General features: G+C 42.8%; 374 protein-coding genes, 2 tRNA genes and 1 riboswitch (2 of these 377 cut by a window edge). Of the genes, 200 read left to right on the top strand and 176 right to left on the bottom strand.

What is annotated here, in order from left to right:
* Window positions 1-228: the 5' end (the start) of an AraC family transcriptional regulator gene (locus tag GSY63_RS19200; protein WP_166587443.1), read on the bottom strand. Its footprint begins 675 nt before the window's first position; 228 of the gene's 903 nt are visible here — the first part of the coding sequence; it begins with the start codon at window positions 226-228; its stop codon lies off the left edge, out of view.
* A gap of 206 nt (window positions 229-434) precedes the next feature.
* The gene (locus GSY63_RS19195) at window positions 435-2,780 is read right to left on the bottom strand and encodes a tetratricopeptide repeat protein (protein WP_166587442.1); all 2,346 of its coding nucleotides are present in this window, start codon (window positions 2,778-2,780) and stop codon (window positions 435-437) included.
* Window positions 2,781-3,654: 874 nt separating this feature from the next.
* On the opposite strand from GSY63_RS19195, the gene GSY63_RS19190 reads away from it, so the two are divergent.
* Together GSY63_RS19190 and GSY63_RS19185 are read left to right on the top strand one after the other, a co-directional pair.
* Window positions 3,655-4,251: a hypothetical protein gene (locus tag GSY63_RS19190; RefSeq protein WP_166587441.1), complete on the top strand. Its 597-nt coding sequence runs from the start codon at window positions 3,655-3,657 to the stop codon at window positions 4,249-4,251.
* Window positions 4,252-4,454: 203 nt separating this feature from the next.
* Complete coding sequence (locus GSY63_RS19185; RefSeq protein ID WP_166587440.1) at window positions 4,455-6,344, top strand: DNA topoisomerase IV subunit B; 1,890 nt, start codon at window positions 4,455-4,457, stop codon at window positions 6,342-6,344.
* A 70-nt stretch (window positions 6,345-6,414) separates the two neighbouring features.
* Here GSY63_RS19185 and GSY63_RS19180 read toward each other — a convergent pair whose 3' ends face one another.
* Window positions 6,415-7,281, bottom strand: coding sequence for an alpha/beta hydrolase (locus tag GSY63_RS19180; protein ID WP_166587439.1), 867 nt, complete (start codon window positions 7,279-7,281; stop codon window positions 6,415-6,417).
* Between the two features lie 166 nt (window positions 7,282-7,447).
* Here GSY63_RS19180 and GSY63_RS19175 point away from each other — a divergent pair, with 166 nt between their 5' ends.
* Entirely contained in the window at window positions 7,448-7,939 is a 492-nt protein-coding gene (locus GSY63_RS19175; RefSeq protein ID WP_166587438.1) for a cytidine deaminase, read from the top strand.
* Between the two features lie 4 nt (window positions 7,940-7,943).
* Window positions 7,944-8,606, top strand: a complete 663-nt coding sequence (locus GSY63_RS19170; RefSeq protein ID WP_166587437.1) for a GDSL-type esterase/lipase family protein — start codon at window positions 7,944-7,946, stop codon at window positions 8,604-8,606.
* Between the two features lie 62 nt (window positions 8,607-8,668).
* Here the strand turns inward: GSY63_RS19170 and GSY63_RS19165 are convergent, their stop codons facing one another.
* Both GSY63_RS19165 and GSY63_RS19160 read right to left on the bottom strand, forming a co-directional pair.
* Window positions 8,669-9,100: a nuclear transport factor 2 family protein gene (locus GSY63_RS19165; protein WP_166587436.1), complete on the bottom strand. Its 432-nt coding sequence runs from the start codon at window positions 9,098-9,100 to the stop codon at window positions 8,669-8,671.
* A gap of 294 nt (window positions 9,101-9,394) precedes the next feature.
* Entirely contained in the window at window positions 9,395-9,826 is a 432-nt protein-coding gene (locus GSY63_RS19160; RefSeq protein WP_166587435.1) for a nuclear transport factor 2 family protein, read from the bottom strand.
* A 134-nt stretch (window positions 9,827-9,960) separates the two neighbouring features.
* Here GSY63_RS19160 and GSY63_RS19155 point away from each other — a divergent pair, with 134 nt between their 5' ends.
* On the top strand, window positions 9,961-10,473 hold the full coding sequence (locus tag GSY63_RS19155; protein WP_166587434.1) for a YdeI/OmpD-associated family protein: 513 nt from the start codon (window positions 9,961-9,963) through the stop codon (window positions 10,471-10,473).
* Window positions 10,474-10,681: 208 nt separating this feature from the next.
* Here the strand turns inward: GSY63_RS19155 and GSY63_RS19150 are convergent, their stop codons facing one another.
* Together GSY63_RS19150 and GSY63_RS19145 are read right to left on the bottom strand one after the other, a co-directional pair.
* Entirely contained in the window at window positions 10,682-11,089 is a 408-nt protein-coding gene (locus tag GSY63_RS19150) for a Dabb family protein (protein ID WP_166587433.1), read from the bottom strand.
* Between the two features lie 17 nt (window positions 11,090-11,106).
* Window positions 11,107-11,625, bottom strand: a complete 519-nt coding sequence (locus GSY63_RS19145) for a hypothetical protein (RefSeq protein WP_166587432.1) — start codon at window positions 11,623-11,625, stop codon at window positions 11,107-11,109.
* Between the two features lie 160 nt (window positions 11,626-11,785).
* On the opposite strand from GSY63_RS19145, the gene GSY63_RS19140 reads away from it, so the two are divergent.
* Window positions 11,786-14,488: a DNA gyrase/topoisomerase IV subunit A gene (locus tag GSY63_RS19140; protein WP_166587431.1), complete on the top strand. Its 2,703-nt coding sequence runs from the start codon at window positions 11,786-11,788 to the stop codon at window positions 14,486-14,488.
* Between the two features lie 130 nt (window positions 14,489-14,618).
* On the opposite strand, the gene GSY63_RS19135 is transcribed toward GSY63_RS19140, so the two are convergent.
* The 5 genes from GSY63_RS19135 to msrA form a co-directional block, all read right to left on the bottom strand.
* Window positions 14,619-15,398: a class I SAM-dependent methyltransferase gene (locus GSY63_RS19135; protein WP_166587430.1), complete on the bottom strand. Its 780-nt coding sequence runs from the start codon at window positions 15,396-15,398 to the stop codon at window positions 14,619-14,621.
* A 32-nt stretch (window positions 15,399-15,430) separates the two neighbouring features.
* Window positions 15,431-16,306, bottom strand: a complete 876-nt coding sequence (locus GSY63_RS19130; RefSeq protein ID WP_166587429.1) for an aldose 1-epimerase family protein — start codon at window positions 16,304-16,306, stop codon at window positions 15,431-15,433.
* A 108-nt stretch (window positions 16,307-16,414) separates the two neighbouring features.
* Window positions 16,415-16,813, bottom strand: a complete 399-nt coding sequence (locus GSY63_RS19125) for a DUF1398 domain-containing protein (protein ID WP_166587428.1) — start codon at window positions 16,811-16,813, stop codon at window positions 16,415-16,417.
* 60 nt (window positions 16,814-16,873) lie between these two features.
* Window positions 16,874-17,686, bottom strand: coding sequence for a 5'-nucleotidase, lipoprotein e(P4) family (locus GSY63_RS19120; protein ID WP_166587427.1), 813 nt, complete (start codon window positions 17,684-17,686; stop codon window positions 16,874-16,876).
* A 220-nt stretch (window positions 17,687-17,906) separates the two neighbouring features.
* Window positions 17,907-18,482 (bottom strand): peptide-methionine (S)-S-oxide reductase MsrA, encoded by a 576-nt coding sequence (gene msrA / locus GSY63_RS19115; RefSeq protein WP_166587426.1) that lies wholly within the window; start codon window positions 18,480-18,482, stop codon window positions 17,907-17,909.
* A gap of 146 nt (window positions 18,483-18,628) precedes the next feature.
* Here msrA and GSY63_RS19110 point away from each other — a divergent pair, with 146 nt between their 5' ends.
* Window positions 18,629-19,009, top strand: coding sequence for a hypothetical protein (locus GSY63_RS19110; RefSeq protein ID WP_166587425.1), 381 nt, complete (start codon window positions 18,629-18,631; stop codon window positions 19,007-19,009).
* Between the two features lie 69 nt (window positions 19,010-19,078).
* Here GSY63_RS19110 and GSY63_RS19105 read toward each other — a convergent pair whose 3' ends face one another.
* A complete protein-coding gene (locus GSY63_RS19105) occupies window positions 19,079-19,705 on the bottom strand; it encodes a DUF4159 domain-containing protein (RefSeq protein ID WP_166587424.1) in 627 nt (208 codons plus the stop codon).
* A 180-nt stretch (window positions 19,706-19,885) separates the two neighbouring features.
* Between GSY63_RS19105 and GSY63_RS19100 the strand changes: the two genes are divergently transcribed.
* The 13 genes from GSY63_RS19100 to GSY63_RS19040 all read left to right on the top strand — a co-directional run bounded on the left by GSY63_RS19100 (window position 19,886) and on the right by GSY63_RS19040 (window position 39,864).
* On the top strand, window positions 19,886-20,881 hold the full coding sequence (locus GSY63_RS19100) for an AAA family ATPase (RefSeq protein ID WP_166587423.1): 996 nt from the start codon (window positions 19,886-19,888) through the stop codon (window positions 20,879-20,881).
* 174 nt (window positions 20,882-21,055) lie between these two features.
* Entirely contained in the window at window positions 21,056-21,934 is an 879-nt protein-coding gene (locus tag GSY63_RS19095) for a DUF58 domain-containing protein (protein ID WP_243749271.1), read from the top strand.
* Window positions 21,935-22,088: 154 nt separating this feature from the next.
* Window positions 22,089-23,618 carry a BatA domain-containing protein gene (locus GSY63_RS19090; protein WP_166587422.1) on the top strand — a complete coding sequence of 510 codons (1,530 nt, stop codon included), beginning with the start codon at window positions 22,089-22,091 and terminating at the stop codon, window positions 23,616-23,618.
* Complete coding sequence (locus GSY63_RS19085) at window positions 23,611-25,740, top strand: DUF4175 family protein (RefSeq protein WP_166587421.1); 2,130 nt, start codon at window positions 23,611-23,613, stop codon at window positions 25,738-25,740. Before GSY63_RS19090 ends, GSY63_RS19085 begins: the two co-directional genes overlap by 8 nt.
* Before the next feature lie 4 nt (window positions 25,741-25,744).
* Entirely contained in the window at window positions 25,745-27,532 is a 1,788-nt protein-coding gene (locus tag GSY63_RS19080) for a hypothetical protein (protein ID WP_166587420.1), read from the top strand.
* A 60-nt stretch (window positions 27,533-27,592) separates the two neighbouring features.
* A complete protein-coding gene (locus GSY63_RS19075; protein ID WP_166587419.1) occupies window positions 27,593-29,227 on the top strand; it encodes a TldD/PmbA family protein in 1,635 nt (544 codons plus the stop codon).
* 5 nt (window positions 29,228-29,232) lie between these two features.
* Window positions 29,233-30,564 carry a TldD/PmbA family protein gene (locus GSY63_RS19070; protein WP_166587418.1) on the top strand — a complete coding sequence of 444 codons (1,332 nt, stop codon included), beginning with the start codon at window positions 29,233-29,235 and terminating at the stop codon, window positions 30,562-30,564.
* Between the two features lie 197 nt (window positions 30,565-30,761).
* The gene (locus GSY63_RS19065) at window positions 30,762-31,496 is read left to right on the top strand and encodes a peptidase associated/transthyretin-like domain-containing protein (protein ID WP_166587417.1); all 735 of its coding nucleotides are present in this window, start codon (window positions 30,762-30,764) and stop codon (window positions 31,494-31,496) included.
* A gap of 212 nt (window positions 31,497-31,708) precedes the next feature.
* Window positions 31,709-33,343 carry a TldD/PmbA family protein gene (locus GSY63_RS19060; protein WP_166587416.1) on the top strand — a complete coding sequence of 545 codons (1,635 nt, stop codon included), beginning with the start codon at window positions 31,709-31,711 and terminating at the stop codon, window positions 33,341-33,343.
* 276 nt (window positions 33,344-33,619) lie between these two features.
* Window positions 33,620-35,260 (top strand): TldD/PmbA family protein, encoded by a 1,641-nt coding sequence (locus GSY63_RS19055; protein WP_166587415.1) that lies wholly within the window; start codon window positions 33,620-33,622, stop codon window positions 35,258-35,260.
* A complete protein-coding gene (locus GSY63_RS19050) occupies window positions 35,223-36,608 on the top strand; it encodes a TldD/PmbA family protein (RefSeq protein ID WP_243749270.1) in 1,386 nt (461 codons plus the stop codon). Before GSY63_RS19055 ends, GSY63_RS19050 begins: the two co-directional genes overlap by 38 nt.
* A gap of 285 nt (window positions 36,609-36,893) precedes the next feature.
* Window positions 36,894-38,528 carry a TldD/PmbA family protein gene (locus GSY63_RS19045; RefSeq protein ID WP_208094595.1) on the top strand — a complete coding sequence of 545 codons (1,635 nt, stop codon included), beginning with the start codon at window positions 36,894-36,896 and terminating at the stop codon, window positions 38,526-38,528.
* A gap of 1 nt (window position 38,529) precedes the next feature.
* Window positions 38,530-39,864: a TldD/PmbA family protein gene (locus GSY63_RS19040; protein WP_166587414.1), complete on the top strand. Its 1,335-nt coding sequence runs from the start codon at window positions 38,530-38,532 to the stop codon at window positions 39,862-39,864.
* A 163-nt stretch (window positions 39,865-40,027) separates the two neighbouring features.
* On the opposite strand, the gene GSY63_RS19035 is transcribed toward GSY63_RS19040, so the two are convergent.
* From GSY63_RS19035 to GSY63_RS19020, 4 genes are all read right to left on the bottom strand, one after another.
* Window positions 40,028-40,621: an RDD family protein gene (locus GSY63_RS19035; protein WP_166587413.1), complete on the bottom strand. Its 594-nt coding sequence runs from the start codon at window positions 40,619-40,621 to the stop codon at window positions 40,028-40,030.
* A gap of 66 nt (window positions 40,622-40,687) precedes the next feature.
* Window positions 40,688-41,707: a LiaF transmembrane domain-containing protein gene (locus GSY63_RS19030; RefSeq protein ID WP_166587412.1), complete on the bottom strand. Its 1,020-nt coding sequence runs from the start codon at window positions 41,705-41,707 to the stop codon at window positions 40,688-40,690.
* A 1-nt stretch (window position 41,708) separates the two neighbouring features.
* On the bottom strand, window positions 41,709-42,254 hold the full coding sequence (locus GSY63_RS19025) for a PspC domain-containing protein (RefSeq protein WP_166587411.1): 546 nt from the start codon (window positions 42,252-42,254) through the stop codon (window positions 41,709-41,711).
* A 21-nt stretch (window positions 42,255-42,275) separates the two neighbouring features.
* A complete protein-coding gene (locus GSY63_RS19020) occupies window positions 42,276-42,980 on the bottom strand; it encodes an SDR family oxidoreductase (protein ID WP_166587410.1) in 705 nt (234 codons plus the stop codon).
* 84 nt (window positions 42,981-43,064) lie between these two features.
* Between GSY63_RS19020 and GSY63_RS19015 the strand changes: the two genes are divergently transcribed.
* The 6 genes from GSY63_RS19015 (at window position 43,065) to GSY63_RS18990 (ending at window position 48,896) form a co-directional block, all read left to right on the top strand.
* Entirely contained in the window at window positions 43,065-43,796 is a 732-nt protein-coding gene (locus tag GSY63_RS19015; RefSeq protein WP_166587409.1) for an MlaE family ABC transporter permease, read from the top strand.
* Window positions 43,793-44,545 carry an ABC transporter ATP-binding protein gene (locus GSY63_RS19010; RefSeq protein WP_166587408.1) on the top strand — a complete coding sequence of 251 codons (753 nt, stop codon included), beginning with the start codon at window positions 43,793-43,795 and terminating at the stop codon, window positions 44,543-44,545. The genes GSY63_RS19015 and GSY63_RS19010 overlap by 4 nt, the downstream gene beginning before the upstream one ends.
* Window positions 44,546-44,646: 101 nt before the next feature.
* Entirely contained in the window at window positions 44,647-45,534 is an 888-nt protein-coding gene (locus GSY63_RS19005; protein WP_166587407.1) for a class I SAM-dependent methyltransferase, read from the top strand.
* Between the two features lie 114 nt (window positions 45,535-45,648).
* A complete protein-coding gene (locus GSY63_RS19000) occupies window positions 45,649-46,728 on the top strand; it encodes a hypothetical protein (RefSeq protein ID WP_166587406.1) in 1,080 nt (359 codons plus the stop codon).
* A 7-nt stretch (window positions 46,729-46,735) separates the two neighbouring features.
* On the top strand, window positions 46,736-47,701 hold the full coding sequence (locus GSY63_RS18995) for a Gfo/Idh/MocA family protein (protein WP_166587405.1): 966 nt from the start codon (window positions 46,736-46,738) through the stop codon (window positions 47,699-47,701).
* Window positions 47,702-47,783: 82 nt separating this feature from the next.
* Entirely contained in the window at window positions 47,784-48,896 is a 1,113-nt protein-coding gene (locus tag GSY63_RS18990) for a serine hydrolase domain-containing protein (RefSeq protein ID WP_166587404.1), read from the top strand.
* Between the two features lie 87 nt (window positions 48,897-48,983).
* Here GSY63_RS18990 and galB read toward each other — a convergent pair whose 3' ends face one another.
* Together galB and GSY63_RS18980 are read right to left on the bottom strand one after the other, a co-directional pair.
* Window positions 48,984-51,419, bottom strand: a complete 2,436-nt coding sequence (gene galB / locus GSY63_RS18985; RefSeq protein WP_243749268.1) for a beta-galactosidase GalB — start codon at window positions 51,417-51,419, stop codon at window positions 48,984-48,986.
* Between the two features lie 59 nt (window positions 51,420-51,478).
* Window positions 51,479-51,955, bottom strand: coding sequence for a DUF6702 family protein (locus GSY63_RS18980; protein ID WP_243749267.1), 477 nt, complete (start codon window positions 51,953-51,955; stop codon window positions 51,479-51,481).
* Between the two features lie 64 nt (window positions 51,956-52,019).
* On the opposite strand from GSY63_RS18980, the gene GSY63_RS18975 reads away from it, so the two are divergent.
* From GSY63_RS18975 to ispG, 3 genes are all read left to right on the top strand, one after another.
* A complete protein-coding gene (locus tag GSY63_RS18975) occupies window positions 52,020-52,610 on the top strand; it encodes a HupE/UreJ family protein (RefSeq protein ID WP_166587638.1) in 591 nt (196 codons plus the stop codon).
* A complete protein-coding gene (locus tag GSY63_RS18970) occupies window positions 52,607-54,940 on the top strand; it encodes a M1 family metallopeptidase (protein ID WP_166587403.1) in 2,334 nt (777 codons plus the stop codon). Before GSY63_RS18975 ends, GSY63_RS18970 begins: the two co-directional genes overlap by 4 nt.
* Before the next feature lie 277 nt (window positions 54,941-55,217).
* Window positions 55,218-57,305, top strand: a complete 2,088-nt coding sequence (gene ispG, locus GSY63_RS18965; protein WP_166587402.1) for a (E)-4-hydroxy-3-methylbut-2-enyl-diphosphate synthase — start codon at window positions 55,218-55,220, stop codon at window positions 57,303-57,305.
* A gap of 2 nt (window positions 57,306-57,307) precedes the next feature.
* Here ispG and GSY63_RS18960 read toward each other — a convergent pair whose 3' ends face one another.
* Together GSY63_RS18960 and GSY63_RS18955 are read right to left on the bottom strand one after the other, a co-directional pair.
* A complete protein-coding gene (locus tag GSY63_RS18960; protein ID WP_166587401.1) occupies window positions 57,308-58,036 on the bottom strand; it encodes an energy transducer TonB in 729 nt (242 codons plus the stop codon).
* Window positions 58,037-58,062: 26 nt separating this feature from the next.
* Window positions 58,063-58,512: a hypothetical protein gene (locus tag GSY63_RS18955; RefSeq protein ID WP_208094594.1), complete on the bottom strand. Its 450-nt coding sequence runs from the start codon at window positions 58,510-58,512 to the stop codon at window positions 58,063-58,065.
* An 87-nt stretch (window positions 58,513-58,599) separates the two neighbouring features.
* On the opposite strand from GSY63_RS18955, the gene GSY63_RS18950 reads away from it, so the two are divergent.
* Entirely contained in the window at window positions 58,600-60,339 is a 1,740-nt protein-coding gene (locus tag GSY63_RS18950; RefSeq protein WP_166587399.1) for a thiamine pyrophosphate-dependent enzyme, read from the top strand.
* Window positions 60,340-60,428: 89 nt separating this feature from the next.
* Here GSY63_RS18950 and GSY63_RS18945 read toward each other — a convergent pair whose 3' ends face one another.
* The 3 genes from GSY63_RS18945 to GSY63_RS18935 form a co-directional block, all read right to left on the bottom strand.
* Complete coding sequence (locus GSY63_RS18945; RefSeq protein ID WP_166587398.1) at window positions 60,429-61,436, bottom strand: MBL fold metallo-hydrolase; 1,008 nt, start codon at window positions 61,434-61,436, stop codon at window positions 60,429-60,431.
* A 130-nt stretch (window positions 61,437-61,566) separates the two neighbouring features.
* Window positions 61,567-62,415: an alpha/beta hydrolase family protein gene (locus GSY63_RS18940; protein WP_166587397.1), complete on the bottom strand. Its 849-nt coding sequence runs from the start codon at window positions 62,413-62,415 to the stop codon at window positions 61,567-61,569.
* A gap of 114 nt (window positions 62,416-62,529) precedes the next feature.
* Window positions 62,530-62,904 carry a DoxX family protein gene (locus tag GSY63_RS18935; protein ID WP_166587396.1) on the bottom strand — a complete coding sequence of 125 codons (375 nt, stop codon included), beginning with the start codon at window positions 62,902-62,904 and terminating at the stop codon, window positions 62,530-62,532.
* A gap of 159 nt (window positions 62,905-63,063) precedes the next feature.
* On the opposite strand from GSY63_RS18935, the gene hemA reads away from it, so the two are divergent.
* The 9 genes from hemA (at window position 63,064) to hemJ (ending at window position 72,547) form a co-directional block, all read left to right on the top strand.
* Window positions 63,064-64,290, top strand: a complete 1,227-nt coding sequence (gene hemA / locus GSY63_RS18930) for a glutamyl-tRNA reductase (protein WP_166587637.1) — start codon at window positions 63,064-63,066, stop codon at window positions 64,288-64,290.
* A 266-nt stretch (window positions 64,291-64,556) separates the two neighbouring features.
* Window positions 64,557-66,140, top strand: coding sequence for a hydroxymethylbilane synthase (gene hemC, locus GSY63_RS18925; RefSeq protein WP_243749266.1), 1,584 nt, complete (start codon window positions 64,557-64,559; stop codon window positions 66,138-66,140).
* Between the two features lie 103 nt (window positions 66,141-66,243).
* Window positions 66,244-67,215, top strand: coding sequence for a porphobilinogen synthase (gene hemB / locus GSY63_RS18920; RefSeq protein ID WP_166587394.1), 972 nt, complete (start codon window positions 66,244-66,246; stop codon window positions 67,213-67,215).
* Window positions 67,216-67,380: 165 nt separating this feature from the next.
* Window positions 67,381-68,754, top strand: a complete 1,374-nt coding sequence (gene hemL, locus GSY63_RS18915; protein ID WP_166587393.1) for a glutamate-1-semialdehyde 2,1-aminomutase — start codon at window positions 67,381-67,383, stop codon at window positions 68,752-68,754.
* 3 nt (window positions 68,755-68,757) lie between these two features.
* The gene (locus GSY63_RS18910) at window positions 68,758-69,627 is read left to right on the top strand and encodes a sensor histidine kinase (RefSeq protein WP_166587392.1); all 870 of its coding nucleotides are present in this window, start codon (window positions 68,758-68,760) and stop codon (window positions 69,625-69,627) included.
* Between the two features lie 12 nt (window positions 69,628-69,639).
* Window positions 69,640-70,344, top strand: coding sequence for a response regulator transcription factor (locus GSY63_RS18905; protein ID WP_166587391.1), 705 nt, complete (start codon window positions 69,640-69,642; stop codon window positions 70,342-70,344).
* Window positions 70,344-70,874 (top strand): tetratricopeptide repeat protein, encoded by a 531-nt coding sequence (locus tag GSY63_RS18900; RefSeq protein WP_166587390.1) that lies wholly within the window; start codon window positions 70,344-70,346, stop codon window positions 70,872-70,874. Before GSY63_RS18905 ends, GSY63_RS18900 begins: the two co-directional genes overlap by 1 nt.
* Window positions 70,875-70,904: 30 nt before the next feature.
* Window positions 70,905-71,930 (top strand): uroporphyrinogen decarboxylase, encoded by a 1,026-nt coding sequence (hemE, locus tag GSY63_RS18895; RefSeq protein WP_166587389.1) that lies wholly within the window; start codon window positions 70,905-70,907, stop codon window positions 71,928-71,930.
* Between the two features lie 83 nt (window positions 71,931-72,013).
* A complete protein-coding gene (gene hemJ, locus GSY63_RS18890; protein WP_166587388.1) occupies window positions 72,014-72,547 on the top strand; it encodes a protoporphyrinogen oxidase HemJ in 534 nt (177 codons plus the stop codon).
* 160 nt (window positions 72,548-72,707) lie between these two features.
* Here the strand turns inward: hemJ and GSY63_RS18885 are convergent, their stop codons facing one another.
* Window positions 72,708-73,232 (bottom strand): GNAT family N-acetyltransferase, encoded by a 525-nt coding sequence (locus GSY63_RS18885; protein ID WP_166587387.1) that lies wholly within the window; start codon window positions 73,230-73,232, stop codon window positions 72,708-72,710.
* 129 nt (window positions 73,233-73,361) lie between these two features.
* Complete coding sequence (locus GSY63_RS18880) at window positions 73,362-74,624, bottom strand: metal-dependent hydrolase family protein (RefSeq protein WP_166587386.1); 1,263 nt, start codon at window positions 74,622-74,624, stop codon at window positions 73,362-73,364.
* A gap of 118 nt (window positions 74,625-74,742) precedes the next feature.
* Between GSY63_RS18880 and GSY63_RS18875 the strand changes: the two genes are divergently transcribed.
* The 4 genes from GSY63_RS18875 (at window position 74,743) to GSY63_RS18860 (ending at window position 78,053) form a co-directional block, all read left to right on the top strand.
* Window positions 74,743-75,309, top strand: a complete 567-nt coding sequence (locus GSY63_RS18875; RefSeq protein ID WP_243749287.1) for an RNA polymerase sigma factor — start codon at window positions 74,743-74,745, stop codon at window positions 75,307-75,309.
* The gene (locus tag GSY63_RS18870) at window positions 75,293-76,129 is read left to right on the top strand and encodes a hypothetical protein (protein WP_166587384.1); all 837 of its coding nucleotides are present in this window, start codon (window positions 75,293-75,295) and stop codon (window positions 76,127-76,129) included. The genes GSY63_RS18875 and GSY63_RS18870 overlap by 17 nt, the downstream gene beginning before the upstream one ends.
* A gap of 27 nt (window positions 76,130-76,156) precedes the next feature.
* Complete coding sequence (locus GSY63_RS18865) at window positions 76,157-76,981, top strand: outer membrane beta-barrel protein (protein ID WP_166587383.1); 825 nt, start codon at window positions 76,157-76,159, stop codon at window positions 76,979-76,981.
* Between the two features lie 73 nt (window positions 76,982-77,054).
* Window positions 77,055-78,053, top strand: a complete 999-nt coding sequence (locus GSY63_RS18860) for an ABC transporter ATP-binding protein (RefSeq protein ID WP_166587382.1) — start codon at window positions 77,055-77,057, stop codon at window positions 78,051-78,053.
* A 264-nt stretch (window positions 78,054-78,317) separates the two neighbouring features.
* Here GSY63_RS18860 and ilvA read toward each other — a convergent pair whose 3' ends face one another.
* The 16 genes from ilvA to atpD form a co-directional block, all read right to left on the bottom strand.
* A complete protein-coding gene (ilvA, locus tag GSY63_RS18855; RefSeq protein WP_166587381.1) occupies window positions 78,318-79,568 on the bottom strand; it encodes a threonine ammonia-lyase IlvA in 1,251 nt (416 codons plus the stop codon).
* A 1-nt stretch (window position 79,569) separates the two neighbouring features.
* On the bottom strand, window positions 79,570-80,733 hold the full coding sequence (locus tag GSY63_RS18850; RefSeq protein ID WP_166587380.1) for a 2-isopropylmalate synthase: 1,164 nt from the start codon (window positions 80,731-80,733) through the stop codon (window positions 79,570-79,572).
* A 93-nt stretch (window positions 80,734-80,826) separates the two neighbouring features.
* A complete protein-coding gene (locus tag GSY63_RS18845) occupies window positions 80,827-81,585 on the bottom strand; it encodes a methyltransferase domain-containing protein (protein WP_166587379.1) in 759 nt (252 codons plus the stop codon).
* A 114-nt stretch (window positions 81,586-81,699) separates the two neighbouring features.
* Window positions 81,700-82,773 carry a 3-isopropylmalate dehydrogenase gene (gene leuB / locus GSY63_RS18840; protein ID WP_166587378.1) on the bottom strand — a complete coding sequence of 358 codons (1,074 nt, stop codon included), beginning with the start codon at window positions 82,771-82,773 and terminating at the stop codon, window positions 81,700-81,702.
* Between the two features lie 90 nt (window positions 82,774-82,863).
* The gene (locus GSY63_RS18835) at window positions 82,864-83,658 is read right to left on the bottom strand and encodes a methyltransferase domain-containing protein (RefSeq protein ID WP_166587377.1); all 795 of its coding nucleotides are present in this window, start codon (window positions 83,656-83,658) and stop codon (window positions 82,864-82,866) included.
* Window positions 83,659-83,756: 98 nt separating this feature from the next.
* Window positions 83,757-84,347, bottom strand: a complete 591-nt coding sequence (gene leuD / locus GSY63_RS18830) for a 3-isopropylmalate dehydratase small subunit (RefSeq protein WP_166587376.1) — start codon at window positions 84,345-84,347, stop codon at window positions 83,757-83,759.
* 97 nt (window positions 84,348-84,444) lie between these two features.
* Window positions 84,445-84,726 (bottom strand): antibiotic biosynthesis monooxygenase family protein, encoded by a 282-nt coding sequence (locus GSY63_RS18825; protein ID WP_166587375.1) that lies wholly within the window; start codon window positions 84,724-84,726, stop codon window positions 84,445-84,447.
* 22 nt (window positions 84,727-84,748) lie between these two features.
* Window positions 84,749-86,167, bottom strand: a complete 1,419-nt coding sequence (gene leuC, locus GSY63_RS18820) for a 3-isopropylmalate dehydratase large subunit (RefSeq protein ID WP_166587374.1) — start codon at window positions 86,165-86,167, stop codon at window positions 84,749-84,751.
* Window positions 86,168-86,278: 111 nt separating this feature from the next.
* Window positions 86,279-87,343, bottom strand: coding sequence for a ketol-acid reductoisomerase (ilvC, locus tag GSY63_RS18815; protein ID WP_166587373.1), 1,065 nt, complete (start codon window positions 87,341-87,343; stop codon window positions 86,279-86,281).
* Window positions 87,344-87,468: 125 nt separating this feature from the next.
* Complete coding sequence (gene ilvN, locus GSY63_RS18810) at window positions 87,469-88,059, bottom strand: acetolactate synthase small subunit (RefSeq protein ID WP_166587372.1); 591 nt, start codon at window positions 88,057-88,059, stop codon at window positions 87,469-87,471.
* A 27-nt stretch (window positions 88,060-88,086) separates the two neighbouring features.
* Window positions 88,087-89,835, bottom strand: coding sequence for a biosynthetic-type acetolactate synthase large subunit (ilvB, locus tag GSY63_RS18805; RefSeq protein ID WP_166587371.1), 1,749 nt, complete (start codon window positions 89,833-89,835; stop codon window positions 88,087-88,089).
* A gap of 93 nt (window positions 89,836-89,928) precedes the next feature.
* Window positions 89,929-91,638, bottom strand: a complete 1,710-nt coding sequence (gene ilvD / locus GSY63_RS18800; protein WP_166587370.1) for a dihydroxy-acid dehydratase — start codon at window positions 91,636-91,638, stop codon at window positions 89,929-89,931.
* A 446-nt stretch (window positions 91,639-92,084) separates the two neighbouring features.
* Window positions 92,085-92,669 carry a hypothetical protein gene (locus GSY63_RS18795; RefSeq protein WP_166587369.1) on the bottom strand — a complete coding sequence of 195 codons (585 nt, stop codon included), beginning with the start codon at window positions 92,667-92,669 and terminating at the stop codon, window positions 92,085-92,087.
* Window position 92,670: 1 nt separating this feature from the next.
* Window positions 92,671-93,063, bottom strand: a complete 393-nt coding sequence (locus GSY63_RS18790) for a VOC family protein (protein ID WP_166587368.1) — start codon at window positions 93,061-93,063, stop codon at window positions 92,671-92,673.
* Between the two features lie 195 nt (window positions 93,064-93,258).
* On the bottom strand, window positions 93,259-93,513 hold the full coding sequence (gene atpC, locus GSY63_RS18785) for an ATP synthase F1 subunit epsilon (protein WP_166587367.1): 255 nt from the start codon (window positions 93,511-93,513) through the stop codon (window positions 93,259-93,261).
* Window positions 93,514-93,593: 80 nt separating this feature from the next.
* Window positions 93,594-95,099 carry a F0F1 ATP synthase subunit beta gene (gene atpD / locus GSY63_RS18780; RefSeq protein WP_166587366.1) on the bottom strand — a complete coding sequence of 502 codons (1,506 nt, stop codon included), beginning with the start codon at window positions 95,097-95,099 and terminating at the stop codon, window positions 93,594-93,596.
* Window positions 95,100-95,318: 219 nt separating this feature from the next.
* On the opposite strand from atpD, the gene GSY63_RS18775 reads away from it, so the two are divergent.
* Window positions 95,319-96,542 carry an OmpP1/FadL family transporter gene (locus GSY63_RS18775; RefSeq protein ID WP_166587365.1) on the top strand — a complete coding sequence of 408 codons (1,224 nt, stop codon included), beginning with the start codon at window positions 95,319-95,321 and terminating at the stop codon, window positions 96,540-96,542.
* A gap of 19 nt (window positions 96,543-96,561) precedes the next feature.
* The gene (locus tag GSY63_RS18770) at window positions 96,562-97,902 is read left to right on the top strand and encodes an SGNH/GDSL hydrolase family protein (RefSeq protein ID WP_166587364.1); all 1,341 of its coding nucleotides are present in this window, start codon (window positions 96,562-96,564) and stop codon (window positions 97,900-97,902) included.
* A 146-nt stretch (window positions 97,903-98,048) separates the two neighbouring features.
* Here GSY63_RS18770 and GSY63_RS18765 read toward each other — a convergent pair whose 3' ends face one another.
* Window positions 98,049-99,032 (bottom strand): NAD(P)H-quinone oxidoreductase, encoded by a 984-nt coding sequence (locus tag GSY63_RS18765; protein ID WP_166587363.1) that lies wholly within the window; start codon window positions 99,030-99,032, stop codon window positions 98,049-98,051.
* 36 nt (window positions 99,033-99,068) lie between these two features.
* The gene (locus GSY63_RS18760) at window positions 99,069-100,256 is read right to left on the bottom strand and encodes a carboxypeptidase-like regulatory domain-containing protein (protein ID WP_166587362.1); all 1,188 of its coding nucleotides are present in this window, start codon (window positions 100,254-100,256) and stop codon (window positions 99,069-99,071) included.
* Between the two features lie 87 nt (window positions 100,257-100,343).
* Here GSY63_RS18760 and GSY63_RS18755 point away from each other — a divergent pair, with 87 nt between their 5' ends.
* The 4 genes from GSY63_RS18755 to obgE all read left to right on the top strand — a co-directional run bounded on the left by GSY63_RS18755 (window position 100,344) and on the right by obgE (window position 102,856).
* Window positions 100,344-100,805, top strand: a complete 462-nt coding sequence (locus tag GSY63_RS18755; RefSeq protein ID WP_166587361.1) for a redoxin domain-containing protein — start codon at window positions 100,344-100,346, stop codon at window positions 100,803-100,805.
* 98 nt (window positions 100,806-100,903) lie between these two features.
* Window positions 100,904-100,977: transfer RNA gene (locus GSY63_RS18750), tRNA-Arg, on the top strand.
* A gap of 62 nt (window positions 100,978-101,039) precedes the next feature.
* Window positions 101,040-101,612 (top strand): adenylate kinase, encoded by a 573-nt coding sequence (locus tag GSY63_RS18745; protein ID WP_166587360.1) that lies wholly within the window; start codon window positions 101,040-101,042, stop codon window positions 101,610-101,612.
* 239 nt (window positions 101,613-101,851) lie between these two features.
* Window positions 101,852-102,856, top strand: a complete 1,005-nt coding sequence (obgE, locus tag GSY63_RS18740; protein ID WP_166587359.1) for a GTPase ObgE — start codon at window positions 101,852-101,854, stop codon at window positions 102,854-102,856.
* Here the strand turns inward: obgE and GSY63_RS18735 are convergent.
* Window positions 102,853-104,424, bottom strand: a complete 1,572-nt coding sequence (locus GSY63_RS18735) for a hypothetical protein (protein ID WP_166587358.1) — start codon at window positions 104,422-104,424, stop codon at window positions 102,853-102,855. The two genes, obgE and GSY63_RS18735, sit on opposite strands and share 4 nt — an antisense overlap.
* A 128-nt stretch (window positions 104,425-104,552) precedes the next feature.
* On the opposite strand from GSY63_RS18735, the gene gap (GSY63_RS18730) reads away from it, so the two are divergent.
* The 4 genes from gap (GSY63_RS18730) (at window position 104,553) to GSY63_RS18715 (ending at window position 107,867) form a co-directional block, all read left to right on the top strand.
* Complete coding sequence (gap, locus tag GSY63_RS18730) at window positions 104,553-105,575, top strand: type I glyceraldehyde-3-phosphate dehydrogenase (RefSeq protein ID WP_208094593.1); 1,023 nt, start codon at window positions 104,553-104,555, stop codon at window positions 105,573-105,575.
* Between the two features lie 46 nt (window positions 105,576-105,621).
* Window positions 105,622-106,056 carry a GNAT family N-acetyltransferase gene (locus tag GSY63_RS18725; protein WP_166587356.1) on the top strand — a complete coding sequence of 145 codons (435 nt, stop codon included), beginning with the start codon at window positions 105,622-105,624 and terminating at the stop codon, window positions 106,054-106,056.
* A gap of 263 nt (window positions 106,057-106,319) precedes the next feature.
* Window positions 106,320-107,510, top strand: a complete 1,191-nt coding sequence (locus GSY63_RS18720; RefSeq protein WP_166587355.1) for a phosphoglycerate kinase — start codon at window positions 106,320-106,322, stop codon at window positions 107,508-107,510.
* A 72-nt stretch (window positions 107,511-107,582) separates the two neighbouring features.
* A complete protein-coding gene (locus tag GSY63_RS18715) occupies window positions 107,583-107,867 on the top strand; it encodes a hypothetical protein (protein ID WP_166587354.1) in 285 nt (94 codons plus the stop codon).
* 80 nt (window positions 107,868-107,947) lie between these two features.
* On the opposite strand, the gene GSY63_RS18710 is transcribed toward GSY63_RS18715, so the two are convergent.
* Entirely contained in the window at window positions 107,948-109,144 is a 1,197-nt protein-coding gene (locus tag GSY63_RS18710) for a tetratricopeptide repeat protein (RefSeq protein ID WP_166587353.1), read from the bottom strand.
* A 154-nt stretch (window positions 109,145-109,298) separates the two neighbouring features.
* On the opposite strand from GSY63_RS18710, the gene GSY63_RS18705 reads away from it, so the two are divergent.
* The gene (locus tag GSY63_RS18705) at window positions 109,299-111,164 is read left to right on the top strand and encodes a CocE/NonD family hydrolase (protein ID WP_166587352.1); all 1,866 of its coding nucleotides are present in this window, start codon (window positions 109,299-109,301) and stop codon (window positions 111,162-111,164) included.
* A 154-nt stretch (window positions 111,165-111,318) separates the two neighbouring features.
* Here GSY63_RS18705 and GSY63_RS18700 read toward each other — a convergent pair whose 3' ends face one another.
* The 4 genes from GSY63_RS18700 to purU all read right to left on the bottom strand — a co-directional run bounded on the left by GSY63_RS18700 (window position 111,319) and on the right by purU (window position 114,306).
* Complete coding sequence (locus tag GSY63_RS18700; protein WP_166587351.1) at window positions 111,319-112,089, bottom strand: SGNH/GDSL hydrolase family protein; 771 nt, start codon at window positions 112,087-112,089, stop codon at window positions 111,319-111,321.
* Window positions 112,090-112,246: 157 nt separating this feature from the next.
* The gene (locus GSY63_RS18695; protein ID WP_166587350.1) at window positions 112,247-112,891 is read right to left on the bottom strand and encodes a YceH family protein; all 645 of its coding nucleotides are present in this window, start codon (window positions 112,889-112,891) and stop codon (window positions 112,247-112,249) included.
* Between the two features lie 13 nt (window positions 112,892-112,904).
* On the bottom strand, window positions 112,905-113,444 hold the full coding sequence (locus GSY63_RS18690) for a hypothetical protein (protein ID WP_166587349.1): 540 nt from the start codon (window positions 113,442-113,444) through the stop codon (window positions 112,905-112,907).
* A 34-nt stretch (window positions 113,445-113,478) separates the two neighbouring features.
* Complete coding sequence (purU, locus tag GSY63_RS18685) at window positions 113,479-114,306, bottom strand: formyltetrahydrofolate deformylase (RefSeq protein WP_166587348.1); 828 nt, start codon at window positions 114,304-114,306, stop codon at window positions 113,479-113,481.
* 167 nt (window positions 114,307-114,473) lie between these two features.
* Between purU and mraZ the strand changes: the two genes are divergently transcribed.
* The 15 genes from mraZ to GSY63_RS18610 all read left to right on the top strand — a co-directional run bounded on the left by mraZ (window position 114,474) and on the right by GSY63_RS18610 (window position 132,260).
* On the top strand, window positions 114,474-114,938 hold the full coding sequence (gene mraZ / locus GSY63_RS18680; RefSeq protein WP_166587347.1) for a division/cell wall cluster transcriptional repressor MraZ: 465 nt from the start codon (window positions 114,474-114,476) through the stop codon (window positions 114,936-114,938).
* Window positions 114,931-115,836 carry a 16S rRNA (cytosine(1402)-N(4))-methyltransferase RsmH gene (gene rsmH, locus GSY63_RS18675; RefSeq protein WP_166587346.1) on the top strand — a complete coding sequence of 302 codons (906 nt, stop codon included), beginning with the start codon at window positions 114,931-114,933 and terminating at the stop codon, window positions 115,834-115,836. The genes mraZ and rsmH overlap by 8 nt, the downstream gene beginning before the upstream one ends.
* Window positions 115,833-116,240: an FtsL-like putative cell division protein gene (locus GSY63_RS18670; RefSeq protein ID WP_166587345.1), complete on the top strand. Its 408-nt coding sequence runs from the start codon at window positions 115,833-115,835 to the stop codon at window positions 116,238-116,240. The genes rsmH and GSY63_RS18670 overlap by 4 nt, the downstream gene beginning before the upstream one ends.
* Window positions 116,237-118,333 carry a penicillin-binding protein gene (locus tag GSY63_RS18665; protein ID WP_166587344.1) on the top strand — a complete coding sequence of 699 codons (2,097 nt, stop codon included), beginning with the start codon at window positions 116,237-116,239 and terminating at the stop codon, window positions 118,331-118,333. The genes GSY63_RS18670 and GSY63_RS18665 overlap by 4 nt, the downstream gene beginning before the upstream one ends.
* Window positions 118,330-119,793 (top strand): UDP-N-acetylmuramoyl-L-alanyl-D-glutamate--2,6-diaminopimelate ligase, encoded by a 1,464-nt coding sequence (locus GSY63_RS18660; RefSeq protein WP_166587343.1) that lies wholly within the window; start codon window positions 118,330-118,332, stop codon window positions 119,791-119,793. Before GSY63_RS18665 ends, GSY63_RS18660 begins: the two co-directional genes overlap by 4 nt.
* A 31-nt stretch (window positions 119,794-119,824) precedes the next feature.
* Window positions 119,825-121,066, top strand: coding sequence for a phospho-N-acetylmuramoyl-pentapeptide-transferase (gene mraY, locus GSY63_RS18655; RefSeq protein ID WP_166587342.1), 1,242 nt, complete (start codon window positions 119,825-119,827; stop codon window positions 121,064-121,066).
* Between the two features lie 71 nt (window positions 121,067-121,137).
* Window positions 121,138-122,535 (top strand): UDP-N-acetylmuramoyl-L-alanine--D-glutamate ligase, encoded by a 1,398-nt coding sequence (murD, locus tag GSY63_RS18650; protein WP_166587341.1) that lies wholly within the window; start codon window positions 121,138-121,140, stop codon window positions 122,533-122,535.
* A gap of 117 nt (window positions 122,536-122,652) precedes the next feature.
* On the top strand, window positions 122,653-123,843 hold the full coding sequence (locus tag GSY63_RS18645; RefSeq protein ID WP_166587340.1) for an FtsW/RodA/SpoVE family cell cycle protein: 1,191 nt from the start codon (window positions 122,653-122,655) through the stop codon (window positions 123,841-123,843).
* Between the two features lie 29 nt (window positions 123,844-123,872).
* The gene (murG, locus tag GSY63_RS18640) at window positions 123,873-124,997 is read left to right on the top strand and encodes an undecaprenyldiphospho-muramoylpentapeptide beta-N-acetylglucosaminyltransferase (protein WP_166587339.1); all 1,125 of its coding nucleotides are present in this window, start codon (window positions 123,873-123,875) and stop codon (window positions 124,995-124,997) included.
* Window positions 124,998-125,021: 24 nt separating this feature from the next.
* Entirely contained in the window at window positions 125,022-126,380 is a 1,359-nt protein-coding gene (gene murC / locus GSY63_RS18635; protein WP_166587338.1) for a UDP-N-acetylmuramate--L-alanine ligase, read from the top strand.
* Window positions 126,373-127,248 carry a cell division protein FtsQ/DivIB gene (locus GSY63_RS18630; RefSeq protein ID WP_166587337.1) on the top strand — a complete coding sequence of 292 codons (876 nt, stop codon included), beginning with the start codon at window positions 126,373-126,375 and terminating at the stop codon, window positions 127,246-127,248. Before murC ends, GSY63_RS18630 begins: the two co-directional genes overlap by 8 nt.
* A 2-nt stretch (window positions 127,249-127,250) precedes the next feature.
* Complete coding sequence (gene ftsA, locus GSY63_RS18625) at window positions 127,251-128,597, top strand: cell division protein FtsA (RefSeq protein ID WP_208094592.1); 1,347 nt, start codon at window positions 127,251-127,253, stop codon at window positions 128,595-128,597.
* A gap of 124 nt (window positions 128,598-128,721) precedes the next feature.
* Complete coding sequence (gene ftsZ / locus GSY63_RS18620; RefSeq protein WP_166587336.1) at window positions 128,722-130,335, top strand: cell division protein FtsZ; 1,614 nt, start codon at window positions 128,722-128,724, stop codon at window positions 130,333-130,335.
* A gap of 146 nt (window positions 130,336-130,481) precedes the next feature.
* Window positions 130,482-131,723: an aminotransferase class I/II-fold pyridoxal phosphate-dependent enzyme gene (locus GSY63_RS18615; protein WP_166587335.1), complete on the top strand. Its 1,242-nt coding sequence runs from the start codon at window positions 130,482-130,484 to the stop codon at window positions 131,721-131,723.
* A 354-nt stretch (window positions 131,724-132,077) separates the two neighbouring features.
* Window positions 132,078-132,260, top strand: coding sequence for a histone H1 (locus tag GSY63_RS18610; RefSeq protein ID WP_166587334.1), 183 nt, complete (start codon window positions 132,078-132,080; stop codon window positions 132,258-132,260).
* Between the two features lie 116 nt (window positions 132,261-132,376).
* Here GSY63_RS18610 and GSY63_RS18605 read toward each other — a convergent pair whose 3' ends face one another.
* The 4 genes from GSY63_RS18605 to GSY63_RS18590 are packed head-to-tail and all read right to left on the bottom strand — an operon-like array spanning window position 132,377 to window position 134,665.
* A complete protein-coding gene (locus tag GSY63_RS18605; RefSeq protein WP_166587333.1) occupies window positions 132,377-132,613 on the bottom strand; it encodes a cytochrome b5 domain-containing protein in 237 nt (78 codons plus the stop codon).
* Window positions 132,610-133,293, bottom strand: a complete 684-nt coding sequence (locus GSY63_RS18600) for a lycopene cyclase domain-containing protein (RefSeq protein ID WP_317168587.1) — start codon at window positions 133,291-133,293, stop codon at window positions 132,610-132,612. The genes GSY63_RS18605 and GSY63_RS18600 overlap by 4 nt, the downstream gene beginning before the upstream one ends.
* The gene (locus GSY63_RS18595; RefSeq protein ID WP_166587332.1) at window positions 133,290-133,832 is read right to left on the bottom strand and encodes a hypothetical protein; all 543 of its coding nucleotides are present in this window, start codon (window positions 133,830-133,832) and stop codon (window positions 133,290-133,292) included. Before GSY63_RS18595 ends, GSY63_RS18600 begins: the two co-directional genes overlap by 4 nt.
* Window positions 133,832-134,665 (bottom strand): phytoene/squalene synthase family protein, encoded by an 834-nt coding sequence (locus tag GSY63_RS18590; RefSeq protein ID WP_166587634.1) that lies wholly within the window; start codon window positions 134,663-134,665, stop codon window positions 133,832-133,834. Before GSY63_RS18590 ends, GSY63_RS18595 begins: the two co-directional genes overlap by 1 nt.
* 93 nt (window positions 134,666-134,758) lie before the next feature.
* Between GSY63_RS18590 and GSY63_RS18585 the strand changes: the two genes are divergently transcribed.
* Window positions 134,759-136,249: a phytoene desaturase family protein gene (locus tag GSY63_RS18585; RefSeq protein WP_166587331.1), complete on the top strand. Its 1,491-nt coding sequence runs from the start codon at window positions 134,759-134,761 to the stop codon at window positions 136,247-136,249.
* A 201-nt stretch (window positions 136,250-136,450) separates the two neighbouring features.
* Here the strand turns inward: GSY63_RS18585 and GSY63_RS18580 are convergent, their stop codons facing one another.
* From GSY63_RS18580 to GSY63_RS18560, 5 genes are all read right to left on the bottom strand, one after another.
* Window positions 136,451-136,990, bottom strand: coding sequence for an RNA polymerase sigma factor (locus GSY63_RS18580; protein ID WP_166587330.1), 540 nt, complete (start codon window positions 136,988-136,990; stop codon window positions 136,451-136,453).
* Between the two features lie 286 nt (window positions 136,991-137,276).
* Complete coding sequence (murB, locus tag GSY63_RS18575) at window positions 137,277-138,296, bottom strand: UDP-N-acetylmuramate dehydrogenase (protein ID WP_166587329.1); 1,020 nt, start codon at window positions 138,294-138,296, stop codon at window positions 137,277-137,279.
* A 166-nt stretch (window positions 138,297-138,462) separates the two neighbouring features.
* The gene (locus GSY63_RS18570; protein ID WP_243749265.1) at window positions 138,463-139,002 is read right to left on the bottom strand and encodes a sterol desaturase family protein; all 540 of its coding nucleotides are present in this window, start codon (window positions 139,000-139,002) and stop codon (window positions 138,463-138,465) included.
* A gap of 51 nt (window positions 139,003-139,053) precedes the next feature.
* The gene (gene lpdA / locus GSY63_RS18565; RefSeq protein WP_166587327.1) at window positions 139,054-140,457 is read right to left on the bottom strand and encodes a dihydrolipoyl dehydrogenase; all 1,404 of its coding nucleotides are present in this window, start codon (window positions 140,455-140,457) and stop codon (window positions 139,054-139,056) included.
* Window positions 140,458-140,543: 86 nt separating this feature from the next.
* Window positions 140,544-142,067 carry a glycoside hydrolase family 32 protein gene (locus GSY63_RS18560; protein WP_166587326.1) on the bottom strand — a complete coding sequence of 508 codons (1,524 nt, stop codon included), beginning with the start codon at window positions 142,065-142,067 and terminating at the stop codon, window positions 140,544-140,546.
* A gap of 146 nt (window positions 142,068-142,213) precedes the next feature.
* Between GSY63_RS18560 and GSY63_RS18555 the strand changes: the two genes are divergently transcribed.
* From GSY63_RS18555 to GSY63_RS18545, 3 genes are read left to right on the top strand one after another with little or no spacing between them, the layout of a single operon-like run.
* On the top strand, window positions 142,214-144,088 hold the full coding sequence (locus tag GSY63_RS18555; RefSeq protein ID WP_166587325.1) for a CocE/NonD family hydrolase: 1,875 nt from the start codon (window positions 142,214-142,216) through the stop codon (window positions 144,086-144,088).
* A gap of 6 nt (window positions 144,089-144,094) precedes the next feature.
* The gene (locus tag GSY63_RS18550) at window positions 144,095-145,765 is read left to right on the top strand and encodes a M1 family metallopeptidase (RefSeq protein ID WP_166587324.1); all 1,671 of its coding nucleotides are present in this window, start codon (window positions 144,095-144,097) and stop codon (window positions 145,763-145,765) included.
* A 3-nt stretch (window positions 145,766-145,768) separates the two neighbouring features.
* A complete protein-coding gene (locus GSY63_RS18545) occupies window positions 145,769-146,281 on the top strand; it encodes a hypothetical protein (RefSeq protein WP_166587323.1) in 513 nt (170 codons plus the stop codon).
* Window positions 146,282-146,990: 709 nt separating this feature from the next.
* Here GSY63_RS18545 and GSY63_RS18540 read toward each other — a convergent pair.
* From GSY63_RS18540 to rpmB, 9 genes are all read right to left on the bottom strand, one after another.
* The gene (locus GSY63_RS18540; protein ID WP_166587322.1) at window positions 146,991-148,067 is read right to left on the bottom strand and encodes an Ldh family oxidoreductase; all 1,077 of its coding nucleotides are present in this window, start codon (window positions 148,065-148,067) and stop codon (window positions 146,991-146,993) included.
* Window positions 148,068-148,341: 274 nt separating this feature from the next.
* The gene (locus GSY63_RS18535; protein WP_166587321.1) at window positions 148,342-148,875 is read right to left on the bottom strand and encodes an RBBP9/YdeN family alpha/beta hydrolase; all 534 of its coding nucleotides are present in this window, start codon (window positions 148,873-148,875) and stop codon (window positions 148,342-148,344) included.
* Window positions 148,876-148,983: 108 nt separating this feature from the next.
* Window positions 148,984-150,285 carry a WD40/YVTN/BNR-like repeat-containing protein gene (locus GSY63_RS18530; RefSeq protein ID WP_166587320.1) on the bottom strand — a complete coding sequence of 434 codons (1,302 nt, stop codon included), beginning with the start codon at window positions 150,283-150,285 and terminating at the stop codon, window positions 148,984-148,986.
* A gap of 49 nt (window positions 150,286-150,334) precedes the next feature.
* Complete coding sequence (gene bshC / locus GSY63_RS18525) at window positions 150,335-151,933, bottom strand: bacillithiol biosynthesis cysteine-adding enzyme BshC (RefSeq protein ID WP_166587319.1); 1,599 nt, start codon at window positions 151,931-151,933, stop codon at window positions 150,335-150,337.
* A gap of 47 nt (window positions 151,934-151,980) precedes the next feature.
* Window positions 151,981-153,315, bottom strand: a complete 1,335-nt coding sequence (gene rimO / locus GSY63_RS18520; RefSeq protein ID WP_166587318.1) for a 30S ribosomal protein S12 methylthiotransferase RimO — start codon at window positions 153,313-153,315, stop codon at window positions 151,981-151,983.
* A gap of 127 nt (window positions 153,316-153,442) precedes the next feature.
* Window positions 153,443-154,408 carry a signal recognition particle-docking protein FtsY gene (gene ftsY / locus GSY63_RS18515; protein ID WP_166587317.1) on the bottom strand — a complete coding sequence of 322 codons (966 nt, stop codon included), beginning with the start codon at window positions 154,406-154,408 and terminating at the stop codon, window positions 153,443-153,445.
* A gap of 196 nt (window positions 154,409-154,604) precedes the next feature.
* Window positions 154,605-154,766 (bottom strand): DUF4295 domain-containing protein, encoded by a 162-nt coding sequence (locus GSY63_RS18510; RefSeq protein ID WP_166587316.1) that lies wholly within the window; start codon window positions 154,764-154,766, stop codon window positions 154,605-154,607.
* A gap of 97 nt (window positions 154,767-154,863) precedes the next feature.
* Window positions 154,864-155,046: a 50S ribosomal protein L33 gene (gene rpmG, locus GSY63_RS18505; RefSeq protein WP_074490316.1), complete on the bottom strand. Its 183-nt coding sequence runs from the start codon at window positions 155,044-155,046 to the stop codon at window positions 154,864-154,866.
* An 88-nt stretch (window positions 155,047-155,134) separates the two neighbouring features.
* The gene (gene rpmB, locus GSY63_RS18500; protein ID WP_166587315.1) at window positions 155,135-155,368 is read right to left on the bottom strand and encodes a 50S ribosomal protein L28; all 234 of its coding nucleotides are present in this window, start codon (window positions 155,366-155,368) and stop codon (window positions 155,135-155,137) included.
* A gap of 311 nt (window positions 155,369-155,679) precedes the next feature.
* On the opposite strand from rpmB, the gene acs reads away from it, so the two are divergent.
* Together acs and GSY63_RS18490 are read left to right on the top strand one after the other, a co-directional pair.
* Window positions 155,680-157,581 carry an acetate--CoA ligase gene (acs, locus tag GSY63_RS18495; protein ID WP_166587633.1) on the top strand — a complete coding sequence of 634 codons (1,902 nt, stop codon included), beginning with the start codon at window positions 155,680-155,682 and terminating at the stop codon, window positions 157,579-157,581.
* 56 nt (window positions 157,582-157,637) lie between these two features.
* The gene (locus tag GSY63_RS18490; protein ID WP_166587314.1) at window positions 157,638-157,823 is read left to right on the top strand and encodes a CsbD family protein; all 186 of its coding nucleotides are present in this window, start codon (window positions 157,638-157,640) and stop codon (window positions 157,821-157,823) included.
* A gap of 142 nt (window positions 157,824-157,965) precedes the next feature.
* Here the strand turns inward: GSY63_RS18490 and dapA are convergent, their stop codons facing one another.
* From dapA to GSY63_RS18475, 3 genes are all read right to left on the bottom strand, one after another.
* On the bottom strand, window positions 157,966-158,847 hold the full coding sequence (gene dapA / locus GSY63_RS18485; RefSeq protein WP_166587313.1) for a 4-hydroxy-tetrahydrodipicolinate synthase: 882 nt from the start codon (window positions 158,845-158,847) through the stop codon (window positions 157,966-157,968).
* A gap of 107 nt (window positions 158,848-158,954) precedes the next feature.
* Window positions 158,955-160,778 carry a UbiD family decarboxylase gene (locus GSY63_RS18480; RefSeq protein ID WP_166587312.1) on the bottom strand — a complete coding sequence of 608 codons (1,824 nt, stop codon included), beginning with the start codon at window positions 160,776-160,778 and terminating at the stop codon, window positions 158,955-158,957.
* 378 nt (window positions 160,779-161,156) lie between these two features.
* Complete coding sequence (locus GSY63_RS18475) at window positions 161,157-163,550, bottom strand: ABC transporter permease (protein WP_166587311.1); 2,394 nt, start codon at window positions 163,548-163,550, stop codon at window positions 161,157-161,159.
* A gap of 390 nt (window positions 163,551-163,940) precedes the next feature.
* Between GSY63_RS18475 and GSY63_RS18470 the strand changes: the two genes are divergently transcribed.
* A complete protein-coding gene (locus GSY63_RS18470; protein ID WP_166587310.1) occupies window positions 163,941-165,593 on the top strand; it encodes a M28 family metallopeptidase in 1,653 nt (550 codons plus the stop codon).
* Between the two features lie 203 nt (window positions 165,594-165,796).
* On the opposite strand, the gene GSY63_RS18465 is transcribed toward GSY63_RS18470, so the two are convergent.
* Window positions 165,797-166,597 carry an SDR family oxidoreductase gene (locus GSY63_RS18465; RefSeq protein ID WP_166587309.1) on the bottom strand — a complete coding sequence of 267 codons (801 nt, stop codon included), beginning with the start codon at window positions 166,595-166,597 and terminating at the stop codon, window positions 165,797-165,799.
* Between the two features lie 86 nt (window positions 166,598-166,683).
* Here GSY63_RS18465 and GSY63_RS18460 point away from each other — a divergent pair, with 86 nt between their 5' ends.
* Window positions 166,684-167,040 carry a winged helix-turn-helix transcriptional regulator gene (locus tag GSY63_RS18460; RefSeq protein ID WP_166587308.1) on the top strand — a complete coding sequence of 119 codons (357 nt, stop codon included), beginning with the start codon at window positions 166,684-166,686 and terminating at the stop codon, window positions 167,038-167,040.
* 151 nt (window positions 167,041-167,191) lie between these two features.
* Here the strand turns inward: GSY63_RS18460 and GSY63_RS18455 are convergent, their stop codons facing one another.
* On the bottom strand, window positions 167,192-168,250 hold the full coding sequence (locus tag GSY63_RS18455; protein ID WP_166587307.1) for a class I fructose-bisphosphate aldolase: 1,059 nt from the start codon (window positions 168,248-168,250) through the stop codon (window positions 167,192-167,194).
* A gap of 219 nt (window positions 168,251-168,469) precedes the next feature.
* Between GSY63_RS18455 and GSY63_RS18450 the strand changes: the two genes are divergently transcribed.
* The gene (locus GSY63_RS18450) at window positions 168,470-168,940 is read left to right on the top strand and encodes a DoxX family protein (protein ID WP_166587306.1); all 471 of its coding nucleotides are present in this window, start codon (window positions 168,470-168,472) and stop codon (window positions 168,938-168,940) included.
* Here GSY63_RS18450 and GSY63_RS18445 read toward each other — a convergent pair.
* Together GSY63_RS18445 and GSY63_RS18440 are read right to left on the bottom strand one after the other, a co-directional pair.
* Window positions 168,937-170,253, bottom strand: a complete 1,317-nt coding sequence (locus GSY63_RS18445; protein ID WP_166587305.1) for a M16 family metallopeptidase — start codon at window positions 170,251-170,253, stop codon at window positions 168,937-168,939. The genes GSY63_RS18450 and GSY63_RS18445 overlap by 4 nt on opposite strands.
* Before the next feature lie 118 nt (window positions 170,254-170,371).
* The gene (locus GSY63_RS18440) at window positions 170,372-171,739 is read right to left on the bottom strand and encodes a M16 family metallopeptidase (RefSeq protein WP_166587304.1); all 1,368 of its coding nucleotides are present in this window, start codon (window positions 171,737-171,739) and stop codon (window positions 170,372-170,374) included.
* A gap of 128 nt (window positions 171,740-171,867) precedes the next feature.
* Between GSY63_RS18440 and GSY63_RS18435 the strand changes: the two genes are divergently transcribed.
* Both GSY63_RS18435 and GSY63_RS18430 read left to right on the top strand, forming a co-directional pair.
* Complete coding sequence (locus GSY63_RS18435) at window positions 171,868-172,704, top strand: sulfite exporter TauE/SafE family protein (protein WP_166587303.1); 837 nt, start codon at window positions 171,868-171,870, stop codon at window positions 172,702-172,704.
* Window positions 172,705-172,707: 3 nt separating this feature from the next.
* The gene (locus GSY63_RS18430; protein WP_166587302.1) at window positions 172,708-173,100 is read left to right on the top strand and encodes a DUF1634 domain-containing protein; all 393 of its coding nucleotides are present in this window, start codon (window positions 172,708-172,710) and stop codon (window positions 173,098-173,100) included.
* Here the strand turns inward: GSY63_RS18430 and GSY63_RS18425 are convergent.
* Window positions 173,097-175,541, bottom strand: a complete 2,445-nt coding sequence (locus tag GSY63_RS18425; RefSeq protein WP_166587301.1) for an outer membrane beta-barrel protein — start codon at window positions 175,539-175,541, stop codon at window positions 173,097-173,099. The two genes, GSY63_RS18430 and GSY63_RS18425, sit on opposite strands and share 4 nt — an antisense overlap.
* A 224-nt stretch (window positions 175,542-175,765) precedes the next feature.
* Here GSY63_RS18425 and GSY63_RS18420 point away from each other — a divergent pair, with 224 nt between their 5' ends.
* Complete coding sequence (locus GSY63_RS18420; protein WP_166587300.1) at window positions 175,766-177,076, top strand: serine aminopeptidase domain-containing protein; 1,311 nt, start codon at window positions 175,766-175,768, stop codon at window positions 177,074-177,076.
* A 148-nt stretch (window positions 177,077-177,224) separates the two neighbouring features.
* Here the strand turns inward: GSY63_RS18420 and GSY63_RS18415 are convergent, their stop codons facing one another.
* Window positions 177,225-177,698: a DinB family protein gene (locus GSY63_RS18415; RefSeq protein ID WP_166587299.1), complete on the bottom strand. Its 474-nt coding sequence runs from the start codon at window positions 177,696-177,698 to the stop codon at window positions 177,225-177,227.
* Between the two features lie 140 nt (window positions 177,699-177,838).
* Here GSY63_RS18415 and GSY63_RS18410 point away from each other — a divergent pair, with 140 nt between their 5' ends.
* The 6 genes from GSY63_RS18410 (at window position 177,839) to GSY63_RS18385 (ending at window position 185,363) form a co-directional block, all read left to right on the top strand.
* Window positions 177,839-179,602, top strand: coding sequence for a DUF885 domain-containing protein (locus GSY63_RS18410; RefSeq protein ID WP_317168586.1), 1,764 nt, complete (start codon window positions 177,839-177,841; stop codon window positions 179,600-179,602).
* Between the two features lie 175 nt (window positions 179,603-179,777).
* Window positions 179,778-182,255 carry a DUF5686 and carboxypeptidase regulatory-like domain-containing protein gene (locus GSY63_RS18405; RefSeq protein ID WP_166587298.1) on the top strand — a complete coding sequence of 826 codons (2,478 nt, stop codon included), beginning with the start codon at window positions 179,778-179,780 and terminating at the stop codon, window positions 182,253-182,255.
* Between the two features lie 38 nt (window positions 182,256-182,293).
* On the top strand, window positions 182,294-183,283 hold the full coding sequence (gene mgrA / locus GSY63_RS18400) for an L-glyceraldehyde 3-phosphate reductase (RefSeq protein WP_166587297.1): 990 nt from the start codon (window positions 182,294-182,296) through the stop codon (window positions 183,281-183,283).
* A 9-nt stretch (window positions 183,284-183,292) separates the two neighbouring features.
* On the top strand, window positions 183,293-184,267 hold the full coding sequence (locus GSY63_RS18395; RefSeq protein WP_166587296.1) for a Gfo/Idh/MocA family protein: 975 nt from the start codon (window positions 183,293-183,295) through the stop codon (window positions 184,265-184,267).
* A 31-nt stretch (window positions 184,268-184,298) separates the two neighbouring features.
* Window positions 184,299-184,820: a DUF2911 domain-containing protein gene (locus GSY63_RS18390; RefSeq protein ID WP_166587295.1), complete on the top strand. Its 522-nt coding sequence runs from the start codon at window positions 184,299-184,301 to the stop codon at window positions 184,818-184,820.
* A 24-nt stretch (window positions 184,821-184,844) separates the two neighbouring features.
* Window positions 184,845-185,363 (top strand): hypothetical protein, encoded by a 519-nt coding sequence (locus tag GSY63_RS18385; RefSeq protein ID WP_166587294.1) that lies wholly within the window; start codon window positions 184,845-184,847, stop codon window positions 185,361-185,363.
* 48 nt (window positions 185,364-185,411) lie between these two features.
* Here the strand turns inward: GSY63_RS18385 and GSY63_RS18380 are convergent, their stop codons facing one another.
* Together GSY63_RS18380 and GSY63_RS25095 are read right to left on the bottom strand one after the other, a co-directional pair.
* Window positions 185,412-185,585 (bottom strand): DUF6496 domain-containing protein, encoded by a 174-nt coding sequence (locus GSY63_RS18380; RefSeq protein ID WP_166587293.1) that lies wholly within the window; start codon window positions 185,583-185,585, stop codon window positions 185,412-185,414.
* Between the two features lie 259 nt (window positions 185,586-185,844).
* Window positions 185,845-186,489 carry a CatB-related O-acetyltransferase gene (locus GSY63_RS25095; RefSeq protein ID WP_166587292.1) on the bottom strand — a complete coding sequence of 215 codons (645 nt, stop codon included), beginning with the start codon at window positions 186,487-186,489 and terminating at the stop codon, window positions 185,845-185,847.
* A gap of 209 nt (window positions 186,490-186,698) precedes the next feature.
* On the opposite strand from GSY63_RS25095, the gene GSY63_RS18370 reads away from it, so the two are divergent.
* On the top strand, window positions 186,699-187,571 hold the full coding sequence (locus GSY63_RS18370; protein WP_166587291.1) for a nucleoside phosphorylase: 873 nt from the start codon (window positions 186,699-186,701) through the stop codon (window positions 187,569-187,571).
* A 131-nt stretch (window positions 187,572-187,702) separates the two neighbouring features.
* Here the strand turns inward: GSY63_RS18370 and ligA are convergent, their stop codons facing one another.
* Window positions 187,703-189,715 (bottom strand): NAD-dependent DNA ligase LigA, encoded by a 2,013-nt coding sequence (gene ligA / locus GSY63_RS18365; protein ID WP_166587290.1) that lies wholly within the window; start codon window positions 189,713-189,715, stop codon window positions 187,703-187,705.
* 133 nt (window positions 189,716-189,848) lie between these two features.
* On the opposite strand from ligA, the gene GSY63_RS18360 reads away from it, so the two are divergent.
* Together GSY63_RS18360 and GSY63_RS18355 are read left to right on the top strand one after the other, a co-directional pair.
* Window positions 189,849-190,946, top strand: coding sequence for an AI-2E family transporter (locus GSY63_RS18360; protein ID WP_166587289.1), 1,098 nt, complete (start codon window positions 189,849-189,851; stop codon window positions 190,944-190,946).
* Window positions 190,947-191,459: 513 nt separating this feature from the next.
* On the top strand, window positions 191,460-192,413 hold the full coding sequence (locus tag GSY63_RS18355; RefSeq protein WP_166587288.1) for an MBL fold metallo-hydrolase: 954 nt from the start codon (window positions 191,460-191,462) through the stop codon (window positions 192,411-192,413).
* Here GSY63_RS18355 and GSY63_RS18350 read toward each other — a convergent pair.
* The 4 genes from GSY63_RS18350 to GSY63_RS18335 form a co-directional block, all read right to left on the bottom strand.
* Entirely contained in the window at window positions 192,410-192,898 is a 489-nt protein-coding gene (locus tag GSY63_RS18350) for a hypothetical protein (protein WP_166587287.1), read from the bottom strand. The genes GSY63_RS18355 and GSY63_RS18350 overlap by 4 nt on opposite strands.
* A gap of 73 nt (window positions 192,899-192,971) precedes the next feature.
* Window positions 192,972-195,398, bottom strand: coding sequence for an MG2 domain-containing protein (locus tag GSY63_RS18345; protein ID WP_166587286.1), 2,427 nt, complete (start codon window positions 195,396-195,398; stop codon window positions 192,972-192,974).
* Window positions 195,399-195,544: 146 nt separating this feature from the next.
* The gene (locus GSY63_RS25090) at window positions 195,545-197,941 is read right to left on the bottom strand and encodes an MG2 domain-containing protein (protein ID WP_208094591.1); all 2,397 of its coding nucleotides are present in this window, start codon (window positions 197,939-197,941) and stop codon (window positions 195,545-195,547) included.
* A gap of 125 nt (window positions 197,942-198,066) precedes the next feature.
* Window positions 198,067-199,230 carry an MFS transporter gene (locus GSY63_RS18335; RefSeq protein ID WP_166587284.1) on the bottom strand — a complete coding sequence of 388 codons (1,164 nt, stop codon included), beginning with the start codon at window positions 199,228-199,230 and terminating at the stop codon, window positions 198,067-198,069.
* A gap of 110 nt (window positions 199,231-199,340) precedes the next feature.
* Here GSY63_RS18335 and GSY63_RS18330 point away from each other — a divergent pair, with 110 nt between their 5' ends.
* From GSY63_RS18330 to GSY63_RS18320, 3 genes are all read left to right on the top strand, one after another.
* Window positions 199,341-200,195, top strand: coding sequence for a pirin family protein (locus tag GSY63_RS18330; protein WP_166587283.1), 855 nt, complete (start codon window positions 199,341-199,343; stop codon window positions 200,193-200,195).
* 79 nt (window positions 200,196-200,274) lie between these two features.
* A complete protein-coding gene (locus GSY63_RS18325; protein WP_166587282.1) occupies window positions 200,275-201,273 on the top strand; it encodes an SDR family oxidoreductase in 999 nt (332 codons plus the stop codon).
* Between the two features lie 97 nt (window positions 201,274-201,370).
* Complete coding sequence (locus GSY63_RS18320) at window positions 201,371-202,384, top strand: hypothetical protein (RefSeq protein WP_166587281.1); 1,014 nt, start codon at window positions 201,371-201,373, stop codon at window positions 202,382-202,384.
* Here GSY63_RS18320 and GSY63_RS18315 read toward each other — a convergent pair.
* The 3 genes from GSY63_RS18315 to GSY63_RS18305 all read right to left on the bottom strand — a co-directional run bounded on the left by GSY63_RS18315 (window position 202,368) and on the right by GSY63_RS18305 (window position 204,809).
* Window positions 202,368-202,745 (bottom strand): DUF551 domain-containing protein, encoded by a 378-nt coding sequence (locus GSY63_RS18315; RefSeq protein WP_166587280.1) that lies wholly within the window; start codon window positions 202,743-202,745, stop codon window positions 202,368-202,370. The two genes, GSY63_RS18320 and GSY63_RS18315, sit on opposite strands and share 17 nt — an antisense overlap.
* A 220-nt stretch (window positions 202,746-202,965) precedes the next feature.
* The gene (locus tag GSY63_RS18310) at window positions 202,966-204,420 is read right to left on the bottom strand and encodes a serine hydrolase (RefSeq protein ID WP_166587279.1); all 1,455 of its coding nucleotides are present in this window, start codon (window positions 204,418-204,420) and stop codon (window positions 202,966-202,968) included.
* A gap of 149 nt (window positions 204,421-204,569) precedes the next feature.
* On the bottom strand, window positions 204,570-204,809 hold the full coding sequence (locus GSY63_RS18305) for a hypothetical protein (protein ID WP_166587278.1): 240 nt from the start codon (window positions 204,807-204,809) through the stop codon (window positions 204,570-204,572).
* Between the two features lie 299 nt (window positions 204,810-205,108).
* On the opposite strand from GSY63_RS18305, the gene GSY63_RS18300 reads away from it, so the two are divergent.
* Window positions 205,109-207,643 (top strand): zinc-dependent metalloprotease, encoded by a 2,535-nt coding sequence (locus tag GSY63_RS18300; protein ID WP_166587277.1) that lies wholly within the window; start codon window positions 205,109-205,111, stop codon window positions 207,641-207,643.
* A gap of 192 nt (window positions 207,644-207,835) precedes the next feature.
* Here GSY63_RS18300 and GSY63_RS18295 read toward each other — a convergent pair whose 3' ends face one another.
* On the bottom strand, window positions 207,836-208,528 hold the full coding sequence (locus tag GSY63_RS18295; protein ID WP_166587276.1) for a DsbA family oxidoreductase: 693 nt from the start codon (window positions 208,526-208,528) through the stop codon (window positions 207,836-207,838).
* A 158-nt stretch (window positions 208,529-208,686) separates the two neighbouring features.
* Window positions 208,687-209,043 carry a glycoside hydrolase gene (locus tag GSY63_RS18290; RefSeq protein WP_166587275.1) on the bottom strand — a complete coding sequence of 119 codons (357 nt, stop codon included), beginning with the start codon at window positions 209,041-209,043 and terminating at the stop codon, window positions 208,687-208,689.
* A 127-nt stretch (window positions 209,044-209,170) separates the two neighbouring features.
* Between GSY63_RS18290 and GSY63_RS18285 the strand changes: the two genes are divergently transcribed.
* Entirely contained in the window at window positions 209,171-209,371 is a 201-nt protein-coding gene (locus GSY63_RS18285; protein ID WP_166587274.1) for a hypothetical protein, read from the top strand.
* Here GSY63_RS18285 and GSY63_RS18280 read toward each other — a convergent pair whose 3' ends face one another.
* Window positions 209,372-210,292: a hypothetical protein gene (locus GSY63_RS18280; RefSeq protein WP_166587273.1), complete on the bottom strand. Its 921-nt coding sequence runs from the start codon at window positions 210,290-210,292 to the stop codon at window positions 209,372-209,374.
* Between the two features lie 174 nt (window positions 210,293-210,466).
* Here GSY63_RS18280 and GSY63_RS18275 point away from each other — a divergent pair, with 174 nt between their 5' ends.
* Window positions 210,467-211,645, top strand: coding sequence for an aldose epimerase family protein (locus tag GSY63_RS18275; RefSeq protein ID WP_243749264.1), 1,179 nt, complete (start codon window positions 210,467-210,469; stop codon window positions 211,643-211,645).
* Window positions 211,646-211,717: 72 nt separating this feature from the next.
* Here the strand turns inward: GSY63_RS18275 and GSY63_RS18270 are convergent, their stop codons facing one another.
* Entirely contained in the window at window positions 211,718-214,147 is a 2,430-nt protein-coding gene (locus GSY63_RS18270) for an outer membrane beta-barrel family protein (protein WP_166587272.1), read from the bottom strand.
* A 187-nt stretch (window positions 214,148-214,334) separates the two neighbouring features.
* Here GSY63_RS18270 and GSY63_RS18265 point away from each other — a divergent pair, with 187 nt between their 5' ends.
* Both GSY63_RS18265 and argH read left to right on the top strand, forming a co-directional pair.
* Window positions 214,335-215,258, top strand: a complete 924-nt coding sequence (locus tag GSY63_RS18265) for a DUF72 domain-containing protein (RefSeq protein WP_166587271.1) — start codon at window positions 214,335-214,337, stop codon at window positions 215,256-215,258.
* 206 nt (window positions 215,259-215,464) lie between these two features.
* On the top strand, window positions 215,465-216,799 hold the full coding sequence (gene argH, locus GSY63_RS18260) for an argininosuccinate lyase (protein ID WP_166587270.1): 1,335 nt from the start codon (window positions 215,465-215,467) through the stop codon (window positions 216,797-216,799).
* Between the two features lie 132 nt (window positions 216,800-216,931).
* Here argH and GSY63_RS18255 read toward each other — a convergent pair whose 3' ends face one another.
* The 3 genes from GSY63_RS18255 to GSY63_RS18245 all read right to left on the bottom strand — a co-directional run bounded on the left by GSY63_RS18255 (window position 216,932) and on the right by GSY63_RS18245 (window position 218,618).
* On the bottom strand, window positions 216,932-217,570 hold the full coding sequence (locus GSY63_RS18255) for an HAD family hydrolase (RefSeq protein WP_166587269.1): 639 nt from the start codon (window positions 217,568-217,570) through the stop codon (window positions 216,932-216,934).
* A gap of 117 nt (window positions 217,571-217,687) precedes the next feature.
* Window positions 217,688-218,374 carry a DUF1345 domain-containing protein gene (locus GSY63_RS18250; protein WP_166587268.1) on the bottom strand — a complete coding sequence of 229 codons (687 nt, stop codon included), beginning with the start codon at window positions 218,372-218,374 and terminating at the stop codon, window positions 217,688-217,690.
* Window positions 218,375-218,417: 43 nt separating this feature from the next.
* Complete coding sequence (locus GSY63_RS18245) at window positions 218,418-218,618, bottom strand: YwbE family protein (protein ID WP_166587267.1); 201 nt, start codon at window positions 218,616-218,618, stop codon at window positions 218,418-218,420.
* A 211-nt stretch (window positions 218,619-218,829) separates the two neighbouring features.
* Between GSY63_RS18245 and GSY63_RS18240 the strand changes: the two genes are divergently transcribed.
* Entirely contained in the window at window positions 218,830-221,844 is a 3,015-nt protein-coding gene (locus GSY63_RS18240; RefSeq protein ID WP_166587266.1) for a glycosyltransferase family 117 protein, read from the top strand.
* 36 nt (window positions 221,845-221,880) lie between these two features.
* Window positions 221,881-222,648 (top strand): DNA-formamidopyrimidine glycosylase family protein, encoded by a 768-nt coding sequence (locus GSY63_RS18235; protein ID WP_166587265.1) that lies wholly within the window; start codon window positions 221,881-221,883, stop codon window positions 222,646-222,648.
* Window positions 222,649-222,766: 118 nt separating this feature from the next.
* Here GSY63_RS18235 and GSY63_RS18230 read toward each other — a convergent pair whose 3' ends face one another.
* Window positions 222,767-223,831, bottom strand: coding sequence for a M20 family metallo-hydrolase (locus GSY63_RS18230; RefSeq protein ID WP_166587264.1), 1,065 nt, complete (start codon window positions 223,829-223,831; stop codon window positions 222,767-222,769).
* Window positions 223,832-224,068: 237 nt separating this feature from the next.
* Here GSY63_RS18230 and GSY63_RS18225 point away from each other — a divergent pair, with 237 nt between their 5' ends.
* The 3 genes from GSY63_RS18225 to GSY63_RS18215 are packed head-to-tail and all read left to right on the top strand — an operon-like array spanning window position 224,069 to window position 226,286.
* Window positions 224,069-224,731 carry a basic secretory protein-like protein gene (locus GSY63_RS18225; RefSeq protein ID WP_166587263.1) on the top strand — a complete coding sequence of 221 codons (663 nt, stop codon included), beginning with the start codon at window positions 224,069-224,071 and terminating at the stop codon, window positions 224,729-224,731.
* Between the two features lie 45 nt (window positions 224,732-224,776).
* Window positions 224,777-226,063, top strand: a complete 1,287-nt coding sequence (locus tag GSY63_RS18220) for a DUF2851 family protein (protein WP_166587262.1) — start codon at window positions 224,777-224,779, stop codon at window positions 226,061-226,063.
* Window position 226,064: 1 nt separating this feature from the next.
* A complete protein-coding gene (locus GSY63_RS18215) occupies window positions 226,065-226,286 on the top strand; it encodes a PspC domain-containing protein (protein ID WP_166587261.1) in 222 nt (73 codons plus the stop codon).
* Between the two features lie 8 nt (window positions 226,287-226,294).
* On the opposite strand, the gene GSY63_RS18210 is transcribed toward GSY63_RS18215, so the two are convergent.
* Complete coding sequence (locus tag GSY63_RS18210) at window positions 226,295-226,534, bottom strand: hypothetical protein (RefSeq protein ID WP_166587260.1); 240 nt, start codon at window positions 226,532-226,534, stop codon at window positions 226,295-226,297.
* 57 nt (window positions 226,535-226,591) lie between these two features.
* On the bottom strand, window positions 226,592-227,239 hold the full coding sequence (locus GSY63_RS18205) for an ankyrin repeat domain-containing protein (RefSeq protein WP_166587259.1): 648 nt from the start codon (window positions 227,237-227,239) through the stop codon (window positions 226,592-226,594).
* Window positions 227,240-227,331: 92 nt separating this feature from the next.
* Between GSY63_RS18205 and GSY63_RS18200 the strand changes: the two genes are divergently transcribed.
* From GSY63_RS18200 to GSY63_RS18185, 4 genes are all read left to right on the top strand, one after another.
* Window positions 227,332-230,001, top strand: a complete 2,670-nt coding sequence (locus GSY63_RS18200) for an FtsK/SpoIIIE family DNA translocase (RefSeq protein ID WP_166587630.1) — start codon at window positions 227,332-227,334, stop codon at window positions 229,999-230,001.
* A gap of 67 nt (window positions 230,002-230,068) precedes the next feature.
* Entirely contained in the window at window positions 230,069-230,749 is a 681-nt protein-coding gene (locus GSY63_RS18195) for a LolA family protein (protein WP_166587258.1), read from the top strand.
* Window positions 230,750-230,876: 127 nt separating this feature from the next.
* Window positions 230,877-231,149, top strand: coding sequence for a hypothetical protein (locus GSY63_RS18190; protein WP_166587257.1), 273 nt, complete (start codon window positions 230,877-230,879; stop codon window positions 231,147-231,149).
* A complete protein-coding gene (locus tag GSY63_RS18185) occupies window positions 231,146-231,910 on the top strand; it encodes an MBL fold metallo-hydrolase (protein WP_166587256.1) in 765 nt (254 codons plus the stop codon). The genes GSY63_RS18190 and GSY63_RS18185 overlap by 4 nt, the downstream gene beginning before the upstream one ends.
* A gap of 31 nt (window positions 231,911-231,941) precedes the next feature.
* Here the strand turns inward: GSY63_RS18185 and GSY63_RS18180 are convergent, their stop codons facing one another.
* Window positions 231,942-232,703: an NUDIX hydrolase gene (locus tag GSY63_RS18180; RefSeq protein ID WP_166587255.1), complete on the bottom strand. Its 762-nt coding sequence runs from the start codon at window positions 232,701-232,703 to the stop codon at window positions 231,942-231,944.
* A 735-nt stretch (window positions 232,704-233,438) separates the two neighbouring features.
* On the opposite strand from GSY63_RS18180, the gene GSY63_RS18175 reads away from it, so the two are divergent.
* The 11 genes from GSY63_RS18175 (at window position 233,439) to GSY63_RS18125 (ending at window position 257,062) form a co-directional block, all read left to right on the top strand.
* On the top strand, window positions 233,439-236,642 hold the full coding sequence (locus tag GSY63_RS18175; protein ID WP_166587254.1) for a SusC/RagA family TonB-linked outer membrane protein: 3,204 nt from the start codon (window positions 233,439-233,441) through the stop codon (window positions 236,640-236,642).
* A gap of 22 nt (window positions 236,643-236,664) precedes the next feature.
* Window positions 236,665-238,488, top strand: coding sequence for a RagB/SusD family nutrient uptake outer membrane protein (locus GSY63_RS18170; RefSeq protein ID WP_166587253.1), 1,824 nt, complete (start codon window positions 236,665-236,667; stop codon window positions 238,486-238,488).
* 80 nt (window positions 238,489-238,568) lie between these two features.
* Window positions 238,569-242,153: a VCBS repeat-containing protein gene (locus GSY63_RS18165; protein WP_166587252.1), complete on the top strand. Its 3,585-nt coding sequence runs from the start codon at window positions 238,569-238,571 to the stop codon at window positions 242,151-242,153.
* 2 nt (window positions 242,154-242,155) lie between these two features.
* Window positions 242,156-243,487 carry a vanadium-dependent haloperoxidase gene (locus GSY63_RS18160; protein WP_166587251.1) on the top strand — a complete coding sequence of 444 codons (1,332 nt, stop codon included), beginning with the start codon at window positions 242,156-242,158 and terminating at the stop codon, window positions 243,485-243,487.
* Between the two features lie 19 nt (window positions 243,488-243,506).
* A complete protein-coding gene (locus GSY63_RS18155; protein WP_166587250.1) occupies window positions 243,507-245,054 on the top strand; it encodes an FG-GAP repeat domain-containing protein in 1,548 nt (515 codons plus the stop codon).
* 15 nt (window positions 245,055-245,069) lie between these two features.
* On the top strand, window positions 245,070-246,611 hold the full coding sequence (locus tag GSY63_RS18150) for an FG-GAP repeat domain-containing protein (protein ID WP_166587249.1): 1,542 nt from the start codon (window positions 245,070-245,072) through the stop codon (window positions 246,609-246,611).
* A gap of 82 nt (window positions 246,612-246,693) precedes the next feature.
* On the top strand, window positions 246,694-249,492 hold the full coding sequence (locus tag GSY63_RS18145) for a glycoside hydrolase family 2 protein (protein ID WP_166587248.1): 2,799 nt from the start codon (window positions 246,694-246,696) through the stop codon (window positions 249,490-249,492).
* Window positions 249,493-249,669: 177 nt separating this feature from the next.
* A complete protein-coding gene (locus tag GSY63_RS18140) occupies window positions 249,670-250,953 on the top strand; it encodes a flavin monoamine oxidase family protein (protein WP_166587247.1) in 1,284 nt (427 codons plus the stop codon).
* A 196-nt stretch (window positions 250,954-251,149) separates the two neighbouring features.
* Entirely contained in the window at window positions 251,150-252,556 is a 1,407-nt protein-coding gene (locus GSY63_RS18135) for a TolC family protein (protein ID WP_166587246.1), read from the top strand.
* An 8-nt stretch (window positions 252,557-252,564) separates the two neighbouring features.
* A complete protein-coding gene (locus GSY63_RS18130; RefSeq protein WP_166587245.1) occupies window positions 252,565-255,831 on the top strand; it encodes an efflux RND transporter permease subunit in 3,267 nt (1,088 codons plus the stop codon).
* 43 nt (window positions 255,832-255,874) lie between these two features.
* Window positions 255,875-257,062 (top strand): efflux RND transporter periplasmic adaptor subunit, encoded by a 1,188-nt coding sequence (locus GSY63_RS18125; protein WP_243749263.1) that lies wholly within the window; start codon window positions 255,875-255,877, stop codon window positions 257,060-257,062.
* Between the two features lie 135 nt (window positions 257,063-257,197).
* Here the strand turns inward: GSY63_RS18125 and GSY63_RS18120 are convergent, their stop codons facing one another.
* From GSY63_RS18120 to rpsA, 3 genes are all read right to left on the bottom strand, one after another.
* Complete coding sequence (locus GSY63_RS18120) at window positions 257,198-258,121, bottom strand: aspartate carbamoyltransferase catalytic subunit (protein WP_166587244.1); 924 nt, start codon at window positions 258,119-258,121, stop codon at window positions 257,198-257,200.
* 138 nt (window positions 258,122-258,259) lie between these two features.
* Entirely contained in the window at window positions 258,260-258,799 is a 540-nt protein-coding gene (gene pyrR, locus GSY63_RS18115; RefSeq protein ID WP_166587243.1) for a bifunctional pyr operon transcriptional regulator/uracil phosphoribosyltransferase PyrR, read from the bottom strand.
* 341 nt (window positions 258,800-259,140) lie between these two features.
* Window positions 259,141-261,114, bottom strand: a complete 1,974-nt coding sequence (gene rpsA, locus GSY63_RS18110; RefSeq protein WP_166587242.1) for a 30S ribosomal protein S1 — start codon at window positions 261,112-261,114, stop codon at window positions 259,141-259,143.
* Window positions 261,115-261,347: 233 nt separating this feature from the next.
* Between rpsA and GSY63_RS18105 the strand changes: the two genes are divergently transcribed.
* Window positions 261,348-262,598 carry an MFS transporter gene (locus GSY63_RS18105; protein WP_166587241.1) on the top strand — a complete coding sequence of 417 codons (1,251 nt, stop codon included), beginning with the start codon at window positions 261,348-261,350 and terminating at the stop codon, window positions 262,596-262,598.
* Here the strand turns inward: GSY63_RS18105 and GSY63_RS18100 are convergent, their stop codons facing one another.
* A complete protein-coding gene (locus GSY63_RS18100; protein ID WP_166587240.1) occupies window positions 262,599-263,285 on the bottom strand; it encodes a hypothetical protein in 687 nt (228 codons plus the stop codon).
* Window positions 263,286-263,440: 155 nt separating this feature from the next.
* Between GSY63_RS18100 and tyrS the strand changes: the two genes are divergently transcribed.
* Window positions 263,441-264,724 carry a tyrosine--tRNA ligase gene (gene tyrS, locus GSY63_RS18095; protein ID WP_166587239.1) on the top strand — a complete coding sequence of 428 codons (1,284 nt, stop codon included), beginning with the start codon at window positions 263,441-263,443 and terminating at the stop codon, window positions 264,722-264,724.
* A gap of 71 nt (window positions 264,725-264,795) precedes the next feature.
* Here tyrS and GSY63_RS18090 read toward each other — a convergent pair whose 3' ends face one another.
* The 12 genes from GSY63_RS18090 to GSY63_RS18035 all read right to left on the bottom strand — a co-directional run bounded on the left by GSY63_RS18090 (window position 264,796) and on the right by GSY63_RS18035 (window position 282,829).
* On the bottom strand, window positions 264,796-265,443 hold the full coding sequence (locus GSY63_RS18090; protein ID WP_166587238.1) for a PH domain-containing protein: 648 nt from the start codon (window positions 265,441-265,443) through the stop codon (window positions 264,796-264,798).
* Window positions 265,444-265,497: 54 nt separating this feature from the next.
* On the bottom strand, window positions 265,498-266,484 hold the full coding sequence (locus tag GSY63_RS18085; protein WP_166587237.1) for a LuxE/PaaK family acyltransferase: 987 nt from the start codon (window positions 266,482-266,484) through the stop codon (window positions 265,498-265,500).
* A gap of 46 nt (window positions 266,485-266,530) precedes the next feature.
* Entirely contained in the window at window positions 266,531-266,869 is a 339-nt protein-coding gene (locus GSY63_RS18080; RefSeq protein ID WP_166587236.1) for a hypothetical protein, read from the bottom strand.
* A 1-nt stretch (window position 266,870) separates the two neighbouring features.
* The gene (locus tag GSY63_RS18075) at window positions 266,871-269,306 is read right to left on the bottom strand and encodes a penicillin acylase family protein (protein WP_166587235.1); all 2,436 of its coding nucleotides are present in this window, start codon (window positions 269,304-269,306) and stop codon (window positions 266,871-266,873) included.
* 117 nt (window positions 269,307-269,423) lie between these two features.
* Complete coding sequence (locus GSY63_RS18070) at window positions 269,424-269,618, bottom strand: hypothetical protein (RefSeq protein WP_166587234.1); 195 nt, start codon at window positions 269,616-269,618, stop codon at window positions 269,424-269,426.
* Window positions 269,619-269,623: 5 nt separating this feature from the next.
* Complete coding sequence (glgB, locus tag GSY63_RS18065) at window positions 269,624-271,525, bottom strand: 1,4-alpha-glucan branching protein GlgB (RefSeq protein WP_243749283.1); 1,902 nt, start codon at window positions 271,523-271,525, stop codon at window positions 269,624-269,626.
* A gap of 429 nt (window positions 271,526-271,954) precedes the next feature.
* The gene (locus GSY63_RS18060) at window positions 271,955-274,408 is read right to left on the bottom strand and encodes a glycoside hydrolase family 31 protein (protein WP_166587232.1); all 2,454 of its coding nucleotides are present in this window, start codon (window positions 274,406-274,408) and stop codon (window positions 271,955-271,957) included.
* Between the two features lie 97 nt (window positions 274,409-274,505).
* Window positions 274,506-275,876: an MFS transporter gene (locus tag GSY63_RS18055; RefSeq protein ID WP_166587231.1), complete on the bottom strand. Its 1,371-nt coding sequence runs from the start codon at window positions 275,874-275,876 to the stop codon at window positions 274,506-274,508.
* A 201-nt stretch (window positions 275,877-276,077) separates the two neighbouring features.
* Complete coding sequence (locus GSY63_RS18050; RefSeq protein WP_243749262.1) at window positions 276,078-277,895, bottom strand: alpha-amylase family glycosyl hydrolase; 1,818 nt, start codon at window positions 277,893-277,895, stop codon at window positions 276,078-276,080.
* 9 nt (window positions 277,896-277,904) lie between these two features.
* Window positions 277,905-280,217, bottom strand: coding sequence for a glycoside hydrolase family 65 protein (locus GSY63_RS18045; protein WP_166587230.1), 2,313 nt, complete (start codon window positions 280,215-280,217; stop codon window positions 277,905-277,907).
* A gap of 90 nt (window positions 280,218-280,307) precedes the next feature.
* A complete protein-coding gene (gene pgmB / locus GSY63_RS18040) occupies window positions 280,308-280,958 on the bottom strand; it encodes a beta-phosphoglucomutase (protein ID WP_166587229.1) in 651 nt (216 codons plus the stop codon).
* Between the two features lie 11 nt (window positions 280,959-280,969).
* Window positions 280,970-282,829, bottom strand: a complete 1,860-nt coding sequence (locus GSY63_RS18035) for a glycoside hydrolase family 13 protein (protein ID WP_166587228.1) — start codon at window positions 282,827-282,829, stop codon at window positions 280,970-280,972.
* A 148-nt stretch (window positions 282,830-282,977) separates the two neighbouring features.
* Here GSY63_RS18035 and tsaA point away from each other — a divergent pair, with 148 nt between their 5' ends.
* From tsaA to GSY63_RS18020, 3 genes are read left to right on the top strand one after another with little or no spacing between them, the layout of a single operon-like run.
* Window positions 282,978-283,466, top strand: coding sequence for a tRNA (N6-threonylcarbamoyladenosine(37)-N6)-methyltransferase TrmO (gene tsaA / locus GSY63_RS18030; protein WP_166587227.1), 489 nt, complete (start codon window positions 282,978-282,980; stop codon window positions 283,464-283,466).
* Window positions 283,467-283,518: 52 nt separating this feature from the next.
* Window positions 283,519-284,118 (top strand): thermonuclease family protein, encoded by a 600-nt coding sequence (locus tag GSY63_RS18025; protein ID WP_166587226.1) that lies wholly within the window; start codon window positions 283,519-283,521, stop codon window positions 284,116-284,118.
* Window positions 284,119-284,176: 58 nt separating this feature from the next.
* Entirely contained in the window at window positions 284,177-285,517 is a 1,341-nt protein-coding gene (locus GSY63_RS18020; RefSeq protein ID WP_166587225.1) for a MutS-related protein, read from the top strand.
* Between the two features lie 56 nt (window positions 285,518-285,573).
* On the opposite strand, the gene gap (GSY63_RS18015) is transcribed toward GSY63_RS18020, so the two are convergent.
* The 3 genes from gap (GSY63_RS18015) to pfkA are packed head-to-tail and all read right to left on the bottom strand — an operon-like array spanning window position 285,574 to window position 288,425.
* Entirely contained in the window at window positions 285,574-286,569 is a 996-nt protein-coding gene (gene gap / locus GSY63_RS18015) for a type I glyceraldehyde-3-phosphate dehydrogenase (protein WP_166587224.1), read from the bottom strand.
* Between the two features lie 6 nt (window positions 286,570-286,575).
* Window positions 286,576-287,424 (bottom strand): hypothetical protein, encoded by an 849-nt coding sequence (locus GSY63_RS18010; protein WP_166587223.1) that lies wholly within the window; start codon window positions 287,422-287,424, stop codon window positions 286,576-286,578.
* Between the two features lie 14 nt (window positions 287,425-287,438).
* On the bottom strand, window positions 287,439-288,425 hold the full coding sequence (gene pfkA, locus GSY63_RS18005; protein WP_166587222.1) for a 6-phosphofructokinase: 987 nt from the start codon (window positions 288,423-288,425) through the stop codon (window positions 287,439-287,441).
* A 128-nt stretch (window positions 288,426-288,553) separates the two neighbouring features.
* On the opposite strand from pfkA, the gene GSY63_RS18000 reads away from it, so the two are divergent.
* Window positions 288,554-289,249 carry an NUDIX hydrolase gene (locus GSY63_RS18000; RefSeq protein ID WP_166587221.1) on the top strand — a complete coding sequence of 232 codons (696 nt, stop codon included), beginning with the start codon at window positions 288,554-288,556 and terminating at the stop codon, window positions 289,247-289,249.
* Between the two features lie 83 nt (window positions 289,250-289,332).
* Here GSY63_RS18000 and GSY63_RS17995 read toward each other — a convergent pair whose 3' ends face one another.
* The gene (locus GSY63_RS17995) at window positions 289,333-290,193 is read right to left on the bottom strand and encodes an N-acetylglucosamine kinase (RefSeq protein WP_166587220.1); all 861 of its coding nucleotides are present in this window, start codon (window positions 290,191-290,193) and stop codon (window positions 289,333-289,335) included.
* A 326-nt stretch (window positions 290,194-290,519) separates the two neighbouring features.
* On the opposite strand from GSY63_RS17995, the gene GSY63_RS17990 reads away from it, so the two are divergent.
* A complete protein-coding gene (locus tag GSY63_RS17990; RefSeq protein WP_166587219.1) occupies window positions 290,520-290,675 on the top strand; it encodes a hypothetical protein in 156 nt (51 codons plus the stop codon).
* Between the two features lie 60 nt (window positions 290,676-290,735).
* On the opposite strand, the gene GSY63_RS17985 is transcribed toward GSY63_RS17990, so the two are convergent.
* Window positions 290,736-291,119, bottom strand: a complete 384-nt coding sequence (locus tag GSY63_RS17985; RefSeq protein ID WP_166587218.1) for a hypothetical protein — start codon at window positions 291,117-291,119, stop codon at window positions 290,736-290,738.
* Window positions 291,120-291,568: 449 nt separating this feature from the next.
* On the opposite strand from GSY63_RS17985, the gene GSY63_RS17980 reads away from it, so the two are divergent.
* The 11 genes from GSY63_RS17980 (at window position 291,569) to GSY63_RS17930 (ending at window position 303,641) form a co-directional block, all read left to right on the top strand.
* Window positions 291,569-291,642, top strand: a tRNA-Arg gene (locus GSY63_RS17980).
* A 402-nt stretch (window positions 291,643-292,044) separates the two neighbouring features.
* The gene (locus tag GSY63_RS17975) at window positions 292,045-292,725 is read left to right on the top strand and encodes a metal-dependent hydrolase (RefSeq protein ID WP_166587217.1); all 681 of its coding nucleotides are present in this window, start codon (window positions 292,045-292,047) and stop codon (window positions 292,723-292,725) included.
* A gap of 82 nt (window positions 292,726-292,807) precedes the next feature.
* The gene (locus tag GSY63_RS17970; protein ID WP_166587216.1) at window positions 292,808-293,584 is read left to right on the top strand and encodes an alpha/beta hydrolase; all 777 of its coding nucleotides are present in this window, start codon (window positions 292,808-292,810) and stop codon (window positions 293,582-293,584) included.
* A gap of 275 nt (window positions 293,585-293,859) precedes the next feature.
* The gene (locus tag GSY63_RS17965) at window positions 293,860-295,467 is read left to right on the top strand and encodes an arylsulfatase (protein ID WP_208094589.1); all 1,608 of its coding nucleotides are present in this window, start codon (window positions 293,860-293,862) and stop codon (window positions 295,465-295,467) included.
* Window positions 295,468-295,484: 17 nt separating this feature from the next.
* Window positions 295,485-297,035 (top strand): arylsulfatase, encoded by a 1,551-nt coding sequence (locus tag GSY63_RS17960; RefSeq protein WP_166587215.1) that lies wholly within the window; start codon window positions 295,485-295,487, stop codon window positions 297,033-297,035.
* 77 nt (window positions 297,036-297,112) lie between these two features.
* Window positions 297,113-298,072 (top strand): AAA family ATPase, encoded by a 960-nt coding sequence (locus GSY63_RS17955; RefSeq protein WP_166587214.1) that lies wholly within the window; start codon window positions 297,113-297,115, stop codon window positions 298,070-298,072.
* Between the two features lie 14 nt (window positions 298,073-298,086).
* Window positions 298,087-299,040, top strand: coding sequence for a DUF58 domain-containing protein (locus GSY63_RS17950; protein ID WP_166587213.1), 954 nt, complete (start codon window positions 298,087-298,089; stop codon window positions 299,038-299,040).
* A 30-nt stretch (window positions 299,041-299,070) separates the two neighbouring features.
* On the top strand, window positions 299,071-299,556 hold the full coding sequence (locus GSY63_RS17945; protein WP_166587212.1) for a DUF4381 domain-containing protein: 486 nt from the start codon (window positions 299,071-299,073) through the stop codon (window positions 299,554-299,556).
* A 181-nt stretch (window positions 299,557-299,737) separates the two neighbouring features.
* The gene (locus GSY63_RS17940) at window positions 299,738-300,529 is read left to right on the top strand and encodes a VWA domain-containing protein (RefSeq protein ID WP_317168589.1); all 792 of its coding nucleotides are present in this window, start codon (window positions 299,738-299,740) and stop codon (window positions 300,527-300,529) included.
* Between the two features lie 5 nt (window positions 300,530-300,534).
* A complete protein-coding gene (locus GSY63_RS17935) occupies window positions 300,535-302,295 on the top strand; it encodes a vWA domain-containing protein (protein WP_166587210.1) in 1,761 nt (586 codons plus the stop codon).
* On the top strand, window positions 302,289-303,641 hold the full coding sequence (locus tag GSY63_RS17930; protein WP_166587209.1) for a BatD family protein: 1,353 nt from the start codon (window positions 302,289-302,291) through the stop codon (window positions 303,639-303,641). Before GSY63_RS17935 ends, GSY63_RS17930 begins: the two co-directional genes overlap by 7 nt.
* Before the next feature lie 5 nt (window positions 303,642-303,646).
* Here the strand turns inward: GSY63_RS17930 and fbp are convergent, their stop codons facing one another.
* From fbp to GSY63_RS17915, 3 genes are all read right to left on the bottom strand, one after another.
* A complete protein-coding gene (gene fbp / locus GSY63_RS17925) occupies window positions 303,647-304,699 on the bottom strand; it encodes a class 1 fructose-bisphosphatase (protein WP_166587208.1) in 1,053 nt (350 codons plus the stop codon).
* 172 nt (window positions 304,700-304,871) lie between these two features.
* Window positions 304,872-306,737: an MGH1-like glycoside hydrolase domain-containing protein gene (locus GSY63_RS17920; protein ID WP_208094587.1), complete on the bottom strand. Its 1,866-nt coding sequence runs from the start codon at window positions 306,735-306,737 to the stop codon at window positions 304,872-304,874.
* 104 nt (window positions 306,738-306,841) lie between these two features.
* Window positions 306,842-308,524: a tetratricopeptide repeat protein gene (locus GSY63_RS17915; protein WP_208094586.1), complete on the bottom strand. Its 1,683-nt coding sequence runs from the start codon at window positions 308,522-308,524 to the stop codon at window positions 306,842-306,844.
* A 298-nt stretch (window positions 308,525-308,822) separates the two neighbouring features.
* On the opposite strand from GSY63_RS17915, the gene katG reads away from it, so the two are divergent.
* From katG to GSY63_RS17880, 7 genes are all read left to right on the top strand, one after another.
* Window positions 308,823-311,090 carry a catalase/peroxidase HPI gene (gene katG / locus GSY63_RS17910; protein WP_166587207.1) on the top strand — a complete coding sequence of 756 codons (2,268 nt, stop codon included), beginning with the start codon at window positions 308,823-308,825 and terminating at the stop codon, window positions 311,088-311,090.
* A 143-nt stretch (window positions 311,091-311,233) separates the two neighbouring features.
* Window positions 311,234-312,202: an alpha/beta fold hydrolase gene (locus GSY63_RS17905; RefSeq protein ID WP_166587206.1), complete on the top strand. Its 969-nt coding sequence runs from the start codon at window positions 311,234-311,236 to the stop codon at window positions 312,200-312,202.
* Window positions 312,203-312,233: 31 nt separating this feature from the next.
* Window positions 312,234-313,088, top strand: a complete 855-nt coding sequence (locus GSY63_RS17900; protein WP_166587205.1) for a bifunctional helix-turn-helix domain-containing protein/methylated-DNA--[protein]-cysteine S-methyltransferase — start codon at window positions 312,234-312,236, stop codon at window positions 313,086-313,088.
* A 101-nt stretch (window positions 313,089-313,189) separates the two neighbouring features.
* Window positions 313,190-313,720, top strand: a complete 531-nt coding sequence (locus tag GSY63_RS17895) for a cysteine hydrolase family protein (RefSeq protein ID WP_166587204.1) — start codon at window positions 313,190-313,192, stop codon at window positions 313,718-313,720.
* 131 nt (window positions 313,721-313,851) lie between these two features.
* Window positions 313,852-314,901 carry a metallophosphoesterase gene (locus GSY63_RS17890; protein WP_166587203.1) on the top strand — a complete coding sequence of 350 codons (1,050 nt, stop codon included), beginning with the start codon at window positions 313,852-313,854 and terminating at the stop codon, window positions 314,899-314,901.
* A gap of 63 nt (window positions 314,902-314,964) precedes the next feature.
* Entirely contained in the window at window positions 314,965-316,821 is a 1,857-nt protein-coding gene (locus GSY63_RS17885; protein WP_166587202.1) for an FG-GAP-like repeat-containing protein, read from the top strand.
* A gap of 141 nt (window positions 316,822-316,962) precedes the next feature.
* Window positions 316,963-318,045, top strand: coding sequence for an NHL repeat-containing protein (locus GSY63_RS17880; protein WP_166587201.1), 1,083 nt, complete (start codon window positions 316,963-316,965; stop codon window positions 318,043-318,045).
* A 19-nt stretch (window positions 318,046-318,064) separates the two neighbouring features.
* On the opposite strand, the gene GSY63_RS17875 is transcribed toward GSY63_RS17880, so the two are convergent.
* Complete coding sequence (locus GSY63_RS17875; protein ID WP_166587200.1) at window positions 318,065-319,063, bottom strand: NHL repeat-containing protein; 999 nt, start codon at window positions 319,061-319,063, stop codon at window positions 318,065-318,067.
* 199 nt (window positions 319,064-319,262) lie between these two features.
* Between GSY63_RS17875 and GSY63_RS17870 the strand changes: the two genes are divergently transcribed.
* Genes GSY63_RS17870 through GSY63_RS17855 form a run of 4 tightly spaced genes read left to right on the top strand, consistent with a single transcriptional unit; the run spans window position 319,263 to window position 325,140 of the window.
* Window positions 319,263-319,640: a hypothetical protein gene (locus GSY63_RS17870; protein WP_166587199.1), complete on the top strand. Its 378-nt coding sequence runs from the start codon at window positions 319,263-319,265 to the stop codon at window positions 319,638-319,640.
* An 11-nt stretch (window positions 319,641-319,651) separates the two neighbouring features.
* Window positions 319,652-320,389 carry an ImuA family protein gene (locus GSY63_RS17865; RefSeq protein ID WP_166587198.1) on the top strand — a complete coding sequence of 246 codons (738 nt, stop codon included), beginning with the start codon at window positions 319,652-319,654 and terminating at the stop codon, window positions 320,387-320,389.
* A gap of 2 nt (window positions 320,390-320,391) precedes the next feature.
* Entirely contained in the window at window positions 320,392-321,894 is a 1,503-nt protein-coding gene (locus tag GSY63_RS17860) for a Y-family DNA polymerase (RefSeq protein WP_166587197.1), read from the top strand.
* A gap of 12 nt (window positions 321,895-321,906) precedes the next feature.
* Window positions 321,907-325,140 carry an error-prone DNA polymerase gene (locus GSY63_RS17855; RefSeq protein ID WP_166587196.1) on the top strand — a complete coding sequence of 1,078 codons (3,234 nt, stop codon included), beginning with the start codon at window positions 321,907-321,909 and terminating at the stop codon, window positions 325,138-325,140.
* 15 nt (window positions 325,141-325,155) lie between these two features.
* Here the strand turns inward: GSY63_RS17855 and GSY63_RS17850 are convergent, their stop codons facing one another.
* The 6 genes from GSY63_RS17850 to GSY63_RS17825 are packed head-to-tail and all read right to left on the bottom strand — an operon-like array spanning window position 325,156 to window position 332,344.
* Window positions 325,156-327,783, bottom strand: a complete 2,628-nt coding sequence (locus tag GSY63_RS17850; RefSeq protein WP_166587195.1) for a glycoside hydrolase family 2 TIM barrel-domain containing protein — start codon at window positions 327,781-327,783, stop codon at window positions 325,156-325,158.
* Between the two features lie 21 nt (window positions 327,784-327,804).
* The gene (locus GSY63_RS17845; protein WP_166587194.1) at window positions 327,805-328,899 is read right to left on the bottom strand and encodes an alginate lyase family protein; all 1,095 of its coding nucleotides are present in this window, start codon (window positions 328,897-328,899) and stop codon (window positions 327,805-327,807) included.
* 9 nt (window positions 328,900-328,908) lie between these two features.
* Window positions 328,909-330,096, bottom strand: a complete 1,188-nt coding sequence (gene uxuA, locus GSY63_RS17840; protein WP_166587193.1) for a mannonate dehydratase — start codon at window positions 330,094-330,096, stop codon at window positions 328,909-328,911.
* A 34-nt stretch (window positions 330,097-330,130) separates the two neighbouring features.
* Window positions 330,131-330,493, bottom strand: a complete 363-nt coding sequence (locus GSY63_RS17835) for a cupin domain-containing protein (RefSeq protein WP_166587192.1) — start codon at window positions 330,491-330,493, stop codon at window positions 330,131-330,133.
* A gap of 6 nt (window positions 330,494-330,499) precedes the next feature.
* Window positions 330,500-331,726, bottom strand: a complete 1,227-nt coding sequence (locus GSY63_RS17830; protein ID WP_166587191.1) for a glycoside hydrolase family 88 protein — start codon at window positions 331,724-331,726, stop codon at window positions 330,500-330,502.
* 6 nt (window positions 331,727-331,732) lie between these two features.
* On the bottom strand, window positions 331,733-332,344 hold the full coding sequence (locus tag GSY63_RS17825) for a YhcH/YjgK/YiaL family protein (RefSeq protein ID WP_208094585.1): 612 nt from the start codon (window positions 332,342-332,344) through the stop codon (window positions 331,733-331,735).
* A gap of 286 nt (window positions 332,345-332,630) precedes the next feature.
* On the opposite strand from GSY63_RS17825, the gene kduI reads away from it, so the two are divergent.
* From kduI to GSY63_RS17760, 13 genes are all read left to right on the top strand, one after another.
* Complete coding sequence (gene kduI / locus GSY63_RS17820; RefSeq protein ID WP_166587189.1) at window positions 332,631-333,464, top strand: 5-dehydro-4-deoxy-D-glucuronate isomerase; 834 nt, start codon at window positions 332,631-332,633, stop codon at window positions 333,462-333,464.
* A gap of 30 nt (window positions 333,465-333,494) precedes the next feature.
* The gene (locus GSY63_RS17815; protein WP_166587188.1) at window positions 333,495-334,310 is read left to right on the top strand and encodes an SDR family oxidoreductase; all 816 of its coding nucleotides are present in this window, start codon (window positions 333,495-333,497) and stop codon (window positions 334,308-334,310) included.
* Window positions 334,311-334,352: 42 nt separating this feature from the next.
* Window positions 334,353-335,390 carry a sugar kinase gene (locus tag GSY63_RS17810; RefSeq protein WP_166587187.1) on the top strand — a complete coding sequence of 346 codons (1,038 nt, stop codon included), beginning with the start codon at window positions 334,353-334,355 and terminating at the stop codon, window positions 335,388-335,390.
* The gene (locus GSY63_RS17805; protein WP_166587186.1) at window positions 335,380-336,039 is read left to right on the top strand and encodes a beta/alpha barrel domain-containing protein; all 660 of its coding nucleotides are present in this window, start codon (window positions 335,380-335,382) and stop codon (window positions 336,037-336,039) included. The genes GSY63_RS17810 and GSY63_RS17805 overlap by 11 nt, the downstream gene beginning before the upstream one ends.
* A gap of 15 nt (window positions 336,040-336,054) precedes the next feature.
* Complete coding sequence (locus GSY63_RS17800; RefSeq protein WP_166587185.1) at window positions 336,055-337,407, top strand: MFS transporter; 1,353 nt, start codon at window positions 336,055-336,057, stop codon at window positions 337,405-337,407.
* Window positions 337,408-337,504: 97 nt separating this feature from the next.
* Window positions 337,505-338,536: a LacI family DNA-binding transcriptional regulator gene (locus GSY63_RS17795; protein WP_166587184.1), complete on the top strand. Its 1,032-nt coding sequence runs from the start codon at window positions 337,505-337,507 to the stop codon at window positions 338,534-338,536.
* Between the two features lie 251 nt (window positions 338,537-338,787).
* Window positions 338,788-339,594 carry a DUF4350 domain-containing protein gene (locus GSY63_RS17790; protein WP_166587183.1) on the top strand — a complete coding sequence of 269 codons (807 nt, stop codon included), beginning with the start codon at window positions 338,788-338,790 and terminating at the stop codon, window positions 339,592-339,594.
* A 185-nt stretch (window positions 339,595-339,779) separates the two neighbouring features.
* Window positions 339,780-342,932, top strand: coding sequence for a SusC/RagA family TonB-linked outer membrane protein (locus GSY63_RS17785; RefSeq protein ID WP_166587182.1), 3,153 nt, complete (start codon window positions 339,780-339,782; stop codon window positions 342,930-342,932).
* A 19-nt stretch (window positions 342,933-342,951) separates the two neighbouring features.
* Window positions 342,952-344,406: a RagB/SusD family nutrient uptake outer membrane protein gene (locus GSY63_RS17780; RefSeq protein ID WP_166587181.1), complete on the top strand. Its 1,455-nt coding sequence runs from the start codon at window positions 342,952-342,954 to the stop codon at window positions 344,404-344,406.
* 9 nt (window positions 344,407-344,415) lie between these two features.
* Complete coding sequence (locus GSY63_RS17775) at window positions 344,416-345,612, top strand: alginate lyase family protein (protein ID WP_166587180.1); 1,197 nt, start codon at window positions 344,416-344,418, stop codon at window positions 345,610-345,612.
* Between the two features lie 29 nt (window positions 345,613-345,641).
* Window positions 345,642-348,101 carry a glycoside hydrolase family 2 protein gene (locus GSY63_RS17770; RefSeq protein ID WP_166587179.1) on the top strand — a complete coding sequence of 820 codons (2,460 nt, stop codon included), beginning with the start codon at window positions 345,642-345,644 and terminating at the stop codon, window positions 348,099-348,101.
* Between the two features lie 4 nt (window positions 348,102-348,105).
* Entirely contained in the window at window positions 348,106-349,275 is a 1,170-nt protein-coding gene (locus GSY63_RS17765) for an alginate lyase family protein (RefSeq protein WP_166587178.1), read from the top strand.
* Window positions 349,276-349,330: 55 nt separating this feature from the next.
* Window positions 349,331-350,380: a glycoside hydrolase family 130 protein gene (locus GSY63_RS17760; RefSeq protein ID WP_166587177.1), complete on the top strand. Its 1,050-nt coding sequence runs from the start codon at window positions 349,331-349,333 to the stop codon at window positions 350,378-350,380.
* 55 nt (window positions 350,381-350,435) lie between these two features.
* Here GSY63_RS17760 and GSY63_RS17755 read toward each other — a convergent pair whose 3' ends face one another.
* The 3 genes from GSY63_RS17755 to GSY63_RS17745 form a co-directional block, all read right to left on the bottom strand.
* Complete coding sequence (locus tag GSY63_RS17755; RefSeq protein ID WP_166587176.1) at window positions 350,436-350,756, bottom strand: DMT family transporter; 321 nt, start codon at window positions 350,754-350,756, stop codon at window positions 350,436-350,438.
* A 368-nt stretch (window positions 350,757-351,124) separates the two neighbouring features.
* On the bottom strand, window positions 351,125-351,613 hold the full coding sequence (locus GSY63_RS17750; protein ID WP_166587175.1) for a hypothetical protein: 489 nt from the start codon (window positions 351,611-351,613) through the stop codon (window positions 351,125-351,127).
* A 130-nt stretch (window positions 351,614-351,743) separates the two neighbouring features.
* Window positions 351,744-354,086 carry a glycoside hydrolase family 3 protein gene (locus GSY63_RS17745; protein WP_166587174.1) on the bottom strand — a complete coding sequence of 781 codons (2,343 nt, stop codon included), beginning with the start codon at window positions 354,084-354,086 and terminating at the stop codon, window positions 351,744-351,746.
* Between the two features lie 206 nt (window positions 354,087-354,292).
* On the opposite strand from GSY63_RS17745, the gene GSY63_RS17740 reads away from it, so the two are divergent.
* Both GSY63_RS17740 and GSY63_RS17735 read left to right on the top strand, forming a co-directional pair.
* The gene (locus tag GSY63_RS17740; RefSeq protein ID WP_166587173.1) at window positions 354,293-356,485 is read left to right on the top strand and encodes a penicillin acylase family protein; all 2,193 of its coding nucleotides are present in this window, start codon (window positions 354,293-354,295) and stop codon (window positions 356,483-356,485) included.
* A gap of 42 nt (window positions 356,486-356,527) precedes the next feature.
* Window positions 356,528-357,031: a hypothetical protein gene (locus GSY63_RS17735; RefSeq protein ID WP_166587172.1), complete on the top strand. Its 504-nt coding sequence runs from the start codon at window positions 356,528-356,530 to the stop codon at window positions 357,029-357,031.
* Window positions 357,032-357,038: 7 nt separating this feature from the next.
* Here the strand turns inward: GSY63_RS17735 and GSY63_RS17730 are convergent, their stop codons facing one another.
* The 4 genes from GSY63_RS17730 to GSY63_RS17715 form a co-directional block, all read right to left on the bottom strand.
* Window positions 357,039-357,776, bottom strand: a complete 738-nt coding sequence (locus tag GSY63_RS17730) for a DUF481 domain-containing protein (RefSeq protein ID WP_166587171.1) — start codon at window positions 357,774-357,776, stop codon at window positions 357,039-357,041.
* 84 nt (window positions 357,777-357,860) lie between these two features.
* The gene (locus tag GSY63_RS17725) at window positions 357,861-358,100 is read right to left on the bottom strand and encodes a hypothetical protein (protein WP_166587170.1); all 240 of its coding nucleotides are present in this window, start codon (window positions 358,098-358,100) and stop codon (window positions 357,861-357,863) included.
* Window positions 358,101-358,232: 132 nt separating this feature from the next.
* Window positions 358,233-358,529, bottom strand: coding sequence for a thioredoxin (trxA, locus tag GSY63_RS17720; RefSeq protein WP_166587169.1), 297 nt, complete (start codon window positions 358,527-358,529; stop codon window positions 358,233-358,235).
* 12 nt (window positions 358,530-358,541) lie between these two features.
* On the bottom strand, window positions 358,542-359,063 hold the full coding sequence (locus GSY63_RS17715) for a hypothetical protein (RefSeq protein ID WP_166587168.1): 522 nt from the start codon (window positions 359,061-359,063) through the stop codon (window positions 358,542-358,544).
* Window positions 359,064-359,304: 241 nt separating this feature from the next.
* Between GSY63_RS17715 and GSY63_RS17710 the strand changes: the two genes are divergently transcribed.
* On the top strand, window positions 359,305-360,441 hold the full coding sequence (locus GSY63_RS17710; protein WP_166587167.1) for a PAS domain-containing protein: 1,137 nt from the start codon (window positions 359,305-359,307) through the stop codon (window positions 360,439-360,441).
* Between the two features lie 59 nt (window positions 360,442-360,500).
* On the opposite strand, the gene GSY63_RS17705 is transcribed toward GSY63_RS17710, so the two are convergent.
* A complete protein-coding gene (locus GSY63_RS17705; protein WP_166587166.1) occupies window positions 360,501-360,866 on the bottom strand; it encodes a hypothetical protein in 366 nt (121 codons plus the stop codon).
* Between the two features lie 252 nt (window positions 360,867-361,118).
* On the opposite strand from GSY63_RS17705, the gene GSY63_RS17700 reads away from it, so the two are divergent.
* The 4 genes from GSY63_RS17700 to GSY63_RS17685 all read left to right on the top strand — a co-directional run bounded on the left by GSY63_RS17700 (window position 361,119) and on the right by GSY63_RS17685 (window position 365,082).
* Window positions 361,119-362,978 carry a PAS domain-containing sensor histidine kinase gene (locus GSY63_RS17700; RefSeq protein WP_166587165.1) on the top strand — a complete coding sequence of 620 codons (1,860 nt, stop codon included), beginning with the start codon at window positions 361,119-361,121 and terminating at the stop codon, window positions 362,976-362,978.
* A 116-nt stretch (window positions 362,979-363,094) separates the two neighbouring features.
* Window positions 363,095-363,448, top strand: a complete 354-nt coding sequence (locus GSY63_RS17695; protein WP_166587164.1) for a YtxH domain-containing protein — start codon at window positions 363,095-363,097, stop codon at window positions 363,446-363,448.
* Window positions 363,449-363,864: 416 nt separating this feature from the next.
* A complete protein-coding gene (locus GSY63_RS17690) occupies window positions 363,865-364,116 on the top strand; it encodes a hypothetical protein (protein WP_166587163.1) in 252 nt (83 codons plus the stop codon).
* Window positions 364,117-364,137: 21 nt separating this feature from the next.
* The gene (locus GSY63_RS17685) at window positions 364,138-365,082 is read left to right on the top strand and encodes a Smr/MutS family protein (RefSeq protein WP_166587162.1); all 945 of its coding nucleotides are present in this window, start codon (window positions 364,138-364,140) and stop codon (window positions 365,080-365,082) included.
* Between the two features lie 162 nt (window positions 365,083-365,244).
* On the opposite strand, the gene GSY63_RS17680 is transcribed toward GSY63_RS17685, so the two are convergent.
* Entirely contained in the window at window positions 365,245-367,674 is a 2,430-nt protein-coding gene (locus GSY63_RS17680) for an ABC transporter permease (protein ID WP_166587161.1), read from the bottom strand.
* Window positions 367,675-367,704: 30 nt separating this feature from the next.
* On the bottom strand, window positions 367,705-370,077 hold the full coding sequence (locus tag GSY63_RS17675; protein WP_166587160.1) for an ABC transporter permease: 2,373 nt from the start codon (window positions 370,075-370,077) through the stop codon (window positions 367,705-367,707).
* 285 nt (window positions 370,078-370,362) lie between these two features.
* Between GSY63_RS17675 and GSY63_RS17670 the strand changes: the two genes are divergently transcribed.
* The 8 genes from GSY63_RS17670 to GSY63_RS17635 all read left to right on the top strand — a co-directional run bounded on the left by GSY63_RS17670 (window position 370,363) and on the right by GSY63_RS17635 (window position 382,332).
* Window positions 370,363-371,184, top strand: a complete 822-nt coding sequence (locus GSY63_RS17670; RefSeq protein WP_243749261.1) for an N-acetylmuramoyl-L-alanine amidase family protein — start codon at window positions 370,363-370,365, stop codon at window positions 371,182-371,184.
* Between the two features lie 106 nt (window positions 371,185-371,290).
* A riboswitch (SAM riboswitch) is annotated at window positions 371,291-371,409 on the top strand.
* A 94-nt stretch (window positions 371,410-371,503) separates the two neighbouring features.
* Window positions 371,504-372,640 (top strand): cysteine desulfurase family protein, encoded by a 1,137-nt coding sequence (locus GSY63_RS17665; protein WP_166587159.1) that lies wholly within the window; start codon window positions 371,504-371,506, stop codon window positions 372,638-372,640.
* Between the two features lie 33 nt (window positions 372,641-372,673).
* The gene (locus tag GSY63_RS17660; protein WP_166587158.1) at window positions 372,674-373,309 is read left to right on the top strand and encodes a peroxiredoxin; all 636 of its coding nucleotides are present in this window, start codon (window positions 372,674-372,676) and stop codon (window positions 373,307-373,309) included.
* 266 nt (window positions 373,310-373,575) lie between these two features.
* Window positions 373,576-375,039 carry a glycoside hydrolase family 30 protein gene (locus tag GSY63_RS17655; RefSeq protein WP_166587157.1) on the top strand — a complete coding sequence of 488 codons (1,464 nt, stop codon included), beginning with the start codon at window positions 373,576-373,578 and terminating at the stop codon, window positions 375,037-375,039.
* A 339-nt stretch (window positions 375,040-375,378) separates the two neighbouring features.
* Window positions 375,379-375,969 (top strand): RNA polymerase sigma factor, encoded by a 591-nt coding sequence (locus tag GSY63_RS17650; protein ID WP_166587156.1) that lies wholly within the window; start codon window positions 375,379-375,381, stop codon window positions 375,967-375,969.
* Between the two features lie 164 nt (window positions 375,970-376,133).
* Entirely contained in the window at window positions 376,134-377,120 is a 987-nt protein-coding gene (locus tag GSY63_RS17645) for a FecR family protein (RefSeq protein ID WP_166587155.1), read from the top strand.
* A gap of 141 nt (window positions 377,121-377,261) precedes the next feature.
* On the top strand, window positions 377,262-380,684 hold the full coding sequence (locus tag GSY63_RS17640) for a SusC/RagA family TonB-linked outer membrane protein (protein WP_243749260.1): 3,423 nt from the start codon (window positions 377,262-377,264) through the stop codon (window positions 380,682-380,684).
* Between the two features lie 25 nt (window positions 380,685-380,709).
* Complete coding sequence (locus GSY63_RS17635) at window positions 380,710-382,332, top strand: SusD/RagB family nutrient-binding outer membrane lipoprotein (RefSeq protein WP_243749259.1); 1,623 nt, start codon at window positions 380,710-380,712, stop codon at window positions 382,330-382,332.
* Between the two features lie 197 nt (window positions 382,333-382,529).
* Here the strand turns inward: GSY63_RS17635 and GSY63_RS17630 are convergent, their stop codons facing one another.
* From GSY63_RS17630 to GSY63_RS17610, 5 genes are all read right to left on the bottom strand, one after another.
* Entirely contained in the window at window positions 382,530-382,913 is a 384-nt protein-coding gene (locus GSY63_RS17630) for a hypothetical protein (RefSeq protein WP_166587154.1), read from the bottom strand.
* Between the two features lie 124 nt (window positions 382,914-383,037).
* Window positions 383,038-384,024, bottom strand: coding sequence for a hypothetical protein (locus GSY63_RS17625; RefSeq protein ID WP_166587153.1), 987 nt, complete (start codon window positions 384,022-384,024; stop codon window positions 383,038-383,040).
* 67 nt (window positions 384,025-384,091) lie between these two features.
* Window positions 384,092-386,245 carry a hypothetical protein gene (locus GSY63_RS17620; protein WP_166587152.1) on the bottom strand — a complete coding sequence of 718 codons (2,154 nt, stop codon included), beginning with the start codon at window positions 386,243-386,245 and terminating at the stop codon, window positions 384,092-384,094.
* A gap of 10 nt (window positions 386,246-386,255) precedes the next feature.
* The gene (locus GSY63_RS17615; RefSeq protein ID WP_166587151.1) at window positions 386,256-387,236 is read right to left on the bottom strand and encodes a FecR domain-containing protein; all 981 of its coding nucleotides are present in this window, start codon (window positions 387,234-387,236) and stop codon (window positions 386,256-386,258) included.
* Window positions 387,236-387,805: an RNA polymerase sigma-70 factor gene (locus tag GSY63_RS17610; RefSeq protein WP_166587150.1), complete on the bottom strand. Its 570-nt coding sequence runs from the start codon at window positions 387,803-387,805 to the stop codon at window positions 387,236-387,238. The genes GSY63_RS17615 and GSY63_RS17610 overlap by 1 nt, the downstream gene beginning before the upstream one ends.
* A 186-nt stretch (window positions 387,806-387,991) precedes the next feature.
* Here GSY63_RS17610 and GSY63_RS17605 point away from each other — a divergent pair, with 186 nt between their 5' ends.
* Window positions 387,992-389,086: a glycoside hydrolase family 2 TIM barrel-domain containing protein gene (locus GSY63_RS17605; protein WP_208094584.1), complete on the top strand. Its 1,095-nt coding sequence runs from the start codon at window positions 387,992-387,994 to the stop codon at window positions 389,084-389,086.
* A gap of 40 nt (window positions 389,087-389,126) precedes the next feature.
* Window positions 389,127-390,545, top strand: coding sequence for a glycoside hydrolase family 125 protein (locus GSY63_RS17600; protein ID WP_166587149.1), 1,419 nt, complete (start codon window positions 389,127-389,129; stop codon window positions 390,543-390,545).
* 70 nt (window positions 390,546-390,615) lie between these two features.
* Here the strand turns inward: GSY63_RS17600 and GSY63_RS17595 are convergent, their stop codons facing one another.
* The 5 genes from GSY63_RS17595 to GSY63_RS17575 form a co-directional block, all read right to left on the bottom strand.
* Window positions 390,616-391,989: a di-heme oxidoreductase family protein gene (locus tag GSY63_RS17595; RefSeq protein ID WP_166587148.1), complete on the bottom strand. Its 1,374-nt coding sequence runs from the start codon at window positions 391,987-391,989 to the stop codon at window positions 390,616-390,618.
* A 20-nt stretch (window positions 391,990-392,009) separates the two neighbouring features.
* A complete protein-coding gene (locus GSY63_RS17590) occupies window positions 392,010-393,086 on the bottom strand; it encodes an imelysin family protein (protein WP_166587147.1) in 1,077 nt (358 codons plus the stop codon).
* A 7-nt stretch (window positions 393,087-393,093) separates the two neighbouring features.
* Complete coding sequence (locus GSY63_RS17585) at window positions 393,094-393,516, bottom strand: QcrA and Rieske domain-containing protein (protein WP_166587146.1); 423 nt, start codon at window positions 393,514-393,516, stop codon at window positions 393,094-393,096.
* A 4-nt stretch (window positions 393,517-393,520) separates the two neighbouring features.
* On the bottom strand, window positions 393,521-394,747 hold the full coding sequence (locus tag GSY63_RS17580; protein WP_166587145.1) for a hypothetical protein: 1,227 nt from the start codon (window positions 394,745-394,747) through the stop codon (window positions 393,521-393,523).
* Window positions 394,748-395,085: 338 nt separating this feature from the next.
* A complete protein-coding gene (locus GSY63_RS17575; protein ID WP_166587144.1) occupies window positions 395,086-396,099 on the bottom strand; it encodes a fatty acid desaturase in 1,014 nt (337 codons plus the stop codon).
* Window positions 396,100-396,347: 248 nt separating this feature from the next.
* Here GSY63_RS17575 and GSY63_RS17570 point away from each other — a divergent pair, with 248 nt between their 5' ends.
* Complete coding sequence (locus GSY63_RS17570; protein WP_166587143.1) at window positions 396,348-396,920, top strand: NADPH-dependent FMN reductase; 573 nt, start codon at window positions 396,348-396,350, stop codon at window positions 396,918-396,920.
* Between the two features lie 17 nt (window positions 396,921-396,937).
* On the opposite strand, the gene GSY63_RS17565 is transcribed toward GSY63_RS17570, so the two are convergent.
* The 12 genes from GSY63_RS17565 to GSY63_RS17510 form a co-directional block, all read right to left on the bottom strand.
* On the bottom strand, window positions 396,938-398,320 hold the full coding sequence (locus GSY63_RS17565) for an MFS transporter (protein ID WP_166587142.1): 1,383 nt from the start codon (window positions 398,318-398,320) through the stop codon (window positions 396,938-396,940).
* A gap of 3 nt (window positions 398,321-398,323) precedes the next feature.
* Window positions 398,324-398,923 carry an isochorismatase family protein gene (locus tag GSY63_RS17560; protein WP_166587141.1) on the bottom strand — a complete coding sequence of 200 codons (600 nt, stop codon included), beginning with the start codon at window positions 398,921-398,923 and terminating at the stop codon, window positions 398,324-398,326.
* 21 nt (window positions 398,924-398,944) lie between these two features.
* Window positions 398,945-399,373 carry a MarR family winged helix-turn-helix transcriptional regulator gene (locus GSY63_RS17555; RefSeq protein WP_166587140.1) on the bottom strand — a complete coding sequence of 143 codons (429 nt, stop codon included), beginning with the start codon at window positions 399,371-399,373 and terminating at the stop codon, window positions 398,945-398,947.
* Between the two features lie 163 nt (window positions 399,374-399,536).
* The gene (clpP, locus tag GSY63_RS17550) at window positions 399,537-400,226 is read right to left on the bottom strand and encodes an ATP-dependent Clp endopeptidase proteolytic subunit ClpP (protein WP_166587139.1); all 690 of its coding nucleotides are present in this window, start codon (window positions 400,224-400,226) and stop codon (window positions 399,537-399,539) included.
* Window positions 400,227-400,237: 11 nt separating this feature from the next.
* Window positions 400,238-400,507, bottom strand: coding sequence for a hypothetical protein (locus tag GSY63_RS17545; protein ID WP_166587138.1), 270 nt, complete (start codon window positions 400,505-400,507; stop codon window positions 400,238-400,240).
* Window positions 400,488-401,030 (bottom strand): RNA polymerase sigma factor, encoded by a 543-nt coding sequence (locus tag GSY63_RS17540; RefSeq protein WP_166587137.1) that lies wholly within the window; start codon window positions 401,028-401,030, stop codon window positions 400,488-400,490. Before GSY63_RS17540 ends, GSY63_RS17545 begins: the two co-directional genes overlap by 20 nt.
* A 134-nt stretch (window positions 401,031-401,164) precedes the next feature.
* The gene (locus tag GSY63_RS17535) at window positions 401,165-402,115 is read right to left on the bottom strand and encodes a DUF4397 domain-containing protein (RefSeq protein WP_166587136.1); all 951 of its coding nucleotides are present in this window, start codon (window positions 402,113-402,115) and stop codon (window positions 401,165-401,167) included.
* A gap of 16 nt (window positions 402,116-402,131) precedes the next feature.
* Window positions 402,132-403,709 (bottom strand): SusD/RagB family nutrient-binding outer membrane lipoprotein, encoded by a 1,578-nt coding sequence (locus GSY63_RS17530; protein ID WP_166587135.1) that lies wholly within the window; start codon window positions 403,707-403,709, stop codon window positions 402,132-402,134.
* A gap of 11 nt (window positions 403,710-403,720) precedes the next feature.
* Window positions 403,721-406,840, bottom strand: a complete 3,120-nt coding sequence (locus GSY63_RS17525) for a SusC/RagA family TonB-linked outer membrane protein (protein ID WP_208094583.1) — start codon at window positions 406,838-406,840, stop codon at window positions 403,721-403,723.
* 354 nt (window positions 406,841-407,194) lie between these two features.
* Complete coding sequence (locus GSY63_RS17520) at window positions 407,195-408,097, bottom strand: glycoside hydrolase family 25 protein (protein ID WP_166587134.1); 903 nt, start codon at window positions 408,095-408,097, stop codon at window positions 407,195-407,197.
* 146 nt (window positions 408,098-408,243) lie between these two features.
* A complete protein-coding gene (locus tag GSY63_RS17515) occupies window positions 408,244-409,332 on the bottom strand; it encodes a fatty acid desaturase (RefSeq protein ID WP_166587133.1) in 1,089 nt (362 codons plus the stop codon).
* Window positions 409,333-409,796: 464 nt separating this feature from the next.
* The gene (locus GSY63_RS17510) at window positions 409,797-410,846 is read right to left on the bottom strand and encodes an acyltransferase (RefSeq protein WP_166587132.1); all 1,050 of its coding nucleotides are present in this window, start codon (window positions 410,844-410,846) and stop codon (window positions 409,797-409,799) included.
* 115 nt (window positions 410,847-410,961) lie between these two features.
* Between GSY63_RS17510 and GSY63_RS17505 the strand changes: the two genes are divergently transcribed.
* The 3 genes from GSY63_RS17505 (at window position 410,962) to GSY63_RS17495 (ending at window position 414,454) form a co-directional block, all read left to right on the top strand.
* The gene (locus GSY63_RS17505) at window positions 410,962-411,135 is read left to right on the top strand and encodes a hypothetical protein (protein WP_166587131.1); all 174 of its coding nucleotides are present in this window, start codon (window positions 410,962-410,964) and stop codon (window positions 411,133-411,135) included.
* Window positions 411,136-411,266: 131 nt separating this feature from the next.
* A complete protein-coding gene (locus tag GSY63_RS17500) occupies window positions 411,267-413,816 on the top strand; it encodes a mechanosensitive ion channel family protein (RefSeq protein ID WP_166587130.1) in 2,550 nt (849 codons plus the stop codon).
* An 11-nt stretch (window positions 413,817-413,827) separates the two neighbouring features.
* Window positions 413,828-414,454, top strand: a complete 627-nt coding sequence (locus GSY63_RS17495) for a hypothetical protein (protein WP_166587129.1) — start codon at window positions 413,828-413,830, stop codon at window positions 414,452-414,454.
* 67 nt (window positions 414,455-414,521) lie between these two features.
* Here the strand turns inward: GSY63_RS17495 and GSY63_RS17490 are convergent, their stop codons facing one another.
* The 3 genes from GSY63_RS17490 to GSY63_RS17480 form a co-directional block, all read right to left on the bottom strand.
* Window positions 414,522-414,953 (bottom strand): hypothetical protein, encoded by a 432-nt coding sequence (locus GSY63_RS17490; RefSeq protein WP_166587128.1) that lies wholly within the window; start codon window positions 414,951-414,953, stop codon window positions 414,522-414,524.
* Window positions 414,954-415,032: 79 nt separating this feature from the next.
* A complete protein-coding gene (locus GSY63_RS17485) occupies window positions 415,033-415,923 on the bottom strand; it encodes a DnaJ domain-containing protein (RefSeq protein WP_166587127.1) in 891 nt (296 codons plus the stop codon).
* A 98-nt stretch (window positions 415,924-416,021) separates the two neighbouring features.
* Entirely contained in the window at window positions 416,022-416,630 is a 609-nt protein-coding gene (locus GSY63_RS17480; RefSeq protein WP_166587126.1) for a hypothetical protein, read from the bottom strand.
* Between the two features lie 77 nt (window positions 416,631-416,707).
* On the opposite strand from GSY63_RS17480, the gene GSY63_RS17475 reads away from it, so the two are divergent.
* Genes GSY63_RS17475 through GSY63_RS17445 form a run of 7 tightly spaced genes read left to right on the top strand, consistent with a single transcriptional unit; the run spans window position 416,708 to window position 423,255 of the window.
* Window positions 416,708-417,355 (top strand): hypothetical protein, encoded by a 648-nt coding sequence (locus GSY63_RS17475; RefSeq protein WP_243749258.1) that lies wholly within the window; start codon window positions 416,708-416,710, stop codon window positions 417,353-417,355.
* Entirely contained in the window at window positions 417,336-417,638 is a 303-nt protein-coding gene (locus GSY63_RS24865) for a winged helix-turn-helix domain-containing protein (RefSeq protein WP_166587125.1), read from the top strand. The genes GSY63_RS17475 and GSY63_RS24865 overlap by 20 nt, the downstream gene beginning before the upstream one ends.
* A gap of 52 nt (window positions 417,639-417,690) precedes the next feature.
* Window positions 417,691-420,222 (top strand): XrtN system VIT domain-containing protein, encoded by a 2,532-nt coding sequence (locus tag GSY63_RS17465; protein WP_166587124.1) that lies wholly within the window; start codon window positions 417,691-417,693, stop codon window positions 420,220-420,222.
* Window positions 420,203-421,537: an exosortase N gene (xrtN, locus tag GSY63_RS17460; protein ID WP_166587123.1), complete on the top strand. Its 1,335-nt coding sequence runs from the start codon at window positions 420,203-420,205 to the stop codon at window positions 421,535-421,537. Before GSY63_RS17465 ends, xrtN begins: the two co-directional genes overlap by 20 nt.
* Window positions 421,538-421,552: 15 nt before the next feature.
* A complete protein-coding gene (locus GSY63_RS17455; RefSeq protein ID WP_166587122.1) occupies window positions 421,553-422,050 on the top strand; it encodes a hypothetical protein in 498 nt (165 codons plus the stop codon).
* Window positions 422,028-422,438, top strand: coding sequence for a ribosomal maturation YjgA family protein (locus GSY63_RS17450; protein WP_243749257.1), 411 nt, complete (start codon window positions 422,028-422,030; stop codon window positions 422,436-422,438). Before GSY63_RS17455 ends, GSY63_RS17450 begins: the two co-directional genes overlap by 23 nt.
* A gap of 1 nt (window position 422,439) precedes the next feature.
* A complete protein-coding gene (locus tag GSY63_RS17445; protein ID WP_166587121.1) occupies window positions 422,440-423,255 on the top strand; it encodes an oxygenase MpaB family protein in 816 nt (271 codons plus the stop codon).
* A gap of 22 nt (window positions 423,256-423,277) precedes the next feature.
* On the opposite strand, the gene GSY63_RS17440 is transcribed toward GSY63_RS17445, so the two are convergent.
* Window positions 423,278-424,117: a hypothetical protein gene (locus tag GSY63_RS17440; protein ID WP_166587120.1), complete on the bottom strand. Its 840-nt coding sequence runs from the start codon at window positions 424,115-424,117 to the stop codon at window positions 423,278-423,280.
* 618 nt (window positions 424,118-424,735) lie between these two features.
* Here GSY63_RS17440 and GSY63_RS17435 point away from each other — a divergent pair.
* The 4 genes from GSY63_RS17435 (at window position 424,736) to GSY63_RS17420 (ending at window position 431,978) form a co-directional block, all read left to right on the top strand.
* Window positions 424,736-427,402, top strand: a complete 2,667-nt coding sequence (locus GSY63_RS17435; RefSeq protein WP_208094581.1) for a DUF5686 and carboxypeptidase-like regulatory domain-containing protein — start codon at window positions 424,736-424,738, stop codon at window positions 427,400-427,402.
* Between the two features lie 88 nt (window positions 427,403-427,490).
* Entirely contained in the window at window positions 427,491-429,962 is a 2,472-nt protein-coding gene (locus tag GSY63_RS17430; protein ID WP_166587118.1) for an outer membrane beta-barrel family protein, read from the top strand.
* Window positions 429,963-430,037: 75 nt separating this feature from the next.
* A complete protein-coding gene (locus tag GSY63_RS17425; RefSeq protein WP_166587117.1) occupies window positions 430,038-430,715 on the top strand; it encodes a response regulator transcription factor in 678 nt (225 codons plus the stop codon).
* 12 nt (window positions 430,716-430,727) lie between these two features.
* Window positions 430,728-431,978: a sensor histidine kinase gene (locus tag GSY63_RS17420; protein ID WP_166587116.1), complete on the top strand. Its 1,251-nt coding sequence runs from the start codon at window positions 430,728-430,730 to the stop codon at window positions 431,976-431,978.
* Between the two features lie 90 nt (window positions 431,979-432,068).
* Here GSY63_RS17420 and GSY63_RS17415 read toward each other — a convergent pair whose 3' ends face one another.
* The 3 genes from GSY63_RS17415 to GSY63_RS17405 all read right to left on the bottom strand — a co-directional run bounded on the left by GSY63_RS17415 (window position 432,069) and on the right by GSY63_RS17405 (window position 434,033).
* A complete protein-coding gene (locus tag GSY63_RS17415; protein WP_166587115.1) occupies window positions 432,069-432,497 on the bottom strand; it encodes a PepSY-like domain-containing protein in 429 nt (142 codons plus the stop codon).
* 80 nt (window positions 432,498-432,577) lie between these two features.
* Window positions 432,578-433,201, bottom strand: a complete 624-nt coding sequence (locus GSY63_RS17410) for an outer membrane beta-barrel protein (RefSeq protein ID WP_166587114.1) — start codon at window positions 433,199-433,201, stop codon at window positions 432,578-432,580.
* Window positions 433,202-433,205: 4 nt separating this feature from the next.
* Window positions 433,206-434,033, bottom strand: coding sequence for a sterol desaturase family protein (locus GSY63_RS17405; RefSeq protein ID WP_166587113.1), 828 nt, complete (start codon window positions 434,031-434,033; stop codon window positions 433,206-433,208).
* A 411-nt stretch (window positions 434,034-434,444) separates the two neighbouring features.
* On the opposite strand from GSY63_RS17405, the gene GSY63_RS17400 reads away from it, so the two are divergent.
* The 5 genes from GSY63_RS17400 (at window position 434,445) to GSY63_RS17380 (ending at window position 446,253) form a co-directional block, all read left to right on the top strand.
* Window positions 434,445-441,818: an Ig-like domain-containing protein gene (locus GSY63_RS17400; protein WP_166587112.1), complete on the top strand. Its 7,374-nt coding sequence runs from the start codon at window positions 434,445-434,447 to the stop codon at window positions 441,816-441,818.
* Between the two features lie 2 nt (window positions 441,819-441,820).
* The gene (locus GSY63_RS17395) at window positions 441,821-442,753 is read left to right on the top strand and encodes a PorP/SprF family type IX secretion system membrane protein (RefSeq protein WP_166587111.1); all 933 of its coding nucleotides are present in this window, start codon (window positions 441,821-441,823) and stop codon (window positions 442,751-442,753) included.
* 9 nt (window positions 442,754-442,762) lie between these two features.
* Window positions 442,763-444,943: an OmpA family protein gene (locus GSY63_RS17390; protein WP_166587110.1), complete on the top strand. Its 2,181-nt coding sequence runs from the start codon at window positions 442,763-442,765 to the stop codon at window positions 444,941-444,943.
* A gap of 215 nt (window positions 444,944-445,158) precedes the next feature.
* Entirely contained in the window at window positions 445,159-445,575 is a 417-nt protein-coding gene (locus GSY63_RS17385) for a hypothetical protein (RefSeq protein ID WP_208094580.1), read from the top strand.
* Window positions 445,576-445,749: 174 nt separating this feature from the next.
* Complete coding sequence (locus GSY63_RS17380; RefSeq protein ID WP_166587108.1) at window positions 445,750-446,253, top strand: hypothetical protein; 504 nt, start codon at window positions 445,750-445,752, stop codon at window positions 446,251-446,253.
* Between the two features lie 83 nt (window positions 446,254-446,336).
* Here the strand turns inward: GSY63_RS17380 and GSY63_RS17375 are convergent, their stop codons facing one another.
* Window positions 446,337-447,143: a hypothetical protein gene (locus GSY63_RS17375; RefSeq protein ID WP_166587107.1), complete on the bottom strand. Its 807-nt coding sequence runs from the start codon at window positions 447,141-447,143 to the stop codon at window positions 446,337-446,339.
* A gap of 344 nt (window positions 447,144-447,487) precedes the next feature.
* Between GSY63_RS17375 and GSY63_RS17370 the strand changes: the two genes are divergently transcribed.
* Window positions 447,488-448,567, top strand: a complete 1,080-nt coding sequence (locus tag GSY63_RS17370) for an NHL repeat-containing protein (RefSeq protein ID WP_166587106.1) — start codon at window positions 447,488-447,490, stop codon at window positions 448,565-448,567.
* Window positions 448,568-448,741: 174 nt separating this feature from the next.
* On the opposite strand, the gene GSY63_RS17365 is transcribed toward GSY63_RS17370, so the two are convergent.
* The 5 genes from GSY63_RS17365 to GSY63_RS17345 all read right to left on the bottom strand — a co-directional run bounded on the left by GSY63_RS17365 (window position 448,742) and on the right by GSY63_RS17345 (window position 455,284).
* Complete coding sequence (locus GSY63_RS17365; protein ID WP_166587105.1) at window positions 448,742-448,921, bottom strand: hypothetical protein; 180 nt, start codon at window positions 448,919-448,921, stop codon at window positions 448,742-448,744.
* Between the two features lie 403 nt (window positions 448,922-449,324).
* Window positions 449,325-450,344 carry a hypothetical protein gene (locus tag GSY63_RS17360; RefSeq protein ID WP_166587104.1) on the bottom strand — a complete coding sequence of 340 codons (1,020 nt, stop codon included), beginning with the start codon at window positions 450,342-450,344 and terminating at the stop codon, window positions 449,325-449,327.
* Window positions 450,345-450,766: 422 nt separating this feature from the next.
* Window positions 450,767-451,351: a hypothetical protein gene (locus tag GSY63_RS17355; RefSeq protein ID WP_166587103.1), complete on the bottom strand. Its 585-nt coding sequence runs from the start codon at window positions 451,349-451,351 to the stop codon at window positions 450,767-450,769.
* 29 nt (window positions 451,352-451,380) lie between these two features.
* Entirely contained in the window at window positions 451,381-452,640 is a 1,260-nt protein-coding gene (locus tag GSY63_RS17350; protein WP_208094579.1) for an OprO/OprP family phosphate-selective porin, read from the bottom strand.
* A gap of 232 nt (window positions 452,641-452,872) precedes the next feature.
* Complete coding sequence (locus tag GSY63_RS17345; protein ID WP_166587102.1) at window positions 452,873-455,284, bottom strand: ABC transporter permease; 2,412 nt, start codon at window positions 455,282-455,284, stop codon at window positions 452,873-452,875.
* Window positions 455,285-455,863: 579 nt separating this feature from the next.
* On the opposite strand from GSY63_RS17345, the gene GSY63_RS17340 reads away from it, so the two are divergent.
* Both GSY63_RS17340 and GSY63_RS17335 read left to right on the top strand, forming a co-directional pair.
* Entirely contained in the window at window positions 455,864-457,204 is a 1,341-nt protein-coding gene (locus GSY63_RS17340) for a hypothetical protein (RefSeq protein WP_166587101.1), read from the top strand.
* Between the two features lie 276 nt (window positions 457,205-457,480).
* Window positions 457,481-458,095, top strand: a complete 615-nt coding sequence (locus tag GSY63_RS17335) for a TetR/AcrR family transcriptional regulator (RefSeq protein WP_166587100.1) — start codon at window positions 457,481-457,483, stop codon at window positions 458,093-458,095.
* A 19-nt stretch (window positions 458,096-458,114) separates the two neighbouring features.
* Here the strand turns inward: GSY63_RS17335 and GSY63_RS17330 are convergent, their stop codons facing one another.
* The gene (locus tag GSY63_RS17330) at window positions 458,115-458,540 is read right to left on the bottom strand and encodes a MarR family winged helix-turn-helix transcriptional regulator (protein ID WP_166587099.1); all 426 of its coding nucleotides are present in this window, start codon (window positions 458,538-458,540) and stop codon (window positions 458,115-458,117) included.
* Window positions 458,541-458,546: 6 nt separating this feature from the next.
* Window positions 458,547-461,373 carry the 3' portion of an efflux RND transporter permease subunit gene (locus GSY63_RS17325; protein WP_166587098.1) on the bottom strand. It continues 458 nt past the right edge of the window, so only the last 2,827 of its 3,285 coding nucleotides appear in the window; its start codon lies beyond the right edge, outside the window; the stop codon is at window positions 458,547-458,549.

The following is a 461,373-nucleotide window of genomic DNA, read 5'->3' as shown; positions in this document are numbered from 1 at the left end:
GGGTGTCATAAAATAGATCTGGTTGGGTCGTACCTCAAAATTCTGAAAATCGATTGCATGAGATCCATCGCCTTCTGTAAAAAGTACCAGGTGGTAAAAAGTATGCTTATGTGCTAAATGGAGGTTATGATGCGATTTAAGGTAGGGAGCAAACCGCCTAATCAGAATATCTTCCTGTTTAAATTCGGATAGGATGCTGATGTCGTAAACAGGGAAGCTCTTTTTCATGATATACAAAGATACCACGAAATATGCCTCGCGTCATGGTAGTAAATATCGGGTTTGTGGTACTTTTTACTGATAAGTAAAAAGTGCTGGGGCTACAATTGTCATTCAGAGCGATAGCGAAGAATCTTCTTCAATAGAAAAGTCCGCTATAAGGTGAAGAAGATTTCTCCTATCGTCGAAATGACAGCGTTAAATAGGGAATTCAATTAATAACAATACTTCCTAATCGCATCATATGCCTCTTTTAAGCCTAATTCGCCAGCTTTGCTCAGGTCGAGGCAGCCGCTGTTTTTATCGAGGGCGTAATTAATCTTCAGCATCCCGCGGGAGAAATAGGTTTGCTTGTCTTTAGGGTCGAGGCTAATGGCGGTGGAGTAATCGGCCAATGCACCATTGTAGTCTTTAACCAGTGTTTTAGCTTCGCCGCGCCTGATGTAGGCCTTGCGGTTTGATGGTAGTATCTGGATAGCCATATTATAATCGAGCATTGCACCACGCACGTCTTTTAGCTTGTACTTAGCAATACCCCGGCTCACATAGGCATCGGTACTTTGTGGGTTAATATCAATGGCAACGTTATAATCCAGTATGGCACTTATAGAATCTTTCATGTTCAGGAAAGCATCGCCGCGTTTAATAAATATCTGGTCGTTGTGTGGTTCCATTAGCATCGCCCGCGAAAAATCCTGCATAGCGGCCGATGAATCTGGCATAATGCTTTTGGCTGTTCCGCGTGCCAATAGCCCTTTGATGCTTTTAGGATATTGCTCAACAGCGCGATCATAACTTTCCAGTGCGCCGGTATAATCTTTAAGGCCTAAGCGGGCATTGCCTAAAAATAACAAGTTGTCTTCGGTCCCGCGTATGCTAATGGCTTTGTTCAAATCTTCAACAGCGCCCTCATAATCCTTTAGCTCGGTTTTAGTATTTCCACGAAATGTATAGGCTTCGTACGAAGTTGAATCCAGCGCTATGGCCCTATCAAAATCGAGCATAGCTTCGCGGGTACTCTGCATGGCGTCTTTCAATATCCCCCTGCGAACATACAAGGCTGCATTTTTAGGGTTTAACCTTAACCCCGCATCTACCATTCGGATAGCTTCCGGATAGTTTTTAGACGTGATCAGCACGTCGGTTAACTTGTCATATGCCTCTTTGTTTTTAGGGGCCATTTGCAATACCTTCTGGTAATCTTGTGTTGCACCTGCATAGTCGCGCATTTTGGCTTTTGTATCGGCGCGTTTAATATAACCCTCAAAATTCTGAGGTTTTAGTTCGATAGACTTATTAAAATCTTCGATAGCCCCGCGGTTGTCGCCCATGTCGAATTTGGCATTTCCGCGTTGTATATAAGATCTATCATTAGCCGGATTAAGCTCAATAGCCTTCGTGAAATCTGTAATAGCACCAGCGGTATCCTTCAGCGCATATTTGGCCGATCCGCGAACAATATAAGCCCCCTCGGCTTTTGGGTTAAAGGCTATAATAGTATCGGCATCGCCAAAGGCCCCCTCGTAATTTCTGGCATCAATACGCATATTGGCCCGGTGGGTATAGGCATCAATATACTTAGGGTTAAGTTCTATCGATTTATCAAAATCTGCAAAGGCACCCGTGGTATCTCTTACATTTCCCTTAGCAATACCACGGTATAGGTAAAGTTCGGAGTTGTTAGGATTAAGTTCTATCGCCTTATCAAAATCTAAAATAGCGCCACGGTTGTCGGCTGTATTGGTACGAGCGTTACCAAGGTAATGGTACAACTCGGCCACATTAGGTTTAAGTTCGATAGCCTTTTTATAGTCCTGTATAGCACTCAGGTTATCGTGCATATTGCTTTTGGCGTTAGCGCGATAATAATAGGCTTCGGCACGATTGGGGTCAAATTGAAGGGCCCGGGTATAGTCGGCAATGGCAGCAGCGTACAAGCCCAGCGTAGATTCTGAGTTTGCACGGTAATAATACAAATCGCCGTTGTTGGGGTTTAATTTAATGGCCGTATTGTAATCCAGTATTGCGCCTTTATTGTTGTTGGTATTGGCTTTGGCCAAACCACGGTACTCGTACAAGTCGGGGTTTTGAGGGGTTAGCGTAATGGCTGCCGTAAAATCCAGTATGGCACCGTAATTATCGCCGGTATTGGTTTTGGCATTAGCACGATAGTGGTACATGTCGGCAGTTGGCTTTTTCGACATGCTGATAGCCTTATTAAAATCATCTATGGCGGTAACGTACGCCCTTAAATTGGCGTTGGCATTGGCCCTATAAAAATAGGCCTCTGTTTTTTTAGGGTTAAGCCCAATAGTTTTAGTAAAGTCGGCAACCGCAGCTTCGTTATTCTGGATGTTGCTGTAGGCATTGGCGCGATAAAAATAGGCGTCGGCAATATTGGGGTTAAGTTCTATCGCCTTGGTAAAATCGTCAATGGCGCCCTGATAATCCCTCTGATTGGCTTTGGCATTACCGCTTTGTATCAGCTGATCTGCCGTTTGGGTTTGGGCAAAACTCCAAAAGGGCAACAGCATAAATAATACAATAAAAAGCTTCGTCATGCGCGGTGCGTAGATTATTAGATAAGGCTTTAATGCTATTTTATCAGCAGGGGATATCATTAATATTATTCGTGCTTTTAAATTAACATCAGTAAAAATAAACTTATTAAGTTTTACGGCATCAAAATACGTATAAAACATGCAAAAATTAGCTAAAGCGCATGTTTGCGTACTTTTTTTGAAGCCGGTTTCGGGCTTTTAAGCCATTTACAAACGCATAGATTATGCCAAGCGCAAAAATAACAGTAATGCGCAAATAGTAAAATAGCAGGTTAAGGGTATGTTAATTAAAAAAAATGAACGAAAATGTAACCTTAATCATATTATATTCGTAAACGGTACTATTTAGCACCTTCCCGCATAATTAGCCCCTATTATAGAATTAATAACTTGTTATTGATATGCGGATGCCGTTGCTTGTTTCGAAGCAATGAAATAATTTCCTTTAATGATATTCCGTGTAATTATTGGTTGATGGATTGTCGACAAACTGACGATTTGTAAAAAAAAGGTTGCCTTATATTAATATTCACTTTTTTTAAGTTAACTTAATAGATGGCGCTTGCGACGTCGGGTTTTGGCATAGGCGGCAGAATAATTAGTCCTGTATTAGGCAAAGCAGGCTTATGCAAAAATCCAAGGCCATTTAGCATAACATCGGGTAATGTGTTGGGGAAATTTGTGGAAAATAATCTACAGTGTGGCGGAAGTTAATTACAAGTTTAGGGCAAATGCACAATTACTTTGCCTAATGTAATATTATCGTTGTTATTCACTATTTGTTTAAAAACTAAGGTTATATGTAAAACGTAAGTATAGTATATACACTATATTCGTTAGCGTTTACATCTACCTAATTACCTTTACATAATTAATGAAAGCTCTCCTAAGGCAATTTAAACTTATTTATGCGATAGCCTGCCTAATGGTTTTTACCGGCAGTGTGCATGGACAAACCCGGTATTCGCAAGTGGACAAGCAGTTGAAAGAATTTAACCGCATAGCTAACGAGGCGAATATTGTTTTCACGCTCCCCGAAGGTTTTAAGGAAATTACCCCCATTAGCAACGAAGATGTAACTTACGATTATGGTATAGCCATGCCCGGTCACGACGTGGAGGTTTGGTTTGAGGTAAAATCGTACAAGCAGGTAAGTAAGTACTATGCCAATGCCGATTCGGCCTATATTAGCATGGCTAAAGAACAGGTATCTGTTTTTAGTGCTGACAACGCCTATTTTACCCGTAATTTAAATGACAATATACTCGCTCAGTACAATGCCGATGCCGGTAAATCATACCTGGTGAATCTAAGCGACTCGCCGGTTACACGCCATTATAAATATGCTCTGATCATTACAATTCAGAAAGATCATACCGGTACCATACTGGCCGTTTGCCTCACCAACGATAAAGGCCCCGATTTTTTCAAAGACATAGATAAAGCACGTAACTGCATTCGCTTTAAATAAGGGGTCAGGTTTAACGTTTTACGTTTTACGTGGGCTCGGCGCGTAAATCCCCTTTGGATCTTTGTGGGAAATTTCTGTTATGCATTGTAGCATTGATATAGTACATTTGGCATATAGGGCAATTTGCTTGATATAATACCTAAAGTATTTAATGTTGAGTGCCTTACGTAAAACGTCGCACGTCAAACGTCTAACTCAAAAAAATGGAAGAAGTAAATTATAGTGAGGATAGTATACGGTCGCTCGATTGGAAAGAGCATATCCGCCTGCGCCCCGGTATGTATATCGGTAAGCTTGGCGACGGATCTGCTTATGACGATGGTGTGTACGTATTGTTGAAAGAGATTGTTGACAACTCCATTGATGAGTTTGTGATGGGGGCCGGTAGAACCATTGATATTAATATGAGCGACCATAAGGTTGCCATCCGCGATTATGGCCGCGGTATCCCCCTGGGTAAGGTGATTGATTGTGTATCCAAAATCAATACCGGTGGTAAGTACGATAGTAAGGCCTTCCAAAAATCGGTAGGGCTAAATGGTGTGGGTACCAAGGCGGTTAACGCACTTTCTACCAGCTTTACGGTACAATCTTATCGGGATAACCGTACAAAAATTGCCGAGTTTGCCAAAGGCGAATTGGTACGCGATGAGCCTGAAAAGGAAACCACCCAACGCAACGGGACTGCTATTAACTTTATTCCCGACGAGAGCATTTTCCGTCACTACCGGTTTATCCCCGAGTTTGTGGAGAATATGATCTGGAACTATGTTTTCCTGAACGCCGGACTAACCATCAACTTTAACGGTCAGAAATATTTATCAGAAAGAGGCCTTTACGATCTGTTATCGCGTAATACCGATGCCGAAACATTGCGCTATCCGATCATCCACCTCAAGGGCAACGATATTGAGATAGCCATGACCCACGGCCAACAATACGGCGAGGAATATTACTCGTTTGTAAACGGACAGCATACCACGCAGGGTGGTACCCACCAGGCAGCTTTCCGCGAAGCGGTGGTTAAAACTATTCGCGAGTTCTATAAAAAGGAGTTTGACGCTTCGGACGTACGGGCATCTATCGTAGCTGCTATTGCTATTAAGGTGCAAGAGCCGGTCTTCGAATCGCAGACCAAAACTAAGCTGGGGTCGCAAAACGTTGGTCCTGATGGTCCTACGGTTCGTGGTTTTATTAACGACTTTGTTAAAACCGAACTCGATAACTACCTGCACAAAAACCCGGCAGCAGCCGATGCTATGTTAAAGCGTATCCTGCAGTCGGAGCGTGAGCGTAAGGATATTGCCGGCATTAAAAAACTGGCCAACGAACGCGCCAAAAAAGCGTCGTTACATAACCGTAAGTTGCGCGATTGTAAGTTGCACTTTACAGATAATCACGAGCGTCGCCGCGATACAACCTTATTCATCACCGAGGGGGATTCGGCTAGTGGATCTATCACAAAATCGCGCGATGTGCAAACCCAGGCGGTATTTAGTTTGAAGGGTAAGCCATTAAACTGTTTCGGCCTTACCAAAAAAGTGGTTTACGAAAACGAGGAGTTTAACCTGCTGCAGCACGCCCTGAATATCGAAGACGGTTTAGATGGCCTCAACTACAACAACATCGTTATCGCAACCGATGCCGATGTGGACGGTATGCACATCCGTTTGCTGCTGATGACGTTCTTCCTGCAGTTCTTCCCCGATCTGGTGAAGGCAGGGCATGTTTCTATTCTGCAAACGCCGTTGTTCCGTGTGCGCAATAAAAAAGAAACCATCTATTGCTACAGCGATGAGGAACGCCGCAACGCCATAGCCAAGCTAGGCAATAAACCAGAGATTACCCGATTTAAAGGTTTGGGTGAGATCTCGCCGGAAGAGTTCGGGTTATTTATAGGTAAAGATATGCGCCTAGACCCGGTTATTCTTCGCGATGCCAACATCAAGGGCCTGCTCGAATATTTTATGGGCAAAAACACGCCAACGCGCCAGCAGCACATTGTGCAAAACCTTCGGGTAGAAAAAGATGATGAAACGGTTAACCCATTACTGGGAGCCGAAGATTCGGATACTACTGCACTGGTTGCATAGTAGAAATAATATTGAAAAAGCCGCTGTAAGAATATTGCAGCGGCTTTTTTTAATATCCCTAATTTTAGCTCTATTTAAGGGAATCGGGTTTTGAATAGATCATCTTAAAAGCGTTATATGCTGCCTGATGTAAGGCAGTAGCGTGCGATTCCTCGGGTAAGTAATCGAAAAATAGATTGATATTTGAATCGCCTTTAAGCATCTTGTAAAGCCCTTCCGCTTCAAGATACATCTGTTCGTCTTCCTTTCGGTTGGGCGCGCCAATGTAAATACTAATAGGTTTATGAGCTTTTGTTTGCAGCAGATTAGGGTTGTGCAACAAAGCTTCATCTCCCCACCATAAACTTGGGCTCACAATAATGTAGGTGCTAAATAGAGTAGGATGATTTAAGGCTATTTCTGTGATGAGTAGCCCGGCCATTGATTCGCCGATGATGGTTCGGTTTGCGTTGGCTTTATATTTCTTTTCGATGTAGGGTTGCAGCTCCTTTTCCAGAAAAGCGATATAATTTGCCGATCCTCCATACCGCGGGAACAGCTCTTTTTTAAAGCCTATTTTTGCCAAAAAATCGAGGTTGGCGACAGGGAACGTAAAGTCTTTTCTGCGATTGATATTTTGGATACCCACCACAATCGACTTTGGAAACCGGTTTACCCATGATTGGGTATCAAAACGGATAAGGCCCGTAATGTGAATAAAATCCTCGTCAACACCACCATCGGGATTATATATAACCGGGTATTTAACCGTGTCTGTAGCGTTGTATCCCTCAGGCAAGCAAACATTGATCGTTCTGATTTCGTTCAGGATAGTTGATTGAAACGCTTCCGTAATTCCGATACTTATCGGTTGTCCCCCGGATTGGGCGAAGGTATGGCTTAAAAAAAACAGAAGTAGGGTTAGTACAAGTGTGAAGTATTTCTTTGAAAAATCCATTGGATGAATATTGGGTATTGCGGTTTTAAGCAATTGCTAAGGTACTAAATACCACGGTTAATGATTTTAAAACCATATAACCGGCTTTAAAATAGTACTTGTTTCGTTTTATCAATCTTTATGTTTATATTGTTTCCCCTTCTTTTTTATCCCGAAGGTTTTTTGAATGATTAATCACGAAATAAAAATAAAATTCGAAGAATATATCACCCTTACCGATCTTAACGAGGCAGACCGCGCACTTTGCGCCGAGGCTGTAACGGCACTTAATGGATCGCACTCCCCATATTCGAGATTTAGCGTTGGCGCTGCATTGCGCTTGCAAAGCGGCAAAATAATTTATGGCAGTAACCAGGAGAATGTAGCATACCCCTCAGGCTTATGCGCCGAACGTGTGGCCTTGTTCCATTGGGGAGCTAATCATGCCAACGATCCGATTGAAAGTATTGCGATAACCGCGCATACCGACGAATTTAAGCTAAGTCAGCCGGTAACCCCATGTGGTTCATGCCTGCAGGTAATGGCCGAATACGAAAAAAAGCAAGAACAAAAGATGAGAATACTGCTATTTGTTGAAGATGGGCCGATATGGGCTGTTGAAGGCAGTGAAAGTTTTTTACCATTTTTGTTTTTTGAAGAACGGTTAGCGCAATCATAAACCTATGAAGTTAAAATTTATATTCTTTTTCCTGCTGTTGCTTACGGCAGGTAAAACGCTATTTGCCCAACAGGATTTTCCGTTTGCAGATGAGATACGGAAATTTAAAACAGCCGATAGCCTCAGTTTTCCAAAACCGGGAGGCAACTTGTTTATCGGTAGCTCATCAATCCGCCTCTGGGACGACTTGGAACAGCGTTTTGCCGACAAGCGGGTGTTGAAACGTGGGGTAGGAGGATCAACCCTTGATCAGTGGGTTAAATATTATACCGATTATATCCTGTTCCCTTACAAACCCGACCGCATTTTTGTGTACGCCGGTGAAAACGATATTAATTTCGACCGCACGCCACAACAGGTATACCAGGATTTTGTGACGCTGTATAACATGATTCAGCAGAAACTACCGGGTGCTAAAACTTACTGGTTGTCTATTAAAAAAAGCCCGAGCCGGGCTAAACATTATGCAGATGTCGATAGCACTAATGCGCTCATCAAAACTTTTGTAAATCATCATAAAGGGCTTACTTATGTAGATGTAAATACCCCGCTTTATGATCCTAAAACTTCGTTGCCCGATTCTTCGCTCTTTAAGGCAGATTACCTGCACCTTAAAAAAGAGGGGTACGACCGCTGGCAGAAAGCTTTGAAAAAATATGTTAAATAACGAATAAACAAAAAAGGCTCCCGATTTATCGGGAGCCTTTTTTCACATCTAATAATCAACTTTTATTTAAACACGCTATAAACGTTCGTAATTTTCCAACCGCTACCAGTGTGGGTAAGGGTTACATAGTTGCTGCGTACAAAGCCATCAAATTGCATATCAACTTTTGCCACAGTAACGTCGGCGTTGGTATTTACAATTGAAGTATTGATAGTGCAGGTTTGCTCAAGGTTAGCATTTTGCTTAGCGAAATTGATCATCTCGTCTTTATCAAAGCTGATGATGTTTTTACCGCGCAGCATGCTAAATTTTGCAGTTTTATCAATTACCTGATCCAGGTCGGCAACTTTACCGCGGCTCACGGCATCAACATAAGTGTTGATAGCAAAATAAGGAGAAGCCATTTTGTCTTCTGTAGAAATTTTATTAGCTTTAGCTATTGTGGCAGCTAAGAAAAGGCAAAGACCAAGTGTAAGTGTTTTTAAGGTTTTCATGATATTTTGTATTTAGTGTTTTAATAAATTTTATACTCATAAGACAGCCGTAACCCCCGCTACGTTACAGCCGAAATGTTAAAATTTCGTTAACCTTTTTCACTTTTACAGAAACACCTAACATACTCCGCTTTTATTAAAAATCTCGTAATATAGACTCGTTATAGATAATCGTATATCCAAAAAAGCTGCAATTAATTGCAAATATTTTTTTAAGAAAAAAACGTAATAAAGCAAAAGGCCGCCCCAACGTTAAATCGGGACGGCCTTTTGTGTTAATAATTCTTTAAATGCTTATTTCACCACGCTGTAAACGTTGGTAATTTTCCATGTACCTGCCATGTTGTTGAGCGTAACATAGTTGGTGCGCACAAAATTTCCGTAGTCCATATCAACTTTTACCACGGTCATATCAGGGTTTGATTCCACAACTGAAGTGCTGGTTTTGCACTCCTGATTAATGTTTTTGTTTTCTTTTACAAAAGCCATCATATCTGCCTTAGAAAAGCTCAGAATGTTTTTGCCTTGCAAAATGCTGAATTGCGCCGATGGGTCTACCACCTTTCCAAATCCTTCTGTTTTACCCTGGCTTACCGCTGCAACATAAGTATTAACTGCACTATTGGCCGATGCGGCATTATCGTCTATTGTTTTGGGAGCTGCTTTGGCAAAGCCAACGGTCATGAACAGACAAGCGGCAATTGCAATTGATTTTAACGTTTTCATTGTATTTTTACTAACTAAAATTTATACCACTATAGACGTTGTTAGGTGCTGAAAGTTGCTTAGTGCAACACCCTTGTTACCCAATTTAAAACTTTTGTAAATGTGCTCTGAAAACGATAATTTGACTGATAATAATGATAAAGTTTGATACCATAATTTATCAATTTGCAGAGCAAGGGGAGAAGACCGGATGGACTTATATCAATATTCCGGAGGATTTAGCGCTCGAATTAAAGCCAGGTAATAAGAAATCCTTCCGGGTAAAGGGTTTTTTAGATCATTTTCCTATTTCAGGCGTAGCTTTGATGCCCTGGGGCGACGGCAGTTTTATTATGGCCATCAACGCAGATATGCGAAAAGGTATCCACAAACATAAGGGCGCCATGCTAACCGTGCAGCTCGAAACCCATGATGATTTTGTGATAGAAATGCCCGAAGACATGAAAGAGTGCTTCGATTATGAACAGCCCGAAGCTTTAGAATTTTTTAACTCCCTGCCCAAAGGCCACCGTGAATATTTCTACAAATGGATCAACAGCGCCAAAACCGACCCAACCCGGGCAACTCGCATAGCTAATACCATTAACGCCGCCACAAGAAGAATGGGCTATTCGGAGATGATAAGGGATTTGAAAGCGAGGAAGTAAGTGAATCGGGAATCGAGAGTCAAGAAAAATTAAAATGTCATTGCGAGGAGGTACGACGAGGCAACCTCGTAGAAAGCGCCCCTCTAAATCTCCCCCGGTAGGGGAGACTTTGTGCCGCCCCCTCGGAGACTGGTGGGTGAGGCAAAACTGCCGTTGTGTAGATTGCCCAAAGTCTTGATTCTTGTCTCTCGATTCTTGATTCTATCTTCTACGCATCTACCGCATCATAAACTATCACCTTCTCCCACAAATGGCCGTAGTTTTTAATAAACTCCAGGTGCACAGGGTGGGTTTGATAGGTAGCCTGCCCGGCCAGGTCGCTAAAGAACATCAGCTCAGATACGCCCCAGCTGTTGTCAACCACGTCGCGCTTTTCAGTGCTGGCAACAACGCCTACACGTAATTCTTTAATAGTTTCTATTTTCGATAGGGTTTTTACGCCCTCTACAAGCTTATCGCGGTCTTCTATAGAACCTGGGTTTTTAAGCCAGAAAAATACATGGTGTATAACGGGATATTTGTTTGTCATGGTGTTTAATGGCATTGCCGATGCTGCCGCGCCTGCTGTGAGCGCGGCTGTGGTGGCTATAAATTTTCTTCTGTTTGAAACGCTCATATTGGTAGTTGTTGTTATTATTTATTCGGCTTCGGGAAATGTCGCGAAAACTCATTTATCCGCACAATCTTATCGTTTTTAACTTGCACGTCCTCACTGTATTGTATCGAGTCCCTTTTGCCGTGTGTGTCTGTCCAGCTTTGGGTATACCATGTGGTTACCCATTCTTCGGTTTTAGATTTGTTAATTACCGATTGCCAGTCTTCCACTGCTATCTTCATATCACTGGCCGAGTCGGTACGCAATTGCATCATTTTCTTCATTTCGGCTAAGCTTCCTGCAAAATGCATACTATCTGCGTTAATTACCAGGCTATCGGCAAAGTATTTTTTAAAATCGGCAGTGTCACCCAGTTCTTCGGCCTTTAAAGCTCTTAAAACAATGAGTGCGTTTTTCGGGTCGGGGTTAATATCCCATTGGTACGACGTATCTATTTTATACGGATATCGTACAAGTCCTGGGTCGGTAATGGGTGGTCGGGAGTGGCACGCCGAAAGCAATGCCATCCCTGGTAAAATAAGGGTAAGGTTTTTCATGAAGCAGATAATAAAGTTTTAGATGTAGTTTACCATGTCTAATTTAACTAAATGTTGTATGCAAGTCAACAACCTTGGTATTATTATCCACACTATGCCCTTGCAGCCTTTTAATGTTAGGCGTTCTGCTTATATTTACAAATCCGAATAGTTTTTAAGAATGAGTGAAGAAATAACTCCTGAAGATTTCCCCGCTTCTGGTTCTGAAGATAATAATATGCATAATACCATCTCGCTTGATGGTTTGTATGAGAACTGGTTTCTGGATTATGCCTCTTATGTAATTCTCGACCGTGCCGTTCCGCACATACACGATGGTTTAAAGCCCGTGCAGCGACGTATTTTACACTCGCTGAAGGAGATGGACGACGGACGTTTCAACAAAGCAGCCAACGTTATTGGTAACACCATGAAATATCACCCGCACGGTGATGCTTCTATTGGCGATGCCATGGTGCAGATTGGGCAGAAAAACCTGCTGATAGATTGCCAGGGTAACTGGGGCGACCCGGTAACCGGCGACTCGGCCGCTGCGCCGCGTTATATCGAAGCACGCTTATCGAAATTTGCGCTCGATGTAGTATTCAATGCCGATACCACTATTTGGCAGGCCAGTTACGATGGCCGTAATAAAGAGCCGATTACCTTGCCGGTAAAATTCCCGCTGCTGTTAGCGCAGGGTGCCGAAGGTATTGCGGTTGGTTTGGCTACCAAAATTATGCCTCACAACTTTATTGAGCTTATTGATGCTGCTATCGGTGTATTACGTGGTACCCGCCCGGATCTGGTACCCGATTTCCCGACCGGCGGTATGGCCGATTGCAGTAACTATAACGAAGGTCAGCGCGGGGGGAAAGTACGCGTACGTGCCAAAATTGTAGAGCGCGATAAAAAGACATTAGCTATCACAGAGATTCCTTTCAGCACTACCACAGGTAGCTTGATTGATAGCGTGATTTCTGCCAATGATAAGGGTAAGATTAAGATCAAAAAAATTGAAGATAATACGGCGCAGGATGTAGAAATAATGATTCACCTGGCGCCGGGTATCTCACCCGATGTTACCATTGATGCCTTATATGCCTTCACAGATTGCGAAGTTTCTATATCGCCAAACACCTGTGTAATTAAGGGCGACAAACCACACTTTATGAGTGTGAACGACATCCTGACCGAAAGCGCGATGTTTACCAAAGACCTGCTGAAACAGGAACTCGAAATTCGCCTGAAGGAATTGATGGAGAAGATATTCTTTAGTTCTTTGCTGAAAATATTTATCCAGGAGGGGATGTATAAGAATTCGGAATACGAGAACTCTGGCAATTTTGAGAATGTGGTTGAAGTGCTAACGCGCTTGTTTACGCCGTTCTTTAGTCAGTTTTATCGTGAGATCCTTCCCGAAGACTATAAGAAGCTGATCGATAAGCCGATGAGTAGCATCACCCGTTTCGACGTTAAGAAAGCCGACGAGTTGATGGCTAGCCTCGAAAAGGAAATTAAGGAGGTAAAACATAACCTGAAGCACCTTACCGACTATACTATTAGTTGGTACGAACGCCTGAAAGAGAAGTACGGCAAAGGCCGCGAGCGCAAAACTGAGCTGCGCACCTTTGATAAAGTAGAAGCTGCACAGGTAGCTTTAGCCAACGTTAAACTATATGTAAACCGCGAAGATGGCTTTATTGGCAGTGGTTTAAAGAAAGACGAGTTTGTGGGCGATTGCTCAGACATCGACGAGATCATCGTTTTTCGTGAAGACGGCCGTTGCATCATTACTAAAGTGCAGGATAAGGTTTTTGTAGGTAAGGGCATTATCCACGTAGCGGTATTTAAGAAAAACGACGAACGTACCATCTACAATATGATCTATAAAGATGGACAAAGTGGTGTGGCGTACATTAAACGTTTCGCCGTTGCTGGTGTTACACGTGACAAAGAGTACGATCTTACCAAGGGCACCAAAGGCAGCAAAGTGTTATACTTTACCGCCAACCCTAATGGGGAAGCCGAGGTGGTTAACATTCAATTGAAACCACACTCAAAGCTAAAGAAACTTCAATTTGACGAAGACTTTGCCGCAATTGCCATTAAGGGGCGGGGTAGCATGGGTAACATTGTAACTAAGTACCCGGTTAAAAAGATTCTGTTAAAGAGCAAAGGTATATCAACATTGGCCGGACGTAAAATTTGGTTTGATGATGTATTGCGCCGTCTCAACGCCGATGGTCGCGGGGCTTATTTAGGCGAGTTTGATGGCGACGATCGTATACTAACCGTACAGAATAATGGTATTTACGAGTTAACCAGTTTCGATCTTAACAACCACTTCGACGATAAGATGATGCTGATCGAAAAGTACAACCCCGAGAAAGTTTTCTCTGTGGTGCACTACGATGGCAAATCGAAAAACTATATGGTGAAACGCTTTGTGTTCGAGAATACTGCGATAGGCAGGCAAACGAGCATCATAAGCGAGGAAGGTGGCTCTAAACTGGTGATCTTATCAGGCGCTGCGCAACCTGTAGTGAAGGTTGAACAACTGAAAGGTAAAAGCGAAATTCAGGAACTGGTTGAACTTAATCTTACCGACCTGATTGATGTAAAAGGGATGAAAGCGATGGGTAACCGTTTATCTGCGCATACCATACAAACTATCGAACTCATAGCTGAGCACGACGACCCGGAAGATGTACCAGATCCGGCACCAGATTCGGTTGAAGATACCGAGCCTATTGTGGTTGAACAAGCCAAGCCTGCACCGGATGTAGCGCCCGAAATGCCTACGCAGAAAGATGTAGATTTTGAGATCACTAATCCCGATGACATCAAGATAGATGATCAGGGGCAGGGAAGTTTGTTTTAAGAACTACTGAATATAATTCCCCTCTCGAGAGGGGTTAGGGGTGTGTTTATACTGCTTTAAATGCATAGAAACACACCCCTTCCATTTCACAAGTCTTCGCGCCCCCTCTCAAGAGGGGAATAGGACATGCTTACACCTTCCCTACATACATCTTGGTATCGTAGTTAAAGTATACCTTGCCATCAATCTGATACTTATTAAAGAGATTTGTTAGATTTTGAGTTAAAATATCTCCCTCGGTGGTATCCTGAAGCGGTGAGTAAGACGATGAAAAAGATCTGCCCACCAATCCGTCTAAATCGAAAACCTGTTGATATGGATAAGTTTTGGTCTCAAAAATACCATCCTTAAAGAAGCCCTTTAAACGTTCGCCGTTAACCGTTCTTTCTTTCGAATCTTTGTACTTCCCGGTGTATTGCTCAAACAGCTGGTCGTAAGCTATGGCGAATGCATCACTATCAACGCTGCGGACATTCCAAATTAAGGCAACTGATCCGCCGGGTTTAAGGATCCGCTTAAACTCATCCCTCGATTTTTCGACATCAAACCAATGAAAAGCGGTGGCGCAGGTAACCAGGTCTATGCTGTTGGCCAGCAAGTTGGTGTGCTCGGCAGTGCCGGCTACGGAGGTGAAGTTTTTACAGGTGCGGAGATCTTTCTCTGCGGCCTCTTTCATGGGTTCATTAGGCTCTACAGCGTAAACCTTGTACCCTTCGTCGAGTAATAGTTTAGTGAATATGCCTGTTCCCGAACCGATATCGGCAATATATGAATCTGCATTTAGCCCAAACTCCTGCTGCAAAAACTGAATAACAGCTGCCGGGTAGCCCGGGCGGTATTTTACATAATTTTCAACCCTGTTAGAAAAACGCACCGTTGGTTCGGCGCTTACGGTTAATGTTTCCTGCATGCGATTGCTTTATAGTTTATTTTACGAGTGATTTAAACACTAACGTAAAAAGATACTTCAAAAACATGTCCGGGTACTAATTTTTGTATGGCTTCTTTTTGGGTGATGTCAACCGGTCCGGTGGTAGAGTCGGCACAACCCAGCCAAGGTTCGATGCAAACAAAATCGGCACCGGGCTTAGCCCAAATTCCTAAATAATTAAAATGCGGAAACTCTACCGACAGGCTATAATCGCTTTTTGTGCTTTTGATGTTTATCTGTCGGCTGTTCAGTTTTTTAAATACAAGCGCGTCGGCATCAAACAAATGTCTTGTTAAATGCAGTTTGTCGCCATCGAGCGGCACCGGTTTGGTTTCCCCGTTAAAAAAGCCCTCGGCAGAAAGCATGTGGGTGTCTAGCTTTTCGCCGGTTTCAAACTCCAGGTAGTAATCTTCGTAGGTTTCACCTTCTGTTTTGCCAAATGGTACATTGAAAGCCGGATGTCCGCCTACCGAAAAGTAAATGGTTTTAGAATCGAGATTGATTACCTTATAGGTCACGCGCAGGGCGTTATCTATCAAATCGTAGATAATATGAAAGTTAAATTTATAAGGATATGCTGCAAGCGTAGCATCCGAATAATGTAATGAAAACAGGGCATGATGTTTAGTAGTTTCAGAGCTTAACTTAAATTCCGAAGGGCGGGTGAAACCGTGCCGTTGCATAGGGTAAGCCTTGCCATCAACTATCAGCTCGTTATTGATAAGCCCGCCCACAACCGGGAAGAGGTTAGGCGCATGCCAGCCCCATATTTTAGGGTCGGCCTGCCATAAGTGTTCTATACCTGCTGCTTTATTGTAAATGGAAGTTAGCTCTGCTCCCTGCGACCGTATGGCCACTTTTAGGAATTCGTTTTCAATAACCGTCATGCTTTTTGAGTGATTTATCACTAAGATAACATTCACAACAATTAGTTTTGAATCCGGTTTATTTTTGTGACTATTTAGAATAAAACCAAGCCAGAATTTTGTCTGTTACTAATATCCCGCTTGCGGAATAGGTTCGGCTACCATCACATTGCCACCCAGATCTCGATATGTGCAAAGCATCGCTACCGTGTCTATCACCCATTTTTCTACCCCTGCGTTTGCCGCCTCTTTACAAAAGGTCATGAAATCTGTTTGGCCTTGTTGATGGATAGCAATGGTATGCTTCAGTGCATCCGGAGAAGCTGTAGTGTTAATAGTTAAAGGCTCATAAATAGCTGGCGATGCTACATGGTAATTATCGGCCCCATAATAAACGGTGGAACCATCTTTAACTATAAACTCATAAGTAACCAGCCCCAGCGCTTTTATTTCCTGAATATAGGCTGGAAAATCTGCACCAGTTTTTACTTTGGCATGTGCCGCTTTAAGTTGTTGTAGGGTGAACATAGCTTTGATTTTATATTAAACTCTGCCAATCGAAACTCCCCCTTTAGGGAGCTGGAGGGCTTAATCCTTTTTTAAACCCGCCTTTATAACCGAATCCTTTTGTCCCTGTGTAAGTTTGTAGTTAAATTTAAACATAGCGCCTTCCCAATCGCCATATGATGGGTTAGGTAATATGATGTATTTACTACCAAACTGTTGTTTCAGCTTTTCGGTGGTTGCTGTGCGGCTATCTTCCGATGGGCGATTATCATACTGCGCGTCAAAATCAGGCAGGTTATCTCCACAAAGCAGCACAATGTTAAAGTTGGCCAATACCTGCTGACGACGTGCCTCTTTGCTTGATGACGTGCCTTTTAGTAGTAAATGCTCGTTATCTGCAAATGGCAGATTAAAATGCTGCAGGTTTTTCAAGGTGCCGGCCCGTTCATCTTCATCGCGATTGGTGATGTAAAAAACCGTTACGCCTTTTGTTGCGGCATATTTGAAAAAGTCGGGCGCGCCGGGTACCGTATCGGCCGCTGCTTGAGCAGTCCACTTTTTCCAGGCGGTGGCGCTAAAATCTTCATTATTTAAAGCTGCGCGCGCACCTTCCGGACTATTATCCAACAGTGTTTCGTCAATATCTGTAACAACGGCCAGCGGTTTACCGGCAGATTGTTTAGTCGCCTCATCAATACGCAATTTGGCGATATTATAAGCTTGAAAACATAATGCCTTATACTCTGCTGCACGTTGCTGCCACGCCGCCGACCATGCCTTACCATCATTTGCGATAGATGCACCTGTAGTTGAAGTACCTGTGGTTTTATGAGCCGTACTGCATGCGGCAAATAGTACAGCGCTGCCGATGATAAATATGTCGAGTTTTTTCATGTTAGGACTGATTACAATTCAAAGGACAATTTTAAGGTTTTTTCTTTAGAAACCCCCTCTAACCCTCCCCAAGGGGAGGGCTTTAGCAGATATTTTTATCTGCATTTTAAGAGCCTCACCTCGGCCCTCTCCTTCGGAAAGGGGGGCTGCCAGCATAGGCCTAGCGTCACCTTAAATGTGGCATCAGCATGTTTGAGATTGCGCAGTACCTTAATAACTGCTACAATAACTCCGGCCTTATTTTATCAGTAAATTCCTTTGCAAGCTTATTAAGCTTTGGTTGTATCACGTAAGCGCAGTACGGCTTAAGGGTATTGTCGTTAAAATAGTTTTGGTGATAGTCTTCGGCTTTGTAGAATGCCGAAGCAGGGACAATATGTGTAACTATAGGTCTGTCGAATATCTCTTCGTTATTAAGCTTTTTGATCATGGCTTCCGCTTTTTCTTTCTGCTCATTGTTATGATAAAATATGGCCGAACGGTATTGCGTACCCACATCATTACCCTGGCGGTTTAGCGTGGTAGGGTTATGCGTCTTAAAGAAAATTAGCAAAAGTTCATCGTAGCTTACAACGCTGGGGTCGTATTCCAGCTCAATGGCTTCGGCATGGCCGGTGTCGCCATTACAAATTTCCATATAGGTCGGGTTGGTTGTTTCACCTCCGGTGTAGCCCGAAGTTACAGATGTAACGCCTTTTAAAGTTTGATATATAGCTTCGGTGCACCAAAAGCAGCCGCTTGCAAAGGTTGCTTTTTGAATATTTTGGGGTGCCTTTTTATTTTCGGTAGATGCCATGTTGATATTTTGATCTGTTTCGTAAACAGGTTCTTACTGGTTTTATATATAGCGATGCAATTATCAAGCCGCTATAATTTAAATAGCTGTAAACCAATTTTGTTTTTCACGCTTTCATTTCCAATATTTTATAAAGGATGTTTAGGATGAGCTCTAATTTTTTCAATAAAAACAGTGTTAATGCGGGGTTTAAACAGGGTTATTTAACCCTTAACACTTCTGTGTTTAAGGTTTATAAAACAAATATATTTAACGTTGTTTATCAATTTGTTATGGAAAGAAAGCAACTGAAGGATAATCTGAATCTCTTAAACGAACAGATTAAAAAAAGTGAAGAGGCCGCATCAATTATATGTTATGTTGAGGAAGCCATAAAATCTGCTCAACAAGTACCATTTAAAGGCAAAGCGGATTATGTTGACCTTTTAAAGAGTGAGGCAACTGCGATAAAATACGGTCATTACGATATTGCAATGGCGCGTTTTCAAGTTTCTACATCGTTGGGGATGTTGATAGATGGAATCTGAGTTTCCAAATTTCTGAAAGGAAACGTGTAATAGCTGTCTGAAGAGGTCAATCGGAAATCTGGTTAAACATCAAGAACCGAGGGCGTATACTACAATGTTTACGCCGAACTTCGTATTGTCTTCAGAAAGAAAACGTTTGTTACGAAAATCATAGTCCCATTCGCAACCATAATCCTTGTTACTATATAATACAGCAATACGGCCATTAATCTCAATAGCCTTTAAATAGTCGTGTACCAAATCGTCGCCCCAGCCATTAAGTTCAAAAGATGTATTGGGAGGCCCCTTTTCAAATGTGAAAAAGGAATGATAGATCTGATGGTTATTGGGGATTTTCTTTAAGGCGTTAGGCCCAAACAGCGAAACCATTTGTGCTTCAAAAGATTTAGCGAACAAGCCATCTATATCATGGTTGCAATCATCTACAAAAATAAAGCCGCCATTCTCAACATATTTTTTAAAATTTGTACGTTCTACAGCATCAAACTGCACTAACTTGTGGCCACTTAAATAAGCAAAGGGGTAATTGAAAATATCGTTACTGCTTAAAGCAACTACTTTCTCTTTTTGTTCGATAGGTATGGTAGTGTATTCTAACAGCGAGTTTAGAATATTAGCAGGCATACGCTGATCGGTATCCCAGTCGCCCGAGTGGTAGCTGAGGCGGGCGAACGTAAATTTTTTACCTATAGACATTGTTCTTAAAAATCTAAAATTACTACAATATTTTATGTAAAAAACGCTTTGAATTGCGTGTGTTGTAATTTTTTGGATACTTTGTTTGATTTTTTACAACAAGGCATTGTATTTACCTTAAAAGCGCAATATCTTGTGTCAGAAAATTAACACATCCGTAATTTTTAATCAAATACCGTTTTGGAACTTACCGAAAACAATATAAAAGCGCTGCTGGCTAAGCTTCCGCAGTTAAAAACCGAGATTCAGAAGGTTATAGTAGGGCAGGATGCCGTATTAGACGAGCTGTTGGTGGCATTTTTAGCAGGCGGGCACTGTTTGCTGGAGGGCGTACCTGGGTTGGCGAAGACCTTGTTGGTTAAAACCATGTCGCAGGCGCTGCATCTGTCGTTCCGACGGATACAGTTTACACCCGATCTGATGCCTACCGATATTGTCGGTACTGAAATTTTGGAAGAAGACCATGTTACCGGTAAGCGATTTTTTAAGTTTAACAAAGGCCCCCTGTTTGCCAATATTATTTTGGCCGATGAGATTAATCGAACACCGCCAAAAACGCAATCGGCCTTATTAGAAGCTATGCAGGAGTTTGAGGTAACGTATGGCGGACAGACTTATCCACTTGATCGCCCCTTCTTTATATTAGCAACCCAAAACCCGATTGAACAGGCGGGTACCTATCCATTGCCAGAGGCACAGCTCGACCGCTTTTTGCTATTGATTAAAATAGGTTACCCAACCGAGCAGGAGGAGTTTGAAGTATTGAACCGTACTACCGGCACCCGTAAAGTAGATGTACTGCCTGTTATTACTGCCGAAGAAATTCAGCAGGCGCAGGCCTTGGTTCGCCAGGTTACTATTAGCGAGGAACTGGTTAAATATGTAAGTACTATTATCCGTGCCACCCGACCGGATACTACATCTATAGATTATGTTAAAGAATGGGTGCGCTGGGGTGCGGGCCCTCGCGCGGGACAAGCGCTTATATTAACCGCCAAGGCCCGTGCGTTGTTAAAAGGACGATACGCCGTTTTAGAAGAAGATATCCACGCGATGGCCGTGCCGGTATTACGCCACCGTATATTGATGAACTTTAAGGCCGAAGCCGAAGGTATTACTTCGGACACCGCGACGTTAGAGCTGATTAAATTGATAGGGCGGAAGAAAGCTTTGTAAGAGAGTCAAGAATCGAGAAACAAGAATCAAGACAGAAAAAATATCAATATGTCATTGCGAGGTACGAAGCAACCTCGTAGCAATGCAGATTGAATAGCAAACAACGAGATTGCCACGCTATCGCTCGCAATGACAAATTTAATTGATCCCGACAACCGATAACAGACAACCAAAATGCAACTCGATCCTAAAGTATTAATGACCATTAAGAATTTGCCCCTACTGGCGAAAACGGTTATTGATGGCTTTATGAACGGTTTTAACAAAAGCACGGTTAAAGGGCCGGGTTTGGAGTTTAGCCAGTATCGCAGCTACCAGCCGGGTGATGATCTGCGTTGGTTGGATTGGCGCATGTTTGCAAGATCAGACAGGTATTATATCCGTGAGTCGGAGGTGGAAACTAGTATTTCGGTACGGTTTCTGGTAGATGCAAGCGCGTCTATGAACCATAATGATAATGGGGTTCGGAAGATAGATTATGCACGTTTTCTGGCGGCTTCATTGGCGTATTTGGTAAACTTACAGGGTGATGCAGCCGGATTATATGTGTTTAAAGATGGTGGGCTGTTTACGCTATCGTCCAAAGCCGATCCGCAGCATTTGCAGCGGATTTATCACCAGTTAGATCAGATACAGGCCAACGGCACGTTCACTAAGCCGGCACATTACAAGGAGTTATTCGCAGGATCGGGAAGAAAAGAGCTGTTGGTTTTTATAACCGATATGTACCAGCAGGATGGTGAGATTTATAAAGTGCTCGACTCTTTAGCGGCCCTGCGTCACGAAGTGGTTGTGTTTCACCTGATGGGCAACAACGAACTCGATTTTGATTTTAAAGGTTACTCGGCATTGGAAGATCTCGAAACCGGCGAAACAGTTGAGATAGATACACAGCAAGCAAAAAAGGCTTACAAAGAAAAGCTGGATCAACATTTGGCCGAAATCAGGATGCAGTTGTTAGGTAAGCATATCGTTTATCGTATGATTAATACCTCTCAGCCGCTTGATGATGCGTTAAGAGCGTTTTTGGTGCAAAGAAATAAGGGGTTATAACCTCTCTCAGCCCTCCGCAGGGGAGGATGGAGTTTGATATAAATTATAAAAATAAATGTGTCATTGCGAGGTGCGAAGCAATCTCGTCGTACTATTTCTAAAATAGGCATAGCTACGAGATTGCCTCGTACCTCGTAATGACAGACAGGATAAAATGCTTCAATTTTTAAATCCCATATGGTTTTTTGCTGCAGCCGCCATGCTCATCCCGGTGCTGATACACCTATGGAATATCCGGCCGGGCAAGGTTTTAAAAGTTGGTAGCACGTCACTTATCACGGCGGCATCGCGCAGAAGTAGCCGGAGTTTTAACTTGTTGGATATTCTGTTACTGTTGCTTCGTTGTTTATTGCTTTTATTGTTAGCTATACTATTAACTGCGCCCATCTGGCAAAAACATGTTACGTTGGCTAAAGCCAAAGGTTGGGTGTTATTACCAAGAGAAAACTTTAGCGAAGGGTATCAGCATTACAAAACCAGTATAGATTCTTTAACTAAGCAAGGTTACGAGTTTCATTATTTTAATACCGATTTCCCAAAGGTAGATCTAACCAAATTACTGGCCGAGACTAAAGACCTGAAGACTATCGATTCTGTATCAGCTCAACCCTCTTCTTATTGGGACATCTTAAAGCAGTTAGATAATCGGACTCCATCCAATCTGCCGGTTTACTTGTATACTACTAACAGCGCAAATCGTTTTGTGGGCGATAAGCCACAGGCTGCGCTTAATCTCCATTGGCAAACATTTACACCCGCCGACTCGGTAACAACCTGGGTACACAACGCCTGGTTTAATAGCAATAATACTATCCGGGTGGTTGAAGGGAATAGTAAACCATCGGGCACTACTTATAACTACACCGATATTCAGGCTGATAAAGGCAATTCGCAGTTTACAGTCAACGTAAATAATGGACGGCCTGAGATAAGTTTGGCCAACAGTAAAGCTAAACCAGTGTCTGTGGATACTGCTACCTTAAGCATTGCCATTTACAACGACGGGAAAACAGCCGACGCCGGTTACCTTAAAGCCGCACTGGACGCAGTTGCGCAATTTACTCAGCGGAAAATAACGGTTAAACAATACAGTAGTGCAAACGCTATTCCGGTTGGTGAGAGTTGGATCTTCTGGCTTTCCGAACAACCGTTTGCCGCGCGACTTTTGCAGAAACACAGTAAGATCTTTGCCTACCAAACCGGTAAAACACAAACTGTAAATACTTCGATAAGTACGACTACTGATTTTGCTTTGCCAAATGGTTCAACGCAAATTCCAATGTTTAAGCTGGTAGCAGCAACCCGAAATTCGGGCGAAATGATGTGGCATGACGGTTTTGGCCACCCGGTGCTTACGGTTGAAAAGCAAGACAACGCCGAGGTGTACCATTTCTACAGCCGCTTTAACCCAACCTGGAACGATATGGCATGGGATAGTAGTTTCCCTAAATTGATGCTGCAGTTAATTATTACGCCGGCTAAAAATACAATGTCAGAATATGATCGCCGCACGTTAAGCAATGAGCAGATACAGCCGGTTAAAGTTTCAGAAACTCATGTAGTGGCTGATAAATTCACAATACAAAAAGAATTAGGTAAATATTTCTGGCTGGCACTGATAGCGATTTTTATGGTAGAAAGATGGCTGGCAACACGTTACAAAACAGTACAAAGCAATGGCTGAGCAGGCAGGTTTACATAAGTTAAAAGCTTTGCAGCAACGCTGGATAACTTACCAGGTGGCGGCGGATGTACTGTTATCGGCTGCAATTGCCCTGGTGTTAGGTAGCATATTTTACTATGTATTTGATGATTCGTTGCTATGGGGGCTAATAGTATTCATTGGGCTATTGGTTTCGATATTGGCTATCCGCCGCCCATGGCAAATTACCGAAGAAAGTATCTCTGCTTTTTTAAATCAAAATTATCCACAACTCGAAGAAAGTACCCAACTGTTAATGAAGCCGGCAGGCAGTCTGAATTTATTAGAGAGCCTGCAACTGCAAAAGGTAGAAAGCGGGTTATATGACGTTCCCGGCGCACCGCCCCAATTTTATAATAGGGTAAAGCTGGCAGGCGTTTTTGTTTTGGGGGCTTTAGTTTTAACTTTTGCGCTTGCTAAGTTGCCTATCAGATGGCACTCATCGGTAGGTAAACTGGTTGTAGATTCTATGTCGGCTACCGCGAAAAACCTGCCGCCCGAAAAGGTATTGCCACAAATTAAATCTTCTAAAGTAACTATTGCGCCGCCGGCTTACACGCATCGTGCCGCACGTAGCCAGGATAGATTTACGCTGGATGTTGAAGAAGGATCAACCATTAACTGGAGCATCGAAACCAATATCGATGTAAAACAATTGTCGCTGATATTTAACGAGCACGAGGTGCTGAAAATGCAGGCAGGTAGTGATAAATCGCACTGGCATTTATCTAAACAGATTTCTGCTTCGGGTTTTTACCAGGTTAATGTAGATGGTAAACTTTCGGATCTTTATCCTGTAACGGTTATTAAAGACGCTGCCCCGGTTATCAAAATTAAAACTCCAAAGCAGTATACACATATAGATGCCGGCGAAGTACCCAAGGTAACTATCAGCGCTTCGGTAACAGACGATTATGGTATCAACTCGGCCATTATTAACGCCACAGTAGCCAAAGGCAGCGGTGAGGCTGTTAAATTTAAAGAATATAAAATTCCGTTTGGCGAAGCTTTTAGTGCCCATGGTCGCCAATATGATCTGCAAAAGCTAGTCGATCTTCCTAAGCTTGAAATGGAGCCGGGAGACGAGCTATATTTCTACATACAGGCCCAGGATACCCATCAGCAAACCAGCCGCACCGATGTTTACATCGTGTCGATACAGGATACCGCCCAGTTATTAAGTATGGACGGCTTGGTTGCCGGAGTTAACGTTAAGCCCGAGTTTTTCAGGAGCGAGCGCCAAATCATTATCGATTCGCAAAATTTGATCCGCTTGAAGGATAGCCTGAGTAAAGAAGAGTTTGCCAAAAGAAGTAACGACCTCGGTGCCGATCAAAAAATGCTGCGCCTGCGTTATGGTAAGTTTTTGGGGGAAGAAGATGAATCAAAAATAGGTGAAGAATCGGGCGGTGAATTAAGCAAGGCCGAAAACTTCAGCAATACCAACATGATTCTGGATGCTTACACCGATAAGCACGATAACGCCGAAGACGCGACTTTCTTAGAGCCCGCAGTTAAAGAACAACTGAAAGCCACCCTTACCGAAATGTGGAAAGCCGAACTGCAATTGCGCATGTATAAACCGCAAGATGCCCTACCGTTTGAGTATAAAGCTTTGCGTTTGTTGAAAGATCTTCAGCAGAAGTCGCGTTCTTATGTGGCGAAAACAGGGTATAACCCTCCGCCGCTTAAACTCGAAAAACGCCTGACAGGTGATTTAAGCAAAATTACCGAGCCAACCTCGCACGAAGACATCAAAAAGGCTGGCGATCAGTTTGAAACCTTAAAAAAGGCAGTGATTATACTGGAACAATTAAAAACCGACCCTAAACTTAACGCGGTCGATCAACATACTTTGCAGGTGGCTTCGGCACAATTAAGTAGTAAAGCTGTTGCGCAACCTGGTGTTTATTTGCCAGCGGTAAATGCCATGAAGCAAATTGTTACCTCTGGAAAAGCGAGTGCGGCTAATATCGCGATGGTTGAAAAGGCTATACAGAGAGCATTGCCGATAAACCACGCTATGCCGCAATCTCCCGCTTCGGCGGCGGATATCGGCTTGTCGCAAGGCTATTTTAAAAATCTAAACCGACTAAACAAATAAGTAAATGACCTGGAACTATACCATTTTACTCGTTTGTTTAGTACTTGCTATTTTTGCCGTGTGGCGAGAGATACAGCGTGAGAGCAAGCGGAATCTTGCGTTACGTATCGTAGCCGTGTTGTGCTCAATAGGTGCCCTGGCCTGTATCGCATTGCCGATAACTTATCAGCACGAGCTCCGTCTGGAAGATGAAAATCAGGTTGTATTATTAACCGACGGTTATAATGCTGATAGTGTTATTGATGCCGATGCTCGTGTTTATACCATCAGTAAAAAAATAAAGAAGGATTATCCTAAGGCCACGTTACTCGCCAGCGTTTCGGAGATATCTGACCTTAAACCAGCGGTAACCAGTGTGCAGGTATTGGGTTATGGTTTATCTGCTGATGAACTGGCGCAACTTCATAACCTGCCAGTTAAATTTCATCCGACTATACCTCCTGCAGGCATCAGTGCCGTAAGCTGGAACACCCAGGTAAAATCTGGCGAAAAATTAAGTGTGCAAGGAACGTTTGCCAACACAACCGGTAAGGCAGTTAAGCTAACTTTAAAGGGACTAGGTACAACAGCCGACTCTACTTTCATTGCCGCTAATACTACTGCAACTTTCGATTTAAACACGACACCCAAGCATACCGGCCGCGCAGTTTATAGGCTTATAAGCACTTCTGATGCCGATACACTGGCCAACGAAAGTGTACCCTTTGAAATAACCGCCGTTAAACCACTGAAAGTTTTAATGCTGGCAGCGGCACCAAACTTTGAGGATAAATTTTTGAAGAACTGGCTTTCGGCAAATGGTTATGGTGTAGCTGTTAGATCAATGATCAGTAAAGATAAATTCAGCCAGGAATTTGTGAATGTAGAGCAGCAATCGCTACAGCACCTTACAACAGGGCTGCTTGATAAGTTTGATATTGTATTGAGCGACCTCGATGTTTTGAAAAACCTGAACAGTGCCGAAAGCGCGGCCTTAAAACAAGAGGTTCAACAAAAAGGTGTAGGCATTATCGTGCGAGCAGATAGCACAACCCATAGCAATTTTTGGCTGCAACAAAATTTCCCGGTAAACAAAGTATCATCGGCGGGGCAGGTAATCTCCAGCTTAAAACTCCAAGGTCACGATGGTACTACCTCCAAAACATTGCTCGATCCGGTTTATATCGTTGCCCAAAACTTTACACAACCGCTGGTTACCGATCAGCAAAATCATATTATGGCTAGCAGCGGATTGATAGGCAGTGGGAGGGAAATTTTCACCACGCTCACTTCAACCCATAGCTGGATGCTGGGTGGCGACGAGGCTGATTATACCGCATTGTGGTCGCTATTAATCTCTAAAGCGGCTAAACACGTGCCTGCGGCGGAAGAATGGTCGGTGGTGAATAATGTTGCTTCAGTAAATAATAATACCAAATTACAGGTTGAAACCGGAGTGGCTAATCCCGAAATTAAGATCAATCAAACTAATATAAGTACCGAAAGGCAAGCGCATTTGCCATTTGCCTGGCAGGCAGATTACTGGCCTTCGCATGTAGGCTGGCAACAGGTTCAGCAAGGTTCTGGTATGCCGCACTGGTGGTTTGCATACCCGCAGCAGGAATGGGCGGGATTAAAGTACAGGGCCTTACTTAAAGAGAGTAACGCTTATGCTACAAATCATCATAATGGGGTATCTGTAACAAAACAAATACAGCAAAAAGTGCAGGTTCCGGTGTCTAAAATATATTTTTATGTGCTGTTGCTGCTGGCTTGCACATACCTGTGGGCCGAGGGCAAATTCTCGTCCTGAAACTAAAACGAACTAATAACTAAACTATAATTTAACTAAGCAAACAAAGGAGGATTAACCTTGAGACGTAGAGACTTTATTTATCTATCGGGAGTAGGTGCCGGAACTGCGATGCTAACCAACTCTGCCTTTGGTAAATCTATTTACCAGGAGCAGGCTTTGGAAACCATTGATGTAAAGGTGAAAAAAGAACTTGCCGATGCCGCCCTTACCGCTGCCAAAGCGAAAGGAGCATCTTATGCAGATATCCGCATAGGCCGGTATCTTAACCAGGCTATCGTAACCCGCGAAAACCGTGTGCTTAACGTTGCCAATTCGGAGTCGTTCGGTGTGGGTATTCGCGTTATAGCTAACGGTTGCTGGGGATTTGCCGCCGGTAATACTGTAACCAAAGAAGGTGTTGCTAAAATTGCCGAACGCGCGGTTGCCGTAGCCAAAGCAAACGCTAAAATTGGCGGTAAACCGGTTGACCTTGCCCCGCAAAGAGGCTATGGCGAAGTAAGCTGGAAAACACCTATTGAACGTAATGCGTTTGAAGTGCCTATTAAAGAAAAAATAGACTTGCTGCTTAACGCGAACAGCGAAGCCATGAAAGGCGGTGCAAGCTTTGTAAACTCTACCATTTTCTCTATCAACGAGCAAAAATATTTTGCATCTACAGACGGTTCTTATATCGATCAGGATATTCATCGTATTTACCCTAACTTCCAGGTAACCAAAATCGACCCATCATTGGGCGCGTTTGAAACCCGTGCGGCTTTAAGCATGCCATGCGGTATGGGTTATGAATATTTAACCCCTTCAGAATCTGAAAAAGTTGGCGGCGTGGTAACGCGTTATAAAAAGCGTTACGATATGATTGAAGATATTAAAAATGCTACCAAAAACGCTGCAGAAAAAGTTTCAGCAAAATCGGTAGAGCCGGGTAAATACGATTTGGTGCTGGATCCATCACATCTTTGGTTAACCATCCACGAGTCGGTAGCTCACCCGACTGAACTAGACCGCGTACTGGGTTACGAGGCTAACTTTGCCGGTACCAGCTTCCTATCGTTAGATAAACTAAAATCGGGTAACTTCCACTTCGGTAGCAAAAACATGAATATCGTTGCCGATAAATTGCAACCGGGTTCATTAGGCTTTGTGGGCTATGATGACGAAGGGGTAAAAACAGGTCAATGGGATATTGTTAAAGATGGTGTATTGGTGAACTTCCAGGCCATTCGCGATCAGGCGAAAATCCTCGGTTTAGACCATTCGCAAGGCTGCTGCTACGCCCAAACCTGGGAAGATGTACAGTTTCAGCGTATGCCTAACGTATCGTTACAGCCGGGCAAAACCCCGCTGAGTGTTGATGATATGATCAAAAACGTAGAGAAAGGTATCTACATTGTGGGTAACGGATCATTCTCTATCGATCAGCAACGCTATAACTTCCAGTTTGGCGGTCAGCTGTTTTACGAGATCAAAAACGGAAAAATTGTAGGTATGCTTAACGATGTATCGTATCAGGCAACCAACCAGGAGTTCTGGAACTCCCTGGTTGCTGTTTGCGACGAGCGCGATTATCGTTTAGGTGGTGCCTTTAACGATGGAAAAGGTCAACCAAGTCAATCAAACGCGGTTTCGCATGGTTCGGCAACCTCACGTTTTAATGGAGTTAACGTAATTAATACTAAAAGAAAAATCGGATAATTAATATGCCTATATATAGTAAAGAAGAAGCACAGGCTTTATTAAAGAAGGTGCTTAGTTATTCAAAAGCCGATGAGTGCGAAGTAAGCCTTAGAGGTAACGACGGTGGTAACATCCGCACGGCCCTTAACGCAGTTTCAACAGCAGGCGATATCAGTACCGTTAGCTTAGCTGTAAGCTCGGTTTACGGTAAAAAAACAGGAACAGCCACCATTAACGAGTTTGATGATGCCTCTTTAGAGAAAGTAGTGCGCCGCGCGGAAGAGCTTGCGCAGCTTGCTCCCGAAAACCCGGAGACTATGCCGATGCTTGGTCCGCAAACATTTAAAGATTCTATAGCCTACAATCCGGCTACCGCAGCCATGACGCCCGAAAGCCGCGCCGAAATGGTTGGGCAAAGCCTTGATGTAACTAAAGCTGCAAACTTGCAGGCCGCAGGCTTTTTAGAGAATACTACTCGCTTTAGCGCGGTAATGAACTCTAAAGGATTGTTTGCCTATGATAAATCTACCGACGTAATTTACTCAGTAACTACCCGTAATGCTGCCGGTACTATATCCGGATATGCTGCGCGTGGGTTTACCGATGTTAAAAAGATGGACACGGCTAGCGCAACCAAAATTGCAACGCAAAAAGCACTGAGCTCGGCCAGCCCTAAAGCAATTGAGCCAGGAAAATATACCGTGATATTAGAACCTGTTGCTGCAGTTTATATGCTGGAGAACATGTTTCGCTTTGATGCGCGCAGCGCCGAAGAGGGCCGTAGCTTTTTGAGCAAAAAAGGCGGCGGTACACGTTTGGGCGAAAAGCTGATGGATGATAAAGTAAACATCTATTCAGACCCATTCAATACCGAATTACCTGGCCCAACCTGGAACGGTGACGGTATGCCTTTAGAACGTACCGACTGGATTAAAGAAGGTGTGGTTAAAAACCTGAGTTACTCTCGTTACTGGGCACAGAAAAAAGGCGTAACCCCGGTTCCCGGCCCAAGCAACATCATTATGGATGGCGGCACAACCAGCCTGGAAGAAATGATCAAGAGTACCGAGCGTGGTATTCTGGTATCGCGCCTGTGGTATATCCGCATGGTTGACCCTCAATCACTACTGCTAACCGGACTTACCCGTGATGGTACGTTTTATATCGAGAACGGCCAGATCAAATTCCCGGTTAAAAACTTCCGTTTTAACGAGAGCCCGGTAATTATGCTGAACAATGTGGAAGCCTTAGGTAAGCCAGAGCGTACCATCAGCGTAGAAAGCTACCGCAGTTACCTCATCCCGCCAATGAAGATCAGGGACTTTACGTTTACTTCGTTGTCAGACGCAGTGTAATTAGAGAGTCAAGAATCAGGGATCAAGAGTCGGGACAAAAACTGCATTGATTCTAATTATAGTAAGCCCTCTCCATATGGAGAGGGCTTTTTTTGTGAAATATAGTCTTGATTCCTGGCTCTCGATTCTTGACTCTCTTAAAGGGTTATTTAACATTTTTTAACTTCAACCTAAGGCAAATTTCTTAAATTTGTAAGATGTGCCGTTGGTGTTTTGTATTGATTTTCTCGCTGTTAGCCTCTTTTGCTTACGCACAGCATACCCAGGATGGTATTGTTTATGAAAACAAAACCCATGTTGCTTTGCCCAATATCAGCATCCTTAATCTTAATGGAAAATACCGCGCAACTACCGATAAACAAGGCCGCTTTAGCATTACAGCCAAGGTTAATGATTTGCTTGTTTTCTCGGGCTTCGGCTATGCGCCGGATACCGTAGTAGTAATCGATTTAAAGGTGCGTGAGATTTTTATGGACCCCATTCAGCACATGTTGAACGAGGTGAAAATTAACGGGGCGGGTACGGTAAACCCGTCCATTATGCAAAAACAAAAAGATCCCCAATACCATAATCAAACCATGAACTACCAGCGCGACGTAGACCGTCCCGGTGCTTCTGGTGCTATAAAGGGTGGCGTAAACCTGCGTATCTGGTCGAACAAAAAGACAGAGAACGACGCAAAAAAGAAAGAACAGCAAGATAAAAACGATAAGATAACCGCGGAAATTCAGCAGGCCTTCAGTAAAGAAAGCATAGAAAAATACGTTCCGTTGAAAGACCAGGAACTGCATAGTTTTGTGATGCGTTATTCGCCTGATATCGAAACTTTCACCAGTGAGGAGTTTAATCTTGCTGCCTATATTAGCAAATGCTACAAAGAGTTTATTAAACTCAGTCCCGAAGAAAGAGTGAAGACTTCGATCTTTAATTAAAACCTCTCCCCAGCTCTCTCCGAAGGAGAGGGAGGAATAAGAAATTTTTGTCATTTCGACGTAGGAGAAATCTTCTGCGAAAGACTTATAAACGGTACAATATCTCTCACTATCGTTCGAGATGACAAAAGTCTTTGAGTTTCTCGATTCTTGTCTCTAAACTTTGTCTCCCGCCTCTTTTTCAGCTATATTAGGCTCTTAAAACTATTGCCTTGAAAAGAAAAGACTTCCTCTATTTAAGCGGGATGGGCTTGGGTGCAGCCATGTTTCCAAACATCCCTGTTATCGGTTCGCCAATACATCCCGAAGCGGCCTTGCAAGCGGCTGATGTTGCTGCTAAAAAGCGTATGGCCGATGTTGCCCTAAACGCCGCAAAATCAAAAGGAGCTACTTATGCCGATGTACGCATTGGTCGTTATCTTAATCAATCAATAGTAACCCGCGAAACCCGGGTGCAAAATATAGCCAATACCGAAAGCTACGGTATGGGCGTGCGTGTGCTGGCCGATGGCTGCTGGGGCTTTGCCGCCACCGACAAAATGGATAACGATGGTATTGCCCGTGCTGCCGACCTTGCCGTGCGTATTGCCAAAGACAATGCCAAGCTTTTAAGCGAACCCGTGCAACTCGCCCCACAAAAGGGTTATGGCGAGGTAAGCTGGAAAACCCCGATAGAAAAGAACGCCTTTGAAATACCCATAAAAGAGAAAGTAGACCTGCTGTTGGCTGCCAACAACGCGGCGCTTTCCGCAGGGGCAAGCTTTGTTAATAATTCGTTGTTTATGATCAACGAGCAAAAATATTTTGCCTCTACTGATGGATCGTATATCGATCAGGATATCCACCGCATCTGGCCAAACTTCACCATAACTAAAACAGACTCAAAGAGCGGTAAATTTGAAACCCGTAATTCATTAGGTGCACCGATGGGCATGGGTTATGAGTATCTGATCCCTGATAAATCAACTGTATTAAATGGTATATTCCCGATATATCGCACCCGGTTCGATATGATTGAGGATGCCAAAACCGCCACCGCTCAACTCGAAGAAAAGCTTAAAGCCAAACCGATAGAGCCAGGAAAATACGACCTGATATTAGACCCAACCAACCTGTTCCTTACCATCCACGAATCCGTTGGTCACCCAACAGAGTTAGACCGGGTGTTAGGCTATGAGGCCAACTTTGCCGGTACCAGTTTCTTAACGCTGGATAAATGGAAATCGGGCAAATTTAACTTCGGTAGTAACATTGTAAACTTTGTGGGCGATAAACTGCAGCCGGGAGGTTTAGCTACCGTTGGCTACGATGATGAAGGTGTTAAATGCGGCAAGTGGGATTTGATTAAGGATGGTGTTTTAGTTAACTACCAAACCATCCGCGATCAAGCGCATATCTTAGGGCTAAACGCCTCACAAGGCTGCTGCTATGCCCAAAGCTGGGACGATGTGCAGTTTCAACGTATGCCGAATGTTAGCCTGCAACCCGGCAAAGCCAAGCTTTCTCCTGCCGAATTGATTAAAAATACTGAGAAAGGCCTGTATATGTTCGGCCGTAATTCTTACTCAATAGATCAGCAGCGTTATAACTTTCAGTTTAGCAGTCAGCTTTGTTATGAAATTAAAGACGGTAAAATTGCAGGCATGGTAAGCGGTGCAGCCTATCAGGCCAATACCCAGGAATTCTGGAACTCCTGCTCTGCCATCTGCGATGCCAGCGACTACCGTTTAGGAGGTTCCTTCTTCGACGGTAAAGGCCAGCCACAGCAAGTAAGTGCTGTATCGCACGGATGTTCTACAGCTAAGTTTGATAAGGTGAATGTGATTAATACTTCCCGAAAAATTTAGTTTGGGTTGATTGAGTTGAATAAGTTGGAGTAAGTTGATTTTGTTAGGTTGTTTATTTAGTTAGTTGATATCCAAAGAAAGGCTCCAGGAAATGGAGGCGGAGCTTGATAAATGCATGCGAATGCTAAATGGTTATATATCATATCTAAAAACCAAAAAAGCCGTAACAATTTAACGCCTGATGGTGTCTAATTAATACGAATACCATAACTTAATCAACAATTCAACCTAATCCAACTTAGTCAACTAAATAGATTAACTAAAACTCTTATTACTTTGAACAGAAAAAATTTCCTTTATCTAACCGGCATGGGCATTGGAGGTGCTATGCTGAAGGGGATACCAGTTATAGGTTCGCCTATATCTGTTGAAGCAGCTTTGCAGGGTGGTGTGGATGTTGCGCTTAAAAAGCGCATGGCCGATGTTGCCTTAAACGCGGCACGCTCTAAAGGCGCTACTTACACCGATGTTCGTATCGGTCGCTACCTGCGTCAGTTTGTGGTAACCCGCGAAGAAAAAGTGCAGAACGTAGTGAACACCGAAAGTTACGGCATGGGTATTCGTGTGTTGGCAAACGGCTGCTGGGGCTTTGCCGCAACAGATAAATTAGATACCGACAGTATTGCCAAAGCAGCGGCCGCAGCGGTGGCTATTGCTAAAGAAAACGCACGTATCCAGACAGAGCCGGTACAGCTGGCACCCCAAAAAGGATATGGCGAGGTAAGCTGGAAAACCCCGATTGAGAAAAATGCTTTCGAGGTGCCAATTAAAGATAAAGTAGATCTGTTATTAAAGGTAAACGATACCGCCATGAAGGCCGGTTCAAACTATATTACTTCGATCATTTTTTCTGTAAATGAGCAAAAATACTTTGCATCAACCGATGGGTCGTATATCGATCAGGATGTACACCGTATTTGGCCTACTTTTTTTGCAACCAAAATAGATCCAAAGACAGGTAAGTTCGAAACGCGGAATGCGTTAAGTTCGCCACGTGGTATGGGTTATGAATATCTTATACCTAAAGCAGCCGACAAAATTACCGGTATGCCAACCACGCTTTATCGTAACAGCTACGATATGATCGAAGACGCTGGCTTTGCAGGTAAACAAGGCGGCGAAAAAATGGCGGCAAAATCAGTAGAAGCTGGTAAGTATGACCTGATTCTTGATCCAAGTAACCTTTGGTTAACCATCCACGAATCGGTTGGCCACCCATCTGAATTAGACCGCGTGCTGGGCTATGAGGCCAACTTTGCCGGTACCAGTTTCCTAACGCTGGATAAATGGAAATCGGGCAAGTTTAACTTCGGTAGCAAAAACGTAAACATCGTGGCCGATAAGTTGCAGCCGGGCTCGCTTGGTGCAGTAGGTTACGACGATGAAGGAGTTAAATGCGGCCAATGGGATATTATTAAAGACGGTATCCTGGTTAACTACCAAACCATCCGCGATCAGGCGCATATCATTGGGCTTAATGCTTCGCAAGGTTGCTGCTATGCCGACGCTTGGAGCGATGTACAGTTTCAGCGCATGCCTAACGTTTCGCTGCAGCCGGGTAAAGCACCGCTTACACCATCAGACATGATCAAAAACGTGGAGAAGGGTATCTACATTGTAGGCGATAGCTCGTTCTCTATAGATCAGCAGCGTTACAACTTCCAGTTTAGCGGCCAGCTTTACTATGAGGTTAAAAACGGCAAGATAGTAGGTATGCTTAACGACGTGGCTTATCAATCAAATACCCAGGAGTTCTGGAATTCGTGCGTGGCCGTTTGCGACAAGAGCGATTACCGTTTAGGTGGTTCGTTCTTCGATGGCAAAGGCCAGCCCGAGCAGGTAAGCGCCGTGTCGCACGGATCGTCTACAGCACGTTTTAATGGAGTTAATATCATCAACACAGCAAGAAAAATCTAAAAATATTATGGCTATATTAAGTCAGGAAGAAGCACAAGCTTTAATGAAAAAAGCACTGAGCTTTTCGAAGGCCGACGAGTGCGAGATTAATCTTAACGGTTCGGATAGCGGCAACATTCGCTACGCACGCAACTCGGTTTCAACAAGCGGGGCAATCAGTCAAACCAGTCTCGTAGTATCATCAGCATTTGGCAAAAAACTAGGAGTAGCAACTATTAACGAGTACGACGATGCTTCGTTAGAAAAAGCCGTTCGTCGCTCGGAAGAGTTAGCGCAATTAGCACCTGAGAACCCGGAGTATGTTCCGTTTTTAGGTCCACAAACCTACTCGGCAGATAATCCGAAATTATTCGATCAAAAAACGGCCGAAATGGAGCCTAAAAAGCGTACCGATATGGTGGCGCAAAGTTTACAGGTAGCTAAAGATGCTAACCTAACAGCCGCCGGCTTTTTGCAAAACACAGGCAGTTTTGCTGCTATGATGAATTCGCATGGGTTGTTTGCTTATAACAAGTACAGCGATATCAATTTCTCGGTAACCCTGCGTAGTGCAGATGGTAAAGGCTCAGGCTATGCTTCCAGAGATTACGAGGATTTTAACGATATGGATACGCTGAAGCTTACCAAGGTTGCAGCCCAAAAAGCCAACGGATCGGTAACTGCAAAGGCAATTGAGCCAGGTAAATACACGGTAATATTGGAGCCTGCTGCTGGTATTGTATTGTTAGAAAACCTTTATGGTGCACTTGATGCCCGTAGCGCCGACGAAGGCCGTAGCTTTTTAAGCAAAGCCGGTGGCGGTACAAAATTGGGCGAAAAACTGGTAGACGAGAGAGTGAATATCTACTCAGACCCACAAGACCCAAGGCTGCCAACGGCCAGCTGGAATGGAGACGGCCGCCCATTGGAACGTGTAAATTGGATTGAGAAGGGTGTTATCAAAAACCTTTCTTACTCGCGTTTCTGGGCGCAGAAGAAAGGCGTTAAAGCCGTGCCCGGCCCTAGCGGTATCATTATGGAAGGTGGCGATGCCTCTTTGGAGGACCTGATCAAAGGCACAGAAAAAGGTATTTTGGTTACCCGCCTGTGGTACATTCGCCCGGTTGACCCGCAAACTTTACTGTACACAGGTTTAACCCGAGATGGTACTTTTTACATCGAAAATGGTCAGATCAAATTCCCGGTTAAAAACTTCCGTTTTAACGAGAGCCCTGTAATTATGCTCAATAACCTCGAGGCCCTCGGCCGTACAGAACGTACGGTGAGTGGCGAGTCGTTCCAAAGCGCTATGATCCCGCCGATGAAGATCAGAGACTTTACGTTCAGCTCGTTATCTGACGCGGTTTAAGCTCGAGAATCAAGAATCGAGAAACAAGAATCAAGATAGGGAGGCGCCGAGAAATTGGCGCCTTTTTTTGTTTAAAACCTTTTTTGTCATTCAGAGCGATAGCGAAGAATCTTCTGTGCTATTGCCTGTTAAAGAAGATATTTCGCTACCGCTCAATATGACAATAAAGAGCGGATGTCGATGTATAACTTCATTTTTGCAATTTTCGAAAAAACACTACCAATCAATCATTTATAAGTTTATTCAACAGCAATTCGATATATTTAGGCAACTAAACTTACCATTTTGAAAAGAAAAGACTTCCTCTATCTATCCGGGATGAGTTTTGGGGCTGCGATGCTCAACCGGATTCCGGTTTTAGGTTCACCTGTGCCTTACGATGTGATCACACCGGGAGCCGATGTAGCTGCCAAAAAGCGTATGGCTGATGTGGTTCTGAATACGGCCAAATCTAAAGGCGCCACCTACGCCGACGTGCGTATTGGCCGATACCTTAACCAATATGTGATAACGCGCGAAGACAAAGTGCAGAATGTTGTCAACACCGAAAGCTATGGCATGGGTATTCGTGTAATTGCCAACGGTAGCTGGGGTTTTGCCGCTACCAGCGATATGACGACGGATGGTATTGCCGCGGCTACCAACCTGGCTGTACAGATAGCAAAAGAAAACTCAAGGTTGTTAAAAGAACCGGTTCAGCTTGCCCCGCAAAAAGGCTACGGCGAAGTAAGCTGGAAAACACCAATTGAGGTAAACGCTTTTGAAGTACCGATAAAAGATAAAATTGATTTGCTGCTTGGCGTTAATAATGCCGCCATGACCAACGGTGCAAGCTATGTAGATTCTGCAATGTTTACGGTTAACGAGCAGAAATACTTTGCTTCTACAGATGGTTCTTATATTGATCAGGACATTCATCGCCTTTGGCCGGTATTTAATGTAACTAAGATTGATTCGAAAACCGGGAAGTTTGAGACCCGTAACTCTTTAGGATCGCCGGTGGGCATGGGATATGAATATCTTACCCCTAAAGCATCTGAAAAAATTCAAAGCCAAACTACCCTCTATCGTAACCGGTATGATATGATGGAGGATGCCAAGCTTGCCGCCATACAGGCGGGGGAGAAGCATAAAGCTAAATCAGTGGAGGCCGGTAAGTATGATCTGGTGCTCGATCCAACCAATTTATATTTAACTATTCATGAGTCTGCTGGTCACCCATCAGAACTCGACCGCGTGCTAGGCTACGAGGCCAACTTTGCCGGTACAAGTTTCCTTACGTTGGATAAATGGAAGTCGGGCAAGTTTAATTACGGCAGTAAGCTGGTAAATATTAAGGCCGATAAACTTCAGCCAGGATCATTAGGCTATGTGGGTTATGATGACGAGGGCGTAAAATGCGGCGAGTGGGATATTATTAAAGATGGTACGCTGGTTAATTATCAGGCCATTCGCGATCAGGCGCACATCATTGGGCTAAAAGAATCGCAGGGGTGCTGCTATGCCGAAAGCTGGGATAATGTACAGTTTCAGCGTATGGCCAATATTTCGCTTCAACCGGGTAAAGCACCATTGGCACCTGCCGAGCTAATTAAGAATGTAGAGAAGGGGATTTACATTATTGGCGACGGTTCTTATTCGATAGATCAGCAACGTTATAACTTCCAGTTTAGCGGGCAGCTGTTTTATGAGATCAAAAACGGACAGATTGCCGGAATGCTGAAAGACGTAGCCTACCAGTCAAACACACAGGAGTTCTGGAACTCTTGCAGCGCTATTTGCGACGAAAGGGATTACCGTTTAGGCGGAACATTTTTCGACGGAAAGGGCCAGCCGCCGCAAAGTAACGCGGTTTCACACGGTTCATCAACAGCCCGGTTTAACGGGGTAAACGTTATTAATACTTCAAGAAAGATCTGATATGCCATTACTAACTAAAGAAGAAGCACAGACTTTGCTAAAGAAAGTGCTCAGCTACTCTAAAGCCGACGAATGTGAGGTTAACTTAACAGGTACAGACCAAGGTAATATACGTTATGCATTAAACGCGGTATCAACCAGTGGTGGCATCAGCGAGAAAACACTGGTGGTAAGTTCGGCATACGGAAAAAAATCGGGTGTGGCTACCATTAATGAGTTTGATGATGCTTCGCTCGAAAAGGTGGTGCGCCGCTCGGAAGAGCTGGCTAAACTTGCTCCCGAAAACCCTGAATACATGCCACTACTAGGCCCCCAAACTTACCTCGAATCAAAAACCTACGTGGATGCAACTGCCGCCATTAGCCCAAAAACGCGGGCTGATGCTGTGGCAACCAGCCTGGAAATCTCCAAAGCGGGTAATCTGAACGCCGCAGGTTTTTATAATAACGATACCGGCTTTAGCGCCATGATGAACTCCAAAGGTTTGTTTGCTTACAATACTTCAACCAGTGTGGCATTCAACGTTACTGTTCGTACCCCAGATGGTAAAGGCTCGGGTTATGCATCTAAAGGCTATAATGATGTAAGCAAGCTTGACGTGGCTGCAGCTACCCGTATTGCAGCTCAAAAAGCGGCAGCCTCGGTAACAGCCAAAGCTATCGAGCCAGGGAAGTACACCGTTATTTTAGAACCAGCTGCAGGCATTGTGCTGCTGGAAAACATGCTTTACGAACTGGATGCTCGTAACGCCGACGAAGGCCGCAGCTTTTTAAGCAAGCCCGGCGGGACGACCAAATTAGGTGATAAACTGGTAGACGAACGGGTAAATATTTACTCTGACCCACAGAATGCCGACCTGCCAACCGCTACCTGGGCGCAGGACGGCCGCCCGCAGGAAAAAATCTCGTGGATAGAAAAAGGTGTGGTTAAAAACCTGTTCTACTCGCGGTATTGGGCGCAAAAGAAAGGCGTAAAAGCCACCCCTCAACCCGATGCAGTGATTATGGAAGGCGGCAGCGCATCTCTGGAAGAATTAATTAAGGGAACTGAAAGAGGTATATTAGTTACGCGGTTATGGTACATCCGTTCTGTTGATCCGCAAACTTTGCTGTTTACGGGCCTAACCCGCGATGGTACTTTTTATATTGAAAACGGCCAGATCAAATTCCCGGTCAAAAACTTCAGATTTAACGAGAGCCCGGTAATTATGCTCAATAACCTCGAAGCCCTCGGCAAATCCGAGCGTACCGTTAGCGGCGAATCTGGCCAGGGAGCGATGATCCCGCCAATGAAAATCAGGGACTTTACGTTTACGTCGTTGTCTGACGCGGTGTAGGCTCCTCCCAAATCTCTACGGACGGGAGGGCTAAAAAAAGTTGTCATTCTGAACGATAGTGAAGAATCTTCTGCGTTGGCAGATTTACGTTGCGGAGAAGATATTTCGCTATCGCTCAACATGACAAATTGGTGTTGATACATAAATCTACACCAGCCTATCTTTAACCACCAAAGTCCCTGCAATCATATCGGTGCATGCACTGCTGGCGCTTGTTAAAAAAGTTAAGTAAGTAACCTACACCCAGCGTCAGTACCGAGAATATTTTAGATAAGTTTCGGCCGATAGCTGTACTGGTATTAATTGGATAACCCTGCATGTCGGTTACCTTTATTTTTAAGATTTGTTTGCCATAGGTAGCTTGCTTAGGGCCACTTTCCATTACGATATGATAAACAACATATGTTATCGGGATTACTACCAGCAAACTTCCGCTTAGTATCATATCGAACATCTTGCCCGGGGAGATCAATACGATAAGCAATACAGGCACAACGTAAACGCCCGTTATAATCAACCAGTCTATAAAGGAGGCTAATAATCTTTGATCAAAGCTACCAAAGTATTGGGGGATAACGGGAGGTTTGGTGAAGCCTAAAATCTCGCGCAGTTCGGCAATTTCGTGGGCTTCTTTATAATCTATCATGGCTTCGGTCTTTACAAAGTCGGCGGGTTTTAGCCCGCGGGCTTGCAGTTCAGTTATAGTGAACGGGCCTTCGGGCTTGCCGGCAATTACCATGATATATGTTTCAGCCATTGTTAAAATATAAAAAAACCGCTATGCAAAATACGCAAAGCGGTTTTAAATTATGAAGGTGTTGGTTTAGTATCTGCGTACTTTAAAATCAGATAAGCCACCGCTTATAGTAATGTAAATGCGGTTCTTAGCCGAATTAAATCCAGGGGTTTTGTATTCGTTATCGCCGTTATTGTTAAAGCCATCAAAGTTGTTTGATGATAAGCCTGTGCTGCTGGTAATCATACAGGCAGCATCTTTAGGCACGCTAACGGTAATGTCCGATACGCCTGATGAGATAGTAACCCGGGTATTGCTGGCAACCGGTTGTCCCAATTTAATATTGAATGCCGCGGCGCCGCCACTTAATACCAATGAGCGTACTTTAAACTTATTCAGGTCGAAATCTAAACTGGTTGCACCAGCTTTAATATTCACATCCCACTCGGGGTTCGAGTTTAATTTAAGAGTGGCGGTGTTTGATTTGTTATCGCCCCAGGTAAAGTGTTTGCGGTGCTCGTTATCCATGTTAAAGTCAACCACATGTACAGAGTCGTTATCGACATGATTTTTCAAAGTGTAGCGACCTGAGTATTCTTTAACGTTTGCGGCAAATAAATCGGTAGTAGTGTCGCTCAGATTATAAGTGGTGCCGCCACCGCTTAGGTTAAGGCGAGCTACCTTGGTTCCTGAAGTAAAGCCTGTGCGATAAAAGCTGTTACCATCTACCTTAACAATGTTGTTTTTAAGGGTATCGTTGTCATTGTCGTCGTCATCGTTATCGTTATCGCTCATGTCCATATCGTCGTCATCGTCATCGCGATCGTGATGATTGAAGTAGAAGGTTGGTGCAAAATGGTGTTTGCTGCCAGCATTGCCAAATAATATAAAGCACACACCCACTACTACTACCGCTATCCTTACCAGAGTTGCCCACGGTGCGCGATTGTGCGATAACAGCAGATTAACACCGCCTATTACCAAAAATACAGGCCACAGATATATAAGGTTACTCCAATGAAAGTGCAGGTATCCGAAATTTCTCAGCAGAACAATGGCTCCGATGAGTACCAGGATAACACCTGGCATTAATTTATTGCTTCTCATGTTAAAGTTCAGTTGAAGGGTTATCGGTTTTAGGTTCGTCTTTTAGTTCGGGCTCTGCCGCCGGCGGCGGGGTTTGCCACGCTTGTTGTACCGGTTGTTTGTTACTTTTTAGCATCAATACCAAACCAATTACCACCAATATTACCGGCCACCACTGTTCAAAATCCCAATCGGGGATAATGTTAAATTCATCCAGCAAAAAGCCGCCGCCTAACAGTATTAAAACCAGGCCGCCAATGATAGACGCGGTTGAAGGGCCTTTTTTTACCTGTGGTACAAACACTGGAGTTGGCTGATAAGGCGCTGATGATTGAAAAGGTGAGCCCGGAGGCACAGTATAATCAACCGGGGGTACGTAGTTAAATGGTTTTTTAGGCAACACTATCCAAAGGATAACATAGATTAAAAAGCCGCCGCCTTTAAAAATCAAGGCCAAAACAAATAACAAGCGGACTACTGATATATCAACTCCGAAGTATTCGGCAAGTCCGGCGCAAACACCACCTATGGTTTTATGTTGTTCGTCGCGATATAGTTTCTTTTCCATTGTAATTAATTTAAGAGTGATTTATAACTGGCCAAAAACAGGTGTAATTACAATCTCATTAACATTGGCACCGGCGCTCATGTTATAGATATTAATTACTGCCGAAGCGATGTCTGTTGGCAGCACCATGGTGTTTGCATCAACCTCAACTCCGTCCCAGGAAGCGGTTAAGGTCGACCCCGGAATTACCGAGGTTACTTTGACACCATATTGTTGCATTTCCAGCCTCATTATATTACTAAGACTAAGTGTCGCAGCTTTTGTTACAGTATAAGTACCTGCATTTGTAACCGGGTTTATGGCGGCTATAGAGCAAATATTAAAAATGTGCCCCTGTTTTGCGGCAGCCATTTTTTTGCCGAAATAACGGTATAATTCGTAAGCCGGGCGCAGGTTGGCGTTCATTAAAAGGTCGAAGGTGTCTTCATCATCGTCAGTTATCGAGGTAGGGTGGTAGATGCCTACATTATTTACGATTACATCAATGCTGCCCAATTGTTGCTCGGCAGTGGCAGCGAAATTTAGCAATTGATCTTTTTTACTGGCATCGGCTTCAACCACTATCACGCTGATCTGTTGGTTGATATTCAGCAGTTCTGCCTTTATTTGTTCTAATTCTTTTATATTACGTGAACAAATTGCAAGGTTTAATCCTTGTTTAGCAAAAGCAAAAGCTATGGCCCGGCCCATGCCCTTGGTAGCACCTGTAATTAAAGCGTTTTTCATGCTTAAAATTAGCGCTAATTGTTATATGCTGTAAAGCCTGCTGATTAAAAAATGTATTTTTGACTGATTTATTTATAGAAAAACATGTTTACTTCTTTTGGCAGATACATCTTATTGTTGCGCTTAAGTTTCAGAAAACCCGAAAAATTTACGGTTTACTGGGCAGAGGTAATGCGCGAAATGGTATCAGTGGGTATCGGCTCATTGGGCATTATCAGCATAATTTCCATATTTATTGGAGCAGCAACCACCATTCAGATAGCGTTTCAATTGGCCAGCCCTCTAATACCGCGTAGTATTGCTGGTAGCATTGGGCGCGATACCACAATTTTGGAATTTAGTCCAACCATTTCCTCGTTGGTATTGGCAGGTAGGGTAGGTTCGAGCATTGCATCTCAGATAGGTACAATGCGGGTTACCGAACAAATAGACGCATTAGAAATCATGGGTGTTAATGCGCCTGGATATCTCATAGCCCCTAAAATAATTGCCGGTGTAACTATGGTGCCGGTGCTGGTTATCGTTTCTATATTTTTAGGTATTGGCGGGGGCTATCTTGCTTGTTTTTCATCAAGCGACGTTTCCACCTCTGACTATATTACCGGTTTACGCGATGGTTTCGACCCGCTTACTATCCAGGTGGCCCTGGTTAAATCAATAGTGTTCGGATTTATAATTACATCTATTTGCGCTTACCAAGGTTTTTATACTTCTGGAGGGGCCTTAGAAGTTGGTCAGTCGGCAACCAAAGGAGTTGTATACAGCTGCGTAATGATTTTATTTGCTGACCTTGTTATTACCCGTTTAATGCTATGATTGAGATTAAAGATATTTACAAAACATTTGGTGATAACGAAGTTTTAAAAGGTATTACGGCCGACTTTAAACCGGGGAAAAATAATCTCATTATTGGCGGCTCCGGTTCGGGAAAAACTACTTTGCTGAAATGCATAGTAGGCTTGCATGCGCCAACCAAAGGCCAAATTATCTTCGATGGTGAGAATTTTACGGAGATGGATTTTGAACAACGTGTACCTATCCGTAAGCAGATCGGGATGCTGTTTCAAAATTCGGCCTTGTTTGATTCTATGACGGTTGAGGAGAACATTATTTTCCCTTTGAACCTCTTTACCACCATGAGCAAAGAAGAGAAACGCGACCGCGCCAACTTCTGCCTTGAACGCGTAAATCTTAAAGATAAGAATAAGCTTTTCCCTTCAGAATTATCGGGCGGTATGAAAAAGCGTGTGGGTATTGCCCGTGCCATTTCTATGGAACCCAAATATCTGTTTGTGGACGAGCCTAACTCTGGCCTCGACCCACAAACCTCTATTGTGATTGATGATCTGATCAGCGAATTAACCCTCGAATATAAGATAACAACAGTAATGGTAACGCACGACATGAACTCGGTAATGGGTATCGGCGATCACATTATATTTTTATACCAGGGAAAAAAATGGTGGGAAGGCTCAAACAAAGAAATAGCCCACACAGATAATAAAGAACTGAACGACTTTGTATTTGCCAGCAAGTTTACGCAGGCTGCAAGGGAGAAACTATAATGTATAGTCATTAGTCAGAAGTTATTAGTCATCAGTAAATCTTATCTTTGCATTTGTTAAAGTCTTTTTGGGCTGACAACTGATAACACGAAACAGAAAATATGATTCAACTCCTTACGCCCCAGCATTGGAAAGATTACGAATTAATTGATTGCGGCAATTTCGAAAAGCTGGAACGTTTTGGCGATGTTGTAACTGTAAGACCAGAGCCACAAGCTGTTTGGGCTAAAATTTTGCCAGATAGTGAATGGACCCGCTTACAAACCATCCGTTTTCGCGGCCGTTCGGCAACCTCTGGCGACTGGGTTAAAAAGAATCCTAAAGCCGCCGATCGCTGGCACATCAATTACCAGAATGATGATGTGGCGATTCAGTTTCGTTTGGCATTAACTTCATTTAAACACGTGGGTATTTTTCCCGAGCAGGCTGTAAACTGGGATTATATCTCCAAACATGTAAAGCAGTTTAAGGCACGCAGCCCCAAAGTTCTTAACCTGTTTGCCTACACCGGTGGTGCATCTTTAATTGCCCGTGCAGCCGGTGCCGACACTACCCACGTAGATTCGATACGCCAGGTGGTAACCTGGGCCAATGAAAATCAGGAATTATCGGGATTAGAAAACATTCGCTGGGTGGTAGAAGACGCACTGAAATTTGTGAAACGCGAACTAAAACGCGGCAAAAAATATAACGGAATCATCCTCGATCCCCCTGCCTACGGCCACGGCCCTAACGGCGAAAAGTGGAAGCTGGAAGATCATATTAACGAAATGATGCAGGATGTTGTACAACTTCTAGACCCCGAAGAACACTTCCTGATCCTGAATACCTACTCGCTTGGTTTTTCGTCTGTAATTGTAGAAAACCTCATCCGTAGCGCTTTCCCGAAAGTGGAAAACCTAGAGACCGGTGAGTTATACCTGCAAGCCACATCGGGCATTAAACTCCCATTGGGCGTGTTCGGTAAATTCTATAAAACAAAAGAATAAAACATTATTCGGGATAATATCTTTTAAGAAATCAAATCAACTATTAAATAATTATAGCATATTGGCAGCAACAATTGCAACCTTAAAACTGCTTACTTTACGATAACAAAATCAATGAAATTTAAAGCTTTCTTACTAACGGGGTCAATGGCTGTGGCGTCCGTTTTACTGTTTACAAATTGCAGTAACGGTACTAAAACCAGCGCTAAAACTACAGTTACCAAAACCAAGGATAGTACAACAACTACCACAACAGAAGAAGTTGCCGATACCGATACAGCATCGATTGTAAAAACAACTTACCCGCCGCTTGATAAAGCCAAATACGATTCGTTGATGAAGAAGCTTGCCAATGGCGATACTTCTGGTAAATGGCCGGTGAAAAATACCCCATATCCATTGGACGGCGCTATACTTCCGTTTAAACGTGTAGTAGCGTTTTACGGTAATCTTTACTCAAAAAAGATGGGCATTTTGGGCGAATTGCCGCCAAATGAAATGCTTGCCAAATTAAAAGGCGAAGTTAAAAACTGGGAAGCTGCAGATCCAAGCACACCGGTACAACCTGCATTGCATTATATCGCCGTAGTTGCACAGGGCGATGGTGGAAAAGACGGTAAATTCCGTTACCGCATGCCGTTTAAACAGATAGATTCTGTTTTAGTGTTGGCTAAAAAGGCGCACGCTATTGTGTTTTTAGACGTGCAGGTTGCCTTAAGTAATATCCACGCAGAGTTACCATTGTTAGAAAAATATCTGGCTATGCCGCAAGTACATTTCGGTATGGACCCTGAATTCTCTATGAAAGATGGAACTAAACCAGGTAAAAAAATCGGTACTTATGATGCTGAAGACGTTAATTACGTATCGGGTTTCTTAGCAAACCTGGTAACCAAATATCACTTGCCTCCAAAAATTCTGATCGTTCACCGCTTTACTAAAAAGATGTTGACTAATTACCAGAACATCAAACTTCGTAAAGAGGTACAGGTGGTAATGGACATGGACGGCTGGGGCGAACCAGATCTTAAAACAGGTACTTACCGTTACTTTATCCACAACGAGCCGGTACAGTTTACTGGGTTTAAGTTGTTCTACAAAAACGACATTAAAAAGGCACCTCACCACATGATGACGCCTGCCGAGGTTATGAAAAATTACAAACCACACCCTATATACATTCAATACCAGTAATAGGACTATGGTACGCTGGGGTATAATTGGTTGCGGCCGTATATCGCACAGGTTTATGCAAGGATTTGCTACTGTTAGCGGAGCATCCTTTACCGGTGCCTGGACCAGGCGTGCCGAACCACTTAACGATTTTGTAAGCAGATACGGAGGCAAAGCTTTTGCCTCCGTATCTGCTTTACTGACTTCGCCGGATATTGACGCAGTGTATATTGCTACGCTGCCGGATAGCCACATGGAGTACAGTATTGCTGCACTTAAAGCCGGTAAGCATGTACTTTGCGAAAAGCCATCTGCCGTAAATTTAACTCAGCTGGACCAGATTTTGGAAGTTGCCAGACAACAAAATTTGTTATTTATGGAGGGAATGAAACCTCCGTTCTTCCCCTTATACCAGGCGCTTAATAAGCACTTACAGATTGACCCGATTGGCCCGGTAGGTTATGTGCGCGCAGGCTCCTCCGTAATAGGGCTCGAACCCGAGCATCCCAACTTTAGTTATGATGGTGTTGGCGGGGCCATAATGGGCATATTACCCTATGAAGCATTCCTGGCCGTCGAATTTTTAGGTAAGACACTGGAAGTGCAAACTATGGGGCATTTTGGTGACAAGGAAGTAGATATGTTTGCCACCATCCAAACCAAACATGAGTACGGCTACGCACAATTATATTGCGGGTTCGACCTGCATGGCAAAGGTGATGCGCTAATCAGCGGTATGCTCGGTCATATTACCATCCATAAAAACTGGTGGAATCCATCTAAAGCCACCATCGAATATTTTGACGGTCATATTGTTGAGCTTGACGAACCCTTTTCAGCCGGCGGCCTCAATTATGAAACTGAGCATTTTTGCCAGTTGGTAGAAAATGGTTTTACCGAAAGCCCCATTATTACGCATGAATTATCCCGCGAGATGATCAAACTATTAGATAGTGCAAGGGCGCAGATAGGCTTGAAATTTAAGGGAGAATAATAAAATGGTGAGCTGCACCATGATTTGTAGCTCTTTGACTATCAGGTAAAAAACGTATACTTGATTATCAAACCACTACCCTGTGAAAATCAAATACCTAACACTATTACTTGTTGTTATATTCCCTTTATTTAATCAATTATGTTTTGGCCAGCTAAATCCTAAGGAAAAAACAGCAATTGATGATTTCGGTAAACAGCTAGCCACAGATCTTATCAAAGATAATTTACACGGCAGTATTTCAGTTGCGGTTGTAAAGGGTAGTAGCGTTATTTGGTCGGGAGCATTTGGCTACGCCCGGATGAAAGAGAATGTGGCTGCGGATACAAATACTATCTATCGCATCGGTTCCATCACCAAAACATTTACCGCCGCTTTATTAATGCAGTTGGTGCAAGAAGGAAGGGTTAAATTAGATGATCCGATAGAGAAATACTTGCCAGAAATTAAGAACCTGATTGGTTATGATTCTACCATAAAAATTACCTTCAGACAATTGGCCTCACATACTTCTGGCTTGAGCCGGGAACCGAATATGAAAGGTGCGGATGCAGGACCGCTTAATGAATGGGAACAAAAAACTTTAACCTCTATCAATAAAACTTCGTTTATTGATATACCAGGGGCACGGTTTTCGTATAGCAATATTGGTTTTGCTATACTCGGAGTGGCTTTGTCGCGCGTTGCAAGTGTACCATATATCCAAATGGTTCAGGATCGGATTTTTAATCCCCTACATATGGCTGACAGTTTTTTTGCCCTGCCCGAAAATAAACTGTCGCACCTGGCCGAGGGTATTTCAAACGATGAACATTCTGTAAATACATCTAAGCCATTACAAGAGCTTAAGGGGCGTGGCTACAAGGTGCCAAACGGAGGCATATATTCTACACCGAATGATCTGGCTAGATTTGCTATCGCATTTACAAGTAACTCCAAATTGCTCAATTCAGAAAGTCTGAAGCAAATGCAAATAATTCCGCCTGGAGGCGAACGTTACGGCTTGGGTTTAGGAGTTTACAATTATGAGGGTATAGATTTAATAGGCCACGATGGCTCGGTGCCTGGCTACACCTCAACCATGTTTATAGAAAAAACAAGTGGTTATGCTGTAATACTGATGCGTAATTATAACAGTGGTAGCACTGATCTTACAGGAGCGGCTCAACAACTTTTGAAGGCATTAAGCAAATAGTTAAAATACCAGAGAGGGCACGAAATTTTGTGCCCTCTCTGGTATAATGGAGAATTATATGATTTGTATCTCCGACTGGAGTGACGTTTATTTTGTCCGGATAACTAAGGTTGCGCCAGCTAATCCATCGCTTTCTGCAGTCAAATTCACAACTCCCGCTTTCTCTTTAGCCTGAATAATTGCCAAAGCCAAACCGTGAAATGCTTTACGGTAGCTGGCTTTAAACGGATCGTGGCTAACGGGATCGCCGTTATCAACGCTGGCTATAAAGCCTTGTCCGTTAATTTTAAAGTTTACTCTGTTTTCGGCATCGGGTACCAGGTTGCCGTCTTTGTCCAAAATTCTAACGGTGACAAATGAGAGGTCTTTACCATCAGCTTTAATATTGCTGCGATCTGCAATCAATTCAATTTTAGCTGCTTTCCCAGCTGTGTTAATAGTTTGAGTTAAAACCACTTTGCCATTTAGTCGGGATACTGCTTTCAATGTTCCTGGTTCGAAAGGTATGCGCCACATTACGTGAAGGTCTTCACCTTGCTTCTTTTTAACGCCTAATGATTTTCCGTTCAAGAATAATTCAACCTCATCGGCGTGGTTATAGTAAGCCCAGATGTCAACAGTTTTACCTGGCTGCCAGTTCCAGTGCGGGAAGATGTGCAACACCGGTTTGTCGGTCCATTCGCTTTGGTACATGTAGTAAACATCTTTAGGGAAACCGGCCAGATCTATAATTCCAAAGTACGAACTGCGCGATGGCCAGCTGTATGGCGTTGGTTCGCCCAGGTAATCAAAGCCTGTCCAGATGTACATGCCAGATAGATAATCGTGCTTTTTCATGAGCTTCCATGTTTCTTCGTGTAAGGATCCCCACGGTGCCGAAACGTTATCGTAAGCGGAAACCACATTGCCTAAGTTTTTAGGATGGCTAAATGGTTTATCCCAGGCTATAGGCCAACGACGAATACTGTCTGAAGGCATTTCGTAATAACCGCGGGTTTCCAGCGCTGAGGTAGTTTCTGTACCGATAAACTTTTTGCCCGGGAATGTTGTATGGAATTTCTCGTAAAACTGATGATGATAGTTAAAGCCAATCAGGTCGATAGCACCCGATTTAACAATCTGGTTAGTAGTATCCGGGCGATCATTAGCTGTAGTAATTGGCCGGGTTTGATCCAGGCTGTGTACAATACGAGCCAGTTCGGGTGCGATGCGCAGGGCTGCAGTATCCGCTTGTTGCGGTATCTCGTTACCAATACTCCAAATGAATACGCTCGGGTGATTGCGGTCGCGTAAAATCTGGTCTTCCAGATCGCGTTTGTGCCATTGTTTAAAGTACAGGTGATAATCGTAATCAACCTTGCCCTTTTCCCAGCAGTCAAAAGCCTCGTCCATTACAATAAAGCCCATTTTATCACATAGATCCAATAGTTCAGGCGCCGGAGGGTTGTGCGATGTACGGATACCATTGCATCCCATTTCTTTTAAAATTTGTAACTGACGTTCTAGCGCTCGAGTATTGATAGCCGAACCTAAGCTGCCCAGATCGTGGTGATCGCATACACCTAAAATCTTTACCGGCTTACCATTCAGGATAAAACCTTTGTCAGCGTCAAATTCAAAATAACGGATACCTATAGGAGTTGTATAAGTATCGAGCAAGGTTTTACCTTGGGTGATTTTGGTGACCGCTTTGTACAGATAAGGCTTTTCAATAGACCAAAGCGTTGGTGTTTTAACTGTTAAAGTTTGATTAGCTGTCGAGACAGAATCAGACAGGTTAACATTATCTAAATTTTTGGTAGCCACAGCTTTGCCTTGCGCGTCATAAATAGTGGTGCTTACGCTTACATTGGATACTGGCATTTTTAACCTGATCTTAGTACTGATCAATACGTCTGCAGATTGTGTGGTTACTTTCGGCGTAGTAACATAGCTTCCCCAATGATCTACAGCTATTTTTTGCGTTTTAACCAACCATACATTACGGTAAATGCCTGAGCCCGAATACCAGCGGGAGTTAGGCTGGATGGAGTTATCTACCTTAACTACAATTACGTTTTTCCCGCCGAAATGCAGATAGGAGGTAAGTTCATAACGGAAAGAGATATAGCCATTAGGCCTGAAACCTAAATGGTGACCATTGATCCAAACATCGCTTTTCTCATAAACGCCATCGAAGTCAATGTAAATGATCTTGTTTTTATCTGCAGCCGGCACGGTGAAGGTTTTGCGGTACCAACCTAAGCCGCCTGGTAATGCGCCGCCTTCGGGTTTAGCCGGATTGTCTTTGCTAAAAGTTCCTTCGATGCTCCAGTCGTGAGGTAGGTCGAGAGCACGCCAGGTCTGATCGTTTAACGACACGCTTTCCGCATTCTTTAGGTCGCCTAAATGGAACCGCCAGCCTTTATCAAAATCGAGTATTGTACGTCCTGGTTGTGCTTTAACTGCATAAAAAGGCGATAGCACCAAAGCAAAAAGCAATGCCATTGTAGCCTTAACGGCTGGAATTTTAACTGGAAACATGAGTATTATCGGTTAACTGTATTGTAGACAGTAAATATAACGATAATTAAAACACATTATCAAAAGCTAAATGTGGCATCAGCATCCGGATTATCCAGCTTAGTGCTTTTGCGTTGGCCATTTACGGTGGTATGTATCATGTTGATTTGCTCAGGGTGGGCGGTGTAAAGCAGATCGTCGTGCACGGTAACTTGTTTGGGTTTACTTACACCTTTTACTTCAAAATAGCTCCATGCACCATCTTCTTGAATCTCATAACCAACAAAGCTCAGGTTAAGGGGCTTGCCATCAACTTTAACAATAAGGTGCTTTTTCACATACTCTGTAATCATGCGGTTCACCTCCGTTTTATCCTTAGGTTTTACAATGTCAATTTCTGTATGGTTAGTCTTATTTAGCTCGCGCTCCAAGTCATCATAAAACATACGACAGCTTATTTCTATAGATTGATTTTTTGCGTTATGATTGATTTCGGTAACGCTTACAAAGAACGGATGGAATAACGAGAGCCAGCAAATAGTTAGAAATTGTAACATCGTTGTGTTAATTGATGGATTTTTGCACAAAATACGCTATAATTATCCTTTTATTTTTTACCCCTTGCAGGATTTTGGTTTATATTTCGAGTTAGGCTGGCAACATATATGTAATTGGGCTGGTTACGATCATATTTTATTTGTAACTGTACTCTGCGGAACGTATTTACTGGCCGATTGGCGCAAAGTTTTAATATTAGTTACCGCTTTTACCATCGGCCACTCCATTACGCTGGCTTTAAGTGTACTCAACTTCATCCATATCAATAGTTCACTTATCGAATTTCTGATTCCCGTAACCATTGTGTTTACCAGTATGGTAAATATTCTTAAAAAGCAGCGTACCCAGGCAACCATGCGCCTCAATTATATACTGGCTATGTTTTTTGGGCTGATACATGGCATGGGCTTCTCTAACTATTTAAAAAGCCTGCTGGGCAACAGCACCAATATTGTGGGGCAGCTTTTTGCCTTTAACCTCGGTCTCGAGTTCGGGCAGGTGCTTATTGTACTTTCGGCGCTTTTAATATCTTTTTTGTGTATCAATTTTGCAAAGGTCCAAAGGCGCGACTGGACGCTGTTCCTGTCGTCGGCCATATTTGGTATTGCCTTTATAATGTGTATAGAACGTTTTCAATTAATAAAATTTAGATGAGAAAAATCTACGTTTCAGTTTTTGCTTTGCTACTGGGTTCAGCCGCTTTCGCACAGAACGACAACAATCCTAAATCAAATCATGGTAACAAGTTTGAGCAGTTAGGCCAAATGCTGGCCGATCCGAATGAGTATCGTTCGGCATCGGGAGCTCCCGGACCAAAGTACTGGCAACAAAAAGCCGATTACGACATCAGCGCTACGCTTGATGACGAGAAACAACGTTTGGATGGTGTTGAAACCATTACTTACTACAACAATTCGCCCGATCCGCTAAGCTATACCTGGATTCAGCTTGATGAAAACGAGCATAAGAAAGACGGTGAAAGCTCGAAGTTCGACGAGAGTAAAATGAAAGACAAAATGTCTCTGCGCGATCTGCAAGGCATAATGGGCCATAACCTCGACTTAGGGGACCATATCGTTTCTATCAAAGACGAAGCAGGTAACCCGCTTACCTATATCATCAATGAAACCATGATGCGTGTGGAGTTACCTCAAACGCTTAAACCTGGTGCAAAATTCAAGTTTAAAATTGCATGGTGGTATAATATCTCAGACCGTTTAACCATTGGCGGCCGTGGCGGTTATGAGTATTTCCCGGAAGATAAAAACTACCTGTACACTATGGCGCAGTGGTATCCCCGTATGGCAGTTTACAGCGATTTCCAAGGTTGGCAAAACAAACAATTTACCGGTCGTGGTGAGTTTGCTTTAACCTTTGGCGATTTTAAAGTAAGCCTTAACGTTCCTGCAGATCATTTTGTAGGTGGTACAGGTGTATGTTCTAACTATGCACAAACTCTTACTCCGGCACAATTAAAACGCTGGGAGCAGGCACAAACTGCAAAAGAACCGATTGAGATAGTGACGTTGGGTGAAGTTAAAAAACAGATGCTGGGTCACGCCACTGCCCGTAAAACATGGCAGTTCCATGCAGAAAACGTAAGAGATTTTGCATGGGTATCATCGCGCCGTGTGGTATGGGATGCAATGGCTACGCATATTGATGGTGGTAAAACTGTAATGGCCATGTCTATTTACGGTCCGGAAGCTTACCCGCTATACCGTCGTTATTCAACCAAATTGGTTGCACATACATTGAAAGTTTATTCAAAACATACGTTCCCTTATCCATACCCAGCTGCAACCTCGGTTGAGGCGTCAAACGGTATGGAGTATCCGATGATTTGTTTCAACAATGGTCGTGCGGATAAAGATGGTACTTACAGCGAAGCGGTTAAATATGCTATGACAGGTGTAATTATCCACGAAGTAGGTCACAACTTTTTCCCGATGATTGTCAACTCAGACGAGCGCCAGTGGACCTGGATGGATGAAGGTTTGAACACTTTCTGCCAGTTTTTGGCCGAGCAGGAGTGGGATAACAAATACCCATCGCAACGCGGCCCCGCAGCTAAGATCGTTGACTATATGAAATTACCGGCAGATCAGTTGGAGCCAATTATGACTAACTCAGAAAACATTGTTCGTTTTGGTCCTAACGCGTACTCAAAACCTGCTACTGCATTAAACATATTGCGCGAAACGGTAATGGGTCGCCAGCTGTTTGATTACGCATTTAAAACTTATGCGCACCGCTGGGCATTTAAACACCCAACACCTACCGACTTTTTCCGCACCATGGAAGATGCTTCGGCAGTTGACCTTGATTGGTATTGGAGAGGTTGGTTCTACGGAATTGATCCTGTAGATATCTCACTTGATAGCGTTAAATACTACCGTTTAGATACTAAAAACCCGGAGGTGGAACGCAGCTACAACCAGGCTCAATTTGATAAAAATCTGCAAAGCATCAGTGCTACACGTAATAAAGAAGAAGGTATCAAGTTTGCTGTTGAAGCCGATACTGCGCTTAGCGACTTTTACGGTAAATACGATCGTTTTGCGGCAACACCGTTAAGCAAACAAAGTTATGAGGCGATGTACAGCGCCCTAAGTCCGCAGGAAAAGAAATTTTATGAAAACAAGAATTACTTCTACGAGCTTGACTTAAGCAACAAAGGGGGCTGTGTAATGCCACTGATTATAGAGTGGACTTATGCCGACGGTACCAAAGAAGTAGAACGCATTTCTGCCTATATCTGGCGTAAAAACGAAAAGAATATTACTAAGGTATTCGCCAAAAACAAAGAGGTAAAATCTATCAAAATAGATCCTTACCGCGAAACGGCCGACATTGATGAGAACAACAACTCATGGCCACGTGAGTACACTCCATCGAGGTTCGAACTGTTTAAAAGCCAGGGAGGCGTAAGAGGTGCTTCATCCGGCACCAACCCGATGAAAGAATCATTAAAGAAAAACTAAACAAGAAAGTCCCGATGAAAATCGGGACTTTCTTGTTTTATAAAATCTTGTCATTCAGAGCGCCAGCGAAGAATCTTCTTCATGCGATGTGAACGTTGTATAGGTATAATGACTTAATAAACGCAGAGGATTCTTCGCTGGCGCTCTGAATGACAAAATCTATGTAATCGATCGGGCTTTTTACTTTATGATATCTTTTTGACTCCCTCTCCTCTGGAGAGGGTTGGGGAGAGGTTTATAATCCTTATCTTTGCATTATTCAATTGATTGCTTGTTTATGGATGCTGAAGCATTGAAATTATTACCCGGCCGTTACTGTAACTCGTTAACAGATTATTCGCGTTTTGTTACCCGCGAGGTAACCATTGGCGATATACCAATGGGAGGGAACAATCCTATCCGTATCCAAAGCATGACTACTACCGATACGATGGACACCCTCGGTACGGTAGAGCAATCAATCCGCATGATTGATGCAGGTTGCGAATACATCCGTGTTACTGCACCAAGTATTAAGGAAGCACAAAACCTGGCCAATATCAAAAACGAGTTGCGTAAACGTGGCTATACAGCGCCTTTGGTAGCTGATATTCACTTTACTCCCAATGCTGCTGAGGTTGCTGCTCGTATTGTTGAAAAGGTACGTGTAAACCCGGGCAACTACGCCGACAAAAAGAAATTCGATATTTTAGAATATACTGATGCCGAATATCAAGGCGAGTTAGAGCGCATCAACTCTAAATTTACGCCGCTGGTAAACATCTGTAAAGAGTACGGTACCGCTATGCGTATCGGTACCAATCACGGTTCGTTAAGCGACCGTATTATGAGCCGTTATGGCGATACCCCTCAAGGGATGGTAGAGTCGGCGATGGAGTTTATCCGCATGTGCGAGGCGCTGAACTATTATAATCTGGTGATCTCGATGAAATCGAGCAATCCGCAGGTAATGGTGCAAGCCTACCGCCTGTTGGTGCAAACCATGGTTGCCGAAAATATGAACTACCCGCTGCACCTAGGCGTAACCGAAGCCGGCGACGGCGAAGATGGCCGTATTAAATCTGCCGTAGGTATCGGTACTTTATTGGAAGACGGCCTGGGTGACACTGTTCGGGTATCCTTAACCGAGGAGCCTGAAGCTGAAGCGCCTGTAGCTATTGCGTTGGTAGAGAGATATAGCAAAAGAGCTCAGAAGTCGGAAGTCGGCGGTCAAACCTCAACAACCAGGTTCTCGGACTCAGGCCTCGTAACTCAGACCTCGCAACTCGCAACCGATCACAATCCCTACGAATACAAGAAACGCGAAACCTACGAAGCCAATGCTTTTATCGGCGGCCACATGGTGCCACGCGTGGTAGTTGATCTTTCTAAAGAAAACCTGAAAGATCCGGCAGTATTAAATGCAGCCGGTTACTTGTATTCGCCTATATTGGATAAATACAATATGGCCGATCAGTCGGTTGATTTTGCTTACATGGGCGATCAGTTACCTTCGTTTGCTTTTCCCGGCAACTTAAAACAGCTATATAACTACAACACCTGGAAAACGCTGACAAATAAAACCAACGCGCACCCGCTGTTTAACCTACAGGAATATGTTGATGCCGATGATCGTACCTCGACCTTAAACCTGGTACGCATCACCAATGCAGATTTGGATACTGACCTATTCGGACAAATTCCATTAGATAAAAAATTGGTATTTGTACTCGAAACCACCGAACTGCATGGCATGGCTGATCAAAGAGCCTTTTTCTTCAAAATGGAAGAGTTTGGCTTGGATGTACCAGTGATAGTGAAGAGAAGCTACGTTTTTGAAGAGAATCAAGAATCGGGAATCAAGAATCGAGATCAAGCTTCTAAAGCCCTCTCCTCCGGAGAGGGTTTGGGTGAGGCTGAATTTACAACTCTTCTTCAACTCTACGCCGCTACCGACATGGGCGCTTTACTGGTTGATGGTTTCGGCGATGGTATCTGGATAGATGCGCCGCAGTTGCCAACTAATGTTATCACTTCTACCGCTTTCGGGATTCTGCAAGCCACTCGTTCGCGGATCTCGAAAACCGAATATATCTCTTGTCCAAGTTGCGGCCGTACGTTGTTCGATCTGCAGGAAACCACCCAGTTGATTCGTAGCCGAACCAGCCATCTTAAAGGCTTAAAAATTGGTATTATGGGCTGCATTGTAAACGGCCCCGGCGAAATGGCTGATGCAGATTATGGATATGTAGGCGCTGGTCCGGGTAAAATTACTTTGTATCGCGGTAAAGAAGTAGTGAAAAAGAATGTTAATACCGCCATTGCCGTTGATGAATTGATCGGTATTATACAGGAAGATGGTAATTGGGTTGAACCGGCTATTTAGTCCTATTTTTCTGAAAAGCTTACTGGTAAATAATATTGCGCGGCTACTGATTTTCCATTAAATTTTCCCGCAGTCCATTTGGGAGATAATTTTAATACCCGAATTACTTCGTTGTCAGCAGCGGGCGTTAGCGATCTAATTATTTTAATATCGGTGAGTATTCCACTCGGGCTGATCACAAAAGATGCTATTACCCTTCCGTTGGGAGTACCTTTTATATACCTGATATTTTTGGTAAGAAATTTGGATAACGCAGCGTCGCCTCCCACAAATTCGGGCTGTGGTTCTCCAACTATTCCTGTTAAATATTCCGATTGGCCTACAGTTGATGAAGATGGTTGTTTGATTTTTTTTACAGGTCGAACTTCGACATCCCCAGTTACAACCGGTGGTGGAAATACGATCTTTTGTTTGCCTTGTTTAACACCCTGCGCGACCGACCTTTCGCCCCAAAAGCTAAATCCAATTAATACCATCGCTGCCGAAACCCACTTCTTCCAGAAAGGAAATAACTGTTGTTTATAGACGGTTTGATTGACTGTAAACCTTCCGCAGACGTTGTTATTATTCTCAGCCAGAATTCTCCTGAATTCATCGGCCTTACTATTGGTGAAATCATAAACTTTCTTTTGGCATGTATCGCAATTCCTGCCGCCTTCTACAGGTTGCATAGCATTCCAGTTTTCCTGGCAAGAGAATTTGAGCTTTACGGAGGTTATATCTTCGGGCATAGAGTAAAAATTATTGGGTTGAGCGGCTATTTAAGATTCTTCTTTAAACTTGGCGGAGGGAATCTGACCTGATCGACATGAGGAGGTTGGGCAGTGGAGTCCTCGAACATTGCCTTACCCATAATCAGATCTTGATTTTTAGATTTTGCACTTTGTTTAAACACACCTGGCTGAGGTTTATTTTCTTTATGGCATCCGGTAACGTTAAATCCTAATAATAACACGGCTGCCGAAAGCCATTTGTTCCAAAATGATAATCTTGGTGGTGCTGATAATGCCTGGGTGCTTTTATATAGGCCACATGTGCCAGGAAATTCGGCCATAATTTTTCTGAAATCATCTGCTTTGGCATTGGTAAAATCATAGACTGGCTTGTTACACTTGTTGCAAAAGTGGCCGCCTTCTACAGGTTGCATTACATCCCAGTTTTCCTGGCAAGAGAATTTGAGCTTTACAGAGGTTATATCTTCAGGCATTTGTAATAAAGATGAAGGTTTACCAAATATAAAAAACTCCGCCATGTTTTCTAAGTTATCTTAGGGAAACAACATCATCTAAAAGACATGGCTCAAAACGTAGCAGAACAACTGGTAGAAATGCTGATTTCGGCAGGCATTAAAAGAATTTATGCCGTAACCGGCGATAGTTTAAACGAGGTTAATGACGCTGTTCGTCGTACCGATGGCAAAATACAATGGATACATGTACGCCACGAGGAGGCGGGTGCTTACGCTGCCGCTGCCGAATCTGAACTTAGCGGTTTGGCCTGCTGTGCAGGCAGCAGCGGTCCCGGTCACGTGCATTTGATCAATGGATTGTATGACGCTCATCGGTCGGGCACTCCCGTTATTGCTATAGCGTCTACCTGTGCTACCAACGAGTTCGGCTCAGAATTCTTTCAGGAAACCAACACCATTAAGCTTTTCGACGATTGCAGTCACTATAACCAGATTGCTACTACACCCATGCAAATGCCGCGCATGTTACAAGCTGGCATTCAACAGGCTTTAGGGAAAAAGGGTGTTGCCGTTTTGGGCTTGCCCGGCGATCTAACTAAAATGGATGCCGAAAAGATTACTACATCGGTTATCAATTATGTAACAGCTCCGGTAATCCGCCCGGCTGACGGCGAATTGCGAGAGCTCGCAGCTTTGTTGAACTCGCACGAGAAGATCACTATTTTCTGCGGAATAGGTGCAGCAAAAGCTCATGACGAGGTTGTAGCGTTATCGAAGAAACTTAACGCTCCGGTGGGCTACTCTTTCCGGGGGAAAATGGGTATTCAGTACGATAACCCTAATGAAGTGGGGATGACCGGCTTGTTAGGGCTTCCATCAGCTTTCCACAGCATGCACGAGTCGGATTTGTTAATTCTGCTAGGCACAGATTTTCCTTACACGCAGTTTATACCAACCGATATTAAAATTGTGCAAGTTGATATTAAACCCGAGCGTATTGGCCGTAGAGCCAAAGTAGATATGGGTTTATGCGGAACCACGGAAGATACCCTGAAGGCGTTATTACCATTGATAGAACAAAAGACTGATGATAGCTTTTTGCAAACTCAGCTTAAATTTTACGATAAGGTAAAAGATAACCTGCAGACTTATGTAGATGATAAGGGCACAAAAGATAAAATTCACCCGGAATATGTGGCTGCCACCTTAAACAAATTGGCCACCAACGAGGCCATATTTACGGTAGACACCGGTATGTGCTGCGTTTGGGGAGCGCGTTATATCCATGCAACCGGTAAACGCACCATGATCGGCTCCTTTAATCACGGTTCGATGGCTAATGCCATGCCGCAGGCCATCGGCGCAGCGCTAACCTGCCCCGACAGGCAAGTGATTGCCATGTGTGGAGACGGTGGCATTTCGATGTTACTGGGCGACCTGGCGACTATTTCACAATATCAATTGCCTGTTAAAATTGTGGTATTTAACAATCGCTCGTTAGGAATGGTAAAACTGGAGATGGAAGTAGCAGGTTTACCCGACTACCAAACCGATATGCACAACCCCGATTTTGCCTTGGTGGCGCAAGCAATGGGTATAAAAGGTGTTACGGTTAATGATCCCGAAATGGTGGAGCAGGCTTTACGCGAAGCATTGATGTTTAACGGCCCTGTATTGCTTAACGTGATGACCGACCCTAACGCCTTGGCTATGCCACCAAAAATAGAGTTCGAGCAGGTAAAAGGTATGGCACTATCTATGTCGAAGCTGATTCTTAACGGCCAAATGGATGAAGTGCTAAGTACAGTAAAAGCAAACTACAAGCACATTAAGGACTTGTTGTAGCGAAATAGTTATTAGGTTATAGGGTTATTAAGTTATTGAAGTGAGCATGTTAATAACTTAATAACCCAGTAATTCTATAAACAAACAACCTACCTATATTTCCTCCACCAGCCCGATATAAAAGGCAACTCGTTAACAACCTGGGTTGGTTGCCCGGGTTCGGGAACAAATAGTCGGATCTGTTTTTCTTTGGCTAATTGCTGCAAGCGTTCAATAGGCTCGTACCAGGCATGGAGTGCGAGGTTAAACGTTCCCCAGTGTATCGGCATCATCAAGCCACCTTTTAGGGCGATGTGTGCGTTTGAGGCATGGTCAGGTCCCATGTGTATATCCGGCCAGTTGTCGCCATAAGCGCCAATTTCAAGCATGGTAAGGTCGAATGGGCCGTAAGCTTCGCCAATGTCATTAAACCCTTCAAACCAACCTGAGTCGGCTCCAAAAAATATATTATGCTTGTTGCCTTTTATTACAAACGACGACCATAACGTTTCATTTCGATTGGTAATTCCACGCCCCGAAAAATGGCGCGCCGGAGTGGTTGTGATAGTTAGGTCATCACCCACTTTGGCGGTATCTCCCCAGTCCATTTCGTTAATGCGATTTTTAGCGACGCCCCATTTTTCGAGGTATTGGCCTACACCTAACGAGCAGTAAAATGGAGTCTGCAGACCTGCTAACTGCTTAATGGTAGCCTCATCAAAATGATCATAATGGTCGTGCGATACAATGATAGCATCCAGTTCGGGCAGGTCTTTAAGTGCAATCGGGGCGTCGAAAAAGCGTTTCGGGCCAAAACGCTGGGAAAAAGATACGCGTTGGCTCCACACAGGGTCAGTTAAAATACGTTTACCATCAATTTCAATCAATATGCTCGAGTGGCCTATCCAGGTAATACGTAGTCCACTTTCTGGTGGAGTATTAAAAATATCAGGATTGGTTTTGAATGGACCTAGTTTTTTCTTAGGTGTAGTTTCGGCTTTATTTTTAATATACTCCCACAAAATGGCGGGCATTTTGTCGAAGCCGGCTTCATCTGTTGGTATCGGGTTAATATATTTTGCTCCTTCCTTGCGGGAGCCTTTTAAATTGATTGGCATTGATGCTTAATTTATTATTAGTTCATTTCCCCTCCTCGGAGGGGGCGCGAAGGCCTGAGTTGTGGTAGGGGTGGGTCATCTGCGCTATGTACAACACACCGTTAATCCCTCTTTACAGGGGTTAATAGTATTAACTCTCCTTTAGTCCATTTTCTATTAAAAATGTTACAGCCCTTTTGCAGAGTTGATGCAATGCTGCTGGTAACGAATCTTTAAAATACGGATGCGAGGCATCAAATGTATGGTCGGCATTGGGTATAATTAACAGTTCGGCGTTAGGCTGCATGCTTTTCAGATCGTGGGCGTGGCTTACAGCCACCGTGGTATCCGCAGTTCCATGAGCAATTAGCCAGGGCTGGGTTACGTTTGCTGCCTGTGCCAAAACGTTTAAGCGCGCAGAATGTTTGTCGATGTCATCAAGCAATGTAGCTTTTACAGGCATTTGCTGTCCGGTGCGCGCATTAGGGAAATAAAACATGCCCATAATTTTCCACTGCGCTTCCAGTTGCTTGGGCCATAAATTGCGGAAGCTGGCTACCGATGCCATCGTAATTAAGGCGCTAACGCGAGGATCTTCAGCAGCTTTAACAATGCTAATGCCACCACCCATGCTATGGCCTAGTAAGATCACCTTTTCGGCAACTGGCATCGCAGCACCTCCGGCTGCAAAATCTATCACATATTTCAGGTCGTCTAATTCGATAGAGAACGTATTCTCACTGAAAGCGATCAGGTCGCTAAATTCAAACGGTGTATCTGGCGTAGTTCCGTTATGAGAAAAGTTAAATTTGAGTACACGGTATCCATGCTCCGCAAAATAATTTGCTACCAGGTGGTGCGTTCCCCAATCTTTAAAGCCCTTAAAACCGTGTGAGAAAATAATAAGCGGGGCATTGGGATCGGCATCGTTATAAGTAAGGTCGGCCAGCATTAAACGGCCTTTAGAGCCCGGTATAGTATGAGTTTCGTTTCTGATCATTTGATGTTGTTACTCAATAAACGCACTCAAGGGTGCATTGTTACAAAATAGCGTGTCGCTTTCTTTGATAAACCGAACCTTTTTAATGACTGGTTACTAATGATGCTCTCCAAATCAAGCTCTCGTACTCCACCACGCCCAATACATCAGTGCCGGTTGCAGTAGTAATCTTGCCCAGGCTATGAAAGGTGTTACACTGAGGTTGCCAACTTTCAATGGCGCGTCATAAATCATGCTGATATGTACAGGTAAAAATGCGGCCAGCATAGCAATAATAAGCCATCCGGCCAGGGGGCGAGTTATTGGGAAGATCATCATCGCGCTGAATATCAATTCGCATGCGCCCGATATAAGGTTCATTGCAGAAGGGTAGGGAATATAAGAAGGAATGATCTTGATATATCCCCTTGGATGCCAAAAATGGTTAATGCCGGCAATTGTGTAAAAAATGACAATAATTACAAGGCTAATATTTCTAAAGATTTGCATATTTGCTGGCTTGGTTTATTTACGTAAACAGCTTAAGGTACAGTTTTAATAAGGTTTAAACCTAATTTATAATCGTTCTATATAACCTTCCTTTTACAAAGCATTGACACAGGACGGATATATAGAATGTAATTTTGTTGAGTCGAATTTATAATGGCATTGAAGTATTTAAAGGTTATAGCATTTACGCATAAGCAGATCGAACTGAAGGAGCTGGGTAAACTGGTTATTTGTCAGGAAGATTTGACCCCTAAGCTTAAGCAGGTAAAAGAACAATTCGATATTCCAGAGATATTTTACTTGTCTACCTGTAACCGTGTTGCCTTTGTAATGGCTACTCCGCAAGTTATCGACCGCGACTTCACCCGTAAATTTTTCCACGCTTTAGATATGGGCCTTTGCCCTGGTTATACCGAAACTTTCTTAGATGCTGCAAACATTTACGAAGACCAGGAAGCACTTAACCACTTGTTACGCACCTCATGTTCTTTAGAAAGCTTAATTGTTGGCGAAAAAGAAATTTTAGCCCAATTACGTAAAGCTTACGAAAGCTGCCGTGCAGCAGGCTTAACAGACGATTACCTGCGTATGGTAATGGGCTGTGTGGTTAAAGCCGCTAAAGAAGTTTATACCCATACCAATATTTCTAAAAATCCTATTTCGGTTGTATCACTAGCTTATCGCAAGCTTAAAGACCTCAAGTTTTCTCCTAATGCCCGTATCTTAATTATCGGAGCAGGCGAAACCAATCGCAATATTTCTAAATACCTGCAAAAACATAAGTACACTAATTTTTCAGTTTTCAACCGTACATTATCAAGTGCTCAAGAGTTGGCTGCGGATTTAAGAGGTGAGGCTTATGATCTGGAGGCTTTAAAAAGCTACAAAAAAGGTTTCGATATTATTATCACTTGCACTGGTGCTACTCAGCCAATTATCACTACAGAGATTTACTCGTCGTTACTGAATGGCGAAGCCGATAAAAAAACCATTGTAGATTTGGCTATCCCTAATGATACTGATCCGGAAGTGTTGGTAAATTTCCCTGTTAACTTTATCGAAGTACATTCTTTAAACGAGATTGCTAAAAAGAATATGCAGGAGCGCTATCAGGAGCTGGTACATGCTGAGCGCATTATAGAAGAAAACATCAACGACTTTTTACCGCAACTAAAACAACGTCGCATTGAAGTGGCTATGCGCCAGGTTCCTGAGAAGATTAAAGAAATCCGTCATAATGCTTTAAATACTGTTTTTGCAGACGAAGTACAGGGCCTCGATCAGCAATCGCGCGATATCCTCGAAAAGGTGATCAATTACATGGAGAAAAAGTACATCAGTGTACCCATGGTAATGGCCAAAGAAATATTGATCAACAATAACTAAGCTTTCCTTTTACTCTCTGGATTCTCATTGTTGGGATTCGAAATCGTCGGTCTTGGGTGCTCCGCGCCTCCAAATGATACGTCTTGCTGTTAGCTTTGCTTGGTTAAATAACTCGATCACGCAACAAAACTTCCGCCGAAAATCCTTATTTTCAACAAAATAGCTTTAAATAGCTATGTGTAATACGCACACAGTCAGCTAATCTTCACATTGCAATAAAAATTGCGAGTACATCCTTATAAAAATTAAATTTGTAGTTCAAACAAATGCACTCTTTGGAAAGGAAATTAGTTATTGGAACTCGCGGAAGCGACCTGGCTTTATGGCAAGCCAATTTTGTTAAAAGTGAACTCGCCAGCATCGGTATAACAGCCGAACTTAAAATTATTAAAACCCAGGGCGATCGTATCCTGAACCTAAGCTTCGATAAGCTGGAAGGTAAGGGGTTTTTTACCAAAGAGATAGAAGAAGAATTGTTGGCAGGCAAAGTTGATATTGCGGTGCATTCGCATAAAGATTTGCCTACCGAAAACCCTCCCGGATTAATTATTGCCGCAGTTTCGGAAAGAGAAGATCCATCTGAATTATTACTGATCCTAAAGGATTGTGTAGATGTTCATCAAAAGCTTTCTGTAAAGTTTGGTGGCAGGGTAGGTACGTCGTCCAATCGTCGTCGTGCCCAGTTATTGGCCGTGCGCCCCGATCTGGAAGTTGATGACTTGCGTGGTAACGTAAATACACGCATCCAAAAATTGCGCGACGAAAGTTACGATGCTATTATGCTGGCCAAAGCCGGCGTAGCCCGTTTAGGTTTAGACCTGAGCGAGTTTATGATTGAAGAATTGCCGCCAACTGAACTGATACCCGCACCAGCACAAGGGGTTATGGCCATACAGATCCGGGAGAACGATCATGAATTGTTTGAACGTTTGCAAGCCATTAACCGCCCCGATGTTGCCGAGCAATTGGCTGTTGAGCGTAAAGTGCTAAACCTTTTTGGCGGAGGCTGCCATTTGCCGTTGGGATGCTACTGCCGTAAACACGAAGGTAGTTTCCAGGTGTTTACCTCTAAAGCAGATGATGGTGAAGGATTCCCGGACCGCCTGTTTATACAAACCAATGAGCTGGAAGGCTTACCCGAGAAAATAGTTGCCCGTTTTAGTAAAGACCGTAAATTTCCTTCAAAAGTATTTATCTCTCGCGAGCTGGGCGCGCATAGCTATTTCCGCAGAGCATTGGAGAAACACGGTATCCAGATCGAAGCATGGTCGTTGATCCGCACCGTTCCGGTAATCAACAGGTTCGATTCTTATATTTTGCGTAGCGTGGAGTGGGTGTTTTTTACCAGCAAAAATGCCGTGGAATACTTCTTTCAATTAGAGCCCCAATTCCCTCATCCTGTGAAATTTGGTGTAATGGGTAGCGGTTCTGAAGATATGCTGCGTAAAAATGGCTATTTCCCTGCTTACGTTGGTCAAAGTACCGACACTGCCGAGGTAGCACGCGAATTTGCCAAGTTGGCTAATGGAACTACCGTGTTATTCCCGGGAGCAGAAAATCCGATGAGGAGTATTCACCAGGGATTATCAGCAGATACCAAAATTATCGACTTGCCGGTTTACGAAACGGTGTTAGACGAAACAGCGCCTGCTTCATCCGCAGATGTGTTGGTATTCACCAGCCCATCAAACGTTGAGAATTATTTCGAACACCATCTGCTGGATAATCATCAGCAAATTGTAGCAATTGGTAAATCAACCGGCCGTACGCTGGATGGTATGAATATAAAATATACATTGCCTTTCTCTCCCGACGAAATTGGGTTGGCAGAGGCTGTATTTGGACTTTAAAGTTGATAGATTATGGATCATAGTTCATAGACATTAGCAAAGTCAATATATATAATAAAGAAGTTGGGTTCGGCTATGAACTATCAACTACGAACTAAATATTATGTTACAAAGACCAAGAAGGAACAGGAAAAGTGAAGTAATTCGTCAGATGGTGCAGGAAACCCATGTTAGTGCAACTAACCTGATTTTCCCACTGTTTATTGTGGAAGGAAATAATCAAAAAACAGAAGTGTCGTCGATGCCGGGCATTTTCCGGTATTCGGTAGATAACCTGCTACGCGAAGTTGAAAGCTGTATGAACTTAGGTTTAAAGGCTTTTGATTTGTTCCCAAATATTGATGAAGCGTTGAAAGATAAATACGCAACTGAAAGTCACCGCGAAAACAGCTTATACCTTCGCGCTATTAGCGAGGTTAAGAAGCATTTTCCGGAGGCTTGCGTGGTAACCGACGTGGCTATGGATCCCTACAGTAGCGACGGCCACGATGGTATTGTTGAGAACGGCGAGATCCTGAACGACGAAACCTTGGAAGTGTTAGCCAAAATGGCTATAGCACATGCACGCGCAGGAGCCGACATTATTGCACCATCGGATATGATGGATGGCCGCGTAGGTTATATTCGCGAGGCTTTAGATAAAGAGGGTTTCACTAATGTTTCTATCATGTCATACACCGCCAAATACGCCAGCGCATTTTACGGTCCGTTTAGAGATGCGTTAGGTTCTGCGCCAAAATTTGGTGATAAAAAAAGCTATCAGATGAATCCTGCGAACCAGCGCGAAGCTTTAATTGAAGCCCGTTTGGACGAAGCGGAAGGTGCTGACTTTTTAATGGTAAAGCCAGGTTTGCCATACCTCGATGTAATTAAATTATTAAAGGATAGTACTGAACTGCCAATTGCCGCGTATAATGTTAGCGGTGAATATGCCATGGTAAAGGCAGCAATACAAAACGGCTGGTTAAATGAGCAACGCGCTATTACCGAAGTTTTAACAAGCTTTAAACGTGCCGGCGCTACATCGATATTAACCTACCACGCAAAAGAAGTACTATTAAATAAATGGCTATAAATGAGTTGCCGGTTGTCAGTTATCAGTTGCCTGCACTAAGCGGGTTGCCGAAAATTAACAACCGAAAACTTAATAAATAAGAGTTTTCGATTGCCTGTTATCAGGTGATTTGCGTCAAGCAAGATACTGACAACCGACAACCGATAACCGACAACTGAAACAAAAATGTTCGATTCGTTTAAAAAAATATTTTCGGGTAACGAGGGTGATGAGCCTGTGAATACCACAGGCAAGGCGGATATTACCCGCGAAAAATCTGCTGAATTGTATGAGAAGGCTAAAACGTATTTCCCGGGTGGGGTAAACTCTCCGGTGCGTGCATTTAAGTCTGTATACGGTACACCATTATTTATTGAAAAAGGTGATGGCGCCCATTTATGGGATGCAGATGGTAATCAGTTTATCGATTACTGCTGCTCTTGGGGACCACTGATCCTTGGCCACAATAATGCCAAGGTTCGCGAAAAAGTAGTTGAAACTTTGCAAAACGGTATGTCGTTTGGTGCTCCGACAGCATTGGAAAACGAACTGGCCGAACTGATTCTGAAGAACAACAAGTTTATCCAAAAAATACGTTTTGTAAGCTCGGGTACGGAGGCTGTTATGTCGGCCATCCGTTTAGCCCGCGGTGTTACCAAACGCGATAAGATCCTGAAGTTTGAAGGTTGCTACCATGGTCACTCAGATTCATTACTAGTTAAAGCAGGCAGCGGACTGGTTACCTTTGGCGAAACCTCATCGGCGGGTATCCCCAAAGCATTTGCCGACGAAACCATTGTAGTATCATTAAACGATCGCGAAGCATTAAAAACGGCATTTGCCGATTTTAAAGATCAGATCGCAGCTGTGATCATCGAGCCTGTACCTGCTAACAACGGCTTGTTGCTGCAAGAGAAGGAATATCTGCAGTTTCTGCGTGAGATTTGTACCGAGAACGGCACTTTGCTAATTTTCGACGAGGTGATTTCTGGCTTTCGTTTGGGTTTTGAAGGTGCTGCGGGTTACTATCAGATCAAGCCTGATATTATTACTTATGGTAAAATTATCGGTGGTGGTTTGCCGGTGGGAGCCTATGGTTCATCTGCCGAAATTATGGACCATATTTCACCTGTAGGTAGCGTTTATCAGGCGGGTACGTTATCGGGTAACCCGGTAGCTATGTCGGCAGGGATCGCTCAACTAAGCGAATTGTTGCGCATGGGTTTTTACCGCGATCTGAATAATAAGACGGAAGAGTTTGCAGAATCTATCCAGCGTTTTGCTACTGCTCGTAATTATAAATTTAAAGTATTCCACATCGGGTCTATTTTCTGGTTTGCATTTACCACGCAAACTGCTATTCGCACCGCCGAAGAGATTGACCCAACCAGTATGGAAAAATTCAAAAAAATGCACCGCGAACTATTAAACAGGGGCATTTATCTAGGTCCATCGGGCTATGAGGTTGGATTTATTTCATCGGCTCATACAAAAACAGATCTGGAAAGAACAAAACGTGCTATTTTTGATAGTTTAGATATTGTATTTAAAGATAAGTAAGCCATGAAAAGGCCATTTGTGATTTTTTACGCATTAATTATCTACGCCATAGCCGAGTTGTTTTGGTGGGGATATATGCTGGTTCGTTTACAGCCCGGCAGGTTTGGGATGATTCTTAGCGAAGGTGCTGTGTTTATTGCGGTTTTCGTGATAGGTGCCTATAACCTTCACGCTTCTATCAATAAAGAGCGCCGCCTGCATGAGCAAAAGAAAAACTTTTTGCTTTCGGTAACGCACGAACTTAAATCGCCTCTGGCTTCTATTAAACTATATCTGGAAACTATCCAAAAGCGTAAACTCGATCATTCGCAGATCATAGACTTCACCGGTAAGTGTTTGCTTGATGTAGATCGTTTGAATGATATGGTGGAGAATATGCTACTGGCTTCGAAGATTGAGAACCGCTCGTACACTTTCCCGAAAGAAAAGTTCAATATTTCTGTGTTGGTTGATAGTATTGTTAACCGCCTGCAGATTAATAAATGCGACTTTACCCAGCAACTAATCAATGCCGAGATAGAACCCAAACTAGAGGTAACCGGCGATAAATTTGCATTAACTTCTGTAGTAACAAACCTCATCGAGAATGCCATAAAATACTCTCAGCCTTGTTCTGAGGTTAATGTACGCCTCTTCCGTAAAGAGAACCAGGTTTACCTGATGGTGGCAGATCAGGGAATTGGTATAGCAGATGAAGAAAAAAGCCGTATTTTCGATAGGTTTTACCGTGTAGGCAGTGAAGAGACCCGCAATACAAAGGGTACGGGTTTAGGATTATATATTGTAAAACAAGTATTGGATAAACATCAGGCTACTATAAACGTTAAGGATAACAAACCTGCGGGTAGCGTTTTTGAAGTTGTTTTTGGTTAACCTAAATTAAATATGTCAAAGAAAAGAATTCTACTGGCCGAAGATGAAGAGCATTTATTGGAAGCCATCAAACTAAACCTTGAGTTAGAAGGGTACAAAGTATCTACTGCTAACAATGGTAAAAAAGCGCTGCAAGTATTCAAAGAAGAACGCTTTAACCTCATTATTTTAGACGTAATGATGCCTGAAGTGGATGGCTTTGTTGTAGCCGAAACCATCAGGCTCGAAAACTCTGAAGTGCCGATTATGTTCCTTACGGCAAAGAATACCAATGAGGACAAAATTGCAGGCTTGAAGAAGGGTGCAGATGACTATCTGACCAAACCTTTTAACCTGGAAGAGTTAATTCTGCGTGTTAATAACCTGGTGAAGCGCAGCCTTAAAGGCGACGATTTGAAAGAGTTTAATAGCTACAAGATTGGTGATAAAACCATTCATTTCAACTCTTTTGAGTTAGTTAATGAGGATGAATCCATCACGGCTTTAACTAAAAAGGAAACCATGCTGTTGAAGTTGTTGATAGAGCGTCGTAATGAAGCCGTATCGCGCGAGCAGATTTTGGAAACCGTTTGGAACTATGACGTTTATCCATCAACACGTACGATAGATAACTTTATACTTACTTTCCGTAAATACTTCGAGCCAGATCCTAAAAACCCTGTTTATTTCCACTCAATAAGAGGGGTAGGCTATAAGTTTACAGATAACCAGCATTAATGTTAACAAACAAGGCACGACTAATTATTGCCGGCATATTTTTCTTAATGCTGGTGTTTTTTACCCAGCAGCGCGTTTACGAACTTGCGGGTGTAGCCCTAATGTTTTGTTTATTGCTGATATGGGGATATTTTAAAGAAGGCCCAATTGTGGTTGCGGCAAAAAGCTTTCATAATAAAGATTATGACAAGGCCGAAGAGCTGCTGCTGAGCGTCAAAAATCCAAATTGGCTTAATAAAAAGCGTCGTGGTTTTTATGAGTTTATGATGGGCGGCATCAGCCTGCAAAGGCATGATTTTGACGCGGCCGAAAAACATTATGAAATTGCAGCGCAATATCCGCTTCGTTCTGTAAACGATCACGTTGCAGCGTTGGCGCATGTGGCCAATATTAGCATCAGGCAGCACAATTATGATAAGGCAGAGGCCTATTTGGGTTTAGCCCAAAAGCACCACGATAAAATTACGGCTAAAATGAAAGCCGTGATAGAACGCCTTCACACAGAAATAAGACAACACAAAACTAAATAAAGGCAAGGCGTGAGCCTCCCCTTGTATTATATGAAAGATTCATTATTTATTAAAGCAGCATTTTCGGAAACAACAGAACGCCCACCAGTATGGATGATGCGCCAGGCTGGCCGTTTTATGCCAGAGTATTGGGAAATTAAAAACAAATATTCGTTTCTGGAAATGTGCAAAACGCCAGAGTTAGCCGCAGACGTAACCATGCTGCCGGTTGATTTACTGGATATTGATGCTGCGATTTTATTCTCAGATATTTTAGTAACAGGCGAAGCCATGGGCGGAGACCTGAGCTTTTCGCAAGGCGTAGGTCCTAAATTTGCCAATCCGGTGCGTACCCAGGCAGATGTTGATAACCTAAGCACCGATGTATTGGATAAACTGCAATACGTTGCCGATGCTATTAAAGTAATTCAACAACGCTTAAATGGCAAAATTCCATTGATCGGTTTTGCAGGTGCACCGTTTACGGTAATGAGCTATTTGGTTGAAGGCGGATCTTCAAAAGATTTTAAGTTAACCAAGCTTATACTACACAACGAGCCCGAAATGGCTCATCAGTTGTTAGCTAAAATAGCAAAGGTTACTGCTGCTTATCTAAACCTGCAAATTGAAGCCGGCGTTAACGCTGTTCAGATTTTTGATAGCTGGGCACAAGCATTGGCATGGGACGATTACAAGGAGTTCTCACACCGTTACATTCAGGAAATTATTGCTAACCTTAACCGTAAGGATATCCCGGTTATTTCTTTCTGCAAAGGCAGCTCGGTTTTTGCACCGCTAATGGCTGAGGCAAAACCGGATGTAATTTCTATCGATTGGAATGTTGACTTGTTAGATATTAAGAACCGTTTACCAAAAAGCATAGCCGTACAAGGTAACCTCGATCCACATATTTTATATGCCGATAAAAAGGTGATCAAAGAACGTATCCACCGTTTATTCGAACGCATGCGTGGCCAAAACGGTTTCATCTTCAACCTCGGCCACGGCATTATGCCCGATATTCCGTTTGATAACGTGAAGTATGCGGTGGAGGTGATAAAGGAATATAGATATTAAAAGCCCCCTAACCCCCTAAAGGGGAAACAGGAGGTTTCATTATAAACTAATTTAATAATTCCCCCTTTAGGGGGTTAGGGGGTATGTATCTCTACTTAAAATCCATACACATCATATTTGTAGTCAGCTGGATGGCTGGGCTATTTTATGTTGTGCGGCTTTTTATTTACCATACCGAAGCTCAGGAAAGGGTAGAGGCGGAGCGTAAAGTACTGTCGGACCAGTTTGAGATAATGGAGCGTAAGCTCATGAACATTATTACCACACCGGCTATGTTGCTTACCCTCATTGCAGGTATTAGCATGCTGTTTATCCAACCTGAATGGTTGAAGCAGCCCTGGATGCATGTGAAGCTTACCTTCGTGCTAGGTTTAGTAGCCTACCATTTTATCTGCATCCACAAAATGAAACAGATGCGCCAGGGTATTTACACCTGGACATCAACCCAACTCCGCATCTGGAACGAGTTAGCAACTATTTTTCTCTTCGCTATAGTCTTTTTAGTAGTGTTGAAAAGTGCCCTTAACTGGATTTTTGGTGTGCTGGGAATTATCGCCTTCTCGATGGTAATTATGTCGGCGGTGAAGATCTATAAGTATTATAGGTTGAAGAAGTAGTTTTTAAAGCGAGTCGAGAATCAAGAGTCGGAATCGAGACTTACTGGCAATTTCGTCATGCTGAACTTGTTTCAGCACCCCACATGCCAAGTCTAAGATATTTGAGGTCTGCTACCTGTCCTGTGGGTTCCCGAAACAAGTTCGGGATGACGTGGTGGAACTATCCAGTTGCCCACCGCAAAACATACATCGCATAATTATCTTCCACCAATTCACCCAATTCAAATCCATTACGCTTTAAAAGCTTTATCGAGCTTTCATTATCCATACGAGGAAAGGCTGTTATTGAATTTAACTGCATCACCTCAAATCCATGGGTAAGTACTTTTTCAATAGCTTCCTGCATTAATCCTTTTCCGTGGTATTGGGGTAATAGTTCATATCCGATTTCGGCTGTGCTATTTTCTAAATCAAAATTATAATAGCAAATAGTGCCGATTAAGTCATCATTTGTTTTGAGGCTGATAACCCAATAAACTCCTTGTTTATTTTGAAGTGTACTTTCAATCTTTTGAATAAAGTCTCGGGCGTCCTGTATGCTTGTAGCAGGAGCTCTGTCGAGGTAAGTGTTTACAACATCGTCAGAGCGGAGACTTAGTATTGCGTTAGCATCTTCTGCACTAAGTTTTTGTAATACGAGGCGCTCAGTTGTGAGTGCTGGGAAGGGAGAGAGGTTGATGTTCATTATGCTAAGTTTATAAAGTTTGTCATTGCGAGGAGGAACAACGTGGCAATCTCGTCGCTTACAAAGTTATGCATGCGACGAGATTGCCACACTATCGCTCGCAATGACAAATTGGGTTTTACATGTGTGTTACTGCTTATAAATCACCCCGTCCTTCATCACCAACTTTACTTGCTTAACTGTTTTGATATCATCAACGGGATTGCCATCTACTACAACAATATCCGCCAGATATCCGTTTTTAATTTGTCCTAAATTTTTTAGTCCAAATACTGTCGCATTCACGGAAGTGGCTGATTTTAAAACGTCTATGGGCTTCATTCCATATTCGGCCATTAAAATCATCTCGCGGGCATTGTCACCATGAGGAAAAACCCCTACATCACCACCCATGCAAATTGTTACGCCCGATTTTAGGGCTTCGGCAAACATGGCGTGCTTATTTTTCACACCCTCTGGTTCGTCATCTACACCTTTTTTCCAGCCCCGGTAACCGCTTATGGCTTCGGTAGCCGACAGCGTTGGGCATAATGCAATGCCTTTTTCTTTCATCAGTTTAAATATTTCGGCGTTGCCGCCGTCGCCATGCTCTATAGTTTTAACACCAGCAGCAATGGCACGTCGCATGCCTTCGTCAGTGGCCGAGTGTACAACCACCATCCGACCGCTACTGCTTGCTACTTGCACAGCCAGTTTTAATTCGTCGGCGGTAAAGGTTGGTGCTGCGGTTCCATTAAGTCCCCAACGGTAATCGGCATATAATTTAATTACATCGGCACCATAACCAATTTGCGAACGAATTACCCGGGTCAACCCATCAACGCCGTCAGCTTCTTCGGCACCTTTGGGTAAAATAGCTTCTGTTACAGTGCTTTTGGGGCCGTAGCTTCCGGTAGCAACAATAGCGCGTGTGGCAACCAATAGTCTCGGGCCGGGTATGACGCCTTTGTTAATGGCTGCTTTCAAGCCCACATCATCATAGCCAGCACCTTCTGTACCCAAATCACGAGCTGAGGTAAATCCGGCCATCAGCGTTTCGCGGGCATGGTTAACCGCCCTTGCAGTACGCTCGGCCCGGCTCTCGGTTAATACCTGATTATCCCAGCTTGTTTCATTATAAGGGTGAAGGAACATGTGCGAATGGCCTTCGATAAAGCCAGGGAGTAAGGTAGCGCCTTTTAAATCTATTATCTGTGCCGATGCCGGTACGTTAATGCTGGCCGCTTCTCCAACGGCCTCTATGCGGTTATCGGTCACCAATACCCACCAGCCGTTATGCATTTGCTGGCCGTCGAAAACACGGTCGGGCTTTAATAAAATTGCTTTATGTTCTTGTGCGTTACTGCAAAGTGCGATAAATGTAAGTAGCAATAAGGAGGCGAGTTTTTTCATAATAGCTAAAGATAAAAACATAGCCCGAACCGCAGTTAAAAGTATATTTATAAAAAGTTAAAAAAAGTTAAATATGCTTGCAACCAATTAGCCCCGGTTATCATCTTAAGAATAAATGCTGCTTCTGAAACATAAACATACCACCGAAGACCTGATAAACGATTGCCGAAAGGGTAGCCGAAAAGCGCAGGAATTGCTTTATAAGCAGCTTGCAGCCAAGATGCTAGCGGTTTGTATGCGATATGCAGTAGATAAAATGGAGGCGGAAGATATGTTGCAGAATGGGTTTGTGAGGGTGTTTCAGAAAATAGACGATTACAGGGGGGAGGGGGCTTTTGAAGGATGGGTGCGCCGTATTATGGTACATAGTTCGATAGAGTATTATCGTAAGCACCATAAAATGATGCATGTGGAAATAGACGATACCGCACCGGGGCAATCTATAAACGCGGCAGCGGCAGCCAATCTGGATGCTAAAGATTTAATGGCCATGATCCAGCGCTTATCGCCCGGCTACCGAATGGTATTTAACCTTTATGCTATAGAAGGATATTCGCATAAAGAAATTGGGGAAATAATGGGGATTACTGAGGGCGCTTCGAAATCGCAGCTCTCTAGAGCACGCGCTATTTTGAAAGAACAAGTGATTAAAACAGAAGGAGAAAATTATGGATATGCAGGATAAAGATATCGACGAATTATTCCGTGCTAAACTGGATAACGTGGAGGTTGAACCTTCGGTAAAAGTGTGGAAAGGGATTGTAGTAGAACTCGATGGCGCTAAGCAAAAGCGTACGCTTATACCGGTAATGCGTATAGCAGCTAGTGTTACAGTAATTCTTGGTATCGGTCTGTTCTTCTTATTAAAAGGGACTGACGGCGTTAAGCCGCGGGTTGTAAAAAATATTACTAAAAAGCACGGAGCTAATACCAATATCCTACGTGATGAACATGACGATAATGATGAAAATAATCCGATACTGCAATCGACTGGCGATCAGCAATTAACTGCGGAAGTAGTTAAGCCAAGCCAAACAACTAACCAGCACAAGGAGAATGGCAGTACAAAAGCTGTTAAGCGTTCGGAAACTTTAACAGTTGTTAGGCATTCAAACAGTGCTGATAAGTCGCAATCTGACGAATCTGCACCGGAAATCTCAACAATTGCCGAACCTTATACGTTAGCAGCAGCAACAGGTAACGATATAAAAATTACTAAAGCTGTAGTGCCCGATGAAGCTTTGAACGATGTGAAGCCTGTGGTTCAAAACGCAGATGAATTTAAAACTACCGCTAAACCGGTTGTTGCTCAATTACCAGCTGGCAAAGGTAATGCTCGTGCTAAGAAGCATAGTTTAAACAGTATCGGCGACCTCATTAATGTGGTAGTTGCCAAAGTAGATAAACGCCAGGATAAGGTGATAGAATTTAGCAATACTGATGATGATGAATCAACCATAACTGGCCTTAACCTTGGTATTGTAAAAGTGAAAAAAGACAAATAAGATATACGCTCAAACTAAACATATAACATGAAACGACTATTGATTACAGCTGCAGTCTGTGTAGCCACTATGGCTGCTTTTGCCCAAAACGCAGATAGTACTAAAACTGCCAGCGATACCACAAAAGCAAAAAAAGGCTTCCATATAAGTTTTGGACATAGCGACAACAAGCCTCATTTAGATGCTAATGGTATTGATACCACGCATTACTACGAGCATAGCAAGGCACCGGGTTTCTCATTCGGGCTAACGTTTTCCCGCTTCGATTTAGGTTTGGCTACGCTGATTGATAATGGCAGCTTTACCTTATCACCTCAAAATAACTTTTTAAGATACCGCTCGTGGAAAACTAGCAATGTTGGGTTTGACCTGCTGCAGTTTGGATATCGTTTTAACAGTGCCTTTAAGATTTATGTATCGGGCGGTTTCGATTGGACACATATCCGCCTGCGCGAAAATATCACCATACAAAAGAATGCGCCGGTGTTAACTTACACCCAGGATGATATTGACTACAGCAAAAACCGGTTTTCATCCACCTATCTCCGCATCCCACTTTCTTTCGACTACCGCTCGCATGAAGATGCCAATGGACGTAGATTCCATTTGGTGGCCGGCCCGGATGTAGGGTTGTTGCTAAACGGACGTGTAAAGCAGATAAGTGAGGAAAACGGAAAACAAAAAGTTGACGACGATTACCATTATACTAAAATGCGTTATGGCGTTTTCACCCGTATTGGTTATGGCTTTGCCGGTCTGTTTGCCAAATACTACTTTAACGATATGTTTGAGAATAGTCCGGCGCAGGATGGGCTTAAGAACTTCTCTTTTGGTATAACAGTTGGGTTTTAGCATACCTCTTAATGTATTACAAAGGCTGCCGGTATATCGGTGGCCTTTGTTGTTTTATGTATATTTACCGCCAATGTCAGATCATCCTTTTTTACAAGCCAAGGCAATTAGCAAGGTATACGATGGTAAGCACTCGGCCGGTGTGCGTAACGTTAGTATAGAAATTCAGCCCGGAATTATTACAGCAATTATAGGCGAAAGCGGTAGTGGTAAAAGTACTCTACTACGTTTATTGTACGGTTTGCTTTCGCCACAGCAGGGCGAGGTTAGGTTTAGGGGCGAGAAGATATGGGGACCGGAGGAGAAATTAATTCCCGGACATGACAGCATGAAAATGGTTACACAACATGCAGATGATTTGAACCTGTTTGCCAATGTGTGGGATAATATTGCAACCTTATTGCCCAACACCAATCTGAAATATAAGAAAGAGCGATCGGAAGAATTATTACAGCAGTTAAACATGCTGCACATGGCCGATAAAAAAATAGCCACGTTAAGTGGTGGCGAAAAGCAGCGGGTTGCTATCGCCCGTGCATTAGCCTTAAAGCCCGAAGTTTTATTCTTGGATGAGCCCTTTAACCAGGTTGATACTTCATTTCGTGAAGGGCTGCAACGCGACATTCGGAATATAGTAAAAGAGACAGGCTTAACCGTAATTATGGTATCGCACGATCCGGCTGAAGTACTCTCTATGGCCGATGAGTTGGTGGTAATCCGCAACGGAGAGATCATTGAACATGGCACGCCTCATGGCATGTATAATCACCCCGAAAATTTCTACACTGCCAAATTGCTGAGTAATTGCAATGTGTTAAATAATCAGCAGGCTAAAGAACTTCATATCGAGGCCACGATGGAGAAGGTGGTCATTTACCCCGAGTGGATAAGCATTGTACAAAGCTTTATGCCGAAGAAATGGATAGTTGCTCATATACTCTTTAAAGGTCCTTACGAAGAACTGATACTAACGCACGATGGCATTAGCATTAAAATGTTTAATCTTGAGGTTGGCAAATATGCTTTAGGCAAGGGTGTGAATGTTAAGGTGAGTAAGCATCTGGAGTTTTGATTTCTTGTAGTCATCCTGTTCCAACAGCTATTGGGATCGGGCCCCCCCTAATAAGTAGATTTGAAAAGTTTGCCACCTGTCCTATGGGGTGCTGAAACAAGTTCAGCATGACGGGCGGAGAATTGTTGAAGGATAAATTCGCAGAAGCACAATACTTTGTGTCTCTGTGCTAAGCTATATTAAACAAAAAAGAGACACAAGTTTCTGTGTCTCTGCAAGGAAATTCTGTTAATTTCCAAATTCTATGAATTCTGGTTCAGACAATTAAACCAAATACTCAAACAAAGTTTGATCCCTATTGATCTCAATTACCTCAAAACGGTTCGCCTCCATACGCTCCAACAAGGCGGCGTAATCATCTGCCGAGCGAAGCTCGATACCTACTAGTGCAGGACCACTTTCGCGTTCGGTTTTTTTGATGAATTCGAAACGGGTAATATCATCATGCGGACCCAATACCTCGCTTACAAATAATTTCAAAGCTCCCGGGCGTTGCGGAAAACGAACGATAAAATAATGTTTCAGACCTTCGTAAAGCAGCGACTGCTCTTTAATGTCTTGCATTCTATCGATATCGTTATTGCCTCCGCTTACAATGCAAACTACTTTTTTGCCTTTGATCTGCTCTTTATACAGGTCGAGCACTGCAACAGATAAGGCGCCTGCGGGTTCAACCACAATAGCGTCTTCGTTATAAAGTTTAAGTATGGCGGTACAAACCTTGCCTTCGGGCACGGTAAGCATATCATCTAAAATTTGCTGGCAAATTTCAAAGTTTAACGAACCTACGCGCTTAACAGAAGCACCGTCGACAAAGCGGTTTACTTTTGGTAGGGTAACCGGTTCGCCAGCCTCTAATGCCTTAAACATAGAGGGTGCGCCTTCTGGTTCAACACCAGCTAATACGATGTTGGGGTTTTGCTGTTTAAGATAAGTGCCTGTACCGGCAGCTAAGCCGCCGCCACCGATAGGCATAATTACTACCTCGGTATCGGGCAGGTCTTCATATATTTCTACACCTACAGTTCCCTGGCCTTCGATAATGCGTTCATTGTCGAAAGGGGGGATAAATGTCATGTTGTGCGACTCGGTGTAAGCCAGCGCTTCTTTCAAGCAATCGTCAAAAGTATCGCCAACCAACACAATATCAATGCTTCCGTTACCAAACATCTGGGTTTGTTTAACCTTTTGATTTGGGGTAATTTCGGGCATAAAGATAACTCCGCGTGTACCCAGCTTTTTGCAGGAGAAAGCCACGCCTTGTGCATGGTTGCCTGCACTGGCGCAAACTACACCACGACGCATCTGATCTTCATTTAGCTGGCTGATCATATTGTAAGCGCCACGCAGTTTGTAAGAGCGTACAACCTGCATGTCTTCGCGTTTCAGGTAAATTTCGCAGTCGAAACGATCTGACAGGCCCTGGTTAAACTCCAAAGGCGTACGGCGTACAACGCCTTTTAGCCTTTGTGCGGCAGATTCGAAATCAAGATGATATTTGGTTTCCGTATCCATGCTATTTAACTAACTGACCAACCATCAGGCTTTTCAAATCATCATCATTAATATCGAGTTTACTATCAGCCAGTGTTAAGAATTTGGCGTAAACATCGGCCAATTCCTCTTTACTCAAGCTATAACCTAAACGCTCTAAGTGGAACTTCAAAGCATGACGGCCGCTGCGTGCAGTCAACACAATGCTTGCGCTAGGGAAACCAACATCTTCCGGACGAATAATTTCATAATTCTCGCGATTTTTCAGGAAACCATCCTGGTGTATACCAGAACTATGCGCGAAGGCGTTAGCACCAACAATAGCTTTATTAGGCTGAACCACCATGCGCATTTGGGTGCTCACCATGCGGCTCAGTTCGTAAAACATTTTGGTGTTGATGTTGGTGTGCAGGCCTAAAGTCTGGTGTGTTTTCAGCACCATGACCACCTCTTCAATAGAGGTATTGCCTGCACGTTCGCCTATGCCGTTAATGGTACCTTCAATCTGGCGGGCACCATTCTGTAAACCAGCAATTGAGTTGGCAGTAGCCAAACCTAAATCGTTATGGCAGTGTACAGATATAATGGCTTTGTCGATGTTTTTAACGTTCTCCTTTAGATACTTGATCTTGCTACCATATTGGTCTGGCAGGCAATAACCATTGGTATCAGGAATGTTTACTACGGTTGCGCCGGCTGCAATTACAGCTTCGACCATTTGTGCCAGGTAAACAATGTCGGCACGACCGGCATCCTCGGCATAAAACTCGATGTCTTCAACCGATTTTTTGGCGTATTTAACCGCAGCAACCGCACGCTCCAGAATTTCTTCGCGGGTGCTGTTGAATTTGGTTTTGATGTGCATATCAGATGAGCCAATGCCAGTGTGGATGCGTGGATGTTTGGCATATTGAAGCGCTTCAACAGCTGCGTCGATGTCTTTCTGATGTGCACGTGTTAATGCGCAAATAGTTGGGTTATTAACAGCCTTAGCAATTTCAACAACGCTTTGAAAATCACCCGGACTTGATGCAGGGAAGCCTGCTTCTATAATATCCACGCCCAGTGCTTCCAGCTCGCGGGCAATCTCAATTTTTTCGGGCGTAGTTAACTGACAGCCTGGTACTTGTTCACCATCACGCAGGGTGGTGTCAAATACATAAACGCGATTCGGGTCGTGTAGCATGTTTCTTTTTGTTTTAAATGTTTATTAGGTATTAAGTATCTAGTACCAAGTAGCAAGATGTTTTTTGTATTGCTACTTGATACTTAGTACTTGCTACTTTTCTTTTACAGCTATAAATCTTAATCTTTTGTAATCGGCATACCATTGTCCGTTCTCATCGTAATAAGGGCGAAGCAATTCAGTAATTTCTGCCAATATCTGTTGTTTGTCCTGCTCTGGTATATCTTTAAAATAAACCGAGCCAAACATCTCTATCCATTTTGATACGCCTTGCGATCCATCCTGCAGTGGAGTTTTGCGATCGAAGTGCGATGCAAAAGCCACGCGAAAACCATGTGACTCTAACCGGCTCGCATACTCGCCAACCGACGGAAAATACCATTGGTTGATCTGAGCCTGTTTATGATAGCCATGTTTCTCCAGCGTGGTTTTAGTAGCGCTGATCAGTTTCTCAACATTGCCTTTACCACCCATTTCGGCTACAAAACGGCCGCCTGGTTTAAGGCTGTTATAAACAGATTTCATCATGCCATCCTGGTTTTTTACCCAGTGCAGGGCAGCATTACTAAAAACTGCATCAAAAGGTTCATCAAACTTAAAATCGCCTGCATCAGCAACCTCAAACTTTACTTCGGGGTAAAGCTTTTGCGCTTGCGCAATCATCTCCGGCGAATAATCTGTACCTATAACATCAGCGCCCAGATCTTTGATCTGCTGGGTGAGGTAACCGGTACCGCAACCTACATCATGTATACGTTCGCCGGGTTTAACGTCCAGCAGTTCTACCACGTTTTCACCAAATTGGTAAACGAAAGCATGTTTTTGATCATATAAATCAGCGTTCCAGTTCATAAACCCCTCCCAACCCTCACCAAAGGAGAGTGCTTTTTAATTTTAATGGTTAATTAAATAATACAGTATTGTAATCCATCCAGAACTCCCCCTCTTCGGGGAGGCCGGGAGGGGTTACTTTAAGTACTCCAAAACCTTTTGCCCCATTGCCTGGGTACCTAAGATTTTGGCTTTGTCGGTATTCGCATCAGCAATGTCGCCGGTGCGATAGCCATCTTTTAATGTTTTGTCGATTGCGTCAGTAATTTTCTTAGCTTCTTCTTTAAGACCGAAACTAATCTCCAGCATCAAAGCAACCGATAGGATAGAGGCCAATGGATTGGCTTTATCCTGACCGGCAATGTCATGCGCCGAACCGTGGATAGGTTCGAAGAAACCCGTACCATCGCCAATAGAAGCAGATGCCAGCATACCCATAGAACCTGCAATTTGCGAAGCCTCGTCGGTAAGGATGTCGCCGAACAGGTTAGCGGTAAGTACAACGTCGAACTTTTTAGGATTCTTAACCAGTTGCATTGCGGCATTGTCTATAAACATGTGTTCGGTCTCTACATCAGGATATTGTTTAGCCAGTTCCTGAACTACCTCGCGCCATAGGCGTGATGCTTCCAGTACGTTTGCTTTATCTACTGAGCATAAACGTTTACCACGCACTTGTGCAGCTTCGAATGCTTTTTTGGCGATGCGCTCCACTTCGTAACGGTGGTAGATCATCAGGTCTGACGCGGTGTTTCTATCTTCGCTGCGTTTCTTCTCGCCAAAGTAAACGTCGCCGGTCAGCTCGCGGAAAAACAGGATATCTGTACCGCGCAATACTTCCGGCTTTAAGCTTGATGCGTCTAACAGCTCATCAAATAACATGATTGGGCGTAGATTAGCATATAGGCCTAGTTCCTTACGGATCTTTAATAATCCCTGCTCCGGGCGAACCTTGGCAGAAGGATCATTATCATATTTAGCATGACCAACGGCACCAAATAGGATAGCGTCGCTTGCTTTTGCTTTCTCTAAAGTTTCGTCGGGCAGCGGATTGCCGGTAGCCTCGATAGCTACGTGGCCCATTAACGCTTCGTCGAATGTAAATTCGTGATTGTATTGTGCAGCAATTTCCTCTAAAACAGCTTTGCCCCAGGTTGTAACCTCGGGCCCAATGCCATCACCAGGAATAACTAAGATGTGTTTCTTCATGCCCCCTAACCCCCTAAAGGGGGAATTTGGTTTTTATGTTATTAATTTATTATTTATTTCGTTCACCTTTCCGATTCCCCCTTTAGGGGGTTAGGGGGCTACTTGTCCTCTTGTTTCTTTCAATTTCATTATCATTTGCTTTGCGTCGGCTGCAACCCATTGATTGTAATCTTCAATGGCTTGCAAACGGTCTGCATCGCTAATGTAGCCTTCTTCCACAATCTGATTCATGGCGGCTACTTTACTCCAGATGCTGATTTTATGCTCAAAATCAGATTGGCCTTTTTCATAAACTTCATCTGCATTCAGCACTTCGATGTTCCGGAAACCCAATTCTTCGAAAAAGCCCTTGGCATCTTCCGCAACTTCGTTGTTCATACCAGCATCAGAGCGCCACCTTAAAAAGGTAGCATAAAACCTGCGCATGCTTAAAGGCGGCTCCGGTGTCCACTCCAATTCGGTGTGGTCATAATCTAAAACGGATAACCAACCGCCAGGCTTAAGCATACTTTTCATCTTGGCAACGGCTTCCTGTGGATTGCTTAGCCATGGAATAGTACGTGCCGAAACGATAAGGTCGAACTTTTCTTCAGGGTGAAAATCAAACAGATCTGTGTGGATTAGTTCCAGATTTTCAACATCCTTGTAAGTTCCCTTACCGCTTTCAATAAAGTGTCCTGTATTATCAATCCCGGTAATGTGTCCTTGCGGACCAATGATATTGGCTATATCTTTTGAAATGGCACCTGTTCCGCAACCAACATCCAGTACTTTCAGACCCGGTTTTAACAAAGACGTAAGCGTTGCGTAATCTCTTTGCAGACTACGCTCATCAAACAATTTGCTTGTTGATGGATCTCGTTTTATGAATTTGTTATCTGCCATGCCGAGCCCCCTAACCCCCTAAAGGGGAACAGAAGTTTATTTTTTAATTGTTGAATTTATTTAGCACTCCTACTCCCCCTTTAGGGGGCTGGGGGCCTTTACTGTTTCGCTTCAAATTCTTCTACCAAAGCCTTATTGCTCAGGATATAATCGATATCATCATATCCATTAATTAAGCAAGCCTTTTTGTATGGATTGATCTCGAATGCTTCCTCGTCACCAGTATTGCTAATGCGGATAACTTGTTGCTCCAGATCAATTTCTATCTGTGCGTCTTTATCGCTGTAAAGCTCATCGAAAATTTTTGCTAAAAAATCGTCGCTTACTTGTACTGGTAACAACCCGTTATTGAGGGCGTTGCCTTTAAAAATATCAGCGAAGAAACTGCTTACCACGGCGTCGAAACCGTAGTCTGAGAGTGCCCAGGCAGCATGCTCGCGACTACTTCCGCAGCCGAAATTTTTACCGGCTACTAGCACCTTGCCCGAGTATGTTGGGTTGTTAAGCACGAAATCCTTTTTTGGGTTATCGTTCTCATCAAAACGCCAATCGCGGAAAAGGTTATTGCCAAAGCCCTCTCGAGTGGTGGCTTTTAGAAACCTTGCCGGAATGATCTGGTCGGTATCAATGTTTTCAATCGGCAACGGTACTGCTGTTGATTGAATGTGTTTAAAAATTTTTGTTGACATTATATCTTTCTTTATGTCATTACGAGGAACGAAGCAATCTCGTAGTATGATTAGCGACGAGATTGCCACGCTGTCGCTCGCAATGACAAATTTTTCTTTATTGATAATGTTCTACAGTTGGAAAAGGATCATAAAAATGATGCAACAGGCTTTTCCATTCTATATATTCTTTTGATTTTCTGAAGCCTTCAGTATGGTCTGATAGCTTTTGCCATTCGACTAGTAAAATGAAGCGGCTTGCATTTTCAATACATCTTTTTAATTGATGTGAAATATAGCCCGCCATACCCGATATAATATGCTGTGCTTTTGCAAACGCAGCTATGAAATCATTTTCAGATCCCGGTATTACATTTAATATGGCAACTTCGAGTATCATGTATTCGCAATGACAAGTTGTATTATCCTACCAATTCTCCTTCAGATAGTAATTCGCGTATATCCGTAATCTTACCGGTAACCGCCGCTGCGGCTGCTGTTAACGGGCTCGCCAATATGGTACGTGAATTAGGTCCCTGACGACCTTCGAAGTTTCTGTTCGAAGTTGATACGCAGTATTTGCCTGCCGGGATCTTGTCTTCGTTCATACCTAAACAAGCGCTGCAACCTGGCTCGCGCAGCGGGAAACCAGCCGATTCAAATACTTTGTCCAAGCCTTCAGCAATGGCTTGTTCCTGTACTTGTTTAGAGCCAGGTACTACCCATACGGTAACATTATCCGCTTTGTGTTTGCCTTTAACAAAGGCGGCCACCTCGCGCAGGTCTTCGATACGTGAGTTGGTGCAGCTACCGATAAACACATAGTCAATCGGTTTTCCGATCAGCGATTCATCATCGTGCACACCCATATAAGCCAATGAATTGGCATAAGATTTTTGTTCTGTTGGATCAACATCAGCAGTAACCGGTACATGCTGTGTTACACCGATGCCCATACCCGGATTGGTTCCGTAGGTGATCATCGGCTCAATATCTTCGGCGTTGAAGCTCAATACACTGTCGAACTGTGCATCATCATCAGAGTAAAGCGTTTTCCAGTAGGCAACTGCTTTATCCCATTCTTCGCCTTTAGGGGCAAATTCGCGGCCTTTTACATATTCGATTGTAGTATCATCAGGAGCGATCAATCCGCAACGGGCCCCCATTTCGATGCTCATGTTACAGATGGTCATGCGGCCTTCCATGCTTAATGAACGGATGGTATCACCGGCATACTCAACAGCATAACCGGTACCGCCTGCGGCTGTGGTTTTAGAAATGATATAAAGGATAATATCTTTAGCGCCAACACCTTTTTGCAGTTTGCCGTTCACTTCAATTTTCATCCTTTTTGGGCGAGATTGCAGAAGGCATTGTGTAGCCATAACTTGTTCTACCTGCGATGTACCAATACCAAACGCAATTGCACCAAAAGCACCATGGGTTGATGTATGGCTATCGCCGCAAACGTAAGTGCCGCCCGGACGAGTTATCCCCAGCTCGGGGCCAATTACGTGTACAATGCCCTGGTAAGGATGGCCTAAGCCGTAAAGCTCAACACCAAACTCAGCACAGTTTTTAGTCAGCATATCAACCTGGTAACGCGAAAGCTCCTCCTTGATGGGCAGGTGCTGGTCCCATGTTGGCACGTTATGATCTGCTGTGGCAACGGTTTGTTTTGGCCTAAGTACGGGTAAACCACGTTTACGCAAACCATCAAATGCCTGCGGACTGGTTACCTCGTGTATAAAATGGGTATCGATATATAAAATATCAGGAAATCCTTCCTTACTGCTCACTACGTGGGCGTCCCAAATCTTATCGAATAATGTATTTCCCATAACCTTTTAAAACCTCCCCGTATAAATAACAGGGAGGTTTTTATTTTTTGTATTGATATAAATTAACCATTTCTTGCTCCCTCTCCTTTGGAGAGGGTTGGGGAGAGGTTATTAGCTAATGCTTTCTACCGCCTGATTTTCCGGGCGTAAGCTGCGTACAGTTTTACCTGCCTGCCATAATTCGCTGTCGCGTAATTCTTTCAATTCTGCATCCAGTTTCTCGCGGTAATCTGGCTGGCTGTTAGAGTCGATAGAACGTTGTGATTCTTTACCGGTAGCAACGCTTTCGTAAAGCTCTTCGAAAACAGGTTTAGTAGCATCACGGAATTTTTTCCACCAGTCTAATGCACCACGTTGTGCAGTAGTAGAGCAGTTTGCATACATCCAGTCCATACCGTTTTCAGCAACTAATGGCATTAAAGATTGAGTTAACTCTTCAACAGTTTCGTTAAATGCTTCAGAAGGTGTGTGGCCTTTGCTGCGTAATACTTCGTATTGTGCAGCGAAGATACCCTGAATACAACCCATCAGTGTACCACGCTCGCCGGTTAAATCGCTGTAAACTTCTTTTTTGAAATCTGTTTCGAACAGGTAACCGCTACCTACGGCAATACCTAATGAAACAACTCTTTCCCATGCACGGCCGGTAGCATCCTGGAAGATAGCAAAGCTTGAGTTTAAGCCGCGACCTTGTAAGAACATACGACGCAATGATGTACCAGAACCTTTAGGTGCAACCAAAAATACGTCAACATCTGCAGGAGGAACGATGCCGGTTTGCTCTTTGAAAGTGATACCGAAGCCATGAGAAAAGTATAATGCTTTACCCGGGGTTAAGTGTTTTTTAACAGTTGGCCACAATTCAATTTGTGCAGCATCGCTTAATAGGTAGCAATAGATAGTTCCTTTTTCAAGGGCTTCTTCAATTTCAAAAAGGGTTTCGCCAGGTACAAAGCCATCGCTAACAGCTTTATCCCATGATTTTGAACCTTTACGCTGACCAACGATAACATTGATACCATTGTCTTTTTGGTTTAGCGCCTGACCCGGGCCTTGAACGCCGTAACCGATAACAGCTACTACTTCGTTTTTAAGTACTTCCTGTGCTTTCGATAGTGGAAATTCGTCGCGGGTTACTACGTTTTCTTCAGTGCCGCCAAAATTTAATTGTGCCATTTGTATTTAATTTGATAATTCGATTATGCGTTAATTTGTCAATTGTTTTAGTTCATAGTTAATGGTTGATAGTTCATAGTAGCTCGAATTCGGCTATGATCACGATCTATTGCCTATCAACTTTACTACATCGTAAACACCTTTTGTCCTTTATTCAGGTATTCGTTTTCGATTACGTCTTCGCTCGGCTCTAAGCGTTCAAATTCGCGGATCTTAGAGTTAAAGCCTTCGCTGTCTTTGATAATTGCCACGCGTGCGCTGCGTACAAATTCAATCAGGCCGAAAGGTTGCAGAACCTTAATTAGGTTATCGGTTTCTTCACGGTGACCGGTAGTTTCAAACACGATGTAATCTTTACGGATCACAACTGCACGGGCGCCGTTTTCGCGTAATAAACGCTCAACGCTTGCCTTCTCGGCAATAATATCGGCCGGTACCTTATAAAGGGCCATCTCTTGCCAAATAACGTCGGCATTGGTATGATAGTATGCTTTTAATACCTCAACTTGTTTCTCAATCTGACGGCAAAGTTTGCGTACCACTTCTTCAGATTCATCTATAACGATGTTGAAGCGGTGGATACCTTTAATCTCAGAAGGAGAGGTGTTCAAGCTATCGATATTGATCTTTCTACGGGTGAAAATGATGGCGATGCGATTCAGCAGACCAATCTGGTTTTCGGTATAAACGGTGATGTTAAATTCCTGCTTTTCCATTTTTGTTTCTTTAAAACTCCGTGGGGTTTATTTAAGTCTGATTTCGCTAACGCTGCAACCTTGCGGTACCATCGGGAAAACGTTGTTTTCTTTAGTTACCATTACTTCTAATAAGAAAGAACCTTTGTTGTTCAGCATCTGCTCTAGTGCAGGTTGCAGATCAGCACGATCTTCAATCATTCTGCCCGGGATGCGATACCCAGCAGCCACCTGAACAAAATCAGGACTTTGAATATCTACGAATGAGTAACGACGCTCGTTAAATAACTCCTGCCATTGGCGTACCATACCTAAGAAACGGTTGTTAAGGATGATGATTTTAACATCTACGCCGCTTTGCATAATAGTACCCAATTCCTGGATGGTCATTTGCATACCCCCGTCGCCGATGATGGCAATTACAGTGCGATCTTGTGCACCATATTTAGCACCGATGGCTGCAGGTAATGCAAAGCCCATTGTACCTAAACCACCGCTGGTAACGTTGCTGCGGGTGTTTTTGAAGTCGGCATAACGGCAGGCCACCATTTGGTGCTGGCCTACGTCGGTTACAATAACAGCTTCCCCTTTTGTTAGGATATTTAATTGATCGATTACCTCACCCATGGTCATTTCATCGGTAGTGGGGTGCAATTCGTTGTTAATAACAGCCTCGTTTTCCTGGGCGGTATATTCGTTAAATTTGGCTAACCACTCGGTGTGATCTTTTTTATCAACCTGGGCAGTAAGCAATGGTAAAGTCTCTTTACAATCACCCCATACCGGTACAGTTGATTTTACGTTTTTGTCGATTTCAGCAGGGTCAATATCCAAGTGGATAACCTGCGCCTGTTTAGCGTATTTATCTAAACGGCCGGTTACGCGGTCATCGAAACGCATACCAACAGCAATCAGCACGTCGCACTCGTTAGTTAATACGTTAGGACCATAGTTGCCGTGCATGCCCAGCATACCCACGTTTTGCGGATGATCTGTAGGGATAGCACCTGCGCCTAAGATGGTCCATGCTGCAGGGATTCCGGATTTTTCGACAAAAGCTTTAAACTCCTGCTCTGCAGAACCCAAGATTACGCCCTGACCAAACAGGATAAATGGTTTCTTAGCCTGATTGATCAATGCAGCAGCCTGCTCAATATATTCGTGACGAACAATTGGTTTGGGCCTATAGCTGCGAATATGCGTGCAAGGGGTATAGCCCTTGAATTGGAACTTTTGAATCTGTGCGTTCTTGGTAATATCAATCAAAACCGGACCTGGACGACCGCTGCGCGCAATGTAAAATGCCTTAGCCAGTACCTCTGGAATTTCGGTAGCATCAGTGATCTGATAGTTCCATTTGGTTACCGGCGTTGATATGTTGATCACATCGGTTTCCTGGAAAGCATCAGTACCTAAAAGGTGTGCAAACACCTGACCGGTGATACAAACCAATGGTGTGCTATCAATTTGTGCATCAGCTAAGCCGGTGATTAAGTTGGTAGCGCCCGGGCCGCTGGTTGCAAACACAACACCCACTTTACCAGAGGTACGTGCATAACCCTGACCGGCGTGGATACCACCCTGCTCGTGGCGAACCAGTATGTGGTTAAGTTTTTCTTTATAATCATACAAAGCATCATAGACGGGCATAATTGCGCCACCGGGATAACCAAAAATAGTATCGACGCCTTCGACCAGTAGTGCCTCTAGTAAAGCGGCTGATCCTGTAAGCTCTACTGCTACCTCGTTTTCGGGTGCAGTTACTAATTCCTGCTGTGCAATTGCTGTCTCGTTCATATTACTTTGTTTTTATTTTCATAGTTGATGGATCATAGATCATAGTGCTTTTATTCGGCTATGAACGATCAACTATTATCTATCGACTCTTTATTATTCTCCATCCGTTACGCAACCTTCGGCTGCCGTGGTAACGCTTTTGGCATATTTGTATAAAACTCCTTTAGTAACTTTTAATTTAGGCTGAACCCAAGCTGCTCTTCGTGCTGCCATTTCTTCATCACTGATGATGAGGTTAATCTGGTTGGTTACAGCGTCGATAATGATCTTGTCATCATCTTTTACAAAGGCAATACCGCCACCATCATAAGCTTCTGGTGTAATATGGCCTACCACGAAACCGTGTGTACCACCAGAGAAACGGCCATCCGTAATCAGTGCTACCGAACTGCCCAAACCAGCACCGAAAATAGCAGAGGTTGGTTTCAACATCTCTGGCATACCTGGGGCTCCCTTAGGGCCAACATTGCGGATAACTACAACATCGCCTGATTTAACACGGCCGCTTTGGATCCCATGAATCAACTCGAATTCGCCATCAAATACGCGGGCAGGGCCTTCAAAACGCTCTCCCTCTTTACCGGTAATTTTGGCAACACTACCACCCGTAGCTAAGTTTCCATAAAGGATCTGTAAGTGGCCGGTAGCTTTAATCGCCTGTTCAACCGGAAGAATTACTTTTTGGGTATCGAAATCCAGTTCAGGAACTTCGGCTAAATTTTCTGCCAATGTTTGGCCTGTTACGGTAAGGCATTCGCCGTGCAACCAACCTAGTTTTAATAGATATTTCATTACCGCCGGAACACCACCTACATTGTGCAAGTCTTCCATCATGTATTTACCACTTGGCTTCATATCGGCCAATAAGGGAGTGCGGTTTGTTAATTCCTGGAAATCATCTTGTGTTAATGGCACATTTACACTTTTTGCCATTGCAATTAAGTGCAATACCGCATTGGTAGAACCGCCCATTACCATAATAGTAATAATAGCGTTCTCGAATGCCTTGCGGGTCATAATATCCGAAGGCTTAATATCTTTCTCCAGCAGTTTATAAATGTACTTCCCTGCTGCACGGCATTCCGCTTGTTTTTCTTCGCTCAAAGCCGGGTTTGATGACGAGTATGGCAAACTCATACCCAACGCCTCGATAGCTGCAGCCATCGTATTGGCAGTATAAATACCACCACAAGCACCCGCGCTAGGACAAGCATTTTTAACGATGCCCATAAAATCTACATCATCTATCTGGCCGGCAATTTTTTTACCCAGAGCTTCGAATGCCGATACGATGTTTAAGTCTTCGCCTTTCCAGTGGCCTGGTTTAATAGTACCGCCATATACCATAATAGAGGGGCGGTTTAACCTGCCCATGGCAATTAATGAACCCGGCATGTTTTTATCGCAACCAGGGATGGTAATTAAACCATCGTAATATTGAGCGCCGCAAACGGCTTCGATAGAGTCGGCGATAATATCGCGACTTACTAACGAGTAACGCATACCTTCGGTACCGTTGCTCATACCATCGCTTACGCCAATAGTATTAAATATAAGGCCTACCATGTTTTCTTCCCATGTACTCGTCTTAATCACTTTGGCTAAGTCGTTTAAGTGCATGTTACAGGTGTTGCCATCGTAACCCATGCTGGCAATGCCAACCTGAGGTTTTTTCAAATCATCATCAGTTAAACCAATACCATAAAGCATGGCCTGTGCAGCCGGTTGGGTAGGGTCGGCGGTTAGGGTTTTACTGTAGCGGTTTAATTCTACGCTTTGTTCGGTATCAGTTGTAGTACTCATTATTAAGAATGTATTTATTAATTGTTAATTACAATGACCAAATGGTGGTTAGCACTTAATTTAGGTTGATACAATGGTCGATGTAAATTTGTTATTTGTAAAGTAGAGAGATGCCGACGGATATACAATACCTAAATAAAAAAAATAAAATAAGAATTATATATCGATAAAATAAAATTATCGAATTTATATATCTTAAAAGTTGGTTTTTATAAAATTAAATATTTAGGCTACTATACCAAAGTTGAAATTGGTATTCGGTATGCTTGTTATGCATGCATAGTATGAGGGGCGATTTTCGGCGTAAAACTGACAGAACGGTGAAAAAAGTTGTAGAAAATGGGTTGGATGTAGGGCATTTAAATGTCCGGAAGTTTTAAGTACGCGTTGCAAACGCGCGTAAGAAGAACAAACTGAAATCCATTTGGAATTAAGTGGTTTTTTCATCAAGGTTGCACTTGCGAAGAAGGCCTGTTGTCCAGCTTCTTTTTAGTCAACCTATTGTATAGTTGGTCGAAAGTCTCAGCCAATCTTAGATAATGATCTCCCCAGCCATTTGACATTGAAAGTTCCTGATAAGTTGAGGTTACGAGAAATTCCAAATTTATCTTTTCCAACCTAATGAAGCTACAAAATTGGATGCCGGTTATATCTCGATCTAAATCTTTTAAAAATAGAGTGGCATTATCAAAGCCAGCCCATATTGTGTCGGCGTCAGCATGAGTAATTGCTTTAATCTGTTTAAGAATATCTGCGATTTTTTGAAAATCTGAATATGAATTTATTTTTGAGGTTAATAAATAAAAAGCTTCCTCGTTGCATCGAGCTTTTAAATCCTTTAATAAGCTCTTCGTAAATTCCTCAGATGTAAGTCGCCCGTTTATTGAAAAAATGTTTTCGTAAAAGGTATGAATTAATGCCCAGTCATCATTCTCAAATAAGGTTTTGTCTTCATCCTTACTTAATAATATGAATGCATCTCTATCTCCGCTGTAGTGATCGAATATCCTGACTTTCTCTTTGGTTATCATGTTATAAAAGTTGCTTCCTTTGCCTCAATTGAAAAACATTCCCTTCCGGGTCTTCGCCATCGCAAAGCCAGTAATCATAATTATCGAAGGTTTTGATTTCCCGCATGGCTACGTTTTGATTAATGAAATGCTCACGAACTTTATTCAGGTCCTCATCAATCTCAAAAACGATTTTAGAATTGTTGTCGAATTTGAAAGCGCCTTTACTTTCGTCCCAATATTGCGCGCCGATTTTGTGCAGGCCGATCTTACAGTTCCCGGCTTCCAGAAGTGCCCAGGTTGAATGATATTCTTCAATAACTTTAAGATTGAAAGTATCGGTGTAAAAAGCTTTTAAGTTATCTACGTTTTGCACGTAAAGGATGATGGTATCTAAGTTGACTTTGAATTGCATAATAGATGTTTGCAGATCGAAGTTAGAAAAAATTTGCACTACGAATGGCTGTCACACTGAGGCGCCCGAAGTGTAGTGCGCAAAGGCCTTTGCACCATGTTTCGAGTGCCTCAACATGACAGCAAAGCTTCAGCTTATCTCACAAAAAAAGCCTTTCGAAACTCGAAAGGCTTTTTATAAATATCAGTTTAAAGATCAACGGTGGGTAATGCCTTCGGCTAACACCATTACTTTGTTATTTAAAACTTCAACAACACCGCCATGTATCAGATAAACTTCCTGTTTAGTGTTACCACCCGTGCGAACGATCAGCTTGCCATCTTCTAAAGTAGAGATGATAGGGGCGTGGTTGTTCAATATTTCAAATGATCCCATAGTGCCGGGTACAGTAACTGAAGCTACTTCGCCTTCAAACACTTTTTTATCGGGAGTTAAGATTTCTAAAATCATTCAGTTGTCGGTTATCAGTTGTCTGTTGTCAGTACCAAGCTCTTTTCAGATAACCGATAACTGACAACCGACAACAAATTTTAGTTATTTGCTTCTGCTAATAATTTTTTACCTTTTTCAATAGCATCTTCAATGCTACCTACTAAGTTAAATGCAGCTTCAGGATACTCATCCACTTCGCCGTCCATAATCATATTGAAGCCTTTGATGGTATCTTTAATATCAACCAAAACGCCTTTCAAACCAGTGAACTGCTCTGCTACGTGGAATGGCTGAGATAAGAAACGTTGTACACGACGAGCGCGTGATACAGTTAATCTATCTTCTTCAGAAAGCTCATCCATACCTAAAATGGCGATGATGTCTTGCAGCTCTTTGTAACGTTGTAAGGTTTCTTTTACGCGTTGTGCAGTATTGTAATGCTCATCACCTAATACAGTAGCGCTAAGGATACGTGAGGTTGAATCCAATGGATCTACCGCAGGATAAATACCTAGCTCGGCAATTTTACGTGATAATACAGTAGTAGCATCTAAGTGGGCGAAAGTTGTAGCCGGCGCAGGGTCGGTCAAGTCATCCGCAGGTACGTATACAGCTTGTACCGAAGTGATTGAACCACGTTTGGTAGAAGTGATACGCTCTTGCATCATACCCATCTCAGTAGCCAAAGTTGGTTGGTAACCTACCGCTGATGGCATACGGCCTAACAACGCTGATACCTCAGAACCTGCCTGGGTGAAACGGAAGATGTTATCAATGAAGAACAGGATATCGCGTCCTTTGCCCTGGCCATCACCATCGCGGAAATACTCAGCAATAGTTAAACCTGATAAGGCTACACGTGCACGTGCACCAGGGGGCTCGTTCATTTGACCGAACACGAAGGTTGCTTTTGAGTCTTTTAAAACTTCTTTATCTACTTTAGACAGATCCCATCCGCCTTTTTCCATTGAGTGTAAAAATTCTTCACCGTAAGTGATAATGCCAGACTCGATCATCTCGCGAAGTAAGTCGTTACCTTCACGGGTACGCTCACCTACACCTGCAAACACTGATAAACCAGAATATGCTTTTGCGATGTTGTTGATCAACTCCTGGATTAATACGGTTTTACCAACACCGGCACCACCAAACAATCCAATTTTACCACCTTTAGCATAAGGCTCTAACAAGTCGATAACTTTAATACCGGTAAACAGTACTTCAGTTTCTGTTGATAGATCCTCAAAACGTGGAGGGTTGCTGTGAATAGGGCGACCGTTTGTAGTATCTAAATCTTCGATACCGTCAATCGCTTGTCCAACCACGTTAAATACGCGGCCTTTGATATCCTCGCCTATTGGCATTCTGATTGGCGATTCCAGATCGGTAACTGGCATGCCGCGCAGTAAGCCGTCGGTAGAGTCCATTGCAATGGCACGCACGCGGTCTTCACCTAAGTGCTGTTGTACTTCTAAAACAACTTTCTGACCATTAGCTCTGGTAATTTCCAGTGCATTGTAAATTTTGGGCAGATGTGCATCATCGCCAAAGCTTACGTCAACTACCGGACCGATGATCTGTGATATTTTTCCAATGTTTGGCATATATAACCTGGTATTTTAAAAAGAATATTTTACTTACTGAGTATATATTATTAATACATAATATTTCAGAGGCGCAAAGTTAAGATTTGTAACGGATTTTTTAAATACTTATATTAAAGTTTTTTAGGTAAAAAAAATTAACATATTGTTAATCGTCTCTTGGCCTATTTCTCTATGTTTGCAATCCAATTTTATTTTAGGTAAACCTCAGTATTTATTATGAGAAAAATTCTACTCTTTGCGCTGGCATTATTGCCCGCATTGTCGTTTGCACAGGGATTTCAGGTAAACCTCGGCGGTCAGAAACAGATCGGCATGGGCCACACCGGAACCGGCCTTGCGCAAGATGGCGCCTCCATTTACTTTAACCCCGGCGCTGTAGCCATGTTGCCAGAAAATTCTGTGCAGGCTGGTATTAGTCCCTTGTTTTTTAAATCATCTTTCAATCCGGCTGGTACAAATGATGTATATCATACTGCCAATAAAGTGGCTACACCTTTTTCGGGTTATGCCGTTTGGGGGCCAAAATCGGCTCCATGGAAAATTGGCCTTGGTGTTTATACACCTTTCGGCGGTTTAACCGACTGGGGGCGCCAGTGGCAAGGTAAATATACAATAGAAAGCCTTGATTTAAAAGCTATTTATTTTCAACCTACCTTAAGTATCAAGCTTGCCGACTTTGTAAGCATCGGCGGTGGTTTTGTTTATGATATTGGTACGGTTGATTTACAACGTGCGCTGCCATTGTCTGATGCAAGTGGTAACGATGGCCAGGCGCAGTTAAAAGGCCACGGCCACGGCTTTGGTTGGAATGCGGGCGTTTTCTTCAAGACCGAATCGCATATTACTATAGGTATCGACTATCGCTCTAAAGCTAATACCACTATTAGCAGCGGCGATGCGATATTCAAGGTGCCTGCATCTTTGGCAACCAGTTTCCCACAGCCAAATACTTTTTATGCTAGCATTCCGCTCCCGGCCACTACTTCTATTGGCTTCGGTTTCTATCCAACCAAACAATGGACACTTGCGCTTGACGCGAATTGGGTAGGATGGCATTCATACAAAGTACTGGCCTTTGACTATGCTCAGAACACGCCAACACTACAGGATACCTACTCGCCACGCAATTATAGGGATGGTTATAGCCTCAGGGCTGGTGCGCAGTTTAAGCCGGTTGACCGTTGGGCTATCCGCGCTGGCGGTGGTTATGCTTCTACAGCAGTACGCGATGGTTATGTAACGCCGGAAGTGCCAGACGCTAACCGTTATTATTTTACAGGCGGTTTAGGATATAGCATTGCCAGAAAACTGGATGTTGATCTCTCTTTCGAATACGAACACCTGTTGTCTCGCACCCAAACCAATATCGAAACCCAATTATCCGGAACTTTCAGATCTAACGTATACATTCCGGGTGTATCACTTACTTATCACTGGTAGTATTTAAAAAACGATTTTCATGAACTCATATAAATATATATGCATTTTGGCCGCTGGTGTATTAAGCCTATCGGCCTGCAAACCCAGCATAGAAACCCCGGTACCAACCCGTGGCTCGGCCGATTTTACCCGGTATATTGCCGTAGGTAACTCGCTAACGGCAGGTTATGCCGATGGCGGTTTGTATCTCGAAGGCCAGCAAAACTCTTATCCATCTATCATTGCGCAGCAAATGAAGCAGCTGGGCGGGACGGGTAATTTTATACAGCCTTTGTTTTCACAAGATCAGGCTAATGGTTCGGGCTACCTGCAACTGACAGGTTTTGATAAAACTACCGGTGCGCCGATTACCGCCCCGGTAACCACTAACCTGGCGGTAACCGGGCAGGTAACCATCCCTGGTTATGGAGCGGTAACCACTTATGCCAAGTACGCAGGTACCGATATCAATAATTACGGCGTACCCGGTATTAAACTGGCCCACATTACTTATGCCCCTTATGGTAACCTCAATGGTTTTTACGAAAGGTTGCTTCCCGGTGCCGAAGGCACCCATACCACCACTTACCTGGATTTTATTACCGCCAAACCCTTTACCTTTTTTACCAACTGGTTGGGTAATAACGATGCCTTAGGTTATGCCACCTCGGGTGGGGCAGGTGATGTGCTGACCGATAAAGCCACTTTCAATGCCCTGTATAGTGCTTTGATGGCTAAACTAACCGCCAGTGGTCAGAAAGGGGCTGTAGCTACTATCCCGGATGTAACGGCTATCCCTTACTTTAATACGGTAACCGTAGCTGCTATTTTAGCCAGTGTACAAAAAGCCAACCCTGCGGTGCAGGCGCTTTTTGTTAATGCCAAGTCGGATGCTACAGCAGCAGGTACTACTTATGCCGCCAGACCGGCAACCGCCAATGACCTGATTGTGCTGACCTTCCCGACCTCAAAGATCGGCACCCTGGTATCTACCCCGGCCGGTATGCTGCCCTATGGCTTAACCCCATACAGCCCGATAGAGAACCAATATGTATTGGATGCCAATGAAGTAACCTTGACTAAAGATTATGTAACCTCATACAACAACACCATTAAATCGGTAGCGGCCTCAAAAGGCATTGCCGTAAACGATATGTATACCTTCCTGAACAATGTAAAAGCGCATGGTTTGGTGGTAGATGGTGTAAACCTGAATGCAGGCTATATCAGTGGTGGTATCTTCTCTCTGGATGGTGTTCACTTAACCCCGAGAGGTTATGCCATTGTAGCCAATGAGTTTATCAAGGCCATCAATGCGCAATATGGTTCTAACATTCCACTGGCCGATGCGGCTAGCTACCGGAGTGTGAAGTTCCCCTGATAAATTAGTTCATGGATGATAGTTGATAGTTCATAGTAGCTTCAACCCAAACAGAAACGGCCTGTAGTATAAATTACAGGCCCTTTCCGTTTTCTAACCAGCCAAACTCCGGCTATGATCTATGAACCATAAACTATTATCTAAATCTACTCAAAGCTCAGCACAATCTTCCCCATGTGCGAACTGTCTTCCATTAGCGCGTGCGCCTTCGCGGCTTCATCGGCAGGGAATACTTTATAAATAATGGGTTTGATTTGACCCGATGCCAGCATCGGCCAGATATGTTCTTCAAGGCTTTTGGCTATTTTGGCTTTAAATTCTATCTCCCGGCTGCGCAGCATCGAGCCGGTAATAATTAAGCGTTTACGCATCACCAGCGAAAGATCAACCTGCACATCTTTTCCCTGCATTGTGTTGATCATCACCAGGCGGCCTTCGTCTGCTAGTGATTGCAAATTGTCGGGTGTGTAGTTACCGCCTATCATATCCAATATCACGTTAACGCCTTTCCCGTCTGTCAAGCTTTTTATTTCTTCTTTAAAGTTTTGGGTTTTATAATTAATGGCTTTGTCAGCGCCGAGTTGTTCGCAAAAGGCGCATTTATCGTCAGAGCCAGCGGTTACATAAACAGTGCATCCCAATGTCTTTGCTATTTGTATAGCCGTAACGCCAATGCCGCTGCTGCCGCCGTGTACTAACAAACTCTGCCCTGTTTTCAACCGGCCACGGCCAAATACATTGCTCCATACGGTGAAAAAGGTTTCGGGGAGGGATGCCGCATCAACCATGCCTAAATTTTCGGGCACGGGCAGGCATTGTCCTTCAGGAGCAATGCAATATTCTGCATAACCGCCACCAACAATCAGTGCACAAATGCGATCGCCTTTTTTCCAGCGGCTTACGTTAGGCCCAAGCTCAATAATAATGCCTGCAACCTCCAGTCCGGGGATGTCTTGCGGGGCATTGGCAGGCGGCGGGTAATTACCCTTGCGTTGAAAAACATCGGGTCGGTTTATGCCTGCCGCCGAAACTTTGATCAATACTTCGCCGGCAGCGGGTTTGGGTTGCGGGCGTTCTTGTATTTGTAAAACTTTCGGATCGCCAGGTTGGGTAATTACTACTGCTTTCATGATGAGGATAACCTTAGGAACCTAAATCTGTTTGCCTTATTGTTTCCCGATATTACCCTTAACTTTTTTAAGCTGTTCCAGCAAAGCAACGGCCGCATCCTCGCTATCTGTGCGTTTAATAATGGGATTATTCTTCCAGTACTCGGGATCATATGCTACGCTTTTAAACTTCTCTTCTTCTTTCTGCATTTTATCAACAGATACTTCGTTCAGCGCTGATTTGTCAAAAGGGGTATTATAATCCAGCGCAAATAGTTGTCCGTTATAGGTTAATTGCTTAATGCCCACGAAACCCGCTTTCAATGTGGATTTTAGTGTGAAATTGGAGTAATCCAACACGGTATTACTGTCGGCATCCATTTTATATTGCGATACAATCCTTAACTCCTTTAACTTTAAGCTCAATGGACCCGAAGCATTCATTTTGAAGCGACTGATGGTACCATCGGTTTTTAGCACAGTGTAATTTTCGGTATCGATGTAATAATCTCCCACAAAGGCCGAATTAAGGGTGTTGTCTGGGTCTTTTAATTCGCATTTTATCACGGCAATTTCGTGGCCATTGGTTTTGAAAGTTTGTTTGATAATGAATTTATACAAGGAATCGGGTTTGTGATTAATAGGAGAGATGATCTTACTATTATTTACATATCCACTGCACAACATGCTGAACATAGCTACATTATTATAGTTAATGCTGTTCTCGTTCTGTAAGTAACGACTATTGGAGATGTTGTATTTGGTAAGTCCCCAGTTTTGCCATTGTGCATCCAGAAAACTTTCGGCAAAGAATGTAGGTTCCTCGCCCTCCAGTGTCATCCGTCTGAAAAATACTTTGGTGTAGTATTCTGTGTGGATGTTTTTGCCTGCTTTTGCCGCTGTTTGTTTTATAATCTCGAGTGCGGGGTTGCCTACTGTTACTTCGGGTAGTTGGGTAATCTGGGGTTTAAGAGAAATTACCAGGTATTGGTTTGTATCATCAATTTTAGCCTCAATTGGTTGGTAGCCGAGACAACTTATAAACAGCGTTACCGGCAAACTGGTTATATTAAGCGTAAAGTCTCCCTTTTCATTACTAACGGTGCCTAATTGAGTGCCTTTAACCGTTATAGATGCAAATGGTATCGGATGCTTAGTATCGGCGTCGCGTACAAAGCCGATTATTTGGGCATTAACATTGGCAAATAAGCATACAAAGAGCAGACTAGTAACAAGGTATTTCATAAGGAGGGTTTTCGTAAAAATAAAAGACATTGTTATAACACACAATTACTTGCAGGTATTTATTTTTACGGCATAAAAACTAAATACATGTCATTACAAGTTGGCCAGCCGGCACCACAGTTCACATTGTTTTCTACGGAGGTTAAGGAAGTATCCTTAGCTGATTTTAAGGGTAAAAAAGTGGTTATTCATTTTTTTCCTTTAGCTTTTACAGGCGTTTGCACTGCACAGCTTTGTACCATGCGCGATAGCTTTGGTTACTATGATGGTCTTAATGCGCAGATTTTAGGTATTTCTGTGGATTCGCCTTTTACGCTGGCTAAGTTTAAAGAAGAAAATAACTACCAGTTTCCATTGCTTTCTGACTTTAATAAGGAAGTTTCTTCTGCTTACGGTGCTATCTATGCGGAGTTTGCATTTGGTTTAAAAGGCGTTTCTAAGCGTGCAGCCTTTGTTTTAGACGAAGAACAGAACATTATCTATGCGGAGGTTTTAGAAAATGCAGGAGATTTACCTGATTTTGAAGCTATTGCAGAAAAAGTGAAATAATTTCACTTTTTCATTAGGAGATATTGAAAGGAAATTCTATTTTTGCATTCCCTTTCAGAGAGGGCGTTGCTAATAAAGTCTCTGAATAAATATGGTTTGGACCCGTAGCTTAATTGGATAGAGCATCTGACTACGGATCAGAAGGTTAGGGGTTCGACTCCCTTCGGGTCCACATTTAAAATTAAGCCTTTCTTGTTCTGCACATGAAAGGCTTTTTAAATTTAAAATCAACGCATGCTAAACTTAGTACTGTTTGGTCCTCCCGGAGCAGGGAAGGGTACGCAATCACAAAACATTATCGAAAAATTCGGGCTGATCCACCTTTCAACCGGTGATTTGCTGCGAAGTGAAATTGCTAATGGCACCGAACTTGGCCTCGAAGCCAAGAAACTAATGGATGCCGGTATGTTAGTACCCGACGAAGTGGTTATCGGTATGATCAGCAATAAACTGGATAGCAATAAAGATGCTAAAGGGTTTATTTTTGATGGTTTTCCACGTACAGTAGCGCAAGCCGAAGCTTTAGATTCTTTGTTGAAAAGTAAAGATTCGCAGATAAACGGCATGGTGGCTTTAGAGGTTGCCCCGGAAGAATTACTGCACCGCTTGTTGTTAAGAGGTAAAGAATCTGGCCGCCCGGATGATGCTAACGAAGAAGTAATAGCTAAACGTATCCGCGAGTACAACGATAAAACTGCCCCGGTTGCAGATTTTTACAAAGCACAAAACAAATTCACCAGCATCAATGGCATCGGATCGATAGAAGAGATCTTTGGTGGTATTTGTGAGGTGGTAGAAGGATATTAAGATTTTGTAATTCGGATGTTCGATTTCGGAATTTGAAATCGGGTTTTATTCGGATTTGGATATTTTTATATAAAGAAAAGGTTGTCGTAGCGTAACTGCGACAACCTTTTTAGATAACAAGGGTTAGGGTTATATGATTTTAACTAAATTAAGAGTTACGCGTTGTATTAACATGGAACAAGATATTTGAGGCCGGTGTAATCCGAAATCAAACATCCGAAATCCGAAATTCAAAAGTCATGTCTCAAGGTTCAAATTTTGTTGATTACGTAAAAATATGCTGTCGCTCAGGGCACGGTGGGTCGGGTTCTGCTCACTTGCACCGCGATAAGCACACAGCAAAAGGAGGCCCTGATGGCGGTGATGGCGGTCGCGGCGGGCACGTTATTGTAAAAGGTAATGCCCAGTTATGGACCATGCTTCACCTTAAATTTCGCAAACACGTAATTGCCGGTGACGGCGAATCGGGCGGCAGCTCGTTAAAAACCGGTAAAACCGGTCGCGATGAAATCTTAGAGGTTCCATTGGGAACTATTGCGCGAGATGCTGAAACAGGCGAAATTGTTTTCGAAATAACCCAGGATGGCGAAACTAAAATATTAACCGAGGGCGGCCGCGGTGGCTTAGGTAACTGGCACTTTAAGTCATCAACCAACCAAACCCCTCGTTTTGCTCAACCGGGCGAAGGTGGCAAGGAAGTTTGGAACATCCTCGAACTAAAATTACTGGCCGATGTTGGTTTGGTAGGTTTCCCTAACGCGGGTAAATCAACCTTACTTTCTGTGGTATCTGCTGCTAAGCCAGAGATTGCTGATTATGCATTTACAACAATAGTACCTAATCTGGGCATTGTGGCTTATCGCGATAACAAATCATTCGTGATGGCCGATATCCCGGGTATTATAGAAGGTGCATCAAAAGGTAAAGGTTTGGGTTTCCGTTTCCTGCGCCATATTGAGCGTAACTCGGTACTGCTGTTTATGATTCCGGCCGATACCAATCGTACCCTGAAACAAGAGTACGACATTTTGTTGAACGAACTGGAAGAGTACAATCCTGAACTGATTCACAAGCCTCGCGTGCTGGCTATTACAAAGTCTGACTTGTTAGACGACGAGCTATTGGCCGAAATGAAACTGGAGCTCCCTGCAGATATCCCGGCTACGTTTATCTCATCTATAGCTCAAAAAGGTCTTTTAGAATTAAAAGACCTGCTTTGGAAAGAGATTAACCGCTCAGTTTAATTAGCTGAATACAATACGTAATCTTCGCTAAGCTGGGTTAGCTTAAAGCCTTTATAGTCTTCGAATGATTTCATGATCATAGCGGCTTTAGCACCTTTATAGCTAGATGGCAGGAAGATATACAAAGGACCAGAATGCCCGCAATGCTGATAATCTGCGTAGTTAATCTTCATATCCTGCGCAATAGGGTCTAATGTTACAACGCGGTTATTTTGCACTTCAAGGCGTAAATCGGCACTGAGAAAAACAAATACCGCGTTTTTATTACTGTTATCCAGCTCCACTACTTCATCTATAGCAGCCTGATCTAAAAATTGCTGCGTGATGCCCGACGTGCCGTGAGCGCTCTCATTATTATTGATCCGGTACCCGCTAACCAGATACTGCACACTGGCATAAGTTATGCCCACCCACACCAGCGCAAATAGGGCTTTGTAACCTACCTGCAGGCGACTGACGAGATAGATTGCGCCCGGTATAAATACTAACCCTACCAAACGGAAGTGCCTGCCCTCGTATGATATAGCCAGTTGACGTAGAAACGCCATGCCGAAAAATATCACGCTAACAATATATATAACACTAAGCACTAAACGATATTCGGGGTAGGGCACCGTTTTTAGTATGCGGCATACAATAAAAACGGTGGCTATTGCCAACACAACAATAATCAGCACGCTTATGCCGTGGCTAAACATCGGGCCATCTGGGTGAAATAGTAGTCCGTGTGTTAAATCATCAACAGAGAAACCCGAGAGTAGCGGTGATGCCAGCGGGAACCCCAAAGTTGGCCAAATAAACTTTAAGCCATTGCCCCCGGAAGTTGGGTTTTGACCTTTAGATAGGTATCCAAGGTAGATGATCGCGAACGATATTACGGCCGGGATGCCTATCCATATTCCGTTAATAAGCCATTTGCCCAATAGTTTATGCGTGCGCGAAAGTCTGATCCATAGTACACACAATCCGGAAGCATACATCCACATAAACGATGACTTGCAGATAAAGCCAATCAGCTCAGCCAGTAATACAAAAAGTATCATTTGCCAGCTTATCCGGGTAAAGCTTAAACAGCCATAAAGAAACCATCCGCCAAAGGCAAAGAGTAAAACTTCACCTCCGTTGTAAAATACATAAGGCATTAGGTAAAACATTTGGCAGGCTATAAATGCCACGCTGATAGCCGAAATATTAGCAGAAAATCCTGCTTTTTTAAAGAATTGATAAAAGCCAAATAGTCCTATTATTTCGCAAAATAAAACAGTAAGCGCGCAAGCCTGGCCAACATTTACGTGGAATACAGTAATAAAAAAGTAAGGTACCAGGTATTGCCCCGGCGACCACCAGCTTAAAAACTCGCCATAATTTTGACTGATGTTACCCTGGTCTGGCGTTACCAGCATATTAAAGCCGCCACCATGTTGCATAGATCGCATAACCTGGAAACCCCAGCTTGGATCGGGGAAGATAGCCATTGGGTGATGGTAAATGGCAATACCCGTAATAATGGTTAGGATAACAAGTAGTACAAGAATAATTTTAGGAAGCTGTTGTTGTGCTAGCGACATTAAAACTGTTTTAGTAAATAGATTGAGCGAATTTAATATAATTATTTAATGTAAGTTTTGCATGACAAGCAGCCACCTTTTACTACACACTTTTTAACTAATTTTGCATCCTCTAAAAACACAGGGTGATGAGGATTGCAATAAATGGGTTTGGCCGTATAGGTCGCATATTTCTACGTAATATAATAAACCAGCCGGGTGTAACGGTTGTGGCTATTAATGATATAACCGATACTGCTACGCTCGCGCATTTATTTAAATATGATTCTGTTCATCGTGGGTTTAAGGGTACAGTAAGCTCTGATCTTAGTAACCTGTATGTAAACGGTCAGCAAATTATTGTATTGGCCGAAAAGGACCCAACACAACTTCCCTGGGAAGAACTGGATATCGATCTGGTGATCGAATCAACCGGTAAATTTGCTACTCATGTCGGCGGGCAAATGCATTTAGACGCAGGTGCTAAACAAGTAATTCTTTCTGCCCCGGCAGATAAGGGCGTGCCTACCGTGGTACTAGGCGTAAATGACGGTGAGATTGATCTTAGTACGCCAATTCTCTCTAATGCCTCATGCACTACAAACAATGTGGCTGCCATGGTAAAAGTGCTGGATGATAACTGGGGGGTAAAAGAAGGCTATATTACCACCGTGCACTCCATGACCGGCGACCAAAACCTGCACGATGCTCCACATAAAGATCTGCGCCGGGCACGGGCTGCGTCGGGTTCTATTATTCCAACAACAACGGGGGCCGCAAAGGCAATAACTTCTATATTTCCGCATTTAGATGGCATGCTGGGCGGTGCGGGTATCCGCGTACCAGTGCTTAACGGCTCGCTTACCGATTTTACCTGCGAGTTAAACAAGCCAGCCACTGTAGCCGAAATCAACGCTGTCTTTAAAGCTGCAGCCGATGGCCCCATGAAAGATATTTTGGAGTATACGGAAGACCCGATTGTTTCGACAGATATTTTAGATAATCCGCATAGTTGTATCTTCGACGCGCTGTTAACCTCGGTTGTGGGTGGCCTAACCAAAGTTGTTGGCTGGTACGATAACGAAATGGGTTATTCGAGCAGGCTGGCTGATTTGGTGATGAGAATAAAGAAAGAGAATCGGGAATCGAGAATTAAGAATCGAGACAAATAATATTAAAAACTCCCTCTCCCCTGGAGAGGGCCGGGGTGAGGCTTTTATGATAAAATTTATTTCTGCTGATGATGTGCTTCCGCTTCGTAACGAGATACTGCGCGAGGGTCGGTTAACTTTAGATGAATGCCGCTTTAAAGGCGATGATGGAGACATGGCTTTTCACCTCGGCTATTACGATGGCGATCAATTGGTTTGTATCGCCTCATTTCATCTGCAAGGGTATGGCGAGTTTAAAGGTACAGGTTATCAGCTTCGCGGTATGGCTACAGCGGCTAACTACCAGGGCAGGGGCATAGGTAATCAACTGGTAAATTTTGCTATAGTATATATGCGCGGGCAAAAAGTTAATTACGTGTGGTGTAATGCGCGCAAGGTTGCCGTAAAGTTTTATGCCAGCCTGGGTTTCGAGATTGTTTCGGAAGAATTTGATATCCCCGGCATCGGCCCGCATTATGCGATGTATCTTAAAATACAGTAAGAAGATATATACCGTTAACCGATTCCCTCCTTGGGGAGGGGCGGGCTGACTGTGAATTGGCAGGGCGGGGTAAGTTTGCCCGCACTGTTTAATAACCCCCTTCCTGAACCTTCCTCAGGGAAGGAATCGCAAGATCCCAGATTGCTGATACGCTCCTTAACAATAATTTATTGTGTCTTTTATACACCTTTTTTAATTAAGGGTTCGGTTTTCAGAATTAATTTACCAGATTTGGAAACGTTTACGTATCGACAATATTCAACATGAAAACAATAGACCAAGTTAACTTCGCAGGTAAAAAAGCCCTTATCCGGGTAGACTTCAACGTCCCGCTTGATGGTGACTATAACATTACCGATGATAACCGCATGACGGCGGCTTTGCCAACCATTCAAAAGATTTTGAAAGAAGGTGGCGCTGTGATCCTGATGTCGCATTTGGGTCGCCCGAAAGATGGTCCGACTGAAAAATATTCATTAAAACATGTAGTTAAACATTTGTCAGACCTATTGGGTCAGCAAGTGGAGTTTGCTGATGACTGCATTGGCGAACAAGCTGTAGAAAAAGCAAAAGACCTGAAAGCAGGTGAAGTTTTATTGCTGGAAAACCTTCGTTTCTACAAAGAAGAAGAAAAAGGCGATAAAGACTTTGCAGAAAAGCTTTCGAAATTAGGTGATGTATACGTGAATGATGCCTTTGGTACCGCTCACCGTGCGCACGCTTCTACAGCGGTTATTGCACAATTTTTCCCTAACGCTAAGTACTTTGGTTATTTGATGGGTGCCGAATTAGCAAACGCTGAAAAGATTCTTAACGGTGCTGAAAAACCTTTCACTGCTATTATGGGTGGTGCTAAAGTATCAGACAAAATTCTCCTGATTGAAAAATTATTGGAGAAGGTTGATAACCTGATTATCGGTGGCGGTATGGCTTACACTTTTGCCAAAGCACAAGGCGGTAAAATTGGTAAATCATTATTAGAGGCTGATAAACAAGAGTTAGCTTTAAGCCTGTTAGAGAAAGCTAAAGCAAAAGGTGTTAACATTATTTTGCCAACCGACTCCATCATTGCTGATGATTTCTCTAACGATGCCAATAAAAGCGTATCGTCAAACAAAGATATCCCTGATGATTGGGAAGGTTTAGATATCGGTCCTGAAACTGTTAAAGCTTTCAGCAAAGTGATCGAAGAATCTAAAACCCTGTTATGGAACGGCCCAATGGGAGTGTTCGAAATGGAGTCATTTGATAAAGGAACCAAAGCAGTTGCAGAAGCAGTAGTACGTGCAACTCAAAATGGTGCTTTCTCACTAATCGGTGGCGGCGATTCGGCAGCAGCAGTTGCTAAATTTGGCCTGACTAACGATGTGAGCTATGTTTCAACAGGTGGTGGCGCATTGTTAGAGTACATGGAGGGCAAAGAATTGCCAGGTGTAAAAGCTATCAACGAATAATTTTAATTTTTCTTAATACGCGGAAAAGGCTTCGGGAAACCGAAGCCTTTTTTTGTTAAATTACTTGCTGATATGAAAGACTTACACTGGTTTAAAAAAGAATTTTCTGCGTTGATATCAGATTACAGAGTAGAATGCAAGAATTTTAAAAATGGGGATTTTGGTGATCTTGACAGGCTGGAATTTGAGAGGGAAGATACGAGCGGTTATGTAGATTTTTGGAGCTCAGGCTGGTTAAATATTCATTTTATTAATTGTAATAATTTTAATGACTTAATTAATGTTTTGCTATCACCCGGCGAAACGACAGAAAAAGACAAGGCTTTTGAAAAATTGAGAAGAATTTTGGGGCAATGATTTGTTTCCCTTTCCCATCATCCCGAACTTGTTTGGGAACCCAAATGCCTATTAGCAGGAGGACAGAAAGTTTCTCGCCACTACAACGCTACTTTGTCCCTCTTATTCAGTAATTCAATTTCGTCTAAATATTTTTTAAGATCAATTGAACTATCTAATTCGAGGCACTTATGAAAGTTAGTCTGAGCTTCTTCTAAATTCATTGTTCTTAAGTGGTAAATACCTAAGTATTTATAATTATGAGGCTCTGCGGGATCTAGTTCCTGCGCTTTATCAAGCACTATTTTAGCTTGTTCAAAATTTCCGGTTAAGATTTTCAGATATCCTAAATTACTATTAGCGTAAGATAAATCTCTGTTTAAACTGATGGATTTCTTAAGTACTTTTTCAGCTTTTTTATAGTCACCTGTTTCAATAAGCCCGTAACCTAAATTGTTGAATACGATTGGGTTAGTCGCGTCTGCTTTAATTACGATATAATAATCTTTAATAGCGAGTTCGTGCTTGTCTAACAAAGAGTAAGCGCAACCACGATTCATATAGTCTACCTTGGTAAGGTAAACAAATCTGTTAAGTTGCTGGGTAAGTTCGATAACGGTTTCATATCTTTTTAAAGCGATGTTACATGCTATCTGATAGCGCAGCAGGCGTTCGTGCGGTTTATTGTTCTTTAATAAGTTATCTATTTTGAATAAGGCAACTTCAAATCGCTCTTTTTGTATACTGTCCAATATCGAAAGGTATTGCGGATATACTTTCCAGTATTTTAAAGTAAATGCAATTTGTCTTCCATCCGATTCCAGATAATTGGCTGTAGAGCGGTTTAAGGTTCTGGGGGCTAAATTGGTAAGCAAACTAATAAACGAAAATAGGATTAATGCAACGCAAAACATTCGTAACTGGCCATTTGCATCGAAATGAAAAGCGAGCAAGCCAAAAACAATAGCCATAACTAAGGTGAAAATAGGCCCAGCTAACAGAATAATAATATATTTCCAGGGGGTTGATTCTATTGTATCGCTTTTACATAAGCCCACTCCCCATATAAATGGGAACGAATATTTAAAGTGCAGCGACAGCCTCCCTAATTTAAAACTATAGGAGTTTTTCTCATTTCCATACGAACCTACAAATACATCTATGTGGTTGGGTTTAGTCAATATCAAATAGGCGAACGCGTGCCCGAGTTCATGTAATAAAGCTATAAGGGGACTTGTAATAAATAGCGCGATATACACTGCTAAAATTGCTATAATAGGAACTGCGATGTCGGTCATGACGCTAACATATAAAAAAAAGTCAAGTAATAGAATAAGGGAAACCCCTACCACCTTGCGCGCGATTGCATCGCGTGCTTAAAACTTCCCGGCGATTGCATCGCCACTACAACTTCCCTCTTTTTTACTACTTTAGTACCTCAATACTATACCCATGCGTTTAATTTTTTCCCTGTTTATCCTGCTTACAGGTTTCGGTGCTTTTGCACAGCAACCGCCGGCTTCTGATGCTGCTTACATTAAAGACAATTACACCAAGTATGAGTACCAGATACCCATGCGCGACGGCAAAAAGCTGTTCACTTCGGTGTACGTACCTAAAGACCAGTCGAAGAAATATCCTATTATGATGGACCGTACCTGCTACAGCGTAGCACCTTACGGTACAGATAAGTACAAAGGCAGTCTCGGCCCATCATCGCAGTTTGTGCACGATGGCTACATCTTTGTTTATCAGGATGTACGTGGTCGCTGGATGAGCGAAGGCATTTACGAGGAAATGACCCCTGAGTTGGAAGAACACAAAACTAACAAAGACGTTGATGAAGGCACCGATACCTATGATACTATAGACTGGCTGTTGAAAAACGTTGCCAACAATAATGGTAAAGTAGGGGTATGGGGAATTTCGTATCCCGGCTTTTATACTACAACGGCATTATTAAGCCGTCACCCGGCGTTGGTAGCAGCTTCGCCGCAAGCACCGATTGCCGATTTATGGCGCGACGACGGCTGGCACAACGGCGCATTTTTTTTGGTGGCCAACTTTGGTTTCTATCCGGGTTTTACCAACCGCCAGGATGATAAGCCTACGCAACGCCGTGCCAAAGGCTTTGATGCCGGTACCGAAGATGGTTATGAGTTTTTTATGCGCATGGGCCCAACCCGCAACACCAACGATAAATATTATAAAGATACCATCCGCCTGTGGAGCGAAATGCTAAACCACCCGAACTACGATCAGCATTGGAAAGCCCGCAACGTGTTGCCGCACTTGCACGATATTAAAACTGCTGTTCTGGTAACAGGCGGCTGGTACGATGCCGAAGATTTGTATGGTGCTATCAACACCTATAAAACACTCGTTAAAAAGAATCCAACTACCCCGGTTTACTTCGCAATGGGCCCCTGGGTTCATGGCGGCTGGGCACGTGGTGCGGGTGACCATTTAGGCGATGTAGATTTCGGCGGCCCGACTGGCCCGTATTACAGGGAAAAAATTGAGTTCGCTTTCTTCAGTCATTACTTAAAAGGAACAGACCTGAATATTGCGCCAGTAAATACCTTCGAAACGGGCGTTAACCAATGGAAAACCTACAAAACATGGCCGCCAAAAGAGGCTGCAGACAAAAATTTGTACTTTTTGCCTAACGGTAAATTGTCGTTCACGGCTCCGACAGCGGCTAAAAGTACTTACGAAGAATATATATCAGATCCGTTTCATCCCGTACCGTTTATTAATGGTATTGATATGGACATGAAACGCGAGTACATGACAGGCGATCAGCGCTTTGCAGCCCGTCGTCCCGATGTATTAACCTGGCAAACTGATAGTCTTGACCACGACGTTACCATTGCAGGTAACATCTGGGCTAACCTTAAAGTAGCCACGACAGGTACGGATGCCGACTGGGTGGTTAAGGTAATTGACGTTTATCCTGATTCTACCAAGAACAATAAATGGACGGGTAAAGATGTATACCTATCTGGCTACCAGCAAATGGTACGCAGCGAAAGTATGCGCGGTAAATACCGCAACCGTACCGAGCACCCCGAGCCATTTGTACCCGGACAGGTTACCCCGGTAAATTTCGAACTGCAAGATGTGCTGCATACCTTTAAAAAAGGTCACCGCATTATGGTGCAGGTTCAAAGCACCTGGTTCCCGCTTATTGACCGTAACCCGCAGAAGTTTGTAGATATTATGAAGGCTACAGATAAAGATTTCCAGAAAGCTACGCATAAGGTGTACACCAGTAAGGAGCATCCGAGCTTTTTGAAGGTTAGGGTGATTGAGTAAACCCCTCCCAATCCTCCCCAAAGGGGAGGGCTTTGAAAAACTTGTCATTGCGCGGAGGTGCGACGTGGCAATCTTGTAGCTATACAGATCGAATAGCATACGGCGAGGTTGCCGCGCTATCGCTCGCAATGACACATTTTTATTAAAGGTCTTTTTATTTATACTTATAAATCTTCAGAAACTTCAACCGTTCGCTAACTTGCTTAATCCATTCTCGGGCCATTAATTCGTGGGCAGGCACGGTTGGGTGAACGCCATCCCAGATCCAGTAGTTAACAGAGGTGTCTTTAATCGCCTTATCGAACATGGCAGGGTAGTCGACAATAATGGCATTAAATTCAATAGCCAACTTTTTTACGATTTCCCTGCGCTTGTTTACGCTGTTTTTCCAAAGGTCGACGTGCTCGTTAGTTCTGCTGCCGGGATAAACAAAAGGTAAACCTACAACAATTAACAAATCGGGATTTTGCTGTTTGCTTTGGGAAAGGATGCTTCTATAATCAGCTTCAAACTGATTCAGTTGATCTCCCGCCGTAATATCGCGGATGTACGCATTGGTATCATTAACGCCAACTAAAATACTCAGCACATCGGGCTTAATGTCCAAAGCGTCGGTTTGCCATCTGCCATTTAATTGGGCTACGGTATTACCGCTTATGCCGCGGTTATAAAAATGAAAATTGTTATGCGGAAAGTCGGCTCCTATCCGGGCGGCTATGTTAGAGGCATAGCCATGCCCCATTACATGGTTTAAATCTGATTGGTCGCGGCCTCGGTTGCCATCGGTTACAGAATCTCCCTGAAATAGAAATACAAGGCCGTTTTTAGGAGGCTCTATTTCATTGGCTAAAACGTCTGCCGCAAACCCGGTGGAGAGGCAGGCCATTGTTGATGCTTTGATAAAGGAGCGGCGAGATGATTTCATTTGTGTTATTTGCGGTTTTCCGTCATCCCGAACTTGTTTCGGGACCCCATAAGGCTAGCAACCCTGCATAGTATAAAGTATACTGGTCCCGTGGGGTGCTGAAACAAGTTCAGCATGACGCTGGTTATATATTTTCCTTAAAGGAAGTCAATAAAAGCTATATCCCCAATTCCTGCATCAATTTATCTACCTTCTCCTGCATAGCGGCCAGTTTTTCTTCTAGCTCGCTTATTCTTATTTCTAATCCAGCTACTGATGGTTTTGTTGATACATCAATTTCACCATCCTCTGAAAAATCTAAACTTTCGCCGAACAAATGCATATAGCGCTGCTCTTTCTGGCCGGGGCGTTTAGGGAGTTGGGTTAAATAGGGTAAATCACCGCTGCTTAGTTTTTCTAAGGCTTCCTGTACATCGTCGAGCGACTCAAACTCGTATAAACGGCCCGAGTTAGTATTGATCTCTCCGGGAGTTTGCGGCCCGCGAAGTAAGATCAGACAAATTACCGCTACTTCCGAAGGTATAACCGGGAATACAATGGCAAAGTTATGCTTGTATTTAATAGCCCTGCTCGATCCGCCTGTTGCAGTAGAGATAAGTCCTTTTCTTTTTAAGGTGTCGAGTGCTGTGATTACCGTGTTGTCATCATATTCTACCACCGGTTTGCGTGCCGATTTTTGGTTGCAGGCGGCCACCAGCGCATTCAGTGTCATCGGGTAATAATCGGGCGTAGTGCGGCTTTTTTCCATCAGCGAGCCCAGCACACGGATCTCCTCGTTATTTAATTTAGGTAATTGGTCCATTAAGCAAATATGTTTATTTGTCTGCGATATTAGCTTTATTTAAACGATTTTCTATTACCCGGTGTACGGCAGGTTGTATATACCACATGCCAATAGGGAAAAACCAAAAACAGAAAAAAGCTTTTAAGCTATCACTCAGATTTGTTATTTCACCTTCAATAACAGACTCCAGCATTCTGGCAGCGAAGCTGAAAATGTAGAGTATGCTCCATGCGGTGTACAATGTCAATGAAATATATAAGAGTGACTTATAACTGTTAATTTGAAAGAGTTCTTCATTTGCAAAGTACCCTTGTATAAAATATCCGATGACCCATAAAAAAATTATGAACAAGCAACTTACCCGGAAATAAGTGATTCCCGGGCGTAATTTTGGAGGGATTAGACCATGCATGTAGCTACCTATAGAATATATCCACCCTATATAAATAAGTAATGCAATAAATTGAATCAACGAACTAAAAGATGCTTGTTCGTAAATAAGTTGAAATAAAATAAATAATAAAAAAAGATGCCCGGCTTTTAGCTTAAGTAAAGGATTAATAGTGATCATAAGGTTGTTAGAAAGCAATTCAATAAAGGATTCATTATTCAAAAACCACCGTCTTATTCTTATAAACAAATACCCTGTCATCAAAAACCAATTCGAGTGCTTTGGCTAATACTGCGGTTTCAATTTCACGTCCGGCCTTCACCATATCGGCTGTGCTAAAGCTATGGTTTACGTGGATGGTTTGCTGGGTAATTATCGGGCCTTCGTCCAAATCGTTGGTAACAAAGTGCGCTGTGGCGCCAATCAGTTTTACCCCACGGTTATACGCCTGGCGATATGGACTAGCGCCCACAAAAGCCGGCAAAAAAGAGTGGTGAATATTGATCAGTTTCATCGGAAAATTAGCTACAAATTCCGGCGAAAGTATGCGCATAAATTTGGCCAATACCACGTAGTCCGGTACGTATTTATTAATGGTTTTCAAAACCTCATTTTCAAATTCGGGCTTGGTTTTATCCTCGTGGCTTACATGATAAAAGGGGATATCAAATCGCCGGCAAACATCTTGTAAATTATCGTAATTGCCTATCACGCATTGCACTTCTGCGCCGAGTGTTTTAAAATAATTGCGCACCAAAATATCGGCAAGGCAGTGGTATTCTTTGGTTACCAGTATAGCTATCTTTTTCTGTGGCAGGGGGTTAATGGTTATCAGGCTGTCGGCGGGGAGTACCGCTTCAAGCTCTTGTTCCAGCAGGATGGCATCTTTAGTCTGCTCTACATTAAGGCGGATATAAAATCGCTCTTCTTCCTTGTCTACGTGTTCGCCGAGTGAAATAACATTGAGCTCGTGTTTGGCCAAAACTGTGGTAATGCTGGCCACTAAGCCCACCCGGTCGGGGCATTGTATAATGATGATCATAACGGCTTCAAGATAGAAATTATTCACACAACAAACCCATAATCAAGGGGGTAGTAAATGCCTTTGTTGTTTGAGTTAAAATTGTTAAAAACTTTTTGTGGGGAAAAGTGGTATAAAGTGGAACTTCTATGTTACTTTTACGTTAGTTTTTTACCATACCTGTATAGATGTCTCACTTTTTAGGTGAATTTGAATGTAAACTAGATGCCAAAGGGCGGATGATGATCCCCACTGGCCTCAAGCGTCAGCTTCCAGAAGCTGAGGCAGAGGGTCTTGTGATCAACCGTGGCTTTGAAAAACATCTTGTTATCTATACCCGAAAAGAGTGGAACCTGATCATTGATGACCTTGCTAAGCTTAATCAGTATGAGAAAAGAACCCGCGAATTTATAAGATATTTTACTCGCGGCGCTACAGAATTATCATTAGATGCATCAGGGCGCATTTTGTTGCCTAAAGCACTGCTCGAGTATGCGGGTATTGGTAATGATGTTGTGCTGGCTTGCCAGTTAAATAAAATTGAGGTTTGGGATCAAAAAGCCTACGATGAGCAGATGGATAGTGAACCTGAAAACTTTGCTAACCTGGCCGAAGAAGTTATGGGTGGTTTAGGAAGGAGGAGTGATGGATAATACTTACCACGTTCCGGTAATGCTTGCCGAGTGTATAGAGGGTTTGGCTATTAAACCTAACGGCACTTATGTAGATGTAACTTTTGGCGGCGGCGGTCACTCGCGCGAAATCATGAAGCATCTGGGCGATAAAGGCACATTGGTGGCTTTTGATCAGGATGCAGATGCGCAGCAAAATATGATTGATGATAGTCGTTTCATTTTTGTTGACCAGAATTTCCGTTACCTCAAGAATTTTGCCCGTTTACATGGTGTTATCCCTGTTGATGGTATACTGGCCGATCTGGGGGTTTCCTCTTATCAATTCGATCAGGCCGATCGTGGTTTTTCCATTCGCTTCGATGCCGAGTTAGATATGCGCATGAATCAGTCGGGCGACTTGACTGCCAAGCAAGTAGTGAACACTTACGAGGAGGCTGATCTGCACCGCATCTTCGGGATCTATGGAGAAATACAGAACGCGAAATCATTAGCACGCACTATCGCAACTGCAAGGTTGAATGGCTCTATCGATACTATTGCCGATTTGAAAAATGCCATTTCGGGATTAATTCCCCGTGGTAAAGAAAATAAATACCTGGCGCAGGTTTTTCAGGCGCTGAGGATTGAGGTTAACCAGGAGCTGGAAGCGCTTAAAGAATTTTTAGTTCAGGCGTCTGAGATCCTAAAGCCGGGAGGTCGGCTGGTGGTAATGTCTTACCACTCGCTGGAAGACCGGTTGGTTAAAAACTTCATCGCAAAAGGAAAATTTAGCGGTGAGTTAGAAAAGGATATTTATGGAAATGATGATCGTCCGCTGATAGCTGTAAGCCGTGGGGCTGTTACCGCATCAGAAGATGAGATCAAACAAAATAATAGGGCACGTAGCGCAAAATTAAGGATAGCTGTAAAAAAATGAACCGTTTAATTGCAGATATAGCCGAAGAAGAAGCAGAGAAAGAAGTTGTTGTGGTAGAAAAGCCTAAAAAGCAAAAACCCGAGAACTTTTTTGCACTGTTTTTACGCAAGGGTTTCATCTCTACAGATGAGGCTACCCGCGCTTTGCCTTTTGTGCTTTTTTTGGCGTTTTTGGCTATGATATATATTGCCAACAGGCATTTGGCCGAAAAGAATTTAAGGGATATAGATAAGTATAGTAAAGAAGTAAAAGAATTAAGCTGGGATTTTAAAAGTACTAAAGCCGAACTGGCGTTTAAAAGCACCTTGACAGAGGTTGCCAAACGTGCAGATACTTTGGGTGTAAGGGTTTCATTAGATCCGCCGCAAAAGATAGTAGTGAAGGAAGAGGAGGGCGACAAATGAGTATCAGAACCAATATATTATTAAGGGTTTACCTGGCTTTCGGGCTCATTTTGCTGTTTGCGCTGGCTGTTGCTATGCAGTTGTTCAACGTGCAGTTTAAGCAAGGTGCCAAATGGAAATCGATGCAGCAAACATTATCTACCCGTTATATGACGGTTGAGGCTGCCCGCGGTAACATCTTCGCTGTTGATGGTAGCTTGCTGGCTACCTCTGTACCCGAATATGAGCTGCACATGGATATGTTGGCCGGCGGTATTGCTGACGACAAGGTATTTTACGCCAAGATTGATTCACTGGCTTTAAGAATGTCGCAGTTTTTTGGCGATCACACAGCTAAAGAATATTCGATGATGCTGCGGGATGCCCGCAGGGACGGCTCGCGTTATGAGCTGATCCGTCGCAAGGTGGGTTACCAGGAGCTGAAGAAGATCCGTCAGTTCCCCATCTTCAATATGGGTAAATATAAAGGCGGGCTGATTATCGTGCAGAAGAACCGGAGGATATTGCCTTTCCGCACATTGGCTATGCGTACCATTGGCTACAAAAACGAGAACGTTAAAAACGGCGTAGGCCTTGAGGGTTCTTATGCCGATTATATAAACGGCGAAAGCGGCCAGCGTTTAATGCAGCGTATTGCTGGCGGTGTTTGGATGCCGGTTAATTCTGAAGAAGAAATTGCACCAAAAGACGGTGCCGACATTATGTCGACTATTGATGTGAACTACCAGGACGTAGTGCAGAGCGCTTTATTAAAACAGCTGATCAAAAGCGACGCCGATCACGGTGCTGCTATCTTAATGGAGGTTTCTACAGGTGAGGTGCGTGCAGTAGCCAACTTTAATAAAATAGCACCTGGCGAATATAAAGAGCAATTTAACTACGCCATTGCCGGTAACCAGGATCCGGGTTCGACATTTAAAGTGGCCTCGTACATGGCCCTGTTAGAAGACCATAAATGCGATACCAATACGCTGGTAAATACAGGTACTTATTCGGTTCCGGGTAAAGTTATCACCGATTCGCACGGTAGCATTGGGGTGGTTACGGTAAAAAGGGCTTTTGAAGAGTCCTCAAACGCAGCTGTTGCTTACCTCGTGAATAATGCTTATCACGATAATCAGGCGCAGTTTACCAATCACTTATACAACTGGCATTTGAATGAAAAAATGGGTTTGCAGATACCGGGCGAAGCACAGCCGGTAGTGAAAAATCCGAAGAATAGAAGCTGGAATAAAAACTTGACGCTGCCCCAAATGGCCTACGGTTATGAAATGCAGCTTACCCCCTTAAAAATGCTTTCGTTTTATAACGCCATTGCCAATAACGGAAAGTATGTAACGCCAATTTTTGTAAAAGAAATTCGCCGTTTAGGCAATACAGTGGAACATTTTCAAACCCGTGTTATTAACGAAAAAATGTGTTCTGACGTAACCCTGCGCAAAATGCAAGCCATGCTGGAGGGGGTTATAACGGAAGGTACCGGGAAAAATATTGTTTATAATCCGCTATACAAAGTTGCCGGGAAAAGCGGTACTGCGCAGGTGGCAGACGGTAATAAAGGTTATAAAGCTAAAAAGCAATATCAAGCATCGTTTTGCGGCTACTTTCCGGCAGATAAACCCAAGTATTCCTTAATAGTAGTTATTAACGACCCTAAAAATGGATACTATGGTGCATCGGTGTCGGGGCCGGTATTCAGAGAGGTTGCCGACAAAGTTTACTCAAGCGATTTGCAAATGAATCAGCAGCCGCAGCTTAAGTATGCCGATGCCGGAAAACCTGTTGTTAAAGTAGGCAATGCGAAAGCACTGAATGAGGTTTACAGCAAATTGGGTGTGCGCGGGGCACCTGTTTCAGACAGCGCTTCGGGTATGGGCGAAGATACGAGCCTGCGTCCGACAGGACAGGTAGCTAAAAGGAAGATTATAACTGTGCCATCAGTAACAGGCATGGATTTGAGCGATGCCCTGTATGTATTGGGTAACGCAGGCTATAAAGTTGCAGTACACGGAAGCGGGTTGGTTAAAAGCCAGTCGGTAACCGGCGGAAGTATTATACCAAAGGGATCTAAAATAGTAATAGAACTGGAATGAGGTATCTGAGCAAAATATTGGATGGTGTAACCTTTACCGAGCTGCAAGGCAGTGCGGACGTGCAAATTACTTCAGTAACTGCCGATTCGCGCAAGGTAAGTCCGGGAACCTTGTTTGTTGCCGTGAAAGGTACACAGGTGGATGGGCATGCCTACATTGAGCAGGCTATTAAAGATGGCGCTGTTGCTATTGTGTGCGAAGAGCTTCCGGGCCATACCGTTGGCGAAGTTAACTTCCTGATGGTATCAAACTCGGCAGCTGCGCTGGGCATACTGGCTTCTAACTTTTACGATAAACCTTCGGCAAAATTGAAACTGGTAGGCGTAACAGGTACTAATGGTAAAACTACTGTCGCTACCCTGCTTTATCAGTTATTTACTGATTTAGGTTATAAATGTGGTTTGTTGTCAACTGTAGAGAATATGATCAGCGGCAAGGTTATTCCGTCGACCCACACCACGCCAGATCCGGTAGCATTAAACAGTTTGTTGAACGATATGGTAAATGCGGGTTGCGATTATGCCTTTATGGAAGTAAGCTCGCATGCCGTTGCGCAACATCGGATCGAAGGTTTGCAGTTTTCTGGAGGGATATTTACCAACCTAACGCACGACCATTTAGACTATCATAAAACCTTCGAAAACTATTTGAAGGCTAAAAAAGCATTCTTCGACGGTTTGCCTAAAACAGCGTTTGCCTTAACCAATATAGACGACCGCAACGGCAATGTAATGCTGCAAAATACCAAAGCTCACAAAAAAAGCTATGCGCTGAAAACCATGGCCGATTTTAAGGTGAAGGTATTGGAAGATCAGTTTAGTGGCTTGTTGCTAAATATTGATGGTGAAGAAGTGTGGTTTAAAATGGTGGGCATGTTCAACGCTTATAACCTGTTGGCTGTGTATGGTGCTGCCATGCTGCTAGATCAGGATAAAGCAAAAACATTGACCAGCCTGAGCAAATTATCTGGCGCGGAAGGCAGGTTCGACTATGTGATTTCGCCCAATAGAATTGTAGGCATTGTGGACTATGCCCATACACCAGATGCGGTACAGAACGTGTTGAGCACGATTAAAGATATCCGTAAAGGAACTGAAAAGGTAATTACCATTATCGGCTGCGGCGGCGACAGAGATAAAGCTAAACGCCCGGTAATGGCTAAAACAGCCTGCGATTGGAGCGACAAAGTGATCCTTACGTCAGATAACCCGCGGTCAGAAGATCCGGCACAAATTATTAAAGATATGGAAGCTGGTGTCGATCCTTCTAACCAAAGGAAAACCATCAGCATCGTGGACAGGAGAGAAGCTATTAAAACAGCCGTTCATTTGGCGCAGCCCGGTGACATCATTCTGTTGGCAGGCAAAGGACATGAGAAGTACCAGGACGTAAAAGGCGTAAAAAGCCACTTTGATGACAAAGAGGAGCTGTTAAACGCCTTTAAAACTTTAAGTAATTAAATAACCTAGTAACCAATAACTAAATAAATAGATGTTATACTACCTGTTTAGCTATTTAGATAAGAACTACAGCTTCCCTGGTTCGGGGCTGTTTCAGTACATCACATTCAGGATGGCGCTGGCAGTTATTACATCCCTTATTGTAACCACAGTATGGGGCCGCAGGCTTATTGATTATATCCGCTATAAACAAGTAGGTGAAACCGTAAGAAACTTAGGGCTGGAAGGCCAGATGCAGAAACAAGGTACACCTACAATGGGTGGTATCATCATTTTGCTGGGTATCCTTATTCCGACATTGTTATTTGCAAAACTGGGTAATATCTACGTGATCCTGATGCTGATCACCACGGTTTGGTTAGGCTCAATTGGCTTTTTGGATGATTACATCAAAGTATTTAAAAAGAATAAAGAAGGGTTAGCGGGTAGGTTTAAAATTATTGGTCAGGTAGGTTTATCACTGATTGTGGGCTGGACAATGTATTTCAACAGCGACATTATTATCCGTCAGGAAGTGAAATTGCCGGTTAAATACGATGCCCCGGTTGATTTCCATTACAAAGGCAGAACCCCCGTTTATACCCAGGATATTAAATCGACCAAAACCACGGTTCCTTTTTATAAGAACAACGAGTTTGACTACGCTAAGGTGCTTAAGTTTTTAGGCCCGGGTTATGAGCGCTATGCGCTGTTGGTGTTTCTATGCTTTGTGATCTTCATTATCACATTCATATCAAACGGTGCCAACATTACAGATGGTATTGACGGCCTGGCGACAGGCACATCGGCCATTATTGGGGTAACGCTGGCAATACTGGCCTACGTGTCTGGTAATACTATGATTGCCGATTACCTCAATATTATGTACATCCCCAATTCGGGTGAGCTGGTTGTTTTTGCGGGCGCATTTGTAGGGGCGTGTGTAGGTTTCCTTTGGTACAACTCGTATCCGGCCCAGGTATTTATGGGCGATACAGGCAGTTTAGCCATTGGTGGTATCATCGCGGTATTTGCCATTATGATCCGTAAGGAGTTGTTGCTGCCAATATTGTGTGGTGTGTTCCTGGTAGAAAACATGTCGGTTATTATACAGGTAGGCTGGTTTAAGTTCACCAAAAAGCGCTTCGGCGAGGGCCGTAGGGTTTTCCTGATGGCACCGCTGCACCACCATTACCAAAAGAAGGGTTTCCACGAAGCCAAAATTGTAACCCGCTTCTGGATCCTTTGCATTATGCTGGCGATTATAACGGTGTTGATGCTGAAGATAAGGTAGCCCCCCGGCCCCCTGAAGGGGGAGGAGAAGATAAAAGAGTTTTTTGATAAAAGGAACATAGTCAGAAATAAATGAACGAACACAAAGACATACATGCTACTAACCTCCCCCCTTTAGGGGGGGCGGGGGGGCGTTTAGTCATCCTTGGCGCTGGCGAAAGCGGTGTTGGGGCGGCATACCTTGCCCAACAGAAAGGCTTTGATGTGTTTGTTTCGGATATGGGTGTTATTGCCGATAAATACAAATCGCAGCTTCAGCAGTGGGGTATTCGTTTTGAAGAGCAGCAGCATACCGAAAGCGAAATATTAAATGCCACAGAAGTAGTGAAAAGTCCGGGTATACCGGAAAAGGCACCGCTTGTAAAAAAACTGCGCGAGCAGGGTACACCGGTTATCTCTGAGATCGAATTCGCAGGCAGATATACCGATGCTAAAATGATATGTATAACAGGTTCGAATGGTAAAACCACCACTACAAGCCTTACCTATCATATTCTGCAGAAGGCAGGTTTAAATGTTGGCTTGGCGGGTAACATTGGTAAAAGCTTTGCCTACCAGGTGGCTACCGAACAGTATGACTACTACGTGTTAGAGATCAGCAGCTTTATGCTGGATGATATGTATGAGTTTAAGGCCGATATCGCAGTATTACTCAATATTACGCCAGACCACTTAGATCGGTACGATTACAAAATGGAGAATTATGTGGCTTCAAAATTCCGCATAGCACAGAATCAAACACCGGCAGATTATTTTATCTACTGTGCCGACGATCCGGAAACGATAAAAGGGATGGAAAGCCGCAGCTTTAACGGGCAGCAGTTACCATTTTCAATTATAAAAAAAGAGCAGCCTGGCGCTTATTTAGACCAGGAGAACAACATCATTATACAAACTAACCAACAACAAGAAACATTTATTATGTCGATCAACGAACTGGCGCTGCAGGGAAAGCACAACATTCACAATTCTATGGCCTCTGGAATTGTATCAAAAGTGCTGGAGTTAAGAAATCAAACCATTCGCGAGAGTATGGGCGATTTCAAGAACATTGAACACAGGCTGGAACAGGTAGGCAAAATATCTGGAATCAATTTTATCAATGATTCTAAAGCAACCAACGTTAATTCAACCTGGTTCGCTCTGGAAAGCATGCCTAAAGGCGTGATCCTGATTTTAGGTGGTGTTGATAAAGGCAACGATTACTCAATGCTGAACGACTTGGTTAAGCAAAAAGTTAAAGCAATTGTATGCCTTGGCAAAGATAACCAACGCATCCACGATGCATTTACTGGCATGGTTAGCGAAATTATTGATACCAAATCGGCACAGGAGGCTGTATATGTGTCATATCACTTGGCTAAAAAAGGAGATACAGTTTTGCTATCGCCAGCTTGCGCAAGCTTCGATCTGTTTAAAAATTATGAAGAGAGAGGCGACCAGTTTAAAAAAGCTGTGATGGATTTGTAAGATAAGAGAGTCAAGAATCGAGAATCAAGAGTCAGGACATAATTCTGAAATTCTGATTCAGACAAATAGATAAATTCGAAATCGAACATTCGACATTCGAAATAAAGAAAAATAACGATGGATAAAATACTCAGTAGAACCAAAGGCGACCGCTGGATATGGCTGATAGTAATATTGTTATCGGTTATTTCTATGATGGCGGTTTATAGCTCAACCGGTACACTTGCTTATCAGCATGGCACCGGCGCAGAGTCATTTTTGATCAAGCACATGGCGATGATCTTTGGCGGTATTGCGCTGATGTATATTTCGCACAAGCTCGATTACCGTTATTATGCAGGTATCTCTAAGGTGTTAATGGTAATTACCATTCCATTGTTATTGTATACGTTACTATTTGGTAGCCATGTGAATGATGCAAGCCGTTGGGTGGCTATACCGGGTACGGGATTAACGTTCCAAACTTCCGATTTAGCCAAACTGGCGCTCATTACTTATCTGGCACGCACCTTATCGCGTAAGCAGGAAAATATAAAGGATGTGAAGCAATCTTTCATCCCAATTATGGGTGCGGTTTGTGTGGTATTTATTTTAATCGCACTGGCAAACCTTTCTACTGCTTTAATGCTTTTTGGTGTTAGCATTTTATTGCTGATTATGGGGCGTATCAGTGTAAAGCAAATTAGCGTGGTATGCTTAGCCGGTGCGGTGTTACTGGCAGGTGTGGTAATGTTAGGTCCGAGGCGTGCAACCTATCGTTCACGTATCAACGCTTACATGCACCCGGAGTTAGCAAATCCGGATAAATCGTTCCAGGCCGACCATGCCAAGATAGCAATTGCTACCGGCGGCATTTTTGGCAAAGGCCCGGGTAATAGTACAGAGCGTAATTATTTACCGCAATCGTACTCAGATTTTATTTATGCAACCATTGTAGAAGAGTACGGAATAATAGGCGGGTTATTGGTTATCGGCATTTACCTGTTCTTATTATACCGATGTGTTAAAATTGTAACCAAAGCGCCGAAAGCCTTTGGTGCTTTGCTGGCTGCGGGGTTAAGCTTTAGTTTAACTATACAGGCGTTTGCTAACATGGCTATTGCTGTAGGTTTAGGGCCAGTGAGCGGGGTGCCGCTGCCATTAGTAAGCATGGGCGGTACATCAATACTATTTACCAGCGTGGCGTTCGGTATTATCCTGTCGGTTAGCAGGCATATCGATGAAACGACCGGCGAAGGTGTTAAAGAAGCAGATACAAAGGAGATTAAGAATAAAGTTGTTGTAGGCGAAATAATGGAAGTGGCATAAGTCTGCCGAAGAAAAAAGACAAAGAATAAATGAGTAAAGCACAACATACTAAGCAAAGGCCTTTACGCATCATCATTAGCGGTGGTGGTACCGGCGGGCATATATTCCCTGCGGTATCTATTGCAAATGCTTTGAAGGCCTTAGATCCAGCTACCGAGATCTTATTTGTTGGTGCCTTAGGTCGTATGGAAATGGAAAAAGTTCCGGCGGCGGGTTATAAAATTATTGGATTAAATATTCAGGGAATTCAACGTGGTTCTATCATTAAAAACCTGATGTTCCCTGTCAAGCTGGCGCAGAGTGTTTTAAAGGCCATTAAAATTATTAAAGATTTTAAACCAGATGCCGCTGTTGGCGTTGGTGGGTACGCATCTGGTCCGCTATTGTATGCTGCATCACTTAAAAAAATACCGTACCTCATTCAGGAGCAAAACTCTTATGCAGGTATAACTAATAAGTGGCTGGGTAAAAACGCCGAGAAAATCTGTGTTGCATTTGATGGCATGGATAAATTCTTCCCGGCAGACAAAATTATAAAAACAGGCAACCCGGTCCGTAAGGATTCGGTTGCGATAGATAAGAAACGCTTATCGGCCATTGAGTTATTAAAACTTTCGGCAGATAAAAAGACCATCCTGGTAACAGGTGGAAGCTTAGGCGCACGTACATTAAACAAGAGCATCCATGCCGGATTACAAAAGCTAATTGATGCCGATGTGCAGGTGATATGGCAAACCGGTAAGGCCTATTACAAATTACTGATGGAAGAACTTGGTGCAGATTACCACGAAAATATTGTAATCACCGAGTTTTTAAGTCGCATGGATTTAGCGTATGCGGCAGCAGATATCATCATCTCGCGTGCCGGTGCCGGTACCATTGCCGAGCTATGTATTGTAAAGAAACCGGTAATACTGGTGCCTTCGCCTAACGTGGCAGAAGATCATCAAACCAAAAATGCATTGGCGTTGGTAAACGATAATGCGGCCGTTTTTATAGCCGACCGCGATGCAGAAGCCAATCTGGTTGATCGCGCGTTGGAATTGTTGAAGGATAAGGACAAGCAAAATACACTAAGTAAAAATATAGGCAAACTGGCGCTGCCAAATGCCGATACAGATATCGCTAACGAAGTAATTAAGCTTATTAAATAACAAGTAAGAGATTATTAACCAATTATGAAATTAAGTAACATACAACGGGTTTACCTGGTAGGCATTGGTGGTATAGGCATGAGTGGCCTTGCCCGCTATTTTGCGCACCTCGGTTGCACAGTTTGTGGTTACGATAAAACTTCTACACCACTCACTACCGAGCTGCATAAAGAAGGTATTGAGATTGTATTTGATGATAATAAATCGCTTATCCCGGCCGAATTCCATTCGCCTGATGAGCACACGCTGATTATCTATACGCCTGCTATCCCAAAGAATTCGGAGATCCTGAATTTCTTTATTGATAGTGGCTTTAAATTATTTAAACGATCACAGGTATTAGGTATCCTGAGTGAGGGGATGTACACCATAGCCGTTGCGGGCACACACGGCAAAACTACCACATCGTGCATGGTGGCGCATATTCTAAAACATTCGGGTAAAGATTGCGCTGCATTTTTGGGCGGCATAGCATCTAACTATAATACCAATGTGTTGTATGGCAACAATAATATCATGGTGGTTGAGGCAGACGAGTATGACCGCTCATTTCTGACCCTCCACCCTGATATTGCCATAGTTACGTCTATGGACGCGGATCACCTGGATATATATGGAGATCACAGCCATTTAACAGAATCGTTTGAACTGTTCGTGTCGCAATTAAAACCTAATGGTAATGTAATTGCCAAAAAAGGGCTAGAGATAGATAGCACATTAAAGTACAGCATTACGGAACAGACCGATGTGTATGCTGAAAATATCCGCATAGAACAAGGCGAGTTTTATTTTGATTTTAAAAATAACAGCGGTGTTGTTATCAATGATATCCATCTGGGCATCCCCGGCATTCATAATATCGAAAATGCTGTTGCTGCAATACAGGCTGCGTTATTGGTAGATGTTGAGCCGGAGAAAATCAAAACTGCATTAACTGCATTTCGTGGGGTTAAGCGTCGGTTCGAATATCTGGTAAAATCAGCCGGGCATGTTTATATCGATGATTATGCGCACCACCCTGAGGAGTTGCGCGCAGCCATATCATCAGTAAAAAGGATCTATCCGGATAAAAAACTAACGGTGATATTTCAGCCGCACCTGTTTACCCGTACGCGCGATTTTGCCGATGGATTTGCAGAAGTTCTGAGCATGGCCGACGAGCTGATCCTGCTGGATATTTATCCTGCACGCGAGTTACCTATCGAAGGTGTAACCTCGCAGATGCTGTTGGATAAAATGAGCCTCGGTAATAAAATGATACTAAGCAAAGCCGAAACGCTTGCCTATATAAAGAACAAGAAACCCGAGCTTTTGCTCACCGTAGGTGCCGGGGATATAGATCAATTGGTTCAACCTTTAAAACAGATGCTTAGCCATGTTTAAGAAAAGCATCTGGAAACCAATACTGATAAGTCTGGCTTGGGTGGTATCGCTAGGCGGGGTTATTGTGCTGATGAGTTTTATTCAGCTAAAAAAGAATGGAGTGGTATGCAGTGATGTAAAGGTTTACATCCCGGGCAGCCAGTATTTTATAGATAAAGAGGAGGTTGATAACATTTTGCAGGTAAGCAGCCATACATTAATTGGCCGCAGGATAGAGAACATCAATCTGCACGATTTGGAGAAGAAATTAAAAGCAAACCCATTTATAGAGTTTGCAAAGGTATACGCCGATATGGACGGCGTTATTAAAGTGGAGGTTAGCCAGCGGCAGCCTATTTTGCGTATCATGAATCAATTTGATCAGGATTTTTACGTAGATAAGCATGGGTTGAAAATTCCGTTGTCGGGAAATTTTACCGCCCGCGTTTTAGCTGCAAATGGATTTATAGAAGAGCCGTTTGGTGATAAGGTAGATACCATGCATACAGCTATTGCAAGGGATGTTTTTAAAACTGCAGATTTTATTACGAGAGATTCGTTGTGGAATGCGCAGATAGCGGAGATCTACGTAAACGAACAGCACGAAATGGTATTGATACCCCGGGTAGGTAACGACAGGATTTTGCTGGGCAACGCAGATTCGTTGCAAACCAAATTTAGCAACCTGCTTGCTTTTTATAAACAAGGGGTGCCGCGCGTAGGTTGGAATACCTACAAACTAATTAATATAAAGTACGCCAACCAGGTTATTGGCGTAAAAAAAGACAGCATCTACAAAGCGGATTCGCTTAAAAGGGCAAAAGCACCGGCTATTAAACCGGATACATTAAAGAAACAGATTCAGGACACATCTCACATAGAAAATTGATTATGGACAAAAGCTCAACTCTCGAAAAAAACTCCCCTATTATTGTAGGCCTCGATATAGGTACTACAAAAATTTGCGCTATTGTTGGCCGTCGTAGCAAAAACGGTAAAATAGAAATACTCGGTATCGGCAAGGCCGAGTCGGCTGGGGTAACGCGTGGCATGGTTTCTAATATCGACAAAACGGTACAAGGAATTACGCAGGCGGTTGAAGTTGCCGGATCACAATCAAACGTGGAGATAAGGGTGGTTAACGTTGGTATCGCAGGCCAGCACATTAAAAGCCTGCAGCACCGCGGATTGATAACCCGTCGTGATTTAAATTCGGAGATTGCCCGCAAGGATATCGAAAAACTCATTGAAGACATGTATAACCTGGTGATGCCTCCGGGCGAAGAGATTATCCATGTATTGCCACAAGAGTTTACGGTGGATAACGAGCCGGGTATTAAAGATCCGATTGGTATGGCAGGTGTACGTCTTGAAGCAAACTTCCATATCATATCTGGCCAGGTAACTGCCATTAAAAACATTGTGAAATGTGTTACTAAAGCCCGCTTAGAGAGCCAGGAACTAATACTGGAGCCGCTTGCGTCGTCTGAATCTGTTTTGAGCGACGAAGAAAAGGAAGCCGGTATCGTATTGGTTGATATAGGTGGCGGTACAACGGATGTGGCTATTTTCCACGAAGGTATTATTCGTCATACCGCGGTTATCCCTTTTGGCGGTAACAGTGTAACTGAAGATATCCGCGAGGGCTGTTCTGTAATGCGTAATATAGCCGAGCAACTGAAAGTGAGATTTGGGTCTGCTTTGGCTGATGAGAATAAAGAGAATGAGATTGTGTGTGTACCTGGTTTACGCGGTCGCGAATCGAAAGAGATTTCTGTTAAGAACCTGGCCTATGTAATTCAGGCCCGTATGGAAGAGATTGTAGAACATATTTACTATGAGATCAAATCATCGGGCTATGAGAAAAAGCTGATTGGTGGTATCGTAATTACCGGCGGTGGTGCGCAGTTAAAGCACCTGCCACAATTGGTAGAATATGTAACCGGTTTGGATTGCCGCGTAGGTTACCCTAACGAGCATTTAGCGAAGAACGAGGTATTGCCTAAAAATATATACGAGGAGCTGCAAAGCCCAACTTTTGCTACCGGTATTGGCCTGCTGATAAAAGGTATCCAAAAAACCGAATATGACAATTTAGAACAGACAGCACCAGTGCAGGCTAAAATGGAAAAACAGAAATATACTGATGATCGCAAATTTGGCTTGCTAGGAAAAATCCTCGAAACAGGTAAGCGTTTCATTAAGGACGATATCAAAGACGAAGATTTTCTGAAATAAATTAACAATTAACAAGTTTTCCACATTATTGACAATTGTTAATAACTAGTGTGGAAAAACCCCTATACTTACAATAAGCAAAATAAAATATTACCCAGTATTCATTTAGCTGAAAATTAAGATCATGCAGTTTGAAATGTTAAAAGAAAAATCCTCTATCATCAAAGTTATTGGTGTTGGAGGCGGCGGTGGAAATGCAGTAAACCATATGTACCGCCAGGGTATTATGGGTGTGGATTTCATTATCTGTAATACCGATGCTCAGGCTTTGGAGTTAAGCCCAATACCTAACAAGGTACAATTAGGCGCCAGTTTAACCGAAGGAATGGGAGCAGGGTCTATACCAGAAGTAGGTAAAAATTCGGCTATCGAAAACATCGATGATATTAAACAAATGCTGGGTGTTAACACCAAAATGCTGTTTATTACTGCCGGCATGGGCGGTGGTACAGGTACCGGTGCAAGCCCGATAATTGCAAAAGCGGCCCGCGAAATGGATATCCTTACCGTGGGTATCATCACAATGCCTTTCTCTTTTGAAGGGAAGCGCCGTAAAATGCAGGCCGAAGAAGGGTTAGAAGAACTGAAAAGAAACGTAGATTCTTTCCTGGTGATCTCTAACGACCGCCTTCGCCAGATATTCGGAAACTTAACACTAGGTTCTGCCTTTGCGCAAGCCGATGATATTTTAACTACTGCTGCCAAAGGTATTGCCGAGATAATCACCTTACCGGGTTACATCAACGTTGACTTTAAAGACGTGCGCACTGTAATGCGCGATAGCGGCGTATCTATAATGGGTAGCTGCGCAGCCGAAGGTGAAAACCGCGCGTTGCGTGCTGTAGAAGGTGCTTTATCGTCTCCATTATTGAAAGATAATGAGATTGAAGGTGCTCGCTATATCCTGTTAAACATCAGCTCGGGCGAAAAAGAGGTTACTATGGATGAGGTTTCTGTAATTACAGACTACATTCAGGAAGAAGCCGGCTTAGCTGCAGATTTGATCTGGGGTAACTGTAAAGACGAGGCCCTTGGCGATAAATTATCGGTAACCATTATTGCTACCGGTTTCCAAACTAAAGACGAGCGAGAAAAAGAGCAAAACAATAAAAAAGTGGTTTCGATGCTGGTGCCAGAAAACGCACCATTGGTAAAACCAATTAACGAGTTTGTAACACCAAAAGCAGAAGAGACCGCTGCAAATGCAGAGATGTTCTTGAAGAAAGAAACTCCTCAGCCGCAAACAGGTTTGTTTGACTTGTTTGCCAAAGGCGAAGAGCAACAGCAGCAACCAGCGGTTATTAAGCACAGCTTAATGCCTGAGGAACCTGCCGCAGCACCTGCAATGGAAAATGAATCTGGAGTTGAGTTTACCTTTAAGGTAACAGAGTCTGTGATGAATTTTGAGCCTGTAGCACAAGTAGAGCCTGTTGCCGCGCCAGAGCCCGAACCAGAACCGGTTGTTGGCGCTGATGATCATAAAACAGATGAATCTATCGAAGAGCAATTACGTAAATCTCGCGAGCGTATTATGCGCTTAAAAGACCTGAGCATGAAACTTCGTAACGGTAACCTGCAAGAACTGGAAAATGTGCCTGCGTATAAACGTAAGGAGATTGCATTGCAGCAAACGCCAATGTCTGACGAAAGCCAGATCTCAAGGTTCTCGTTAACAGATGCAGACGGCCAAACGGAGATCAGAAAAAATAATTCGTTTTTGCACGATAACGTCGACTAATTAATTTAAACTATCATACCAAAGCCTTTGTATAACTTTACAAAGGCTTTTTAGTTATACCCCATTATAAAAAGTAATAACCTTTGTCTGTGCCGGAATTACGGTTATCTTTGTATATTATTGGCAAAATTTAGAATCGAACTATTTTGGATTTATTTGATAAGATAGCAAAAAGCATGGGCGGGCCGTTGGGTCAGCATCAAAAGTGGTCGCACGGATATTTTTCGTTCCCAAAGTTAGAGGGTGAAATTGCACCGCACATGTATTTTAAAGGGAAAGAGCATTTGGTGTGGAGTTTAAATAACTATCTGGGCCTGGCCAATCATCCCGAAGTAAGAGAAGCTGATGCGAAAGCCGCTGCCGATTATGGCATGGCTTACCCAATGGGGGCACGTATGATGTCTGGTAACTCTACTCATCACGAAACACTCGAAAAAGGCCTTGCAGAATTTGTTGGTAAAGAAGATGCATTTTTACTTAACTACGGTTACCAGGGTATGGTGTCTATCATCGATGCGTTGGTTGATCGTAATGACGTAATTGTATACGATGCAGAATCACATGCCTGTATTATTGACGGTGTGCGCTTGCACATGGGTAAACGTTTTGTTTATCAACACAATGATATGGAAAGCTTTGAAAAGCAACTGGAGCGTGCAGCTAAACTGACAGAACAAACGGGCGGCGGTATTCTGGTAATTACCGAAGGCGTATTTGGCATGTCGGGCGCACAGGGCAAGCTAAAAGAGATCATCGCTTTAAAAGAGAAATATTATTTCCGTTTACTTATTGACGATGCACATGGCTTTGGTACTATGGGCAAAACTGGTGCCGGTACGCACGAAGCACAAGAATGCGTTGACGGTATAGACGTTTACTTCGGTACGTTTGCCAAATCTATGGCGGGTATCGGTGCATTTGTGGCCGCTAACCAGGATATCGTAAACTACCTGCGCTATAACATGCGTTCGCAAACATTTGCCAAAGCGTTGCCTATGCCAATGGTAATCGGTTTGCAAAAACGCTTCGAGCTATTAAAATCTCGTCCAGAACTTCGTGAGAAATTATGGGAGATTGCCTCTAGCCTGCAAAACGGATTAAAGGAAAATGGCTTTGATATTGGTATTACCGATACTATGGTTACACCGGTATTTTTAAAAGGCGATTTGTTAGAAGCAACCAGCCTTACCCGCGACCTGCGCGAAAATCACTCTATCTTTTGTTCAATTGTAGTTTATCCGGTTATACCAAAGGGACTGATTGAGCTTCGCTTAATCCCTACAGCTTTACACACTATTGAGGATGTTAAGGTTACATTAGAAGCATTAAGCGTAGTGCACGAAAAGCTTAAAGCTGGCGACTATAAAGAAAACGTAGCAGTGGCTTAACATTGCTTACACCTGATATTAAAAAGACTTCCGCGAAACCGGAAGTCTTTTTTGTTTGTGCAATAAATTAACACGCGCGAAAACAAATACTTTATTAGCGCGGTTTCATGTATTAATACAACATTATCGGGATGTAAATACTTACTACAACGGGCATGTTGGTAGTATAACTTTTAAAATTTCATGGCATCTGTTAAAATTATTGCGAATAATGTTGTTGAGCACCTGAAATAATGCTAAAAAAGCACTTTAAAGGCATATTTTAAGGTCCAAATTTTTTTTTAATGAAAAAAGAGTTTAGATTAGCCTTAGTTAAAACAATTAAACCTCAACTAATTAAAGGAGTAACTTACAATGAAAAAATTTACAGAAGTAAAAGATCTGATTGCGTCTCTGGAAGCCGATGCTGACAAATTCTACAACAAAGGTAACAGTGCGGCTGGAACACGCGTTCGCAAAGGCATGCAAGACCTTAAAAACTTAGCTCAAGCTATCCGTTTAGAGGTTCAGGAATCAAAAAACACTGCTGCTAAATAATTAAAATTTAGTAACACTATTATGCCACTATAGTTGGCGTAAAAACATACTAAAAAACCCCATCACGTAAAGTGGTGGGGTTTTTTAGTATAAGGAGTATTTTATGATAGTATGATTTAGCCTAGTTTGCCAATGGCGGTAAATCGTTCAAATACCATCTCTGTATGCGGGGCATCTTTTAGCTCGTGAGTAAGGTCCTGGCCGGCCCAATGTTCATAATGTTTGCCATTTCGCCATAAGCGGCTGTCGGTAACGTCATATATAATGCCGTTAAGTGCAACCCATATTTGCGGTTTATCTTGCCCATTACGTAGGGCTAACTGCGATTTGGTATATACAGGTAGTTCGCTCATGATTTAATACCGCTTTTGGTGCGAAAGTATTCAAAGAAACCGACATTCATTAACAACAACGCCATGGAATAGAAGTGGTCTTCGAAAGGAATTGTGCCTACTCTAAAAGCCATATTCTGTTGATTATTGTAAAGTACTATCGGAATGCTGGTAAGCGCGCCATTAACAATATAAAAAGGAACAAGGCTAACCAGATAAGCTATATAAAATTTACCAAGCCATTTTGCTTTGAACACCAGCTGTATCACACCTAACAATGCATACAGCAGGGTAAATGTTACCAGCGTGTAAAGGCGATGGGAGTAAGCACTGGCCAATATTAAACTGACTAATAATAACGTAACTGAAATCCATTTGGTAACCTGTGCCGGCAATTGCCATTTAAGGTAATAATTAAGACACTCATAAATAAAAATACAGGAGAAGGGAACTGTTAGAAAGAACAGTATTTCTTCTAAGGGTAACTGAAGTATACGAATGCCGGCGATATAGTCATTATTAAAAAACCACACGCCTTTAACGGTAAATAACACGTCCCAAAACAAGAAGACAAAACCTGTAATAATCATTCCGGGCCATATAAAGCGCCAGCTTTTATAAAATTGTACCCGCTTATCAAACGATAAAGCTATCGGAAAAATAATGGTTAAAAAGTTTATAAGCAGGTAGGTGTATTTCACTTCAATTCGGCTAGCTGTTTGTTAAGGGTATTAAGTTCGGCAGAGGTGCATTGTTTTGAGGCGAGCATAAATTTAATTAACGCGATTACAAGAGGCTGGTCTGCTGTGCCGTAGTTTTTAGATTCAACCTGCCGAATCATTTCCTCCTTATCGGCAGTTAGGTTTTTGGTGTAACCCAAAAAGCCAGGCACGTTGTGTTCAACAGAAAATCGCATAAACCTGATTTCGATATTGTGCGGGTCTTGCGTAACGGCCTGTTTAAAGGTGTCTTCCGCATCGTTAAGGTATTTGATCTTGTAATATGGGTTCCAAGCATGTTTGGCTTTTAGAGCCTCCAACGCACCTCTGTAAGCGTTTATTACTCCTGTACGTTGTGGGAATAGACCCAGGCTTTGGTATAAAGAGTCTGTGATCTGTTTGCTATCTATCGCACGTATTAATTGCTTGCGGATTATCGGAATGTTAGGCTGCGGTAAATCGGCCATCGCTATCGCGGCGAAGCAGATCAGCATAAGCACCAAAAGGTATTTCTTGCTCATTAAATAGCTTTTAACTTTTGTTGTAAAACGGCTTTAAAGTACAACGCCATTTTTTGGGTGTCTGATATCCGCACCCGTTGCTGTAGTATGATATTGGCAGGAGTATCGCAGATTTTTTTAAACAGCTGCAAATAATATACATAAGCCACATAAACTCCTAGCTTGGTACCCTGCGGAAGTTGTTTAATGCCTTCTAACGCGTCATCAAAATCGCGTTTGATCTCTCTTTCTATGTAAGCCTTGTCGGCCTCTGTAAAATTATCGAAATCGATATTAGGGAAGTAGGTGCGTCCGCGCTCTTCGTAATCAGCTTTTACATCCCTCAGGAAATTGATCTTTTGAAAAGCAGCACCCAAACTGCAGGCTTTTGGGCGAAGATGCTCAAATAAAACCGTGTCGTTTTCACAAAAAACCTTGAGGCACATTAATCCGATAACCTCAGCCGAGCCGTAAATGTACTGGCAATAACTTTCGCGGTTATAGATCTTATTGTCCAGATCCATCTCCATAGATCTTAAAAAAGCGTCGATCAGGTCGTGGTCGATATGGTAACGGTTAACCACCTGCTGAAATGATTGTAGCACAGGATTGGTACTGATACCGCGGGCGATAGCTTCAAAAGCATCTGTACGGAACTTGCTGATCAGCTCCATTTTATCGTACTGGTGAAAGGTGTCCACAATTTCATCGGCATACCTTACAAAACCGTAAATGGCATAAATAGGATAGCGGAAACGCTTATCGAAAGTTTTAATCCCTTTGCTGAAAGATGTACTGTATTTGGCGGTAATTAACTTACTGCACTCGAAACATGTTTCATCATATAAAGTCATTTGGGTCATCAGCACTATATCAAATGTACGTATTTTAAGTATTTGGGCGCTTAGTCACAACAAACAAATGCTTACTTTGTGATATCTGTGAATATGAATAACAACAACCAAAAGCACATTATTGTTATCGGCGCTGGTTTTGCAGGCCTTGCTGCTGCCAGTGTTTTAGCCAAAGAAGGATTTAAGGTTACCATTCTCGAAAAGAACGATCAACCCGGTGGCCGAGCCCGTGTTTGGGAGCAGGATGGATTTAAGTTTGATATGGGCCCAAGCTGGTATTGGATGCCAGATGTGTTCGAAAATTATTTTGCGTTGTTCGGGCACAAGGTATCAGATTTTTACAACCTCAAACGGCTCGATCCAGGTTACAGAATTTACTACGGCATAAATAACTATATGGATGTGCCAGCCGATATGCACCAACTTGAGGCGCTGTTTGAACAAGAAGAACCAGGCAGCAGTAAGAAATTGCGTGAGTTTTTAGCGCAGGCAGAATATAAATACCGGGTTGGCATGGGTGAATACGTATTCAGGCCATCGCACTCGATTACCGAATTTATTGATTGGAACCTGATTAAAAAGAGCTTCAGCATTCAGCTGCTTACCAGTGTGCGCAAGCATGTACGTAAGTATTTTAAAAATCCACGACTGGTAAAAATGTTGGAATTCCCTGTATTGTTTTTGGGTGCTACTGCGCAAGATATACCTGCCATGTACAGCATGATGAACTATGCCGATTTGGTGTTGGGGACCTGGTACCCCGCGGGTGGTATGCATCAGATAGTGAAAGGCATGGTTAAGGTTGCCAACGAACTAGGAGTTGAAATAAAACTAAATACGGCAGTTACCAAAATAGAGACACTTAAAGGCAAAGTATCCGATATCAAAACCACACAAGGCGATTACCATGCTGACTTTGTGGTAGCTGGTGCAGATTATGCTCATGTGGATCAGGAGTTATTGGATCAGCCAGACCGCAATTACACGCCCCAATATTGGGATAAACGGGTAATGTCGCCATCGAGTTTGTTATTCTATATTGGTACAGATTGCAAGATTGAAGGTATCCAGCATCACAACTTATTCTTCGACGAAGATTTTGAACAGCACGCTGCTGAAATTTACACTAACCCAAAATGGCCGGAAAAGCCGCTGTTCTATGTAGCCTGTACTTCTAAAACAGATAGTACGGTAGCACCATCCAATGGCGAAAATTTGTTTTTCCTGATGCCCATAGCGCCCGGATTAGAAGACACAGAAGCTATGCGCGAAAAATATTTTGACCTGATGTTGAACCGATTTAAAACAATCACAGGTGTAGACATCCGCAATCATATCGTTTTAAAACGTAGTTATGCCCTTAGTGATTTTAAAGCCGATTATAATTCGTTTAAAGGCAACGCCTATGGCTTGTCGAATATTCTATCGCAAACAGCTTTTTTTAAACCCAGCATGCGATCTAAAAATGTTAAAAATATGCTTTATACTGGTCAGCTAACTGTACCGGGGCCTGGTGTACCGCCAGCATTGATTTCGGGGCAGGTTGTGGCGGGAGAGTTAATAAAATATTTCAATGCGCGGTGAATGGTTGATAGGTGAGTAGTTGATCGAATTAAACCCTTATTGTCATTTCGACGATAGGAGAAATCTTATGCGCTTTGACATCCAGAAGTACAAGATCTCTCACTACGTTCGAGATGACAACGGAGAGAATGGTACCATAAAAAAAGGTCCGGCGACGAAGCCAGACCTTTTCATTATATATATGTTGAGTTTAAAAATCAATTATTCTTCCTCAGCGTAGATAGGTTTTTTAACACCGTTATCATAAGCTTTCAGATTTTTCTTTAACAGTTTGCGAGCAACGTGGATACGTGTTTTAACGGTTCCGATCGGTATTGCCAGGTGGTCTGCAATTTCGTGGTATTTATGGCCTTCAAAATACATGGTAAAGGGCACATAATAATCTTCAGGTAATCTATCTAAAGCGCGGCGGATATCATCCATCACAAATTTAGATTCGCCTTGATTTTTGGTAGAGCTGAAAACCAGGTTAGCAGATGAAATCTCTTCAGACTTGGTTACAAAAGTGCTCATTTTCACAAAACGACGGTAGTTGTTTATGAAAGTATTCTTCATGATGGTGTATAACCATCCTTTAAGATTTGTGCCTTCTTTAAACTTATTATAATAAGTTATTGCCTTCAGCATTGTGTCCTGCACAAGATCGTTAGCATCATCTGCATCATGTGTAAAGTGCAAAGCGTATGAACGTAATGAACTGGCTTGACGAAGCACCATGGTGTTAAACTCAATCTTTGTCATGTTGGTAGTGTTTTGTGTACTAATCAAAACAAACATGATACCGCTTTGAGAAAATGGTGTATTAGCTTTATGTTAACAGTAACAAGAAATTATACCGGCAAGTTTTAAAAAAATGAAATTAGTAGGAATACCGATGCTGATGTAAGTGCTTGTAAATAAGCTGAATTTGTTATGATTTGGGGGTTTTTAAGTTTTAACGTTCGGAGATGCCGAAAAATAAAGCAGTCAATTTGTAACAGGAAAAGTACAGTTAAAACATTTAATTATTAACTAATAAGAAATTAAATTATTTAATAATATTCACTTCCCGTTCCAGCATAACGCCAAATTTTGTGTACACACTGTCTATGATTTGCGACGATAGTGTATACACTTCACTGCCAGTGGCCCCTCCGTGGTTCACTAATACCAAGGCTTGGTTCTTCCACGTGCCGGTATTTCCAACCACTTTACCCTTCCAATCACACTGTTCTATTAGCCACCCTGCTGCTAGTTTAATACCACCGTCGGCGGCAGGATAGTTAACCACTTCTGGAAATTGGCTATGCACTTGTTTAAATAACTCCTCGCCAATTACTGGATTTTTAAAGAAACTGCCTGCGTTACCAATAGTAGATGGATCGGGTAGCTTGGATACCCGTATGCGCGACACTACCTCGGATACATCCTTAATGGTGGGAGAGCTAATATTGTTTTTCTCCAGTTCTTGCTGTATAGCGCCATACCCCAAATTAAGGTTAGCATTAAGCGATAAGTCGAATTTAACCTGAGTAATAATATATTGGCCTTTCAGTTCGGACTTAAATACGCTTTCGCGGTAGCCGAACCCGCATTCCTCTTTCAGGAACGTTTTAAATTCGCCCGTTGCTATTTCAAACGCCCGGCAACTATGGAAAACATCTTTTAACTCTACGCCATAAGCGCCAATGTTCTGAATAGGCGAGGCTCCCACTGAACCCGGAATCAAACTTAGGTTTTCCATACCTGCGAAGCCGTAATTAACACAGTAGGTTACTAATTCGTTCCAAACCTCACCGGCACCAGCTTCTACAGTTACATGGTCATGATTTATTCGATGTTCTATACCACGAATATTCATGCGAATCACCAACCCATCGAAATCGGCTACAAACAACATGTTGCTGCCGCCTCCTAAAACTAAACGCGGCAGGTGTTTCCATTGCTCATCTAAGAAAAGCTCAACCAGGTCATCTTCATGATTAATCTCTGTAAAGTAACGGGCGTTGGCATCTATACCAAAAGTGTTGAAGTTTTTTAGGGAAACGTTTTCCTGTATTTGTAGCATGATATTTTATTTCGGGTATCAGATGGCGAATTTCGGAATTAATTGTTAAACCAACTTGTCATTCTGAACGATAGTGAAGAATCTTCTGCGAGATAACGCTGCGACGTATGCTTAGTGAAGAAGATTCCTCGTACCTCGGAATGAATTTAAAAGGACATTATATCTATTACTTCTTCCCGTACTTCTTACTCGCTATCAGCAACCCAAATTCTTCACTAGGCCATTTCTCCATGCTTTTGTGATGAATTTTATGCGCGCGCCGGATACTCAATAAATAAGGGTTGTTGGTTTTGAAAGATTTGAAACGATTGTGGATAAACCAATCGTGAAAAATAAAATAGATTAAGCCGTATATGCTGATTCCAACACCAATCCACAGGCGATAGTCTAAAGTAAAATGGCCGGCCCACATTAGCCATAGCGATAAAGCGGCAAACAGAATACTAAATACATCATTCAACTCAAACCATTTGTGCTTGCTATGCCCATGGTGGGTTTTATGAATAAACCATAACGGCCCGTGAAACAGGTACTTGTGTATGGCCCATGACAAAGCTTCCATGCCGGCAATGGTGAGTAGGATTATGGCTATGTTGATGAGGATATGCATGTAGTCTTTATGTTTAACCGAATCCCAACTTTCCCCTTCGGAGTAGGCGGAGTGGCTCCCTAAAAATACAAAAGGTTGCAAGATATGTTCTTGCAACCTTTAGACTTAATCAACCGAGTAACTTAATAACTCAGTCAACCAACTCAATTAAATATGTATCGCACGCTTAGCGGTTGCATCTAAGCAAGCTTCGCGAATAGCTTCGGTATAAGTAGGGTGGGCGTGGCTCATGCGCGAAATATCTTCGGCGCTGGCACGGTACTCCATTGCAACTACAGCTTCGGCAATCATGTCAGCCGCACGTGGGCCAATCATGTGTACGCCTAAAATCTCATCAGTGGCTTCATCGGCTAATACCTTAACAAAGCCATCAGTGTCCATGCTGGCGCGGGCGCGACCGCTAGCTTTGAATGGAAATGCACCAACTTTAAATTTAGTGCCTTTTTCTTTCAGTTGCTCTTCGGTGTAACCAACGCTGGCAACTTCTGGCCAGGTATAAACTACGCCCGGTATCAGGTTGTAGTTGATGTGTGGTTTTTGTCCGGCTATGATTTCGGCTACAAAAGTACCTTCATCTTCAGCTTTGTGGGCAAGCATTGCGCCGCGTACCACATCGCCAATCGCATAGACGCCCTTAACGCTGGTTTCCAAATGCTCATCAACCGTAATCTTACGGCCACGTTCTTCTACAGTAATGCCAATTTTATCTAAACCTAAGCCGTCTGTATAAGCCACACGACCAACAGCCACAAGGCAATAATCGCCTTTCAGTTCTTTTTTCTCGTTTTTAGGCGTGTCGAAAGTTACAGTAACGTCTTTTCCTTTTACAGACGCACCTGTTACTTTGTGGCCCAGGTAAAAGTCCATACCTAATTTCGTCAATACTTTCTGTAGTTCTTTACCTAAGGCTTTATCCATAGTTGGGATAATAGAATCCATGTACTCAATCACAGAAACTTTTGAACCTAAGCGTGCATAAACAGAGCCCAGCTCTAAACCGATAACACCACCACCGATCAGGATCAGGTGTTTAGGGATTTCTTTAAGGGTTAAAGCTTCGGTAGAAGTGATGATGCGTTTTTTATCGACAGGTAAAAAAGGCAAACTTGATGGTTTTGAACCGGTGGCAATAATTACATTTTTACCGCTGATGGTTTCTTCAGAGCCATCTGCCTTGGTGATCTTGATGGTGTTTTTGTCGATAAAAGAACCAACACCCTGGTATGAAGTAATCTTATTTTTTTTGAACAAGAAAGAGATACCGCCTGTAGTTTGTGCAACCACTTCGCTTTTTCTTTTAATCATTTGTTCAAAATCAACTTTTAAGTTATCAAGGCCAATGCCATGAGTTTTAAAAGTATGAGCTGCATTATGATAATGCTCAGACGAGTCGAGCAATGCTTTTGAAGGGATACAACCCACATTTAAGCAGGTGCCGCCAAAGGTTGAATATTTTTCGATACAGGCTGTTTTTAAGCCAAGCTGGGCACAACGGATGGCAGCTACATAGCCGCCTGGTCCCGAGCCGATAACAATCACATCGTACTGCATAAAAGTATTTTAAGGTTGCGCAAAGGTAAACATTACTGCAAAAGTAACCATGCCAATTTGTTTGGTTTTGTTAACAAAATGCTGTTCTATCTATTCCAGGTGGAATTAACCTTCGCATAACTTATCTTCCCAACGTTTAAACTTCCCTGGCTTTTGATAGCAAGGCCGGTAAAAGGTTGTGTTGGAAAGAAAATCGCCGTCATGTTAGTTAAGCCGCCATCGGCAAATAGTTCAACAGAAGCGGCATCTACTACTAATATCAAATCTATATTGCCTGTTGTAAGCAGTCTCGGCGCACTGGCCGTTTTCGCAAAATCTAGTTGAAAATCTACCTGGCCCGCCTTGCTACGATCAATAAAATACTGATTATCTTGCTTACGATAGCCTACCACAACTTGCTCCCCCTTTTTATTGGAAAGCACAATGGAGAAATCATTTGCCTGTGCATTCTTCAGCTTTAAGATAAACTTGCCATTAGCTGCGCTTACTTTTGAGGCGATATCGTAACTGCCATTTACTTTAACATTCGCCCAACTATTTTCTTTTGAGGTGATTGCGTGCAATTCTCCTACAGGTTCGGAAGCGAGCAGTGTCTGCCCGCCAACTTTCTTTAAACTCAATTCACGCGGAACCGTCATTGCGCTGCGCCATGGGCTGGTTGGCACTTTATCGCCGTAGCGCCAGTTGCTCATCCAGCCTAAAAATATAATGCGTTTGCCGGTATTGCTCCAGGTTACCCCAGCGTAATTGTCAGGGCCAAAGTCTGCCCATTTGGTTGCGGAGCTATTATCTGGTGTAAATGTTTTGCCATTAAAATTTCCGGTAAAATATTGAGTTGCTGAACCTCCATTAGGCCCTCCCGGATTGATGTTAACAATAAGCACCCATTTTGTAGTGTTGCCGCTTGTAAGTGGAAACAGATCGGGGCATTCCCAAACGCCGCCGTGCGCACCAAGTTGCTGACCAAATTCACTTTCTTTAGTCCAGTTAATGAGGTTTTTTGAACTAAAGAAATCGATATGATCGTGCGCGGCTACAACCATTACCCATTTTTTCTGAGGTTCGTACCAGCTTACCTTAGGGTCTCGGAAATCGCGGTCTCCCATGTTTTTAATAACGGGGTTGCCTTTGTATTTATGCCAGATTTTACCTTCGTCGGTACTGTAGGCAAGGCTTTGGGTTTCCACGTCGGTACGGCCTGCTTTTTCTTTTTCAACACTGTGACTTGCATACAAAGCAACCATAGGCGGATGCCCCGACTTGCCTAAACCCGAGGTATTATTTTTATCCCATACGGCACTGCCCGAGAATACCAGGCCTAAGCTATCAGGATACAAAGCAACAGGCAGCTCTTTCCAATGCACCATATCTTTACTGATAGCGTGTCCCCAATGGATATTGCCTGGCACGTCTGCCGATGGGTTATATTGAAAAAATAAGTGGTATGTGCCGTTTACGTATACCATTCCGTTGGGATCATTCATCCAATGGGCCTTAGGCGAAAAATGAAATTGCGGACGGTAGGGTTCGTGATAAACTTCTGCTGGTTTTTGCGCAAAAACGGAACTGCCAATGCACACGGCTAATAGTGCTGCTGCAAAATTTTTCATTATGTAGTTTAATTGGTATCAGCAATATAGCTTTAAAAAGCTATATAACATTAACGTCATCTGTTATTGTAAAAGGATTGTCGCATCGGCTGTAAATTCAGTTTAACTTTATATTTTAGCCGCCAATTAACTAACTGACTCATAACATGAAAAAAATTGCGGCTTTAATAGTTGCCGTGTGCTGTATTAACTCGCTGTTTGCACAAACTGCGACAACCAGCAGCTACGCTAAAGAAAACTACACTAAAAAAGAGGTTTACATTAACATGCGCGATGGTATTAAACTGTTTACTGCTATTTATACACCTAAAGATGCTTCGGCGCAAAAGAAGTATCCTATTGTAATGCAGCGTACATGCTATAGCATTGCACCTTATGGCGAGGGCAAATTCCCTGCGCGTTTGGGCCCATCTGATATCATGATGAAACAGGGTTACATTGTGGTTTACCAAGATGTACGCGGCCGCTACAAAAGCGAAGGTACCTGGACCAACATGACCCCGGTTATCGACAATAAAAAATCTAAGAAAGATGTTGATGAAGGTTCTGATACTTATGACACCATCGACTGGTTGGTTAAAAACGCAGCTTTCAACAATGGGAAAGTTGGTCAATGGGGTATCTCTTATCCGGGCTTTTACACTGCGGCGGGTATCCTTTCAAACCACCCTGCTTTAAAAGCTTCTTCGCCACAAGCGCCAATTTCCGATTTTTGGTTTGATGATTTTCACCATAATGGTGCTTTGTTAGAGAGCTATTTCTTTACTTACCCTGTTTTTGGTGTTCAGAAGAAAGATACCACTAGCAAAGCCTGGTACGGCGATCAAAACATTAAAGCTAATACCCGCGATGGTTACCAGTTTTTATTAGATATGGGTCCATTGAAAAATGCTGATCAATATTACAAAGACAATTTCTACTGGCAAGAAACCGTTAATCACCCTAACTACGATGAGTTTTGGCAAGCACGCAGTCTGCCACGTCATTACGGTAAAATTAAGCCTGCTGTAATGTTTGTAGGCGGCTGGTACGATGCCGAAGATTTAAGCGGCCCGTTGGATATGTTTAAACGCATTAACACAACCGATCCTTCTGCATATAACACTATCGTGATGGGGCCATTCGGTCACGGCCGCTGGTCGCGCGAAACCGGGCACACCATGCATAGCAATGTATACTTTGGCGATAGCGTTGCCACTTTCTACCAAAAAGACATCGAGGCTAAATTCTTCGAACACTTCCTGAAAGGCAATGGCGACAAAAACTCTGATTTGCCAAAAGCTTATATGTATGATACGGGCAAAAAAGAATGGGAAAAATTTGCGCAATGGCCAGCTGCCAACGCAACTACGCAGAAATTTTTCCTGAACGCCGATGGCAAATTGGGTAAAGAACAACAATCATCAACAGGTTCTGTATCTTACGTAAGTGATCCTTTAAAACCGGTTCCTTACACCGAAGATAATACCACTACTATGGGCTTTACGCCGCACAACTACATGAGCGAAGATCAGCGTTTTGCCGGTCGCCGTACTGATGTATTAGTTTATCAATCGGAAGTTTTAACCGACGATGTTACCTTGGGCGGCCAGATTATGGCTCACCTTAAAGTAGCGAATAGCAGTACGGATGCCGATTACATTGTTAAGCTGATTGACGTTTACCCGGGCAGCGAAAAAAACAACGATTACATGCCGAACAAGAACATCATCCTGAGCAACTACTGGCAAATGGTGCGTTCTGAAATTATGCCGGCACGTTTCCGTAACAGCTTCGAGAAACCAGAGGCTATGGTTCCAGGACAAAAAACTGATGTAAATGTACGTTTGCAAGATGTGCTGCACACGTTCAAAAAAGGTCACCGCATTATGATCCAGGTTCAAAGCACCGCTTTCCCATTGTTTGCACGTAACCCTCAAACCTTTGTGGCTAATCCTTACAAAGCAAACGAAAGCGATTATGTAAAAGCAACAGAAACTGTTTATAACGACAGCTATGTTGATGTACAGGTCATAAAATAATTTACCATGCTTAAATTAAAAGCAATATTAACAGGAGCAGCATTCGCTGCTCTTGTTTCGTTTTCAGCTAATGCGCAACTGCTGACCAAAAAACAAACGTTTACCCACGCCGATACCCTGCGCGGATCACTGACTTCGCCGTTGCGTACCTGTTATGATATTAATTACTACCACCTGGATGTGAAGTTTAATATCGATCAGAAATTTATCAACGGCAGCAACTTGTTCAAGTTTACGGCCACACAAGATTTCAATAAGTTACAGTTTGATCTGTTTGCGAATTTGAAGGTTGAAAAAGTAGTTTACAAAGGCCAGGAATTGCCATACACCCGCGATGCTAACGCGGTGTTTGTAACTTTCCCACAAACCATTAAGCAGGGAAGTAAGGATGAGTTCACCGTTTTCTACTCCGGTAATCCAACAGTTGCCAAACGAGCGCCCTGGGATGGTGGTATCATGTTCTCTACCGATTCGTTGGGCAAACCATGGGTGGCTTCGGCATGCCAGGGTATGGGTGCGAGCGTATGGTGGCCTAATAAAGATCAACAGGCAGACGAGGTTGACAGCGTGATGATCAGTATTAGTGTACCAAACGGACTAAAGGATGTTTCAAACGGTCGCCTGCGTAAAGTGACTAAGTTAAAAGATGGCTACACCCGTTTCGATTGGTTTGTAGCTAACCCGATCAACAACTACGATATCGCCGCTAACATTGGCGATTACACGCATTTCGGCGATACTTTTGCGGGTGAAAAGGGTAAGTTAACTTTAGATTATTGGGTGCTGCCTTACAACCTTGAAAAAGCTAAAAAGCAATTCGGCCGTGACGTAAAGCCAATGCTTACTGCTTTTGAACATTGGTTTGGTCCTTATCCTTTTTATGAGGATGGCTATAAACTGGTAGAAACGCCGCACCTGGGTATGGAGCATCAAAGCGCTGTTGCTTATGGTAATAAATATAGAAACGGCTACCTGGGTACAGATCGCTCGCAAACCGGTTGGGGTACTAAATGGGATTTTATTATTGTACACGAGAGCGGCCACGAATGGTTCGGTAATAACATCACTTCGAAAGACCTGGCCGATAGCTGGATCCACGAAAGCTTTACCAATTACTCGGAAGCCTTATTTACCGAAAGCCTTTGGGGCAAACAGGCAGGGCAGGAGTATACCCACGGCCAGCGCCATTTGATCCAGAATAAAGAGCCTGTTATCGCACCTAATTTAGGCGTAAACGAAGATGGTTCGGGTGATATGTATGATAAAGGTGGCAACACGCTGAATATGATTCGCATGACCATTAATAATGATGAGAAATGGCGTAACATTCTGCGTGGATTGAACAAAACCTTCTATCACCAAACTGTAACTACCGAGCAGATTGTAGGCTACATCAATAAAGAGTCGGGCATGAATTTAACCCCGATATTTAATCAGTATTTGCGTTATATTAATATCCCAACCTTAGAATTTAGATTCAGCCAGGGTAAAACTTATGTGCGTTGGATAGCCGATGCAGATGGTTTTGAAATGCCGGTGCGCATTAAAGTAAAAGGCGGCGAATACCAGTACATTAAACCAACCAGAACGGCGAAGGCTATAGAAATAAATGGCCTTACTAAAGACAATTTAGAAGTTGATACGTTTAACTACTACATTGGCGTTTTGATTGAGTAAAACATGAGGATACATAACCGTTTTTTATATACAATACCATCAGCATTAATAGTGCTGGTGGTATTGTTGTTTAGTGCTTGTACGTACAACAGCGCAGAGCGTAAAACGGTTAGTAAACTAGCGGGTACCTGGAAATTGGATAGTGTTTTTGGGACAGACAATCAATATCACAAGGTCGACAGCAATGATATTGACCTGATGGTATTTGATAAAGATCAAAACTTTGAACGCAATCTTTGGAAACCCGATTCTGCGCGGGTGATCGACTCTGGAAAATACACCGTTGTAATAATGCCGCAGCGAGGTATCGCAAGTATATCGCTAATCCCCAACCTCAAAGTCAAGGCTAAAGATACTATCCGGAATTATTACAATTTTGATGTTGTAAAGTTAACCGACTCGCTATTATATAAGGTAGACGCAACTGAGCTTCGGGAACAAAGTAACAATCAATCTGCGGTAGTATCCAGCAAACGCTCGGTCTATAAACTCCTGCCGGTTAAAGTTATTAAATAGTAATTTTTCATTCCCCTCTTGTCCAAAGGACTCCTGCGGGGAGAGGGGGCGCGATGAATGGTGTAGTGGGAGGGGTGTGTCATCTGCAATTAGAAAGTATTAAGCATAAAGCATAAAGAAACACACCCCTAACCCCTCTCGAGAGGGGAATTAAAAGATAAATTGTAGATTTATACATGCTTTTAATAAAAAACCTTTTGCAGTATTGGAGTCAACTAACATTGCTTTTAGGCGTAGTAGGATACTTTGTTAGCAAAATAACAGAACAACGATTTAAACGAAAGGAAGTTAAATTTACATTGTTTGAGAAACAAAAGGCTGATTCAATCACGGCCTTTATAAAAGATTATATAATCTGCGAGAATTTTTTTTCGGGTATTAACCATCATGAAATAATGAGCAAAAGCATAACTGCAAAAGATTTAGATCGTTTAGAGGAACCAATAAAGGTTATCTTCAATCATCTTTTAATAATCTCATTTTATATCTTACCGCGAAGGAAATTCATTCCTTTAAGGAGATTTTTGAATCTTATTTTTTGATGCGAGAATCTTTAATAGAATTTTACAATGATACTGGGCCAAAGATGGACATAAAACATAATTGGCCTCAATCTAATGTTTATACAAGAAATCTTAATTCTCAAAAGAGATTAAATGCGTCAAGGCTCACCCAGATTGGGATTGACTTTAGGAAAGCATACAATTAATTATCTCAACTTTTCCACTCCAAACCTCCCAGCCAATTCGTTCAAATCTTTCACAACGGCGTCTACTAAGGGAATGCCGTTTTGGGCGCGATCTATTTCGGCTTCCAACTCGGGTTCGCCGGGGATTATTACCTTTTGATCTGGGTTAATTTGCTCTGCTGATTTAAAACGTTCGATCCAGTTGTCGAGGTTATCCTTAAAATCCTGCGCCGGTCGGAAACCGTCAACCCGCATAGCACCAACAAAATGACCGATGCCCTGACCCGGAGGATTGGCCGATGGTTCTAAGAAAGCCACAAAAGGCGGAACCCAAGGCCCGTAAGCTGCACCGGATAATACGCCGGACAGAATATCTACGATAGAGCCCAGTCCAAAACCTTTATGGCTGCCATGTTCGCGATCGCTACCCAATGGCAGTAATGAGCCTCCTGATTTTAAACTGTGAGGGTCAACTACGGCATTGCCTTGCTTATCCTGAATCCAACCTTCGGGCACATCAATACCTTTGCGTTGGGCAATTTCGAGTTTGCCATTGGCGGCTGCCGAAGTTGCCATATCTACAATTACAGGAGGATATTTACCTGCCGGGAAAGCATAACAAATAGGATTGGTACCCAACATGCGTTCGTTAGAAAAGGTAGGCGCCACCAGCGGACTGGCATTGGTTAAAGCATAACCGATCATGTCTTTTTCTACGGCCATTAACGCATGATAACCGGCAATACCAAAGTGATTAGAATTGCGTACCGCCACCCAACCAGAGCCGTATTTCTCCGCCTTTTCTATAGCAATTCGCATGGCGAAGGGCGCTACAATCAGCCCGAGGCCAGCGTCGCCGTCAACGGTGGCGGTGGTGGCCGTTTCGTGCACGATGCGGATGTTTGGTGTGGCATTAATACGTTGTTTCTCCCAAAGCCTCACATAGCCGCTTAAGCGTGCAACACCGTGCGAATCGATACCCCGCAGGTCCGCCTTAAGCAAAACATCGGCAGCGAGTTTAGCATGCTCTTGCGAACAGCCTATAGCCAGGAATATATTTTGGGCGAAAGTGAGTAGGGTAGATGAAGAGATAAGCATGGATAAATGTAAAGAACCAAACGCGTCATTGCGAGGTACGAAGCAATCCCCAACTTACAGAGACAGTATTTTTGATTAGCGTTAGTCTGCTCATAGCCGCAGGAGCCTAGTTACTTTTGGCTTGATCCAAAAGTAACCAAAAACTTAGCGTAGCGATCTCATGAACGCAATAAAAAATATTAAGACGTAAATAAATCAAGACAGAAAAAAGCTTCCCCGCACAATACCCGCGCATGGCCCGCTTTTCTGTCAGCCTCGAGAGCAATAGTGCCTGTTAATCCAAGGCCTTCAAGATCTCCAAACCTTCATCCCATTTACCAAATCCGGATGATGCATTGATGTGACCCGCCTTGCCAATACTGATGAACTCGCTGCCCCAAGCTTCGGCAAATTGTTCGGCTCGGCTAGGGCTAACATAATAATCATCGCTACTGGATACCACGATAGTAGGGAAGGGGAGCTTATCCAATAACATCGGTGCAAAACCAGTGGTGCCACTTGGATAACTTTCGGCCTCCGTATCACTCGGGCTAACCAGTAAAGAGCCTTTAATGGGTGTTTTATATTCCTTTGCCCAGTTGGCAATGGTATTGCAGGCGAGGCTATGGCCAACTAATAGAACTTCCGCGGGATTGTACTGGTTAATAACTGCATCTAAATTTTCAATCCAATCGTTACACACAGGTGTTTCCCAATCTTGTTGTTCTACACGGATAAAGTTGTATTCGTTTTGCCAGATAGTTTGCCAATGTTGTTCGCCCGAATTGCCCAGGCCGGGTATGATAAGGATGGTTGAGTTAAAATGCATGCTGTAAAATATAAAAAGGATCGGGATAAAAAAATTTCGTTATTGTTGTATGCCCGGATATTAAAGTTGGCTTAGGTACGACATGCTATCAAAGTTTAGTATTAGCTATTAGTTATAGAATCTGATAGCTGGGCGGCTCGATACGATAACGGCACCATTATTGGCAATAATATAAGGCGTACCTCTACCAGCGCCTTCATCATCCCATATTTTTCTAGCTGCGTTCCCGTCATATAGAAACAATCCGCTAAATAATAGATGAAAATAAATATAACCATTTGGAGCCATGCTAGGCATAAATACAAAGGAGTTGGGCAGATTTAATAATCGGGAATAAGTTGCGCCATTATCCTTAGAAACAAATAATCCACCTGTAGGATCCTGGCGACCTTTGTATAACCAGCCATTATTTGCGCAGTACAAAGATACTACCTGCTCAAAGTTAACCCCATCATTTATGTGGCTGGTAACAGCCTTCCAATTAGCTCCAGCATCTGTCGATTTATACAACACGCCGTTGTCGTCAACAAGATATAGGTCTCCGTTTTGGGCTTCTGTAGGATAGGTATAAGCATAAGGATTGTTAGTCAGCCCGTTATTTAATAATTTCCAGGTTTTGCCGTAATCTTCAGACAGATATACATTTCGTTGCCTACTGGTATATATTAATTTACCGGTGCGAGTCATAGCCATATCCCAAAAGACTTCGTTTGCAAACGGAGTGGTTCCCATAAACGTCCACGTTAAGCCCGCATCCTTTGAATAATAAATACCTTCCTGGAAGGCAAGTGCAACCAATTCATCTTTAGGCCCTGCCAAAATAGAAACTATGTTGTGGGTGTCACCTAATCCTTTAACAGGAAACCAGCTGTTACCATTATCATCCGAGTAGCGAACATAGGCTTTGCCTAAACTTGCAAAAATTCTTCCTGTACTAAGTTTGCAAAATTTATTAAGGCTTGCAGTAAATGGTACACAAGCACTCAGATGCCATCCAACTCCTTTGTGTGCCAGCGCAGTACTATTAACTGTAATAGAATCGAGAGGCTTATTTTGTGTGTCGAGCAAGCGCACTTTCAGGTTTTGCTGCCCCGCATTGCCGGCCAACCACCATCTAAATACTACTTTACCCTCTGCTGTAGTTATCAGTTCGTTGGTTAAATCTTCAGCACAACCTGCCCTTAAGAATTGAATATGGTAACCCGTTAAAGCTTTATCATTATTAGTTGCTTTTATAACAATACTGTCTTTGAGCATGAGCCCAACCGTATCTGTTTGATTGTTCCCATTTATAATAGTGAGCTGGTATTTGTCTGCGTTTGATGGACTTTCTTTAGACGATCCATCTTTTTTACAAGAAGCGAGCGCTACGCTTAATAACAGAACGTAGCAAAAATTACGTAGGTTCATAAAGCTTGGTAAGATTTAGTACAACAATATACTAATTATACCTTGTTTGTCAAGCTGTTAGTACCGTAAATTTAAAATCTAGCGGTTGGAAGTTCTCGATCAGTTCGTCGATAAACGACTGGCCATATTTTACGTAGAATAGGCCAAAGTTCTCATTACGCTCCTGCAAACCACCACCGGGAAAGAGGTCGGCTTTGATAGAATCAATCTGTTCTAAGCGGGTACTGTAATTACGTTTTTCGGCGCGGATTAATTTGCGTTCGAGGTTATCAATGGCATGCTTAAGCCTTGCCTGTACCGCTGCAGCAGAAGGCGAAAGGGTTTCGTCTATTTTGCAGGCACGCAGCTTTATTTTTTCGAAGATGTGGTTCAGCTCGCGCCACTCGTCATTAAGGGATAGATCGTGTTTGGTATGTTTCTTAACCCATTCGCTTTTGATATTATCTGCACTTTTGAATAAATCACATGCCTTTAGTTCCATTTTTTGAATCTTATTGGCAGTTTCCTGGCGCATTACCAAGCCCGAGTTACGTAATATCAACACCGGGAAATTGATCTGATAGTGGTCGAAATTAGCTTTTAATTCCAGCCAGTAAACCAGTTCGCCTCCGCCGCCAATGTAGGCAAGGTTAGGTAGAATATATTCCTGGTATAAAGGGCGCATAGCCACATTAGGGCTAAAGCGTTCGGGATGGTCGTTAATTTCCTGTTTAAGTTCGGCTTCGCTAAAGCTGATATCTGTATTTAAGATATGATAACGGTCGTTCTCGAAAACGATGCGTTCGCGCAAGCCTTCTGTCAGATAAAAAAAGTTAATTTCGCGCGGATTAACCTGTATATGTACATTCAGCGTTTGCAGAAGCTGAGTGGTAGCCATAATTTGCTTATAGCTGTTTTGCTCGATAATGTCCTGCGTGATAATACCGGCGAAATGCTTTTTTAGTCGGCTATCATCGGCATCTATAACAACCAGGCCGTATTGTCCGAACAAGGCATTAGCCAAATAACGGGTGCTGTCGGCAAGGTTATCGAAAGCCGAATAAGCTGTTTCCATAATCTGTGCCAGCTCGGGGCCGTGGCCTTCCATGCCTAAAACACCTTTGTACTGGTTAAGGGCGTCGCGTATGGTTTTGGTATTTAGCCTGCCCGTTGCACCTGCAGCATCTAAGCCCCATTGTACTTTTTTGCCGCCAACATTGGTGTAGTTGATCTCGGCAAAATCGTGGTCTTCGGTAGCCATCCAATAAACCGGTACGAAGTTTTTATCGGGGAACGCTTCCTTAAGCTGCTTGCACAGCTTAATTGCAGTAACTATTTTGTAGATAAAAAACAGTGGACCAGCAAAAATATTGAGCTGGTGACCTGTGGTAATGGTATAAGTATCTTCGTTTATTAGAGCAGCGATATTCTCCGTAGGGATAATAGCCTGGCCGTTAACCGGGGTTGTAGACTGATACTGCTCTGTGAGCACCTCTACCAAAAGCTTACGATCTGCGGTTACTTTTTTGTCGTTAAACAGATCGGCAAAACCCTTCAGATCGGGGCGATAGGCATAAAATGATCTCAGATCGGGCTGATCGTCCAGATAGTCGGTAACGGTTTTCGAAAAATAGCCGGTGTCTTTGTAGTTGATACAGGTGGCATCCATTGTGTCAAAAGTATATTATTGATCTAAATGCCACGCTAACTTTGCAATTATTTTACAATTTGTCCATAAAGGTCAAAGTCCTCCGCATTGTCAATCTTCACGTTTACAAATGTACCAATAGTGGCATATTGTGTCGTGGCGTCGATCAATACTTCATTATCAACCTCTGGAGAGTCAAACTCAGTACGGCCGGCAAAATAACCACCTTCCATTTTGTCGATCAATACTTTGTAAGTGTTGCCAATTTTCTCCTGATTTTTATCGAAAGAAATTCCTTGCTGAATTTCCATAATGGCATCTGCGCGTTCCTGTTTTACTTCTTCCGGAACATCATCAACCAGATTATGTGCGGCAGTTTTTTCTTCGTGCGAGTAAGTAAAACAACCCAGGCGGTCGAATTTTGTGTCTTCAACCCATTGAGCCATTTCTTCAAAATCCTGCTGGGTTTCGCCAGGATAACCAGTGATCAACGTTGTACGCATGGCTATGCCCGGAACCTTATCGCGAATAGCATTTACCAGATCAATTGTTTTTTGCTTGGTGGTACCACGACGCATCGATTTCAGCATATTATCTGTAATGTGCTGCAATGGCATATCCAGGTATTTGCAAATGTTATCGCGCTCGTTCATAGCGTCCAAGATTTCCATCGGGAAACCGGAAGGGTAGGCGTATTGTAAACGAATCCATTCGATACCGTTAACGTCAGACAAGCGGCGAAGCAACTCGTCTAAATTACGTTTACCGTAAAGATCAAGGCCATAATAGGTTAAATCCTGAGCGATCAGAATCAGTTCTTTAGTGCCATTTTTAGCCAACGACTCCGCATTTTTTACCAACTGATCCATCGGCGTGCTTACGTGCTTACCACGCATTAGCGGGATGGCACAGAAAGAGCATGGACGGTTACAACCTTCTGCAATTTTAAAATACGCGAAGTGCGAAGGGGTAGTTAAAAGGCGTTCGCCCAGTAACTCGTATTTATAGTCGGCACCGATCGATTGCAATAGATTTTGCAGGTCATTGGTACCAAAGTAATTATCAATGTTTGGAATTTCGGCTTCCAGCTCGGGTTTATAACGCTCGGATAAACAACCGGTAACGATTACCTTACCCACCTTACCCTGCTCTTTAAGCTCACTGTATTGAAGAATAGTATCGATAGACTCCTGCTTCGCATTGTCAATAAAACCGCAGGTATTAATTACCACAATATCATTTTTACCCACACGCTCAGCTTCATGCACTACGTCGAACATGTTTCCTTTGAGTTGGCCCATTAGAATTTCCGAATCGTAAGTGTTTTTAGAGCAGCCAAGAGTAACCACGTTTACACGAGGTTTGGCAGGTTTAATTGATTTGTCTATTGATTTTGTCTTCATCTATCTTCTAATCTCTTTCGCTTTTTCTTATATATCGTGTCATTGCGAGGAGGTACGACGAAGCAACCTCGTAGTTTGATTAGCGACGAGGTTGCCGCGCTGGCACTCGCAATGACATATTAGGATATTATTTCTTAAATAACGAGTCCACAAACCCCTTGCGGTCAAATAACTGCAAGTCGTTCATGCCTTCGCCTACGCCTATATATTTAACTGGGATCTTAAACTGATCTGATATTCCGATCACCACACCGCCTTTGGCCGTGCCATCAAGTTTGGTTAACGCCAATGCATTAACATCAGTTGCCTGTGTAAATTGTTTGCATTGCTCAATAGCGTTTTGTCCGGTTGATGCGTCCAATACCAGCAATATTTCGTGCGGGGCACCCGGAACCACTTTTTGCATTACGTTTTTAATTTTGGTTAGTTCATTCATTAAACCAACCTTATTATGCAAACGGCCTGCAGTATCTATAATAGCTACATCATCGCCGTTAGAAACGGCAGAACGCAGGGTATCGTAAGCAACCGAAGCAGGGTCTGAGCCCATAGCCTGTGATACTACACGAACACCAACCCGCTCGCCCCAAAGTATAATCTGATCTACCGCCGCGGCCCGGAAGGTGTCGGCAGCACCTAAAACTACTTTATTACCGGCTTGCTTTAACTGATGAGCCAACTTGCCAATGGTTGTTGTTTTGCCAACACCATTAACACCCACAACCATAATTACGTATGGCTTGTGGTCGCCGTACTCGAAACTGTTAAAATCGTTGCTGTTATTTTCGGCTAGCAGTTGCTGAATCTCATCGCGCAATAAGCCATTGAGTTCAGAAGTGCTTACATATTTATCGCGGGCAACACGCTCCTGTATGCGCTCAATAATTTTTAGGGTAGTACTAACACCAACATCGCTGGTAACCAGTATTTCTTCCAGCTCATCCAGCACATCATCATCAACGGTTGATTTACCGGCAATGGCTTTGGATATTTTGGAAAGGAAATTGTCTTTAGTTTTTTCCAGACCAGTATCAAGCGCCTGCTGCTCTTGTGGTGTACTTTCTTTTTTCTTAAAAAAATCAAATAATCCCATACTTGTTTTTGTGCGGATGTAATGATTTGCAAAGGTGCGAATTATTAAGTGTACCCTTACACCTCAATAACAACACCATTGTCAAAAAAACTGCGAATCTGACTGGCTTGGATAGAGCCAAACAGATTATGTGTTTACAAAAAAAGCCCTCTGGCAAAACTGCAAGACGGCTTTTATGCTTTTACTAAGGGCTTAATTAAGCTTTAGCTTCGTTAATTGCATCTTTAACGTGATCGTTATGTACAATTAATTCTTTGAATGAGTAAGCACCGGTTTTAGGTGATTTCACCATGGTAATTACTTTAGAGTACTCTTTACCTTTACCAGTTTTTAGGGTTGCAACTACTTTCTTTGCCATCTTTTTTAGTTTGTAGTTATTGAGTTACTTAGTTATTGAGTTATCAGTTTCTAAAAAACTTAATACACCTAATAACTTAATAGCTAAATAACCAATATTACTTAATTTCTTTATGAACGGTTACTTTACGTAAAACTGGGTTAAACTTTTTTAACTCCAATCTTTCGGTTGTATTTTTCTTGTTCTTAGTGGTAATGTAACGTGACATACCTGGCATACCGCTCTCTTTATGCTCGGTGCACTCTAATATTACCTGAACTCTGTTGCCTTTTTTAGCCATTTTCTTTTAAATTATTGAGTTAGCGAGTTACCGGGTTATCGAGTTAAAACTTAATAACCCAATTACCTAATCATTCACCAACGATCTACTAAATATATCCTTTTTTTACAAATTTATTGATACAAGCAGTTATACCGTTCTTGCTGATAGTTTTTACAGCAGAAGTAGATACTTTTAAAGTGATCCATTTATCTTCTTCAGGGATATAAAACTTCTTGATCTTTAAATTAGGATAAAACTTACGCTTGGTCTTAACGTTTGAATTAGAAACGTTATGGCCGCTCATCGGGCTTTTTCCTGTTAAATCACAAATTCTTGACATGACAATTCTGTTAAATGATTACGCTTTTTCTCAAAAGAGTTTGCAAATATCGGTTTTTTATCTTTAATAATCAACAGTGTTTGGAAAATAATTCAAAAAGATATTAACATGTGAATAACTCCTCAATAATTGACTATAAGGGTTTTGCGGGCTTGCTACACTCTATGTGTTAAACGCTATAATTATTAACCTTTAAAAGAGCCTCGACAACATTTTGAGTAATTATTTATCCTAAAAGTTACTGTTTTATTAATGCCTGTTGAAGCAAATTTTACTAATTTACGCCACCATTATATACTATCATGAGCAACATGAAGATCAAATCTTTCGAAGAATACAAAGAAACTTACAGATACAGTGTAGAGCAACCCGAAGCATTTTGGGCCGGCATTGCCGAAAATTTTCAATGGAGAAAAAAGTGGGATAATGTTTTAAACTGGAACTTTAAAGAACCCAAAGTTAAATGGTTTGAAGGGGCTAAATTAAACATAACAGAAAATTGCCTTGATCGCCATTTAGAAACCCTGGGTGATAAACCAGCCATTATTTGGGAGCCAAACGATCCTACCGAAGATCACCGTGTATTAACTTATAAACAACTGCATGACAAAGTTTGCCAGTTTGCCAATGTGCTCAAAAACAATGGCGTAAAAAAAGGCGACCGTATTTGTATCTATATGCCAATGCTGCCCGAGCTGGCTATTGCCGTTTTGGCCTGCGCCCGTTTAGGTGCTATCCACTCGGTAGTGTTCGGGGGATTTTCGGCACAATCAATTGCCGATAGAATTAAAGACGCGGAGTGTAATGTGGTAATTACAGCCGATGGCGGTTTCCGCGGTACTAAAGACCTGCCGCTGAAATCTGTTATCGACGATGCATTAGTACAATGCCCTTCTGTTAAACGTGTAATTGTACTTACCCGCAGCCGCACGCCTGTTTCTATGATTAAAGGCCGCGACGTTTGGTGGGAAGACGAGATTAAAAAAGTAGAAACCCAGGGCAATCCCGAATGCCCGGTAGAAGAAATGGATGCCGAGGATATGCTTTTTATCCTTTATACATCAGGTTCAACCGGTAAGCCGAAAGGGGTGGTGCATACCTGCGGTGGCTACATGGTTTATGCAGGCTACACATTTGCCAACACTTTCCAGTACACCCCGGGCGAAGTCTATTTCTGTACAGCAGATATCGGCTGGATAACCGGTCACTCTTATATTGTATACGGGCCGCTTTCACAAGGGGCTACCTCGGTAATGTTTGAGGGGATACCAACCTACCCGGACGCTGGTCGTTTTTGGGACATTGTGCAGAAGTATAAAGTAAATATTCTGTACACCGCACCAACTGCTATCCGTTCGTTAATGAGTTTTGGCTTAGATCCTTTGAAAGATAAAGACCTTAGCTCGCTAAAAGTATTAGGCTCAGTAGGCGAACCGATAAACGAAGAAGCATGGCACTGGTTTGACGACAATATTGGCCATAACAAAGCCCCTATAGTAGATACCTGGTGGCAAACCGAAAATGGCGGGCATATGATAACACCAATTGCCGGTGTTACGCCAACCAAGCCCGGCTATGCCACTTTACCTTTGCCTGGTATTCAGCCGGTTTTGGTTGATGAAAATGGTAACGAGATTGAAGGAAACGGCGTGAGTGGGAACCTTTGTATTAAATTCCCTTGGCCGGGTATATTACGCACCACCTATGGTGACCATGAACGTTGCCGCCAGACTTATTTTGCTACTTACGAGAACATGTATTTTACCGGCGACGGTTGTCTTCGAGATGAAGATGGCTACTACCGTATAACAGGCCGTGTGGACGATGTGCTGAACGTATCCGGTCACCGCATTGGTACCGCCGAGGTTGAGAATGCCATTAACATGCACAGCAGTGTTGTAGAATCAGCAGTGGTAGGTTATCCACACGATATTAAAGGCCAGGGTGTGTATGCCTTTGTGGTAAGCCCAGGCCACCACGGCGATGCCGAATTGAATCGCAAGGACATCATCATGACTGTGCAGCGTATAATTGGCCCTATCGCCAAACCTGATAAAATTCAATTTGTAAGCGGATTACCTAAAACACGTTCGGGCAAAATTATGCGCCGCATTTTGAGGAAGATTGCCGAAGGCGATACTTCTAATTTAGGCGATACAAGTACATTATTAGATCCGGCTGTGGTTGAGGAAATTAAGGCAGGTGCTTTGTAATTTCTAAACTAATTTTATTTAGCTGTGTTAAACTAATATATCTAAATAAGAACAACATGGACAAGTTAGAATTAAAAGGCGGCTGGAACGAGCTGAAAGGCAAGATAAAGCAAGCTTACGGTGATTTAACCGACGACGATTTAGTACACGAAGAAGGTAAAGACGATGAACTATTAGGCAAGCTTCAACAAAAAACCGGCAAAACCCGCGATGATTTGGTGAAGTGGATCAATAGCTTATAATAATTCAGATTCACTGATAAAGTAAAAGGCCCAAAGATAATCTTTGGGCCTTTTACTTTATATTTCTTACTGTCCTTGCTTCGTTCCTCGCAAAGACAGTTTTTAAAAATCTTGATTCCTGATTCTCGATTCTTGACTCTCTTTACCCTATAATCCTTTTAGTCTCCGCAATAATCTTGTCCTTAACAACATCGCTTACCTGTACCAGTGGTAAGCGTACAGTATCACCACAAACACCGATCTCTTTCAGAGCGGTTTTAACGCCCGCAGGGCTGCCTTCAACAAACATCAGGCGGGTGAAGTCTATCACATCATAATGTCCATGTTGCGCTTCTTTGAACTTTCCTTCGAGGCAAAGATCAATCATGGTCGAAAACTGTTTTGGCAATGCATTACCAACCACAGAAATTACACCAACCGCACCCATCGCAATCATCGGGAACGAGATCGGATCATCGCCAGAGATCATCATAAACGCTTCGGGCTTATCGCGCATAATCTGGTTCATCTGATCAAAATTGCCCGACGCTTCTTTAATAGCGATGATGTTGTTAAAGTCTGTAGCCAGTTTTACAGTAGTTTCGGCGCTTACGTTGCTGCCTGTACGGCTTGGTACGTTATATAAAATAATTGGCAGGGGCGATGCTTCAGCAATCGCTTTGTAGTGCAGATAAATACCTTGTTGGGTTGGTTTATTGTAGTTGGGGCTGGCCGATAAAATTGCATCATAACCTGTAGTGTCGAAACCTTTAATTTCTTCAACAACTTCAGCAGTATTGTTGCCGCCAATGCCGGCAACCAATGGCACGCGGCCGTTATTCACTTCCGCAGTAAATGCCCAAACCTTCTTCTTCTCTTCCTTATTTAAAGTGGCGCTTTCGCCGGTTGTACCTAATGAAACTAAATAATCGATGCCACCCTCAATCAGGTAGTCGATCAGTTTTCTTAGCGCGTCATAATCAACCTGACCGCCGTTGTCAAATGGGGTTACCATGGCTACCCCAGTACCGTAAAATTTGTTCATTTTAAATAAAAAAGTCCGCTAAGTTAAGGATTAAGTTGATTTCTTGAAGAGTTGATTGACGCATTTGTTCAAGGTTCATTGGTGTGCGCCAATAGATTACCAATGGCTTAAATTATTCCTTTTTTTACTAACTCGTCAACACGCTTCTCAACCTCGGGGTCTTTTATCAACTCGGGAGCGTGGTGAGGTTTCATCCTCGCATCAATAATCAGCGGACCGGTACAACCCCAGTGCTTATGTTCGATGAAGCTGTTAATGCCGAAGATATCGTGCGATGGGTTACTTCGTGTAAACGTAACCCAAACCAGGTTGTTGATGTTGGCCGCGGTAAACTGGGCATCGTCACATAACACCATTAAAGGCAAGCCGTTAAGGTTAATGGTTTTAACGTGATCGTTTAGCAGGGCAATTTGCTTTTCGGTTTCCAATTCCAACTGATATTTTGGGGCCTTAATAGCTAGTACTCCTGGCATAGCCAATTTATAGTCCGTAAACATTTCAGGCAGTGTAAAGCCCGATGGCAGGTCAGCTATTAACTCGCGTTTTACATCGCCGGCCACGGTTAGCGCAACCTTGCTGCCGCTGTTTAGGCCGCTTCCACTATAATCGAGGGTATCGATAGTAGTTTTGGTGTAGAAGTGCAGGTCGCGGGTTAGGTCGATGCGTTCGAGGCAGTGTTTCAGGAATCCGTAAATGTCATTTACGTTCAATTTCGGATCATCCTCCTGAGCTGCAATAAAAAGATATTTGGCAAGGCTAAGTTGGTTTTTACCCAGTATATGATTAGCAATGGTTAGGATTTCCTGAGGCTTGCGTTCTTTAATGTAAGGAGTATAGCGCTCGCTTCCCGTGGCAAATAATAAGGGGTGTACACCAGCAGCATCAACGGCGTTTACGGCGTGCAGACCAGGTATTTCTTTAGGAAGGGCAGAGCCGGTGATCTCATGAATCAGCGCGCCGAAGCTGGTGTCTTCCTGAGGCGGCCGGCCCACCACGGTGAACGACCAAATTGCGTCCTTTTTGTGATAAACGTTATGCACCTTCATCAACGGGAACGGGTGCGTAAGGCTGTAATAACCTAAGTGATCGCCGAAAGGACCTTCGGGTTTGTTTTCGTGAGGCATAACCGTGCCGGTGATTACAAAATCGGCATCGGCAGACATACAAAAACCTTCGGGATCATAAAAATAACGGAAACGGCGATTGCCTAAAGCACCAGCGAAGGTCATCTCAGATAAGCCTTCGGGCAAGGGCATTACCGCCGCAACTGGGTGCGAAGGTGGCCCGCCAACGAAGATGCTAACCTTTAGTGGCTGGCCTTTTGCGTTGGCCTTAGTTTGGTGTACGCCAATACCACGGTGCAATTGATAGTGCAGGCCGATTTCCCTATCCTGAACATAATCGTTACCACCCAATTGTATGCGATACATCCCCAAGTTGGCGTTCATGATGCCGGGCTTGTCTGCATCTTCGGTATAAACCTGGGGCATGGTTACAAAGGGGCCGCCATCCATAGGCCAGTTTACAATTTGCGGCAGGGCGCTTACTGTTGTTTTTTCGAAATTCTTGATATGACTGCTACTCACTTTCATGGGCAGGGCAGAGAGAGCTGTTAAGCCCACGTTGGCATATTTTAAAGGGTTTTTAAGCGCCTTCATTGGGTCGGTTTTTATGCCGACGAGCGTTTTGATCTTAGGCAGGGTATCCCGAAATATAAATTCGGAACGCTCGAGCGTGCCGAACAGGTTTGATACAGCCGGAAACTTGCTACCCTTCACTTTCTCGAATAACAGTGCCGGACCCTGCTGCTCATATACACGCAGATGAATGGCGGCCATTTCGAGGTGCGGGTCTACCTCTTCTTTAATACGGATGAGGTGACCATGTTTTTCCAGATCTGTAATGCAGGCTTGTAAGCTTTTGTAACCCATTTATTTGTTTTGTTCTTTTGGGTCTGAACAATAAAGTGTTTGATTCCCTTCTCGAGAGGGGGCGCAAAGTTATTTCAGACAGGTTCAAAAGTAATAATTAATGCGGTTAAGCATGTGTAGAAAATGGTTGGTTTTAAGCCGCCGGGTGGTGCATGGTGCAATGCACCATATGCACCACTGTGTTCCTACTTAAAAGTCATTTTTGTTTGCAATGCTTTTATAATGAAAGTGTTGCGATTTTTGCGGGTTTCGAAAATGAAGCCATGCACCACTTTTCACTACTTTTAAGTCATTTTTCGCTGGCAAAATGTCGCCAGCGAAAAATTAAAAAAAATATACTAGCGCTGTTAAGCAATTATATTAGTGACAAGTTGGTCATTACTCAGACCGTAAAGATTTAACCGGATTGGCAAGGGCCGCTTTTATGCTTTGATAACTAACCGTAAGCAAGGTGATGGCTATGGTACCCAAACCGGTTAGTGCAAAGATCCACCATGATAGGTCGGAGCGGTATTTGTAATCCTGAAGCCAACCGTTCATAAAGTAATAACCTATCGGTACTGCTATAAAAAGCGATATCAGGATCAATACTACAAAGTCTTTACTCATTAACTGCCACAAGCTTAAAACGGTTGCGCCAAGCACTTTTCTCACCCCAATTTCTTTGGTGCGCTGTTCGGCCATAAATGAGGCCATACCAAACAAGCCCATGCAGCTAATAAAAATTGCCAGTATGGTAAAGAAACCCGCCAGGTTACCTATACGCTCTTCATTACTGAATTTTTTGGCATAATCTTCGTCGCTAAAAATATAGCCGAACGGACTGCTTGGGTCATACTGCTTAAACACGGCTTCTATTTTAGCCAATGCCTCGTGCATACTAACATTAGGATTTACACGGATATTAACCACAACGCCCCTTTGATTAAGCATTGGGAACAGGGTAGGCTTTACAGGATCATAGGGTGATGACATAACCATATCGCTCACTACGCCAATAATGGTATATTTTTTACCATTGCTAACAATCTCGCCAACAGGGTTTTTAAAATTCATAAATTTTGCTGCGGCTTCATTTATAACCATTGCCGAAGAATCCGTCAGAAAATCCTTCGAAAAATCGCGGCCCTGAACTATTTTCCAGCCAGCCGTTTTACCAAATTGAGTTGATACCGGAATGGTGCCAAAATCATCCTGTAAGCCCGCGGGTTTGCCGCGCCACTCGAAACCGCTATTGTTTGACCATACGCCAGTTAGGGGACTGCCAGACTCGGCCATCTCCGTAACTACGCCCGAACGGATTAGATCGCTCCTAACGGCATCGAAACTTTGATGGATGATGGGTGTGCGCATATCAATCCTAAGCAATCCATTGCGATTATAACCAACCGGGCGGTTTTTGGTAAACTGTACCTGCCTGAAAACCACAACCGTGCCGATAATTAAAACTACTGATATAGTGAATTGCAATACAACAAGTACCTTACGGGGCATTGATGCAAGCCTGCCAACTTTAAATGTACCCTTCAGCACTTTAACCGGCCGAAAAGATGAAAGATAAAGCGCAGGGTAGCTGCCGGCAATTAACCCGGTGATGATGCTGAATACTACACCGCCGATCCAAAATAAGGGATTTTGCCATGGCACACTGAGCGTTTTATCTGCAATATTATTAAACCAGTTGAGGCTTAACTGTACCAGCAGCAAGGATACAATGAATGAAAAAATAGCTGTCAGTATCGATTCGCTGAAGAACTGTGAAATGAGCTGAAGGCGGAAAGAACCAAGCGTTTTGCGTATACCTACTTCTTTGGCTCGTTTTTCTGATTGCGCGGTGCTTAAGTTCATGAAATTGATGCAGGCCAGCAATAATACAAACACGCCTATTATGCCAAACATCCACACAAATTCTATAGCGCCACCTGTGTTTACTCCATCTTTAAATTCCGAATAGAGGTGAAGTTTCGACATCGGCTGTAAAAACATGGTGGGGTGAAAGGTTGCCCCAACTTTATCGCCCTGGGCAGCAATGTTTTTTAACTTAACATCTTTAATTTTTGCTGAAACCTTGTCGATGTCGGCATTGGGATTGAGTTGCGCAAATATTTGAAATGAATTGTTTCCCCAACGGGTCGAGGCTCTTTTTATCCATGGTTCCGAATCTACATACAAGTCCCAAGGCGTTATAAATGCCACTTCGCGTAGCTCGCTGTTGTGTGCAAAATTTTCATAAACACCGCTTACTTTCAAGTCGTAAGCATTATCAAATTTAATTACCTTGTTAATAGGGTCGGCATTGCCAAAAACGGCCTTCGCGGCCGATGCAGATAGCATTATAGACCTTGGATCGGTTAAACCACTACGCGTGCCTTCAACCATTTTCAAGGTAAAAAGATCGGGCGCTTCCGGTTGCATGTAGTTGCCGTTTTGTACAACCTTGTTATCGCGGTATGTTAAAATATGGTCGCCGGTCCAGCTGGAAAGTACTGCATATTTAAAATCGGCCTTGTAATCCTGCCTAAGTGTAATGCCCATGGGTATGGGCATATCATTTTGAGTGCCTACAACGCCATTAAAAGTTTGGTGCTGCATAACCTGCACTATGCGGTTGTAATTGGCAAAACTTTTATTAAAAGAGAGTTCATCCCATATCCAAAGGCCGATCAAAATGGTTACCGCCATCCCTACAGATAAACCTAGTATGTTAATTACAGAATGCGCTTTATTCTTAATCAGATTTCTCCAGGCTATTTTAAAGTAATTTTTAAGCATAATTTGTGGGTGTTTGCATCAATTATTCCGACCGTGAACTTTCAATCAGTTTTAAAGCGCAATGCTTGTGCCTTAAATGTAACTAGTTCGTATTCAGTTATTTGTATTTGTTATTCAGAGAGAAAACGTACGGTTTCGATACACCGGGTGAACGGTTATAAGCACCTTTACCAGTCGGCAATTTAAGCCAGTTTAAGCGTCCACGCTTCTGTTTTGTTTTTTTTACTGTCACCGCAGGGTCTCTCGCAGAGGACCCTGAGCACGCATACAAATCAGAAAGGCATCGCAGGGTCCTCTGCGAGAGACCCTGCGCGAGCGAAATTATTAATTCTGAAAATTCAGGTTCAGACAACCCGGAAGATGCGTATTTTGCCAATTCAACTACAATAAATGAAACTGACACCCATTAAATTATCTCTACTTGCCGCTTGCTTAACAGCCAACCTGTATCAGGCATCAGCACAAAATACCGACGGCTTAAACGCTTTTAGCGAAGCCAGCTATCGCAAATATGTAAGTGAGGTGGCCTCTGATAAATTACAAGGCCGCCTGCCTTTCAGCAAAGGAGAAACCGCCACGCTAAGTTACCTGGAGCAGCAGTTTAAAGCTTTGGGTTTGGAGCCAGGCAACAAGGGCAGCTACCTGCAGCCGGTGCCAATGGTTTCTATCAATACTAATCCCGATCCGCAGATGAAAGTTACCGGAGCGAATGCAAGCTTTGATCTGGAAGGTTTAAAAGATTATGTATTGTGGACCCGCCGTACAGATGCCCGAATTGATATAAAAAATGAAGACCTGGTTTTTGCCGGCTTCGGTATTTCGGCACCTGAGTTTAACCACGATGACTATGCCGGACTGGATGTGAAGGATAAAATTGTAGTGGTGTTGGTAAACGATCCGGGGTATTATGATGCTAAACAGTTTAAAGGAAAAACCATGACCTACTATGGCCGTTGGACCTATAAATACGATGAGGCCGCCAAGCACGGTGCCAAAGGTTGTTTAATTATACACGATACTGCGCCGGCCGCTTATGGCTTTAGCGTAGTTGCCAATAGTTGGAAAGCATCGAAACTATACCTCGATCCACGCGGTCACGAAAGCTATAAATGCGCTTTTGAGGGTTGGCTGACGATGCCTGCTGCCGAAAAGCTGTTTGCAACTATTGGTACAGATTACAAAACCATGCTGGCTAAGGCACTTGCACCTGGTTTTAAGGGCAGCGCGATGGGATTGAATATTACTACCGGTTTAAGTACTACTTGTAAATATAACCAGTCGCACAATGTGGTTGCCAAAATCACCGGAACCAGGCATGCAGATGAATGTATTGTTTATTCGGCACATTGGGACCACTTTGGTATCAGCAAACCCGATGCCAAGGGCGACAGCATTTATAACGGCGCTATAGACAACGCCAGCGGAACTGCAGGTTTATTGGAGTTGGCCAAGGTATTTAAAAGCTTAAAAACGAAGCCTGAACGTACTATCGTATTTTTATCTGTAACTGCCGAAGAACAGGGTTTATGGGGATCGGCCTACTACGCCGAGAATCCGGTGTTTCCGAAAGATAAAACCGTGGCTGATATCAATATGGATATGTTTTACCCTTATGGTAAAACCAAAGATATTTCGGTGGTGGGTTATGGGCAATCGGAATTAGAAGATTACCTGGCCGAAGCCGCCAAAACGCAAGGTCGCCACATAGAGCCGGAAGCTGTGCCATCTAAAGGGATGTACTTCCGTTCAGATCACTTCAATTTTGCGAAGGTTGGTATCCCGGCCCTGTATATCGAAACAGGTACCGACCTGGTAGGCAAAGGTAAAGAGGCTGGCCTTCAAATGCACGACAACTACAACAGCACCGTATACCACAAACCAAACGACGAGTACGACGCTGCAACCTGGGATGTAAGCGGCACTATACAAGATCTTCAACTGGTATACCTGGTGGGCAAAAAGTTGGCTTATAGTGCCGAATGGCCAAAATGGAAGGCTGGCTCGGAGTTTAAGGCAGTGAGGGAGAATTATTTGAAGAAGTAGCAGTTGCAAATAGTAGTTACGATTTTGATTCAATTGCTAACGGGATGGTTAGCATGAGGTAAGCTTTTACCTTACGTAAGCTGAAAGCTTACCTCATGTTTGGTCACAAGTTAAGCTATGCTAAACTTGCTATAGCGATAGTGGACAACGCTCTTACTGAAACAGCTTCTACGCCAAATCAACCTTTTTGCATGCGCAGAATGCTATTCACCGAAAATTAATTGCTTAAGGCCTTTTCTAAATGCTTCATCGCCTACTTCAAGTCGTTGTGCATACATTGCCTTAGCATCTTCGCCGCAAACGTAACGCAGGATATCTTTGCCATCTGTTGCGGCCTCATACACTATTTCCGCAATTTGCTCCGGTGTAGAAATGCTCTGCGGGTTATTAACTATAGCAAGAAATTTTGCTAATAGGTCATCGTAATCGGTGTGCGATGGTAATATGGTCCTTTCAGACATATCGGTGGCTACCAAACCCGGTTCGATGTTTTTGATGCCGATGTTAAATTGTTCTAACTCAAAAGACAGACTTTCGCTCCAACCTTCTAACGCCCATTTGCTGGCATCGTACATGGAGCTGAACGGAAAGGCCATTATCCCGGCGGAAGAGGTCATATTAATAAACAAACCTGATTTTTTAGCCTTGAAATTTGGTATAAATGCTTGTACAACCCGCACAGTGCCCAAAAAGTTAGTTTCCATTTGCTTAACTATTTGTTCGTCGGTTGTGGCTTCCAGAGGGCCGAGCAAGGCATAACCTGCATTATTAAAAACTACATCGATGTTGCCTAAAGACAAAGCCTTTTGAGTAGCATCTTTAATTTGATCAAGGTCGGTTACGTCTAATGGTAAAACGGTTACGTTATTCAACCTGGCTAGTTCTGTATCGTTTTCTGGCCTGCGCATGGTGGCAATTACTTTCCAACCTTTTGCAGCAAATAATTTAGCAGTTGCTTTGCCTATGCCTGCCGAGGTTCCGGTTATGAAAATTGTTTTTGTCATCTGTTTTGATTTTGTTTTGGGTCAAAACTATCGGAGATTAACTATACATTTGCTATTAATTACCTTTAGGATAGTGACTATTTTTTATGACAGCTGTAAAATGCGAATCGCCCAAACTAGATAACGAACGGATATTGGCCCTGAAAGATGCTATTGAGTTGCTAAGTGGCAAATGGAAGTTTTGTATCCTGCTCAATTTATACAGCCTTGGTACTATGCGGTTTAAAGACCTCATGGAAACTTCGAATGGTATAACGCCTAAGGTGCTATCGAAGGAATTGCAAGAACTGGAAGAAAATCTGCTGATTACCCGAACGGTTAATAATACCAAACCTGTTACTGTTTCTTACGCAATTACGCCGCACGCTATTGAAACCCAGGCTGTAATTAATGCACTTATTGAATTTGGGCTAAAACACAGAAAGAAGATTAAGGGGAAATAGATGCTGTTTCCCGTTTTTGCAGAGCATCTTATAAAAGCCCGGGCAGGCGTGCAAATCGAAAAAAGCATCATAGGATCCTTTGCAAGAAACTTGGAGCAGATGAAAAGAAAACAGTGGCAAGCCTGAAATTGTCACTTGCCACTGCTATGATTTATGCCAAATCGATCTCCTTTGCCAGATACACATCCTGTATAGTGTGCAGAAATTCTACACCTTCGGCAAACGGGCGCTGGAAAGAGCGTCGGCCTAATATCAACCCCGAGCCACCGGCGCGTTTATTAATTACCGCATTTTTTACAGAATCGGCCAGATCTGATGCGCCTTTAGATTCACCGCCTGAATTAATTAACCCGGCGCGGCCCATGTAGCAGTTAGCTACCTGATAGCGGCACATGTCTATAGGGTTATCTGAGGTATATTTGCTATACATCAGCGGATCTGTTTTAGAGAAACCAATGGTGGTGAAGCCTCCGTTTACATCGGGCATTTTTTGTTTAATGATATCGGCCTGTATAGTTACGCCAATGTGGTTAGCCTGGGCGGTAATGTCGGTGGCGGTTTCGTAGTTTACACCATCTTTTTTAAAAGCATTGTTACGGGTATAGCACCATAAAACGGTAGCCATTCCTAGCTGATGCGCGTGTTCGAAAGCTTGGGCTACTTCTACAATTTGCCGGTCGGACTGCTCCGAGCCAAAATAAATGGTGGCACCCACGGCAGCTGCCCCCAAATTCCAGGCATCCTCTACCGTGCCGAACATAATCTGATCGTATTTGGTAGGGTAGGTAAGCAACTCGTTATGGTTCATCTTTACTAAAAAAGGTATTTTGTGGGCGTACTTACGGGCAACTATGGCCAGGTTACCAAAAGTAGTAGCCACGGCATTAGAGCCAGCCTCTAACGCCAGTTTAATGATATTTTCGGGGTCGAAATACAGCGGGTTTTTAGAGAACGATGCCCCTGCGGTATGCTCTATACCTTGGTCGACAGGTAGTATCGACAAATAGCCTGTACCACCCAGGCGGCCATGATTATAAATAGCTGCAAGATTGCGCAGTACCTGCGGGTTGCGGTTGCTGTTTACAAAAATCTTATCAACAAAATTGGGAGAGGGCGCATGAATTACATCTTTAGAAAATGTTTTGCACTCGTGCTGTAACAGGGAGTCGGCATCTTTACCTAACAGTTCTGTGATTTTTTGGTACGACATAGCTATGTTTTTGTTAAGAGTATGATGATAAAGTTTGAATAGTTACCGTCCCTTTTGGGGATAGCAAAAGCATTCAAATCTTTATATCAAACTTACACATAACAACATCGGGCGGGTAGTTTTGTTAAAAAAACTTTATGGGTTAAAGTGCAGATAATGGCTTATTTAATTACATTTATGTTAGCCAATTGTAAATTATTGATCCTTTAATTTTTTGAGATGAAACCACTGATTGTATTAGTGTCTGTTTTCGGGCTGAGCATGCTCTTTAGTTATACTTTTCATCAACGCGAAGACCTTTATTTCAGCGGTCGGTTAGCCTTGTGTGTGATGCTGCTTTTTACCTCCATAGCGCACTTTGTTTTTATAAAAGGTATGGTGCTAATGGTGCCGCCATTTATACCTAATGCCATTAAAAAACTTATTGTAATTATAACCGGGCTTATTGAAATTGCCGGTGCTGCGGGTATTATGCTTTACGAAACCCGGATAACTGCCGGATACCTTTTAGTAATATTTTTAATAGCCATGTTACCCGCTAATGTTTATGCCACCCAGCGCCGCGTAAATATGGAGCAAGGCGATTTTAGCGGACCGGGAATGTACTATCTCATTTTCAGGATACCAATGCAATTGTTTTTGATTGTGTGGACCTACTACTTCGCCATTGCGCATCCATATCCGTTTTAATGTACTTGCATGTTAAATACATCTTCTGCTTGCCTGGCCAGGTTCGGGTCGCCTAAATAGGTCCAGCGGAGGCCGGCTATGTATTTGAGCATGGTGGCGTTAATCTGGTCTGTGGTAACAGCCTCGATCATGTCCGGCAGTTTTTCGGCATATTCCCAACCGCCATTAATTTCGGCCGAACCAAGGTTTGAAGTTATAGCACCCGAGCCCTGCTGTTTGATGTAATTATTGGTGATGAAGCTGCTCTTGAGGTACTTTAATCCTTCGGGCGAGATGCCCAAAACTTTAAAGCGACTTAGCACGCGGTCCATTACTTCAACGGCTTGTTTAGGATCATTGGTGCTTATACTCATGGTGCCGTAAGCCATCTGCAAGCTCACTGCCGACGCAGTTGGGTCGTAGCTCAGGTTTAGCTTGGTACGCAATTCATTAAACAAAGAACCTCCAAGTGCAGATAAACCCATACGGTAAGGCAAAAACTCCAGGCTATTCACCTGTGGTGCGTTAAACGCCGCTGCAATATAATTGGTGGCTAGCTGACGGTTTTCTACATTCAGTTTGTTTTCTTTCCAAACCGGGGCATGGCGGGTTGGTATGGTATATGGTTTTTGGGGAAGCGCGGCAAATGAGGCTTTGATCTTATCCTCCAACTGCTTGCGGGTAATATTGCCAGCTACCACAATAAACATGCGGTTCTTATTAATAAGGTTGTAATAATATTTCTTCAAGGCCTCACCGTTTAGCGGGCTCAGCGTTTGCTCGTTGCCGTCGGGATCAGTAGAATAAGGCGTACCGAAAAAAGCGTTCTGCATCAGCAGGTCATCCAGGTGTTTATCCGGGTCGCTTAGTTGGCCGTTGGCGAAAGTGATGAGTTTGCTTTTGAGGAGCTGCACCTCGGTATCGTCAAAAGTAGGGTTGTTAATAGCTTCAGCAAACAAGTCCCATCCCTGGCTAAAGTACTTGGTTACGCAATCAATACCAATGTTGCCGTAATCATAGGTGGACGAGCCGCCTATGGAGATGCCGAATTCATCGGCCATATCTCTAAATTGATCGGCAGTATATTTTTTAGTGCCACACTCGGTAGCTGCCTTTAAGGCAAAGCTTTCTATACCAGCTTGCGATGGTTGGTAGTTATATACGCCGCCACGATAGTACATACGCATGCTAACCACATCTTTAACGGTGGGTTTAAATATCACTTTCAATCCGTTTACCATAAAGGAGGTGGCGGTATTGGTAGTAGGGGCTTGGGCAAAGCCTGCGCCTGCAATTAGGAATAAGCTATATATGGTGATTATAAATTTCTTCATTGATCAGGATTTACTGAATTAACTAACGATTATTTGTCTTGAACCAGAATTATGAGAATTAATGAATTAGCAGAATTGGTATTAATCTCGATTCCCGATTCTTGTCTCTTGATTCTCTTTACTTCGCTTTAAAAAATGTATTGGGAGCTACCGTTTGTTCCATACCTGGGTTAATTAACAGGCCGGCGCAGTAGGGCTTGTTAATCACATATTTACGTACATAGGCACGCAGATCGTCCTTGGTCATTTTTTTAAGATTGTCGTTATAACCGGTAAAATAATCGAGTGATGCCGAAGCCCACCAAAACGATAACACCTGTGTGAAATCGCTGGTAACTTCTGCCTCGCGGATTGCTTTGATTTCCAATTTACGTTTGGCTGTTGCCAGTTGCTCGTCGGTCACGTAATCGGGCGTATCCCAAAGCGAGATCTGGTGCTTGATCTCATTAAAGCAGGCTTCTACTTTATTAGGGTTTGGTACTACCGTTAAGGTAATAGGCCCCGTGTGGCTAAGCGTAAGATAACTGAAATCAACATTATAAGCCAGGCCCGACTGGATCAATGCCTTGCTTAGTTTCGACGAATTTTGGTCTAGGATATACGAAAATACGTCGGCTGCATAGGTAGATGGGATATCCGACCGCGTATCCGGCCCAAACCAGTTCATCTGGATAATGGGAACATTGGTGAGATTTGATTTTACGACAAAATAATCTGCTTTGGTAAGCGGCTTAAACTCCGGTATAGGCCATTTTTTAAACGGATCGAAGGCAGAAGGTTGCCAACTGCCGAAGAGGGCTGTAACTTCGGCAAATACATCCTCGTGCTTTACATCGCCGGCAATGGTAAGCAACGAATTATTTGGGTAGTAATATTTGTTCTTGATCGAATCCATCAGGGCAGGGGTAGCCGAGCGGATTACATTATGATCGCCGGTTGGGTTTTTGCGACTATACAAGTTGCCCCACATTTTGTGATCCATCGAATCGAGCAATGCGAACGCCGGGGCCGATTCGTGCTGCTGAAATTCCTCATCGACCACAATATTCTCCTTGGCCATTTCTTCCGGATTAAATAAAGGGTAACGTATTGATGAGTTCATCAACTCCAATCCGGGTTTAAGATTAGCACTTGGCAGAGTGAAAAAGTAATTTACGTTTTCGAAAGTGGTTGAGCCGTTAAAATCGATACCCAGTTCGCTAATGCGGTTCATAAAGTCATCCTGCGAAGGGTAATCTTTATTCGCTTTAAAGAACATATGCTCGTAAAGGTGGCTTAGCCCATTAAACTTCGGCGTTTCGGTAAACGATCCGTTTTTAACGGTAATCATAACCGTAGCCAGCGGCACGCTGTTATCTTCTACCACCAATACATCCAAGCCGTTGGGCAACTTGCGCAAAAATATGTTAGATGGTAATTTGCTTTGGGCAAAGAGCTGACAGCAGGTTAAGCAAAATATAAAAAACAGGCAATACTTAGTTCTCATACAATGTTATAAACGCTTAAAGTAAGTATTTGTATTTGATATGTTAAAATTAAGGTTACATTAAAAACCGGAGGCCTAAAAAAGTATTTGCTACTTTAGCGGCGTTAATACCAATCTCCTCGTTGCACATGTCGGTACTCGTTTTAACATTAATTATACTGGTGGGCTCTTATTGCGCTGGCTTACTGGGCTCTTTAACAGGGCTGGGTGGCGGTGTTGTTATTATTCCTTTACTAACTATTGGCCTGGGTGTTAATATCCATTATGCAATCGGTGCATCGTTGGTATCGGTTATTGCAACATCGTCGGGGTCGGCGGCGGCTTATGTGCGCGAGGGTATTACCAATATGCGTATTGGAATGTTTTTAGAAATCGCTACCACTGCTGGCGCGCTGATAGGGGCTATGCTTTCGTTACTTATCCACGCACCTGTTATTGCAGTAATATTCGGCGTAATCCTCATCTTTTCGGCCATCATGTCGCTACGTAAAAAAGATACCACGGTACTGCAAACCGAAAGCCCTTTAGCCCAAAAACTCAAGTTAAATGGTACTTACCCCACACCAGATGGCGAAGTGAAATATGGCGTACGCAAAGTTGGTGGAGGCTTTTTTATGATGCTCTTTGCCGGTATTATTTCCGGGTTGTTGGGCATTGGCTCTGGCTCACTTAAAGTGGTGGCTATGGATAGCATTATGCGCATACCGTTTAAAGTATCAACCACTACCAGTAATTTTATGATAGGCGTTACGGCTGCGGCTAGTGCGGTGGTCTATCTGCAACGTGGTTATATAGAGCCGGGCTTGGCAATGCCGGTTGTTATTGGTGTGTTGCTGGGCGCTTTAACCGGTTCTAAAATATTGGTGCACTCCACCTCATCGGGTTGGTTGCGCTGGGTGTTTGCTGTTATCGTAACCATACTGGCTGTGCAAATGATTTATAATGGTATAACCGGTAAAATTTAAGATATGGCAACTAAAGCAACTAAATTTAAAGATACCGATATCCAATCTATCATAGGTTGGGTTTTACGCCTGGGGGTTTTGGTATCCATGGCTGTGGTTGCCATAGGCGGCGTTATTTACCTCTATCGCCATGGCAGCGAGCATATCGACTATCACGAATTTAAAGGGGTGCCAGAATTTGTGCACACGCTTTCCGGCATATTTCATGGTATTATTACCGGCCGGGGCAGGGCCATTATACAGGCGGGTATTATTTTGTTAATAGCCACCCCGATAATCAGAATTATATTTTCGGCGATTGGCTTTATTATCGAGAAAGATTATCTGTACGTAGGCATCACGCTGCTGGTGCTGCTCATCATCGTCATCGGTATGCTATCGGGCCACGCAGGTTAATTGCCGTTCATCCGTTTTTGCTCATCATTGTTACCCACATTGCGTTTGCGCGAGCCTTTTACGGTGCGCTTGCCAAAGTTGTACACAAAGGTTAAATGCACCATGCGGGTTTGTACTTTATCATAACCACGGAAATCGAGATTTTGGTAATCTACCCGGTATTTATCACGTTGGGTATTAAACAGATCTGAAACGCTGAGCGTAATGCTGCCAGCCTTATCAAATACTTGTTTACTGATACCCGGGTTTAAATAAAATACGGGGCTGTTATTATATAAGCCATAAAATACATCCGATTCGTAGTGCGCATAAACCGTTGCAGCTATAGTCTTAGTTATGGTGAAATCCTGATTAAGATCAAGCACAATATCTTTCGACCATTTATTCAGGCTCCCGGCATAATCTTTAAACTGGTAAACAGAAATATCGGGGTTGAAGTTAACATTCCACCATTTAGTAACCTGCAACGGTATGTTAAACTTGGCGCCAAAGTTGTTCTCCCGCTTTAAATTTCGTTTAGTGGTAATTAAAACTTTGCTGCTGTCGTTTTGAATGAAATAGCTGAAATCAAAAAAATCTGATACGGTAGAAGCATACAATGCCGCACTGAAATTAGACTTATTGGTATAAGCTATCTGGAAATAATCGGCATACTCAGGTTTCAGATACGAATTGCCCATGCGGTAATTATAGTTATCCTGATAGGCAATAATGGGGTTGAGGCTCTCGTAGGCAGGTGGGGTCATCCGTCTGTTATAGTCAAACGTAAGCTGTTGCTCATTACCTAAATTATAGCCGATTTGTATGGTTGGAAACAGGTTAGTAAAATCGCGTTTAAGCTGGTGGTTACGCAACGGGCTATTAGCGTCGGACGACGTACGTTCTACCCGCAAGCCCACATTGTAGCTCAGTTTAGTGCCACTGTTGGTGAAGTTGGCATAGGCTGCTTGCTTGCTCTCTGTATAAATAAACTGATTGGTAAACATTGACACCGGCTGATAGGTGTTGTTGGTAAGGCTGGTGAAATATTGCGTATTATCGCTTTTTACGTAGCTAGCTTTTATGCCCGCCTCCAGTTTGCCATTTTTGGTAAAAGGCGTTGTGTAATCAATTCTTGCCGACCGGTTAACAATCCGCGTTGGCGCATCATTCATCAAGGTATCATTATGATAGGGAGGGTTGCCCATAGGTTGCGCCAGGCTTACCGGGACAGCAAGGCTCACAATATCCTCATACGAGTGGCGGTTGTATATACTCAAATCCAGATCGGCGCTTAGCGTTTGCCTGGTATTGCCCAGTGTGCCGGCGTAGTTAATATTATAGTTTATCTGGTTTCTATCACGTTTTAAGTTTGATAGTGTAGTTATAACTGAGTCTCTTGCGCCGTTAAGCAGCATCTCGGTGTTGGTTTGTTTGTTAAAACGGGCTGTTTCGTCGGTGCCTTTAACTAAAAAACCAATGGTATGTTTCGGGCTGATAAAAAAATCGGCTCCCACGCGGTAATCAAGCGTGGGTGTACTTTGTGTATTATAATAATGGGTATCAAACGTAGTGATATCCGTACCATCCACATTGCGCAGGTTATTAATAGTGTGGTCGGTTTTTACATACCGATAACCAATGCCCCCAAAAATATTGATGTTTTGCGAGCGGTAATTGCCGCTAAAGGCTGCGCCAGCTCTTCCAAACTTTCCATAATCGGCATTAAGGGTGGTGTTGCCATTAAAACCTACATTTTTACCTTTTCTTAATATGATATTAATAACGCCGCCTGTGCCCACAGCATCATATCTGGCCGGCGGGTTAGTAATTAATTCTACTTGCTCAACATCTGCAGCCTGCATACTCTGCAGATACGAGGCCAGGTCGTCGCCTTCCAAACGCACCTGCTTGCCATTTACAAAAATGGTCGCTTTTTGGCCTGCACGTAAAAACACGTCGCCGCTGCTATTAATCTTTACACCCGGCGCCGTGGCTAACACCCCCATTACAGACGAACCCGACGCCAGTATACCATGATCCAGATTTATAGTGGTTTTATCTGGTCTTATTTCCAGGTATTTACGTTTATCGGTTACAATTACCTCGCTCAGATTCACCTGCGAAGGAAGTAGTTTCAGGGTATCGGCATTAATAGTTTTGTTATTAGTAACCAGAAAGGGCCCGCTGTAAATTTTATGGTATCCCGTTTTAGTAACTTGCAGAATATATTTGTCGGGTTTAAGGCCGGTGAACTGAAAAAAACCATTTTTATTACTAACTGTCGACTGTACATAGGAAGAGTCACGCAACCGCATTAGCGCTACGGTAGCTGCGTCTGCACCTGTAAGTGTTTCATTAACAACTTTGCCTTGCAAGCTGGAAATTTTGGTTTGAGCATAGCAGAAACGTACGATACCGGAGAGAACAAGCAATAAAACACAAGTAAAAGTTCTTTTCATTAACGGGGTCAGTATCGTGGGGTTTAGTTTCGCCTAAAATAGTAAGTTATTGTAATAAGTTTTTGACACAATGATGATTTTTTTACGATTATATAATATTTTAGTTACAAATTATTTAAATATAGCCCATGTTTTTTGAATTGTTAAGAAATTGCGGGCTGTTGTAACGAAATATTAATATTGATAAAGTATTAATTAACTTCGCATCCGATACAAGTATGTCAATGAAGAAATTGCTCTTAGTGTTTATCGTACTCGCAGTAAATGCGTACGCGCAGTCAGAACCCAAGAATTATAAAGTAGCCATCACCCGGTTTCAGCAATATTATAATCTTAACCAGCCCGATAGCATATTCAGTATGTTTTCGCCTGATGTGAGGGTGTCTTTACCAGAGGATAAAAATCAGCAAATGATTAGTCAGCTGCAATCGCAGTTAGGTCGCCTGCAGCAGATTTCATTTTTAAGTTATGATAAGGGGATAGCCACCTATAAGGCAGATTTTACCAAATCTATTTTGGCAATGAAAGTTAGCCTTAATGATAAAAATCAGTTGGGGGGCTTATTGTTCGATAATTACGTAAGCCCATCTGACGCGGCTAAAGCAGCTAATGCTTTAAAATTATTAAACGTAGACCCTGCCCTTGGCGAATCTACCTACACCGTAAAAGGTTTTGCCGGTAATATTGTGGGTACTTTAACTATGCCCGAAAAGCCTGCTGGCAAAATACCGGTGGTAATTATTGTGGCCGGATCTGGCACCGACCGTAATGGCAATAACCCTAATCCTAAGTTTACCCTTAACACCAATGCTTATAAAGATTTGGCTATTGCTTTGCGCCAAAGTGGTATTGCCAGTTTAAGATACGATAAACGTACAATAGGCGAGAGTGTGAGCAGTACCAAAGAAAATCAACTGCGTTTAGAAGATCATATTGAAGATGCTATGGGCATTATTAACAAACTTCATGACGATGAACGTTTCTCTAAGGTAGTTGTGTTGGGCCATGGCGAAGGTTCTTTGGTAGGCATTATAGCATCTGAAGAAACACCGGTTGGTGCGGTTATTTCTGTTGAAGGAGCTGCACAACCGGCTTATTATCTACTTAAACAACAAGCTAAAGAGCAGCCGGATTATATATCAACCCGCTATAGTAAACTGATTGACAGTTTGGCTAAAACAGGTAAAATACAAAATGATGTGGATGCTTCGCTGTATCCTTTCATTCGTCCAAGCATTCAAACTTATCTGTTATCGTGGATGAGGTACACGCCTTTCCGCGAGTTAAAGAAATTAAAAGTACCCGTGTTGCTGGTGCAGGGTAGCACTGATTTATTGATAAAACCCGACGAAGCCGATAAATTAAAGAAAGCGAAAACGGAAGCAACGTTGCTGATGATCCCTAACATGAACTACGTTTTAAAGGAAGCACCGGCTGACCGCGATAAAAACCTCGAAACTTACACTCAACCCGATTTGCCGTTAAAGCCAGAGTTGGTAACGGGAGTGGTTAACTTTATTGATAAGTTAAAGTAGGAAAATCGGAATCGGGCAAAAATCCGGTTCGATTATAAGATTTTGTAATTCGACGATAGGAGAAATCTTCTGCATTAAGCCACTTGCAAATAGCAGAAGATTTCTCAGTCATTCCTCCTTCGAAATGACAAAGTGAGTGATGGATATTTTACTTCCAAGCCCCCAACAATCTCCTAATAATAATAATCTCGCTGATGTGGTAACTGGTATGGTCGGCCATTTGTAGCGCTTCGCGCAGGATGCTTTGGCCATCGCCATGTGGCAGTTCCTTGTAAATATTATCTTTTTTCAACAGGTTGATAAAAGACTCCAAATCAATATTGATTTGATTAATGGAATTTTTCCAGGCGGTTTCGTCAGATGGTGCTGCCTCTTTAGGCCAAAAATCGTCGGGCCATTTGGGCGATTGATGGTTAGGGTCTCGGCTAAACTCCAGCATGTCCCATTGCGCAATGCGGATGTGCTCAACCAGTTGCCAAATGCTATAGGGTAATTTTTCGGGTGTGACGCCACGCAATTCAGCGGGCAGGCCTGCTACAGCATCCTTTAACGACGCGTGTGCAGTGCCGCCACGTAATAATTTCTCCAGTTCGTTTATCAGTATATCGTGCTGTTTGTCCATTACTTAAGTGTTTGTGTTCATAACAGTTTGAAGCCATATTGGTTGTGTGATTTTTGTAAAGCTGTGTTTACAAAGGCGCTTAATTATAAAAACTTAGTGTAAATGTTTAAGTTTAGCCCGATTTTAAACCCCTGCTCAAAGTGATCAAAAAGTCAGTTTTAATTGCCGCAGTTGCGCTTAGTTTCTTTTACGGATGTAAAAAAGATGGAGCGGGTGTAGCACCACAGCAAAAAGATAGTTCGGCCTTTACCGCTTACGAAGGTCGTTTTCTGGAAGAATTATGGAAACATAACCCCGACTGGGCAACCCAAACGGGCTATCATAAATACGATAGTTTATTGCTGGTTCCTAATTCTGATAACAGGCAAAAGCTACTCACCTTTACCAAAAGGCAGCTAGACTCATTGGGTAACTTCGAACTTAACACACTTTCCGAAGCCAGTAAGATCGACTATCACCTGATAGAAAACCAGATGCAGAGCATGCAGTGGGCTATTCAACAACAAAAAGCTTATGAGTGGGATCCGGGTACTTATAACCTTATCGGATCATTTGCCTATATCCTCAACGAAAAATACGAGCCTTTGGAGAAGCGCCTGCGGAGTTTTTACATGAAAATGGAAGACATCCCGGCCTATTTTAAAGAAGCAGAAAAGCAGATTAAAAACCCCGTGCCCGAGTTAACCAGCTTAACCATAGACCAGCTTACCGGCGGTGTATCTGTTTTTGAGGGAGATTATGCCGACTCGTTAAAGAAAACCAGCATCCCGAAAGATGAGCAGAAGAAAATGCTCGACAGGGCTAAGTTATCTGCCGACGCTATTAAAGCTTATGCCGCCTGGTTAAAAGATTTAAAGAACGATCATCCACGCAGTTTCCGTTTGGGTAAGGAGCTTTATCAGGATAAATTTAAATATGATATCCAGTCGGGCAGTACGCCGCAGCAGATCTTCAACGCGGCAACCGAACGCAAGAAATACCTGCACCGCGAGATGGCCAAATATAGCAAGCAGTTGTGGCCAAAGTATTTCGGCAAAACGCCTATGCCAACAGATTCGCTGGAGCTGATCGGCAAGATGATCGACACGCTATCGGCCAAACACGTGCAGCCAGACGATTTCCAGTCGGCCATAGCAGCGCAAATTCCTAAGCTTACCGAGTTTGTTAAAAGCAAAAACCTATTATATATCGACCCAACAAAACCTTTGGTAGTGCGCAAAGAGCCTGCCTATATGGCTGGCGTGGCTGGTGCATCTGTAAGTTCGCCGGGGCCGTATGATAAAAATGGTAACACCTATTTTAACGTCGGCAGTTTGAGCGGTTGGCCCGCCGCCAAAGCCGAAAGCTATTTGCGCGAATACAATCAGTACATGCTTCAAATACTATGTATTCATGAAGCTATCCCAGGACATTATACGCAACTGGTTTATTCTAATAAATCGCCGAGTTTGATTAAGTCTGTTTTAGGCAACGGTGCCATGGTAGAAGGCTGGGCGGTATACACCGAACAAATGATGCTGGAGAACGGTTTCGGCGGCAATGAGCCCGAAATGTGGCTGATGTGGTATAAGTGGAACCTGCGTTCGGTTTGTAATGCTATTATTGATTATAGTGTTCATACCGGTAACATGACCAAAGAACAAGTTGTTAAAATGCTGACCAAAGAGGCCTTTCAACAACAAGCCGAAGCCGAAGGCAAATGGAAACGTGTGAGTGTAAGCAGCGTACAGCTAACCAGCTACTACACCGGCTACAAAGAAATTATAGACCTGCGCGAAGCCTACAAGAAGAAAATGGGCGACAAGTTTAAACTCAAAGACTTTAACGAAAAGTTCCTGAGCTACGGCAGCGCCCCCGTTAAATACATCAGCGAATCGATGCTGAAGGTGGAACAGAAAAAGTAGTTTTGGAGAAGTGAGTATCGAGTATCAGGTATCAAGGTAGAATGAATAATACCGATGAAAGTGTCTTGATACTCGATACTCACTACTCGATACTAATACAGTCTTTAACATAATTTAACACGCCTCCCACCGTTTTCATTACAAATAATTTTCATCTTTAGGGCAATACCTGCCTATGACTAAGAAATCGCTGTTATCAATCTTATTGTTTTTATTCACATGTTCGGCCGTCTGGGCGCAACAGGTTACTATAAGTGGTAATATTAAAGATGACACCGGTAAGCCCATCCCTTTCGCAAGCATCCTGATCAGAAATACAACCCGTGGTACGTCTGCCAACAGCGAGGGACAATACAGCCTGAAATTAGCCCCCGGTAAATATGAGCTGATTTACAAAGCTATCGGCTTTCAGCAACAGGATAGAGAGTTAGACTTGCAGCAAAACCTAACGGTAAACGTAGAACTTAATACAGCAGCATATCAATTAAAAGATGTGATCATCCGCCCCGGTGGGGAAGACCCAGCTTATGCTATTATTCGCAAGGCCATTCGTAAACGTAAAACTTATTTGAGCGAGGTTAACGCTTATACTACCGATGTTTACCTTAAAGGCTTGCAGAAGTTATTGGGAGCCCCAAAGAAATTTTTAGGCCGAGATATTAATCAGATTGGCCGCGAAATTGGCCTTGACTCCAACCGCCGGGGCATTGTATATCTGTCAGAATCGCAATCTAAACTCAGCTTTCAGAAACCCGACCAGGTACACGAAGAAATGATCTCGTCAAAAGTATCGGGCAGCAACCGGGCTTTCAGCTTCAACCGTGCATCCGACGTTAAAGTAAACCTGTACGAAAACTTTCAATACTGGGACCAACTAAGTAACCGACCGCTCATATCACCGATAGCAGATAATGCCCTTAATTTTTACAACTACAAATGGCTGGGTACCATTGAAGAAAACGGCGAAACCATCAATAAAATTCAGCTGATACCTAAGCATAGTTTCGAACCCGTATTTAGCGGCTTGATCTATATTATTGAAGACAGCTGGCGCATCCATAGTTTCGATATGGAGATTACCAAAAGCGCTAACCTCAATATTGTTGACACTCTTAAAGTAAAAGAGCAATACATGCCAGTTGGTAAGAAGGCATGGATGCCGGCTTCCGTTAAGTTTGAGTTTACGGGTGGATTGTTTGGCTTTAGGTTTGGCGGTTATTTCATTGCAGTATACAGTAATTACGATCTCGACCCTAAATTTAATAATAAGGAGTTTGCAGAGGTGTTGCGCGTTCCGCAAGGCGTAAACAAAAAAGACTCGTTATACTGGCAGCAGCAACGACCTGTTCCGCTTACTAATGAAGAAACGGTAGACTATCAAAAGAAAGCCGTACTCGCTGCCAAGCGCGAATCCAAACCTTATCTCGATTCGCTCGACAGAGTATATAATAAAGTTACGCCGGGTAAATTGCTGTTTACGGGCATAAACCACCGTAATCGTTTTGATAAAGAGTATCTCTACTTAAATCCGATACTTCCATCCCTGCTTTATAACACTGTAGAAGGTGTTGCCATTAACTATGGGGCAAGCTTTGTTAAACAGATAGATAGTGTAAATAATAAATACCTGCGCCTCGGAGCAAATGCGCGCTATGGCTTTAGCGATAAGATATTTAGCCTGAACGGTTATGGCACCATCCCGGTAAATAGCTTTACGCTTGGGTTTAGCGGTGGTACGGGTATTTACGATCTTAACAATACGGAGCCTATCTCGGCGTTTCATAATACTTACAATACCTTGTTAAGGAGGCGCAACCTGCAAAAGCTTTACGAAAAGCAATTTGGCGAGGTGTCTTTATCGCGTAGGATTGTTGGAGGGTGGAAAGCAAGTGTTTCTACAGAATATGCAAACCGAAAATGGTTGCCTAACAGCTCCGACTTTAGTTTTTTCTACAAAGACAAAGCCTTTACATCAAACAACCCGCTTACGCCAGATGTAGATCAGCCACTGTTTCCCGAGAACCAGTCTCTAACGGTGAATATCAGCACCAGTTACGATTTCAGCAATAAGTATGTTACTTATCCAACCGGTAGATATTACCTGCCATCCAAATATCCTAAACTCGAGGTAAATTACACCAAGGGTATTAAAAACGTATTTGGCTCCGATGTTGACTACGATCTGCTGTCGGTTAATCTTTCTAAAGAAGATCTCAACATGGGTAAGTTCGGTAAATCGGCTTTTTATGTTGGCGCCGGTAAGTTTTTAAATGCCAATAAATTGTATTACCCCGACTACGCCCAGTTTTATGGTAACGATGGTTTTGCCTACCGTATAGCACCTAATCGTTTTCTGTTGCTTAATATGTATAACTACAGTACATCCGACGAATATTTAGAAGCCCATTACGAACATAATTTTTCAGGATACATCCTCAATAATATCCCGTTAATCCGTAAGCTAAAATTGCAGGAGATTGTAAACTTGAACTATCTGACCACCCCAGTGATCAAAAACTATTACGAGGCTGCCTTTGGCGTGCAATACTTAAATTTCAGGCTGATGTATGCCATGTCGTTTAAAGATGAACGTAGGTTAAACTCTGGGTTAAGGTTAGGTATTATCTTGCCGCAACGCCCGGGTGTTCGCTAAAAATTCTAAATTAGCGTCCAAAAATAAACCAACACATCATGACCTATATACCATCGGTTGATCGTTACAAAAATATGGAATACCGCCGTTGCGGTAAAAGTGGTATTAAACTGCCTGCCGTGTCGCTCGGCCTGTGGCATAACTTTGGCCACGTAGATGTTTTAGAGCATTTTCGCAAAACATTGCACCTGGCTTTTGACAGTGGTATCACCCACTTCGATTTGGCAAACAATTATGGGCCGCCTCCGGGTTCGGCCGAAGAAAACTTTGGCAAGCTATTAAGAGAAGATTTTGGCGGATACCGCGACGAGATGATCATCTCGAGCAAAGCCGGCTACACCATGTGGGATGGCCCTTATGGCGATTGGGGTTCTAAAAAATACCTGGTAGCCAGCTTAGACCAGAGCCTTAAACGCATGGGCCTGGATTATGTAGATATTTTCTATCACCATCGCCCGGATCCCGAAACCCCACTTGAGGAAACCCTGACGGCTTTAGATCTGATCGTTCGTCAGGGTAAAGCACTTTATGTAGGTATCTCTAATTATCCTGCCGACGAAGCTCAAAAAGCTATTGATATATTAAAGAAGCTAGGCACACCATGCCTCATCCACCAACCTAAATACTCGATGTTTGAGCGTTGGGTTGAGGGCGGTTTGCTCGACGTATTGGAGAAAGACGGTGTTGGCTGTATCCCTTTTTCGCCATTGGCACAGGGACTTTTGACCAATAAATACTTGCATGGTATTCCGGAAGATTCCCGTGCTGCGAAATCAACCGGATTTCTGCAAACCAGCCAGGTTACAGAAGAAACCATCGGCAAAGTGCGTGCTTTGAATGAGATCGCTTTACAACGCGGACAAACTTTAGCGCAAATGGCTTTATCGTGGTTGTTGAAAGACCCACGGGTTACTTCGGTATTGATTGGTGCGAGCAGACCAGAGCAGTTAGCTGACTCGTTAAAATGTTTGGACAACACCAAATTCAGCAGCGAAGAACTGGCTAAAATTGAAGCTATTTTAAAATAAGCAGCCCGTATGAAGCAAATCAAATGGGGGATTATAGGCTGCGGTAACGTAACAGAACTTAAAAGCGGACCTGCATTTAACAAAGTGCCTAATAGCAAATTGGTGGCCGTAATGCGCAGAGATGGCGCAAAGGCTGCCGACTATGCCCAACGCCACGGTGTTGAGCAATGGTTTGATGATGCTGAAAAAATGATGGACGAAGCCGGGTTAGACGCTGTATACGTGGCAACTCCTCCAGCACAGCATTTAGATTACGTGTTACGCGGACTGGAAAAGGGCTTTAATATGTATGTAGAGAAACCCGTTACCCGCAACGCCGACGAGGCCCGCCAGATGGCAAAGGCCGTAGCTGCCAGCAATAGCAAACTTACGGTTGCTCATTATCGCCGCGCTTTACCCATGTTTTTACACGTTAAAAAACTGATTGAAGATGGCGCGGTAGGAGAGATCCGTACCGTGCAGATCAGGATGTGGAAAACGGAGAACGCCGAAATGATTGCCAAAACAGATAGCAACTGGCGCGTACATCCGGAGTTATCTGGCGGTGGTTATTTTCACGATCTGGCACCGCACCAGTTAGATCTGATGCTGTACTATTTTGGAAGACCAAAAGCATCGCATGGCTACTCGCTCAACCAAACCAAAAAATATCCTGCAGACGACCATGTTTGTGGCGAGATATTATTTGAGAATGGTGTTGTGGTAAACGGATCGTGGTGCTTTAACGTTGGCCCCAGCCAGGTAACAGACAGCTGCGAAATTGTGGGTACTAAAGGCAAAATCACCTTCCCGTTTTTTGGTACCACCGTTACGCTTGAAGATGAAGCCGGCAAAGACACCATCACTTTTACCCATCCACAGCATATACAGCAACCACACATTGCCAATATTGTAGCCTACTTTAATGGTGAACGCGATAATCCATGCAGCATTGAGGAGGCCGTAACGCTGATGGAAATTTTAGATTCTTTTACGCAGAAATAAAACTTACAACACATTTAAAATCAAAATCCTAATGAAAAAACTAATGTTATTTGTTGTGCTTGCAGTTTGCACTTTAGGCGCATTCACGGTTTCGGCACAAACTACTGATAAAAGCAAAAGGCCAAGCCCGCCAGATACCGTAAAAGCTACCACCCAAAACGGTGTAGCTATTGAAGTTGCCTACAGCCAACCCGCCTTAAAAGGCCGCGCTATCGGTACCGAAATTGCACCTTATGGAAAAGTATGGCGTACCGGGGCTAACGAGGCTACTACCATTTCTTTCAGCAAAAACGTAACTTTAGGTGGAAAAGCTTTACCAGCAGGCAAATACAGTTTGTACTCTATCCCTGGCGAAAAGGAGTGGGTTATTATTATTAACAAGATAGCCATGCAATCGGGTATGGAATACAAAGAGGCTGAAGACGCGTTGCGCGTAACGGTAAAAACCGAAAAAACTTCACCTTCGGTAGAGCGTTTGAAATTTATGATCGATCCATCTGGCAAAATTTCTTTTGTTTGGGGCGAGAAAATGGTTTCTTTTGTAGTGAAATAAACGACTCAACAACAATACGTTATAATGAAAAGGCCTGGCACGCTTACTTTTGTTTTACTGTTACTGATTGGTGCTGCCGCCAAGGCGCAAACCTATTCGGTACCGGTAAGTTACAAAATGGTTAACCAGGCAGATTTTATTAAGTATGAGCCGGATGTGATCCGTACGGTAGATTGGCTGGAGCAAACCCCCTGGACGGAAGAACCCCAGAAAAGACGCGCCGCTACCGACTTTTTATTTAAATGGATCCAGGATTCGCCAACCATTACCATGGAGCTGATGCCCGCACTAATGGACCTTACAGACCGGAATAATAAGCTACTGGCCATTTTTATGGGGGCGTATGTTAAATACGCCATTGGTTATCCGGACTATACTAAGGACGCTGCCAATTTTGCTGCGGTAAAGGCATTGATTGCTAAGTACAAGGCAGAGCCTACCCATACTAAAGACCGGGATATAGAGCGCCTGATAAAATTAGATAAAGACGGGCAATTGGAAGATTGGGTACATACAGAGTATCAAAAGCCAGCCCAACAATAAATAAACAAGAAGGCCCCGATTTATTGGGGCCTTCTTGTTATTGTACTATTATTTCTTCTTCGGAACTTTTGCGCCTTCTTTACGCGCTTCGGAAAGGCCGATAGCAATAGCCTGTTTTTTACTGGTCACCTTTTTACCGCTGCCGCTTTTTAATTTGCCTTCCTTCATTTCGTGCATGGTTTCGCCAACCTTCTCCTGCGCTTTTTCTGAATACTTTGCCATGATATTAATGTTTTAAATAGATGCTTGGTGTAGAGCAAACAGCGAGCCAAAGAGAGAATCTGGAATCGAGAGTCAAGAATTGGGACGAAAAATCAAGCACTCTCCGTCTTCCCGAACTTGTTTCGGGATCCCACGTGCTTGGCGTACGACATACCTGTCCAGTGGGGTGCTGAAACAAGTTCAGCATGACGGGTTTATAGCATTCGGGAACGTTGAGAGAAGTATCTCGATTCTTGACTCTCGATTCCCGATTCTCTTCCTAAACCCTCTCTAACGCCTCGATATCACCAGAGTTAATCACCTTCACATGCTCGGTGATCTTTGCAACATCCCAGTTCCACCAGGCTATGTTTAGTAGTCGTTTTATCGTAGCTTCATCAAAACGCATGCGAATGATCTGGGCTGGATTGCCACCAACAATGGCATAGTCGGGTACGTTTTTAGTTACTACAGAGCCAGTGGCTATAATGGCACCATTGCCAATTTTAACACCAGGCATAATGGTAACGCCGTAACCTATCCAAACATCGTTACCAATAATGGTATCACCTTTGAAAGGATATTTTTGTTGATGTTCAACGTCTTCGTTCACCACTTCCCAGCCATTGCCGAATATGGCGAAAGGGTAGGTGGAGATAGGTTTAACTTCGTGATTAGCGCCATTCATAATGAATTTTACACCCGAGGCTATAGCGCAGAACTTGCCGATTACCAGCTTATCGCCCAGGAAATCGAAGTGATATAAAACATTTTTTTCGAAATTGTATGGGTCTTCGTGGTCGTCGTAATAAGTGTAATCGCCCACTACTATATTTGGGCGGGTAATAATATTTTTAAGGAACACCAGTTTATTGTAGGTAGCCAATGGATAAACCACAGCCATGTCGGGACCTTTTTGTGTCATAAATAAAATACTTTAGGGTTTTAAAGAATAAGCTGTTAAAAACAGATTAGCACGGGTGTTTGTAGTGACCTGTGATCTCTAAAAAAGAAGATAAAAGCTTTTGCCGACAGGTCGGGTTATATTACCATTGGAGTAATGCCTTATGGTTTAAGGACATACAAAAATAGTAATTTTTGCATACCTGCAAGGCGAGATATAAATTTATAATAATGTACACAATACCGAGCACGGACCTCATACTAAACGCAGATGGGAGCGCATACCATCTGAATCTTTTACCTCAAGATATTGCCGATACCATAATTTTAGTAGGCGACCCAGACCGCGTTACGGAAGTAAGCAAACATTTTGATTCGATTGAACTGCGAAAAGGCAAGCGCGAATTTATAACCCATACGGGATACATGGCCGGTAAGCGTATGTCGGTAGTCTCTACGGGTATAGGTACGGATAATATTGATATAGTGCTTAATGAACTCGATGCACTGGTAAATATCGACCTGAAAACGCGCGTTGTGCATCAGGAGCTAAAAAAATTAAACCTGGTTCGCATAGGTACCTCCGGAATTGTGCAAGCCGATATAGAGGTTGATAGTCTGTTGGTTTCTGAAGCTGCTATAGGGCTCGATGCGTTAATGCATTATTACAAGCATGCCTTAACTGAAGAACAGGAACAGATGCTAAGTGCCTTTGCATATGCACTACCTCAGGAAATAGTTCACCGGCCGTATCTATCTATAGCAGACGAGTACCTTCTAAAAACTTTAGGTGAAGGCATACAGCAAAGCGTTACCATTACTGCACCTGGTTTTTATGCACCGCAAGGCAGGCAGATCAGGGCACAATCGACTATGCCACAATTGCTTGATATTATTGAAAAATTTAAGTTTAAAAATAAGCGGATCACCAACCTAGAGATGGAAACTGCCGGTATTTATGGTATGGCCACCGCTTTAGGGCATAGAGCTATATCGTTCAATGTGCTATTAGCCAACCGGATAACCGATAAGTTTAGCACGCAGCCTGCTGAGATTATGGATAGGTATATTGTAGAGGTATTGAGCCGGGTAGCGAGGTTGTAAAAAAGTATTGTCATTTCGACGAAGGAGAAATCTTATGCGACGGCTAATCATGTTGTACAAGATCTCTCCTTCGTCGAGATGACAAGTTTTTGTAAATCCGAAATCAAAAATCCGACCTCCGATAACGCTGTCTATATCATTCCTAACAACTCCTCATCACTAATAATCGGGATGTTGAGTTTATTAGCTTTTTCCAATTTAGCGGGTCCCATGTTGTCTCCTGCTACCAGGTAATTCAATTTAGCCGAAATGCTGCTTAAGATCTTACCTCCGTTTTGTTCGATGATATCTTTCAGTTCATCGCGCGAGTACTTTTCGAATACTCCAGAGATGATGAATGATTTCCCGCTCAGCTTGTCGCTTGCCAGAGTAACTTCTTTTTCTTCGGCAGCAAATTGCAGACCTTGGCTTTGCAGCTTGGCAATTTCATCACGATGTTTTTCGCCTTCAAAGTATTCGATCAGGCTTTGGGCTATTCGGCCACCAATTTCATCAACCGCCGTCAACTCTTCGAAAGAAGCTGTCATTAGTTTCTCTATGGTTTTAAAATAGGCCACCAATTTCTTAGCCACCGTTTCGCCAATGTAACGGATACCTAAACCGAACAGCACTTTCTCAAAAGGCATCTGCTTCGATTTTTCGATGCCGTCCAGCATATTGGTGATCGATTTTTCGCCGAAGCGGTCCATCGTTTTCAGTTGGTCGTACTTATCGCGCAGGTCGTAAATATCACTGATGTGTTTAATGTAGCCCTTTTGATAAAGCGTTTCGATAGTTTCATCACCCAGGCCATCAATATTCATCGCTTTGCGGCCAACAAAATGCTGCATTTTACTTACAATTTGCGGCGGGCAGCCTTCGTCGTTAGGGCAGTAGAATGCGGCTTCGCCTTCTTTGCGTTCTAACAAAGTTCCGCAGGCGGGGCAGTGGGTTACATATTCAATAGCCGGCGCATCGGGTTTACGCTTTGCCGGGTTTACACTGATGATTTTGGGAATGATCTCGCCGCCTTTTTCAACATAAACAGAATCGCCTTGATGCAGGTCGAGTAATAAAATCTGGTTGGCATTATGCAGGGTAGCTCGTTTTACGGTAGTACCAGCCAGTTGTACTGGTTTTAAGTTGGCAACCGGAGTAACTGCACCTGTACGGCCTACATTATATACAACACTCTCCAGCACGGTTTCTACCTGCTCGGCTTTATATTTATAAGCAATAGCCCAACGCGGTACTTTTGCGGTGAAGCCCAATTCTTGCTGCTGGTTATAATTGTTTACCTTAATTACAATACCGTCGATATCAAACGAAAGGTCGAAGCGGCGCTCTTCCCAATAGTTGATAAAGGCCAGTACTTCGGTTATGTTACTGCATAACTTACTATGCTCACTTACATGGAAACCCCAATCCTTAGCAGCCTGCAAGCTTTCCCAATGGGTTTTAAATAATTGCTTCTCGGTGTATAAGAAATATAGAAAACAGTCAAGCGGGCGTTTAGCAACCTCCCCCGAGTCCTGGAGTTTCATAGTGCCCGACGCAAAGTTGCGCGGATTGGCATAAGGTACTTCACCGTTTTCTATACGCTCGTCGTTTAATCGCTCGAAAGCCTTGCGATGCATAAACACCTCTCCACGGATCTCAAACAGGTCGGGGTAATTACCTTCGCCTAATTTTTTTGGAATGCTGTGAATGGTGCGTACGTTGGTAGTTACCTCGTCGCCCTCCACGCCATTACCCCGTGTAACCGCGCGAATCAGTTTGCCTTGCTCGTAAGTAATACTCATAGACAGGCCGTCGAACTTCAGCTCGCACACATACTCAAAGTTATCACCAATAGCCTTGCGGATGCGGTTATCGAAGTCCAGCAACTCCTGCTCGTTGTAGGTATTACCCAACGAGAGCATAGGCCAACGGTGCCTAACCGTTTTAAATTCTTTAGTTATTTCGCCACCAACCAGCTGGGTAGGCGAGTCGGGCTCTGCAAACTCCGGATATTGTTTCTCGAGGGCGGCCAGTTGTTCCAGCTTTTTATCGAAATCGAAATCAGATATAGTGGGCTGGGCCAGAACGTAATAATTATAGTTATGCTGCCTTAACTCTGTAGTTAGGGCGTCTATTTGCTGTTTTGCTTGCTGAGAGGCTGACATGGTAACGAAGATAGTAATAGTTGTAAATACATATCAAACAAACCTTAGCTAAGGTTTTAAACAGCTAAAACATAAAGCGTAACATCATGTTAAAATGGTATATTTAGTAAAATATATATCCCAAACCGCTGCTATGATTACAAAGCCTACTGCAACTTTACCATTTTATGCCCGCCTGTCGTTTATCCTTATCGGACTCATCTCCCTGGGGTACTTGCTTATTATTGGTAAAGATGTACTTGACCCGTTGATGTTTGGGTTCATATTCGCCATCTTGTTGATGCCATTATCTAACTTTTTCGAAACCAAATGCCGCTTGCCCCGTAGCGCCGGCGCATTTTTATCCATATTAATTTTTATTGCCTTTATTGCCGGTATTTGCTACCTGGTAGGCACCCGTATATCGAGCTTAGCAGATGACTGGCCTATGCTGAAAAAGCAGATAGACCAATCGAGCTACGACCTGCAGCAGTGGATTCAAAGCACCTTCAATTTAAATATGGAGAAGCAAATGGTATATGTGCATAATACTACTAAAAAGATCATGTCGTCTGGTACAAGCGTTATTGGCGCCACTTTTTTATCCGTTTCGGCAATGATGCTGTTTTTTGCCTTCATCATTATTTTTACCTTTCTTATTATGCTTTACAGGCGCTTGCTGCTGCAATTTGTTTTAAAAGCATTTGGCACAAAGCATACCATGCTGGTGCACGATATTGCCGAAAAAGTGCAGTCGATATTACGCCAGTATATAATGGGGCTATTGCTCGAAATGCTTGTGGTATCGTGTATTGCATGCGCCGTTTTTTGGTTCATCGGTATCAAGTATGCTGCTCTGTTAGGCATAATTACTGGTTTGTTTAATATTATACCCTATGTGGGTATATTCAGCGCGTTGATATTGAGTACCGTAATTACGTTTGCTACAGGTGCTATAAGCAAAGCGATGCTGGTGGCTGTGTGCGTAATCATCATTCACGCAATCGACGCTAATTTTTTACTGCCTGTTATTGTTGGCTCAAAAGTAAGACTCAATGCATTGATTACCTTTTTGGGTATTTTACTAGGCGAAATGTTATGGGGGCTATCGGGGATGTTTTTATCCATACCTACCATTGCTATATTTAAGATAATCTTTGATCGTATCGACGACCTCAAACCTTGGGGATATCTTTTCGGCGGCGACTATGAGTACAAAAAGTCGGCGGCTAAGAAAATGAAAGTTGAATAATTTTTAAGTTTTACTCAATGAAAGTTTCGGGAATGTGTTTAATTAAACCAAAGGTTAATTCGTATAAAAACAAATTGTAACTTTTTTGATACAAATAGTTTATTAATATACAAATAACCTTTTTAAACGTAGAAACGGCTACTTTTATATATTATTAGATATATATATAATATCTAACGATTTAATTTCTGGGTGAATTAATTTCTTGCGCAAGTGGTCAGTAGGCCTCTTGAAAATTGTTTGTCCAACCCCAACTTTTTAAACTATTTTATAATAATGTTGCTAAATATGAATGTTACCCCAATTCAAAATACGCACGCCCAACCTGTATGCAGAAAATGTAAACAGAGTTTACATATGCGGATTCACCGAGGCATGTTAGTTAAAACGTTTCTGTTTTGGCTACCACTGAAAAAATACCTTTGCACCAATTGTCTCAGAAAGAGATATGTGCTCGTTAAAAACAATTGAACTTAGTTGTGTAAATTGCCGTACTTTAAATCTTTTTTAGGTATGGCATTATTGCGTTTAAGGTATCTGATTACCCTTTTATTTTGTTGCATTGTAGCGGGCGTTAATGCGCAAAATAGTTTTAAACTGGTACCGCTGGGAGTACTGGGTGGGGCTGATGAAAGTAATCTTTCGGCCTACATGCTGGCTCCAAAAGGCTCAGATAACTACATCTGCCTCGACGCCGGGACATTGCATGCAGGTATCCAAAAGGCAATTGAGAATAAGGCTTTTAATGCACCTGCAGAGCACGTGCTGAGGCAATATATTAAAGGTTATTTTATTTCGCATTCGCACCTCGATCATTTGTCGGGATTGATTCTTAACTCGCCCGATGATAGCGCCAAAACTATTTACGGTTTTGCCGATTGCCTCAAAACTTTCCAAACTCATTACTTTACCTGGGCCAGTTGGGCCAACTTTGCCGATGCCGGCGAAACACCGCAACTGAAAAAATATCACTATGAAGTATTAAACCCAGGCGAAGAAGTACCAATTAAGAATACCGAAATGTCGGTAAAAGCTTTTCCGCTTAGCCATTCTAACTTAACCAGTACTGCATTTTTGGTAAGGAGCAAAGATAGTTATATGTTATACCTTGGCGATACCGGCCCCGACGCGATAGAAAAAAGCACCAATATGCATCGGCTTTGGGAGGCCATTGCACCACTGATTAAAAACAAAAGCCTGAAGGCGATTATGATCGAAACCTCGTTTCCAGATGAGCAGCCGGATAAAACCCTATTTGGTCATTTTACACCTAAATGGTTGATGAGCGAGTTTGCCAATCTTAGTGCCTTAACCGGCCCGGACGCCCTTAAAGGTTTCAACGTGATTATTACCCACTTGAAGTTGCCGCAAACCAACATCGTTAAAATTAAGCAGCAGCTTTTTGATGAGAATTTGCTTAAACTTCATTTGATATTTCCTGAACAGGGAAAAGCGATGGCATTTTAATAGGGATAAGAATCGAGGTAGCGAATCAAGAAGTAACCTATATTTAAATTGGACATACGCAGCAAGCGTGTGCCGAAACCTGAGTACTTTATCATATCGTCTCCGCTTTTTCTAAAAGTTATGGAGTCGACTTTTTGCACTTGAAATTGGTTATGAAATGGTGAGTATGCAAGATTCAAATAGTTCTTTTTATCAAGTATGCAGTTGAAACTAGTGTCTTTTCCGTTTATAGAAAAGTCGATAACCGTTACCTTATTAATAATGTAAAGCGGGTTAAGGCGCAACTCCTGAAAAGAACCTGCCGTGATTTTATTTTCATAAATCATTTTATGATCGAGCATCAAAGAAACCGTGCTGTTTATTTCATATTTTCCATAAATACAAATATTCAACTCATTGCCGCTTTTTCTTTGACATGAAGAAAAGAGTAGAAGTAATAAATACAATGAGATACTGATTTTGGAGGGATACTGCAGGTCTATCATATTTTCTTATTTCCTGAGTTGGCCAATTGCTAGCGCACGCGTGCCGCGTGAACTCTATAAAAATAATCTCAAATTATCTCACCGCATACCTATAAACCGCCCGGCCAATATGCCCGGCCTCGTCAATGCCCTCTACAATTACGCGATAAGTGCCTGTGCCATCGGCATTGTAATAATTAAAAGAAGCATTGCCTTTGGCGTCTGTTGTTATTTCGGGTTGCCAATAGATGGTTGAGCGCAAGTCGGGATGCGTGGTGGTTGCGGCTACATCATACCTGGGCGAATAAAATTCGCGCGCAACGGATAGGCCCGGCGCTTTAAATACCAATATACCAGGGTCTGTCTCTGTTGCTGCTGCGCTGCCGGTTCCTTGCCGGGTGGTGACGATAAGTACGCCGTTACCGCCTATCTGCCCGTAAATACTTGCGTTGGAATATTTCAAAACTTCAACCGTTTCTACATCGCCGGGAACCAGCGTTTTTAAAACAGCATCGCCCATTGCATGTTGGTTGGTATCAAGCCTGGTTTCCATAATAACCCCATCAATTACAATTTGCATGGGCCCGTGGTTATATCCTGCCAGATACGGAATGCCGTTAATAAACCTAATGCCATTTAAACGACCCACAAGTACATCGTACAAAGAGCCACCTCCCTCGGTTACTTTACGCATATCGATATATTGATCGGCGTGCCCGCTACCCACTATGTTTGACGAGCGAAGCGCATTAACCTTAACTTCTTTAAGCACCTTGCCATTAAGCGGCTTATACAGGCTGCTTTGCATTTGTTCTTGCTGGGCGTTTTGCAGGTAACTTTGCATATCTGTGGAGGCAACGCCCGGTGTATTTAATGGAGCAACTGCAAATGCAGTAGCGGTTTTGTCCATTGTAATTTTTACGTCGTGGTTGCCGGCGGCATCCGTTGCGGTGATTAAAAACCGGGTGCTGTCGGCAAATAAAATTCCTGTAAACGCAAACCTGCCATTTGCGTCAGTTTGCTGGCTAAATAAAGGGCCGTTGTTGGGGCTCACTAAATTTACAGTTCCGTTGGCAACAGGTTGTCTGGTTTTTAATGAGGTGATGGTTCCGCTGAGGCCAATCGCTTTTTCGGGGGGCAATTTACCAGCGTGTGCGGTGTCTTTTAAGACCTCTTGCCAGGTAAATTTCCGATAACCCTGTGTCAGCATCAAAGCATCCAGTTCGGCATTGGTTTTCTCGTTGCTATTGTCGAAATAGTAATCTGGTTGTTCAATATAACCCTTTACTTCTGAGGTTAGCAATAAGTACGATTGTATCGAATTACGATAATTAACATCTGGTACTTTGCTTTCGTCTATCACCGTTACCGAATAATGGCCTTTGGCAGATTCAAGCGGTTGGTCTTTACGATTAATATCTATCTGTACTTTGTCGCGTTTGCTGTACGCATTTTTATTGCTGCTAACCTGTAGGACGGCTTGGTCAGCAGGGTTTTGAACAAAAGAAAGCCGTTCGCACAAAGGTACGCCCTGTTCAGAAAATACGGTAAATCTGGTAACCCCGGTAGCAAATTGTTTAACCGGCAAATCGAGGGTTAGTTCCCAGCTATCCAGCTTAGTTAGCACATGTGTTAATTTGCCGCCTGAGTAAATGGCAAGGATAATGTTTTTGTTCTCGTTCTCTTTATAATAATTGTGGTTTACGTCTATTTGCACCGAAACTTTATCGGGCTTAGTATTAACTGATAATGCTACACCTTTAGTAAGGGGTTTAGGTAAATCGACCACCTGTTGAATACTGTCTTTAAGCTTATATTTTGCGCGATACGTACGGCCTTCTTCGGGGAGTAAAAAGAAACTTCCCATCCCGGCATGTCCTGATGCAAACCGGGCCACTGTTTTGTTATAGTTGTCTACAATTACACCGCTAACGCTGGTGCCCAAACCATCGGTGCCAATGGCTTTAAAACCAACTTTGTTGCGAACGTCAGTAACCATGTTGCCACCCTCGGGGAAGAATTGTACATCGGCCTTAAACATTTGCTTCGATGCAGGGGCATTTTCATACATCTTTACATTTTTAACGGCCCCTATTGACACCGGTAGATCAAAGAAACTACCCGGATCATTTTGCATTAGCTGGGTATATGCGCGCACCCGGTATTCGCCCTTTTGCAGCGAATCCGGAAGTTCAAAATCTCCCCAGGTTAGGCCTTGTGTTAACTTCAGCGTAAGCGAGCGGTTAACCCTGCTTGCCGGATCAATAAGATCAACGTGTAATATGCTGCTTAGGTTAGAAAGCTGATGCTCGCCCGTGGTTACATAAGCCTTAAAATAAATAGTATCGCCGGCGGCATAGTAAGGCTTATCCAGTTGCAGATAAGCCTTTTCCTCTGTGTGGTTAATTCCAAATTGTTTAAGCTTATCTATAAGCGTTTCAACAAAAGTATTTTGCACCTGGCAATAGGCAGGCACAGTAAATACAAATGCGCAGATTACTACAGCAAGCAACTTTTTCATTTCTGTTGAAAATTAAGGTATGAGGTTGCTATTTAGCCGGAAGTATTTGATGCGGAGATAAATAGCTGCTTATAATTGTTAAGTAAATATATCGAATTAATATATTTAAAGTGTAATTATAAATTAGGCTAACCGCAAAGCCTTAGTTACTTAACCGCATACCTGTAAACCGCGCGGCCAATATGGCCGGCCTCGTCAATGCCTTCCACAATTACGCGATAGGTACCTGTTCCATCTGCGTTATAATAATTGAATGATGCATTCCCCTTGGCATCTGTTGTCAATTCGGGCTGCCAGTAAATGGTAGAACGTAAATCGGGTATTGTAGAAGATTTCGCCTCGTATTTTGGTGCATAAAACTCGCGGGCTTTGTAAAACCCGGGAACGGTAATGGGTAAAACGCCCCTGGCTACAATATCCTTGGCTTGTCTGCCTTTGCCTTGCCAACTGGTTAATGCTATAACACCATTGCCTCCGTTCATGCCATAAATAGAAGCGGAGGCGAACTTAAATACCTCTACAGTTTCGATGGTTTCGGTAGGGATATCTTTCAACGAACCGGCAAATTCAACTCCATCTAAATATATAGCCATAGGTTTTTTAAAAAACAATACCATATCATCAGTAATCTCTAGCCCTACTAAACGACCTTGTAATACTGTACCCAAAAAACCTACTGTTTTTACATCATCCATGTGTATCACCTGGTCGGCATGCCCCGGACCGGTGGGACTTGACGAGCGATAATTATTGCTATTTCTTATAGCTCGTATTTTTACTTCTTTTAACATTCGGCCTTTTAATAATTTAAGACTATCGAGACGATGTTGCTGGGCGCTGTTTGCCAAATAGGTAGTCATTAACTGATTAACGTCTTGGCTACCTGTCGACGTTACAACTTGTTGTAAGGCAGGAGACTTAACTGCGCCATAATATTTAATTTCTGTAGCATCATCGCCACTTTTCTTAAGTGCTTGAATTATAAAATTTGCGGTGTCGGTAAAAACAAGGTCTTTAAATTTGAAATTACCTATGCTATCGGCATGCCCGGTTATTGGTTGCGCCCCTCTGGGGATCAATGTAACCGTTGAGTTAGCTGTCGGTTTTCCACCCCAGTTTTTCACCCGCCCACTAATCTCTATTCCACGCTCAGGTTGATAGGTAACTGGCGGCTGTTTCAAATCGGTGAGGTGTTTCCACTCAAACCTGCGATAGCCATGCGTAAGCATTACCAGGTCTAAATCTGCTATGGTTTTGGCCGAAACATTGTTGAAATAATAGCCAGGTTGCTCTATATGCCCTTTAAGTTCGGAGGTTAGCAACATATAGCTGTAGATACTGTTTTCGGCGTCGGCATCGGTGGGAACCTTGCTTTCATTAATAACGGCAACCGAATAATGGGCTATTGCTGTCGAGTCCGATGAACTTTGCGGGTGTAAGTCCATCATCACTTTTTCGCGGGTGCGGTAAGCCTGTTTATCACTGGCTAAGGCTAAACTAAACTCATTTGGTTTTTGCACAAAGATCAAGCGTTCGCTTTGTGGCTGCCCATCGGACGAAAACAGGGTTACCACAGCGATGCCGGGGCTCAGGTGTTTTTTCAATAATGCCAGGCTAATATTAGTGCTATCGAGTTTAAGGTGAAGTGTGGTTGCATAACCTCCCGAATAAATAAGCACGTTAACTTCTTTGTCTTTATTCTCGGCAAAGTATTGATCGTTTGCAATCAGTTGAAGGCGGGCTTGTTGGGTAGTGTCGTTATCTATTTTTAATACTATGCCACAGGTATTGGCATGTGGTAGCTCAACGGTGCTTTGTGTGCCATTGGGGTAGGTTACGAGTGCTTTGTATTGTTGTCCATTTTTGGGGTTCAGCATAAATGCGCCCATGCCATTGTGTGATGACTTAAACGCCGTGACTGTTTTGCCCTCCATATCAGTAATAATGCCACTAACATCTATGCCCTTGCCATTTGCGGCCATTGCTTTAAAGGCCACTTTGCCCATCGCACCCGTAAGCATGTCGCCACCTTCGGGGAAGAATTGCAGATCGGGCCTGGTATCTGTCGATTTCGACGACGACACGGCGGCAAGTACAGACCCCACGGGGATCACCTGCTCAAAAAAATCAGCATCGCCGTTATTACGCATCCAATTGGTATATGCCCGTACACGATAATTTCCACGGGCGAGTGAGTCTGGTAGTACAAAATCGCCCCAGGCCAATCCATTGATGGTTTGTAACTTAACCGATTGATATATTTTATTTTGCGGGGAGATGAGATCTACATGCAGCACCCCACTTATCGCCGACAGCTGATGACGCTGCCCCATGGTAAGGTATGCCTTAAAATAAAGCGTATCTCCGGCGGCGTAGTAGGGCTTGTCGAACTGTAAATATGCTTTTTCGGTGAGGCTAAACTGATTAAGGTATGTAGTTAGTTGCTTAGATAAAGTGCTGGTTTGGGCAAAAACATGCAGGCAGGTAAACGCCAGTAATGCAAGTAATAAGATACTTCTACGCATACACAATAAGTTTTTCACAGCGGGGCTGTTTAATGGTGATTAAGGCATAGGAATGCTATTGACGCGCAGTAGGTTACCCCCGCAATAATAGCATGGCTATAATTGATTAAAGTAAATATATCAATTGTAATTGATATTAAAAATTACTCAACCTTGGCTTTGGTTGCCAATATCACCACACATGCGCCCATTAGGGCAATAAAAGTAAAAGAAACCCTGAGGGTGAATGCCCCGGCCAGAAAACCAATAACCGGCGGACCTATCAGGAAGCCCACAAAACTGATGGTTGATACTGCTGCAATTGCAGCACCCGGTGTCATAGTTTTAGATCGGCCAGCTGCGCTGTAAACCATAGGCACTACGGATGATACACCAAAGCCAACCAGTAAAAAGCCACCAATTGCAACAGGAAAAGTAGGGTGTATCACCGCAATTAATAAGCCAATGGCAGTAAGTGTACCACTAACCTGAAGAATACGTTTTAAACCAAATTTATGCGCAAACCAGTCGGCAATAAAGCGGCCGGTGGCCATGGTGCACATAAAGGCAGTATAACCGGTGGCTATCCAGGCATCTTCTACCAAAACGATTTTTTTAAAGTATATGACGCTCCAGTCGAACATTGCACCCTCGCATATCATGGAGCAAAAGGCAATTAGCCCAAGTTTTATAAGTGATCTATCGGGTATGGCAAAGGCTGGTGCATCGCTGTTCTCGTCGCGGTCGTTGTGTAGATATTGCAGGCAGATAAGTACTACAATTACGTTAATGCAACAGATAAGCGCAAAGTGATACATAGGCACAATCTTCTGATGGATCATGAAGGTGCCTATCGCCGCGCCAGTAAAACCGGCCATGCTCCACAACCCGTGGAAGGAAGCCATAATGGGCTTGCTATACATTTTTTCGGTAGCTACGGCTTGAGTATTTACAGCAATGTTAGTTGCATTGCTGGCAAAACCGAAAGCCACCAAACACATAATTAACTGATAAACATGATCAACAGAGCCTAAACATACCAGCAAAACGCCGTAGGTAATAATGGCAAAAGTAAGCAGCATGCGGCTACCTATTTTGTTTACAGCCCAACCCGAAAATGGCAGCGAAAGCATTAAACCTACCGGCAAGGCAAATAATACACCACCTAAAGCGGCATCACTAAGCTCTAATTTTTGTTGAATGGTGGCAATGCGCGAAGCCCAGCTGGCAAAACATAAACCGGCCATAAAAAACATAGCGCCAACGGCTGCTCTATAAATTGCCGGTTTGTAACCTGTATATTTTACCTCAAGCTGTTCTGTCGCCATATCAATATGCTTAGTTTTGTAACCTTGCTGCAAAAATACGTTTATTGTTTTATGTGTCCGAATAACACTTTAAGATAATTGCTTGTTGTGTAGTAGTATATCACATAATTATGTCAAAAATTATAAAAATATATCCAGCGGTTTCTGCGCCTATTGCAGATATGGTTACTTATCGAGCTCTGCCAACTCAATACGTTAATTACATCGATCCGTTTTTATTTCTCAATCATCACGGTCCGCAGGTTTATAAACCGAGTAACAGGGGGCTACCTTTTGGTCCGCACCCGCACCGGGGAATGGAAACCGTTACTTTTATTATCGACGGCGACATTGCGCACAAAGACAATAGCGGACATGAGAGCGTGATCACCAGCGGCGGTGTGCAATGGATGCGTGCGGGCAGAGGGCTTATCCATTCTGAGGTTTCGTCGGAAGCTTTTAAGAAAAATGGTGGGCCGATGGAAATTCTGCAACTGTGGGTTAATCTACCAGCCCGTTTAAAAATGTCCGAACCTTTCTACATTGGTAAACAGAAGGAAGAAATACCTTCAGTTACTTTCGACGATGGCAGGGTAGAAGTCGACTTAATATTTGGCCAATGGGAGGGCAAGCAGCCTGCATTTGAAACAGATTTGGGTATCAACCTCAACACCATCTACTTTAAGAATGGTGGTAGGATTTCGATCAATATCCCCCAGGAGCACAATATTTTCTTTTACGTTATTCGTGGCGAACTGGAAGCTAATGGTACGGCGGTAAAGGCGGTTCATCTGGCAGAGTTTGATCAGGATGGTGGCGAATTGATGATTACTTCATCAACAGAAAGTATTTTATTGTTTGGGCATGCCATGCCGTATAACGAACCGGTAGTATCACAAGGCCCCTTTGTAATGAATACTGAGCAGGAAATAGCCGAGGCATACCGTGATTATCAGCAAGGTAAGTTTGGAGCCTGGAATGGATAGATAACAGGGAAAATAAACTTTTCATAAACCTTTCATTCTCTGTCAGGTTCTTATATCTTACCCAGATAAATCAGATCCTATGAGTTTATTACGTTCCCGAATTGATGTCCGCCAGCCGTTAAACAAACAAACCATTGTAATAACAGGTGCATCCAGCGGTATTGGCCGTGCTACAGCCATTGAGCTGGCTCAGTATGGTTGTAAACTTGTACTGGCAGCCCGTAAAAAAGAAACGCTCGACGAAGTAGTTGACGTTTGCGACCGACTTGGTGCCAAAGCCATTGCCGTAGTTACCGATGTTACAGATGCAGCTGCAGTAAAAAACTTAGCTAAGGATGCCTGCACTTTCGGAAAATCGATAGACGTATGGATTAACATTGCAGGAATAGGCCTTTTGGGCGAATTTACCGCCGTGCCGCTCGAGGCTCACGAGCAAGTGTTAAAAACCAATTTAATGGGTTACTTCAACGGTGCTTACGCCGTAGTGCCTTACTTTAAGAAACAACGTTACGGAACGCTAATAAATATGAACTCTGCCGGCGGCTATGTTGCCATGCCTTACTCAGTAGCCTATACCGCCAGCAAATATGGCGTACGTGGTTTTTCTGAAGCCCTGCGCACCGAAATGATCGATTGCCCTGATATCCATATCTGTGATGTTTATGCTGGATTTGTAGATACCCCCGGCCCGGTACATGCGGCCAACTACACAGGCAAGAAACTTAAACCTGTACCTCCAATTATACCCACCACCAAGGTTGCATCAGAAATTGTAAGGCTGATAGAGCGCCCGCGTGAGAGCGTAATGATAGGCAGTTCGGCTTATATGGCGAAACTGGGGCAAATTATTTCGCCCAGGCTCACCAGGTTCGGATTGCTCAAGGTTACACAACACTACTTTAAAAAGGCCGAACCGGAACCGGTAACCAATGGCGCTATTTTCGAACCCAGCGGAGTTGACTATAAAATTGCAGGTGGCTATGGCTCTAAAAAGGCAACTAAAGGCCGCGCAAAATTATTAGGGATTGCAAGTTTGGCGGCTACAGGGGCGTTTTTGGTGGTGAGGAAGTTGTTGTAAGAATTTGTGAATCATTTAGCGATTCTGATGTGTTGGGCGGAATCGCTAAAAGCTTTTATTGCTATCTTTAGGCTGTACCCAAACCCAAGCCCAAGCCATGACAGCTTTTCTTCCTCGGTTAAATCGTAATATTATTTCTATTCTGATTATCGCGCTAATCATATTTTTTGGTGGACTTGCCATCCTAAATGCTGCGCCACTGAGAATAAGAGATAAAGTTGCAAACGGCTTTCTTGCCGACTTGGTGATCACTTTTCCGGTGTTGTATTATTTTATTATTGTTCGACCTTTAAAGGTTTCGGCGAAGAGCTTGTTGCTTATATTTAGTTTTTGCTGTGGATTAGCATATGTGGTACTGCCGCAGCAACAGCGAGATTACATTTTACAGATCCGCAAATTGAGCGTGCTGGCAGAATTGTTTGTTATCGGTTATGCTGTTACCCAATTTAAAAAACTAAGGGCTGCTTATAATCAAGATAGGGCAGAATTTGCAGACCCTATCTATAATCTGCGCCATGCTATGGTATCGGTGTTGGGTTCGTCTGTTGCTATAAAGCTAATGGCGTCCGAGTTGGCAATAATTAGATACGGCCTGTTGTTTTGGCGAAAGGAGAAAGATTGTGCATGTGATATCAAAACCTTTACTACACACAAAACCTGTGGTTATGTAGCTATTTGGAGTGTTTTGTTTGCAGTGGTGCTGATTGAAATGGTAGCCGTGCATCTCCTGCTAATACACTGGAATAACATTGCCGCTATTGTTGTGACTTCCATTTCTGCTTATGGAATGATCGTTTTCGTGGCAGATTTATCTGCCATGCTAAAACGAAAGATTTTAATTGGTGATAATTTTATAGTGTTGCGCACTGGCTTGCGCTGGCAGGTAGTTACTACACTAAATAACATAGATTCGCTTCAGAAAATAACCAACGATTATCAGCCTTCCGACGTCCCGTACCTTAAGGGTGGCGCAATAAAAACAAGTGGTAACTTACTTATCACTTTTAAAGAGCCTGTAAAGGTTGATAAGCTATACGGGGCATCCAAAATATTCAGTACTATTTTAATGAATGTAGACGAGGTGGAAAGCTTTATTACTCATATTTCCTAAACGTCCAATAACCGTCTACGTCTTTTTCGTAATGAGCGGTATATTCTTTCCCTTCAGCTGTAATGGCGAAGGAGAACGTCTGCGCACTCCTATCTGTGGGAATATAATGGCTCATCACACTGTCTGATGCAAATTTAATAGCCTCAAAATGCTCGTCTCGCGGTGGCTTCGGGGCAGGTGGAAGTGGTAGCCAGTGCGTTACGTCGCATAAGCCGCTGTCTTTACCTATCCATTGCTTAGATACGTGGTAGGCAACCTGCATGTTGTTAAACCTGGTGTAATCGTCGTCCTCGGTGCTAATTAGTACTAAAACCGGTTCGTTATCGAGGGGTAATTTATCTTGTACAGCTATCCAATCCATGAGGCAAAATTAAGCTTTCGGTTTTACTGCTTTCCGATTTTGAGAGTAAAGTTTTGTAAAAAATGAGATTCGTGACTTTCCAGCTCAACCCGCTGCTCGAAGTCGGAGACTTTGAATAGCGGGGGCTATTTATTATATGCATTCGAAGTTAATAGACTTCGAACGATGTGAGTTTCATCAGGTGAAATAAAATTCGGTATCACAATTTATATTTAGATACCTACAATTTCATTCTCTTGGCCTCATGTTTCTGCCCGTTTTGTAAAAGCACCACACTGGTTACTACTCCATTGTTATCTTTAATAAATTCAAAATCTGATGGGAAATCAACGGTGTAAAATTTGGTTTGTGATTCGGGATTGATCCTGAATTTACCTTGCCCTGAAGCCTGGGCATATAGCTGATTGCCTTCTTTGGTAATGCTTAAAATAAATTTAGGTGCAAGCTCATAATAACCTACTAAACTTTGTAAATCAGCATCGGCCACTATCGCCGATTTTTTAATTGTAGAATTGTATAATCCTTTAAAACCATAAACTTTTGCCACACTGTTTATCACTTCGCTTATAATTTGGCCGTTATCAGAATTAACCATTATTACAACGCCATTTCCACCTTCAAGGCTTCCATAATAAATGCAGCGGAAACCTTCATTGCCGCCACTGTGTTGAAAATATTTGGTACTATCCAAGTTATCAATAAAAACACCCAGGGCTGCATTTTTATTAAGATATGGTGTGAGCCTCAATTTAGTAGTTTGTTGGTTAAGCACTTTTGCCGATTTACCTTCATAAGCCAATTGTGTTTCAATGACATATTTAGCAAGATCTGTAGGATTGGTCCATAAACCGGCGGCAGCCTGCTCAGGGTAAATATGGTATTTTCCTGTTAATGGCTTTTCGAGCGGTCCGTAAGCGGTGGTCAATAACGCGGGTTTAATTCCAAACGGCGGTTGTTCATAAGTACTACTTGTCATGCCTAAAGGCTGTAGCACATTTTGCTTCATGTATTCAGCATAAGTATGATGGGTAACGTCCATTACAATCATTTGCGAAATCATAATTCCGCCACCAGAATATTCAGATTTTAAACCCGGCGCATACATAGAGCGAATACGCGGAGAGTTTGCGGGCGCTTTTCCATCGAGAATTTCGGTTATGGTTGGCAGTGGCTTGCCCTGCTCATAGCCATTAAAGCCATGTACATTTAGCCCGGCTGTATGGCTTAACAGGTTGGCTACCGTAATTTTTTTGCCTTTTGATAAACTATCGTAAGGAAATTTCCAGCTGGTGAGGTAGGTGTTGATATCTGTATAAAGATCGAGTTTTTTGTCCTGCACCAACTTTAAAACACCAACGCCATTTAATGATTTACTAATAGACGCTGCCTGAAAGAGCGTTTTTTCCGTTACCGGAATTTTTTGCTCTTCATCGGCCCAGCCGTAACCTTTTGCCCATGCAATCTTATAGTTCTGGATAACTGCGATACTTATTCCCGGTGCTTTGTAGTGTACCAGCTGTTCTTGTATCGTATGTGGTTTTTCGCCTTCTATTTGTATTACGCCAACCAGGTTTGTTTCAACCTCGTGAATTTTATTGGCGGTGGATTGGGCGTAAACAGTTAAGCACGATGATAAGCTTAAAAATAAAATAGATAAGTGACGTAAGGTTTTCATTCGCTATAAGGTGCTGGTTTTTTACAAGTTAAGTTAAAGAAAAAATCGATAGCATCAATATGCTGAATATGCATTAACCGTCGCAGCCTGCAAGTTTTCGACTTACCTATGGGGCCATGCAACAAGTTCAGGATAATTGACCGTCATAGTTAACTCCCTTGACTAAACCCTATAGTTGGCCGCTTGGCTTCTTCGGTGCAAACAATAATAAAGGTGATCTCGTCGCCATCTACGTCAATACGAACATTCTTTTCGTCGAATATATAGGGCTTAACAGATTCTTTGATGTCGTCGAAATTGAATGGTTCGGTAACGGAATGATCACCGTTTGTTGCATTCAATTTCATTTTCTTAACAACGATAATATGGTTTTTTGATGGCGTGCTCATAAGAGTAAATGTTATTTGATAAATATAGCGTTTTATAATTCTGATGAGTTAGTGATAAGGACACACCCCTAACCCCTCTCAAGAGGGGAGAGAAAAAGATCCATTAGTTCCAATTACTCTCTCAGGAGGGGAATTATTAATCAACCAGTAACTTTTTTGTTAATTCTGCATTATTTTAAAGTGTTTCCGCATAAAACACTTAATTTTCTTGAAAAGTATTTGAGAAAATGTCATCGTGAGTCGGAAAAATGCTTTGCTATTGCATCAAAAACAAAATAAGTTCTCTAAACTATTAAACTATGAAGTATTATTTACCCTTAACTGCGGCTATGCTGGCATTAAGCGGGGTGTCGTTCGCGCAGAACAGACAGCCAAGCGATGGTGCAGGGCGTGGTAGCGAAGCCAGGCCGGCAGCTTCAATTGCCTCCATTACTCAAAACCTCAAAAAGTACGAGGGCTTTTTCGATTTTTATTATGATGAAAAAAGCGGAAAGGTTTATCTCGAGATCGACAAATTTGATCAGGATTTCCTGTACTTCAATGCTCTTGCTGATGGTGTTGGTAATGGTGGGGCCGAACGCGGTCAATCAACATCGGTAATTACCCATTTCACTAAAGTTGGCCCTAAGATATTTTTGGTACAGCCGGTTACCAATTACCGTTCGGTAAACGGTAATGCCGACGAGAAAAAAGCAGTTGAGAATGCTTTTGCCAAATCAATACTTTGGGGTTTTACTCCTGCAGCCGTTGAGGGCGATAAGGTACTGGTAGATATGACGCCTTTTCTGATCCGCGATGTTCAGAAGATTGGTGATAACCTGGGCACCGGCCGTGGTAACCTGGGGAGTGCTATTGCGGCCGCCGGCCGTGGTGGTGGCGCAGCAGGTGGCGGTTATCGTTTAGATGAAACACGCTCGGCTATTAATATCGAAAACACGAAGAACTTTCCTAAAAATAGTGAGTTTGAAGCCTTGATTACCTTTACAGGTGGTAGCGGAGGTGGCGGCGGTCGTCGTGGTGGCGGTGTCGCTGCTGATCCAAGTGCGGTAACCCTGCGTATGCACCAGGCTTTTGTACAATTGCCCGATGATGGTTTTAAGCCCCGTAAGTTCGACCCGCGGTCGGGCTTTAACGACTTTAGCTATTACGACTTTTCATCTCCGATGAATGAGCCATTGATTAAACGTTTTACAGCACGGCATCGCCTCGCTAAAAAGAACCCTGGCGCAGCCATAAGCGAGCCTGTTGAACCGATAGTTTACTATATAGACCGTGGCGCACCTGAGCTGATTAAAAAAGCCCTGATAGAAGGTGGTTCATGGTGGAACCAGGCATTCGAAGCGGCTGGTTATAAAAATGCTTTCATCGTAAAAGAACTTCCCGAAGGCGCCGACCCTATGGATATGCGCTATAACGTAGTAAATTGGGTAAACCGCTCGGGCAATCCGCAAAGGGCTTTCTCATACGGTATGTCATACATCGACCCACGCACTGGCGAGATCCTGAAAGGTGAAGTAACGCTGGGTTCAGATCGTCACCGCCAGGATTATATGCTGGCCGAAGGTTTATTGCAACCCTATATCGATGGCAAACCTATCCCTAAAGCAATGGAGCAAATGGCATTGGCGCGTATCCGCCAGCTATCTGCGCACGAAATTGGACATACCCTTGGTTTGTACCACAACTATACAAGCAGTACGCACGACAGGGCTTCAGTAATGGATTATCCCTTTCCGCGCTTTAGTATGAAGGCTGATGGCACTATAGATGTGTCTGACGCTTATGCAAAAGGTATTGGAACCTGGGACAAACGTGCTATTACCTGGGGATACTCAGATTTCCCTAAGGGAACCAATGAGGATGAGGCGCTTGATAAGATCATGAAGGAAACCCTGGCGCAAGGCCACATCTTTATCCCGGATATTGGTGGTGGCGTGCACCCGCTTTCGCACCAGTGGGATGAGGGTAACAACGCGGTTGATCAACTGACCAAACTGATGACCATTCGTCGTCACATACTGGATAATTTTTCGGAGAAAGCTATCCGTCAGGACGCACCGATGGCCACTTTAGAAGAAGTGTTGGTGCCTATGTACCTGCTGCACCGTTACCAGATCGAAGCGGTATCTAATTCAATCGGTGGCCAATACTTTACCTACGCCCTTAAAAATGATGGCCAAGTGGTTACCAAAATGATTGACCCGGCCGAGCAATGGCGTTCTATTGATGGTTTATTAACGACCATTACACCCGATGCCTTAGCATTACCAGAAGCACTAATCGCTAAAATTCCACCGCGCCCGGTAGGTTACCCCTCATCGGTTGAGACCTTCGGCGGTCATACCGGCGTAACTTTTGACCCGCTTGGCGCTGCCGAAAGTGCTGCAAGTACAACATTAGGTTACATGCTTGATGCTGACCGTGCAGCCCGTTTAATTGAATATAATTCGCGCGATAGCAAGCAACCTGGCTTTATGCCAATGGTTGATAAATTGCTCGAAAAAACCTGGAAAGCCCCGATTGAACCGGGCTATAAAGGAGAGTTGCACGTGCTGGTTAATAACCTAACCATCAAATACCTTTTGCAATTAGCCGCCAATACTCGCGCCGGTGAAAATGTAAGGGGAGAAGCATTACTAAAGATAAGCGAATTAGCTACCTGGATAGGCAGCCAAATGGTAACTGCGCCGCCTAAACAAAAGGCAGCTATGTATTTTGCTATGTCGCAGATCAATGAGTTTCAGAAGAACCCTGAGAAATTCCAACCCGCCGAACCGTTGGATATGCCGCCGGGAGCACCGATCGGTATGCCATCAAACGAGTTTGAGTTTTAAGGCTCAGGCATCCTGATGATAGAAAAGCCGTCCCGATTAACCCGGGACGGCTTTTCTTATTTAAAACTTCGTTTTGTCATCTCGAGAGATCTTGAGAGATCTTGTGAAGTATGCTTATCTAAAAGGAAACCCGTACAAGATTCCTCCTACGTCGGAATGACACGCTAGATAAACGACAATTATAAAATGTTCTTAACAATTTTCGCCATCAACGTCGCAGCTGTTATCGCTGTCGGCGATAATTTCTGGTTGCTGATCTGCAAAAGCTTTTTGCAAAGCATCTAAAAATACAGCTTCGGGTTGTGCACCCGATACCGCATATTTTCTGTCTAATACAAAAAACGGCACAGCGCTGATCCCTAATTCCTGGGCCTCACGCAAGTCGTAATGTACTTCGTTAGAGAATTGGTTCGCGGCCAAAACAGACTTTACGTTTTCCGGATTTAGTCCAATATTTCCGCCTAATTCGGTCAAAACATTATGATCGGCAATGTTTTTACCGTCGGTAAAATAAGCACGGAATAGCTGTTCTTCGGCCCCAACACCTAAACCATTCAGTTTAGCGTAGTGCGAAAAACGATGAGCATCGAAGCTATTCGCCACAACGGCCTGATCCATGTGATAAACCAAACCAACTTCGGCTGCCATATCAGTAACCTGTTGGTTTAACTGGCGTGCATATTCGGGCTGCCAGCCTTTGGTTTCGGCTAGGTAATCGTGTATGCTGATGTTAGGATCTGTTTTTAATAGTGGATTTAACTGGAAGCTTTTCCACTCGATCTCTATCTCATCTTTGTGCTCAAAATTAGCAAGTGCATGCTCAAACCTCCGCTTACCGATGTAGCAGAACGGGCACATCACATCCGACCATATTTCAACCTTCATAATTTATCTTTTGTTGAATACAAAGATAGAATGCTGAAAACAGAAAGGTGTAAGCGAAAGGTAAAAACCTCTCCCTGGCCCTCTCCAAACGGGAGGGGCTTTATCAGTAACATGTATTATTACTTCTTGATTCTTGACTCTTGATTCCAGCTTTCTAACTACTGTGCTCTTTTAAGTGTTGTGTGCAACACAGAACCTTGAACTTCGATATTAAGTGTAACTGAGTCGCTAAAGAACTTTCCCGATTGAGGAATTTCAATGCCGCTTACGTTGGTGGTAAACATAAGAGAGTCGCCTTTAACCTTGCCATTTTCAATAGCCGAAGGGCCGTAAGGAGATTCTGCAACGCCGGTTAGCTTGTCGCCATCTACTTTAAAAGTATAGGTTAAAGCCAGGTCGTTACCTTGCATGTTTACGCTGCCTATCCATTTACCGTTCAGATCGGCAATTACAGCCAGAGATGCCAGCACGCAGCAGCATACTAAAATTGATGTGGTCAGGAATTTCTTGTACATAGTTTTATATGGTTTTATGCTTACTAATTTACCGTAATAATGTAAAGTTCAAATTAAATTAAGCATTTATCTGAACAAATTATCGCCACAATGTATTAATAAATAGTACACTTAAGTGCAATACCCCATGGCTACAGAAAATATCAAACACTATAAGTTTATAAACAGCAAAACAGGCAATGCGATATACTACTATTCCTCAAGTAGCACGGCTAGCGCCGCCGAACTAAAACAGGAGTTGGAAAAAATAAGAGATAAAGTAGCATCAGAAAACGGCGTATTTATGGAAACCGTTTATTGGGAAGAAATCTCTGAGGGACCTAAATAATTAAAATCCGTTTATAAAATACTGGTAAATAGGCGCGTAAACCCCTTCGCTGGTGGTGAAGTAAGATTTGCCATCGCGACTAAAGCCAATGGCCTCACCCTGGTGTTCTTGTTCGTAAGGCATTTCTTTCGGCGCGCGTTGCATGGCTTTCCAAACAGGCTCGCCGGGTTCGCGCTGCCAGTAATAAACAGTGGCATAGCTTTTCAAAAGTATTTGTTTGCCGTCGGCGGATATATCTCCGGCGGTTATCCAGCGCATTAGCGGTAAGCCTTTAAAATGCAGCTTGCATTGGCGGGTGAGTGTTACCGTATCACCGTTATTAAATTTAAGCGGCGTAGTATAAACGGCTACCGAGTCCTGGCGTTTAGAAACTATATAAAGCAATTTTTCAACGGGGTCTAGCATCAACGTTTCGGCATCGCGTGGGCCATCAGGATATTTCAAAAACAGGGTAGAGGTATTAAGGTTGATTTTTTTAGCGCTGTCTTCGGCAGCTACTGTTGGTTCGTTAAAGCGATAAATAGCAATGTCTTTATGATTTCCTCCATTATCGCCAATATCACCTAAATAAATATAACTTTTGTTTTTTTGCGGGCCTGGGCCAACTGCAATGTCTTCGCAATCGCGTACGCCAAACCGGCCGCTATAGGCGCCGGTAAAAGTGTAGGTAGCCTTTAATTTACCCTGAGCATTGATAGCAAAAAAACGACTGGTGTCGCCACTATCATTATGCACATAAAAAATGTCTTGATTGATAGCAGACGCCGATATGCCGGAGATTTCGTTCATCTCCTTATCCTGCAAACGGCCTGTATTTAACCCTTTTTGGCTGAGCCTATGGTGTGCGTAGGCAGCAAAAAACATGGTAACTACTATGAGTACCAGTACAATCCTTCGCTTCTTTATCTTTTTTTGTGTCATTACTTATTGAACGCGCAAAAATACGGTTACTATATGAAGTTTTTATTAAGCATTTAATTTTATTGCTAAATTGGCATCGTTTACGGGTAACTTTAAATAAAGTTTTAATAATATTTAAAACTTTGAAACCAAATTGAAAACCCATAGTTTCATTACCTTAAACATCGTACCAAAATGCAATTATCAAGCCTAAAAACCAGGATGGGGTTATTGCTTGCCGTATCGGCAGGTATTTTAGCATCCTGTAATACTAATCAAGCAAAAAACAACGCTACCATGACAGACAGCATTGCGATCAGCAAAATGTTACCAGCCGAATCGGGTTTTGAACAAACTATCGACGGAAAACAAGTTAAACTTTACTATTTGAAGGGTAAAAACGGCATGCAAGCTGCAATTACCAATTACGGCGGCCGCGTAGTTAGCCTTTTGGTAAAAAGCCAGGCAGGTAACATGATTGACGTTATTGCAGGGTTCGATAATTTGAAAGGCTACCAGGAATCATCGAGCAATTACTATGGGGCATTAATTGGCCGTTATGGGAACCGAATTGCCAATGGTAAATTTAAACTAGATGGTAAAGAGTATAGCATGTTTATCAATAATGCACCCAATACGCTACACGGCGGCAAGGTGGGTTTCGACTCTAAAGTGTGGGACGCCGTGCAACCCAATGAGCATACACTGGAACTTACTTATCACTCTGCCGATATGGAAGAAGGCTTTCCGGGAAACCTTGATGTAAAAGTTACCTATGTGGTAACCCGTTACAATAGCCTCGAAATTACTTATGAGGCCAAGACTGACAAACCGACGGTTGTTAACCTTACTAATCACGCTTATTTTAACCTCAACGGCCCGGGCAGTGGTACAATTCTGAAACATATTATGCAGATCAATGCCGACGATTACACTCCTGTTAATAAAGACCTGATCCCTACCGGTAAAATTGAGAGCGTGAAGGGTACTCCGTTTGATTTTAGGGCTCCATTACCAATTGGCGACCGTATTGATGCCGACAACGAGCAGATTAAATTTGGCCACGGCTACGACCATAACTACGTGCTGAACAATCACAACGCGCAAATACCTGTTGCTACCGTAATTGGTGATAAGACAGGCTTAATACTAAAAGTGTTTACTACTCAGCCTGGTGTACAATTTTACACGGGTAACTTTATGGAAGGGAAATTTAAAATGAAAGGTGGCTTTCCGGATGCTCACCGAACAGCCTTTTGTTTAGAGACGCAACATTTTCCAGATTCACCTAATCAACCTACTTTTCCTTCTACGGTGTTAGAGCCGGGCAAGCCTTTTAAAAGCATTACCTTATACCAGTTCGAAAAGAAATAATTCTTGATTTAAGTAAACAAAAAAAGCGATAGGTCTAATTTCTGATCTATCGCTTTTTTTGCTTTACTTGGGCTATTGTTTACTTACGTCATCATTGTTAATGCTGCGCTGATTTTTCTTGATGTCGCTGCTTAGCTTGCCAAATTTGTAATTGAGGCTGACGGCAAATGTTCGGTAAATTTGATATTGAGTATTAGCCTGGTAAAAATCGGGAGTAGATGTAAACTGTGTATATGTGTAGTGCTTTTGGGTTGGGTTATTAACCACGCCGGTAATCGTCAGTTTTTTATTCAGTAGAACTTTGCTCAGTGATAATGAAGAATACATATAATGGTTCGATCCGCCCTGAAGCCATATTAGGTGGCTGTTGTAACCATAATTTGCACCAATGGTCCAATCATTCCCTGGTTTGTAGGTAGCACTTACATTGCTGGTAGTACGAGGACCCTCATTGCTGTAAAACTCGCCATTATAAGTTCCTTTTATCCAAACATAAAATAAGGCTGCGTTGAAATTTGCATTCAATTTTTTAGTGAGGGGATAACTGCCATTGATATTTAAACGCGCTGTTTTATACTTACCAACATTATCGTAAGTAGTTTCGCTAAGCGTATCGGATATCAATTTCGTTACGCTTACTATGCTATTATTAGTGTACATATAACTCAACTTGGCGCTGATATTACCTATGCCCGATTTATTGTAGGTAAGCTCGAACAAATGACTTAATACAGCGTGCAGATTGGGGTTCCCGGTGTTAACAATCTGCGGATTCGATCGGTCGACGAATGGGTTAAGTTGCCATATACCCGGGCGCTCGAGCCGGTTAGTAAAGCCAAAAGTTAAACTCTGATTTTTGCTGAAATTACGCATGACAGAAATTGATGGAATTACATTGGTATAATCCCTGTTTAAGCTGCTGCCATCGGTAATAAAATTGGCATCAACATGGGTATGCTCCATACGTGCGCCGCCTTTTAACGTCCACGAACCTGCTTTGTAAGTATAGGAATTATACAAGCTGTACACATTTTGATGGTAGTTAAAATCATTACTTAGCGTTGGGTCTTCGACAAAAATATCCTGACCATTTACATTCGTAAGATTCTCTACATCTGAATTGCTAAAATTCTTTCTGAAGATGCCCTTTGCGCCAGCCTCAATTGTTAACTGTTTAAGCGGGTGGACATAATCCAGTTGCAAAGTATGCTGGCGCGTACCTGCGTTGTTTTGCTGGTTATTATCAGGGCTGTTATAATTTACACGGTCGACGGTAGAAATATCACTATGATTCTCGTTGGAGAAATAAGTATACTGATATGAGGCTGTGAGCAGTTGTTTTTTGTCACGTTTAAAACCAAGCTGATAATTTAAACTTAAGTCGGTTTCGTCCCAACCGAAGCCACCGTTGTTCAACAAGCGGTATGATTGCGGTAGCGCATTAGGATCTTCGCTGGTAAATCGCGTTAAGCGGTCTTGATTTTGGTCAAAACGACCTTTGTCATATTCAATGGAACCTGTTAAAAGGTTCAGGGTATCAATTTCATAACTCAGTTCAACAGAACTATAAACGAATTTGCCTTTTGTGCTGTTACTGCCGTATTGCAAAAAGTCGGACACGGGCGCGTAGGTTTGCCTCTCGTTGGCAGAATTAGTTGTAACCCAAGGTCTGCCGCCGCCACCTATATAGCCCGAAATACCAAACTTGCCCTGTTTCATCGTTCCGGTTAAGTTAAGATTAGGCCCCCATGGAAAGTTGTAACGAGCCGTAATGCTACCATTATAACCGTCGTCAGCTGTTTTGCTCGTAATAATATTGATAATGCCCGCCAGTCCTTCGGCGTCATATTTTGCAGGTGGAGTAGTAATTACCTCAATTTTTAAAATATTGGTTGCCGGCATTGATTTCAATATATCTTTAGGGTTATTGGCCAGCATTTGCGATGGCTTGCCATTGATAAAGATCTTATAGCTTCCGCTGCCCTGCAACTGAATGTTGTCATCTCCATCTACCGAAACCAACGGTACTTTTTTAAGCATATCCATAGCGGTTTGGGCTTTGCTGTCAGGGTCGGCCTGTACATCATAGCTTACGCGGTCTATCTCTTGTTTAACCAACGGTTTTGAGGCTGTTACTTTAACTTCGTTTAGCTGGGATGTTGAAGAACCTAATACAATTTTGCCGAGATCGATATTTGCTTTGTCGATCTTTAAACCATCAGCTGGGATAGTTTTAGTTTGGTAACCTACCGAGATAACGTTAAGCAGGTAGGGTTTGAGTGGAAGGCCATCTAATTCGAATGATCCGTTATCTTTTGAAAGTCCGCTTTTAACTGGTTTTTTTGTTTCGGCATCTACCAATGCGATGGTAGCGTAACCCAGTGGCGTGTTTTTGGCGGAATCTATAATGACGCCTTTGATGGTTCCTTTTACCGGAACAGTTTGGGCATAAATAGGCGCGACAAGGCACGCCAATAGTATAGCGATTATAATTGCTTTCATAAGGCTTGTGTGAGAATGCTTGTTTAGTGTATTCACCAAAAGAGACACACGAAAAATGCCCACGTGACAGTTAAAGCGGATATTTTTTTTAAAAAGTGAAAAAGGCCCTTGAAAAATATTGAGCCGGTGCAATAGAAATTCCGAACTTTAGACAGCAAAAAACCTATCTTCAACAAAAATATATTGTATGGAATTTGGCCGGGTTGACCCACTATTATTAAAGGAAATAGACTTTACACTTCCGCCTGATACAGCTTTAACTACCAGTGTGTTAAAAGCAGCTAAGGGAACAGGGGAATTAGCGGTACATGTAGGTTGCGCCAAGTGGGGACGCAAGGAGTGGGTGGGGCAGATTTATCCACCCAAAACCAAAGACGCTAACTTTTTAGATGAATACGTTAAGCACTTTGATTCGATAGAATTAAATGCAACTTTTTATCAAACCTATGGGCCGGATACTATTGGCAAATGGGCGGATAAGGCAAGCGTTAATCCCGAATTTAAATTTTGCCCTAAGTTTTCGCAATCAATAAGCCATATCCGCAGGCTCAAAAATGCGGAAGAGATTACCACGCAATTTTACAATGGCATAATAGCCTTCGGCGATAAATTAGGGCCGCTGTTTTTGCAATTGAGCGATAACTTTACGCCTAAAAGCTACCCCGAACTTAAGGCCTATCTGGAACACTTACCTCACGATGTACCCGTATTTGTAGAGGTTCGACATAAAGAATGGTTTAATACGGCAGGTAAGGAGAATGATGTGTTTAAACTACTGCACGACCTGAATATGGGTGCGGTAATAACCGATGCATCCGGCCGAAGAGATTGTGTACACATGAATTTGCCAACACCTCACGCCTTTATTCGTTTTGTAGGTAACAGTCTCGATCCAACAGATTACCAACGTATAGACGATTGGGTTGCCCGTATTAAGAAATGGGCTGATGAAGGACTGCAATCCGTTTGGTTTTTTATGCACCAGCACGATGAGCGCTACTCGCCCGAGCTGGCTGACTATACGGTGAAAGAGATTAATAAAGCCTTGGGATTGAGTATTAGAAGGCCGCAGTTTATACCCACACAACCAATACAAGGAGGACTTTTTTAGTTTGAAGTTTGTGATATTGAGCAATAGCGAAGGAGCTTTTTCGCTTTTAAAGTTCGACTTGTCTATTCAAGAAGATTCTTCACTGACGTTCAGAATGACAAATTGAGGGATAGAGTGTTGTCTTGATTCTTGTCTCTCGATTCCTGATTCTCTTTCTCCCCCTTTAGGGGGTTGGGGGGCATTATTTTTTTATTCATCTTTGCAGCATGAGCAAACTATGGCAAAAAGAAATAGATAGTAATCAATTGGTAGATCAGTTTACGGTAGGTAAAGACCGCGAGCTGGATAATCAAATGGCAGCTTTTGATGTGCTGGGATCGCTGGCGCATACCAAAATGTTGGAAACTATCGGTTTGTTGAGCACTGAAGATCTGGAGGTAATTCAGAAAGAATTGAAAGCCATTTACCGCGAGGTAGAGGCCGGAGATTTTGCCATAGAAGCCGATGTGGAAGATGTGCATTCGCAAATTGAAATGTTGCTAACCCGTCGTATTGGCGAGGCAGGAAAGAAGATCCACAGCGGCCGCTCGCGTAATGATCAGGTTTTGGTAGATCTGAAACTGTTTTTCCGTAACGAACTGCAGCAAGTGGTTGAAGAAACCAGTACACTATTTCGCCAGTTGATTGAACTAAGCGAGAAACATAAAGATGTATTACTGCCGGGCTATACCCATTTACAGGTAGCCATGCCCTCATCATTTGGCTTATGGTTCGGTGCTTATGCCGAGAGCCTGATCGATGACCTGGAATTGGTGCGCGCCGCCTGGAATATCACCAATAAAAACCCGTTGGGTTCTGCTGCGGGCTATGGCTCTTCGTTCCCATTAAACCGTACCATGACAACCCAATTATTGGGCTTTGATGATCTGAATTACAACGTAGTTTACGCGCAAATGGGCCGCGGTAAAACTGAGCGTATTATAGCACAGGCGTTATCTGCTTTAGCCGCAACCTTAGGTCGTATGGCTATGGACCAGGCTTTATATCTGAGCCAAAACTTTGCCTTTATAAGTTACCCTGAAAATCTGACGACGGGTTCGAGCATTATGCCGCACAAAAAGAACCCCGATGTTTGGGAAATTATGCGTGGCCGTTGCAATCGTCTACAAGCATTGCCTAACGATGTTGCCATGATGACTGCCAACCTGCCATCAGGCTACCACCGCGAAATGCAGTTGTTGAAGGAACTATTATTCCCAGCCTTTGCCGAATTGAAACAGTGCCTGCAAATGGCAACATTTATGCTACAGCACATCACCGTTAAAACCGACATTCTTAACGATTCTAAGTATAACTATCTGTTCAGTGTAGAAGTAGTTAATAATTTGGTGCTCAGCGGCACACCGTTCCGTGATGCTTATAAGCAGGTTGGCATGGCAATAGAAAAAGGCGATTTTAACCCAGCCAAAGAAGTTAACCATACCCACGAGGGCAGCATTGGCAATTTAGGCAATGAGCATATTGTTGCCAATATGGATAAGATGTTGCAGAACTTTGGGTTTTATAAAGTACAACAAGCAATTACTGAGCTGACGAAATAAAGTCCACTACTACTGCCGCCCCGATTGCCATCGGGGTGGTAATACTGCTGTAAGTTTTCACCTTACGTAAGCTGAAAGCTTACAACAGAAAAGTCGCAAATTACGCTATGCTAAACTTGCGACAGCTAGTATTTATCCTTGCAACTCCATAAAATACTTCGTCAGGTCTTTGAAGTTGTCAAACTTCAGATCATAATCATCTGTATGCCCAAAGCCGTAGTTTACAAATACAAACGGGATACCCGCTATGCGGCTTTGCTGGCCGTCGCCTTCTGTGTCACCAATGTAGACCGGGTTTTTAAGGTTGTGCTTTTCGGCTAGCAGTTTGATGTTATGATTTTTGGGCATGTAATTTACACCATGCGCAAGTTCATCTTTGATATGCTCATCAATCCCCGCCCAATCAATAAACGAGCGGATGATACCTTTGGCGCAATTGCTCAGGATAAAAAGATCATACCTGGTTGCCAGCTCTTTTAAGCCTTCTCTTACGCCATCATATAAAGTGCCGCCCATTTGTGCAATTAAGCTGTGGCGACCATCGTTCACCGTGTTGTAAATCTGCTGGCGTTTCTCGTCATCGAAATCTGGCATAATTTCCCTGATCACCTTTTTGCCTTCCCAGCCTACCATTTTTGCGAGTTTATCGCGCTCGATAACAATGTCTATTCCCATATCCCGGAATACGTTATTCCAAGATTGCGCATAGGTTTCCACGGCGTCCCAAAGGGTGCCGTCCATATCAAATATTAAACTATCTGGTTTTTGCATATTTATATAAATCTAATTCCCATCTTGCCCAACGGACTCCTACGGAGAAAGGGGTTAGGGGTGTGTTCTTAAACAGTTATTTTAAAGTCCTCTCCTTGGGAGAGGATTTAGGAGAGCTCACCCGCCAACCAATCCCGAAATTACATTAATGCTCAGCGCTACAATTGCGGTATTAAAAGCAAAAGAGATCATGCCGTGTACCCAGGCCAAGCGCCTGATATGGCGGTCCGAAATTTCCACGTCAGATACCTGAAACGTCATGCCGATCACGAAGGCGAAGTATACAAAGTCGAGGTAATCTGGCTTGTCCTCTTTCGGAAACTCCAGGCCGCCTATCGGTTTCGCATCACCATCGTTACTCCTGTCGTAATACATGTGGGCATAACGTAGGGTAAATAGCGTGTGCACCAGCGTCCACGAAACAATAACAGAACTGATCACCAAAAAAATGTGTCCTGTTACGTCAGCTTGCGATGTTCCCTTCGATGTTTTAAGCAAAAATATAATGGCAAATAAGCTTACTATCGATGCCCCTATCACCAGTATAAAGATCATTGTCCGGCTCGAATCTTCCAACGTTGCAACTTTGCCGAAGTCGCGTGGATGGGCTGTGAGAATAATAAACCAGTCTACCACAATGGCCGTGCTGGCAAAGGTCATCCAGGTTAGCAATATCGTAGTTGATAGGGATACCGAATGCGCTACCGAAAAGCAGGTTATAGCTGCCAATACCAGTGCTAAAATTACCTTGTAATGGGCGTCCATGCGCAACAGGGGTTTCCGGGCTATGGGTTTGTTGGTCATTGGTTAAATGTAGTGTTTCTGGTAGATAGTTATAGGGGATAGCTTAGTCTTCTTCAAATATTTCTATCACACGACCTACTTGGCCGTCTTCTAATCGCACTTTAATCCCGCGCGTATGGTAAGGCGCGCTGGTTAATATCCTGTCTACAAATCCGCGTGTACGCTCGCCTGTGCGTTGGTCTTTCTTTAATATAATATCTACCTCGAGGCCCGGGTAAATGTCGCTTCTGGTTTTTCCGTCCATAAGGGCAAATATCTAAAATAGAATCAAGAGACAAGAATCAAGAAACAAGACTTGGCTAAGAAGAAGGTTTTGTCTTGATTCCTGATTCTCGATTCCTGCCTCTCTCGCAATGTGTTAAATATTGTTAAAGAATGTTAAACATAGCTATGCTGATAAACACTGCGTTACAATAAGCCGGATATTAGTGCTGAAAACTAAACTGCTTTACAACATGAGCTATCAAAAAATTAATAACCTGTTTGGCTGGCTTTGCTTCTTAGTAGCCGCGACAACCTACATTTTAACTTTAGAACCATCCGTAAGTTTTTGGGACTGCGGCGAATTCATAGCATGCGCTTACCGTTTACAGGTATCGCACCAACCGGGTTATCCTATGTTTGCCATGTTAGGCAAAGCGTTTTCTCTATTGTCTATGGGTGACAAAACCAAGGTTGCGTATTTTACTAACATGGGCTTTGCACTATCCAGTAGTGCGGCCATTATGTTTCTGTTTTGGACTATTACAGCAATGGCTAAAAAGCTGCTGATTAAGCGTGGCGAAACGCAGACTACTACCCAAACCATCATGATAATGGGAGCGGGGTTAGTCGGTGCATTAGGGTTTATTTTTACAGATACGTTTTGGTTTTCGGCTGTAGAAACAGTAGTGTTTTCGCCCGCTATGTTGTGTACAGCGGTGGTTTTCTGGGCCATATTCAAATGGGAAGCTCAGGTTGATGAGCCCGGCTCCGATCGTTGGTTGGTGCTTATTGCTTATGTAATGGGGCTTTCGGTAGGTATACATTTATTAAACTTATTAACTATACCTGCCATGACTTTGGTTTATTACTTCCGCAGGTATAAAAATATCAACGTTAAAAATACCATCATTGCTTTTTTGGCTGGAGTGGTGTTGCTGGCAGTTGTGCAATTTGGTATTATCCAATACACGGTAAAGCTTTTCGCTTACGCCGATTTATTTGCGGTAAACAGTCTCGGCATGCCGTTTAATTCGGGCGCTTTAATCTTTTTAGCCCTGTTGGTTGCTTTGATTGCTTATGGTATTGTATACAGTATTCGCAAACATAAACCGGCTTTAAACCTTGCGTTGGTTTGTTTGGCATTTATCTATTTCGGTTACAGCTCGTTTACCATGGTACCTATCCGCGCGCATGCGGATACCAACCTGAATAACTACCACGCTGATAACGCGTTTTCTTTGGGCGAATACCTCAGCCGGATACAGTACGTGGCTCCGCCATTATTGTACGGGCCATATTTTGATGCTAAGGCTATCGATCAGAAGGAAGGTATCACTATGTATCGCAAGGGACCAAAAAGCTACGAGGTTGTTGGTAAAAAGCAGGAATTAATTTATGATCATAATACCATTATGCCTCGTATTTTTAGTACCGATGCTAACGACGTGGCTTTTTATAAAGATTGGCTACGCTTGGGTGACGGACAAACGCCAACGTTTTCCGACAACCTTAGCTGGTTGTTTAGCTGGCAGATCTATCAAATGTACTTCCGCTATTTTCTATGGAATTTTGTAGGCCGTTATAACGACATCGACGGACAAGCGAGCACCCATTCGCTTAACGGTAACTGGACAACCGGTCTGCTTGATCATAGTCGACACTTGCCGGACTCGATTATGAAAAGTAATACCTATACACCGCTGTATGCACTACCGTTAATTGTTGGTTTACTGGGCATGGTGTATCAATATCGCCGCAACAAGCAAGATGCCCTGGTTATAGCCGTGATGTACTTTTTTATGGGGATAGCCATAGTGCTTTATGTAAACCAGTATAACCTGCAACCACGCGAACGCGATTACTCATACGTGGGCTCGTTTTATGCCTTTGCCATTTGGATTGGGTTAGGGGTATTGGCTATGGCCGATCTGTTGATGAAAAAACTAAATGCCCGTACTGCATCGTACCTCTCTATTGCCACGTGTTTGCTGGCCGTCCCGGTTTTACTTGCCTCTAAAGAGTGGAAAGATCACGATCGTTCTACCAAGACCATAGCGCATGATCTGGCTTATAATTACCTGATCTCTTGTCCTAAAAATGCCATTCTTTTTAATTCTGCCGATAATGAAACTTATCCGCTCTGGTACGTACAGGAAGTAGAAAACGTAAGGCCTGATGTTCGACTTATTAACGTCAACCTGTTCTCAGCTGGTTGGAACGTTCGCCAAATGCAGCACCCTATTAACGAAGCCGCTGCAGCGCCTATCAGTATGCCTTATGATAAATACAAAGATGGCGTAAGGGATATTATACGCTTTAACGATGCCAAATTGCCCGATTCGGTTGAGCTGAAAGATGTGTTTGAGTTTATAACCTCAGATGATATGCGCGCCAAGGTGGAGTACCAGGATGGCAGCAGTGAAAATTATCTGCCTACCAGAAACTTCAAGATAACCGTTAATAAAAAACAGGTACTGGATAATCATGTGGTTACCGCTGATCAGCAAAATAAAATTGCCGATACTATTGAGTGGAAATATCCGGGACAATACTTAACTAAGGCTGGTTTAGGTATGATGGATATTTTGGTGCATAACGATTGGAAACGCCCAATCTGTTTCGCCACTTCCATGACCGACGAGGAGATTATCGGCCTCAGACCACATCTTTACAAAGAAGGATTGATTTACCGTTTAATTCCTTTCAAAACAGAAAAAAACACTACCGACAACGAGCAGACCAATACCATGGCCATGTACAATAACATGGTTAACAAATACAAATGGGGCAACATAAAAAATGCCCGCTATCTGGATAGCCAAACCGTTGATGTGTTCTACCCAATGCTTTTGAGTAACTGGATGACGCTTACCCAAAATCTAGCCGCAGAAGGTCATCATAACGAAGCTGTAAACACCCTGCATAAGATGGATGAGGTAATGCCCGATTTAACACCATACATTGATGTTGCAGCCCGCAAATATTACATTGCAGATACTGCATACCACCTCAAAGATATTAACCTGGGTAATAAATATGTTAACAGCATCAATACCTATGTTAAGGATCAGTTAGATTATAACTATCGCCTATTGAAAGATAATGCCGATAGCATAAGTTTACGCGATGTTCAGATGGGCATGTCGCTGATGCAGGCAATGGCTGGTATGACCAGAGATAATAATCAGCTTGCTTTAAACACCAAACTGGAAGGCGAACTAAAAGACTACGAAAATAAATTTTCTGCTATTTTAGGGAAGCAATAACGGCGCTAAGCTGTTATTGCTTTAAACCCGATTATTATGCCCGAATTACCCGATTTGCAGGTTTTTGCCCGCAACCTCGATAAAAAGTTAGGTGGTAAAGCGCTGAAAGAGATTAGCACCACTAGTAAGAAACTCAACGTTTCTGCCCATGAATTGCAGCACGCACTTCGCAATGAAACATTGAAGAAAGTTTACCGCGAAGGCAAGGAACTTTATTTCGACTTCGGTGCACATATTTTGGCGCTGCACCTCATGTTGCATGGGCAGCTGTTTTTGTTTGAAGGGAAGAACGATAACAAATACACCGTGGTAGAGTTGCATTTTACGGATGGCTCTGGCCTGGCGCTGACGGATTTTCAATCCGCAGCCACACCAACGCTCGATCCTGACAAGAAAGACGCCCCTGATGCGCTGGATGAATCTGTAACGCCAAAATGGTTAACGGATCAATTGCAGAAGAAACGCACAGTTATTAAAAACCTGCTGCTCGATCAAAAGTTTATCCGTGGCATTGGTAATGCCTATGCAGATGAGATTTTGTACGATGCCGGTATCTCGCCATTTTCTATAGCCAATAAAATACCAGAGGAAAAGATAAAGGAGCTGGCTAAATCCATTACGCATGTATTAACCCACGCTGAAAAGGAAATCACCAAAGCTAAACCTGATATTATCAGCGGTGAGTTTCGTGATTTTCTGCAGGTGCACCATACCCGTAAAAAGGAAACGCCGAAAGGGGAGAAGATCTTGATTAAAGATGGCACGAGGAAAACTTATTATACGGAGGGACAAACCTTGTACTAAGCCCCCCAGCCCCCTAAAGGGGGAGGTTTAGGCCCAGGTACTAAAATAAAAGCCCTGTTTGAACTATCAAACAGGGCTTTTATTTTTCTTTCGCTCCCCCTTTAGGGGGCTGGGGGGCTTAGCAAATCCCTTCTAGCATTTTCACATAAAGCTCAATGCCTTCGCGAATTTCGTCTACATAAATAAATTCATCAGAACTATGCGAACGAGCTGAATCGCCAGGGCCAACCTTTACTGACGGAATGTCTAACAGCGATTGATCTGAGGTGGTAGGCGAACCATATGTGGTACGTCCTAAAGCTATGCCCGATTGTACAATCGGATGGTTTTTATCAATCGATGATGGTTTTAAACGGATAGAGCGTGGCTTAACCCCGCTGCCAACATGCTGGCGGATAATCTCTAGTACCTCCTCATTGCGGTAAGCATCTGTAACGCGTACATCGACCGTAAAGGTACATTCGGCTGGTACTACGTTATGCTGCGAGCCAGCGTTGATAATGGTAACTGACATTTTTATCGGGCCAAAAACTTCCGATTCTTTAGGGAATCGATAAGTGCGGAACCACTCGATATCTTTGATGGCTTTGTAGATCGCATTATCGCCTTCTTCGCGGGCGGCATGACCTGCTTTGCCGTGGGCAACGCAATCTAACACCATTAAACCGCGTTCGGCAATGGCTAGCTGCATAAGGGTAGGCTCACCAACAATCCCGAAATCAAGCTTGCCTAAATCAGGAATGATTAGTTCCAGGCCATTAACGCCAGAAATTTCCTCCTCGGCAGTAGCGGCAAGGCAAAAGTTATATTTAAGATTCTCTTTTTCGTAGAAGTGTAAAAAGGTAGCAATAAGCGATACCAGGCAACCACCGGCATCATTACTGCCTAAACCATAAAGTATGCCATCTTCAATTTTGGCCTCAAATGGGTCGCGCGTATAGCCGCTGTTCGGCTTAACAGTATCGTGGTGCGAGTTAAGCAATATGGTTGGTTTAGCCGGATCAAAGTGCTTGTTCCAGGCCCAAACGTTGTTCATTTTACGGTGGGTTTTTACACCATGTTGCTCCAGATAAGCATTAACAATATTCGCTGTAAGGTTTTCTTCTTTACTGAAAGATGGGGTTGATATTAAGTGGCGAAGCAACTGTACGGCTTCCTGAAATAATATATCAGTGTAAATCATAAATTTATAAGCAGGCGCAAAGCGCACGATGTTATTGGTATATAAGGTACAAACATAGGAGTTATTTGGTTAAGTGAATGTTAAATTAGTAGCGCCCCAACCTTAAATAATTGTTTTGATAACCTAATTGTGCATTAGTGTTTTTGATTTACCAAGGCAGCATTCTTTAAACTGAACCCTCTAAGTTGACGATTTCGTTTGTGTTTCAATTGTTAATAATGTTTATTTTGCAACCCTATGAAAGCACTACTATTATCCCTGTTTACCGTGCTGGCTATCTCAGCATTTGCCCAAACACCCGAGGTTACAAAAAAAGGAAGCTATACACTTACCTTTAGCAATAACGACCCAAATCTGGATCCGGTGGTTAAAGAGCGTCTTATTTCTACCTTCTTCAAAGTATATCCGGAACTAGCCAAGGAGTATAATAAGAAGACTGCCAAAAAGGTTTATATGATGATAGACACCGCCTATAAAGGTGTTGCCGAAACCGACAATGCCCACGTACGCATCAGTGCAGCATGGATGCACAAAAAGCCAGAAGATATTGATGTGGTTACCCATGAGGTAATGCATATTGTGCAGGATTATGGCCAAACTAATGGCCCGGGCTGGTTAACGGAAGGCATTGCCGACTACGCACGTAACAAATTTGGTGTTAATAATGCTGCTGCCAAGTGGGCCCTTACCGACTACAAGCAAGGTCAAAACTACGATAATAGCTACCGGGTTACTGCGCGGTTTTTATTGTGGATAGAAACCCATAAGAGGATGAATATGGTAAAAATACTCGACAAGCAAATGCGCAAGCACACCTACGTGGACAGCGTTTGGGAACAAGAGGCTGGTAAAACTTTAGACGGGCTTTGGGCCGAATACATTGCCAATCCAACTTTGTAATCACATATATTTCGGTAAATTGCATGCTGATACTAACCCTTAGGCATGCTTTTTACCGAAGATTTTTTATACCACGTATGGAAGTTCCGGCTGTACGACCGGGATCAACTCAGAACCACCACTGGCGAAACTATCGAGGTAATTAATCCGGGTACCCGCAACACCAATGCTGGTGCCGATTTTCAACAAGCGCGCATTAAAATAGGGGATACCCTCTGGGCGGGTAATGTCGAAATTCATGTGGCAGCTTCGGACTGGCAAAAGCACAATCATCAGCAAGATAGGGCTTACGATAATGTGATCCTCCATGTGGTGTATCGAAATGATTTACCTGTGGAGACTACCGAGGGTAACCTGTTACCAACACTCGAGCTCGAACACCGCATCCCAGCCGAATTATATGGTCGTTACCATAGCCTCGTTTACGGTGAACAGAAAGTTATTCCTTGCGAAAGCGCTATTCATACGATAGACGACCTCACCATGCGTACCTGGCTTACGCGGGTATTGGTGGAGCGATTGGAAAAGAAGTCCGCCTTTGTGATACAGACTTTAAATCAGAATCGGGGTGATTGGGAAGAGACCTTTTATCAACATCTTGCCAGCAGTTTCGGGTTTAAGATTAATTCTTTACCGTTTGAGATGCTGGCCAAATCTCTGCCGCAGATCATATTGAGCAAACACAAGAATAGCATGCTGCAAATAGAGGCGCTGATATTTGGCCAGGCAGGTTTTTTGGAAGATGAATTGAGGGATGATTACCCTAATCTGCTTAAAAAGGAATATCAGTTTCTACGAAAGAAATATGGCTTTGAGCCTTTAGATAAATACCTCTGGAAGTTTTTGAGGCTTCGCCCTTTAAATTTCCCGACCATCAGGCTGGCACAGTTTGCCGCGTTGATCAGTAAATCGAACCACTTGTTTTCTAAAGTGTTGGAAATAAGTGATGTAAAATTGTTGCGCGAACTATTTACAGATATACCGGTGAATGCTTACTGGGAAACTCATTACAGGTTTGATGTGGAGAGTAATCCATCGTCAAAAGAGATGGGGTTGGCTTCTATTGACAGTCTGTTGCTCAATACTTTGGCATTATTTTTATTCAGTTATGGCAGGCAACGGCAGCAGGAGCAGTATGTAGATCGTAGTTTGGCTTTATTAGAGCAATTACCTGCCGAACAGAACTCAATTATTAGTAACTTTGATGATCTGGGAGTTAAAACCAAAACGGCTTTTGAATCGCAGGCTTTATTAGAACTAAAAAACAATTACTGTAATTATAAGAAATGCCTGCAATGCAGCGTTGGTAATAAGATATTAAAACTGGTTTGAGATGTTACAACGGATATTAACCTTTTTCGAGCGATATTCTTTTGGGGTTTGCACTTACCTGGGCGGGCGCTTTAATATCTCAATCAACAAAATACGGCTGTTTTTTATTTACTCGTCGTTTTTGGCGGTGGGCTTCCCGTTAATATTTTACTTCTTTGCAGGTATCGTACTGGATATACGCAATTACGTAAAGCGCGTACATACCCGCGTTACAGATCTCTGAAAGCTGGTCTAGATCTGCTCTTCAAACTCAATTTTTACCTGTACGTCTTTATCGTTATGCACCTTGGCAAATTGGCGTGGGTTGCGCGTAAAGTCTGGATCGGTATCCAGGTAGATATTTAAGATGTTGATAATCTGTGGTTTTGATTCTGAGCCGATGTTGTAGATACACGATTGTCCGCTATCCAGCTTAGATTTAATTTCCTGGTATTCCTTACCGGTGAGCATCACCATCTTTTCAGCTTTCATGCAGTGTTTATATTATAATATTACAACGTGTAAACGTACGATTTGATTTCGTATCGCTTAGCTTAAAATATCAGCAATTTCATTAAATCCTTTTTCGCGTGCCAGGTCGGCTGGTAGTTTGCCGCCTTCCATACGTACATCAACTAATGCACCGGCTTCCAGCAGCATAATCAATATATCCAGATTACCATTTTGGGCGGCGCTATGCAGTGGAGTGGTGCCGGCTTGTTGCACCACGTTTACTTTCGCCCCGCTGTCAATCAAAAACTTAGTGATATCGGTGTAGTTACCGGCAACGGCCGAGTGTATGGGTGCCACATTAAAACCATTTTGTGCGGGTTGGTTTACGTCGGCTCCCTTTAGCACCAAATACCTGGCTACTTCTAAGTGCCCGAAAAAAGACGCCAGGCCGAGCGGCGTAAAGCCATCGGGCGCGAAGCTGTTAACCATATCGGGTTTGGTTTGCACCAGGTAGGCCACGGCATCAAATTTGCCAACAGCCGCTGCTTCGTACAAATTAATTTCATTAAGATGTGCAAGTATCAGGTTTGCGGCTTGTGGTTTTTTAAAGTAACAGGCAAGTAATAAGGGCGATACATTGTAACTGGTATTGCTGGTGGCCAGGTCGGGGTATTGCGTTAGCAGGGCTTTAAGTCCGGCAAGGTCATCAGCACTAATATATGCTTCCAGTTGTTCAACGCTCATGAGTCCAATAATACAAAAAAATTAAAAACTATTACAAATGGTGCTTTAATCTATTAACTTTATATTTGCATTTTACACTGTCGAAAATCAGGATGCCGCCAAAAGGGAATCAGTTTAGATCTAATAGTTTCAAAGACGAGAGCAAGCCACGTCAAGGTTCAGTAAAAGGCGAACGTGAAAGGAGCATCAAACCACGGTTAGATTTACCATCGTTTGACTTGCAGAATGGTCGCCTCATCAAGATAGTTGGCCTCTTTTTTCTGATACTTTCCATTTTCTTCTTCATTGCATTTACAGCCTATCTGTTTACCTGGCAAGAGGATCAGAGCTACGTATCGCATGCTAACGGGGGATGGCATAATCTGTTTAAAACCCAGCAAGAGCTTATAGATAATGGGGTTAAAGACCCGATAGTTGATAACTGGATGGGTAAACTGGGCGCGTTACTATCAGATCAATTTATTTATCAATGGTTTGGTGTTGCATCTTACATTTTCGTAGGCATCTTCGTAATTATTGGCTACCGTTTCTTGTTTAAAGTAAGGTTGCTGTCGCTAAGCAAAACGTTAGCTTATTCTCTTTTCTGCATCATATTTTTCTCCGTAGCTATTGGCTTTGTCCATGGCATGATATCCGATTACCCCCACTTTTTAGAGGGTGAGTTTGGCTACTGGAGCAATCGTTTGCTCGACGCGCAGATAGGACAGGCGGGTACAGGTTGTCTACTTGTTTTTGCAGGCCTCACCGTATTAATTATTGCTTACAACATCGACTTTAAACTTCCTGAACGTAAAACCAAAGGTGGTTTAATGCCTTCAGCAATGAGCGATGGTGTAATACCCGAGCCTGTTGATCTGGAAGACGAAATACCGTCAGAGCCTTTCGAGTGGCAAAAAGGTAATCGTGCCAGATTTGAACCTGTTGTTGATAAACCTGCGGATACTGAGCTATTACAGCAGAACATCATAAATCATAAACCAGTTGTAGCTGCTGATCCTGTTGAGGTGGAGAGCATTGTGCCGCATACAGCCTCGCATAATACCGTACTGCAAAACAACATACTGCACGAGCCTATTATTTTAACGCCTGAGCCTTTGATAAATGACCGGGAACCGGCCGAGAGCGAAGACCAGGAAGAGATACCACTTACGCTAGAAATAGAAGAAACCCGCCCGCAGGCAGAACTTCCTATTGAGCAGGAAACTCCGAAAACAGCCAACGAATTGGTTGAAAAATTTGGTGCATTTGATCCGAAGCTAGATCTGTCGGGTTACAAATATCCACCTATTGACCTGTTGGAGAATTATGGCTCTAACAAAATTTCGGTAGATGCAGGTGAGCTTGAGGCCAACAAAAATAAGATTGTAGAAACGCTGAACCATTACAACATCGAGATCGATAAGATCAAAGCTACTATTGGTCCAACGGTTACGTTATATGAAATTATCCCGGCGCCTGGGGTGCGTATCTCCAAGATCAAAAACCTGGAAGACGATATAGCCTTAAGCCTGGCCGCTCTCGGTATCCGTATCATTGCCCCAATGCCGGGTAAGGGTACTATCGGTATAGAGGTGCCGAATCAGCATCCCGAAATGGTGTCAATGCGTTCTGTTCTTAATTCAGAAAAGTTCCAGAACACCACCATGGACCTCCCAATTGCCTTGGGTAAAACTATTTCCAACGAAGTATTTATTGCCGATTTGGCTAAAATGCCCCACTTATTGGTGGCAGGTGCAACTGGTCAGGGTAAATCTGTGGGTATCAATGCCATCCTGGTGTCGTTGTTATACAAGCGCCACCCGGCCGAATTGAAGTTTGTATTGGTAGACCCTAAAAAGGTAGAGTTAACGCTGTTCCGCAAGATAGAAAGACACTTTTTAGCCAAATTGCCAGATGAGGCAGATGCCATTATCACGGATACTAAAAAGGTAATTAATACGCTAAACTCACTTTGTATCGAGATGGATCAGCGTTATGATCTGTTGAAAGATGCACAGGTGCGTAACCTAAAAGAATACAACGCCAAGTTTGTTAACCGCAAGCTTAATCCAAATGATGGTCACCGCTTCCTGCCATTTATTGTGCTGATTGTGGATGAGTTTGCCGATTTAATGATGACTGCAGGCAAAGAGGTGGAAACACCAATTGCTCGTTTGGCTCAGTTGGCCCGTGCTATTGGTATCCACTTGGTTATCGCTACACAACGCCCATCAGTGAACATCATTACTGGTACTATTAAAGCTAACTTCCCGGCAAGGCTTGCCTTCAGGGTTTTGTCTAAAATAGATTCGCGTACCATTTTGGATTCGGGTGGTGCAGATCAACTGATCGGTCGTGGTGATATGCTTTTAGCCATGGGTAGCGATTTGATCCGTTTACAGTGTGCTTTTGTTGATACACCTGAGGTTGAATTGGTTTCCGATTTTATTGGTAACCAACGTGGTTACTCAACAGCCATGTTATTACCCGAATATGTTGGCGAAGGAGAAGCAAGCAGCAGTGCCAAAGAATATGACCCGGACGATCGCGATGCTATGTTCGAAGATGCTGCCCGTTTAATCGTATTGCATCAACAAGGATCGACCTCGTTAATTCAACGTAAATTAAAATTAGGGTATAATCGTGCCGGTCGTATTATCGATCAGCTAGAAGCAGCCGGTATAGTTGGCCCATTTGAAGGCAGCAAGGCACGCGAAGTTTTATACCCTGATGAATACAGCCTGGAGCGCTATCTCGAAGAATTACAGAAACCGCGTGATTAAACCAAATATATATTTTACTATCTAACTCCAAATAAACGTCCCCTATAGTTTTGGGGAAGATCAAGACATGAAAAAATACGCACTATTATTTGTACTGGCATTAATAACAATAAGTAAAACATTTGCCCAAAAAGATGCCCAGGCAAAAGCCATTTTAGATCAGGTTACGCAGAAATATAAAACTTACGATGGTATAAAAACCGATTTTGTGTTTACGCTTGATAACCCGCAGGCGAATATTAAAGAAACACAAACAGGTACTTTGATAGCCAAATCAAAAAGTAATAAGTTTAAGGTAACTATTTATGGTAAGCCGGTTGGCGGCAAACCCGCCGTTGCGCAAGAAATAATCAGCGACGGCAAAAGCCAGTGGACTTACCTGAAAAAAGACAACGAAGTACAGGTGAACGATGCCGATAAAAATGGTGAAGGCTTAAACCCAGCCCAGATTTTCACCATGTACGAAAAGGGTTATAAATACGTATACGTTGGCGAGCAAAAGCTTAATGCAAAGGCCTGCCAGGTGATAGATCTAAGCCCAGTTGATGCTAAAAAGTCTATTTTTAAAGTAAGGCTGTTTGTTGATAAGGCTCAAAAGCAAATTTACAGCGCTATGCTGTTCGATAAAAACGGTAACAAGTATAATTATACATTAAAAACGTTTGCATCAAATGCAGCCATCCCTGATAATACCTTTAGTTTTGATCCTAAAGCGCATCCGGGCGTTGAAGTTGTTGACTTACGATAATAAGTAAATAGGTAGCAAAAACAAAGGCCATCCCAAACCGGATGGCCTTTGTTTTTGCAAACAATTAGCAAGTATTTCGGCTTAATTGCTAATTTTGAAAAAGCCCTTAATATCAGATCAAGGTTAAATGCTTACACTCACCAATCATACACTCGAAAAAATCGAGAACCTGCTCAAATCAGCCGGTTATAAGGTGAGGTATGAAAAAGGCAATTTTAAAACTGGCGCCTGCCTGCTGCAGAATAGCCGTATGATTGTGGTGAATAAGTTTTCGAATCTGGAAGTCAAGATCCAGTCGTTGGCCGAACTGGTACGAACCACAGAAATTGATCAGAAATTGCTGGACGAAAAACAGCTGGCCTTTTATCAGCAAATTAAACAAACCGAATTACAGCTGTGACCATAACTTTTTTAGGAACCGGAACTTCACAGGGTGTACCCGTTATAGCCTGCACTTGCGAGGTATGCATGTCGACCGACAAGCATGATAAACGACTGCGTACCTCTATTTTGGTAGAAAGTGAAGAGAAGGTTGTAGTGATAGATTCGGGGCCCGACTTTAGGTATCAAATGTTGCGTGAAAAAGTTATGCACCTCGATGCCATTGTTTTTACGCACGAACACAAGGACCACATTGCCGGCATGGACGACATTCGCGCTTTTAATTTTAAGCAACAATCGGCCATAGATGTGTATGCGTCAGAGCGTGTGCAGGCATCATTGAAACGAGAATTTTATTATGTTTTTGCTGATTTTAAATATCCGGGTACTCCACAAGTAAACTTGCATACCATAAATGAGAACGCCCCTTTTGATATCGGCGATATTCATTTAACGCCCATAGAGGTGATGCACTATAAACTACCGGTGTTGGGATTCCGAATTAAAGATTTTACCTATATCACTGATGCTAAAACAGTAAGCGACATTGAGAAAGAAAAAATAAGGGGGAGTAAAATATTAGTAATTAATGCCCTGCAACGCCAAAGCCATATTTCGCATTTCACGTTCGACGAAGCGATCGCTTTTGCGCAGGAGATAGGAGCAGAGCAGACTTATTTTACTCACATAAGCCACCGTTTGGGAAAACATGCTGATGTGAGTTCAGAATTACCGGATAATATTTACCTGGCCTATGATGGATTAAAACTCACCATCTGATAGGCCAGATCTAATACCTATTATAAAAGCGTTACCAACCAGCAGCCAAACCTTCTTTTAAAGCCTGCTGATATTTTTCCAAATTAAACGAATATAGATACGGTGCTTTATGAGCGCCGCCTTTGCGTTGATGTTCCGACCGGGTTAAAATATCGAAGGCTAATATTTTTCGTTGAAAATTCCGGCGATCCAGTCTTTTATCTAGTATAGTTTCGTAAAGTTTTTGCAACTCGGGCATGGTAAACTCATGCGGCATCAGATTGTAACCAATTGGTTGATAATTTAACTGCACTCGCAGTGCATAAAGCGCATTATCTAAAATCAATTTGTGATCCAGGTTAAATATCGGAAGCGCATCCAGGCTGCACCACGTGCATATTTCGGATAAAGCGTCGGGCGCGGGAACCGTATTATAAAAATCAACCAGTGCATAATATCCTATAGTTATAAAACGGTTACTAAACCAATTATCCTGTGGGTCGGCAACATCCTTATACATATCATAATGTGGTCGCGAACGCTGCGGATCGCCAAATACATGAAATTGCTGTAAAAAAATATGATCGAGACCGGTACGCTCATTTAGGATGCGGTTGGCGGCATCGTCCAGGAGTTCTTCTTTCAATACAAAGCCGCCAGGTAAATACCATTTTTGCTCATCCTTCATTTTTAGCAGCAATACCTTCAATTGCCCTTCATGAAATCCAAATACAACACAATCAACAGATATATGGTTAAGCCATTTTTCTTTGGCTTCGCGTGTGTATTCGATTAATTCCTGTCTTGTAAACATTTAATAATTAGCTATTAACAATTTATTGTTATCAAATGTGGGTAATATATTTTAAATAGCGATAACACAACTAGTAGTATTTTGATGCTATTGTTAATGAAATTTTAACATATCAAACGGTATCGGTTGTCGCATTTTGAACGATGAAAAAATCGTGTATGTTTAAATTATGTTAAGGCAAATTCAAAAATTGCTTAACAAACCACCTGTTTTTGGTTTAAATACATCGGTTTTGTTACAAAAGGCTGTTATTAAAATGACAATCGTATAAGGATAGTTTTAATATTAATCTAAAAAATCAGGGTGTGTACTTTACACTTATGTTTTAAAATCAGTCATTTTTTAAATTAATAACAATTCTGCAAAACCGCTTGTGTAAGCCCTACACTTAATCTACATTAGGATTAAGCCAATTATATAATATAACTAAGCAGGAATAGTTTAAAAACCTGATATTATTATAACAGAAAAAGATTAAGAATACGATTCAAATTTTGGGTTAAAAATGAATACGTTAAATCAGTTTTTGTAACTAATAGCAAACTATGGTAAAACCTTTACTTAAATTTCTTCGGGTAAAAAACACTGGTGCAGTCACGCGGCGCTATGTTTCTCCTAAGGGTATCTTCGATTCGGGCCCTTAGGGGTTTGGATTATTGTATGATGCTTTGTCTCTCTCAACAAATAAGCTCAAATAATAAATCAATTAAATTAATCAACTAAAATCTCAATCTCATGTTTAAAAGTTTACTCCTCAAGGTAAGGGTGTTATGCTTGCTACTATGCTGCATACTCTCTTCATTGGCAGTTACAGCTCAAACAAAGATCACTGGTAAAGTAATTGGCAGTGATGACAAGCAACCGGTGGTTGGTGCGGCAATCCGCATTAAAGGTACAACCATTGGTACTGTAACTGATGTTAACGGTAATTTTACCCTTAGTGCCACCTCGGGCCAGGTACTGGTAGTTACCTATGTGGGTTACACAACCCAGGAAGTTAAAGTAACAGGCGCTCCAAACTATCCTATTACATTAGTAGTTGGTAACAATTCTCTAAACGAGGTTGTAGTTACCGGTTACACCTCTCAACGTAAAAAAGATATCGCCGGTGCGGTTGCTACTGTAGATGTTACTGCAGCTAAACAATTACCAACTGCGTCTTCAGATCAGTTGTTACAAGGTCAGGCTGCGGGTGTTACGGTTGTTTCTCAGGGTGGTCCTGGTGAAGCATCAAGCGTAACTGTACGTGGTATAAGTAACTTTGGTAACAATGCTCCATTGTACGTTATTGACGGAGTTCAAACTAACAGTATGAACGATCTTAACCCTAACGATATCGAGTCTATCAGCGTATTGAAAGATGCGGGTGCTGCGGCTATTTACGGTATTGCGGGTGGTAACGGTGTTGTGGTAATCACTACTAAAAAAGGTAAACAAGGTAAATCAACCATTAGCTACGATGGCTACATTGGTACTCAACGCCCTTTAGGTGGTAATCCATTTAATTTGCTTAATGGTACCGGCTATGCTCAATTGGTAAAACAGGTTGACCCAACCAACGCTTTATTACAAGCAAACGGTCAGTTTTATGATTACGGTTATCAAGGCCCGTCTTCAAAAGGTTATGCTAATGAAGGCGCTGCAGCTGTAAACCCGAACTTATATAAGTTTGACGCTCAAAATCCTGGTAACGACTATCTGATCCAGAAATTTAACAAAGCAGGTACTGATTGGTTCCACGAAGTGTATAAACCAGCTTTCCAACAAAGCCACACTGTTACCGCACAAGGTGCTAATGATAAAAATGCCTATTACTTCTCTTTAGGTTATTTAGATCAAAAAGGTACATTAATAGATACTTACTACAAAAGATACCAGGCACGTGTTAACACTGTTTTCAACGTTAAAAACCACGTTCGTGTAGGTGAAAACTTGCAGGCTTATGTTACCCAAAGACCAGGTAACATTGGTGATAACAACAACGAGGGTAACTCTACATCTTATATCTACCGTATCCAACCACAAATTCCGGTTTATGATATCGGTGGTAACTACGGTGGTACTTATGCTGGTACAGCTCAATTGGGTAACGCAAATAACCCGGTAGCTCGCCAGGACAGAACTAAAAACAACGTATCAAAATCATTCAACGTACAAGGTTCAGCGTATTTAGAGGCAGATTTCTTAAAATACTTTACCGCTAAAACCATGATCGCTGGTGGTACAAGTACTTACTACTACAGAAACATTGCTACTAACACTTACGAAAGCGGTGAAAACCACGCTGTAGCTAACTCTACAGGTGAAGGTTCTGGTTATTTCACCAACTACAACTGGAGTAACACTATCAATTACAAACAAATAATTGGCAAGCATAATATTAATGCAATTGTTGGTTACGAGCAAAAAGACAACATGAACCGTATCATGAGCGGCTCTGGTAACAGCTTATTCTCAACAGATCCTTACTATGCTTCTTTAACCGCAGCTACTGCAAATAAAGTTGTAGATAGCGGTGTGAGCTTCCAGCCTACTTCAACTCAGTCTGTATTTGCCCGTTTAGATTATATCTTTAACGATAAATACATCTTGGGTGCAACAGTTCGTCGTGATGGTTTCTCTGCATTTGCCGATGGCAGAAAATGGGGTACTTTCCCGGCTGTTAACTTAGCATGGCGTATTTCGCAAGAAGATTTCTTGAAAGGTGTAAGTTGGTTAAATGATTTGAAGATCCGTGGTAGCTACGGTGAGGCAGGTAACAATGCTAACACACCAGGTTCAAACAACTTAACCTTATTCGGTGCTGCTCCAAGTAAATCATACTATGCTATTGATGGTTCTATCAACAGCTCTCAACAAGGTTTCTACAATACTCAGTTGGGTAACACTAAAACTACCTGGGAAACTGATAAAATCAGCGATGGTGGTTTTGATGCTACTATCTTAAACAACAAATTTGATATCAGCTTCGACTATTTCGTTAAAAAATCAACCAACCTGTTGGTAAACGTTACTTTGCCAGCAACAGTTGGTGGTGGCGCTGCTCCATATGTTAATAATGGTACTGTAACCAATAAAGGTTTTGAAGCTGCACTTACTTATCATGGCCGTGCAGGTAGTGATTTCACTTACAACTTAACCGGTAACTTCAGCGCTTATAAAAACAAAATTACCGCGCTTGAAGCAAGTTTTGATCAACAAGGTAGCCGTATAGGTACTTTAGTTCGTCAACAACTTGGCCAGCCAATTGGTGCATTCTTCGGTTACAAACAAATCGGTTATTTCAGAGATGCTGCTGATGTTGCTGCTTCTCCAACTCAAACTGATGCTGCTCCTGGCCGTTTCAAATTTGCAGATATTGATGGCGATGGTAAAATCACAGATAAGGACCGTACCAACATTGGTAACCCTAGCCCTGACTTTACTTACGGTTTAAACGTAATGTTAAACTACAAACACTTTGACTTTACAGCTGTATTCTATGGCTCACAAGGTAACAAAGATTACAACTACATTAAATACTGGACTAATTTCTACAGTACTTTAACAGGTAACAAAAGCAATGATTTGTTAAACAATGCCTGGTCTCCAACTAACTTAACTCCTAAAACACCTAAAGCAGAACTAACAAGCTCATTCAGTACAGATCAGCAATCTAACTCATACTATGTTGAGAACGGATCTTTCTTTAAAGCTAAAACAATGCAGTTAGGTTATACTTTCGGTGCTAACCAATTAAAACGCGTTGGTGTTGATAAATTAAATATCTACATTCAGGCAACCAACCTTTTCACTGTTACAAAATACACTGGTTTAGATCCTGAAATTCAGCCGTCTACCTCAGTAGCAGGTGGTGCAACTCCTAACGCAGGTATTGATTATGGTAACTATCCAAACAACCAACGTTTATTCTTACTGGGCGCGAGATTAACTTTTTAACAACTGAAAGGAAAAAATTGTCATGAAAAAATTCAATTATAAATTAATAATTCCAGGGGCTTTAGCACTGCTTGTCACTGCAAACTCTTGTAAAAACTTTCTGGAAAAGACACCTTCCGGAACACTTAACTCAACCGTACTTGCAAATAAAGCAGGTGTTGACGGTATCTTAATCGGTGCATATTCATTACTGGATGGTGTATACGAGGGCGGCCCTTCAGATCCATGGACCTCAGCTACAAATAACTGGGTATTTGGTGGTGTAGGTGCTGATGACGCTCACAAAGGTTCAACTCCGGGTGACCAGCCGGGTGCTGCTCAAATCGAGTCGCACACTGCAGGTTCTGTAAACGGTTACCTTAACCCAAAATGGTTGGTAATGTTTAATGGAGTACAACGTGCCAATGACGTTATCCGTGAGCTTCCACAAGTAAAAGATGGTTCTGTATCTGCTGCCTATGCTGCAACGGTAACCGGTGAAGCCCGTTTTTTACGTGGTTTCTACGAAATGGAGCTTGCTAAGATCTGGCGTAACGTACCTTATGCTGATGAGACTGTTACTTATGATAACGGTACTTACAACATTGGTAACCCAGGCCCGATCTGGGATAAAATTGAGGCCGATTTCCTGGCTGCAGCAGCTGCTTTGCCAGATAAACAGGCTCAAATTGGTCGTGCTAATAAATGGGCTGCTAAAGCATTTTTAGCTAAAGCTTATATGTTCGATCATAAGTATACTGAGGCTTTGGCTGTATTGAACGATGTAATGGCTAATGGTATGACCGCTGCCGGTGCTAAATACAAACTGGGTAAATATGCTGATAACTTTAACCCGTTAACTAAAAACGGTCCGGAAGGCGTATTCGTAGTACAATCATCTGTACATGATAACTCTAACGGTTTCAACGGTAACGGTGGTGATGTGTTAAACTTCCCTTCAGGTGGTCCTGCTACTTGCTGCGGTTTCTACCAGCCATCATTCAGCTTTGTAAACGCATTTAAAGTTGATCCTACAACTGGTTTACCTTTATTTGATACTTACAATAACTCAGATTTTAAAAATGACCAGGGTGTTGCTGCTGATGCTGCATTTACTCCAGATGGAACAACCCCAATTGATGCTCGTTTAGACTGGTCTGTAGGTCGTCGTGGTATTCCATACCTTGACTGGGGTTTAAACCCTGGTGCTGCATGGGCTCGTGACCAGGCTGATGGTGGCGCTTACATGCCAATCAAGAATGCTTACTATAAAGCTGCGCAGGCTACCACTTCAGATACTTACGGTGGTTGGGCTCCAAACCAGTCGACTGCAGTAAGTTACAACGCTATCCGTTATGCCGATGTTATACTATGGGCTGCTGAGTGCGAGGTTGAAATTGGTAGCTTAGCTAACGCTGAAGCACTGGTAAACCAAGTGCGTGCACGTGCTGCCGATGCAACTGGCTGGGTACATACTTATCTGGATGCAAGCAATCCAACTGGCGGTTATACTACTACACCTGCTGCTAACTACAAAGTAGGTTTGTACACTGGTCAGTTTACTGCTAATGGTAAAGCTTATGCACGTACAGCGGTTCAGTTCGAGCGTCGTCTGGAGTTAGGTATGGAAGGTCACCGTTTCTTCGATTTACAACGTTGGGATGGTATCTATGGTGGCCCAATGGGTACCGGTTTCATGGCTAAACAAATCAACGATTACTTAGCACACGAAAATGCAGTTCCTAACTTCCCAATTGCATTGATTAAAGGTGCTGTATTTACTCAAGGAAGAAATGAGCTATATCCTGTACCACAAGGACAGATTGACGTTACTCATGGTAACATCAAACAAAATCCTGGTTATTAATAGCTTTTAAAATTATATTCAAGGCGGAAACGTATGTTTCCGCCTTTTTTCTTAACATAAGTAACAGGTTGAATTTGCAGATGAGGCTTTTTTACTATTTCGGTTTCTTTCTTTTTGCTGCTTCTATTTTTTCTTGCCATAAGGCAACACTTTTTGAGCAAATCCCTTCTTCGTATTCTGGTATTACCTTCAATAACAAAGTAACCGAATCGGATTCTATCAACCCGCTCGACGACGTAAATATTTACAACGGCAGCGGCGTAGGTGTAGGCGATTTTAATAAAGACGGCAAACCAGATCTGTATTTTACAGGAAATGCCGTACCAAGCAAACTTTATCTTAACAAAGGTGATTTTAAATTTGACGATGTAACTGCACAGGCCGGCGTTGCCGGTAAAGGTGGTTGGTCGAGGGGCGTTGCTGTTGTGGATATTAACAACGATGGATGGTCCGATATTTATGTGTGTAATACGCTGTTGAGCGATTCTACCAAAAGAATAAACCTGCTGTATATTAACCAGGGTAACAATAAACAAGGAGTACCTACCTTTAAGGAAATGGCTGCCGAATATGGACTTAATGCCCATCTTCATTCAACAATGGCCTATTTCTTCGACTACGATAATGATGGTGATTTGGACATGTATCTATGCGTTAATGACGTGGAAAGGAATGACAACACTACCACATTTAAACCTATTATAAAAGATGGCAGCAAAGCCAGTACAGGCAAATTATTCCGCAACGATTGGAATGTTGCTTTAAAACATCCGGTATTTACCGATGTATCCAAACAGGCAGGTATAACTATTGAAGGTTATGGCCACGCCACCAGTATAACTGACATTAACAATGATGGTTGGAAAGACATTTATGTAACCAATGACTTTTTGAGCAACAATATATTATATATCAACAACAACGACGGTACTTTTACAGACGAGTCGAAATTGTATTTTAAACACACGGCCGCCAGCTCGATGGGGCAGGACGTGGCCGACATTAATAACGATGGCCTGCCAGACGTTTTCGAACTGGACATGAACCCTGAGGATAACTACCGCAAGAAGATGTTCATGAGCCCGAACGCTTATCAGGTATATCAAAATTTTGATTATTATGGCTATCAATATCAGTATCCCCGCAATACACTTCAGCTTAACCAGGGATATGGTTTGAGCGAGGGCGATTCTGTGAGCAGACCTGTATTTAGTGAGGTAGCTTTTTTAAGTGGCATTTCGCAAACCGACTGGAGCTGGTGTCCATTGATAACCGACTTTGACAATGATGGTTACCGGGATATTGTGATTACTAATGGTTATCCCCGCGATGTAACGGATCATGATTTTACCAATTTCCGAAACCAGGCATTTCAGATAGCAACCAAAAAGCAAGTGTTGGATCAGATCCCGGTAGTGAAGATTCCGAACTATGCGTTTAAAAATGGTGGGAACCTCCAATTTAGCGACGCTACTAAAGATTGGGGATTAACTGTGCCAACATTCTCAAACGGTGCTGTTTATGCAGATTTGGACGGAGATGGCGACATGGATATGATCATTAATAACATTAATGATGAGGCCCTGTTGTATAAAAATACCTTACGTGATAAGGACGAGACCAAAGTGGATCATCATTATTTGCATGTAAAATTCGAGGGGGATAAGCAAAATATTAACGGTATCGGAGCCTGGGCAAACATCTATTATGACCATGGCAAGCAACAGGTTTATGAGAATACGCCATACCGTGGCTATCTTTCAACTACCACCGATATTGCCCATTTTGGTTTGGGTAAGGTTGATAAGTTAGATTCGGTGGTGATACGCTGGCCGAATCTCAAAAAACAGGTATTAACCAATGTTAAAGCAGATCAAGTGTTGAAGGTAAATATCGCGAATGCAAATCTTCCGTATTCCTTTACTCGCCCGGCTATAGATCGGCACGCTATGTTTACCGAGGTAACCAGTGCCAGAAATGTAACATATAAACATAAAGACGAAGATTTTGTAGATTTTAACTATCAAAAGTTGCTGCCTCATAAATTATCGGAGTATGCACCCGCAACAGCGGTTGGCGATGTAAATGGTGATGGTTTTGACGATATGATAGTTGGCGGAAATTCTAAAAATCCGGCACAAATTTTATTGCAGCAAGCAAACGGCAAATTTATCCAGAAGAATTTAGTTCCTGTTGTAAATGCCGGGATGCAATACTCGAAGGATGAAGGTGTGTTGCTATTTGACGCCGATGGTGATGGCGATCTCGATTTATACATTGCCAGTGGCGGTTATGAAAATCAGCCCGGCTCTCCAAATTACCGCGACCGTTTTTATCTGAATAATGGGAAAGGAAACTTTACAGAAGAGCAATCTGCCATGCCGGCTAACTTCACCAGTAAGCTATGTGTCAGAGCTGTTGACTACGATAGAGACGGCGATCTTGACCTTTTTATATCCGGCCGTGTTGACCCATGGAATTACCCTAAACCGGTATCGAGTATTATTTTGCGTAACGACAGTAAAAATGGGCATGTTAAGTTTACCGATGTTAGTTCAACAGTAGCTAAAGATCTTAAAAATATAGGCTTGGTCTGCGACGCCACTTTTAGCGATATTGACAATGATGGTTGGCCGGATTTGGTGCTGGCAGGGGAATGGATGCCGGTTACTTTCCTGAAAAATGATAAAGGAGTATTTAAGAATGTTACCGCAGAAACAGGTTTGAGCGAAAAATTGGGTTGGTGGAATACCATAGCAGCGGGCGACTTCGACCACGACGGCGATATCGACTATATTGTAGGTAACACAGGTCTTAATACGTTTTACAAGGCCAGCGACCAATATCCGGTATATATGACCGCTAACGATGTTGACCATAATGGAAGCTACGATGCCTTTGCGTCTGTATATCTCAAGGATAAGAATGGAGATATGAAAGAGTTTCCGGCCAATACCCGCGACGATGTTATTAAACAGGTAATTAGTACACGTGTTCGCTATCAGAACTATAAGAGTTTTGCAACAGCCACTATGGATGAGTTTTTTACTCCCGAAATGCGTAAAGGAGCTGTAAGAGTTAAAGCAAATGATCTTCAATCGTACTATTTGAGAAATGATGGTGGTGGTAAGTTTACGGCTATTCCATTGCCAATACAGGCACAGATGTCCGAGCTATGCGGTATAACCGTTGACGACTTTGACGGTGATGGAAACCTTGATGTAGCCATTAACGGCAATGATTACAGCACCGAGGTTACTACAGGCCGTTACGATGCCTTTAATGGCTTAATGCTAAAAGGCGACGGCAAAGGTGGCTTCCAACCTTTAAGCATTATGCAAAGCGGTATATATATTCCCGGCGATGGCAAGTCATTGGTTAAACTGCGTGGAGCTATGGGCAGTTATATGCTGGCAGCTACACAAAGATTGGGTGCCATGAAATTGTTTGAACTAAAACGCCCCGTAAAAACGGTGAAGATAGAACCGCTGGATATGTTTGCAGTGGTAAAATATAAAAATGGTAAATCGGCCAGATTTGAGTTTTATAATGGCTCTTCTTTCTTGTCGCAGTCGGGCAGATTCTTTAATATTGAAAGTAATATGTTGGCTGTGCAGGTAACTAACAGTCAGGGTAAAAGCCGAAGTATTAACTTAAATCAATAGCCATGTTTAACCGGAAATTATTTAAAGCAATCTGTATTGTTTTGGCTGCTTGTTTTGTTGTTAGCTGCTCGCCAGGCAAAAAAAAGCCAGTTAAAATTGATGATGCCGAAATATTACACCAAAACGAAGACCAGCTAACACAGGTAATTATATACGACGTTTTTACCCCGCCTGTAGCAAGCCGGATTTATGGTTACGCTTCGTTGGCTTCGTATGAGGCCATGCGATATTCAGACCCTAAGTATGCCTCAATCATTACCCAGCTAAAGGGTTTTGGTAAGCCACCAGAACCGCAAAAGGGGAAAGCATATAATTATACGCTGGCGGCAACAACGGCATTTTTTACAGTGGCCCACAAAGTAATCTTTTCGGTAGATTCGCTTAAGAAGTACGAAGCTACGGTATACGATAAGTTTAAGAGCAATCTTGATGACTCTACCTACGCTCGTTCTGTGGCTTTAGGCGATACCATAGGTAAGTTGATATTGAAACGCGCTGCGGTTGATAATTATCCGCAAACACGCGGAAAGCCTCGTTTTTTAGGAAGCCGCGAACCGGGCAAATGGCGCCCTACACCCCCGGATTATCTTGATGGCGTCGAATTTTGCTGGGGTACAATGAAAACCTTTGCAATAGATTCATCGTCTCAATTCCCGGTACCGTCACCACCCGCTTACAGCGCAGATAAAAACAGCGAATACTATAAACAAAATGTAGATCTGTATAACAAGTGCACCCATCTTACCAAAGAAGAAGAACTGATTGCCCGCTATTGGGACGATAACCCCTTTGTTATACAACACAATGGGCATATTATGTATGCTAATAAAAAGATAACACCCGGAGGCCATTGGATAGGCATTACGGCCATTGCTTGTAAAAAAACACATGCTAGTGCCCTTAAAACGGCACAGGCGTATGCGTTGACAGCGATAGCGTTATACGATGCCTTTATTTGCTGCTGGCAGGAAAAATACACCACCAACTATATTCGCCCTGTAACGGTTATTAACGATTTGCTTGACCATAGTTGGTTGCCGCTGCTGCAAACGCCTCCATTTCCTGAGTATCCAAGCGGGCATAGCGATATCAGCGGAGCTTCGGCTGTTGTATTAACGCACATGTTTGGCGATAATTTCGCCTTTCAGGATACCAGCGACTTACATTACATAGGTATGCAGCGCCATTTCGATTCCTTCCTCAAAGCATCCGACGAAACCTCGATAAGCCGTTACTATGGAGGAATCCACTATCTGAATAGTGTAAATGTGGCCGCTAAACAAGGTCACGAGGTTGGCGAGTACATCTGGAATAAACTTAAACTGACTAATTAAACTAACCCCTATAAATTTAATGAAACTTTCAACTGCATCTAAGTACATCTTCGGTTTGTCGGCATTTGTGTTGTTGGCATCGGGAAGTGTATTGTTCAATGGCTGCAAATCTGGAACTAATTCAGCCCAGCTAACAGGCGATACAATAACAGATGGACAAAAACTTGCAAAAAAATACTGTACCAGTTGCCATAAATTAGTGCCGGCAAATTATTTAAGTAATGATGTGTGGCAATACCACAGCTTGCCAAGTATGGCTAAGTATGTTGGGATATCGTCATATGGCAATGGGTATTTTAAGCGCGATAGCGCAAGTGGTATTTCCATGAAAGACTGGGAAACACTGGTGGCCTATTACAAAAGAGCTGCTCCTGTAACGCTCGATAACCAAAAAAGAGAAGATAGTTTAATTAATGACTGGGCAGGCTTTGCCTTAAAGCTGCCCACAGCCATTGCTGATATAAAAACGTCTTTTACCTCTATGGTAGCAATTGATCCGGTAGGACATAAAGCTTATAGCGGTGATGTATTAAGCGGAAAACTTTATAGCTGGGATGCGAATCTTAAGGCAAGTGTAATGGCAGAATTACCATCACCCGCTGTAAATATGGCTTTTGAAAAAGGTGTTGATGGCAAATACGTGGGTGTAGTAACATGTGTAGGGCAATTAGAGCCAATGGATTATCCTAATGGGCGTGTGGTTAAGATAGGCCTGAACGGTAAACCTGCAATCAGTGATATAGAATCGGATATTTCCCGTCCCCTGCAAACTTCATCGGGCGATTTTAACAAAGATGGTCTGACTGACTATGTGATTGCAGTACAGGGAAATATCAAGGGGTATTTATTATGGATGAAACAAAACGCCGATCATACTTACACCCGTAATGTGGTTAAAGCAGTATCAGGCGCAGTACAAACGGTGGTTGGCGATTTTAATAACGACGGTTGGCCCGACATTATGGCGCTGTTTGGCACGGGTAACGAAGGCCTGTTTATGTTTTTAAACAATCAAAAAGGCGGTTTCACAGAAAAAACTTTGCTGCAGTTTCCGCCGGTTATGGGTTCAACCAGTTTCCAGTTAACGGATATTAATCATGACGGTAAGCCCGATCTGATCTACACCGCCGGTTATAACTATCGCGATTCACGTATCTTGAAACCATATCACGGTTTATATATTTACACCAATACTGGCGACTGGAATTTTAAAGAAAGTTATTTTTATCCCATTAATGGCTGTACAAAAGCTATTGCTGCCGACTTTGATGGCGATGGTGATCTGGATATTGCTACCAGCGCTTTCTTTGCTGATTTAAAAAATGATCCGGCCGAAAGCTTTGTGTATTTTGAGCAGGATAAAGCAATGCACTTTAAGCCGCACGCCGTACCGGTAAGTAAATATGGCCGCTGGTTGAGTATGGATGTGGGCGATTTCAATGCCGATGGTAAACCCGATATTATATTAGGTAATTATTCCAAGGGTTTAACTATAGAAGGTAATCTAAATACTAACAATAATGAACGCATTCCGTTAATTGTCCTGGAAAATCAAATTAAAAAATAACATCCGGACTACTATATGTTCAAAATTTCTAAGTCGGCAATCGTAAAGTTAAGTGTCGTTGCAGGATTGTCTGTTGTTGGTGCTATAACTTTTAATAGTTGTGGTAATCAAGAACAAAGCCAGGCCCAGCTTTTAGATGGGCATACCCTGGCAAAAAAATATTGCGTAAGCTGCCACATGTTGCCGGAACCGGCGCTTGCTGATAAAAAAAGCTGGGAACAGGGCATACTTCCGGCTATGGCCAAACGCCTTAAGCTAAAAGAATACATGGGGCAGATTTTTTCGGATGAGAAATCTGCCCTGACTACTTCCGAGTGGGCAGAGATTGTGAAATGGTATGTAAAAAATGCACCAGACTCGTTAGTGATTCCTAAGCCTGCGGTTGCTCCGTTGAAAGATTGGTCGATGTTTAGCCTTGTGCGCCCTAAAAAAGTGAAGAAGCAAATCCCCGCGATGACTACGATGGTGGCTGTCAGCCCGGACGATCATCAGCTTTATAGCGCTGATGCTGCAAATAACTTATACAGATGGACACCGGATGGTAAATCATCCATAATTTACACCTTCGATTCGCCGGTTACAGGAGTAGAGTTTGCCAAACGGCCCGAGGGCAATATCGGAGTGTTTACTACCATTGGTAACATGATACCTATTGACGTATCAAAAGGTAAAATTCAGGAACTAAATTTAAGCATGGCAAAGCCGCAGCCTCCGTTGGTGATAACCGATAGCCTGCCCAGGCCGGTACAGACAGTTACGGCTGATTTTAACAAAGATGGCCTTACCGATTATGTGGTGTGTGGCTTTGGTCACGACAGGGGAGGCCTTTATTATGTACAGCAACAACCCGGCAAGAAATATGAAAAGCATTTAATGCTAGGCTTACCTGGCGGTACGCAATTGGTAAAAGGAGATTTTAATAATGATGGCTGGATGGATGTGATGTGCCTTTTCGCGCAAAATGACGAAGGCATCTGGATGTTTTTAAACAACAAGAAAGGTGGCTTTGAGGCGAAGCAATTAATGCGTTTTCCGCCCATTTATGGCTCAAGTAGCTTTCAATTGATTGACTTTAATCATGATGGCAAGCTCGATCTCTTGTACACCTGCGGTGATAACAGCGATTACTCTAAAGTATTAAAGCCTTATCATGGTATTTACATCTTCACCAATTTAGGCAATTGGAAGTTTAAGCAGACCTATTTTTATCACATGGATGGTTGTTCTAAAGCGATAGCTGCTGATTTTGATGGCGACGGCGACCTGGATATCGCAGCAATTGGTTTTTTCAGCGATTTTAAATATCATCCCGAAGAAGGTTTTACGTATCTCGAGCAGAGTAAACCAAACGCCTATATAGCGCATCAGATCCCCGTACAAAATTATGGCCGCTGGATTTGCATGGATGTAAATGATGTTGATCACAACGGTACCCCCGATATTATACTAGGTAACTTTTCGATCGGCGAAAGAGGACTGTTGAACCAAAAAGGCTTTGCCCCCAAATGGGATATGTCCGAACCGCTTATTATATTGAGAAATAACGCTAAAAAGTAGTGGAATTAATATCATAAAAAGGTAAATCAATATAATAGCATACTGCGCTTGTTGTGTAGTTTTGCTTAAATAGCTGATCACAATGAAGAAACGGATTCTTTCTGCCCTGGGGAGTATAATTATGGGATACCTGCTGCCTTGCACAATGCTTGCGCAGAACGCTCCTGTTAAGCAAGTTAAACTATCAGAATTTCAACTACAGTCTTCCTCATTAGTTAGTGAAGATGGTAATGCGATCTCTGATCCGCAATATCGTTCTAAGATATATTGGATGCCCGTTAAGGTACCATCTACTGTATTGACAGGTTTGGTAGCCAACAAAGTTTATCCCGATCCGTACCTGGGGCTTAATAATATGTTGATTCCCGATGCTTCAGACGAGTTTAACAAACAATATAACCTGGCGCAATACAGCCATATAGCTGGCGAAAATCCCTGGAAAAAACCATATTGGTATCGTACCTCTTTTAAAGTTCCAGCGGGCGATAAGGGGCGTACATTTCAATTGATATTTAAAGGTATTAACTACCGCGCTGCCGTTTGGGTTAACGGTAAGCAAATTGCCGACTCCACCCAAATGGCTGGCATGTTTGCCGAATATAGCCTGGATATCAGTAAACAGGTTAATGCGGGTGGGGTAAACGTACTAGCCGTTAAAATATATCCTTTGGATTCTCCTGGGTTCCCCGATAAAGAACAATTGGAAGCCATGGGGCCATTCTATTTAAATGGCGGTCCAACAGGCGATATCGGTAAAAACGTTACTATGCTATGTTCGGCCGGTTGGGATTGGATCCCGCCAGTGCGCGACCGTAATATGGGCATCTGGCAACCGGTGTTTCTGCGCACATCGGGTGGCGTAACTATCAGTCAGCCAAAATTGGTCACCGACCTGCCTAAATTGCCTGACACTAGCGTGGCCAAACTTTCATTAAATCTTAAATTGGCTAACCATAGTACTTCATCGGCAAGTGGAAAATTAACCGTTAGCATAAAACCCGAGAACTTTACCGGTAGTGCAGTACAGTTTTCGCAAGCGGTAAAAGTTGGTGCTAATTCAAATGCTGATGTAGCGCTAAACGGTGATAAGGTAGCTCAGTTAATGATTCGGCAGCCACATTTGTGGTGGCCTAATGGTTACGGTAAGCCCAACCTGTATCGCATTCGTTTGCAATATGCAGATGAGAAGGGCATGTCTGACGATACTTCATTTGTATTTGGTATCCGTACGGTAAGCTCAAAAGCCACTACCGTAAATAAATATGTGCGCCGCGAATTTTATGTAAATGGTCAGCGTGTGCATCTTAATGGGGGGGCTTGGGTGCCCGATATGATGCTTAACCGCGATTCGGCTCGTTATGATTATGAAATGCACCTGTGCCGTAATGCTAACGTTAACCTGGTACGTATCTGGGGTGGTGGTGTTACGCCGGGCGATGCATTTTGGAATGCAGCCGACAAATATGGCCAAATGGTATGGTCGGACTTTTGGATCACTGGTGATACGCAGGGTGAGTTTAAAGGTTCGCCGGATTATCCGCTGGAAGGCAATGTGTTTATCAAGAATGTTATTAGCACGATATTACGTGTACGCAACCATCCAAGCTTATTGGTTTGGACAGGCGGTAACGAAGGCCATGCCCGTAAAGAACTTTACTATGCCATGCGTAACAACGTGATTGCGTTGGATGGTACGCGTCCATTTATACCATGCTCATCGGGCCATGCACATTTACCAGAGGATTGGGACAAATCGTGGCCGGATAATATGGATGCGGGCGTTTATAGCGGCGGTCCTTATGATTGGAAGGATCCAAAGGAGTATTACAAATTGGCAGACCTGCAACACGACTGGGTGTTTAAGGATGAAACTGGTATCCCATCACAGCCACCATATACTACATTACCAAAGATCATTACTAACCTAACCTGGGATAAAAGCCTGCCGTTTCCTTTGAACAACAGTTGGGGATACCATGATGCAGCAACAGGTGCAGGTAAGTATGATGAGTATTATAAAATAATGGCTAAGCGTTATGGCCAGCCAACAGATATTGTGGAGTTCTCTGACAAGATGCAGCTGATGAATGCTGTAGGTTATCAAGGCATATTCGAGGCCGCAGGTTCAAAACTGACTCAAACGGGTGGCGTAATGTTATGGAAACTGAATGCCGCTTTTCCAAGCGTCATATGGCAAATTTACGATTGGTATCTGGAACCTAACGCTGGCTACTACGCAATGCAAAACGCGGTTGAGCCACTGCATATACAGTTTAATCAAAATGATTCTACAGTAGCCATAATTAACCGTACGCATTATGCAACCGGCAGATTAAGTGCTGATGCCGCGATCTACACTACCGACACCAAATTGCTGAAATCATTCCACCTGGATAATTTGGGTTTGGCTAATGAAGGAACTCAATCGGTAATTAAACTAAAAGAGGCTCTCGCCGGAATTAAAGGCGTAAGCTTTGTTGTATTGAACTTAAAAAATGCAGCAGGCAAAGTAGTATCGCACAATGTATACTGGATGTCGCCAGATAACGATTTTACCGCTTTTAATAAAATGAAACGCACACAGGTTGCTGCCAAAGTATTAAAAGGTACCAAAGGTGTAAGCGAAAACAAATGGACGGTACAACTGAGTAATAATAGTAATCAAATCGCATTCTTTGTTCGACCACAGTTGATGAAGAACAGCGAGGAAGTGATGCCAAGCTATTGGTCGGCCAATTACTTTACACTGGCACCGCATGAAAGCATTACCGTTACAGTAAGTGCCCCGATAGCCAAATTAGGCTCAACAATTCCAACGATATTAATAGAAGGCTGGAATATAGACAAGCAAACATTAAGTGCCCCTTTGGCCAATAAATAAAAACCAAATCAATCAATCTCTCTAAGACCAAGCCGTCCCGAAGTTTTCAGGGCGGCTTTTTTTATTGTTTTTTTGTCTGTTTTAAACGGTCTGTTGTCGCATACGTTCGCTGTACATTTATTATTTTAAACAATTGTCTAACTATATTGCAGCTATCTTGATTCTGTATTCCATTCTATGAAAAATGCTGACATAATAATTATAGGTGCAGGTGCAGCCGGGTTAATGGCGGCGCGTTTGTTAACCCAGGCAGGTAAAAAAGTACTTGTTTTAGAAGCCCGAAATCGAGCCGGTGGGCGAATTCATACCGTTAGTGATGATGCGGTGGGACATATCGAATTAGGTGCCGAATTTATACATGGTGATTTGCCCGTAACGCTGGAGCTATTAGATAAGGCTGGTATTAAATACAATCATGCTGGCGGCGAAATGTGGCATTTTAGAGATGGCAAATTTTCGGTGGGAGATGAGGAAATGGATGGTTGGGATAAACTAATGGATTGCCTTAATCAGCTGAAAGAGGATCTTAGTATCAGTAGTTTTTTGCAGGATTATTTCCCCCACGAAAAATATCAGCCGCTTAAGAAATCTGTATTGAGATTTGTTGCCGGTTATGATAGCGCCAACCCTGATAAGGCAAGCGCATTCGCCCTGCGCGAAGAATGGCAGAACGAAGATAATGGTGCGCAGCATAGGTTAGAAGGCGGCTATGGTCTTATGATCGATTATCTGGTAAAGGAAATTGAAAATCATGGCGGTGCGATTCAATTTGAATCGGCAGTGAAAAGTGTAGACCATAGCACGGGCACGGTTACAGCGATAAATGGAAGCGTTTACGAAGCCGATAAGGTATTAATTGCACTACCGTTAGGCATATTACAATTGCCTGCCGGCAATCCGGGTGCTATTGAAATTAAGCCGTCGATTAAGGAGCATCAATTTGCTTTACAACAAATTGGCTTCGGCGCAATAGTTAAGGTGTTGCTGAAGTTTGATGAGGTATTTTGGGAGCAAATAGGAGGGCATGATTTGTCGAATATGGGATTTATACTTTCCGAAGAACGAATTCCTACATGGTGGACACAGGTTCCCAAGCATCAGCCAATTTTAACCGGCTGGTTAGGCGGGCCGGTTGCCAAAGAATATGAGCATGCACCAGATGAGGAGTTATTTGAGTATGCTATAAAAGCATTGTCCAATATTTTCGGGATCAGTTATGAGGAGATAGAAAGTAAGTTGGTTGCTCACTACGTTGTAAACTGGACGGTCGATGAATACACGCGGGGTTCCTATGCTTATGATACAACAACCTCTGTTAAAGCAAGAGAGGTACTAAATAATTCCATTGACAATAAGTTGTTTTTTGCGGGGGAATACCTTTACTCAGGGCCATCAATGGGTACTGTAGAAGCAGCTTTGACTAGTGGAAAAAAGGCAGCAGAAAGCATTCTAAGGGTCTGATAAATATTTAACTATTATTATAAGTTTATCAAGCGCACAATAAAATAATGACTTATTAGTATGTGAAACTGAAATATTGAGTAATTAGATACATAATGTGACAATGTAATTGTAATAATTGTAGCCAAGAAACAAGTTTATTACAAAATATGGAGTCATTAAGATTTAGATTTGCACATATCATATACGTTACCCCATGTTAAATAAATTTGCTTTCTATAGCATCACATCATTATTTAGTGTTTTTGCTACGGTAAACGGATATGCCCAGCAAACGCTGAGTATGCAGGAGGCAGTAAAAATTGGTTTGGATAATTATCCCGCCATCAAAGCAAAGGCTAACCAGCTGAATGCTTCAAAAGCTTACCTGTCGGAAACCCGTACCGAGTATCTTCCTAACTTAAATTTCTCCGGTCAGCAAGACTATGGTACCATTAATGGTACAAACGGCCCCCTTTATGGTTACCGCGGAGGAAGTGTGGCCTCATCGGGCCCGGCTCTCGCAAGCCAAAACTGGAACGCCGCCTTTGGCGCTCTCTATCTTACCAATGTGGATTGGGACTTTTTTGCCTTCGGACGTTCTGTTGAAAGGATTAACGTTCAGAAAAATATTGTAGTCCGCGATCAAAATGACTACAATCAGGAATTATTTCAACACAAGGTGCGTATTGCTGCTGCCTATCTTAATTTATTGGCTGCGCAACGCATCGTAAAATCTCAGCAAGATAACCTGGACCGCGCTCAAGAACTTCGCCGTGTTGTTGTTGCCCGTGTGAGCAACGGTTTAAATGCCGGCGTAGATTCATCATTAGCCAACTCGGAAGTATCTAATGCCAAAATAGCACTGGTAAATGCGCAGCAAACTGCACAAGACAGAAATAACCAATTGGCACAGTATCTGGGCGAACCAACACAGCAATTTGTGCTCGATAGTATTTTTGTAACCGGGGTACCTGCCAACACAAATCCCCAGTCGACTGTTTCATTAGAGAATCATCCATTACTACAATATTACCAAAGCCGTGTGCGTGTAAGCGATAACCAGGCGAAATACCTTGGCAAAATGGCTATGCCTACATTTAGCTTCTTCGGCACATTTCAAGGCAGGGGCTCGGGCTTCTCGCCGGGCGTAACTGCTAACGCGCCTAATATTTACAATGATAATTACGGTTCGGGCGTTGACCCAACCCGCTTCAATTACCTATTGGGCATCGGCGTAAACTGGAATTTTACCAGCTTATTCAGAACGCATTACCAGGTTAAATCGCAGAAGTATACTTCGTTGCAATACCAGGACGATTATAATCTAATCAGCCAACAACTACAGGCACAACAGGCATTAGCCGAAACACGAATTGATAACTCACTAAAGAATTACCGTGAGGCACCTATTGGTGTAAAAGCGGCAAGCGATGCTTATTTACAAAAGGGGACGCTTTACAGAAACGGTTTATCGAGCATTGTAGACTTTACAACAGCCTTGTTTAATTTAAACCGTGCACAGATAGACCGCGATATTGCCTACAATAATGTTTGGCAGGCAGTGCTGCTAAAAGCGGCCGCGGCTGGCGATTTTGGAATATTTATAAACAACTTACAATAATATAAAAGATGGGAATGATAAAAGGCGCTTTGCAAAGGCCAATTACAGTATTGGTTATTGTGGCCGGTTTGTTCTTCTTCGGTATCAATGCGGTACGCAGTATCAAGATTGACATTTTCCCGGATCTTAATCTTCCGGTAATTTACGTTTCGCATCCGTTTGGTGGTTATACTGCCGATCAGATGGAATCATACTTTGGTAAACAATACGTTAACTTACTTCTTTACGTATCTGGTGTAAAAAGCATCGAGACTCGTAACATTACAGGTTTAACATTAATTAAATTAACTTTTTACCAGGGTACCAATATGGCCCAGGCCGCCGCGGAGGTGACGGCCTATACCAACAGGGCTCAGGCTATTTTTCCACCCGGAACTCAGCCACCCTTCATCCTCCGTTTTGATGCCTCTACCTTGCCTGTCGGGCAATTGGTATTGAGCAGCCCAACCCGCACTAATAATGAGTTGTTGGATATGGCCAACATCTATGTGCGTTCATCGTTTACATCAATCCCCGGTCTGGTTGCACCGGCACCGTTCGGTGGTAACACCCGTACAGTAGTTGTTAAGGTTGATCCTCAACTTTTACGTTCGCATAACTTAACGCCCGATCAAATTGTGGCGGCCATTCGTGATAATAACCAAAACACACCGGCAGGTAACGTTCGTATAGGCGATTTTAACTATGTAACGCCGGCAAATACCTCTATTAAAAAGATTCCTGATTTTGGAAATATTCCAATTTATCGGAATGGAATCCAAACAATATTTTTACGCGATGTGGGTACAGTTGAAGACGGTGCCGACATCACTAGCAGCTATGCCTTAATTAATGGAAAACGTTCAGTATACCTGCCTATCACTAAATCGGCAGATGCGTCTACCTGGGAAGTAGTTCAAAATTTAAAAAAGGCAATTCCTCGTTTTCAAGCCTTATTGCCAGATGATGTTAAACTATCTTATGAGTTTGACCAATCTGTATATGTTATTAATGCGGTTAAAAGTTTAGCCGAAGAAGGTACAATAGGTGCCGTACTAACCGGTTTAATGGTTTTACTGTTTTTGGGAGACCGGAGAGGGGCACTTATTGTAATTTTAACGATCCCTACATCTATTATTTCTGGTATTCTCTTTTTGTCACTGTTCCACCAAACTATTAATATCATGACGTTGAGCGGCTTGTCGCTCGCTATCGGAGTATTGGTAGATGAGTCGACGGTGACGATCGAGAATATTCACCAGCACTTTGATATGGGGAAACCCAAGGCCCTGGCTATTTGGGATGCCTGTAAGGAAATCGCGTTCCCTAAGTTGCTGATTCTGTTCTGTATCCTGGCGGTGTTTGCACCGGCCTTTACTATGACGGGCATTCCGGGTGCATTATTCTTGCCGTTGGCACTAGCTATTGGTTTCTCTATGATCACCTCATACTTGTTGGCACAAACGTTTGTACCGGTAATGGCCAACTGGATAATGGTGAACAAGCATGAGAAAGCGGATTATGCTATGGAAGACGAAGGTGACAAAGCAGCTCAGAAGGAAGAAGAGCTAAGACTCATAGAAGAACATGCCAAAAGTGGTGGTGGCTTCGATAAGTTTAGAGCTAAATATCTGAACCTGATGGATGGCATGATGAAAGCCCGTAAGCTGATTTCAATTGCTTACGTGGTTGGTGCGTTAGGCCTGGCCTTTCTAATCCTCAGTATTACCGGACGGGATGTTTTGCCGAAGGTAAACTCCGGTACTTTCCAGGTGAGATTGCGTGCCGCTGATGGTACCCGTTTAGAGCGTACCGAAGCGGTTGTGGTTAAAACGCTGCACATGTTGAACGATATGGTGGGCCGAAAAAACATTCAGGTTACATCCGCCTTTGTTGGTCAGCACCCTTCGCAGTTTTCAACTAGTCCAATCTATTTGTTTATGGCCGGCCCACAGGAAGCCGTACTACAAGTTAACCTTGCCGAAGACTATAAAGTAAATCTGGATGATTTTAAAGAGAAGTTTAGAGCACGAATGGCTAAAGAACAGCCCGGTGTGTCATTGTCTTTCGAACCTATCGATTTAACGGATAAAATTCTGAGCCAGGGTTCGCCAACTCCTGTTGAGGTGGCCATTATGGGTAAAAACAAAAAGCAGAACATTGTTTACGCTTACAAAATATTAAATAAGCTTAAACAGATAGATTACATGCGCGATGTGCAATTAGGCCAGGCTGTAAAGTATCCGGCTATCAATATTAACATCGACCGCGTGCGCGCTGCTCAACTGGGATTATCACTAAGCGATGTTTCACGTTCGTTAATTGCAGCCACATCATCATCAAGGTTTACCGACAAAAACGTTTGGCTGGATGAAAAGGTTGGATTGAGCTATAACGTGCAAGTACAGGTTCCTGAGTATCAGATGTCTGACATTAATGCCATCAAAGAGATTCCTATTATGGCCAATCAGCCACGACCTGTATTAGGTGATGTTGCCGATGTTAAAATGGGTACAACTTATGGCGAGGACGATGATATCGGAGCTATACCAATGGTTACTGTAACAGCTAACCTTCATAAAAAAGATTTGGGTACTGCTGCAGATGATTTAAAGAAAGTAATTAAATCGTTAGGCGAACTGCCTCGTGGTTTAACGGTACAGCCACGCGGTTTAACTCAAACTTTGGATGATACGTTGGGTAGCTTACAAGGAGGTTTGTTGGTTGCAATTATTGTGATATTCCTGATGCTTACTGCAAACTTCCAATCGTTTAAGGTGGCTTTGGTTGTATTGTCGACAGTGCCGGCGGTATTATTTGGTTCGTTACTGTTGGTTAAAATAACCGGCTCAACGCTAAACTTGCAGTCGTACATGGGTATGATCATGTCGGTAGGGGTATCTATATCCAACTCGGTATTGTTGATATCAAATGCTGAAGAAATACGTAAATTCAACGGCAACGCGCTTAAGGCCGCCCGTGAAGCTGCAACTCTTCGTTTAAGACCAATCCTTATGACCAGTTTGGCCATGATGGTGGGTATGATCCCAATGGCCTCTGGCTTGGGTGAAGGTGGTGACCAAACTTCACCACTGGGACGCGCGGTTATCGGTGGTTTATTTGCATCAACTTTTGCAGCATTGTTAGTACTGCCATTAATTTTTGCATGGGTACAAGGCAACGCGGCTACTGATTCTGTATCGTTAGATCCGGAAGATAAAGAAAGCAAATTTTATGTGCCATTGAAACACACCCAGCAAGGCGATAACGATCAGCGTTTAATAGAAATACAATAACTAACAGAATTGATACCTGATACATATCAGTAAGAAATACACAATGAAAACTATCACGTTAAAAATGCCGGTTAATTTATCAAAAGCTGTAGTTGCTTTGGTAGCATGTGGCTTAATTTTAAGCAGCTGCGGCGATAAAAAAGAAAAGGAAAAAGAAGACCAGGCTGCCGAGCAACAGGAGCAGGCGGTTGATAACCCGGTTGTTGAAACTGTAGACCTGCAGAAAGGTAAAGTAACTTCCAACATTCAGGTTCCCGGCGAGTTGCAACCATACCAACAGGTAGACCTTTACGCAAAGGTTGCCAGCTATGTAAAAGAATTAAAGGTAGATGTTGGTTCTGAAGTGCATACAGGCCAGGTTTTAATGACGCTTGAAGCACCTGAGATTAACTCTCAGCTAGCAGAGGCAAAAGCGCGTATAGCACAACAAACAGCTGCTTATGCCGCAAGCAAATCAAACTACGATCGTTTGGTTAATACAGCTAAAGTGCCCGGTACTATCGCCCAAAACGATGTTGACCAGGCGGCTGCTAAAAAGGATGCTGATTACGCTAACATCGAGGCAGCTAAATCATTCTACAAACAAGTTAGCGCTAACTTGGAGTACTTGGTTATCCGTGCTCCTTTTGATGGCGTAATTACTGCACGTAACGTAAACATTGGTGCTTATGTTGGCCCAAGTGGCAGTGGCTCAACATTGCCTGTGTTAGTTTTACAGCAACAAAGCAAAATGCGTTTAATAGTATCTATCCCAGAAGCATACACCGCAGGTTTGAGTAATAAAGATGAAGTTGAGTTTACGGTGCGATCTATGCCTAACGAAACCTTTAAAGCTAAAATAGTACGTTTAGCAGGAGCGCTTGATGCCCGTTTACGTTCTGAGCATTTGGAGATGGATGTTTACAACAAAGACAAGAAATTGTTACCAGGTATGTCTGCCGAAGTAAACGTGCCGCTACCTTCTCGCGATAGCAGCTTTATAGTGCCTACGGCAGCCGTTGTAAAATCTACCGAGAAAGTGTTTATTGTAACAGTTGATAGCAACCACCATGCTAAATGGGTTGATGTTAAACCGGGCCTCGAAGACGGTAAGGGTAATATCGAAATATTTGGAAAAGGTATAAAAGTGGGCGACAAGGTTTTAACAAAAGCCACCGACGAAATTAGAGATGGCATGCCACTTAGAGACAAGCCTGCCAGCAAAGATGACGACAAAGGTACCAGCGAATAATATTAACACCTGTTTATTAGAAAAGCCCTGTAAATGTTTAATTTACAGGGCTTTTTTGTAATTAGAAGAATAAATTTTTAGTTTGATTGAATCTTGATTCTTGTATCTCTATTCTTGATTCTCTTTCCCCGGGGCTTACGCTTGCCCAGCCAATAGATATAAAACCGCCATACGAATAGCAACACCGTTCTCAACCTGGTCTAATATGATCGATTGTTTGCTGTCGGCTACGTCGCTGGTGATCTCCACGCCGCGGTTAATAGGGCCGGGGTGCATTACCGTGATCTCTTTATTTAGGCCATCCAGTATTTGTTTATTTAAGCCGTAGAGCATAGTATATTCCCGCAGAGAAGGAAAATACTTAATATCCTGACGCTCTAACTGTATACGCAACATATTGGCTACATCGCACCAGTTTAAGGCTTTGATCAAGTCGTGCTCAACTTTAACACCTAACGAGCCGATATATTTCGGGATTAACGTAGTCGGACCGCAAACCATAACCTCCGCGCCTAATTGTTTAAGGCAAAGTATGTTTGATAAGGCTACACGCGAGTGTAAGATGTCGCCAACAATTACTACTTTTTTACCGGCTACATCGCCATATTTTTCGCGAATGGAGAAGGCATCTAGCAATGCTTGGGTAGGGTGCTCGTGTGCACCATCGCCGGCGTTTACTATCTGTGCTTTTACGTGTTTAGATAAAAAAACACCTGCACCGGCATAAGGGTGGCGCATTACCACCAGGTCTACCTTCATGGCCAGGATGTTATTTACAGTATCTATCAAGGTTTCACCCTTGCTTACTGATGATGACGAGGCTGCAAAGTTTACCACATCGGCAGATAAGCGTTTCTCGGCGAGCTCAAACGACAAACGTGTACGGGTAGAGTTTTCAAAAAAGATATTAGCAATAGTTACATCGCGTAATGAAGGCACTTTTTTAATAGGCCGGTTTAAAACCGATTTAAATGTATCAGCAGTTTCAAATATCAGCTGTATATCAGCCGCGTTTAAATCTTTTATACCTAATAAATGCCGTGTGCTCAGTCCTGCCATCTGTTATTTGCTTTTGTCCCTTTTCGTCATTGCGACGATATTATTATCTATTTTGTCATTTCGACGTAGGAGAAATCTTCTTCGACTTATTAGTAGCAGAAGATTCTTCACTGCCGTTCAGAATAACAAAAAGCGTTATTATTCATTCACTAACACAATCCTATCCTCACTATCAGCTTCGTTCCAGCTTACTACAACTTTCTGTGAAGCGATAGAGTCAACCTCAATGCCTGTATAATCGGCAGCTACCGGCAAATGTCTCGAATAGCGTCGATCAACCAATACCAGTAGTTCTACCTTTTCTGGTCGGCCAAAGGCTTGTAATGCATCCATGGCGGCACGAATGGTACGGCCTGTCCATAACACATCATCCATCATAATTACTTTTTTGCCTTCGGTAATAAAATCTATTTTGGTTTGGTTGGGCACCAGTTGTTCCCCACGGCGTCGAAAGTCGTCGCGGTAAAAGGTAATGTCCAGGTCGCCCTGTAGTATCGTTTTTCCAGGAAGTATTTTTCGAAGTTCTTCTGCAATGCGTTTTGCCAGGTAAATGCCGCGGGGCTGTATACCAATAATGACAGAATCTGAAAAATCGTTATGATTTTCGATTAACTGACGACATAAACGCTGTATGGTTATCTGAAATTTTTGACCGTCGAGCAGCGTAAGATTTTGCATCGTTTGGGTGGATTTGGGCAAAGGTAACTAATTTGTTGATTTGTTGATGAGAGAAATTGGAAATTGATTTATTGGTTGATTGGGTTGAATAGGTGGGTGATTGATTGAGTTGCCGGAGTTATTTTAATTTCATCAATGGATTTTGTCATCCAGAGCGATAGCGAAGGATCTTCTTAGTTATACTTGTATTGAACCAGAATTATAGAGTTAAGGAAATGCCATGTATTAGCGTAGAGGATTGTTAACTGCTGTTCAGAATGACAAGAGTTATAAAAGTGAGCCCACAAAAAAAGCCCCGTACATTACTGTACAGGGCTTATAAAAGGGAATTTATTTAATGCTTATTGAGCTTCCTCTTCAGATTTTTTAGGTGCAGCTGGAGCTTTTTTCGCAGCAGCTTTGCTTTCTGCGCCTTCCATTTGCTCTTTTAATTGAGCAAGTACACTTAAATCACCCAGAGTAGATTTCTCAACTGATTCTTTCACTTTCTTAACTGCAGAAACTGTAGATTTTGCTTCTTTTTTGCGGTTTTCGAAATCTTGCATTCTGGCTTCAGCGCGCTGATCTTCCCAAATGCGAGAGTGTGAAATAACGATACGTTTTGTATCCTTGTTAAATTCAATGATCTTAAATTCAGCAGTTTCTTCTGCTTTCAATGGAGTACCATTTTCTTTAACTAAGTGTTTGGTAGGCGCAAAGCCTTCAACACCGTAAGGTAAAGCTACAATTGCACCTTTATCAGTTACTTTTAACACAGTACCTTCGTGTACGCTGTCTAAAGTAAAGATGGTTTCAAATGTATCCCAAGGATTTTCTTCCAGTTGTTTGTGGCCTAAGCTAAGCTTGCGGTTTTCAACATCCAGTTCAAGTACTACCACGTCTAATTTCTCACCAACTTTAGTGAATTCGTTAGGGTGGTTAACTTTTTTAGACCATGAAAGGTCAGAGATGTGTATTAAACCATCAATGCCGTCTTCCAATTCAACAAACACACCAAAGTTGGTCATGTTTTTAACTGTAGCAACGTGTTGTGTGCCAACAGCGTAACGCTCAGCAGCTTGTTGCCATGGATCAGGAGTTAATTGTTTAATACCTAATGACATTTTGCGCTCTTCGCGGTCTAATGTCAATACTTGTGCTTCAACTTCGTCGCCAACTTTTAAGAATTCTTGTGGGTTGCGTAAGTTTTGAGACCATGACATTTCTGACACGTGGATCAAACCTTCAACACCCGGGATGATTTCTAAGAATGCGCCGTAATCAGCAACAGTTACAATTTTACCTTTAACCTTAGAACCGATAACGATAGACTCGTCAAGGTTTTGCCAAGGGTGTGGAGTTAATTGTTTTAAACCAAGGGCGATACGTTTTTTCTCGTCATCAAAGTCAAGAACAACCACGTTGATTTTTTGATCAAGTGAAAGAACTTCTCTTGGATGCTCGATACGGCCCCATGAAATATCAGTAATGTGCAGTAAGCCGTCAACGCCACCAAGGTCGATGAATACACCGAAGTCAGTAATGTTTTTAACTGTACCTTCCAATACTTGACCTTTTTCAAGTTTGGCAACAATTTCAGTTTTTTGGTTTTCCAAATCGTCTTCAATCAGCACTTTGTGCGATACCACTACGTTTTTAAACTCGTGGTTGATTTTAACAACTTTGAATTCCATTGTTTTACCAACGTACACATCGTAATCACGGATAGGTTTGATATCGATTTGTGAACCTGGTAAGAAGGCTTCAACGCCCATTATATCAACAATTAAACCACCTTTAGTTCTGCTCTTCACAAAACCAGTGATGATCTCATCATTGTCCAGAGCCGCATTAATGCGCTCCCATGATTTCTGAGTTTTCGCACGTTTGCGTGATAATACTAACTGACCGTTAGCATCTTCTTGTGATTCTACGAATACGTCCACTGTGTCGCCTACTTTAAGCTCCGGAGTATCGCGGAATTCTGATAATGATACCATACCATCAGACTTAAAGCCGATGTTTAATACCACATCTTTGTTATTGATGTTTACTACAGTACCGGTGATAATTTCGCCCTGGTTGATAGAGTTGAAAGTACCATCATACATTTGCTCAAACTTTGCGCGTTCTGCATCGCTGTAGTTACCAAATTTTTTGTCATCAGCATCCCAGTCGAAATCGCTGCTGTTTGCTGTGATTTTAGATTTGATTTCATCAATAGAAATTGAATCAGCTTCTGATTCAATAGTTTCTTTTTCTGTCGGAAGTGCAACTGTTCCCAGTTCCGCCTCTTTAGACTTCAATTCTTTTTCTGCTTCTTGTTTTTTTGCCATTAAATAAATTGTCTCCTTTTCCCAATACAATTGGGACTGCAAAGGTACACATATATTTTTGGTAGATAAAAATTATTTTAATGTTAATTGCTGATTTTGAGCAGGTTTTTTAAAAATAATTAAATGTTGTGCCACTTAATTAGGCGTGTAACAGGGCGTTTACGTTAGTTGATTTTTACATTCTGCCCATTTTCAACAAACATAAAAGCAGGATACTTGTCGTTTTATTTACCATGTCGGCCACATTCAGATCATTAAAATACCCCAACTTCAGGCTTTACTTTGTAGGCCAGTCACTATCGCTTATCGGTACCTGGATGGAGCGTATAGCCGTTAACTGGCTTGTTTATACCGTAACCCACTCTGCGTTAATGCTTGGTGTTGTTAACTTCTGTGGACAAATACCTACCATGTTGCTATCGCCATATGGCGGCGCGATATCAGATCGGCATAATCGTTATAAGGTGTTGTTAACCACTCAAATAGCCGCTATGACGCAGGCTTGTATTATGACGGCGCTTATATTAACACACCATTATTATATGCCAGCCATAATTGCCCTCAGTGCAGTGTTAGGTATTATAAATGCTTTTGATACGCCGGCAAGGCAGTCGCTTATGATTAGGTTGATTGATGACAAAGCTGACCTGCAGAATGCCATTGCGCTCAACTCATCTATGGTAAACCTGGCCCGGTTAATAGGACCTGCAGTGGCGGGTGTTTTGTTAACCACGGTTGGTATGGGCGTTTGCTTTGCTGTAAATGCGCTGAGTTTTATAGCTGTTATTGTTTCGCTATTGTTGATGAAACTAAAACCCGAGACCCGGGCTAAAGCAGTAGGTACTGTATGGGAGAATTTAAAAGGTGGTTATGAATATCTGAAAAGTGAACACAATATTAAGCTGATGATCTTGCTGATGGCCTGCACTAGTTTCTTTACCATGACCTATAGTACTTTGATGCCAATTTTTGCTAAAGATGTTTTTCATGGCAACGCGGCTACCTATAGTTTGTTAAATAGCATGTCGGGGCTCGGTGCTTTGGCAGGTGCCATTTATATGGCCACCTTACGGTCTACAGAGAATTTGCGCAAAACCATTATAATAGCTTCTTTAATTTGTGGAATTAGTATAGCCTTATTTGCCATGAGTAGCTATTTGTGGCTTGGGTTAATATTTATTGCCACCGGTGGCCTGGGTATGATGATACAAATTGCAGGTACCAATACTTTTATACAAACCACTGTTGCGCCTAATATGCGTGGCCGTGTAATTAGCTATTATGTAATGGCATTTATGGGCGTGCAGCCTTTAGGTAGCTTTTTAGCTGGACTGGCAGCGCATCATTTTAATGCGCGTTATGTTTTATTTGTTCAGGGAACAGCGGGCGTGATAGCCGCAATAGCGTTCGGGGTGTTTTTTAGAAGGGCCAAAAGGAAGCAACTAATTCAACCAGCCGAAAACCCGGTAGAAGTTATCCCTTAATTAGTCCGGGCGGTTATATTGCGCTTCCAGGCTATTGCTTATCAGATTAAAGATGCTCATGAAATCAGGCTTCATGGTTTCGCGATAATCGGCGATGATGGAAGTGAGCAGAGCCTCCTGGTCGGCAGAGAAAGGGTGTTGCCATATCCGCATACAAATGCGTTTTAGGGCATAGGCTACCTGCGATGTTTCGCTATAGGTACCAAGGTAACGGCTACGTTTAAACTCATCAAAAAAGCGGATAAATATATCGGGATTTTTCATTCCGCTAAACATCAGAAACTCATAAATTACTTTATTATCACAGCCATTTAAATGGTCATAAAAACCTTCAATAGTTACTTTGCCTGTTGTTAGTAATAAATTATCCAATATCAGCTCAGAAGCCACATGGCCTAAAAAGAAAGGTTTTACCGGCGAGCCCTGCAATGCCGGCAATAAAGCCAGTTTCAATTGATGCGAGTGATATTTAAAAAATTCTGCAGAATGGAAGTAGCGGTCTACATCTAAATGCTTTCGCCATCCGCTTATCAGGCTTTGAAAACGTCCATCGGGATGATTTAATTTTTCAGGGTGTATGATTACAGTTTTATCGGCATTCTTTAACAGGTCAGGCAGCACGGTGCCTAAGATATGATAGCAGTTGGTAACCTCTTTGTCAAAGTAATAGTGCGATAAAAAATTCATACAGTTATAGGCAAAATAGCCAATTTGTTGCGGATATAGAAATTTCCGTGTTGTTTTTATGTAGTATTTATGTTAATAGATACAGGCAGAAATCGCATCCCTGATAAAGTTTTTATCTCCATTATTCTATCTTTGCAGTCCTTATTTATATGATAATGAACTTTGTTGAAGAATTAACCTGGCGTGGGATGCTGCATACGATTATGCCAGGTACAGAAGAAATGCTGAATAAAGGCATGGCTTCGGGATATATTGGTTTCGACCCTACTGCCGATTCGCTGCACGTTGGGCACTTAACCCAGATCATGACTTTGATTCACTTTCAACGTGCGGGCCACAAACCCTATGCGTTAGTTGGCGGCGCTACTGGCATGGTGGGCGACCCGTCGGGTAAGTCTGCGGAGCGTAACCTGCTGTCGGAAGATATATTGCAACACAATTTAGAATGTGTGGAGAAACAATTAGCCAGGTTTCTTGATTTTGAAAGCGGTGCCAATAGCGCCGAAATGGTTAATAATTACGATTGGTTTAAGAACTTTACCTTTCTAGATTTTATCCGCGATGTGGGTAAACACATTACGGTTAACTATATGATGGCTAAAGATTCTGTAAAGAAACGCCTGGAAGGAGAAACCGGGATGTCGTTCACAGAGTTTACTTACCAGTTGGTACAAGGCTACGATTTTTACTATTTGTGGAAACATAAAAACTGCTCGCTACAAATGGGGGGCAGCGACCAGTGGGGTAACATTGTAACCGGTACAGAGTTTATTCGTCGTAAAGATGCGGGCGAAGCATTTGCTTTAACTACCCAACTTATTAAAAAGGCCGACGGTACTAAATTTGGTAAAACTGAAAGCGGTGCAGTGTGGTTGGATCCGGCTAAAACATCACCTTATAATTTTTACCAATTCTGGTTAAATACTACTGACATTGATGCTAAAAGCTATATCCGCATATTTACCTTGTTTGAGCAGGACGTAATTGTTGCGATAGAAGCGGAGCATGAGCAAGCACCGCATCAGCGTGCATTACAAAAAGCATTAGCGAAAGACATTACCATTCGCGTACACGGCGAAGAGGCCTACGAAAAAGCGATCAAGTCGTCGGAGTTTTTGTTTGGTAATGTTGGTATCGAATTTTTGAATGAACTGAATGATGAAGAGATCACAGGTTTATTTGAAGGTGTTCCTCATTATACTATATCAGCATCAGAACTTGCTGAAGGTATTAATTCGGTTGAATTGCTGGCCGGAAAAACCGCTGTATTCCCATCAAAAGGAGAAGCCAAGAAAATGATACAGGCAGGCGGCACCTCGTTAAACAAAGCGAAAATTGCGTCAACCGAGCAAGTTTTCACTACTGCCGACCTGATCAACAATAAATTTCTGATCGCGCAAAAAGGAAAGAAAAATTACTTCCTGATCATTGCTGAATAATCAGGCTTAGCCATAAAAAGAAAGCCCTTCGAAATTTCGAAGGGCTTTCTTTTTATGGTGTAAATCGATTCCTAGAAATCGCTTAACAGATCTAATTTCTTAGCGTTATATTCTTCCTGAGAGATCAAACCGTTATCAAAAAGTACTTTTAGTTTTTTTAGCTTTTCGGTTAGTTCATCTGGTTTGGCAGCAACAACTGGCTCTGGTGCCGGGGTTGGAGCAGGCGCAGGTACCGGAGTAGGTGGAGCAACAGGCGCCGGAGCAGCTTGCTGTGCCACTGGGGTTGGTTCGGCAGGTATGTTAATGATATGACCTTCTTGTCTTTCCACACGTTTGCGTTCTTCTTCGCGGCATTGCTGCGAAAATTGGTAAAGTTTGCGTGCTTGTACTTTAGGTAAATAGTCAACACCCATTTCGGCACCTTTAACGGTGGTAACAGTAAATACAGCGCCTATAATTTCTTCCTTAACGTTTACATCGGCGATGTCTTTCCAGGTGAAGTCTAAAAACTTGATAGAAAGGCCAAGGTTAGCCGGGGTAAAAAACAATACCCTGCGATTGGTAACCGCAATGCAATCTGGCAGTATGTTTACCAAAGGTTTTTTCTGGGTGGCAATATATAGTGTGTCTTCTCCGGCAGGCAATAATTCCTTTAAGCGCGAATAAACTTTTTCAACGGCTTTAGGTTCTTGCTGGTCAGCTAAATATTTGTCGATCATTTTGAGTTTGATTTTATAAACCGGGGCAAAAATAAATAAAATTATGAGCTAACGTCAAGCAATCAGCAAATTACATCCGCGAATATCGGCGTTGTCAAAACGACCTAATACCTCGAACGATCCATCAGGATAAATTTTACCAAGATCTTGAGTAGCGATAAACGAACATGAATTAATGTTGGCCAAGTCGATTATGTTGATACCACCCGTGCGGCCGTCCATTTGAGTTGAAATCGGGTCGTTGGTATCGCGGGTAATGATCTTCATCCAGGGTGGGCAGTTAAATATGCCGTCACCTTTAGAATACCCTTGCGAAAGCAATTCGGTCATGCCATATTCCGAATGGATATGCTTTACGCCGAAGCCATTGGTTAATGTTTCATGCAGTTCTTCCCTGATCATTTCCTTGCGACGGCCTTTCATACCACCGGTCTCCATTACAATAAGTTCGGGGAAATTGATCTGATGTTGTTCTACAAAATCGAGCAAGGCAAAAGTAACACCAATCAATAAAGTTGGCTTACCCGCAGATTGTTGCTTTTGTAATTGCTGATAAAGTTCTTCGTGATTGTATAAATAAAAGCCACTGGCGGGATTCTCAGAAAGGCTGATCAAATCCTCAGCCATATAAATAAGCGAAGAACCAGATCTTTCCAGATAAGAGGGGAGCAGGGCGAGCACGCAATAATTGCGGATATCGCCGTAAAATAATTCAAATGCCTTACGAAAACTTTGTTCGTACCAACTTACATCGGTAACCAGATGCCTGCTGGTGATTCTGCCCGTGGTGCCCGAACTGGTGAAAACTACCTGTGGCTCGTCACTTGAACTAACTACTTTTTGTGATTTGAAAAACTCGACAGGGAGAAACGGAATTTTGTATATACTGTCTATCGTAGACGGATCAACGTTTAAGCCCTTGATAAACTGGTTATAAATAGCATTGTTTTCGGCCTGATACCGGAATACCTGCAATGCGGCATCGTCAAACTGCTGCCTGTTAGTAATGGAAAATATTTGTTGCTGATCTGGTTTTTGCACACTGCAAAGATAAGTACCTTACAGATATATTAGAGTCAATCTGTTGTTATACTTCGGTAAAGGCGCGTTTAACCAACAAGCCTGACAATGCCGACATACCACCTAGAAGACCACCGATAATCATCGTAACAATTAGCAAGTAGATCCAGTTAGGCAGGTGCACCATAGTTGCCACCCGGCTTGCCAGTATGTGGTCGTTAGGTACACTTTTTAATAAGGCATGTATACCCCAAACCAAGGCCACTGCCGAGAAACCCGACCAGAACGATTGCCCTGGCGTGCGGCCTGCGTAAAATGTAGCCACAAATGCTATAATAGCCGCCGCCCACCAGGTGAATAAAAATCCGCTGGCAAAGGTTACGATAAAGATGATTACAAACAGCATTTTATTTAGAGGTTAAGGTTAACGTAGTTTTAATTTTATTAGCCTGATCATTGGCCGATTGCATAAACAGCAGTTCGTTGAGTTTGCCATTGTTCCAGGTGTCGAACATGTTGCTGTAGTAAAAGCTGCCGGGATTACCAGATTCGCCACCGGGGAAAACACCATAGCCTTTTACCTGTGGCCCCATTTGCACCACCATTCGCCATGATGGGCCGTGCCCATCTATCAGCGCATTAACGGTTGAGCCCGTGCCACCAGCTTTGAATTTACCAAGGCCCATGCCTGGTATGTTGGCCAAATGGTTTATATAGGTTTCCTTAACATTACCCCATTCCCAGTTTTTACCGAGTTTGCCGTATTGGTGTGTAAGCTGACCGATGGTTTTGGCTAATGACTGATTGATAATGTCGCTGCACGTTTCTACAACAGGAGTACTGGTATTGTTGAACCATTTGGAGCCTGGTTCTTTTAATAATAGTTTTTCTGTCCGGTCGCGATTGGGCATTATAAAATGATCGTTGGGATTGCCAAATTCATCGTTCCAAACCATTTGGTAGAAATTGTTCCACCAGGTATTAAAAATAGAAGCACCTATCGAATTGGCATTACATTGCTTGTCCCAATGTTTTAAAATGTCAAGCACATGATTTTGATCGGCATCCAGTTTCGTGGTGTCAATGTATTTTAACATTTCTGCCAGTACATCCTGTGCTAAAATGCTGTAATTGTCGGTTTGTAGAGTGCGCATACTATCAACGGTAGCCTTCTGCATGGCCGCAAGGCGGGTATTAATTCGCTTGCCGCGTTCATAAGGACCAAAATGCCAGTTGATATAATAGGGGTACTTCGGATCTGTAGACGATTGGTTTGCCGAACTTAAATAACCCTGTGCCGGATTTTTAGCCGTAGGATTTTGTTCAGGAGCTATCCAGCCTTGCCAGTCATCGGCTGGGTCGGTGCCATCTAAAATAAATTTGCCCTGGTCTTTATATTTCAGTGGATATCTGCCGTTTGGCGTGAGTGCGATATCTTTTTCGCTACTTGCAAAAATGAAGTTCTGAGCCGGCGACCCGTAATATTTTAAAGCTTCGCGATAGTCATCATAATTTTTACCGCGGTTAAGCAGGTAAAAGGTATTTAACTCGTCCGATTCGTCATGGGCTATCCATCTTAAGGCGCTGCCAATGGGCATGCCCGCGTAAGAATCTTTGGGTTTCTTTGCAGCGTCTTCATAAGATACCGGGCCATGATGAGTATATAGCACCGTATCATTTAAAGGTTGTTGTCCGCGAATGTTTATTACCTCAATACGCTTTTTAACCTTGTTCCACTGGTTATTATACCAATATTCGTTTTTCGACGCATCTTTAAATTTAATCTGATACCAATCATAAACATCGGCATCAACATTAGTTACACCCCAGCTTATGTTGTTGTTGTATCCAATAATTACGCAAGGCGAACCCGGTATCGAAACGCCATTTACATTTACGCCCGGTGCATTTAGCTGTATCTGATACCAGATAGATGGAAATGTAAGGTTCAGATGCGGATCATTGGCCAATAGTGGATAGCCGCTTGCAGTTTTGCTACCAGCTATAACCCAGTTATTACTGCCAATACCTTCAGGTTTTTGTGGGGTAGGCATAATTGATTGTTGCGCCAAAAAATGTTTGGATGGCTTGGGCAATGCCTGAGGTTTAAAATCCCACTTGGTATCTGCCGGTATTATCGGATCTTCGTGAAAAGGATAGTCAGGAAAAAGGTCATTGGTTACGCTTGCACCAAAACGGTTTAAGATATTAGTCATGGGGGCCGCATCAGAGCCTGCAGATAACGTCTCGGCCATTAATTTCAACAACAGAATGCAATTGATGGGTTTGAAATCCTCAGGAGCGTAATCAAGTAATTTAAACTCGATAGGATAATCGCGCGGCGATAATTGATGGATATAGCTATTAACACCTTCGGAGTATGCGTTGATTACGAGGCTAATTTTGGGATCTTTCATAGCCATGCGCAGCGAATTTTCGGCACCGAATACCATCCCGATACGTCTGTGATAACGATCTACCTCTAAAGCTCCGGGCCCAACTACTTCCGATAGCCTACCTGACGCTTGGCGGGTTTGGATGTCCATTTGCCAAAGCCTGTCGCGGGCTGTGATATAGCCTTGCGCTAAGTAAAGATCATGATCGTTTTTGGCGAAGATATGGGGCACCATGTTGCTATCAAACCTGATAGTAACCGGCTCTTGTAACCCATCTATTTTTAGGACTTCAGATTTTAAAGTGTGTTTGCTTTCTGCGTTTTGCCAGAAACCGTTGGCCGGATTAAGGAAGTTGCCAACGGGTGGTGTGCTTCCAAATTTATGCTGCAAAGCCCAGATAAGGCCAAGCGTTAATGCTACAAATAGTACAGCCTTAAAGTATTTCATTGATGATTTCGGATATCGAATTTTCTATTTCGAATTTAACCTAAATATACGCCTTAACATACAAATGCGAAATTCTTGTTGGTTATTATCGATCAATTCAACATCCGAAATCAACGCTTACATCATCTCCTTATCTTTTTTCTCATGGTAAGTTTTATTGGCCAGATAAAACAGTACAATTACCATAAATGCTTCGAAAGCAATGGAGGTAAACATAACCGCGGGATAATTGATCACTACGTTATAAATCAATAAAGCCAAAGCGGCAATTCCACCAATCAGATATAGATAGAAAAATCTGGAGTTAGTCATGTTTGTTAAGCTTGTCTTTTAAACACCGCTGCCGCCAATGGTGGAACGGTAATCACAATCGAATCTTCACGGCCATGCCAGCTTTCATTTTCTGAAGTTATAGCATCATAATTAATCACCCCCGTGCCCCAATAAGCTGTTTGGTCGGAGTTGAAGATCTCCTTCCATGTACCAGCTTTTGGTACGCCAACTCTAAAGCCTTCGCGGGTAACCGGGGTCATGTTTAGCACCACCACCAGATCATCATTTTCACTGTTGCCTTTACGGGCATAAACCAGTATCGAGTCATCAGCATTGCCTCCGTCTATCCATTCGAACCCGCTATAATCAAACTGTTTATCGAATAAACCCGGTTCAGTTTTATAAAGTTGGTTAAGCGCTTTAACGGTTTCCTTAATACCGTTGTGGCTATCATATTGCAGCAGGTGCCAATCTAACGAGTGCTGATAATTCCACTCGGCACTTTGCCCAAACTCGCTACCCATAAACAGTAATTTGGTGCCCGGATGGGTAAACATGTAGCTGTAAAGCAGGCGAAGATTAGCAAAGCGTTGCCAATCATCGCCAGGCATTTTACCCAGCATAGAGCCTTTACCGTAAACCACCTCGTCGTGCGAAAAGGGCAGCATAAAGTTTTCGGTAAAGGCGTAGATCAAACTAAAAGTGATCTGATTGTGATGGTATTTACGGTGCACCGGATTTTCGCTGAAATACTTGATCGTATCGTGCATCCAACCCATCATCCATTTCATGCCAAACCCTAAACCACCTAAAAATACCGGGCGGCTTACGCCTGTAAATGAGGTCGATTCTTCGGCAATGGTTTGTATATCCGGGAAGTTTTGATAAACAGCCTCGTTAAATTCTTTCAAGAAAGAAATAGCCTCAAGATTCTCATTACCGCCAAAAACGTTTTGTTCCCACTCGCCATGCTTGCGCGAATAGTCTAAGTACAGCATCGATGCCACAGCGTCAACACGCAAACCATCCACATGATAGCGGTCGAGCCAAAACATGGCATTACTGATTAAAAATGCACGTACTTCGTTACGGCCATAATTAAATATATACGATTTCCAATCGGGGTGGAAACCTTTGCGAACGTCAGCATGCTCGTATAAATGCGTGCCATCGAAGTTATATAATCCATTGGCATCTCCCGGGAAATGGGATGGAACCCAGTCCAGGATAACACCAATGCCTGCCTGGTGCAGTTTCTCAACCAGGTACATCAAATCCTGCGGTGAACCATAACGGGACGATGCAGCGAAATATCCCGTGATCTGGTAACCCCAGCTTGGATAGTAAGGGTGTTCCATAATCGGCATAAACTCTACGTGTGTAAAGCCCATTTCTTCAATGTACGGAACTAATTTATCTGCCAACTGGCGGTAATTTAGAAACTCGTCGGGACTTTCGGGACTACGCGCCCAAGAGCCAACGTGAAGTTCATATACAGAATAAGGTTTATGCAAACTATTGTTTTGACGCCTGTTGTACATCCAATCCTCATCCTTCCACTCATAATAAGTATCGGTTACGATAGATGCCGTGCTTGGTGGAATTTCCCATCTTAAAGCAAACGGGTCGCCTCGTTCAAAGTCCTGACCTGTGTTGGAGTTGATAAAATATTTATAAACTTCGCCGTTACCAATGTTGGGGATAAAACCTTCCCAAATACCCGAGCCGTCCCAACGTGCATTTAATGGATGCGAACCAGCGCCCCAATAATTAAAATTACCCACAACAGCTACATATTTGGCGTTAGGTGCCCAAACCGCAAAATAGGTGCCCGTTACACCCTGGTGCTGCACTACGTGCGAGCCTAACTTTTCGTATAGTTTAAAGTGCTTGCCCGACTTAAACAACGCAATATCGAAATCAGTAAAACGGCTATAAAACTCCATGTAACCTGCGTGTTCGCCGGTTATGGTTAAGGCCTCTGTCGGATTTTTAACTTTTGCCGTTTTAGAACCTTTGGTTTTAACAGGCGTCGGTGTTGATATTTTGCCGGCTTCGATAGGTTTATCGGCAGATTTCTTGGCTGCAGATTTCTTTACCGTTTTTATGGGTTCAGTTTCAGGAAACGCCGCCTCTTTTTCTGAAGGTTTAGCTGTTGGTGTTTTCTTAACTGTTGGTTCTTTTTTTGTTTTATCGGTTTGTTTTGCCATTGTGAGCGCAGGCGATATAGTGCCGTTTAAGGTTGAACGTTTATTAAGCAGGCTTGTTTGTGCAAGCTAATGTAATGTAGCAATATTGTTGAGCAGAAAAAAGTGTTTACACCAGATAGACAGTTTTAGGCATAAAAAAGCCCCCCGGTTATCGGGGGGCTTTACTTATTTAAGTATTTCGATATGCTTAAAGTTTTTGGAGAATTTAAACTCGTAGCATTTATCTTCCGTGAGTACAAAGTCGGTTATGGTTTTGCCATCAACAATTATTTTGGTTGGGGCAAAAGGTAAGCCGATTAGCCTGAAATGATAGTTTTCATAGCGTGGTGTGTATAGCCCTTCCATAGTTTGTTCGATGGTTACAAGGTTATTTTTACCGTTTACAATGAATTTCTTCTCGAGGTAAATATCCTGCTCGTAGGCAAAGGTTTCGCCATAATCTTCAAATAGGAAGGAATTTACTTCGTGATCTGCGTAATATACGTTAAGTTTAACTTCCTCAATTTCCTTTTCGCCTACATATTGCATTATCGGGTATTCTGGTAGCACCGCACCGGCTTTTATAAATACCGGGATGGTTTCGAGTGGGGTAGGCACCATAATTTCGCCGCCTCCCTGAGCAATTTCATTAGTCCAGAAATTATACCATTGACCTTTTGGCAGGTATACCGGGCGACTGGTTTGTCCGGGTTCCATAACCGGGCAAACTAAAATCTTGTCACCGTAGGTAAACTCATCCTGACGAGCCTGGTTAGTTAACACGTCTTGCTCCTGTAAAACAACCGGGCGTAAAATTGGGAAGCCATAACGATGGTGCTCCCAAAAGGTTGAATACATATACGGCAACAAGCGGTAACGTAGCTCTATAAATTTACGGTTGATAGCGGTATAGGGTTCGCCAAAACTCCATGGTTCGCGCTCTTTGGTATCACCGGCCGAATGCGCACGCATAAAAGGAGAGAAGGCACCGAACTGAATCCAGCGGGTAAACAACTCACCGTCTGGTTCGCCGCTAAAACCGCCGATATCTGTACCGCAGAATGGTACGCCCGACATAGACAAACGCTGGCACTGGATATTACCCAATCGTAAATGCTCCCACGATGCTACGTTATCACCAGTCCAAACAGAAGCGTAACGTTGCAAGCCAGAGTAACCTGCACGGGTTATGGTGAACGGACGCTTATTTTTCATCAGTTTGCGCAAGCCTTCGTAGGTAGCGCGCACCATTTGCATGCCATAAACATTGTGTGCCTTACGGTGAGATCCGCGGAAACCATCATATTGGTGGCGCACGTCGTCGGGAAAAGTACCTGCACCAAATACGGCAGGTTCGTTCATATCGTTCCATACACCGGCTACGCCAAGTTGCACTAATTCATCGAACAAACCTCCCCACCATTCGCGAACCTCTGGGTTGGTAAAATCTGGAAACTGGCAACGGCCAGGCCAAACGTGTCCCTCCATAAAGTAATCGTCGCAACGGCGGCAGAAATAGCGTTTCTCTTTACCTTCTTTAAACACGCTGTAATTATCATCCACACGGATTCCCGGATCAATAATTACCACAGTTTTGAAGCCATCTGCAGCCAATTCCTTAATCATTTTTTTAGGATCGGGGAAGTACTTGCGGTTCCAGGTAAAGCAGCGGTAGCCATCCATATAATCGATATCCAGATAGATACCATCACAAGGGATTTGATTTGTACGGAAGCCTTTCGCAACTGACATTACCTTAGTTTCCGGATAGTAGCTCCAACGGCATTGATGATAACCCAAAGCCCAAAGTGGTGGCATGGGGTGGGTGCCGGTTAAAAGATGATAACGTTTAACCACGTCCATCATGTGCGGGCCGTGGATGTAATAATATTGCAGTTCGCCACCATCCGCCCAAAAACTGGTTTTGGTGCGGTCTTCGGCACCAAAATCGAAAGTGGCTTTGAATGTGTTATCGAAAAAGATCCCGTGGGCTATACCTTCGTTTAAGCTGATGTAAAAAGGGATGCTGCGGTAAAGTGGATCCTGGTTCCAGCCGAAAGAGTAAGCGTCGGTGTTCCAGTTTTTAAACCTGCGACCACGTAAATTAAGGTCAGATGCCTTATCGCCTAAACCGTAAAAAGCCTCGTCGTGATGGCAAACCTTAGTGCCGAAAACATAGTAACCACCAAACTGGGTGTTTTCCTCCCAATGCATTGGCACTGAATCCTGGCTGGTAACATGGTCTTGAGTATCAGAAAAAGAGATATGAAAATCAATTTTCCGGATATGGCAATTTACCGTATTGGTTGATACGCGGTATTCGTTCTCGTCTTGGTGCAGCGAAAAAACAACTGCTTTTTGGTCGTGTTTAGGTACTGCGTACGAGAATTCTTCGAGGAACACACCATGCGGTGCTAACCTTACACGGATAATCTCGTCTGTTACAACTGTGACTTCAACTCGGGCTTCGCTATCTGTAAAGAAAAACTTATTACCTGCTTCTTTAACGTCTGTAACACTACCTAAATATTTTTTTACTATTGGTTTTAACCCCAATACAGGGTTATTAAGGTGGTGAAATTCTTCCTCTTCTTCTATTATTTTCCCAATGGGGTTGGGGTTAAGTATATTTTCGTCCATGAACCGAATTTCTTATTAATCAATCGCTGAGCGGCTTAAAGAGCGCCAAGATATTGATAATTACCAATAACTGGGCCAACAAATGTCAATCTTACCTTTACTGTAACGCACGCTTAACACTGATATCTTTATTGTCTTGCACAAATAACACCGATATAGCCGCGCATAGCATAAAAATGCCCGCTAGCACCAAAGCATAAATGGCTTGGCCGTTATAAAAGTATTTTACGATAGGGCCACCGAAGAACCCATTTACAATTTGCGGAAAGGTGATAAAAAAGTTGAAAATGCCCATGTAAACACCCATTTTTTTGGCGGGAATAGAGCTTGATAAAATAGCATAAGGCATAGCCAAAATACTGCCCCAAGCCAAACCGATACCTATCATCGGCAAAATAAGCCATTGTGGGTCTTTGATGAAAAATATTGATAACAAGCCTATTCCGCCCATTACTAAGGAGAAAGCGTGTGCTTGTTTGCGGCTGGTAGCCTTAGCTAAAGATGGTAAAATCAAGGCATAGATGGCCGATACACCATTGTAAACGCCAAACAAAATACCTACCCAGTCGCCGGCTTCGCTATATTTTTGTGAAGATGTGTCGCCTGGTGCAACATGGTAAATATGCGCTGCGATAGCAGGGGTGGTAAATACCCACATTGAGAAAAGCGCGAACCAGGAAAAAAATTGGACAAGCCCCAGTTGTTTCATGGTTTTCGGCATTCTTTTCAGGTCGGTCAATATTTCTGCAATTCCGCTTTTGGGTTTATGTTCAACTTCTTCGGTGGGATGGAATTTAGCATATTCTTCGGGCGAATATTCTTTAGTGCGAATGATAGTCCAAAGAATGGTTAATAAAAGAACGGTACCACCCAAATAGAACGAATATTTTACGTTGTCTTCTACTTGTCCTTCGGGCGCGGTTGAAGAGATATGAAACCAATGGGTGAAAATATATGGAAGGCATGAACCTACAATAGCACCTAAGCCAATCAAGCAGGTTTGCACTGAGAAACCAATGCTCCGCTGGCTATCCGGCAAATTATCCGCAACCAATGCCCTGAATGGTTCCATTGCCACATTAAACGAGGCATCCATTATCATAAGCATACCTGCACCCACCAAAATAGGAGGGGCAATGGATGCAATAGCTGCTGAATTAGGCATCAGGAATAATGCGATAGCGGATAGAATGGCACCCGTTAAAAAGAATGGTCGACGACGGCCCAGGCGGTTCCATGTGCGGTCGCTGTAATGACCGATAATCGGTTGAACGATCATCCCGGTAATTGGTGCGGCCAACCAAAACCACGATAAATGCTCCACGTCGGCGCCAAACTTTTGGAGGATGCGGCTGGCGTTACCGTTTTGCAATGCAAAACCGAATTGGATGCCCAAAAAGCCGAAGCTCATATTCCAGATCTGCCAGAAACTCAATTTTGGTTTTTCGGCAATTGCGGGTTTACTCATTTAATCAGGGTTTATTTATGGTTTATTAGTTCAATCGCTCATTGATTAGGAACGGAAGAACTGGTTTTTCTTCTCTTTATTGCCGCCCTTCATGCGAACTTGTTTCGGCATCCCACAGGACAAGCTACGTGCTTTGCATAACGCATACTCAGCGCGTGGGGTGCTGAAACAAGTTCAGCTTGACAGTTTTGAAAACTATTTCTAAAACTTCAACATCACACCACTACTTGCCGGTAGCGTAATATCGAGGCCGTTATTAATGTCACTAGTATTATATGAACTTCCATTCAATAAATCAGTAAAATTAACCGAGCCGCTCACATGCAATTGCTGCAATAAATCTGCTGGTAACTTCACATTCAAATGCTGCTCGTTGCGATTAAAATTGGTTATTACTAATACCTTCTCGTTGTCGGTATAACGTAGGTACATGTATACGCGGGTATTGAAACCGGTGTTGTGTTCATTCGCGATCATTAACTCATAGAACTTGCCGTTAGTTAATGCCTCATTAGCTTTTACTGTGTTTAATAATTTGCTGTAGAAGCTACGTAGATTTTTCTGATCGTCGGATAATTGACCTCCATCAAATTTGCCGTTGTTCAACCATTTCTGATGTTCTGGTACGCCCCAGTAATCAAAAATACTGCTGCGACCATCAGCTCCACTGAAACCCTCGGCTGTGGTAGCCGGCTCACCAACTTCCTGACCGAAGTAGATCATCACGGGACCTTTGTTTAGCGTTGCCGTAACAATCATCCCCGGAACGGCTAACCACGGATTGCCCGCAAAGTCGTTTGAGGCAATTCGCTGCTCATCATGGTTTTCCATAAAGCGAATCATGTGTTCGTCGATGCCTTTACTATCGTGGTTCCAAATGGCATTAATATCCCAGGTTGTGGCATGGTCTTCATTACGCACTAAGCGTTTAATGGCATCATAAAGGCCAATCTTGTCGTACAAATAGTCAAATTTACCTTTAATAATATAGTTGCTGTATTCGGTTTTATTATACGCTTCGCCGATGAAGATCAGGTTAGGATGTTCTGCTTTGAGTTTTGTAATAACCCAATTCCAAAACTCAAAGGGTACCATTTCCACCATGTCGCAACGGAAGCCGTCTATACCTTTATTGCTCCAAAAGTTAAGAATGTCATACATTTTTTGCCATACCGGTGGGATAGGGTCGAAGTGCCCGGTGCGGTTATTGGCGTAATCTACTCCATAATTTAGCTTCACGGTTTCAAACCAATCATCGATAGATGGTGATGCCGTGAAAGCGTCGTTACCGGTTGCTTTGGCTGGGTTCTCATCAAAATGGCCGTCTTTTAAAGGGCTATGAAAATCATTTCCTCCCGGGTTATATCCTCCCGGAACTTTAAACGGCTGACCAGGAATATAATAGAAATCATTCCTCGCGTCGAAGGCTTTGCTTTTGTCGTCATCCTCGCCAAAATTGTGTACACTGGCAGGCTTTACGTCCGAATGGTAGGTACGGGCCACGTGGTTAGGAATAAAATCCATTAATACCTTTAACCCGTTAGCATGGCTGCGCTTAATCAAAGCCTCGTATTCCGTCATGCGATTTTTAACATCGACGGCCAGATCGGGATCTACATCATAGTAATCTTTCACGGCATACGGCGAGCCAGCACGGCCCTTAACCACATCCGGATCATCCGGATGGATACCATGGGCGGAATAATCGGTCATCGTAGCATGCTCAATTACGCCGGTATACCAAACGTGGCTAAAGCCCATTTTTTTGATCTCCTGCAAACCAGCGTCGGTAATATCGTTAAACTTGCCAACCCCGTTTTCTTCTATCGATCCATAGAATTTATTGGTAGTTTTTGCATTGCCAAATAAGCGCGGCAATAGCTGGTATATCACTAATTTATGGTTCGAATTGGTTTGCATGCGTTTTTTAGTTTTTGGATGATTAGCCTTGGGTTGCGCTGTCACAAACTTAACAGGCAACAATGCGGCCAATATCAAAAAAGTTATTCTTTTCATCATAGCTTTTAGCTATTGAGCTTCTAAAATAACATCAGCGTTAGCTTGCACCAACTGCTCCTTGCCATAGATTAAAACTGTGGTCTCGGTATCAGAGTTATTGGTGATTTGTACGCCTTCTTTGCTCACTTTAACATTAAGTAATGTACCACGGAAGCCAACATGAAACGAGAAAGAGTTCCATTTCGCTGGTAAAAACGGTTGGAATGATAATTTGCCATCTTTAACACGCATGCCACCAAAACCTTCTACTACCGACATCCAGGTGCCTGCCATTGATGTGGTGTGGCAACCGTCCTCTGTATCGTTATTATAGTCGTCCAAATCTAAACGCGAAGTGCGGAGATAAAACTCGTAGGCACGTGCCTCGTCGCCTAATTTTGCGGCAAGTATGGCGTGTACGCATGGTGATAATGAAGACTCGTGTACCGTGCGAGGTTCATAAAAGTCAAAGTTTCGACGGATAGTGTCCATATCGTACTCATCTTCGAAGAAATAGATACCCTGAAGCACGTCAGCCTGTTTGATAAAGCACGAACGTAGAATGCGGTCCCAGCTCCATTTTTGGTTGATAGGCCGATCCGAAGCCGGCAGGTCCTTAACCAAGATCTGTTCTTTATCCAGGTAACCGTCTTGTTGTAAAAACACACCAAGCTTCTCTGAATATGGATAATACATTTTCTCGATAATATCATTCCATTTTGTTGCTTCGTCACCACCATTGAAGCTGATTTTAGCTATCAAAGCATTATATTTCGCGATATCAGTTGTCTTTACTTGTTCCGCAACTTTCAGCGCGTATTTCATACACCATACAGCCAATTTACTTGTATACCAGTTGTTGTTGATGTTGTTTTCGTACTCATTAGGGCCGGTTACGCCAAGCATCACATATTGCTGTTTATCCTCGCTCCAGTTAACACGCTGTGACCAAAAGCGGGCAATGGCAATTAAAACTTCTAAACCATAATCGGCCAGATAAGCCTCATCGCCTGTGTAACGCACGTAGTTATAGATTGCATAAGCAATCGCTCCGTTGCGGTGAATTTCCTCGAAGGTGATTTCCCACTCGTTATGGCACTCGGTACCATCCATAGTAACCATCGGATACAAAGCTGCTCCGTCTTTAAAACCAAGGGAAGCTGCATTTTCAATAGCCTTACCCAATTGCTTATAGCGGTAAAGCAACAAGTTGCGGGTAACGTTTTGCGGTGCAGTAGCCAGGTAAAATGGTACGCAATAAGCTTCGGTATCCCAGTAAGTAGACCCCCCGTATTTTTCGCCGGTGAAACCTTTAGGGCCAATGTTCAAACGATCATCTTCACCAGTATAGGTTTGATTGAGCTGGAATATATTGAAACGAATACCCTGCTGTGCAGATGCATCGCCTTCTATAATAATATCATTATGCTTCCATTTCTCGGCCCATGCTGCAGCTTGTTCCGCTAACATGGTATCAAAACCTTTATCGGAAATGCGTTGCAATGTTGCTTTCAACACATCCTGTAAAGTAGCTGCATCATAGTTTTGCGATGATACGTTAGCCGCGTATTTATAAATAACAATCGGTTGATTTTTAACGACTTCAATTGTAGTTTGCAACGCCACGTATTTCTCTTTTTGTATCGACAGAAATTCGGGCTGAACCGGGCTATTGTTTTGGGTTATTTTAACCCGCATACCGGTTGCAACTTCAAAACCTGTTTTTTTGGTGCGAAGCTGTACAAATGCACCATTAGCAGCGGTGCCTTTTTTAACTTCATCCCAAAACTTTTCGTCGTAATTAGCATCCTTGTTTTTTACGTCGCCATCTACGAAGGGTGTGATTACGATTTCACCATCAAAGTTTAATGGCGTAAGGGTATAGCGGATGGCTCCGGTTTCATCATCGGCCATGCTGCAAAAACGAATGGACTCTACTGAAACCTGTTTGCCTGCTTTAGTAGTGGCGGTAAACGTACGCTTCAAATAGCCTTCCTTCATGTTTAACTCGCGGCTAAATTGTTGGATGGTGCAGGCAGCTAAATCCAATTGCTCGCCGTCGATGTCGATGTCGATGCCTATCCAGTTAGCTGCATTTAAAACTTTGGCAAAATATTCGGGATAGCCGTTTTTCCACCATCCTACGCGGGTTTTATCGGGATAGTAAACACCGGCTACATAGTTACCCTGTAATGTTTCGCCGCTATAGGCCTCTTCAAAATTGGCGCGCTGACCCATTCGGCCATTACCCAAACTAAATATACTTTCTGAAATCTTATTGTAATGAGGATCAAAACCTTCTTCTATAATCTTCCACTCATCAACTTTGATGTAATCTTTCATTATTCTTTAATCGTGATAGCTTATTGTAAAATCGGTTATAATTACAGGCACGTGGGGTAAATGTGCGTTGATATTTGTAACCACAATATATTATAATTCTTTCAGCTTTGCTAAGCTCATTTCATTTAAACCGCTGATAACCAAGTCGGCCTGCGTAAGCGTTTGTACCGATCCGATGCCCACTGCTTTCATGCCACCGTTTTTGGCAGCCTGTACACCTGCAATCGCGTCTTCAAAAACCACACACTCGGTAGGGGAAACCCCCAGCGCTTCGGCGCCTTTTAAAAATACTTCGGGATCGGGCTTTGGTGCGCTAACATGGTTGCCGTCAACAATCGTATCAAACAGTTGGGCGATGCCTACTTTGTTTAAAATGGTCATGGAATTTTTACTGGCCGAACCTAACGCAGTTTTGAGACTGTCAGCTCGACAAGCTTCTAAAAATTCCAGCGCACCAGGCAGTATTTCGGCAGGTGTCATCTGGTTTATCATTTCAACATACCAGGTATTTTTGCGGGTAGCCAATTCTTCTTGCTCAGCTTCGGTTTTGGTAACGCCCCCCCAACCTAAAATGAGTTGTAATGAACGCACCCGACTCACACCTTTCAGATGTTCGTTCTGTTCTTCTGTAAAGTCGAAGCCTAGTTCGTTGGCCAGGCGTTTCCAGGCTTTATAATGATAAACTGCAGTGTCAACAATTACTCCGTCGAGGTCGAATATGCAAGCTTTGATATCAGTCATGTTTTGTAATATTATTTGGTGGATGGCAAAAGCTCTAGTACCAGGGTTGATTTGCCGGGTATTGTTAATTTATCTAGGTTAACAGTTTCGCCGGTAATTACGCTTTTGGCTTTTTTAGCGCCCTTAATTCGCTCGGCAAAATAATCGGTGGTGGTGCTTTCTTCTTTTTCGTTACTGTTGTAAACCACCATTACAGTTTTGCCATCGTCATATCTAAAATACACATAAATACCCTTTTGCGGTATAAACTGCATTAGCTTACCGGTTTGTAAAGCAGGTGTGTTTTTGCGGTAATTAGCCAACGTACGCACATAGTTAAATGCGTCGTTTTCTTCTTTACTACGGCCTGCCGCGGTAAACTTATTGTCTTTATCCTCTTTCCATCCGCCTGAAAAATCTGCGCGAACGAGGCCGTCTGGGTTCGAAATACCTTTCATCAGAATTTCATCGCCATAATACATTTGCGGCACACCACGCAAGGTCATCAACATGGCCATACCAGATTTGTACTTGTTATAATCGTCGTTAACAACCGAAAGGAAACGACTCATATCGTGATTATCCAGAAAGATGGTATTTCTCGTAGGGTCTTCGTATAAAAAGTCCTGAGCGAGTACGGCATAGAGGCGTGCAACGCCATCTGTCCAGCCTTCTTTACCGTTTAACGCTTCCATAATGGCATCTTTTACAACGCCATCGGTAACGCCTGGTAGATGGGTGTCAAAGCCGCGGTTTACCCTGTCGCCCTGTACAAAGAAAGCCTGGTTAGCGGCGCTCCATACCAGTGTTTCGCCAAAGATGGACAGGCGAGGGAATTCACGTTTTACATCCTGCGCCCATTTAGCCATGTACGCAGCATCGTTATAAGGATAGGTATCTAAACGGAAACCATCTATGCCGGCATACTCCACCCACCAGATATGGTTTTGGGTAAGATAGTTTTGCACGTAAGGGTTGCCTTCGTTCAAGTCCGCCATGCGATGATCGAACCAACCATCAAGCATTATTTTTTTATCAAGCGCCGAACCGTGCGGATCCATCACAGCCATATCCCTGAAGTTAGAGTTGGTGTATTTCGGCCATTGATGTACCCAGCTTTTCATCGGCATATCCTGTATTAGGTACGACTCTGTTCCGATATGGTTATGAACCAGGTCTTTAATAACCTTTAAGCCCATAGCGTGGCATTTCTCAACGTATTGTTTGTAAAGTTCGTTGGTGCCGTAGCGAGGGTCTATTTTATAATAGTCCGTAACAGCATAGCCATGGTATGAGGCGTGGGGCTCATCGTTTTCAATTTCGGGAGTCATCCAAACGGTTGTTACGCCCAGGTCTTTAAGGTAATCGAGGTGGTTCATTAAACCTTGTATATCGCCACCATGACGACTATACATCGAGTCGCGGTGGAGGCCGGTTTCGCGCATGCCTTTTACTACGTCGTTGCTTGGATCGCCGTTAGAGAATCGGTCAGGCATCAGCAGATAAATGAGGTCCTTATTAGTTACACCCTGCGCCCGGTTTGCGCTATGGTCGCGAACCTTTAAGGTATAGTTGTAAGTTAAATCCTTTTCGCCCTTTTTAACAAATTTTATCGGGAACGTTCCCGGAACTGCGGCAGAAAAAAGCTTAAAATCGATGAATAGATAATTAGAATTTTCGACTTTATGCACTGCCACGAGCTTAACACCCGGGTAAGAAAGCTGCACCTGGCGGCTTGCAATATTGTTGCCATGCACCAGTAATTGCAGGTTGGGATTGCTCATGCCTGTCCACCAAGACATGGGTTCTACGCGCTCCAGAGCCGGAATTTGCGCACGTAATCCCAGTGCCATCAGTATGCAGGAGGCTGTAAGAAGTAACGATTTTCTCATAGAAATTTTATTTATCGGGAATGTAATTGGTTGGGCAATAGCCAGAGCAGTTGCCACGTTTCAAATTTATAATAAAATTAATTCCCTGTAACAAAAAGTGAAAATAGTTCGTAACTAAATTGTAACAGGTACTTTTTACCACTTTATCATGGATATTTTACTACAACCGGTTGCTACTGTAAACAACCGACGCGACTACCCGACCGACGATTTTTGGGGCGATACCATTTCTGCAATTACACTACTACCACACTTACCAGATGATGCTTTTGATGGGCTGGAGTGTTTCTCGCATCTGGAGATCATTTATTATTTTGACCAGGTAGAACAAAGCAAAATTGTTTACTCAGGCCATCCGCGTGGAAATAAGAATTGGCCTAAGGTGGGCATTTTTGCACAACGCAAAAAAGACCGGCCTAATCATATAGGGTTATGCCGTGTTGAATTGATAGAGCGCGAAGGCCGCACCTTATGGGTAAAAATGCTCGATGCCCTAGATGGAACGCCGGTGTTGGATATAAAACCTGTTTTTAAAGAGTTTAGCCAAATCGTTCAAATCAAGCAACCCGAATGGGTAGGGGAGCTGATGCAGAATTACTGGAAAATACAGCCAGAATTAGTTTCGAAAGGCAAGTAGCTATAGGCAGATTATTCTTTATTGTTGCATATTTGGGGCCAACCCAATATTAATGTTTCAGAAGCTTAAATCTTATAAAAGATTATCACTAGTTCTCCTCATCAGCTTTGTATTTGGATGTACTCAAACAGAGCCCGATCTGCTGAAGGTAGTGAAGATAAAAGACGGCGATACAATTGTGGTACTAACTAAAGACAATCAGATGGTTACCGTTCGATTAGCCGAAATAGATTGCCCCGAAAAGAGCCAGGCTTTTGGCCAGGCTGCCAAACAGTTTACATCCGACTTGTGCTTCGGTAAAGGGGTAAAGCTACAAGGTAACGAGCACGACCGCTATGGCCGAACAATTGCGTTGGTGATATTAGAAAATGGCACCAATGTAAATTACGAACTTGTAAAAAATGGCTACGCCTGGCAGTACAGCCAGTATTCTAAAAATAATGCCATGCTTGCCGGTTACCAGCAACAAGCCCAACAACAGAGGTTAGGTTTATGGCGGGATACCAACCCAACGCCACCCTGGGAGTTTAGAAAGGGCGAACGGGAGTTAAAGCAAACAAATAATGAAAATACACATATGCCTCGCAAACATAGGAGCAGGAAACGTAAAAGTCGTCGGGACACTATTATAACTGGCTTTGATCTTCAATAAATAATTATTTTTAGTTTATTTCTGTTTTGGACCGGCAAATATTCATATTTAGGATATTATGCGATTTGAGATAGATAATCAAACACTTAATGATCTGGCTATTTTCAACAATGGCTCTAATCAAAAATCTGTCTTCAATATTTTCGACAAGGCCGTAACTATTGGCGGGCGCGAAAAATTCAGATCTATATTCAATAATCCACTAACCGATGCATTTGAGATACAGAATAGGGTAGATACATTTCGTTATTTTCAAAATGCCAGTACTGAACTGAATATTGATAAAACGAGCTGCGATTTTGCAGAGTTTTACTTAGCGCAAAGTAATGGATCGCGACATTTTCCTAGGATGTTAGGTATTTTGCAGTGGATAGCTAATCGGTTTTATAAAGAGCACGAATATTATACCATTCAACAAGGGGTGTTAAATGTTTTGAAATTGTTAGATACCGTAAGCAAGTTTACAGCGTCTAACAATATCGATATTTTACCGATGGCTCTAAAAGCTATCCATCTGTCCATTACTCGGGTTTTGGATGATAAAGATTTTGAAATAATAAGGTACCTCCAACAAAAGCAGAAATTAACCAGCACGGACATTACCAGAGCCGATTACTTATTCCGCCATTTGAAACATGATAGTATTAAAACTTTACTGGACATTATTTATCAATTAGATGTATTTATATCGGTAAGTAAACAAGGAGAACTTTTAGGCTTCAGGCTACCGGTAATTAATACTCAAACGCAAAGAGGGCTTCGTTTCGAAGCATTATTTCATCCTTTTATTGATAAGCCGGTTATTAACGATATTGAGTTTGATACTGACCGAAATATCTGTTTCGTTACGGGTACAAACATGGCTGGTAAGTCGACCTTGTTAAAAGCCATGGGAGTTTCCGTTTACCTGTCTCAACTGGGATTCCCGGTTCCGGCTGCTTATATGGAAACAAGTACATTTAAAGGTTTGATCACAACTATCAATCTTTCAGACAATATTCAAACCGGACATAGTCATTTTTATAGCGAAGTTTTAAGGGTTAAACACGTGGCACAAAAGCTAAACGAATCACCAGAGCTGTTTGTGATTTTTGACGAGCTGTTCAGAGGTACAAACGTAAAAGATGCTTATGATGCTTCGCTTTTAATTATCTCGGCATTTGCCGGCTTAAAGAATACTTTTTTTGCGATCTCAACCCACATTGTAGAGGTAGCACGAGATTTAGAAAATACATCCAATATCAATTTTAAGTTTATGGAAACATCCTTTGAGAATGAAGTTCCGGCGCACAGTTACAAGCTTAAAGGTGGCATCACAGATGAGAGGCTTGGGTTGTGGATTGTTAAAAATGAGGGTATAGTTGAGTTGATAGATAGGGCTATTAATAAATCTTTATAAAACACAAAAGCCGCTTCGATATTCGAAACGGCTTTTGAATATGTAGCAGAAACTAATTACAGTTTACCGATCTCTTGAACTAAGTCGATGATTTTGTTTGAATAACCCCACTCGTTATCGTACCAAGATACAACTTTAACAAAGTTATCATTCAAAGCAATACCTGCTTTAGCATCAAAGATTGATGTACGAGCATCACCTTTAAAGTCTTCAGATACAACTTCATCTTCAGTGTAACCAAGAACGCCTTTCATTTCGCCTTCAGATGCTTCTTTCATAGCAGCTTTAACTTGCTCGTAAGTAGCTGGAGTTTTTAAACGTACAGTTAAGTCAACTACAGATACGTCTGCAACCGGAACGCGGAAACTCATACCAGTTAATTTACCTTTTAATTCAGGTAAAACTAAACCTACAGCTTTAGCAGCACCTGTTGATGAAGGGATGATATTTTGGTAAGCACCACGGCCACCTCTCCAGTCTTTTGCAGACGGGCCATCAACTGTTTTCTGAGTTGCAGTAACAGCGTGGATTGTGCTCATTAAACCTTCTTCGATACCAAATTTATCGTTTAATACTTTAGCGATAGGCGCTAAACAGTTAGTAGTACATGAAGCATTAGAAACGATGGTTTGCTCAGCTTTCAAAGATTTGTGGTTAACACCCATTACGAAAGTAGGAGTATCATCTTTTGCCGGAGCAGACATAACTACTTTTTTAGCACCAGCATCGATGTGTTTTTGAGCAGTTTCCTGAGTTAAGAATAAGCCGGTTGACTCAATAACAACCTCAGCACCTACATCACCCCATTTAAGGTTTGCAGGGTCTTTTTCTGCAGTTACGCGGATAGTTTTGCCATTAACAACCAAGTGGCCACCTTCAACTTCAACAGTGCCAGTGAATTTACCGTGAGTTGAATCGTATTTTAACATATAAGCCATATAATCTGGCTCAATAAGGTCGTTAATACCTACTACTTCAATATCAGGTCTTTCAATTGCAACTCTGAATGCTAAACGGCCGATACGGCCAAAGCCGTTGATTCCTATTTTCATGATTTTTTAATTTTTATTTGAATAGTATGTTAGTAAATTGTTGATGGGTTCTCTGATAATACTGCTTACCTCTATGCCTGCAGCAGTGGTAATTTCTAATAGTTCGTGCTGAAAGATTGCTGCTATAGATCCCGTAATATGCACAGGTGCATCGGGGTATTCGTTTTTTAAAGGCAACAAGTAGGTGTCAACAAGTAATTCAAAGCCCTGTTTAATCTTATTTTTGATGTATGGGTCGGTATGGTTCTCGGTATAGAAATCGGTAAACGAACTCAGGAATAGGGCAGGCTGACGCAAACGGTAAACTTTTTCAAGCATCGTTTTACGGTCGGCATCATACCGATGCTCAAATTTCTTTTTCAAATTTTCAGGCAGTGTTTCGTTCATAAAAGCCTTAATCAATTGCCTTCCGAGCCAGTTGGCCGAGCCTTCATCGGCTAAAATATACCCCAAACCATAGTTGTTGGGTTTTACTTTTTTACCGTCGTACCAGGCTGCGTTTGAGCCACTACCACAAATGCAAACAATACCGGAAGTGTTTTTACAGCAGGCAATTGCCGCTGCCAGCATATCATGCTCAACCGATATTTTTGCAAACTTAAAAAAAGCCGACATTGATTTGCGAATTAAATCTTTTAATTCGTTGGTGAAGGCTCCGGCACTAAAAAAGTAAACACGCTTTACTTCTTCTGCGTGGTGTATTAAATTGATGTTCTTATTAAGCAATTGCAGTATATGCTTCTCATCGTTAAACTGCGGGTTTATACTGCTTGTTTTAAAAGAGGCTATAGTTTTACCCTTATTTGACAAGCGCCAGTCGGCTATATGTGATCCGCTATATACTACTGCTATCATTATTGGCTCTTACCTCAGATTGATAATATCTCTACCATCTGCATCAAATCTTCTTCCAATTTGTATTCATGCACCATTAATGCCTCTTCCAGCGATGTAAGCATGACAGAATTACCTTTAAGGCCTGCCATTTTTTGCGTATCGCCATTAAGTAGTCCGATTACGCATGCATAACCAAGTCGGCTACCCAATATACGGTCGAAAGCACTTGGGCTGCCACCACGTTGTAAGTGACCCAAAATGGTTACCTTAACATCGTAGTTTTTAACCTCTTGTTTAACCATCTGCGCAACATCGTAGGCGCCACCATGTTTATCACCTTCGGCAACAATAACTATACTGGATGATTTTTTGTTATGCTCGCCTGCTTTTAAGCCTTCAATTAACTCGCTGATAGCCGTTTCTTTTTCGGGCAGCAATATGGCTTCTGCACCGCAAGATATACCTGCACGCAAGGCTATACAGCCAGAATCGCGGCCCATTACCTCGATAAAGAATAAACGGTCGTGCGCATCGGCAGTATCGCGTATTTTATCAAGTGCTTCGATAACAGTATTGGTAGCCGTATCAAAACCTAGGGTGTAGTCAGTACCACAAAGGTCGTTATCAATTGTACCAGGTACACCCATTACGGCAATGTCCGGATATTTTTTTGAGAAACGCAATGCACCAGTAAACGTACCGTCGCCACCTATAACAACAAGCGCATCAATTCCTCTTGCTTTCAGATTCTGATAAGCAATTTCCATACCTTCTTCGGTACGGAAAGGAAGGCAACGTGCTGTTTTTAAGATGGTTCCGCCAAGGTCGAGAATATTACTCACCGACCGTGTCGTCATGTCATACATGTTGTCGTCAATCAAACCCTGATAGCCTTGTCTTACCCCAACTACGTCGAGTTTGTGGTAAATGGCAGTACGTACAACCGCTCTGATACAGGGATTCATACCTGGGGCATCGCCACCAGAGGTCAGAACAGCAATTTTTTTTATTTTACTCATGTTTTCAGGTACCCCGGAAAATTCGCCCTAAGATAATGTGTATATTTAACACGATGTAATTTTTATTTATTTTTTTCCATTTCAAAATTACAACTATATTTAAATCCTCACTTAAAACCTAAATAGTTTTGGAAGTAAAGCTACCTGAATTTGATTCCGTCTTCTCTATCGACTGCGTAATCTTCGGCTTCGAAGCAGGCGAATTGAAGATTTTATTAATAGAACGTAATGAAGAGCCATTTAAGGATTGGCTTGCATTACCCGGCTACATTGTAGAACAAAACGAGAGTATTGATACAGCAGCCGAACGCATTTTGTACGAGTTAACCGGTTTGCGCGACCTGCACATGGAGCAATTTCATACTTTTGGCGAAGTAAACCGCCACCCACAAGGCCGGGTTATCACTGTTGCTTATTATGCGTTGATCCGTATTAACGGTCAAAAAGAACTAAGACCAGTAACGCAATACGCCAAAAAAGCATTTTGGCATCCGGTTAGCGAGTTGCCTAAACTGGCGTTTGATCACAGCGAAATTTTCAAAACCGGCTTTAACAAAATAAGAAGAAGACTAAGCTATCAGCCGATTGCATTCGAGTTATTGCCAGAGAAATTTACCCTTACTCAACTCCAAATGCTTTACGAAGCTATACTAAGTAAGAAATTGGATAAACGAAACTTCCGGAAAAAAATGCTGAGCTATGGCTTTTTGAAAGAACTTGACGAGAAGCAAAAGGGCGTGTCGTATCGCGCAGCTAAACTTTACAAGTTTGATAAACGTAAATACACCAAAATATTCCAAAGCGAGCTTACTGTGGAAGTTTAACACTTGCTATAAAAAGTTTGTAATAGCAAAAAAGGCGTTAATTTATAATTAACGCCTTTTTTATGATCTATATGATCTGAATATTATAACTGACTTGGAGAAAGCTCCAGGTGGTATTTAACCAGGCTATCTATAGGAGAGCGGATAATGTTACCCACTACCATACCATGTTCGGTAACAACTTCTTCTAACACATTTCTGAAATTATAACCTACCGAACCGATACAGTTAAAAGTATATTTCTGGTAGTCTGGATAGTGTACTACCAGATTACGGAAAAAGTCTTCGAATGAAGTGCGTACCAGATTTCGAGAGTACTCGATGTGTACATTGTTATCATAAACGAACTTGCTGAAGCTTGCGCAGAAACGGTTAGCTAATGGCTGTGAGTAAACACGGTCGTTAACTTCGTCTGGAGTAAGCTTGTAAGTTTCCCAGAACAAGTTGCGCACAGGCTCCGGCATATAGCCTCTTAAGTAATCGATAAGTAGTTTCTTGCCTATGTAGCAACCGCTGCCCTCGTCGCCTAAAATGTAGGCTCCGGAATCAATGTTATGAGCGATTTTTTTGCCGTCATAGATACAGCTATTGGTACCGGTACCTAAGATAGCAGCAAAGCCTTCATTGTTACCCAGCAAGGCTCTTGCAGCAGCCAATAAATCGTGGCCAATGTTAATAGTTGCTTTAGTGAATACCGCTTTCATGGCATCCTCAACAATCTTGTTCTTTTCAGGGACCGAGCAACCTGCTCCGTAGTAGTCAACCTCAGTAATCTTGTCTTTTTCAAGATCAGTAGGTAGACTCTCATTCAGAGATTTAATGATGTACTCAGTACTTGCAAAATAAGGATTATAACCTTCAGTATTAAAGTAAACTTTTTTACCGTCTTCTGTAACCAAACACCAGTTTGTTTTTGTTGAGCCGCCGTCAGCGATGATTATCATGATGTACTTTGTTTAAAAATCGGTTAAAAGTATGATTTACTAATTGTAAAAAAAACACTTTGTACTTTTTTTACGTAAAAGCCTTAACATTTCATTAACAAAAAGCAACATTGCTAATTAATGCCCTTTGCTGTTTCTGATAGTTTTATTCGGAACTATCAGATTTTTAATGTAATATATAATTAATTTATTGCTCGTAAAAGTTTTATGTGCATATGCAACAATTTTTGGCACAACATCAAAAATAATTGAAGCTTACTCAATTTACACCTCATTTGAGACCAACAATGCGCTTATTTGCCATAACTTATTATCTTTAAGGTGTTATGAACAAAAGAAACGGTTCGTTAGGAGTGGGTTTAGCAATTGGGGTTGCATTAGGTATCGCCATGCGTAGTGTAGGCTTAGGTATAGCTATTGGTGTTGCCATTGGCGTTGGGCTCGATAGCTTATATACCCGAAAAGACAAAAGAAGACAATAGTAAAATTGTAATTGCTCCCTGTATTTATGGTAAGTGTCTATAAATTAGGTAAATATATCTTTATTTAGCAGTAGCGGGTACTGCGCTAATAACACTGTCGACAACAAATACGCTAACACCGCGCCAAGGTAATGTGTGCAGATATTCTTTATAATGTAACTCTAAAAACGCACCCGCGTTACTATTGAGTTTTTGTGCAACTTTCTCGTCCGTCACAGAAAATACAAACTCGTTTGACTGAATAGTATTTGTAGCCGCAACCTTAATACCCGATTGTATCAGCCGCCCTTCGTAGGTTTTAAATATGTAGCCTTTGTGCACAAAATAGTTCATGCTGCCAGCCTTTGTACCATCGCCAAATACAAAATAGTAGCGATAATAAACAATACCGGAAATAGTGAGTATAAGAATGATAACGATAATGGATATGACTTTGCGCCTCATGGTTTCATTAGTTTTGGATGATAAACAATAATAGTTAAAATTGTATAATTAGCCTAAAATTTAGCCCTTTAATTGATTAACAGTTAGTGAATTAATGTGCGATGAACGCGAGTATTCAGATCTTGATCAGTAATGAAATTCGGCAATTGTCTTATTTCATAATTGGTGATTAGGATGCGTTTTTAAAACCGGTATGTGCTTTTGTTCCGTTGGTTTGACTAATTCTTGCAGCTGTGGTTAGCTTAGTCATTTTACGGTTGAACCTAATTCTGACTACAGCTGAATAAATATCGTTTGTTTTTGATTTTCTGTACTGAAGAATAACTTTGTAATAAACTATAATGTTGAGTTTATACCTGCATTAAATCCTGGAAGGATTGAAATGTAATTTTAGTACTTGGTTTAAAGGCATAATTTTCTCATATTTGCACTCGCAAAAATATTTGCATGGTTCCATAGCTCAGCTGGATAGAGCAACTGCCTTCTAAGCAGTAGGTCTCAGGTTCGAATCCTGATGGAATCACTTAAAAAGCTACCATAATGGTGGCTTTTTTCATTAGACACAGATTGTGCATCCCGATTTCAATCGGGAAGGTCTCAGGTTCGAATCCTAATGTGATCACAGAAGAAAAGCCTTTTAACGATGAGTTAGGAGGCTTTTTGGGTTTTGTGGTCTTTTTGGAAAAAGCCTGAAATATCGTAACGCACCGTTTATTCGTAGGATACGGTATTTCGATCATTCGCCAAATATCGTCGCGAACATTGATAAATTCTCTTTCCTTTTTCTTGTAATTACCTAATAATCAAATAGATATTGTGGTGGCATGAGGTTGGTGGAGTTTATTCACCATGAGTTAAGGCGAGATAAGACGTTCGCTCGTCCTCCCGCTTTGCCGTATTTATTTACAACAAAATAGTTAAGAGTATGAAATTAACTTATTATGGACATTCTTGCTTCTCCGTATTTGCCGGAGGTAAACATCTTTTGTTCGATCCGTTTATTTCGCCCAATGAGCTGGCAAGCTCCGTTGATGTCGACGCGGTGAAAGCCGACTATATTTTTGTATCCCATGGGCACTATGATCACATTACCGATGTAGAACGTATTGCCGGTAACACAAATGCTATGGTATTGGGTAATTACGAACTTTTTGATTGGTTCAACAAAAACGGTATCAAAAATACGCACCCTATAAATCCGGGTGGCAAATTCAGCTTCGACTTTGGTACAGTGAAGTCTGTTACAGCCATACACTCCAGCAGTTTGCCCGATGGTAGCTACGCTGGCGTAGCGTGTGGTTATGTATTTAAAACCGCCGACGGCAATTTCTATTACGCCGGAGACACCGGCTTAACTCTCGATATGCAACTGATACCTAAATGGGCTAAACTGGAATTTGCCGTTTTACCTATCGGTGACGGCCTTACCATGGGAGTAGAGGATGCTATCGAAGCTGCCCGCTTTACGGGTGTTAACAAAGTTGTGGGGGTACATTATGATACGTTCGGCTTCATAAAGATCAACCACCAAGAGGCTTTAGAGGCATTTCGCGAGGCTGGGATGACGCTGTACCTGCCCGAGATTGGTAGTACTATAGAAATTTAATTGATTCTGACATCTAAACATCTTTAAGCAAATCATCAATATTCACACACACACACAAAAATTAACCATGGAAAAGACAACTATGAAAACGAGATCAGCTTTAATAACAGTTGTTATTTTAGCCGCTGTTATGTTGGGTTTATTCAACAGCAAGGCAACAGCACAAATTAAAAACATTGTATTGGTGCACGGCGCTTTTGCCGACGGCTCTGGCTGGGAACCGGTTTACAGGATATTAAAAAGCCATGGTTATACGGTTAGCGTAGTGGGCAACCCCAACACTGGTATGCCAGATGATGTCGCGGCAACCCAGCGTGTGCTGGATCGAATAGATGGCCCGTGCATATTGGTAGGCCATTCGTACGGTGGTGCTATTATTACCGAGGCGGGCAACTCCTCAAAAGTTTCAGGTTTGGTATATGTAGCAGCCTTTGCGCCAGATGCAGGTGAAGCGCTCGGAGGCTTATTGGCTAACGCCCCGCACGACCCGGTATCTGGTATTGGTATGCCCGAAAACGGATTTGTGTGGTACGATAAAGCTAAATTTCATGCCGGTTTCTGTGCCGACTTGCCTAAAGAGCAGGCCGACTTTTTATGCGATTCACAAGTGCCTGTTGCAGCAGCAGCGTTTGGGTATGTGTTTAAAGATATTGCCTGGAAAACCAAACCAACCTGGTACATCGTAGCCTCCGACGATCATTCGATACCTCCGGTATTGGAGCGTACGATGGGCAAGCGGACAGGCGGAAAGGTAACAGAGATTAAATCGAGCCACCTGGTGTTTATTTCGCATGCTAAAGAAGTTGCAGACATTATCGAGACTGCGGCAAAAAGCGCAGCGATGGCCAGCGCCAAATAATTATATCGCAATCCTTTCTAAAATAGTCAGAAAAGCAGGCCTAAGCCTGCTTTTTGCATTTTGACTAGTTCCCAGGGCAGGCCGCATACACGTTGCAAAATCACTGAGTTCTGTTTCACCTACAGCGTCGATAAGTTGCAGTTTTTAATTTGCAACGCATTAAGCGCCTGTTTATACCTGTTTCCGCCACTCATGGTATTACTTTGTGCAACAGCTAGCCTAATATGGCTGTACACTAACCACAATCTCATAGTACTTCACTTAAACAAATAACCATGTCAATCTTTAAAACTCTTGTTACGCGTCAGGTAGCCTTAACTGGTTTACTTGCATTGGGTATGGTCGGCAGTAGCCTGGCCCAGCAAAAGAAGCCAAACATCCTGGTCATATTTGGTGACGATGTTGGTCAGACTAATATCAGTGCCTACTCGTTCGGGGTATTGGGTTACAAAACACCTAACCTGGATGGCTTAGCTCATTCTGGTATGATGTTCACAGATTATTATGCAGAAAATAGCTGTACCGCAGGCCGTTCTACCTTTATTACTGGTCAATGCGCTAAACGTACTGGTTTATCAAAAGTAGGTATCCCAGGGGCGCCTGTTGGCCTGCAGGCAAGGGATGTTACCATCGCACAGGCTTTAAAACCATTGGGTTATAGTACAGGCCAATTCGGTAAAAATCACCTTGGCGACAGGGATGAATATTTGCCGACAAAGCATGGCTTTGATGAGTTTTTCGGTAACCTATATCACCTCGATTCGGAAGAAGAACCACAACGCCCGTATTGGCCAAAAGACGATATCGCTTTTACCAAAAATAATACGCCACGTGGCGTGTTGCACTGTACAGCTGATGGTAAAATAGAAGATACCGGCCCGTTAACCACCAAAAGGATGGAAACCATCGACGATGAAACTACCGCAGCGTGTATAGATTTCATGAAGAGACAAGTACAAGGCGGTAAGCCATTTTTTACTTGGATGAACTTTACCCGTATGCATGCCTTTACACATATCCGCCAGTCTATGCAGGGCCAAAGCGGCATGCCGGGCAATGATTATGCGGATGGCATGCTAGAAATGGATGGCGACGTAGGTAAAATACTACAGGCGCTGGATGAGATGAAAATTGCAGACAATACCATTGTAATTTTCACAACAGATAATGGCCCTAACCAATTTAGCTGGCCAGATGCTGCAACCACACCATTCCGCAGTGAGAAAAATTCGAATTGGGAAGGCGCTTATCGTGTGCCGGCATTTGTACGCTGGCCAGGGCATATTAAACCGGGCACCGTTACTACAGAAATGTTTGCAGGATTGGATTGGTTCCCAACTTTATTGGCTGCAGCCGGTGATGCCAACATTAAAGAACGTTTGTTAGCTGGTACCAGCATTGGAGGTAAAACATTTAAAGTGCATTTGGACGGCTATAACCAGCTCGACTTTTTGACAGGCAAGACAGACAAGAGTTTCCGCGAAGAGTTTGCTTATTTCAATGATGATGCGCAATTGGTTGGTTTCCGATATAAAAATTGGAAAGCCGTATTCCGCGAACAATCTGCTCCTGGCGGTTTCAGGGTATGGTCTGATCCTTTTATCCTCTACAGGGTACCAAAATTATTCAACCTGCGGATGGACCCATATGAAAGAGCTGACCTCGTGTCGGATCAATATTACGACTGGATCTTTAAAAATGCTTACCTCGTAGGGTGGCTTGGCTTCCACGCAGTGGGCTTCCTCGAAACCTTCAAAAAATATCCACCATCACAATTACCGGCTAGTTTCTCTGTAGACGGTGTTGAAGACGAGATAAACGCCATAAACAGCCAGATATTAAAAGCCCATGCGCCGGTTTCCGGGGCAGGAGCAGAAAAATAATTATAAATAAATAGCCTATGTCAATCTTTAAAAACTTTGGCAAGCGTCAGGCAGCCCTAACAGGGCTGCTGACCTTAGCCCTCGCAGGTAGTGCTCTTGCGCAAAAAAAGCCCAATATATTGGTCATCTTTGGTGACGATATCGGGCAATCAAACATAAGTGCATACAGCCGAGGGCTTATGGGCTTTATGACACCTAACATCGATCGTATCGGTGCCGAGGGCGGTGTATTCGTGCAATATTACGGCCAACAAAGTTGTACCGCAGGTCGTGCAGCGTTTATCACCGGCCAGTGCCCTTTCCGTACGGGGTTAACTAAGGTTGGTCTACCAGGTTCGCCAGTAGGGTTGCAAAAAGAAGACCCCACCATTGCCGAGTTTTTAAAGCCTCTAGGTTATATGTGCGGCCAGTTTGGTAAAAACCACCTCGGCGATCAGGATAAATACCTGCCAACAGCTCACGGTTTTGACGAATTTTTTGGTAACCTATACCACTTAAATGCAGAGGAGGAGCCAGAAAATCCGGATTATCCCAAAGATCCTGCTTTTAAAAAGCAATTTGGTCCGCGTGGCGTAATTCATTCTACTGCAGATGGCAAAATAGAAGACACAGGCCCGCTGACCAAAAAACGTATGGAAACTGTTGATGAAGAGTTTTTAGCGGCCGCCGAAAAATTTATGGGTACACAGATCAAAGCTGGAAAACCATTCTTTACCTGGTTTAATAGCACGCGAATGCATGTTTATACTCACCTTAAGCCAGCTTCAGAGGGTAAAACAGGGTTAGGTTTACAGGCGGATGGTATGACCGAACATGATGAAATGGTTGGTGAACTGCTGAAGTTTTTAAAAGATAACGGAATTGAGGATAACACCATTGTAATTTACAGCACCGATAATGGCGCTATGAAAAATCAATGGCCTGATGGAGGTGCTTCGCCTTTTGCTGGTGAAAAAGATATGCAAACAGAAGGTGCATTCCGTGTCCCTGCATTAATCCGCTGGCCAGGGGTTGTTAAACCAGGTACTAATTTTACAGGCTTATTCTCTGCCGAAGATTGGTTACCAACCTTGGTAGCTGCAGCTGGCGGCGACGCAAATTTACCTGCCAGTGTAGCTAAGGGAGCCCAGGAAGGAAGTAAGAACTTTAAAGTACATTTGGATGGCTATAATCAAGTGCCTTACTTGAGTGGCAAAGCTCCCACTGCCAGACACGAATTTGTTTATTTTGATGATGACGGCGACCTAGTGGCTTACCGCGACGAACGTTTCAAATATGTGTTCTCAAGGCAGGATGCACACGGCATGGAAATATGGCGGTACCCAATGACTAAATTAAGGGCTCCAATGTTTATTGACCTCTTGAGCGATCCATATGAATATGCACCATCGAATGCCGCGGCATGGGAAGATTTCTCTGTAAAACATGCTTTCCTGATTCTACCTGCAGTGGAAAAAGTAGCTAAGTATTTAAACACTTACCGCGCGTTCCCGCCGCGGCAGGCTCCTGCATCATTCTCTATAGATGATGTAATTAAAACGCTGCCGCCACCGCAAGTTAAAAATTAAAACTACACTACTTTATTAACCTCAACCATGTATTCCAAACATGCGTGGTTGAGGTTAATTTTTTAATTCTACCAAATATGACAAGCCTCGAACAGATTCTGAAACTTAAAGGCCAGATAGCCGAAAGTATAATTGGGCAAGAGGATGTAATTACCAAAATATTAATCGGCTTGTTGACTGATGGCAATGTGCTTTTAGAAGGTTTACCAGGGCTGGCAAAAACCCGTGCAGTTAAAAGCCTTGCTAAAAATCTCGATTGTAATTTAAGCCGCATCCAGTTTACGCCCGACTTGTTACCGTCTGACATTACCGGCACAGAGATTTATCAGCCCGAGGGTAAAGAAAAATTTGTTTTTCAACAGGGGCCTATTTTCAGCAATTTGATTTTGGCCGATGAAATAAACCGGGCACCCGCCAAAGTGCAATCGGCCTTATTAGAAGCTATGGAAGAACGCCAGGTTTCAGTAGCTGGTAAAACTTACAAAATGGATCCCTTGTTTATGGTGCTGGCTACCCAGAATCCCATTGAGCAGGAGGGAACCTATCCCTTACCCGAAGCCCAGTTAGACCGCTTTATTATGAAGGTTTTGATCACTTATCCCGGTAATGATGATGAATTGCAAATTATACGTTTGGTACGTTCGGAAGCAGCTGAAGAAAAGAAAGAGAAGAAAATTATACCTACACAGGCCATATTTGATGCTCGTACCGAAATTAACAAGGTGCAGGTAAAAGAACCCGCCGAAAAATATATTGTCGATTTGATTAGTGCCACCCGCTATCCCGACAAGTTTAGCAAAGATTTACAACGATGGTTGAATTATGGAGCCAGTCCGCGCGGTAGTATCAGTATTGACCGCTGTGCCCGCGCGGCTGCCTGGCTCGACGGCCGCGACTATATAACCCCTGATGATGTACGCTTTATTATTCACGATGTTTTGCGTCATCGCATCATACTCAGCTATGAAGCCAATGCCGAGGGTATTACCGCCGATGCTGTAATTGACGAATTACTTAAAAGCGTTGCCGTAGCATAAAATAATGGAACACCATGTTTGGATTCGGAAAACACAAAACACCGTCATACCCACCCGAAGTAGTAACTACTTTAAAGGATTTGATGCGTTTTGAATTTTTGGTTCAATCTGGTAATATACTTCCCAAGCACCCTATCTACTCCGTGCTGGCCGGTCGACATGCTTCCAAATTGCGTGGCCGTGGGCTTGATTTTGAAGAAGTGCGGCAGTACGTAGCCGGGGATGATATCCGTAACATAGACTGGCGGGTAACCGCCCGCACCGGCGAAACCTACTCTAAGGTATTTAACGAAGAAAAAGAACGCCCAACTTTCATCGTGGCCGATCAAAGCAGTAGTATGTTTTTTGGTTCGCAACGCTTTGTTAAAGCCGTGTCTGTAGCACATGTTTCGGCCATCAGCGCATTTTATACCATAAAACGTGGTGATAGAGTAGGCGGCATAGTTTTTAACGAAGCAGGTATGGATTTTATGATGCCTAAGCGAAGCAAGGCACAGGTTCAGTACTTTTTACAATGCATCGTAAATCGAAATCAAACTCTGCCTTTACGCAAGGTAGTTGAATCCAATACAGAAGTGTTAAATAGCATGTTGCAAAAAACGCAGGCAGCTATCACGCATGACTATGTGGTAATTGTGATCAGTGATTTTTCAAACATAGATGATCAAACTCGTCGTTATCTGCGGAATCTAAGTCAGCATAATGATGTAATGCTGGTACACATTTACGACAGGCTTGATCAGGAATTGCCCGAGGGGACACTAATCTTGAGCGATGGGAAACGCCAAGCCAATTGGCGAAACAGCAAACGTAACTGGGGCAAACAATACATAGATAGCTTCACCGAGATGCAGCATAACCTGCGCGAAGAGTTTCGTCCGTATGACATTCCCGTCGTGTTTTTTAACACCGAAGAAGCCATCGAAGACCAGATTATGCATGCGATGGGTAAAATAATAAGGAAATAACCAGGCTTAGCCCTATAACAGTTAAGATTTATGGATGAGCAGATTGGAAAATTAATAGAACCCCAACCAGTTCCCTTCACTTTTAATACACCAGGATGGTACGTACTGGGTGCTTTATTATTGATATTGTTGGCTGGGCTAATACTGCTATTAATCAAATATTATCAATTAAACCGCTACCGCAAGCATGCGCTGCTACTGTTGGCTTCTACAGAAAAAAAGTATACCGAGGTAAATGCTTTCGAACTATTGGTTTACGATGCCAATATGTTGGTTAAACGCATTGCCATGAGCCGCTACGGCAGGCAACGGGTATCTGGCTTAAGAGACGGGGAGTGGATAGGTTTTATCAATACCACTTGGCACGAAAAATCTTTTGACAGCAAGGATGAGGTTTTGATTAACGAAACTATATATCAATCGGGGCAGTCGGTTTCAGCCGATGACGCCCAGGCCTTTACCAACAAAGTAAGGCGTTGGATCAGGAAACATAAAAGGCACATCCATGCAGTTTGAAATTGCATATAAATGGGTCTTTTGGCTGGCTGCATTACCATTAGTTGTGTACGTCATCCTGCCGCCTCTACATAAAAAAAGGACTGGACTTATAGCGCCGTTTTTTAAAAGAGCAGCGGCGGTATCTAGCCAACGCCCTAAAAGGCGGGCATGGATAAGTAGTAAGAACTTATTGACTTGGGTGGCACTGGCTGGCTGCTGGTTGTCATTGTTGGCAGCAGCTTCGTCGCCACGATACGTGGGTAAACCAGCTAAGAAAACTAAAACTGTACGGAGCTTTTTAATCGTAACGGATATTTCGCTAAGCATGGCCACTACCGACTGGCATGTAGGTGGCCGTAGATTGACGCGTTGGGGCGCGATAAAATCTATTATGAAAGGTTTTGTGAAAGACCGTAAAAGCGATCAGGTGGGGTTGGTAATGTTTGGCACCAATGCCTATCTGCAGTCGCCGTTTACAACAGACCTCGAAACCGTAAGCTGGTTAATGGATCAAACGGAGGTGGGTATGGCCGGCCAAATGACCAGTATTGGCAGTGCTATAGCCTACGGTATTAAAGTCTTTAAGCAGGACACCATTAAGCAAAAAATAATGCTGCTGCTTACAGATGGTATAGACGGGGGACAGGACATTTCGCCCCTTGATGCTGCTCAGGCGGCAAAACGCGATTCGATAAAGATTTATACCATAGGGATAGGTCAGGCGAGAGGTAGCGGAGGCTATGATTTGGATGAGAAAACACTGAAAGATATAGCCAACACAACCGATGGCCAATATTTCAATGCAATGAATTCCGGGCAGTTAAAAAACGTCTATGCTGTATTAGATAAGCTGCAACCCGTGGTGTACGATGAAGATGTTTACAAGCCTGTGGTGCTCCTGTATTATTATCCTTTAGCAGTGGCGGTTCTATTGGCTTTGGTGGCACCATTTATTAACGCGATAATCAATTTATTCAGACCAAGCAGTTAACGGATATGTACTGGCACGAGCTTAAAGATATCATCACACACATTAACTGGGAGGAGTTTCACTTCTTGCGGCACCGTGCGCTTTATTTGTTTGCGCCATTGGCTGTTATTATACTGCTTCTAATTATCAGCAACAAAGAACGCAAAAAATGGAAAACTATGGTGGCCGAACCTTTGCGACAATATATGTTTAGCAGCGGTAGCTACTGGACTATGATACTGCCGATGTTACTGTTTATTATCGGCGCAAGCTGTATGATTATTGGCCTTGCCGGACCCACCTGGAAAAAGAAAGAAATACCCGGACAAAAAATACAAGCCGTGGTATTAATAGCCCTAGACTTATCGCGGTCGATGATGGCTAAAGACATTAACCCCGACCGCATAGCAAGGGCAAAATTTAAGGTTATTGACTTTCTGGATGCCAATCCGCGTGCCCGGGCAGGTTTGGTTGCGTTTGCCGGTACTGCGCATCCGGTATTACCATTTACGAGCGACTATAAGATTATTAAGTTTCAATCGCAAAGCTTATCTAACAAAATTATGCCAGTTCAGGGCAGTAATATACCTGTATTGCTGCAGCAAGTTGATACGATGATGAAGCATGTAACTGCGCCAAGCACAGTACTATTAATGACCGATGCTATAGATAATAGCGATGCAACGTTGCTAAGTAATTGGGTTAATAAATCAATTCACCATTTAGAAATTTTATTGGTTTCGACACCAAACGGTGCTGTAATACCCGGCTATCCTCGAGTGATCTCGAAACAAGATCCTGCCGTGCTGCAGAACCTGTCGCAGGATACCAAGATCACCATTACCAATTTAACGTTGGATAACTCAGATGTAAAGGGCATTGCCGCTAGGGTTAGTAAGAAGCTATATTTCCAGTCTGAAAAGAAAAAAGATGCTAAAGAGTGGGATGATATGGGCTATTTATTGCTTATTCCTGCATTGGCTATTACCGCATTCTCATTCAGGAGAGGGTGGACCATACAATGGTGCATTTTAATATTTGCGATGTTAAGCCTATCCTCCTGCGGCCTTAAATCCAAAAATCCCGATTGGTGGTATACCAAAGATTACCAGGGTCAGTTATTACAGAACAACGGCAAATATGCCGAAGCAGCAGAGCGATTTGAGGATGATAAGCATAAAGCAGTAGCTTATTACAAAGCCGGTAATTACGAGGCTGCAGCTGACTTGTTTGCGCTGGATTCGTCTGCTGCCGGTAATTATAATCGTGGACTGGCGCTAACCAAACTAGGCAGATTTGATGCTGCGGAAGATGCCTTTAAAAATGCCATCACACTTGATCCATCATTGAAAGGGCAAGTTGATCAAAGTATTCAGGCTGCGAAAGCTATTAAACACCGGGCTGATTCGGTTATGCAATACGAGCATCAGTCTATTACCAATAAGTTTGGAGATAAACAAATTGCATCAAAGCAGAAGGATAAGAATAATCCACTTAAAGAACATAAACCTCAAACAGACGACGAAAAACTCAGCGCGGATACCCGGGTGAAGAACTTGCCTAAGACCGGCGATCGTGCTACGGATAAGGCCCTAAGCAATATTCATGGAGCTCGAGAAGCAAAAAAGTTTGAAAAAGGAACTAATCCCGATAAGAGTGGACAGATAGCCAGCAATATTTTATTCAGAAGAGCAGCCGCAGATCCGGGGGAATTTCTGCACAGAAGGTTTTTATTGCAGGAAAAACTTTATGACCGGAACGTTAAAAAAAGCAAAACGCCATGGTAAAGAAGATGCTTTTTTTGATCTTTCTGATGGGAACTTTGCTGACTGCGAAAGCCCAGGTTAGCTGCTTTGCGCAAATACAGTTAGATCGTAATTCGGTATATGCACAGCAACCATTTAAAGTAACTATAACCGTATTAACGGCTACCTGGTATACGGCTCCTTTAGACTTTGAGAATCTGCAAATTCCGAATGCGTTTATAATCCCTTTTGACAGGACTATGCCCGGCATGTTTACGATTAATGGAAAGCAGTATGCGGGGTTACAATTTTACTACATCGTATTTCCATACAAACCCGGTCGGTTTATGCTGCCGGCAATAAGTATTGTGGCTACAACGCCGCCCCTCAATGAGTCGGTTGCGAAAAAGGTTACTGTTAAAACGAGTCCGGTGCCCTATATCGTAAAACCTGTTCCTCAAAATTTTTCGGGTGATAATTGGTTTGTGGCCAAAGATGTTGCCATTAGCAAAAAATGGAATAAACCGCTGAATAAATTAAAAGTTGGCGATGTAATTAACAGCACCATTACTATTAATGCCCGCGGAACCTTGCCGCAATTTATTCCCGAACTAAAGGCCGATAGTTTAGATTGGGCTGGTGTTTATCCCGGTTCAGTTTCTCTGGCAGATACCCGCGACGACTATGATGCCAATGGAACCCGTACACAAACCGCTACCTATCTCCTGGAGAAGGAAGGTAACTTTGTATTGCCTGCCTCTAGTATCGAATGGTTTAATCCTGTTAATGGCAAGATCTATAAGCGAAATACACCGGCAGTGCGCATTCATGTAGGGCCTAACCCTAATTTGGGGATTTTAAAAACATTAAAAGATAGTTTGGCTACCAAGCAACCTGTACAACCTACAATAGCTGTTAAGCATGGCCCGTGGCTTGTATATGGCATACCGTGGTACTATTTCGCGTTGTACACCTTGGCAGGAATCTGCGTTCTTTATTTTATTATCAAAATGATAATAAAGCTGGTGAAGTGGCTGATGAAAAAGCGTCAAATCTATTTGTCGGGCGAAAATTACTGGTTTGGCAAATTCAACAGATCATCAACTAGCTTTCCTGTATTGTTAAAAAATATGTATTTCTGGTGGGATCGATTTCCTGTTACCAATAAATCGGCATCAATACAAAACGACGCCAAAAGCAAGGGCGATGAGTTAATAAATGAAAAGCTTGCATCCTACTATAAGCAAGAATACTCGGGTGATAGTTCTTCAGTGAATGTTGAATCTACTTTTAAGAAACACGTTAAGCAATATCGGGCCGAACTTAAGTGTAACGCCGGTGCAAACACAAATGATAAGATTTCTATCAATCAAACGGGGTTAGATTAACACATCTATTGAATCTTGTTTTCTCCTTCAAAAGATGTAACGAACTTTTTGGGCGAAAAAGATAACATAAACTGCTCGGCCAAATTAACCATGTCTTTTGATCCGATAAATATCGACGAACGTTGATGGAGTTGTTTAACCTCAATCTCCATAATCCGTTTGTATCCGTCCGAAGCTTTTCCTCCAGCTTGTTCAATAATAAAAGACATTGGGTTACATTCGTAAATGAGCCTCAGTTTACCCTTTTTTGCGCCTGTTGTTGGAGGATAAATAAAAATACCGCCCTTTATTAATGTCCGATGGATGTCGGCAACCATCGAACCGGTATACCTTGAAGTATAAGGCCTGTTGGTATCAGCATCTTCTACCTGGCAATATTTTATATATTTCTTCACGCCGTCGGGGAAATGGATATAATTACCTTCATTTATCGAATATATAGTGCCTGACTCAGGAACAGTCATATTGGGGTGTGAAAGGCAAAACTCCCCTATTGATGGGTCGAGTGTAAATCCATTAACACCTTTACCTGTAGTGTAAACCAACATGGTCGACGAGCCATATATGATGTAACCTGCCGCAACCTGCTCTGTTCCTATTTGTAATACATCCTCGTCTGTAGAATTTGCGCCAATTGCCGATTTCCTTCGATAGATGGAGAAAATAGTTCCCACGCCAACGTTTACATCGATGTTAGACGAACCGTCTAATGGGTCTATCGCCACAATATAACTTGCATCTGTAGAAACGTCCGAATCAATTACTACATACTCGTCGTTCTCTTCCGAAACAACAATGCAACATTCGCCACCGCTTTTTAGAGCAGCAATGAATTGCTCATTCGCGTAAATATCTAGTTTCTTCTGAGATTCGCCCTGAATGTTTGAAGAGCCGGCATCTCCAAGAATATCAACCAAGCCCGCTTTATTTATTTCCCGGTTAACAATTTTGGCGGCTATGCTCAGGTCTTGCAACAGTCGCGAAAGTTCCCCCTTAGCATAAGGGAAATCCTTTTGCCGTTCTATTATAAATTGTCCAAGAGTTTTAAAGGCTGTCATATTTGATTATTGACTGTAATAAATTGGAGTGTTGTCCCAATTTAATACGAAGAAATCTTTTACAGTCTCGAAATCAGATAATTATTTACGCAATCGATTGAGAAGTTTCATAAATGGGCATAATCGCAACAGCTCTTACAATATAGTAAATAACAAAAGCAAGCCCCGGCCATTAGGGTAAATTCACTATAAGCTCTTCACTTAGCGATGGACCCGATGCTACGAGTTTTTGGTCCACCCAAACACATAATTTACTTTGGTTGCCAGGCTGTTGCGTGTTCCAGTCTTTTTTCCAGATAATGTCAATATCGTGATTGTGGTAACGGATATTGCCTAAATAAAAATAATCCCATTTGTCGTCGGGTAGCAGTGGCATAACAGAAAACTTGTTTTCATGGGTCGCTTTAAATCCTAAAAGGTCTTCGATAATAATATCGGGGAAGGTAGAATGGAAATAATCCGATTCGCCACCAAATGTTTTTCCATTACTTGGAATATACCATTCGCCAATGTTCAATTCTTTATTGCCGTGCATACGGGCCAGCTTTTCAATATAGCCGTATAATAGTTCCTTTTCATTGGAAGTGCCACCTTTTTTATAATTACGCAGGTAATTGGCGTATCCTTTATAAACTACCGAATTTTCAAAAGGCCAGCCGCGTCCGTTCCAGGCGTAAGCTTGCTCGTTGTAGTAAGGATGCTGCTGTTCGGCTGTAGTCATGCCGGCAGTATTGAAAAAGCCTTTCCGAGATGAGAACATCTCCCAGCCTTTGCTATAATTTTTATATTCCCCAGCCGGAATCATATTGAAATACCATGGCGTAAAACCAACAGATTCTCGTACTCTTGCTTCGTAATCGCGGGCCCCAAACTCATTGTCGCCGGCGCTGTAGGTGTTGAAGAATTGGTCGTCCTTGTTCCAAAGTAATTTTAAAACTTTATTCTGAAGGTTCGATGCCCTGGCTGAATAATAGGCGGCTTTGCCCGGCTTGTGATGTGACTTATCGTCCGTTTCGTCTAATTGATACAAGTTGGCTAGCGACTGTAGATTACCATAAGCATAACTATTGATTGAAGGCCTCACCAAATAGAAATCAGGATAGCCCTTACGGAAAGCTTTTGGATACATTTTAGCTTGCTCAGATTTTTCGGCATTGCCTGTAGTTTCCCAGCCTAAATAGTAATTCCTCCAGTCATCTTTGGTATAAAGACTGTAAGCACCATCGCTGTGAATGAGCCCTAATACGGCAGAAAGACTGAATTCCATACCATCATACAAATCCAGTATCTTATACATCCCATCCGTTTTTGAGCCCGGATTTTTTACCGTAAACAAGCTATCCCATACCTGCTGATGCTTTTCCATATATGGCAGCATGGTGTGCAGCCAGTTATTGTTGGGGTGAATTTTTAAAAAAGCTTCAATGCCGTTTACCATCCAACTAGAGAAATGGTGACTTTCTGGCCGACTCAGATAGGTCAGGAAGTTTCCATTCTCCCTTTGGTTCAATCTAGATGCGGAGCCGCTCATAAAATATTCGGCATATGATTTTAAGTACTTATCATCACGTAACCAACGCACATCATAAAACTGCTGCCCCGCCGGGCAGGTAATGGCTCCGCTTAGCGACGCCCAGGGTTTTACGCCAAAAAATTCGGTTACTACCCAATAGTTGCGATTATCGGTAGGGTCAAAGTATTCTTTAAGGTGTTTGCTGATCATCCACCAACGGTAGTTGTATACTTTGGTAATCATGCTATCAGAACTCGAGAATAATGGGGCGTTGGTCAGCAGAAACGCTTTGTTATTGTTAGCGTTAAATGGACCGTCGGAAGCAGGCCGGTTGGGATAAGCGTTAAACTCATCTATTTGAGCAGAGAATTGATTTGCAGCGCTAGCCTTTAGCCGATTTAACTCTTGATTGTACACCAGATCTTTTTGAGCCAAGCATGGTATCGGCATGGAGGTTATTGCCATAATTACCCCGATTAGCATGACGGTAACTATGGAAGCTTTTTTATAGAGAAATCTATTCATAGGTTGTTTAAACAGATGCAGGTTTTTCTACGTTGTACTGACCAACGGAGTGGTATTTAAAACCAAATGTATAGATTATGCCCTTATAAATTCTGACTATTTGATTAATAAGGCTGTCTTATAGCCGCCAACTCTGGTCTGCCAGAGCCGCCACTTGCAAGGTTTAATAGTTGGAGATGATAGTAATCAGTTTTTTTAATTTCGCCACTACGCTCTGCTGCCAAAGCGGCACCTTTTGTTCCATTAAGTCGATTGGGGTGTGTTTTTAAATCGGCTTCGTATGCTTGCAGGGCCTGTTCTGGTTTGTTCATTTGCAACAACATGTCGCCCAATAATTCTCGGGCCGGGATCACTTCGCAAGGTGTAACAGGGTGTTTTTCGGTCTGGTCTTCCATATTAGCAGCAAGATTCATCAACCTTAATGCTTCGTCGTTATTTCTTTTATAAAAGGCTATCCAGGCCTCCGACGCTGTAATTTGTATTTTTACCTGGTTGGCTTTATAAGTGTCTTTTTGTTTGACGAGAGTGTCACAAAGCACGTTCAGTTTTGCTAACTCAACTTTTGCGGAATCTAGATTATTTAAATGCACATTCCCCATTAAGCGTGTGAAATGGACAATAGCTGCCTGCCAGGGAAAGTTTCTCCATGGAATTTTTTTCGGTTTCAATTCTAGTTTAGCTGCTTCGGCCCAAAGCTTATTTTCGAGTACATAGCGCGAAGGAATAGCAGCAAATGCATAAGCAACTTTAAAATTGACAGGATATACGTCCGTAATGTTGTTAAGATAGTCCCACTGTGCTTTTGCGAGTTTGTTTTCTCCTTTTTGCAGATAAGCATAAACCAAATAATCCATGCCGTGCAGTTCTTCATCCCAATGGCCTTTAATACCGGCAGCGGGCGCATAGCATTGAGCTGATGATATGGAGGCAAGATTTGAATTAATGGATTCGTCCCAAAGGCCTAGTCGGGTAAAAATGTGTGAGGGCATATGAAGTGCGTGTGCAGAAGAAGGAGCGATGGAGGCATATCTTCTGGCCATAGGTAAAGCCAAGGTTGCCAGCCCGGGATAGTCATAGGTGTGAATAATATAGTGTGCTACACCGGGGTGATTAGGTTCACCAGGATATAGCGCAAATAGAATAGAGGCAGCTTTTTTCTGATTCCTAAAAGTTTTATCGGTAGGATCGGCGGCCGCATCAAGGGCTAACGCATAAAATATCGCGGCTTCTTTATCACCTGGATTATCCCTGTGTACTTTTTCCATACCATGTTCAAAATTAACACTTCGCGTATGATGATCTACTTTGTCCCAATCTGTATAAAAGCTGGAAATGGCATCAATATACTCCGTCTCTCGTATTGATTTTTGTGTAATAGATCGTGCTATCGCCGCGGCTCTGGCACCTTTCTCAAGTTCAAATCCAGTAGGAGGAGTCCAGAGCGGGTGATAATTGCACATAGCTACACCCCAATAGGCCATAGCGCAGTCCGGGTTTTCGTCAATAATTTTAGCGAAGGCTTTTTCGGCTTCATCATATTCAAATGAATGCAGCAGAGCCACCGCGAGATTAAAATCTTCCTTTATCTTTCCTTCACCAGATATCTCAAAATCAACAGAGCCAAAATGTTTTTCGGGTACACCACATAAAACAAGTTTACCTCTTTTAAGCCCAATTTGGGCAATGGCTTCTTTAGAAGGAGCCGAAGTTTTTCCTTTGCACGATACAAGTAGCGCACATGATATAAAAAAAAGCAATTGTAGTTTAAACAATGTTTTTTTCATCATCAAAAAAAACAAATTTAACGCAATTTATTTCTTGTAAGAAAGGTGTCGAACGACAATTATAAAGTATTAAAAGCTACCTGCTTTTTATTGAATTTTTATTTGCTATCCTTATCTTCACATTAACTCCTTACCTAATTAATATTCAAACTGCATCTTTAATTCAAAAGCTGGGTGGCCATAAGTTTTGACTATTGGCTATAGAATTAAATGATTGTGATTGCTTTATCCAATCTCTTAATTTTATAAAACACAAATCAGAAAGTACTGATATACGTTTAATCAAATCAAACCTATAAAAATGGAAAAGGACTCAAATGACATCGACAAATGCCCGTTTCTCAACGGTAGCATGAAACAAAATGTTAGTGGAGGTGGCACCCGAAATACGGATTGGTGGCCAAATCAACTTAAACTCAATATTCTGCGCCAGAACTCTTCTTTATCAAACCCAATGGATAAAGATTTTAATTACGCCGAAGCATTTAAAACGCTCGATCTGGAAGCGGTTAAGAGCGATCTGCATGCGTTAATGACCGATTCGCAGGATTGGTGGCCGGCAGATTTTGGCCACTATGGTGGTTTGTTTATACGTATGGCATGGCACAGCGCAGGCACTTACCGTGTTACTGATGGCCGTGGTGGTGGCGGCGCTGGTTTACAACGATTTGCCCCTTTAAATAGCTGGCCGGATAATGTGAGTTTAGATAAGGCTCGTAGGTTGCTTTGGCCAATTAAGCAAAAATATGGTCACAAGATATCATGGGCCGATTTGATGATCCTCACCGGTAATATAGCGCTCGAGTCGATGGGTTTTAAAACATTTGGCTTTGCGGGAGGCCGTGAAGATGTATGGGAGGCCGACGAATCTGTTTATTGGGGTTCTGAAACTACCTGGCTCGGCGGCGATATACGTTATGCGCACGGTTCGCCAGGTGTAGTTGAAGGTCATGGTGTGTTGGTGGCTGATGACGATGCTGATGGCGATATACATAGTCGCAACCTGCATAAACCGCTTGCTGCTGTGCAAATGGGTTTAATATATGTAAATCCAGAAGGCCCGGACGGTAATCCCGACCCGGTGATGGCTGCTAAAGATATCCGTGATACTTTTGGACGTATGGCAATGGACGATGAAGAAACAGTTGCGCTGATAGCCGGTGGCCACAGCTTTGGCAAAACTCATGGTGCAGCCTCTGCTGATAACGTGGGAAAAGAACCGGAAGCTGTTGATATGGAATTACAGGGCTTTGGCTGGAAAAATGGCTATGGTACCGGAGTTGGTGCTGATACCATTACCAGCGGTTTAGAAGTAATATGGACCAAAACGCCAACCCAATGGAGTAATAACTTTTTTGAAAACCTGTTCGGCTTTGAATGGGAATTAACCAAGAGCCCTGCGGGTGCGCATCAATGGGTGGCTAAAAATGCCGAAGCGATTATCCCGGATGCTTACGATAGCGAAAAGAAGCATCTTCCAACCATGCTTACTACAGATTTAGCATTAAGGTTCGATCCGGAATATGAGAAAATATCAAGACGCTTCCTGGAAGATTTTGACGCATTTTCAGATGCCTTTGCGCGCGCTTGGTTTAAATTAACCCATCGCGATATGGGGCCGCGCGCCTGTTATCTGGGGACCGATGTACCGGCTGAAGAACTGCTGTGGCAAGATATTATCCCGACAGTTGACCATGCATTGGTAGGAGAGAGCGATGTTGCCGCTCTGAAATCAAAAATACTTGCCTCGGGTTTAAGTGTTTCTGAACTGGTGTCTACCGCATGGGCTTCGGCTTCAACTTTTCGTGGATCTGATAAACGCGGTGGTGCTAATGGTGCCCGCATTCGACTGGCGCCACAAAGATATTGGCAAGTAAATAACCCAACGCAACTGCAAAAAGTATTGGGTGTATTGGAGAGTATTCAAAATGATTTCAACGCTGGCGGAAAAAAAGTGTCATTAGCTGACCTTATTGTATTGGCGGGTAATGCTGGCGTTGAAAAAGCTGCCGGCGATGCGGGCCACGCCGTTACTATACCGTTTACACCGGGCCGCATGGACGCTTCGCAAGAGCAAACGGATGTAGAATCATTCGGTTACCTGGAACCTGCTGCCGACGGCTTCCGCAATTATCGTAAATCTAAAGGCTCTGTAGCCACGGAACAATTACTGATTGATAAGGCTCACTTACTTACCCTTACCGCACCGGAGTTAACCGTATTAATGGGCGGCTTAAAAGTGCTGAATATCAATTTCGACGGTTCGAACCATGGCGTATTTACGTCGCGCCCGGGCCAGTTAAGCAACGACTTTTTTGCTAATTTGCTGGATATGGGTACCGAATGGAAAGTCGTAGGAGAAAGCAACGAACTTTATGAAGGTAGTGCCCGCGGCACAGGAGAGGTTAAATGGACTGCCACCCGCGCAGATCTGGTATTCGGTTCTAATTCTGAACTGAGAGCTATAGCCGAAGTTTACGGAAGCGCTGACGCACAAGATAAATTTGTAAATGATTTCGTATCTGTATGGACTAAAATAACGAACCTGGACAGGTTCGACTTGGTCTGATATTAAAATGATCTAATAGTGATCCCCCAATCCTGAATGTAAGGACTGGGGGATTTTTTTATGCATGATTTAGTAATTGAGCAAGAATCAGGTTGCGAAATCCTAATTCTAATGGAAATTTTGTGTCTCTCAAACATTAAATCATGATCAAAAAACCAAGTCTCATTTTTTTGTCTCTGCTGTTTTTCTTCTCCGTATCCCACGCCCAAAGCGACGGCTTCTCTTATCGTTGGCAAAATGTTAACGGTATAAATATCTTTTACAGAACAGCCGGTGATCCTCATAAACCGGTAATTGTTTTGCTTCATGGCTTTCCAAGTTCGTCGATAATGTACCAGGGTTTAATGGAGTTGTTAAAAAAAGAATACTTTTTAATTGCCCCAGATTATCCTGCGCATGGCTATTCTGATGCGCCTCCAACAACCGGATATGCATTTACTTTTGATAACATAAGTAATACTATCGACGATTTATTGAACTACCTGAATATTCACCGATACAGTTTATATATGCAGGATTATGGTGCCCCTGTAGGTTTCAGGCTGGCAATTAAGCACCCAGAACGAATAAGTGCACTGATTATCCAAAATGGTAATGCCTATATAGAAGGTTTTCCTGAAGCACAGAATCCTGATGGTGAACTACAAAAATATTGGCGCGATAAAAACACGCAATACGAAAGAGGCTGGATCGATTATTACCGCAAAGCCAGCTTGATTTCGCCCGAACAAAGGAAGCTCAAATCGAATGTAAACCCCGACCGTCGTAATATGGATGCCGAAATAATGTTGAAACCAGGGCGCCTGGAGCTATTTATGCAGCTTTGGTTTGACTATGCTAACAATGTAAAGAGTTATTCAAAGTGGCACGCATACCTGAAAAAATACCAGCCACCTGTGTTAATTACCTGGGGCAAGAACGATACTTATTTTACTGTCCCAGGAGCGCTGGCTTATCTTAAAGATGTTCCCAAAGCAGAAGTTCATCTGTTAAACGGAGGTCATTGGGCTGCAACAGAAGATGATACAGTTGAAATAGCGGAACTTATAAATAGCTTCTTTATAAGAGACGTGCTTCATAACGACACCACCGCTGCATTATGTAATCGTTGATTATCCTTATTAAGTTTTAATTTTAAATACAATGGCCAAGGATCTTACTATAAATTACTACCGGATAGAAAAGGCTGTAAATTACCTTGCTAATAGCTTTAAATCGCAACCAGATTTAGATGAGATAGCCGAAAAGGTAAACCTAAGCCCCTTTCATTTTCAAAGGCTTTTTGTTGATTGGGTTGGCATAACGCCTAAAAAATTTCTACAATACCTTACGCTCGATCATTTAAAACAACAGATTAAACAAACCGCCAACGTAATTGAAGCTGTGGATATAGCAGGTCTTTCGAGTCAGTCACGTGTATACGATCTTTTTGTGAACATCGAGGGCGTTAGCCCGCAACAATATAAATCGGCAGGAAGGGATCTCGAGATTTCTTATGGCTATCACGCTACACCTTTTGGTATGTGTTTTATTGCTGTTACAGAACGTGGGGTTTGTGATATCCATTTTATAGATGAAGACCATACTCGAGATGAATACTTGAATTTTAGCCGAAAGTGGCAGTTCGCCACATTACAGCATCGTCCAGACGTAACCCAAACTTACATCAAAAGAATATTTCAGCCCGATAAAATAAATGGTGATAAACTGACCTTGTTAGTGCAAGGATCCGATTTCCAAATAAAAGTGTGGGAGGCTCTCGTTAATATTCCGTTTGGTGCGGTAAAGTCATACCAACAGATCTCAGAACAAATCGGCTATCCCGAAAGTATCAGATCAGTAGCTTCCGCAGCCGGTAAAAACCCTATTTCATACCTGATACCCTGCCATCGTATTATATGTAAAAGTGGAGAAGTAGGTAATTTTAGTTATGGCAAGGTACGTAAACAGGCTATGATAGCCTGGGAGATGGGTAGAAACGCTATTATCTCACAGTAATGCTGCAGCTGTTGCATTTCATTTACAGCAAGAATCAGGTTGTTGGCCCATAATGCTGGTTTTACCTTGTGCTAAAATCACAAGGTATCAAATCAAAAATTATGAAAGCACTGATTATTATCGACGCTCAAAATGAGTTCTCAAAAGATGGCAAAAGACCTGTTCCCGATCATCTAAAAACCATAGAAGTTATTAAACAAAGGGTAGAAGAGTTTAGAAAGAATGGAAAGCCCATTGCTTGGGTGAGGCATTTTAATAAACCGTCAGAATCGCCGGCATTCGTGCCTGGTACCTGGGGGGCGGAATTTGTTAGAGGCTTGGGCCCAAAGGAGGAAGTTAATAACGAAAAAGAATTTCGAAAGGATGTTTACGGAGCCTTCACTGGAAGCGATATTGGAGAGTGGTTAAATAGTCTGAATGTGAGTGAGGTTATAATTATAGGGTTTTATACGCATGGCTGCGTGTCTACCACCGCTCGTGAAGCAATTATGGGCGGCCTAAGCGTGTATATAGAAATTGAGGGCACAGCAACTTGTGATATTGAGCACGAAATACTTGGTATTCAACCTGCGGTAGAGGTGCGTAGAAGTGCTTTGTTACAATTAGCCAATATGGGAATAGTAATTTTATAGGTCAACTTTAGGCATTTGATCTGCCGGAATTGCTGCTTTACAAATAGTTAACATAAAGATTACTTTAATTATAAGTACGTCTATAGCACTTTATCGACTTATAACTAAAAACAGTTTCCCCGGTAGATCCTATGACGACAAAACTTAAAAATGCAGCATTAGCATCACTTTCTATGTGCATGCTTTCAATCACTCTTCAAACGCAGGCAAAGGCTAATGTATTGACCGATACCGTTCTCAATACGCCCGGCCCGGCAGCGGTTGTTAAGCCCGGTGACTTTTCGATAGCCGTTTTACCCGATACCCAATACTATTTGGCTCAAGCGCAACTAGGTGGCACATTTGATATGTTTAAAGCCCAGATTGACTGGATACAAAAGCACCAGGTTAAAGAAAATATTGCTTATGTAGCTCACATGGGCGATATCACCGAGCACGGTGATAATCCGGTAACCAATAGATCTGAATGGTATTTGGCTAAAACCGCCCTTTACGGTTTAGAAAATCCGGTGAGTATTCCTTATGGTTTAAGTGTAGGTAACCATGATCAGTTTCCCTCACAATATCCGGTTAAGGGTACAACAAACGGCTATAATCAGTATTTCGGAGTAAAGCATTTTGAAGGTCGCCCTTATTATGGCGGTCACTATGGTAATAATAATGATAGTCATTACGACCTGTTTACTGCCGGCGGTGTTGATTTCATTGTTGTATTTCTAGAGTTTGATTCGCACAACGAAGACCAGGAAGGCTTGTATGGTTGGGCTAACGATATTTTAAAGAAAAATGCATCGCGTAAGGCCATCGTTGTTAGCCATTCTATCCTACACTTTAATCCCGTTGCCGGGTCAAATACACCGCAGGCCCCTTTTAACGCCGAAGGCAAAGCTATTTACGAAAGCTTAAAAGGCAATCCCAATTTGTTTATGATGTTATGTGGCCACGTTGGTGATAATGGCGAAGGCTATCGTACCGAAACATTTAATGGGCATACCATCAAAGCATTTCTGAATGACTATCAGAGCCGGCCAAATGGAGGGCATGGTTTAATGCGTCTTTACAAGTTTTCGGTAAAAAATAATGAGCTAAGTGTTAAAACCTTCTCTCCTTATTTTAAAGAAAGCGAAACTGATGCAGATAGCCAGTTCACCGTTCCTTTGTTTGATGCTCCGGTAAAATAGTCATTAGGCCGCTCGATGGCCGTTTGTAAGAAACCAAATCTCATAAAAATATACCCACCTATCATGAAAAGTAACAACAAGAGTCTGATCAAAGTATCAGCGTGTTTTTTAAGCGGCTTACTCTTTTTCTCCAGCTGTAAAAAATCGCAGCTAGAAGAAACTGAAAAAGTTAAGAAAAGTAGTCTGTCAATGGTTGCCAGCGCATCTGCCACGGTAACAAGTCCGGAAATTAGAGTGTTGTCCTTTAACATAAAGCACAACGACGCAGCCGATCCTCAATCCATAACCGAACGTCAGGGCAATATCCGCCAAATTATTGTGGATAATAACCCGGATATTTTCGGCCTGCAGGAGTTTTCAGATAACTCGTTTGAGTCTTGGTTTATCCCGCAAATGGCTACCCTGGGTTATGGTGTTTATTATGACGAATCGGCCGGTATGGGTACGCCTAAAGTTATTTTTTATAAAACTAACCGATTTACCCTGCTGAGCAGCGGCACGGTTGTGCTGGGGCCTACCAATACTGGCACCTGGGCTAAAATATTAGATAACACTACTTCGCTCAGATATTTTGTTGCAAATAGTCATTGGCAGTTCGATTCACAGTCTGTAAGGATGCAAAACTCAACGGCCCTGGTAAACGCTGTTAACCAAAACAATACCGAAAATCTCCCCGAAATAATTTTTGGTGATTTTAATGCCCAGCCAGGTAGCGATGAAATTAATAACCTCAAAAGCGGTTTAGACATCGTGGATGCTTTAGGAGATACAGATGGCGATCTTACCTTCCATGGTTGGGACGCCACGGGTCATAGTAAGATCGACTGGATGACGAGTGATAGAAGCATGTCTTTTACCTCCTGGAAGGTAATCACAACGAGTTATAACAGTTTTTGGCCGTCAGATCACTGGCCGGTTATGGCAAACTTTGTACCAGGTATTTTTGGTGGGGCTCATGCCGATGCCAACGGAAAAAGCGTAAATGCCAATACCAAATTCTGGTTTGCTGACATCAATGGTGATGGCAAGGCCGATAAGGTTTACTGGAACGCTACTTATGATAGTGGCCGCCCGCAAATATTCCTTTCCAACGGCGATGGTACATTTGCATCAGCTGCGGTGGTGCATACGGCCGGCGCATCTACAGCAACCACAACGCGTTATTATTACGCTGATGTGAACGGAGATGGTAAAGCTGATGAAATTCTTTGGGATCCAACGTTAAACGCCGGGCATACCCGCGTTTACTTAGCAACAAGCAATGGTAATTTCAGTTCAACGGTAATTGATAACCCCGAAGGCACCAGCGCTGGCACTACCACTATTTATAATTTTGCCGATGTGAACGGCGATGGTAAAGCTGATAAGATCTATTGGAACGGAACGTTTGATTCGGGTCATACCCGTGTTTACCTGGCTACATCAGGCGGCAATTTCAGCGGTACTGTGGTTTCTGGTGCTGAGGGGGCAAGTACAACCGCAGGTTCTATATTTTATTATGCTGATGTAAACGGTGACGGCAAAGCAGACAAAATTCTGTGGCAACCGACTTTGAACTCCGGTAAGCCTTCCGTTTTTCTTTCAGATGGCGATGGAACGTTTACTGCATCAACCTCGTTTACCGACTCGGGTGCTTCAAGTGCATCGGCGGCAACAGGTTTCTATTTTACAGATATAAACGGCGATGGAAAAGCAGATAAAATATACTGGAACGCAGGTAATTATTTAGGCAAGCTCAAAATTTACTACGCAACAACAAGTAATACATTTGCCGGGCCATACTATTCCTTAAGAGGTACTTCGCAAAGTGCAGACACAGATTTCTTTTTTGCAGACATCAATGGAGATGGCAAAAGCGACCAGATTCGTTGGAACTATGCTGAGAATAGTGGTGAGCTAAGAAATTATTTCGCAAAATAATAGTAGCAAAGGATTTTGATCGGCGTGTTTAAAACAGAGAAAAAAGGAGAATTTCTCACTTTTTCTCTGTTTTTTATCAATGCCATTACTTGGTTAACAGTGGGTTACGATTGATTACATTTGAGTTGAAAATCAACTCCTATGAAAATCGGCGGGTCTCAACTACTGCTTTGGAGTACCATCGTTATTTTTTCTGCGTGCAAAAAAAACGATGCTCCGGTTTTAAAGAATGAAAAACCTCAACAATTGGAGGTATCAGCTGTAACTATCAATGCTATTCAGGCGCCACTAACTGTTTTAACCCTGGCCGGAAGTTCAACCAGCCGAGAAAACGGCTATCAGGATGGCCCCGGCGCACAAGCCCTGTTCAATAATCCGCAAGGGATGGATATGCTTGAGGATGGCACTATTTATATTGCCGACAACGGCAATAACAAGATTAGAAAGATAAGCCCGCGCAACATCGTATCAACAGTAACCATTCCGCAAAGCAGCGACGGTAAAACCATGCTTCAACCCTTGGCGGTACGAGTAGCCAAAGACGGGACTATAAATATCCTTGTAGCCGAAAGTCCCCTTAATCCTAAACATAAGGTATGGATATTAAAACCCAATGGGCAGCTAATTACACCTGCATATCATAGTACGGACGATCATTATTATGATATTGAAAAAGATCCTTACAATGATTATATGTGGTTTTGTGGGGCTGCACCGGTGTATTCAGACACACATGTTTTAACTGGTTATATTGGCGACGTCGAAAAATTTATACTAAATGCGGGTGGCAATATCGGCATTGATCGCTATCACCCCCCTGGCGATTCATTAACAACTGCCGATAAACAGGCGCCGTTTTTTAGTACCTTTTATTGCGGATATAACGGTGTAAAATATCTGGCTATCAGTAAAAATATCTATAAGTTAACCTCTTCGGGCGAATTTACCCGTATCAATCGCGATGTGTTTTCGGGTTATATCTATTCTATTGTGGCTACTAGGGATAGCCGTACGCTATATATTATTGCCGATGCTGCAATTTATAGCTTATCAAACGGCGTAGTTAAATACCTGGTTGGACCTCATTATAATCTGAACGGCAAAGATGGCGTAGGCAAAGATGCCGACGTTAGTGCGCGTTGTTTGGCATTATCCAAAGATGAAAGCTCGTTATATTTTACCGATTTTCTAAATCATAGTGTCAGACGGCTTTTTTTGAAATAAATAACATTACTGTTTATTATCAAGGCAAAATAATTTTGCGGATAGTATTCCTGGTATCGGTTACAAAAAGTGCTTTACCACTGTTCGACAGTGCTAAATTTGCAGCTACCACATCGGCCGCTAAGCCTATCCCGTCTTTTCCACTACCACCATTTGGTCCTGCAATAGTAGTAACCGTGTTATTCACTATCCGTTTTATTACATTACCATCTGCTATGTATATGGTAGAACCATCGGTTGATACGGAGATTCCGCTGATGTAGGTGAATTTTTCATTCGGAAGCATTCTTGTAACACTCCCGTCGGCAGCTACTTTAAATAATCGTGTAGTGCAGCTTACGTACTTAACCCCATTGGGTGCCACGCCAACGCCGCGTAATCTATCATTAGTATTAGGCACTAATAGATCCGAGAAGTTTACAACGTTTCTTTGGATAGTTGTATTGGTAATTTTGCCTAAGCTATTGTCGTTCACAAACCAAAACACACCTTTGTTATCCTTCTCTATATCTAAGTTAGAATCTGCGTTACCAATACGACTAACAATGTCAATGCCCCTTTCTTTATTATATATCCTGATGCCGTATCCGGTAGATACAATGTAAATGGTGCCATCGCTGCCAATTTCAACAGCTTCGGGCAAAAGTCCGCCACTTTGCGGATTAGAAGAGAAGGGAACAGAATAAACGTTATTTTGAATAGTAATTTTCCGGATAGCGTCGTTTAAAAAATCTGCTATATAAATGCTGCCATCGTCGGCAATGGCTATACCATGCGGTTTATAGAATTTGGCTTGCGGCCCCGGCCCGTTTCGTAAATGTGGGTCGGAAACCGTCGGTTCAAAAACTCCGGCTATAGTGCGCACCGTATACGCTGGCTCTGAAACCCCAAGTACAGCATTAGTTGCTTCCATATCGTCGGTAACAACCGGGTCAGCGGTTGGCTGTACGTTTTCTGTTTTTTTACAAGCGGTAATCGCCAATAAAATAGCAAAGGCAGAAATAACGACCTTTTTCATAATTGTAAGTTTTTTAGGTTTTCGAGTTTACTTGGTTTAATAAAAGAAATGAAAAATATATTTTGTTTGACTTTATAACCCCTGTTGTATACTAAACTGTATAGCTTCACATAGGCCTAGTTACCAACTAATTATGTGCTCAGAAAAAATATTTCAGATACTTTTAAAATGCTAATATTTTTAGTATTATCTTTGCTTTGTGTTTACGGAAGAGTTTTTTATCGATGTTGAATTAATGCAGGGCCTAACCCGCTTGCAGGTAGAAGAAGTTACAGCCGAAGCACAGGCCGTACTCCAGATACTGCTTTTTACCATCGATTTTTATAATGGTAAAGGCTTTACAACACTCACACTGCAACTCGTAAACGGTAAATGGTACGATCGCGATAGTCGTTTTACAGATGGCGAATATTACATGCTCTATGGCGACGGAAACTTGAACCTCAATTATGAAAGCCCTTTAAGCCAAGACGATATAAATCGGATAGGTGCTGCTATTGCCAATTATATGATTGTTAAGTTGGTGGCACAAATGAGCCTGTTTGTTCCTGTATTTCCCGACCCTAAGTTTAACTAATAGATGAAGCCATGGTCGATACGCAGAAAAAACTTATTAGTCAGTTGCAGAAGGATATTCTCCGCTGGCAAGGCTTTACCGCTCCATCGGGAAGCAGTCATGATCATATTGGTTTAGGGGAAATTGAAGTTGCTTTTCCAAATGGCGTTTTCCCAAAGGGAACCATTCACGAATTTTTAACCTTCGAACCCGAACATACCGCGGCCGGAAGTGGCTTTATTGGAGGTTTGTTAAAAGTTTTGATGGGCGAGGGCAGCGCTTGCCTGTGGATCGGCGTAGCGCGTAAGTTATTTCCGATAGCCTTCGGCAGTTTTGGTATCGAACCCGATCGGATTATTTTTTTAGATCTAAAAAACGAAAAAGAGGTACTTTGGGCAACCGAAGAGGCGCTTAAATGTGAAGGGCTTGCTGCTGTAGTTGCCGAATTACGTGAAATTAGTTTTACTCAATCCCGGCGTTTACAGTTGGCTGTGGAGAAAAGTAAAGTTACCGGCTTCATTCTTCGTACCGATCCGTTAAAACTTAGTACCACTGCTTGCGCTGCACGTTGGCAAATTACCCCGCTGTCCAGTTTGCTTGAGGGGGCTATGCCTGGTGTTGGTTTCCCGCGATGGAATGTGGAATTGCTAAAAGTGCGTAATGGTAACCCCGGCTCCTGGACTGTGGAATGGAATGCCGGTCAGTTTGTGATCGTGGCTGAAGAAAGAGCAGTAGCTGAATTGTCGCATCAAACATTAAAAGCGGGATAGCTATGGCAAGGCGTTTTTTATCCATATGGTTCCGTTATTTAACTACCGACTGGTTAACCATCCGCAAGCCCGAATTGCAGACCCTGCCTTTTGTATTCGCTACGCCGGTGCATGGCCGCATGACCGTAACCGCTGCGAATGCTTTGGCCGAAGCACAGGGCATTACTCCGGGAAATGTTTTAGCAGATGCCAAAGCCATTATTGCTAATTTAGAAGTGTTTGATGAAAAGCCCGACCGTGCCGCTAAACTTTTAAAAGGTTTAGGGCTGTGGTGCATTCGTTATACCCCCATCATAGCCCTAGATTTGCCCGATGGACTTATTCTCGATATTAGCGGCTGCGCACATCTTTGGGATGGCGAGCATGCCTATCTGTCGGAAATTGTATCGCGACTGCAAAGCAAAGGTTATCATGCAAGGGCTGCCATTGCCGATACCATTGGAGCAGCCTGGGCGATAGCCCGTTTTGGACACGGTGCTCCTATTGTTAAAAGTAATGAACTCCGTACTAATTTGTTATCCTTACCTGCTAACGCACTCCGGCTTGATCCTGTAGTTTTGGAGCGTTTGCAGAAGCTTGGCCTTCGCACGGTTAAAAGTTTTATCAGTATGCCCCGCTCGGCACTGCGCAGGCGCTTCGGAAAAGAATTGCTGTTGAGGGTAGATCAGGCCTTGGGTGAAGAGGATGAACCTTTACAATTGATCAAGCCTGTTGAACCTTATCAGGAGCGCTTACCTTGTATGGAGCCTATCCGCACGGCAACAGGTATTGAAATTGCCATACAACGGCTTTTAGAAAACCTTTGCCAACGTTTGCAGGAAGAGGGGAAGGGCTTGCGAACAGCAATACTCAAGTGTTACCGTATAGATGGCAAGGTGATTAAAGTAGAGATTGGCACCAACCAGGCATCGCATCATACCGGGCACTTGTTCAAATTGTTCGAACTTAAAATACCTACCATCGAACCGGCCCTGGGTATAGAGCTTTTTATACTGGAAGCCATTAAGGTAGAAGATGTAGCGCAGATACAAGAAGCCCTTTGGGGAAAGAAAGTCGGACTGGATAACCCAAATGTAATTGAGTTACTGGATCGTATTGCTAATAAAGTAGGGCCCACGGCTATTCGCCGCTACCTGCCCGATGAACATTATTGGCCCGAACGTTCAATTAAGCAGGTATCTTCCCTGCAACAAAAGCCAGCTATTGCCTGGCGGGTTGACCGACCCCGGCCAATCCAGCTTTTACCTCGGCCAGAACCGGTTGAAGTAGCTGCACCCATACCCGATTATCCACCCATGCTGTTTATCTATCAGGGTAAAAAACATATCATCAAAAAGGCCGACGGCCCCGAACGTATCGAACGTGAATGGTGGATAGAGGCAGGTGAGCACCGCGATTATTACCAGGTAGAAGATGAAGCGGGTTGTCGATACTGGCTGTTCCGCTCAGGCCATTATACCGGCGAGCAATCTAACCAATGGTTTATTCATGGATTTTTTGCATAAGGGGGAGGACTAATGGATTATACCGAGTTACAGGTAACCAGCAATTTTAGCTTTCTGCGCGGCGCTTCGCATCCCGAAGAGTTGGTTAAACAAGCTGCTGTTTATGGTTATACCAAAATTGCTATTACAGATCGCAACACGCTGGCCGGTGTGGTGCGGGGGCATGTTGCAGCAAAAAAAGCGAACATGGGATTTATGGTAGGTTGCCGCCTTGATCTGCTCGATGGACCAAGCCTATTGGTGTATCCAACAGATCAGGATGCCTATAGCCGACTTTCGCAATTGCTTACTGTGGGTAATCTCCGGGCCGAGAAAGGCGAGTGTCATTTATATAAAGCGGATGTTTATCAATATTCTGAAGGCCTCAAATTTATCGTATTACCACCTGCTGAACTGAATGCTAATTTCGACTTTGATGAGAGTTTTTGGGAAGTTTTAAAGGAATATCGGAACGCTTTGAGCTCTAGCCTTTATTTAGCTGCAACCCGAACTTACACCGGCGATGATCAAAAGAGATTGTATCGCCTCAATCAGCTTTCCAAGAAATTTAACATTCCGCTCGCTGCCACTAATGATGTGCATTATCACGAAGCTGCCCGGCGTGAGTTACAGGATGTTTTAACCTGTGTACGCGAGAAATGCACCATCCATACCGCAGGTTTCCTGCTGCACAGTAATGCCGAACGGTACCTAAAGCCTATTGATGAAATGCATCGCCTCTTCAGGCAATACCCCGAGGCTATCCGGCACGCGCAGGAAATTGCCGATGCCTGCCAATTTTCGCTCGATAGCCTGAAATACATTTACCCCGAGGAGATTACGAGCGAGGGCAGAACTCCACAAGAAGAACTGGTTTACCTGGCCTGGCAGGGTGCAAAGGAAAAATTTGGTGATGATATTCCAGAAAAGATCAGGAAGAATATCCAATTCGAACTGGACTTTATGGAGAAGAAGAACTATGCTTCTTACTTTTTAACGGTTTATGATTATGTGCGCTTTGCCCGTAGTCAGGGTATCCTTTGCCAGGGGCGTGGGTCTGCAGCTAACTCAACGGTTTGTTATTGTTTGGGTATTACCTCTGTTAATCCCGATAAATTTAATCTGCTATTCGCCCGTTTTATGTCTGATGCCCGAGATGAGCCGCCTGATATAGATGTGGATTTCGAGCACGAGCGCAGGGAAGAAGTAATCCAATACATCTACCAAAAATACGGCCGCGAGCGGGCCGCGATAGTAGCCACCGTTACCCAAGAGCGGCAAAAAGGAGCTATACGCGATGTGGGTAAAGCTATGGGCTTATCTGTAGATACCATTAACCGACTTTCGGCTGCTATATGGGATTTTAATGATGAGTGGTTTGAGGGAAAATTACTTAAAGAGCAAGGCTTAAACCCTAATGATTTGCATCTGAAAAAAGTGTTGCAGCTTACCGGAGAACTGATGGGTTTCCCACGTCAATTAGGTCAGCATACAGGTGGCTTTGTAATTACCCAAGGCAAGCTTGCCGACCTATGCCCCATTATGAATGCACGGATGGATGACCGCACCTGTGTGGAATGGAACAAAGATGATATAGAAGCACTTGGCTTTTTAAAAGTGGATGTATTGGGCTTGGGAATGTTGACTTGTATTCGCAAGGCATTCGATCTGGCCAAAAAGCATTATGATAAAGATTGGACCTTGGCCAATATCCCCGAGGATGATGCCAATGTTTATGCAATGATCCAAGCGGCTGATACGATTGGTGTTTTCCAGATTGAAAGCAGGGCCCAGATGTCAATGTTGCCCAGATTAAAGCCTGAAAAGTTTTATGATCTCGTTATTGAGGTTGCCATTGTTCGTCCAGGACCAATACAGGGAGATATGGTGCACCCATATTTACGCAGACGTGATGGCATAGATGTTCCGGAATATCCGAATAAGGAGTTAATACCAATTTTAAAACGCACGTTAGGTGTTCCATTATTTCAGGAGCAGGCTATGGAAATTGCCATTGTTGCTGCTGGTTTTACACATGCCGAAGCTGACGAATTGCGTCGGAGCATGGCCACATTTAAAGCCAAAGGGTTAGTAAGCCATTTTAGAAATAAGTTGGTAAGCGGCATGGTAAAAAGGGGCTATGAAGAAGATTTTGCTTTACGCGTTTTTAAACAACTGGAGGGTTTTGGTAGCTATGGCTTTCCCGAAAGCCATGCGGCCAGTTTTGCACTGCTGGTTTATATTTCATCGTATATTAAATGCTATTACCCCGATGTATTTGCCACCGCCATACTCAACAGCTTGCCTATGGGGTTTTATCAACCGGCGCAGCTAATAAGTGATGCCCGTAAACATGATGTTAAGGTACTACCCATAGATATTAATCATTCGATGTGGGATTATACTATGGAGCCAGGAGCAGAATTAGGTGATCTTTATTCGGTGCGGATTGGTTTCAGGCAGGCTGATGGCCTAAAGCAGGAAGATATGGAACTATTAGTGACAGTCCGCGGAAAAGGTTATACCAGTATCACCGCTTTGCGCGATGCAGGTATACCGCAGGCAGCACTCGAAAAGCTGGCCGATGCAGATGCTTTTCGCTCGATAGGTTTGGATAGCCGCCAGGCTTTGTGGGAAATTTCTGCATTGGCTGACCGTCCGGTTGCTTTGTTTCAGGGGCAGCCTTCTGCAAGCGTGACAGAAACCCAGGTGCAACTTCCTTTACTAACGGCTTCTGAAAATGTAATACAAGATTACGCTGCAACGTCTTTATCACTCAAAGCTCACCCGGTTAGCTTTATTCGCGAGAAACTTAGTTTACTTAATATCACATCTAACAAGGGGCTCGATAATGTTAAAGATGGCGATTGGGTAAAAGTTGCCGGTTTGGTATTAGTGAGGCAAAGGCCAGGTACAGCCAAAGGTATTTGCTTTATTACTATTGAGGATGAAACGGGCGTATCCAATCTGGTGGTATTCCAAAAGTTCTTCGACAAATTCCGTAAAGAGATATTGCAGTCAAAATTACTGATGGTAGAAGGCAAACTCCAGCGTGAAGGCCTGGTAGTGCATGTGGTAGTTAAACGCTGTTTCGATCTGTCGAAATTATTAAAAGGGCTCACCGTAGCAGAAACGGAAGAACTTCCTGTTTTGACGCTATCCCGGGCTGACGAAAGGACATCACCTTTCCCCGCCGAAACCAAGTGGACAAAGAAAGATGAGCCTATCTCGCAGAAAGTATTTCATAAGGGAAGGAACTTTAAATAGTCAGTTCGTTGTCGATTACTCGCTGATCTTTTTTAGCTGTATCGCATTTAAAATGGGCTCACCTTTTATAGCCTTGAAGTTAATCTTGATGCCGTTTTTATTTGCTACTGTTACTATTGTTTTTTCTGTACCTACAGTGAGTGAGCCATATTTGGCCGCAACGTTAAACTTCTGTAATAACGGCTTATCGTTTATCAGCACATCAAAAATACGCTCCTGCGAAGCTTCTTTGTTGGTACTGTTGTCTAAATTGTAAGCCAGCGCTTCTTTGGTTTTATCGGTGGTCAGTTCGGCAAAGTGTAGCGTTATTTCATATTTCCCCGGTGGCACATCAAAGCGGTAACCTTGCAACCTAACTTGCTGGGTTTGATATATCGGGTCATCTGTGGTATTAATAATGTTGCGGTCGGTGCCATAACTTTGGCGGCCATTACCTTTCATTACATAAGTCTCGCCGCCAATGCTTCCAAAGCTACCCGGTTTGTAAGCCTGATCTGGGATCCAAATGTTTCGGGCCTTGTCCGTATAAAAGCGTTTGGCTCCAAGTAATACATTAATATTCAGGTTAGCTTGTTTTGCACTTTGCAGTTGGCGCGGAATTAGGTTGAATTTTATAATTGCTTCATCCTTGTATGCCTTTCCATTGATGATAGCATCTGCTTCAATTTTATTAATCCCGTTTTTGAACGCAACGTTAAAAGTGCTCATGCCATCAGAAACTTGTTGTGTGTTAATGCTAATCCCGTTTACTTTTAAGGTGATTTTTGCTGCATTAGAAAATACTGTTAGAGGCTGTGTTGCAACTGACTGGTTTAAACTATCTGTTATGGCAGCCCTGATAAGCCAGTTAGAAATTTTAATAAAAGGCTGTTTAATTAAGTTTGCCTCGTAAAAAAAGTACGTGTCCTTTGGCTTGCGATCCCAGGTTAACAGGCCTTTATTATTGATGTGCGGCATGGTTTCATCGCGAGTTTCTGAGTTGAAATCGGCTAGGTTCCATACGGCTGCGGCTGCAACAAAAGGGCGCTCTTCAATGGCTTTAAGATAAACTTTGTTAAAATCAACCGCGTACTCAATACTCTTATCAAACCTAACAGGTTGTAATGATCTAATGCGTGGATCGGCATCCGCACCAAATTCAGAGATCATAATTGGAAGGGCCGGGAAGTCATGATGGAAGCTATCCAGAAACTTACCAAAGTCCTCTGTTTTGCCACCATACCACCCGTTATATAAATTCCAGCCAATGATCTGTGGTATTTCCACTAAGCCAACCTGGCGATAACGGTTATAATCTCCATGGCAAGCAATCATGGTATAGCGCGACGGGTCTTCCTTCCTCGTCAGGCTATCTAATGCTTGTGCCAGTTGTTTGATGTGCCCAAAATATTGTTGTTGCCGTGGCTTATCATCGCTAAATTTTGGTCTCAATAAAACCTCATTCATATAAGCCCATATGATCACGCTCGGATGGTTAAAATTTTGGCGGATCATCTCTACCTGCATGTTTTTACAGGTTTCGGTAAACGCTTCGCTCTCGGTAATAGCATTCACTATGGGTATCTCAACCGACGCCAGAATACCTAAGCGATCGCAGGTTTCCAGTATTTTTGGATCTTGCGGATAATGGGATACGCGTAAAAAGTTGCCACCCATTTGTTTAATGAGTTCTACATCGTGCACATTATAATTAACTGGGATGGCGTTGCCAATGCCTTCAAAGTCCTGATGTCTGCTTGTACCAACCAGTTTTAACGGATTGCCGTTTAAGAAGAAACCTTTCTCTCCGTCGAACTTAAACCAACGTAAACCAAGTGGATTAACAACCTCGTCTAAAATAGCACCGGTAGTTTTATTTATCAGTTGTGTTTTAACGCTGTACAAAAAGGGATCATCCGTAGACCATAAATGTGGTTTGCCAATAGCCGGCAGTGTGTGCTCGAAATGTCCATCTTTAATGCTTGTGGTAGCCTTAGCTACCGTTTTTGTGCCGTTCAGTACTGTGGTTATTACCTGTACATCATTTGCTGAGCCGTCAATTTCACCTGTTACTTTTACTGAAGCAGACGATGGTGACACATCCGGCGTAGTCACAAACACGCCATTAGCGGCATGTTCTAATGCGAAATGTGTTTTATTGGTAGTTATTAAACTAACTGAGCGGTAAATACCACCATAGAAGGTAAAGTCGGCAGTTAAAGGAGGAATGTTCTCATTAAAGCTATTATCAACTTTTACAGCAATATCGTTGACTCCAATCTTTAGATATTGGTCGGCCTCTACGCAAAAACGGGTGTAACCCCCTTTATGGCTTCCGGCTTTATGACCGTTGATGTAAACATCTGTTTCCTGGTTAGCACCATTAAAGTACAAGAAGATTGCTTTATCCTTAAAGCTTTTATTAAGCGTTAATGTTTTGTGATACCAACCAGGTCCGCGATAGTAGCCAGGGGCATCATCCATTACATCGTCCTTGTTCCAGGTATGAGGTAGGTTAATAACTGAGCTTTGTTTTGCCGACGAGTCTTTAGAAAAATGCCAATCATTATTCAAACTGATCTCTGTACGTTGTGCAAAAGCAAATGAGGTATAGAAAACGGCTACAAAAAGAAGACAAATAGCTTTAAATAATTTGCTTAGCATAGGTTTTAGATGGTATTTGTTTTAACGTTTCGGCTTCTTCCGCACTTCGTTCAGGGCTAATTGCCAGTTAAAATACTGCTGATTGTTTGCTGCTTGTTTTATGGTGCCGATATAAGATGGGTCGAAGTAGGCAGCGAGCGATAACATATAGATGCCGCTTTTAGGCTGAAACAAAGTGCCTGCTTCATAGCCTTTCTCGTGGTTTTCTGCGCGCTTTTTATCAAATGGTACAGTGCTTTTCACAAACTCACCGTGTGTTTTTTCGCCATTCATATAGGGAATCATAAAGTCCGAGCACTTTTTGATCGAAGACCCATTGGGTGTTTGATAGTCGAAGTAGTTTTTGCCTTTAGCGCGGTATAATGCAATACAGGTAGAAAGTAACGGTTCAATATCATAAGTGTGATAATGGAAGGCATCGCGCTCTATAAAATCGTGTGTGGTGCCGTCGGGATTAAGGTTTACCGCTAATTGCTTCTCGAGTTCGGTGGTGATGTAACTATAGTATTTGTCGGTATGCAGGGTGTAAGCAATCAGTGTGATCATCTTGATACGATGCGAATTCCAGTTATTGATTGCAGTGCCTCGGCCGGGCTTGGCAGATTCACTGTTCACTAATGATTCGGCAATGCTCTCCATCCACTTATCCACCAGCATTTGGTTTTCTGCCGATAAGTAGCTGCGTACCAAATCATAAGCAGTAACCATGTCCTCCAGTTTGGTTTCGTCGATAGGATCGCCGGTAGCCTGGTTAATTTTGGCCCATGAGGTTAGGAATTCAGTTGCTTTGTCAAGGTATTGTTTTTGTCCCGATACCCTGTAAACCAAGGCAAGCGCATAAACCTTATTGCAATCTGCCGCCGCTTTTAAGCTGGCTGTTTTAGCCGGATTACCCTCTAACAAACCCTGTGAAGTTATTTTTTCAATAGGATTAGGCTGTTCAACTAAAGATCTGTCGGCCGTGATTTTAAAAGGTTCATAAACCTTTTTGTAAGCCTCGTCTTTATCGATAGCGGTTTTTAAGTGCTTTAGCTCGTCTTTAGATAAACTTACAATTTGCGCTTTTACATTCATCATCAGGCTTACAAAACCTATAGCCAACAGCAGCTTTTTCATTAGTGGATATTAGTAGTTAAAAGCTTTTTTGATCCCCAGTTCTAAGCCACGTAGTTCAGCCAGGCCACGTAGGCGGCCAATAGCAGAGTAACCGGGATTTGTTTTCTTGTGCAGATCATCCAGCATTTTATGGCCATGATCTGGGCGGAAAGGCATATAAATATCTTTGCGGCCAGAAACGATGCGTTTTTGCTGTTCTTCTAACAAGGCCTTCATTACAGAATACATGTCTACATCGCCGGTTAAATGATCGGCTTCGTAAAAGTTGCCGTATTCATCACGTTTAGTGCTGCGCAGATGTATGAAATGGATGCGATCGCCGAGGCGCTGCACCATGCCGGGCAGGTCATTGTCCTCATTCACACCGAATGATCCGGTGCAAAAGGTTAAACCATTATTGCGGCTTTCAATAGCGTTGTAAATATCTTCAATGTCCTGTTCGTTACTTACCACTCGCGGCAAGCCTAAAATAGGGTAGGGAGGATCATCTGGATGAATACACATCAATACGCCAGCTTCTTCGGCAGTTGGGATAACCTGTTGTAAAAAGTAAGCAAGGTTAGCTTTCAGTTCCTTCGGGCCAACGTTGTTATAAGAAGCAAGCACTTTTAAAAACTCCTCGAGCGTATAACCTTCTTCCGAACCCGGCAGGCCTGCTATGATATTTTTAACCAAAAGCTTTTTATGGTCTTCAGTGAGGCCATCATGGTAAGTTATCGCTTTTGCAATTATTTGATCGGTATAGCTCTTTTCGGCATCCGGTCTTTTCAATATCAGCATATCGAAAGCAGCAAAAGCAGTAAGGTCGAATCTTAGCGCGGTAGAGCCATCAAGCATCGGATACTCCAGATCCGTCCGTGTCCAGTCGAGCACGGGCATAAAATTGTAGCACACGATGTTGATACCGCAGTTGCCTAAATTAGTCAGACTTTGTTTGTAATTATCAATGTGTTGTTGATAGTTACCGGTACGTTTTTTAATATCCTCATGCACGGGCACGCTCTCCACAACCGACCACGTTAAGCCAGCTTCTTCGATAATTGCTTTTCTTTTCAGGATCTCATCAACGGGCCAAACTTCGCCGTTGGGAATGTGGTGCAGGGCGGTAACAATGCCGGTAGCGCCCGCCTGTTTTACATCTGCTAACGAAACCGGGTCATTGGGGCCATACCAGCGCCATGCTTGCTCTAAACTCATTTTATGCTGTTATACTTTTATTAACGAAGATAAATTACAGGGCGTACTTTTCGCTGTCAGTCTGGATAAAATCCCAACGCGAAGGACTGAACGAATCGATTAGCATACCTTCTTCAACGCAAACACAACCATGTACGGTGTATGGCGGTACATAATAGCCGTCGCCCTTTTTGATGGTCTTTTTGGTATCGCCAATGGTCATTTCAAAAACACCACTTTCTACATAGCTTGCCTGGGCATGCGGGTGGCTGTGCAATTCGCCTACACCTCCTTTTTCAAACTTTACCTTCACCAGCATCAGTTTATCGTCATAGCCTAATATCTGGCGCTGTACTCCCGGACCAGTGGTTTCCCAGCCGGCGTTCTCCTGGTTTTGAAATAAATTGCTCTGTATCATATCCAATTAGTTTTTTAATGCGCCTGTTGTGTTAATTACAGGTTTATTATCTGCCAGGCGTTTCTGACGAAGTAATGCCTCGAGGTAATAATAGTCGGCATAAATAATAGGTACATCTATTTCGCTTTTAGCAGGTTTGTGGCCGGTGCTGTGTAAAAGCAAAAAGCCGTGTGTGCTGTCGGGTTTTGTCTGGTAATTGTCGTTAAGACTTTTAATAATCTTGTCGGCAGTGTTTTTATAATTTTTGCCGTTTTCGCTACAAGCACTTAACTCATACAAAGCCGATGCCATAATGCTTGCGGCTGATGCATCGCGCGGCACGTTTGGAATGGCGGTATCATTGTAATCCCAGTAAGGCACCAGATCTTTAGTCATGTTTGGATTACTGAAAATAAACTTGGCAATGTTTTCCGCTTGTTGCAGATATGCTTTATCGCCGGTTTCGCGATAGCACATCGTGTAACCATATAAGCCCCAAGCCTGTCCGCGTGCCCATGCAGATTCATCTGCAAAGCCTTGGTGGGTTTGTTTATGCATTACCTTTCCGGTCTCCGGATCGTAATCAATTACATGGTATGAACTATAGTCGGCACGAAAATGATTTTTCATGGTGGTGTTAGCGTGCGTAACCGCGATCTTATAAAAGCTCGAATCGCCGGTTAGTTTAGTGGCTTCGAATAAAAGCTCAAGGTTCATCATATTGTCGATGATCACTGGATACTTCCACTCCTTACGATTATCCCATGATTTGATGCAACCCACAGTAGGATTAAACCGGGTACAAAGCGTTTTAGCCGATTGGATAATCACATCCTTATAATGGGCATCGTGCGTTAGGCGATAAGCGTTGCCTACGCTGCAATAAACCTTAAAACCCATGTCGTGCGTGCCGCCGTTGGTTTGCTCGGCTTCCATTGTGGTTGTAAAAGGTTCGGCCTTGGTTTTCCAATTTGCGTTACCGCTATATTCATACAGAAACCACATTTCACCCGGAAAGAAGCCACTGCACCAATCTTTGCTGTTCACCAATATCAAACTCCCATCCGGGTTAATAGAGCGTGGAGAAAATACGCCCGGTTTTGTAGCAACAGCTTTGGCCTTTTCTGTCTCTTGCAGTAATACATCTGTTTGATGTTCTGCAAAGCTGAAAGCTTTAGCGTTGCCTTTTTGAGCAAATGAGTTGTAAGTGAGCGCCTGTAATAACAATACAGGCAATGCGAATTTAATTTTCATAGCCAATTAGTTGCCTGCTACGTGGATCTTGATCACTAATTTTTTGACTATGTCATAACCATCTACCTTAATGTTAGGGCGGTGCGCATCTTGCGGGAAGAAAAGATAAAAGGTACCCGGCTCGGCGGTATGCATTTTGCCTGTTGCGGTATAGTTAGCTACATCTTTGGTGGCATCATACGGTTTGGTTACCGTTGCGGTGCTTACCGGTGCAACTTCGATCTGTTCTTTGCCTTTAATTACATATTGCAAGTCGATATATTTTTGATGTGATTCCCAGCCGGCTTTAGCGGGTTCTTTAGAAGGCGCCTCGGTTACCGACGCATAAGCATTATCACCATCAATAGGATATTTGCCAGGTGCAATGGTTTCCAGGTCGGTATTTTTAAGATAAGTAAAAACGCTATCCCACATGGCTTGGTGCGCATGGTACTGCTTGTAAAATTCAACAGCATTAACATCGTCACTTACTTTAAGACTGATGCCGTTGTTCCACTCTTTGCTTTTCAGCCATTTTTTAGCGGCCTTTTCTGTAGGCTGTTGTGCTAATACAGAATTCTCTATCATAAAAAAACTAATTGCAAATAAGATTACTTGAAATGCGTGCTTCATTTTCATGGTTAAATAGGTTTGATTAACCCTTTTGGTTATGTTTATTTTTTAGGTTCGATGCCTGATTTTGGGCATTAAAACGATCAATATTACGATGTATTAATGTTAATTTAATCATACCGGCGGGTATAATTCTACGCAAACGTTATCGAAAAGCGGACGTTTTTAGATGTAGCCTACCTCCGATAACGTTTGCGTAGAAATAACAATCCAATTGTTTTTAATTAAACGGGTATAGTTGTAGACTTGCTAAACCATTATAAAGAAGTTAAATCTCTTAAAGAATATAATCTTGAAAGTATTACATAGCGTACACCCTGATGATTTCAAAACCTATCAGACCTCATTAATACGTGAGCGTTTTTTGGCCGATGGAATTGTAAAGGCAGATCAGCTGACCTGCGTTTATACCCATTACGATCGTATGATTGTTGGTGGTGTTAACCCGGTAACCAAACAAATTGAACTGGCAAATTACCCAAATCTGCGTGCCGAATATTTTTTGGAGCGTCGGGAGATCGGTATTATCAACGTAGGCAACGGTGCAGGGCAAATTACCGCGGACGGCGTGGTTTATGAGCTGAACAAACTTGATTGTCTTTATATAGGTAAGGGAACAAAGAAGGTAACCTTTGCGGCTAAGGACGAGGCTAATCCGCCAGTATTTTTCCTGCTTTCAGCCCCGGCTCATCAAACTTATCCAACTACTTTAATGACCAACGAGCAGGCCATTAAGGTTAAAGCAGGGCATGCCAGTACGGCAAATGATCGTACCATTAATAAATATATCCATCTGGAGGGCATCAGAAGCTGTCAATTAGTAATGGGTTTAACCATTTTACATGGTGGTAGCGTTTGGAATACCATGCCTCCGCACGTGCACGATAGAAGGATGGAAGCTTATTTCTACTTCGATGTACCGCAAGGCCAGCGCATTTTCCATTATATGGGCGAGGGTAACGAAACCCGCCATATTTTGATGGAAAATTACGATGCAGTTGTTTCGCCACCTTGGAGCATACACTCGGGTGTGGGCACGGCAAGCTATAGCTTTATCTGGGGTATGGCCGGCGAAAATTTAGACTACACAGATATGGATGCTATTAGCATCCCAGAGATCAGATAACCTAATCTAAACATTATACATAGTAAGCAAGTGGAAAATCAGTTTTCATTAAAAGGGAAGGTAATTGTTGTTACCGGTGGCACAGGGATATTAGGAAATTCATTTGTAAACGGCATTGTAGAGGCTGGGGGTACGGTTGGTATCCTTGGCCGAAACAAACAGGTAGCCGAAGAACGCGCCGAAGCGATTAACAAAAACGGTGGCCAGGCTATTGCTTTGGTCGCCGACGTTTTAAACGAAGCCGAACTAACCGAAGCCAAGGCTAAAGTATTAGCTGCTTTTGGCCGCATTGATGGCTTGGTGAATGCCGCAGGTGGCAACATGCCCGAAGGTGTTTTAGCTCCTGAAGATGATATTTTTAAAATGAATATTGATGGCATGAAACGCGTGCTCGACGTAAATCTTTGGGGTACATTAATACCTACACAAGTTTTCGGCGACGCTATTGCTAAAACAGGCAACGGCAGCATCGTTAATATCTCTTCAATGAACTCTAAGCAGGCGGTTACCAAAGTATTGGGCTACAATATGGGCAAGGCTGCGGTTGATTGTTATAACCAATGGTTTGCTGTTGAATTGGCTAACCGTTACGGCGATACCATCCGTATGAATGCTTTAGCACCGGGCTTTTTTCTAACCGAACAAAACCGTAACCTGTTAACCAAACCCGAAGGAGGTTACACTCCGCGCGGCGAATCTGTGATCCGCAAAACGCCGTTCAAACGTTTCGGCAAGCCAGATGAGCTGATTGGTGCCCTTGTGTGGCTGTTGAGCGACGCATCTGCATTTGTAACAGGTTCTATGGTTTGTGTTGATGGTGGGTTCTCTATTTTTAGTGGTGTTTAATTTAAGTACATTTAAAAGCCACTCAAAAAACGATTGTAAATAATGGGACTAAAGGTAGATACATCCGGAGCTGTTTTATCATTTGGGGAAATACTGCTCAGGATTTGTCCGGATGGAGATAGCAACTGGCTCAAGGAAAACAACCTGCCGGTTTATGTTGGCGGTGCCGAGCTTAACGTAGCTACAGCACTGGCCAAATGGAATATCGAATCTAAATATTTTACGGCAATGCCGGATAACGGCATGTCGGCGCAGCTTGCAAATTACATGCAGCAGCGGAATATCGATACCTCGGGTATCTATTACGGCGGGAGCCGTTTGGGGCTGTTCTTTTTAACAAAGGGCAGCGACATGAAGCACGATGCCCTGATCTACGACCGCGCACACTCGGCCTTTGCAGAGCTTAAGCCGGGAATGATAAATTGGGATGAGGTCTTAAAAGGCGTAAGATGGTTTCACTTTAGCGCCATTTGCCCTGCACTTACCCAACAAACTGCCGATTTGTGCGAAGAAGCGTTAATTGCTGCGTCGAGGTTAGGTATTACCATATCGGTTGATATGAATTATCGGGCAAAACTATGGCAGTATGGTAAAGATCCGAAAGAAATTATGCCGCGCTTAGTTAAGTATTGCGACTTGATTATGGGTAACGTTTGGGCATCAGAAAAAATGCTTGGCGTACCTGTAACACCGGATGTAACAGAATCGGGCCAGAAGAGCCTATATCTGAAAGCGGCCTTGCGGAGTTCGGAAGAGCTGATGAAACAATATCCAAAATGTAAGGCGGTGGCTAATACCTTTAGGTTTGATGGAGGGAAGAACATCAATTACTATTGTGCATTGTACACCGATGGGCATTTATATCATTCGGCCGAATACCAAGCCGACACCATAGTTGATAAAGTTGGCAGCGGCGACTGTTTTATGGCAGGGTTGATCTACAGTTTTTGTAATCAGCTAGCTCCTGTAGAGGTAATTGATTTTGCTACCGCAGCTGCCTTCGAAAAACTATTTATATGGGGCGATGCTACAACCAGCACCGTTGAACAAATTAAAGAAGCAATTAAGTATGAGAACTAAGCAGGATATTTTAGACAGTATTTTAACCCAGGGTATGCTGCCGCTCTTTTATCATAAAAGCGAAGAAGTTAGCGTTGAGGTTACCCGTACCCTGTATAAGGCAGGTATCCGCGTTATCGAATATACCAACCGGGGCGAAGCTGCACTCGAAAACTTTAAGGCATTGAAACGCCTGCAACAGGAAGAATTACCCGATCTTATTTTAGGTATCGGTACGGTTAAAACCGCTCAGCAAGCTAATGATTATGTTGATGCCGGTGCCGACTTCTTGATATCGCCTATTATCAGTGCAGAAGTTGCGGCAGTTGCTGCGAAACATGATTTAATGTGGGTGCCTGGCTGTATGACACCGACTGAAATTCACAACGCACAGCAATTTGGTGCTATGCTGATCAAGATATTTCCGGCCAATATACTGGGACAGGCATTTGTATCATCAATCAGAGAGTTATTTCCGGGGCAATTATTTATGCCAACGGGGGGGGTGGAACTGGAGCACGAAAATATTTCGGGCTGGTTTCATGCCGGGGTGTGCGCAGTTGGGATGGGAAGCAAACTGATCACCAAAAATGTACTCGAATACAAAGAATACGACCAATTATATAAAGATACCTTGCAGGCGTTGCAGATAGTGCAGTCGGCAAGATAAACCAACCTAAAAATTATGGGAAAAACTAATGTGGGTAAGTACAGATGGGTAATTGCCTCACTGCTGCTGTTTTCTACTACAATTAATTACATGGACCGCCAGGTAATTAGTTATCTTAAAGAGTTCTTTTGCTCTCCGGTATCCAGTGGCGGCTTCGGATGGACTAATATCCAGTACGCCAACGTTACGTCTTTTTTTACCGCTTTTTATGCAGGTGTAACCATTATAGCCGGCTTGGTTATCGATAGGATAGGAACCAAATTGGGTTTAGCCTTGTCGCTAATCATTTGGTCGGTATTTGGAATATTAAATGCTTTTGCGGGCAGCAGCGTTGTATTGCACGTGGTTATCCGCAGTATGTTTGGTTTGGGTGAAGCCGGGAACTTTCCCGCATCAATTAAAACAGTTGCCGAATGGTTTCCTAAAAAGGAACGCGCGTTGGCAACCGGCATCTTCAACAGCGGTTCAAACATCGGTGCCATGATTGCATCGTTATTTGTGCCCTGGTGCCTGGGCTATTTCGGTAGTGAGCATGGCTGGAAATATGCTTACATCATTACTGGTCTATCTGGTTTTGTGTGGTTAATCTTCTGGTTCTTATTGTACAACTCCCCATCAAAGTCAAAAGCTTTAAGTCAAGAAGAATATGATTATATCCACAGCGATGATCTTGTTATGCATGTGGCAGCATCGGAAGATGTTGCTGTGCGCGAAAAGGTATCGTGGGGCAAATTGTTTGGCTACCGCCAAACATGGGCGTTTTTTATCGGCAAATTTTTAACAGATGGTATCTGGTGGTTTCTGCTGTTCTGGTTGCCCGACTATCTGAAAAAGCAATTCGGTATGACTGGGCACGAAGTAATGCTGCCTACTTTCATTGTATATGGCGTGGCCATTTTTGGTAGTGTTTTCGGTGGCAGTATTCCAATGTTTTTCATTAACAAAGGAATGGAAGTTTATAAAGCCCGTATGACAGCGATGTTTATGATCGCGCTGATTCCGATTACCCTTTTATCTACCCAGCACTTTGCAGATATCCATAGGTTTGGCGAATCGGCTGTGATATTGGCAGTGGGGGTTATCTGTTTAGGCGCTGCGGCGCACCAGGCTTGGTCGGCTAACTTATTCACTACCGTATCAGACATGTTTCCTAAGAAAGCAGTCGGCTCTGTAACGGGTATTGGTGGTATGGCCGGTGGTATTGGCGGCGTACTGGTACAGCAGTTGGCAGGTCGGTTAACCGACTTTTACAAAGAGACTCCGCATACTGCTTATGGTATTATGTTTATGGTTTGCGCTTTTGCTTATGTTATCGCCTGGAGTATCATGAGGTTGCTTGTGCCACGTTTTAAACAGATAGAATTGTAATTACAAACGCGGTTTTTGGGCATATAGCTAAGTTTTTTTATATATTGTCCTACTGTTTTGGTGAGATACAGATGCACCCGAAAACAGGAGGGCCAATATGAACTTTAATGCTATTACAATAAGGGACATTGCGAAGGAGTTAAAACTTTCTGTATCAACAGTGTCGAAGGCGTTGCGGGATAGTCATGAGATCAGCGAGAAAACAAAAAAGCTGGTTTTAGAATATGCCCGTGAAAATAACTATCGCCCTAATCCTATTGCACAAAGCTTAAAACAGGGACTAAGCAAGTCTATCGGGATTGTTGTTTCTACTATTGAAAACCAGTTTTTTTCCCAAGTAATTAATGGGATCGAATCTGTTGCTTATAGCCAGGGCTACAATGTGATCATCACCCAAACTCATGAATCTTATGATTTGGAAGTAAAAAACGTTGGTCACCTTACACATCGTTCGGTTGATGGTCTGTTGATATCACTGTCTACCGAAACCAAGGATATCGAACACTTGCAAAAGCTACACAGACAAGGTTTGCCAATTGTTTTTTTCGATCGTGTTACCAACGAGATAGAAACCCACAAAGTAATCGCAGATAATTACAATGGGGGTTACCATGCAACCAGGCACCTTATAGAATCAGGCTTTAAGCGAATTGCTCATATAACCAGCCCCCCAAATATTTCAATTACCAAAGAGCGATTGGCAGGGTACAATCAGGCTTTGGCAGATGCCGGCATCCAATTACCAGAAAACTATATTAAATACTGCCCGCACGGTGGCAGGGACATTAGCGAAATTGAGAACGCACTCAATGAGTTGTTGAGTATGAACCCTAAGCCGGATGCCATCTTTACTACCTCGGACAGGATCACCACAACAACCTTATTCCTTATCAATAAAATGGGAATCAAAATCCCTGATGAGATCGCATTGGCCGGGTATACCAATACTACTTTGGCCGATGTTTTAAATCCGCCGCTTACCACCGTGTCTCAACCCGGCTTCGAGATTGGGCAAAAGGCTACCGAAATGTTGCTGAGCCTCATCACAAGCAAACGGCCGGTAACAGAATTTGAAACCGCAGTACTTCCCACACAATTGCTTGTACGCAAATCTTCAATTAAAAAATAATAACAAAAGCTTCGCTTTGTTGCATATCTAATAATGTGCTTAGTGTATTGGGGCGAAACTAGTTGCTTGCGCTTAAAACGATTGACTACGGCGGCTTTTTAAGTATTAATTGCGAAAACGATTTCGTAAATAAATATCCGTAAACTCTTCAAATCCTTATCTAATCAGGTATTTTTGATAAATGCAGACCATCGCAAAGATGAAATACCAATTATAACCGCTGCAATACCTTTTATTAATTTGTGATTTAAATGATACGTAAACTATTTTTTAGTGCGCTCTTCGTGTTGTTAACTTTTGCCTATGGTGTAACTGTTGCACAAACTGTTACGCTCGACTATTATTTTAATCACGAAAGCCATACTGCTAAAGATGGTACATCGCAAAGGTTTCATTATCTGTGGGAAGATAAGGCTAACACAGGCTTTTCTATTTGGGGCGAGATGTTTAAACAGGAGGGAGCAACTTTAAATAGTCTTGATGTTGCGCCGACTGTTGCAAACCTTAAAGGATCTAACGTTTACATTATTGTTGACCCGGATACCAAAAAGGAGAACCCGCAACCGAACTACATGAGTGATAAGGATGCCGACGAAATTGCCGCTTGGGTTAAAGCTGGTGGTGTGCTGGTATTGATGGCCAATGACAGTGCGAATGTAGAATTACCACATTTTAATATACTGGCGGGCCGCTTCGGCATGCATTTTAATAATGATCTGCAAAATCATGTGATAGACGATGCCCACTTTGCCGATGGTGCGGTTGTAATGACTAACAACCCAATCTTTAAAACCACTAAAACCGCTTTTTTAAAAGATGTGTGCAGCATCGAATTAAAAGGAAATGCAAAGCCTGCATTTAAATCTACTAATGGAGCTACAATAGCCGCCATAGTAAAATACGGCAAAGGAATTGTGTTTGCAGTAGGCGACCCATGGCTATACAATGAATATGTTAATGGCCGTTTACCGGCAAATTTTGATAATGACAATGCAGCCCGCGACCTCGCCAAATGGCTATTATCCCAGGTTGGCGGCATTAAGATAACCAATAAATAAACCCTCAGTATTTACACAAAAACTTAATGGATGGAAGAGTAAAGAACGACTAATATTCAGACCGGGGTGCCAGACTGCCCGATCTTATTAAAGTCCCGCTCATTACCAAAAAAATGAACAACGAGAGTTGTATGGGGATTTTTTTGCCAAAAAATAAAAGTTTATTCAAACCGCATATAAACAATATGAAGAGAAAATCTTTACACTTAGATATATTAAAGCGCACTATTTTACCGGCTGTACCCATGCTATTTCTGCTGGGTAGTGCATCGGCAAATAACACCAAAGCGCATATTGCTTTGGCAAATGTAGCTTACAAGGCTGCCCCGGCCCTTAATAAAGCAGCCGCCCCGATAAAGATTACCGGTGTGGTTGTCGACGATAAGAATCTGCCCCTTCCGGGCGCAGCTGTATTAATTAAGGGTACTAAACAAGGTACCACTACAGATGTTAGTGGTCGTTATACCATCACTGCCGAAGAAAATGCTACGCTGGTTATCTCTTCTGTTGGCTTCGATACCAAAGAAGTTGTAGTTGGTGGCCGCGTTAAAATTGATGTACAATTGCTAAGCAATTCCAAAAGCCTGAGCGAGGTGGTGGTAGTTGGTTATGGTACGCAGAAAAAGCGCGACGTTACCGGTTCTGTAGGCTCGGTAGCCTTAACCAACGTAGAGAAAACGCCGGTATTTGGTACTGCGCAATTGTTGCAAGGGCAGGTAAGTGGTGTGCAGGTAACGCAGTCTAACTCCCAACCTGGGGCTTCATTTACAGTACGTATCAGGGGTACAAACTCTATCAATTTCAGCAGCGATCCGCTGTATGTGGTTGATGGTTTCGCAGGTGCCGATATCACCTCGCTTAACCCTAATGACATTGCCTCTATGGATGTGTTGAAAGATGCATCTTCTACCGCAATTTACGGTAACCGTGGAGCCAACGGTGTGGTAATTATTACTACGAAGAACGGAAGCGTAGGTAAAAAGACAGTAACAGCGGATGTGTATACCGGTTATCAGCATGTAGGCAAAACGTTAGACATGATGAATGCACAACAATTTGCAACCTACCTAAACCAGGTAACGGCAATAATTACGCCTACCGCAGCATTGCCATTTACCCAGGCGCAAATTGATGGTTTAGGAGAAGGTACCAATTGGCAAAAAGAATTGTTCAGAACGGCTCCCGTAACCAACGCCAACATGTCTATAAGCGGAGGAAGCCAGGACACCAAATTTTTGGTAAGCGGCAGCTTCTTCAATCAGCAGGGGATAATTATTAACTCTGGTTACAAACGCGGAACCTTGCGGTTTAATTTAACGCATAACATCAGCAGCAAACTTCGCTTTGGGTTAAATTCGCAATTATCATATGACCAGCAGAATTTGGCTAACGTAAATACAGCCGGTGGTAGCACCGGAGGTACCTTGCTCGATGCTTTGCGTGCCAGCCCAACCGTGCCGGTGTATGACGCAACAGGTGCTTACACCTTCCAAAACGGCCCATCGGGTTACACAACAGTGTTAGGTAACCCTGTTGCAGCGGCGCGTTTAAATACCGATGTATCCAATAATCTCCGCGTATTTGCCAATGGTTATGGCGAGTATGATATTATTCAGGGCTTAAAGCTGAAAGTATCTATGGGTACTGACGATCGTTTTAACCGCGAAAGAATCTTCAGACCAGGCACCACCTACTTGGGTGCACAGTCGGGAGGTTTTGCACAGATCATTACCCCAACCAACTTCAATTGGTTAAACGAAAATACGTTGAGCTACAATACACTAATCAACCGTATCCACTCTATCAGTGCGCTGGCAGGTTTTACTTACCAGGAGTTTAAATATACCAGCAGCACAGCTACATCTCAGCAATTAACTACCAATAACTTAGGTACAGATAATCTCTCAGTTGGCTCGAGCTTATCGTCAGCATCGAGCACAAATAAAAATACCTTGGCATCATTTATCGGCAGAGTGAACTATAGCTTAATGGACCGTTACTTATTAACAGTGTCCGTACGTAGAGACGGATCGTCTGTTTTAGGTAATGACAATAAGTGGGGTACATTTCCATCGGGTGCTGTGGCATGGCGTGTATCGAGCGAAGAGTTCATGAAGAACATTCAAACCATCAGTGATTTGAAATTACGCGGCGGTTATGGCGAAACCGGTAACTCTAACATCGGCGCTTATAACTCTCTTTCGCAATATGCATTCAATAGCTATGTACTAAATGGCAACAGGGTGGTTGGTACGTCGCCAAATAATATTGGTAATGCCAACTTGCAATGGGAATCTACCAAATCTTTTAACATCGGTCTGGATTTAGGTTTGCTGCAAAATCGCATCACATTTACGGCCGACTATTACGATAAGAAAACATCTAAACTATTATTCTACCGTACCATTCCGGCAACAACTGGTTTCACTACGGCTCTTACCAATTTAGATGGCGATAATATCCAAAATAAAGGTTTTGAGTTTTCATTAAACACGGTTAACATCACCAGCAAAATGGTTAAGTGGACAACCAACTTTAACTTTTCGCGCAACATGAACAAGGTACTAAACCTTGGCGGTATCCCTTACCAATTAACTGGTAACGTAAGTTCGAGCTTATATCCGGGCGGTAATAGCGCCGGGATATTGCAGGTGGGTAAACCAATCGGCTCTTTCTACGGCTATGTGTTTGATGGTATCTGGCAAAGTCAAGCGGAGATCGCAGCAAGTGGTATAACCACCCCAGTAAAACCTGGCGATCCCAAATACAAAGATCTTAACGGCGATCACCTGATCAACGCTTCCGACAGAACGATTATCGGTCAGGCTGTACCTAAATTTAGCTATGGTTTCAACAGTAGTCTTACTGTCGGTCACTTCAACCTGTTTGTATTGCTGCAAGGTGTTTATGGCAACCAGATTATGAACGAGAACTTAATTGAGGGCGAAAACGGAACTGTAGCCGATAATAAACTGGCCTACGTTTTAACCCAAAGTTGGACTGGTCCGGGCACAAGCAATACCCTGCCAAGCGTGGGTAGTACCCTGCGCCGTAGCTTAGGCCCAACAAGCGATATTTTAGAGAGCGGTAGTTACCTGCGTTTTAAAACTATCACCTTAACTTACGATTTGCCTTTGTCTAAACTTACACCGGTGTTCCGCACGGCCAGCATTTATGTTACCGGCCAAAATCTGTTCACTATCACTAAGTATAGCGGATACGATCCGGAGGTTAACTCTTACTCCAACTCAAGCGGTAACTATACCTCTTTGGGTACAGACTATAACCCTTATCCAAACATCAAAACATACACTTTAGGCTTAAGACTTGGTTTCTAAATCAATTAAGAAAAACAACATGAGAAAGATCTATATACTATGTGCTTTTGCTGGTTTGGCGTTATCATCATGCAAAAAGCAATTGGAAGAAAAACCATACAGTATTTTAACCAATACTAACTTTTATACAAACGCAACAGATGCGCAGGCTGCTATAAACGGTGTGCTCAGCCAGCTGCAGCCACAGGCTTACTACCAGCGTACTGTTTACATAATGGGTGAGCTATCCGGCGATTGCCTGGTTCCACTGCTTACGCAAAATCAGGAACGTATTGATATGTATAAGCTTACTTATACTTCAAATAATATCGAAATCAATAATTGGTGGGTAAATAGCTACAAACTAATAAGCCGTGCTAATGATGTTATTGCTAACGTTCCGGGTATTAATATGGATGCCGCGGCAAAAAATAACATTGTGGGTAATGCCATGTTTTTACGCGGTATGGCTTATTTCGATCTTGTAAAAAGCTTCGGCGACGTACCGTTGATCACTGCACCTATCACCAGCACGGCCGACCCGAACTTGTTGCCTCCGCGCACAGCATCTAGCAAAATCTACGAGCAGGTAATAAGTGATTTAAAATACGCTGAGGCTAATTGCTTTACCGAAGATAAGATCACCTCAGCCAATAAGGGGATGGTATCATCGGGCGCTGCTTCTGCCATGCTGGCCAGAGTTTACCTGCAACGCGCAAGCACTAAATTTGCCGATGCTGCCGACAATCAAAATGCTCTTGCTGAGTGTAATAAGGTTATTGCAGCCAACACTTACAAGCTAATGGCCGATTATACCGATGTATTTAACTGGGATAAAAAATATTATCCAACGCAAACAGAGAATATCTTTTCGGTGCAGTTTGGTAATAACAGTACCAGCACTACACAAAATATTACGGTACGTATGTTCTCGCCAGCTGGGTTAGGCGGTTCGGGGTCTTTTACTGCCAATCCCTGGTTGTTTAATAACGCCTATTTCGGCCCGGATAAAAGAAAGGCCTGGAATGTATCTAACAAGGTTGGTACCGCAACTGTTACACCATACATCTACAAATATCGCGATGCACAGTGGGTGGCGGGGTCTAACAACTCGCGTATGAACTGGATCGTATTACGTTATGCAGATGTATTGATGATGCAATCTGAGGCACTTAATAATATCAATCCAAATGATCCAACCAAATTTGATGGTTTGAATGCGGTTCGCGATCGTGCCGGTATGAATGCGTATCATTTAAGCCTGGCTAATACACCAACTGCAAGCGCATTTGTTGATACTTTAGTTAAAGACCGTGCACGTGAGCTTTGTGTAGAAGGTCATCGCCGTTGGGATTTGATCCGTTTAGGTCGCTTTAAACAAGTGGAACAAGACATTAACGGTTTCACAGCTACTGATAACTCATTACTGCTGCCTTTACCGCAAACAGAAATGGACGCTAACCCGAACCTGAAGCCACAGAACCCTGGATATTAATTTATGCCAATGCTGAAAATACTTTTTAGCGCATTTGTATTGAGTTTAGTTTTTGATTATACCGGCTTTGCGCAAAGCAAAGTCGGTAATTTTAGTTTTATACTACTCGATGGAAAAGTGTTGAACGAGGTTGATGGAAAATATCAAAAAGGAGACACCACTTTGAAGGCGGTTAATGATTTAATTAAAGATGCCGATAGTTTAATGAAAGTTGGCCCATATTCGGTAACGTTCGAGAAAACCAAGCTGGCTCCCAGTAACAACAAACATGATTACGTGAGCCAGGCACCTTATTGGTGGGCAGATTCTTCGAAAACAAATGGCAAGCCTTACATCCGTAAAGATGGTCGTCGAAATCCCGAGATCTATTTGCTGCATGATGCCAGCCAGATGGGTAAAATGAGCAGCAGTGTAAAACGCCTGGCACTAGCATACCATTTTACGGGTAAGCAGCAATATGCCGAAAAGGCGCGCCAGTTATTAAAGGTTTGGTTTATTGATGCCGAAACCCGCATGAATCCTAACCTTAATTATGCCCAATACATTCCCGGTATAAATAATGGCCGGGGGATAGGTATTATCGAAACAGTTGGCCTTACCAATATACCCGACGCTATTACGCTTTTACAGAGTAGCAAATATTTCGATTCTGCTTTAATCACCAGTATTAAACAATGGTTTATAAGCTATGCTAACTGGTTGCTAAACAGTAAAAACGGAAAAGAAGAACGCTCGCAGATTAATAACCACGGTACTAATTATGATATGCAATTAGCTGATTTTGCATTGTTTATTAACAATAAGCAATTGGCCGTTAAGGTGATCAAAGAATTTACCATCCCACGTATCGATCAGCAATTTACAACCGATGGTATGCAGCCTTTGGAGTTGGTGCGTACCAAATCGTGGGATTACTCAACAATGAATCTTAACGCGTGGTGTCGTCTAGCTATAATTGCAGACAAATTAAATATGGATTTGTGGCATCAGCAAACACTTGATGGCAAAGGAATCAAAGGCGCTATTGCTTTTTTATTACCCTATGCCCTTAAACAAAAGGAGTGGACTTACCCCGAAATCGGTAAGTTTGATTATGGCAATATGAAGCATATTATGCACGCTGCCGATGGTAAATACACCGAAATTCCTTTCAATGCGTTTTATGATCAGTTTCCGGCTAATTCGCCGTTGCAATTTCTCAATTAGTACTATCTATATCTATTTCTATGAACCTCATGAAAAAGCTAAGTCTGCTTTTATTAACACTGATACTTGGCAACAGCTTTACTTTCGCGCAACAGAAAACGCGCTTAAACAACAATTGGGAATTTTTAAGGCAGGATCTTGGTGGGGTATGGGAAGCGGTGCGCCCTGTAACAGCCGGCAACCCCGAAAGCCTGCCGATTTGGACCAATGTAACGTTGCCGCACTGCTTCAATTCGCGCGACGCCGTTGATCCAGATGTAAACTATTATCAGGGACCAGGTTGGTATCGCACTAAGTTAAATATTGATAATCCATATCCAAACGGCCGAACCATTCTCCATTTTGAAGGTGCCGGTCAGCGTACGGATGTCTATGTGTACACGACAAAGGTGGGTGCACATTTGGGTGGATACGATGAATGGTCGGTTGATATTACAAAGGCGGTTGAAGATTTTAAAAAGACCGATGTTTTCAAAAGACAATTCAAAGGCAAAATTCCAATCGAGATACGTTGCGATAATTCGCGCGATCTGGAGAGCATTCCCTCGCAATTGTCAGACTTTAATGTGTATGGCGGTCTGTATCGATACCTTAATCTGATTTATCAGCCACAACTTGGCGTCGATAAATTATATGCTAATGCCAGTGTAGATCCGGAAAGCAGGGAAGGTTGGGTTAATGCGCAGATCAGCTTATATAATCCGGATGATATTAAACAGGTTGCAGGTGAATTAAAAGTTAAAGATGCCAGCGGGAAAGTAGTTTTAAAAAACACTTATTCGGCAAATGATGTCAATGATAAAGCCATTCCGGTTTGTAAGCTAAAAATCGCAAAGCCTCATTTATGGACGCCTGATGACCCATATTTATATACCATTGAAGTAACGGCGTCTGCAAATGGACAAACCTTTACTCAAACAGAAAAGATTGGCTTTCGTAGCTTTTTATTTGCAGATAAAGGCCCATTCTATCTTAACGGTAAACGTTTGTTGTTACGTGGCACCCATCGGCACGAAGACCATGCTGGCGTAGCCGAAGCCATGACCGATAGCATGATGCGCCAGGAAATGCAGCTGATGAAAGATATGGGCGTGAACTTTATCCGCTTAGGGCATTATCAACAATCGCGCACCATCTTAAATTTATGTGATAGCCTGGGGATTTTGGTTTGGGAAGAAGAACCTTGGTGTCGTGGCGGTTTAGGTGGCGAAAAGTATAAAAATCAGGCTCGCAGTATGCTCACCAATATGATTCAGCAACACTATAACCACCCGTCTATTATTTTATGGGGGCTGGGTAATGAGAACGATTGGGAAGGTGATTTTCCGAAGTTTGATAAAGCCAAGATCCACGCTTTTATGAGCGAGCAAAACGATTTGGCGCATAAGCTCGATCCTTCGCGCAAAACAACCATCCGCAGGTGCGACTTCTGTAAAGATATTCCAGATGTGTATTCGCCATCCATTTGGGCGGGTTGGTATCGCGGCGTTTATACCGAGTACAAACAGATAACGGAAGACGAGTTTGGTAAGGTGCCGCACTTTTTCCACGCGGAGTGGGGAGGGGACAGCCATGCGCTACGCCACTCCGAAAATCCGGATAACGCCTTAGCTAAAATTAGAACAGGGGGCGGGGCCGACGAACGCCTGGGGGATGCTTCCCTGATTGGCGGTGCTGCTCGCGTATCTAAAGACGGTGACTGGAGCGAAAGTTATATCTGCAACTTGTTCGACTGGCACTTGAAAGAACAAGAAACCATGCCCTGGTTAACAGGTTCGGCATTTTGGGTGTTTAAGGATTTCTCTACACCAATCCGCCCGGATAACCCCGTGCCGTACATGAATCAAAAAGGGGTGGTAGAACGCGATTTTACAAAGAAAGAAGCCTATTACGTTTTCCAATCCTATTGGACTACAAAACCCATGGTCCATATTTATGGCCACAGTTGGCCGATACGTTGGGGCAACGATGGCGAGCAAAAGATGGTAAAGGTATATTCAAATGCCGATAATGCGGAGCTGTTTGTAAATGGTAAAAGTTACGGCGTTAAAAAACGCGACAGCCAGGATTTTCCGGCGGCAGGTCTGCGCTGGTTAGTAGTGTTCAACAAAGGCAAAAATGATATTAAAGTTATAGCACACAAAGGCAAGGTTACAGTAACGGATACCATTAGCCAAATTTACCAAACCGAAAAATGGGATAAGCCGGCCAAACTCGTGCTAACCAAAATCGCGGATAAAGATGGTATTGCTACAGTGCAGGTCACTATTTATGATAACAAAGGCGTGCAATGCCTTGATGCTGCAAACCGCATTAACTTTTCGCTTACGGGCGATGGTATACTGCTGGATGATCTGGGTACTTCAAGTGGTTCGCGTAAGGTGGAGGCTTATAATGGGCGTGCTATTATCAGCATTAAAACTAACAGTGGAAATAGCGTAGTTGGTGCTCAGTCGCCAGGCCTGAAAACGGTGTTCTTAAATTTATAAGAAAATGAACCTGAAGTTATCGATCTTATTGTTTGTTGCGTTGTTAGGGTTTTGTGGTTTCTCTACAAATAAGTCGATTGAACAGCAAGCCGAGGCGACATTAAAACCCTATATTTTAAAAGAAGCAGAATGGGCTATGAAACAACAGCCCATAACTGTTACTGCAGAAAGTAGCGAGCGAAGCGCCGGCGACAAACACGATTTCTATTCGGAAGGTGATTACTGGTGGCCGAATCCGGATAATCCAGCCGGGCCTTACATCCAAAAAGATGGTTTAACCAATCCGCAAAATTTTGTGGCACACAGACTGGCTATGATCCGTTTCAGCAGAATTATCGGGGCGTTAGCATCCGCTTACAAAATCACGCATGACGAAAAATATGTAAAGCAAGCCGTTTTGCACCTGAAAGCCTGGTTTATTGATAAAAAAACCTTCATGAATCCCAACCTGCAATATGCGCAGGCAATAAAAGGCGTCGCAACGGGTAGGGGGATAGGTATTATTGATACTATACAATTGATGGAAGTGGCGCAGGGGGTAGAGGTATTGGAGGGTTCATCGTCATTAGATCAGGGAACATTGATGGGTATAAAATCATGGTTTAGCGAGTATTTAACATGGCTCACTACTCACCAATATGGTAAAGACGAGATGAACGCTAAAAATAATCACGGCACCTGCTGGACTATGCAGGTAGCATGCTTTGCCAAATTTACCGGCAACAGTGAGTTGATGAAATTTTGTGCAGATAGATATAAAGACGTGTTGCTGCCGACTCAAATGGCGGCCGACGGTAGTTTTCCGTTGGAATTAAAACGTACCAAGCCCTATGGCTACTCGATATTTAACCTTGATGCTATGAGTACTATTTGCCAGATATTGAGCACTAAAAACGATAATCTTTGGGAGTATCAAACGGCCGATGGCAAGTCGATAAAAAAAGGGATTGCGTTTTTAGAGCCATATCTAAAAGATAAAAATACATGGCCATACCCGCACGATGTTATGCATTGGGAAAGCTGGCCGGTAGCCCAACCGGCATTGATATTTGGCGCGGCGGCGTATCAAGATCAAAATTGGTTAAATATTTGGAAGGCTTTAGATCATGATCCGAACGATGAAGAGATTATTCGTAATCTGCCGGTGCGTCATCCGCTAATCTGGCTGAATTAACAATTACAGCCAACAAATAATTATTTCGGAGGTTGTTTTGGTATAATACACTACAATGGCAGACTTAGCAAAGCGATTCCCCGAAAACCCATTATTACGCCCCGCTCATGTGCATCCAAGCACGGCCGGCATGCAGGTTATCTGTTTGTTGAACCCCGGCGTATTCAGGTTCGAAGGTAAGATTTGGTTGATTGTTAGAGTAGCGGAAAATACTGCCGCAAAAGAGGGAATGATCCTGGTGCCTATTATTGATGAGGAAGGCAAAACCTCTATCATCGAAATTCCTGATAAGCACCCCGAACTCATTAATACCGATGCCAGGGTAGTGCGGTTCCAGGGATTGGATTACCTTACCACGCTTTCGCATCTGCGCCTGCTTTGTAGTGATGATGGCATTAAATTTTATGAGCCCGAAGGTTATGCGCCGCTATTTGGTAGGGGAATGTTAGAGGCTTTTGGTATTGAAGATTGCCGGGTAACTTTTCTCGAAGGCAAATATTATCTCACTTACACAGCGGTGTCCTCAAACGGGGTGACAGTAGGCTTACGCACCACTACTGATTGGAAGACCTTCGAATCGCACGGCGTAATATTTCCACCTCATAATAAAGACTGCGCCATTTTTGAAGAAAAGATCAACGGTATGTATTATGCCCTGCATCGGCCAAGCAGTGTAGATCTGGGTGGCAATTTTATCTGGCTTGCCCAATCACCTGATGGTTTGCATTGGGGTAATCATAAATGCATTATCAAAACCCGTAAAGATCATTGGGATAATGCCAGGGTGGGGGCAGGCGCAGCACCTATTAAAACAGACCGAGGCTGGCTGGAAATTTACCACGGCGCTAACTATAAACATCAATATTGTTTAGGGGCAGTTTTAATGGATTTAAATGACCCTTCAAAGATAATTGCGCGTAGTAACGAACCCTTGATGGTGCCCACGGAAACTTACGAAACCAGTGGTTTTTTCGGCAATGTAGTATTCACTAATGGGCACATTGTTGATGGCGACACGATAACAATCTATTACGGTGCTGCCGATGAATTTGTGTGTGCGGCTAAGTTTTCGATAGCTGAAATATTAAAATCTTTAAATGTATGATTCGTCGGAAAAGTCAACCAGCTCAAATTTTAATAAATACTTGTTGTCTGATAAATTAATGACTGGAGGAAAATTTCATCATTATAACGCCGGCAATGATCAAAATACCCGCGGCAATTTTTACCGCACTTATATGTTCTCCTAATAAAGTTATACCGATTATAAATGCGCCGACGGCACCTATGCCAGTCCAAACGGGATAAGCTATGCTTAACGGCAGTGAACGCATGGCGTACGCCAAAAGTGCGAAACTGCATAACATTGAAATGATAGTGATAATTGATGGGGTAAGTTTTGTAAACCCCTGCGACTGTTTCATGAAGTACGACCATACTACTTCAAGTATACCAGCGATGATAAGTGCAACCCATGTCATAATGCCTTGTTTTAAAGATAAGCGCAAGGCCGTCCTTGACATTATTCCCGAATGGGGGAGGCCGTTCCTCCATTGATTTTGCAATGCAAAGTTATGATAAACCGGTAATTATTCCTAATCCGGGGCGTAACCTCAATATTACTTACACATTTAGGTGCTAACACTTCTTGTATTTTAACCGAATAAATAATAAGTTTAATTATTCGATTTAATACAAATGGAAAAGCGTAAAGGCCTTATATGGCGAATAATACTAATTATTATAATTTACTCTTTGCTAACTCACTGGGGCGACTTTAAACGTGGTGTTATTGATGGATTTAATAGTGGCCAAGCTACAATAGCCAAAGCTCCGTAGGCCAAATAAATCAAATAAAAATATAATCTGATTCTATATAAAAGGGGCCTGGTTTTACAACCTCCAGATCATCCAGCTCGTAAGCCAGGGCTACGCCTGCACCAAATACAAGGTGAGCTATAAAAAGTTGTCGGTAAAAATTCTTTAAGTCTATGCCGATCGGATTGGGGTATGCTTTAAAAACAGTCTTCCATATTAATATTCCCGATACACTACCTACCGTACCCAGCAGCAGCGCATTCGCGAGGCTCGGCCGGGTTTTCTTCAATTCGAGGTATTTATCATAAACAGATGTAAACAGATAGCCTATACTTAAATGCGAGCCCCAACCAGCAAGCTTAGAACTTTGTTTATTTAACATTGTAACACGATTAAGCAATTGGGCTACTATTTCGGGTTCTAGAAAGTTCTTTTTTGCCGCCTTGCTTACTGCATAACTAAACAAAGTCATTGCTGCCGTACCGGCGGTGCCTGCTGTAAATATTTTTCTGAGATTCATAAAACGATGGCTTGCTGAGGTTAACTTAATTTAAAACGTGGCAGTACTTTAAATGTTCTACAACCTTCAGGAATTAAATGAAAAATCCCCGCTTAGTTTACTAAGCGGGGATTTTCCTAATCACACAGCATTAATTGACTTTGTTACTGTGCTGATATTTTGCTGTACGGGCGTCTTTAATAACCCCTTTCCAGTTTAAGCCGTAGGCAAAGTCATAAACGTGGCCTTCGGCATCTTTATAGCATTTCATGTCTAACGGCATATCTTCCGCTTGTGCCTCAACGGTTTCCATATTGGCTGGCATTTGCATAGGTAACAAACCAGATGGCTCTTTGGTGCCGGTCAGAATGTCCAGCATAGCCTGGTCTTGCACGCCAAATTGAACCAATAGAGCATCGGCATCTTTCTCAAATTCGCCGAACACAGTTGGATTATTCATCATTACAGAAACAATAACCGGTTTGCCTTTCATCTTGGCGTATGTATCAGTTACCATGTTAAGATCGGTGGTGTTGATAGCTGTTGATGTTTTGCCTTTATAGCTGCGGTTAGTGAAATTCTCTAACGGATCGCCACCTGCTATACTAGTTGCGCGAGCAGTGGTAGCAGTATACGGACCGTATTGCAGGCTGATAGGCAAATAACCATTGCCACCGGCTTTAACATCATCAGCGCTGTATCCACCTAATGATTCGGGGCTGTTGATAAAAACTAAAGCGTAATCTGCGTCCTCTGGGTTATCGGTTACATTAAAGTATTTTTTAACTACACTGATACTTACCGGATAGTCCAGTTTCTCTGGTGTAGGCATGCCTAAAAAGTTGCGGCCTGCCGGAGTAAACTGCTTAGGTATGTAAACAGTTTTGTTCTTTTTAAGAGGCAATACGCTACCCTTATTTTTTAACATTATCACAGACTTGAGTTGGGCGTCATAACCAGCCGCCATAAACTCTGGTTTGCCGACTGTGGCCTGTGTTTCATTAACATCTAAGTACGGGTTTTCAAATAATCCTACGCGGAAAATGTTTTTCAGCAACCTCACGGCCGACTGCTCGAAACGTTTACGCATAAAAGCCTCGCCATATTCTTTTACCCCCATTTGGTAGGCAGATATTACCGGGGCGGCATCGCTGTTACCACCAAACTGATCTACACCGGCAATTAAGGCTTTGTAGTGGCGTTCGGCGATGCTCAATTTCTCTACACCCCATGATTTGCCCGATAAAAACTGATCAACGGAAGTTTCATCGGCAGTAACCAACCAGTCGGTACAAACTACGCCATCGTACTTGTATTTGCCGCGCAACATGTCGTTAATAATAAACTTGTTATAGTTGTTACCAACGTTCTCGCCGTTTTTTGTATCCTGATTATAAGAGATAGTATAATAAGGCATTACAGCCGAAGCTTCGCCGGTTTTACCTTTTAATTTAAAGGCGCCCTCAGTAAAAGGCACTACGTTTTTGGCAAACTGTTTGGCCGGGTAAACGGCATACTTGCCAAAGCCATAATGCGCATCGCGACCGCCTTCGCCCGAGCCACCGCTTGGCCAATGTTTAACCATAGCATTTACACTATTGTAGCCCCAACCACCCGATGTTTCTTTATCGCCATCAGATGTCTGGAAGCCGTCAATGTAAGCTCTGGCCATATCCGTGGCCAATTGCGGATCTTCGCCAAAAGTGCCGCTGGCGCGCCACCAGCGTGGTTCGCTGGCAATGTCAACTTGTGGTGAAAGGGCGGTGGCAATACCTAAGGCGCGATACTCAGTTGCAGCAACATGCCCAAAGCCTTCGGTTACAGCCGGATCAAACGTAGCCGCCATCCCCAATGATCCAGGCCACATAGAAATAGTGCCGCCCGCGCCTGCATTAAACTCTGCCGAAGCAACAATACCATGTCGCGGGTCGCTGCTGTTATTGGCAGGTATTCCCAGGCCGATACCCTCGGTAAGGGCTTGCATGTTGTTGTTCCACTCCGCTGCTATAGCTGGAGACTGTACTGAGGTAACCAGCACGTGGCGTACGTTGTCCTTTGTCAAAAAGTCGATCTGCTGATCGGTAAGCTCTGATGCTTTGGCACCGCTTTCGGTAAATGATTTGCCTTTATAAGTGCCCGTAAAAGGACCAGCAGGAGGCGCTGGGATAGGTTGGTGGCGGCTATAAAGCATTAAACCTGCAATTTGTTCAACGCTCATTTTGCTGGCCAGATCTTTAGCGCGTACGTCAAAAGGCAAACGCCAATCTTCATATTTATCCAGCTTGCCGTTTTTGTTGAGGTCTTTAAATGCGAGGCCATCAACAGTTAATATTTTAACGCCAGAGGAAGGCGAATAACCGAGTAGTTGCCCTCCCTGATTCTTAATAATGGTATGGTTGCCCGCTGTTTCGCTGGTAAATTTTTGCTGAGCCGTTGCGGCTTGTCCGCATAAAACAGCCATAACAAAAGCATAAGGTGTAAATTTCATCCTCATAAAATATAAATTGGTTTATCTTTAGTGCTCGGGTTGGTTAAATCCTGCTTGTAATGATATTAAGCTGTGTTTTATATACTTAACTTCATTGGTTATAATCAATGTGTTAAAGTAACACATTAAATTAAGAAAGCAATAACCCGAATAAATAATTTTTTTGAGCCGTTGAGGCTATAAGCTTCATCCGAAAGGAATTCAATTTATAGATGAGAAAAATATTTGCCCTACTTACATTTTTACTACCCGTTGCTGCGCTTGCTCAGAATTTCACCCAAGCCGATATCCAACGTTGTGAAACCCAAGCCAAACAAGTATCCATCATAAGAGACGATTATGGTGTACCGCACATTTATGGCAAAACCGACGCCGATGTTGTTTTTGCATTGATGTATACGGAGTGCGAAGACAATTTTAAAGGTATAGAACGTAACTATCTTTACCAGTTAGGCCGCCAGGCCGAAGCTGACGGCGAGAGCCGTTTGTACGAAGACCTGCAGATGCAACTGATAGCAGATACCGCTGATGCTATAAAGGAATATAAAGCTAGCCCGCTATGGTTTAAAAAATTAATGAATTCTTTTGCAGATGGTATAAATTACTATCTCTATAAACACCCCGAAGTGAAACCCCTGGTATTTAAACATTTTGAGCCATGGTTTGCCTTGATGTTTACCGACGGTAGTGTTGCCGCAACCAATTATGGCGATATAACATTACAGGAGTCAACGCAGTTTTACAGCCATGAACCACGGCAAATTGGTGCGACAGGCACGGGGCTTAAACGCGAAATTGTTGAGGAGGTAGATAAGCGTGAAATGGGTTCAAATGGGTTTGCAATTTCACCATCAAAATCGAAGTCGGGGCATGCCATGTTATATATTAATCCGCACGTACCTTTCTATTTTCGTTCGGAAGTGCAATTGGTGAGTGAGGAAGGATTGAATGTTTACGGAGCGGTAACTTGGGGGCAATTTTTTGTTTATCAAGGATTTAATCAGCATTGCGGGTGGATGCATACTTCAAGCTATGCAGATGTAGCCGACGTGTATGCCGAAAAGGTATCGAACAAAAATGGCAGTTGGGTTTATGAATATAATGGCGCACAAAAGCCGGTTACAGTAAAGCCCGTTAAGTTAACTTATTTGAATGACGGCCAGCAATTATCTAAAGAGTTTAAGGGTTTATTAACCCATCATGGGCCTGTATTAGCGAGCAGGGACGGAAAGTGGCTGGCCCTGAAACATTACAACCGCTCGTATAATGCATTGCTCGAATCGTGGTTAATTACAAAGGCAAATAACCTCGTTGAATATCGAAAAGCGATGGAGTTGCGTGCAAATACGAGCAACAATACCGTTTATGCCGATGACAAGGGGAATACGGTATTTTGGTACGGCGACTTTATGCCGAAGCGTAACGCAAAATACGATTGGCGTCAACCCGTTGACGGCACGACTACCGCAACCGAATGGCAAGGCACGCACTCTATCGACGAGATTGTGCACGTATATAACCCATCTACCGGTTGGATTCAAAACTGTAACTCCACGCCTTATACTTCGGCAGGGAAAGATAGTCCGGATAAAGATAAATTCCCACTGTATATGGCGCCAGATGGGCAAAATTATCGTGGCGTAACCGCTGCAAAATTATTGAGCACAAGCGGAAAACTCTCGTTAGACGATATGATCGGCTTAGGATATAACCGCTACTTATCGGCTTTTGATGTGTTGTTGCCAGAGTTAGTTAGTGCCTACAACCAGTCGACAGATACATTAAAGCAACAATTGACAGAACCGATGATTGAATTGCAGAAATGGGATAAAATAGCAGCAACAAATTCGGTAGCAACTACGCTCGCGGTAGAGTGGGGCACCTTAATGTTCAGGGGACTTCCAAAAGCTACTTCGACAGAAGCGGGCACATATCAAACCGACAGGGTAACGGAAATGTTGGGCAAAACATCTGCTCATAAGGAGTTGGAATACCTGGCCGAAGTAGTAAGCAGCCTGAAGGCTCGTTACGGGACATGGAAGATGCAATGGGGGGATATTAACCGATACCAACGCCCGGATAATGGTGTGTTTGATGATAGTAAGCCAAGTGTTCCGGCGGCATCTGTGGCCAGTACATTCGGACAGCTACCAGCGTTTGTGAGCCGTACACAAAATACCCAGAAACGTTACGGCTACTCGGGTAATAGCTTTGTCGCCGCGGTTGAGTTTGGCCCGCGTATCAAGGCTAAAAGTATTGAGACCGGGGGTACATCGTTTGATCCTACGTCAAAACATTTCACAGACCAGGCAGATGGTTACCTTACCGGGAAATTCAAAGATGTGCTTTTTTATAAAGAAGATGTATTGAAGCACGCCGAGAAAACCTATCACCCGGGCGAGTAAATCAGATAAGCCTAATTTTCGTATGTTTGATGTAATAATTTGATGATGAAGAAGTATTTACTTGCTGTTATAATGCTGTTCCTCGGGTTTTCTAAAGTGCAGGCCCAGCACATCAATTTTCAGGATATGCTGAGTTTGGTTGGTGCGTCAACAGCCCAGATCAACCAGTTCTTAACCGTCGGTAAAAAATTTGAATTTCTGTCAACCGACATGACTCAGGGGATTCCCGTCAATAAATACCAGAATCGGTATGGTGCAGATGGCTTTCGCGAAACTGTGATTACCGGGATGGGCACACGTCAGGTCGACGGTAAAGTACTGCATGTTTTGAGTTATACCACAACATCCGTTAAGCACATTAACGAATTAATTAAACAAATAACTAAATATGGTTACCCTTTAACCTTTAAGGGTAACGATAACGATAAGATGATTAGGACTTATGAGAGCGACTTGTATAGCGTGGCCGTTTATACGCCGTTGCCCGGAAAAAGTGGATACTACTCTGTAGAAGTGCACGAGAAACGCTTAATTACCCTAGATTAAAAATGCCCTAGAAATATTTCTCGGCAGTAAGGCCGTAACTTAACAGCGAGTTTTCGCGGTTAGTACGATTCATGCGGTTGTATGTAAAAGAAGTGGTAAAGCTTAACCACTTTCGAAGCTTGACAGAGAGGTTAGTTGTGGATCGCACGATATAATCACTGCGTCTGGTAAAAGAGTTCTGTATAAAATCGCTGCCGTCCAAAACGATGATGTCTTTTATCATAAACTTAAACAGTATCCTGAACGAGTTTCGATAGGTGTCATAAACGTCATGTGTGTCGTCATCTAAAAACAAGTTGCCTCTGTCGTATAAAATACCATCGCTCACATTAAACATGGCATTTTTCTTATTTACAAAGTAATAGGCTACCCCTCCGCCGGCTTGCAATTGGTCGTTGATTCTTAAAGAAACGCTGGTTGTATAATTGGCTAGTCCCCAATAATAGAAGCGGGCGCTATCTCCTGCAAAAACATCGAAATCCAGCGACGAGGTGAAATCGTTGTTTGTAATGTCGTTATTCGATTTACCATAAATCCAGTTATTGTTGAAGTTAGCCGCGATGGACTTCTTCCTTAAGCCGAATTTTAACGAATTGTTAAGCAGGTAGGAGCTTCCATCATTGGTTTTATTGATAGAACCCGAAGAGTTGAAGTTAACGTAGTGGTGCGTGGTATCATTAAACTGCGCCAGGCAGTTTAGTGTAATCAATAATAATAAAAACAGCAGAAGGCTTTTACTAATCATAGGCTATCAGAGTTGTTCACAAAGATTTGAACAACCAGAAATAGCAATGGTTCTGATTTAATAAGTAGTTTTCATAAAACCCAATTACACAGTGAGATCATGCGAACCGAAGCATTTATTAAAAAGCTCTGTTATTTGATGACGATCTTTTTTTGTACAGGGCTTTTTAAAAGATAGCCTTGGTTTAACGCTGCTCTTGGTTTCATAAACCGGAAACCCAGGATGTTCTACCTCAAAGTAGTCTTTGTAATTGGTTTGATTTGTCCGGCTCAGTTGCTGCACTAACTGGCCGAACGTTACTAATCTTCTGTAAAAGGGGCTCATAGCAAATATTTGTTTATGCTTATTATCAGGCAATTAGTATGCCATATCAATAAGCATACTTTCAACAAATGTTCAAGGGTTTTCCACATTGTTAAATTAATTCGTGGAAAACCAACGCCCCTATGACGGAACTTAAATGTGCTGATCGATGATCTGTTTTAGCTGTGCAGCTTGCATAACGCCCGATTGCCGCCATTTGGCTTGCCCATCTTTAAACAATATTAATGTGGGTACGCCTTGTATTTTATAAGCGTCGGCAGCCGAAGGGTTTTTGTCAATGTCAATCTTTAATATCTTCAGGCGATCGCCGGTCATTTCCTTTAACTGTTTTAAAATAGGAGCCATCATTTTACAAGGGCCGCACCATTCGGCAGAAAAATCCACCAATACCGGCTTCTCATCATTCAGCAGATCTGCAAATGTTGCCATGTTTTTTATGTTTTAAACGCGTACGCCATCTTTGCTTAATTGTATGCCACCATTATGGCCTACATGCACACTTTCGGCATAAACGTCGTCGTCAATAAATAGCTTCTCGTTATCAATCGTGATATTATGGTCACCAAATTTAAAATCGCCACGAATGCGGAGTACGTGAGTTTCGCCAACGTTGTGTAGCTCATTAATGATATGGCTGGATAAATGCGATGCAGTTTTGGTATCTAATTGTAAAACATCGATTACGGTATGGCCGGTTCCGTTAGTAACATGGATCTGGTTGTCGGTACGTTGCACCTTGTAATCCGGATGGTCGTAGTCACTGTCGGCAAGTACAATGTTGTGTCCAAGGGTATCGGTAAAGTTGGTGTCAACGGTCAGTAAAGACTGTTCTGAAGATTTGCTTAATGGCGAATGAATGCTCTTAACTCTTAATAACTCCACGGATTCACCATCTTGCAGGTAAGTGATAACGGGCTGATCTACAATAAATGCGTTCGACCCAAACAAAAATGTGTATTTCATAATTTTGAGCTGTTTACATTACTTAATAACAAACCGGGTCTAAATGTTTAGGTTGTAAACAATTAAATTACTGGTGTGCGCTGTTATAGCAATTTACCGTATTTTTAATTATCATTGAGGGTAAATTATTTACTTATTTGTATGGGGTAAATAATGAAACAATCAAAACCCATACGCCGTATTAAACGTATATTTAGCTTAAAACAACATCCAATACCCCTTAAAGCCCCATCAGAGTTAAATGAGCAGTAGCGAAAGCAAAAGACTTGAGGCTGTAGGCCGGTTTATGGTACTTAATGACGCGGTCAGCAAAGATCTTAACGATATTGTTAATTTAACAGCACAGATTTGTGAAACACCAATTGCAATGGTCACCATCATTGATGAGGATATGCAATGGTTTAAAGCTACCATGGGGGTTGATATTTATTGCAACACCCGCGAGGCCTCTTTTTGCCGTTTTACAATTGAACAAGATGAGTTGCTCATTATTCCTGATGCCAGCGTCGATGAACGTTTTAAAGATCATCCTTTCGTAGTGGGTGGCCCGCAGATTCGTTTTTACGCTGGCGCTAATCTGACAACACGCGACGGCCAACATGCAGGTACGTTATGCATACTCGACGTAAAACCTAAGCATTTAACAGAGAGCCAACAGAATGCGCTTCGGGTATTAGCGAAACAGGCCATAAACCTTATGGAGCTAAGCTGGAGTTTGCAAACCCTCGACGAAAAGCACCAGGAAGCCGTGGAAAGCAAACGCGAAACGGAAGCATCGCAATTGCAGCTCAGGGCTATTTTTGATAGTTCGAAAGATTTGTTCGTGTTATTAGGCAAGCATCTAAATATTCTGGCATTTAATAAAGCGGCAGATCAGTATTATATAAAAACCATCGGAACCGGTTTGTTTATCGATAAATTTTTGTCGGATTACCTGGAGCCGCATATCTTAAAAAAGATGGTACGGTATTATAGCGCGGCCTTAGCGGGGCATTCTGTACGTGGGGAACTGCATGTACGGCGTGGTACACCGCGCGAAGCCTGGCTGGATGTTTCGTTTATTCCGGTAAAAAATGGGAATGATGTATTTGGTGTTGCCGTTAATGCATCAGACATAACCGCGCGTAAAAGACACGAGGAGCAGATAAACCTGCAAAATGAAGCCTTGCAACGAATTGCCATTCTACAATCACATGAGATCCGCAGACCAGTTGCGTCTTTAATGGGTATGATAGAGCTGATAAAATTAGAACAAGATAATCCTTATGACGATTACGTCTATTTTAAGATGATAGAAACCACCGTGAACGAGCTGGATGATAAGATTTGTAATATTGTGTTGGAATCGGAAACTACGCTTAACAGAAGCGTGAACTAAGAAAAAGAGATTTAATGCAAAGAGGCTATCCCGATCGGGGTAGCCTCTTTGCGTTGGTATCAGTTTTTGTCGAGCTTTAATTGCTCGGCATCAGTTATTATAATCTCTGGTTTGCCTTTGTAGTCAATAAATTTGCCTGTTATGCAAACCTTTTGATTCATAAATATTTTTTCAGGATCGCCGCTAAATTTCTTGCGGTCATCGCCCTTAATAACCAGGGTAAGTAACTCATTCGGGTGTGCCGCACCAATGTTAAGCAACGTTGTTTGCGAGTTATCAAAAAACTTACCATCAACCACTTTTTCGCAAAGAGTAACGGTTTCGTTTATGTGTTTTCCGGCGTCTTTGGCCTCTATTTTGGTTTGTCCAAAGCTCTTTATGGCACCTGCTACCACCAGCAGGCATACTATTGCTAATTTTTTCATGCACTTAGTTTGTATGGGGTAAAATTATAATTATTTCAATACAACCTAATGCCTTTAGGGTAACAAGTTTGATGACGGTGAAAATGAATAAAACGATTTTTTGAAACCCCAACTGCTACTGGTAATTTAATGATCTGCAGAAACGCTCTAATACAAATGCTCGTATATGAGTTAATAGCCGCTTTGTGATTTCTTAAAGATTAAATTATTTGTGATTAAACTTCTTTTTAGTGAAATTAGTTAAAAGTACCTATGGGCAACCGCCAACCACCCGATATACTATCAGGCAGCTTTAATGAGCAGCTGTATGGCTTGTTTGCGCAATGCCCGGCACCTATGGCCATCCTCAAATCGCGGGAGGGCATATTTGAAGTAATTAACCCGCAGTTTATAAAAATATTGGGGTACCGCAATGTACTTAATAAGCCTCTTATTGATGCCTGGCCCGAATTTCATCGTTATTGGGGCGATGTATCATCGCGCGTTTTTGACAGGGGCGAATCCATTTATCATTACAGCTACGCTGCAGAAGCCGATTGGAAAGACAATGGTACAACCAGTGTAGCTTATTTCGATTTTGTTTTCTCGCCCCACATCAATGCCGAAGGCATAGTAGATGGCATTGTGGTTAGTGGGCTGGATGTGACCAATAGGGTGGTAACGTTAACAATGCTTGCCCGACAAGAGCTGGTGCTTAAAAGTGTTACCGAAGCCGCTGCCACTGCGCTATGGATGATAGATGTGCATGGCGACATTACATACGTAAGCCAGGCTTGGGTACGGTGGACGGGTAAGCCATTTGAAACACACCTGGGCAGGGGCTGGCTTAATAGTGTTGTGGAAGAAGACAGGGAGCATGTTTTCCATCGTTTCGCCTTATACTTTGCTGCCAAGAAAGTTTACAATATTGATTTTCGGATTATTAGCGACCATGGCGATCTACAGTGGATAGCTGCTACAGGCAAGCCGCGTTATTCTGCAGACGGTGAATTTGAAGGTTATGCGGGTTCGTGTATGGATATTACAGAACGCAAGGAGACAGAAAGCCATTTGAAAGAGAGTGAGCAACGTTTCCGTAAGATCGCTGATACTGCTCCCGTATTTATTTGGATGGCAGATACATCGGGTAAAACATCTTTTTTTAACAAGAGCTGGCTGGATTTTACCGGTAAGACCTTCGAGGAGTCTGTAAATACGCATGAAACTGAAGAGTTGCATCCCGACGATAAGGAGAAAGTTTACAGCATATATGCTACTGCCTTCGAAAAGCAGGCTGAATATTATCTTGAGTTTAAACTTCGCCGCTACGATGGTGTGTACCGCGACATCGGAATGAAATCGGTGCCCCGCTACTCTCCCGAAGGTGAGTTTGAGGGATATATCGGGTCGGGCATGGATATTACCGAAACGAAAGAGCACGAGCAAATTAAGAACGAATTTATCGGCATGGCCAGCCACGAATTAAAAACGCCGATAACATCTATAAAAGCTTATGTGCAATTGTTGCTGAGTATTTATAAAGATCATGAGGACGAAGACTTTCTGAAAAAATCGCTTTCGACTATTAACAAACAGATCAACAGGCTTACACGCTTAATAACCGATCTGTTGGATGTATCAAAAATAGAAAGCGGCAGGTTGAGTCTTAATAGCGAGGTATTTGTACTGAATGACTTGTTGAAAGAATGTATTGATGAGGTACAATACACTGCACCACATCATGACATAGTACTCGAAGAGGAAGCGCGGTATTCTGTTTATGCAGACCGTGACCGCATAGCGCAGGTTATTACCAATTTGCTTACCAACGCCATTAAATATTCGCCCGAAACAGATCGTATTGATGTATCAATTAAAAATAATAATGGGCATGTGCGGGTTACAGTGCATGATTACGGAATTGGTATTAGCAAAACCGAGCAGGAAAAGATATTTAATCGTTTTTACCGTGTTGAGGGTCGTAATGAGCAAACGTTTTCGGGTTTTGGCATAGGGCTTTATGTAGCCGCCGAGATTATCCGGCGCCATAAAGGCACCATTTGGGTAGATAGTGAAAAAGGAAAAGAGTCGTTCTTTTCTTTTGAATTGCCAATGGTGGACGATGAAGTTTAAGTATAACTTGTGGGCTATATCCATCGTTCACGGCCTTTCTTTTTTTTAATTTACCTAAACACTGGGCCTCGTATTTTGTTAAACTAAAGAATCATCTACTTAAAAGTACAACAGATATGAAAGATCAAACCAAAGTAATTGCAGCGCTTTTAGTAGGTGCTGCTGCCGGTGCAGCTATTGGATTATTACTGGCCCCCGAAAGTGGAAACGAACTGCGTGAAGATATTGCCGATTATGTAAACGATTTATTCGAGAAAGCAAAAAATCAGGCGCAGAACACAGTTGGCGATGTTAAAGAATATACCAGCAGTGTGGTAGATAAAGCAAAATCGAAATTTAACGGTATAGTTGGCGATGCAACCGATTATAAAGACGAAGCGGTTGATGCTGCGGAGTCTAAAGTTAACGAAGCCAAAGATAAAGTTAAAAGTACAGCTAACGATTGGAATAACTCTATCCAACAAGCATAATCTTATCGAACTTTTTGAAATGAAACCCGCCAAAAGCGGGTTTTTTTATGAAATAAAAATTTAAATGTTGATACTGCAGGTTGTATTTTTTGATTTTTATTTGTTTCTTTGCTATAGTTATTTTAATAGGGGTATTAAATGACTATGAATGAAAGCCGGATCCTTGATCCGGCTTTTCTTTTTTCTCACTCTTTTGGTAGTCTAATCAGATTGCCATTATTAGTTCAATTTCCGCATAGTTTAACAGTGAAATTATCTTTTAATCCGCTGTTAGGATTACAAACCCAAGGTTTGTGAGTTATATTAACATGATTCTTTGTTGATTTACAGTTGTTTATTGTAATTTTTTTGTTGGAGATCAACTATAAATCTATTTTAGCTGTTTATACGGGAAAATTACGATCCAATAGTTTGTTATGAATGACCAGACCCGGCCAGAGGGGCCTTTTAAAATATCGTTTGACTTGTATGAGAACGGTAAAGAGACTAATCTGCTAGTTTTACCTTGTAATGAAACCTATATCGTGGTAAAAAACGACGAACATTTATGCACCATTGTTAAAACCTTCGATCAGCCCGACTATTGGGAATTACAGGAAGGCAACCTTAAGGAAGAAGTGGTAGAAAAAATGGGAGCAGCCATAAGTAAGTATGGGAGCTCCGTTTAAAATGCTTTACTTTGTAGCCAAATGAAGTGGAAACTTGGCGATTTTGTGCGTTTTGTGGATGAAAAACGTGAGGGTTATGTAACCCGGATATTTGATGATCAAATGATTGGCGTTACGGGAGATGATGATTTTGAGATACCTGTATTGGCTACCAAAGTTACATCCGTTTACGGGCATGGTGCAGCGGCTAATAATAATGATGATAGTGCAGCATCAATAGTTCCAGCTGCGGCTTTTGTGCAACACGGTGTATATCTGGCAGTTGTTAGCGATAGCCGTGCCGCCTCAGTGGTTCATTTTCATTTGGTCAACGAAACCTCCTTTGAGCTACTGGCCACGCTTACCACGCAACAACAGGAAAAATATAAGGGCGAATTTTCGGGCATTATTGCTCCACATTCAACTGTAGATATGTATGCCGCTCAACTAGCAGACATACAGCTCTGGCCGGTGTTTGATTTGCAAGCTCTATTTTATACCAAACAACAAGTTAAGCCAGGCAAGCCGATAACATTCAGCGAAAAATTTAAGGCTAAGGATTTTGCAGGTACCAAAAAGACCGTGCCTATATTAAAGCAAGCCGGTTGGCTGTTTCGCCTGGATGAAGCCGAATTGGTGATAGATGCCCAAAAGCTAAAGGAAAGTTTTTTTAAACCTGCCGAAGAAAAGCAGGAACTTGACAAACCGCAACACGATATAGACCTGCACATTGAAAAGCTGCGCGACGATTATCAGTTTTTGGACAGTAGTGAAATCCTCCAGATACAGTTAAACCATTTCCGTAAAATGCTGGACGCTGCGATTGTGCACCAGATGCCATCCATCGTATTTATACACGGAGCGGGCAATGGTATTTTAAGGCACGAAATTCACAAACTACTTGGCCGCAACCAAAAAGTACAAACCTTTATGGATGCTCAAAAAGAGAAATTTGGCTTCGGAGCCACGAGAGTGATGTTGAAGTAGTTTGTCGATATAGTTTGTCGATTCGATAATTTGTTAATTGTCAGGCTTAGCGACATAGTCTAGCCTATCGATCATGAGATATTAAAAGTAATGCCGCACCCAAATGGATGCGGCATTACTTTTATAAGATCATTGACAAATTGTCGAATCGACAAATTAAGATCATTCTGATTTCAAACTCTTAACCGGGTTTACTAGCGCAGCTTTAATAGCCTGAAAACTTACTGTAAACATGGCAATACAAACTGCTATTAGTCCTGCCAGCCCAAACATCCACCAACTAATAGGAATACGATAAGCAAAAGCTTGTAGCCATTTATCCATACCCCACCAGGCAATAGGTGTGGCAATGATCATAGCTATCAATACCAGTTTTAAGAAGTCAATAGATAATAACCTAACTAAACCTGTTACGCTTGCACCAAGCACTTTGCGGATACCTATTTCCTTGTTCCGTTGCTCAGCGCTAAAGGCGGCTAAACCAAACAAGCCAAGGCACGAGATAAGAATTGCCATCAGCGTAAAGGTGTTAATGATCTGCGATAAGGTAATCTCTGCCGTATATTGCTTATTCACTTCTTCATCTAAAAACGAATATTCAAAGGGGGCAGAAGGCACATCTTTGTGCCACAAAGCCTCTATCTGGCTTAACAGGGTCTTATAATTACTGCTGTTAGCTGCTACAATTAGATTTGACAGGTCGCCCCGATTAGGGTTATAAGCCAACATAAATGGCCTGATAGCATTATGTAAAGAATTATAATTAAAATCTTTCATAACGCCGGCTATCTCTACATAAGTTACCGGGTTAGGCAAGTATTGCGTGTATAACCGTGTGCCAATGGCCGTTTTGAGTGTTAAGCCTAATTTCTTAAGGAGTGTTTCATTAATAATAACCTTACCCGAATCATTCTGCGTAAAATCTCTTCCAGCAATTAACTTAATACCCGTTGTTTTTAAAAAATGCTCGTCGCTTGCCATGTTGTCGGCATCAACGGCTGTAGTCATATTGCCACCTGGAGGGTATACGCCATGATCTTGTAATACAAGCTGGCCCGGATAATTATCCGATTTGGTGACGGCCTTTATGTCGGCTAACTGGCGTAAATCATTCGCAAAGTTTGCCATTTTACCCTGTGTTTCGCCGGTGTAAAAACTAAAGACCAATTTTTGGTTCTTATCAAAGCCAAGGTCTTTATTTTTAATAAAATTGAGCTGGCTGTAAATAACGATAATCCCCGTAATTAGTACGATAGAAAGTACAAACTGAAACACCACCAGCGAGCGGCGAATACCGGCGGCAGAAACATGGCTTGTGAAGTTACCTTTTATAACTTTTATGCTTTTAAAGGCAGAAAGATAAAATGCAGGATAGCTGCCCGCCACTAAACCGGTAATCACAATAAGTGCCGACAATAAAACCCATATTCTATAATTACTGAATAGGCATAGTTGAATATCAGTATGGGTGATCTGGTTTAAATAGGGCATTGCCAATATTAACAGGGGTAACGCTAATGCCACACCAATAAAAGAGAGTAAAAATGATTCACCCAAAAACTGGGTGATCAGGTTTGATTGGCTGGCACCGATTACCTTTCTAACGCCCACCTCTTTGGCACGTTTCGACGCTCGGGCCGTTGAGAGGTTCATGAAATTTATACAAGCTATAACCTGTATAAGCACGGCAATCAGTATTAGGATGTATAAAAACGATGGGTTTACCGCTGGACTTAACTCAATCTCAAAACCAGGAGTGGTATGGATCTTGGTTACCGGTTGTAATATTAATTCCTTCTGCATACCCAGATTTTTCAGTTCCTGCGCACCGTATTTGTTTAAGAAAGCGGGCAGTTTATTTTGAAAAGCAGTTACGTTGGTATTCGGACGTAATTTGATGTAAGAGAAAACAAAATTATTGCCCGACCAGGTTTGGTCTGTATTTACATAAGCGCCAATACCTCCGCTGTTCATGGCTATAAACATATTTCCGTGCAAATGCGATTTGCCCAGGCTTTCGTCAATTACGGCGGTAACCTTAAAATCGTGCTTGCCATAAGCATTATCAATGCTGATCATTTTACCAACCGGGTTTTCCGTGCCGAAAAGTTTATCCGCCATAGGCTTTAAAAGCACAATGTTATACGGATCTTTTAGTGGATTGCGGCTATCTCCATTTACAAAATGATAAGTAAAAATGTCAAAGAATCCGGGGTCGGCAAACAGAGCGTCTGTTTCATAAAACGATTTTTCCTTATAACGCACCAAATGCTGTTTGGTGCCCACCAAACCGGAGTTTACAACGCGGGCATATTGTAATACCTCATTAAAATCGGCTTTCATTGTGGGTGCGGTAGGGGGCGAAGTTGCAGCACCTTTTCGTTTATCGCCCCTGAAATTCATGTTTGAGGTGATACGGTAGATATTCCCTGCATCTTTAAAGTGCCTATCGTAGCTGTACTGGTCTTGCACATACAATAAAATATACAGGCAACATAGGGTGCCGGCAGCCAAACCGATAATATTAATGAAGCTGAATGTTTTGTTCTTCAACAAAAATCGCAAGGCTGTTTTGATATAGTTTTTAATCATAACTGTTGTTATTGATATAATTGTGATACGTTATTCAGAGCGCAGACTTTTTACCGGGTTAATTAGCGCCGCCTTAACAGATTGAAAACTTACAGTAATGAGTGTTATCAATAGTGCGATAATGGCCGACAACACAAACATCCACCACTCGATAGGGGCGTGGTAAGCAAAGTTCTGGAGCCATTTATTCATGCCATACCACGCCAATGGTGAGGCAATAATAAGTGAGATAATTACCAGGATAATAAACTCGCCCGAGAGCAGTGTGAACAATGATGCTACACTGGCGCCCAATACTTTGCGGATTCCTATTTCTTTAAAGCGCTGTTCGGCGGTAAACATAGCCAGCCCTAACAGGCCAAGGCATGATATAAAGATGGCCAGGAACGCAAATGCGTTAGAAAGCTTGCCGATAATTTGCTCATTCTGATAGAGCTTTTGATATTCCTCGTCAGAAAAACTATAATTGAAGTTAAAGTTGGGGTTAAGCTGTCTGCAAAGTGTTTCAAGGCCCGCCAAAGCCTGTTTGGTTTTGCCTGCTTCGGTACGGATGAGGATAGTGCCCCAATCGGCTTTTTCATCAAGTCTGATCACCAGTGGTTTAATTGGATCGTGCAGAGAGGTATAATGAAAGTCTTTTACAATACCAATGATAGTGCCTTTTTTGCCCCAAAAGGTAAGAGGCTTTCCAATTGGATCTTTGTAGCCTATACGTTTTAAAGCCGCTTCGTTAAGTATGTAACCTGTAGAATCTGTTGCAAAGTCTTTATTATAATCGCGTCCCGCTGCCATTTTAAGCTTCATGGTGCGCATAAAATCATAGCCTATAGATGCCTGGGTAAACTGGATATTTAAGTTAGGATCTTTACCAATCCAATCTACTCCGCTGGTTCCGTTTTGTATATTCATTGGCCTGTCGCCCATGCGGCTAACATTTTGTATGCCGGGCATCTTCATGGCTTCCGTTTTAAACACATCGAACTTTTTGGGTAGTTCACCATCTATCGGAATGAACACAAGGTTCTCTCGATCGAAACCAAGGTTTTTAGACTGGATATAATTTATCTGCCTCGAAATAACGATGGTGCCAAGAATGAGTACGATAGAAAGCACGAATTGAAAAATTACCAGGCCTTTACGGAACATTACCACTCCCCAGTTTAACTTCAATGTCCCTTTTAATACTTTTATTGGGCTAAAGGACGATAAGAACAATGCAGGATAACTACCGGCTATAACGCCCGTAACAAGCGTAATTACAACGAGTTTTAACCAGAATTCAGACTGTGCAAACGGTAACGCAATCTGCTTCATGGTAACGCTGTTGAATAACGGAAGTAATAAAATCACCAACAGTAATGAAATCAATACTGCTACTGTGGTTAGCATAAGGGATTCGCCGATGAACTGTTTGATTAATGATCCACGCAGCGCGCCTACAACTTTGCGTACACCAATTTCACGGGCACGCTTAACCGAACGGGCTGTAGTAAGGTTCATGAAATTGATGCAGGCTATCAATAAAATAAATATGGCTACGATACCGAAAAGCCTTACGTATTCTATACGGCCACCATCTATTTTTCCATCTGTAAAGTTGCCGTGCAAATATCCCTCGCCAAATTTCTGCATGTCCAGTTCAACGGTGAACACACCTTTTTTTTGTTCTTTGTTAAGGTTATCTAAAAAGTGAGTTAACTTCTTCTGAACTGCAGCGGGGTTAGCGTCTGGGCGAAGCATAAAGAAGCATTCTGGGCCGTTGTTGCCCCATTGTTTACACCAGGCATTCTCATCCAGAAAGTTGTACCAGTTAAGCATAAAATCAAACTTCTCTGTTGATGTATTTGGGATATCTTCGAACACGCCAGTTACTATAAAATCTTTCTGATTTTCATACCGGATGGTTTTACCCATAGCAGCTTCTGGGCTGCCAAAGAACTGACCAGCCATTTTACGGGAAATAGCTATACTCTTTGGAGTACTAAGCACAGATTTAGCATCACCCTGGAGTAGCGGAAAACTAAACATTTTAAAATAATCAGCCCCTGCTGAGTTGCCTTGCAGTTTGATTATTTTATCTCCAACCTGAAATGTATTGGAATTATCGAAAGCAAGGTTGGATGCATATTCTATTTCCGGGATGTCTTTTTTTAACTCATCGGCCAGCATTCCGGGCGTATTGTATTGCCCGTGTGCTTTATGATCATAATAACTGCGCTCGATAACATAATAAAGTTGCTTGCCGTTTTTATGGAAGTTATCCATAGCCAGTTCATTTTGGATCCACAGCATAATCAACAGGCTACAGGCCAAACCAACAGATAGGCCAAGTATGTTAATAAACGAATGCGCCTTGTTTTTAATTAAGTTACGCCACGCAATTTTTATATAATTTTTGATCATAAGGAGTTAAGTGTTAAGGAAAGCGTATGAGGCCGCCTGCCATTGGTAATATTAAATGGTCACTTACAGTTGTAAAATAATAATAAGCATGCCATATTGTTATATTATTGATTATTAATACTTTATGATTGATTCTTGAATTTGTACCGTTCGAATTCGGACAGTGTGATGTGCGGTTTTAAACTTTTACCCATTAATTGGGTTAATCACCTAAACTAAAGTGATGGATATTAATGTTTAGCATTTAAAAATCACTTTTTTATAGCATTTTTGCAGCCTGAATTAATGATGACTCGTTCGACTAAACTTTACAAATTTCTACCTGGTATAATTGGGCTTATATTGGTTGCAAGCCTTTGTAGTTTTAATAAGCAAGATGGAGATGGCGACAACGCTCCATTTAAATTCCATACTATTATTATTGATGCTGGCCACGGGGGGAAGGACCCTGGCGCACATGGCGCATATTCGCTCGAAAAAAACGTAGCCCTGGCCATTGCACTTAAACTACAAAAAGCCATACAGGAGCAAATGCCGGAGATTAACCCTGTAATGACCCGCACTACAGATAAGTTTGTAGAACTAAACGAGCGCGCCCGCATTGCCAACAGTAGTAAAGGCAATCTTTTTATATCTATTCACTGTAACTCGTCGCCCGTTACTAAAGGTAGTAGAGAGCGTGGAGTGCTATTGCTAGTTTATGGTTACCATCGCAGCGAAGAGCAACGCGAGGCCATTCGCGAGAACTCGTCGATATTTATTGAGAAAGACTACAAAACAAAATACGGCGATTATGATCCTAATTCGCCTTCGGCATCTATCATCCTAAATAATTACATGCTTAAATACCGTAAGCAAAGTATTATGTTCGGTAGCCTGGTAAACGATCAGCTTAAAAATACGGACGATCGCCACAGCCTGGGTGTAAAGGAACAGGGATTGTTAGTATTGGCGCATAGCGCTATGCCTGCTGTACTGGTAGAAACGGGCTTTATTAATAATACGCAGGATGAAGACTATCTCAACTCTGAAGAGGGACAACACGCCATTGTTCAGTCTATAGTTCGTGCCATTAAAGCATATAAAGATAAAATCTCGATAAAATAATTTACTGATAATCAGATATCTGATTGTTTACTTCTATAAATATCTACTAAAACTATAGATTTTATATTTTTTGTATATATTTGTTACTGTTTAACGTTCTTTTTATTACTTATCCAGAAAGACCGAGGGAAAGGCCCTATGACGTCTTAGCAACCTATACTGTTTGAAAAAATAGTGAAAGGTGCTAATTCCTGCTTCTGCAAACTTGCAGAAGGAAGATAAGAGATAACAAGCAACCGCTTGTTTACAGATGGGTGTCGCTCATCGGTGTGCTCTGGATTAAGTGGAAAAAGATTTCAACATTTAATTTAAAAACATCATGAGAGTTTATTTGGACAACGCAGCTACCACGCCTTTAGACAAAGAAGTTTTTACCGCTATGACACCCTACCTGCTGGATCACTTCGGCAATCCATCCTCACTTCATGAACACGGGCGAATGGTAAAAAGCGCCATCGAATCGGCACGTACAACAATCGCTAATTTGTTGAATGCAAGTCCGGAAGAAATCACGTTTACATCAGGTGGCACCGAGGCTGATAATACGGCTATCTTGACAGCTGTAAAAGGCGAAGGCATAACCCACATTATAACTACACGGTTCGAACATCATGCCGTATTACATACCTTGGATAACCTGCAGCAGAAAGGTGAGATCAACGTGAGCTTTATCAATTCTGATAACAACGGCAATCTTGATCTTGAGCATCTTGAAATTTTACTAGCTACCAACCCACGCAGCCTGGTGTCTGTAATGCACGCCAATAACGAGGTCGGCAATTTGAATGATATTGAAGCCATAGGTGATCTGTGCGAAAAGTACAACGCGTTGTTTCATACGGATACCGTGCAAACTATGGGGCATTATCGTCACGATCTTAAAAAGTTAAAAGTTCATTTCCTAGCAGCATCTGCACATAAATTTCATGGACCTAAAGGAATAGGCTTTATTTATTGCCGCAAGGGTATTAAATTAGTGCAGCTGATACATGGTGGCGGACAAGAGGCTAAATTAAGAGCAGGAACGGAAAATATCCATGGAATAATTGGTCTGGCAAAGGCACTAGAAATTGCTTACCAGGATATCGATCATCATCAGCAACACATTCAGGGATTGAAGGATTATGCTATCGATCAGCTTAATGAATTATTGCCGGGGATTAGCTTTAACGGAAACTCGGCAAATGCCGGTAAAAGCCTATACACCGTGTTAAGTGTAGGCTTACCTTCGCTATCCTTGCCGCGAAGCTTGTTACAGTGTTTGGACGAGTGCGGTATATCGGTATCGGGCGGTAGTGCCTGCTCGGCAGGAGGGGTATCGCATGTGCTGAAAGCTTTACAGGCCGATGCGTCGCGTGATACCATCAGGTTCTCATTTAGTAAATTGAATACCAAACAGGAGATCGATTACGTGATCGAACAATTGGCTAATATATTTCAACTTAAAGCAGCTTAATAATTAGATACTAACATAAAAATTAACAATATTATGAGTTTACGACTAGGCGACAAAGCGCCAAATTTTAAAGCAAAAACCTCGGAAGGGGATATCGATTTTTACGAATTTTTAGGCGATAGCTGGGGGGTATTGTTTTCGCACCCTGCCGATTATACGCCGGTTTGTACAACCGAACTGGGCCGCACAGCTTCATTGAAATCTGAGTTCGACAAACGCAATGTTAAAGTTGTCGCCCTGAGTGTGGATTCGGTAGAATCACATAAAGGGTGGATAAACGATATTAACGAAACGCAGAACGTAGAAGTTAACTTCCCGATCATTGCCGACGAAAACCGCGAAATAGCCGAAGCCTATGATATGATCCACCCTAATGCATCATTAACTGCTACCGTGCGCTCACTATTTATCATAGCGCCCGATAAAACTATTAAACTGATCATTACTTACCCAGCTTCTACCGGGAGAAACTTCCAGGAAATTTTACGCGTTATTGATTCATTGCAGTTAACGGCCAACTACAGTGTGTCAACTCCCGCCGACTGGAAAGATGGTGAGGAAGTCGTTATCGCACCAGCTATTAAAAACGAAGACATCCCGGCGAAATTCCCTAAAGGGCATGTGGAAGTTAAACCTTATTTACGTTTAACGCCTCAGCCGAATAAATAATTGCTATTGATACCTGCGCCATTGTAGGTTTGGTAATGGTATCAATAATATTTCAATAAAAAAGCACGGGCAGCCTTAGATGGCGCCGTGCTTTTTTATTGAAGTATCCTGAGGTTAGCTTTTCTAATTTTTTATATTCCTTGGTGTAATTTTAACACGTTTAAGATTATTTTTATATACTTGAACAATTATTGTCATTGGCGCTTTCGATGCGCTGTAATGGCGCCCAGATATAAACCGGACAATCTGACTCGATCTATTAATTTATGAAAAAAAGTAAACTTTTTCTTTATGCCACCGCGTGTGGGCTTATTGCTATGCAATCAGGTTTTAGTCAAACTAAACCAACTAAGTATACAGTAGCTAATAAAGGGGTGAAGGTATTTACCACAGCAAAAAATACCGATTTAAAAATCAGTGCTACCGAAAGCCTGAGCTTTACAGATAAACCACAACCGGCCGAGACCGAGGTGAGCGTATTTGTAGATCCGGATAAGAAATTCCAAACCCTTGTTGGTATTGGTGGTGCCTTAACAGATGCATCGGCCGAAACTTTTTACAAGTTGCCTAAAGACAAGCAAAAAGAGTTGATGACTGCTTATTTTGATAAAACTAATGGTATAGGCTATACCATGGGCCGTACCCATATTCAAAGCAGCGATTTCTCTAGCGATAGCTACAGCTACATTGCAGATGGCGATGCGGACCTGAAAACTTTCAGCGTTGCGCACGACGAAAAATATCGTATTCCCTTTATTAAAGAAGCAATTGCAGCAGCAGGCGGTAAACTAAATGTGTTTGTTACGCCATGGAGCCCACCGGCTTTTATGAAAACTAACAATAACATGCTGCGTGGAGGTAAACTGAAACCAGAATTTGCGCAGAATTGGGCTAATTTCTACGTGAAGTTTATCAATACGTATGAGAAAAAAGGCATCCCTGTTTGGGGCTTATCGGTGCAAAATGAGCCAATGGCTACGCAAAGCTGGGAGTCGTGCATTTATACTGCCGATGACGAGCGCGTATTTATTAAAAAATATTTAGGTCCAACTTTGGCTAAAGCAGGTTTAGGCAGCAAAAAGTTAATGGCCTGGGATCATAACCGCGATTTGATGTATCAACAAGCCTCTACTATTTTAGGCGATCCTGATGCTGCTAAATATGTTTGGGGTATTGCTTACCACTGGTACGAAACCTGGACTGGTGCCGGCATGAACTTCGAAAGCGAACGCCGCACACACGAGGCTTTCCCTGACAAGCAATTAATGTTTACCGAAGGTTGCCTGGAGAAATTTGATTACGATAAAATTAAAGACTGGGCTTTGGGTGAGAAATATGGTTACTCAATGATTAACGATTTCAATGCAGGTACTGCAGGTTGGACTGACTGGAACATCTTGTTAGATGAAAAAGGTGGACCTAACCACGTTGGTAACTTCTGCTTTGCGCCGGTGCACGCTGACACCCGCAGCGGCGAGTTGATCTACACCAACGCATTCTACTACATCGGTCAGATCTCTAAATTTGTTAAACCAGGTGCAAAACGTATCGCTGTAGCTGCAAGCCGCGACAAACTGTTATCTACCGCTTTCCAAAACCCAGATGGCAAAGTCGTAGTAATTGTAATGAACCAGAGTGACGATAAAATTCCGTACTTTTTATGGATAAAGGGTAAAGCAGCTAAAACAGAAAGCTTACCTCACTCTATGTCGACACTTATTGTGGAGTAATTATTGTTAAAATAATATAACTAAAAAGCCCGGGCAATAACCCGGGTTTTTTAGTATATATACTTTGAAAACAGCCGTTAGAAGGTTTTATTTGTTATTTATTTAAAATCTAAACATATTCAGATGTTTGTTATTGATGATGCTGCGTACAATAAGTTTTGGATAAATGCGTATTAATGCAAATTAAGTATTAAAGGGGCTATAAAAAGTTAGTTAAATAATATTTTGTTAAAAGTTTGGGTTACTTAATAAAATATTTAAAAAAGTTTTTCAACTTAGCATAATTGATATAGTAACATATATTAATTTTATATAAATTTAGCTTAAATTTTTAAACCTGTGAACAACCTTCATTTACAAAATGATGATGAATTAACCCATTCGTTAAAAAACAACGACGAATCAGCTTTCACAGAGATTTATAACCGTTATTGGGACAGGTTATATTATATAGCCCATAAATTATTAAAGGATACTAACGCTGCAGAAGAAATAGTGCAGGAAGTTTTCCTGACGTTATGGAAAAAGCGGGATGCTCTTAATATCCAATGCCTCAATCATTACCTTTCTGCAATGACACGCTATAGCGTGTATCACTACATAGCCAGCGAAAAGAAATGCAAAGTAAAAGAAGATAACGTGGCCCTGTTAAATGTGGCTGCTATATCTGAGATCAACGTAGATCATAAAATACTTTTGCAGATCATTACCGAACTCTCCAATAAACTACCTGAGAAATGCAGGTTGGTTTTTCAATACAACAAACTTCAAGACCAGTCACTAAGCGACGTTGCGCAGATGCTTAACATGTCGCAAAAAACCGCTGAAGGTCATTTAACAAAAGCTTTGCGCATTATTCGCTCGAATTTAGGTAGTGCAACTAGCGAACTTTTGGTATTTCTTATTTTTTTAGAGCATTTCAAAAAATAGTTGTCTCTTTTCTTTGTTGTTTTTTAAAACATTATCTCTTTTCTTATGAAATTTTGGTGTATTTATTACACTTAGTAAAAATAATTTGAAATATTTACTAATACACCAAGGGTATTTTCAGAAAAATACTCTCTTAGTGTATAAATAGGGATAAATAAATTTCGATGGGACTTAATGAATTGAAACTGTTAGCTCAAAAATACCTTAATGGTACAGCTACTGCTGAAGAAAAGCAGAAGTTAGACCAGTGGTATGATACGGTTTACGCTGGCGGTACTGAAGTAATAAATACGAACGATAACGAAACAGAAGCCGATGTAAAGCAAAGGATATTTGAAAATATCCATAGCAAAATGCACGCCGGCGATAATGCTGCGCCCCCTGCACGCCCAAAGCATAAAATGAGGCAGCTGCTAGTTACAGTTGCCTCGGCCGCCGCTGTTTTAGCTATTGTGTGTTATGCTATGCTGCCTTCAGTTAAAACCATGATTGGCGATAAGGAAAAGCAGGTAATTAACGTGCCGTCGAACCGGGTGCTTCATATTACGCTTGCCGACGGTTCAAGAGTATGGCTTAACGCAGGCTCGGTTTTTAAATACCCTAAAAATTTTGAGGGTAAAACCCGTACGGTTGAACTGTTGGAAGGCCGTGCTTTTTTTGATGTTAAGCATGAGGATAAGCATCCGTTTATTGTGAAAACCAAAAGCCTCAACATCACCGTGCTTGGAACTTCCTTCGACGTAAATAGTTATGGCAAAGAGGGTAAAACCTGCGTTAGTGTGGTAACCGGTAAAGTAGGGGTTACGATGCCTAACAATAATAAGCCAGCTGTGATGCTGGTAGCCAAACAGCAAGCCGTATTGTACAATATGGTTAATAGCACCATCGTAACCCAACCCGTAAAAGAAATAGCCATCAACGCCTGGTGTAAAAATAACTTCGTGTTTGATCAGGAAAGCTTGGGCAACGTATTTAAGGCATTGGAGAAGGAATACAACACCACAATAACCGTTCAGGATAAAAAATTACTGGATGAAAGGATATCCATTAAACTGGGTAATCAGCATCTGGACACGATAATGGAAATATTAAGTTTTACTAAACACTTTAAATATCAGATAGCCAATGATAGCACAGTAGTTGTGAAATAACTGTTCCCTGCTTAGCAGCTAAGAGGGAAAAAAACCGGAAGCACTGCAAATGCCTCCGGCTATAAGATTAGCCACTGCACATATGCTTGAGACCCATATGCAGCTGGCTTAGGTTAACTATGACATTAAACCCAAACAAATATGATAAATTTTTACGGCAAAGTATTGCCCATACTCCGAAAATGCATGCGCATTTCTACAATCATTATCGGCATACAGATATGTTGTACCTCACTACTGATGGCAACCGGATCGCGTGCCCAGGAGGTAAACCTAAACGTAGTAAAAGCGAGTGTAAAACAAGTTTTTAAACGTATAGAGCAGCAAACCAAAATAACATTTGTTTATGATGAACAAGTGATAAGCACGCTGCCCGCATTAACCTTGCACATTAAAGACCAGCAACTTACCGACGTTTTAACGGCACTACAGGATAAAACTCAGCTACAATTTAAAATGGTTGGTAACTACGTTGGTGTAGCCCAAAATATAGAAGACCTTCCACAGCTCGCCACCGACCAAACCGGCGATGCCAACGCAGATAAAGTTACAGGTAGCGTTAAAGATGCAACTGGCCAACCCTTGGTTGGTGTTACCGTTACTATAAAAGGTACAACAAAAGGTGCAACTACAGATGCCGCAGGTAAATTTAATATCAATGCCAACATTGGCGATGTATTAGTATTTAACTACATCGGCTATGCGAAAAAGGAAATCCCGGTAGCGTCTTCAGCTGCAATAGCTGTAGTGCTTACAGAGGATGCTAAGCAATTAGGCGAAGTTGTGGTAACCGCATTAGGTATCAAAAAATCAGAAAAATCACTTACCTATGCTACCCAACAGGTGTCTGGTAATGAACTTACCCGCGTAAAAAGCGACAACTTAATGAATTCATTAAGCGGTAAGGTTGCCGGCGTAACTATTTCGCCAAGTGCATCAGGCGTGGGTGGTTCTGCTAAAGTAATTTTACGTGGTAATAAATCTGCAGGTGGTAATAACCAGCCTTTATACGTTATCGACGGTATTCCAATCTCAAACGGTTCAAATGCAAACGGTCAGCCAAATAGTACTTACGGAACAACTGTAGGTCAGGGCGGAAGCTCTATGTCGGCCAACACCAACCAGGATGGTGGCGACGGTATATCAAACCTTAACCCAGAGGATATCGAAAGCATCTCTGTGTTAAAAGGAGCATCAGCATCAGCCTTATACGGTAGCCAAGCGCAAAATGGCGTTATCTTGATCACTACTAAGAAAGGTAAAGCGGGAAAAACCCAGATCAATTTTAACTCCTCATTTATCGTTAATAAAATTGCTGATAAACCAGAGTTTCAAAATAGCTACGGACAAACAGCGCCCGGTTCTACTTACAGCTGGGGCGGCGCAATAAGCGGTGCCCATGATAACCTGTCGGATTTTTATCAAACCGGCAGAAACTGGACCAACTCTATCAATCTATCTGGCGGTAACGATATTGCACAAACTTATTTCTCGTATGCAAATACCGATGCCCGTGGCATTGAGCCAACCAACAAATTGGTACGTAACAACTTTAATCTGCGCGAAACTGCAAAATTCTTCAACAACAAATTAACTGTTGATGGGAACGTAAATTATATCGACCAAAAAATTAATAATGCGCCAGGTTTAGGTTTATACTTAAACCCATTAACAGGTTTGTATTTGTTCCCCCGCGGACAGGATATCCTTCCGTATAAGAACAATTACGAATTGCCTGCTGTATTGGGCGGTAATGGCGCGCCAACTCAAAACTGGGCTTTCAACGAAGACGTTCAGCAAAACCCATGGTGGACAATTAACCGCGACCCAAGCGTTGCTCAACGTAACCGCCTCTTAATTAATGGAAGTTTAAAATATGAGTTTACCAATTGGTTGAGCTTACAGGTTAGAGGTAACCTAGATCGTACAACTGATGTTTATGAACAAGATCTGTACGCTGGTACTAACGGCGTTTACGCTCGTCCAAACGGACAGTTCCTTCTTTCTAATCAAACAACAGAACAGAAATACGGCGATGCATTATTAACGTTTACCGTACCAATGAAATCTGATATTAAAATTGACGGTGTATTGGGTGCCAGTGTAACCGACGCGATAACCAGCGGTACAAGCATTGGTCCGGACGTAAACAATACTTACGCAGGTACTGGTTTATTAGTACCAAATGTATTCATACCAGAAAACCTGACCTCAGCAGCTGGTGCCCCGCCGGTAACTACTTTACAGGCAAACCACAACCAAATACAATCTCTATTTGGTAATGCTAACATCTCGTACAAAAACTGGGTGTATTTAACACTAACCGGTAGAAATGACTGGTCGTCGAATTTAGCCTTTACACCTAACGGATCTTATTTTTATCCATCGGCTGGTTTGTCTTTCATCTTAAACCAAATGCTGACTTTGCCGAAAGCAATTACTTATGCTAAGATCAGAGGTACTTACGCGCAGGTTGGTAACACGGTACCAAATTATGTAACTAATCCGTTAACTCACTTTGGTACAGGTGGTAGTGTTAACTTAAACTCAGTAGCACCATTCCCTCAACTAAAACCTGAAAGAACAAAATCGTACGAGTTTGGTACCGATCTGCGTTTCTTCGACGACAGATTAAGTGCAAGCTTTACTTACTATAAATCAAATACCAGAAACCAATTCTTCCGCATCGCTCCATCGGTTACAACTACTTACGGTGCAGGCTTTGTGAACGCGGGTAATATTCAAAACTCGGGTATTGAGTTTGTGGTTGGATACGATGTACTCAAAGGCGACAAGCTGAACTGGAATACATCTTTCAACGGTTCAACTTTCAACAATAAGGTAATAGATGTTGACTCTAAAGATGGTATAAGCCAGTTTATTTTAACCCCGAGTTTAAATAATAGCTATGAGTCTGTATTAGCTACCGGTGGTTCATTTGGCGATATTTATGGAGTTACGCTGCAACATGATGCACAAGGTCATGTTATTATAGGTACAGATGGCAATCCACAAGTAAATAGTGGCTTTACAAAAATTGGTAACCCTAACCCTAAATTCCAATTAGGCTGGAATAATAGTTTCACCTACCACAGTTTCTCATTCAGCTTCTTGGTTGATGGCAAATTTGGTGGACAAGTATTGTCGTTAACCCAAGCCATGATGGATAAATACGGTGTATCAAAAGCAACAGGCGATGCGCGTAACGCAGGTGGCGTAGCTGTAAATGGTGTTAACCCAACCGGGCAGGCTGTAACTACTGTTGATCCGCAAAAATGGTATAACACAATTGGTGGTCGTGATGGCGTGAGCGGCGAATACATGTACAGCGCAACTGTAGTTAGATTACGCGAGGCAGCTTTGGGTTATACATTCCCAATAAAAGACAGCTTTTTTAAGAGCCTGAGATTATCATTGACCGGAAGGAACCTGATCTATTTCTACAAGAAAGCTCCTTACGATCCCGAGGTTACCATGTCTACCGGAAATGGCCTTTCTGGTGTAGATGTATTTAACCAGCCGGCAACCCGCAACTTTGGTTTCAGCCTTAATGTTGCGTTATAATTATTCACTCTTTAAAATAGAAGCAATGAAAAAACATTATAAGACAATGGTAGGTGCCGGCTATAGATACGGTATCGTAATCCTCCTTGCATTAGGCATATTAGGGTTGAACAGTTGTAAAAAGAATTTCGAAAAATACGATACGGATAACACGGGCGTAAGTGTTTACGATCCGGGTTTGGTATTCCCAGGCATTCAAACGGCTTTATTTGGCGAAGAGGGTAACTACCAATTAGATCAAAACCTAAATGCTGACTGTTACTCTGGATACATGATGTCGCCCGACCCGTTTCGTGGCAACGTTAACAACTTGACCTATAGTTTGGTTGATGGCTGGAATCAGCAGATTTTTATTGATGGTTACACTACGTCGTTATTCGCCATAAATGCGCTTGCCAAGGCAGGTACAAAAAACAGTGCTCCCGATAAATGGGCCGTAGCCTTGATATTAAAGGTAGAAACCATGCACCGTATAACTGATAAATACGGACCAATTGCTTACAGCGCTGCGGGTAAAACATTAATCAACACCCCTTATGATGATCAGAAGAGCGTTTACAATCAGTTCTTCCTGCAATTGGACACTGCAGTAGCTAATCTTAATACTTTTATCAAAGCTAACCCTGGTAAAACACCCTTTGCACCTTACGATTTAGTTTACGGCGGTGATTATACCAAATGGCTTAAACTGGCAAACTCGTTGAGATTGCGTTTAGCGATGCACATTGTGAAGATAGACCCAACTACTGCACAAGCACAGGCGGTTAAAGCGCTTGATGTTGCCAGCGGTGGTGTATTAACTACTAATGACGACAATGCTGGTATTGCAGGCGGAAGCTACCACAACCCGCTTAATGTAATTAGCACCAGTTGGTCTGATATTTCGTTAGGTGCACCAATGGAATCTTACCTGGTGGGTTATAAAGATCCGCGTTTGGCATCTATGGCTTCACCGGCTACAGATCCACGTTTTGCAGGCACCTACAAAGGTATCCGTATCGGCACAGCAGTTACTTCAAAACCAGGTTACAGCGGTTATTCTATATTGAACATTAATACAGATATCGCGGCTACCAGAACCGGTTTTGCATCGGGATCGCCTATGTTGTTTATGACTGCGGGTGAAGTATGGTTCCTGAAAGCAGAAGCTGCTTTACGTGGCTGGACCGGCGCTGGTGATGTTCAAACTGATTACAATACAGGTATCACCACTTCAATGGCGCAATGGGGTGTAAACGCAGGTAATTATACCGGCGATGCTACCAGCAAACCAATTGCTTATGTTGATCCGTCTAATGCGGCTAACAATTCGCCTGCATTATCAACCATTACGGTTGCTTGGGATGCAAGCGCATCTAACGAGCAAAAATTAGAGCGTATCATCACTCAAAAATGGATCGCCATGTTCCCCGAAGGTCAGGAAGCCTGGACAGAATATCGTCGTACAGGTTATCCTAAACTGTTCCCTGTTGTAATTAACAATAGCGGTGGTACAATTGATACTCAAATACAGATCCGCAGGTTAGCTTATCCTGCCAGTGAATACACTACTAATGGCGCCGAAGTACAGAAAGCAGTACAAGCGTTAGGCGGCCCGGATAACGGTGGTACCCGTGTATGGTGGGATGTTAATAAGGCTAATTTTTAATAATATTAACGGTCATTCAGCAATGAGTTAGATCGAAAGAATCTGCAAACAGGAGAGTGTTATCAGTTAATAGTCAATAGTTTGTTTGGATTGTTTAGTTAAGGTCCCCGCTTCGGCGGGGATTTTTTCGTTTAGGCATATTCAAAAAAAAGAGCGCCCTTTTGAGGCGCTCTTTTTGGTAACTCATACTTTTAAAATTATCCCTGGGTTTTAGCATCGTCCTTTTTATGATCGTGCTTTCCTTTGTGGGCAGCTTTCCAATCTTCGTATGCTTTCTTTTGGTCGGGATTTAAAACGGCAGTCAACTGGGCATCGGTAGTAACCTTAATGTCTTTAAAAGCTTTATGATTTGCTTTCTTGTCAGATGTTTTGGCAACGCTCTTTAAACTATCAACTCGTGTCGCCTGGCTAAGTAAAATTGCATTAACCTTGGTAGTCTGGTCGGCGCTAAGATTCAATTTCTTTTGCAGCGTTTGAGTATGATGCGCTGCTCTTTCTTGTGGAGTTTTATGGGTAGTTTGCGCATAGCTTAAAGTGCTTAAACCGGTGGCAAATGCCAGCATTAAAATCAGTTTTTTCATTTTTGTTAATTTTTGTAAGTAAGAGTGAAAAGAAAAGCAAAGGTTTAATTGGTATTCCCAGTAAACAAAAAAGCAGCCCGTGAAGGCTGCTTTAGCTAATTAGTAAAATGCTTTAGCTTGAGATTTATAGTTTAAATCGATAAGCCAGTTTCAATGATACAGTCCCTGGAATATAGAAGCCGGCAAATCCATCGTACTTGGCGCCAATGTCTACACCGTTTTTAAAGGTAAGACCAATGGCAGGGGAGTAAGTGAAAGCAGTGTTGCCATCTGATGCAAAAGCCGCGCCAGCGTCGCCGCTAACGTAAAACTGGTTACCAGCATACAATCTTAATCCAACCTTAACCGGTACAAAGTTTTCTGCACCTTTTTTGATGCCGAACAGATACCCCATTCCGTTAGCCGTGTAATAATTGTGATAGAGACTAAAGTAGTGCGTAAGACCAACTGTTCCATAAACTTCAAGATTGCTGGTTAGTGCTTTATAAATTCCAGCTTCGCCTCCTAACACAAAGCCGTCTGTAGTGGAAATTCCGGGATTAAGGCCTAAACCAAGCTTCCAGTCAGACTTGTCGACATTGGCTTTTTTGTGGATGCCAAACTTGCGCATATTAAGTCCATAAGCTATGCGCAGTGAAATATCTCTGGTGGCACTGCTGCGGGTAAAATCTTCGTAGCGGACACTTAGGTCGAGTCCATTATTAAATGCTAGTCCAACAGACGGCGACCACAAGAAAGAAGTTCTCCATTGCTCAAAACCGAAACCTGCGCCGGCCTCGGCTCCAACATAAAAATTATTAGTAACAAAGGCTTTAATACCCGCTTTAACAGGTATCACATTATAAGGGCTACCATATTGAGAGTATCCGGTAAAATGGTCTTTTTCAAAAAAATGTGTGAACCCTGCCGATAGGGTTCCTGCAAGTCGGTCGGTAAAATTCTTTTGTAAACGGATATCTCCACCAAGCGAATATTTAAATGGCCCGTTGGGAACAACTCCAGGACTAATACCAAATCCAATTCGCCAGCCATCGCCTTGCGCAAATGATGATATGGAAATTAATAGAAAAACTGATGCAGTAAAAAATTTAATTAATGATTTTGTAAACATTGCTGTGTGCTTTTTATTTGGAGTAATGACTACCTAGTTGCCGCTTACCCCCACACCACAGCAAAAATTATTTACCTAATTTAAACCGGTAGCCAAACCTAAATGCCAATTGGCGAACGCTCGCGAAATTAGTATAGCCTTCGTATTTAAGGCCAGCCTCCAACCCGTTAGTAAAACTGTAGCCGGCAGACACAGCGTACAAAAACGAGTTATGAATGGTTCTAATGATGTAATAATTAGTGTTAGGATCTGCGATGTAAGTGTTTTGAAATGTGCTGTTAAGTCCGAACGCTTCACCAATTTCGCCCGCAAAAAAGAATTTCCTGCTTAAATAAGTACGCACGCCAACTTTAACAGGGATAATGTTGAAATTGCGATGTTGATCAGCATTTTGCTCATTAGGTAAGTAATAATAGAAGTTGTTATAGTTTGCATGATAATTAGTATAACCAGTTGATAGTGTACCGCTAATGCCTCCACTTAGATCGCGTTGCGCAAATAGTTCAGTACCTAATATTCGCTGATAGGGAGTATCACCTACACCTGCAATACTAGCTATCCCCAAATACCAATCCTTTAGGTTATAATCCCTTTTTTCTCCAGGTTTAAAAACAGAATTTATGGCAATGCCCGCCTCCCAGCCGATCCATTTTTTGGTTTGATGGTTATTATTTACCATGTCAGGATAGTCGGGCAAGTCGGTAACATTTTTATAGCCTAATGTATGCCATGTACCACTATGGCGATAATTGTTATAAACAGGGCCACCAAATAAGCTAAGATGCTTGCTTAGCTGTGCATTTAAAAGCAGCTTGCCTTGAAACCATCTGTCATCAAACGTCCCCGTATTGGCAATATTAATGGCGGCCTCTGTCGATATATAGAATCTGTTTCCAAACATAAAATCATGCCCCAGGCCTAGTCCTAAAGCGTACATCATTTTATTAGGCACTGTATTTACACCTATTTGAAACTTACTGTAAAAATTATGCGTGCCGGTAGCGAGGGAAATATTGGTGTTAGTTAAATCATTGGTAGAAAATGCAACTCTGTAGAATCCATTTCTGATAATATTAATAAGCCCAATACTCGCACCCATCGACGTGTCGACCGTATTGAATAACCCTATTTGTACACCCTTAAGTTTATGGGTTTCATTATAAAGTGCTGCTAACTGCACCCCATGCATATCGCTTTCGGCTTTGTTAATAAAGCCTGCAAATTGTAGCCCTCTAACGGTATCTAAGGCGATATTATCTACCAAGGCTATTTGCGCACCTGTGACCCTGCCGCCTACCAGATTAAACAAACCAGCAAGTTGCAGGTATTTAGAGTCGAGCTTATTGATGTTGAACAAGCCGCCGATTTCGAAACCATTTACACCCGCGGTATAACCGCCAAGCAGGTTTACCGAGAATTTATTGATCACCTGCGAACTGAACATGCCATGCGAGCTTAGCCCCGGCGTTAATGAAACCTGGAACGGTCGGCTGGCAAAAAAATCGGGGATATTCATCGACTGAATCATTTGTCGGGTAGATATAAACATGCGCCCCAAACCGGTACGTTCTATATTATGGCCTTTTTCGGCAGCATCTTTATACCCCGGTTTATCATTACGCATATTAACCGATACCGTTTGCAGAAAACGCATGGTGGTATCCACGTAAAGCCTCTTACTAACGGTAATGGCGACTGAGCCCGGATTGGGAGCCCGAAATCTTAGTTTAAAATAACCATGCTCGTCTGTAAGTCCTGATACCAGCTGTTCTTTTTCATACACGCTGGCATTCATCATGCGCTCGCCGGTACTTTCATTAATCACAAAGCCACTTACCGAGTACATATTATTATCATTGGTGATATCGGTATTAATAAGCGCTAAACGGGGGAGGGCGCGGGTGATAATCACATAGTTTTTTCGCTCTCCAAATTCATATTTGCCATTAAGTAAGCGGCTCAAAATAGCGGAAACAGGTATATCGGTAGCATTCAAACTAACCAAACTGTCTTTGGGTATAATGCCACCATTGTAAGAAAAATAAAATCCTCCCTTTATGCTGATAATGTTTAATGCGGTAGCTAAATTTTCGTCCTTAAAATTAACGGAAATAGGTTTACTCAAAATGCTTTGGGCTTGCAAGCCTGTAACGCAGAAAACTACCAGCATAAATGCTAATAGCGTTGCCTGCCGTAATAATTTGTAGTAAGATTCGATCATTAAAAACGTGCTATTTTAAAATGATCTGGTTACCCTTTTTCTCGACGGAAATTTTGAATGTGTGGCTGATCACCTGTAAAATATCATCTAACGATTCATCTTTAAAAGTAGTATTTAGTAAAAGACTGTTCAGCTCTTTCCGGCTTACAATGATGTGGGCAGCATAAGCTTCGTTCAGTACCTCTACTACGCGACGTAAAGGTGTATTATCTGCTATAAATTCTTTACTCCGATAATAATTATAAAGCTGGTCGGGGTTTTGCTCTTTAGCCAGCGGTGCGTTAGTTTTAGCCAATACTCTTTCGCCTGGTTTAAGCGTAACCATGTTGCCATTGCGGCTCACTTGTACAACGCCGGTTTCTACAATTACCTCTACATTGCCATTTTTATTTTTAACGTTAAAGGACGTGCCCACCACCCTGATGGTAGTATTATTAGTACTGATGATAAATGGTTTTGCTTTGTTGGGCGATATTTTAAAAAAGGCTTCACCATGTTGCAATACCACCCGGCGCTCGTTGCCGGTAAACGTTGCAGGGTAATTTAGTTGGCTGCGTTTATTTAGCGTAATAACGGATCCATCTGATAATGTATCGGTTGTAATTGTTTCTACAGTGCTTACCTCCATCTGTCGGTTAGCAAACCTTACAAAAAACAATAGGCCAGCAGTGCAGATTAAAAGAAAGGCAGCCGCTGCACTCAGCCAGGCGTAGTTACGCTTCATTCGCACCACGCGCGCTTGTTGGGTTTGGCGTTCAATAGCTTTTTGTTTTAGGGATAGAAGAGAGGCTTGGGCATCAAGCGGTTCTGCAAATTGCATAGTCTTGCTCGTCTCCCAAATGGTGCTAAATTGCTGCAGGCGAAGGCGATTAGCCACATCTTGTGTTAGCCATTGCTCTACCCTTACAGCTTGTTCGGCACTAGCCTCGCCAAGCAGATAGGTAATCAGCATATCGTCGTCCATTTCCATATTTTGTGCGTTTGCTTCCATTACATCAAGTTAATTAATAACCAAAGTAGTATGGGCAGGTAATCGGCCAACTGTAACCTCAACCTTTTAAGTGCTTTGCTCATTTGGTTTTCCACCGTTTTTACTGCTATGCCCAGTTCGGCTGCTATTTCACTGTATTTTAATTCTTCAAAGCGGCTCATCTGAAAAATAATGCGGCATTGCTCGGGCAGATCATTGATGGCCTTGCGGAGGTGTTGCTCCAGTTCTTTATATTGAAGTTTGCCCGCCGGGTTTTCTGTCTGATGATTCATGGTGTTCATCGTATAAGTCTGATGGCTTTGTTTAACTTTTTGGTGCTTAATGTAATTGAGGCACTCATTATTTACCGATCTGTATAGATACGCCTTTACCGAAGTATGGATGTTCAAGGGTTCACTGCGTTCCATTAGTTTCAGAAATACCTGGTGCACCATTTCTTCGGCCATGTGCCCGTCGTTTAGCATGGTATAGGCATATTGATGCAGCGCGGCATAATGGGTTAGATATACCGAGTCCAGATCTTGCCCGTCCTTATCAAGGTAAAGCTTAAAAGTTGTATTATCGTTCAAGTCGTTCTGCAAAACTGTGTCTATATAATTTGCTTTTGCTTTAACATCAGACAACAAAACGCCGATGTACCCCTATGCAAAAATCAGAAATTAATTAAGATCATTATCGATGTGCACAATTTCTATTGGTTTTGCATAATCTGCCCTATATTAGGCATACCAATTAAACAATATCTATCTGAACCAATGATGTATATTAAAAACAAACTCGCAACACTTGTTGTAGGTGTTGCCATGCTGTCGGGCATTAATGTAATGGCACAGCAAAAAACGGGTAATACTCAAGGCAAAGTTTGGTCGGCGCAAAAAGCAAACGACTGGTATAAACAGCACAAATGGCTAAGCGGGGCCAATTACATCCCGGCCAATGCCATTAACCAGCTAGAAATGTGGCAGGCAGATACTTTCGATCCGGCGACTATTGATAAAGAATTGGGCTGGGCGCAAGGCATCGGTTTTAATACCCTTCGCGTGTTTCTACACAGTCTTGCCTATAAACAAGACCCGGCAGGTTTTAAAAAACGAATTAATCAGTTTTTAACTATCGCCGATAAACACCATATACAACCTCTGTTTGTGTTTTTAGACGACTGCTGGAACCCGGTAGCGCAGGTAGGTAAACAGCCGGAACCAAAAACAGGCGTACATAATTCAGGATGGCTACAAGATCCGGGCGACCCTGCTTACAAAGACCCCGCTAAAATTGCCGAGTTGGAGATCTATGTGAAAGACATACTCCGCACTTTCGGCCACGATAAACGCATCCTGATGTGGGACTTATTTAACGAAGCCGGCAACAGTAATAAAAAAGAAACTTCGTTACCGCTGCTCACCAAAGTATTTCAATGGGCAAGGGTGGCTAATCCAGACCAACCCGTATCCTCAGGCGTGTGGGACTGGAGTTTCGAGCGCATCAACCAATTTATTATATCCAATTCTGATGTAATCACGTATCATGATTATTCGCCGGTAGATGATCACCGCAAAGTGGTTCAAATCCTTAAATCATTCGGAAAACCGTTGATCTGTACCGAATATATGGCCCGTACACATAACAGCCGTTTCGAAACCGTAATGCCAATGTTGAAGAAAGAAAACGTGGGCGCCATTAATTGGGGCTTTGTTGCCGGTAAAACAAACACCATGTACTCGTGGGAGAAACCAATGCCCGATGGCAGCGAACCGGAGGAATGGTTTCACGACATTTTTAGAAAAGATGGCACACCGTACCGCCAAAAAGAGGTGGATTTGATCAGGCAATTAAATGGCATTTCAAAATAAAGATGTAGTTTAGACGGTTATAAAATCAATACATACTATTTTGAAAAGAAGAACATTTATACAGCAGGCCGGTTTACTAAGCGGAGGACTGTTGGCGAGCAGGTCGATGGCCATAGCTGCGGTTGCAGATTTTCCGGTGGTGCGTACAGCGGCAAATAAAAGACGCTTTACAAGTAAAGTAATAGAGCAGGCCATCACCGAGTTTAAGTCTAATGTAAAAAATCCTGAATTGGGTTGGTTGATGGAGAACTGCTTTCCAAATACTTTGGATACTACAGTAACCTTTACTACCAAAAATAATCGCCCCGATACCTATGTAATTACAGGCGATATTGACGCCATGTGGTTGCGTGATAGCAGCGCGCAGGTTTGGCCGTATATCAATTTCATTAAGCAGGATCAAAAATTGCAACAATTAATTGCCGGTGTTATAAACCATCAGGTAGGTTGTATTTTAAAAGATCCTTATGCTAATGCTTTTTATAATGATCCTAACAAAGTAGGAGAGTGGGCTAGTGATGTTACCAAAATGCAACCCGGCATTCACGAACGTAAATGGGAGATAGATTCGCTATGTTATCCTATTCGTTTGGCCTATAAATACTGGCAATTAACTGGCGATACATCGCCGTTTGATAGCCGTTGGAAAGAATCTATCGCCCTGATATTAAAAACTTTTAAAGAACAGCAACGTAAAGACGGCGACGGTCCGTACTCATTTCAGCGCAAAACAGCCTGGGCTTTAGATAGCGTTCCTTTGGGAGGATATGGCTACCCGGTTAATCCGGTGGGGCTTATTTGCTCGGCATTCCGCCCCAGCGACGATGCCACCATCTATCTGTTCCTGATTCCTTCTAACTTCTTTGCAGTGGTAAGTTTAAAACAAGCTGCAGACATGATTAAAGCCATTAGCAAAGACGATGCACTGGCAGCAGAGTTATCTGCCTTGGCAACGGAAGTAGAAACCGCACTGCAAAAGTATGGTGTAATCGATCATCCCACTTATGGTGAAATTTATCCATACGAGGTAAACGGTTTCGGAAGCTTTAACCTGATGGATGATGCCAATGTGCCGAGCTTATTGGGCTTGCCTTATATCGGCGCCGTCCCTGCCGATGATCCGGTGTATATTAATACCCGGAAGATGCTTTTATCAAGCAATAATCCTTTTTACTACAAGGGTAAGGCAGCAGAAGGTATTGGTGGTCCGCATGCAGGCAAGAATATGATCTGGACCCTAGGTATCATTATGCGCGGTTTAACCAGCACCGATGATCAGGAGATTAAACACTGCGTAGAAACTTTAAGATCAACTCATGCTGGTACCGGGTTTATGCACGAGTCTTTTCATAAAGATGATGCAAAGAACTTTACCCGTAAATGGTTTGCCTGGGCCAATACGCTGTTCGGTGAGTTTTTGTGGGAAACCTATAAAGCCAAGCCGCAGTTGCTCGGATAAGAAAATATAGCTGAAAAAAAACCTGTTGGTGTGAGCCAGCAGATTTTTTTTTCAGCTATAAAATTTTGTTTTAGAGTGATTTTAAAAATTTCAGCATCGCGTTTCTATCCGATGTTGAGAGGTGTGAGAAATAAGCTTTTGATGCTTCTGCTTCGCCACCATGCCACATAATAGCTTCTGTTAGCGTGCGCGCGCGGCCATCGTGCAGATAGTAGCCAGGATTATTGATGATTTCAAATAGTCCTAAACCCCATAGCGGTGCGGTGCGCCACTCTTGTCCACCTGCAAGATAATCTGTACGGTTATCGGCTAAGCCAGGTCCCATGTCGTGCAGCAACATATCGGTATAAGGGTGTATCACTTGGTTCGACATATATTTTCTGGATACGTCGACCCCTGTGGTAAAGGTCTGCTTATGGCAATTAACACATTTACCTAATGCAAATAGCTGTTCGCCACGTTTTACTGTGGCATCGGTCGTATTTCTGCGGGCAGGTACACGCAAGGTCTGGGCGTAAAACTTAACTGCATTAAGCAGGGTGTCTGCAATTTCCGGATCGTCTTTTAACCCATCGTTTTGCGACTGGCCGAAGCTGTTTTCCACAGGCAGAATGCTGGTAGTTAAACCCATATCCTGGTTAAAGGCAGAAGCCACTTGCGTTATAATTGATGCGGTATTGGCCTTCCATCCAAAACGACCTAACTGTTTGCTTTTGGTTATAGCATCCCATACATAGTTTGCATGTCCCTTAATGCCGTCGCCATTGGCATCATTAGGGTCGGCGCCAGCAACAATCTGGCTTTCTGGTATGGCTTCCAGCAGCCCTAAACCAATCATCGGCGGAGCCAGGCGCGGCGAAAGCATGTAATTGCCGTTTATAGGCGTATACAAATTAGTTAAGGTATAACTAGGTGCACGCAAAATGTAACTTGTACCATCGTCGAGAGTACCGGCCTGATAGGTATAGGTGATATTTACTTTGCACTCTGGCATTTTGCCGAACACAGCTTTATCTTGTAATTGCAGTCCATAACCAGGTACAGCAACTGGGCCGCCATTGGCATCAGTCCCTGGCAGGCTGATCCTTACCAACATGGATGACTGTAGTTCGCCAACGGTTGGCAGCCCGATACCATCGTTGTGATGGCACGAGATACACGACACGTTATTATATAAGGCGCCAAGACCGCTATTAATAGGGGCAGGCGCAGATACGAAGGTTCGGCTAAATACATCATCGCCCAATGAATGCACGTGTTCGTCGTAAACCCCCAGTTCGGTAAACATATTACTAAACGCCTTACTGGTGGCATCGAAAACAGTTTCTACTCCTCCCGAAAGCCGATCGTCATATTGTTCGTCAGGAAATACTGATGATTTTTGGCATTGCACCAAAACAATCATCAGTATTAATAATACACCTATAACCTTAATCTTTCTCACGTATGTTGCCGCTTGGCTTATTAGTCTTTAATATTAGTATTCACAAAGTTAGTCAGGTCGCCCTCGAGGGTGGCTTGCAGTGTGTTGATAGATGCCTGCACTGCTTTAACCTGTGTTGGCTGCTCGTAAATAGCTCTTTCGTAGGTAACGGTGATGGTGCTGAATGCTGCGATAGCGGCTTTCATCTGGCTTTGTAATTTGGCATCAAGCGAAGCATTTTTAGAGGCCACCAATTGATTTAGTCCTGTGCCGCCGGCGCCATTATAAGTACACATATAGGCATTTAAGATACCGGTGATATTATTCTTAAAGTCGGCTACAGAGTTGTGTGAGAAAGAGGACTCATCAAGGGTAGAATCTTTAGCTGCAAAAGGAACTTCCATTTTCGAGCTCGAAACTTCGCCACAGATATCAGCCATCGAGCCAACCAAAGCAATAAATAGATCCTTACGGGTAGCAAAAGTTGTGCTGCCGCTGCCAGCCGAGGTTACTTGTTTAGTGAAATTGCCCGAAGAAGGATCCCAGCTGTTTTTTAATTGAACAGTGGTGTTATAAAGGCTTTGTGCCAAAGATGTTAAATAAGTTTTCTCGCGGGCGGTAATATTGTCCGCCTTTTGAGTGCCACCCGGGCCAAATATAATATACTCAATAGCGTGAAAGCCCTTTTGCGATTGTTGAAGCGCATCAACATCAGATACGCCTAGTGGGTTGCTGCTTGCTAATATGGCATCAAGCTCGTTTTTATCAACCGGCCAGGTATCCATAATTGGGTCATAATCAAAATCCTCAACCGGGCCAAATAAGAAACCTTCGCATTGTTCCCATGGCACGCGTGTGTTTTTCCATGCAGTTTGGGCTGCAAGCAGGTTAGCAGCATTAGGTGTTGCCACCAGGGTATTTACAGCATCTTTTAATGTGCTGGCTTTGGCCTGTAAATCTGCATAGTTAGGATTGGCAAGCACGTTAGCAAAGTCAACAATTACTTTACCCTCCAGGGTAGCATCGTTTGTTTGTGTGTCGTCGTTATGTGACTTTGAACAACCTGCTATGGCCAAAACAGCGCCGCAGGCCAGTGAAAGTAGTAGTGATTTTTTCATATAGATGTTATGTTAAATGAATGATTATTTGTCCGTTATTAATTTCTGTTGGGTATTTGCGCAAAGGCTTTTCTGCCGGGCCAACGGTTACGTGGCCTTCCTTGTCAAAAGCACTGCCATGCAGGTTGCATTTGTAACCGTTACCTGTAGTAATTAACTGGTTATCGGCGTGTGTGCAACGCAATAAAAGAGCCGTGTAGGAGCCGTCGGCCTCTTTATTTAAAGCAATGTTGTAGAAGAGGCCCTTTGGCTGAACGATCTGCAAATTGCCTTTATCGAACAATGACGTGGGTACCGTAACCTGCTGATTATTGATAGCGGTTTGATAAACCGGTAAAGTAGCGCATGATGATAAATTGCTGATTACTGCACCCGCGGCGGCTATCATACATAATGCGCAGCTTTGTTTTATAAAGTCTCTTCTTTCCATAAGTTTAAAATGAGAATGCCATGCCTAGGTTAACGAGGTTATTATTCTGCTGGTAGGGTACTGCAGCAGGGTTTGGGTTGATAATAAGACTTGGATTTTGCTTGCCGGTATGTACCAGGCGAACATCAGCTTTTAATGCAATATTGCGGATTGGTAAAAAGGTTAAGCCCGAAACAATGTAGTTCTGATCGAGCGTGCCATCAATAATGCCGTTAGACGGAATCTTGGAGTTGATATCCAGCTTTTCGTCTCTCACAAAGAGTATCAATTGTTGCTTGTGGGTATGGGTAATTAATTTGTACAAGAGGTCATACCCCAACTCGGCATAAGCGCCGTATTCCATCTCGGGGGTATTGTTGGCATAGGCACGGTTAATGCTCTGTGCATCTTTAATAGAAACTATCGTACCCAGTACCTTAGCCGAAAAGCCGTTGTGCGAGTACTGCATATCAGCTTCACCCAATGCTACAGGTGCTGCAAATATGCCCGAGTTTAATCCTAAACTATCAGCTTTTCTTTTACTTACACCTACTGTGCCGCCGTAATAGCCAGAGATCTGCGCCTTAAAATCGCCCACATAGTATTGTAGTGAAGCTGTTACCGCCAGGTTATTTGCCGATGCATTGCTGCCCTCAAAACGGCCTTCCATTAAACCGGTACCATGTGTAAAATCTGCCGAGCTTAGGCCATTCATTATCCCTACGCTGTAGTTAATAGGCAAGCGGTTAAGGCTACCGTAAAGCCCTACACCCAGTTCGCGCCATGTAGCGGGAATTATCAGCGTTTCTACATAGTTACGCTCGTTACCGTTGAAGGTGTTGGGGAGGTGGTTTTCGTTTAATATACCAATGCGTGGTATAAACAAACCTGCCACAATGTATTGGTTGGCGTTAAGGTTAAATTTAAGGTAGGCTTGTTCAAAGCTTACTTCGCCACCACTTTTGCCGCCGGTTACTTTGGCATCTTCAATTTCCAATTCGGAAAAGAAAGAGATCTGGTTGTTGAATTTGTGCCCAAAGAATAGTACCCCGCGTTCGAGGTTCATTTTGGCCGTACCGAGGTTAGAGTTGCGCTGATAGAAAGCATTACCATACCCGCCAATGGTTGTGGAGGTTTTAGATATGTTTTGGGATAACGAATCTTCTGAAGTTGTTGCAAGGGGTTGCGGCTGTTGGGCAAACACACTTAAAGAAGCAAACAGAAGCAGGGCGAACGTAAATATTTTTTGCATCGAAATTTTTGAATCGAGCAAAAGTATCCATATTTAGATTAAGTCCAAATAGCAACAGCGTTGATTTACAGACGTATTCGTCAGTTATTAGAAATTGATTAGAAAATTTTAATACGATAAAGTGGGTATTTATCCTCGCAGGAATATGGGCTGTGAATCTGTATAAATTCTGGATTTTTGATCGAATTGAACGTGATTTTTAACTTTACTCACTTCAATTTTCACTTTCTCCAAAAAGAGTTAAAGGCGGTTTAATTGTCAAACCTGGACGGTCTGATAATCAATTTCGGAGCTCACTGAGCCACACTTCGATAGTTATAAAACAAAAAAGGCTGTGCTTAATGCACAGCCTCCATTTTAGTTATTTCCAGATCGGGTTTCGATACGTCTGTTAACGCAACCTTACCACGTTCTTTTCTTAGTATCCTGTTAAACATCGAAATCTCTTTATCGAATAGGAAACGGAAGAACAACATGGTCCATGATTTATGGTAGAATAAAGTATCATAATATCCAGGCGCGGTTTTCTTCACCTTAGGTAAACGGTTCCATGGGATAGAAGGAAAGTCGTGATGCTCGTTATGGAAACCTACGTTAAATGCAACCAGGTTTAAACCGCCATAGTAGCTATAAGTTTCTTGCTCTTCGCTATGGGTTAAATAGTGTTCCTGAATCCAGCGGGCGCCAAGTGGGTGCAGGCCTACAGAGAACGAGAAGCTCAGCAATAAGAACACGATAGAGTGCCAGCCCATAAAATACCACACAGCCGCTGTGAAAACGATTTGTACCAGGTAATTTGCAGCAACCCATTTATCAAAAGCTTTGATCTCTTTTAAACGTGATAAGCGGGTAAGTTGAAAGAATGGGAAGAATAACAACCATAATGCTTTACCTATAAATGAGTTGTTAATCAACTTAGCTTCCCAGTGGTTAGGTAAGTCGGCATCTAACTCGTGCACACCCTGAAAGGAGTGATGTTTGATATGGTAATATTCGAATGAAATTGAACTTGGAAAAATTTGCGGGGTGTTGGCTAAAATGCCCGCCCAGCGATTGGCCGATCTGTTTTTGAAAAGCAAATGGTGTGCACACTCGTGGATTAAAACGAATAACGCATGGTCTGCAAACGCTCCTAAACAGTATGCCGCCAGAAAAACTACCCACCAAGATTGATCGCGTACCAACCAGGCCAAAGCAACCATAAAGGCTACAACGCCAATAATAGCAAAAATAGTAAGCGGGTTTTTGCCAATAAGCTCGCGGATATGCGGGAACTCCTTCAGCATTTTTTTAGTACGAATACGGTGTGGTTCGGACTCTGATGAGTAAATGAAATCAGTTTTCTTTATCATAAATTAAGGAAATTACCGCAAAATAAACTTTTAGCGCGACCTATTATGAATTTATTATGAAATATTTATTCGTAGATCGTCAAAATTTTAAGCAAAGTGTTGCGTTGCTGTCAAAAAATCAGATAAGCTGTCAAGTTTAAACCTCAATTTTGAATTTTTATTGTAGCATAAGTATTGCAGAGGTTTTGCAGCTGTGCAGAGGCTTATATATTTGCAGATAGTAAGTATCATTTACCAAACACCGAAAAATGTATAAATTAAAAGTAATATCATCTACCGTTCGTCCGGGCCGTAAAGGCCCCCTGGTAGCCAACTGGATTGCCGAAGAAGCCCGCAAACATGGCGCTTTTGAAGTTGAGGTTTTAGATCTCGGGGAAGTTAACCTTCCTTTAATGAACGAAGCCGTGCACCCTGTTATGCGCCAGTACGAGCACGACCATACCAAAGCCTGGAGTGCGAAAATTGATGAGGCCGACGCATTTATCTTTGTTACCGCCGAGTATGACTACAGCTACCCGGCATCTTTAAAAAATGCCATAGAATACCTTGTTCACGAGTGGGCCTATAAAGCTGCCGGTATATTGGGTTATTCTGCCGGTCCGTTTGCTGGGGTTAGGGCTATTGCCAATTTAAAGCCCGATCTGTTATCGCTTAAAGTAGTGTCGCTTGCCGAAATGGTTAACGTGCCGCTTGTAAACGAATTGGTTAATGAAGAAGGCGTTTTTATACCTAACGAAAGACTCATTGGCGCATCCAAAATAATGTTAGATCAGTTGGTGCGCTGGACTAAAGGAATGAAAGCCATTAAGGAAGATAAATAATAGAAAAAGGAGCGGTATTAAACCGCTCCTTTTAAGTTTTCGGTCTTTCTCATTCTAAACCAAAGTGGAATCAACAATATCATCAATGCTACGCACGAATACATTACCGTGTAGCCGATGATATGGAAGTTGTGATCAGTAACACCATTGTGAAACAACACCTTGATCTGTGAACCGGAAATGATGGCACCCAGATAACCAAAAGTTCTGGATAAGCCAAACGAGACACCTTTCTGAGCCAGCGGGGCTTCTTCATTTAGCAAGGCCTGGTTGGCTATGATATTTATACCTTCGGCACAGCCCATTACCAGCGTAACCAGAAAGATGTAAAATACAGTGCTATTTACATTAAGCGTGAGCCAGGCAATACAGCAGAGTAGCATAGCCATTACGCCCCATAAATTTTGCCGGAATAGTTTGGTGCTTTTAGAAACTAACAAGCCCATCGCCATAGCCATTGCCGATTCGGGCAGCATAATTAACCCAGTGTTTGCAGGGCTAAGATTTTTAACGGCTTCTAGCCACTGCGGCAGGGCGTATAATACCTGGTACAAAACATAAGTAGTGGCCAACGTGCGCACGTACACCAAAAGTAAAGACGGATTAGTTGCTAAAAGCCTTACATCAATAAACGGCGACTGTTGATTGCGTTCCCAAATTATGAGTGCTGCTAATAAAAACGTTGGTATAAGTAGTGGGAGCCAGGCAAAGGGTTGCATCAAAACATACAGCAGCGTTAATAGAAAACAGCTGAATATCATAATGCCGGGAACATCCAATCTTTTGAAGAGACTTACAGAAGGATTTGCGGCTGCTGCACCATAATTGGGGATGGATTTTGATAGAAACAATGCTACCAGTACCCATGGGATATTAATAAAGAAGATACCCCGCCAGCCCAGCCATTGCGTTAATAAACCGCCCAATACAGGCCCAATTACCATACTCACTTGTGCCGATGTTGCGATTATTCCAAGCACCCGGCCCGGTACCGGTTTGCCGATAGCTGCATATTTTTTATTGATAATAGCCATGGCCGATGGGTAAGCTGCAGAAGTACCTAGCCCCAAGAAAATGCGCGACGCAATAAGCCAGGAGAATGCAGGCGCAAAAACGCCTATCAGCGCGGCAATCAATACCAATATAAATCCAAGAGTGTTAATCTTCTTCGGGCTGAAAATATCGGCCAACCGTCCCATCAGTGGTTGGGCAATGGTAGAAGTTACATATAACGAAGTAATAAGTATAGCCCCCTGGCCAACGCTTACCTTAAATGAATTACAAAGGGCAAACAGCGAGGTTGCCAACATGGTAGAGTTAAGCGGGTTCATCATGGTGCCCAGTATAAGGGGCATCATAAACCTGAGGGATACTTCTTCGTCTTTTACTTCCTTGCGCATGTATTAATTGTTTGTCAGCATGTTGGCGATTGCTTCGGTGCTATCAACTTCGCCAATGCGGGGAAATATATTTTTCAGGCTATTATCGTGCGCGTCGAGTTTCATGTCTGTCATGGCATCCTGTGCGAACGTAATGTTGTATCCAAATTCGCTGGCTGCGCGGGCAGTACCTTCAACACCAATGCTGGTGGCTACGCCGGCAAGTACAATACCGGTAACACCTAATCTCTGAAGACTATCGTGCAACGGTGTATTGAAAAAAGCGTTCCAGGTATTTTTGGTAATGAAAAGATCACTGCCCTCGGTTTTAATTTCGGGGATAATGTCGAAAAAACCATTCTGTTCCATCATGGCGCGTGCCTGAGCAATAGCTTCTTCTCCTTTAGGTGCAGTAGATGCTTCAACACGGGTTTGTGTCCATTTGGCACCTAAAGGATTTACATTAACAATTACTATCGGCAGGTTTTTGCTACGAAACGCGGCAACCAACTCTGCAGATTTCTCGATTATGGGTTGGATGGGGTGAGCAGTGGGCATACCTGTAATGCCTTTTTGCAAGTCAATTAATACGAGCGCTGTTTTAGCGTCAATTGCAGTTATCATATGGTTATGTTTAAGGGGTTATTATTTGTGGTTAATCAATTTATTCATCAGCAGTAATGCCTCCTGCAGTGTTTTCTTTTCGGCAGAAGATAGGCTGTCTTCAATCGCGGTATCGAGCCATTGATCGCGTTCGTAGCGGCTTTGCTCCACTATTTGCTTTCCAAAATCTGTTAAGGAAATCGAAACCTTCCGCTTATCAATCTCCGAAGGTGTTTTAGCAATGATATTCAGTTCTTCCAGATGGTTAACGATTTGCGACATCGATTGCGCCTTGATCATAGCCATGGCAGCCAGGTCTGATGGGAACTGTGGCCCGTTATAATATAAGTAAGAAAGCGTTGCGCGCTCGCTAAGCGAAAATCCATCTGCACTTTTAACTTCCCTGCTCAGGCGTTTGTGCATTCGTGATGCTGTGTCTCTAAGGGAGGAGGCTAATTCGTTATTTTTCATAACTAATAAGGTAAACTAATAAGTTTACCTTACAAAATTGAACAATATTTTTCAGTAAAACAAAAAAGTCCGGAATAAATTCCAAACTAATGACTAATGACTAATGACTAATGACTAATGACTAATGACTAATGACTAATGACTAATGACTAATGACTAATGACTAATCCTGTCCCAAAATTTCATCCACCATACCAAACTCTTTGGCTTCCTGGCCAATCATCCAAAAATCGCGGTCCGATACTTCGTAAACCTTTTCGTACGATTGGCCGCTGTGTTCGGAAATAATAGTGTAGAGCTCTTTTTTGATCTTCATTACCTCACGAGCGGTTATCTCAATGTCGGATGCCGGCCCTTGTACACCTCCCAATGGTTGGTGTAACATCACCCTGGAGTGTTTCAATGCGGCACGCTTGCCTGTTGCACCAGCACAGAGCAGTACCGAGGCCATGGAGGCGGCTAGTCCGGTGCAAATGGTGGCAACATCGGGTTTAACAAACTGCATAGTATCATAAATACCCAAGCCGGCATAAACCGAACCACCAGGCGAATTAATGTAGATCTGGATGTCTCGTTTTTCATCTACCGATTGCAGGAAGAGAAGTTGCGCCTGGATAATGTTGGCTATCTGATCATCCACCGCCTGGCCGAGAAAGATAATACGGTCCATCATCAGGCGGGAGAAAACGTCCATTTGGGTGATATTTAGCTGACGCTCTTCCATAATATGGGGCGTCATGGCGATGGGGGTATAAGCCACGTTTACCTGGGCTATAAACCTGTCGACATGTAAACTTTGGACATGGCGATGCCCCACCGCGTATTTGCGGAACTCATTGCTATCAATATTCATAAAATAAGAGGTTACTTTTTAAATAAGGCCAGTATTTTTTTTACAAAGCCGTGTGGGGTAGGGGTATTAAATAGTTGCTGATGGACAGCTTCTATTTCGGCCTTTAGTTGTTTGCGGCCATAGTGGTGCACGAGGGTGTAGGTATGCTGTTGAAGCAATACCTTTTCGCGCAACTCGTCATTAATAATGGTTTTGGCATTGAATACCAGGTTGTCGCCGGGAGCCGCTAAACCCATCAGATGGTCATCGATTTCTTTTATCTCAATCAAGGAAGTCCTCATAGCTCAATGATTTTTGTTTAACAGTGTCCCTTACTTTTTCGAGGCATTTATATTTTTGCACCGTTGCCGAGTGCGTGCTGGTGTATCCAAATGTTTCGGCTAATTGCTTAACTGGCAGGTTATCGTAGTAAAAAGCTTTTAATACCTCCATGCATTTCTGCCCGGCGGTTGCGAGATAATGCATCAATTTGTTAGTAGAAAAAGAGGCGGACTCGTTTAGCATCTCGGTATCAAAATCATTCAACGGAACCTGTACTTTATCAGTACGGAACTTTTGCAACCATAGAAACTTCGCGATGCCCAGGAGGTATGCCCGCTCATTGGTCTTAATGGCAATGGTTTCAGCTACCGCCTTTTCGTAATAAATAACCAACGCATCCTGAAAGATATCTTTTGCCTCATCAAATGAGCCGCCCATTTTACTCACATACCTGGCCACCGCCGGGAAAGCTTTTTGGTATAATGCTATAAAAAGCTGCTCGCGCATGGCCGGGGTATTTTCGGAATTAATTAATGCTTCCATAAATATGCTTTTAATAACAAGTGTAAATGGCGGACAATATATCACCCTAAAAAGTAAATTTATTTAAAAATAGTTTGGGTAACAAAAAAGGGCATTGCAAATGCAATGCCCTCGAGGTTTAAGGTTGGTTAGAATTATTTGTTTACGTAAGATGTAAGCCCTGCCGGGTTGAAATAAATTTCGGGATACTTAGTTGCAGGATCTGTAAGCGGCAAAGTAGGCCTGGTGCTGGCTTTAAGCGTAATAGAAGTACCCGGTACCGGATAGTCCGCTGCCAAACCACGACCTATGATCGTATAATAACGACCGGGTGCCAATGATACTGTTGCCGATGCGGTGCCTAACTTAGTAGTTGTACCGGTTAAGTACATCTGGAAAGTATAGTTGGTAAGCTGGATAGCGTTAACAGGCACTGCAACAAAGTCTGTTACCGTACTGTAAGCAATACCCGAAGCAAGGGTGGTAACAGTAGGCGCGGTTGCACCACTTAAAGTAGTGGTAGAAGCGATATCTACAGCACCGCCGTTAGGTACCATGTAAGCAAAGCGTACGTATGCTTTGCCTGCGTCGGCGTTCGGGAATTTATCTTCCACAACTTTAACTGTCAGCGGCGCAGTAGTAGAGCCTGGTAAACCTATTGCAAATACAGAATATGCAGAGCCGGTTACCGTGTTCTGGGTTACTGTACCTAATACCGTTCCTGGCGCACTTGTTTGTGGACTAACCAAAACCGGTGCTGGTGTTGAAGTCTGTATTTTAATAGCGGTATTGCCCGATGGTACAACCGAATAATTTACAGCAGGAAACTGACCCTGGTATGATGCCGCCGCCGAACCTAAATAGTTATAGATAATACCGGTGGTAATTGATGTTGCCAAAGCGTTATCAGTTACTGACACAGAAGCTACCGGGGTGATTTTGGTTCCGTTTACATAGCCATCAATAGCCGGGGTGCCCGGAGCCGTATGTAAGATCTTGATCTGTGTACCCGAAGCCGCGTCACCAAACTGAGTGATGGTTGACTTTTTACACCCGGCTGCTACAATAAGCATCATGCCGAGAAATATATAGGATAATTTTTTCATTACTATTTCTTTAAAATTATGGTAAAACAAACCATGGTTTTGTAGTATGGTAGTCGGCAGCAGTAGCACCAAATTTTTTCAGGGCAGGTACATTCCAGATGTATTCTGAGTTGTAACGCGGACGAACTACATAAACTTGTTTACCTGCATTGTCAGGATATAAAGTTCCTGGTTTGGTGAAACCCTGGAAAATGGTAGCGTCGTAGCTGTAACGGCGTTCGTCAGACCATGCTTCTATTGGGTTCCATAAGAACAATGCGATAAATTTCTGTTGTAAAATATCACTCAGTTTTAATGCAGAAGCTGATTGCGCTACGCTTTTGCTTGCCAGGTATTTAGCTTGATCGGCAGCGGATATATAGTTGGTGGCACCAGTAAGACTTCCCGCAACCGGAGGGTTACTTGCAAAATCAAGAGCTCCTTTTACACCGTTGATGTACGCCGTATAAGCGCCTGCCATATCACCTTTTTTAAACAAAGCTTCCGATTTCATAAACTGCAATACCGGGTAGGTCATTAGTACGCCCCTGGCATTGTCATTGAACAAGTACTTCGCTGTACCAACCTTAGTAACATTGTTAAAACCGGCAAAGGCTGGAATAGATGTGTTAGCATCCGCAGAGTTAACATCACCAAGTGGCGCTATAACCCCACGGTATACGCGGTCTTTACTGCGGTTTAATAATAATGGTAATCGTGGATCGGCCAAGGTGTCCTGCGTTGCAGAGCCTGCCAAAATACGGCCATCCAGTAATCTTACAATAAAATCAGATTGACGGAAACCTGAAAGGTTACCACGGGTTGGTCCCCAGAAGTTAGCATCGGTTGAGTTAGTTGCAGTGTTTTGCACGCTTGCATTGTCGCCATTGTTCATAAACGAGTGATCAACAAAATAAGCAACCGAATCTGCGTTGAAGGTAGATTTATTGCTCATGTGCAAAGCATTCTGCGCCAATATTGAGTAAATAAATTTCACCCATTTGCTACGGTCTCCGGCATACATGTAATCCCCTTTAGCCAATGTTGTAGAAACACCTGTAATGTTATCTGTTTTTGTAGCTTGGGCAAAAAAGCCTAACGCTAAACGGCATTCTTTTACCGCTTCAGCATAAACAGTTTGCGGGTCGTCGTAATCAAAAGTAAGCTTGGTTGGGTCATAGGCTTCTTTTACAACCATGTAATTGTAAATGTCGGCACCATTTTGCCAGCCCCATGCTTTCAGGGCGTGTGCAACGCCTAAGTATTCGTATTTGTTTTTGGCCGTGGCATCCTGTATCATCAGGTTTGCGTTTTGCCCGATACTGAAATAAATGGTACGCCACATCTCACCGTTAGAGTCAGATCCCGGTACATAACCTTCTTCGTCCCAAACGTTATTGGCTGCAGATGATCCCCAGATTTGGGCATATTGGCCTATATATCGGCTATCGTACCAAACACCACGCTCCATACCTGCCTGTATAGGTGGCAATAAGCTGGCTGCATCTACCGCGGTAGGTGCATTTGGGTTGGTGTTGATGTCGACAAATTTCTTACAACTGCTAGCCGTACCAAGGGCTACCAGTGCGCTTAATGTATATATGAGTTTTTTCATGTCGATTCGTCTTATAATTTTACACTTACTCCGAAAGAGATTGTACGTGGGGTAGCTAAAGTTCCGTAGTCGAAACCGGCAGCACCCGAACCTCTTGTTGATGAATTGGTACCGTTTACTTCCGGATCTGCACCGGTATAGTTGGTGATCAGGAACAGATCTGTGCCGGTAACAAATACACCTGCTGATTTAAATACTTTTTGTTTAGCTAATAATGATGCCGGAAGCGTATAGCTTAACGTAACATCTCTCAGTCTTAACGAGCTGATGTTGTGCTCAACAAAATCAGATTCGATTGCGTTTTTGTAATAATCGTTTTGGTAGTAAGGGTTAATCTGGATAGTGTTTGCTGTAGGTGTAGCAGAGTTTTCGTTGCCATCTTTAAGTACACCAGGTATTACAATCGGGGTTTGTCTGTTAGTGGTGCGTGCACTTAAACCGTAACGGGTTAAGAATAATTCGTTACCGTTAAATACGTCGCCACCTTTACGGTAGTCTAACAAGAAGGATAGGTTGAATGCTTTATAAACAAAGCTGTTACCCAAACCTAAAGTAAATTTAGGCTGACGATCGCCCGTGGTAACAAATGCCGCGTTAGAGATAGGCATACCTGTTGTAGGGTCTACCAAAATCTGGCCTTTATTGTTACGTGCATAGCTGTAAGTGGCAATATTCATTAAGCTGCTGCCCGGGAAAATACTGGCGCGTGCATTGGCATAAATCCAGGTATCAGAGTTATAGTACTCTGGTAAATCACCAAGGTTAATTACTTTACCGCGGTTTAAGAAGAAGTTAGCAAATGGTTTCCAGTTAAAATCTTTGGTTTTAATAACTGTACCGCTTAACTCAATTTCCAAACCTTTGTTCTGGATTTCACCACCGTTAACCAACTCCAGGATGTAACCTGATGCATAGCTGATACGTGGGTCAAATATCTGGTTGGTAGCACGGTATTTGTAAACGTTGATCTCAGCACTTAAACGGCCACCGAAGAATTGTAATTCGGTACCTAACTCCATTTGGTAATCCTTCTCTGGTTTAAGAGCAGGGTTATTACCGGTAACATCATAAGCATAGCCACCGCCTGAAGTAGACTGTTGGATAACGCTCGATTTGATTTTGTATGGAGCAAATGGATCTTTACCCACACCGGCATAAGAGAAACGGATTTTACCAAAAGATAATACCTTGTTTCCTTTTAACATTGGCAACTCGGTGAAGTTAAAACCAACACCACCTGATGGATAGAAGTAAGAATCTTTAGCTGTACCTGCTAAACGAGATGAATAATCGTTTCTGGCAGTAGCGTTTAAGGTAATTAACTCTTTGTAAACTAAGTTTAAACGGGCAATTTCACCAATACGGCGTGTTTCTGCGTAGCTAGTAGTTGCACGTTGTGTAGTTGGGGTAGTGTTGTTGATGGTGTTAAAATCTGGCTGTAAAAAAGCCTCACCATATTGGCCGTTAGTGATGTCCTTACCGTCATAAATCTCAGCACCCACTGCTAAAGTAGCGCGGATATCGCCAAAATTGTGTTTGGCCGTGGCAAAGAACGAGCCGTTAAGCAACAGGTTGTTATCATCATAATTATCAATAATACCACCTTTACTAATACCATTTGCTGATGCAAAACTCGATGATATTGCATTTTGATAAGAGTTGCTGTATTGGCTAACTAAGTTGTTACCCTGTGTAGTATAATAATCCACACCAAATAAACCTCTAAAGTTTAACCATTTAGCTGCGTCGTAAGACAGGTCGAAGTTGGCGATCATGCGATTGGTTTTATCGCGGCTAATGTTGTTGTTAACATCCCAAAGAGGATTGTCGAAATCAATCGTCGCATCTAAAACTGAATTTGTTGGCGGCAATAAGGTTCTGCGACTGCCGTCTGGGTTCAGGTAGTTACGCACATCATCATTGGTTGGCCAGCTAAGTGCATTAATATAGGTACCACCATCGCCCTTGTTGGTTTTGCGGTTGTCTATATTAAAGTAGTTGAAGCTTGCGCTGCTGGTTAATTTTGGCGTTAATTTAGCCTGGCCTGCCATGCGCAAAGAAAGCTTGTTGTTGTAAACCACCGGAATTACACCACCGGTGTGGCGGTACTCTCCAGAGATACGGTAGCTGGCCTCATCATTACCACCCTGAAAAGCAAGGTCGTGTGATTGAGAGAAACCGGTTTGCAGGAAATTCTGCAAGTTATTATAGGTTGGTGTGCCTGCTGCATAAGCCGGGCCATACGCTAACCTTGTTGTAGGATCAGCGTAACCTGCTGTACCCGGGCCATAAACATTCTGGATTTTTGGGAAACGGTACTCGTTAGAAAAGCTGAAGTTGTTGTTATAAGAAATGCTACCGGTTCCGCTTTTACCTCTTTTGGTAGTAATTACAATAGCACCACCGGCTGCATCAGAACCGTAAACCGCAGCAGCATCAGCTCCTTTTAATACGGTAACGGTTTCGATATCATCCGGGTTAATATCGGCAATACGGTTGGTAAAGTCCTCGCGTCTGTTATCACCGTTAGATGCCAGTGCGCTTTGGCTCATAGCATCGTTGTTAACACGGATACCATCAACCACAAATAATGGCTGATTGCTACCACCGATAGATGTGATACCGCGTAATACGATTGATGCTGATGCACCCGGTACACCGCTGGTGCTGGTAACAGTTGCACCGGCAATACGGCCTTGTAATGAGTTAACTAAGTTTTCGCGCTGGGTTTGTGCAATGGTTGCACCACTAATGGTTTGCACAGAAGAAGTTAAGTCGCGCTGACTTTGTTTAACACCGAAACCTGTAGTAACGGTAACTTCCTTTAAAGTAGTAACATCTGATTTTAGTTGTACGTTGATCACTGTTTGCGATCCAACTACGCGCTCTGCGGAGATAGTACCCACAAAACTGAAAATAAGGGTTTGACCGGCAGATGCTTTAATAGCATACTTACCTTGAGGGTCGGTACTAACGGCGGTTGATGCGCCTTTAATTTTTACAGTAGCTCCGGGCAAGGGGCTGCCGTCTTCACTGGCGGTAACTGTACCTGTTATTGCTTGTACCTGCGCCATAACCTGCATAGCACAGCAACAACTTACCAGAAGAAATGCAAGTAAAATTTTCTTCATACACTGGTTGGGTTTGCTTGTTTTAGTAGTTTTTTAAGAAGCTTAGTTAGTTAATTGTTATTAAATTACGGTATAATTTTTAAGTTTATGTAAAGAAATCGTCTGAAATTAAAGGATTTGGCAAAAAATCTTATCAAACAACAACTTTGTTACAAATACGTTAGCTGGCAAGGTTTGTAATCAATTGGTTTATATCTACTTACGTTTTTGTGCTTAAAAGTACAAAACTTCCGCAAACTACTGCAAGTGTTTTCCGCATATTGTTGCATATTGTTGAAAAAAACTTGGCAAATGTATGGCAAGGCTAAAGTTTACTTTAGCCTTATGTAGGTAACCAGTAGAGAAAAAAGGAATTTATTGAACGAGCAATTGCTTAAAAGCTACGCTATCACCCTTAAAGGTGTCGAAATCTACCGCATGGTGTATACCGTTTACGGTGGCTTTGTCGGTATGTTGCCAAAACTGCCAATTGGTAGACTGGTTAATACGCAGCTCGGGTTTATCGTAATGGGCTATCCAAAGTGGGTACTCATCAAAAAAGCCTTTAAGGTAATCCTGGTAAAAGCTAAGACCCGAGTAAATGATGGGTTTGGCGGTGGTTCTATATTTAAGGTAAGATAAACACTGGTCGAGGCTGATGCGCATCTGGGCCGGGGTAGTGCCATCCAGTTTTTCGATATCTATAACCAGGGGCATATCATTGCGTTCCAGCCTTACGGTTTTTAAAAATAGCTTGGCCTGTTCTTTCCCGTTTTTCTCCGGTCTGAAAAAATGATAAGCACCGCAGATTAATCCCGTTTTAGCAGCCTCTCGCCAATTGCGCTGAAAGGTTGGGTCGGTATAATTTTCACCATCTGTTGCTTTTATAAAGGCAAAACTAATATGCAGGCCGTTCTCGTCCATGGCCTTAACCTTGGGCCAGTCTATTTTGCCCTGCGCGTATGATACATCAATACCATGTATCGTGTATTTCTCAGACACATGGATATTAAAACTTTTGTAATGACGGTAGTCGGGATCTTCGCCAATATCATTAACCCAATGCCAGGCTGCGGTGAAACCCTGGGTGATAAACCTGTAATAAAATGGAGAAAATAAGATCAACGCAGAAATAGTGATAACAGCCGGCCAGTGTTTAAAACCTGTTTCCGTTTGCTTTTTGGCAGGTGGTTTAGGTTTTACTGTACGTTTTGCAACGGGCTTTTTTCTCTGCACAGGTTTCTTTACAACAGCGGGGTCTTTAGGCGGCGTGGTCACACTACAAATTTAGTAAATACAATTAGATCATTAAATAAACCAACAGAATGCACACCTGAATCTAGATAACTGTGGAATAATGAGGCAAATAAAAAAGGCGTCCCAATATAAGGACGCCTTAGCAAGGGTATAGTTAGTTAATTGGTTTAATTGCTTGGCAAAACCTCTAACATGGCCGGGTTAATGGTTGGCTTAACGTTGGCTTCGGCTTTGCTTGCCAGGTATGGCAGGTAATATTGTTTGTAAAACTGTTTCTTCGAATCTTTATAAGTGCTTACTGCGCCTAAAATGTTCATCATTTTAATGTAGTACCAGGCCATATCTACCTGGTGTGGTTTAAAACCGCTACGCGCACTTTTGGGGAACAGGTGGTGATTGTTGTGCCACTCGCCCGCAACAAGGCCTGGCCAAATCTGGTTAATAGATTTATCGTTTACGTTATGGTCGATGCCTTCGCGCTGTTTGTCTTTACCCTTGGCGTGGCCTTCGTAGTTAAAAGTACGTACACCTACAGCCCAAAAACCAGCAGCACCAAAAATGGTACAAGCCAATGCTGCACCACCAGCCACGTAAAATACGCCGAACCAGAACCCCCAGTTAAGTATCCATGATAATATTGCACGGCCCGGGTTTACATAAGAACCATAACGTAGATATTGCGCATAAGTATTAGCTTTTACCCCCGTGTGGCGCATTAATAATGTTACACGGTTATAATCAGCTTCGCTCAAATTTGTAGCAATTGGCTGATGGGTAACATCGGCCAGAAAGCAATATAGAAAACCGGCCTGCGCGTTGTAAGGATCGCCTGGCTGATCTGATTTAGCGTGGTGAACGTGGTGCGAGATTACATAAATCTCTTCCGGAATAACATTGATGGTTAAGTTCTGGGTAAAGAAACGCCAGAAACCATTGCGGAATTTGTAAGCTCCATGTGTACAATAACGATGGTGCCACACAGTACCATGCGTACCCATAATAACCATACTATAAGTGAATGCAGCAAACAGCATCCAGGGGCTCATAAACTTAAACAGGAACAAAAGGAAGAAAGGAACGAAACATAAAACCTTTAGCCAGCTAAAAAAGGGCAGCCAGTTTCTGCGGTCTTTAAATACATTCAATCTTGAGAAAAACTCATTGAAGATCTGGCCCGCGGACGGTTTAATTAAGTTGCCTTGCTCATCTTTCCAGCCGTAAGCAGGTACGCGTAATACATGGTCTAAAAATGCCATTAGTGTTATTATTATATAGTTTAAATCAGTTAGGCTTGTTGAGTAGGAGTTTTATCAAATATTAATTTGAAAAGTGTTTAATTTCTGTAGATGGTAAACGGCACGGTATAGCCATTGAAAAATTGCCGGTTGTTTCCATCACATTATTTGATAAAGAAAAATTAGAATGATTAGCCAGAGTTGAAGCCGTTGTTTCGGCTTGCTCGCGGTGCGCGGGGATATGGTAACTCATTTCATTGCTGGGTTTCTAATTGGTAACAGCTAAAAAGCTTAAAAATTACCAAAATTAGATTTGGGCAATGTCTAAGAATATTAGGGCTCACCTAAAGTATATATTATTTGTCATATTAATGAAATAATCTGAAAATCTATTTGGTGTGCGCGATTAAATTCACTAATACAATAACCCTACTTCCGGTGTTTTATTGCTTAAACGGAAAGATATAATCATAAGTTTCCATTTATTATCCACCAATGTATTTTCCTATTACCGGAATCTTGTTCAATAACCAGGTTAACAGAACAGATAGCACCAGGCATATCAGTGTAGTAAGTGGTATGCTAAGAATAGGGCTGCAGAGCTTATAACTGATATCAAAAAGCAGATCGAGCAGGTATAAAAACAAAGCGTGACATAAGTAAACGCCATAGGCATACTGCCCGGTAAAATCGCGAATCTGTTTTACAAAAGCAGGCAGTGTAGGATTACTAAAACGAAAAAATAAGAAGATACTGCCCGACAAGCACACGATAAATGGCCCCAGTGGTTCGTAAAATAAGGTAGTGGTAGTATAGTTATGTAGCGTAAGTTTATAGGTGCCGATAGTAATAACAGCAACCAAGGCAACAAATAAAAGCAACATCAGCAGGCGTAAATGTTTTTGATGAAACTCTTTTACCGTAAGATAGTAGCCCAACACAAGGTAGCCGATATAGCCCTCAAAATAGCGCAGCTCCACCACAGGCTTAAACCTCGATAAATAAGGCTGGCTAAATAGCATTACCAACAGCCAAACCATCAGAAAATATAGTAGCTCTTTCTGTGTGGCAGTGCACACAAATTTGTTGAGTATCGGCATGATCAAATACAGCCCGATAAGCATGTATACATACCATAAATGATATGAACTGCCGTATTTAAGCTGATGCAATACCAATTTCACGTTTGTCCAGGTATCGTTTTCGAAACTGATTTCTTCGTTATACCACGAGTAGCCAATATAAACCAGGCTCCAGAACAAGAATGGGGTTATGATTCGCAATAAACGTCGCTTCAAAAAGTCGATCAGTTCATAATTACGGCCAAGGTTTAGTGCACCGGTTATCATCACAAACACAGGTACAGCGAACCTGACCATAGCATTAAATACATCGGCCGTAAACCAATAACTAATGGGCACTTTACCATACTGCGCCAAAAGCACCGCACTGGCGTGCAGCATAATAACTGCAACCAGCGCCACGAAGCGCAGGTTACTTATCCATTCAACATTATGCGGTTTGGCCTCAGACATTGAAACCAAATATATAACGAAGATTTCAGATTAGGCCGGTGTACCCTATCGGTTGGATAAATGCCTCTTTCAAACTATCTTTAAGTGTAGCTGTTAGCTTTTAAACAAAAACTTTATGAACAAATTTTTCAGGGCTCTTATTGCAGCTTGGGGCGCCAAGAAATTGGGCGGGGGCTGTTTTTCAACCATTATTATCTTCATCATTATATACACGCTGCTGGGCAAATGCAACCAGCCATCACGCGCCGGTAATGTGCGTACCATGCACCACGTGCAGGTTGCAAAGTAATAAAAGGCGTAAAGGGGGGCTAAAAGATTCGATCAAGAAAAAATTATATAAATTACCCTTAATTGGAAACATCAGCGGATATGTGGTGGAAACAGGAAACTGCGGTTTTTCAAATAAAGCTATAACAATCTATGGAATTACTTTACCGGCATAGCACAAAATACCTGCTGTTTCTTTCCATATTATTCATCAGCGTAACCGGTATTGCTCAGAAAAAAAGTGTAAAGCCGACTGCAAAATCCGATACGCTTAATGCAGACTCCATGACCGGTAGCATGGTTTCCAAATTGAAAAGAATAGGTGATGCGGAGGCTGGCCGGAGCATCTTAAAGTTTAATACCGAAAAGGAAACGCTTAAACAGGAGCACCTCTTAGAAGATATAAGACGAGAGGTACAAAGATCGAAATCTTATATTAAAACCGGTATCGATACTACTGGTATGAAGCAGGAGCTTGATGATGTAAATACCTTAATTAATGTAGTGGGTGATGGAGTTTTAACACATAGGATTTCGACTCAAACTTACCGCAACCTCACTACTACGTCAAAGTTACTTGCAGAATTACTGAAGCGGGCCAATCTGAGAAAAGAGGCGATTGATAAACACGAAAAGATACTGGTAGACTTTCGTTACAAAATAGACTCTCTATTTGCCGATCCTGTTATATATCGTTTTCCAAAAGATTCCGTAGATGCCGTAGTGTACGCACATAAGTTGATTAACGTGGTGGGGAAGGAAATTAATCCTATGGATACCCTTTTGCAGAAAGCCATAAGCAGCGCCCATAAACTACAGACCCAGGTAAACCGGGTAGTAAATAAGCTGACCGCTAACCTCGACGAAATTGACCAATATCAAAGCGCGCTGGCCGCCCGGATATTTGACCGGGAATTTAACAATCTGGGCGACGACGCAGCGTCAACACGTCCGTTTGATCGCATTGTTTATCACTCGGATCTTAAGGCCGAACTCACCTTTTGGTTTTACGCAAAAAATCATATAGGCGAAATCATATTGGTATTGTTGCTTATTTGCGCATCAACAGCTTTTCTCACATCCCTCAAACAGATTGTCAGCCATGACGATGCTGCTATAGACCAATACCCAGGGCAATTGCTACTACGCTATCCCATATTATCTGCCATTAGCATTATGTTATGTACGGGGCAATTTATTTTTACAGGCATACCCTTTGTATTTAATTGTTTGTTTTGGATTATATCAGCCATTTGTTTAACAGTAATTTTCAGCAATTTTATTTCGAGGTATTGGCTTAAAGTGTGGCTGGTGTTTGTGGTGCTGTTTATTATCAGTTGCCTTGATAATATGATATTACAGGCTTCGCCTTTAGAACGCTGGGGCATGTTGGTGCTGGCAGCCATTGGTGTAATTGTGGGGATTTTCGCATTAGCCAATGGCCACCGCGATCAGTTGAGACAGCGATGGATACTTTACTTTATAGGCCTTTCCATAGTGCTCGAACTTGGTTGTATCGTTGCTGATGTTTTTGGCAGGTATAATCTTTCTAAATCGTTGTTAGTGGCGGGTTACCTAGGTGTGGTTGTTGGTATTTTATTTTTGTGGGTTATACGCCTTATTAATGAGGGGCTTTACCTTGCATCCAAAGCCTACACTAAACAGGACAGAAGGTTGTTTTACATCAATTTTAATGTAGTGGGCGAGAAAGCGCCAACCTTATTTTACCTGTTTCTAATTATCGGTTGGTTTATTTTGTTCGGGCGAAATTTTTACGTGTTCAAATTCATTTCAGAACCCTTAAAGCAAATGTTTTTTGAGCCACGCACTATTGGCAATTACACTTTTAGCATCAGTAGCCTCATTATTTTTGTCGCCATTATTACTGCCGCAATTGTTGTATCCAAAACGGTATCCTACTTTACTTCCGAAAGCGATCCCCAACATCTTGCAGCAAGCACCCGACGACCAGGAATTGGAAGTTGGATCCTGTTGATCCGCGTGGGTATCATTGGCTTGGGGACATTTCTGGCTTTTGCAGCTGCAGGGTTCCCTACAGATCGTATTGCGCTTATTATAGGTGCATTAGGCGTGGGTATTGGTTTTGGTCTGCAAACCTTGGTGCAAAACCTGGTAAGCGGGGTAATTATTGCCTTTGAAAAACCGGTTAATGTTGGCGATATTGTAGAAATAGGAGGGCAGATGGGTACCATGAAATCGATAGGCTTTCGGAGCAGCATCTTATCTAAAATGGACGGCCCCGATATGGTTATACCCAATGGCGATCTGCTGAATTCGCACCTCACCAACTGGACATTGGCCGGTAGCAAAAGGCAGATGGATTTAACGGTAGGTGTTGCGTATGGAACCGACCTGCAAAAAACTCAGGAAATTGTTGCAACGCTACTCGACGACAACGAACGCATCCATCGCCATCCGCAACCGCTGGTATTTTTTCAAAACTTTGGCGACAACTCGATAGATATGCGCCTGCTTTTCTGGGTACGCGAATTTAAGGATGGTACAATGGTGAAAAGTGATGTGATTAAAACGATAGATAAAGTGTTTAAGGCAAACGATATTGTAATACCATTTCCGCAGCAGGATGTGTATTTACATCAGACAGATAAAACAGATGCCCAGAAAGAAATTGAAGAAAAGAAACCTGTTAAAAGAGTTACCAAACCACGAACCAAAGAATAATAACGTTTTATATGAAAAGATACGCACTTGCTGTAGCCCTAATTAGCGGCCTTATTTATGCAGGATGTAAATCCGGAAATAAGAGCAGCATGCCTACAGATTCTGTACCTTCTAAAACCATCGACGAAGCTAAAATGGATCCGGATACCACCGATACCATCCCAGTGGAGTATTACGATACGTGCACCTTTAGAAGAGTAGCTGTTGACACAGTGAGGGAGGGGCTGCAAAAGCGCTATGCGGATGATTTGTCGAAGAAGGTTATAGATAGCATGAGCCGCCGTTTTATGATCTATGAATACGATCTGAATGACGACGGCATTAAAGAAATTTTTGTAGGATTTACCGGTCCGTATTTTTGCGGCAGCGGAGGTTGCTCATTCTTAATAATGGATAATGCCGGCAAAGTAATTACCCAGTTTAGTGTTAGCGACTATCCAATAATTATTGCCAACAGCAAAACCAACGGTTGGAAAGACCTGATTATACAAAGTAACCATAAGAATCACATAATGAGGTTTAATGGAACTAAATACCCATCTAACCCGAGCATACAACCTGTATTCGATATTCCACCAGGTAACTTAAAAAAGGTATTGAATTATCCTCACGATCCTTACCCGATGTTTAGATTTTAAATATATGTCTCCAAAAAAAAGCTGGATTTTGTAAAACAGGGTCCAGCTTTTTTATGATTTTTTCGGATTACTTATTTTCGGTTACGCCGCAATCTGTGGTTTGTTTTATTTTCTTCAGCGTATTGTCGGCCGAGCTTTGGGTTACCTCCTCGCAAGAAAGGTAGCTCGCATAACCAGATACTCGTTGAACTACGTTTACATAGTTAGCTTTTCCCTCCGCTACCTCTACAGTAATTGGGTCTGATTTTTTTCCATTAGAAATGCCTGTTGGCTGTACTGTTACCACGTGTTTGCCCACTGCCATGTCGTGAATGGAGAATCGATTGTTTTTTAGTTTACAAACCAACTGATCATCTACATAGATCCTCACATTAACGGCGGCACCATTGTAACCCGTCGAGCGCATAAAATAAATTTGGCCTGTTGGGGTTTGCGAGTATGCACTCAAGCAAATAAAAGTTAGTAAAGCAACTGATAGTAAAGATTTGATGAATTTCATAAATAGTTGTTTTGGTCATTTAATAAAGCTATCAAAATACCAATGGCTTAGCAATTAGTTTCTAGAAAAATAATAGTAATTAAGGTTTTATGATAGTCCACCGCGGTATATAACCTATTTGATCGTTATAAGAAATTTTGTAAAAGGTAGAACCTTTGGCCAGTACTTTAATCTTCGAGTGATTAGGCAAAACCGTTAAAACGTTCGACATATAATCGGCCTGTTGATGCAGGTAGGTTTGTTCGGCTGTAGGTTTAAGATACGTGGTGTACGAAGAATCTACAGGTGCGTAGGTACGGGCAACAGTTGCAGTTGATGGTGTCACTTTGGTTATAGGAGCGGTAATAACTATCTCGCTTTTGGAGGGTGGTGTTGTCGTGGGGCTGGTGGTAACAGGGGGAGCTTTTACTACAGGCTGTATTTTTGATTGTGTAGCTAAATTTTTAGCTGTTGCTGCGGCAACAATAATGGGAGGTTTTACCACAGCAACCCGCGCAACGGAATCCTTCTTTACCGGAATAACAGGGATAGCCTTAGCTACAGCTTTAGCATGGTGTTTCTTTTTATGGTGCTGAATTTTAGTAGGTACGGCTGCAACAATAGGCGCCTGGGTTACTGCGACAGGCTGATTACTCTTGCCATTAGCACTAAGCAACCTTACCACGTAAAAACCAAATAAGGCTGTAAACAAGATCAAGGCACCCACGGTAACGATGCCGAGGTTTTTGGCTTTGAAATTGGCTAATTGCTTTTTATGGGTTTTTTTAACCACCTCATCGTAACGTTTGCGCTTAATGGGGTCGCTTAATATTTCATAGGCTTCTGTTATTTCTTTGAAATGGCTCTGCAAGAAATAATCTTCCTCACCCAATGCCGGGGCTAGTTTTTGTGAAAGTTTACGGTATGCCTCATTAAGCTCATCTGGAGTGCAGCGGCTGTCTGTTCCCAAAATGTAGTAGAAATCTTTCATTGCCTCAATCAAATAGCTAGTATTCTGCTGTTTGATTAATTTTCTTAATTATAGTTTAATAAGAATGCTGAAATAATTTTAAATAAATGAAACGGCTGTCAGACAGCCATTTGCGGAGTATAACCCGCTTTGATCATATTTACTATCGATTTTGGCGTTAGCACCGTTAGTGTTTTATCGTGTAAGTCAATTGGTTCGCCATATCCGCCCGGAGTCCATAGATACAATCGGTTTTGTTTCAGCAGATAAGGCTTATCCTCATGGTTTACAAATGTACCATCGGGTAAGGCATCGACATCCGCTTCATGACTTACTTTTGATTTATCTGCCGAAACCCTTTCTGTATGGATAATCTCGTCTATTTTGGTTACGGGTGTTTTCATATCGAAACCGTATTGCGGGTTACCCTTCAGCCAAAATTCCTTAAAACGTTGATGATCCAGGTAGCGGCATTGAAAGCAAGGGCGGTGCCCGGCCGAAAAGGCGGTAGCCTCATCCAAAAAGAAAAGTTCGGTCCATCGGTTGGGTGTCATTACCTCACGGTGCCTTCCTCTAAATTCCAGGGCGCAGGTAATCCAGACTTTAATTTTAAATTGCCTTACAATCTGCTTCTGCTCGTTATGTATTACCCCACGGTTACCCAACCACGCGCCACGATGCGGGGTTTTAATCAAATTGCCGTATGGATCTACCCGGTTTTGTAACATCGTACTAAGTTAATAATACTTTGAGGCGTAAATTTTATCAAAATCAAATTTGCATACTTCAACAAAATATATTTACTTTGAATAACAAAGTACTTTACATGGAAGAGAAAGATCTTTATTCCGAAATCAGTTCTATCCGTAACCTTATGGAGCGGTCTACACGGTTTATATCGCTCAGCGGCTTGTCGGGTGTTATGGCCGGTGTGTATGCTTTAATAGGGGCAGGCATCGCTTACAAGCTTATATATTTAAAAAATGATACTGATTTGCTCACATACAGTTATCAAACAGATATTATACGCTTGTTTTTGGTTGCTATACTTGTATTGATTTTTTCTGTTGGTACAGGTGTCTGGCTCACCGTTCGCAAAGCGAGGCGCAAAGGGCAAAGCGTTTGGAATCAAAGTAGCCAGTCGTTTCTTAAAAGCGGGGCTTTGCCACTGGTAACCGGCGGCTGTTTTGTTTTGCTGCTGTTTATGCAAGGTCGTTTTGGTATTATTGCACCTGGATGCCTTATATTTTATGGGCTTGCATTGGTGTCGGCAGGCCAGCATACTTATGGCGATGTAAAGTGGCTTGGCCTGTGCGAAATTGCTTTGGGCTTGCTGGCAACAGTTTTACCCGGCTATGGCTTGCTGTTTTGGGCATTTGGTTTTGGTGTGCTGCACATTGTGTACGGCAGTGCAATGCACTTTAAATACGATCGTGAAAATAACGCTAACTAACTTCGATAAAGCTTTTGAAAACCGTATCCGCTTACAGATAATGAGCGTGCTGGTTGCTAATGAGAGCTATGATTTTAACTCGCTGAAAGAGTTGCTGGAGGTAACCGACGGCAACCTGGCATCGCATTTAAAGGCTTTGGAGAAAGACGAATATATTACCGTAAGCAAATCTTTTCTGGGGCGTAAGCCCAATACCCGTTACCTGGCATCGGCGCAGGGTATTTCGGCATTTAAAAAACATCTCGAAGCACTCGAAAATTTAATAAAACAACAGAAGCTCTAAATTTTTTTACCCTGTTACTTTGAAATACAAAGTACTTTTTAATTGAAAAAAAATGAAAAAAATCCTGTCACACCTCAAACAACAACCGCTACTTTTAACCGGTTTTTTATTGATTATTGTATCGGTTATAGTATTTGCTATTGCCGACCAATATAGTCGCCAAACATCCTCAGGCAGCTTTTTTGTTAACTATGCTATGTCGGCAGGCTACCTGATAGCCCTTGGTATCAACGGTATTATCAATCGCAAATGGCGATTTGCGCGGGAGCGAACTCCCAATATTGTTGTGCTATTGGTGCTATGGTTTATCAGCGCGTTTGCCCTCAATCGAGAGATGAATGTATTCGACAGTTCGGTAACCTGGCTTAGTGTGTGGATTGTACTTTCGGGCATAGCACTTATGGTTGCCAGTTTTTACGAGGTATTGCCTAAAGCCCTCAATCGCATAATATTCTTTTTACTGGGTAGTGCCTTTACGCTATTTACTTATTATGCCATCTACCTGTTGCCTTTGTATGCATTGAGCATTGTTGGCATTATCGCTATAGGCGTGTCGTTGCATACTTACGTGCCGCTGTGTTTAGCCATTATGACTATTGTACTCGTTACCAGCGCATCGCGTCAGTACAAATCACTGCTGTACCCGGCTATCTGCGGGGCGACTTTACCCTTGGTAGTATGCGCCTGTTTTTTGGTTGCATGGGGTACTACCAATAAAAAAATTAATACGCTGGTTAACCAAAATGTACTTAACGAGGCCAAATTGCCCGCCTGGGTTGCCGTTAGCCAACAGATCGAAAATTCTTTTTGGACCGAGCGCATCTTAAAAACCGGTTTAGTTTATACCGAAGTTTCTAACAAAAATTTCTTTTGGGGAGGCATGCCATCGCAATCGTTCGACGAGCCTAAACAACACGACCCTTTGGTGGTAATTGCCACCTTACTATTTAAAGAACCAAACCTCGGTGATAACGAGCGTATAAAAATCCTCAGATCGATGTATAACGCCCGTCACCAGGCGCAAGAACGGTTGTGGAGTGGCGATAACTTAGAAACGGTAAGCGTAATCAGCAATGTGAAATTGTTCCCTCAATACCGGATGGCGTATACCGAGAAGACACTCACTGTTAAAAATAGGTCAGATTGGCAATGGAACAAGCAGGAGGCCATTTATACCTTTCACCTTTCAGAAGGATCTGTTGTGTCGTCATTGTCATTATGGATTGATGGTAAGGAAGAGAAATCGAGACTAACCACCAACGCTAAGGCTGATTCTGCCTACCACGAAGTTGTCGGTGTAGAAAGTCACGATCCATCGGTGGTTCATTGGCAAGAGGGTAATACCGTAAGTGTACGCGTATTTCCATGTACGCCGGTAGAGAACAGGAGGTTTAAAATAGGAATTACCAGTCCGCTAACCAAACAGGGCGACCGCCTGTTTTATAACAACGCGTCATTTGACGGCCCTACTGCCGCCGGTGCTTTAGAAACCATGCAGGTAACTTGCGATGGAAATGCAGCCAGCTTGGATTTGCCCTCGGAACTTAAACCGATAAGCCCGGGCGTTTACCAGGGCGACCGCAACTACCAACCCGATTGGCAGCTATCTTGCAAGGCACCGGCATTGTCTACCACTACTTTTGCATTTGCAGATACGGCATATCAGGTTAAAAACTATGTAGAACAGTACGAATCATTTACACCAGAGGTTATTTATCTGGACATTAATGGCTCATGGTCGGCTGCCGAATTGGATAGTATATGGGCCATGGTAAAAAACAAACCCGTGTACGCCCACACAGATACACTGGTACGGCTGAGTAATGAAAATCTGCACGAGGTTTACAATGCATTAAGTAAACAGACATTTAGTTTATTCCCGGTTAATGAGATTGCCAATCCGGGTAATGCGCTGCTGATATCTGAAAGTACCGATGCCGCGCCTAATTTGAACGATTTGGAAGGAAGTGAATTTGCTAAAGACCTTACCGGGTATTTAAAAACGCCAAAACAAATACGGCTTTATAATATTGGGCACCAGCTTACCCCTTATTTAAAAGCGCTGAAGGAATTACGTGTATTTAATTATGCGCAAGGCACTCCCGATAGCTTGCTCCAACTGTTAGCTAAGCATCAGTTTGTAAAGAACCAGGAAAACAACGAAACCGTGGTTTTGGATAACGCCCAAATGATGATCCAAAAAACTACGGGAACCTGCACTGTTAACGCCCCCGATCATTTGCTGCGCCTGTTTGCTTATAACGATTTGATGAAAAAAATAGGTGGCGATTACTTTACCGATGGATTTGTTAAACCCGATAATATTGCCGAGGCAGAGAAAGCTTACATTGTATCGCCCGTGTCGAGTTTTATTGTGCTCGAAACGCAAAAGGATTACGAACGCTTCGGCATCGACGAAAATAAGAACAGCCTTAAAAATGCGTCGATGAAATCGTCAGGTGCGGTGCCCGAACCGCAGGAGTGGTTGTTGATTATTTTATGCGCCAGCGTGGCGATATACCTTTTGGTCAATAAGAAATCACTAACGCAAATCTCTAAAAGTCATGTTAGCAATAAAGCTTAAAGCGCCTGTTATACCCAATTTAACGGTCGCTTATGCACTGGTTTATTTGTTTATAGCACTGTGGATACTACCCGGTTATTTAACCTGGGATGCTAACCTGCTCGTGGGAATTATTGTGGCGCCTTACATCTGTACGGTTGATAGGTCACGTCTGTCATTACGGTATCTAGCACCGGCCGTTATAGCAATGTTATTGGCATTTCTGGTGCCGGTGCGCACCATGATTTTTATTGCCATGTTGTTTTCCGCACTGCTGCTGGTAGAAAACTGCGTGGGTAAACTAAACCAATCGTTTATGCTATTGCTTTTTTTAATCTCACCGGCTTTTAAATACATCATCAGTATTATCGATTTTCCGATGAGGTTATGGCTCACTACACAAATAGCGGCATTACTTAGTATGATGGGGGTTAAGGCGGCTGCAGCCGGTAACCAGATTCAATTGGCGCAATGCGAATTCTCTGTCGATCCGGCTTGCGCCGGCTTAAATATGCTGATCATTTCACTGATTATGTGCTTGTTTATCCTTACCCATTTTCAGCGGCAAGCTGGTAAGCAGCTGCGTTTTGTTTACCTCTGCGCTTTGTTCCTGCTCACTATTGGGCTAAACGTGCTATCCAATTTCTTCAGGATACTGATACTGGTAACCTTTAAAATTATGCCGGGTACCGTGTTTCACGATTTTGTGGGGATAGCTTGCCTGCTTGTTTACGTAGTAATACCGTTGGTTAAGGGTACCGGCCCAATTGTAAAACGATTTGGGAAGGCAAAAGCAAGCATAAGAGCACCACAACGCAGGCATGTTTTTTTCACCGTGCGATACCCGATATTGCATGGGTTATTTTCAATCCTTTTATTATTTATTACGCTAAACCTGGTGAGCGCCGATAAACTAATGCCGAACGATCACCATATTGAACTGCATGGTTTCGCCAAAAAAGAATTTGATAATGGGATTATGAAGTTCGACAGCAAAGAAGCCCTTATCTATCTAAAACCCTCGGCTTTTTATATTCCCGGTCACGACCCTATGATTTGCTGGACAGGCAGCGGATATGAATTCTCATCCATCAACAAGGAAAAAATAGGAGGGGTAGAAGTTTACACCGGCCTGCTCCGAAAAGGTAACGATAAAATATATGCTGCATGGTGGTTTGATAACGGCGAAACCCGTACTATCGATCAGCTGCAATGGCGTTGGCTGGCTTTAAAGGGGAACAAATCGTTTTACCTGGTTAATGTAAATGCTTACAGCAGGCAAAATCTTCAAAAGCAGGTAAAAGCCATGCTGGCCAATGCCCGTTATATTTATTAATTATCATCAATAGCAATGAAACATCAAATCCAAGCCCAACTCCTGTTAAGAGCCAAAACATGTATATGGATAATGATTGTGGGCTTAGCCCTGAGCGGTCTTACTGCTTTCCCGATAGAAACGGAACTTAAATGGTTGCTTAATTATGCCGATACGTTGCCTACGTTGTGGGGGCAATGGCTGCACAACGTTTACGGGGCTGTAGTTGCCACCAATAAAAATTATCCATACCTAAGCTACGGTACAGATTGGCTTGCATTTGCACATCTTATATTGGCACTGCTTTTTGTTGGCCCGCTTAATAACCCGGTTAAAAATGTGTGGGTAATAGAGTTTGGCATTATAGCCTGCCTGCTCATTATTCCATTGGCATTTATTGCAGGTAGTATAAGGCATATCCCGGTTTTTTGGCGGGTGGTTGATTGCATGTTTTGCCTGCTGGGTATCATCCCGCTAATTATATGTTATAAGAGCATTAAACTGTTGCAGTATGTTAAAGTCAGAGCGTTATAAGATATCTATGTTTAAATTTAGCTGGGGTTACTTTGTTTGGGTTTTACTGCTGCTTGCAGCCGAGGCCGGTATTGCCGTTTACATACACGATAATATTATCCGCCCATACTTCGGCGATTTTCTGGTAGTTATTCTCATCTACTGTTTCGTGAAAGGTCTTTTTAAAACGCCCGTTACAGCTACAGTAATTGGGGTATTGTTATTCGCTTATCTGGTAGAAACCCTGCAATACTTTCATATATTAAATGTACTCGGCCTTCAAAATTATAAGATTGCCTGCATTATCATGGGCACTAATTTTAGCTGGAACGATATAATAATGTATACCATGGGGATGCTATTGGTATGGCTGGTGGAAGTTAAACTGTTACATAAACCCGCAAACTGATATGGAGTATTTTGTAAAAGAAGATTCGATAGTGCGAAAAATATGGGGCAACGCAGATACCGTGCTGTTTATTTTTGCAGGTGCTGCAGCAGAATTTGCCGTAAACAAGGCTGTCGATTGGCTCTATTTTACAGGCAAACTCCCTGCCGATCCACTCGGCAGATTATTTTCTACGGTTACCTATGCGCAGCAGATACTATTTGCTACCAACGAAGATGCCTGTGCAGCCATAGACCGCATTACGGCAATACATGGTCAGGTAGAATCGGCCAGGGGCGAACAAATTCCGGATTGGGCATACCGAGATGTGTTGTTTTTCCTGATCGATTATTCGATCCGCGCATTCGAACTTTTGGAACGGCAGTTAACGCTCGAAGAAAAGACGGAAGTATTTAATGTGTTCTGTAAAGTGGGGGTACGTATGCACCTCAACGGCATGCCGCTCAATTATCCTATTTGGCAACTTATGCGCGAAGACCACCTGCAGAACAATTTAGAAGTGAGCCGCTTTACTGAAGACCTGTTTACACGATACCAAAAACACCTGGGAGTGCTGCGATTTCAATTACTGAAGCAGGTACAAGCCAGCATGGCACCAGATAGGGTTACTGCTTTACTGGCCTTTGGCTCGGGTAATGCACTGCGACCGGCAATTTTCTGTTACAGGCTCATTAATGATACTAAACTGCAAACATGGGTAAGGGAGTTACTATTGCCTGTAAAATACAAAGCCCAAATACAGGCAATAGATTTAAGAAATTTATATGAGGAAGCTCTGCGACTGGGCTTGTTCTCGAGATTGATAAGACAGACGTAGGGATGCTTCTAAAAACTCTATCTTATTTGGATTTTCTTCTTTTTACAGTAAAAAAGCGTTCACCAAAATTGCGAGCTTTTGCAGATTTGGCTTGACCATTATAACCTTGTATAAAGACAGCATGCCTATAATCGAAGCCGTCCGTATATTCATAAATGGTGGAATCGTAAATAAAGAATTTATCATCTTTGTCGAAAGCACATCTCAATAAGCCTGAATAAAAACCGTTTAACCATCGAACTGTAAACGACAAATTGATTGTGTAATTTGCATCAAACGTTTCTGATAAAAGCTGCTCTGAGAATTGTAAAGGCAAATCTTTCGGTCCATAGGAGAAATATTTAGACACTGCTTTCACGTCAAGTGGGACATTAATATTTTGGGCCGAGTCACGTTCGTAGTCACTATCGCCTTTATCTAAATTCCGGGATATGTTTATCTCAACATTTCTTATCGGAAGATTAGTGGGATTTCCCCACTCCATTGAAATAGCTTTATCGAATACCACAAACAGTATAAAAGGTACGCTTTTGCCACCCGTAACGTTTTCGAGTGTGTTGTTTTGCAAGAGTTGAATCATGCTATTTTTTCTATCCAATTCATTCTGTAAATCAATTATTTTTGTAGTTGTTTCAATTACAGTATCTTGGGTAGCGATAATATGGTTGTTGTTTGAGATGATATCGTTGCTTTTTGAAATTATGCTACGATATTCCTCGTTTCTCTTTCTTTCTTTATTCAACTCGTCCTGTTTATCATTGAGTTTTTGTTGATAGTCATAATACGCTGCGCATACCGTAATGAGACTTCCGAACACTATAAAGAGAAATGGTATCATTTGCTTTGCCGATTTAAGGTTCATGACAAATAATTTGTATCTAAAATACTAAATTTTAAGTAGTTGCGTGGATGCTGACGTGTTGCGTAGTAAAAATGAGCTTCACTACTTTATTACTCTTATTCCGTTTCGCTCTTAACTAAGTAATGACGTTGGAATTTAAACCTCGTTATTTGAACTCTTCTGTGTTTATTTAAGTGTTTATGATAATGAATTAAGTTTTTGTTGTAGTTTTTCAGTGCTTATAATATCAAAAAAAATACTTTTAAGTCTGTAAAGTGGACGATTTGGTGGCGCTGTGCTAAAATGATGTTGTATATTTTATTGGTAATCACTTTAATGTGTTTTGTTTTGGTCGAAAATGACTTTTACGTCGGATTTCTGCGGACGATGTGGTCGATCCGCTCCATCGTCCACTTTTTAGGGTAGAGTTTTGCGGCTCCATGGGCAAAAATTACAAATATGTTAAATACGCTATTGCCTATAACTATTTCCAGATTTTAGCGTTTAGTTTGGGAAAATCCCCCTATTCAAAAATAATACAGAATTAACATGTTATTTTAGAGCGATAAAAGACAAACTGGTACTATTGCATGGCATAACGTTTACACAAATTTTTAGGTCCGAATTAATTAAAACGATTTGTTATTGTCTTTTTGGAATTTCCTCAAAACGCCGGTTACTGATAATCCGGTGTCTTTATACTTATTAAGAGCCTTGTCTGCCGGCAAGCTGAAAAGTTGTTTCTGCTATATTTTACTTTGTATTCCACTGTTCAGTATTGCTCAAACAAATGCCGACAATAATGCCAATACTCCGGTTCCACTGCAAACTACCCGTGTAAGCGGCGTTGTTGTAGATGCTGCTACGGGCACACCGCTTCCTTTTGTTGCCATCCGGTTTGGAACGAGCAAATACGGTGGTAACTCTGATGGCGAAGGGAAATTTAGCCTTAGCGCGCCGGGCGCTTTTAGTACCATTATTGTTTCTTACATGGGGTTTCAGTCGCTCACTAAAGCTATCAATCCCGGGCAAAATAATAGCGGTTTACAATTGCGTTTACAAGCCAGCCATACGCAATTAAAAGAGGTTAAGGTTACATCAGGCAAAAAGCAAAAGTACCGAAACAAGGGCAACCCTGCGGTTGAGGTTATCCAACGGGTGATAGATCATAAGCCCGAAAACCGTATGGAAAGCGCCGATTACCTGCAAAACGAGCAGTATGAAAGGATCAACCTGTCTTTTGTTGATATACCGTCGGCGTTAATCAACAACCGGTTTTTCCGGATGTATAAGTTTATGCTGGATACCATACAAAAAGACGGGCGGCAACAGGTATTACTCCCGGCTTATTTCAGCGAAAAGATATCCCAGAACTACTATCGTAAACAACCGACCAAGTCTATCAAAATTTTAAAGGCCGAGAAGGAAGTTAATATCGTTAAGTTTATAGATACCTCTGGTTTGGCCATTTACCTAAACCGTTTATATGGTAACTCCATTGATATTTATACCAACAATATCTTTATTCTCTCGAATCAATTCCTGAGTCCGATATCCGATCACTCGCCCGATTTTTATAAATTCTTTATTACCGATACTATACAAACAAGTACCGGTAAATTGATAGAGCTAAGCTACACGCCGCGTAACAAAGGCGACCTGCTTTTTGAAGGCAAGTTGTTGGTGACCATGGATGGCAAATATGCCGTGCAGTCGTGCGAAATGGATATTAACCGGCAGATCAACATCAACTTTGTACGAACGTTGAACATAAGGCTCGATTTTCAACAGGTTCCGGGGGGACGTTATTTCTTGAGGAAAAGCGACGTAAAAGCCGATTTTGGAATCCTCCGCAACAAAGGCTTTGGTGTAATAGGCGACCGCACGGTAGTATTCTCTAACCAGGTGCTGAACTCGCCGATGCCCGATGCATTTTACGAAGGTAAAAGCGTGCAGGTGTTACCCAACTCGCAGCATCCTGATACTGCTTACTGGAAAAATACGCGCCCCGACACCCTTTCAGATCATCAAACCAAAGTTTACGGACGCGTTGCCCGACTGGAAAGCATGAAGCAATTTAAAAGGGCAACCTGGATAGCAAATACCTTTGTTGGTGGATATGCCAATTGGGGGCCGGTGCAACTGGGGCCTATTGGTGCTATTTACTCCTTCAACAGCCAGGAAGGCTCGCGGTTTCAGGTTGGGGGGCGTACTACGCCCAATTTTAACCAACATATTTATTTGGAAGGTTATGGCGCTTACGGGATTAGGGACGGGCGTTATAAGTATAACTTAAATACCTACTATTCCTTTAACAAAGTACCTTTTTATCGCTATCCTAACGACTATATCAAGCTGAGCATCCTTTCGGATGTTGATGTGCCGGGGCAAAACTTTTCGATTAATAATCAGCAGGCGGCATTGGCATCATTCCATACCGGTAAAACGGACTATTGGTTATATAGCAAGATTTTTAAGGCCGACTATGTCAAAGAGTTCGAGAACCACTTTTCGTTCGACCTCGGTTTTAAAAACTGGGATCAACAGGCTGCGGGTACTTTAGTATATCAATACAACGACCCTGCCAATACTATTGTAAACCATTTGGTTACCAGCGAAGTACAACTCGGTTTGCGATTTGCCCCGCACGAGCAATTGTTGCAGGGTACCATGTATCGCCGAACTATCCATAGCAGATTCCCTATTATCAACCTGCAGATTAACCAAGCCGTAAAAGGGGTGCTTAATAGTTCGTATAAGTATACAACGCTCGGTGCCAATATTTATAAACGATTCTATATGTCGCAATTAGGTTATGCGGATATTACGCTGGTTGGTGGCTATTTAAAAGGGAAGGTTCCATTCCCTTTACTGAGCATCAGTCCTGCTAACCAATCCCTGGCTTACGATCCAGATGCCTACAACCAAATGACCTACCTCGAATTTGTAAGCGACCATTATGCCGGCGTTAACTTTACCCAAAGTTTTAACGGTTTCTTCCTCAATAAAATCCCACTGATAGAGCATTTGAAGTGGCGTGAATACCTGTCTGCTAAGATATTGTACGGTGGTTTGCGTGATGAGAATAACCCTATGTATTCAACTGGCCTTTACCAGTTTCCGGTGGGTACGGGCGGGGCCAATGGTACTTATGCTTTGGGTAATAAGCCCTACATTGAGGGTGGTGTGGGTATCGGCAACATCTTTAAAGTGTTGCGTGTAGACCTGATCAGGCGATTCAATTATCTCGATCATCCGGGTGTATCCCAATATGGCGTGAAGTTTAGTGTCGGTCTAGATTTTTAAAATTATGCAAGCCAAAATCGGCGTAACATTAGTGTGACGCGTTATTTACTTCAGAGTTTGTACAAAATTGCGCTGCATCTTCGCGGCCATGAGTACTACAATTAAAGTAACGATTTCACTTTTTATTCTAAATATTTTAATATCATTTCAAGCATTCAGCCAGAATGCAAAGGGCAGAATCAGTGGTAAAATAATAGACGGTGCAACCAAGCAGGCAGTTGATTATGCCACTGTAAGCGTTTTTAAAACAGGCTCGACAAGCCCCTTCAACGGCGCAAGTTCTGATGCCAAAGGAAATTTTAATATCAGCAATATTCCCAACGGAACATACAAAGTAACAGTCGACTTTTTAGGCTATCAACGCCAAACTATTGATAACGTGGTTGTGGCTAACAACGGTAATACTGCAATAGGCACGGTTGTGCTTAACTCCGCCCAAACCACGTTAAAAGATGTAAACATAGTTGCTAAGGCTCCGGTAGTAGAAAGCCATATTGATAAAATGGTGTACAATGCTGCCAATGATCTTACAGCCCAGGGCGGTGTTGCCATCGATGTACTAAAAAAAGTGCCCCAGGTAAGTGTAGATATTGACGGTAATGTGGAGTTGCAGGGTAATGCTAATATCCGGTTTTTGATAAACGGCAAACCTTCCAGCATTTTCGGTTCTAGCTTAACCGATGCGCTGCAATCTATTCCCGCCAGCCAGATTAAAAGCATTGAGGTAATTACCAGCCCAGGTGCCAAGTATGATGCAACAGGTACAGGTGGTATTATTAACATTGTTTTAAAGGATAGCAAGGTACAAGGCGTAAACGGAACGGTTAATCTCTCCGCTGGTACACGGTTAGAAAACGGCTCCTTAAACCTTAACGTGCGCAAGGGCAACTTTGGCGCAGGCGTTTTTTTTAGCGGAAATGAGCAGTTAAATTCTACCACCTATACATCTAACAACAGGCGGTCGTACAATGATGAGCGCGATACCATAACAACTCTGTCGCAAAATGGGGATGGACAGTTTAAGCGTAGTGGCTATCAATCGGGCTTTAATTTTCAATGGGATATCAGCAAACACGACAACCTTACCGGGTCTGTCGGTTTTAATCATTTCGGTAATACCAACACGGGTTTAACCAATCAGGATCAGCAGATGCTTAGCCCTATGGGCAACGTTTATTCAGATTTAATGAGCATACGTAACTCCGATAGCCGTTTTAAATCGAATTCGACGGATTGGAGTTTGGATTATAAAAAGACTTTTAAGAAAGAAGGGCAGGAGTTAGAGTTGTTATATACATCGAGCTACGGCAGAAATAATTCGTACTACATGCAGCAACAAACTTACCTTAATGGTGGTTATCAGCCCTCTGGTTCTGCCAGTAACAACCCCGGTCGCGACCATGAAACCAATATTTCGCTGGATTATACCGAGCCTTTTGGAAAGAACTTCACCTTAGAAGCAGGGGCAAAAGCCGTAATTGAGCATTTAAGTAATAATGTTGAAACCGACAGCTTGCTCGCCGACGGATCTTACGTACCCAACGCCAGCCAAACGTACGGCTTTAATTACGACCGTAAAATATACGCAGGTTACTTATCAGGTTCATTCTCTTTGTTCAATAAGTTTTTGGATGGAAAAGCAGGCCTGCGTTACGAGCGCACCAACACCACCGCAGATTTCCCGGGAACAACTATACCGGGTTATAACACATTTGCCCCGTCGTTTCTGATATCGCATAAACTGAGCGAAACTGCATCTATTAAATTCGCTTACTCGTACCGTATAGAGCGCCCCGACTATGGCGACCTGAACCCGTTCTACAACATCAGCGACCCGCATAACATCAGCACAGGTAACCCCAATTTAAAGCCAGAGATAGGCCATAATTATGAAGTTGGTTATAGCAAGTCCTTTAACAGTGGTGCTAATTTTACCACATCCGCTTTTTACAGACACAATACGCAGGATATACAAGTCTTTAGTACCTATTACGAAACCCTTAACATAGGCGGCACCGATTATACCAACGTTACCCTTACCCAACGCTATAACATTGGTTCGCAAACCGGCGTTGGCTTAAACCTGTTTGGTTCTGTGCCGGTGGGTAAACTTAGTTTAAGATCAAACGTGCAACTGGGCGAACGCACCAACAGTAACCCCGGCTTGCCAAGTGTAACCGGTTTTGCTTACCGTGTAAACCTGAACGCCAGTTATCAATTCCCGGAAAACCTGGTTGCTGAGGTATTCGGAAACTATAACTCGAGCCAAAAGAATATCCAGGGAACGCGCCCGGCTTTTGCATTCTATAATATTGCTATCCGCAAGCAATTCCTTAATAAAATGGCCAGCATCGGCTTAACCGCCGCTAATCCTTTCAATCGGTACGTAAACCAAACAACCACTACTTACGGTGCTAATTTTAGCCAGGCAAACCTACGCCAGGTGCCTTTCAGATCGTTTGGTATCAGTCTGAGTTACAAGTTCGGCAAGTTGGAGTTTAAAAAGAATAAGGACGACAACAATAATCAGCAAGGTATACCTGGCGAGCCGGGCCGATAGAGCTTAAATACAGAAAGAAAACAGATTCATCCGCTTCTTTTGTATTCAACATAAATAGCTTTTAAACCCCAAAGAATGAAAGTTTTAGTAGTTGAAGACGAGCGAGATATTTCTGACAGTATTTGCCAGTATTTGGCCAATGAGGAGTTTTTGTGCGAAGCTGCATACGACTACCACTCGGCCATGGAGAAGATCCATTTGTATGAGTATGTCTGTATTATTTTAGACATCACGCTTCCAAACGGCAGTGGCCTGGATATTCTGAAACAGCTAAAGGATATGCAAAAGGCCGAAGGGGTAATTATTATCAGTGCCCGCAATTCGTTGGACGACAAAATTGCGGGCTTGAAATCTGGTGCCGATGATTATTTGGTAAAACCCTTCCATCTACCCGAACTGAGTGCGCGTGTTGCCGCCATTATCAGGCGGCGCTTGTTTGAAGGTAAAAACTATATCACGCTTGATAAATTGGTGCTCGATATTTTCAAAAAAACATTGAAGCTAGACGATATCGACATTCCGCTTACGAGAAAAGAGTATGAGCTTTTGCTCTACTTCATCAGCAATAAAAATAAGGTGGTAACAAAAGAGTCTATCGTTGAGCATCTGTGGGGTAGTGAAATGGACCTGGCCGACAGCTACAACTTTATTTATTCGCACATTAAAAATCTACGTAAAAAGCTGATACAGGCAGGTAGCCCCGATTATATTAAGGTGGTTTATGGTATGGGTTATAAGTTTAGTATCCATTAAACTGGTATGGGGATGAAATTATTTAACAGGTACAACCGTATAAGCCTGCCCATTATTATGGGGATATTTTTGATCTCGGGCCTGTGTTGTTACCTATGGGTAAACCATATCCTCATCAGCGATTTTGACGAAAGCCTAACCGAGCACGCCCAGAAAATTACCGACTATATTAATAAAAACGGCGAGTTTCCCAAAGCGGTAGTTACCGACGACTGGATGGTGAGTTATAAAAAAATCGACCACGCTACTCCATCTTATTTTGAGACTAAAGAACTTTACGACCAAGAGGATAAGGACTTTGTGCAATACCGTTCGCTATCCTATGTTTTTACGCTGAAGGGTCAGCATTATTTAATTATTGTTTCCAAATCGCTCGAGGCTTTGAGTGGGCTGTCGCGTTCCATAGCGCTGATTACTACCATCACTATTTTAGTAGTGATATTGGTTAGTCTGGTATTAAGCCATTTTTTACTGCGCAGGCTATGGCGCCCGTTTTATACCACGCTGGATTTGCTTAGGGAATTTAAACTTGGAACCCCACGCCAACTGGCCTTCGAAAACACATCAACAGAGGAGTTTGCATTTATGAACCGCCAGCTCTCCGAAATGATGAGGAACGCCGATAAGGAGTACCTGGTGTTAAAAGAGTTCACCGAAAATGCATCGCACGAAATTCAAACACCCTTGAGTATTATTCGCTCTAAACTGGATATCATTATGCAGGGCGAAAATTTAACGGAGTTGCAGATAAACTCCATTGCGAGTGCATTTCAATCGGTAAGGAGGCTTACTAACCTTGGACAGTCGCTGTTGCTGTTATCCAAGATCGAAAACAATCAGTTTATTAAAACCGAATATCTGGATCTTAAAGAAAGAATTAGCGACAAACTAACCCAATTAGAAGAGTTTTGGGGAGAGAAGCAGATCACTATTGATGCTGTATTAGAACCTGCCTCTATAAATGCTAATGCCGATTTGATAGATATCCTTTTAAACAATTTATTTAATAATGCCCATCGCCATAATGTTGATGGTGGCTTAATAAGGGTTAATTTGCAACAAGGCGTTTTAACCATTGCTAATACCGGCGACAAGAAACCCATTGATCCCGACAAGATATTTACCCGTTTTTATAAGGCAGAACAAAGCAGCAGCAATAATGGCCTTGGCTTATCTATCATTAAACAAATCTGCGATCAATCGGGCATCGATATTAAATATGAATTGAGCTGGCAGATGCACCTGTTTACTTTCGAATGGTAATAGGGGCGAGTAAGGTTGTTTAACAATAAAGGCCGCTCCCAACAATAATCGGGGCGGCCTTGGGTATTAAGCAGAGTTTATTAGGGTCTATCAATCTATCTTTAAAAAAGCACCATTTTCGTCGAACACCAAATCTTTGCCTTTTACTTCGGCCTCGTACATTATTTTACCCTTGGCATCGGTTACTTTGCCTGCTTCGGTAATCTTTTTGCCTTTATAATTTTTGTTTACATAGGCAGTAACAGCAGCCGGTAGTTCGGATGGATTGATGGCGATAACCTGTTCCATGAATGTGCCTGTTGGAGAGAACATCACCGATGTGTCCTCGCCGGATTTGCCACCCCAGTTAGCTTCATAATTACCTTTTTCTTTTTCCCAGGTTACTTTGGTAGCCGTTGGATATTTCTGCATTAAGGCCGTACTAACGGCCGTGGGTACATCGGCCTTTTTTACTTTCTGTGCAACTACCGCGCTTAATGCGGCGGTTGTTACCAGCATGCTTAAAATTACTTTTCTCATTACGTTTTAGTTTTAATCAATATTAACTATGCAATCTGATTTTTCTTTGTAGTTGAATGGGCTATGCAGAAAAATTAAAACTAAAATAGGGTTGTGGTAAAACCAATACTTAGGTTGAGGTTATTCGTATTTATAGGGACGATCTGATCGTCGGGAGGAAGGTGAAAATAGGAGGGCTCTATAGTCAACGCAAAATGCTTGGCCAGATAATATTCTGCACCTATCGAAAACTTAATGGCCAGATGATCGCTGCTTACCTGGCTCACCGTAATGTTAGATGCTGTACTTGTAAGTATTGGATAGTTGTTAATGCCCACTCCTCCTTGCACCAAGCCATAAATTCTAAAATGCTTAAATCTTCGCCGATACCCCGCACCAATGGTTAACAGGCTAACAGAAAGCTTTCCGGTGTTTACGTTAGTGGGCAAGCCGGCGGTAAATTGCTGATAATGGTTATTGATGGCGTCGTAATTAAACCGGTAAAAAATATGGTTTTCTTCAGATGGCCGGTACTCAAGCGCCGTGCTCAGCATAAATCCGTTGTTAATACTGCCCGACGCGTTTTTAACCGGTATGCTTAAACCTATTGCCCCCGGGAAATAGATTTTAGACGTAAAACCTTCCGACTGTGCATAGCCGTTGTGAAAGCAGAATACGGCTAATGCGGCGCAGATGTAAGCAAAACGGGAGCGTATACCGGGCATAATTCTAGGTGTTTGTAATCGGCTTGCGGATCAATTTTTTAAAGGGTATCCCCAAAACGCTTACAAATTTTCCATTAACCTCGGGTGACATGTGGGTATCTACGCCAAATACCGTGTCGTGGCTTTCAAGCTCGCCGTAGGTGCCGAATAGCCTGTCCCATATACTTAGTACGTCGCCGTAGTTTTTATCAGTATAGGGCAGTTCGAAATGGTGGTGCACGTGGTGCAGGTTAGGCGTTATGAAAATCAAGCCAACAACCTTGTTGATCCGGTTTGGTAAACGGAATTCGGTATGTGCGGCGATATTAGAAAAAGACTGAATAGTTTGCCTGAACACAAGCACTGCTGCTACCGGCCCTAACAAAAACACCCACAGTATTTGAAAGCCCGTTCTGATAAATGTTTCTACCGGATGCTCTCTGATGGTAGTAGAAACATCAACATGCAGATCGGAGTGGTGCACGAGGTGAAACTTCCATAGAAAATCAAGCTTGTGCATAATTACATGGTAGATATACTCGCAAAAATCGAGCAGCACAAAAAGGCTCAGATAGTAAACGACAAGATGTTGATGAAAAGGAATATAGTTGATTAATCCCCAATGATGGTGGTTGGCCCATACCGAAACCGCCAGCACAAACGTGGTCATGAACAACTGAACAGGTAATGCCGTGAAAATGAACAACAAATTAACGCGGCTATGTTTTAGCTTAGTAAAAAATGTGTTAGCGGTAAATAATAATTCGCTCGCCCAGATAGAGGTAATGGTAAGGGCGAAGAGCGCAATTTGAATAACGTCTTGATGTTTGGAAATTAGGGAATGATCCTGCATAGCTGTTTAATTAGGGGTATTTGTTCAGTAATTAAGCGCTTTGTAACGTTTGTGCTACCAAAGTGCAGCTCAATTCTGAATTATGTTTGTATCGGCCGCGAATTAAGGCGGATTTGATGAAGGTTTTGTGAAAGGAAAGGCAGTATAGGCTGCTTTTAAAACTTTTTGGAATAAAAAATAAAAACCAAAATGCAATAAATTATCGTATAAGGATAAGTAAAAAAAAGCGATGGCATAAATGCCGCTTTTTGATTAATAAATAGAGTTATATATTTATAAACGTATTTAAACCAGCATCACATGGGTTAGCTTTTACTTTACTATATCTATCTGTAAATATTCCTTTCAATGTGTTGTTATTCAGGTAACTGAAACTGTAAATGAGCATGTATTTATTCATTGTACATCAATATGATTAAATTTCTACGATTCTACCTTCCTGCATTTTTATTGGTATTACTGGTGCATTTTTCTGCATCGGCACAAAACTGTACCATTAATGCAGGAGCAGATCGCACAATTTGTGCCGGTCAGCCATTTTTACTTAACGGTACTGCAACCGGCTTATTTAACCAACAGGCAACATGGACCCAGGTTGCTGGCCCCACAGTTTCGGTATCAACAACAACAGTTTCGGGCGGTAATGCGGTGGCTACGGTTACAGGTTTTGCCAAAGGGGTTAATTACACCTTCAGGTTGTCGGCAAAATGTACAGATGGCTCTCCGGTATTTGATGATGCTGTTTATAACGTATCTACGCTAACTGTATCCAATGCGGGGCCTGCTATTACTTCGTGCCCTGGCACAGTAACCATGGCTGCCAATTCGGTGCAGGCAGGCGAAACAGGTTCATGGTCGGTGGTAAGCGGTAATTTGCCGGTGCCAACTCCCGCAACATCACCTAATGCAACTATTCCTCTGCCACAAACAGGTAACACTGTAGGTACTACCGTCTACCGTTGGACCATTACCGGAAGCGATGGCAGCTGTTCTTCAACCTCAGATATTGCGGTTACCAACCTTGGCGGCGAGCCAATTGCGGTAAATACACCTTTATATGTAAACTGCTATTCTGTTGTAGCTACTACGGGCTTACACGCCTCTTTTGCAGGCAGTGGCAACGGCCAGATAGGTACCTGGTCGTTCATCAGCGGGCCGAGCGTGCCTACCTTTGGAGATATACACGATAACAATACGGGGATAGGAAACCTTACAGGTGGTGTTTATGTGGTGAGATGGACGGTAACCGGCCCTTGTTTCAGCGGATCGAAAGATGTAACCATTACGGTTGACAGCCCTTCGCAAAGTATTACCAATGCAGGCGGCGACCCATTTTTTACCTACTGCGATGGCCGTACTACAACGGCCTTAAATGGTGTTAAGCCATTATATGCTAACGAGGTGGTGCAATGGACATCTGCAAGCACAAACCCAACTGCGGTTAGTTTTTCTAATGCCACCTCGCCAACTACAACGATAAGCGGACTGGATGGCCACTCGGATTATGACCTGATTTACACCATTACCAATACTGTGACGCATTGTACTTCGGTAGGTACTTACCATGTGCGGTATACCACGCCACCTGCGGTTACCATTAATGCCGATACGCCTAACCCCGCGATTTTGCCATGCGGTGCATCACAGCTAAACATACACTTTAACGTGGTTGGAGGTAACCGTACACAATGGGCGCTGGTTAGCGCCCCCGGCGGCTCTAACATCGAAGCCAATTTCGGCATTAACCATTTTGTAACCGCTTCCGACGACTTTCAACTGATTGTGGGGATGGATAGGATCGGTACTTACGTTATCCGCTTCAGGCGATATAATGATGATGCGTCTGGGGGTTGTGTAGATAGCTACATAGACCTGCCGATTGTAATATCTAAAGCACCATACCAGGCCAACGCGGGGACACCACAGTTTTTAACCTGCGGCGTAACCAGTGCAACCTTGGCCGGTAATGGCCCACAAGCAGGCGATTCGGGTATTGGGATGTGGACACAGGTAAGCGGGCCGAACACAGCGATTATAGCAAATAAATCCTTAAACACAACTGGCATATCAGGCCTGGTGAGTGGGGTTTACACTTTTAGATGGATTGTGACAGGTGGCGGTAAAGATTGCGGCGATTCGCAGTCTGATGTTAAAGTTGTTATTTCCACTACGCCTTCGGTTGCCCATGCCGGGGCCGATATTGCTACTTGTTTTGGAACGCCGGTAAAGTTAGATGCAAATCAGCCCGAGGCTAATGAAACAGGTACCTGGTCTGTTGTTTCTCAAAGTCCTGCTACTCCGGCAAGCACTATCACATTCTCAAGTGTTAATGATCCTCATGCCGTTGCGAATGGTTTTCTGGCTAATAAAACATATATCCTACGCTGGACCATCAGCAGTTCATGCGGAAGCAACTTTGATGATGTAGTTGTCAATACCAATGCAACCAACGGCCCCAAGCAAGCTAATGCCGGCCCCGACCAATGTCTGGGTTCGAGTACGTCAATCTTCAATTTAGGTGCTAATGCGCCCGACGCCGGCGAAGCCGGTATCTGGACCTTGTTACCCGGAAGCCCTAATACACCTGCATTTACTAATGCCAGTAGTCAAACTATTACGGGGGCTACAATCGGAACATATAAGTTTGAATGGCAACTAAGCAAGGGGGGCTGTGCCACTACACGCGATACGGTGGTTATAACCATATCTGCTGGCACTACAGCTGCTGCCATCAGCGGTACACCATCGCAGGATGTGTGCGGACTTGGGCCGATAACCTTAACTGCAACCAGTACGCCAACCGCAATGGAAACGGGTGTCTGGACTCAAGTAGCGGGGCCTGGTGGGGCGACAATTACATCGCCGGGAAGTACATCTACTACGGTTAGCGGGTTAATACAAGGGCGATATAAATTTAGGTATACAATTACTAACGGTGCATGTTCAAGCTCATTTGCCGAAATCACCTATAATCTTAGTGCACCTCCTACACCGGCTAATGCAAGCGTTAGCGGCAACAATCCTATAACGCTATGCGATGGTGCTTCAACGGTATTAGATGCCAATACAATTACCGTGGGGTCGGGGTTATGGGTAGTGAGAAGCGGACCTGGCACGCCAATATTCAGCAGCTTAACCGATCCGCACGCTACCATCAGCGGTTTAATGTTAGGCACCTATGTATTAACCTGGCAATCAAGCAACGGTACTATTTGCCCTCCATCAACATCTAACGTTACTATTGTACTGCATCAATCGGCAAATGCCGGGGCAGATCAAAACCTTTGTAACACTGGGATTACTGTATTATCCGGTAACGAAGGGAGTGACGGTAACTGGACACTGGTATCGGCACTACCGGCAGGTACGCCACCGGTAACCATCACAAAAAATGGTTCTTCAACCGGGTTTGGTAATACTGCGATTGCAAGCGGCTTAATCCCGAACGCGACTTATGTATTCAGATACACCATTAATACAGGCATAATAGCCGGAAAAGATGCTGGCGGTTGCGGTATATTGACGGATGATATGACGGTAACCGTAAGCGGACCGCCATCAACTGCCGATGCCGGGCCAGATCAGCAAATTTGTACCAGTACTACCACATCAGTTAATCTTGCGGCTGTTGCACCTACCGTGGGCACGGGTTCGTGGGATATTATTGGCAGGCCGGTTGGCAGCGTACTTACTTTATCTTCCACAACAGATAACCACGCGGTACTTAGTAATTTAAGCGTGCCCGGCGACTACCTGTTGCAATGGACAGTTACTAACGCCAATTGTACAGGCAATCAGTCAAGCAATGATATTGTGCGCATCAGTGTTTACGATCCTCCTACGGTTGCAGCGCCAATGACTAATCAACCTTCCGCATGTTTGGGAGGTGTAACATTAACGGGTACCACACCTACAGTAGGTATCGGTACATGGACTTTTGTACCCAATGGGCCGAGCGATACACGTGCACCGGTTATCGATGCGCCAAACTCGCCGGTAACTGCGGTTTCGGGTTTAGTTATTGATCCTGCGAATCCATACAAATTCCGCTGGACGATATCCAATGGTGTATGTACCTCATCATCGGCAGATGTTAGCGTTACGGTAACCGATAATTCTCCGGCTGTTGCCAATGCTGGCACGGTATCAAATACTTGCGGGCCTGCGACTGGTGGCACGGCTTCTGTATCGTTGGCTTCAACCAATACTACTCCAACCGGCAACGACCAGGGAACGTGGACTGTTGCGGTTCAGCCTGCATCCAGTCCGGTAGTTACCTTTAATAACAATCACAGCCCGACAGCTGTTGCAAGTGGTTTAGTACCCGGAGCATATACCTTAAATTGGACAATTACCAATAACAGCTCGTGCAGTACAACAAGCAGCGTAAGCTTTACCATATTAGCGGCGCCATCTGCAGCTGATGCCGGTCCGCCAACCGCTAATTATTGCCTTGGTTCGCCGATAGCTCTGGCAGCTGTGACCCCGGGTGCGGGTACCACCGGAACCTGGACCATTATAGCAAAGCCAACCGGCGCGGCCGATCCGGTATTCAGTTCGGTTAATGACAATAATGCCACCTTAACAGGCGTAGTAACTGGTAATTATACGTTCCGTTGGACAACCTCTAACGGCCAGTGTACAGATAGCTTTGATGATATTACCATCACCGTGGCCGATTGTAATATTAACCTGGGTATTACCAATACAGATGGTAAAACAACATATACACCAGGCACAACCAATACTTATACGCTTGTTGCCACTAACACCGGTATCAACAATGCGACGGGTGCTACAGTCACTTTCCCATTCCCGACAGGAGTTACAGGCAACTGGACAGCAACATACACAGGCGGCTCAACCGGCGCAGCCAGCGGAATAGGCAGTATTAATCAAACGGTAAATATCCCGGTAGGAGGCACAATTACTTATAGCGTAACGGCCAATGTTGGAAGCGGCGTTGCCGGCGATTTAACCACTACGGCAACTATTGCTGCGCCAACCGGGCTTACGGATCAAAACCCTGCCGATAATATAGCTACGGATACAGATCACCCGAACATCATAACCGATTTAAATATTACCAATACGGATGGTAAAACTAACTATAGCCCGGGTGGTACTAACGTTTATACTATTGTAGCTACTAATGCAGGTACAAGCGATGCCAATGGCGCAACCGTAACTTACCCTCTGCCTACAGGTATTACCGGCAGTTGGACTGCTGTTTACGCAGGCGGTGCAACAGGTAATGCTAGTGGGACAGGCAGTATTAACGAATCGGTAAATATCCCGGCAGGAGGATCAGTCACTTATACATTAACTGCAGCCATCCCTTCGGCCACAACAGGGAGCCTGACCACGACGGCAACTATTACGGCTCCGGTGGGTTCAACAGATCCAACACCGGCTAATAACACGGCGACGGATACCGATGCTCAAAACAGCCAAGCCGATTTAAGCGTGACTAATACCGATGGCAAAACCACGTATACGCCGGGCACAAGCAATACTTATACAATTGTTGTGCATAATACAGGCCCTAGTGACGTAGCAGGAGCTACGGGTATCAACAATTTGCCGGCAGGTGTGGGTGGAAGCTGGACTGCTGTTTTTGCCGGTGGCGCGTCGGGTGATGTAAGCGGCATGGGTAGCATAAATACCCCTGTTAACATGCCATCGGGAAGTACAATTACTTACACCTATGTGGTAACTCTACCGCAAGATTTTACAGGTAATTATATCAACACCGCCACGGTAATTTTACCAAACGGAGCAAACGACCCAACACCAGCCAATAATAGCGCAGTAGACACAGACACAAAAAATAGTATCACAGATTTGAAAGTGTTTAAGTCGGTGTCGGTATCAACGCCTTCTATTAATAACCAGATTACCTATACGCTAATGGTTAATAATGGTGGGCCAAGTACAGCAACTAATGTTAACGTTACAGATGCGTTACCTACAGGGTTAACGTTTGTGAGTGCAACTCCATCTGTAGGCACCTACGCTAGCAGTACAGGTATATGGGCTATAGGAACATTGAGTAACACGGGCAATGCTACGCTGAATATAGTTGCCAGAGTTAATGCTACCGGCGGTTACCTCAACACCGCTACTATTGCCGGCGCGGAAACAGATAGCGACCCAACTAATAATACCAGCCAGGTAAACATTGCGCCGAAACCATTGCCGGTTGCTAACAACGATTCAGGCACGGCAGGCAGTAATACACCGGCTGTAATCAATCTCTTAAATAACGACGTAAAGGCGGCCGATAATCTGGTGCCAAGCACGGTAACTATCATCACCCAACCACTGCATGGTACCGTCGTTGTCGATCCGGCAACGGGAGTGGCTACATATACACCAAATGCAGGTTATACCGGTCCGGATTCATTTACTTATACGGTATCAGACGCTAATGGCGGTACATCAAACGTGGCCACGGTTACAATAACCGCTGTTAAAGGCCCAACAGCAAATGACGATAGTGCTGTTACCAACATGAATACCCCGGTAACTATTAATATCCCTGCTAATGATATTAATGGTAATGCCGCTATTGCGCCAGCAACAGTAAATATTGTTCAGCAGCCATTGCATGGTTCCGTTACAGTAGATCCGGTAACGGGCGTGGCTACTTATACACCGGCTACAGGTTATTATGGGGCTGATAATTTTACCTATACTATTAAAGATCAGAACGGGTTTGTATCCAATGTGGCTAATGTTACCATTAATATCCCTAGAGGCCCAACTGCCGTTGATGACAACGCCGCAACCACGCCTAACAGGCCTGTAGGTATTCCGGTAGTGGGTAACGATACGCCGGGCACCGCCGACATTGACCCAACTACGGTTACTATTATTACGCCGCCTGCGCATGGTACGCTGATCGTAGATCCGGTAACAGGACTGGTAACTTACACACCGGCACTTAATTATGCAGGACCGGATCAGTTTACCTATACCGTTAAGGATAAAAACGGCGCTACAAGTAATGTAGCTACGGTTAAGATCAACACTACTGATAAACCGGTAATTGGATTGGCAAAGGTCGTTGCTTCGGTTACTAAAGCTACTAACGGATCGTACGATGTTACCTATATTTTAACGGTTGGCAACTACGGTATAACCGATTTAAATAATATCAGCATTAAAGACGATCTGACGCAAACCTTCACCGGCGAACAATTGACCTTCAAGAGCATCAGAACGCTAGGGCGCTTGACAGTTAATCCTAACTACAACGGCAGCAGCAATATTGAATTATTGGCCTCGGGCAACCAGCTTTTCACCAGCCAGGTAGAACAGATTGAGATTGTAGCCAATGTGACTGTGGTAACAAGTGGAACCACTTATCTCAACCGCGCTACGACTTCGGGCACATCAGTAACCAGCGCTACTACTACCGACCAATCTACCGACGGTTTAAAACCTGACGTGACGGCCACGGGCGATGTAAGTTCTGCTGTACCAACCCCTGTAAAACTGGAACGACCGAACGGCTTTATCCCCGAAGGATTTTCGCCAAATGGCGATGGCGCTAACGACACGTTTGTGATCGAAAACGTAAGCGGTAGAAAGGTATTCCTCGAGTTCTACAACCGTTGGGGAAATCTGGTATACCGTAATGAGGACTACAAAAACGATTGGGGAGGCAAGTGTAACCAGGGCATCCACATAGGCGAAGATCTGCCGGAAGGAACCTATTATTACATTGTGAAGTTTGACGACAAAGACCGCTACGTGGGCTTTATAACCCTAAACAGATAGTTATGAAAAGTATTAGAATATTAATATTAGGTATCATCATAGCATGTGCGGGTAAGCAGGCCATGGCACAGCAGGAGGCCATGTATACACAGTACATGTTTAACACACTTGCCATTAACCCTGCCTATGCGGGTAGCCGTAACGTAACGTCGGCAACGGCTTTGTATCGTAACCAATGGGTTGGTATAGCAGGTGCGCCAAGAACAGCAACGCTAAGTATCGACGCTCCAATAGAAAGCAAGAAAGTGGGCCTGGGTCTGCAGGTCTACAGCGATCGTTTGGGTATAACCACAACCAACGGGGCTATTGCCAGTTATGCCTACCGCATCCGGATGGATAAGGGTACGCTTGCATTGGGTTTGCAGGGTGGCGTGAGCCAGTACCAAGCTAATTTTACTTCTGTAAATTTAGGCTCCAGCGGTGTGCCCGACCCGGCTTTTAGTCAGAACGTGAATAAAATGCTGCTCGATTTTGGGGTAGGGGTGTATTACAATACCGATAAGTTTTACCTCGGGCTATCGTCGCCGCAATTGTTGAATAATAAGTTAACCAATTTAAAGGTTGAGGGCGATAACTCGTTTAGCGGTCAGGCTATGCACTTGTTTCTGGCTACGGGTTATGTGTTTCAGCTGAATGACGATCTGCATCTAAAACCATCGGTGCTGATCAAATATGTTAAAGGTGCTCCGATAGAAGGAGATTTGAACGCCACCTTATGGGTTAGCGATGTTATTGGTTTTGGCGCGCAATACCGTACCGAGGCAGATATTTCGGGCCTGGTTGAGTTCCAGGTATCGCCGCAAATTAGGTTGGGATATTCTTACGACCATAGTACAACCAAGCTGGTGCAATACAACTCGGGCAGCCACGAAATTATGCTCCGTTACGAGTTTGGATTCACTAAGGGTAAAATTCTGTCTCCACGATTTTTTTAAGACAATGATATGCTGAGAACCACATATATCACCATTATTATAGCATTGCTTTTGCCGGCTTCTCTTTTTGCACAAACTAAAAAGGAAAGCGGCGAATTGAAGGCAGCTCGCAAGGAATATCAAGCCTTACGTTATGCGCCCGCCGCCAAACTACTCGAGAGCGATTTAAAGAAAGATCCGAACAACGTGGAGGCGCAGGAAATGATTGCCAACAGCTACCGTAATATTAAGGATTACGATAAAGCACTCATGTGGTATGCTAAATTAACCCAGGCACAGACACTGAAACCCGAATGGGCACTCTACTATGCCGAAACCTTAGCTAACGAGCAGCAATACACCGCATCGGAACAATGGTACCAAAAGTATCTCGAACTGACTTCGAAAGATAACCGGGCATCAGCATTTGTTAAGACTTATCCCGAAGTAAATGGTTTCCTCAAAAACCGCAGGGACTGGACCATCAGCTATCTAAATATTAACACCGCCGCATCGGAGTATTCGCCCATGTATTACAAAAAGGGGTTGATGTTTAGTAGTAACCGCAAAACCGGCGTGCTGGTTAAAAAGGTTTTCGGCTGGGATCAAACCCCGTTCTCAGACCTGTATTATGTAAACACACTGGCCGAAATTAAAGGCGTAAATATCGACAGCATCCGCAAAGTGATCAGGAAAGACTTGAAGGGAAACACTAAGAAGATGTATAAGGTAAACGATGATGATACGCCGCCTACCAGCAACGATACCCGTACCGTTGGCAACTATAGCCAGAAATTTTTGCGCGATACTATTGGCGATTACCTTGCCGCACGCGTTAAGGTTGAGCCGGTACCGGGCAATATCAATACCCAATACCACGAAGGTTCTACAGCTTTGCTGCCCGATGGTTCGTTGATGTTTACACGTAACAACTACTTTAAAGGCAAATATGCCGAGAGTAAGGATGGCATTAACAAACTAAAGCTGTTTACCGCCAAAGCACCTACCTGGGAGGTGATTGAACCATTCCCTTATAATGATGATCAATACTCGATTGGGCATCCGGCCTTGAATAAAGCGGGTACGCTGTTGATATTCGCGTCGGATATGAAGGGCGGCTACGGAGGCACCGACCTTTATTATAGCAAGCGCAATTCCATCCACGACGCCTGGGGTAAGCCGGTAAACATGGGCCCGGTAATTAATACCGAAGGCAATGAGCAATTCCCTACGCTGTACAAGGATAACATTTTGTATTTCTCGTCAACCGGTCACCCGGGATTGGGTGGTTTAGATGTGTTTCAGATAGCTTTGAATGATACTGAGCCGGTTGGTTCGCCGGTAAACCTGGGTTCGCCTATTAACTCATCTGTAGATGATTTTGGGTTGATTAGAAATGAGAATGGCATTACGGGCTACTTTACCAGTAACCGCAAAGGCAGCGATGATATCTACAGCTTTGTGCACCACGATTTCCAGATCAAACTGCATGTTGAGGTGGTGGATTCTATCACCCTCGAGCCGGTGTGTTACAGCGCCATACAACTAAGCCCTAACGGGTTAAAAGACCTCGATGCCGATATGCAGTGCAGCTTCAGCAGTGTGCTGAAGCCCGAAACCGTCTACTATGTAACTGCCACTAACGATGGTTACAGCTCAGCCTCGAAAGCATTTAATACCAATGGTATTAACGCAGATACCACCATCAACATCACGCTTAAGGTAAAAGCCATCGACAACTCTTTTTATAAACCACGCGAACATAAACCGGGCTTCGTGTTCAACTGCGATTCGTTGAAACGGGAGCTGACCGTTAATAAGATCTATTATGACCTCGATAAATCCAACATCCGCCCGGATGCCCAGCGCGAAATGGAGAATGTGCTGAAAATACTGACAGACCACCCTGACTTAAAGATCCTGGTGGCCAGCTATTGCGATAGTCGCGAATCAAAGGCCTATAACATGGCGCTATCTTACCGCAGGTCCGAGTCGGCTAAGGATTATCTGGTGGCGCACGGTATTGATGCATCGCGCGTATTTACCGAACACTATGGCGAAAACAACCTGGTATCCGATTGCCCAGATGGCGTACCCTGCACCGAAGCACAACAGCAGCTCAATCGCCGTTCGGAGTTCTTCCTAATCAAAAGAGGGAAGCGGGTTTTGACAATGGATTGCGATTGGCTGGAGGGGCAGTTTGGAAGGTAGACGAAAGGTCGGTGACAACACCGACCTCGGGCTGAACTTTTCTAATTTTACCGCAAGAGAGACTCTCGCGGTTGCGAAAGGGGGGATAGTTACAACATCGATTTAAGGCTGAATAAATAAAAAGTATAATGGTAAATGATTTTCATCAAATTTCGATTAGAGGAAGGTATACATATTGCTACGTGTGTCTAAAGAAAATCATCATTAGTAAAGCTTTGGAGGATATTCCGGTCTTTCTGGATAATCTTCTGAAAGAATTTACAAACAGTTCAAAACTGCAAGACTGGCAAGATGGAGCTGATGATATTATGCCCTCCAGATTGTTTGAGGAGGAAAATGATGTAAACCACTATAAAGTTATTTCACGAGCGCAGGCGTTAAATTTGAAACATTATTATTTGAAAAATGAGCTAGCCGCAGAGATAATAGAAATTTTGACTTGGGTAGGAATATCTGACCTTTATGTAGCTTTTAATAGTAAAAAGACATTTGATTGTGTTATGGAAGTTATAGAAATATTAAATAGCAACGGCGTTGAGTTACCTGATTTTTCAATTGTTAGCTCATGTTCTATTAACGAAAATGGCGGCTGGGGAAACCGAGTTGATATGGATACTTTTCTAAGAAAATAGCCCCGATGCTAGCGCGAGGGTCTCCCTTGCGCTAGCATCGGGGTCAAAATTGATTCTTTTTGTTTCAGCAGGGTCTCTTGAAAAGGACCCTGCGTTGGTCTTTGTACATGCTTGTCTTAAATCGCAGGGTTCTCTATCGAGAAACCCTGCGGAGACGAAATAAATAACAAATTTATGATAAACCAATTTCACCAAATTTCTATTAATGGACGATATATATACTGCTATTTGTGCCTGAGGAATGCAATTATTAGTAAACGCCTGGAAGATATCCCGAAGTTTCTAAAGGTTATTCTGGAGAAGTTTACAGCTACATCCAGATTAGATGAATGGCAAGATGGGGCTGATGATATTATGCCTTCGCTAATATTAGATGACGAAGATGGGATAAAACATTACAAGGTTATATCTAATGAACAAGCTTTAGAATTACAACACTACTATTTAAAAGATAAATTGGTATCTGATATAATAGAATGTTTGATTTGGCTAGGCGTTTCAAATTTGTACGGTGGGTTTGCGAGTAAAATTACGTTCGAAGAAGTAAAGAATGTGATTGAATTGATGAGCTATAACAAAATCGAATTGCCCGATTTTTCAATTATTAGCTCGTGTTCTGTTAATGAAAATGGCGGCTGGGGGAACCGAGTTGATATGGATACCTTTTTAAGTAAGTAATCTCCCCGCTGTCCGTAGTCTCCTGACTACGGACTTACTATGCCCGCAGAATCAGTCTGCCGAAAGAAATGGGCACATACAAATCAATGATGCCCAGCCATCGCGTTTACTTTATAATAAGCTTTGTAGGCAATAAGGCGTTTTACTAAGTCGCTATTGGCGCTTACTATTTTGGCTGCTTCCATTTCGCCGGCGGGCATAATCATATAACCGTGCGGGCCTTTTCGGTCGCCAAGTAAAAAGCTTCCCTGGTTAAGTACAAACGGGCCTTGTTGATTACCACCTACATCAGTATTGTTTAAATAAGGAGCATAAAACATATAGTGCGGCATGCTCATGGTGGTTATTTGATTGTTGTTGGGGTTGCCGTTGTAACCACGCATTACCGGCGCCAGCATATAGGAAACGCCAGCTCTGGCCGGGGCTTTATATACGCCCTTTCGAATGCGGTCCAATACCAGATATTTAATTTGCTTAGCCGTGAATTTTCCCGATGCCCTCATGGCCGCTACGTCGCGGTATACCGGGAAAATGGTCCACGCGCCTTCCGCATCGAAGCTAATAGGCATAGTAAGGTCTTTTCTAAACTCTCCCCATTCCCATTCCGTGCGGGTAATGAAGCATATAAAACCATTAGTACCTTTCTGTACAACATCATAACCTTTTGCCGGATCTAATGCATAAACGGTAGCAGCTTTGCGCAAATGAGGAGGCAGGGCGCTCAAAGCATAGGTTGTCTCAAGGTCTGCAGGCATCTTCTCGAGCCTTGTGCCGTCCGTTTCCTGACAGAAAGCTTTGGGCGATGCCGCGTTCATAAAAAATATTAGAAGGATAAACAAGGGCGAGAAAAAAGCATCGAATTTCTGCTGTACGCGAAATAAATGGTTCATGATTTGGGGTGGGGCATTTTTATAAAGTTATCCAAATCGTGCCCGTAGCGTGAGGGGTGAAGCTGCCAATTTAAGGGGCATTCACGACATGTTAGATGATTTGACAATGCCAATTCTATACCCCTCAAGCCGCTGTCCGTAGTCGGGCGGCTAAGGACTAACTATACCCGCAGGCTTCAGTCTGCCGATACAAATCGTTCCAACCCTACGCTGGGATACCACCGTTAGTTCGAGCATAAACTACACAATTTATGCACGTTTTAAGGATATAGCTAAATACCCAATCCGCATTAGGTACTTTTAGCGAGTACCCCGACAATCTTTACCATCTTAAACCATTTACTATGAAACCATCTAATGAGAAAAGTGTCGGCCTGATCTTTATTTTTCTAGCGGGGCTATTGTTTCAAAATTGTAAGAAAGAGCAGGTTGGCCCAGCGGAATCAACCCCCAACTCCCTGGCAACTAGTTCGGTTAACAGCCTGCCAAGCGTTAGCAGCCTGTACGAAGTTTCCACCATTTATAAGAGCAGTGTGCCTCCCGACAGGATTTGTAGTTCCAGCGACGGTACGCTTTATTTTTCTGTGCCTTATAATAATACCATTTATCAGCTAACCCAAACGGGTAAAGCTACCTTAATGGCAACGCTTCCAAATGATGGTACAGGCACAACAGATGTATTTGGCATTAAAGCAGGCGAAAGCGGGACGGTATATGCCGCGATGATTAATGCCGGCAAGATTGTAAAGATTGATGCGAAAAAGCATGTGAGCTATCCGCCGGTGAGCATTGGGCTCAATCATCCTTATGATGTGGCTATCGGGCCCGATAGTACCTTATATATTGCTGACACAGAAAACCGCCGGATTGTAAAATTAACATCTAACGGAACAGCAACCATACTGGCTGGTAAAACCGGGGTAGGGGGCAACGCCGACGGTATTGGAGCAAACGCGCGCTTTAACAAAATTTCGAGTATTAGATACGCCGCTGATGGCAATATTTGGGTGGTTGATGCCAATGTTACAGACGACTTTCCGTTTGTAAACGGAAGTAAGTTGCGTAAAATAACTCCAAACGGTACCGTCACCACGTTTTTTAAATTAAGCGATCCTAATGCTTCCATAGTTGATTTTGCACCTGCAAAGCGCGACAAAAAGTTTAACGTAACTGCACCTGAAAATTTCTTCCTAATAAAGTTGCTACGAAATCCGGATGATCAGTTTGATTTGCAAACGATGATTAGCCACGTGAGCAATACCGGAGTTGAAACAGCGATTGTACCTTACGGTAATGGAAACACCGACGGCCCGGCAGAGCAAGCCAGTTTTAACTATGCTTCGGGTATTACTGTGAAACCTAACGGTATTTTTATAGCTGATTACGGCAATTCTGCGGTGAGGGTTATCAAGCCCAGATTGTAATTGCTTGCGGTAGAATTGAAGGTAGGATAATTTAGATAGTTAGGTGCACACGCGAAATATGCGCACAGCACGACAGATATAAAATCGACTTATGCTAAAGGGCAAAACGTAGGATGTCAACAACACTGCCCGGATTTGATGCACTACTTTCTTTTTAATATAAGAAGAAGACGCTTAAAAGTCAGAATCTTTGTTTTTAAGTTGTTTAAGCGCTTCGCCGTTATCAACCAGGTCCTGTTTCAAAGAGCCCATTGACTTGTCATAAAACGCCTGTAAATCTGCCATTTCGGCTAATATCACACGTGTGTCGTTTACTATCCGTTCTTGCGGTGTCTGTTCATCGTGGTCTTTCATAATTAAACAACCACGATAAACTCTCAAAGTTTTGTTCACTTTAAGAGCTTGTTATCTTTTTCGAAGGATTACTACGGCTTCCATTAGCTCGTTGATTTGCTTTTGCATAAAGGCAGATCGTTCAACCCGTTCGTTAACCATGTTTTGTAGCGAGACAACTATTTTTAATAATTGAGTAACCGAATCTTCTAAGTCAATGACCTTATTTTCCAGTTGTAGTAACCTTTGTTCACTTAGCATGATTACTGGTTTTTCTAAATGTAGATAAGTTAAATCATATCTACAACAGTCAGTGCCAGTGCACGTGTGCGGCGTATGAAATATCAGTTTTTTGCGCATGCTATGGCTTATATCAGCATGTGGGCTTAATCCAATTGATAGGTGTAATTTAACATCCGGTTCATCACAACTTATATTTCGAAATCGTATTTCTGGTTTGGCTGCTGTAGTACAAGTAGGCGCCATCTAGCGAGAGTGCGATGCCATCAGCGTAAACCCCTGTTAAAATGGTACTTATACTCCCGCGATAACCGAGATTAATAGCCTTAATGTCGCCGTTATCGGCCACGTAAATTCTTTTCCCATCCTTGCTGCAGGCTATACTTGTTATGCTGGTTAATGTAATGCCAGGAAACGCTGCGCTGGATGTGCCATTCCCATAATCATCATTATAGCCCACTATGGTATAAAATTTAGTACGGGTTGCGGCATAAACGGTGGCTTTTTCAGTTGGCATCACGCTTACGGCTTTTATTGGGTCGGTAATGTTAAATGCGCTCTTTCCACCCACTCCATACGCTGAGGGGTTAGCGAAACCCAAATCGTTAGTGGTAATGGATGCACTTATAGACAACCAAAAGAATTCGCCATACGCTTTATCCCATGTAATTGCCCAATATGGTTTAAATCCAGCAGCGCCGGTATGGCTCATCGTCCAGGTAGGGTGAGTTTGGTCGATAGGATGCGGCTTATAATAAAAGATGTCGCCGGGGCAAACTATGGCGATAAACCCCAGATTACCATTGGCGGCTACGTTTACAGGGCCAACAATTGTTCCTGGCCCGCCATCGGTAACATTCGGGAAGGTTAACGTAGAAACAATGCTATCCTTAACAATTCTTCTGATCTTGTTATTACCCATGTCGGCCACTAATATAGATCCGTCTACGTCTACAAAAATACCCGAGGGCTGATTAAATAGAGCTTTAGCCCCGATGCCGTCTGTACTTCCATAATAGCGGTCTTTGCCGGCAATTACTTTAGGCAAGGTGAATAAATCGTTTGTGGATTTAGTTCTGTCGGGTTCGGGTGCCGTATTGGCATCGGAGTTTTTCACTTGCGGCATATCCGATTTGCAGGTCCACAGCAATGGTGCGAAAACGAAAAATAGAATCGTTAATCGTGGAGTAAAATAAGTTTTCATAATCTCAATGGTGGTTTTTAAAGTTTGGTTTGGGGGCAAATAAAGAGTAACACCAGCCGTTGAGACAGATGCTGGGGTAATGCATCGGTAATGAGGGCAATTTAAGGAAACAGAATTTTAAAATAGTGTAGGGCTATTTCTCAATTTCTGCACAAGTTTTTATTTTTCTACAGTGGGGAAGGAGGGTTCCTATCATCCCTATACTTAGACTTCATGACTTAAAAGTTGTTAAATAAATACTTTTAAGTAGGTGAAAGTGGTGCAATCCACTATTTTAAAGTCAATCTTTTTTATTTTAAATCTTTGTTAATTAGGGATTTGTATATTTTAAAATTACAGATAAAGACTTTTAAGTATGTAAAAGTGGTGCAAGTGGAACATGTGGTGCGCACCACTCCACAATCGCTGCGTCTTAGCGATTTTTATTTAGCGCTACCAAATGATTTGGCTATACCGATGCCGGTAGCCCAGGTATCATAAGCATTCCATTTAAAATCGTAACTAACCGTGCCAAACACTTCCCAGCCCTTTGATATTTCGGCACTGTATTCTACACCCGTGCGGGTGAGGGCGTAGCTACCTTCGCTGGCAAACTCCCCGCCGAAACCTAATACAAAACTCCAATGGCGTGGCAATTTGTATATGCCTACCAAGGCCGGCGCAACGGGGTAGCTGCGCTCAATTTCTTCGCTTTCTTCGTCTTTAGAGTGGTTCTCTACCTTAAATTTTTCGACTATAACGTCGGTGTGCAAGCCAATAGCCCAACGTTTGGTGAATTTGTAGGTATAATCGATACTCCATGAGGGTAGGGACAAGGTTTGTTTTTCGCCCGATTCATTTCTGCCCTCAAACACATGGGCGTGGCTAATTACGAGGGCAAGCTCACTATTAGGCTTAAAAGGTTCTTCGGTTGTTTTGGCTTCCTGTGCCCGGGAATGATTAGATATAGCTATACAAAGAGCAAACACCAATGCTGCGTGTTTCGAAAAAAGCTTTTCTACTATCATGATCAATCGTATTTAAGTTGACGTACTTTCTACAACGAAATATCCCACTGTATCCTGAAGCGATAACCACCCACCATTGGCACTGTTGGATCTTGCAGGCTCAGGTAATTAACCTCGGCTGTGAGTTTGTTTTTGTGACCTTTAAAAAACCAGTTGCAGGCTAAGGAGGTTTCGCGTTGCAGGTTGTTTCGTAGATCTACATTAGGGCGATATACGGTCTCGCGGGCAGCTATTTCTAACTGCCGAGGGAAACTTTCTATCAGTCCATGAAAAAAGTAACCGGCTTGTGCATAGTAACCCTCCATTTCGGTTAAGGCGTTACCATGCAGTGTATCGAAGATATATTTATGATGCCATTCCGATTGCCCGGAGAAGCCTTTGTACATCAGCGCGCTTTCTAAATTCCATTGGTTTACCCGGTAACGGCCGGCGGTATCTGCGTTAAAGCCCTCCAGGCTACCACCCCCGGCCTGAGAAAAGCGGGTGTAAGGACTTTGATTGGTAACTGCGGATGCGGCCACTATGGCTACCGGCTTTTCGTGATGTTCTAAATCGCCACCTTCAAATTCGAGTGGTTCGCCCATAAAGTTCCATTGCAACCTGCCGAAGTACATTAAATGGTTATCATCATTTTTAGTGTTGCCTCTACCTGTTCCGGTCATTGCTGCGGCCCAGTAACTAAAATCTGCAATTCCTTTGCCCAGCTCACCATACAATTCTACTCCTTGTTGACGGTCGAGCGTAAATGACCGGTTAATAAGCGACCGGTCCATCATTTGCTGTTCGCCGCTGCTGATAAAGCGTTCGCGGGTAAACTCGGCCTTCCATTGCCCGGCTTTAAAGTTGAGCCATTTGTAGCGTTCTATCATAATCCGGAAATCGAGTAGGTTACTTTGGCTTAGCTCATATTCCCAATAATATTTTAACCAGGGTTCAAAAGCATGGCCACCTACTTTTAACCTTGCCCGGTTAATTTTAAATCCCGTGTGTCCGCCTTGTAAATAATCATCGTACGTTACAGGATCTGCGTCGCCGGGTGTGGCAAACCTAAACTGAAATCGGCTTTGGAGTTGAAATAGAAACTTGTTGTCTTTAGTTTGAAGTTCGATGCCTTTGCTGCCATACCGTACGCTCATGTTGCTGGCGTCGACCAAGGTGTCGGTCTTAATAGTATCGGCCTTAAGTGACTTTTGCTTCTGCGCCAAACTGCTAAAAGAAGCGAATGATAATAGCATCAGCACAATACAGGGCTTAGCAACAATATGGGTAAATGTTTGTAAGTGTTTCAAGTAGCGCCAAGGTTAGTTGTAAGTACTCCATTAACCCTGAAGGGCACGGACAACTAAAAATACTGACATTGCTACCCCAATAAATTATTTAGGATGGGGGGATAAGTTGCATTTTAAAAAGTGAAACCCATTTGGCACATAACCTGAGGAAATCACGATGGCTGGTGTGAGATAGGGAATTAAAAAAGCGCCATAAATCGATAATTTATGGCGCTTCAATTTGTTATCTACACTATTCGTTTTTAATAGAGGGTACCGGGTTGGCCAAGGCTGCCCTGACCGTTTGCCAGCTAATAGTAACCAAGGCTATTAAAATAGAGATAGCCGCCGTGGCAATAAAAATCCCCGGACTTATTGTTATCCTGTAGGCAAAATCTTTCAGCCATTGATTCATAATCAAAAGGCAGAGCGGTATGGCAATTACAATAGCGATTAAAACAAGGCGCATAAAGTCCTTGCTGATCAGTACCACAATGTTAGAAACCGATGCACCTAACACTTTACGGATGCCTATTTCTTTAATGCGCTGTTGCGCCGTGAATGTGGCTAAGCCAAATAAGCCCAGGCAGGCAATTAAACTAGCCAAGCACGAAAATAAGGAGAAAAGATACCCGAAATGTTGATCTGATTCGTATTGCTTATTAAACGATTCGTCTAAGAAGTGATAAAGAAATGGCCTTTGTGGTGCCTCTGTTTTCCATGTTTTTTCTAGCGCTGCAATGGTGGCAGAAATATGATCGGCTTTAACAGCTACTAAAATACGATTAAGCATGTCTGGCATGCCATATCTCAAGGTTAATGGTTCTACCTCGGTATGTAGCGAACGGAAATTGAAGTTCTTTACCACACCTATTATAGTACCCTGCCTGCCCCATTGCGCAAACTTTTTACCTACAGCATCGGCAGGGTGGCGGTAGCCATACATTTTGGCAGCAGCCTCATTAATTACCATCGATTGTGTGCTATCCGTAAGGAACGCACGCGAATAGTTTCTACCGGCCACGAGCGGGATTTGGAGCGTTTTAATAAAATCGAAATCAATTTCGTAAATAAGTGGAATCTTATTTTTCATTTGCCCATCGGGGCCTTGTATATCTGTGCCTGCGTTTGGTAAAAACTCACCCGGAACCGCCCTCGAAGCAGCAACCGATAAAACGCCGGGTTGGTCGGCAAGTGATTTCTTTATTCGCTCGATATTTTTTTGTACTTGCTCATCGCCCTCGAAATTTAAAACCAGCATTTGATCTTTTGCGAATCCAAGATCATGGTTGTTGAGGAATTTCAGTTCTGTATATACAATAGCCGTTCCGGCAATTAGCGTGATGGAAAGCGTAAACTGAAAAATAACAAGCGCTTTTCTGAGAGATATGCTATTGACCGAGGGCCTGAACACCCCCTTCAAAACCTCAACGGGTTGAAAACGTGAAAGAAACCAGGCAGGGTATACGCCAGCAAGTAAACCGGTTGTAAGTGTAAGCCCTACCATCCATATAAATAATTGAAAATTAAAGAACTCTTTTGGAGTAAAATCTTTACCCGACAATGCGCTAACCAACGGTAAACTAAACTTTGTAAGTACTACCGCTAAAACAGCTGCCACAGTAGAAATTAGAAGCGATTCGAACAAAAACTGCCAGCGAAGTGCAGAAGGCTGCACCCCCATAACTTTTCTAACTCCTACTTCCTTAGCTCTTTCGAGCGATCGGGCGGTAGACAAATTCATGAAATTAACGCAGGCTATGATTAAGATGATGATGCCGATGCAGCAAAATAAATAAATGTTACTCATGCTACCTACCGGCCCGGGCTGCCTTGCTGCCTTGGAGTACAGATAGGCGTCGTCCATTTTTTCGAAGGCGATGGTATAGCCTGGATCCTCGCTGTTATGGCGCTTTATGAAGGCGGGAATGCCAGCTTTCATAGCAGCTATATCTGCATGATCTTTAAGTACGAAGTAGGTGTAGAAATCCACATAGCCCCAATAGTTAAAGATATCCTCCCGCCATTTCCTGGCTGTGGTCATGGATATCAGTCCATTGAAGTTGATTTGCGAATTAGCGGGAACATCCGCAACGACACCGGTTACCGTAAAATTGTCGCCGTTATTTACGCGCAGGCTTTTACCTACGGGATTATCATTTCCGAAGAATTTCTCGGCTACTTTCTGGGTTAATACGATGCTGTTAGGAGCAACCAGCGCAGTTTGAGGATTACCATACAAGAGTTTCCAGCTGAAAACTTTGAACGCGGTAGAATCTATACAAACCAGGTTTTCTTGCTGCAAGCGCTTGTCTCCAAACTCCAGTAATAAACTTACAGGGCTCATAAATTGCACAACATCCTTCACTTGCGGAAAATCGGCCGCCAAGGCAGGCCCAACCGGGGCGCAACCCCATACCTGATAATCCTCGGGCAGGGGCGTGGTAACTTTCTGCCCTTTTTCAAAACTTCTAAAAGTTTGTGCTACGCGGTAAATATGATCGTGTTTGGTATTATATCGATCGTAGGAGAGTTCATTTTCTACATACAATGCAATCAGTATACAACAGGTCATACCTATGGCAAGACCAATAATGTTGATGAAACTGTAGAATTTTCTTTTAAGCAGATTGCGCCTGGCGATAAGTAAAAAGTGCTTGAACATAACGAGGTTATTTAGAGATTAAGCCGAAATAACGTGCCAACTTATAAATAATTGATAATTAGATGCTTGTATAGATTGCTATGTTCGTTATCGCACAGTTATTGTTCGTTAGTGATCAAATTAACCGTTTATCTGTCATTGGTTGCCGAGTCTATTTTAAACTGTCCCGAAATTGTGAGATCAAGCGGAAATTGATGTTTCTTCCAGGAAAATATTTGCAATATGTAAAGCATAATGTGTATTTCCTTCAATGCGCGTTAACTGTCAATTAATTAATTTCGCAGCTACCTACTATCAGCGAAAATCTTCATAAACATAGCCTAAACGAAATCAGCTCCCCTCTAATTAGCATCTAATCCTACACTCCATCCAATCTAATCTTTTTATTAATTATCAACCTTAATTAAGAACACCTAAACACACATCAATCAACTCTCCGCTCCAAAAAACCATTTAATCTTACGTTAACGACCTAATCACCTAATTTTTATCAGTAATAATTTTTATCGACCTAAACAAGACCGGATCAAGCTCCCCCCCGATTTGCATCTTTTTATCTAACAATTAAATAAGTTTATTATGAAAATTTACATTTCGTCAATTACGTCTGCGGTTCAGCTGCTAACCAATCAAACTAATCAACTAGTTGAAGCACTGACCACGCAAGGCACAAGTAACTTTGAAGTTGTCGACGGCGACACAACCTACAACGTGACGTTAGCAGTAGGAATTGGGGGGCCAACTCCTCCGCCTGTATCGGTTGTACCTTATGGAGTAAATGTGCACTATGGGCAAGGCTCGGGGCATGCGGATTACACTACCGATACCATTCCACATGCGATTGATCTGATTACCTCAATGAAGTACAACTTCGTTAGGGCAGATGTAACTACCGACGATTTTGGTGAACCCCAAAATCCAAGTTGGTTGCCATTTTTTGAAGCGGCCTTAGAGGCAAACCTTGGCATATTTGCAGTTATAAGCGTTACCGCCGCAGGTTCTAAAGCGCCGGCCTCTGGAAAAGCCGGAGATTGGTCGCAAGACGAATATGACCAATTATATAAAGACGGCTTTAAAAAAGGGGCAGCATTTATGGTTCGCCATGCCGATAAAATTTCGTGGGTTGAGTTGGGTAACGAACTTGATGTAATCGATGATAAAATGAAATTACGTTCGGGCAGCGGAACAGGTGAGCCTGACGCACCGAGTGGGAGCCCTTTACGTTGGACAAGTACCTATAATGGCGATACAGTTCTTTGGAACATGGATTACTACGGCGCTTATTTCCATTTTATTAAGGGGTTATATAATGGGATTAAATATTTTTCGCCTAATACCAAGGTGGGCATGAACTATGCTTACATCCATTATGGCCTATTTATGCGTTTTTACGATGATATGATTGCTTTAAACAATGGTGCAAAATTCGATTTTATCTCACTTCACTGGTACAATTCTGATGAGTATTCTACAGATACAAGCCACAATGCTTCGGCAGATGCGGTAGTGATGGAGGGCGAAGCGATAGACAGGCTTCGCATGAAATTTATTGAATCGGGAAGAACCGATATAGCAGGGATATCTGAAACTGGTTTTTATAAAAACAGATCTAATCCGGATAATTTGACAGACTCCGAGTTCCGCGAAAAAATATACGGTGAATACTGGAACCAAAGTGAGTTCTTTTTCGAATACGAACTGTTTAATGAAATAAAACAACGAGCCGGCGATGATGACGAAAATAGTTTAGGACTTATTGATCCGGATGCGGAGGACAGTGATATCGTTGATGCTATTATGGCCAGAACGCCTTTTCCAAGAACTCCTGTAACATATGGGCAACCCCGCATTGATCCATGTATTGCATGGAAGCTTCTTCACCCACGCCAATGCCCACGCGCGGACGATTCGTGTTTTTAAAATAATGTATATGTACCGGAAGCCAATTTTGTTGGCTTCTGGTATTGTTCCTGAAAGAGGGATATGCCTTTCCATGGTTAAAAAGCCGTACAAAATCCTTTTCAACGCAGCTATGCCCAATTGACGAGCCGTTAATTATTATTTAATTACGCCCGAGCGTTAATGGGATTTATAGCAGTTTGTCATTGTAAACTTTAATTGCAAACTTTAAATCCAGAAATCATTATAAATTCCAGTGACGTTTCAATATAGTCACGAGTGTTAAATAGCCGGCAAATGGGTATTTCCGAAAGAAAGATAAGATCACAAGAAAAATTGCGTCACGATATTTTGAGTACCGCCATGCATATGGTTAAGGCGGAGGGGGCAGATGCAATAAGTCTTCGAAAAATAGCCGACGAGATAGAATATAGCGCCCCGATAATTTATTCCTACTTTAAAAATAAGCGTGCTATTTTGAATGCGCTGTGTAATGTAGGCTATGAGCAATTGCTCTGCAATATTGAGGAAAACCGGCCAGCCACATCCAGTCAGCCGGAGGAACTGATCGCTTTGCTTAATACCTTGTGGAATTTCGCTACCCGGGAAAACGAGCTTTATATGCTGATGTATGATTCTGGTGTTTGTGCCGCAAATGCGGTTGAAGAATTCCCGGCTTTACGTAAGTTTATGGAGCATCTCAGGCAATCCGTAGGCGAACTTTTAGGTGAGTATTCTCTTTCAGAAGAAGACCTTTTATGCCGAACATACGCTGCCGCCGGTTTGATTCATGGTATTATTTCAACCAGTTTTTTCTGGAAAACAGACGCCAAGACCAGTATTGCGCTTAGAAATTATGGTATCAATGCATTTATCAATTCGTTGACCGGCGGACTCGACCACTCAGAGTAAGGTATACCCCTCTGGTTATCTACTTTTTAATCAGATTATGCATCATGGCTTCGGTAACTTCTTTAAAAACCGCCAGCTTTTCTTCACTAATACCAAGGTTCGCCATCCTGTTTACTTCCTCAACCGTTTTCTCGATACCGGGTATAGACTTCACCGCCTTAGGCGACAGCGAAATAAGATGCTGCCGCCTGTCGGCCGGATTGGTTTTTACAATTATTATTTCTTGTTCTTCCATCGAGAACACAATGTTTGCTACTCTGGATTTATCTATATGAAGTAGTTCTGCCAGTTGGTTTTGAGTAATGGGGTGTTCCTGATCTGCCAACACCAACAACGCCTCGAAGTGGTAATCAGCCTTCATAGATGATAATTCCTTATCCAGGCTTTTAGTATAGAAATAGTTTATCAGCCTCAGGTTCTGCGATAGCAGTTGAATATGTTTCATCGTTTGCTATTGATTATTCTTTTTTAGCGATTCTTTGTACTCGTTATGTTCTGCGTGGGCTTCTGCTATATCGTATTCAAGTTCCGGATCTATATTCTGTGCCTCAACTTTTCTGGCTTTTTCCATCAGTTCTTCATGGTGTGCCTGTAGGTAAGCAAGCTGTTTTTTTCCGTAAGAAAAGCGGGTAAGCAACACAAAAAGTACCGGTACAATAAATATGGAGATGGTTGATGAAGCAATCATGCCCCCCAAAACCGTTACACCAATGGTATTCCTCGATTCGGCACCTGCACCGGTTGCCAATACAAGTGGTAGCACACCTAAAATAAATGCCAGCGATGTCATGATGATAGGTCGCAGCCTTAATCGAACGGCTTCGAGAGTGGATTTAACCAGCTCTTCACCACGATCAACCCTTATTTTTGCGAACTCTACGATGAGGATGGCATTTTTTGCCGATAAGCCAATTAAGGTAATTAATCCTATCTGCGCGTACACGTTGTTGGTTAAAGTAGGTACTACAGTTAGAGCCAATATGGCACCAAATGCACTGATGGGTACAGCAAGCATCACCGATAATGGCACCGACCAACTTTCGTAAAGTGCTGCCAGAAATAAGAACACAAAAAGAATGGAGAATATGAAGATATAGATCGTCGTGGAGCCTGCTTTGATCTCTTCATAACTGAGGCCCGAAAACTCATAAGTGTATCCTCTTGGAAGGTTCTTCGCAGCCAGTTGCTTTAAGGCTTCGATGGCTTGTCCGCTACTATACCCCTGCGGTATGGCACCATCAACCTCTGCTGAGCGGAAGATGTTAAAGTGCGTTATAAGCGGTGCTGCAACAATGGGCTTATAACTAATGACCGAACCTAAGGGTAGCATTTGCCCCGCCGAGTTTTTAACATAGTATTTATTCATGTTAGATATTAGCGCCCTGTAGGCGGTATCTGCCTGAATAACTACGTGGTAAGTGCGGTTGTAAAGCGTAAAATTGTTCACGAACAAGCTACCCATATAGGCCTGCATTGTCGAAAATACGTCGGAAATATTGATACCCAATTTTTCGCATTTTTCCCGATCAACGTTCAGCTGATAGCTTGGTGTATGCGCTGAGAAATAGCTGTAAGCGCCTGCGGTGGCAGGTGTTGCTTTTGCTGCTGCTACAAACTTTTTAACTACCTTTTCGAAGGTGTAAATATCGTCTGTAGAGTTTCCCTGTTCAATCTGCATGGAGAAACCTGCTGCCTGCCCGATACCACGTATAGGAGGGGGTTGGGCTACCACCACATTAGCATTCTTAATGCCCGCCTTGGCTATTTTCTTTTTGATAACGTTCATCAGTCCGGGAACCCGCGTATCTGGCGTAGTGCGATCGTCCCAGGGAGTGAGCATGCAAAACATGGAACCATTATTGGAGTTAGCCCCACCGTTTAGAATGTTAAAGCCCGAGATGGCCGTATAGTGCAGAATGCCCGGTGTTGATGCCACAATTTTCATAAGCTTATTCATCAGTGCCACCGATTGGGTGGTTGACGAAGCCTCGGGCAGTTGATAAGTGACATATAAACGCCCCCCATCTTCTGCGGGTACAAAGCCTGATGGCTTTACCCTGAACATGAAATACGTACCTGCGCAAATACAAACCAGCAGAATCACAATGTAGCGGGCGCCTTTAATACTTCGATGTACTCCATTGGCGTATTTCACGGTCACCCGCTCAAACATGCGGTTAAACCAACGGAAAAACTTATCCAACCAGTTCGATTTATCGGTTACCGGCTTGGTTGGCCTAAGCAATAAGGTACAAAGGGCCGGGGTTAACGATAAGGCAATAAATGCCGACAGGATTACTGAGATGGCAATGGTAATGGCAAACTGTTGGTATAAACGCCCAACTATACCAGGTATAAATCCAACCGGCACAAACACCGATGCCAGGATAAGCGCAATAGCAATTACCGGCGCCGAAATCTCTTTCATAGCATGATAAGTAGCCTCCTTTGGCGACATGTGTTTCTCGTCGATGTAATGTTGTACGGCTTCTACCACTATAATGGCATCATCAACCACAATACCAATGGCAAGCACAAAGCCAAACATGGTAAGCGTATTGATGGTAAAGCCAAGCGGGATAAAAAAGATAAAAGTTGCTAATATGGATACCGGAATGGCCAATATTGGTATTAGTGTTGACCGCCAGTTTTGAAGGAATAATAGCACTACTATGGCAACTAGTATCAAGGCCTTAATCAGTGTGCCTATAACTTCCTGCATAGATACCTTGATAATCGTGATGGACTCGAAAGGCACAACATAGTCTACATCTTTGGGGAACGACTTTTTCAATTTGGCCAAAGCGGCGTAAACGTTCTCCGCAGTTTGCAACGCATTACTTCCCGGCGATTGGTAGATCTGGATGGTTGAAGCCCTGTTGCCATCAACAAATGCGTTACTGGAGAAAGTGAATTTTCCCAGTTCTACCCTTGCAACATCTTTTAAATGAATTAGCTGACTTGTGCCGGGGATGCTTTTAACCACAATCTTCTCATAATCTTTAACCTTGTTAAGCATACCGTTAACCAATATGCCGGTTTCGAGCGTTTGTGTATTTACCTGCGGCGGCGCACCTACAGAACCCGCAGCCACATAAACGTTCTGAGCGTTTAAAGCCGCGGTAATGTCAGCCGGGGTTAAACCGTATGATGCCATTTTATCGGGGTTCATCCATATCCGCATGCTAAAGTTATCGGTTCGGGCGCTTACATCGCCTATGCCGGGTACCCGTAAAATGGCATCCTGTATAAACGTACTGGTATAGTTATCTAGAAAC

It is taken from the genome of Mucilaginibacter agri (genome assembly GCF_009928685.1).
Taxonomy (GTDB): Bacteria; Bacteroidota; Bacteroidia; order Sphingobacteriales; family Sphingobacteriaceae; genus Mucilaginibacter; species Mucilaginibacter agri.
Note: the sequence above shows the minus strand (reverse complement) of the source record. Positions and strands in the feature narration are given on the sequence as shown.

Coding starts and splice junctions, on each gene's coding strand:
- GSY63_RS17400 (WP_166587112.1), top strand. CDS start 434,445: ATGATTAAATTTCTACGATTCTACCTTCCTGCATTTTTATTGGTATTA.
- GSY63_RS18660 (WP_166587343.1), top strand. CDS start 118,330: ATGAGGTATCTGAGCAAAATATTGGATGGTGTAACCTTTACCGAGCTG.
- GSY63_RS18935 (WP_166587396.1), bottom strand. CDS start 62,904: ATGCAAATCTTTAGAAATATTAGCCTTGTAATTATTGTCATTTTTTAC.
- GSY63_RS18945 (WP_166587398.1), bottom strand. CDS start 61,436: ATGCCAATCAATTTAAAAGGCTCCCGCAAGGAAGGAGCAAAATATATT.
- GSY63_RS17810 (WP_166587187.1), top strand. CDS start 334,353: ATGGGACTAAAGGTAGATACATCCGGAGCTGTTTTATCATTTGGGGAA.
- GSY63_RS17960 (WP_166587215.1), top strand. CDS start 295,485: ATGTCAATCTTTAAAAACTTTGGCAAGCGTCAGGCAGCCCTAACAGGG.
- ispG (WP_166587402.1), top strand. CDS start 55,218: ATGGATGCTGAAGCATTGAAATTATTACCCGGCCGTTACTGTAACTCG.
- GSY63_RS18845 (WP_166587379.1), bottom strand. CDS start 81,585: ATGAACTGGAACGCTGATTTATATGATCAAAAACATGCTTTCGTTTAC.
- galB (WP_243749268.1), bottom strand. CDS start 51,419: ATGTTTCCAGTTAAAATTCCAGCCGTTAAGGCTACAATGGCATTGCTT.
- hemJ (WP_166587388.1), top strand. CDS start 72,014: ATGTATCTCTACTTAAAATCCATACACATCATATTTGTAGTCAGCTGG.
- GSY63_RS17395 (WP_166587111.1), top strand. CDS start 441,821: ATGAAAAGTATTAGAATATTAATATTAGGTATCATCATAGCATGTGCG.
- GSY63_RS17795 (WP_166587184.1), top strand. CDS start 337,505: ATGAACTTTAATGCTATTACAATAAGGGACATTGCGAAGGAGTTAAAA.
- GSY63_RS17740 (WP_166587173.1), top strand. CDS start 354,293: ATGAGAAAAATATTTGCCCTACTTACATTTTTACTACCCGTTGCTGCG.
- GSY63_RS17700 (WP_166587165.1), top strand. CDS start 361,119: ATGGGCAACCGCCAACCACCCGATATACTATCAGGCAGCTTTAATGAG.
- GSY63_RS17490 (WP_166587128.1), bottom strand. CDS start 414,953: ATGAAATTCATCAAATCTTTACTATCAGTTGCTTTACTAACTTTTATT.
- GSY63_RS17450 (WP_243749257.1), top strand. CDS start 422,028: ATGTTAAAGTCAGAGCGTTATAAGATATCTATGTTTAAATTTAGCTGG.
- GSY63_RS18280 (WP_166587273.1), bottom strand. CDS start 210,292: ATGACACAAAAAAAGATAAAGAAGCGAAGGATTGTACTGGTACTCATA.
- GSY63_RS17975 (WP_166587217.1), top strand. CDS start 292,045: ATGAAATTAACTTATTATGGACATTCTTGCTTCTCCGTATTTGCCGGA.
- obgE (WP_166587359.1), top strand. CDS start 101,852: ATGTCTCAAGGTTCAAATTTTGTTGATTACGTAAAAATATGCTGTCGC.
- GSY63_RS17985 (WP_166587218.1), bottom strand. CDS start 291,119: ATGAGGCGCAAAGTCATATCCATTATCGTTATCATTCTTATACTCACT.
- GSY63_RS18720 (WP_166587355.1), top strand. CDS start 106,320: ATGAAAACAATAGACCAAGTTAACTTCGCAGGTAAAAAAGCCCTTATC.
- GSY63_RS17710 (WP_166587167.1), top strand. CDS start 359,305: ATGAGCAGTAGCGAAAGCAAAAGACTTGAGGCTGTAGGCCGGTTTATG.
- GSY63_RS18210 (WP_166587260.1), bottom strand. CDS start 226,534: ATGAAAGCTGAAAAGATGGTGATGCTCACCGGTAAGGAATACCAGGAA.
- GSY63_RS17430 (WP_166587118.1), top strand. CDS start 427,491: ATGAGTACTACAATTAAAGTAACGATTTCACTTTTTATTCTAAATATT.
- GSY63_RS17790 (WP_166587183.1), top strand. CDS start 338,788: ATGATACGTAAACTATTTTTTAGTGCGCTCTTCGTGTTGTTAACTTTT.
- GSY63_RS18045 (WP_166587230.1), bottom strand. CDS start 280,217: ATGAAAGATTACATCAAAGTTGATGAGTGGAAGATTATAGAAGAAGGT.
- GSY63_RS17380 (WP_166587108.1), top strand. CDS start 445,750: ATGATAAACCAATTTCACCAAATTTCTATTAATGGACGATATATATAC.
- GSY63_RS18735 (WP_166587358.1), bottom strand. CDS start 104,424: ATGTCGCTAGCACAACAACAGCTTCCTAAAATTATTCTTGTACTACTT.
- GSY63_RS18745 (WP_166587360.1), top strand. CDS start 101,040: ATGCTAAACTTAGTACTGTTTGGTCCTCCCGGAGCAGGGAAGGGTACG.
- GSY63_RS17525 (WP_208094583.1), bottom strand. CDS start 406,840: ATGAAGAAAATTTTACTTGCATTTCTTCTGGTAAGTTGTTGCTGTGCT.
- GSY63_RS17345 (WP_166587102.1), bottom strand. CDS start 455,284: ATGTTCAAGCACTTTTTACTTATCGCCAGGCGCAATCTGCTTAAAAGA.
- GSY63_RS18970 (WP_166587403.1), top strand. CDS start 52,607: ATGAGAAAAATCTACGTTTCAGTTTTTGCTTTGCTACTGGGTTCAGCC.
- GSY63_RS19020 (WP_166587410.1), bottom strand. CDS start 42,980: ATGAAAAACGCTTTAATTACAGGTGCTACCAAGGGCATGGGCCGGGCC.
- GSY63_RS19160 (WP_166587435.1), bottom strand. CDS start 9,826: ATGAAAACGTTAAAATCAATTGCAATTGCCGCTTGTCTGTTCATGACC.
- GSY63_RS17950 (WP_166587213.1), top strand. CDS start 298,087: ATGTTTGGATTCGGAAAACACAAAACACCGTCATACCCACCCGAAGTA.
- GSY63_RS17645 (WP_166587155.1), top strand. CDS start 376,134: ATGGGACTTAATGAATTGAAACTGTTAGCTCAAAAATACCTTAATGGT.
- GSY63_RS18605 (WP_166587333.1), bottom strand. CDS start 132,613: ATGAGCGAACTACCTGTATATACCAAATCGCAGTTAGCCCTACGTAAT.
- GSY63_RS17730 (WP_166587171.1), bottom strand. CDS start 357,776: ATGATTAGTAAAAGCCTTCTGCTGTTTTTATTATTATTGATTACACTA.
- GSY63_RS19090 (WP_166587422.1), top strand. CDS start 22,089: ATGCTTCAATTTTTAAATCCCATATGGTTTTTTGCTGCAGCCGCCATG.
- GSY63_RS19195 (WP_166587442.1), bottom strand. CDS start 2,780: ATGACGAAGCTTTTTATTGTATTATTTATGCTGTTGCCCTTTTGGAGT.
- GSY63_RS18950 (WP_166587399.1), top strand. CDS start 58,600: ATGGCTCAAAACGTAGCAGAACAACTGGTAGAAATGCTGATTTCGGCA.
- GSY63_RS17415 (WP_166587115.1), bottom strand. CDS start 432,497: ATGAGAAAAGTAATTTTAAGCATGCTGGTAACAACCGCCGCATTAAGC.
- GSY63_RS17560 (WP_166587141.1), bottom strand. CDS start 398,923: ATGATAACTGCAATTGACGCTAAAACAGCGCTCGTATTAATTGACTTG.
- GSY63_RS18195 (WP_166587258.1), top strand. CDS start 230,069: ATGAAAAAATACGCACTATTATTTGTACTGGCATTAATAACAATAAGT.
- katG (WP_166587207.1), top strand. CDS start 308,823: ATGGAAAAGGACTCAAATGACATCGACAAATGCCCGTTTCTCAACGGT.
- msrA (WP_166587426.1), bottom strand. CDS start 18,482: ATGGCATCTACCGAAAATAAAAAGGCACCCCAAAATATTCAAAAAGCA.
- leuC (WP_166587374.1), bottom strand. CDS start 86,167: ATGGGAAATACATTATTCGATAAGATTTGGGACGCCCACGTAGTGAGC.
- GSY63_RS17895 (WP_166587204.1), top strand. CDS start 313,190: ATGAAAGCACTGATTATTATCGACGCTCAAAATGAGTTCTCAAAAGAT.
- GSY63_RS18960 (WP_166587401.1), bottom strand. CDS start 58,036: ATGCCCGAAGATATAACCTCCGTAAAGCTCAAATTCTCTTGCCAGGAA.
- GSY63_RS17360 (WP_166587104.1), bottom strand. CDS start 450,344: ATGAAAACTTATTTTACTCCACGATTAACGATTCTATTTTTCGTTTTC.
- GSY63_RS18705 (WP_166587352.1), top strand. CDS start 109,299: ATGCGTTTAATTTTTTCCCTGTTTATCCTGCTTACAGGTTTCGGTGCT.
- hemC (WP_243749266.1), top strand. CDS start 64,557: ATGCACTCTTTGGAAAGGAAATTAGTTATTGGAACTCGCGGAAGCGAC.
- GSY63_RS17690 (WP_166587163.1), top strand. CDS start 363,865: ATGAATGACCAGACCCGGCCAGAGGGGCCTTTTAAAATATCGTTTGAC.
- GSY63_RS18120 (WP_166587244.1), bottom strand. CDS start 258,121: ATGGCAGGACTGAGCACACGGCATTTATTAGGTATAAAAGATTTAAAC.
- GSY63_RS19145 (WP_166587432.1), bottom strand. CDS start 11,625: ATGAAAAACCTTACCCTTATTTTACCAGGGATGGCATTGCTTTCGGCG.
- GSY63_RS19130 (WP_166587429.1), bottom strand. CDS start 16,306: ATGACGGTTATTGAAAACGAATTCCTAAAAGTGGCCATACGGTCGCAG.
- GSY63_RS18180 (WP_166587255.1), bottom strand. CDS start 232,703: ATGTTTACAAGACAGGAATTAATCGAATACACACGCGAAGCCAAAGAA.
- GSY63_RS18850 (WP_166587380.1), bottom strand. CDS start 80,733: ATGCTACACGACCCGAATCGCGTTTATGTATTTGACACCACCCTGCGT.
- GSY63_RS19040 (WP_166587414.1), top strand. CDS start 38,530: ATGCCATTACTAACTAAAGAAGAAGCACAGACTTTGCTAAAGAAAGTG.
- GSY63_RS17865 (WP_166587198.1), top strand. CDS start 319,652: ATGGTCGATACGCAGAAAAAACTTATTAGTCAGTTGCAGAAGGATATT.
- GSY63_RS18755 (WP_166587361.1), top strand. CDS start 100,344: ATGTCATTACAAGTTGGCCAGCCGGCACCACAGTTCACATTGTTTTCT.
- GSY63_RS17785 (WP_166587182.1), top strand. CDS start 339,780: ATGAAGAGAAAATCTTTACACTTAGATATATTAAAGCGCACTATTTTA.
- GSY63_RS17825 (WP_208094585.1), bottom strand. CDS start 332,344: ATGAAAATGAAGCACGCATTTCAAGTAATCTTATTTGCAATTAGTTTT.
- GSY63_RS18725 (WP_166587356.1), top strand. CDS start 105,622: ATGATAAAATTTATTTCTGCTGATGATGTGCTTCCGCTTCGTAACGAG.
- GSY63_RS17500 (WP_166587130.1), top strand. CDS start 411,267: ATGGAATTACTTTACCGGCATAGCACAAAATACCTGCTGTTTCTTTCC.
- ilvD (WP_166587370.1), bottom strand. CDS start 91,638: ATGAGTACTACAACTGATACCGAACAAAGCGTAGAATTAAACCGCTAC.
- GSY63_RS17760 (WP_166587177.1), top strand. CDS start 349,331: ATGGCAGACTTAGCAAAGCGATTCCCCGAAAACCCATTATTACGCCCC.
- GSY63_RS18455 (WP_166587307.1), bottom strand. CDS start 168,250: ATGTCGTACCAAAAAATCACAGAACTGTTAGGTAAAGATGCCGACTCC.
- GSY63_RS18940 (WP_166587397.1), bottom strand. CDS start 62,415: ATGATCAGAAACGAAACTCATACTATACCGGGCTCTAAAGGCCGTTTA.
- GSY63_RS19070 (WP_166587418.1), top strand. CDS start 29,233: ATGCCTATATATAGTAAAGAAGAAGCACAGGCTTTATTAAAGAAGGTG.
- GSY63_RS18480 (WP_166587312.1), bottom strand. CDS start 160,778: ATGGGTTACAAAAGCTTACAAGCCTGCATTACAGATCTGGAAAAACAT.
- GSY63_RS19170 (WP_166587437.1), top strand. CDS start 7,944: ATGAAGTTAAAATTTATATTCTTTTTCCTGCTGTTGCTTACGGCAGGT.
- GSY63_RS17545 (WP_166587138.1), bottom strand. CDS start 400,507: ATGAGGACTTCCTTGATTGAGATAAAAGAAATCGATGACCATCTGATG.
- GSY63_RS18060 (WP_166587232.1), bottom strand. CDS start 274,408: ATGGACGAAAATATACTTAACCCCAACCCCATTGGGAAAATAATAGAA.
- rsmH (WP_166587346.1), top strand. CDS start 114,931: ATGGATAATACTTACCACGTTCCGGTAATGCTTGCCGAGTGTATAGAG.
- murD (WP_166587341.1), top strand. CDS start 121,138: ATGAACGAACACAAAGACATACATGCTACTAACCTCCCCCCTTTAGGG.
- leuB (WP_166587378.1), bottom strand. CDS start 82,773: ATGAAGAAACACATCTTAGTTATTCCTGGTGATGGCATTGGGCCCGAG.
- GSY63_RS18715 (WP_166587354.1), top strand. CDS start 107,583: ATGAAAGACTTACACTGGTTTAAAAAAGAATTTTCTGCGTTGATATCA.
- GSY63_RS17885 (WP_166587202.1), top strand. CDS start 314,965: ATGAAAAGTAACAACAAGAGTCTGATCAAAGTATCAGCGTGTTTTTTA.
- GSY63_RS18775 (WP_166587365.1), top strand. CDS start 95,319: ATGAGAAAAATTCTACTCTTTGCGCTGGCATTATTGCCCGCATTGTCG.
- GSY63_RS17860 (WP_166587197.1), top strand. CDS start 320,392: ATGGCAAGGCGTTTTTTATCCATATGGTTCCGTTATTTAACTACCGAC.
- GSY63_RS18470 (WP_166587310.1), top strand. CDS start 163,941: ATGAAACTGACACCCATTAAATTATCTCTACTTGCCGCTTGCTTAACA.
- GSY63_RS17765 (WP_166587178.1), top strand. CDS start 348,106: ATGAACCTGAAGTTATCGATCTTATTGTTTGTTGCGTTGTTAGGGTTT.
- GSY63_RS18230 (WP_166587264.1), bottom strand. CDS start 223,831: ATGATTTACACTGATATATTATTTCAGGAAGCCGTACAGTTGCTTCGC.
- GSY63_RS18345 (WP_166587286.1), bottom strand. CDS start 195,398: ATGAAAAAGTTGCTTGCTGTAGTAATCTGCGCATTTGTATTTACTGTG.
- GSY63_RS17630 (WP_166587154.1), bottom strand. CDS start 382,913: ATGAAAAAACTGATTTTAATGCTGGCATTTGCCACCGGTTTAAGCACT.
- GSY63_RS18710 (WP_166587353.1), bottom strand. CDS start 109,144: ATGACCGACATCGCAGTTCCTATTATAGCAATTTTAGCAGTGTATATC.
- bshC (WP_166587319.1), bottom strand. CDS start 151,933: ATGGATGCCACCTGTATCAACTACAAAGACACCGGCTATTTTTCGAAA.
- atpC (WP_166587367.1), bottom strand. CDS start 93,513: ATGATTTTAGAAATCTTAACTCCCGATAAAAAAGTGTTTGAAGGCGAA.
- GSY63_RS18380 (WP_166587293.1), bottom strand. CDS start 185,585: ATGGCAAAGTATTCAGAAAAAGCGCAGGAGAAGGTTGGCGAAACCATG.
- GSY63_RS18440 (WP_166587304.1), bottom strand. CDS start 171,739: ATGAGAACTAAGTATTGCCTGTTTTTTATATTTTGCTTAACCTGCTGT.
- GSY63_RS18160 (WP_166587251.1), top strand. CDS start 242,156: ATGTTTAACCGGAAATTATTTAAAGCAATCTGTATTGTTTTGGCTGCT.
- GSY63_RS18490 (WP_166587314.1), top strand. CDS start 157,638: ATGGACAAGTTAGAATTAAAAGGCGGCTGGAACGAGCTGAAAGGCAAG.
- ilvN (WP_166587372.1), bottom strand. CDS start 88,059: ATGGAAAAGCAGGAATTTAACATCACCGTTTATACCGAAAACCAGATT.
- GSY63_RS17505 (WP_166587131.1), top strand. CDS start 410,962: ATGAACAAATTTTTCAGGGCTCTTATTGCAGCTTGGGGCGCCAAGAAA.
- GSY63_RS17680 (WP_166587161.1), bottom strand. CDS start 367,674: ATGATTAAAAACTATATCAAAACAGCCTTGCGATTTTTGTTGAAGAAC.
- GSY63_RS17945 (WP_166587212.1), top strand. CDS start 299,071: ATGGATGAGCAGATTGGAAAATTAATAGAACCCCAACCAGTTCCCTTC.
- hemL (WP_166587393.1), top strand. CDS start 67,381: ATGTTCGATTCGTTTAAAAAAATATTTTCGGGTAACGAGGGTGATGAG.
- GSY63_RS17445 (WP_166587121.1), top strand. CDS start 422,440: ATGGAGTATTTTGTAAAAGAAGATTCGATAGTGCGAAAAATATGGGGC.
- GSY63_RS19030 (WP_166587412.1), bottom strand. CDS start 41,707: ATGAGAAGCAATAAATTAATGCCAGGTGTTATCCTGGTACTCATCGGA.
- GSY63_RS18475 (WP_166587311.1), bottom strand. CDS start 163,550: ATGCTTAAAAATTACTTTAAAATAGCCTGGAGAAATCTGATTAAGAAT.
- GSY63_RS18070 (WP_166587234.1), bottom strand. CDS start 269,618: ATGACTAACTCCAGATTTTTCTATCTATATCTGATTGGTGGAATTGCC.
- acs (WP_166587633.1), top strand. CDS start 155,680: ATGAAGATCAAATCTTTCGAAGAATACAAAGAAACTTACAGATACAGT.
- GSY63_RS17685 (WP_166587162.1), top strand. CDS start 364,138: ATGAAGTGGAAACTTGGCGATTTTGTGCGTTTTGTGGATGAAAAACGT.
- ilvA (WP_166587381.1), bottom strand. CDS start 79,568: ATGGATACGGAAACCAAATATCATCTTGATTTCGAATCTGCCGCACAA.
- GSY63_RS18090 (WP_166587238.1), bottom strand. CDS start 265,443: ATGATCGACAAATATTTAGCTGACCAGCAAGAACCTAAAGCCGTTGAA.
- GSY63_RS17555 (WP_166587140.1), bottom strand. CDS start 399,373: ATGAAAAATAACGAATTAGCCTCCTCCCTTAGAGACACAGCATCACGA.
- GSY63_RS18540 (WP_166587322.1), bottom strand. CDS start 148,067: ATGCTTATCTCTTCATCTACCCTACTCACTTTCGCCCAAAATATATTC.
- GSY63_RS19010 (WP_166587408.1), top strand. CDS start 43,793: ATGATTGAGATTAAAGATATTTACAAAACATTTGGTGATAACGAAGTT.
- GSY63_RS18535 (WP_166587321.1), bottom strand. CDS start 148,875: ATGCATTTTAACTCAACCATCCTTATCATACCCGGCCTGGGCAATTCG.
- GSY63_RS17425 (WP_166587117.1), top strand. CDS start 430,038: ATGAAAGTTTTAGTAGTTGAAGACGAGCGAGATATTTCTGACAGTATT.
- GSY63_RS17875 (WP_166587200.1), bottom strand. CDS start 319,063: ATGAAAAAGGTCGTTATTTCTGCCTTTGCTATTTTATTGGCGATTACC.
- gap (WP_208094593.1), top strand. CDS start 104,553: ATGAGGATTGCAATAAATGGGTTTGGCCGTATAGGTCGCATATTTCTA.
- GSY63_RS18370 (WP_166587291.1), top strand. CDS start 186,699: ATGTACACAATACCGAGCACGGACCTCATACTAAACGCAGATGGGAGC.
- GSY63_RS17900 (WP_166587205.1), top strand. CDS start 312,234: ATGGCCAAGGATCTTACTATAAATTACTACCGGATAGAAAAGGCTGTA.
- GSY63_RS18300 (WP_166587277.1), top strand. CDS start 205,109: ATGAAGTATTATTTACCCTTAACTGCGGCTATGCTGGCATTAAGCGGG.
- GSY63_RS17735 (WP_166587172.1), top strand. CDS start 356,528: ATGATGAAGAAGTATTTACTTGCTGTTATAATGCTGTTCCTCGGGTTT.
- atpD (WP_166587366.1), bottom strand. CDS start 95,099: ATGCCAAACATTGGAAAAATATCACAGATCATCGGTCCGGTAGTTGAC.
- GSY63_RS17665 (WP_166587159.1), top strand. CDS start 371,504: ATGAGAGTTTATTTGGACAACGCAGCTACCACGCCTTTAGACAAAGAA.
- GSY63_RS18465 (WP_166587309.1), bottom strand. CDS start 166,597: ATGACAAAAACAATTTTCATAACCGGAACCTCGGCAGGCATAGGCAAA.
- murC (WP_166587338.1), top strand. CDS start 125,022: ATGAAATTAAGTAACATACAACGGGTTTACCTGGTAGGCATTGGTGGT.
- GSY63_RS17410 (WP_166587114.1), bottom strand. CDS start 433,201: ATGCCCGGTATACGCTCCCGTTTTGCTTACATCTGCGCCGCATTAGCC.
- GSY63_RS17755 (WP_166587176.1), bottom strand. CDS start 350,756: ATGACATGGGTTGCACTTATCATCGCTGGTATACTTGAAGTAGTATGG.
- GSY63_RS18255 (WP_166587269.1), bottom strand. CDS start 217,570: ATGCAAAAACCAGATAGTTTAATATTTGATATGGACGGCACCCTTTGG.
- GSY63_RS18690 (WP_166587349.1), bottom strand. CDS start 113,444: ATGATCACTATTAATCCTTTACTTAAGCTAAAAGCCGGGCATCTTTTT.
- GSY63_RS19165 (WP_166587436.1), bottom strand. CDS start 9,100: ATGAAAACCTTAAAAACACTTACACTTGGTCTTTGCCTTTTCTTAGCT.
- GSY63_RS17725 (WP_166587170.1), bottom strand. CDS start 358,100: ATGAGCCCCTTTTACAGAAGATTAGTAACGTTCGGCCAGTTAGTGCAG.
- GSY63_RS19050 (WP_243749270.1), top strand. CDS start 35,223: ATGGAGTTAATATCATCAACACAGCAAGAAAAATCTAAAAATATTATG.
- GSY63_RS17970 (WP_166587216.1), top strand. CDS start 292,808: ATGAAAACGAGATCAGCTTTAATAACAGTTGTTATTTTAGCCGCTGTT.
- GSY63_RS19155 (WP_166587434.1), top strand. CDS start 9,961: ATGATAAAGTTTGATACCATAATTTATCAATTTGCAGAGCAAGGGGAG.
- GSY63_RS19065 (WP_166587417.1), top strand. CDS start 30,762: ATGTGCCGTTGGTGTTTTGTATTGATTTTCTCGCTGTTAGCCTCTTTT.
- GSY63_RS17965 (WP_208094589.1), top strand. CDS start 293,860: ATGTCAATCTTTAAAACTCTTGTTACGCGTCAGGTAGCCTTAACTGGT.
- GSY63_RS19150 (WP_166587433.1), bottom strand. CDS start 11,089: ATGAGCGTTTCAAACAGAAGAAAATTTATAGCCACCACAGCCGCGCTC.
- GSY63_RS18035 (WP_166587228.1), bottom strand. CDS start 282,829: ATGAGAAAATCGTTACTTCTTACAGCCTCCTGCATACTGATGGCACTG.
- tyrS (WP_166587239.1), top strand. CDS start 263,441: ATGAACTTTGTTGAAGAATTAACCTGGCGTGGGATGCTGCATACGATT.
- GSY63_RS18415 (WP_166587299.1), bottom strand. CDS start 177,698: ATGGACAAACAGCACGATATACTGATAAACGAACTGGAGAAATTATTA.
- ftsA (WP_208094592.1), top strand. CDS start 127,251: ATGGACAAAAGCTCAACTCTCGAAAAAAACTCCCCTATTATTGTAGGC.
- argH (WP_166587270.1), top strand. CDS start 215,465: ATGAGCAAACTATGGCAAAAAGAAATAGATAGTAATCAATTGGTAGAT.
- GSY63_RS18870 (WP_166587384.1), top strand. CDS start 75,293: ATGGATATGCAGGATAAAGATATCGACGAATTATTCCGTGCTAAACTG.
- GSY63_RS17835 (WP_166587192.1), bottom strand. CDS start 330,493: ATGATACAGAGCAATTTATTTCAAAACCAGGAGAACGCCGGCTGGGAA.
- GSY63_RS18395 (WP_166587296.1), top strand. CDS start 183,293: ATGAAGCAAATCAAATGGGGGATTATAGGCTGCGGTAACGTAACAGAA.
- GSY63_RS18795 (WP_166587369.1), bottom strand. CDS start 92,669: ATGATAACCAAAGAGAAAGTCAGGATATTCGATCACTACAGCGGAGAT.
- GSY63_RS17930 (WP_166587209.1), top strand. CDS start 302,289: ATGGTAAAGAAGATGCTTTTTTTGATCTTTCTGATGGGAACTTTGCTG.
- GSY63_RS18165 (WP_166587252.1), top strand. CDS start 238,569: ATGAGGCTTTTTTACTATTTCGGTTTCTTTCTTTTTGCTGCTTCTATT.
- GSY63_RS19185 (WP_166587440.1), top strand. CDS start 4,455: ATGGAAGAAGTAAATTATAGTGAGGATAGTATACGGTCGCTCGATTGG.
- GSY63_RS17605 (WP_208094584.1), top strand. CDS start 387,992: ATGATGTATATTAAAAACAAACTCGCAACACTTGTTGTAGGTGTTGCC.
- GSY63_RS18155 (WP_166587250.1), top strand. CDS start 243,507: ATGAAACTTTCAACTGCATCTAAGTACATCTTCGGTTTGTCGGCATTT.
- tsaA (WP_166587227.1), top strand. CDS start 282,978: ATGGATATTTTACTACAACCGGTTGCTACTGTAAACAACCGACGCGAC.
- GSY63_RS18270 (WP_166587272.1), bottom strand. CDS start 214,147: ATGAAAGCAATTATAATCGCTATACTATTGGCGTGCCTTGTCGCGCCT.
- GSY63_RS19080 (WP_166587420.1), top strand. CDS start 25,745: ATGACCTGGAACTATACCATTTTACTCGTTTGTTTAGTACTTGCTATT.
- GSY63_RS18080 (WP_166587236.1), bottom strand. CDS start 266,869: ATGCTGTTTGTAATCATCTTTATCGTAACCTTTGCCAGCGGATTTTTA.
- GSY63_RS17915 (WP_208094586.1), bottom strand. CDS start 308,524: ATGATGAAAAAAACATTGTTTAAACTACAATTGCTTTTTTTTATATCA.
- hemB (WP_166587394.1), top strand. CDS start 66,244: ATGTTACAAAGACCAAGAAGGAACAGGAAAAGTGAAGTAATTCGTCAG.
- GSY63_RS18290 (WP_166587275.1), bottom strand. CDS start 209,043: ATGTACAAGAAATTCCTGACCACATCAATTTTAGTATGCTGCTGCGTG.
- GSY63_RS17530 (WP_166587135.1), bottom strand. CDS start 403,709: ATGAAAAAACTCATATATACATTAAGCGCACTGGTAGCCCTTGGTACG.
- GSY63_RS18905 (WP_166587391.1), top strand. CDS start 69,640: ATGTCAAAGAAAAGAATTCTACTGGCCGAAGATGAAGAGCATTTATTG.
- GSY63_RS18225 (WP_166587263.1), top strand. CDS start 224,069: ATGAAAGCACTACTATTATCCCTGTTTACCGTGCTGGCTATCTCAGCA.
- GSY63_RS17370 (WP_166587106.1), top strand. CDS start 447,488: ATGAAACCATCTAATGAGAAAAGTGTCGGCCTGATCTTTATTTTTCTA.
- GSY63_RS18170 (WP_166587253.1), top strand. CDS start 236,665: ATGAAAAAATTCAATTATAAATTAATAATTCCAGGGGCTTTAGCACTG.
- GSY63_RS17695 (WP_166587164.1), top strand. CDS start 363,095: ATGAAAGATCAAACCAAAGTAATTGCAGCGCTTTTAGTAGGTGCTGCT.
- GSY63_RS18765 (WP_166587363.1), bottom strand. CDS start 99,032: ATGAAAGCAGTAGTAATTACCCAACCTGGCGATCCGAAAGTTTTACAA.
- GSY63_RS18130 (WP_166587245.1), top strand. CDS start 252,565: ATGGGAATGATAAAAGGCGCTTTGCAAAGGCCAATTACAGTATTGGTT.
- GSY63_RS18055 (WP_166587231.1), bottom strand. CDS start 275,876: ATGAGTAAACCCGCAATTGCCGAAAAACCAAAATTGAGTTTCTGGCAG.
- GSY63_RS17480 (WP_166587126.1), bottom strand. CDS start 416,630: ATGTTACAAAACCGGGTAGATCCATACGGCAATTTGATTAAAACCCCG.
- GSY63_RS17355 (WP_166587103.1), bottom strand. CDS start 451,351: ATGATAGTAGAAAAGCTTTTTTCGAAACACGCAGCATTGGTGTTTGCT.
- GSY63_RS19120 (WP_166587427.1), bottom strand. CDS start 17,686: ATGAAAAAACTCGACATATTTATCATCGGCAGCGCTGTACTATTTGCC.
- GSY63_RS17800 (WP_166587185.1), top strand. CDS start 336,055: ATGGGAAAAACTAATGTGGGTAAGTACAGATGGGTAATTGCCTCACTG.
- GSY63_RS18460 (WP_166587308.1), top strand. CDS start 166,684: ATGACAGCTGTAAAATGCGAATCGCCCAAACTAGATAACGAACGGATA.
- GSY63_RS19085 (WP_166587421.1), top strand. CDS start 23,611: ATGGCTGAGCAGGCAGGTTTACATAAGTTAAAAGCTTTGCAGCAACGC.
- GSY63_RS18335 (WP_166587284.1), bottom strand. CDS start 199,230: ATGGCGACAGAACAGCTTGAGGTAAAATATACAGGTTACAAACCGGCA.
- dapA (WP_166587313.1), bottom strand. CDS start 158,847: ATGAACAAATTTTACGGTACTGGGGTAGCCATGGTAACCCCATTTGAC.
- GSY63_RS18530 (WP_166587320.1), bottom strand. CDS start 150,285: ATGAACCTACGTAATTTTTGCTACGTTCTGTTATTAAGCGTAGCGCTC.
- GSY63_RS17705 (WP_166587166.1), bottom strand. CDS start 360,866: ATGAAAAAATTAGCAATAGTATGCCTGCTGGTGGTAGCAGGTGCCATA.
- GSY63_RS17420 (WP_166587116.1), top strand. CDS start 430,728: ATGAAATTATTTAACAGGTACAACCGTATAAGCCTGCCCATTATTATG.
- GSY63_RS17640 (WP_243749260.1), top strand. CDS start 377,262: ATGATAAATTTTTACGGCAAAGTATTGCCCATACTCCGAAAATGCATG.
- GSY63_RS18145 (WP_166587248.1), top strand. CDS start 246,694: ATGAAGAAACGGATTCTTTCTGCCCTGGGGAGTATAATTATGGGATAC.
- ilvC (WP_166587373.1), bottom strand. CDS start 87,343: ATGGCACAATTAAATTTTGGCGGCACTGAAGAAAACGTAGTAACCCGC.
- GSY63_RS17540 (WP_166587137.1), bottom strand. CDS start 401,030: ATGGAAGCATTAATTAATTCCGAAAATACCCCGGCCATGCGCGAGCAG.
- GSY63_RS17565 (WP_166587142.1), bottom strand. CDS start 398,320: ATGCGCAAGGAAGTAAAAGACGAAGAAGTATCCCTCAGGTTTATGATG.
- GSY63_RS17955 (WP_166587214.1), top strand. CDS start 297,113: ATGACAAGCCTCGAACAGATTCTGAAACTTAAAGGCCAGATAGCCGAA.
- GSY63_RS17340 (WP_166587101.1), top strand. CDS start 455,864: ATGAAAATTTACATTTCGTCAATTACGTCTGCGGTTCAGCTGCTAACC.
- GSY63_RS18310 (WP_166587279.1), bottom strand. CDS start 204,420: ATGAAAACCTTACGTCACTTATCTATTTTATTTTTAAGCTTATCATCG.
- GSY63_RS17590 (WP_166587147.1), bottom strand. CDS start 393,086: ATGAAAAAATCACTACTACTTTCACTGGCCTGCGGCGCTGTTTTGGCC.
- GSY63_RS18510 (WP_166587316.1), bottom strand. CDS start 154,766: ATGGCAAAGAAAGTAGTTGCAACCCTAAAAACTGGTAAAGGTAAAGAG.
- GSY63_RS19190 (WP_166587441.1), top strand. CDS start 3,655: ATGAAAGCTCTCCTAAGGCAATTTAAACTTATTTATGCGATAGCCTGC.
- GSY63_RS18880 (WP_166587386.1), bottom strand. CDS start 74,624: ATGAAAAAACTCGCCTCCTTATTGCTACTTACATTTATCGCACTTTGC.
- GSY63_RS18100 (WP_166587240.1), bottom strand. CDS start 263,285: ATGAATTTTTTATCGCACTATTACTTTGACAAAGAGGTTACCAACTGC.
- GSY63_RS18450 (WP_166587306.1), top strand. CDS start 168,470: ATGAAACCACTGATTGTATTAGTGTCTGTTTTCGGGCTGAGCATGCTC.
- ligA (WP_166587290.1), bottom strand. CDS start 189,715: ATGTCAGCCTCTCAGCAAGCAAAACAGCAAATAGACGCCCTAACTACA.
- pgmB (WP_166587229.1), bottom strand. CDS start 280,958: ATGACTGATATCAAAGCTTGCATATTCGACCTCGACGGAGTAATTGTT.
- GSY63_RS17375 (WP_166587107.1), bottom strand. CDS start 447,143: ATGAACCATTTATTTCGCGTACAGCAGAAATTCGATGCTTTTTTCTCG.
- GSY63_RS18140 (WP_166587247.1), top strand. CDS start 249,670: ATGAAAAATGCTGACATAATAATTATAGGTGCAGGTGCAGCCGGGTTA.
- GSY63_RS17635 (WP_243749259.1), top strand. CDS start 380,710: ATGAAAAAACATTATAAGACAATGGTAGGTGCCGGCTATAGATACGGT.
- pfkA (WP_166587222.1), bottom strand. CDS start 288,425: ATGAGTAAAATAAAAAAAATTGCTGTTCTGACCTCTGGTGGCGATGCC.
- GSY63_RS17805 (WP_166587186.1), top strand. CDS start 335,380: ATGAGAACTAAGCAGGATATTTTAGACAGTATTTTAACCCAGGGTATG.
- GSY63_RS18200 (WP_166587630.1), top strand. CDS start 227,332: ATGCCGCCAAAAGGGAATCAGTTTAGATCTAATAGTTTCAAAGACGAG.
- GSY63_RS17990 (WP_166587219.1), top strand. CDS start 290,520: ATGAACAAAAGAAACGGTTCGTTAGGAGTGGGTTTAGCAATTGGGGTT.
- GSY63_RS17935 (WP_166587210.1), top strand. CDS start 300,535: ATGTACTGGCACGAGCTTAAAGATATCATCACACACATTAACTGGGAG.
- GSY63_RS19175 (WP_166587438.1), top strand. CDS start 7,448: ATGATTAATCACGAAATAAAAATAAAATTCGAAGAATATATCACCCTT.
- GSY63_RS18295 (WP_166587276.1), bottom strand. CDS start 208,528: ATGAAGGTTGAAATATGGTCGGATGTGATGTGCCCGTTCTGCTACATC.
- GSY63_RS19095 (WP_243749271.1), top strand. CDS start 21,056: ATGCAACTCGATCCTAAAGTATTAATGACCATTAAGAATTTGCCCCTA.
- GSY63_RS17510 (WP_166587132.1), bottom strand. CDS start 410,846: ATGTCTGAGGCCAAACCGCATAATGTTGAATGGATAAGTAACCTGCGC.
- GSY63_RS18265 (WP_166587271.1), top strand. CDS start 214,335: ATGGAATTTGGCCGGGTTGACCCACTATTATTAAAGGAAATAGACTTT.
- rpmG (WP_074490316.1), bottom strand. CDS start 155,046: ATGGCTAAAAAAGGCAACAGAGTTCAGGTAATATTAGAGTGCACCGAG.
- GSY63_RS17995 (WP_166587220.1), bottom strand. CDS start 290,193: ATGATAATCATCGCTGACGGCGGCTCAACAAAAACAAACTGGTGTTTG.
- GSY63_RS18175 (WP_166587254.1), top strand. CDS start 233,439: ATGTTTAAAAGTTTACTCCTCAAGGTAAGGGTGTTATGCTTGCTACTA.
- GSY63_RS17675 (WP_166587160.1), bottom strand. CDS start 370,077: ATGATCAAAAATTATATAAAAATTGCGTGGCGTAACTTAATTAAAAAC.
- GSY63_RS17905 (WP_166587206.1), top strand. CDS start 311,234: ATGATCAAAAAACCAAGTCTCATTTTTTTGTCTCTGCTGTTTTTCTTC.
- pyrR (WP_166587243.1), bottom strand. CDS start 258,799: ATGCAAAATCTTACGCTGCTCGACGGTCAAAAATTTCAGATAACCATA.
- mraY (WP_166587342.1), top strand. CDS start 119,825: ATGTTATACTACCTGTTTAGCTATTTAGATAAGAACTACAGCTTCCCT.
- uxuA (WP_166587193.1), bottom strand. CDS start 330,096: ATGAGTTTAGAGCAAGCATGGCGCTGGTATGGCCCCAATGACCCGGTT.
- ftsY (WP_166587317.1), bottom strand. CDS start 154,408: ATGGGATTATTTGATTTTTTTAAGAAAAAAGAAAGTACACCACAAGAG.
- GSY63_RS18285 (WP_166587274.1), top strand. CDS start 209,171: ATGGCTACAGAAAATATCAAACACTATAAGTTTATAAACAGCAAAACA.
- GSY63_RS17515 (WP_166587133.1), bottom strand. CDS start 409,332: ATGGCATTTTTAGACCATGTATTACGCGTACCTGCTTACGGCTGGAAA.
- GSY63_RS18995 (WP_166587405.1), top strand. CDS start 46,736: ATGGTACGCTGGGGTATAATTGGTTGCGGCCGTATATCGCACAGGTTT.
- GSY63_RS18665 (WP_166587344.1), top strand. CDS start 116,237: ATGAGTATCAGAACCAATATATTATTAAGGGTTTACCTGGCTTTCGGG.
- GSY63_RS18580 (WP_166587330.1), bottom strand. CDS start 136,990: ATGACAAAGATTGAGTTTAACACCATGGTGCTTCGTCAAGCCAGTTCA.
- GSY63_RS18250 (WP_166587268.1), bottom strand. CDS start 218,374: ATGACCAACAAACCCATAGCCCGGAAACCCCTGTTGCGCATGGACGCC.
- GSY63_RS19140 (WP_166587431.1), top strand. CDS start 11,786: ATGAGTGAAGAAATAACTCCTGAAGATTTCCCCGCTTCTGGTTCTGAA.
- GSY63_RS18150 (WP_166587249.1), top strand. CDS start 245,070: ATGTTCAAAATTTCTAAGTCGGCAATCGTAAAGTTAAGTGTCGTTGCA.
- GSY63_RS18770 (WP_166587364.1), top strand. CDS start 96,562: ATGAACTCATATAAATATATATGCATTTTGGCCGCTGGTGTATTAAGC.
- GSY63_RS18980 (WP_243749267.1), bottom strand. CDS start 51,955: ATGTTACAATTTCTAACTATTTGCTGGCTCTCGTTATTCCATCCGTTC.
- GSY63_RS19180 (WP_166587439.1), bottom strand. CDS start 7,281: ATGGATTTTTCAAAGAAATACTTCACACTTGTACTAACCCTACTTCTG.
- GSY63_RS18385 (WP_166587294.1), top strand. CDS start 184,845: ATGAAAAGGCCTGGCACGCTTACTTTTGTTTTACTGTTACTGATTGGT.
- gap (WP_166587224.1), bottom strand. CDS start 286,569: ATGAAAATAGGAATCAACGGCTTTGGCCGTATCGGCCGTTTAGCATTC.
- trxA (WP_166587169.1), bottom strand. CDS start 358,529: ATGGCAACATTTGCAGATCTGCTGAATGATGAGAAGCCGGTATTGGTG.
- GSY63_RS18560 (WP_166587326.1), bottom strand. CDS start 142,067: ATGAAAAATTTTGCAGCAGCACTATTAGCCGTGTGCATTGGCAGTTCC.
- GSY63_RS18835 (WP_166587377.1), bottom strand. CDS start 83,658: ATGGCAGATAACAAATTCATAAAACGAGATCCATCAACAAGCAAATTG.
- GSY63_RS18825 (WP_166587375.1), bottom strand. CDS start 84,726: ATGATACTCGAAGTTGCCATATTAAATGTAATACCGGGATCTGAAAAT.
- clpP (WP_166587139.1), bottom strand. CDS start 400,226: ATGAATATTGATAGCAATGAGTTCCGCAAATACGCGGTGGGGCATCGC.
- GSY63_RS17330 (WP_166587099.1), bottom strand. CDS start 458,540: ATGAAACATATTCAACTGCTATCGCAGAACCTGAGGCTGATAAACTAT.
- GSY63_RS19110 (WP_166587425.1), top strand. CDS start 18,629: ATGAGCTCTAATTTTTTCAATAAAAACAGTGTTAATGCGGGGTTTAAA.
- GSY63_RS18550 (WP_166587324.1), top strand. CDS start 144,095: ATGCTTAAATTAAAAGCAATATTAACAGGAGCAGCATTCGCTGCTCTT.
- GSY63_RS18545 (WP_166587323.1), top strand. CDS start 145,769: ATGAGGATACATAACCGTTTTTTATATACAATACCATCAGCATTAATA.
- GSY63_RS18445 (WP_166587305.1), bottom strand. CDS start 170,253: ATGAAGAAATTTATAATCACCATATATAGCTTATTCCTAATTGCAGGC.
- GSY63_RS18360 (WP_166587289.1), top strand. CDS start 189,849: ATGATTACAAAGCCTACTGCAACTTTACCATTTTATGCCCGCCTGTCG.
- GSY63_RS19125 (WP_166587428.1), bottom strand. CDS start 16,813: ATGTTCACCCTACAACAACTTAAAGCGGCACATGCCAAAGTAAAAACT.
- GSY63_RS17575 (WP_166587144.1), bottom strand. CDS start 396,099: ATGATAAAGAAAACTGATTTCATTTACTCATCAGAGTCCGAACCACAC.
- GSY63_RS17495 (WP_166587129.1), top strand. CDS start 413,828: ATGAAAAGATACGCACTTGCTGTAGCCCTAATTAGCGGCCTTATTTAT.
- GSY63_RS17845 (WP_166587194.1), bottom strand. CDS start 328,899: ATGAAAAAGCTGCTGTTGGCTATAGGTTTTGTAAGCCTGATGATGAAT.
- GSY63_RS18105 (WP_166587241.1), top strand. CDS start 261,348: ATGTCGGCCACATTCAGATCATTAAAATACCCCAACTTCAGGCTTTAC.
- GSY63_RS17655 (WP_166587157.1), top strand. CDS start 373,576: ATGAAAAAAAGTAAACTTTTTCTTTATGCCACCGCGTGTGGGCTTATT.
- GSY63_RS17570 (WP_166587143.1), top strand. CDS start 396,348: ATGTATAAATTAAAAGTAATATCATCTACCGTTCGTCCGGGCCGTAAA.
- GSY63_RS17440 (WP_166587120.1), bottom strand. CDS start 424,117: ATGAACCTTAAATCGGCAAAGCAAATGATACCATTTCTCTTTATAGTG.
- GSY63_RS18910 (WP_166587392.1), top strand. CDS start 68,758: ATGAAAAGGCCATTTGTGATTTTTTACGCATTAATTATCTACGCCATA.
- xrtN (WP_166587123.1), top strand. CDS start 420,203: ATGTTAGCAATAAAGCTTAAAGCGCCTGTTATACCCAATTTAACGGTC.
- GSY63_RS18320 (WP_166587281.1), top strand. CDS start 201,371: ATGACAGCTTTTCTTCCTCGGTTAAATCGTAATATTATTTCTATTCTG.
- rpmB (WP_166587315.1), bottom strand. CDS start 155,368: ATGTCAAGAATTTGTGATTTAACAGGAAAAAGCCCGATGAGCGGCCAT.
- mraZ (WP_166587347.1), top strand. CDS start 114,474: ATGTCTCACTTTTTAGGTGAATTTGAATGTAAACTAGATGCCAAAGGG.
- GSY63_RS18865 (WP_166587383.1), top strand. CDS start 76,157: ATGAAACGACTATTGATTACAGCTGCAGTCTGTGTAGCCACTATGGCT.
- ftsZ (WP_166587336.1), top strand. CDS start 128,722: ATGCAGTTTGAAATGTTAAAAGAAAAATCCTCTATCATCAAAGTTATT.
- GSY63_RS17465 (WP_166587124.1), top strand. CDS start 417,691: ATGAAAAAAATCCTGTCACACCTCAAACAACAACCGCTACTTTTAACC.
- GSY63_RS17780 (WP_166587181.1), top strand. CDS start 342,952: ATGAGAAAGATCTATATACTATGTGCTTTTGCTGGTTTGGCGTTATCA.
- GSY63_RS17890 (WP_166587203.1), top strand. CDS start 313,852: ATGACGACAAAACTTAAAAATGCAGCATTAGCATCACTTTCTATGTGC.
- GSY63_RS18215 (WP_166587261.1), top strand. CDS start 226,065: ATGTTACAACGGATATTAACCTTTTTCGAGCGATATTCTTTTGGGGTT.
- GSY63_RS18595 (WP_166587332.1), bottom strand. CDS start 133,832: ATGAGCAAGAAATACCTTTTGGTGCTTATGCTGATCTGCTTCGCCGCG.
- GSY63_RS18205 (WP_166587259.1), bottom strand. CDS start 227,239: ATGAGCGTTGAACAACTGGAAGCATATATTAGTGCTGATGACCTTGCC.
- GSY63_RS17660 (WP_166587158.1), top strand. CDS start 372,674: ATGAGTTTACGACTAGGCGACAAAGCGCCAAATTTTAAAGCAAAAACC.
- GSY63_RS17850 (WP_166587195.1), bottom strand. CDS start 327,783: ATGCTAAGCAAATTATTTAAAGCTATTTGTCTTCTTTTTGTAGCCGTT.
- GSY63_RS19015 (WP_166587409.1), top strand. CDS start 43,065: ATGTTTACTTCTTTTGGCAGATACATCTTATTGTTGCGCTTAAGTTTC.
- GSY63_RS18220 (WP_166587262.1), top strand. CDS start 224,777: ATGCTTTTTACCGAAGATTTTTTATACCACGTATGGAAGTTCCGGCTG.
- GSY63_RS18670 (WP_166587345.1), top strand. CDS start 115,833: ATGAACCGTTTAATTGCAGATATAGCCGAAGAAGAAGCAGAGAAAGAA.
- GSY63_RS17365 (WP_166587105.1), bottom strand. CDS start 448,921: ATGAAAGACCACGATGAACAGACACCGCAAGAACGGATAGTAAACGAC.
- GSY63_RS18305 (WP_166587278.1), bottom strand. CDS start 204,809: ATGAGCACGCCATCAAAAAACCATATTATCGTTGTTAAGAAAATGAAA.
- GSY63_RS18350 (WP_166587287.1), bottom strand. CDS start 192,898: ATGATAGACCTGCAGTATCCCTCCAAAATCAGTATCTCATTGTATTTA.
- GSY63_RS18425 (WP_166587301.1), bottom strand. CDS start 175,541: ATGAAAAGAACTTTTACTTGTGTTTTATTGCTTGTTCTCTCCGGTATC.
- GSY63_RS19000 (WP_166587406.1), top strand. CDS start 45,649: ATGAAATTTAAAGCTTTCTTACTAACGGGGTCAATGGCTGTGGCGTCC.
- GSY63_RS18010 (WP_166587223.1), bottom strand. CDS start 287,424: ATGATAGCAGTAGTATATAGCGGATCACATATAGCCGACTGGCGCTTG.
- ilvB (WP_166587371.1), bottom strand. CDS start 89,835: ATGAACGAGACAGCAATTGCACAGCAGGAATTAGTAACTGCACCCGAA.
- GSY63_RS18020 (WP_166587225.1), top strand. CDS start 284,177: ATGCGATTTGAGATAGATAATCAAACACTTAATGATCTGGCTATTTTC.
- GSY63_RS17405 (WP_166587113.1), bottom strand. CDS start 434,033: ATGCAGGATCATTCCCTAATTTCCAAACATCAAGACGTTATTCAAATT.
- GSY63_RS18695 (WP_166587350.1), bottom strand. CDS start 112,891: ATGGACCAATTACCTAAATTAAATAACGAGGAGATCCGTGTGCTGGGC.
- rpsA (WP_166587242.1), bottom strand. CDS start 261,114: ATGGCAAAAAAACAAGAAGCAGAAAAAGAATTGAAGTCTAAAGAGGCG.
- GSY63_RS17855 (WP_166587196.1), top strand. CDS start 321,907: ATGGATTATACCGAGTTACAGGTAACCAGCAATTTTAGCTTTCTGCGC.
- mgrA (WP_166587297.1), top strand. CDS start 182,294: ATGACCTATATACCATCGGTTGATCGTTACAAAAATATGGAATACCGC.
- GSY63_RS18330 (WP_166587283.1), top strand. CDS start 199,341: ATGTCAAAAATTATAAAAATATATCCAGCGGTTTCTGCGCCTATTGCA.
- GSY63_RS17745 (WP_166587174.1), bottom strand. CDS start 354,086: ATGAGGATGAAATTTACACCTTATGCTTTTGTTATGGCTGTTTTATGC.
- GSY63_RS18235 (WP_166587265.1), top strand. CDS start 221,881: ATGCCCGAATTACCCGATTTGCAGGTTTTTGCCCGCAACCTCGATAAA.
- GSY63_RS18645 (WP_166587340.1), top strand. CDS start 122,653: ATGGATAAAATACTCAGTAGAACCAAAGGCGACCGCTGGATATGGCTG.
- GSY63_RS17615 (WP_166587151.1), bottom strand. CDS start 387,236: ATGGAAGCAAACGCACAAAATATGGAAATGGACGACGATATGCTGATT.
- GSY63_RS17830 (WP_166587191.1), bottom strand. CDS start 331,726: ATGAAAATTAAATTCGCATTGCCTGTATTGTTATTACAGGCGCTCACT.
- glgB (WP_243749283.1), bottom strand. CDS start 271,525: ATGGAGTTTTATAGCCGTTTTACTGATTTCGATATTGCGTTGTTTAAG.
- GSY63_RS19105 (WP_166587424.1), bottom strand. CDS start 19,705: ATGTCTATAGGTAAAAAATTTACGTTCGCCCGCCTCAGCTACCACTCG.
- GSY63_RS18900 (WP_166587390.1), top strand. CDS start 70,344: ATGTTAACAAACAAGGCACGACTAATTATTGCCGGCATATTTTTCTTA.
- GSY63_RS19135 (WP_166587430.1), bottom strand. CDS start 15,398: ATGCAGGAAACATTAACCGTAAGCGCCGAACCAACGGTGCGTTTTTCT.
- GSY63_RS18885 (WP_166587387.1), bottom strand. CDS start 73,232: ATGAACATCAACCTCTCTCCCTTCCCAGCACTCACAACTGAGCGCCTC.
- GSY63_RS17335 (WP_166587100.1), top strand. CDS start 457,481: ATGGGTATTTCCGAAAGAAAGATAAGATCACAAGAAAAATTGCGTCAC.
- GSY63_RS17455 (WP_166587122.1), top strand. CDS start 421,553: ATGAAACATCAAATCCAAGCCCAACTCCTGTTAAGAGCCAAAACATGT.
- GSY63_RS17670 (WP_243749261.1), top strand. CDS start 370,363: ATGATGACTCGTTCGACTAAACTTTACAAATTTCTACCTGGTATAATT.
- GSY63_RS19025 (WP_166587411.1), bottom strand. CDS start 42,254: ATGGAAAAGAAACTATATCGCGACGAACAACATAAAACCATAGGTGGT.
- GSY63_RS18075 (WP_166587235.1), bottom strand. CDS start 269,306: ATGAAATACTTTAAGGCTGTACTATTTGTAGCATTAACGCTTGGCCTT.
- GSY63_RS17390 (WP_166587110.1), top strand. CDS start 442,763: ATGCTGAGAACCACATATATCACCATTATTATAGCATTGCTTTTGCCG.
- fbp (WP_166587208.1), bottom strand. CDS start 304,699: ATGACAGCCTTTAAAACTCTTGGACAATTTATAATAGAACGGCAAAAG.
- hemE (WP_166587389.1), top strand. CDS start 70,905: ATGAAAGATTCATTATTTATTAAAGCAGCATTTTCGGAAACAACAGAA.
- GSY63_RS18355 (WP_166587288.1), top strand. CDS start 191,460: ATGGCATTATTGCGTTTAAGGTATCTGATTACCCTTTTATTTTGTTGC.
- rimO (WP_166587318.1), bottom strand. CDS start 153,315: ATGAAGACAAAATCAATAGACAAATCAATTAAACCTGCCAAACCTCGT.
- GSY63_RS18700 (WP_166587351.1), bottom strand. CDS start 112,089: ATGAAATCATCTCGCCGCTCCTTTATCAAAGCATCAACAATGGCCTGC.
- GSY63_RS18275 (WP_243749264.1), top strand. CDS start 210,467: ATGCAATTATCAAGCCTAAAAACCAGGATGGGGTTATTGCTTGCCGTA.
- murG (WP_166587339.1), top strand. CDS start 123,873: ATGAGTAAAGCACAACATACTAAGCAAAGGCCTTTACGCATCATCATT.
- GSY63_RS25095 (WP_166587292.1), bottom strand. CDS start 186,489: ATGACACAAAAAGGTCCCGACATGGCTGTGGTTTATCCATTGGCTACC.
- GSY63_RS18315 (WP_166587280.1), bottom strand. CDS start 202,745: ATGGATTGGATAGCTGTACAAGATAAATTACCCCTCGATAACGAACCG.
- GSY63_RS18435 (WP_166587303.1), top strand. CDS start 171,868: ATGTCGGTACTCGTTTTAACATTAATTATACTGGTGGGCTCTTATTGC.
- GSY63_RS18590 (WP_166587634.1), bottom strand. CDS start 134,665: ATGACTTTATATGATGAAACATGTTTCGAGTGCAGTAAGTTAATTACC.
- GSY63_RS18190 (WP_166587257.1), top strand. CDS start 230,877: ATGCTTACACTCACCAATCATACACTCGAAAAAATCGAGAACCTGCTC.
- GSY63_RS18125 (WP_243749263.1), top strand. CDS start 255,875: ATGAAAACTATCACGTTAAAAATGCCGGTTAATTTATCAAAAGCTGTA.
- GSY63_RS18585 (WP_166587331.1), top strand. CDS start 134,759: ATGAATAACAACAACCAAAAGCACATTATTGTTATCGGCGCTGGTTTT.
- GSY63_RS17920 (WP_208094587.1), bottom strand. CDS start 306,737: ATGAATAGATTTCTCTATAAAAAAGCTTCCATAGTTACCGTCATGCTA.
- GSY63_RS17880 (WP_166587201.1), top strand. CDS start 316,963: ATGAAAATCGGCGGGTCTCAACTACTGCTTTGGAGTACCATCGTTATT.
- murB (WP_166587329.1), bottom strand. CDS start 138,296: ATGCTACAAATACAGGAAAACGTTTCCCTAAAAAACTTCAACACTTTT.
- GSY63_RS18630 (WP_166587337.1), top strand. CDS start 126,373: ATGTTTAAGAAAAGCATCTGGAAACCAATACTGATAAGTCTGGCTTGG.
- GSY63_RS17585 (WP_166587146.1), bottom strand. CDS start 393,516: ATGGAAAGAAGAGACTTTATAAAACAAAGCTGCGCATTATGTATGATA.
- GSY63_RS19035 (WP_166587413.1), bottom strand. CDS start 40,621: ATGGCTGAAACATATATCATGGTAATTGCCGGCAAGCCCGAAGGCCCG.
- GSY63_RS18325 (WP_166587282.1), top strand. CDS start 200,275: ATGAGTTTATTACGTTCCCGAATTGATGTCCGCCAGCCGTTAAACAAA.
- GSY63_RS18025 (WP_166587226.1), top strand. CDS start 283,519: ATGTTTCAGAAGCTTAAATCTTATAAAAGATTATCACTAGTTCTCCTC.
- GSY63_RS18860 (WP_166587382.1), top strand. CDS start 77,055: ATGTCAGATCATCCTTTTTTACAAGCCAAGGCAATTAGCAAGGTATAC.
- GSY63_RS17620 (WP_166587152.1), bottom strand. CDS start 386,245: ATGATCGAATCTTACTACAAATTATTACGGCAGGCAACGCTATTAGCA.
- GSY63_RS18390 (WP_166587295.1), top strand. CDS start 184,299: ATGAAAAAACTAATGTTATTTGTTGTGCTTGCAGTTTGCACTTTAGGC.
- GSY63_RS18050 (WP_243749262.1), bottom strand. CDS start 277,895: ATGATGAAAAGAATAACTTTTTTGATATTGGCCGCATTGTTGCCTGTT.
- GSY63_RS17750 (WP_166587175.1), bottom strand. CDS start 351,613: ATGAATCTCAGAAAAATATTTACAGCAGGCACCGCCGGTACGGCAGCA.
- lpdA (WP_166587327.1), bottom strand. CDS start 140,457: ATGCAGTACGATGTGATTGTTATCGGCTCGGGACCAGGCGGCTATGTA.
- GSY63_RS17580 (WP_166587145.1), bottom strand. CDS start 394,747: ATGCAAAAAATATTTACGTTCGCCCTGCTTCTGTTTGCTTCTTTAAGT.
- GSY63_RS18135 (WP_166587246.1), top strand. CDS start 251,150: ATGTTAAATAAATTTGCTTTCTATAGCATCACATCATTATTTAGTGTT.
- GSY63_RS18610 (WP_166587334.1), top strand. CDS start 132,078: ATGAAAAAATTTACAGAAGTAAAAGATCTGATTGCGTCTCTGGAAGCC.
- GSY63_RS17625 (WP_166587153.1), bottom strand. CDS start 384,024: ATGTTTACAAAATCATTAATTAAATTTTTTACTGCATCAGTTTTTCTA.
- GSY63_RS18555 (WP_166587325.1), top strand. CDS start 142,214: ATGAAAAAAATTGCGGCTTTAATAGTTGCCGTGTGCTGTATTAACTCG.
- GSY63_RS18790 (WP_166587368.1), bottom strand. CDS start 93,063: ATGCAATTCAAAGTCAACTTAGATACCATCATCCTTTACGTGCAAAAC.
- purU (WP_166587348.1), bottom strand. CDS start 114,306: ATGATCATCATTATACAATGCCCCGACCGGGTGGGCTTAGTGGCCAGC.
- GSY63_RS18420 (WP_166587300.1), top strand. CDS start 175,766: ATGAAGAAATTGCTCTTAGTGTTTATCGTACTCGCAGTAAATGCGTAC.
- leuD (WP_166587376.1), bottom strand. CDS start 84,347: ATGTCAACAAAAATTTTTAAACACATTCAATCAACAGCAGTACCGTTG.
- GSY63_RS17715 (WP_166587168.1), bottom strand. CDS start 359,063: ATGAAATACACATTTTTGTTTGGGTCGAACGCATTTATTGTAGATCAG.
- GSY63_RS18430 (WP_166587302.1), top strand. CDS start 172,708: ATGGCAACTAAAGCAACTAAATTTAAAGATACCGATATCCAATCTATC.
- GSY63_RS18245 (WP_166587267.1), bottom strand. CDS start 218,618: ATGGACGGAAAAACCAGAAGCGACATTTACCCGGGCCTCGAGGTAGAT.
- GSY63_RS17775 (WP_166587180.1), top strand. CDS start 344,416: ATGCTGAAAATACTTTTTAGCGCATTTGTATTGAGTTTAGTTTTTGAT.
- GSY63_RS17770 (WP_166587179.1), top strand. CDS start 345,642: ATGAAAAAGCTAAGTCTGCTTTTATTAACACTGATACTTGGCAACAGC.
- GSY63_RS17485 (WP_166587127.1), bottom strand. CDS start 415,923: ATGAAAGATTTCTACTACATTTTGGGAACAGACAGCCGCTGCACTCCA.
- GSY63_RS17535 (WP_166587136.1), bottom strand. CDS start 402,115: ATGAAAAAATTATCCTATATATTTCTCGGCATGATGCTTATTGTAGCA.
- GSY63_RS18240 (WP_166587266.1), top strand. CDS start 218,830: ATGAGCTATCAAAAAATTAATAACCTGTTTGGCTGGCTTTGCTTCTTA.
- GSY63_RS18405 (WP_166587298.1), top strand. CDS start 179,778: ATGACTAAGAAATCGCTGTTATCAATCTTATTGTTTTTATTCACATGT.
- GSY63_RS19005 (WP_166587407.1), top strand. CDS start 44,647: ATGATTCAACTCCTTACGCCCCAGCATTGGAAAGATTACGAATTAATT.
- GSY63_RS18760 (WP_166587362.1), bottom strand. CDS start 100,256: ATGAAATACCTTGTTACTAGTCTGCTCTTTGTATGCTTATTTGCCAAT.
- GSY63_RS18955 (WP_208094594.1), bottom strand. CDS start 58,512: ATGCCTGAAGATATAACCTCTGTAAAGCTCAAATTCTCTTGCCAGGAA.